General features: G+C 66.4%; 438 protein-coding genes, 15 tRNA genes, 3 rRNA genes, 1 other RNA gene and 12 pseudogenes (2 of these 469 only partly in view). 288 read left to right on the top strand and 181 right to left on the bottom strand.

What is annotated here, in order from left to right:
* Both BLS40_RS11230 and BLS40_RS07330 read left to right on the top strand, forming a co-directional pair.
* A protein-coding gene (locus tag BLS40_RS11230) for a TIGR00730 family Rossman fold protein (protein ID WP_092150698.1) crosses the window boundary here: on the top strand, positions 1-169 show its 3' portion. 818 nt of this gene lie to the left of the window's left edge; the window shows 169 of its 987 coding nt (coding positions 819-987); the start codon falls outside the window, past its left edge; it ends in the stop codon at positions 167-169.
* Positions 169-1,137, top strand: coding sequence for an SGNH/GDSL hydrolase family protein (locus BLS40_RS07330; RefSeq protein WP_092150701.1), 969 nt, complete (start codon positions 169-171; stop codon positions 1,135-1,137). The genes BLS40_RS11230 and BLS40_RS07330 overlap by 1 nt, the downstream gene beginning before the upstream one ends.
* A gap of 5 nt (positions 1,138-1,142) precedes the next feature.
* Here the strand turns inward: BLS40_RS07330 and BLS40_RS11085 are convergent, their stop codons facing one another.
* Entirely contained in the window at positions 1,143-1,295 is a 153-nt protein-coding gene (locus BLS40_RS11085) for a hypothetical protein (protein ID WP_092150704.1), read from the bottom strand.
* Positions 1,296-2,096: a class E sortase gene (locus BLS40_RS07340; RefSeq protein WP_092150707.1), complete on the bottom strand. Its 801-nt coding sequence runs from the start codon at positions 2,094-2,096 to the stop codon at positions 1,296-1,298.
* Positions 2,097-2,147: 51 nt separating this feature from the next.
* Here BLS40_RS07340 and yidC (BLS40_RS07345) point away from each other — a divergent pair, with 51 nt between their 5' ends.
* Positions 2,148-3,263, top strand: a complete 1,116-nt coding sequence (gene yidC, locus BLS40_RS07345) for a membrane protein insertase YidC (RefSeq protein WP_092150710.1) — start codon at positions 2,148-2,150, stop codon at positions 3,261-3,263.
* Here yidC (BLS40_RS07345) and BLS40_RS07350 read toward each other — a convergent pair.
* The 4 genes from BLS40_RS07350 to BLS40_RS11090 all read right to left on the bottom strand — a co-directional run bounded on the left by BLS40_RS07350 (position 3,260) and on the right by BLS40_RS11090 (position 5,542).
* Positions 3,260-3,892, bottom strand: a complete 633-nt coding sequence (locus tag BLS40_RS07350) for a TetR/AcrR family transcriptional regulator (protein WP_092150713.1) — start codon at positions 3,890-3,892, stop codon at positions 3,260-3,262. The two genes, yidC (BLS40_RS07345) and BLS40_RS07350, sit on opposite strands and share 4 nt — an antisense overlap.
* Positions 3,893-4,026: 134 nt before the next feature.
* Positions 4,027-4,287, bottom strand: a complete 261-nt coding sequence (locus tag BLS40_RS07355) for a GlsB/YeaQ/YmgE family stress response membrane protein (RefSeq protein WP_092150716.1) — start codon at positions 4,285-4,287, stop codon at positions 4,027-4,029.
* 105 nt (positions 4,288-4,392) lie between these two features.
* The gene (locus BLS40_RS07360; protein ID WP_092150719.1) at positions 4,393-5,301 is read right to left on the bottom strand and encodes a universal stress protein; all 909 of its coding nucleotides are present in this window, start codon (positions 5,299-5,301) and stop codon (positions 4,393-4,395) included.
* A gap of 94 nt (positions 5,302-5,395) precedes the next feature.
* Complete coding sequence (locus BLS40_RS11090; protein ID WP_172808012.1) at positions 5,396-5,542, bottom strand: hypothetical protein; 147 nt, start codon at positions 5,540-5,542, stop codon at positions 5,396-5,398.
* A gap of 21 nt (positions 5,543-5,563) precedes the next feature.
* Here BLS40_RS11090 and BLS40_RS07365 point away from each other — a divergent pair, with 21 nt between their 5' ends.
* The gene (locus BLS40_RS07365; RefSeq protein ID WP_092150722.1) at positions 5,564-6,535 is read left to right on the top strand and encodes a pseudouridine synthase; all 972 of its coding nucleotides are present in this window, start codon (positions 5,564-5,566) and stop codon (positions 6,533-6,535) included.
* A 373-nt stretch (positions 6,536-6,908) separates the two neighbouring features.
* Here BLS40_RS07365 and BLS40_RS07370 read toward each other — a convergent pair whose 3' ends face one another.
* The 3 genes from BLS40_RS07370 to BLS40_RS07380 form a co-directional block, all read right to left on the bottom strand.
* Entirely contained in the window at positions 6,909-7,595 is a 687-nt protein-coding gene (locus BLS40_RS07370; protein WP_407922402.1) for an IS6 family transposase, read from the bottom strand.
* A gap of 27 nt (positions 7,596-7,622) precedes the next feature.
* Positions 7,623-7,775, bottom strand: a complete 153-nt coding sequence (locus tag BLS40_RS11095; RefSeq protein WP_172808013.1) for a hypothetical protein — start codon at positions 7,773-7,775, stop codon at positions 7,623-7,625.
* A gap of 473 nt (positions 7,776-8,248) precedes the next feature.
* Positions 8,249-8,857 (bottom strand): YdhK family protein, encoded by a 609-nt coding sequence (locus BLS40_RS07380; protein WP_092150728.1) that lies wholly within the window; start codon positions 8,855-8,857, stop codon positions 8,249-8,251.
* Positions 8,858-9,227: 370 nt separating this feature from the next.
* Here BLS40_RS07380 and BLS40_RS07385 point away from each other — a divergent pair, with 370 nt between their 5' ends.
* On the top strand, positions 9,228-9,638 hold the full coding sequence (locus BLS40_RS07385) for a four-helix bundle copper-binding protein (protein ID WP_040422633.1): 411 nt from the start codon (positions 9,228-9,230) through the stop codon (positions 9,636-9,638).
* A gap of 42 nt (positions 9,639-9,680) precedes the next feature.
* Here the strand turns inward: BLS40_RS07385 and BLS40_RS07390 are convergent, their stop codons facing one another.
* The 3 genes from BLS40_RS07390 to BLS40_RS07400 all read right to left on the bottom strand — a co-directional run bounded on the left by BLS40_RS07390 (position 9,681) and on the right by BLS40_RS07400 (position 13,662).
* Positions 9,681-10,754 (bottom strand): type II glyceraldehyde-3-phosphate dehydrogenase, encoded by a 1,074-nt coding sequence (locus BLS40_RS07390; protein ID WP_092150731.1) that lies wholly within the window; start codon positions 10,752-10,754, stop codon positions 9,681-9,683.
* A gap of 87 nt (positions 10,755-10,841) precedes the next feature.
* Complete coding sequence (locus BLS40_RS07395) at positions 10,842-11,504, bottom strand: DUF305 domain-containing protein (RefSeq protein ID WP_092150734.1); 663 nt, start codon at positions 11,502-11,504, stop codon at positions 10,842-10,844.
* A gap of 52 nt (positions 11,505-11,556) precedes the next feature.
* Positions 11,557-13,662 carry a copper-translocating P-type ATPase gene (locus tag BLS40_RS07400; protein WP_231908417.1) on the bottom strand — a complete coding sequence of 702 codons (2,106 nt, stop codon included), beginning with the start codon at positions 13,660-13,662 and terminating at the stop codon, positions 11,557-11,559.
* Here BLS40_RS07400 and BLS40_RS11235 point away from each other — a divergent pair.
* Positions 13,588-13,833 (top strand): hypothetical protein, encoded by a 246-nt coding sequence (locus BLS40_RS11235; protein ID WP_018021432.1) that lies wholly within the window; start codon positions 13,588-13,590, stop codon positions 13,831-13,833. The genes BLS40_RS07400 and BLS40_RS11235 overlap by 75 nt on opposite strands.
* 6 nt (positions 13,834-13,839) lie before the next feature.
* Here BLS40_RS11235 and BLS40_RS07405 read toward each other — a convergent pair whose 3' ends face one another.
* The 3 genes from BLS40_RS07405 to BLS40_RS07415 form a co-directional block, all read right to left on the bottom strand.
* Positions 13,840-14,166, bottom strand: coding sequence for a heavy-metal-associated domain-containing protein (locus BLS40_RS07405; RefSeq protein WP_092150740.1), 327 nt, complete (start codon positions 14,164-14,166; stop codon positions 13,840-13,842).
* 114 nt (positions 14,167-14,280) lie between these two features.
* Positions 14,281-15,408: a sensor histidine kinase gene (locus BLS40_RS07410; RefSeq protein ID WP_092150743.1), complete on the bottom strand. Its 1,128-nt coding sequence runs from the start codon at positions 15,406-15,408 to the stop codon at positions 14,281-14,283.
* On the bottom strand, positions 15,405-16,127 hold the full coding sequence (locus BLS40_RS07415) for a response regulator transcription factor (protein WP_092150747.1): 723 nt from the start codon (positions 16,125-16,127) through the stop codon (positions 15,405-15,407). The genes BLS40_RS07410 and BLS40_RS07415 overlap by 4 nt, the downstream gene beginning before the upstream one ends.
* A gap of 402 nt (positions 16,128-16,529) precedes the next feature.
* Here BLS40_RS07415 and BLS40_RS07420 point away from each other — a divergent pair, with 402 nt between their 5' ends.
* The 5 genes and pseudogenes from BLS40_RS07420 to lnt all read left to right on the top strand — a co-directional run bounded on the left by BLS40_RS07420 (position 16,530) and on the right by lnt (position 21,281).
* Positions 16,530-17,105, top strand: coding sequence for a CueP family metal-binding protein (locus tag BLS40_RS07420; RefSeq protein WP_092150750.1), 576 nt, complete (start codon positions 16,530-16,532; stop codon positions 17,103-17,105).
* 71 nt (positions 17,106-17,176) lie between these two features.
* Positions 17,177-18,685 carry a multicopper oxidase family protein gene (locus BLS40_RS07425; protein WP_092150753.1) on the top strand — a complete coding sequence of 503 codons (1,509 nt, stop codon included), beginning with the start codon at positions 17,177-17,179 and terminating at the stop codon, positions 18,683-18,685.
* 149 nt (positions 18,686-18,834) lie between these two features.
* Positions 18,835-19,167 (top strand): annotated as a pseudogene (locus tag BLS40_RS11100) (TlpA family protein disulfide reductase); the annotation flags it as partial.
* 33 nt (positions 19,168-19,200) lie between these two features.
* Positions 19,201-19,581 (top strand): annotated as a pseudogene (ccsA, locus tag BLS40_RS11105) (cytochrome c biogenesis protein CcsA); the annotation flags it as partial.
* 158 nt (positions 19,582-19,739) lie between these two features.
* Entirely contained in the window at positions 19,740-21,281 is a 1,542-nt protein-coding gene (gene lnt, locus BLS40_RS07435; protein WP_231908418.1) for an apolipoprotein N-acyltransferase, read from the top strand.
* A 230-nt stretch (positions 21,282-21,511) separates the two neighbouring features.
* On the opposite strand, the gene BLS40_RS07440 is transcribed toward lnt, so the two are convergent.
* Positions 21,512-22,264, bottom strand: coding sequence for a M23 family metallopeptidase (locus BLS40_RS07440; protein ID WP_092152226.1), 753 nt, complete (start codon positions 22,262-22,264; stop codon positions 21,512-21,514).
* Between the two features lie 107 nt (positions 22,265-22,371).
* Between BLS40_RS07440 and BLS40_RS07445 the strand changes: the two genes are divergently transcribed.
* Positions 22,372-22,887, top strand: a complete 516-nt coding sequence (locus BLS40_RS07445) for a DUF2269 domain-containing protein (RefSeq protein WP_197672613.1) — start codon at positions 22,372-22,374, stop codon at positions 22,885-22,887.
* A 357-nt stretch (positions 22,888-23,244) separates the two neighbouring features.
* Here the strand turns inward: BLS40_RS07445 and BLS40_RS07450 are convergent, their stop codons facing one another.
* Positions 23,245-23,496, bottom strand: a complete 252-nt coding sequence (locus BLS40_RS07450) for a type II toxin-antitoxin system Phd/YefM family antitoxin (protein WP_092150759.1) — start codon at positions 23,494-23,496, stop codon at positions 23,245-23,247.
* Between the two features lie 186 nt (positions 23,497-23,682).
* Between BLS40_RS07450 and BLS40_RS07455 the strand changes: the two genes are divergently transcribed.
* The 3 genes from BLS40_RS07455 (at position 23,683) to BLS40_RS07465 (ending at position 27,032) form a co-directional block, all read left to right on the top strand.
* Entirely contained in the window at positions 23,683-23,892 is a 210-nt protein-coding gene (locus BLS40_RS07455) for a heavy-metal-associated domain-containing protein (RefSeq protein ID WP_034997583.1), read from the top strand.
* 170 nt (positions 23,893-24,062) lie between these two features.
* Complete coding sequence (locus BLS40_RS07460) at positions 24,063-26,399, top strand: heavy metal translocating P-type ATPase (protein WP_092150762.1); 2,337 nt, start codon at positions 24,063-24,065, stop codon at positions 26,397-26,399.
* 366 nt (positions 26,400-26,765) lie between these two features.
* Positions 26,766-27,032: a metal-sensitive transcriptional regulator gene (locus BLS40_RS07465; RefSeq protein ID WP_092152228.1), complete on the top strand. Its 267-nt coding sequence runs from the start codon at positions 26,766-26,768 to the stop codon at positions 27,030-27,032.
* A 273-nt stretch (positions 27,033-27,305) separates the two neighbouring features.
* On the opposite strand, the pseudogene BLS40_RS07470 reads toward BLS40_RS07465, so the two are convergent.
* Positions 27,306-27,430 (bottom strand): annotated as a pseudogene (locus BLS40_RS07470) (IS6 family transposase); the annotation flags it as partial.
* Between the two features lie 212 nt (positions 27,431-27,642).
* Positions 27,643-28,765 (bottom strand): annotated as a pseudogene (locus tag BLS40_RS07475) (IS256 family transposase); the annotation flags it as partial.
* 134 nt (positions 28,766-28,899) lie between these two features.
* On the opposite strand from BLS40_RS07475, the gene BLS40_RS07480 reads away from it, so the two are divergent.
* Positions 28,900-30,104 (top strand): IS3 family transposase gene (locus BLS40_RS07480; RefSeq protein ID WP_407922403.1). Its coding sequence is split into 2 segments (ribosomal slippage): positions 28,900-29,191 and positions 29,191-30,104, totalling 1,206 coding nucleotides; the frame shifts between segments, so codons are not numbered across the junction.
* A gap of 38 nt (positions 30,105-30,142) precedes the next feature.
* Here BLS40_RS07480 and BLS40_RS07485 read toward each other — a convergent pair.
* Positions 30,143-30,529, bottom strand: a pseudogene (locus BLS40_RS07485) (transposase); the annotation flags it as partial.
* Between the two features lie 390 nt (positions 30,530-30,919).
* Here BLS40_RS07485 and BLS40_RS07490 point away from each other — a divergent pair.
* Positions 30,920-32,047, top strand: a pseudogene (locus BLS40_RS07490) (IS110 family RNA-guided transposase); the annotation flags it as partial.
* 40 nt (positions 32,048-32,087) lie between these two features.
* Here BLS40_RS07490 and BLS40_RS07495 read toward each other — a convergent pair.
* The 6 genes and pseudogenes from BLS40_RS07495 to BLS40_RS07520 all read right to left on the bottom strand — a co-directional run bounded on the left by BLS40_RS07495 (position 32,088) and on the right by BLS40_RS07520 (position 41,121).
* Positions 32,088-33,431 carry an IS256 family transposase gene (locus BLS40_RS07495; protein WP_092150768.1) on the bottom strand — a complete coding sequence of 448 codons (1,344 nt, stop codon included), beginning with the start codon at positions 33,429-33,431 and terminating at the stop codon, positions 32,088-32,090.
* Between the two features lie 187 nt (positions 33,432-33,618).
* Positions 33,619-33,916, bottom strand: a pseudogene (locus BLS40_RS10985) (IS6 family transposase); the annotation flags it as partial.
* An 868-nt stretch (positions 33,917-34,784) separates the two neighbouring features.
* A 5S ribosomal RNA gene (rrf, locus tag BLS40_RS07505) occupies positions 34,785-34,902 on the bottom strand.
* A gap of 292 nt (positions 34,903-35,194) precedes the next feature.
* Positions 35,195-38,276, bottom strand: a 23S ribosomal RNA gene (locus BLS40_RS07510).
* Between the two features lie 402 nt (positions 38,277-38,678).
* Positions 38,679-40,199: ribosomal RNA gene (locus BLS40_RS07515) — 16S ribosomal RNA — on the bottom strand.
* The 16S, 23S and 5S rRNA genes sit together here, the layout of an rRNA operon.
* 547 nt (positions 40,200-40,746) lie before the next feature.
* Positions 40,747-41,121, bottom strand: coding sequence for a GntR family transcriptional regulator (locus BLS40_RS07520; protein ID WP_092150771.1), 375 nt, complete (start codon positions 41,119-41,121; stop codon positions 40,747-40,749).
* A 211-nt stretch (positions 41,122-41,332) separates the two neighbouring features.
* Here BLS40_RS07520 and BLS40_RS07525 point away from each other — a divergent pair, with 211 nt between their 5' ends.
* Complete coding sequence (locus BLS40_RS07525; protein WP_092150774.1) at positions 41,333-42,589, top strand: NYN domain-containing protein; 1,257 nt, start codon at positions 41,333-41,335, stop codon at positions 42,587-42,589.
* 25 nt (positions 42,590-42,614) lie between these two features.
* Here the strand turns inward: BLS40_RS07525 and BLS40_RS07530 are convergent, their stop codons facing one another.
* Both BLS40_RS07530 and BLS40_RS07535 read right to left on the bottom strand, forming a co-directional pair.
* Positions 42,615-43,448, bottom strand: coding sequence for a PspA/IM30 family protein (locus BLS40_RS07530; protein WP_092150777.1), 834 nt, complete (start codon positions 43,446-43,448; stop codon positions 42,615-42,617).
* A gap of 111 nt (positions 43,449-43,559) precedes the next feature.
* The gene (locus BLS40_RS07535) at positions 43,560-43,931 is read right to left on the bottom strand and encodes a thioredoxin family protein (protein WP_092150780.1); all 372 of its coding nucleotides are present in this window, start codon (positions 43,929-43,931) and stop codon (positions 43,560-43,562) included.
* 160 nt (positions 43,932-44,091) lie between these two features.
* Here BLS40_RS07535 and BLS40_RS07540 point away from each other — a divergent pair, with 160 nt between their 5' ends.
* From BLS40_RS07540 to BLS40_RS07550, 3 genes are all read left to right on the top strand, one after another.
* Positions 44,092-44,292 (top strand): heavy-metal-associated domain-containing protein, encoded by a 201-nt coding sequence (locus BLS40_RS07540; RefSeq protein WP_092150783.1) that lies wholly within the window; start codon positions 44,092-44,094, stop codon positions 44,290-44,292.
* 110 nt (positions 44,293-44,402) lie between these two features.
* Positions 44,403-46,583 carry a heavy metal translocating P-type ATPase gene (locus BLS40_RS07545; RefSeq protein ID WP_231908420.1) on the top strand — a complete coding sequence of 727 codons (2,181 nt, stop codon included), beginning with the start codon at positions 44,403-44,405 and terminating at the stop codon, positions 46,581-46,583.
* Positions 46,584-46,619: 36 nt separating this feature from the next.
* Positions 46,620-47,963 carry an MFS transporter gene (locus tag BLS40_RS07550; protein WP_092150786.1) on the top strand — a complete coding sequence of 448 codons (1,344 nt, stop codon included), beginning with the start codon at positions 46,620-46,622 and terminating at the stop codon, positions 47,961-47,963.
* A gap of 13 nt (positions 47,964-47,976) precedes the next feature.
* Here BLS40_RS07550 and BLS40_RS07555 read toward each other — a convergent pair whose 3' ends face one another.
* Both BLS40_RS07555 and dnaB read right to left on the bottom strand, forming a co-directional pair.
* On the bottom strand, positions 47,977-48,183 hold the full coding sequence (locus BLS40_RS07555; protein ID WP_092150789.1) for a hypothetical protein: 207 nt from the start codon (positions 48,181-48,183) through the stop codon (positions 47,977-47,979).
* A gap of 120 nt (positions 48,184-48,303) precedes the next feature.
* Positions 48,304-49,740 (bottom strand): replicative DNA helicase, encoded by a 1,437-nt coding sequence (gene dnaB, locus BLS40_RS07560; RefSeq protein WP_092150792.1) that lies wholly within the window; start codon positions 49,738-49,740, stop codon positions 48,304-48,306.
* Between the two features lie 447 nt (positions 49,741-50,187).
* Between dnaB and BLS40_RS07565 the strand changes: the two genes are divergently transcribed.
* Genes BLS40_RS07565 through BLS40_RS07575 form a run of 3 tightly spaced genes read left to right on the top strand, consistent with a single transcriptional unit; the run spans position 50,188 to position 52,672 of the window.
* Positions 50,188-51,237, top strand: a complete 1,050-nt coding sequence (locus tag BLS40_RS07565) for an NAD(P)-dependent alcohol dehydrogenase (protein ID WP_092150796.1) — start codon at positions 50,188-50,190, stop codon at positions 51,235-51,237.
* A gap of 26 nt (positions 51,238-51,263) precedes the next feature.
* Positions 51,264-51,962, top strand: a complete 699-nt coding sequence (locus BLS40_RS07570; RefSeq protein ID WP_092150799.1) for an AAA family ATPase — start codon at positions 51,264-51,266, stop codon at positions 51,960-51,962.
* Complete coding sequence (locus BLS40_RS07575) at positions 51,959-52,672, top strand: AAA family ATPase (RefSeq protein WP_092150802.1); 714 nt, start codon at positions 51,959-51,961, stop codon at positions 52,670-52,672. The genes BLS40_RS07570 and BLS40_RS07575 overlap by 4 nt, the downstream gene beginning before the upstream one ends.
* Here the strand turns inward: BLS40_RS07575 and BLS40_RS07580 are convergent.
* From BLS40_RS07580 to BLS40_RS07620, 9 genes are all read right to left on the bottom strand, one after another.
* Positions 52,669-52,863, bottom strand: a complete 195-nt coding sequence (locus BLS40_RS07580) for a hypothetical protein (RefSeq protein WP_092150805.1) — start codon at positions 52,861-52,863, stop codon at positions 52,669-52,671. The genes BLS40_RS07575 and BLS40_RS07580 overlap by 4 nt on opposite strands.
* 163 nt (positions 52,864-53,026) lie before the next feature.
* Entirely contained in the window at positions 53,027-53,479 is a 453-nt protein-coding gene (gene rplI, locus BLS40_RS07585) for a 50S ribosomal protein L9 (protein ID WP_092150808.1), read from the bottom strand.
* A gap of 56 nt (positions 53,480-53,535) precedes the next feature.
* A complete protein-coding gene (locus tag BLS40_RS07590; RefSeq protein ID WP_092150811.1) occupies positions 53,536-54,114 on the bottom strand; it encodes a single-stranded DNA-binding protein in 579 nt (192 codons plus the stop codon).
* Positions 54,115-54,168: 54 nt separating this feature from the next.
* Positions 54,169-54,456 carry a 30S ribosomal protein S6 gene (gene rpsF, locus BLS40_RS07595; RefSeq protein ID WP_172808052.1) on the bottom strand — a complete coding sequence of 96 codons (288 nt, stop codon included), beginning with the start codon at positions 54,454-54,456 and terminating at the stop codon, positions 54,169-54,171.
* 154 nt (positions 54,457-54,610) lie between these two features.
* On the bottom strand, positions 54,611-55,018 hold the full coding sequence (locus tag BLS40_RS07600) for a hypothetical protein (protein ID WP_092150814.1): 408 nt from the start codon (positions 55,016-55,018) through the stop codon (positions 54,611-54,613).
* A 52-nt stretch (positions 55,019-55,070) separates the two neighbouring features.
* The gene (locus BLS40_RS07605) at positions 55,071-55,268 is read right to left on the bottom strand and encodes a hypothetical protein (protein ID WP_092150817.1); all 198 of its coding nucleotides are present in this window, start codon (positions 55,266-55,268) and stop codon (positions 55,071-55,073) included.
* Positions 55,265-56,623, bottom strand: a complete 1,359-nt coding sequence (locus BLS40_RS07610) for a glycosyltransferase family 87 protein (protein WP_331710859.1) — start codon at positions 56,621-56,623, stop codon at positions 55,265-55,267. Before BLS40_RS07610 ends, BLS40_RS07605 begins: the two co-directional genes overlap by 4 nt.
* A gap of 135 nt (positions 56,624-56,758) precedes the next feature.
* Positions 56,759-58,942, bottom strand: a complete 2,184-nt coding sequence (locus BLS40_RS07615; RefSeq protein WP_092152229.1) for a transglycosylase domain-containing protein — start codon at positions 58,940-58,942, stop codon at positions 56,759-56,761.
* Between the two features lie 167 nt (positions 58,943-59,109).
* Positions 59,110-59,472, bottom strand: a complete 363-nt coding sequence (locus tag BLS40_RS07620) for a DUF5318 family protein (protein ID WP_092150823.1) — start codon at positions 59,470-59,472, stop codon at positions 59,110-59,112.
* A gap of 76 nt (positions 59,473-59,548) precedes the next feature.
* Here BLS40_RS07620 and BLS40_RS07625 point away from each other — a divergent pair, with 76 nt between their 5' ends.
* Genes BLS40_RS07625 through BLS40_RS07635 form a run of 3 tightly spaced genes read left to right on the top strand, consistent with a single transcriptional unit; the run spans position 59,549 to position 61,572 of the window.
* A complete protein-coding gene (locus tag BLS40_RS07625) occupies positions 59,549-60,043 on the top strand; it encodes a MarR family winged helix-turn-helix transcriptional regulator (protein WP_092150826.1) in 495 nt (164 codons plus the stop codon).
* Between the two features lie 46 nt (positions 60,044-60,089).
* Positions 60,090-61,076, top strand: coding sequence for a universal stress protein (locus BLS40_RS07630; RefSeq protein ID WP_092150829.1), 987 nt, complete (start codon positions 60,090-60,092; stop codon positions 61,074-61,076).
* A gap of 10 nt (positions 61,077-61,086) precedes the next feature.
* On the top strand, positions 61,087-61,572 hold the full coding sequence (locus tag BLS40_RS07635; RefSeq protein ID WP_092150832.1) for a hypothetical protein: 486 nt from the start codon (positions 61,087-61,089) through the stop codon (positions 61,570-61,572).
* Here BLS40_RS07635 and trhO read toward each other — a convergent pair.
* The 5 genes from trhO to BLS40_RS07660 all read right to left on the bottom strand — a co-directional run bounded on the left by trhO (position 61,569) and on the right by BLS40_RS07660 (position 67,986).
* Positions 61,569-62,498, bottom strand: a complete 930-nt coding sequence (gene trhO, locus BLS40_RS07640; protein WP_092150834.1) for an oxygen-dependent tRNA uridine(34) hydroxylase TrhO — start codon at positions 62,496-62,498, stop codon at positions 61,569-61,571. The genes BLS40_RS07635 and trhO overlap by 4 nt on opposite strands.
* A 40-nt stretch (positions 62,499-62,538) precedes the next feature.
* Positions 62,539-63,426 (bottom strand): 3-hydroxyacyl-CoA dehydrogenase, encoded by an 888-nt coding sequence (locus BLS40_RS07645; RefSeq protein WP_092150837.1) that lies wholly within the window; start codon positions 63,424-63,426, stop codon positions 62,539-62,541.
* Complete coding sequence (locus tag BLS40_RS07650; protein WP_092150840.1) at positions 63,427-64,113, bottom strand: PIG-L deacetylase family protein; 687 nt, start codon at positions 64,111-64,113, stop codon at positions 63,427-63,429.
* A gap of 26 nt (positions 64,114-64,139) precedes the next feature.
* The gene (locus tag BLS40_RS07655) at positions 64,140-65,633 is read right to left on the bottom strand and encodes a DUF1846 domain-containing protein (protein ID WP_092150843.1); all 1,494 of its coding nucleotides are present in this window, start codon (positions 65,631-65,633) and stop codon (positions 64,140-64,142) included.
* Between the two features lie 136 nt (positions 65,634-65,769).
* Positions 65,770-67,986: a malate synthase G gene (locus tag BLS40_RS07660; RefSeq protein ID WP_092150846.1), complete on the bottom strand. Its 2,217-nt coding sequence runs from the start codon at positions 67,984-67,986 to the stop codon at positions 65,770-65,772.
* Between the two features lie 419 nt (positions 67,987-68,405).
* Here BLS40_RS07660 and aceA point away from each other — a divergent pair, with 419 nt between their 5' ends.
* From aceA to BLS40_RS07690, 6 genes are all read left to right on the top strand, one after another.
* The gene (aceA, locus tag BLS40_RS07665) at positions 68,406-69,701 is read left to right on the top strand and encodes an isocitrate lyase (protein ID WP_092150849.1); all 1,296 of its coding nucleotides are present in this window, start codon (positions 68,406-68,408) and stop codon (positions 69,699-69,701) included.
* A 111-nt stretch (positions 69,702-69,812) separates the two neighbouring features.
* On the top strand, positions 69,813-70,295 hold the full coding sequence (gene rraA / locus BLS40_RS07670) for a ribonuclease E activity regulator RraA (RefSeq protein ID WP_231908422.1): 483 nt from the start codon (positions 69,813-69,815) through the stop codon (positions 70,293-70,295).
* A 32-nt stretch (positions 70,296-70,327) separates the two neighbouring features.
* Positions 70,328-71,122 carry an Fpg/Nei family DNA glycosylase gene (locus BLS40_RS07675; protein WP_092150855.1) on the top strand — a complete coding sequence of 265 codons (795 nt, stop codon included), beginning with the start codon at positions 70,328-70,330 and terminating at the stop codon, positions 71,120-71,122.
* Between the two features lie 21 nt (positions 71,123-71,143).
* Positions 71,144-72,634 carry an NAD(P)H-hydrate dehydratase gene (locus BLS40_RS07680; protein ID WP_092150858.1) on the top strand — a complete coding sequence of 497 codons (1,491 nt, stop codon included), beginning with the start codon at positions 71,144-71,146 and terminating at the stop codon, positions 72,632-72,634.
* Positions 72,635-72,660: 26 nt separating this feature from the next.
* Positions 72,661-73,794 carry an MFS transporter gene (locus BLS40_RS07685; RefSeq protein ID WP_092150862.1) on the top strand — a complete coding sequence of 378 codons (1,134 nt, stop codon included), beginning with the start codon at positions 72,661-72,663 and terminating at the stop codon, positions 73,792-73,794.
* A gap of 67 nt (positions 73,795-73,861) precedes the next feature.
* Positions 73,862-74,362, top strand: a complete 501-nt coding sequence (locus tag BLS40_RS07690) for a hypothetical protein (RefSeq protein ID WP_092150865.1) — start codon at positions 73,862-73,864, stop codon at positions 74,360-74,362.
* Here the strand turns inward: BLS40_RS07690 and BLS40_RS07695 are convergent.
* Positions 74,359-75,018, bottom strand: coding sequence for an ABC transporter ATP-binding protein (locus tag BLS40_RS07695; RefSeq protein ID WP_092150868.1), 660 nt, complete (start codon positions 75,016-75,018; stop codon positions 74,359-74,361). The two genes, BLS40_RS07690 and BLS40_RS07695, sit on opposite strands and share 4 nt — an antisense overlap.
* Positions 75,019-75,999, bottom strand: a complete 981-nt coding sequence (locus tag BLS40_RS07700; protein WP_092150872.1) for an FtsX-like permease family protein — start codon at positions 75,997-75,999, stop codon at positions 75,019-75,021. It abuts the gene before it with no gap.
* Between the two features lie 290 nt (positions 76,000-76,289).
* Here BLS40_RS07700 and BLS40_RS07705 point away from each other — a divergent pair, with 290 nt between their 5' ends.
* From BLS40_RS07705 to BLS40_RS07715, 3 genes are read left to right on the top strand one after another with little or no spacing between them, the layout of a single operon-like run.
* A complete protein-coding gene (locus BLS40_RS07705) occupies positions 76,290-77,408 on the top strand; it encodes a sensor histidine kinase (protein WP_231908423.1) in 1,119 nt (372 codons plus the stop codon).
* Positions 77,405-78,010, top strand: coding sequence for a response regulator (locus BLS40_RS07710; protein WP_092150878.1), 606 nt, complete (start codon positions 77,405-77,407; stop codon positions 78,008-78,010). The genes BLS40_RS07705 and BLS40_RS07710 overlap by 4 nt, the downstream gene beginning before the upstream one ends.
* 10 nt (positions 78,011-78,020) lie before the next feature.
* Positions 78,021-78,926, top strand: a complete 906-nt coding sequence (locus BLS40_RS07715) for a ribokinase (protein WP_092150881.1) — start codon at positions 78,021-78,023, stop codon at positions 78,924-78,926.
* Here BLS40_RS07715 and BLS40_RS07720 read toward each other — a convergent pair.
* Positions 78,923-80,011, bottom strand: coding sequence for a Bcr/CflA family efflux MFS transporter (locus tag BLS40_RS07720; protein WP_231908424.1), 1,089 nt, complete (start codon positions 80,009-80,011; stop codon positions 78,923-78,925). The genes BLS40_RS07715 and BLS40_RS07720 overlap by 4 nt on opposite strands.
* 160 nt (positions 80,012-80,171) lie before the next feature.
* Here BLS40_RS07720 and BLS40_RS07725 point away from each other — a divergent pair.
* Positions 80,172-81,227 (top strand): annotated as a pseudogene (locus BLS40_RS07725) (pirin family protein).
* A gap of 143 nt (positions 81,228-81,370) precedes the next feature.
* Positions 81,371-82,723, top strand: a complete 1,353-nt coding sequence (locus BLS40_RS07730; RefSeq protein ID WP_092150884.1) for an IS1096 element passenger TnpR family protein — start codon at positions 81,371-81,373, stop codon at positions 82,721-82,723.
* On the opposite strand, the gene BLS40_RS07735 is transcribed toward BLS40_RS07730, so the two are convergent.
* From BLS40_RS07735 to BLS40_RS07745, 3 genes are read right to left on the bottom strand one after another with little or no spacing between them, the layout of a single operon-like run.
* On the bottom strand, positions 82,703-83,026 hold the full coding sequence (locus BLS40_RS07735) for a DUF202 domain-containing protein (RefSeq protein WP_092150886.1): 324 nt from the start codon (positions 83,024-83,026) through the stop codon (positions 82,703-82,705). The two genes, BLS40_RS07730 and BLS40_RS07735, sit on opposite strands and share 21 nt — an antisense overlap.
* Positions 83,027-83,030: 4 nt before the next feature.
* On the bottom strand, positions 83,031-83,396 hold the full coding sequence (locus BLS40_RS07740) for a YidH family protein (protein ID WP_092150890.1): 366 nt from the start codon (positions 83,394-83,396) through the stop codon (positions 83,031-83,033).
* A gap of 25 nt (positions 83,397-83,421) precedes the next feature.
* Positions 83,422-83,919 (bottom strand): VanZ family protein, encoded by a 498-nt coding sequence (locus tag BLS40_RS07745; protein ID WP_157672459.1) that lies wholly within the window; start codon positions 83,917-83,919, stop codon positions 83,422-83,424.
* Between the two features lie 53 nt (positions 83,920-83,972).
* Between BLS40_RS07745 and BLS40_RS07750 the strand changes: the two genes are divergently transcribed.
* Positions 83,973-84,962: an acrylyl-CoA reductase family protein gene (locus tag BLS40_RS07750; protein WP_092150896.1), complete on the top strand. Its 990-nt coding sequence runs from the start codon at positions 83,973-83,975 to the stop codon at positions 84,960-84,962.
* Positions 84,963-84,966: 4 nt separating this feature from the next.
* On the opposite strand, the gene BLS40_RS07755 is transcribed toward BLS40_RS07750, so the two are convergent.
* From BLS40_RS07755 to BLS40_RS07765, 3 genes are all read right to left on the bottom strand, one after another.
* Entirely contained in the window at positions 84,967-86,037 is a 1,071-nt protein-coding gene (locus BLS40_RS07755; protein ID WP_092150899.1) for a hypothetical protein, read from the bottom strand.
* An 89-nt stretch (positions 86,038-86,126) separates the two neighbouring features.
* A complete protein-coding gene (gene leuS, locus BLS40_RS07760; RefSeq protein ID WP_092150902.1) occupies positions 86,127-88,952 on the bottom strand; it encodes a leucine--tRNA ligase in 2,826 nt (941 codons plus the stop codon).
* 2 nt (positions 88,953-88,954) lie between these two features.
* Entirely contained in the window at positions 88,955-90,652 is a 1,698-nt protein-coding gene (locus BLS40_RS07765) for a dihydroxyacetone kinase family protein (protein ID WP_092150905.1), read from the bottom strand.
* Between the two features lie 93 nt (positions 90,653-90,745).
* Between BLS40_RS07765 and BLS40_RS07770 the strand changes: the two genes are divergently transcribed.
* Positions 90,746-91,876 carry a glycerol dehydrogenase gene (locus tag BLS40_RS07770; protein WP_092150908.1) on the top strand — a complete coding sequence of 377 codons (1,131 nt, stop codon included), beginning with the start codon at positions 90,746-90,748 and terminating at the stop codon, positions 91,874-91,876.
* Between the two features lie 78 nt (positions 91,877-91,954).
* Positions 91,955-93,352: a GntP family permease gene (locus BLS40_RS07775; RefSeq protein WP_092150911.1), complete on the top strand. Its 1,398-nt coding sequence runs from the start codon at positions 91,955-91,957 to the stop codon at positions 93,350-93,352.
* On the opposite strand, the gene BLS40_RS07780 is transcribed toward BLS40_RS07775, so the two are convergent.
* Positions 93,312-93,830, bottom strand: a complete 519-nt coding sequence (locus BLS40_RS07780) for a gluconokinase (RefSeq protein ID WP_092150913.1) — start codon at positions 93,828-93,830, stop codon at positions 93,312-93,314. The two genes, BLS40_RS07775 and BLS40_RS07780, sit on opposite strands and share 41 nt — an antisense overlap.
* 30 nt (positions 93,831-93,860) lie before the next feature.
* Entirely contained in the window at positions 93,861-95,252 is a 1,392-nt protein-coding gene (locus BLS40_RS07785; RefSeq protein ID WP_092150916.1) for an amino acid permease, read from the bottom strand.
* A gap of 213 nt (positions 95,253-95,465) precedes the next feature.
* On the opposite strand from BLS40_RS07785, the gene BLS40_RS07790 reads away from it, so the two are divergent.
* Positions 95,466-96,263 (top strand): SDR family oxidoreductase, encoded by a 798-nt coding sequence (locus BLS40_RS07790; protein ID WP_092150919.1) that lies wholly within the window; start codon positions 95,466-95,468, stop codon positions 96,261-96,263.
* A gap of 7 nt (positions 96,264-96,270) precedes the next feature.
* On the opposite strand, the gene BLS40_RS07795 is transcribed toward BLS40_RS07790, so the two are convergent.
* Positions 96,271-96,609: a hypothetical protein gene (locus BLS40_RS07795; protein WP_092150922.1), complete on the bottom strand. Its 339-nt coding sequence runs from the start codon at positions 96,607-96,609 to the stop codon at positions 96,271-96,273.
* Positions 96,610-96,767: 158 nt separating this feature from the next.
* Between BLS40_RS07795 and BLS40_RS07800 the strand changes: the two genes are divergently transcribed.
* Positions 96,768-97,649 (top strand): hypothetical protein, encoded by an 882-nt coding sequence (locus BLS40_RS07800; RefSeq protein WP_157672461.1) that lies wholly within the window; start codon positions 96,768-96,770, stop codon positions 97,647-97,649.
* Here BLS40_RS07800 and BLS40_RS07805 read toward each other — a convergent pair.
* Both BLS40_RS07805 and BLS40_RS07810 read right to left on the bottom strand, forming a co-directional pair.
* Positions 97,646-99,076, bottom strand: coding sequence for a DUF5129 domain-containing protein (locus BLS40_RS07805; RefSeq protein ID WP_092152230.1), 1,431 nt, complete (start codon positions 99,074-99,076; stop codon positions 97,646-97,648). The two genes, BLS40_RS07800 and BLS40_RS07805, sit on opposite strands and share 4 nt — an antisense overlap.
* Before the next feature lie 16 nt (positions 99,077-99,092).
* Complete coding sequence (locus BLS40_RS07810) at positions 99,093-99,803, bottom strand: hypothetical protein (RefSeq protein WP_092150927.1); 711 nt, start codon at positions 99,801-99,803, stop codon at positions 99,093-99,095.
* 130 nt (positions 99,804-99,933) lie between these two features.
* Between BLS40_RS07810 and BLS40_RS07815 the strand changes: the two genes are divergently transcribed.
* A complete protein-coding gene (locus BLS40_RS07815) occupies positions 99,934-101,019 on the top strand; it encodes an ABC transporter ATP-binding protein (protein WP_092150930.1) in 1,086 nt (361 codons plus the stop codon).
* Positions 101,020-101,089: 70 nt separating this feature from the next.
* Here BLS40_RS07815 and BLS40_RS07820 read toward each other — a convergent pair whose 3' ends face one another.
* On the bottom strand, positions 101,090-102,340 hold the full coding sequence (locus BLS40_RS07820; protein ID WP_092150933.1) for a dicarboxylate/amino acid:cation symporter: 1,251 nt from the start codon (positions 102,338-102,340) through the stop codon (positions 101,090-101,092).
* Between the two features lie 85 nt (positions 102,341-102,425).
* On the opposite strand from BLS40_RS07820, the gene BLS40_RS07825 reads away from it, so the two are divergent.
* From BLS40_RS07825 to BLS40_RS07875, 12 genes are all read left to right on the top strand, one after another.
* Positions 102,426-102,929: an SdpI family protein gene (locus BLS40_RS07825; protein ID WP_331710846.1), complete on the top strand. Its 504-nt coding sequence runs from the start codon at positions 102,426-102,428 to the stop codon at positions 102,927-102,929.
* 345 nt (positions 102,930-103,274) lie between these two features.
* On the top strand, positions 103,275-103,610 hold the full coding sequence (locus BLS40_RS07830) for a hypothetical protein (RefSeq protein WP_092150939.1): 336 nt from the start codon (positions 103,275-103,277) through the stop codon (positions 103,608-103,610).
* Positions 103,594-103,827, top strand: coding sequence for a nucleotidyl transferase AbiEii/AbiGii toxin family protein (locus tag BLS40_RS11385; RefSeq protein WP_157672462.1), 234 nt, complete (start codon positions 103,594-103,596; stop codon positions 103,825-103,827). Before BLS40_RS07830 ends, BLS40_RS11385 begins: the two co-directional genes overlap by 17 nt.
* Positions 103,828-104,056: 229 nt before the next feature.
* Positions 104,057-105,613: an anthranilate synthase component 1 gene (locus BLS40_RS07835; protein ID WP_092150942.1), complete on the top strand. Its 1,557-nt coding sequence runs from the start codon at positions 104,057-104,059 to the stop codon at positions 105,611-105,613.
* A complete protein-coding gene (locus BLS40_RS07840; protein WP_092150945.1) occupies positions 105,610-106,230 on the top strand; it encodes a glutamine amidotransferase-related protein in 621 nt (206 codons plus the stop codon). Before BLS40_RS07835 ends, BLS40_RS07840 begins: the two co-directional genes overlap by 4 nt.
* Before the next feature lie 3 nt (positions 106,231-106,233).
* Positions 106,234-107,259: an anthranilate phosphoribosyltransferase gene (trpD, locus tag BLS40_RS07845; protein ID WP_092150948.1), complete on the top strand. Its 1,026-nt coding sequence runs from the start codon at positions 106,234-106,236 to the stop codon at positions 107,257-107,259.
* The gene (gene trpCF, locus BLS40_RS07850) at positions 107,246-108,676 is read left to right on the top strand and encodes a bifunctional indole-3-glycerol-phosphate synthase TrpC/phosphoribosylanthranilate isomerase TrpF (protein ID WP_092150950.1); all 1,431 of its coding nucleotides are present in this window, start codon (positions 107,246-107,248) and stop codon (positions 108,674-108,676) included. Before trpD ends, trpCF begins: the two co-directional genes overlap by 14 nt.
* Before the next feature lie 26 nt (positions 108,677-108,702).
* Positions 108,703-109,956 carry a tryptophan synthase subunit beta gene (gene trpB, locus BLS40_RS07855; protein WP_092150953.1) on the top strand — a complete coding sequence of 418 codons (1,254 nt, stop codon included), beginning with the start codon at positions 108,703-108,705 and terminating at the stop codon, positions 109,954-109,956.
* 1 nt (position 109,957) lies between these two features.
* Positions 109,958-110,800 (top strand): tryptophan synthase subunit alpha, encoded by an 843-nt coding sequence (gene trpA, locus BLS40_RS07860; RefSeq protein WP_092150955.1) that lies wholly within the window; start codon positions 109,958-109,960, stop codon positions 110,798-110,800.
* Positions 110,797-111,171 carry a Rieske (2Fe-2S) protein gene (locus BLS40_RS07865; RefSeq protein ID WP_092150958.1) on the top strand — a complete coding sequence of 125 codons (375 nt, stop codon included), beginning with the start codon at positions 110,797-110,799 and terminating at the stop codon, positions 111,169-111,171. Before trpA ends, BLS40_RS07865 begins: the two co-directional genes overlap by 4 nt.
* Positions 111,172-111,217: 46 nt before the next feature.
* Positions 111,218-112,186 carry a bile acid:sodium symporter family protein gene (locus BLS40_RS07870; RefSeq protein ID WP_092150961.1) on the top strand — a complete coding sequence of 323 codons (969 nt, stop codon included), beginning with the start codon at positions 111,218-111,220 and terminating at the stop codon, positions 112,184-112,186.
* Between the two features lie 16 nt (positions 112,187-112,202).
* Complete coding sequence (locus BLS40_RS07875) at positions 112,203-112,505, top strand: hypothetical protein (RefSeq protein ID WP_092150963.1); 303 nt, start codon at positions 112,203-112,205, stop codon at positions 112,503-112,505.
* 7 nt (positions 112,506-112,512) lie between these two features.
* On the opposite strand, the gene BLS40_RS07880 is transcribed toward BLS40_RS07875, so the two are convergent.
* Genes BLS40_RS07880 through BLS40_RS07895 form a run of 4 tightly spaced genes read right to left on the bottom strand, consistent with a single transcriptional unit; the run spans position 112,513 to position 115,671 of the window.
* The gene (locus tag BLS40_RS07880) at positions 112,513-112,851 is read right to left on the bottom strand and encodes a branched-chain amino acid transporter permease (protein WP_092150966.1); all 339 of its coding nucleotides are present in this window, start codon (positions 112,849-112,851) and stop codon (positions 112,513-112,515) included.
* Entirely contained in the window at positions 112,852-113,559 is a 708-nt protein-coding gene (locus tag BLS40_RS07885) for an AzlC family ABC transporter permease (RefSeq protein ID WP_092150969.1), read from the bottom strand. It lies immediately after the preceding gene.
* Between the two features lie 8 nt (positions 113,560-113,567).
* Entirely contained in the window at positions 113,568-114,176 is a 609-nt protein-coding gene (locus BLS40_RS07890) for a YqgE/AlgH family protein (RefSeq protein ID WP_092150972.1), read from the bottom strand.
* Positions 114,169-115,671, bottom strand: a complete 1,503-nt coding sequence (locus BLS40_RS07895) for a CCA tRNA nucleotidyltransferase (protein WP_407922404.1) — start codon at positions 115,669-115,671, stop codon at positions 114,169-114,171. Before BLS40_RS07895 ends, BLS40_RS07890 begins: the two co-directional genes overlap by 8 nt.
* A gap of 66 nt (positions 115,672-115,737) precedes the next feature.
* On the opposite strand from BLS40_RS07895, the gene BLS40_RS07900 reads away from it, so the two are divergent.
* From BLS40_RS07900 to BLS40_RS07930, 7 genes are all read left to right on the top strand, one after another.
* On the top strand, positions 115,738-116,583 hold the full coding sequence (locus BLS40_RS07900; RefSeq protein ID WP_092150975.1) for an NUDIX hydrolase: 846 nt from the start codon (positions 115,738-115,740) through the stop codon (positions 116,581-116,583).
* A gap of 56 nt (positions 116,584-116,639) precedes the next feature.
* The gene (locus tag BLS40_RS07905; RefSeq protein WP_197672614.1) at positions 116,640-119,126 is read left to right on the top strand and encodes a DUF6049 family protein; all 2,487 of its coding nucleotides are present in this window, start codon (positions 116,640-116,642) and stop codon (positions 119,124-119,126) included.
* A gap of 4 nt (positions 119,127-119,130) precedes the next feature.
* Positions 119,131-122,721 (top strand): murein biosynthesis integral membrane protein MurJ, encoded by a 3,591-nt coding sequence (gene murJ, locus BLS40_RS07910; protein WP_092150978.1) that lies wholly within the window; start codon positions 119,131-119,133, stop codon positions 122,719-122,721.
* Between the two features lie 159 nt (positions 122,722-122,880).
* Positions 122,881-123,444, top strand: a complete 564-nt coding sequence (locus tag BLS40_RS07915) for a sigma-70 family RNA polymerase sigma factor (protein WP_092150981.1) — start codon at positions 122,881-122,883, stop codon at positions 123,442-123,444.
* A gap of 79 nt (positions 123,445-123,523) precedes the next feature.
* Complete coding sequence (gene trxB, locus BLS40_RS07920) at positions 123,524-124,549, top strand: thioredoxin-disulfide reductase (protein WP_092150985.1); 1,026 nt, start codon at positions 123,524-123,526, stop codon at positions 124,547-124,549.
* A gap of 27 nt (positions 124,550-124,576) precedes the next feature.
* Positions 124,577-124,900 (top strand): thioredoxin, encoded by a 324-nt coding sequence (trxA, locus tag BLS40_RS07925; protein WP_092150988.1) that lies wholly within the window; start codon positions 124,577-124,579, stop codon positions 124,898-124,900.
* Positions 124,901-124,955: 55 nt separating this feature from the next.
* Complete coding sequence (locus tag BLS40_RS07930; protein ID WP_092150990.1) at positions 124,956-126,140, top strand: N-acetylmuramoyl-L-alanine amidase; 1,185 nt, start codon at positions 124,956-124,958, stop codon at positions 126,138-126,140.
* A gap of 10 nt (positions 126,141-126,150) precedes the next feature.
* On the opposite strand, the gene BLS40_RS07935 is transcribed toward BLS40_RS07930, so the two are convergent.
* The 8 genes from BLS40_RS07935 to rpmH all read right to left on the bottom strand — a co-directional run bounded on the left by BLS40_RS07935 (position 126,151) and on the right by rpmH (position 131,439).
* On the bottom strand, positions 126,151-126,807 hold the full coding sequence (locus BLS40_RS07935; protein ID WP_231908425.1) for a hypothetical protein: 657 nt from the start codon (positions 126,805-126,807) through the stop codon (positions 126,151-126,153).
* 7 nt (positions 126,808-126,814) lie between these two features.
* A complete protein-coding gene (locus BLS40_RS07940) occupies positions 126,815-127,843 on the bottom strand; it encodes a ParB/RepB/Spo0J family partition protein (RefSeq protein WP_092150993.1) in 1,029 nt (342 codons plus the stop codon).
* A gap of 2 nt (positions 127,844-127,845) precedes the next feature.
* Positions 127,846-128,841 (bottom strand): ParA family protein, encoded by a 996-nt coding sequence (locus BLS40_RS07945; RefSeq protein ID WP_092150996.1) that lies wholly within the window; start codon positions 128,839-128,841, stop codon positions 127,846-127,848.
* 43 nt (positions 128,842-128,884) lie between these two features.
* Positions 128,885-129,523 (bottom strand): 16S rRNA (guanine(527)-N(7))-methyltransferase RsmG, encoded by a 639-nt coding sequence (gene rsmG, locus BLS40_RS07950; RefSeq protein WP_092150999.1) that lies wholly within the window; start codon positions 129,521-129,523, stop codon positions 128,885-128,887.
* Between the two features lie 80 nt (positions 129,524-129,603).
* Complete coding sequence (gene yidC / locus BLS40_RS07955; RefSeq protein WP_092151002.1) at positions 129,604-130,581, bottom strand: membrane protein insertase YidC; 978 nt, start codon at positions 130,579-130,581, stop codon at positions 129,604-129,606.
* A gap of 15 nt (positions 130,582-130,596) precedes the next feature.
* Positions 130,597-130,893 carry a membrane protein insertion efficiency factor YidD gene (gene yidD, locus BLS40_RS07960; RefSeq protein WP_092151005.1) on the bottom strand — a complete coding sequence of 99 codons (297 nt, stop codon included), beginning with the start codon at positions 130,891-130,893 and terminating at the stop codon, positions 130,597-130,599.
* On the bottom strand, positions 130,893-131,279 hold the full coding sequence (rnpA, locus tag BLS40_RS07965) for a ribonuclease P protein component (RefSeq protein WP_092151008.1): 387 nt from the start codon (positions 131,277-131,279) through the stop codon (positions 130,893-130,895). The genes yidD and rnpA overlap by 1 nt, the downstream gene beginning before the upstream one ends.
* Positions 131,280-131,301: 22 nt before the next feature.
* Complete coding sequence (rpmH, locus tag BLS40_RS07970; protein WP_006839039.1) at positions 131,302-131,439, bottom strand: 50S ribosomal protein L34; 138 nt, start codon at positions 131,437-131,439, stop codon at positions 131,302-131,304.
* 838 nt (positions 131,440-132,277) lie between these two features.
* On the opposite strand from rpmH, the gene dnaA reads away from it, so the two are divergent.
* The 6 genes from dnaA to BLS40_RS08000 all read left to right on the top strand — a co-directional run bounded on the left by dnaA (position 132,278) and on the right by BLS40_RS08000 (position 140,493).
* Positions 132,278-133,906 carry a chromosomal replication initiator protein DnaA gene (dnaA, locus tag BLS40_RS07975; protein ID WP_092151011.1) on the top strand — a complete coding sequence of 543 codons (1,629 nt, stop codon included), beginning with the start codon at positions 132,278-132,280 and terminating at the stop codon, positions 133,904-133,906.
* Positions 133,907-134,382: 476 nt separating this feature from the next.
* Positions 134,383-135,570, top strand: a complete 1,188-nt coding sequence (dnaN, locus tag BLS40_RS07980) for a DNA polymerase III subunit beta (protein ID WP_092151014.1) — start codon at positions 134,383-134,385, stop codon at positions 135,568-135,570.
* A 17-nt stretch (positions 135,571-135,587) separates the two neighbouring features.
* Positions 135,588-136,772, top strand: coding sequence for a DNA replication/repair protein RecF (gene recF / locus BLS40_RS07985; protein WP_092151017.1), 1,185 nt, complete (start codon positions 135,588-135,590; stop codon positions 136,770-136,772).
* Positions 136,765-137,403 carry a DciA family protein gene (locus BLS40_RS07990; protein WP_092151020.1) on the top strand — a complete coding sequence of 213 codons (639 nt, stop codon included), beginning with the start codon at positions 136,765-136,767 and terminating at the stop codon, positions 137,401-137,403. The genes recF and BLS40_RS07990 overlap by 8 nt, the downstream gene beginning before the upstream one ends.
* A gap of 119 nt (positions 137,404-137,522) precedes the next feature.
* On the top strand, positions 137,523-139,598 hold the full coding sequence (gene gyrB / locus BLS40_RS07995) for a DNA topoisomerase (ATP-hydrolyzing) subunit B (protein ID WP_092151023.1): 2,076 nt from the start codon (positions 137,523-137,525) through the stop codon (positions 139,596-139,598).
* A gap of 40 nt (positions 139,599-139,638) precedes the next feature.
* Positions 139,639-140,493 carry an alpha/beta fold hydrolase gene (locus BLS40_RS08000; protein WP_092151026.1) on the top strand — a complete coding sequence of 285 codons (855 nt, stop codon included), beginning with the start codon at positions 139,639-139,641 and terminating at the stop codon, positions 140,491-140,493.
* Here BLS40_RS08000 and BLS40_RS08005 read toward each other — a convergent pair.
* From BLS40_RS08005 to BLS40_RS08025, 5 genes are all read right to left on the bottom strand, one after another.
* Positions 140,488-140,925 (bottom strand): DUF6918 family protein, encoded by a 438-nt coding sequence (locus tag BLS40_RS08005; RefSeq protein ID WP_231908426.1) that lies wholly within the window; start codon positions 140,923-140,925, stop codon positions 140,488-140,490. The two genes, BLS40_RS08000 and BLS40_RS08005, sit on opposite strands and share 6 nt — an antisense overlap.
* A gap of 30 nt (positions 140,926-140,955) precedes the next feature.
* Positions 140,956-142,416: an HNH endonuclease signature motif containing protein gene (locus BLS40_RS08010; protein ID WP_092151032.1), complete on the bottom strand. Its 1,461-nt coding sequence runs from the start codon at positions 142,414-142,416 to the stop codon at positions 140,956-140,958.
* Between the two features lie 212 nt (positions 142,417-142,628).
* A complete protein-coding gene (locus tag BLS40_RS08015) occupies positions 142,629-142,967 on the bottom strand; it encodes a hypothetical protein (protein ID WP_092151035.1) in 339 nt (112 codons plus the stop codon).
* 32 nt (positions 142,968-142,999) lie between these two features.
* Positions 143,000-143,266: a TetR family transcriptional regulator gene (locus BLS40_RS08020; protein ID WP_092151038.1), complete on the bottom strand. Its 267-nt coding sequence runs from the start codon at positions 143,264-143,266 to the stop codon at positions 143,000-143,002.
* Positions 143,263-143,484 carry a CopG family transcriptional regulator gene (locus BLS40_RS08025; RefSeq protein ID WP_092151041.1) on the bottom strand — a complete coding sequence of 74 codons (222 nt, stop codon included), beginning with the start codon at positions 143,482-143,484 and terminating at the stop codon, positions 143,263-143,265. The genes BLS40_RS08020 and BLS40_RS08025 overlap by 4 nt, the downstream gene beginning before the upstream one ends.
* Positions 143,485-143,566: 82 nt before the next feature.
* Between BLS40_RS08025 and gyrA the strand changes: the two genes are divergently transcribed.
* From gyrA to BLS40_RS08050, 5 genes are all read left to right on the top strand, one after another.
* Positions 143,567-146,236 (top strand): DNA gyrase subunit A, encoded by a 2,670-nt coding sequence (gene gyrA / locus BLS40_RS08030; protein WP_092151043.1) that lies wholly within the window; start codon positions 143,567-143,569, stop codon positions 146,234-146,236.
* 3 nt (positions 146,237-146,239) lie between these two features.
* Entirely contained in the window at positions 146,240-146,578 is a 339-nt protein-coding gene (locus tag BLS40_RS08035; protein WP_092151046.1) for a DUF3566 domain-containing protein, read from the top strand.
* 64 nt (positions 146,579-146,642) lie between these two features.
* A tRNA-Ile gene (locus tag BLS40_RS08040) sits at positions 146,643-146,716 on the top strand.
* 11 nt (positions 146,717-146,727) lie between these two features.
* Positions 146,728-146,800: transfer RNA gene (locus BLS40_RS08045), tRNA-Ala, on the top strand.
* A gap of 311 nt (positions 146,801-147,111) precedes the next feature.
* Positions 147,112-147,184 (top strand) — tRNA-Ala (locus BLS40_RS08050).
* Between the two features lie 68 nt (positions 147,185-147,252).
* On the opposite strand, the gene BLS40_RS08055 is transcribed toward BLS40_RS08050, so the two are convergent.
* The 3 genes from BLS40_RS08055 to BLS40_RS08065 all read right to left on the bottom strand — a co-directional run bounded on the left by BLS40_RS08055 (position 147,253) and on the right by BLS40_RS08065 (position 149,139).
* Complete coding sequence (locus tag BLS40_RS08055) at positions 147,253-147,714, bottom strand: hypothetical protein (RefSeq protein ID WP_092151049.1); 462 nt, start codon at positions 147,712-147,714, stop codon at positions 147,253-147,255.
* A 124-nt stretch (positions 147,715-147,838) separates the two neighbouring features.
* The gene (locus tag BLS40_RS08060; RefSeq protein WP_092151052.1) at positions 147,839-148,408 is read right to left on the bottom strand and encodes a YdhK family protein; all 570 of its coding nucleotides are present in this window, start codon (positions 148,406-148,408) and stop codon (positions 147,839-147,841) included.
* Between the two features lie 98 nt (positions 148,409-148,506).
* Positions 148,507-149,139 carry a hypothetical protein gene (locus BLS40_RS08065; RefSeq protein WP_092151055.1) on the bottom strand — a complete coding sequence of 211 codons (633 nt, stop codon included), beginning with the start codon at positions 149,137-149,139 and terminating at the stop codon, positions 148,507-148,509.
* Between the two features lie 223 nt (positions 149,140-149,362).
* Here BLS40_RS08065 and BLS40_RS08070 point away from each other — a divergent pair, with 223 nt between their 5' ends.
* The 4 genes from BLS40_RS08070 to BLS40_RS08085 are packed head-to-tail and all read left to right on the top strand — an operon-like array spanning position 149,363 to position 153,805.
* Positions 149,363-150,319 carry a methylenetetrahydrofolate reductase gene (locus BLS40_RS08070; protein WP_231908427.1) on the top strand — a complete coding sequence of 319 codons (957 nt, stop codon included), beginning with the start codon at positions 149,363-149,365 and terminating at the stop codon, positions 150,317-150,319.
* A gap of 23 nt (positions 150,320-150,342) precedes the next feature.
* The gene (metE, locus tag BLS40_RS08075) at positions 150,343-152,604 is read left to right on the top strand and encodes a 5-methyltetrahydropteroyltriglutamate--homocysteine S-methyltransferase (RefSeq protein WP_092151060.1); all 2,262 of its coding nucleotides are present in this window, start codon (positions 150,343-150,345) and stop codon (positions 152,602-152,604) included.
* A 25-nt stretch (positions 152,605-152,629) separates the two neighbouring features.
* Positions 152,630-153,154 (top strand): peptidylprolyl isomerase, encoded by a 525-nt coding sequence (locus tag BLS40_RS08080; RefSeq protein WP_092151063.1) that lies wholly within the window; start codon positions 152,630-152,632, stop codon positions 153,152-153,154.
* A 48-nt stretch (positions 153,155-153,202) separates the two neighbouring features.
* A complete protein-coding gene (locus tag BLS40_RS08085; protein ID WP_092151066.1) occupies positions 153,203-153,805 on the top strand; it encodes a rhomboid family intramembrane serine protease in 603 nt (200 codons plus the stop codon).
* Positions 153,806-154,052: 247 nt separating this feature from the next.
* Here the strand turns inward: BLS40_RS08085 and BLS40_RS08090 are convergent, their stop codons facing one another.
* From BLS40_RS08090 to BLS40_RS08130, 9 genes are all read right to left on the bottom strand, one after another.
* Entirely contained in the window at positions 154,053-155,393 is a 1,341-nt protein-coding gene (locus tag BLS40_RS08090; RefSeq protein WP_092151069.1) for a hypothetical protein, read from the bottom strand.
* Between the two features lie 234 nt (positions 155,394-155,627).
* Positions 155,628-155,900, bottom strand: a complete 273-nt coding sequence (gene crgA, locus BLS40_RS08095) for a cell division protein CrgA (protein WP_092151072.1) — start codon at positions 155,898-155,900, stop codon at positions 155,628-155,630.
* 61 nt (positions 155,901-155,961) lie between these two features.
* Positions 155,962-157,887: a Stk1 family PASTA domain-containing Ser/Thr kinase gene (gene pknB, locus BLS40_RS08100; protein ID WP_172808014.1), complete on the bottom strand. Its 1,926-nt coding sequence runs from the start codon at positions 157,885-157,887 to the stop codon at positions 155,962-155,964.
* Between the two features lies 1 nt (position 157,888).
* Entirely contained in the window at positions 157,889-159,370 is a 1,482-nt protein-coding gene (locus tag BLS40_RS08105) for a serine/threonine-protein kinase (protein WP_092151075.1), read from the bottom strand.
* Positions 159,367-160,809 carry a penicillin-binding transpeptidase domain-containing protein gene (locus tag BLS40_RS08110; RefSeq protein WP_092151078.1) on the bottom strand — a complete coding sequence of 481 codons (1,443 nt, stop codon included), beginning with the start codon at positions 160,807-160,809 and terminating at the stop codon, positions 159,367-159,369. The genes BLS40_RS08105 and BLS40_RS08110 overlap by 4 nt, the downstream gene beginning before the upstream one ends.
* On the bottom strand, positions 160,806-162,116 hold the full coding sequence (locus tag BLS40_RS08115; RefSeq protein ID WP_092151081.1) for an FtsW/RodA/SpoVE family cell cycle protein: 1,311 nt from the start codon (positions 162,114-162,116) through the stop codon (positions 160,806-160,808). The genes BLS40_RS08110 and BLS40_RS08115 overlap by 4 nt, the downstream gene beginning before the upstream one ends.
* Positions 162,116-163,486: a PP2C family protein-serine/threonine phosphatase gene (locus BLS40_RS08120; protein WP_092151084.1), complete on the bottom strand. Its 1,371-nt coding sequence runs from the start codon at positions 163,484-163,486 to the stop codon at positions 162,116-162,118. The genes BLS40_RS08115 and BLS40_RS08120 overlap by 1 nt, the downstream gene beginning before the upstream one ends.
* The gene (locus BLS40_RS08125) at positions 163,483-163,929 is read right to left on the bottom strand and encodes an FHA domain-containing protein FhaB/FipA (protein ID WP_092151087.1); all 447 of its coding nucleotides are present in this window, start codon (positions 163,927-163,929) and stop codon (positions 163,483-163,485) included. The genes BLS40_RS08120 and BLS40_RS08125 overlap by 4 nt, the downstream gene beginning before the upstream one ends.
* An 11-nt stretch (positions 163,930-163,940) precedes the next feature.
* The gene (locus tag BLS40_RS08130; protein WP_092151090.1) at positions 163,941-164,843 is read right to left on the bottom strand and encodes a DUF3662 and FHA domain-containing protein; all 903 of its coding nucleotides are present in this window, start codon (positions 164,841-164,843) and stop codon (positions 163,941-163,943) included.
* A 172-nt stretch (positions 164,844-165,015) separates the two neighbouring features.
* Between BLS40_RS08130 and BLS40_RS08135 the strand changes: the two genes are divergently transcribed.
* The 4 genes from BLS40_RS08135 to manA all read left to right on the top strand — a co-directional run bounded on the left by BLS40_RS08135 (position 165,016) and on the right by manA (position 167,850).
* Positions 165,016-165,099: transfer RNA gene (locus tag BLS40_RS08135), tRNA-Leu, on the top strand.
* Between the two features lie 179 nt (positions 165,100-165,278).
* A complete protein-coding gene (locus tag BLS40_RS08140) occupies positions 165,279-165,725 on the top strand; it encodes a transporter substrate-binding domain-containing protein (protein WP_231908428.1) in 447 nt (148 codons plus the stop codon).
* Positions 165,725-166,714 carry a cation diffusion facilitator family transporter gene (locus BLS40_RS08145; protein WP_092151096.1) on the top strand — a complete coding sequence of 330 codons (990 nt, stop codon included), beginning with the start codon at positions 165,725-165,727 and terminating at the stop codon, positions 166,712-166,714. Before BLS40_RS08140 ends, BLS40_RS08145 begins: the two co-directional genes overlap by 1 nt.
* Before the next feature lie 47 nt (positions 166,715-166,761).
* A complete protein-coding gene (manA, locus tag BLS40_RS08150; RefSeq protein WP_407922405.1) occupies positions 166,762-167,850 on the top strand; it encodes a mannose-6-phosphate isomerase, class I in 1,089 nt (362 codons plus the stop codon).
* 18 nt (positions 167,851-167,868) lie between these two features.
* Here the strand turns inward: manA and BLS40_RS08155 are convergent, their stop codons facing one another.
* Positions 167,869-169,044, bottom strand: coding sequence for a zinc-dependent alcohol dehydrogenase (locus tag BLS40_RS08155; protein ID WP_092151102.1), 1,176 nt, complete (start codon positions 169,042-169,044; stop codon positions 167,869-167,871).
* 118 nt (positions 169,045-169,162) lie between these two features.
* Complete coding sequence (locus BLS40_RS08160) at positions 169,163-169,354, bottom strand: hypothetical protein (protein ID WP_092151104.1); 192 nt, start codon at positions 169,352-169,354, stop codon at positions 169,163-169,165.
* A 693-nt stretch (positions 169,355-170,047) separates the two neighbouring features.
* Here BLS40_RS08160 and BLS40_RS08165 point away from each other — a divergent pair.
* The 3 genes and pseudogenes from BLS40_RS08165 to BLS40_RS08170 all read left to right on the top strand — a co-directional run.
* Positions 170,048-171,289: pseudogene (locus tag BLS40_RS08165) on the top strand (glutaminase); the annotation flags it as partial.
* Complete coding sequence (locus BLS40_RS11240; protein WP_231908556.1) at positions 171,281-171,709, top strand: SRPBCC family protein; 429 nt, start codon at positions 171,281-171,283, stop codon at positions 171,707-171,709. The pseudogene BLS40_RS08165 and the gene BLS40_RS11240, both read left to right, overlap by 9 nt.
* 73 nt (positions 171,710-171,782) lie before the next feature.
* Entirely contained in the window at positions 171,783-172,955 is a 1,173-nt protein-coding gene (locus BLS40_RS08170; RefSeq protein WP_172808015.1) for an alpha-amylase family protein, read from the top strand.
* A gap of 4 nt (positions 172,956-172,959) precedes the next feature.
* On the opposite strand, the gene BLS40_RS08175 is transcribed toward BLS40_RS08170, so the two are convergent.
* The gene (locus BLS40_RS08175) at positions 172,960-173,451 is read right to left on the bottom strand and encodes a hypothetical protein (RefSeq protein ID WP_092151112.1); all 492 of its coding nucleotides are present in this window, start codon (positions 173,449-173,451) and stop codon (positions 172,960-172,962) included.
* Between the two features lie 20 nt (positions 173,452-173,471).
* The gene (locus tag BLS40_RS08180) at positions 173,472-174,803 is read right to left on the bottom strand and encodes a M20/M25/M40 family metallo-hydrolase (RefSeq protein ID WP_092151115.1); all 1,332 of its coding nucleotides are present in this window, start codon (positions 174,801-174,803) and stop codon (positions 173,472-173,474) included.
* A 93-nt stretch (positions 174,804-174,896) separates the two neighbouring features.
* Here BLS40_RS08180 and BLS40_RS08185 point away from each other — a divergent pair, with 93 nt between their 5' ends.
* From BLS40_RS08185 to bsaP, 3 genes are read left to right on the top strand one after another with little or no spacing between them, the layout of a single operon-like run.
* Positions 174,897-175,487: a TetR/AcrR family transcriptional regulator gene (locus BLS40_RS08185; RefSeq protein ID WP_157672463.1), complete on the top strand. Its 591-nt coding sequence runs from the start codon at positions 174,897-174,899 to the stop codon at positions 175,485-175,487.
* Between the two features lie 39 nt (positions 175,488-175,526).
* Positions 175,527-176,513 (top strand): biotin synthase BioB, encoded by a 987-nt coding sequence (gene bioB, locus BLS40_RS08190; protein WP_092152234.1) that lies wholly within the window; start codon positions 175,527-175,529, stop codon positions 176,511-176,513.
* The gene (bsaP, locus tag BLS40_RS08195; RefSeq protein WP_092151122.1) at positions 176,514-176,717 is read left to right on the top strand and encodes a biotin synthase auxiliary protein BsaP; all 204 of its coding nucleotides are present in this window, start codon (positions 176,514-176,516) and stop codon (positions 176,715-176,717) included.
* 21 nt (positions 176,718-176,738) lie between these two features.
* Here bsaP and BLS40_RS11110 read toward each other — a convergent pair whose 3' ends face one another.
* The gene (locus BLS40_RS11110) at positions 176,739-177,011 is read right to left on the bottom strand and encodes a hypothetical protein (RefSeq protein WP_172807979.1); all 273 of its coding nucleotides are present in this window, start codon (positions 177,009-177,011) and stop codon (positions 176,739-176,741) included.
* Here BLS40_RS11110 and BLS40_RS08200 point away from each other — a divergent pair.
* Positions 176,896-178,077, top strand: coding sequence for an IS1249 family transposase (locus BLS40_RS08200; RefSeq protein ID WP_092148108.1), 1,182 nt, complete (start codon positions 176,896-176,898; stop codon positions 178,075-178,077). The genes BLS40_RS11110 and BLS40_RS08200 overlap by 116 nt on opposite strands.
* Before the next feature lie 90 nt (positions 178,078-178,167).
* Here the strand turns inward: BLS40_RS08200 and BLS40_RS08205 are convergent, their stop codons facing one another.
* From BLS40_RS08205 to BLS40_RS08215, 3 genes are all read right to left on the bottom strand, one after another.
* Positions 178,168-178,371, bottom strand: a complete 204-nt coding sequence (locus tag BLS40_RS08205) for a cold-shock protein (protein WP_092151125.1) — start codon at positions 178,369-178,371, stop codon at positions 178,168-178,170.
* A 170-nt stretch (positions 178,372-178,541) separates the two neighbouring features.
* Positions 178,542-179,357, bottom strand: a complete 816-nt coding sequence (locus BLS40_RS08210; RefSeq protein WP_092151127.1) for a hypothetical protein — start codon at positions 179,355-179,357, stop codon at positions 178,542-178,544.
* Positions 179,358-179,368: 11 nt separating this feature from the next.
* Positions 179,369-180,370 carry an App1 family protein gene (locus BLS40_RS08215; protein ID WP_092151130.1) on the bottom strand — a complete coding sequence of 334 codons (1,002 nt, stop codon included), beginning with the start codon at positions 180,368-180,370 and terminating at the stop codon, positions 179,369-179,371.
* Between the two features lie 46 nt (positions 180,371-180,416).
* Between BLS40_RS08215 and amn the strand changes: the two genes are divergently transcribed.
* The 4 genes from amn to BLS40_RS08235 are packed head-to-tail and all read left to right on the top strand — an operon-like array spanning position 180,417 to position 183,874.
* The gene (amn, locus tag BLS40_RS08220; RefSeq protein ID WP_092152235.1) at positions 180,417-181,808 is read left to right on the top strand and encodes an AMP nucleosidase; all 1,392 of its coding nucleotides are present in this window, start codon (positions 180,417-180,419) and stop codon (positions 181,806-181,808) included.
* Positions 181,809-181,834: 26 nt separating this feature from the next.
* Positions 181,835-182,740, top strand: a complete 906-nt coding sequence (locus BLS40_RS08225; protein ID WP_092152236.1) for a Sir2 family NAD-dependent protein deacetylase — start codon at positions 181,835-181,837, stop codon at positions 182,738-182,740.
* 25 nt (positions 182,741-182,765) lie between these two features.
* Positions 182,766-183,353 carry an HAD family hydrolase gene (locus BLS40_RS08230; RefSeq protein ID WP_092151133.1) on the top strand — a complete coding sequence of 196 codons (588 nt, stop codon included), beginning with the start codon at positions 182,766-182,768 and terminating at the stop codon, positions 183,351-183,353.
* Positions 183,350-183,874 carry a gamma carbonic anhydrase family protein gene (locus tag BLS40_RS08235; RefSeq protein WP_092151136.1) on the top strand — a complete coding sequence of 175 codons (525 nt, stop codon included), beginning with the start codon at positions 183,350-183,352 and terminating at the stop codon, positions 183,872-183,874. The genes BLS40_RS08230 and BLS40_RS08235 overlap by 4 nt, the downstream gene beginning before the upstream one ends.
* Here the strand turns inward: BLS40_RS08235 and BLS40_RS08240 are convergent.
* Positions 183,830-184,906: an ROK family protein gene (locus tag BLS40_RS08240; protein ID WP_092151139.1), complete on the bottom strand. Its 1,077-nt coding sequence runs from the start codon at positions 184,904-184,906 to the stop codon at positions 183,830-183,832. The genes BLS40_RS08235 and BLS40_RS08240 overlap by 45 nt on opposite strands.
* Positions 184,907-185,018: 112 nt before the next feature.
* Between BLS40_RS08240 and BLS40_RS08245 the strand changes: the two genes are divergently transcribed.
* Genes BLS40_RS08245 through BLS40_RS08255 form a run of 3 tightly spaced genes read left to right on the top strand, consistent with a single transcriptional unit; the run spans position 185,019 to position 188,083 of the window.
* Positions 185,019-186,677, top strand: coding sequence for a DUF885 domain-containing protein (locus tag BLS40_RS08245; RefSeq protein ID WP_092151142.1), 1,659 nt, complete (start codon positions 185,019-185,021; stop codon positions 186,675-186,677).
* A gap of 10 nt (positions 186,678-186,687) precedes the next feature.
* Positions 186,688-187,446, top strand: coding sequence for a TSUP family transporter (locus BLS40_RS08250; RefSeq protein WP_092151145.1), 759 nt, complete (start codon positions 186,688-186,690; stop codon positions 187,444-187,446).
* Positions 187,447-187,480: 34 nt separating this feature from the next.
* Positions 187,481-188,083, top strand: a complete 603-nt coding sequence (locus BLS40_RS08255) for a TetR/AcrR family transcriptional regulator (RefSeq protein WP_092151148.1) — start codon at positions 187,481-187,483, stop codon at positions 188,081-188,083.
* Here the strand turns inward: BLS40_RS08255 and BLS40_RS08260 are convergent.
* Together BLS40_RS08260 and BLS40_RS08265 are read right to left on the bottom strand one after the other, a co-directional pair.
* Positions 188,054-189,511: an amino acid permease gene (locus BLS40_RS08260; protein WP_092151151.1), complete on the bottom strand. Its 1,458-nt coding sequence runs from the start codon at positions 189,509-189,511 to the stop codon at positions 188,054-188,056. The genes BLS40_RS08255 and BLS40_RS08260 overlap by 30 nt on opposite strands.
* A 32-nt stretch (positions 189,512-189,543) precedes the next feature.
* On the bottom strand, positions 189,544-191,727 hold the full coding sequence (locus BLS40_RS08265; RefSeq protein ID WP_092151154.1) for an ATP-dependent RNA helicase: 2,184 nt from the start codon (positions 191,725-191,727) through the stop codon (positions 189,544-189,546).
* A 57-nt stretch (positions 191,728-191,784) separates the two neighbouring features.
* On the opposite strand from BLS40_RS08265, the gene thpR reads away from it, so the two are divergent.
* Positions 191,785-192,318, top strand: a complete 534-nt coding sequence (gene thpR / locus BLS40_RS08270; RefSeq protein WP_092151157.1) for an RNA 2',3'-cyclic phosphodiesterase — start codon at positions 191,785-191,787, stop codon at positions 192,316-192,318.
* On the opposite strand, the gene BLS40_RS08275 is transcribed toward thpR, so the two are convergent.
* Together BLS40_RS08275 and BLS40_RS11000 are read right to left on the bottom strand one after the other, a co-directional pair.
* Positions 192,315-193,775 carry an HNH endonuclease signature motif containing protein gene (locus BLS40_RS08275; protein ID WP_092151160.1) on the bottom strand — a complete coding sequence of 487 codons (1,461 nt, stop codon included), beginning with the start codon at positions 193,773-193,775 and terminating at the stop codon, positions 192,315-192,317. The two genes, thpR and BLS40_RS08275, sit on opposite strands and share 4 nt — an antisense overlap.
* A gap of 70 nt (positions 193,776-193,845) precedes the next feature.
* A complete protein-coding gene (locus BLS40_RS11000) occupies positions 193,846-193,992 on the bottom strand; it encodes a hypothetical protein (protein ID WP_157672464.1) in 147 nt (48 codons plus the stop codon).
* 35 nt (positions 193,993-194,027) lie between these two features.
* On the opposite strand from BLS40_RS11000, the gene BLS40_RS08280 reads away from it, so the two are divergent.
* Genes BLS40_RS08280 through BLS40_RS08305 form a run of 6 tightly spaced genes read left to right on the top strand, consistent with a single transcriptional unit; the run spans position 194,028 to position 197,823 of the window.
* Entirely contained in the window at positions 194,028-194,672 is a 645-nt protein-coding gene (locus BLS40_RS08280) for an alpha-ketoglutarate-dependent dioxygenase AlkB (RefSeq protein ID WP_092151163.1), read from the top strand.
* A 13-nt stretch (positions 194,673-194,685) separates the two neighbouring features.
* The gene (locus tag BLS40_RS08285) at positions 194,686-195,390 is read left to right on the top strand and encodes an SDR family oxidoreductase (protein ID WP_092151166.1); all 705 of its coding nucleotides are present in this window, start codon (positions 194,686-194,688) and stop codon (positions 195,388-195,390) included.
* Between the two features lie 23 nt (positions 195,391-195,413).
* Positions 195,414-195,971 (top strand): LysE family translocator, encoded by a 558-nt coding sequence (locus tag BLS40_RS08290; protein WP_092152237.1) that lies wholly within the window; start codon positions 195,414-195,416, stop codon positions 195,969-195,971.
* 5 nt (positions 195,972-195,976) lie between these two features.
* On the top strand, positions 195,977-196,258 hold the full coding sequence (locus BLS40_RS08295; protein ID WP_092151169.1) for an RNA-binding S4 domain-containing protein: 282 nt from the start codon (positions 195,977-195,979) through the stop codon (positions 196,256-196,258).
* Positions 196,259-197,044, top strand: a complete 786-nt coding sequence (locus tag BLS40_RS08300) for a VOC family protein (RefSeq protein ID WP_092151172.1) — start codon at positions 196,259-196,261, stop codon at positions 197,042-197,044.
* Complete coding sequence (locus BLS40_RS08305) at positions 197,044-197,823, top strand: hypothetical protein (protein WP_092151174.1); 780 nt, start codon at positions 197,044-197,046, stop codon at positions 197,821-197,823. The genes BLS40_RS08300 and BLS40_RS08305 overlap by 1 nt, the downstream gene beginning before the upstream one ends.
* Here the strand turns inward: BLS40_RS08305 and BLS40_RS08310 are convergent.
* The 8 genes from BLS40_RS08310 to BLS40_RS08345 all read right to left on the bottom strand — a co-directional run bounded on the left by BLS40_RS08310 (position 197,801) and on the right by BLS40_RS08345 (position 208,844).
* The gene (locus BLS40_RS08310) at positions 197,801-198,532 is read right to left on the bottom strand and encodes an alpha/beta hydrolase (RefSeq protein ID WP_231908429.1); all 732 of its coding nucleotides are present in this window, start codon (positions 198,530-198,532) and stop codon (positions 197,801-197,803) included. The two genes, BLS40_RS08305 and BLS40_RS08310, sit on opposite strands and share 23 nt — an antisense overlap.
* Positions 198,529-200,436 carry a M13 family metallopeptidase gene (locus BLS40_RS08315; protein ID WP_092151180.1) on the bottom strand — a complete coding sequence of 636 codons (1,908 nt, stop codon included), beginning with the start codon at positions 200,434-200,436 and terminating at the stop codon, positions 198,529-198,531. The genes BLS40_RS08310 and BLS40_RS08315 overlap by 4 nt, the downstream gene beginning before the upstream one ends.
* Positions 200,437-200,446: 10 nt before the next feature.
* Complete coding sequence (locus BLS40_RS08320) at positions 200,447-200,869, bottom strand: hypothetical protein (RefSeq protein ID WP_092151183.1); 423 nt, start codon at positions 200,867-200,869, stop codon at positions 200,447-200,449.
* Between the two features lie 309 nt (positions 200,870-201,178).
* Positions 201,179-204,496 (bottom strand): arabinosyltransferase domain-containing protein, encoded by a 3,318-nt coding sequence (locus BLS40_RS08325; protein ID WP_092151186.1) that lies wholly within the window; start codon positions 204,494-204,496, stop codon positions 201,179-201,181.
* Complete coding sequence (locus BLS40_RS08330) at positions 204,493-206,340, bottom strand: arabinofuranosyltransferase (protein ID WP_092151189.1); 1,848 nt, start codon at positions 206,338-206,340, stop codon at positions 204,493-204,495. The genes BLS40_RS08325 and BLS40_RS08330 overlap by 4 nt, the downstream gene beginning before the upstream one ends.
* A gap of 52 nt (positions 206,341-206,392) precedes the next feature.
* Positions 206,393-207,157: a decaprenylphospho-beta-D-erythro-pentofuranosid-2-ulose 2-reductase gene (locus BLS40_RS08335; protein WP_092151192.1), complete on the bottom strand. Its 765-nt coding sequence runs from the start codon at positions 207,155-207,157 to the stop codon at positions 206,393-206,395.
* 13 nt (positions 207,158-207,170) lie between these two features.
* On the bottom strand, positions 207,171-208,586 hold the full coding sequence (locus BLS40_RS08340; RefSeq protein WP_092151195.1) for an FAD-binding oxidoreductase: 1,416 nt from the start codon (positions 208,584-208,586) through the stop codon (positions 207,171-207,173).
* Between the two features lie 21 nt (positions 208,587-208,607).
* Positions 208,608-208,844: a hypothetical protein gene (locus BLS40_RS08345; protein WP_092151198.1), complete on the bottom strand. Its 237-nt coding sequence runs from the start codon at positions 208,842-208,844 to the stop codon at positions 208,608-208,610.
* A gap of 305 nt (positions 208,845-209,149) precedes the next feature.
* Here BLS40_RS08345 and BLS40_RS08350 point away from each other — a divergent pair, with 305 nt between their 5' ends.
* The 7 genes from BLS40_RS08350 to BLS40_RS08380 all read left to right on the top strand — a co-directional run bounded on the left by BLS40_RS08350 (position 209,150) and on the right by BLS40_RS08380 (position 217,520).
* Positions 209,150-210,679 (top strand): SpaH/EbpB family LPXTG-anchored major pilin, encoded by a 1,530-nt coding sequence (locus BLS40_RS08350; protein ID WP_092151210.1) that lies wholly within the window; start codon positions 209,150-209,152, stop codon positions 210,677-210,679.
* Positions 210,680-210,771: 92 nt separating this feature from the next.
* Positions 210,772-211,665 carry a class C sortase gene (locus tag BLS40_RS08355; protein WP_092151212.1) on the top strand — a complete coding sequence of 298 codons (894 nt, stop codon included), beginning with the start codon at positions 210,772-210,774 and terminating at the stop codon, positions 211,663-211,665.
* Positions 211,662-212,474, top strand: a complete 813-nt coding sequence (locus BLS40_RS08360; RefSeq protein ID WP_157672465.1) for a SpaA isopeptide-forming pilin-related protein — start codon at positions 211,662-211,664, stop codon at positions 212,472-212,474. Before BLS40_RS08355 ends, BLS40_RS08360 begins: the two co-directional genes overlap by 4 nt.
* Before the next feature lie 37 nt (positions 212,475-212,511).
* On the top strand, positions 212,512-215,658 hold the full coding sequence (locus tag BLS40_RS08365; RefSeq protein ID WP_172808016.1) for a VWA domain-containing protein: 3,147 nt from the start codon (positions 212,512-212,514) through the stop codon (positions 215,656-215,658).
* Between the two features lie 19 nt (positions 215,659-215,677).
* A complete protein-coding gene (locus BLS40_RS08370; RefSeq protein ID WP_092151220.1) occupies positions 215,678-216,100 on the top strand; it encodes a hypothetical protein in 423 nt (140 codons plus the stop codon).
* Between the two features lie 14 nt (positions 216,101-216,114).
* The gene (locus tag BLS40_RS08375; protein WP_092151223.1) at positions 216,115-216,993 is read left to right on the top strand and encodes a hypothetical protein; all 879 of its coding nucleotides are present in this window, start codon (positions 216,115-216,117) and stop codon (positions 216,991-216,993) included.
* An 11-nt stretch (positions 216,994-217,004) separates the two neighbouring features.
* Positions 217,005-217,520, top strand: a complete 516-nt coding sequence (locus BLS40_RS08380; RefSeq protein ID WP_331710847.1) for a GtrA family protein — start codon at positions 217,005-217,007, stop codon at positions 217,518-217,520.
* On the opposite strand, the gene glfT1 is transcribed toward BLS40_RS08380, so the two are convergent.
* Positions 217,474-218,373, bottom strand: a complete 900-nt coding sequence (gene glfT1, locus BLS40_RS08385; RefSeq protein ID WP_172808017.1) for a galactofuranosyltransferase GlfT1 — start codon at positions 218,371-218,373, stop codon at positions 217,474-217,476. The two genes, BLS40_RS08380 and glfT1, sit on opposite strands and share 47 nt — an antisense overlap.
* 180 nt (positions 218,374-218,553) lie before the next feature.
* On the opposite strand from glfT1, the gene BLS40_RS08395 reads away from it, so the two are divergent.
* A complete protein-coding gene (locus BLS40_RS08395) occupies positions 218,554-219,339 on the top strand; it encodes a hypothetical protein (protein ID WP_157672467.1) in 786 nt (261 codons plus the stop codon).
* Between the two features lie 138 nt (positions 219,340-219,477).
* Here BLS40_RS08395 and wzt read toward each other — a convergent pair whose 3' ends face one another.
* Positions 219,478-220,275 (bottom strand): galactan export ABC transporter ATP-binding subunit Wzt/RfbE, encoded by a 798-nt coding sequence (wzt, locus tag BLS40_RS08400; protein WP_092151231.1) that lies wholly within the window; start codon positions 220,273-220,275, stop codon positions 219,478-219,480.
* A 12-nt stretch (positions 220,276-220,287) separates the two neighbouring features.
* Positions 220,288-221,169, bottom strand: coding sequence for a galactan export ABC transporter permease subunit Wzm/RfbD (gene wzm, locus BLS40_RS08405; RefSeq protein ID WP_092152240.1), 882 nt, complete (start codon positions 221,167-221,169; stop codon positions 220,288-220,290).
* A 126-nt stretch (positions 221,170-221,295) separates the two neighbouring features.
* Between wzm and BLS40_RS08410 the strand changes: the two genes are divergently transcribed.
* On the top strand, positions 221,296-222,540 hold the full coding sequence (locus tag BLS40_RS08410) for an aminotransferase class V-fold PLP-dependent enzyme (protein ID WP_092151233.1): 1,245 nt from the start codon (positions 221,296-221,298) through the stop codon (positions 222,538-222,540).
* 11 nt (positions 222,541-222,551) lie between these two features.
* Here BLS40_RS08410 and BLS40_RS08415 read toward each other — a convergent pair whose 3' ends face one another.
* Positions 222,552-223,487, bottom strand: coding sequence for an NAD(P)H-quinone oxidoreductase (locus BLS40_RS08415; protein WP_092151236.1), 936 nt, complete (start codon positions 223,485-223,487; stop codon positions 222,552-222,554).
* Between the two features lie 63 nt (positions 223,488-223,550).
* On the opposite strand from BLS40_RS08415, the gene BLS40_RS08420 reads away from it, so the two are divergent.
* Positions 223,551-223,635: transfer RNA gene (locus BLS40_RS08420), tRNA-Ser, on the top strand.
* A gap of 22 nt (positions 223,636-223,657) precedes the next feature.
* Here BLS40_RS08420 and BLS40_RS08425 read toward each other — a convergent pair.
* Both BLS40_RS08425 and BLS40_RS08430 read right to left on the bottom strand, forming a co-directional pair.
* Positions 223,658-224,791, bottom strand: a complete 1,134-nt coding sequence (locus BLS40_RS08425) for an alanine--glyoxylate aminotransferase family protein (protein WP_092151239.1) — start codon at positions 224,789-224,791, stop codon at positions 223,658-223,660.
* Positions 224,792-224,802: 11 nt separating this feature from the next.
* Entirely contained in the window at positions 224,803-225,825 is a 1,023-nt protein-coding gene (locus BLS40_RS08430) for a histidinol-phosphate transaminase (RefSeq protein ID WP_092151241.1), read from the bottom strand.
* A gap of 57 nt (positions 225,826-225,882) precedes the next feature.
* Between BLS40_RS08430 and BLS40_RS08435 the strand changes: the two genes are divergently transcribed.
* The 5 genes from BLS40_RS08435 (at position 225,883) to BLS40_RS08455 (ending at position 229,611) form a co-directional block, all read left to right on the top strand.
* Positions 225,883-225,973 (top strand) — tRNA-Ser (locus tag BLS40_RS08435).
* 81 nt (positions 225,974-226,054) lie between these two features.
* Positions 226,055-227,422: a TrkH family potassium uptake protein gene (locus BLS40_RS08440; protein ID WP_092151244.1), complete on the top strand. Its 1,368-nt coding sequence runs from the start codon at positions 226,055-226,057 to the stop codon at positions 227,420-227,422.
* Entirely contained in the window at positions 227,415-228,101 is a 687-nt protein-coding gene (locus BLS40_RS08445; protein WP_092151247.1) for a potassium channel family protein, read from the top strand. Before BLS40_RS08440 ends, BLS40_RS08445 begins: the two co-directional genes overlap by 8 nt.
* Positions 228,102-228,157: 56 nt before the next feature.
* Entirely contained in the window at positions 228,158-229,477 is a 1,320-nt protein-coding gene (gene mgtE / locus BLS40_RS08450; RefSeq protein ID WP_407922426.1) for a magnesium transporter, read from the top strand.
* Between the two features lie 61 nt (positions 229,478-229,538).
* Positions 229,539-229,611, top strand: a tRNA-Arg gene (locus tag BLS40_RS08455).
* Positions 229,612-229,768: 157 nt separating this feature from the next.
* On the opposite strand, the gene BLS40_RS08460 is transcribed toward BLS40_RS08455, so the two are convergent.
* Positions 229,769-230,794, bottom strand: a complete 1,026-nt coding sequence (locus tag BLS40_RS08460; RefSeq protein WP_092151250.1) for a prephenate dehydrogenase — start codon at positions 230,792-230,794, stop codon at positions 229,769-229,771.
* Between the two features lie 39 nt (positions 230,795-230,833).
* Between BLS40_RS08460 and BLS40_RS08465 the strand changes: the two genes are divergently transcribed.
* The 6 genes from BLS40_RS08465 to tgt all read left to right on the top strand — a co-directional run bounded on the left by BLS40_RS08465 (position 230,834) and on the right by tgt (position 235,920).
* On the top strand, positions 230,834-231,325 hold the full coding sequence (locus BLS40_RS08465) for a tRNA adenosine deaminase-associated protein (protein WP_092151253.1): 492 nt from the start codon (positions 230,834-230,836) through the stop codon (positions 231,323-231,325).
* Between the two features lie 22 nt (positions 231,326-231,347).
* Positions 231,348-231,776, top strand: a complete 429-nt coding sequence (locus BLS40_RS08470; RefSeq protein WP_092151255.1) for a nucleoside deaminase — start codon at positions 231,348-231,350, stop codon at positions 231,774-231,776.
* Between the two features lie 89 nt (positions 231,777-231,865).
* A complete protein-coding gene (locus BLS40_RS08475) occupies positions 231,866-232,072 on the top strand; it encodes a CsbD family protein (protein ID WP_092151257.1) in 207 nt (68 codons plus the stop codon).
* Positions 232,073-232,110: 38 nt separating this feature from the next.
* A tRNA-Ser gene (locus tag BLS40_RS08480) sits at positions 232,111-232,198 on the top strand.
* Between the two features lie 85 nt (positions 232,199-232,283).
* Positions 232,284-234,665, top strand: coding sequence for an MMPL family transporter (locus tag BLS40_RS08485; protein WP_092151259.1), 2,382 nt, complete (start codon positions 232,284-232,286; stop codon positions 234,663-234,665).
* On the top strand, positions 234,658-235,920 hold the full coding sequence (gene tgt / locus BLS40_RS08490; RefSeq protein ID WP_092151261.1) for a tRNA guanosine(34) transglycosylase Tgt: 1,263 nt from the start codon (positions 234,658-234,660) through the stop codon (positions 235,918-235,920). The genes BLS40_RS08485 and tgt overlap by 8 nt, the downstream gene beginning before the upstream one ends.
* Here the strand turns inward: tgt and BLS40_RS08495 are convergent.
* Positions 235,865-236,524 carry a queuosine precursor transporter gene (locus tag BLS40_RS08495; protein ID WP_172808018.1) on the bottom strand — a complete coding sequence of 220 codons (660 nt, stop codon included), beginning with the start codon at positions 236,522-236,524 and terminating at the stop codon, positions 235,865-235,867. The two genes, tgt and BLS40_RS08495, sit on opposite strands and share 56 nt — an antisense overlap.
* 18 nt (positions 236,525-236,542) lie before the next feature.
* Here BLS40_RS08495 and gluQRS point away from each other — a divergent pair, with 18 nt between their 5' ends.
* Positions 236,543-237,436 (top strand): tRNA glutamyl-Q(34) synthetase GluQRS, encoded by an 894-nt coding sequence (gene gluQRS, locus BLS40_RS08500; protein WP_092151265.1) that lies wholly within the window; start codon positions 236,543-236,545, stop codon positions 237,434-237,436.
* A gap of 10 nt (positions 237,437-237,446) precedes the next feature.
* Here the strand turns inward: gluQRS and BLS40_RS08505 are convergent, their stop codons facing one another.
* Together BLS40_RS08505 and BLS40_RS08510 are read right to left on the bottom strand one after the other, a co-directional pair.
* The gene (locus BLS40_RS08505; RefSeq protein WP_407922427.1) at positions 237,447-238,196 is read right to left on the bottom strand and encodes an esterase/lipase family protein; all 750 of its coding nucleotides are present in this window, start codon (positions 238,194-238,196) and stop codon (positions 237,447-237,449) included.
* Positions 238,197-238,374: 178 nt separating this feature from the next.
* Positions 238,375-238,460, bottom strand: a tRNA-Ser gene (locus BLS40_RS08510).
* Between the two features lie 126 nt (positions 238,461-238,586).
* Between BLS40_RS08510 and ffs the strand changes: the two genes are divergently transcribed.
* From ffs to recR, 6 genes are all read left to right on the top strand, one after another.
* Positions 238,587-238,681: signal recognition particle sRNA small type (ffs, locus tag BLS40_RS08515), an RNA gene on the top strand.
* Between the two features lie 254 nt (positions 238,682-238,935).
* Complete coding sequence (locus BLS40_RS08520; protein WP_092151269.1) at positions 238,936-240,207, top strand: aminotransferase class I/II-fold pyridoxal phosphate-dependent enzyme; 1,272 nt, start codon at positions 238,936-238,938, stop codon at positions 240,205-240,207.
* Positions 240,204-240,740, top strand: a complete 537-nt coding sequence (locus tag BLS40_RS08525; RefSeq protein ID WP_092151271.1) for a suppressor of fused domain protein — start codon at positions 240,204-240,206, stop codon at positions 240,738-240,740. Before BLS40_RS08520 ends, BLS40_RS08525 begins: the two co-directional genes overlap by 4 nt.
* A 16-nt stretch (positions 240,741-240,756) precedes the next feature.
* Positions 240,757-242,685: a DNA polymerase III subunit gamma and tau gene (locus BLS40_RS08530; RefSeq protein ID WP_092151273.1), complete on the top strand. Its 1,929-nt coding sequence runs from the start codon at positions 240,757-240,759 to the stop codon at positions 242,683-242,685.
* A gap of 67 nt (positions 242,686-242,752) precedes the next feature.
* Positions 242,753-243,109, top strand: coding sequence for a YbaB/EbfC family nucleoid-associated protein (locus tag BLS40_RS08535; RefSeq protein ID WP_092151275.1), 357 nt, complete (start codon positions 242,753-242,755; stop codon positions 243,107-243,109).
* A gap of 11 nt (positions 243,110-243,120) precedes the next feature.
* Entirely contained in the window at positions 243,121-243,747 is a 627-nt protein-coding gene (gene recR, locus BLS40_RS08540) for a recombination mediator RecR (protein WP_092151277.1), read from the top strand.
* Here the strand turns inward: recR and BLS40_RS08545 are convergent.
* The 5 genes from BLS40_RS08545 to BLS40_RS08565 all read right to left on the bottom strand — a co-directional run bounded on the left by BLS40_RS08545 (position 243,744) and on the right by BLS40_RS08565 (position 249,608).
* Complete coding sequence (locus BLS40_RS08545; RefSeq protein ID WP_092151279.1) at positions 243,744-244,460, bottom strand: type 1 glutamine amidotransferase; 717 nt, start codon at positions 244,458-244,460, stop codon at positions 243,744-243,746. The two genes, recR and BLS40_RS08545, sit on opposite strands and share 4 nt — an antisense overlap.
* Positions 244,453-245,724, bottom strand: a complete 1,272-nt coding sequence (locus tag BLS40_RS08550; RefSeq protein ID WP_092151281.1) for a Mur ligase family protein — start codon at positions 245,722-245,724, stop codon at positions 244,453-244,455. Before BLS40_RS08550 ends, BLS40_RS08545 begins: the two co-directional genes overlap by 8 nt.
* Before the next feature lie 27 nt (positions 245,725-245,751).
* On the bottom strand, positions 245,752-246,735 hold the full coding sequence (locus BLS40_RS08555) for a DNA polymerase III subunit epsilon (RefSeq protein WP_092151283.1): 984 nt from the start codon (positions 246,733-246,735) through the stop codon (positions 245,752-245,754).
* A gap of 4 nt (positions 246,736-246,739) precedes the next feature.
* A complete protein-coding gene (gene leuA / locus BLS40_RS08560) occupies positions 246,740-248,578 on the bottom strand; it encodes a 2-isopropylmalate synthase (protein WP_092152243.1) in 1,839 nt (612 codons plus the stop codon).
* A 172-nt stretch (positions 248,579-248,750) separates the two neighbouring features.
* The gene (locus BLS40_RS08565; RefSeq protein WP_092151285.1) at positions 248,751-249,608 is read right to left on the bottom strand and encodes a DMT family transporter; all 858 of its coding nucleotides are present in this window, start codon (positions 249,606-249,608) and stop codon (positions 248,751-248,753) included.
* A gap of 81 nt (positions 249,609-249,689) precedes the next feature.
* Here BLS40_RS08565 and BLS40_RS08570 point away from each other — a divergent pair, with 81 nt between their 5' ends.
* From BLS40_RS08570 to BLS40_RS08580, 3 genes are all read left to right on the top strand, one after another.
* A complete protein-coding gene (locus tag BLS40_RS08570; RefSeq protein WP_092151287.1) occupies positions 249,690-250,955 on the top strand; it encodes an aspartate kinase in 1,266 nt (421 codons plus the stop codon).
* A gap of 36 nt (positions 250,956-250,991) precedes the next feature.
* Positions 250,992-252,035: an aspartate-semialdehyde dehydrogenase gene (locus tag BLS40_RS08575; RefSeq protein WP_092151289.1), complete on the top strand. Its 1,044-nt coding sequence runs from the start codon at positions 250,992-250,994 to the stop codon at positions 252,033-252,035.
* A 65-nt stretch (positions 252,036-252,100) separates the two neighbouring features.
* Positions 252,101-252,583 carry a hypothetical protein gene (locus BLS40_RS08580; protein WP_157672468.1) on the top strand — a complete coding sequence of 161 codons (483 nt, stop codon included), beginning with the start codon at positions 252,101-252,103 and terminating at the stop codon, positions 252,581-252,583.
* Here the strand turns inward: BLS40_RS08580 and BLS40_RS08585 are convergent.
* The gene (locus BLS40_RS08585; protein WP_092151293.1) at positions 252,580-253,113 is read right to left on the bottom strand and encodes an RNA polymerase sigma factor; all 534 of its coding nucleotides are present in this window, start codon (positions 253,111-253,113) and stop codon (positions 252,580-252,582) included. The genes BLS40_RS08580 and BLS40_RS08585 overlap by 4 nt on opposite strands.
* Before the next feature lie 188 nt (positions 253,114-253,301).
* Between BLS40_RS08585 and BLS40_RS08590 the strand changes: the two genes are divergently transcribed.
* Complete coding sequence (locus BLS40_RS08590; RefSeq protein ID WP_092151295.1) at positions 253,302-254,897, top strand: catalase; 1,596 nt, start codon at positions 253,302-253,304, stop codon at positions 254,895-254,897.
* Positions 254,898-254,965: 68 nt separating this feature from the next.
* On the opposite strand, the pseudogene BLS40_RS08595 reads toward BLS40_RS08590, so the two are convergent.
* Positions 254,966-255,989, bottom strand: a pseudogene (locus BLS40_RS08595) (IS3 family transposase); the annotation flags it as partial.
* Positions 255,990-256,048: 59 nt separating this feature from the next.
* Here BLS40_RS08595 and BLS40_RS08600 point away from each other — a divergent pair.
* Positions 256,049-257,392, top strand: coding sequence for an IS256 family transposase (locus tag BLS40_RS08600; RefSeq protein ID WP_092150768.1), 1,344 nt, complete (start codon positions 256,049-256,051; stop codon positions 257,390-257,392).
* Positions 257,393-257,421: 29 nt separating this feature from the next.
* On the opposite strand, the pseudogene BLS40_RS11390 reads toward BLS40_RS08600, so the two are convergent.
* Positions 257,422-257,754: pseudogene (locus tag BLS40_RS11390) on the bottom strand (helix-turn-helix domain-containing protein); the annotation flags it as partial.
* 338 nt (positions 257,755-258,092) lie between these two features.
* Here BLS40_RS11390 and BLS40_RS08610 point away from each other — a divergent pair.
* The 10 genes from BLS40_RS08610 to BLS40_RS08650 all read left to right on the top strand — a co-directional run bounded on the left by BLS40_RS08610 (position 258,093) and on the right by BLS40_RS08650 (position 266,776).
* Positions 258,093-260,957 carry a DUF4040 family protein gene (locus BLS40_RS08610; RefSeq protein ID WP_092151297.1) on the top strand — a complete coding sequence of 955 codons (2,865 nt, stop codon included), beginning with the start codon at positions 258,093-258,095 and terminating at the stop codon, positions 260,955-260,957.
* Entirely contained in the window at positions 260,954-261,376 is a 423-nt protein-coding gene (locus tag BLS40_RS08615; protein WP_092151299.1) for a sodium:proton antiporter, read from the top strand. The genes BLS40_RS08610 and BLS40_RS08615 overlap by 4 nt, the downstream gene beginning before the upstream one ends.
* Complete coding sequence (locus BLS40_RS08620) at positions 261,373-262,884, top strand: monovalent cation/H+ antiporter subunit D family protein (RefSeq protein WP_092151301.1); 1,512 nt, start codon at positions 261,373-261,375, stop codon at positions 262,882-262,884. The genes BLS40_RS08615 and BLS40_RS08620 overlap by 4 nt, the downstream gene beginning before the upstream one ends.
* Entirely contained in the window at positions 262,881-263,261 is a 381-nt protein-coding gene (locus BLS40_RS08625; protein WP_092151303.1) for a Na+/H+ antiporter subunit E, read from the top strand. Before BLS40_RS08620 ends, BLS40_RS08625 begins: the two co-directional genes overlap by 4 nt.
* On the top strand, positions 263,258-263,515 hold the full coding sequence (locus BLS40_RS08630) for a monovalent cation/H+ antiporter complex subunit F (protein WP_092151305.1): 258 nt from the start codon (positions 263,258-263,260) through the stop codon (positions 263,513-263,515). The genes BLS40_RS08625 and BLS40_RS08630 overlap by 4 nt, the downstream gene beginning before the upstream one ends.
* Positions 263,515-263,895: a cation:proton antiporter gene (locus BLS40_RS08635; protein ID WP_092151307.1), complete on the top strand. Its 381-nt coding sequence runs from the start codon at positions 263,515-263,517 to the stop codon at positions 263,893-263,895. The genes BLS40_RS08630 and BLS40_RS08635 overlap by 1 nt, the downstream gene beginning before the upstream one ends.
* Positions 263,896-263,953: 58 nt before the next feature.
* A complete protein-coding gene (locus tag BLS40_RS08640; RefSeq protein WP_092151309.1) occupies positions 263,954-265,339 on the top strand; it encodes a hypothetical protein in 1,386 nt (461 codons plus the stop codon).
* 87 nt (positions 265,340-265,426) lie between these two features.
* Complete coding sequence (locus BLS40_RS08645) at positions 265,427-265,990, top strand: bile acid:sodium symporter family protein (protein ID WP_231908433.1); 564 nt, start codon at positions 265,427-265,429, stop codon at positions 265,988-265,990.
* Positions 265,990-266,184, top strand: a complete 195-nt coding sequence (locus tag BLS40_RS11250) for a hypothetical protein (RefSeq protein WP_231908434.1) — start codon at positions 265,990-265,992, stop codon at positions 266,182-266,184. Before BLS40_RS08645 ends, BLS40_RS11250 begins: the two co-directional genes overlap by 1 nt.
* A 160-nt stretch (positions 266,185-266,344) precedes the next feature.
* Complete coding sequence (locus tag BLS40_RS08650; RefSeq protein ID WP_092151311.1) at positions 266,345-266,776, top strand: hypothetical protein; 432 nt, start codon at positions 266,345-266,347, stop codon at positions 266,774-266,776.
* Positions 266,777-266,825: 49 nt separating this feature from the next.
* On the opposite strand, the gene BLS40_RS08655 is transcribed toward BLS40_RS08650, so the two are convergent.
* Together BLS40_RS08655 and BLS40_RS08660 are read right to left on the bottom strand one after the other, a co-directional pair.
* A tRNA-Pro gene (locus BLS40_RS08655) sits at positions 266,826-266,902 on the bottom strand.
* A 92-nt stretch (positions 266,903-266,994) separates the two neighbouring features.
* Positions 266,995-267,900: a metallophosphoesterase gene (locus BLS40_RS08660; RefSeq protein ID WP_092151313.1), complete on the bottom strand. Its 906-nt coding sequence runs from the start codon at positions 267,898-267,900 to the stop codon at positions 266,995-266,997.
* 37 nt (positions 267,901-267,937) lie between these two features.
* On the opposite strand from BLS40_RS08660, the gene BLS40_RS08665 reads away from it, so the two are divergent.
* Entirely contained in the window at positions 267,938-268,387 is a 450-nt protein-coding gene (locus BLS40_RS08665) for a GatB/YqeY domain-containing protein (protein ID WP_092151315.1), read from the top strand.
* A gap of 18 nt (positions 268,388-268,405) precedes the next feature.
* On the opposite strand, the gene BLS40_RS08670 is transcribed toward BLS40_RS08665, so the two are convergent.
* Entirely contained in the window at positions 268,406-270,799 is a 2,394-nt protein-coding gene (locus BLS40_RS08670; protein WP_092151317.1) for a transglycosylase domain-containing protein, read from the bottom strand.
* 158 nt (positions 270,800-270,957) lie between these two features.
* Between BLS40_RS08670 and BLS40_RS08675 the strand changes: the two genes are divergently transcribed.
* Genes BLS40_RS08675 through BLS40_RS08690 form a run of 4 tightly spaced genes read left to right on the top strand, consistent with a single transcriptional unit; the run spans position 270,958 to position 272,794 of the window.
* Entirely contained in the window at positions 270,958-271,284 is a 327-nt protein-coding gene (locus tag BLS40_RS08675; RefSeq protein WP_172808019.1) for a WhiB family transcriptional regulator, read from the top strand.
* Positions 271,285-271,322: 38 nt separating this feature from the next.
* On the top strand, positions 271,323-271,475 hold the full coding sequence (locus tag BLS40_RS08680; protein WP_092151319.1) for a DUF4177 domain-containing protein: 153 nt from the start codon (positions 271,323-271,325) through the stop codon (positions 271,473-271,475).
* A 3-nt stretch (positions 271,476-271,478) separates the two neighbouring features.
* On the top strand, positions 271,479-271,943 hold the full coding sequence (locus BLS40_RS08685) for a RidA family protein (RefSeq protein WP_092151321.1): 465 nt from the start codon (positions 271,479-271,481) through the stop codon (positions 271,941-271,943).
* A gap of 29 nt (positions 271,944-271,972) precedes the next feature.
* Positions 271,973-272,794 carry an MBL fold metallo-hydrolase gene (locus tag BLS40_RS08690; protein WP_092151323.1) on the top strand — a complete coding sequence of 274 codons (822 nt, stop codon included), beginning with the start codon at positions 271,973-271,975 and terminating at the stop codon, positions 272,792-272,794.
* 8 nt (positions 272,795-272,802) lie between these two features.
* On the opposite strand, the gene glxR is transcribed toward BLS40_RS08690, so the two are convergent.
* The gene (gene glxR, locus BLS40_RS08695) at positions 272,803-273,486 is read right to left on the bottom strand and encodes a CRP-like cAMP-activated global transcriptional regulator GlxR (protein ID WP_092151325.1); all 684 of its coding nucleotides are present in this window, start codon (positions 273,484-273,486) and stop codon (positions 272,803-272,805) included.
* 218 nt (positions 273,487-273,704) lie between these two features.
* Between glxR and nth the strand changes: the two genes are divergently transcribed.
* The 4 genes from nth to BLS40_RS08715 all read left to right on the top strand — a co-directional run bounded on the left by nth (position 273,705) and on the right by BLS40_RS08715 (position 277,079).
* Positions 273,705-274,508 carry an endonuclease III gene (gene nth / locus BLS40_RS08700; protein ID WP_092151327.1) on the top strand — a complete coding sequence of 268 codons (804 nt, stop codon included), beginning with the start codon at positions 273,705-273,707 and terminating at the stop codon, positions 274,506-274,508.
* A gap of 6 nt (positions 274,509-274,514) precedes the next feature.
* Positions 274,515-275,093, top strand: a complete 579-nt coding sequence (locus BLS40_RS08705; protein ID WP_092151329.1) for a TlpA family protein disulfide reductase — start codon at positions 274,515-274,517, stop codon at positions 275,091-275,093.
* Complete coding sequence (locus tag BLS40_RS08710) at positions 275,094-275,789, top strand: NUDIX hydrolase (RefSeq protein WP_092151331.1); 696 nt, start codon at positions 275,094-275,096, stop codon at positions 275,787-275,789. It begins immediately after the preceding gene.
* 87 nt (positions 275,790-275,876) lie between these two features.
* A complete protein-coding gene (locus BLS40_RS08715) occupies positions 275,877-277,079 on the top strand; it encodes a MarP family serine protease (protein ID WP_092151333.1) in 1,203 nt (400 codons plus the stop codon).
* On the opposite strand, the gene BLS40_RS08720 is transcribed toward BLS40_RS08715, so the two are convergent.
* The 3 genes from BLS40_RS08720 to BLS40_RS08730 all read right to left on the bottom strand — a co-directional run bounded on the left by BLS40_RS08720 (position 277,076) and on the right by BLS40_RS08730 (position 279,592).
* Positions 277,076-278,038, bottom strand: coding sequence for an alpha/beta fold hydrolase (locus BLS40_RS08720; protein ID WP_231908435.1), 963 nt, complete (start codon positions 278,036-278,038; stop codon positions 277,076-277,078). The two genes, BLS40_RS08715 and BLS40_RS08720, sit on opposite strands and share 4 nt — an antisense overlap.
* Before the next feature lie 19 nt (positions 278,039-278,057).
* Entirely contained in the window at positions 278,058-278,663 is a 606-nt protein-coding gene (locus BLS40_RS08725; protein ID WP_092151335.1) for a phage holin family protein, read from the bottom strand.
* Between the two features lie 89 nt (positions 278,664-278,752).
* Positions 278,753-279,592, bottom strand: a complete 840-nt coding sequence (locus BLS40_RS08730; protein ID WP_172808020.1) for an HAD family hydrolase — start codon at positions 279,590-279,592, stop codon at positions 278,753-278,755.
* A gap of 386 nt (positions 279,593-279,978) precedes the next feature.
* On the opposite strand from BLS40_RS08730, the gene ssd reads away from it, so the two are divergent.
* From ssd to BLS40_RS08765, 7 genes are read left to right on the top strand one after another with little or no spacing between them, the layout of a single operon-like run.
* Positions 279,979-281,013 (top strand): septum site-determining protein Ssd, encoded by a 1,035-nt coding sequence (gene ssd / locus BLS40_RS08735; protein ID WP_092151338.1) that lies wholly within the window; start codon positions 279,979-279,981, stop codon positions 281,011-281,013.
* Positions 281,010-282,149, top strand: coding sequence for a TadA family conjugal transfer-associated ATPase (locus BLS40_RS08740; RefSeq protein ID WP_092151340.1), 1,140 nt, complete (start codon positions 281,010-281,012; stop codon positions 282,147-282,149). Before ssd ends, BLS40_RS08740 begins: the two co-directional genes overlap by 4 nt.
* The gene (locus BLS40_RS08745; protein WP_092151342.1) at positions 282,146-282,922 is read left to right on the top strand and encodes a type II secretion system F family protein; all 777 of its coding nucleotides are present in this window, start codon (positions 282,146-282,148) and stop codon (positions 282,920-282,922) included. Before BLS40_RS08740 ends, BLS40_RS08745 begins: the two co-directional genes overlap by 4 nt.
* Entirely contained in the window at positions 282,889-283,512 is a 624-nt protein-coding gene (locus BLS40_RS08750; protein WP_231908436.1) for a type II secretion system F family protein, read from the top strand. Before BLS40_RS08745 ends, BLS40_RS08750 begins: the two co-directional genes overlap by 34 nt.
* An 11-nt stretch (positions 283,513-283,523) precedes the next feature.
* Positions 283,524-283,736, top strand: coding sequence for a DUF4244 domain-containing protein (locus BLS40_RS08755; protein WP_092151346.1), 213 nt, complete (start codon positions 283,524-283,526; stop codon positions 283,734-283,736).
* A gap of 12 nt (positions 283,737-283,748) precedes the next feature.
* Positions 283,749-284,042: a hypothetical protein gene (locus BLS40_RS08760; RefSeq protein WP_092151347.1), complete on the top strand. Its 294-nt coding sequence runs from the start codon at positions 283,749-283,751 to the stop codon at positions 284,040-284,042.
* Positions 284,039-284,389 carry an Rv3654c family TadE-like protein gene (locus BLS40_RS08765; RefSeq protein WP_231908437.1) on the top strand — a complete coding sequence of 117 codons (351 nt, stop codon included), beginning with the start codon at positions 284,039-284,041 and terminating at the stop codon, positions 284,387-284,389. Before BLS40_RS08760 ends, BLS40_RS08765 begins: the two co-directional genes overlap by 4 nt.
* On the opposite strand, the gene BLS40_RS08770 is transcribed toward BLS40_RS08765, so the two are convergent.
* Positions 284,386-286,731: a DEAD/DEAH box helicase gene (locus BLS40_RS08770; protein ID WP_092151350.1), complete on the bottom strand. Its 2,346-nt coding sequence runs from the start codon at positions 286,729-286,731 to the stop codon at positions 284,386-284,388. The genes BLS40_RS08765 and BLS40_RS08770 overlap by 4 nt on opposite strands.
* A 184-nt stretch (positions 286,732-286,915) precedes the next feature.
* On the opposite strand from BLS40_RS08770, the gene BLS40_RS08775 reads away from it, so the two are divergent.
* Positions 286,916-287,119 (top strand): cold-shock protein, encoded by a 204-nt coding sequence (locus BLS40_RS08775; protein ID WP_092151352.1) that lies wholly within the window; start codon positions 286,916-286,918, stop codon positions 287,117-287,119.
* Between the two features lie 67 nt (positions 287,120-287,186).
* On the opposite strand, the gene BLS40_RS08780 is transcribed toward BLS40_RS08775, so the two are convergent.
* Entirely contained in the window at positions 287,187-287,813 is a 627-nt protein-coding gene (locus BLS40_RS08780; RefSeq protein WP_092151353.1) for a DedA family protein, read from the bottom strand.
* A gap of 223 nt (positions 287,814-288,036) precedes the next feature.
* Here BLS40_RS08780 and topA point away from each other — a divergent pair, with 223 nt between their 5' ends.
* A complete protein-coding gene (gene topA, locus BLS40_RS08785) occupies positions 288,037-290,934 on the top strand; it encodes a type I DNA topoisomerase (protein ID WP_456236288.1) in 2,898 nt (965 codons plus the stop codon).
* Between the two features lie 4 nt (positions 290,935-290,938).
* Here topA and BLS40_RS08790 read toward each other — a convergent pair whose 3' ends face one another.
* On the bottom strand, positions 290,939-292,465 hold the full coding sequence (locus BLS40_RS08790) for an adenylate/guanylate cyclase domain-containing protein (protein ID WP_092151357.1): 1,527 nt from the start codon (positions 292,463-292,465) through the stop codon (positions 290,939-290,941).
* A 57-nt stretch (positions 292,466-292,522) separates the two neighbouring features.
* On the opposite strand from BLS40_RS08790, the gene BLS40_RS08795 reads away from it, so the two are divergent.
* A complete protein-coding gene (locus tag BLS40_RS08795; protein ID WP_092151358.1) occupies positions 292,523-293,722 on the top strand; it encodes a DNA polymerase III subunit delta' in 1,200 nt (399 codons plus the stop codon).
* A gap of 74 nt (positions 293,723-293,796) precedes the next feature.
* Positions 293,797-293,869, top strand: a tRNA-Thr gene (locus BLS40_RS08800).
* Here the strand turns inward: BLS40_RS08800 and BLS40_RS08805 are convergent.
* Positions 293,869-294,321, bottom strand: coding sequence for a DUF4442 domain-containing protein (locus BLS40_RS08805; protein ID WP_092151360.1), 453 nt, complete (start codon positions 294,319-294,321; stop codon positions 293,869-293,871). The two genes, BLS40_RS08800 and BLS40_RS08805, sit on opposite strands and share 1 nt — an antisense overlap.
* A 32-nt stretch (positions 294,322-294,353) precedes the next feature.
* Entirely contained in the window at positions 294,354-296,027 is a 1,674-nt protein-coding gene (locus tag BLS40_RS08810; RefSeq protein ID WP_092151362.1) for an AMP-binding protein, read from the bottom strand.
* A 217-nt stretch (positions 296,028-296,244) separates the two neighbouring features.
* Between BLS40_RS08810 and BLS40_RS08815 the strand changes: the two genes are divergently transcribed.
* Genes BLS40_RS08815 through BLS40_RS08825 form a run of 3 tightly spaced genes read left to right on the top strand, consistent with a single transcriptional unit; the run spans position 296,245 to position 298,838 of the window.
* Positions 296,245-297,081, top strand: coding sequence for a GDSL-type esterase/lipase family protein (locus BLS40_RS08815; RefSeq protein ID WP_092151364.1), 837 nt, complete (start codon positions 296,245-296,247; stop codon positions 297,079-297,081).
* A 33-nt stretch (positions 297,082-297,114) separates the two neighbouring features.
* Positions 297,115-298,215: an S-(hydroxymethyl)mycothiol dehydrogenase gene (locus BLS40_RS08820; RefSeq protein ID WP_092151366.1), complete on the top strand. Its 1,101-nt coding sequence runs from the start codon at positions 297,115-297,117 to the stop codon at positions 298,213-298,215.
* Entirely contained in the window at positions 298,212-298,838 is a 627-nt protein-coding gene (locus BLS40_RS08825; protein WP_092151368.1) for an MBL fold metallo-hydrolase, read from the top strand. The genes BLS40_RS08820 and BLS40_RS08825 overlap by 4 nt, the downstream gene beginning before the upstream one ends.
* On the opposite strand, the gene BLS40_RS08830 is transcribed toward BLS40_RS08825, so the two are convergent.
* The 10 genes from BLS40_RS08830 to BLS40_RS08875 all read right to left on the bottom strand — a co-directional run bounded on the left by BLS40_RS08830 (position 298,822) and on the right by BLS40_RS08875 (position 309,309).
* On the bottom strand, positions 298,822-299,169 hold the full coding sequence (locus tag BLS40_RS08830) for a DUF2304 domain-containing protein (protein WP_092151370.1): 348 nt from the start codon (positions 299,167-299,169) through the stop codon (positions 298,822-298,824). The genes BLS40_RS08825 and BLS40_RS08830 overlap by 17 nt on opposite strands.
* Positions 299,166-299,882, bottom strand: coding sequence for a glycosyltransferase family 2 protein (locus BLS40_RS08835; RefSeq protein WP_092151372.1), 717 nt, complete (start codon positions 299,880-299,882; stop codon positions 299,166-299,168). Before BLS40_RS08835 ends, BLS40_RS08830 begins: the two co-directional genes overlap by 4 nt.
* A gap of 16 nt (positions 299,883-299,898) precedes the next feature.
* Positions 299,899-300,693, bottom strand: coding sequence for a glycosyltransferase (locus BLS40_RS08840; RefSeq protein ID WP_092151374.1), 795 nt, complete (start codon positions 300,691-300,693; stop codon positions 299,899-299,901).
* Between the two features lie 21 nt (positions 300,694-300,714).
* Positions 300,715-301,578, bottom strand: a complete 864-nt coding sequence (rfbA, locus tag BLS40_RS08845; protein ID WP_092151376.1) for a glucose-1-phosphate thymidylyltransferase RfbA — start codon at positions 301,576-301,578, stop codon at positions 300,715-300,717.
* An 11-nt stretch (positions 301,579-301,589) separates the two neighbouring features.
* Positions 301,590-302,909: a sugar nucleotide-binding protein gene (locus tag BLS40_RS08850; RefSeq protein WP_092152247.1), complete on the bottom strand. Its 1,320-nt coding sequence runs from the start codon at positions 302,907-302,909 to the stop codon at positions 301,590-301,592.
* A gap of 85 nt (positions 302,910-302,994) precedes the next feature.
* Positions 302,995-303,981, bottom strand: a complete 987-nt coding sequence (rfbB, locus tag BLS40_RS08855; RefSeq protein ID WP_092151378.1) for a dTDP-glucose 4,6-dehydratase — start codon at positions 303,979-303,981, stop codon at positions 302,995-302,997.
* 11 nt (positions 303,982-303,992) lie between these two features.
* The gene (locus BLS40_RS08860) at positions 303,993-305,183 is read right to left on the bottom strand and encodes a hypothetical protein (RefSeq protein WP_172808021.1); all 1,191 of its coding nucleotides are present in this window, start codon (positions 305,181-305,183) and stop codon (positions 303,993-303,995) included.
* Positions 305,180-306,442 carry a M1 family metallopeptidase gene (locus BLS40_RS08865; RefSeq protein ID WP_092151382.1) on the bottom strand — a complete coding sequence of 421 codons (1,263 nt, stop codon included), beginning with the start codon at positions 306,440-306,442 and terminating at the stop codon, positions 305,180-305,182. The genes BLS40_RS08860 and BLS40_RS08865 overlap by 4 nt, the downstream gene beginning before the upstream one ends.
* Before the next feature lie 90 nt (positions 306,443-306,532).
* Complete coding sequence (locus BLS40_RS08870; RefSeq protein ID WP_092151384.1) at positions 306,533-307,684, bottom strand: alpha/beta hydrolase; 1,152 nt, start codon at positions 307,682-307,684, stop codon at positions 306,533-306,535.
* A gap of 407 nt (positions 307,685-308,091) precedes the next feature.
* Positions 308,092-309,309, bottom strand: a complete 1,218-nt coding sequence (locus BLS40_RS08875) for an alpha/beta hydrolase (protein ID WP_231908438.1) — start codon at positions 309,307-309,309, stop codon at positions 308,092-308,094.
* Between the two features lie 147 nt (positions 309,310-309,456).
* Here BLS40_RS08875 and lpdA point away from each other — a divergent pair, with 147 nt between their 5' ends.
* Positions 309,457-310,869 carry a dihydrolipoyl dehydrogenase gene (gene lpdA / locus BLS40_RS08880; RefSeq protein ID WP_092151386.1) on the top strand — a complete coding sequence of 471 codons (1,413 nt, stop codon included), beginning with the start codon at positions 309,457-309,459 and terminating at the stop codon, positions 310,867-310,869.
* Between the two features lie 87 nt (positions 310,870-310,956).
* Here lpdA and BLS40_RS08885 read toward each other — a convergent pair whose 3' ends face one another.
* Positions 310,957-311,415, bottom strand: a complete 459-nt coding sequence (locus BLS40_RS08885) for an SRPBCC domain-containing protein (RefSeq protein WP_092151388.1) — start codon at positions 311,413-311,415, stop codon at positions 310,957-310,959.
* 22 nt (positions 311,416-311,437) lie between these two features.
* Positions 311,438-312,841: an acetate metabolism transcriptional regulator RamB gene (gene ramB / locus BLS40_RS08890; protein WP_092152249.1), complete on the bottom strand. Its 1,404-nt coding sequence runs from the start codon at positions 312,839-312,841 to the stop codon at positions 311,438-311,440.
* Positions 312,842-313,229: 388 nt separating this feature from the next.
* Between ramB and BLS40_RS08895 the strand changes: the two genes are divergently transcribed.
* The 8 genes from BLS40_RS08895 (at position 313,230) to BLS40_RS08930 (ending at position 320,277) form a co-directional block, all read left to right on the top strand.
* The gene (locus tag BLS40_RS08895; protein WP_092151390.1) at positions 313,230-314,003 is read left to right on the top strand and encodes a succinate dehydrogenase; all 774 of its coding nucleotides are present in this window, start codon (positions 313,230-313,232) and stop codon (positions 314,001-314,003) included.
* A 21-nt stretch (positions 314,004-314,024) separates the two neighbouring features.
* Positions 314,025-316,127 carry a fumarate reductase/succinate dehydrogenase flavoprotein subunit gene (locus BLS40_RS08900; RefSeq protein WP_092151392.1) on the top strand — a complete coding sequence of 701 codons (2,103 nt, stop codon included), beginning with the start codon at positions 314,025-314,027 and terminating at the stop codon, positions 316,125-316,127.
* Complete coding sequence (locus tag BLS40_RS08905; protein ID WP_092151394.1) at positions 316,127-316,876, top strand: succinate dehydrogenase/fumarate reductase iron-sulfur subunit; 750 nt, start codon at positions 316,127-316,129, stop codon at positions 316,874-316,876. The genes BLS40_RS08900 and BLS40_RS08905 overlap by 1 nt, the downstream gene beginning before the upstream one ends.
* A gap of 61 nt (positions 316,877-316,937) precedes the next feature.
* The gene (locus tag BLS40_RS08910) at positions 316,938-317,309 is read left to right on the top strand and encodes a hypothetical protein (protein ID WP_092151396.1); all 372 of its coding nucleotides are present in this window, start codon (positions 316,938-316,940) and stop codon (positions 317,307-317,309) included.
* 84 nt (positions 317,310-317,393) lie between these two features.
* Positions 317,394-318,677 (top strand): DUF445 domain-containing protein, encoded by a 1,284-nt coding sequence (locus tag BLS40_RS08915; protein ID WP_092151397.1) that lies wholly within the window; start codon positions 317,394-317,396, stop codon positions 318,675-318,677.
* 33 nt (positions 318,678-318,710) lie between these two features.
* A complete protein-coding gene (locus BLS40_RS08920; protein ID WP_092151399.1) occupies positions 318,711-319,385 on the top strand; it encodes a CGLAU_01105 family protein in 675 nt (224 codons plus the stop codon).
* Positions 319,386-319,415: 30 nt separating this feature from the next.
* Complete coding sequence (locus BLS40_RS08925; protein WP_092151401.1) at positions 319,416-319,724, top strand: DUF2516 family protein; 309 nt, start codon at positions 319,416-319,418, stop codon at positions 319,722-319,724.
* A gap of 4 nt (positions 319,725-319,728) precedes the next feature.
* The gene (locus BLS40_RS08930) at positions 319,729-320,277 is read left to right on the top strand and encodes a hypothetical protein (RefSeq protein ID WP_092151403.1); all 549 of its coding nucleotides are present in this window, start codon (positions 319,729-319,731) and stop codon (positions 320,275-320,277) included.
* On the opposite strand, the gene BLS40_RS08935 is transcribed toward BLS40_RS08930, so the two are convergent.
* From BLS40_RS08935 to BLS40_RS08945, 3 genes are read right to left on the bottom strand one after another with little or no spacing between them, the layout of a single operon-like run.
* Positions 320,252-321,028, bottom strand: a complete 777-nt coding sequence (locus BLS40_RS08935; RefSeq protein WP_092151404.1) for an LmeA family phospholipid-binding protein — start codon at positions 321,026-321,028, stop codon at positions 320,252-320,254. The genes BLS40_RS08930 and BLS40_RS08935 overlap by 26 nt on opposite strands.
* Positions 321,029-321,035: 7 nt before the next feature.
* Entirely contained in the window at positions 321,036-321,845 is an 810-nt protein-coding gene (locus BLS40_RS08940; RefSeq protein WP_092151406.1) for a class I SAM-dependent methyltransferase, read from the bottom strand.
* A gap of 27 nt (positions 321,846-321,872) precedes the next feature.
* Positions 321,873-322,364, bottom strand: a complete 492-nt coding sequence (locus BLS40_RS08945; RefSeq protein WP_092151408.1) for a DUF2505 domain-containing protein — start codon at positions 322,362-322,364, stop codon at positions 321,873-321,875.
* On the opposite strand from BLS40_RS08945, the gene BLS40_RS08950 reads away from it, so the two are divergent.
* Positions 322,353-323,396, top strand: a complete 1,044-nt coding sequence (locus BLS40_RS08950) for a UDP-N-acetylmuramate dehydrogenase (protein WP_092152250.1) — start codon at positions 322,353-322,355, stop codon at positions 323,394-323,396. The two genes, BLS40_RS08945 and BLS40_RS08950, sit on opposite strands and share 12 nt — an antisense overlap.
* On the opposite strand, the gene BLS40_RS08955 is transcribed toward BLS40_RS08950, so the two are convergent.
* The 3 genes from BLS40_RS08955 to BLS40_RS08965 all read right to left on the bottom strand — a co-directional run bounded on the left by BLS40_RS08955 (position 323,393) and on the right by BLS40_RS08965 (position 328,764).
* A complete protein-coding gene (locus BLS40_RS08955) occupies positions 323,393-325,099 on the bottom strand; it encodes a long-chain-fatty-acid--CoA ligase (protein ID WP_092151410.1) in 1,707 nt (568 codons plus the stop codon). The two genes, BLS40_RS08950 and BLS40_RS08955, sit on opposite strands and share 4 nt — an antisense overlap.
* 60 nt (positions 325,100-325,159) lie before the next feature.
* Entirely contained in the window at positions 325,160-326,869 is a 1,710-nt protein-coding gene (locus BLS40_RS08960; protein WP_092151412.1) for a long-chain-fatty-acid--CoA ligase, read from the bottom strand.
* Positions 326,870-327,042: 173 nt separating this feature from the next.
* Entirely contained in the window at positions 327,043-328,764 is a 1,722-nt protein-coding gene (locus tag BLS40_RS08965; protein ID WP_092151415.1) for a long-chain-fatty-acid--CoA ligase, read from the bottom strand.
* 204 nt (positions 328,765-328,968) lie between these two features.
* On the opposite strand from BLS40_RS08965, the gene BLS40_RS08970 reads away from it, so the two are divergent.
* Genes BLS40_RS08970 through BLS40_RS08990 form a run of 5 tightly spaced genes read left to right on the top strand, consistent with a single transcriptional unit; the run spans position 328,969 to position 334,044 of the window.
* Complete coding sequence (locus BLS40_RS08970; RefSeq protein ID WP_092151417.1) at positions 328,969-329,988, top strand: MinD/ParA family ATP-binding protein; 1,020 nt, start codon at positions 328,969-328,971, stop codon at positions 329,986-329,988.
* Between the two features lie 27 nt (positions 329,989-330,015).
* Positions 330,016-331,281 carry a D-inositol-3-phosphate glycosyltransferase gene (gene mshA, locus BLS40_RS08975; protein ID WP_092151419.1) on the top strand — a complete coding sequence of 422 codons (1,266 nt, stop codon included), beginning with the start codon at positions 330,016-330,018 and terminating at the stop codon, positions 331,279-331,281.
* A 55-nt stretch (positions 331,282-331,336) separates the two neighbouring features.
* Positions 331,337-332,086, top strand: coding sequence for a phosphoglyceromutase (locus BLS40_RS08980; RefSeq protein ID WP_092152251.1), 750 nt, complete (start codon positions 331,337-331,339; stop codon positions 332,084-332,086).
* Between the two features lie 8 nt (positions 332,087-332,094).
* Entirely contained in the window at positions 332,095-333,345 is a 1,251-nt protein-coding gene (locus BLS40_RS08985; protein WP_092151421.1) for a sensor histidine kinase, read from the top strand.
* A 6-nt stretch (positions 333,346-333,351) separates the two neighbouring features.
* The gene (locus BLS40_RS08990; protein WP_092151423.1) at positions 333,352-334,044 is read left to right on the top strand and encodes a response regulator transcription factor; all 693 of its coding nucleotides are present in this window, start codon (positions 333,352-333,354) and stop codon (positions 334,042-334,044) included.
* Here the strand turns inward: BLS40_RS08990 and BLS40_RS08995 are convergent.
* Positions 334,026-334,931, bottom strand: a complete 906-nt coding sequence (locus BLS40_RS08995; protein ID WP_172808022.1) for a hypothetical protein — start codon at positions 334,929-334,931, stop codon at positions 334,026-334,028. The two genes, BLS40_RS08990 and BLS40_RS08995, sit on opposite strands and share 19 nt — an antisense overlap.
* 33 nt (positions 334,932-334,964) lie before the next feature.
* Here BLS40_RS08995 and BLS40_RS09000 point away from each other — a divergent pair, with 33 nt between their 5' ends.
* From BLS40_RS09000 to BLS40_RS09020, 5 genes are all read left to right on the top strand, one after another.
* A complete protein-coding gene (locus BLS40_RS09000; protein ID WP_092151427.1) occupies positions 334,965-335,909 on the top strand; it encodes a Ppx/GppA phosphatase family protein in 945 nt (314 codons plus the stop codon).
* Positions 335,909-336,556, top strand: coding sequence for a hypothetical protein (locus BLS40_RS09005; protein WP_092151428.1), 648 nt, complete (start codon positions 335,909-335,911; stop codon positions 336,554-336,556). The genes BLS40_RS09000 and BLS40_RS09005 overlap by 1 nt, the downstream gene beginning before the upstream one ends.
* A 2-nt stretch (positions 336,557-336,558) precedes the next feature.
* Positions 336,559-337,383 (top strand): pyrroline-5-carboxylate reductase, encoded by an 825-nt coding sequence (gene proC / locus BLS40_RS09010; protein WP_092151430.1) that lies wholly within the window; start codon positions 336,559-336,561, stop codon positions 337,381-337,383.
* A 190-nt stretch (positions 337,384-337,573) separates the two neighbouring features.
* Positions 337,574-337,765, top strand: a complete 192-nt coding sequence (locus BLS40_RS09015) for a helix-turn-helix domain-containing protein (protein ID WP_092151432.1) — start codon at positions 337,574-337,576, stop codon at positions 337,763-337,765.
* Between the two features lie 201 nt (positions 337,766-337,966).
* Positions 337,967-338,068 (top strand): 30S ribosomal protein bS22, encoded by a 102-nt coding sequence (locus BLS40_RS09020; protein ID WP_003855542.1) that lies wholly within the window; start codon positions 337,967-337,969, stop codon positions 338,066-338,068.
* Between the two features lie 21 nt (positions 338,069-338,089).
* On the opposite strand, the gene BLS40_RS09025 is transcribed toward BLS40_RS09020, so the two are convergent.
* On the bottom strand, positions 338,090-339,121 hold the full coding sequence (locus BLS40_RS09025) for an HAD family hydrolase (RefSeq protein ID WP_092151434.1): 1,032 nt from the start codon (positions 339,119-339,121) through the stop codon (positions 338,090-338,092).
* Between the two features lie 91 nt (positions 339,122-339,212).
* Here BLS40_RS09025 and BLS40_RS09030 point away from each other — a divergent pair, with 91 nt between their 5' ends.
* The 19 genes from BLS40_RS09030 to BLS40_RS09120 all read left to right on the top strand — a co-directional run bounded on the left by BLS40_RS09030 (position 339,213) and on the right by BLS40_RS09120 (position 358,523).
* Positions 339,213-339,431, top strand: a complete 219-nt coding sequence (locus BLS40_RS09030; RefSeq protein WP_092152252.1) for a glutaredoxin family protein — start codon at positions 339,213-339,215, stop codon at positions 339,429-339,431.
* Between the two features lie 47 nt (positions 339,432-339,478).
* Positions 339,479-340,819: a glutamyl-tRNA reductase gene (locus BLS40_RS09035; RefSeq protein ID WP_092151436.1), complete on the top strand. Its 1,341-nt coding sequence runs from the start codon at positions 339,479-339,481 to the stop codon at positions 340,817-340,819.
* 18 nt (positions 340,820-340,837) lie between these two features.
* On the top strand, positions 340,838-341,758 hold the full coding sequence (hemC, locus tag BLS40_RS09040; RefSeq protein ID WP_092151438.1) for a hydroxymethylbilane synthase: 921 nt from the start codon (positions 340,838-340,840) through the stop codon (positions 341,756-341,758).
* A gap of 143 nt (positions 341,759-341,901) precedes the next feature.
* Positions 341,902-343,608: a bifunctional uroporphyrinogen-III C-methyltransferase/uroporphyrinogen-III synthase gene (locus BLS40_RS09045; RefSeq protein WP_092151440.1), complete on the top strand. Its 1,707-nt coding sequence runs from the start codon at positions 341,902-341,904 to the stop codon at positions 343,606-343,608.
* Positions 343,609-343,649: 41 nt separating this feature from the next.
* Entirely contained in the window at positions 343,650-344,648 is a 999-nt protein-coding gene (gene hemB, locus BLS40_RS09050; RefSeq protein WP_407922406.1) for a porphobilinogen synthase, read from the top strand.
* Entirely contained in the window at positions 344,645-345,133 is a 489-nt protein-coding gene (locus tag BLS40_RS09055; protein ID WP_092151442.1) for a hypothetical protein, read from the top strand. Before hemB ends, BLS40_RS09055 begins: the two co-directional genes overlap by 4 nt.
* Before the next feature lie 15 nt (positions 345,134-345,148).
* Positions 345,149-345,607 carry a hypothetical protein gene (locus BLS40_RS09060; RefSeq protein ID WP_092151443.1) on the top strand — a complete coding sequence of 153 codons (459 nt, stop codon included), beginning with the start codon at positions 345,149-345,151 and terminating at the stop codon, positions 345,605-345,607.
* A complete protein-coding gene (locus tag BLS40_RS09065; RefSeq protein ID WP_092151445.1) occupies positions 345,604-348,156 on the top strand; it encodes a heavy metal translocating P-type ATPase in 2,553 nt (850 codons plus the stop codon). The genes BLS40_RS09060 and BLS40_RS09065 overlap by 4 nt, the downstream gene beginning before the upstream one ends.
* A gap of 11 nt (positions 348,157-348,167) precedes the next feature.
* A complete protein-coding gene (gene hemE, locus BLS40_RS09070) occupies positions 348,168-349,217 on the top strand; it encodes a uroporphyrinogen decarboxylase (protein WP_092151447.1) in 1,050 nt (349 codons plus the stop codon).
* Positions 349,218-350,588, top strand: a complete 1,371-nt coding sequence (locus tag BLS40_RS09075) for a protoporphyrinogen oxidase (protein ID WP_092151449.1) — start codon at positions 349,218-349,220, stop codon at positions 350,586-350,588.
* Entirely contained in the window at positions 350,585-351,298 is a 714-nt protein-coding gene (locus BLS40_RS09080; RefSeq protein WP_092151451.1) for a DedA family protein, read from the top strand. The genes BLS40_RS09075 and BLS40_RS09080 overlap by 4 nt, the downstream gene beginning before the upstream one ends.
* 10 nt (positions 351,299-351,308) lie before the next feature.
* Positions 351,309-352,643: a glutamate-1-semialdehyde 2,1-aminomutase gene (gene hemL / locus BLS40_RS09085; RefSeq protein WP_092151452.1), complete on the top strand. Its 1,335-nt coding sequence runs from the start codon at positions 351,309-351,311 to the stop codon at positions 352,641-352,643.
* A complete protein-coding gene (locus tag BLS40_RS09090; protein WP_006839371.1) occupies positions 352,640-353,248 on the top strand; it encodes a histidine phosphatase family protein in 609 nt (202 codons plus the stop codon). The genes hemL and BLS40_RS09090 overlap by 4 nt, the downstream gene beginning before the upstream one ends.
* A gap of 3 nt (positions 353,249-353,251) precedes the next feature.
* Positions 353,252-353,809: a TlpA family protein disulfide reductase gene (locus BLS40_RS09095; protein WP_040422359.1), complete on the top strand. Its 558-nt coding sequence runs from the start codon at positions 353,252-353,254 to the stop codon at positions 353,807-353,809.
* Entirely contained in the window at positions 353,810-354,589 is a 780-nt protein-coding gene (locus tag BLS40_RS09100) for a cytochrome c biogenesis CcdA family protein (protein ID WP_092151454.1), read from the top strand.
* The gene (locus BLS40_RS09105; RefSeq protein ID WP_092151456.1) at positions 354,589-356,226 is read left to right on the top strand and encodes a cytochrome c biogenesis protein ResB; all 1,638 of its coding nucleotides are present in this window, start codon (positions 354,589-354,591) and stop codon (positions 356,224-356,226) included. The genes BLS40_RS09100 and BLS40_RS09105 overlap by 1 nt, the downstream gene beginning before the upstream one ends.
* Before the next feature lie 28 nt (positions 356,227-356,254).
* Positions 356,255-357,277 (top strand): c-type cytochrome biogenesis protein CcsB, encoded by a 1,023-nt coding sequence (gene ccsB / locus BLS40_RS09110; protein WP_092151458.1) that lies wholly within the window; start codon positions 356,255-356,257, stop codon positions 357,275-357,277.
* On the top strand, positions 357,278-358,270 hold the full coding sequence (gene galE, locus BLS40_RS09115; RefSeq protein WP_092151459.1) for a UDP-glucose 4-epimerase GalE: 993 nt from the start codon (positions 357,278-357,280) through the stop codon (positions 358,268-358,270).
* A gap of 7 nt (positions 358,271-358,277) precedes the next feature.
* A complete protein-coding gene (locus BLS40_RS09120; RefSeq protein ID WP_092151462.1) occupies positions 358,278-358,523 on the top strand; it encodes a helix-turn-helix domain-containing protein in 246 nt (81 codons plus the stop codon).
* Here the strand turns inward: BLS40_RS09120 and BLS40_RS09125 are convergent.
* The gene (locus tag BLS40_RS09125) at positions 358,520-358,777 is read right to left on the bottom strand and encodes a hypothetical protein (RefSeq protein ID WP_092152254.1); all 258 of its coding nucleotides are present in this window, start codon (positions 358,775-358,777) and stop codon (positions 358,520-358,522) included. The genes BLS40_RS09120 and BLS40_RS09125 overlap by 4 nt on opposite strands.
* Positions 358,778-358,822: 45 nt before the next feature.
* Here BLS40_RS09125 and BLS40_RS09130 point away from each other — a divergent pair, with 45 nt between their 5' ends.
* The gene (locus BLS40_RS09130; RefSeq protein WP_092151464.1) at positions 358,823-359,134 is read left to right on the top strand and encodes a DUF4229 domain-containing protein; all 312 of its coding nucleotides are present in this window, start codon (positions 358,823-358,825) and stop codon (positions 359,132-359,134) included.
* A gap of 9 nt (positions 359,135-359,143) precedes the next feature.
* Here BLS40_RS09130 and BLS40_RS09135 read toward each other — a convergent pair whose 3' ends face one another.
* Entirely contained in the window at positions 359,144-360,061 is a 918-nt protein-coding gene (locus BLS40_RS09135; protein WP_092151466.1) for an AEC family transporter, read from the bottom strand.
* Between the two features lie 57 nt (positions 360,062-360,118).
* On the bottom strand, positions 360,119-360,301 hold the full coding sequence (locus BLS40_RS09140; RefSeq protein WP_092151468.1) for a YegP family protein: 183 nt from the start codon (positions 360,299-360,301) through the stop codon (positions 360,119-360,121).
* 594 nt (positions 360,302-360,895) lie between these two features.
* Here BLS40_RS09140 and BLS40_RS09145 point away from each other — a divergent pair.
* The gene (locus BLS40_RS09145; RefSeq protein WP_157672469.1) at positions 360,896-362,140 is read left to right on the top strand and encodes an HNH endonuclease signature motif containing protein; all 1,245 of its coding nucleotides are present in this window, start codon (positions 360,896-360,898) and stop codon (positions 362,138-362,140) included.
* Here BLS40_RS09145 and BLS40_RS09150 read toward each other — a convergent pair.
* Positions 362,137-363,036: a 1,4-dihydroxy-2-naphthoate polyprenyltransferase gene (locus BLS40_RS09150; protein WP_407922428.1), complete on the bottom strand. Its 900-nt coding sequence runs from the start codon at positions 363,034-363,036 to the stop codon at positions 362,137-362,139. The genes BLS40_RS09145 and BLS40_RS09150 overlap by 4 nt on opposite strands.
* 47 nt (positions 363,037-363,083) lie before the next feature.
* Between BLS40_RS09150 and BLS40_RS09155 the strand changes: the two genes are divergently transcribed.
* Positions 363,084-363,938, top strand: a complete 855-nt coding sequence (locus tag BLS40_RS09155; protein ID WP_092151472.1) for a glycosyltransferase — start codon at positions 363,084-363,086, stop codon at positions 363,936-363,938.
* Here BLS40_RS09155 and menE read toward each other — a convergent pair whose 3' ends face one another.
* Both menE and BLS40_RS09165 read right to left on the bottom strand, forming a co-directional pair.
* On the bottom strand, positions 363,939-365,069 hold the full coding sequence (menE, locus tag BLS40_RS09160) for an o-succinylbenzoate--CoA ligase (RefSeq protein ID WP_092151474.1): 1,131 nt from the start codon (positions 365,067-365,069) through the stop codon (positions 363,939-363,941). It abuts the gene before it with no gap.
* A gap of 12 nt (positions 365,070-365,081) precedes the next feature.
* Complete coding sequence (locus tag BLS40_RS09165; RefSeq protein WP_092151476.1) at positions 365,082-366,008, bottom strand: 1,4-dihydroxy-2-naphthoyl-CoA synthase; 927 nt, start codon at positions 366,006-366,008, stop codon at positions 365,082-365,084.
* 130 nt (positions 366,009-366,138) lie between these two features.
* Here BLS40_RS09165 and BLS40_RS09170 point away from each other — a divergent pair, with 130 nt between their 5' ends.
* The 10 genes and pseudogenes from BLS40_RS09170 (at position 366,139) to BLS40_RS09215 (ending at position 375,480) form a co-directional block, all read left to right on the top strand.
* Positions 366,139-366,351: a FeoA family protein gene (locus BLS40_RS09170; protein WP_092151478.1), complete on the top strand. Its 213-nt coding sequence runs from the start codon at positions 366,139-366,141 to the stop codon at positions 366,349-366,351.
* Positions 366,352-366,359: 8 nt separating this feature from the next.
* A pseudogene (gene feoB / locus BLS40_RS09175) lies at positions 366,360-368,043 on the top strand (ferrous iron transporter B).
* A 9-nt stretch (positions 368,044-368,052) separates the two neighbouring features.
* A complete protein-coding gene (locus tag BLS40_RS09180; RefSeq protein WP_092151480.1) occupies positions 368,053-368,298 on the top strand; it encodes a hypothetical protein in 246 nt (81 codons plus the stop codon).
* A gap of 21 nt (positions 368,299-368,319) precedes the next feature.
* A complete protein-coding gene (locus tag BLS40_RS09185) occupies positions 368,320-369,264 on the top strand; it encodes an o-succinylbenzoate synthase (RefSeq protein ID WP_092151482.1) in 945 nt (314 codons plus the stop codon).
* 73 nt (positions 369,265-369,337) lie between these two features.
* The gene (locus tag BLS40_RS09190; protein ID WP_092151484.1) at positions 369,338-370,924 is read left to right on the top strand and encodes an SLC13 family permease; all 1,587 of its coding nucleotides are present in this window, start codon (positions 369,338-369,340) and stop codon (positions 370,922-370,924) included.
* Between the two features lie 10 nt (positions 370,925-370,934).
* A complete protein-coding gene (locus BLS40_RS09195; protein ID WP_157672470.1) occupies positions 370,935-371,450 on the top strand; it encodes a hypothetical protein in 516 nt (171 codons plus the stop codon).
* A gap of 4 nt (positions 371,451-371,454) precedes the next feature.
* Entirely contained in the window at positions 371,455-373,080 is a 1,626-nt protein-coding gene (gene menD, locus BLS40_RS09200; protein WP_092151489.1) for a 2-succinyl-5-enolpyruvyl-6-hydroxy-3-cyclohexene-1-carboxylic-acid synthase, read from the top strand.
* Positions 373,081-373,139: 59 nt separating this feature from the next.
* Entirely contained in the window at positions 373,140-373,514 is a 375-nt protein-coding gene (locus BLS40_RS09205) for a DUF3592 domain-containing protein (protein WP_231908560.1), read from the top strand.
* 56 nt (positions 373,515-373,570) lie between these two features.
* Positions 373,571-374,779 carry a glycosyltransferase family 4 protein gene (locus tag BLS40_RS09210; protein ID WP_092151493.1) on the top strand — a complete coding sequence of 403 codons (1,209 nt, stop codon included), beginning with the start codon at positions 373,571-373,573 and terminating at the stop codon, positions 374,777-374,779.
* 11 nt (positions 374,780-374,790) lie between these two features.
* The gene (locus BLS40_RS09215) at positions 374,791-375,480 is read left to right on the top strand and encodes a demethylmenaquinone methyltransferase (RefSeq protein WP_092151495.1); all 690 of its coding nucleotides are present in this window, start codon (positions 374,791-374,793) and stop codon (positions 375,478-375,480) included.
* On the opposite strand, the gene BLS40_RS09220 is transcribed toward BLS40_RS09215, so the two are convergent.
* Positions 375,477-376,706: a geranylgeranyl reductase family protein gene (locus tag BLS40_RS09220; protein WP_231908440.1), complete on the bottom strand. Its 1,230-nt coding sequence runs from the start codon at positions 376,704-376,706 to the stop codon at positions 375,477-375,479. The genes BLS40_RS09215 and BLS40_RS09220 overlap by 4 nt on opposite strands.
* A 131-nt stretch (positions 376,707-376,837) precedes the next feature.
* Here BLS40_RS09220 and BLS40_RS09225 point away from each other — a divergent pair, with 131 nt between their 5' ends.
* The 13 genes from BLS40_RS09225 to rplL all read left to right on the top strand — a co-directional run bounded on the left by BLS40_RS09225 (position 376,838) and on the right by rplL (position 385,303).
* Entirely contained in the window at positions 376,838-377,854 is a 1,017-nt protein-coding gene (locus tag BLS40_RS09225; protein ID WP_092151499.1) for a polyprenyl synthetase family protein, read from the top strand.
* A gap of 63 nt (positions 377,855-377,917) precedes the next feature.
* A tRNA-Tyr gene (locus tag BLS40_RS09230) sits at positions 377,918-377,999 on the top strand.
* A 219-nt stretch (positions 378,000-378,218) separates the two neighbouring features.
* Positions 378,219-378,291: transfer RNA gene (locus tag BLS40_RS09235), tRNA-Thr, on the top strand.
* Positions 378,292-378,326: 35 nt separating this feature from the next.
* Positions 378,327-378,398: transfer RNA gene (locus BLS40_RS09240), tRNA-Met, on the top strand.
* A gap of 63 nt (positions 378,399-378,461) precedes the next feature.
* Positions 378,462-378,537, top strand: a tRNA-Trp gene (locus BLS40_RS09245).
* Between the two features lie 24 nt (positions 378,538-378,561).
* On the top strand, positions 378,562-378,891 hold the full coding sequence (gene secE / locus BLS40_RS09250; protein WP_092151501.1) for a preprotein translocase subunit SecE: 330 nt from the start codon (positions 378,562-378,564) through the stop codon (positions 378,889-378,891).
* Positions 378,892-379,028: 137 nt separating this feature from the next.
* Positions 379,029-379,895: a transcription termination/antitermination protein NusG gene (gene nusG, locus BLS40_RS09255; RefSeq protein WP_092151503.1), complete on the top strand. Its 867-nt coding sequence runs from the start codon at positions 379,029-379,031 to the stop codon at positions 379,893-379,895.
* Between the two features lie 178 nt (positions 379,896-380,073).
* Positions 380,074-380,502, top strand: coding sequence for a 50S ribosomal protein L11 (gene rplK, locus BLS40_RS09260; RefSeq protein WP_092151505.1), 429 nt, complete (start codon positions 380,074-380,076; stop codon positions 380,500-380,502).
* A gap of 81 nt (positions 380,503-380,583) precedes the next feature.
* Positions 380,584-381,294 carry a 50S ribosomal protein L1 gene (gene rplA, locus BLS40_RS09265; protein WP_092151507.1) on the top strand — a complete coding sequence of 237 codons (711 nt, stop codon included), beginning with the start codon at positions 380,584-380,586 and terminating at the stop codon, positions 381,292-381,294.
* A gap of 281 nt (positions 381,295-381,575) precedes the next feature.
* The gene (locus BLS40_RS09270) at positions 381,576-381,938 is read left to right on the top strand and encodes a choice-of-anchor M domain-containing protein (RefSeq protein WP_157672471.1); all 363 of its coding nucleotides are present in this window, start codon (positions 381,576-381,578) and stop codon (positions 381,936-381,938) included.
* A gap of 30 nt (positions 381,939-381,968) precedes the next feature.
* Positions 381,969-384,086, top strand: a complete 2,118-nt coding sequence (locus BLS40_RS11115; protein WP_092151511.1) for a choice-of-anchor M domain-containing protein — start codon at positions 381,969-381,971, stop codon at positions 384,084-384,086.
* Between the two features lie 235 nt (positions 384,087-384,321).
* The gene (gene rplJ, locus BLS40_RS09280; protein WP_092151513.1) at positions 384,322-384,843 is read left to right on the top strand and encodes a 50S ribosomal protein L10; all 522 of its coding nucleotides are present in this window, start codon (positions 384,322-384,324) and stop codon (positions 384,841-384,843) included.
* 70 nt (positions 384,844-384,913) lie between these two features.
* The gene (gene rplL / locus BLS40_RS09285; RefSeq protein WP_092151515.1) at positions 384,914-385,303 is read left to right on the top strand and encodes a 50S ribosomal protein L7/L12; all 390 of its coding nucleotides are present in this window, start codon (positions 384,914-384,916) and stop codon (positions 385,301-385,303) included.
* Positions 385,304-385,384: 81 nt separating this feature from the next.
* Here rplL and BLS40_RS09290 read toward each other — a convergent pair whose 3' ends face one another.
* Positions 385,385-386,176 (bottom strand): SDR family oxidoreductase, encoded by a 792-nt coding sequence (locus tag BLS40_RS09290; RefSeq protein WP_092151517.1) that lies wholly within the window; start codon positions 386,174-386,176, stop codon positions 385,385-385,387.
* An 80-nt stretch (positions 386,177-386,256) separates the two neighbouring features.
* On the opposite strand from BLS40_RS09290, the gene BLS40_RS09295 reads away from it, so the two are divergent.
* The 9 genes from BLS40_RS09295 to BLS40_RS09335 all read left to right on the top strand — a co-directional run bounded on the left by BLS40_RS09295 (position 386,257) and on the right by BLS40_RS09335 (position 402,477).
* On the top strand, positions 386,257-387,756 hold the full coding sequence (locus BLS40_RS09295) for a succinic semialdehyde dehydrogenase (RefSeq protein WP_092151519.1): 1,500 nt from the start codon (positions 386,257-386,259) through the stop codon (positions 387,754-387,756).
* 25 nt (positions 387,757-387,781) lie between these two features.
* On the top strand, positions 387,782-388,732 hold the full coding sequence (locus tag BLS40_RS09300) for a DUF3068 domain-containing protein (RefSeq protein ID WP_092151521.1): 951 nt from the start codon (positions 387,782-387,784) through the stop codon (positions 388,730-388,732).
* 329 nt (positions 388,733-389,061) lie between these two features.
* Positions 389,062-392,559: a DNA-directed RNA polymerase subunit beta gene (gene rpoB, locus BLS40_RS09305; protein WP_092152256.1), complete on the top strand. Its 3,498-nt coding sequence runs from the start codon at positions 389,062-389,064 to the stop codon at positions 392,557-392,559.
* A 75-nt stretch (positions 392,560-392,634) separates the two neighbouring features.
* Entirely contained in the window at positions 392,635-396,633 is a 3,999-nt protein-coding gene (locus tag BLS40_RS09310; protein ID WP_092151523.1) for a DNA-directed RNA polymerase subunit beta', read from the top strand.
* A gap of 286 nt (positions 396,634-396,919) precedes the next feature.
* Positions 396,920-397,291, top strand: coding sequence for a 30S ribosomal protein S12 (rpsL, locus tag BLS40_RS09315; protein ID WP_092151525.1), 372 nt, complete (start codon positions 396,920-396,922; stop codon positions 397,289-397,291).
* A 5-nt stretch (positions 397,292-397,296) separates the two neighbouring features.
* A complete protein-coding gene (gene rpsG, locus BLS40_RS09320; protein ID WP_092151527.1) occupies positions 397,297-397,764 on the top strand; it encodes a 30S ribosomal protein S7 in 468 nt (155 codons plus the stop codon).
* Between the two features lie 243 nt (positions 397,765-398,007).
* Positions 398,008-400,128, top strand: a complete 2,121-nt coding sequence (gene fusA / locus BLS40_RS09325; protein ID WP_092151529.1) for an elongation factor G — start codon at positions 398,008-398,010, stop codon at positions 400,126-400,128.
* 367 nt (positions 400,129-400,495) lie between these two features.
* Positions 400,496-401,686: an elongation factor Tu gene (gene tuf / locus BLS40_RS09330; protein WP_092151531.1), complete on the top strand. Its 1,191-nt coding sequence runs from the start codon at positions 400,496-400,498 to the stop codon at positions 401,684-401,686.
* A gap of 104 nt (positions 401,687-401,790) precedes the next feature.
* Positions 401,791-402,477, top strand: coding sequence for a hypothetical protein (locus BLS40_RS09335; RefSeq protein ID WP_092151533.1), 687 nt, complete (start codon positions 401,791-401,793; stop codon positions 402,475-402,477).
* 9 nt (positions 402,478-402,486) lie between these two features.
* Here BLS40_RS09335 and BLS40_RS09340 read toward each other — a convergent pair whose 3' ends face one another.
* From BLS40_RS09340 to BLS40_RS09365, 6 genes are read right to left on the bottom strand one after another with little or no spacing between them, the layout of a single operon-like run.
* On the bottom strand, positions 402,487-403,047 hold the full coding sequence (locus tag BLS40_RS09340; RefSeq protein WP_092151535.1) for a hypothetical protein: 561 nt from the start codon (positions 403,045-403,047) through the stop codon (positions 402,487-402,489).
* On the bottom strand, positions 403,044-403,628 hold the full coding sequence (locus BLS40_RS09345; RefSeq protein ID WP_092151537.1) for a hypothetical protein: 585 nt from the start codon (positions 403,626-403,628) through the stop codon (positions 403,044-403,046). Before BLS40_RS09345 ends, BLS40_RS09340 begins: the two co-directional genes overlap by 4 nt.
* Entirely contained in the window at positions 403,621-404,109 is a 489-nt protein-coding gene (locus BLS40_RS09350; protein ID WP_092151539.1) for an Asp23/Gls24 family envelope stress response protein, read from the bottom strand. Before BLS40_RS09350 ends, BLS40_RS09345 begins: the two co-directional genes overlap by 8 nt.
* Entirely contained in the window at positions 404,109-404,309 is a 201-nt protein-coding gene (locus BLS40_RS09355) for a hypothetical protein (RefSeq protein ID WP_092152257.1), read from the bottom strand. The genes BLS40_RS09350 and BLS40_RS09355 overlap by 1 nt, the downstream gene beginning before the upstream one ends.
* 33 nt (positions 404,310-404,342) lie before the next feature.
* Entirely contained in the window at positions 404,343-404,651 is a 309-nt protein-coding gene (locus BLS40_RS09360) for a hypothetical protein (RefSeq protein ID WP_092151541.1), read from the bottom strand.
* A gap of 2 nt (positions 404,652-404,653) precedes the next feature.
* Positions 404,654-405,163 (bottom strand): Asp23/Gls24 family envelope stress response protein, encoded by a 510-nt coding sequence (locus BLS40_RS09365; RefSeq protein ID WP_092151543.1) that lies wholly within the window; start codon positions 405,161-405,163, stop codon positions 404,654-404,656.
* Between the two features lie 510 nt (positions 405,164-405,673).
* Between BLS40_RS09365 and rpsJ the strand changes: the two genes are divergently transcribed.
* From rpsJ to BLS40_RS09430, 13 genes are all read left to right on the top strand, one after another.
* Positions 405,674-405,979, top strand: a complete 306-nt coding sequence (gene rpsJ / locus BLS40_RS09370) for a 30S ribosomal protein S10 (protein WP_003848085.1) — start codon at positions 405,674-405,676, stop codon at positions 405,977-405,979.
* A gap of 35 nt (positions 405,980-406,014) precedes the next feature.
* Positions 406,015-406,671 (top strand): 50S ribosomal protein L3, encoded by a 657-nt coding sequence (gene rplC, locus BLS40_RS09375; protein ID WP_092151545.1) that lies wholly within the window; start codon positions 406,015-406,017, stop codon positions 406,669-406,671.
* Positions 406,668-407,333, top strand: a complete 666-nt coding sequence (rplD, locus tag BLS40_RS09380) for a 50S ribosomal protein L4 (RefSeq protein ID WP_092151547.1) — start codon at positions 406,668-406,670, stop codon at positions 407,331-407,333. Before rplC ends, rplD begins: the two co-directional genes overlap by 4 nt.
* Positions 407,334-407,639: a 50S ribosomal protein L23 gene (rplW, locus tag BLS40_RS09385; RefSeq protein WP_092151550.1), complete on the top strand. Its 306-nt coding sequence runs from the start codon at positions 407,334-407,336 to the stop codon at positions 407,637-407,639.
* A 25-nt stretch (positions 407,640-407,664) separates the two neighbouring features.
* The gene (rplB, locus tag BLS40_RS09390; RefSeq protein ID WP_092151552.1) at positions 407,665-408,501 is read left to right on the top strand and encodes a 50S ribosomal protein L2; all 837 of its coding nucleotides are present in this window, start codon (positions 407,665-407,667) and stop codon (positions 408,499-408,501) included.
* Between the two features lie 16 nt (positions 408,502-408,517).
* Positions 408,518-408,793: a 30S ribosomal protein S19 gene (gene rpsS, locus BLS40_RS09395; RefSeq protein WP_006839436.1), complete on the top strand. Its 276-nt coding sequence runs from the start codon at positions 408,518-408,520 to the stop codon at positions 408,791-408,793.
* Positions 408,794-408,796: 3 nt separating this feature from the next.
* Positions 408,797-409,174 carry a 50S ribosomal protein L22 gene (gene rplV, locus BLS40_RS09400; RefSeq protein ID WP_092151554.1) on the top strand — a complete coding sequence of 126 codons (378 nt, stop codon included), beginning with the start codon at positions 408,797-408,799 and terminating at the stop codon, positions 409,172-409,174.
* Entirely contained in the window at positions 409,174-409,923 is a 750-nt protein-coding gene (gene rpsC, locus BLS40_RS09405) for a 30S ribosomal protein S3 (RefSeq protein ID WP_092151556.1), read from the top strand. The genes rplV and rpsC overlap by 1 nt, the downstream gene beginning before the upstream one ends.
* A 4-nt stretch (positions 409,924-409,927) precedes the next feature.
* Positions 409,928-410,344: a 50S ribosomal protein L16 gene (gene rplP / locus BLS40_RS09410; protein ID WP_092151558.1), complete on the top strand. Its 417-nt coding sequence runs from the start codon at positions 409,928-409,930 to the stop codon at positions 410,342-410,344.
* Positions 410,344-410,574, top strand: coding sequence for a 50S ribosomal protein L29 (rpmC, locus tag BLS40_RS09415; RefSeq protein WP_092151560.1), 231 nt, complete (start codon positions 410,344-410,346; stop codon positions 410,572-410,574). The genes rplP and rpmC overlap by 1 nt, the downstream gene beginning before the upstream one ends.
* 2 nt (positions 410,575-410,576) lie before the next feature.
* Positions 410,577-410,882 carry a 30S ribosomal protein S17 gene (rpsQ, locus tag BLS40_RS09420; protein ID WP_172808023.1) on the top strand — a complete coding sequence of 102 codons (306 nt, stop codon included), beginning with the start codon at positions 410,577-410,579 and terminating at the stop codon, positions 410,880-410,882.
* Between the two features lie 188 nt (positions 410,883-411,070).
* Positions 411,071-413,158, top strand: coding sequence for a PhoX family protein (locus tag BLS40_RS09425; protein WP_092151562.1), 2,088 nt, complete (start codon positions 411,071-411,073; stop codon positions 413,156-413,158).
* A 68-nt stretch (positions 413,159-413,226) separates the two neighbouring features.
* Entirely contained in the window at positions 413,227-414,267 is a 1,041-nt protein-coding gene (locus BLS40_RS09430) for an LLM class flavin-dependent oxidoreductase (RefSeq protein ID WP_092151564.1), read from the top strand.
* Here the strand turns inward: BLS40_RS09430 and BLS40_RS09435 are convergent.
* Complete coding sequence (locus BLS40_RS09435; RefSeq protein ID WP_092152259.1) at positions 414,264-415,814, bottom strand: bifunctional hydroxymethylpyrimidine kinase/phosphomethylpyrimidine kinase; 1,551 nt, start codon at positions 415,812-415,814, stop codon at positions 414,264-414,266. The two genes, BLS40_RS09430 and BLS40_RS09435, sit on opposite strands and share 4 nt — an antisense overlap.
* Positions 415,815-416,065: 251 nt before the next feature.
* Between BLS40_RS09435 and rplN the strand changes: the two genes are divergently transcribed.
* The 3 genes from rplN to rplE are packed head-to-tail and all read left to right on the top strand — an operon-like array spanning position 416,066 to position 417,333.
* The gene (gene rplN / locus BLS40_RS09440) at positions 416,066-416,434 is read left to right on the top strand and encodes a 50S ribosomal protein L14 (protein ID WP_019193952.1); all 369 of its coding nucleotides are present in this window, start codon (positions 416,066-416,068) and stop codon (positions 416,432-416,434) included.
* A gap of 3 nt (positions 416,435-416,437) precedes the next feature.
* Positions 416,438-416,752: a 50S ribosomal protein L24 gene (rplX, locus tag BLS40_RS09445; RefSeq protein WP_092151566.1), complete on the top strand. Its 315-nt coding sequence runs from the start codon at positions 416,438-416,440 to the stop codon at positions 416,750-416,752.
* A gap of 2 nt (positions 416,753-416,754) precedes the next feature.
* A complete protein-coding gene (rplE, locus tag BLS40_RS09450; RefSeq protein ID WP_092151568.1) occupies positions 416,755-417,333 on the top strand; it encodes a 50S ribosomal protein L5 in 579 nt (192 codons plus the stop codon).
* Between the two features lie 74 nt (positions 417,334-417,407).
* Here the strand turns inward: rplE and BLS40_RS09455 are convergent, their stop codons facing one another.
* A complete protein-coding gene (locus tag BLS40_RS09455) occupies positions 417,408-418,199 on the bottom strand; it encodes a siderophore-interacting protein (RefSeq protein ID WP_092151570.1) in 792 nt (263 codons plus the stop codon).
* A 121-nt stretch (positions 418,200-418,320) separates the two neighbouring features.
* Here BLS40_RS09455 and BLS40_RS09460 point away from each other — a divergent pair, with 121 nt between their 5' ends.
* Genes BLS40_RS09460 through BLS40_RS09475 form a run of 4 tightly spaced genes read left to right on the top strand, consistent with a single transcriptional unit; the run spans position 418,321 to position 422,145 of the window.
* Positions 418,321-419,265 carry an ABC transporter substrate-binding protein gene (locus BLS40_RS09460; RefSeq protein ID WP_092151572.1) on the top strand — a complete coding sequence of 315 codons (945 nt, stop codon included), beginning with the start codon at positions 418,321-418,323 and terminating at the stop codon, positions 419,263-419,265.
* A gap of 32 nt (positions 419,266-419,297) precedes the next feature.
* Positions 419,298-420,311 carry a FecCD family ABC transporter permease gene (locus BLS40_RS09465; protein ID WP_231908441.1) on the top strand — a complete coding sequence of 338 codons (1,014 nt, stop codon included), beginning with the start codon at positions 419,298-419,300 and terminating at the stop codon, positions 420,309-420,311.
* Positions 420,312-421,313, top strand: coding sequence for a FecCD family ABC transporter permease (locus BLS40_RS09470; protein ID WP_006839451.1), 1,002 nt, complete (start codon positions 420,312-420,314; stop codon positions 421,311-421,313).
* Between the two features lie 22 nt (positions 421,314-421,335).
* A complete protein-coding gene (locus BLS40_RS09475; RefSeq protein ID WP_092151576.1) occupies positions 421,336-422,145 on the top strand; it encodes an ABC transporter ATP-binding protein in 810 nt (269 codons plus the stop codon).
* Between the two features lie 88 nt (positions 422,146-422,233).
* Here BLS40_RS09475 and BLS40_RS09480 read toward each other — a convergent pair whose 3' ends face one another.
* Positions 422,234-422,716: a carboxymuconolactone decarboxylase family protein gene (locus BLS40_RS09480; protein WP_092151578.1), complete on the bottom strand. Its 483-nt coding sequence runs from the start codon at positions 422,714-422,716 to the stop codon at positions 422,234-422,236.
* A 143-nt stretch (positions 422,717-422,859) separates the two neighbouring features.
* Here BLS40_RS09480 and BLS40_RS09485 point away from each other — a divergent pair, with 143 nt between their 5' ends.
* Together BLS40_RS09485 and BLS40_RS09490 are read left to right on the top strand one after the other, a co-directional pair.
* Positions 422,860-423,591 carry a DUF2786 domain-containing protein gene (locus BLS40_RS09485; protein WP_231908442.1) on the top strand — a complete coding sequence of 244 codons (732 nt, stop codon included), beginning with the start codon at positions 422,860-422,862 and terminating at the stop codon, positions 423,589-423,591.
* Between the two features lie 78 nt (positions 423,592-423,669).
* The gene (locus tag BLS40_RS09490) at positions 423,670-425,175 is read left to right on the top strand and encodes a lipase family protein (protein WP_092151582.1); all 1,506 of its coding nucleotides are present in this window, start codon (positions 423,670-423,672) and stop codon (positions 425,173-425,175) included.
* Here BLS40_RS09490 and BLS40_RS09495 read toward each other — a convergent pair.
* Positions 425,161-425,967 (bottom strand): formate dehydrogenase accessory sulfurtransferase FdhD, encoded by an 807-nt coding sequence (locus BLS40_RS09495; protein ID WP_092151584.1) that lies wholly within the window; start codon positions 425,965-425,967, stop codon positions 425,161-425,163. The genes BLS40_RS09490 and BLS40_RS09495 overlap by 15 nt on opposite strands.
* A 65-nt stretch (positions 425,968-426,032) precedes the next feature.
* A complete protein-coding gene (locus BLS40_RS09500) occupies positions 426,033-427,265 on the bottom strand; it encodes an amidohydrolase (RefSeq protein ID WP_092151586.1) in 1,233 nt (410 codons plus the stop codon).
* A 410-nt stretch (positions 427,266-427,675) separates the two neighbouring features.
* Between BLS40_RS09500 and rpsH the strand changes: the two genes are divergently transcribed.
* From rpsH to rplO, 6 genes are read left to right on the top strand one after another with little or no spacing between them, the layout of a single operon-like run.
* Positions 427,676-428,074 carry a 30S ribosomal protein S8 gene (gene rpsH, locus BLS40_RS09505; RefSeq protein WP_092151588.1) on the top strand — a complete coding sequence of 133 codons (399 nt, stop codon included), beginning with the start codon at positions 427,676-427,678 and terminating at the stop codon, positions 428,072-428,074.
* Positions 428,075-428,092: 18 nt separating this feature from the next.
* A complete protein-coding gene (rplF, locus tag BLS40_RS09510) occupies positions 428,093-428,629 on the top strand; it encodes a 50S ribosomal protein L6 (RefSeq protein ID WP_092151590.1) in 537 nt (178 codons plus the stop codon).
* Positions 428,630-428,631: 2 nt separating this feature from the next.
* Positions 428,632-429,036, top strand: coding sequence for a 50S ribosomal protein L18 (rplR, locus tag BLS40_RS09515; RefSeq protein ID WP_092151592.1), 405 nt, complete (start codon positions 428,632-428,634; stop codon positions 429,034-429,036).
* A 40-nt stretch (positions 429,037-429,076) separates the two neighbouring features.
* A complete protein-coding gene (gene rpsE / locus BLS40_RS09520) occupies positions 429,077-429,745 on the top strand; it encodes a 30S ribosomal protein S5 (protein WP_092151594.1) in 669 nt (222 codons plus the stop codon).
* Between the two features lie 5 nt (positions 429,746-429,750).
* A complete protein-coding gene (gene rpmD / locus BLS40_RS09525; protein WP_092151596.1) occupies positions 429,751-429,936 on the top strand; it encodes a 50S ribosomal protein L30 in 186 nt (61 codons plus the stop codon).
* Between the two features lie 7 nt (positions 429,937-429,943).
* Positions 429,944-430,390, top strand: coding sequence for a 50S ribosomal protein L15 (gene rplO, locus BLS40_RS09530; protein ID WP_092151598.1), 447 nt, complete (start codon positions 429,944-429,946; stop codon positions 430,388-430,390).
* 207 nt (positions 430,391-430,597) lie between these two features.
* On the opposite strand, the gene BLS40_RS09535 is transcribed toward rplO, so the two are convergent.
* Positions 430,598-431,119, bottom strand: coding sequence for a DUF1707 SHOCT-like domain-containing protein (locus BLS40_RS09535; RefSeq protein ID WP_092151600.1), 522 nt, complete (start codon positions 431,117-431,119; stop codon positions 430,598-430,600).
* A 207-nt stretch (positions 431,120-431,326) separates the two neighbouring features.
* On the opposite strand from BLS40_RS09535, the gene secY reads away from it, so the two are divergent.
* From secY to eccB, 17 genes are all read left to right on the top strand, one after another.
* Positions 431,327-432,655 (top strand): preprotein translocase subunit SecY, encoded by a 1,329-nt coding sequence (secY, locus tag BLS40_RS09540; RefSeq protein ID WP_092151602.1) that lies wholly within the window; start codon positions 431,327-431,329, stop codon positions 432,653-432,655.
* Complete coding sequence (locus BLS40_RS09545; RefSeq protein WP_092151604.1) at positions 432,655-433,200, top strand: adenylate kinase; 546 nt, start codon at positions 432,655-432,657, stop codon at positions 433,198-433,200. Before secY ends, BLS40_RS09545 begins: the two co-directional genes overlap by 1 nt.
* Positions 433,201-433,213: 13 nt before the next feature.
* A complete protein-coding gene (map, locus tag BLS40_RS09550; RefSeq protein ID WP_092151606.1) occupies positions 433,214-434,017 on the top strand; it encodes a type I methionyl aminopeptidase in 804 nt (267 codons plus the stop codon).
* Positions 434,018-434,061: 44 nt separating this feature from the next.
* Positions 434,062-434,835: a L,D-transpeptidase gene (locus BLS40_RS09555; RefSeq protein ID WP_092151608.1), complete on the top strand. Its 774-nt coding sequence runs from the start codon at positions 434,062-434,064 to the stop codon at positions 434,833-434,835.
* A gap of 175 nt (positions 434,836-435,010) precedes the next feature.
* Positions 435,011-435,229 (top strand): translation initiation factor IF-1, encoded by a 219-nt coding sequence (gene infA / locus BLS40_RS09560; RefSeq protein WP_018017508.1) that lies wholly within the window; start codon positions 435,011-435,013, stop codon positions 435,227-435,229.
* 184 nt (positions 435,230-435,413) lie between these two features.
* Entirely contained in the window at positions 435,414-435,782 is a 369-nt protein-coding gene (rpsM, locus tag BLS40_RS09565) for a 30S ribosomal protein S13 (protein WP_092151610.1), read from the top strand.
* 3 nt (positions 435,783-435,785) lie between these two features.
* Entirely contained in the window at positions 435,786-436,190 is a 405-nt protein-coding gene (gene rpsK / locus BLS40_RS09570; RefSeq protein ID WP_092151612.1) for a 30S ribosomal protein S11, read from the top strand.
* Positions 436,191-436,216: 26 nt separating this feature from the next.
* Entirely contained in the window at positions 436,217-436,822 is a 606-nt protein-coding gene (rpsD, locus tag BLS40_RS09575) for a 30S ribosomal protein S4 (RefSeq protein ID WP_092151614.1), read from the top strand.
* Between the two features lie 75 nt (positions 436,823-436,897).
* Positions 436,898-437,911: a DNA-directed RNA polymerase subunit alpha gene (locus tag BLS40_RS09580; protein WP_092151616.1), complete on the top strand. Its 1,014-nt coding sequence runs from the start codon at positions 436,898-436,900 to the stop codon at positions 437,909-437,911.
* 46 nt (positions 437,912-437,957) lie between these two features.
* Positions 437,958-438,467 carry a 50S ribosomal protein L17 gene (rplQ, locus tag BLS40_RS09585; protein ID WP_092151617.1) on the top strand — a complete coding sequence of 170 codons (510 nt, stop codon included), beginning with the start codon at positions 437,958-437,960 and terminating at the stop codon, positions 438,465-438,467.
* Positions 438,468-438,535: 68 nt separating this feature from the next.
* Positions 438,536-439,399, top strand: coding sequence for a tRNA pseudouridine(38-40) synthase TruA (gene truA, locus BLS40_RS09590; RefSeq protein ID WP_092151619.1), 864 nt, complete (start codon positions 438,536-438,538; stop codon positions 439,397-439,399).
* Positions 439,400-439,478: 79 nt separating this feature from the next.
* Positions 439,479-441,596, top strand: coding sequence for a DUF6541 family protein (locus BLS40_RS09595; RefSeq protein ID WP_092151621.1), 2,118 nt, complete (start codon positions 439,479-439,481; stop codon positions 441,594-441,596).
* Positions 441,590-443,755 carry a DUF6541 family protein gene (locus BLS40_RS09600; RefSeq protein ID WP_092151623.1) on the top strand — a complete coding sequence of 722 codons (2,166 nt, stop codon included), beginning with the start codon at positions 441,590-441,592 and terminating at the stop codon, positions 443,753-443,755. The genes BLS40_RS09595 and BLS40_RS09600 overlap by 7 nt, the downstream gene beginning before the upstream one ends.
* Before the next feature lie 79 nt (positions 443,756-443,834).
* On the top strand, positions 443,835-443,996 hold the full coding sequence (locus BLS40_RS11015; RefSeq protein ID WP_157672472.1) for a hypothetical protein: 162 nt from the start codon (positions 443,835-443,837) through the stop codon (positions 443,994-443,996).
* A gap of 5 nt (positions 443,997-444,001) precedes the next feature.
* The gene (locus BLS40_RS09605) at positions 444,002-444,229 is read left to right on the top strand and encodes a helix-turn-helix transcriptional regulator (RefSeq protein WP_092151625.1); all 228 of its coding nucleotides are present in this window, start codon (positions 444,002-444,004) and stop codon (positions 444,227-444,229) included.
* A 4-nt stretch (positions 444,230-444,233) separates the two neighbouring features.
* Positions 444,234-444,734, top strand: a complete 501-nt coding sequence (locus BLS40_RS09610) for a hypothetical protein (RefSeq protein ID WP_092151627.1) — start codon at positions 444,234-444,236, stop codon at positions 444,732-444,734.
* A 65-nt stretch (positions 444,735-444,799) separates the two neighbouring features.
* Positions 444,800-446,047 carry a type VII secretion protein EccB gene (eccB, locus tag BLS40_RS09615; RefSeq protein WP_092151629.1) on the top strand — a complete coding sequence of 416 codons (1,248 nt, stop codon included), beginning with the start codon at positions 444,800-444,802 and terminating at the stop codon, positions 446,045-446,047.
* On the opposite strand, the gene BLS40_RS09620 is transcribed toward eccB, so the two are convergent.
* Both BLS40_RS09620 and eccD read right to left on the bottom strand, forming a co-directional pair.
* A complete protein-coding gene (locus BLS40_RS09620; RefSeq protein WP_231908443.1) occupies positions 446,044-447,219 on the bottom strand; it encodes a S8 family serine peptidase in 1,176 nt (391 codons plus the stop codon). The genes eccB and BLS40_RS09620 overlap by 4 nt on opposite strands.
* A gap of 3 nt (positions 447,220-447,222) precedes the next feature.
* Positions 447,223-448,541 carry the 3' portion of a type VII secretion integral membrane protein EccD gene (eccD, locus tag BLS40_RS09625; RefSeq protein WP_092151631.1) on the bottom strand. It continues 10 nt past the right edge of the window, so 1,319 of the gene's 1,329 nt are visible here — the last part of the coding sequence; its start codon lies off the right edge, out of view; the stop codon is at positions 447,223-447,225.

Below are 448,541 nucleotides of genomic sequence, written 5' to 3' on the forward strand. Positions count from 1 at the left end.
CCTGTTGGGCGTGGACTTCTGGTCGCCGTTCGTCGCTATGATCGACCACATGGTTTCCCAGGGGTTCATCCGCCCATCCGACCGCGCCTCCCTTGTTCTATCCAATGACGCAGGCGAGCTTATCGACGCCCTGCGTACCTGGATTCCCCCCGTTCCGAGGTGGATGTGATGCGCCGCTGGGCCGCCGCGGTTGCCGGGCTCCTGGCCTCCTCGTTTGCCCTCTCGGGGTGCCAGTCCGAGCCGATTGACCATGTGGGGACCCACACGTCCGTGGCCCCGCCGCTCGGAGTGGTCCCCACCCTGGACGCCGACCCCACGCGGGTCGAGGCGACAGAGATGGCGCAGGCCATCGACATGGACCCGTCCGACATCCGCGTCTACGTGGCGCTCGGCGACTCGTACGCGGCGATGGGCTCCGCCACGGGAGAGAAGGCGGACCCCAGCTTCTGCGCGCAGTCAAAGGACAACTACCCTAACGAGCTCGCGGGCATGCTGGGCCGTTCGGTCGAATTCGTCGACGCCACCTGCCAGGGCTCGACCACGGCCAACATCGAGGGCCCGCGCGTAGTGCCCGAAGAAGACGTCTCCATCGAGCCGCAGATCAACCAGCTGCGCAGCGACGCCGACCTGGTCACCGTCTCGATGGGCGGCAACGACATCGGCTTCGCCGAGATCGCGCGGTGCATCAACGACATGCTGTCCGGTTCGGACCGCAACTGCGCCGAGGAGTTCGCGCTGCCGCTGGGCCAGGCCATGGCGGAACTGCCGACTAAGCTCACGGACATGCACGCGGCGATCCGCGAGAAGGCGCCCGGCGCGGTCGTCGTCGCCACCGGGTACTCGCCGTTGGTTTCCATGGAGCAGCAGTGCGCCATCACGGATAACATCGGCCGCGAGGGGGTTGAGTGGGCGGTGTGGCTCACGGCCGCCATCAACAACCTCGTCAAGCAGTCCGCCGAGGCCAGCGGGGCCATCTTCGCCCTGCCCGAGGACGTGGAGAGGCACACCACCTGCGCGGTGCCCAAGCAGCGCTGGGTGTCCATCGACGGCACAGACACCAACTCATATCCCGCCCACCCCACGCCGAAGGGTCAGCACGAGATGGCGGAAACGGTCACGACCGTCCTGGGCCGCTAGCCCGCTCACACCACGACGTCGTTGTACGGCATCAGGGTGGACACCCACGGGAATACAACCTCCATGAGCAGGAAGAACACCCCCACCGCACACAGCAGGGCGATGACGGCTTTCACCGCGGTCGGTCCCGGCAGCATGCGCCACAGAGCTTCGTACATCTAGCTCGCCTCCTTCATGGCTGACGGCGGCCCGCCAGCCTTGTCCGTGGTCTCGGTCAAGACCGCGTGGATAATCATGCGCTGCGCGTTGGAGAACTGCGGGTGGCACGTCGTCAGCGTCATAATTCCCTCCGCCCCCGGCGCGACCTCCACGGCCGCGGCGCCGGGAACCGGGTTGAGCACGCTGACGTCGTTGGGCAGCGTGATGTGCCTGCCGAGCACCCCGGAGTAGTCCCCGTCCACCACGCGGTGCGCCACCTCGCCTGCCAGGCACTGCGCCGCTTCCGCGTCGCGGCCGGCTGGATCACCGGCCATGGGGAGAACCCGGTAGGTGACCCAGCTCGTCTGCGTTTCCACCACGATGGCGTCGCAGGCGTCGAGCCGCCCCAGGTCGTTGAAGGGGGCGCCCTTGCCCACCCGGTGGCCGGCGACCGCGAAATTGCCCGGTTGCCCCGGCATCTGCGTGTCCGGGTAGCGCCCGGGACCGGCCAGGAGGTCTTCCTCGTCGACCCCTTCGATGATGGCGAACTGGTAGTCGGATCCGAACGCGGGGATGTACATGCGCGCGAACGCGTCGCCCAGGTCGTGAGTGGTGGCGACGCGCGGGTTGACCCACTGCTGTTCGAGTGATTCCTGGGCGTCGTCCTGCAGTTTGGCGGAGGCGAGGTTGGTCCAGAACGCCTCATAAAACGCGAAGAGCAGCAGAATCACGCCGAGGGTCAGCAGGATCTCCCCCGCGACGTGGCTCGCACTCGCGCGGCGTCTTTCACTGCCTGCGGGTGGCAGCGGTACCGAGGACATGGCCTAACATTAACCCAGTTGCCCGGTCGACCAAACAGGTGGTTTTACCCGATGATTGAAGCCTTTGTCTATCCCGTTTCGGCGGTGATGAAGTTCTGGCACTGGCTCCTCGCCGGCGTCTTCGGCATGGAGAGCTCACCGTCGTGGGTGGCGTCCGTGATTTTGCTGGTGGTGACCATCCGCGGCCTGATTGCGCCACTACAGTGGTATTCCTTCAAAACCAGCCGCCTGCTCGTTCTCATGCGCCCGCGGCTCGCCGCGATCGAGCAGGAGTACTCAGCCGAGGTTTCCGCCGAAAGCATTAAGGCCAAGGAGCAAGCGACCAAGGCTGTGCACAAGGAGTACCAGTACAACCCGTTCGCCGGGTGCGTACCCGCGCTCATCCAGCTCCCGTTCTTCCTGGGCCTCTACCGGCTCTTGTTGTGGATGGCGGTGCCGGCGTCGGCCGGCGGCCGCCCGCTCGGCGTGCTCAGCCCGGCAGAAGTGGAGTCCTTCCGGGAGTCGACGCTGCTGGGGGTTCCGCTGCCCGCCTACATGTCGATGACCCCCGAGCAGTTCGCCCACCTGGGCACGACGCTCAGCGATGTCCGGGCGCTCGCCGTTCCGATGCTGGTCGCCGCCGTGTGCTTCACCACATTCAACATGGTGGTCTCGCAAATCCGCACGCGCTCCACCCTCGAGTGGGGCAACCCGACGGCGCACCGCGTCTACGCTTTCGTGTGGGTGTTGGTTCCGCTGGCCGCCCTCGGCATCACCATCGCGGGGCTCACCGGGCTGGTGCCCATCGCTCTGCTGCTGTACTGGGTGAGTGGCAACTTGTGGACTCTGCTCCAGACCGTCGTTCTCTGGTACCTCGTCGTGCGGGTTTTTCCGCTTGACGACGCCCACCTGACCCACATGTCGGAGGCTAAAGAGGCCGAAATGCTCCGCCGGCGCGGCGAGCGGGAGAAGAAGCGTTCCCGCCGGCGCCGGAAGCTGTCGGCGGTAGCCAACCCGTCGACGCTGCCCGCCGTGCGCCGCGAGCTCCAGGCCGAGAAGGCGGCGGAGAAAGCCGAGAAAGCCGAAGCGAAGGCGGAGAAGAAACGCCGCGCCGCCGAGCGTCGCGCAGCTGTCAAAGAGGCGAACAGGCTCCAGCGCGAGGAGATCCGGAAAAAGCCCCGCTCCTAGATGGAGTAGTCCACCGGCGGCGCGCCGAGGAGCTCCTTGGCAAGCTGCTTGCCCGTCTCCAGGGGCCCCACGTCTCGCAGGAACCGCGCCCCCGACAGCCCGCCTTCGAACAGAATGAGCATCTGGTCGGCTTGGGCGTCGGAGGCGTAGCCATTCTTTGAGGTCAGAAGCTGCGTCATCGTCGAGTGGAGCCACTCGCGGTGCGCGGTCGCCGCGGCCACGATGCGCTGCTCGGACTCAGTCTCTGGGCGCGGATACTCGTTGGCCGCGTTGAGGAAGGGCGAGCCGCGAAAATCCTTCTGCGGCTCCTCCTCGATCGCCATGTCGAAGAAGGCGAGGAGCTTTTCGTCCGGGTCGTGTGTCGCGTCGGCGCGCGCGTGCCACCGGGCACGGTAGTCGTCGTCAAGCTTTTCCAGGTAGGCGATGACGAGGTTATCTTTGGAGCCGAGCAGCGAGTACAGGGAGGCTTTGGCAACATCGGCCTCGCGGAGGATGCGGTCGATGCCGATGACGCGGATGCCTTCCTCGGTGAACAACTTGGTCGCGGCGTCGAGAAGGCGCTGCCGGGGGCTCGGCCTGTTGCGGCGTCGAGCCGGCGCCTTCTTCTTGCTCGCAGATCCCGTTGTCAACCTCTACCCTCTCGTTCTCCATGGGACGTTACTTTCCTCAATCAATATAGACAAACCGGTACGTTCACACCAGTTCGCAGCGAAAACGGCCCCCTCAGTGCCGGTGGCACCGGGGAGGCCGTTGAGCGCGCGAGTTAGCGACGCGAGCCGGTGACTGCGTTAACGATGGTCAGCAGGATAACCGCGCCGATCAGGCAGGTGATGAAGCTCATGAAGATGTTGCTCATCGGGTCATCCATGAACAGGCCGAGCAGCCAGCCGCCGAGAAGGCCGCCGATGATGCCCACGACGATGTTGAGAACGATGCCCATCTGAGCGTCGCGGCCCTTAATCATCGAAGCGATCCAACCAGCGATGCCGCCGATGATGATCCATCCCAAAAATCCCCAAGTCATGATGTATGTCCTTTCAGATAGTTTTCAACAGCGCCTCAATTATCCATGCTTTTCCAAGAATGCGCCACGTTGAACACCTACGGTGAGGTAACGAGTCAACAACAATTAGCTGAGCGGGCGGACCACCATCATGGGGCACGGAGCAGACTGGAGGAGCGCGCGGGAGGTGGAACCCAGAAGCATCCCCTTGAATCCACCGCGGCCGTGCGAGCCGGTGATCAGCAGCTGTGCGCCCTGCGCAGCCTCGGCCAACGCGTGCACCGGGCGATCCCGGGTGATGACCTTGCGGACCTCAACATCCGGGAAACGCTCCTGCAGATCAGCGAGGTAGGAGGTCATCTTCTCCTCCTGCGCCTGCTGCATCGCGAACCAATAGTCGTCGGTGATGGCGTACCCCGCGCCCGGCCCCTGAATAGGGGCATCGACCCACGTGTGCACCGCCACCAGTTCCGCCTGGCGGACGCTGGCTTCCTCGAACGCCACCTCCGTGGCGCGCTGGGAGACCTCGGAGCCGTCAATACCGACCACGACCGGGCCGTACTTGGTCTCGTCGGTGACGTTGTTGTCTTCGCGCACAACAACAACCGGGCACGACGCGTGGGAGACCACGGCCGCGGACACGGATCCGAGAACCATCCCGGAGAGCCCGCCCAGGCCGCGCGAGCCCATCACGATCATGGACGAGTCGTGAGACATCTCCAGGAGCATGTCAATCGGGGATCCCTCGGCGACAGCGTGCCCGATCTTGATGTCGGGGGCCACCGTCAGCGCCAGCTCGCGGGCGGCGTCGACTTTGGCCATCGTTTCGCGCTGCAGGTCGTCGAAAAGCTCCTGCGGGGGAACCATGCCCTCCGCGTAGAGGAACTGGGGCATGGTGTAGCTCGCGGCTAGACGCAGGGGGATGTCGCGCTTTGCGGCCGTGTTGGCGGCCCAGCGCACGGCATTGTCGGAGGCGGGGGAGCCGTCCACTGCGACAACGACGATGTCTTCGTCTTCGCGGTTAGCGCTAGTCATGGGAAACGCCCTTTCGGTAGTCGATGAGCTCCGGTCCGGGCGCACTCGAACCGAAGTGCTTTCTTAACCCGATTCTAGCGCGGCAACAGGGTTCTTACTTGGGAGTCTCCACCGGATATGCGGCCTCGGCGTTAGCCGGGTACAGGATGCTGTAGAGCATCTGGGCGAAGTCGAAAATGGCCTTGCCGATACCCTCGGAGAAGAACGCGATCACCGGCGCGAGAAGTGCATTGAAATCCATGCGATAAACTTAGCGCACATTATGGCGAGAAAGAACTCATCCAGGAAAGTTCCTCTTCCGCCCCGCGACGGCTTGGGGGCGAGCCGCATCCGCCTGCCCGAGCTCCCAGGCGACGAGACTATCACCGCCTTCGACTTACTCTCGCGGGTGATCAGCGAGCAGCGCCATAGGCACCCCGAGGACGACGAGGCCGCAGTTCTCGCCCGGTTCACCGCCGGCGAGGTCGTGCTTCGCGACGGCTCCCCCATCACGCCCAGCACCCCCCTCACGCCCGGAACCGATGTGTTCTTCTACCGCAGGCCCGCCCCGGAAACACCCGTACCCTACGAGATCGAGGTCATTTACGAAGACGACGGGCTCATGGTGGTGAACAAGCCGCCCTTCCTGGCGACCATGCCGCGGGCAGCGCACATCACCGAATCGGCCACCGTGCGCCTGCGCCGCTCCACCGGCAACGAGGAACTGACGCCCGCCCACCGGCTCGACCGCATGACGTCCGGCCTACTGCTGTTCACCAAGCACGCACGCCTTCGCGGTGCCTATCAGGAGCTATTCGCCCAGCGCAACGTGCTCAAGCGCTACGTGGCGCTCGCGCCCGACGTCGGGCTGGACGCGCCCGCTCGCTGGGAGCACCACATTGAGAAGCACCACGGCGAGGTTGCCTCCGCGATCGTCCCCGACCGCGAGCCGAACGCGCTGACCACCCTCCTCTCAGTTTCGCGTATCGACGCCCCCGAGATCCAACGCGCCCACAACACGTCCTTAGCAATTGCCCAGTACCTCCTGGAGCCCGCTACAGGGCGCACCCACCAGCTGCGCGTGCAAATGAACGCCGCCGGCGCCCCCATCCTCGGCGACCCGATTTACCCCACCGTCCACCCCTTCGGCGAGGAGGACTTCCGCGTGCCCATGCGGCTGGCATCTGTCTACCTCGCCTTCGCCGACCCGCTGGACGGCACTTACCGCGAGTTCCGGGCCCCGGCGTTTTGGTGAGCTTAATGAGGAGCCGGTGACCCTATGCGCGACGCCGGGAAGATCCCTCGCCGGGGACGAACGTCGACACGCGATGAAGGCGACCCCGTAAAGAAGTTTTTGCGCTACATCGAGCCGTGTTTCCAGGTGCCCCAGCGGAGCCCTTGTCGCGGACTACCCGCTGCTGACGGACTTTGGATCATGAGCCGACCTATTCCCCATTTACATTAAAAGTGCCTACTGTGGGTATCAATTCAGGCGTCTCCGAAGGGGAACTAGGTGAGCAGGGTGCTGTTGCAAAGTTGGGGGGAGAGCCGCAAAAACTCAGTTTCTCATTCCCTGATGGCCGCTGCGTGTGGGCGTTCTCAGGCCGTCTCGAAGACCCGGTTGACGATCACCGCGTCCGGGTTCGGTTGCCCGTGAGGTCAAACATCGTGCCTTGCCCTTTCCGCAATGAGTGCATCGCCTCCATCCCTTTCAACGTCCGATATGCAGATGTCCGGTTCTTAAACGCGCCTTTCGGCCCGAGGATCCGCTTCAGCCGACCATGGTCGCCTTCCAGGATGTTGTTGAGGTATTTCACCTGCCGGTGTTCCACTGTTGGCGGGCAGATTCCCTCTGACTTCAACTCGGCGATTGCCCTGGCTAGTGAGGGTGCTTTATCGGTGTTGATCACTCTGGGATACCCGGCTGACGCATTGGATCTGAGGGCCTTGGCCAGGAAACGCTTCGCTGCGGCTACGTTCCGCTTCGGAGAGAGGTAAAAGTCCAGGGTCTGGCCACCGGCGGTGATCCCCCGATAGAGATAGCACCACCTGCCGCCGACCCGGATATAGGTCTCATCCACCCGCCAGGAACTGGCCTGCCAGCCAGGTACCTGCCGGTACCACCGTGTTTGCTTGTCCAGCTCAGGGGCGTGTTTCTGGACCCAGCGGTGAGAATCGTGGTGTGATCGACCGGCACGCCCCGCTGAAGTCATCATTTCCTCCAGATCGCGGTAGCTCACCCCGTAGCGGCAGTACCACCGCACTGCCCACAGAATGATGTCACGGGGGAAATGACGACCGGAGAAGATACCCATGGCTGTGATTATTTCGCGTCGCTCTTCCTACTGCCCCAACTTTGCAACAGCACCGTCGATGGCTCCCCGCACCGCCTCATCGAGGCCAATGCCTTCGAATCCGCCCTGGAACAAGCTGGTCTGGACCCACTCCGCCTTCGCTCCACTGGCGGGGGTCTGGTCCTGCGGTTCGTAGTACACAAGTCGAGTATCACCGACCACAACCCGAGTAACTCTGGGCACGGTACGTAGCTGCTTCGCGAAGATAAGCTCCAACCAATGAGACCAGGTCATCCCCGGTGACGATGACCGGTGCGGGATTTGGTGTGGGGCTCATTTCGCATCCTGATGGCTATGGCCGGTTCACCCGGCAGACAAGCGGGCCACGATGTACCGTCTCTGCCCACTCAGAGGACATCCGCCACGCCGTCTAGAGCGGCCGCCACCAAGGGAACATCCCCGTCACGGGCAGCCACCACCGGTGGGATGCTCCTGACTCGTCCGCGACGTCGTCCGCCAGGGATGGAACGACCACGCCTACCGACTGGCCCGACAGGTGCTCACCCAGGACGAGGACTAACTCGTCCTAGGGCAGAAACCAAAGAGGTAAGCACCCAGGGACCTCAACCAGATGGTGGAGGAGCCCGGGGTGCTGAGGTTGCGGTTGGTGGGTCTTACTCTGCCGGGGCGTTCTCGCTTTCGGTGACCCACTTGTGATTGGTCATGGTCATCCCGTCGACGGTGAGATCAACCATGTAGACCGTCTCATCCGTGGAATAGTCGATGGTGGCCTCCACACCCTTCATTCCCGACATGTGCTCGGCATCCAAGACGACCTCGGACCCCTCCGGCAGGGGGGCCTGGCCCGGATCGACAAGCTCCTCGTGGACCACCCACCGGTGGTCGGTGACCGGGTCCCCGCCGTCGGTGGGGGTGTAGCTGACCGAGTAGGTCGTGGTGTCAAACGCACCGGCGATCGTCGCCTCAGCACCCTCCATGCCCGGCATGTGGTCCGCGGTGAGGACGACCTCGGTGTCCACCGGGTAGGTGGGATTTTCCTCTGCTGCGATCCCTGCCGGGGGTTGCCCACCATCAGCCGGATGGTCATGGCCCTCTGCACCCATCTGATCGTTCATGCCAGTCTCCTCGGAGGACTGTGTGGCCGTCTCCGAGGTGGTGGTGGTCGTGGTCTCGGGGGCATCGGATGCAGTGTCGTCCGTGCAGGCGGCCAGGGCCAGGGAGGAGGTCAGGGCGAGGGCAGCGAGGGCAATGGTGCGCTTCATGATAATGCTTTCTAGGTTTCTTGGTTGGTGCAGGAGCTGAGACTCAGCGAGGGATGGTGCTTCAAGTGCGTCGTGGTTTATCACTCCTCCTGCTCGATAGGTGCCACTGGGTGGAGGCTGTGGGTAGGGCAGCGTCCGGCTCTTGGGAGCCTGTGGCCGACCCACTCGGCGTAGCTACGGCCGAGCATTCGCCACGTCACTTAGGGAGTTTCTAGCGGCTGTTAGCCGCTAGGTGGAGGTTGGGGTTCTTCATGAAATCTTCATGGTCCAGCCCTGGATTCCGGCCAGTCGGGCCTCTAGGGTCGAGGGTGTGGGCCGGTCGGCTCGACCGGCCCGCCTTTCCGGACCGAATTGAGATATGGAGCACGACATGACCCATCACGTACACGCCATGCTGGAGACCCACCCGAAGGACCTAGGCCAGATCGACAAGGACAAACTGGCCGAATGCATCACCGCCTGCTTCGAGTGCGCCCAGACCTGCACCGCCTGCGCGGATGCCTGCCTGGGTGAGGACATGGTCGCGGAGCTGACCACCTGCATCCGCCTCAACCTCGACTGTGCTGACATCTGTACGGCCACCGGCCGGATGCTCTCCCGGCCCACCGACTGGAATGTCACCCTTATCCGCTCCGTCCTGGAGGCTTGTCGTACTGCCTGCCAGGCCTGTGGAGAAGAATGCGCCCGCCACGCTGAGATGCACGAGCACTGCACGGTCTGCGCCGAGGCCTGCCGCCGGTGCGAGCAGGCCTGTACTGAGCTGCTCGCCACCTTGGACTAACCCCGACCCACGACCACGCTCACTGTTTCCGCCATATCTTTCCTATGCAGGGGTTTTCGACCTCCCGGAACATTGTGAAGGTGAGAAAAAGTCCGCGCGCACCCCCAGGGCACGGTCGGTGCGCTGGATGGACTCATCACCGTCTTCCACGGTGCCAGCCAGGGCACGGATTGCGTCGATGTTCTCGGGGACGACGATGGCCTGGTTGTCGACCGTGTACGTCCAGAACAACTCATTGCCCTGCACGGTCAGGATATCTTCCCAGATGGCGACCTCATACATATCGCCCCGTGGCCGGCCTAGATCTCGCATCAATTCGACGGTGCTGTTGACCGCCACGATTCCATCGGAGCGCCGCACGAAAGCGATCCGCGGCATCGCCTTCAACGCTTCGAGAACCTCTTCTGTGTCTGCCGGGCGGGTTAGCTCGATGGTCCAGAAATGCAGGTGGTTGTGGGTGTGCGCTCCCTTGGCCGCCATGGTCACCACATCCAGGTCGGGGACCACCGACTGGGCGTCTGGGCCTTGATGGCTGGGAACACGACCTTCGGGAACTATGGTGTTCATGATCCCCGAGTGGTCGGATTCCCACGGATCGGTGGCCCGGCGGACAAGCACTCCCCGCGCTTTGGACAGCAATCCAGCGTCCTGGAGTGCGATAAGGGTGCGGACAGTGCCGGTGGTGTTGCAGGAAACCACGCGGGTGGTGTCGCGTCCAAGCGTGGAACTGTAGTTGGCGTGGGCAACGAAGGAGTGGCCGGTGAGACTGTGCTTCTCCCCGCCCTGGAACACGGACTTGACTCCATGGGTGCGATAGAGGTCGAGGTTGCCGGCCCCGATGGTGGACGGGGTGCAGTCCACCACGACATCCGCGTTGTCGAGCAGGTCCGGTAGTTTCCCGGCGATGGGATATCCGGCAGCGCTCATCTCTTGGTGGGCTTCTTCGGTGGAGGCATAGACCGGGATGCCCTGCGTGATGGCGGTGGCGACCCGGTAATCGGTGGTGACGTCGCTGACCCCGAGGAGTTCCATGTCCTCCTGGGCTCTCACCGCGTCGGCTACACGTTTACCGATGACACCGTACCCGTTTACTGCAACCTTGATTTTATTCGTCATGCTGATTGTCCTTCCCGGAAATCCTGGTTTGGCCCGATGGCCGTATGGTCGTGTTTCTCATCTGGGGTGGTCGGGGAATGTCCTTGTTCAGAGCTCGTTGAGCATCTGCTCCATCTCGGCGATCTCGGCCTCCTGATCTTCAATGACCTGCTCAGCCAGAGCGATGGCCTGCGGGTTCTGGCCATCAGTGACCTCATCGCGGGCCATATCGACGGCGCCCTCATGGTGGGCGGTCATCTGCTCAAGGTAGAGCCGGGCAGCCTCGGTGCCCTGGGCGTCCTCGAGGGCTGTCATGTCCTCCTCGCTCATCATTCCACTCATCCCGCCATGGTCCATCTCACCCATATCACCGGTGACCGGATCTTCTTCCCAGGTCTCGAGCATGGTATTCATCCGGTCGATCTCCGGGCCCTGGGCATCGATAACACCCTGGGCGAACTCGATGACCTCGGCCGGGATATCGTCCTTGGCCAGGAGGATTTCACTCATCTCCACGGCCTGTTGGTGATGCGGGATCATCATCTGTGCGAACATGATGTCCGCGTCATTGTGCTCGGCGGAGACCTCTCCGGCCGCCCCCGTCTCTGTCTCAGGATCCGTGGTGGCCCCGGTCGTTTCGGTGGTGTTGGGGGCGGGCGTAGTGGCGATGGTCGTGGTGTCGGTGTTTTCTCCCTCAGTGTTATCTGCGCAGGCGGACAAAACCAGGGTGGAGGTCAAGGCGAGAGCGGCGATGGTGATGGTGCGCTTCATGGGGGTTCCCTTTCGGAGGTTGTGTATGGGGGAGTCGATGAAGGATTAAAAGTCAGCGGACGGGGGCTGCAGAGCTCACAGCAGCCTTCTCCTCCTTCCCGTCGGTCGGAGCCAGGTGGGCCGGATCCAGATCAATGCGGCGCAACAGCTGGGCGTTCAGGGCCACCACGATGGTCGAGGCAGACATCAAGATCGCGCCCACGGCCGGGGACAGCACGAACCCGATCGAGGCGAGCACGCCGGCGGCCAGCGGCACGGCGAGGATGTTGTAGCCAGAGGCCCAGATGAGGTTCTGGATCATCTTGCGGTAGCTGGCCTGCGAGAGCTCAATCATCGACAGCACTGCACGCGGGTCATCACTGGCCAGGACCACTCCGGCGGATTCCATGGCCACATCCGTGCCGGCCCCGATGGCGATACCGACCTCCGCGCGGGTCAGAGCGGGGGCGTCGTTGACACCGTCGCCGACCATGGCCACGCTCAGGCCACGCTCCTGTAACTGGGTGACCTTGGAGTCCTTGTCCTGGGGCAGGACCTCGGCGAAGACCTCATCGATCCCCAGGTCCTGGCCAACCGCCTGGGCCACCTGCTGCGCGTCACCGGTGATCATCGCGACCTTCACCCCGCGGTCCTGCAGGGCTTTCACGGCGGCGCGGGATTCGGGGCGGATCTTGTCCTCGACGGCCACCGCACCGATGATCTGACCGTCGCGGACAATATGGAGCACACCGGCCCCACGCCCGGTCCAGGCGCTGGTGGTGTCGGTGAGCTCGGCCGGGGTGGTGAGGTTGAACTCGCGCAGCATGTTCGGCCCGCCCACGAGGATTTCAGCGCCATCGACAGTGGCCCGGACCCCCCGGCCGGAGGCGGCGCTGAAATCAGTTGCACGGATTTGCCGACGGGAGGCCTCGGGATGGGCGGCCGCGGCCGCCACGATGGCGCGGGCCACGGGGTGCTCGCTGTCGGCCTCCGCGGCGGCGGCCAGGGCCAGCAGCTCGCCCTCGGTGACGCCGACAGCTGCCGCGACACCGGTGACCGCGTGCGCACCCTCGGTCAGGGTGCCGGTTTTGTCGAAGAGCACCACGTCGATGGTGCGCATCCGCTCGAGCGCCATCCGGTCCTTGATGAGCACCCCGGATTTCGCGGCCCGCTCGGTGGAGATCGCTATGACCAGCGGAATCGCCAGGCCCAGGGCGTGCGGACAGGCGATGACCAGAACCGTGACCGTGCGCACCACGGCATCGTCCGGGCTGCCGATGATGGTCCACACCACCGCGGTGATCAGAGCGGAGATCAGCGCGAACCAGAACAACAACGCCGCCGCCCGATCCGCCAGGGCCTGGGCCCGGGAGGAGGACTCCTGGGCGTCGGCAACCATGCGTTGGATCCCGGCCAGGGCGGTGTCCCCGCCGGTAGCCTCCACCCGGATGCGGACGGTGTTGTCGGTGGCCACGGTACCGGCGACCACCTTGTCACCGGTGTCGCGGAAGACGGGACGGGATTCGCCGGTGATCATCGCCTCATCGAATTCGGCGGCTCCGTCGAGGATGGTTCCGTCGGCCGGCACCCGGGCACCGGCCCTCACCAGCACGACGTCGTCGACGACCAGCTCGGAGATGGCCACGGTGCGGGTGGTCCCGTCGATGACTTTCTCGGCCTCATCCGGCAGCAGGGCAGCCAGCGCGTCAAGCGCGGAGGACGCGGCCCCGAGAGCACGCATCTCCAGCCAGTGGCCCAGCAGCATGATGGTCACCAGCAGGGACAGCTCCCACCAGAAGTCCAGGTCAAAACCGCCCAGCCCCAGAGTGGTGACCCAGGAGGCGACAAACGCCACGGTGATGGCCATGGCGATCAGGAGCATCATCCCGGGTTGGCGGGATTTCAGTTCTTTCCATCCGCCCTTGAGGAAAGGCGTTCCGCCGTAGACGAAGATGATCGTGCCCAGCACCGGGGGGATCCAGGTGGATCCGGGGAATGCCGGGAGGTGGTAGCCGAGCAGGTGGGCGACCATGGGGCTGAAAATAACGACGGGAATGGACAGAATCAGCGACCACCAGAAGCGGTCCCGAAACATTGCGGTGCTGTGTCCGGCGTGTTCGCCGTGACCATGAACGTGGTGGTCTTCGTCCAGGGCGGAGTGCGGGTGATCGTGGGGCATCGCCTGGCCGTGGGTGTCGGCATCTGCGTGGTGTTCGTGGCTGGCATGATCCGGGTGGTGGGTGTGGTCTGTTTCCGGAGCGGGGTGATCACCATGGTGATCGCCGGAATGGTGGGGAGTGCTCATGACGTTCCTTTCGCTCAACCCGGTCGGGGTCGAGATGATGGGTAAAACTGATCAGGATAAGACGGTGTAGCCGGCCTCCTCAATGGCCCGGCGAACCATCTCCGGAGGTACGACACCGGTCACCGTGACGGTGGAAACACCACCAGCAGCGAGATCAATCTGGACGTCGTCGACCTGGGGGAGGGCCTGAAGGGCCTGGGTCACGCTTTTCGCGCAGTGCCCGCAGGTCAGGCCGGTGACCTGGCAGCTAAGGGAGGCCCCTCCTGCTGACGAGTCGCTGGCGGCAGGGATGGAGGCGGTGTCGGCACGTGAGGCAGGTCCGCAACAGCTGCAGCCGTGGGAGGCCATCGGCAAGAGGCGGGGCGGGGAGGTGATCATGGGAAAGCTCCTACGGGTCGGTGGGATGTGGCGATGCTACTCTCTAGCATATACCCCCCTGGGGTATATTTTCAAGGGGTGGAGGGCACGGCCCTCACGCGGGGCAGGGTGTGGTCACCGAGCAGCCTCCTCACTGTCGGGAGGGGACAGCGGGAGGCGGAGGGCAAACACCGCTCCGCGACCGGGTCCGGGGGAGGTGGCGGTGAGAGTGCCGCCGTGGGCCTCGACCAATGCCTTGGAGATGGTCAGGCCGATACCGGCCCCGCCGTTGTCCCGGCTGCGGGCGGCATCCCCCCGGTAGAAGCGTTCGAAGATGTGTCCGAGCTGGCCAGGTGGGATGCCCTCGCCGTCATCGGCGACGTGGATGAGCGCGGTGGACGCCCCCTGTCGGTGGACGCTGATCCGGACCTGCCCGCCCGCCGGGGTGTGCCGTAGCGCGTTCGACAGGAGATTGCTCATCACCTGGCCGAAGCGTTGCCGGTCCACGAGCACCCGGGCGGTGTCCGTAATGGTCTCGACCTGTAAATCGACGCCTTTGTCAGCATAAGCTTCCCCCGCGGCAGCAGCGGCGGTATGGAGCAGATCCCCGAGCCCTTCCTCCGCCAGGTCCAACTCGATCCGGTGTTCCTGGGCCCGGGAGACATCGTCGATGTCTTCCATCAACCGGGTCAGGCGGGTGAGTTGGTCAGCCATGATCGTGTGGGTGGCATTATTCCAGTCCACGGCCCCGTCCTGGAGACCATCGAGGTAGACCGTGAGCACCGATAAGGGGGTGCCCATTTCGTGGGCCAGATCAGAGAGCATCTGGCGGCGGACCTCTTCGGTGTGTTCCAGCCGGTCGGCCATGGTGTTGAAGGCATGCGCCAGGGTGGTGACCTCGGGGCCTGCTTCTCCGGCGGGCACGCGGATACGATAGTTGCCGGCCGTCAGGCTGGTAGCGGCGCGGGTGAGATCCTGCAGGGGGGTGCGCAGGCGACGCGATAACCACAGGCTGGCCAGCAGGGCGCTGATCAAGGCGGTGGGCAGGGCGACGGCCAGGGTGATCAGGTTGGCGTCCCGGTAGGCCTGCTCGGCATGGAACAGCTCCAGCGAGGGGTCCTCCCGGCCGGCCATCAACATATGATCATGGAACAGGGTCGGGCCCACCATCGTGGCCACGGTCGCGGCCACCAGCAGGCTAATCACCACGACCAACACCTGGGCGGTCAGGAAGCGGAAGGTCAGGCCGGGTCCGTGATTCATGGCTGCCCCACCCGGTAGCCCACGCCACGCACGGTGTCGATAAACCCCCGGCCCCGGGTGTCGGTGCCGAGCTTGCGACGCAAGTTGCCGATGTGGACATCGACGATGCGTTCATCACCGACCCAGGTGGTGTCCCAGACCTCGGTGACCAGGTCGTGGCGGGTCAGCACCTGGCCGGGGCGCAGGGCCAGGGCAACCAGCAGCTCGAACTCCGTGCGGGTGAGCTCCACGGTCGTCTCCCCCACCCGCACCTGATGGGCGACGGGGTCAAGGATGAGGTCACCAACGATCAAAGGGGTGGTCACCTGCGGTGGGGTGGTGCTGGTGCGCGGGCGGCGCAGCACCGCATGCACCCGGGTCACCAGTTCCCGGATGCTAAAAGGTTTGGTGATGTAGTCATCCGCCCCCAGGGTCAAACCGCTGATCTTGTCGTCCTCGCTGCCACGCGCGGTGAGCATGAGGATGTAGCAGTCCGAGAAGGTGCGGATCCGTCGGCACACCTCCAGGCCGTCGAGTTCGGGCAGCCCCAGATCCAGCACCACAACATCGGGGGAAAAGTGACGGGTCTCGTCCACGGCCTGGGTGCCGGTGTGCGCCTGGCGGGTATCGAAGCCGGCCCGGATGAGGTAGGAGGCCACCATCTGAGCCAGGGGTTGTTCATCATCGACGACCAGCACCCGCCCCGGGGGCGTGGCGGTGGTCGGTGTGCGGTCAGCCATAGACCCCAGTATCGCTCCGGCCAGGGGAATACCACCCTCGCTCAGTGCCCGGCGGGGAAAACTTCATCAAATCTTCAAACATCACCCTTCGACCGCCGTCACCCCTGTGCCCCACCCCGGGCCGGCGACATCGCCTCCCCTGGTCGGTTCAGCAGGCGCCACCAGGGATTTCACTGCCTGCACCGCATACCCGGGGCGGGTGGAAGGACATCGCCCACGGCTGTGGGGTGGTGTTCCGGTGGTGACCCAGCCCACCGAATTCACCCCCTTTTCGCCCTGTTATAAGACTGTGAGCAGGGTTTTTGGATTCTAGTCCGTCAGGTACCCGTGCTAGATAAAGGTATGGCATCGACCTTGAGGCGGTGTCTTCTCACGGTCTTACCACGATCCAAGGAGATTGACGTGAAACGAGCAGCGATCGCAGCCGCCGCCCTTGCCCTCGCCCTCACGGGGTGTTCAGCCGCCGACCCGGAACCCACCGCCGACGGGACGGAGTCCCAGGACACATTCCTGACTACCCATGGCCTGGCCGCCATGGACGCGGTGGAGATCATTGATCACCTCGACCGGCAGAAGGTCACTGAGCGTCCCACGGATCTGATCGCCTCAGTGCGTGCCGATGAACTGCTGCTCTCGAGCGATGACCAGGAAGTCGTGGTCGATCTTCCCGACAATCAGACGTATGTCTCGATCGCACCCTACCTCACCTCCACCCACGACTGCTTCTACCACAGCCTTACGACCTGCCTGGGGGAACTCGACAATGAGGATATCCAGGTCACGATCACCGATGAGGCGACCGGTGAGGTGCTGGTGGACGAGGCGACAACCACCTTCGACAACGGGTTTATTGGCTTCTGGCTTCCCGATGATGCCACCGGCCTGATTGAGGTCAGCTACCAGGGGCGTACCGGCACCACGGAGTTTTCCACCACCGACGACGGTGCCACCTGTGTCACAGACCTGCGCCTGACGTGATGGCTCAGCAGGGTCCTCACCTGCGCCTGTCTCCCGTGTCACTGAAATCTTGCACCAAGGAAGGTTAAATCATGACGAACGCGTTTTCCCGACGACAGTTTCTGCTCGGCGGGCTCGTCCTCGCCGGCACCGGGGCCGTGGCCGCCTGCACCAGCGACCCTGGACCCGCTGCCTCTGCACCAGGTCCCTCCCTTCGCCCCACTCCCACCCCCACTGCGCTCGGTGAGCCGACGGTGCGCCGGACACTGACCGCCCGGCCCCTCTCCCTGGATATCGGCGGCATCGAAGCCAAGACGTGGGGATACGTCTCTGACACCGGGGATACGGCCATTGAGGCCACCGCCGGCGACGTCCTCCAGGTCGATATCACCAATGAACTGCCTGAGAGCACCTCCGTCCACTGGCATGGCATCGCGCTCCACAACGCAGCCGACGGTGTGCCCGGCATGACCCAGGACCCCATTGAACCTGGCGAGTCTTTCTCCTATGTTTTTGAAGTCCCCCACGGTGGCACCTACTTCTACCATTCTCACACCGGCCTACAACTCGACCGGGGTCTGCACGCCCCTCTGATCGTCCGTGACCCGCAAGACGCTGAGGACCAGGACGTCGAGTGGACCATCGTGCTCGACGACTGGCTGGACGGCATCGACGGCAGCAGTCCCGAAGATCAGCTGACCATGTTGACGGGGATGGACATGGGCGGACACGGAAACATGGACATGGGTGGCCACGGCGGGATGGATATGGGTGGTGAGGGGGGCATGATGGCCCACGGCACGCCCGATCTGGCTCTGGGCGGGGATGCCGGCGATGTGATGTATCCGCACTACCTCATCAACGGACGCATTCCCCGGGCGCACCGAACGTTTAATGCCCGACCGGGGGATAAAGCCCGCCTGAGGTTCATCAACTCCGGCGCTGACACCATCTTCAAGGTGGCTCTCGGTGGCCACCGTATGACCGTCACCCACGTCGACGGTTTCCCGGTCCGTCCCCACGACATCGAGTCGTTCTACCTCTCGATGGGTGAACGCGTCGACGTGGAGGTGGTACTCGGTGATGGTGTCTTTCCCCTGACCGCCCTGGCCGCCGGCAAGGACGACCGGGCGTTTGCCGTCATCCGGACCGCCGCGGGCCAGACCCCCGCACCAGAGACTACCTTCCCTGAACTCACTGCCCCCGGTACCTTCTTGACGTCCTTTGAGCCGGCGGAACTAGCCCTGCTCCCGGCCGGTGACGTGGATAAGGAAACAGCGGTCGAATTAACCGGCCAGATGTTGCCCTACCAGTGGGGACTGCGCATCGACGGTGCTGATTCCCCGGGCACAGTCCAAGAAGGCCAACGCCTGCGGATGCGGATGCACAACCCCACGGCCATGCCCCATCCGATGCACCTGCACGGGCATACCTGGGCTCTTCCCGGAAGTAGCGGCCTGCGCAAGGACACTGTCCTCATTCTCCCCGGCAAAACGGTGAACGCGGACTTGATCGCCGACAACCCCGGTGAGTGGGCGTTTCACTGCCACAACGCTTATCACCAGGAAACCGGGATGATGAGTTCCCTGCGGTACGCCTAACCCCACAGCATGGTCGGTCGCTGGGGTGAGCTGGGTCGCTGCAGACCACCCACCGGGCAGCACGATGACCTTCCTCGGTGTTGTGGTCTTCCGGGACAACCAGAACACCGTCTTCTTCCCCACCGCCCCGGAACAAGGAGATCTAATCCATGCCGAGCACACCCCGCAGAGCCGCCATCGCGGTTGCCGCGGTGCTCAGCGCCGTGACCCTGACGGCCTGTTCCTCAGGCGACGGCGCCCGAAACGCCGTCGCCGTCGGGTGCACCTTCCAGTTCCACTCACCAGGAGGCCAAACCGAGATTATCTACGCAAAGGAGGAACGTGCCCCGCTGCCGGACTTCTCCGGCCCGTCGCTGATGGAGGAGGGTGAGGAGATCAGCCTGTCTGATTTTGAAGGCGAGGTCGTCGTCCTCAACGCTTGGGGCCAGTGGTGTGCACCGTGTCGGGCGGAAGTCGATGACCTGCAGCTTGTCCACGCAGATCATGGAGATGTACTCGTACATATTTCCCAGCGGCTGCGTATCTGGCAGCCGAAGGGTGCGGAGCGTGGCTTCTTCGGTGCTGTGGCCAAGCCGCTGCCGAGTGCGAAAAAGCTTGACGCCCTGGCCTACAAGTCCGCCATCATTACGTTGCCCGTGCTGGGGTTGGGCATTGTTCTGGGTGCGATCTGGGCGGAGGCCTCGTGGGGCCGGTTTTGAGGATGGGATCCGAAGGAGACCGCATCCTTTATCTCCTGGGTGCTCTATGTCGCCTACCTGCATGCCCGTGCCACGGCCGGGTGGCGCGATCACAAGGCCGCGTGGATCAATATCCTGCCCCCGGCCACGATAATCTTCAACCTGTTTTTCATCAACCTGGTCGTCTCCGGCCTGCACTCCTACGCCGGCCTGAACTAAATCCGGATTCGTCAACGCTTTGCCGGACACCCCCAGATCCACTGGGAAAGTACTGAAAGTTGCTGTCACATGACTCGAAGGATTGGGCATATATTCACAACTGAGCAGCAGCCCGAAGAAGGCCGTGATCTCCGGTGAAGGCTAGTACTGCAGCAGACGTGACAGTCTCACGTCTTTCCCGGGGGATAGCCGGCGATAACTGGCGCAGATTGGCCGGTCCCACCGCGCTCATGATGGGAGCTGCGGTGGTCTGGTGGCTGGCGCTGCCGCCATGCGGTTGGTGGGTGCTGTTCCCGGTGGGCGTGACTATGTTCATGCTGGCTTTGGCAGGTCAACCACTGCGTAACCGTTTGTGGCTCGGTGGGTTGGGCGGGGTGGCGCACTACGCTCTTGCTCTGCGCTGGCTCACCGACTTCAACACTGCCGGATACGCTGCTGTTGTTGCCGTTCAGGCGCTACTGTTAATGCTGGTTGCCGCGGTATCGCCTAACGAGGCGGCTTTTCGCAGCCGCTGGTCGGGCTGGTGGATGCTCACCCCTGCTGCCTTGGTGTTATTGGAGGCTGTGCAGCACCGGTTCCCGTTCGGCGGTTTCCCGCTGTCCGCTTTCGGATACAGCCAGACCGATGGTCCTTTCATGACGGCAGCGCCCCTGGGTGGGACTCTCCTGGTGACCGCGTTGGCCGCAGTTCCGGGGGCCGTTGTTACCGCTGTCATATTCGGGCCGAGACGAGCCCGTGCAGCATCCGTGGTCGCAGTGGTCGTGGTACTCGCGGTACCGGCGTTCGCGCCAACGATCGTAGATGATACGGCAGAAGGCAGCCTTGACGTCGTGCTCGTGCAGGGTGGAGGCCCCCGCGGGCTTCGCGCGGTCAATACCGATCCGTTTGATACGACCCGCCGGCACCTACAGGCTGCCGAAGATATCACCGGGGACCCTGATCTGGTTCTGCTGCCCGAAAACGTCGTCAATATCGACGGCTCAATCGACGGGACGCGCGTTGATGCAGCTTTCGCTGAACTGGCCAGGCAACTCGACACGAACATCGTCGTCGGAATTACCGAATCCGAGGATCAACATTTCCGGAACGCATCCATAGTGTGGGGACCGGACGGGACCCGGTTAGGACGCTATGAGAAGCATCATCGTGTGCCGTTCGGCGAGTACATCCCTATGCGCAATCTGATTGAACGACTCAGCGAGGACGCACGGTTCATCCCCCGCGACGCCATTGCCGGAGAGGGACCGGCGGTGCTCGATCCCAGCGGGACACCACGATTGGGGATCGTCATTTCTTATGAGGTCTTCTTCGCCGACCGGGTCGCCGATGCCGTTCGCAATGGTGGGCAGCTACTCCTCGCACCGACCAACGCCGCGTCTTTTGTGACCGAGGAAGTACCTGCAATTGAAGTGGCCGCATCCCGGATGCGTGCCCGCGAGTTTGGCCGCACCGTTCTCCAGGCTGCCCCCACCGGATACTCCGCAGTTATCCAGCCCGACGGCACAGTCTCACAACTCAGTGGCCTGGGCACGAACGAACTGCTGACGGCAACCGTTCCCCTTCATACTGGTTTGACGCCGTATGCGCGCATGGGGGATACGCCCCTGTTGGTTCTCGCGATGCTGGCTCTTGCATGGCCTGCGGTTACCGGCCTCGTCAGCTGGCGCAGGAGAAGGCAGGTTACGGAAGTATCCCACTAAACGTGGATTACGGCACCTGCTCCTCGTTGGCGGGACGCTCGCCGCCCCCATATATGACGAGCACGGACTGCTTCCCCTGTGCCCCGGTCTGCCCTGCCTGGAGAAGCTATCAAGTCCGGGCTGTGTCGGCGATGAGTGAGAAGCGTCTCTGCGGTCTGAGGCGGGTGCCTCACGCCCAGTCACTGCCGCCGGTTCCGGTGTCGGGGCCGGTCCTGGTGAGTGCGGGAAGGTTAGAAGGTGACGCCGTGCTCGGCGAGCCAGGGCAACGGGTCGACCGCCCCGCTGCCAGTCGGGTAAAGCTCGAAGTGCAGGTGAGAGCCGGTGGAAAACCCCCGGTTGCCCATGCCAGCGATCCTCTGACCAGCGGTGACGCGTTCCCCAACGGTCACGTCGAGAGTCTCCATATGACCGTAGACGGCAATCGAGCCATCATCGTGCTGGATGCGGATCCACTGCCCGAAACCGGAGGCCGGGCTGGAGTCGATGACAGTGCCGCCCATCGCCGCGAGGATCGGGGTACCCACGACGTTGGCGATGTCGATACCCGCGTGGAGGGTTCCCCAGCGCACGCCGGAACCGGAGGTGAAGGTGCCTTCAGCGGGCTTGACCACCGAGGGCGCGCGGGCAGCGCGCTCGTTCTCGGCCCGCTCGGCGTTGTACTGGATGGCCTTGTCCAGCTGCTCGTCGATGTTGGCGACCGGCTTGAATTCGGAGATCGCGAGAATCTGCGGTGCGGCCTGCGTCCCACTCGAGGACAGGGCCGTGTCGTTGGTGGCCAAATCCACCTCGACGGTGGCAGCCTCCGGGGAGACCGGAGCCTCGACCTCGGCCGGGGCTTGCAAGGTGGCGGCCGTGGCGCCACCGACGCCGGCGGATGAGACCGTGCCGGCGGCTACAGCCACGAGGGCGAGACGCCCCTTGGTCTGCGAGGTGGTGATCGTGCGGTGTTTTCCTCCGGATGACCGCGAAGCCTTCAGGCGCATGACTCGGTCGTGCTGGTACTGGTGTTTGGAGACGGCAACCATGGGCCCAGTCGCCATGGGTTGGGGATGCCGGCCGAGGGGGCGTTCCTGGTCCAGGAGCACCTCTAATGGCGAGAGTGATGACCCCACGAATACGCAAGGCCGCGCTGGTGGCACATGTGGTCTGCTCGGTCGGCTGGCTCGGGATGGTGCTCGCCTTTATCGCGATGGCGGTCATGGGGATAGTGAGCGCGGATGAGATGGCGGTCCGGGGGACGTATCGGGTGATGGAGCAGGTGGCGTGGTGGGCGCTCGTTCCCCTGGCGGTGGCCTCGCTGGTGACCGGAGTCCTTCAATCCCTGGGGACGAAGTGGGGATTGTTCCGACACTACTGGGTGGTGTTCAAGCTGGGGCTCACTGTGGTGGCGACAGGTGTGTTGGTGCTGTACATGCGGACCTTCGAGTATCTTGCCCGGGTGGCGGCAGACCCGGGCGTGGGGCTGGAGGCCGTGCGGAATTTCTCCCCGGTCCTCCACTCCGTGGCAGCAGCCTTGGTATTGCTGGTGGCTACGGTACTGGCGGTGTACAAGCCGCGGGGTCTGACCCGATACGGGCAACGAAAAAAGGCCCCGCTAGCAGCCTGATGTAGCGTGTCTCAGCTGTCCATTCCTTATTTGTTCAGATTCGGCAGTCATGCGTCATGCGCAGGAACGCCAGGGACCGGCCTCATCCCACTCAACGATGCGAGTATGAGTGCCTGTCTTCCTTGGAACCGAGACGCTGATCAGCTCACCGTCATTGACGGCCGTGGACTACCCAGCTACAGCACTCCCCGTCGCCGCCCCGCAACTTTTCCACTCCGCCGAGACGGCGGAACGTGGGCCAGGGCGTCGATGGCGGTGGCAATCACTGCTGCCATTGCCGGGCCAGCGTGCGAAGGGCTGTCGCAGTTGAAAGCTTATCGATGATCAAATACCGCGGCACAGGTATGGACAGGCAGGTCAGTCCAGTTCGAGGTCGGACGTGAACTCCTCGTGGGAGACACCGCCCGCCTCCTGGCGGGCCGCCGCTGCGGCACGGATATCCTCGCCATCCTCCAGCGCCCGAACCGCCCGGTCGTAGAAGTCCGGGGAGACCACCACCGCCCGGCGGCGGGGCCCGCGACTGAGGAAGGTGACCGGCTCACGTTGGGCGGCATCAAGATAGCGGCTTTGTTCGCTGCGGAACTGACTGAGGGTGACCGTGATGCCCATACCCTTTAACGTACATTTTGCACAAGAAGTGCAGCAACGATCGCGGCCGTTCCGGAAGTCCTGCCCGCCGAACGGGACGCTTAGGGGCAGACACCTCCTTGACTGATACCCCCCATGGGTATAGGTTGAAGGTTGTTGGGGCATCTCCACTCTTGCCCTTCAGGACATCAAGGAAAGGATCATCTGATGAGCGCCGTAACAAAGAAGTACATCATCGAAGGCATGACCTGCGGACACTGCAAGTCCTCCGTGGAGGAGGAGATCGGCGAGGTCGCCGGTGTGACCATGGTGGAGGCCACCGTGGATACCGGGCAGGTGACCGTCACGGGTGAAAACTTCACCGACGACGATGTTGTCGCCGCTGTCACGACAGCCGGCTACACCGTCAAGCCCTAATCCCTGGGCCCGGTCCCCACCTCGGGTAGACACGGCCGGGCCAACCCTGCTGGATATGCCCATCAGGCCCAGCCATGCCGGTTCGATATCCCCGACGGTGCATCTGTGGGCGGGCCTTTTGGGACCTCGGAGATGCACCTCACCACTGTTTGCTGAAGGACTGATCACTGATGATTCAGACACAACCGTCGGTTGACCTACTCCAGGTCGATCTGGGCGTCACCGGCATGACCTGTACGTCGTGCTCAGGGCGGGTGGAGCGCAAGCTCAACAAGCTCGATGGCGTGGAGGCCACCGTCAACTTCGCCACCGAATCCGCCTCCGTCAGTTACGACCCCACCAAAGTCGACGCCGATCGGCTGATCGAAACCGTGCGGGGTGCCGGGTACGACGCGTTTACCATGGGGGATCAACACGCCTCCGCCGTGGACAGCGGCCCGGAGGAGGACACCGAGGTGGTCGGTGACCGCCACGAACAGGCCCGCGAGGCCGAGGCCACAGACCTGAAGTCGCGTCTGATCGGGTCGACGATCCTCTCCGTTCCGGTGGTCGCGATCTCGATGATCCCGTCCCTGCAGTTCATGAATTGGCAGTGGGCCCTGCTCGTCATGTCCACCCTGATCTACTTCTACGGTGGCGCCCCGTTCCACCGGGCGACCTTAACCAACCTGCGTCACCGCTCGACCACGATGGACACGCTCGTGTCTCTGGGCACTACCGCTGCGTATTTGTGGTCGCTGTGGGCCTTGTTTTTCGGCAACGCCGGGCACCCCGGCATGGTCATGGAGATGAGCCTGCTGCCCCGCCATGACGGCATGGACCACATCTACCTCGAGACCATCGCCGTAGTCATCACCTTCCTGTTGCTCGGCCGGTGGTTTGAGGTCCGCGCCAAGGGCCAGTCCTCCGCGGCGCTGAAGTCCCTGCTGGACATGGGTGCGAAAGACGCCGCGGTGATCCGCGACGGTGAGGAAGTCCGCGTCCCGGTCTCCCAGCTGACAGTCGGTGACGTCTTCGTCGTCCGCCCGGGTGAGAAGATCGCCACCGACGGTCGTGTCATCGAGGGCACCTCGGCCATCGACGAGTCGATGCTGACCGGCGAGTCCGTTCCCGTCGAGGCCGCCCCCGGCACCCCGGTCACGGGCGCGACGATCAACACCTCCGGTCGACTGCTGGTCGAAGTCACCCGCACAGGTTCGGAGACCACGCTGTCCCAGATGGCCAAGCTGGTCACTGACGCCCAGGCGAAAAAAGCCCCGGTCCAGCGCCTGGTGGATAAGATTTCCTCGGTCTTCGTCCCGACGGTCATTGTCGTCTCCATCATCACCCTGATCGTCCACCTCGCCCTCGGCAGCGGGGCGAACTGGGCCTTTTCCGCCGCAGTCGCGGTGCTGATCATCGCTTGCCCATGCGCCCTGGGACTGGCCACCCCGACCGCCCTGCTGGTGGGCACCTCCCGGGGCGCGCAGCTGGGCTTGTTGATCAAGGGCCCGGAGGTCCTCGAATCCACCCGCCAGGTCGACACCATCGTCATGGACAAGACCGGCACCGTCACCTCCGGGGTCATGTCGGTCACCGGCGTCCACGCCGCCGACGGCTACACCAACAACGAGGTCCTCGCCTTGTCGGCGGCCGTCGAAGCAGGCTCCGAGCACCCCATCGCCAAGGCGATTGTCACCGAGGCCGAGCGCTCCGGGAACATCCAGGAGGCCACCGACTTCGACAGCACCGCCGGCCGGGGCGTCACGGCCACCGTCAAGGGTCACGTCGTCACCGTCGGCCGTCCCGCCGGCCAGCTGCCCCGTGACCTCACGACCGCCTTCGACCACGCACAGTCGCAGGGCGCGACCCCGGTGGCCGTCTACGTCGATGACCAGCCCGCCGGTGTGGTCGTGGTGCGCGATGCCATCAAAGACTCCTCAGCGGAAGCGGTCGCCCAGTTCCGCAGGCTGGGGTTGAGTCCGTACCTGCTCACCGGCGATAACGCGAAGGCCGGGGCCGCCGTCGCCCAAGAGGTGGGCATCGATGCGGCCAACGTGAGTGCCGAGGTCATGCCGCAGGACAAGGTCGCGGTCATCGAGAAGCTGCAACATGAGGGCAAGAAGGTCGCCATGGTCGGCGACGGCGTCAATGACGCGGCCGCCCTGGCCCAGGCCGATCTGGGTCTGGCCATGGGGGCGGGCACGGATGTGGCCATCGAGGCCTCCGATATCACCTTAATGAACAACGACCTGCGCTCCGCGGGCGATGCCATCCGTCTGTCACGTCGCACGCTGGGCACCATCAAGGGCAACCTGTTCTGGGCGTTCGCCTACAACGTCGTGCTGATCCCGGTCGCCGCGATCGGTTTCCTCAATCCGGGGTTGGCGGGCATTGCGATGGGCTTCTCCTCGGTGTTCGTGGTCTCCAACTCCCTTACGCTGCGTAGATTCAAGCCCTCCCACGACAACACCAGTTCCTCACCGCAGCCCGCTCGCCCCTCCGTGCGGCAGCCGGTCACCGCCTAATCCGCATCCTTTTCTAGCGATAAGGAACCCCGTGTCCTCCTCCTGCGGCTGAGTCCCTCCAATAACACTCAGACCTCCGTCCCCAAGTACCTGCTCCTTACCTCTCCCCCGGCCCCACCCGGCAGGCCCCTCCGGGCCGACAATCTGCCGACTACTTATCCGAATAACGCCACAGGGCGTGGGGACCATGAGGTCCTCACGCCTCATTCCATACCCTCGGGCTTTCCATCCTGATCGACCCGCAACTGACTCAGGACATACCTGCCCCCTTTTTTCAGCAAGGAGACCATTGTGGATACTCGCACCCCTGATCAGGCCGTTTCCCCCTCGGGTGGGGCCGACACCTGTCACACCACCCATGGCTACATCAACGACAAGGATCGCTATCTCGCCCGCCTCAAGCGCATCGAGGGCCAGACCCGGGGCCTGCACAGCATGGTCGACGAGGAACAGTACTGCATCGACATCCTTACCCAGATCTCCGCGGTCAATGCTGCCCTACGCAGCGTTGCCCTGGGACTACTCGATGACCACATGAAACACTGCGTCCGTGACGCCGCCCAGTTAGGAGGAGAGGAGGCCGACGCGAAGTTCCAGGAAGTCACCGACGCTATCGCCCGTTTCGCCCGGTGACAGGCCGGGACCCGACCACCACACCCCGTCGAGAACGGCGGCCAGGCCACTCTGACCGCCCCTGTTGCCGGCTGGAGGCTGGGAGTCCTGCTGCTGGCGGCGGCATGATCGGGTTGATGGCCACTGTGGTGCTGCTGGTCGAAAAGATCGCGCCGCTGAACAACCTCGACCACATCCCCACCTGCAACATCAACCGGTGCTGTTGCAAAGTTGGGGGGAGAGCCGCAAAAACTCAGTTTCTCATTCCCTGATGGCCGCTGCGTGTGGGCGTTCTCAGGCCGTCTCGAAGACCCGGTTGACGATCACCGCGTCCGGGTTCGGTTGCCCGTGAGGTCAAACATCGTGCCTTGCCCTTTCCGCAATGAGTGCATCGCCTCCATCCCTTTCAACGTCCGATGGTCAAGTCCACGCGAGTGGTGTATCTGCCCTTTCGATAAAACAGGCAGCATGACGATCTCAGGGACCGGCACGAGCCCGGTGTTGCGACTGGCTCATGCGACCTCCTGAGTGGCTTCGCCGGCGTCGATGACGTTGGCGTTCATCATGGTCTTCGTCTGGTCCAGGGCCGTCAGCGACATGTAGCGCTTCTGCTGGATCCTTCTCACTCGTGCTGCTCAGCCAGCACCGCCCCGACCAGGCGCACGACGGCATCTCGGTTCGGGAAGATCCCCACGACGTCGGTGCGCCGGCGGATCTCCCGGTTCAACCGCTCGGTCGGGTTGTTCGACCACACCTTCGTCCACACCGTCCTTGGCGTGTTCGTGAACGCCAGCAGCTCGTCGAGCGCTTCCTCGAGGTGAGTGCGCGACATGGGGGAACTTCTGCTCACAGAAAGTCACTACTTCCCGGGCCTGGTTCCACACCGATGCGGCGTCAGGTTGCTGGAAGATCGTGTGGAACATCGCCGACAATGTCGGCCATTGGCTTTTGGGCACCAGTCCGGAGAGGTTCTTAGCGAAGTGCGTGCGACACCGTTGCCAGGAGGCGTTGGGCAGGAGCTCGCCGATGGCGTGCTGGATCCCCAGGTGCGCGTCGCTGGTGACCAGGTACACCTCATTCAGGCCGCGGGCTTTCAGGTTGCGAAAGAAACCCGTCCAGGAGGCCACGGACTCGGATGTGGCGACCTGCATGCCGAGTAGTTCGCGGTAGCCTTCGGCGTTCACGCCGGTGGCCAGCAGCACGGAGGTTTTCACGACCCGTCCGCCTTCACGCACCTTCATGGTCAACGCGTCGCAGGAAACATAGAGGTAGGGGCCGGTATCCAGGGGTCGGGTGCGGAAATCTTCCACCATCTGATCGAGATCTTTGGCCATCTCTGAGACCTGCGATTTTGAGAGGTTGTTGATCCCCAACGACGCCACCAGGTCGTTCATCCTGCGGGTGGAGACGCCTTTGAGGTAGCAGGTGGCGATCACGGTGGTCAGGGCCCGTTCTGCCCGGGTGCGTCGTTCCAGCAGCCAGTCCGGGAAGAACGAGCCGGTTCTGAGTTTGGGCACGGCGACGTCGATGGTGCCGACTCTGGTGTCGAGGTCTCGGTGGCGGTAGCCGTTGCGGACGTTGGTGCGGGACTCGGATGTGGTGGCGTATTCGGCGCCGCAGATCTGGTCGGCCTGGGTGGACAGGATCTGGTTGATGAAGTTCTGCAGCATCTGTCTCATCAGGTCCGGAGAGGCTTGAGACAGCAGGTCGTCGAGGTAGGTGGTGGGGTCGATAGAATGGGGGCCAGCGGCCATCGTGGTGTTCCTTTCGAGGAGATGTAGGAGTTGATTCGAAAGGTACTGCGGTGGTCGCCCACATCGGACCTGACCCCTTGTTGGTGGACATAGGCTAGCCCCGGTTGACAGCCGGAGGAGGGTAGTCTCAGTTCATGCCTCGTAAGTCCTATACTGAGGAGTTCAAGCGCGACGCGGTCGCGATGTATGAAGACACAGACGGTGTGTCTCTTAATTCGGTTGCTCATGATCTCGGTGTTAACCGTGGCAGTCTCGCTGCCTGGGTCAAGCGCTATGGCACGGGCAAAAAAGCCCGCGCGATTGATGCTGCAGCTCGAGCCCGGACATCATCGGATTTAGAGCGGATCCGACAACTCGAGAAGCAGAACCGGCTTCTTCAAGAAGAGCGAGACATCCTTCGCAAGGCGGCGCAGTATTTTGCGAAAGAGATGGGCTTGTGATCCGCTTCAAGTTCATCCGGGACCATCGCACCGAGTATTCGGTCAAGCGGATGTGCCACGTGCTGAAGGTGCGGCGATCTTCCTATTACAAGTGGAAAAACACACAGGCCGCGCGCCGCCAGAAGGTTCTTGACGATGCTGTTCTCGGTGCTCGTATCCGCACTGTGTTCCGTGAGGAACACGGACTCTACGGAGCTAAGCGCATCGCCGCGGCGTTGAACGATCCTGATTCGGGGGCGCATGCGGTGGTCAATCACAAACGCGTCGCACGCATCATGAAGACTATGGGCATCCAGGGGTTCACGAAGAAACGCCGCGTGCGCACCACCGTGGCAGATGCTGGCCGTGGTGTCTTTCCAGATCTTGTTTGCAGGCAGTTTCATGCCCCGGCGCCGAATCGCGTGCTCGTCGGCGACATTACCTACCTGCCGGTATCCGGTGGCGGCAATATGTATCTTGCCACCGTGATCGATTGTTATTCCCGCAGGCTGGTGGGATTTTCTATTGCTGACCACATGCGCGTCGATCTGGTTATCGATGCGCTGGACTCAACACAGCGCGCCCGAGGCAGTCTGAAAGGAGCGATTTTTCATTCAGATCACGGCAGTGTCTATACCTCGAAGGCATTTAGCTCACGATGCACGATGCTAGGGGTGACCCAATCGATGGGAGCGGTGGGAACCAGCGCAGACAACGCGCTAGCGGAGTCGTTCAACGCGACATTGAAACGCGAGGTGCTGCAAAACCGGAAATGCTTCGACTCACTGCTGCACGCCAGACGGGACGTCTTCGCGTGGTGTGTGCGCTACAACCAGAAGCGCAGACACTCATGGTGCGATTATCTGTCGCCCCTCGAGTTCGAAAACCGCACCTGCGGTAAACTCACCTTGACCGCATAAGTTCAATTCCCTGTGTCCACTTTCCAGGGGTCGGGCCCCCCAAGTGTTGCCACCAGGTCATTCATCCTGCGGGTGGAAACCCCTTTGAGGTAGCAGGTCGCGATCACAGTCGATAAGGCGCGCTCGGCCCGTGAGCGGCGCTCTAACAGCCAGTCCGGGAAGAACGCTCCGTGGCGCAGTTTCGGCACCGCCACATCGATCGTGCCCACACGGGTATCAAGGTCGCGGTGACGGTACCCGTTGCGGTGGTTGACCCGCTCGGCAGAAGCGACACCATATTCAGCCCCGCAAACGGTGTCAGCTTGGGCGGAGAGGATCTGGTTGATAAACCCTTGCAGCATCTGCCGCATCAGATCCGGGGAGGCCTGTGCCAGCAGATCGTCCAGATAGGTTGCAGGGTCGATAGAATGCGGAGCAGCGGTCATCGTCATGTGCCTTTCGGTGAGATGTGGTAGTTGAGTCGAAAGGTTACTGACGATGGCCGCCCCTATATCTGCCAGGGCCCACCATCAGCAAGCGTTACACCACACTAAGGGACACTGATAATGGGAGTGCGGGACAAGAACCATCCGGAATGACCCACTAACGGACTGGCCACAATCTGATTGTGTGCCTTCGTTGCGATCTGTCTTCCGGGCTGGTTCTCGCCCCGCACCGCGATCCGGCGATTCGGTCATGACCTCATAGGAGCGTGACCTCTCACCGTGACCACCCCGGCAGGTGCCATAGTAGTAGTCCCATCAGTGTCCTGTCTGCTCGAACCCTCGGATCAGCGGCTACCTTCATCACTTCCCTATGCGAAAGCGTTGACAGCCATGACCACAGACATCGACCTCTCCGCAAGCCCCGTCGCCGGGGTCGACACCCACACCGACACCCACACCGTCGCCGCGGTGACCCCAACCGGCCGGCACCTGGCCACCGAAACCTTCCCCACCACCAGGCCCGGCTACACACACCTCGCCGAGTTCCTCAGCAAGCACGGTGTCGGCGCCGTCGGAGTAGAAGGAACCAACTCCTTCGGTGCCGGATTAACCCGGCACCTCATAGACCGTGGCTACACGGTCGTTGAAGTCCTGCGCCCGGCCCGCAGCATTCGACGCCGGGACGGGAAATCAGATCCGGTGGATGCCCTTGCCGCCGCGCGACAGGTCCTGACCGGGGAAGGGCTGAGCACGCCTAAAGATTCCACGGGCCCGGTGGAGTCGTTACGAGCGTTACAGATCACCCGGAAACAGCTGGTGTCCACCACCGCGAAACTCATCACAACGATGAAGTCGTTGCTGGTCACAGCCCCTGATGACATCCGCACCCGCTACGCCACGATGACCAACCACGCTCTGGTCAACGCGTTGGTGTACTGCCGACCGTCGTCGGATGTTACTGATCCGCGAAATGGTGTGCTGACCAGCCTGAAGATTCTGGCCACGACCTACCGCGCATTGCGGGTGCAGTGCGATGAGCTGGAAACCCGGATCGCTGCCCTGGTGTCAGTGATCAATCCCCATGTCAGCAACATCGTGGGATGTGGGGCTCTTGTTTCCGCTGATCTGCTGATCAGCATCGGCGATAATCCGGAGCGCATCCACTCCGAAGCAGCGCTGGCGCACTTATGTGGAGTGGCTCCACTGCCGGCAAGCTCTGGGCGAACCAACCGGCACCGGCTCAATCGTGGTGGTGACCGGCGGGCGAACTCAGCGTTGTACCGAATCGCTATGGTGAGGATGAAGTGTGACCAGCGCACCAGGGAGTACGTCGCCCGGCGTACCGAGGAGGGGTTGTCGAAAAGGGAGATTATTCGCTGCCTGAAGCGCGCGATCGTCCGGGAGATCTACCGGGTCATATGCACCAGGCGCAGTACGTCACAGCCCAGGGATCTTCGTCGGGATGAGTTGAAAGAACTGCGTATCGCGAAGCATCTCACCCAGGTGGTTGTAGCGAAGCATTGAGCGTGTCAAGTTGTTTGTGTGTGGGGCGTGATTATTAGAGGTAGGGCTCGAAGCGGTCAGGGTAAGCCACAGACATCTGGTTGATGGCCTGCTTCCAGTTCGTCACCCGCCTGCCCTCGATCAGCCGGCCGCTGGTCGCCGCGACCCGTTTGCCCTGCTTAGCACGCTTGGCGGCCCGTTTGTCCTCAATGTTGCAGATCATCAACCACAAGGTTTTGATCGCAGACTCATCGTTGGTGAACTGCACCCGATTCCGGGTGGCTTTACGCAGCTCGTTGTTCATCGACTCAATCGAGTTCGTGGTGTAGATCACCTTCCTAGCCATCGGTGGGAACTCCAGGAACGGGATGAACCGGTCCCACGCATCGCGCCACACCTTGACTGACTGCGGATACTTTTCCCCCAGCTCGGAGGCCTCGAACTCCGTCAACGCCGCCAGAGCGGTTTGCTCGGTGGGGGCGGTGTAGATCTTCTTCAACTCGGCGGACACCGCCTTACGATCTCCATAGGCCACCCACCGGTTTGCTGCCCTGATCAGGTGGACGACACAGGTCTGGACCATCGAATCCGGCCAGGTGGCTTCCACAGCCTCCGGCAGACCCTTGAGCCCGTCACAGCACACGATGAACACATCGTGCACTCCGCGGGTAGCGAGGTTGGCACACACCTGCGCCCAGAACGAGGCTCCTTCCTCTTTAGCCAGCCAGATACCCAGGATGTGTTTGATCCCCTCCATGTCCACCCCGATAGCCAGGTACGCGGATTTGTTGACCACCCGGCCCCCGTCACGGACTTTGATCCGTAACGCATCGAGGAAGACCACGGGGTAGAACTCATCAAGTTGGCGGTTCTGCCAGATCATGACCTCCTCGAGGACCGCATCGGTGATCGCGGAGATTGTTTCATGGGAGATGTCCACGCCCATGGCGGTGGCCATGTGGTGCTGGATGTCTCGGACGGTCATGCCACCGGCATAGAGACTGATGATCATGTCGTCGACGTCGGTCAGCCGGCGGGATCCTTTGGGCACCATTGTCGGCAGGAAGGATCCGTCACGGTCCCGGGGAACAGCGACATCGACCGGTCCGTAGTTCGAATCGACCCGCTTGGGGTAGGAACCGTTACGGGAATTGTTCTGACCAGCGGCTTCCTTGCTGTTCCGGTCGCCGTGCTGGTAGCCGAGGTGGGCATCCATCTCGGCGTTGAGGCCCCGGTTGATCGAGGCCTGGAGCAGGCCCCGGACGAGATCGTTGGCATCCGTGGTGGAGGTGCCGAGCTCGTCGATCAGCTTCGCCATCTCAGGATTGGCGAGGAGCTTTTCCTCGATCGCTTTGATCTTTGCGGAGTCCTCTGGGTTTCGTCGTGCCACGGTAGTCATTCTGGTTCATCTCCTTGGTATGAGGGGAATCCCTCACACACAAACCATCTGACACCCTCGAAGCATTTGGGGTGTGCCCCGGCGAGGATCAGTGACATCGAGACTGGAAAACGTCCGTTGACGGAATTAGCATCGGCCTACGAAAAATTTCTGAAAAGCGCTTGACACAATATAGGAGCATCGCAACCCCGGCGGTGATCCCCCGATAGAGATAGCACCACCTGCCGCCGACCCGGATATAGGTCTCATCCACCCGCCAGGAACTGGCCTGCCAGTCAGGTACCTGCCGGTACCACCGTGTTTGCTTGTCCAGCTCAGGGGCGTGTTTCTGGACCCAGCGGTAGATCGTGGTGTGATCGACCGGCACGCCCCGCTGAAGTCATCATTTCCTCCAGATCGCGGTAGCTCACCCCGTAGCGGCAGTACCACCGCACTGCCCACAGAATGATGTCACGGGGGAAATGAAGACCGGAGAAGATACCCATGGCTGTGATTATTTCGCGTCGCTCTTCCTACTGCCCCAACTTTGCAACAGCACCTCGGATCTGCGCCCATTCCTCCAATGAAATCACCCATCCAATCTTTTCCGGGTGGGCTACTTTTCAAGGAGCGTTTTGGGCTACTTTTCGAAGAGCGCTGACATCCGCATTGCGGAGTTTGTGGTTGCAAGGGAACAATAGCGGAAACTCTGCAATGCAGAGTTTCCGCAGACCGCGATCCGCGCATCACCGTGCTCATCGGGGGATCCATTAACCGTCGCCTGTGGGAAGTCCGCAATGCGGACTTTCAAAGGCGGCGCCGGTGGAGGGCCCGATGTACGGGGTCAAACCATAAGCAGCACTTGGTGGGAAGTCCGCAATGCGGAGTTTTCGGCATGCAGCGCCGGACGGTAAGTCCGCATTGCAGACTTGTTGCTGTGTTGTTCCGCGCCCGGCACGTCTCGTGGTGGGTTGCTCCGCTAAGCCGTCGCTTGTTGAAAGTCCGCATTGCGGACTTTTCGAGGGATGAGAACCGCACGCCGTGGGGTTAACGCGTTAGCCGTTGCTTGTTGAAAGTCCGCAGCGTGGAGTTTCTTTCTGCGATAGGTTGCCGGCCAGCTACTCCTGCGGGTCCGCGGTGCGGACTGCTCGAGAGATCCGATCCGCGCACAGCGGGGCTCTAACGCACTAATCAAATGCTGCGACTCCGCTTTGCGGGGTTTACGGTAGGGCCACGGTGCGGGTTTAGTGTTGCCGGGTGGTGCCACCGCCGTGTGCGCATATGTGTGTGCCCCGGTCACCAGTCACCCTGTGGTGGGGGTGTGGTGGCCGGGGCGCACAGTATTTTCTTTTTTTGTTGATTGTGAAGTTGTTGGGTCGGCGGTAACCTACTCTCCCACCCCCTCCCGGGGGCAGTACCATCGGCGCGGGCGGGCTTAGCTTCCGGGTTCGGAATGGGACCGGGCGTTTCCCCGCCGCCATCAACCACCGACACACCCAATGGGGCGTGCCGACCCACACACAAACCCGCGCACACACCGGCCTGGCCGGTCGGTGCGCACCTGTTTGATGTGGTGATGCGACAACACATATCCAATTAACCCAACCCCCGCAATCATGATCACAACAATCATGCTGCGTGTTCGGTTGGTGCGGCCTGCACCGGGTACACGCTCGTACTGTGGGGTGTGGTGTGTCAGACACTGCATAGTGGACGCGGCACACACAATAAAATCTTGTGCTCAACAAAGTCTTGTGCTCAACATTGATCGTTTGTTTGGTTGCCCGTGTTTTTAGTCGGTGTATTAGTACCAGTCACCTCCGATGGTTACCCACCTTCCAGATCCGGCCTATCAACCCCATCGTCTCTAGGGAACCTCAACAGAAACCTCATCTTAAAACAGGCTTCCCGCTTAGATGCTTTCAGCGGTTATCCCTCCCGTACGTAGCCAACCAGCCATGCTCCTGGCGGAACAACTGGCACACCAGAGGTACGTCCGTCCCGGTCCTCTCGTACTAGGGACAGCCTTCTTCAAGTTTCAACGCGCGCGGCGGATAGAGACCGAACTGTCTCACGACGTTCTGAACCCAGCTCGCGTGCCGCTTTAATGGGCGAACAGCCCAACCCTTGGGACCTACTCCAGCCCCAGGATGCGACGAGCCGACATCGAGGTGCCAAACCATCCCGTCGATATGGACTCTTGGGGAAGATCAGCCTGTTATCCCCGGGGTACCTTTTATCCGTTGAGCGACACCACTTCCACACGTTGGTGCCGGATCACTAGTCCCGACTTTCGTCCCTGCTCGACACGTACGTCTCACAGTCAAGCCCCCTTGTGCACTTACACTCTTACACCTGATTGCCAACCAGGCTGAGGGAACCTTTGGGCGCCTCCGTTACTCTTTGGGAGGCAACCGCCCCAGTTAAACTACCCACCAGGCACTGTCCCCAACCCAGATCATGGGCCAAGGTTAAGGTATCCACTACGGTCAGAGTGGTATTTCAACAACGACTCCACCACCACTAGCGTGACAGCTTCACAGTCTCCCACCTATCCTACACAAACCGCACCGAACACCAATACCAAGCTATAGTGAAGGTCCCGGGGTCTTTTCGTCCTGCCGCGCGAAACGAGCATCTTTACTCGTACTGCAATTTCACCGGGCCTGTGGTTGAGACAGCAGGGGAGTCGTTACGCCATTCGTGCAGGTCGGAACTTACCCGACAAGGAATTTCGCTACCTTAGGATGGTTATAGTTACCACCGCCGTTTACTGGGGCTTAAATTCTCCGCTTCGGACACCAAAATGCCCTAACAGGTCCTCTTAACCTTCCAGCACCGGGCAGGCGTCAGTCCGTATACATCAACATCACGTTTTCGCACGGACCTGTGTTTTTGATAAACAGTCGCTCCCCTCTATTCTCTGCGACCACAACCAGCTCACAACCGTAAAAGTTGATCACCAACCATGGTCCCCCTTCTCCCGAAGTTACGGGGGTAATTTGCCGAGTTCCTTAACCACAGTTCACCCGACCGCCTTAGTATTCTCTACCTGACCACCTGTGTCGGTTTCGGGTACGGGCCGTACACACACTCGCTAGAGGCTTTTCTCGGCAGCACAGGATCACCCACATCACCCACAAGGGCTACGCATCACGCCTCACACACAATGAGTCCCGCATTTAACAAGGACTCGTGCCACACGCTTACACCACAATCCAATAAGTGGCTGGGCTACCTCACTGCGTCACCCCATCACTGGGCTACCACGACTCAGGCCCCACCGATTACCACCACACCACCCGCACAAGGCGGAACAGTGCGGCAACGCACAGCAGTTAGTATCACCGCTTCACCCTTTGACGCATGCACACGGGTACGGGAATATCAACCCGTTAACCATCGACTACGCCTGTCGGCCTCGCCTTAGGACCCGACTCACCCTGGGAAGACGAACTTGACCCAGGAACCCTTAGTCATCCGGCGGATAAGATTCTCACTTACCACTCGTTACTCATGCCTGCATTCTCACTCGTGCACAGTCCACAACCCCTCACGGTACTGCTTCACCCCATACACGACGCTCCCCTACCCACACACAAAAGCATGTGCCGCGGCTTCGGCGGTGTACTTGAGCCCCACTACATTGTCGGCGCGGAACCACTCGACCAGTGAGCTATTACGCACTCTTTCAAGGATGGCTGCTTCTAAGCCAACCTCCTGGCTGTCTTCGCGATCCCACATCCTTTTCCACTTAGTACACCCTTAGGGGCCTTAACCGGCGATCTGGGCTGTTTCCCTCTCGACTATGAAGCTTATCCCCCACAGTCTCACTGCCATGCACCACTTCAACCGGCATTCGGAGTTTGGCTGACATTGCTAAGATGATAGTCCCGCTCAACCAACCAGTAGCTCTACCTCCGGCAAGCACACATAACGCTGCACCTAAATGCATTTCGGGGAGAACCAGCTATCACGGAGTTTGATTGGCCTTTCACCCCTACCCACAACTCATCCCCTCAGTTTTCAACCTAAGTGGGTTCGCGCCTCCACAACCTCTTACAGCTGCTTCACACTGGCCATGGGTAGATCACCCCGCTTCGGGTCCAGGACATGCCACTTACAACACCCTGTTCGGATTCGCTTTCGCTACGGCTACCCCACCAGGGTTAACCTCGCGACATGCCGCTGACTCGCAGGCTCATTCTTCAAAAGGCACGCCATCACACACACGAGGTGCTCTGACGGATTGTAAGCGCACGGTTTCAGGAACTATTTCACTCCCCTCCCGGGGTACTTTTCACCATTCCCTCACGGTACTATCCACTATCGGTCACACTGAGTATTTAGGCTTACCGGGTGGTCCCGGCAGATTCACAGCAGATTCCACGAGCCCGCTGCTACTCGGGACACAATCCACCACACCACAATCATGCTTTCACGTACAGGGGCTCTCACCCACTCCGGCGCACCATCCCAAGTGACTTCCGCTAACACAACCATAAGCGCAGGCAAAGGTGGCAGCCCTTGCAACAAATCGCATCCCACAACCCCACACACGCAACCCCTGCCAGGTATCACACGCACATGGTTTAGCCTCATCCACGTTCGCTCGCCGCTACTAGCAGAATCATTATTATTTTCTTCTCCTACGGGTACTGAGATGTTTCACTTCCCCGCGTCACCCCCACACAAGCTATGAATTCACCTGCAGGTAACACCACACAACTGGTGCCAGGTTTCCCCATTCGGACATCCTCGGATCAACGCTTAGTTGGCAACTCCCCGAGGCATAACGCAGCCTCACACGTCCTTCATCGGCTCAGCATGCCAAGGCATCCACCGTACGCCCTAAACAAAAAACACACACAAAAAACAAACACACACAAAAAATAAAGATGCTCGCGTCCACTATACAGTTCTCACACACCACACCCACCCCGCACAACCACAACCCCCCGAAAACACCCGGAAAGTCACAGCCACACACGGCAAGGCCACAAGGAAACAACACACGTGCTGCCCCAGAGACCCAACAGCATGCCAACACACCCACACTCGTTTCCTGCCTGCGGCCCACACGGACACACATCACGATGCGACACTCGCATAAGGCACTCACAACAGCCCATGCCGGTGCGCGTCCACCCGGACAATTTTTTTTAATATTTACAGTGGCAGCCACACACACGGCGACTCAACCACCACACCCACACCCCACACACAACCATGCGCACGGGGCAGGCACAAAACAATAAAGCTCCTTAGAAAGGAGGTGATCCAGCCGCACCTTCCGGTACGGCTACCTTGTTACGACTTCGTCCCAATCGCCGATCCCACCTTCGACAGCTCCCCCACAAGGATAGGCCACTGGCTTCGGGTGTTACCAACTTTCATGACGTGACGGGCGGTGTGTACAAGGCCCGGGAACGTATTCACCGCAGCATTGCTGATCTGCGATTACTAGCGACTCCGACTTCATGGGGTCGAGTTGCAGACCCCAATCCGAACTACGACCGGCTTTCAGCGATTAGCCCCACCTCACAGTGTCGCACACGCGTTGTACCGACCATTGTAGCATGTGTGAAGCCCTGGACATAAGGGGCATGATGATTTGACGTCATCCCCACCTTCCTCCGAGTTAACCCCGGCAGTCTCTCATGAGTCCCCACCACAACGTGCTGGCAACATAAGACAAGGGTTGCGCTCGTTGCGGGACTTAACCCAACATCTCACGACACGAGCTGACGACAACCATGCACCACCTGTACACCAGCCACAAAGGGAAACCGTATCTCTACAGCGATCTAGTGTATGTCAAGCCCAGGTAAGGTTCTTCGCGTTGCATCGAATTAATCCACATGCTCCGCCGCTTGTGCGGGCCCCCGTCAATTCCTTTGAGTTTTAGCCTTGCGGCCGTACTCCCCAGGCGGGGCGCTTAATGCGTTAGCTACGGCACGAACCCCGTGGAAGGGACTCACACCTAGCGCCCACCGTTTACGGCATGGACTACCAGGGTATCTAATCCTGTTCGCTACCCATGCTTTCGCTCCTCAGCGTCAGTTACTGCCCAGAGACCTGCCTTCGCCATCGGTGTTCCTCCTGATATCTGCGCATTTCACCGCTACACCAGGAATTCCAGTCTCCCCTACAGCACTCAAGTTATGCCCGTATCGCCTGCAGTCCCACAGTTAAGCCGTGGACTTACACAAACGACGCGACAAACCACCTACGAGCTCTTTACGCCCAGTAATTCCGGACAACGCTCGCACCCTACGTATTACCGCGGCTGCTGGCACGTAGTTAGCCGGTGCTTCTTATCCAGGTACCGTCACTTGCGCTTCGTCCCTGGCGAAAGGAGTTTACAACCCGAAGGCCGTCATCCCCCACGCGGCGTCGCTGCATCAGGCTTGCGCCCATTGTGCAATATTCCCCACTGCTGCCTCCCGTAGGAGTCTGGGCCGTATCTCAGTCCCAATGTGGCCGCACACCCTCTCAGGCCGGCTACCCGTCGACGCCTTGGTAGGCCATTACCCCACCAACAAGCTGATAGGCCGCGAGCTCATCCCATACCGCAAAAGCTTTCCAACCACACACCAACATGCAGCTCCTATCCGGTATTAGACCCAGTTTCCCAAGCTTATCCCGAAGTACAGGGCAGATCACCCACGTGTTACTCACCCGTTCGCCACTCGAGTACCAAAGCAAGCTTCGGCCTTTCCGTTCGACTTGCATGTGTTAAGCACGCCGCCAGCGTTCATCCTGAGCCAGGATCAAACTCTCCACAAAAACATTTCAGCAGAAACATCCAGGCGTGAAAAGCCCAAACCCAACCACAAACAAACCAACCACCACCCCCACACACAGCAAGGGCAATGAACTGGCCAATCCTAAAATTACCTACAAACACTGACCCCACAATCCGACGAGGAAAAACCAGGGCCAGCAAAAAAATGCGATCTGAAACAATCACACATCACGGTGAAACCACCAGCAATGCCGCCATCAAAGGTTCACGACACCACAACCGGCACACACCCACCCACACCCCACACAACGCAGAACATGAGCAGACACACCACAATGCACAACCACACAAACCACAAACAAAAAACAAAAGTACATTGGCACACTATCGAGTTCTCACACAACACACGCACACCCAAAACCAACCACGACAACAATCGCAGCCAATCAAAGGAAGCACCAGCGGTAGTTTTCCTGTCCGCCATCTCACCAGAACATCATCCGGCGGGGCGTTGTCGGTCTCGCTGACTCACACAAAGTTACACACCCCCACCACCAAACACAAACCCCCAGCACAACACACAAAAAGCTAGCGGTACATGCCGCGGCTTTCCGCGACCCTACCGACGAGATCTTGGAGGCTCTCGCGGGAGTATCCGAGGCGCAGGGCTTCGTCGATAAGCGGCGCGATGAAGTCGCCGGCGAAGTCGTGTCGTCGTTCTTCCAACACCACCTCTCGTGCTCTAGGGGTGACGAACATGCCGATTCCGCGTCGCTTCTCCAGGACGCCGGCGTCGACAAGCAAGCTCAGGCCCTTTCGTGCGGTTGCCGGGTTGATCTCGTGGAAGGCCGCGAGCTCGGTGGTTGACGGAGCCCGCTGCCCCGGCTCGAGCGAGCCCTCCACGATGAGGTCCTGCACGAACCGCGCCACTTGGACAAACAAGGGCTCGACATCGGAATTCATCCGGCTACCGCCTTCGCTGGTTGGTTAATCAAGTAACCAACCTTACAGCGCGGGAACGAAACCGCCGGCTGGTTCGTTGGTTAACCACAACCAAATGCACGGGGGCCCTACCCCTGTCCCCATTGAAAAATGTGACGAGAGGGGCGTTCATCGTGCACACTGGTTTAAGTAAAAGAATGTTTAGACACTAAAGAATCGGAATTTAGGAGCCATGTTTGAACGCACGCTTGTGTTCGTGGACACCTCATACTTGCTCGCAAGTTTTTACAACTCGTGGGAAATCGGTGCACGCGCACAATTAGAAATTGATCTGCCTGAAGTAGTCTCCACCATCGGTTCGATGGTGACCTACCAACTACACCAACCCATTCACCGCCAGTACTGGTATGACGGGATACCCGACTCCGGCCCGCACCGCTACCAGCGCGCTCTGCGTCAGTGCGACGGGGTGCAACTGCGCACCGGCCAGCTCATCGAGTGGGGCGAGAGGCGCACCCAGAAAGCTGTGGACACCCGGCTCGTGGCGGACCTGGTCATCCACGCCACGCGCCAACAGTTCGCCGACTTCGTCCTCATTTCCGGCGACGCTGACATGATCCCGGGGGTGGAGGAAGCCACCAACTACGGTGTGCGCGTCCACCTCTACGGGTTCGGCTGGGACTCCATGTCGTCTGCCCTGCGCCACGCCTGCGACACGACGACCATCCTGGATCCTCGCGAAGATTTCTCGGAAGCCATGCAGCTGCAGGTTCTCGAGGGACCGCTTCCGCCCGTGTTTCGGGAACGCCCGCTTAACGACGCCGAGCCGCTCGACACAGACCGCGGCCCCACGGCCGTCCCCGGGTTCAGCCCGGACCCGCTGCGCGGACAGCCGGAGAGCGCAGAGAACACACCGAGCACGGGGGCCTCGGACAAGCCCGAAAACCCGGCGGCCGCGGAGGCCACCAAGTCGGCGTCCCCGCTGATCCTCCCGGACTCTGCCGGCAACATCACCGCCGACCAGGACACAGAGGCCGACATTTGTGAGGAGCCCTCCGAGGCTGAGGTCCAGGCGAACACCGACGCCAACATGTCCGGCACACGCCCGGCCCCGTCGCCACTGGACGTCGCGGCGGGCGGAGCCAAGCCGACGCCGAAGCCCTCCATGATGGCACCGCGCCGGAAGCTGCGCTCCCGTTACGTTCCGCTCCCTGAGGAAGTGTGGACGTCCGCGGGCTTCCAGACGCCTTTTGACGTGGGGCAGCAGTACGCGACGTGGTGGTACGACAACGCCGCCTCATCAGAGCAGCGCGACAAGGCCCACATGCTCTCCGGCGGCGGGCTCCCGCCTGAGATCGACAGGCCGCTGCTCCAGTTCGCCTGCGAAACGCTGCACGAGTACACCCTCACAGAGCACCAGCGGGTGAATCTGCGTGACGGATTCCATTCCGGCATCCGCGGGGTACTCATCAACATCCGCAGCCGGTAGCCCGGAGCAGGGCGAGGCGAAGGAGTTAGTCCTTCTTCTCCTCGCCCGCTGCCCCGCCAGCTGCTTCGGCGTCCGCCTCAGGAAGCTCGGCGGCTGGTTCCTTTTCCCCTGCCTCGAGCTCCGTTCCGGCGGCACCGCCCGTGGACATGGACGCGCGGATCTCCGCCAAACGGTTGGAAGCGGCGACGTCCGTGCCCGCCGACTCGATCTCCGCGATGCGGTCGGTCATGGACCCCTTCGCCAGCTCCTGGGCACCGAGCGCCGTGGCGTAGCGGCGCTCGATCTTGTCGCGCACCCCGTCGAGGGTGGGAACGTTGTCGTTGCCCCCGAACTGGTTAAGGGTGTCCATGGTGGCGGCCGTCTGCTCCTGCATTTTGGCCTGGTTGAGCTGCGACTCGAGCTGAGACACCTGGTTGAGCTGCTCCTGGAGGCGTGCCTCGGACTGCTTCTGCTTCTGCTGTGCCTCCGTCGCGGCCTGCTCGGCCGCGGCGTAGGCCTGCTTGGTCTGCTCAAGTTCCTGCTCCACGGAGACGAGCTGGGCCGCGATGACCTCGGCGGTCTCGTTGAATCCCCGCGCCTTCTCTGCGTCACCCTCCGCGCTCGCCTTGTCTGCTGCCTGGAGCGCCGTGCGCGCCTTGGTCTGCAGGTCCTCCTGGGAGGAGATGAGCCGCTCCAGCTTCATCTGCAGCTGGTTGCGGTTGCCGATAATGTTCGCGGCGTGCTGGCTCAGCTCCGCGTGCTGCTTCTTCGCTCCGGCCACCGCCTGTTGGATCTGGACCTTCGGGTCGGCGTTCTCATCAATCTTGGTATCGAACGACTGCATCAGGTACTTCCAACCCTTGCTGAACGGGTTTGCCATGGTTCATCGATCCTTTCATCGGGTGCTAAGCACCGCCGAGTCTACGCAAAAAGCGCACCCACCCGGGGAGGGTGAGTGCGCTTGTGGTGCCTAGTCGGCGGGCGGGTCTACTTAGTCCTGCTGGTTGTTCTGCTCCGCGATCTGGCGGCGGACGTCGTCCATATCGAGCGCCTTGACCTGGCCGACCAGGTCCTCGAAAGCGGCCGGCGGCAGAGCACCCGACTGGCGGAATACCATGATGCCGTCACGGAAGGCCATCAGAGTCGGGATGGCCTGGATCTCAAGGGCGGCCGTGATCTGCGGGTTTGCCTCGGTGTCGAGCTTGGCAAAGGTGGCGTCGGGGTGAGCCTCGGACGTCTTTTCATAGGTCGGGGCGAAAGCCTTGCAGGGTCCGCACCAGTCAGCCCACGCGTCGACGAAAACCGTCCCCTCCGCGCTAACGGTCTGCTCGAAGGTGTCCTCTGTAACGTCGATGGTTGCCATTAGGTAAAACTCCTCATCTTTGGTTTCTTGGGAATCAATCGCTTCCAGTAGTTTCCAACCCTAGCAACGCTCTCACTATTCCCCGCTACCATGGCGCCTATGGTAAGCGGGCGACCCGCCTGCGCAATACAAAGACAAAAGTACGAGAGAGGACATCACAATGACTGTTCGCCAGTTCACCGTTGAGGGCATGACCTGCACCCACTGCGAGGCCAGCGTCAAGGAGGAGGTGTCGGCCATCGCCGGCGTCACCGATGTGTCCGTGGACCACACAACCGGCGCCCTTGAGGTCTCCGGGGACGGCTTCTCCGCGGAAGAGGTGGCTAAGGCCGTGCACGAGGCCGGTTACTCCCTGAAGTAAACCTGGTTTCATACCCCCTAGGGGTATAGTGTGGTGGTATGATCGCACCGAACTTGCAGCACATCGAGCTCGGCGTGACAGGTATGACCTGCACGTCGTGCTCATAGCGCGTGCAGCGCAAACTGAACAAGCTCGACGGCGTCGAAGCCGCTGTGAACTTCTCCACCGAGACGGCGACGGTGGACTACGACCCCGGTGTGACCGCGCCCGACGAACTCATTGAGGCGATCCGCGGGGCCGGGTACGACGCGTTCGCCATGGCGCCTCCGGGAGGAGACGAGCGCGAGGAGGGGGCGTCGGCAAGCGATGCCCTCGATTCCGCGCGCGAGCGCACAGCCGAGAGCCTGAAAAACACCGTGATCTGGTGCGCGTTGGTCTCGCTGCCGGTGTTGCTGGTGTCCATGGTCCCGGCCTGGCAGTTCATGAACTGGCAGTGGGCCGCGCTCGCCGCGACCACGCTGGTGTACTTCGCCGGCGGAGCGGTGTTCCACCGCAACACGATCACGAACCTGCGCCACGGGGCGACCACGATGGACACGCTGATCACGCTCGGCACCGCCGCCGCATACCTGTGGTCCATCTGGGCCCTGTTCTTCGGCACCGCCGGCGAGCCCGGCATGGTGATGGAGATGAGCCTTGCGCCCGGCCACCACGCGAGCGACGAAATCTACCTCGAAACCGTCTGCGTGGTTATCACGTTCCTCCTGCTCGGGAGGTGGTTCGAAGTGCGGGCGAAGGGCCAGTCGTCCCAGGCGCTGCGCGACCTTCTCACCCTCGGCGCCAAAGAGGCCTCCGTGCTTCGCGACGGCACCGAGGTGCGCATCCCCACCAGCCAGCTCGTCGTGGGGGATGAGTTCGTGGTTCGCCCCGGCGAGAAGATCCCCACGGACGGTATCGTCGTCGCCGGTCATTCCGCCGTGGACGAGTCGATGCTCACCGGGGAGTCCGTCCCCGTCGAGGTTTCCGACGGCTCGGTAGTCACCGGCGCGACTCTGAACACCTCCGGGCGCCTCGTCGCCCGGGCGACCCGCGTGGGCTCCGACACCACGCTGTCCCAGATGGCCCGGCTGGTCCGGGACGCCCAGGCTGGCGAGGCCCCCGTGGAGCGTCTCGTCGACCGCATCTCGGCCGTCTTCGTCCCCGCGGTCATCGCGATCTCCGTTCTCTCACTCGTCGGCCATTTCCTCGCCGGGCACGACACCGTCACGGCGTTCACGGCCGCGGTGGCGGTGCTCATCATCGCGTGCCCTTGCGCCCTAGGCCTGGCAACCCCCACGGCGATCCTGGTGGGCACGGGCCGTGGCGCCCATCTGGGGCTCCTTATCAAGGGCCCGGAAATGCTCGAATCGACCCGCCAGGTGGGCACCATCGTGATGGACAAGACCGGCACCATCACCTCCGGCGACATGGGCGTGGTCGGCGTCGCGGCCGCCCGCGGCTGGGAGACCGACCGCGTGCTCGAGCTGGCCGCGGCGGCCGAGGCGGGGTCCGAGCACCCCATCGCCGAGGCGATTGTCCGCGCCGCGCCGACCGCGCCGCAGGCCAGCTCCTTCCGCAACGAACCCGGCCTCGGGGTGAGCGCGCTTGTCGACGCCCACCAGGTGCGCGTCGGCCGCCCGCCCAGCGACGTGGGCGAGCTCGGGGAGCTGGAAACCGTGTTCGCGTCCGCACAGGAAGACGGCACGACTCCCGTGGTCGTGGAGGTCGACGGGGACGTGGTGGGCGTCATCTCCGTCCGGGATACCGTGAAAGAATCGTCGGCCGCCGCTGTAGCCCAGCTCCGCGGCCTGGGGCTGGAGCCGGTGATGCTGACCGGCGACAACTCCGGCGCCGCCCTCGCCGTGGCCGAGGAAGTGGGCATCGACCCCGCCAACGTCACCGCCGGTGTCATGCCTGAGGGCAAGGTCGATGTGGTCAAGCGCCTGCAGGGCGAGGGCCGCAACGTGGCGATGGTCGGCGACGGGGTCAACGACGCCGCCGCGCTGGCGCAGGCCGACCTAGGCCTGGCGATGGGCACCGGCACCGACGTCGCCATCGAGGCCTCCGACATCACCCTGATAAACACCTCGCTCGGTGCCGTGGTCGACGCCATCCGGCTGTCCCGGCGCACATTGCGCACCATCAAGGGCAACCTTTTCTGGGCCTTCGCCTACAACGCGCTGCTCATTCCCGTCGCGGCAGTCGGCCTGCTCAACCCCATGCTCGCCGGCATCGCCATGGCGTTTTCCTCCGTGTTCGTCGTCATGAACTCGCTGCGTCTGCGCCGTTTCGCCCCTGTATCGGGGAAGTAATAGGTGACCGACAATGACGGTGTAGCATTTCCAGCTGTGACCCAGTCAACACCAGATACCCTCCACGGTGCACCGGACCAGGGCCTGACCCGCACCGAGCGCCTCGACCGCTTGCCGGTGACACGCAAACACCGCCGCCTCCTCGTCGGCTCCGGCATCGGCTGGGCGCTCGACGCGATGGACATCGGGCTCGTCTCCTTCATCATCGCCGCCCTAGCGGTGCACTGGGAGCTGGACAAATCCACTACCTCATGGATCGCTTCCATCGGATTCGTCGGCATGGCCATCGGCGCCTCCCTGGGCGGATTGCTGGCCGACAAGCTCGGGCGGCGCCAGGTATTCGCCGCCACGTTGCTCATCTACGGCATCGCCACCGGGGCATCGGCCCTGGTGACCTCCGTGGGTGTGCTCATGGTGTTCCGCTTTATCGTCGGCCTCGGGCTGGGCGCGGAACTGCCCGTGGCCTCCACGCTGGTGAGCGAATTCTCCCCCCGGCGCGTGCGCGGACGCATGGTCGTCCTGCTCGAGGCCTTCTGGGCGGTCGGGTGGATCGCCGCAGCCGTCATCGGGACCTTCGTTGTGGCTCAGAGCGACAACGGCTGGCGCTGGGGCCTGGCGCTCGGGGCCGTGCCCGCCGTCTACGCCATCGTCGTCCGCCTATCCCTGCCCGAGTCCGTGCGTTTCCTCGAATCCAAGGGGCGCCACGACGAGGCCGAGGCGATCGTCCAGTCCTTCGAGGCAGAGGTCCACCCCCTGGAGGTCGATGCCCTCCCCCACGAGGAGCCCGAGGAATTCACGGGTGGCATCTGGGGCAAGGAGCTGCGCGGTCGTACGCTGTCTTTCTGGATAGTCTGGTTCTGCGTCTCGCTGGCCTACTACGGGGCGTTTATCTGGATCCCGTCGCTTCTGGTGAGCCAGGGGTTCACCCTGGTGAAGTCCTTCACCTTCACCTTGATCATCACACTTGCCCAGCTTCCGGGCTACGCGGCGGCGGCCTGGCTGATCGAGGTGTGGGGGCGCCGCAAGACCCTGTCGGTCTTCCTCGCCGGGTCGGCCGTAGCCGCCCTGCTCTACGGCTTGGCGTCGGCCGAGTGGCAGATCATCGCCGCGGGCTGCCTCCTGTCGTTTTTCAACCTGGGCGCCTGGGGCGCACTGTACGCCATCGGGCCGGAGCTTTACCCCACCGAGATCAGGGCTACCGGGACCGGCGCGGGCGCGGCGTTCGGGCGGATCGGCTCCATCCTGGCGCCGCTGCTCGTTCCCCCGGTCCTCGCGTTCGGCGGGACGACGGCTGTGTTCGCCGTCTTCGCCGTGGCCTTTGCGGTCGCGTGCGTGGCCGCGTTCACGCTGCCGGAGCAGCGCGGTCGTGCCCTGAGCTAGTCCGCCCCGGCGTTTAGGCGCCGCGGCCGAAGAGCTGCCGCAGCCTGCGCCCGAAACCGCCGCGGCGCGGGGTTCCCACGACGTCATCAATCGCGTCGATGTCGCGGGGCAGGTTGTAGAGCACCGTCGAGTTCCCGGTATCGGCGACGGTGATGTTGTCGTCGAGGCTGGCGACCGTGCGCGCGCACGGTTCGGATGCGTTGATACGTCGCACGGACATTGATCTCTCCCCTGTTGTCTCTCTGATCAGGGCGCCGAAGTGGCGCGTCTGAAACTGAGAATAGACATCATTTCGTCCGGTGTCACCGCAGGTTAGGCTTTGCTAACCCGGCTAACCCGGCTAGCCGCGCGCCATATTGACAAACCGCGAGTAGTGCAGCTGGTGAGCCACCGGGATCGTGTCAATCGGGCCGCCGCGGTGCTTGGCCACGATGATGTCGGCCTCGCCCGCGCGTTCGTCATCACGGTCCTGGGAGTCCGGGCGGTACAGCAGGAACACCATGTCCGCGTCCTGCTCCAGCGAGCCCGACTCGCGCAGGTCGGCGAGCTGGGGGCGCTTGTCGGTGCGCGCCTCCGGGCCGCGGTTGAGCTGGGAGATGGCGACAACCGGCACCTCGAGCTCCTTGGCCAGGAGCTTGAGCTGGCGGGAGAACTCAGATACCTCCTGCTGCCGGGATTCCACCTTGCGCCCGGAGCTCATGAGCTGGAGGTAGTCCAGCACGATGAGGTCGAGGCCGTGCTGCTGCTTGATTCTGCGCGCCTTGGTGCGGATCTCCATCATGGTCAGGTTCGGAGAGTCATCGATAAACAGCGGGGCGTCCTGGATCTCCGTGAGCCGGGTGGTCAGCTTCTCCCAGTCGTTCTCCTCCATCTGGCCCGAGCGCATGGAGGAAAGCTTGATCTCGGTTTCGGCGGAGAGCATGCGCATGATGATCTCGGAGGCGCTCATTTCCAGGGAGAAGATCACCGAGGTCTTTCCGTGGTTGATGGAGCACGAGCGCATGAAGTCGAGCGCCAGGGTGGACTTGCCCACACCGGGTCGCGCCGCGATGATCACCATCTGCCCCGCGTGCAGCCCGTTGGTCAGGCGGTCGAGGTCGAGGAAGCCGGTGGGCACGCCCTTTTCGAGACCGCCGCCGCTGGCGATCGCCGTCAGCTCGTCGATCGTCGGCTTGAGCAGGTCGGAGAGCACGCGGTAATCGTCGCCGCTCTGCTTCTTAGACACCTTGAAGACTTCCTGCTGGGCCCTGTCCACCAGGGCTTCGATCTCCATGCCGTCCTCACCCTCGTAGCCAAGCTGGACGACGTTTGTCCCGGCGTTGACCAGCTGGCGCAGCAGGGACTTCTCCGTGACAATCTCCGCGTAGTAGCGCGCGTTCGCGGCCGTCGGGACCTCAGAGATCAGCGTGTGCAGGTAGGGGGCGCCGCCGACTCTCTCTAGCTGGTTCAACCGGTCGAGGCGGCCGGCGACGATAAGGACGTCAATATCGGAGCCGCTCGCATACAAGTCCACGATCGCACCGAAGATGAGCTGGTGGGCCGGGAAATAAAAATCCTCGGCGCTGAGCTCATCAATAACGTCGACAACGGTATCCGGGCTGAGCAGCATCGCGCCGATCACGCCGCGCTCCGCGCGCTCGTCGTGGGGCGGCTGCCGGTATTCCGTCAGATCGGAGCGGGAGCGGTTGAAGTTCGACCGCCCCTCCTCGACGGGCTCGGGCGGCAGCACAAAATCAGCCGAGTCGTCGAAACTCGTCGCGTGACTGCCCTGGGCCATCTCGCACCATCCCTCCCGCTTGACGTTTCGGTCATGATCCTACAGCGCCGCGGACCATTCCGGGACATCCGGACGGAAGTTATCCACAGGGCCTGTGCACAAAGGGGACGTTGTGCAGGGGGCTGCACACATCCGTGTGCACTACCTGTGGATAACGTGGGGACAATTGGCCCGCGTGGGCTCACGCTTTCCAGCAAAGCGCCTCGTCAAGACGATTATATTCAGATGTCCCCCGTGGGCGATAGCCGTGCATAACTCTCTCACCTCACGGTTTGACTCTTCCGGCCGGGGGAGATACGGGGTTCCGGGGGGCGTCGACAAGCGCCTGCTCCCTCGAAGTTATCCACAGGGTGAGGAAAATGCTCAGGACTATTGAAAACCGCTTCCACCTGGGATTTCGCCGTACGGTCGGGGACGAACACCCCACGCGAGACGTAAGGAGCACACTTGAAAGCCGTACGACACATCGGATACCACACCTTCCCCGAGATTAAGGAAGTAGACAAACCCACCCCGGGCCCGGGCCAGGTACTGCTCAAGGTAGCCGGCGCGGGCGCCTGCCACTCGGACGTGGCCGTCTTCCACGAGTTCGACGAGGGCATCAACCCGAAGGTCGATCCTGAGTTCACCCTCGGCCACGAAAACTCCGGCTGGGTGGAGGAGGTCGGCGAGGGCGTCAACGGGATCGAAGTCGGGGCCGCCTACCTCGTCTACGGCCCCGTCGGCTGCGGCGTCTGCCGCGCGTGCAGCCGCGGGCAGGACACCTACTGCGAGAACGCGGACAAGCTCGACTACGCCGCAATCGGCCTCGGGTTAGACGGCGGGATGGCCGAATACGTGGTGGTCCCCGCGCGCAACCTCGTCCCGCTGGGCGACGCCGACCCGGTGAGCGCCGCCCCACTCGCGGACGCCGGCTTGACCCCCTACCACGCCATCAAGCTCGCGCTCCCCACCCTCAACGGCGGCGGGAAATTCGCCCTGGTTATCGGCCTCGGAGGCCTCGGGATCATCGGCGTACAGATTCTCAACGCCCTGACCGGGGCCACCATCATCGCCACCGACATGAAGGAAGACGCGATGGCGGAGGCCGAGAAGCTCGGCGCGATCACCGTCGCGGGCGGCGAGGGCCAAGTGGAGTGCATCCGGGAGATCACCGGCGGCAGGGGCGTCGACGCGGTTTTCGATTTCGTCGGCGTGGGCGCCACCGTGGGCACCGCAATGAAGTCCGTCGCCCGCCAGGGCCGCGTCACCATCGTCGGCCTGGGCAACCTCTCCCCCTACGAATGGGCGTTTTTGACCACCCCGTATGAGGCCGAGCTGGTGAACACCTACTGGGGCACCATCGAGGAGCTCCACGAGGTGGTCGACATGTACAAGGCCGGCCAGATCGTGCCCCCGGTGACCACCTTCCCGCTGGATCAGGCGCTCGACGCCTACCAGCAGCTTGTCGACGGCGCCATCTCCGGCCGCGCGGTCGTCGTCCCACACGGCAAGTAGGTCTCGAGTGCCGCTAGGCTTGGAGCGTGTTCGTTGACAAGATTAGCGTCGACGCGCACGTGGGCGGGTACCTCGCGGATCTGCCCGTGGTGCGCTCGCTCGTCGCCTCCCCGCTAGAACTCACCCGACCCATCACGGCGATCAGCGGGGAGAACGGCTCCGGCAAGTCCACTCTCGTCGAGGCGATCGCGGTCGCTGCCGGGGCGAACCCCGAGGGCGGGTCGCGCAATGCGCGGTTCAGCTCCGTGGAGGATCCCGTCTCCGACCTGTGGCGCGCACTCGCCCTGCGCCGACCGCGCAACCCCCGCGACGTATTTTTTCTGCGCGGGGAAACCTATTCGGGCCTCGCGGGCTATTACGAAACCCTTGTCGACGAACCCTTCGCCAACCTGAACCAACTCAGTCACGGCCAGGGGTTGTTGCGCATCCTGCGGGAGAGGCTGAGCCCCGAGACGCTGGTGCTTCTCGACGAACCGGAGGACGGCCTGTCCGTTTTCGCGCAGCTCGAACTTCTGGGCATTCTGTGGCACCTGGCTGGTCGCGGTGCCCAGGTCATCATGTCGACACACTCCCCGGTGCTGCTCGGGATACCAGGGGCGCAGCTGTTCGAGATGACCGGCGACGGTTTGTCACCCGTGATGTACGACGAGTCTGAGGCAGTGCGGGCGTGGGAGGATTTCACCTCCGACCCGCGGGGAACCGCCGATTACCTGGTCCAGCAATGACGTTCATCACTGCACTCAGCGTGCGCGAACGCCCACGCGCCGAGCCGTGGGTGCGCGACGTCCCGGCTGTGGCGCACCTTCTGGCCCGCGGCCGCCTCGAGTTGGCGCACCCCGTCACCGTCATCACCGGCGACAACGGCGTGGGGAAGTCAACCTTGTTGCACGCCATCGCCCGCGGGTACGGGTTCAACACCGCCGGCGGCGCATACAGGATTGAAACGGCTGGCTTCCCGGACCCGTTGTTTCACACTGTGCGGGTGGAAACGGGCCCGCGCGCTAAGCAGGGCTACTTCCTTCGCGCGGAAAAGCACTTCGACCACGCCACGGAGCTGGGCGATGACGGTCCCAATGCGCATAATCTCCACCACATGTCCCACGGGGAATCCGTGATGACACTGGTGGAGACGTTCGTACCTGACGGCGTGTACCTGCTCGACGAGCCGGAGTCGGGGCTATCGGCAGTGCGGCAGATGGCGCTGCTCGCGATGCTGCACCGGCTTAGCCAGCGGGGAGCGCAAATCATCATGGTGACCCACTCGCCGATTCTCCTCGCCATTCCCGGAGCTCACATTGTGGAGATCACCCAGGACGCGCTGAGCACCGCGATAGATCTGGAAAGCACCCTCGCCTACCGGGCCATGCGCGATTGGCTGGAGGACCCCGCGGGCGTGGCCCGGTTCATGATCGAGGTGACCGATCCAGAGCGCTAGCCCGATCGGTTCTTTCCCACTCCCCTGGCCGCGAGCCACCCGCCGGCTACGAAGGAGACCAGCGCCGTGAGGTAGGACACCGCACCCCACGCGAACACGATCGCGAGAATCCCGGCGGCGACGAGAATCACCCCGAGGATAATGTCCTGTGTGCCGGTGGTGTTGTCGTGCCTGCCGCTGGATTGTTGCATGACCGTTAGTCTCACCGAATGCATAATCGACTGCAACTCGGAAATGGATTAGGTGCCCGGCGCGTGCTCATGACACAGCGCGGGCCCCACTCCTCACAAGTGGGGCCCGCGCCGGATGCTGTTGTCGTTGGACCGCGGTGCGCGGTCGCCGTCAAGCGGTGTGTTACGCGCTGACGACCTGGAAGTTCACCTTGCCCTCCACGTCATCGTGGAGGTTGACCTTGACCTGGTATCCGCCGGTCTTGGTCACGAGACCCTTCGGCACGTCGATGCGACGCTTGTCCAGGGTCGGGCCGCCGGCCGCCTTGACGGCGTCGGCGATGTCTGCAGCCTGCACGGAGCCGAACAGCTTGCCTGCCTCGGAAGTGCGGACTTTGACCTGCACGCCGGTGAGCTGGTCGAGCTGGTCGCGCAGCTCCTTGGCGTGGTCGAGGTCGCGCACCTGACGCTCAGCCTGTGCGCGCTTGATATCTTCGATCTGCTTCTCTGCGCCGCGGGTGGCCGGGATTGCGAGCCCGCGCGGGAGCAGGAAGTTGCGTCCGTAGCCACCCTTGACCTCGACGATATCGCCGGGCTCGCCAAGGTTGTCAACGGCAGCGGTGAGGATCAGTTTCATGAATCCTAACCTTCCTAGAGTTGAAAAATGGTGATGTGTAAACGGGGTTCAAGCGTTTAGAACGGGGGCTCGTCATCCATCCCGCCGAAGCCGCCGGCCGGCGGCGCGGAGTTCCACGGATCATTCTGCGGCTGCTGGTTGCCGCCCCGGTTGGCCGGAGCCTGCTGGCCGGGGTTCCCACCGGAGTACCCACCCTGGTTCCCGCCGCCGTAGCCGCCCTGGTTGCCTCCGCCCTGGTTGCCGCCGTAGCTTCCGGAGCCGCCCTCACGCGGGGTCCGGGAAACGTTGGCTGTCGCGTACTTCAGGGAGGGGCCGACCTCGTCGACTTCGACTTCGAACACCGTGCGGTTCTCACCTTCGCGGGTTTGGTAGGAGCGTTGCTTCAGGCGGCCGTTGACAATCACGCGCATCCCCTTGCTCAGGGATTCCGCGACGTTCTCGGCGGCTTGGCGCCAGACGTTGCAGGTCAAGAACAGGGCTTCGCCGTCCTCCCACTGGTTGGTGTCACGGTTAAACGTGCGCGGGGTGGAGGCGATGCGGAAATTTGCCACTGCGGCACCGCTGGGGGTGAAACGCAGTTCCGGGTCGGCGACAAGGTTGCCGACAACGGTGATGGGGGTGTCTCCCTGTGCCATGTTCGTTGAGCCTTTCGAAGAAGTGGTCCGTTGTGGTAACGAGCCTATCCGCTCTTACTTGTCGGTGCGGAGAACCTTGGTGCGGAGAACGCCTTCGTTCAGGTTCAGGACGCGGTCAAGCTCAGCGACGGTCTCTGCGGCGCAATCAAGGTTGATCACCGCGTAGATGCCCTCTTCCTTCTTGTTGATCGGGTAGGCAAGACGGCGCTTACCCCACACATCAACCTTCTCTACCGTGCCGTTGTCCTTGCGGACGGTCTCCAGGAACTTATCCAGGGACGGGGCAACGGTGCGTTCATCCTGCTGCGGATCGAGGATAATCATTACTTCGTAGTGACGCACGGACCTCATCACCTCCTATGGTCTGTTAATGGTTTCGGCCACCGCCGGTCGGCGATGGCAGGAGGGTCGTTGCGTCAAGCAACCCCACCAGCCTACAACACGCAGGTGGTGGGGCAAAATGCTTGTCGACGTCCGCACGCCGGCGGGCGGCGTCCTAGCGGTCGACCTCAGTCACGGTGCCGTCGGGGCGGATGTCGATCTCGATGTCCTGGAACTCGATCTCGTAGTACCCGTCGTCATCCCACTCCACGGAGACCCCGGCCTCGTTGTTGTTGGCGGCCTCGAGGGCGCGCTCGACGTCGGCTTCGGTCACGCCTTTGTCGGCAAGCTCGTTGCGCGCCTCGTCGGTGTATCCGCTTACCGACGCCGGAAGCTGTGCGGCCTGCTTCTCCTCGCGCTGGTCCGTTGGCTGTGCCGCCACGTCCTGGTCTCCCGCGTCCTGAGATTCAGTGACTGTCACGGTTTCCGGAGTTGCCGTTTCCGTTTCGGTTCCGCAGGCGGCCAGAGTACTCATGGCGGCGGCGGCGACCATTGCGGCGGCGGGCATTTTCGAGATCTTCATGTGTCCTCTTTCGTTGTTCGGGCACGTACTCAACCCACCTAATGTGTGAAACTCAGGAAATACCAGGGTTGGGTGCCGCCACGAACACCGCGAGAATCACCGGGATCACGGTAACGAAGAAGAAGGCCGCGATCCCCAGACCCACGGCCAACCCCGTCCGGCGCCACCGCGCCACCGCAAGGAATGCGGCTGCAATCAGCGCGAAACCGATGATGATGGAGCCGATCCCGATGATCGTCGGTCCCGTCACGGCTGAGCTCCGGTTGCTCGCCACTGCTCGGGCCGGGTCAACAGGGGGTCGAACCCGTTGTGCGCCTCGAGCACCTTATCGCGACGCCGCCCCAGCATCTGCGCGACGACGAGCACCATCATCGCGATAATGAAGCCGTCGCGGGCGATGACGACGACGTTGAGGAACTCCCCGGGCAACCCCTTGTTCTCCGTCCCCAGCATGTGCCACATGAGGATGGGCCAGACGAGCATGTCCACGGTCATCCACGTCGCCAGCAGACGCCAGTGGGGCAGCGCGAGAACCGCGGGAATCACGAGCCAGAGGGAGTACTGCGGGCTCCACACCTTGTTGAAAAGCAGGAAGAACGCGACCGTGAGAAATAGGATCTCGGCCACCCGCGGGTCGCGCGGGGCGATTAGGCCGATCACCGCGGTGAACGCGCACCCTGCGATAAACAGCAGAAGCGTCACAGTGTTCAGAATCTCCGGAGTGCCCCCGCCCGAGTCGAACCCAGTCCACCCGAACGCGCGGGAGGCCACCGCGTAAATGGTTGTCCATTCCCACGATCGTTCGGTGTTCAGGCGTTGGAACTCCGACCACGCCTCGGGGGAGCGGAGATACACGGGGAGATTGACTGCCACCCACGTCACCACGGCCGCGGCCACCATGGTGAGCAATGGCTCCCACCGCTTCGTCCTGATCGCCAGAACGAGGTAGGCGCCGAGCGCGAACAGCGGCCACAGCTTGAAGGCTGTCCCGAGACCGATGAGCGCGCCGGCGAGCGCGAACCTCTCGTTGCGCGCGGCCAGCAGCGCGGCCACGAGGAAGAAAACCGAGGGAATGTCCCAGTTGGTGAACGCGTGCATGATGACCAGGGGTGAGGCCGCCACGAGCAGTGTGTCCCAGATCCGGTTACCGGCGAGTTCCGCGACCATGCGCGCGGTGATGACCCACAGCACCGCCATCACCAGCGCGGTGAGGTAGAAGTACCAGCCCGGCTCCGGCAGCAACGCGTCCACCAGGAAATACGTGTTGCGGGCAATAAACCCCATCACGTTCTGGAAGATGCCGGCCAGCACCGGGTACTCCATGTAGCGGGTGAGGCCTCCCTCAACCCAGGAGTAGTCGTAGGCGAACCCGGGCTGGTCCAAGCCGCGGCCGCTGTAGAGCGGAACGATGTCGTTGTAGCAAAACGACGTGTACTGGCGGTTGCCGCCCCAGTTCAGCTGAAGGACTCCGCTTTCATCGGGCGTGCCTCCGGCGCAGTTCGCCTTGGCTAGGGCGCCGAGGCCCAGGAAAACCCACGCGACCGCCACGATGGCCCGCAGGGGGGACCAGAAGCGGGATTGGCCGATCGGCGCGAAACGGCCCATCGGCCCCCCGAGGAAATTCACCCACCCGAAAGCGAGTGGTTCGGTCCGGCCAGGCTGCACGCGGTCATCCGGGTGAGCCCACCTGGCACGGCCGGCCGGGGTCGTCGTCTGGCTCGAGTTCTTCACGCCTTGACGCTACCCCAGAACGTCGTTCAGAAAGTCCTGCACCGGGTCGGGCACCGTCGGCGCGGGGACCGGCGCGGGCGCCGGCGCCGGGGCGGGTGGAGGAGCCGGCGCGGGGGCCGGTGCCGGGGCGGGAGCCGGGGTGCTGGCCGCGCCCCCGTCGGTGCCCGTGCCGGTGTTGGATCCGGTGCCGGAGCTGTAACCGCCACCGTATCCGTACCCGTTGCCACTTCCGTAGCCCGTGGAGTACCCGCCGGACCAACTCGACCCGCCCAGCCCGCTGCCGCCACTGTAGGGATTGATACCCCAGTAGACGGGTGTTGCGGTGGGGAAGTCGATCACCTCCTTGCCCTGGTGGGCGGAGTCCATCACGTCTTTCCAGATCTTGGCCGGTGTCGCGGAGCCGTACATGTTCCCGCCCCACTCGTTGAAGATGGCTGACGTATTGTCCGCTGTTCCCACCCACACGGCGGTAGCCAACTGCGGGGTGGCGCCGACCATCCACGCATCCTTGTTGTTGCCGGTGTCGCCGAGCTGAGAGGTGCCCGTCTTGCCTGCTGCGGGGCGGCCGCCGGCGAGGGTGGCGTTGGCGTAGCGCACTACGGTCTGCAGCGCCTCGTTGACGTTGTCCGCGACCTGCTGGGCGACGCCGCGCTCGACGTAGGAGTTGTCCATCTCGAACAGGACCTCGCCCTTGGCGTCCTCGACGTGCTGGACAAAGTACGTCGGGTGGTGCGATCCCCGGTTGGCCAAGGTGGCCATTGCGGTGGCTATGTCCACAACGCGCGATTGGTATTGGCCGAGCACGATGCCCTCGTACGGCTGGCCGCCGTTTTCCCGAAGTGTCTCCGGGATGCCCGGGATCGACCGGGCGACGCCGAGTGCGTGCGCCATGTCTGCGGTGTCCTGGGTGGTGTTGTCCAGCTCGTCTTGGATGCGCAGGAACGCCGTGTTGGAGGACGTTTTAGTCGCGTCCAGCATGGTGATTCTTCCGCTGCCGCCGCCGTCCCAGTTGGTGACGACGTTGTTGCCCGGCAAGGTCACGGGCGAGGCATCGAAGGTGGCGGTCAACGGAATGCCCTGCTGCAGAGCCGCGGCGAGGGCGAAAATCTTGAAGGTGGAGCCCGTCTGCAACCCGGCGTTGGCGTAATCCCAGCCGCTGGCGTCGTCGCCGCCGTAGTAGGCGCGGACGGCACCGGTCTGGGGCTCGATGGACACGAGTGCCGCTCGGGCGTCGTCCTGCAAGGTTGACAGGCGCTGGCGGGACACCCGCTCGGCCTCCGCCTGGATCTGAGCGTCAATGGTGGTGGTGATCTGCAGGCCGCGGTTGGTGACGTCCTCCTCGGTAATGCCGATGGATTTCAGCTCCTCCATGACCTGGTTCTTGATCAGGCCGTTCGCGCCGGTCGCCTCTGTGTACGCGGAGTAGGTCGACGGGTCACGTGTCTCGGGGTACTGGAGGGTGCCGCGCTCCTGCGGCGTCACCTCGCCCATTTCCACGAGACCGTCCATCACGTAGTTCCAGCGGGCCTGCGCCGCGTCGGGGTTGACCCAGGGGTCGAGCTGGCTGGGAAGCTGGATGGACGCGGCCAGCACGCCGGCCTCTTCCACGGTGAGCTCGCTGGCGGGCTTGTCAAAGAAAGCGTGCGCGGCCGCCTCGATGCCGTAGGCATTGCGTCCGAAATAGACGGTGTTGAGGTAGGCGGCGAGAATGTCTTCTTTGTCCCACTGATTGGTCATCTTGATGGAGTAGACGAGCTCTTTCGCCTTGCGCTCGTACGAATGCTCATTACCCACGAGTGCGTTCTTCACGTACTGCTGCGTGATGGTGGAGCCGCCGCCCGCCGACGGGTTGCCGGTGAGCTGGCCTAATGCTGCGCGGGCGAAACCTGTGAAGGAGAAACCCGAGTTTGTCCAGAAGTCGCGGTCCTCTGCCGCCAGCACGGCATTCTGCACGTGCTCCGGGACCTCCTCCAGAGGAATCTGCACCCGGTTTCCCTCCGCCGGGACAGTCCGCGCGAGCTCGGTCACGCCGTCGGAGAAGTAGATGTTGGAAATCTGCGCGGTATCGATCTCCCCGGGCTGGGGGATCTCGGCCCGGGCGTACTGCCAGGTGAACCAGGTGGCCGGCACTGCTGCGAGGAGGAGGATGAAAAGCACCGCGGCGAGAAGCCATTGCCGGGTGCGGGAGCTCATCTTCGCGGTTGCTTGACTGCGGTTGGAACCTGCACCGGTCTTGCGGGTGCTGCCAGCCACACTCTGTTCATTTTCTGACACGTGAATTCCCTGCGCGCTTCTTACTGGCTAGTGATCGGTAACTTGCTGAAATTGCTTGAGGACAGACTACTGCTTCCGACACAAAATCACACTACTGGTGCAGCTGTGACTTCCCGCAGGAGGTAGTTCCAGCGGCAGTGCGGGCATACCTCTACGACGTGGACCGTAATGGGGCCCACCTCATCAACGAGGCGCCCGATTTCCTCCTCGCTCCGGGCCGTGCCCGAGCGCCTGCCCAGGTTGTCGCCGTAGACCCATGAGACCTCACGCATCGTTTTACCGCAGATGGGACAGGGCCGAGGCGCATCGTGGCCGTGGTACTCCGCCGCCGCCCGCAAGAGGAAGTCGGCGTCGCAGACCTCGTCCACCGGCACCCGGCCGGCGTGAAACTCCCGCAGCAGCGTGCGCCTGAGCCACTCGTGCGAGACTTCCCTGGTGTAAGCGAACACACCGCCGATGATACCGACCGGGGAAAGTGCTAGTGTTTACGGACAGTTAGTTTGCAGAATATAACTCGAGGAACGCATGGCACAGAATGAACCCGCAGACGCAAACCCCTCAGGCTCGCCGGACCCGCACGCCATCGCGCAACGTGTCCGGCCCGCCATGACGAGTTTGTACGTCATGTACTTCCGCAACGCCCACCAGTCCGACCTCACCGGCCCGCAGCTGTCCATCATGACCCGGCTGAAGGACGACGGGCCGTCGCGCATCAACCGGCTCGCCGAGGCCGAGGGCGTACGCATGCCCACCGCGTCCAACACGATCAACCAGTTGGAAAAGCGCGGGCTCGTGCAGCGCATCCGCGACGAGTCGGACCGGCGGGGGGTGAGCGTCGGGATTACCCGGGAGGGCGAGGCGGAGTTGAACCGCGTCGGCGATGAGCGCACGAAGTACCTGGGCGATATGCTGGGCGCCCTTCCCGAGGCAGATCTACAGCGGCTCGACGAGCTGGCGGACATAGTCAACGTCCTGGCAGAAAAATACGTCAACGGGCACAATTCAGGCTCGACCGACTGAGCGGTTAGTATGGGGGTCACCTTTACGTCAATCTAAAGTAACCCGCATGTCACTTCGACCTCTCACTTCGACTACACCATGGGATAACCCCTTGAGCGACCCGCTGCGCGTCACCGCCGCCTGGCACGGGGCTAACGGCGGTTCGAACGACGAAGTGCTTCAGCTCGCGGGCTGGCTAGGCAAATCCGTGCCTTTGGCTGTCCAGGTTGTGGCTCCAGCGACGTGGGCGTCGTCGACACCGGCCACGGGCAAGAAGTTCAAGAAATTGCTCCGCGACCAGTCGGAGGCGTTTGCCGCCACGGCGCGCACCGCGCTCGAAGAGTACGTGGAAGAGGAAATGTGGGCGCTCGAGCCGGCGCGCATGATGGCGTCGACAAGCGAAAGCTCCTCGCTGACCCGAGCCGCGGACGAGTTGGACGCACACATGATTCTTCTCGGGTCTCGGGCGAGGAAGCCGAAGGGGACGCTCCTCGTGTCGTCGCTGGTTGATTCGCTGCTCGAGTCGACCACGAAACCCCTTCTGATCGTGCCGCAGAATCTGAAGCTGTCCAAGAAAGGCGTGACGCGGGTTAACTACATCTTCCCCGGGCGCAACGGTCTCGAGCGCAACGCCGGCCTGTGGGAGGCGACCGCTCTCGCGCGGCGCATCGGTGTGCCGATCCGGCTCATCGCCATCTCGCCAGATACCCTGACCGGCTCTGACCTCGACGCGAGCCTCGACACCCCGAACACGTCCGCCCAATGGTACGAATCCGCGCTCGGGAAGCTCGACCACGCCCGGGACGCCGTCATCGACGCCGCGCACGCCCTCGACCCGCCCGCCGACGACGGACTCGTAGTCGAGGTAGCCGTTGCCGTCGACCACGGCTGGAAGAAGGCCGTGCACTCCGTCAAGTGGAAGAAGGGAGACCTGGCGTGCCTGGCGGTGCGGCCGACAACCCAGCTCAAGTGGGTGTTCGGCAAGGCGCACCCGGGGAAATTCCTGCGCCACGTCCCGGCCCCCGCGCTGATCTTCCCGTACGCGAGTGCCTAGGGTGGGGACCATGCACGACAGCCAGCCCGGGGACCACCCCGAAAACCTCCGCCCCTCGCCCACCGACCGATACAACCGTGTTCCGCCGGAACCGAAATCCTTCGACGACCTCGCCGCCGGTCCCGATCCGGTAGAGGTGGACCGCCGCAACCGGGCGTCGACACGCCAGGCCATCGCCTATGCCGCGGCGACGGTTCTTATCACCTTTGTCGTTGCTTTCGCCATCGCGCTCGCCTCCCGGCTCCAGGGCGGACCGCTCTGCACCCCCGACAGCGGCGCCTGGCTCTGCACCGAAAGCTGGAGGATGTGGTGGGCGATCCTGTCCTCCATTCCGCCCGTCTCGGGGCTATTGGGGTGCGCCGTGATTATGGTGCGCAAACTCAACCGCTACGAGCGCTGGGTGCCGTGGATGGGCGTCTTCTGGCTGCCGCTTGTCCCCTTCACCATGTGGTGGCTCACGGTGACAATCGGCCTCATCGCCGTCGATACCGCCTAGGCGCTCTCGGCCGCTTCCCCCGCCCCAGACCCCGCCCCAGCCCCCGCCGCGGTGCATTCCGCGCAGTAGGGGTTGCGCTCACGGCAGTTCGGGCAACTAAGGTACTGGCTGCGGCAGTGCGGCTCGTTCGCGCAGTTGTGGAAGTCGTTCGTCGCCTCGCCGCAGTGCGCGCAGTGCCCCAGCTGCACGTAATCGGGGTCGTCTGGCGCCCCGAACTCGGTGTGCATGCGCTTGTCGAAGACGTACAGGGAGCCTTCCCACAGGCCGGAGTTGCCGAACTTCTCGCCGTAGCGGACGATTCCGCCGTCGATCTGGTAGACCTCTGTAAACCCCCGGTTGATCATCAGACTGGAGAGGACCTCGCAGCGGATGCCGCCTGTGCAGTATGACACCACGGGCTTGTCCTTCATCCAGTCGTACTTCCCGGATTCCAGCTCCCCGATAAAGTCGTGGGTCGTCTCCACGTCAGGCACCACGGCGTTTCTGAATTTGCCGATTTCGGCCTCGCGGGCGTTGCGTCCGTCGAAGAACACCACCTCGTCTCCCCTGTTGGCCACGAGCGCGTTAACCTGCTCAGGCGAGAGGTGGGTGCCTCCGCCGACGACCCCGTGCTCGTCCACTTTCAGCTCCCCGGGGACACCGAAGGAGACGATCTCCTCGCGCGCCTTGACGCTGAGCTTGGGGAAGTCGTCCTTGCCGCCCTCAGACCACTTGAACTCCATGCCCCGGAAGTACTCCTTGGTCTTCCTGGCGTAGGTTTTGCACGCGTCAATAGGGCCGCCCACCGTGCCATTGATTCCGTCCTTGGACACGACGATGCGGCCGTGAAGGCCCAGCCCCTCGCACAAGTCCCGCTGCCACAGCCGGACAGCGTCCGGATCCGCGATGGGCTGGAACTTGTAGTACAGGAGGATCTTGCTCGTCATACCCTGATCCTAGGGCATGGTGCGAGCTAGTCCTTCAGCCCTACTTGTCGTAGGTGTAGAAGCCCTGCCCGGACTCGACGCCGATGTGGCCCGCGGCGATCATTTCCTCGAGGATGGAGGAGAACTTGTCCTGCCACTCCTCCTTGTTCCCCTGTGCCTGGCCCACGGCGAGAACCGTGCGCAGGCCGACGATGTCCATGATCTCGAACGGGCCCCTGGGCGATCCCGTGGAGTTGCGCCAGTCCCGGTCGATGTCGGCCGGCTCGGCGATCTCGTTGGCCAGCAGGTACTGGCCAGCCTTCAGCCACGGCACGAGAAGGGTGTTGAGGATGTAACCGGGCTGCTCCTTCTTCAGCTTCACGGGCACCATGCCGATCCGCTCAGCGAAGTCGAAGAGGACGTCCACATACTTCAGGTCCGTGCCGGCGTGAGGCATGATCTCGGCCGTGTTCTGGATCCAGATGTTGTTGGCGAAGTGAAGCGCCAGGAACCGCTCCGGAGAGGAAACGGCGTCCGCGAACTCGCTGGGGAGAAGTGTCGAGGTGTTGGTGGCGAAGATGGTCGCATCCGACGCCGCCGCGCTGGCGCGCCCGAGCACGTCTCGCTTGATGTCGATGTTTTCGGGCACAGCCTCAATGATGAGGTCTGCCCCGCGCACGGCCTCCTCGAGGTCGGTGGTCTGGGTCAGGCGTGCGCGACCCTCGGTCATCGACTCCTCAGTGGCGTCGTCGAGGTCGGCCACAATCCGGGCGCCGAAGGCGTCGAAGCGCTTCGCCGCCGCCGCGAGGGCATCATCGTTGATGTCCCAGGAGACGACGTTGAATCCGCGGAAAGCTGTAACGAGTGCGATCTGTGCGCCGAGAACGCCGGCGCCGAGTACTGTAACGTTTTTGATGTCCATGCCTGAAATGGTACTCCTCTTTTTCATTTATAGCTGACGGGACGCAAACGTGATCGCGTACCGCGTACCCGCCACCTCTCCGCCCTGCTCAGCCGCCCCGCGGACGATTTCCTCGCGGCTCGCGTGGTCCGGCAGAACCTCGAGGTACTGCCGGTGCGACCGCAGACTGGAGATACCGCGGGCGATGTCGCGCTCGCTGACCTCCACGCCGCAGGTCGGCTCGGGGTGGTTGGCAATGAGCAGTGTTTTCGCCTGGTGCTTCTCCCCCAGCTCCGGGAAGAGCCACTCGTTGCCCGCATCGCGCGCCGCGTCCACAGTGGCCAGCCCCGCCGCGTGGTGATCCGCCTGGTTGAGCCCCCAAGGCGCCATCACGTCGAAGTTCTGGATGGAAGGCTTCAGCCGGCGGTTGTAGCCGGCGATCGCCTTGCGCAGCTCGAGGCCGTGCTCGAGCAGGCCGTCGGGGAAGTCCAGCAGAGTGAGCTCCCGCACCCCCACCTGATCGCAGGCGTCGCGCTGCTCCTTCGCCCGCACCTGCGCGGTCTGCGCGGGCTCCATCCCCGAGATGCCGGCCTCGCCGTGGGTGAGCAGAAGGTAGTTGACCTCTATCCCCTCACTCGCCCACTTTGCGACGGCCACCGACGCGCCGTACTCCATGTCATCGGGGTGGGCGACGACGGCAAGGACGGTGTCTTCGGGGGTGAACTCTAGTTTCATGGGCCCGAGCCTACCCATTTCCGCGCCTATTTCTTGTGGTAGAGCGCCTTCTTCCAGTACTTCGGCTCGGAGGTGACCAGCACACCGAGGTTGCGGAAGATGCCTTCGTCCACGGACCCGAGGATGGTGGTGGTGTGCGCGTCGCAGCCGCGAAGCTGCGGCAGCTGCTCCAGCGCGCGGGCGGCGTCGGGGTTGCGGGCGGCCGAGGCGGACAGGGCGATCAGCACTTCGTCCGTGTGCAGGCGCGGGTTGGCAGAGCCGAGATAGGTGGTCTTGAGCGACTGGATCGGCTCGATCGAGTCCGGCGAGAGCAGGTGGACGTCGTCGTCGATGTGGGCCAGCTTTTTGAGTGCATTGAGCAGCACCGCGGCGGACGGGCCGAGCAGGTCCGACGTCTTGCCCGTGACGATCTCCCCGCTGGGTAGCTCCAGCGCGGCACCGGGGTTGCCCGTCGCCTCCGCCACCTCGAGCGCCGGCGCCACCACGGTGCGCATGGACACCGTGCACTCCGCTTTGCGCATCACGTTGGAGATGCGGTCGGAGAAGGTCGAGTCGCGGTCGGTACGGCGCTCGTCGACAAGCTCTTTGAGGTAGCGGCGGATAATTTCCTGCTCCGCCGCGTGGCGGCAGGCCGCGTCGTCCGAAATGCAGTAGCCCGCCATGTTCACACCCATGTCCGTGGGCGACTGGTACGGCTCCTCCCCGGTCACCTCCTTGAGCAGCGATTTGAGCAGCGGGAAGACCTCGATGTCGCGGTTGTAGCTGGACACCTTCTCCCCGTAGGCCTCGAGGTGGTACTGGTCGATGACGTTGATGTCATCCAGATCCGCGGTAGCGGCCTCGTAGGCGAGGTTGACCGGGTGCGACAGCGGCAGGTTCCAGATGGGAAACGTCTCAAACTTGGCGTAACCGGCGGGGATACCGCGCTTGTGCTCGTGGTAGACCTGCGACAGGCACGTGGCCAGCTTGCCGGAGCCCGGGCCCGGCGCGGTCATGACAATGAGGTCCCGGCTCGTCTCCGCGTACTCGTTGAGCCCGAAACCTTCGTCGGAGACGATCCGCGCCGTGTCGTTCGGGTACCCGGGGATGACCCGGTGGCGCGACACCTTGAGTCCCAGGCGCTCGAGGCGCTCGACGAACGCCTCGGCCGGGGCGTTGCCGGGCTCGAGCTGGGTGACAACCACGTTTTCCACCAGGAAGCCGCGCTCGCGGAATACGTCGACCAGGCGCAGCACGTCGTCCTCGTAGGTGATGCCGAGGTCGGCGCGGACTTTCTGCCGCACGATGTCGGCGGCGTTGACGCACACCATGATCTCGACCTCATCCTTGATGCGCTCCAGCATGGCGATCTTGTTGTCGGGGGTGAAGCCGGGAAGGACGCGGGACGCATGGTGGTCGTCGAAAAGCTTGCCGCCCATCTCCAGGTAGAGCTTCCCTCCGATTTCGGCGCGGCGGGCGCTGATGTGCTCGGACTGCATTTCAATGTACTTCTCGCGGTCGAAGCCTTGTGTGTACGGCATGCGGACGCCTTTCTGTCACGTGAAAGAAATAACGCCTCTTGAGTCTAGCGCGTACACGCGCGAACACCCCTACCCCGCCCGTGTGACATTCGTCGTAGGGCGGGGTGAGGGTGGTTCAATTCCTGCGCGGTCCTTCTTACGCGATGCCGTGCACGTGCTTGAACTCGCGACGCTTCGCGTGCAGGATCGGCTCGGTGTAGCCCGACGGCGACTCGGTGCCCTTGAGGATGAGATCCTTCGCGGCCTGGAAACCGATGGACTGGTCGTAGTCGGCGGCCATGGGCAGGTAGTTCGGGTCACCCGCGTTCTGCTCGTCGACGACCTTGGCCATGCGCTCGAGCGACTCGACAACCTGGTCCTCGGTAACCACGCCGTGGACCAGCCAGTTCGCCAGAATCTGGGAGGAGATGCGCAGGGTGGCGCGGTCCTCCATCAGGTCGACGTTGTGGATGTCCGGGACCTTCGAGCAGCCGACGCCCTGCTCCACCCAGCGCACCACGTACCCCAGGATGGACTGGCAGTTGTTGTCCAGCTCCTCGCGCTTTTCCTCCTCCGTCCAGATGTCGCCCTCGGCGACCGGCACGGTGAGGATGTCGAGCAGGCTCTCGCGGCGGCCGGCGTTGCGCAGCTCCTCCTGGACGGCGAAAACGTCCACCTGGTGGTAGTGGGTGGCGTGCAGGGTGGCGCCCGTCGGCGACGGCACCCACGCGGTGTTCGCTCCTTCCTTCGGCTGGCCGATCTTCTTCTCCAGCATGGCCGCCATGTGTTCGGTCTCGGCCCACATGCCCTTGCCGATCTGGGCGCGGCCCGGCAGGCCGTGTTCGATGCCGGCGTCGACGTTGTTGTTCTCGTAAGCCTGCTTCCACGCTGCGGTCTGCAGGCCGGCCTTGCGGACGAACGGCCCCGCGTACATCGAGGTGTGGATCTCATCGCCCGTGCGGTCGAGGAAGCCGGTGTTGATGAACACCAGGCGATCGGCGGCGGCGTCGATGCAGGCGTCGAGGTTCACCGTGGTGCGGCGCTCCTCATCCATGACGCCGACCTTGACGGTGTACTGCGGCAGGCTGAGGATCTTCTCCACGCGATCGAAGATCTCGTTGGTGAAGGCGACCTCCTCCGGGCCGTGCTGCTTGGGTTTGACGATGTACATCGACCCGGTGCGGGAGTTGCGGTGCGGGTTGTCCTCGCGGATGCCCGGGATCGCGGAGGCGACGGTGATCAGGCCGTCGAGCAGGCCCTCCGGGACCTCCTCGCCGTCGACGAGGATGGCCGGGGTGGTCATGAGGTGGCCGACGTTGCGGCACAGCATCATGGCGCGGCCGTGCAGGCGGACCTCGCCGCCGTCCTTCGCGGTGTAGAAGAGGTCGTCTTCCTGGGTGCGCTCAAACGACTTGTCGCCCTTGGTCACGGTCTCCGAAATATCGCCCTTGTTCAGGCCGAACCAGGTGGCGTACGCGGCGGCCTTGTCGGCGCCGTCGACGGCGGCGGAAGAGTCCTCGAAGTCCATGATCGAGCTCACGGCGGCCTCGAGCACGACGTCCTTGACGTGCGCCTTGTCGCCCTTGCCGACGGGGTGCTCCGGGTCGATCTGGATGAGGATGTGCAGGCCGTTGTTGCGCAGAAGAATCGCCTCGGGGTTGTTCACGTCGCCCTGGTAGCCGACGTATACATCGGGGTTGGCGAGCGCGACCTCGGTGCCGTTGACCGTGGCGGCGAAGGAGCCGCCGGACACCGAGTACTTCTCCACATCGGCGTGGCTGGCACCCTCGAGCGGGACGGCCTTATCCAAGAAGTCGCGCGCCCACGCGATCACCTTGTCGCCGCGCACGGGGTTGTAACCCTTGCCCGGCTCCGCGCCGCCCTCCTCGGAGATGACGTCCGTTCCGTACAGCGCGTCGTACAGCGAGCCGAAGCGGGCGTTCGCCGCGTTAATGGCGAAGCGGGCGTTGGTGATGGGCACCACGAGCTGCGGGCCGGCCACCTCGGAGAACTCCGGGTCGACGTTCTCGGTGCGGATCTGCGTTCCGTGCGGCTGATCCACCATGTAGCCGATCTGGCGGAGGAACTTCTCGTGCTCCGCCGGGTCCGGCTGGCCCGGGTTAGCGCGGTAGTACTCGTCCATCTGGCGCTGCAGGTCGTCGCGGCGCTCGAGCAGCTGCTTGTTCTTCGGCGTGAGATCGGCGAAGTAGCTGGCGGCTTCCTGCCAGAACTTATCTGCGTCGAAGCCAATCTCGGGAAGCAGAGAGTTAGTGACAAAGTCGTACAGCGGTTTAGCCACCTGCAGGCCCGCCACCTCTACGCGTTCGGTGTTGTCCTCGAAACCCGCAAAGGGGGGCTCAGTCGTGGAGGTCATAAAAACTTTATCCTTTCGGTGTTGCTTCCAACGTGTAACTCGAGATTAGTGAGGCCGATCACGGAAGTCACGGGATGGGTGGGTTAGCAACCCTGGATTACCCCCGATGTTTTTGGGTTTAACAGCCCGCTCCCCTGTCGGCGAGGGCTTTCTCCCCCCTGAAAGTTTCCCCCGCAGGGCCTGGCAAAAGGCGCTCTAACTGGAGTTACACGGTAGACCCCGGGCTCGCACTAGGGGGGAATCTTTGCAATATTAACTGATCTGGCCCGCCCCCCCGTGCGAAAACTAACAACGCTCGAGATGTTGACGCAGATCACCCCCGTAGCAATACTGGTAACAATGTCACCCGCCCAGTGTCACAGTTCACAGCAGGCGGGATTGGCAAGCAGACGCACGATTTTCCCATGAAAGGGGCATGCATGACCACCAACACAGGCAAGGTACGTACCGCAGCCGAGATCCAGAAGGACTGGGACGAGAACCCCCGTTGGGCGGGCGTTCAGCGCGACTACACCGCGGAGCAGGTTGAGCAGCTCCAGGGCACCGTCGTCGAGGAGCACACCCTGGCTAAGCGCGGCGCGGAGATCCTGTGGGAGGGCGTCAACCAGGGCGACGGCAAGTACATCCACGCCCTCGGCGCTCTCACCGGTAACCAGGCCGTGCAGCAGGTGCGCGGCGGCCTGAAGGCCATTTACCTCTCCGGCTGGCAGGTCGCAGGTGACGCCAACCTCTCCGGCCACACCTACCCGGACCAGTCCCTGTACCCGGCCAACTCCGTTCCCAACGTTGTCCGCCGCGTCAACAACGCGATGCTGCGCGCCGACGAGATCGCCCGCGTCGAGGGCGACGGCTCCGTCGACAACTGGGTTGTCCCGGTCGTCGCTGACGGCGAGGCCGGCTTCGGCGGCGCTCTGAACGTCTATGAGCTGCAGAAGGCCATGATCGCTGCCGGTGCCGCCGGCACCCACTGGGAGGATCAGCTCGCTTCCGAGAAGAAGTGCGGCCACCTCGGCGGCAAGGTCCTCATCCCGACCCAGCAGCACATCCGCACCCTGACCTCCGCTCGCCTGGCTGCCGACGTCGCCAACACCCCGACCGTCGTCATCGCCCGCACCGACGCTGAGGCAGCTACCCTGATCACCTCCGACGTCGACGAGCGCGACCAGCAGTTCCTGACCGGCGAGAAGTCCGCTGAGGGCTACTACTACGTCAAGAACGGCATCGAGCCCTGCATCGCCCGCGCGAAGAGCTACGCTCCGTACGCCGACCTCATCTGGATGGAGACCGGAACCCCGGACCTCGAGCTGGCCAAGAAGTTCTCCGAGGCGGTCAAGGCTGAGTTCCCGGATCAGCTGCTCGCCTACAACTGCTCGCCGTCCTTCAACTGGTCCAAGCACCTCTCCCCCGAGGAGATCGCGAAGTTCCAGAAGGAGCTCGGCGCGATGGGCTTCGCCTTCCAGTTCATCACCCTGGCTGGCTTCCACTCCCTCAACTACGGCATGTTCGACCTGGCTCACGGCTACGCTCGCGAGGGCATGACCGCCTTCGTCGACCTGCAGAACCGCGAGTTCCAGGCTGCCGAGGAGCGCGGCTTCACCGCCGTCAAGCACCAGCGCGAGGTGGGCGCCGGCTACTTCGACACCATCGCCACCACCGTCGACCCGAACACCTCCACCGCAGCCCTGAAGGGCTCCACCGAGGAAGCTCAGTTCTAGCACCCAGCACGAACTAGCACGTGAGAGAGGGGAAGCCTTGGGACAAGGTTTCCCCTCTTTCGTCTACCCACAATCCCGCTTGATAAGGAGACCCCCGAGATGCCTTCCCCCATGGCTACGGCTGACATCGCCGACCTCTACGGTGACCAAGAGCAGCTGGCAAGCTGCGACACCCAGTTCTTCAACTACGGCGGCAACACCGCGTTCTGCGGTGAGATTGCCACCATCAAGTGCTTCCAAGACAACGGCCTGGTGAAGAAGACGCTCAACTCCCCCGGCAACGGCCGCGTGCTTGTCATCGACGGCCACGGCGGCCTGCACACGGCGCTCATGGGCGACATGATCGCCCAGGCGGGTGTGGACAACGGCTGGGCCGGGGTTGTCATCAACGGCGCGATTCGTGATTCCGCCGAGGTGGCGAAGATGCCGTTCGGCTGCAAGGCGCTGGGCACCAACCCGCGCAAGTCCGCCAAGGACGGCGCCGGCGAGCTCAACGTCCAGGTGTCCTTCGGCGGCGTGGTCTTCTACCCGGGCCACTTCCTCTACGCCGACGCCGACGGCATCGTGGTCACCGCGGAAGCCATCGACCAGTAACCGACCAGTAAACGACCAGTAGAATCGGGCGGATGCCTGAAGGTCACGTGATTCACCGGCTCGCCGCGCACCTGAATTCGAGGTTCCGCGGCGGGCCGTTGGCTGTTTCCTCGCCGCAGGGCAGGTTCGAGCCCTCGCTTGTCGACGCCTCCGTGCTCACGCTCGCCGAAGCCCACGGCAAGCACCTCTTCCTCGAGTTTTCCACCGGGCACATCATCTACATCCACTTAGGTCTCATCGGCAGCCTGCGCTTCGAACCGGCCGCCGACGTGTGGGGGCAGATCCGCTTGCGCCTCGTGACGGGGGACGAGGCCGCCAACCTGCGCGGGCCGCAGTTTTGCCGCTATGTCTCCCCCGCCGAGATGCAGGGCATCATCGACCGCACGGGGCACGACCCCCTGCGTGACGACGCCGTGCCGGAGGACCTGTACGCGCGGGTGCGGGCGTCGAAACGCGCAATTGGCTCGCTCATGATGGACCAGAAGCTGTTCGCCGGCGTGGGCAACATCTACCGCGCCGAGGCGTTGTTCCGCCAGGGCATCTCCCCCTTCCTGCCCGGCAACCAGCTGGGACGCGCCGAGTTCGATGCCGTGTGGTCTGACCTGGTGGAGCTGATGCGCTACGGGGTTGAGCACGGCCGCATCGACACGGTGCGCGACGAGCACACCCCGGAGGCGATGGGACGCGACCCGCGCAAGGACGATCACGGCGGCGAGGTCTATGTCTACCGGCGAGCCGGCGAGCCGTGCTTCGTGTGCGGCAGTCCCGTGGCAGTGCGCACGGTGGAGGGCCGCAACCTGTTTTGGTGCCCTGGGTGCCAGCAGTAAACTATAACTACAGTGAAAGTCATGCAGAATCTGGCTTACACAGCGCAGCAGATTAGGGCGGCGGAGCAGCCGCTGCTGGACGCCCAGGAACACCCGGACGAGCTGATGCAGTCGGCGGCTCACGCCGTGGCCCAGGTCGCGGAGTCTATGGGTCTGCCCGGCCGAGTGCTCGTCCTCGCGGGCAAGGGTGGCAACGGCGGGGACGCCCTCTACGCCGCCGCCGAGCTGGCCATGTCCGGCCGCGAGGTCGACGCCTGGCCGGTGTTCGGCACGGCTCACGAACGCGCACTTACCGCGTTCCGCAATGCGGGCGGCACGGTGGTTGAGGCGCCTGAGGGGGAGTACGCCCTGGTCATAGACGGTGTCCTCGGCCTCGGCGGCGCAGGTGACCTTCCGGCGCGCATCTTGCGCGCGACTGAGGATGCAACAGTGCTGTCCGTCGACGTGCCCAGCGGAATCGACGCGGACACCGGCCAGCGCGGGGGCAACCACGTAACCGCGGACGTGACCGTCACCTTCGGAGGCTGGCGTCTCGCCCACGCTCTGGCCCCGGAGTGCGGCATCCAGCTGCTCGCCGACATTGGCACCGCGTCGACTTGCCTGCACGACCAGCTGCGGCTTTTCGACGGCACGCCGATCTACCGGGCGTCGGGCACGGATCGCGCGTGGCCGGAGGGGATCAGCGCCCTTGGCCCCGCCGCGGTGCCGAACCCGGAGCCGGGTTTCAACGACGACAAGTACACCGGGGGAGTCGTGGGCATCCGCGCGGGCAGCGGCTCGTACCCGGGCGCGGCGGTCCTGTGCACCGCGGGCGCGGTGACGGCGACCCCGGGCATGGTGCGCTACGCGGGCCCGCAGGCCCTCGAAGTGGTGCGCGCCCACCCGGAGGTCGTGGCAGCCGAGACCCTGGACCAGGCGGGCCGCGTCCAGGCGTGGGTGTTCGGCCCCGGCGCGGGCGCGGACGACGCGGCCAGCCGCGAACTGGAGTGGGTGCTGGGCCAGGACTTGCCCGTGCTTATCGACGCCGACGGGCTCACGTTGTTGGAACAGCACACCCACCTGCGTGATCTCGTGCAACGCAGGGAGACCCCCACTATCATCACGCCCCACGATGGGGAATTCGCGCGGCTGCGTGAAGCGCTGGAGCTGGGCGAATCCAACCGGCTCGCCGAGGCGCGTGAGCTGGCTTCCGCGCTGCAGTGCACGGTGGTGCGCAAGGGCCGGGCGACCATCGTGGCCCACGGGAGCGGTTCCGCGGAGATTATCGACGCGGGCAACTCTTGGGCGGCCACGCCCGGTTCCGGCGACGTGCTGGCCGGAATCATCGGGGCGCGCATGGCGCACGATGGGGCGCAGGACCCGCAGCGCGCCACGGACGGGCTGGCCGCGTCCATCTGCATTCACGGAATGGCGGCCCGGCTGGCGGCGGAGACGCCGTGGGGCGAGGCGCAGACGTCGGCAAGCGTCATCGCCGGGCACGTTCGGGCGGCGACGGCTAGATTGATCGGGTGAGATTCCCCCTGGTTCCGCTGTCCGCGATGAGTTTCGCGGCGTTCGTTTACGTCACTTTCGAGATGTTCGCCGTCGGGCTGATCTTGCCGATGGCGGCGGATCTCGGGGTGACCGAGGGGCGGATCGGCCTGCTCATGACCGTGTACGCGGGCGTCGTGGCCGTGGTGACCATCCCGTTGACGCACGTGACACGGCGTTTCGACCGCACGCCGCTGTTCATGTCCACGCTTGTGTTCCTGCTCATCGGGGTCGTTGCGCAGGCGACTGCGGTGAACTACGCCATGCTGGTGCTCGCCCGCGTCGCAGCGGCGCTGACCCACGGGCTGTTCTGGTCGCTGGTCAACCCGATGGCCGCGCGCCTGGCGGGGCCCGGGCAGACCGGACGCGCCGTGGCGACGGTGTCGCTGGGCTCCACCATGGCGCTCATCGTGGGATCCCCGCTAGCGACGTTCTTCGGCGCGATGATCGGCTGGCGGCAGACAACCTGGATTCTCGGTGCCCTGGTCGTGGCCGCGTTCGTGGTTCTGCAGGTGTCCCTGCCGCACATGGCGGCGGTGCCTGCGGACGGTGCCGGGCGGGCGGAAGGGCAGCGCTCCGCGCTCCCGTCCCTGGTGGTGTTTTTGACGCTGGCGGTCACCGCGCTGTTTACCACGTATACCTACCTCGGGCTGATCGTGGAGCGTACGGCGGGTCCGGCGTGGGTGGCGGCGGGCCTGTCGCTGTACGGCGTCGTGGGAATTGTCGGCGTGCTGTGGGCCGGGCGCCGCGTGGACCGGCGGATGATCCGCCTCAACGTGGCGCCCACGGCCCTGATGGTCGTTGCCGCAGGTATCGGGCTTCTCGCCCTGAGCTTCGAGGGGGCGTCCGCCTCCGGGCTCACCGTGGCCTTCACCGTGGCCTTCATCGTGGTCTTCGGTGTCGGCGCCGGGGCGCTGCCCACGGTGGCGACCACGGTCTTCCTCTTCGCGGGCGGAGCGAACCAGGACCGGGCCTCGGCCTTGTACGTGGTCACCTTCCAAGTCGGCATCGCCGCCGGCTCTGCGCTGGGAGCGGTGGCCGTCGACGGGGGAGTGCTCGCAGGAACGCTGCTGAGCACGGCTGTTCTCGCCGCGGCCGCGGGAGCGGTGCTTGCTCTGTGGTCGCGACCGATTCTGCGGTGAGACGGGCGCGCACCCGATAGGCTTGGGGTATCCGGCCTCGATAGTCTCGATTGTAAGGACGTTGACAATGCGTAGCTCCCGAGTTGCGGGCGCGCTGTGCGCCGCCGCCCTCGCTGTAACTTCTTGCTCAACCACAACGGAGTCCACGGAGCCGACGCAGGTAACCGTCACCTCGACGCTCACGACGGTGGCGCCAACGCCTACGCCAGCGTCGGCCACGAGTCCCGTTTCCTCCAGCTCGGCGTCCTCGACCGCCGCGGCGGCGCAGGAGCAGAGCACCACCGCTAACTTCAACGGCCAGGCAGTCACCATCTGTGCAGTCGGCGACGGATGGGGCATTTCCGAATTGGCGGTAAACGCCAACACCAGCTGTCCGTTCGCCCACAACGTCATTGCTGAGCTGACGTCGGGCGTATCCAGTCTCGAGAACATCCGCGATTACCTTCCTAAGACAGTCACCGCCCACAGTCCGACTACCGGGAAGTCCTACTCCATGGATTGCGCGGATAACGGCGTCGGGATTGTGACCTGCACGGGTGCGGATAACGCGCAGGTCATCTTCCACTAGCTCACCGGCGCCCCGACGAGAGCGGTGACGCGGCCGTCTTTGACTTCCACCACTCTGTCGCGCTCCGAAATGAGGGAGCGGTCGTGGGTGACAAAGGCGCCGGCGATGTTGTTTTCCTCGACCAGTGTGCGCAGCAGCGCGACAATTTCGTGGCTGCGCTCGGAGTCCAGGGCGGCGGTGGGTTCGTCGGCAAGAATGAGCGGGGGCTGACCCATCAGCGCGCGGGCGATGCCGACGCGCTGCCGCTGGCCGCCGGAGAGCTGCTCGATGCGGCGCTCGCCGAGGCCGCCCAGGCCCACGGTCTCGAGCAGTTCGTCGGCGCGCCCAGCGCGGGGTTTGATGCCGCGCATGTGGTCGGTCACCAGCAGCTGCTCGCGCACGTTGAGGGCCTTGATCAGGTTGGCCTGCTGGAAGATCATGCCGATCTTGTCCAGCCGGACCTTGTCGTTCACGGGGGATCCGCCCACAAGCACCTCGCCGGAATCCGGGATGATCAGGCCCGCCGCGGCGGAGAGCAGGGTGGATTTTCCGGAGCCGGACTCACCGACGATGAAGGTCAGATGGCCAGGGTCGGCGGCGAAGGAGATGTTGTCTAGGGCGGTGAGGGTGCGTTCGCCGTCGGGGAAGGTGACGGTGACGTCGGTCATGGTGAGCATTTAAGCGATACCTCCGAGTGCTTGCTGCGGGTCGATCTTGGTAATGGAGCTGGTGGCCAGCCAGGCGCCGGCCATGCCGAGCACCCACAGGGCGAGCGGCGGGGCGACGACGGTGATCACGTTGAGGGAAAACGGTGCTACCTGCGCGGCAATCGCACCGAGGCCGAGGGCGAGGACGCCTCCGCCGATCACGCCGATGGCGAGGATGAGCGCGGCCTGCCCGAGGGCGTCCTTGCGCAGGTAGGAGCTGGACGCGCCGAGGGCGCGCAGGATGGACAGGTCGCGGGTGCGCTGGATGGTCCACACGGTCAGGAAGGCGATGGTGACCAGCGCCGCGATGGCGTAGAGGAAACCCTGGATGAGTTTCAGTGAGCCCTGCTCCGATCCGTAGGCGGGCAGCGCGTTGAACGACTGCCCCAGGGTGATGCCGGAGTCGTCGCTGTTCAGCAGCACGGTTCCGGCGGCGTCGGTGTGCATCGCGGCCTGCCACGTCTCGGTGGGCACCCACAGGACGGGGGAGTGGGAGTAGTAGAGGTCGTCCGCGACCTCGCCGACGCTTATCGACGCCCCGCCGACGCCGACCTCGTCACCGTCGGTTAATCCGAGCGAGGCGGAGGCGACGGCCTCGTCGCCCATGACTCCGCCGGTGGGGAGCGCGGTGCCCTTCGGCAGGCCGAGTACCGCGGCGGAGATTTCGGTGTCGTCAGCGGTGGTGAGCATTGTCTGGCCGGTGCCCAGGGGCGTGGCGCCCGCCGGGACGTCGCCAAGCGCGATGCGCGAGGTGGAGTACGACGGGTCATCCATGTTGCTGAAGGTGACGGATTGGGGGTCGAGCGCTTCGAGCGCGGAGGTGTTTTGCTTGCCCAGGCCGGCCGTGAGCCCGGTCAGCATGACCACGAGCAGCGTGATCAGCCCGACCACGCCGACGATGAGGCTGAAGCGGCCCAGGGCGCCTTTGATTTCTCTGATTCCTACGAACATGACTCTAAGTGTGGCCGTGAGCAGGGGGTTCCCACATCGCTAGCGCGGTTGAATCTCGCATCAACCGATCGGTGGATCTGGTGCAGCGGGGCACTACGCCGCGGCGTCTGGCGGCGTCCCGTTCCCCCTAAGACCAGATGGGGAAGAGTGAAGGGATTCGGCGGATTTCGGCGCATCTTTCACCGTCCGGTCTTAACCGGAGGGACAGCGCAACACCGGAGCGCAGCCACTCACCTCAACACTCCGTGGCGGACACAGTGCATCGAACCGACGAACTACCCTTGACTTCCGTGAGCAACACCAACCGCATCCTGGCCTTTCTGCGCGTGAGCCTGCACGTGCTCGTCGCCGTCCTGCTGGCAGTCGGCCTCGTCAACGCGCGGGGCAACCTCGCCGCGCTGTGCCTCGGGGCCGTGTTCGCGCTTACCTACCTCGCCGGCACCGTCTACCACAATGAGGGCCGGCCGTATTCTCGGGCGGCGGCGCTGGGCTGGCTCGCGGTGATCACCGCGCTGTGGCTGGGCATGACGCTGCTCTCCTCCTCCTTCGTGTGGCTGGAGTTTCCGCTGGTGATCCTGGTCAGCTACGTGCTGCCCGTGGGCCCGGGGCTCGTCGTTTCGGCGGGTATCCTCGCGTTCACCCTGTCGGTAACGTGGCCGATGAGCGGGGTCGGCGGCCTCATCGGGCCGTCAATAGGCACCGCGGTGGCGCTCCTCATCGTCCACTCCTACACAGCGCTGCGCAGCGAAACGGAGCACTACAAGCAGCTCGTGGTGGACCTGCAGGCGGCGCAGATGGAGCTCGCCGCCGCCGAGCACGAGGCGGGCGTGGCCGCGGAGCGCTCGAGGCTCTCGCGGGAGGTGCACGACACCATCGCCCAGGGCCTGAGCTCCATCGTGCTGCTCGGTCGCGCGCTGGACAAGCAGCTGGACGACCCGGTGAAAGCCCGCGCGACGCTGGACACCATCCGCGCGACCGCCACGGACAACCTCGCCGAGGCGCGCCGCATTGTCACGGGCAACGCGGGGTCGACGGAACCGTTGCCGGTGCGTGTCCAGCGCCTCGCCCGCGCCGCCGAGGAGCGCCAGCGCGCGCTCGGCACCGAGCTGAGCGTTCGCGTGAGCGCCGTCGGCCTGCCCGAACCCGCCGCGGGCGTGGTCGAGAGCGTGGTGCGCGAGGGCTTGAGCAACATCGTGCGCCACGCCGGCGCGACGGAGGCGGTAGTCACCGTGGATACGCTGGGCACGCAGGCGACCGTGGACGTGTACGACAACGGCCGCGGCATCACCGGCCCGGAGGGTTACGGCCTGCGCGGCCTGCGCGCCCGCGTGGCCGAGGCCGGGGGAGAATTGACCATCGAAGGAAACGTGCTCGCCGCTACCGTGCCCCTACAAGGAGGGCTCTCATGATCCGCGTCATGCTTATTGACGACCACCCCGTCGTCCGCGCCGGACTGCGCGCCGTACTGGACTCCTTCGGCGACATCGAGGTCGTCGCCGAAAGCTCCTCGGGCGTGGCGGTGGAGACCATGCCCGAGGGAATCGACCTGGTGGTCACCGATATCCAGATGCCCGACGTGGACGGCATCGAGGTCACGCGCCGCCTCGCCGCGGCGGGCGGGCCTCCGGTGCTCATCTTGACCACCTACGACACGCAGGCCGACGTGCTCGCCGCCGTAGAGGTCGGGGCGCTGGGCTACATGCTCAAAGACGCCCCCGAGCACGAGCTGCACGACGCGATTGTGGGAGCGGCCGCCGGCAGGCGCGTGATGTCCCCGCAGATCGCGAGCGTGCTCGCGGAGCGCGTCATGCATCCCGACCAGGCGCTGTCCAACCGGGAGATCGAGATCCTCCAGGCGCTGCAAACGGGCAAATCCAACCGGGAGATCGCGTCCTCGCTGTTCATTTCCGAGGCGACGGTGAAAACCCACCTGATCCACATCTATTCCAAACTGGGGGTGGACAACCGGACTGCGGCCGTCGATAAGGCTCGCGAGAGGCGGATTATCTAGGCTGTCACCCATGACTTCCATTACCGTCGTGGGCTCCATCAACGCCGATCTGTTCGTGCTCGTGGAGCGCCACCCGCTGCCGGGGGAGACTCTGCTGGGCCGCGACGGCGGCATCTCCGCCGGTGGAAAGGGCGCCAACCAGGCCGTGGCGGCCGCGAACCTGGGTGCGACGGTGCGCATGGTCGGCGCGGTGGGAACCGACGCCTACGCTGCCCCGGCAACTGAGTTTTTGAGCGCCGCGGGCGTGGACATGAGCGATGTCGCGACGGTGGAGGGCTCGACGGGTCTTGCGGTTATCACGGTGTCCGAGAGCGGAGAGAACACCATCGTGGTCGTCGGCGGCGCCAACACAGCCGTCGACGGCGACTTCGTGGCGTCGCGACGCGAGGCAGTGGAGTCCGCCGGCATCGTCCTGCTCCAGGGAGAGATCCCCGCCTCCGGGTTCTCCGCGGCGGTCCGCTTGGCGACGGGCCGCGTGGTGGTCAACCTCGCCCCCGTCATCGAGGTGGAGCGCGCCGACCTTCTCGCGGCCGATCCCCTCGTGGCCAACGAACACGAGGCCGGCCTCATCCTCGCCCAGCTCGGCGTCGCCGACGTCCCAGCCAGCGAGGAGGCCATGGCCAGCGCCTTGACCGAGCTCGGCTTCGCCTCCGTGGTGCTCACGCGCGGCGCCCGCGGCGCTGTCGTCGCGGAGGGCGATCAGCTCACGCCCATCCCCACCCCGTCGGTCGACGCCGTGGATTCCACGGGGGCGGGCGACGCGTTCGTGGGCGCGCTCGTGCACCGGCTCGCCGAGGGCGACACTCTAGTAGCCGCCGCGCGCTACGCCGCCCGGGTGGGGGCCTTTTCCGCTACTCGACGCGGCGCCCAGGGGTCCTACCCGTCGTCCACCGACGCGTTGCCGGACGTCGATTAGCTGCCGGGCTGCGCCTTCTCGGCCTCGGCCGGGGTGAGCAGCAGCAAGAAGACGAGCCCGACGGTCGCGCACCCGCCGATGCTGAGCGCCATCGCGACCATATGGTTGGCGCCGAGGGCAACAAGCGGGGGAACGGCGCCGGCGACGACGAATTGGAAGAACCCCATGGCGCTGCCCGCCCCCGTGCCGATGTCGCGCACGACCTCCACAGCGAGGGCGGTCGCGTTCGCCATGACAAACCCGGACATGAGCGACAACACCGCCATGGTGGGAACGGCAACGGCAAGCGTCGGGGAGGTGAGCGCCTGGAGGAGGAGGAATGCGCCGGCGAGCGCGTAGACAAGCAGGGCGACAAGAAGGGCCCGGCGCGGGTGAACGAAGGCCACCACGCGCATGTTCGCGGCGTTGGACAGGGGCAGAAGCAGCGCCATGGCGCCGAAGACGAGCGCGTAGGCGGTCGGGGAGAGCCCCAGTTGCTCCTGGAGGACCAGGGGTGAGGCCGCGATGTAGGAAAAGAGGGATCCGAAGCCCAGACCGGAGGCGGCCATGTATCCGACGAACGCGGGGCGCCGCAGGCAGCGGCCGATGCGGGGGAACAGCCCGTAAAGTGCCCGTTCCGAGCGGCGCTCGGGCGGCAGCGTCTCGGGCAGGAGTACAACCGCGACGAGGATCTGGACCAGGTTGACGGCGGCGATCGTCCAGAAGATGCCGCGCCACCCCACGGCCGGCAGCAATATCCCGCCGAGCACCGGCGCGATCGCCGGAACGAATCCCGTGATCGCCAGCAGCGCGGACAACATCTTCGCCGCCTCCCGGCCGCGCGCGACGTCGGGCACGATCGCGCGGGAGACCACGATGCACGTTCCCCCCGCCAAGCCCTGGAGCAGGCGCGCGGCAACGAGCAGCTCAATCGACGGCGCCGCGGCGCACATAATGGACGCGGCGAGGAATGTCACCGACGCCACGAAGATCGGGCGCCTGCGCCCGGTGCTGTCGGATACCGCGCCGAACAGCAGGTTGCCCACCGCCATGCCGAGCACGAATGCCGTAATGGTCAGCTGCGCCGCCGCCGGGGTTGTGCCCAAGATCCTCCTGCAGCGTCGGCAGGCCGGGCAGATACATGTCAATCCCCAGCGGTCCAGAGGCGCTCAGCAGCGCGATAGTGGCGAGCAGGCCGCCGGTCATTGTGTTCATTGGTCCACTTGTACCCGGTTTGTCGGTGCTGGCAAAATGTATTCTGGCGCCGTGAGCAACGTGGAGCGGGAACCGTCCGAGTACGTGTTGGAAACGGGAGGGGGCGCCAACCCGGACGGGCACCGCCCGGGGGTGGACGTGGAAATCATCACCGCCCGCGAGGTGCCGCTCGGCGGTCCGCGTGCGATGACGGTGCGCCGCACGCTGCCGCAGCGGCAGCGCTCGCTCATCGGCGCGTGGTGTTTCGTGGACCACTACGGCCCCGACGACGTCTCCGTCACCGGCGGCATGGACGTCGCCCCGCACCCGCACACCGGGCTGCAGACGGTGTCGTGGCTGTTTGAGGGGGAGATCCAGCACATCGACTCCGGCGGCAACCGCGGGCTCGTCCTGCCCGCCGAAATCAACCTCATGACCTCCGGCGACGGCATCTGCCACTCCGAGACCTCCACCCCCGACACCACCGTCCTCCACGGCGTGCAGCTCTAGCTCGCCCTGCCCGACCACGCCCGCTCGAGCGCGCCGCGGCAGTTCGACCACTACGCCCCCGAGCCGATTTCGCTTGGCGACGCCTCCACCGCCCACGTATTCATCGGATCGCTGCTGGGCGTGGCCAGCCCGATTGAGACATTCACCCCGCTGGTTAGGGCGCAGTTCCGTCTCGCCCCGGGGCGCAGCGCGACCTTTGCCGTCGATCCCGCTTTCGAGCACGGTGTGCTGGCGGACAGCGAGGGGCTGGCGCTGGAGGGGGTTGCCATCCCGCGTGCCGCCATCGGTTACACCGGCGTGGGTGCGGCCGAGCTCACGCTGGCCAACACCTCCGACTCCGAGGCCCTCGCCGTGCTCATCGGCGGCGAGCCGTTTGCGGAGGAAATCATCATGTGGTGGAACTTCGTCGGCCGCGACCACGAAGAGATCGTACGCGCGCGGCAGCAGTGGCAGGAGCGAACGCAGCGCTTCGGCGAGGTGGAAGGCTACGTCGGCCGCGGCGGGCCAGGCGCGAACGCCGACGGGATGTCCTGGCTGCCCGCGCCTGAGCTGCCGAAGACCTCCATCAGGCCGCGGCGCAACCCCGCGCCCGTGGCCTCGCCCGCCGACCGGGACTGACCGGGACTGACCGGGACTGACCGGGACTGACCGGGGCTAGCTACGGCAGCAGGGTGCGGATGCTCCCCCACGCTGCACACCTCATTGTGCAACTCGGCTTTCGCGCCGGGCGCAATCCCCGCCGGGCAGTATCCTTGGAAACCATGATCATCTCGCTGCTGATGACAATCGAGGGCTCCCAGCCAGTCATCTCCCGCCTGGTCAACGTGGAAGACTCCATGCACCTAGGGGCGCTCTCGCACGTCATAGACGCCGCCTTCGGCTTCTCCGGCGGCGAGAGCCACATGTACATGACCGCCGGCGCCGGCCCGCGCGACGTCATCACCACCAACCCCAGCGAAGACGAGCGCGCGGAGACCGAGGTGACGGTGGCGGGGATGCCCCCGACAACCTACGTCTACGACCCCTCGGCCAATTGGAACATCCACGTCGAGGTCCTGGGCACCTCGCGGCTGGACGGTCCGACGCCCCTGCTTATCGACGCCCACGGTCCCGACGTTGTCGAGGCCTGCAACGGGCCGGCCCTCATGAGCAAGTTTCACGTGGAAGCGCGCCGCATCGCCGCCGGCCTCGATCCGAACATGGAGGTCGCCCCGCTGCTGCTGAGCTTCCTGCCGGTGATGAGCCCCGAGCGGCTCCTGCAGCGGCTCACGCAGGCGGATGCTGTCACCGTGGCCGAGCGGATCAGTTTCGTCGCGGAGGACCTGATGATCGATTCCGCGAGCTCCATGGAGGAGGACCCCCGGGCGCCCCAGTTCGCGGCGGAGTTCGAGGACTTCCTCGAGTCACGCCCCGACCTGATGGAGATCCTTGCACTGGATCCGAACCCCGAGCACAACCCTGCGCTGCTGGCGGCCATGGCGGGATTCTTCGAGGACAAGCTGGCCCACAATCCCTTCGATCCCCTGGAGCCGTTCGATCCCGTCTTCGGGGAATTCGACGAGTATTGCCCGCCCGACCTGGTGCAGGAGAAGATCGTCTCCATCCTGCGGCACTTCGCCACCCCCGTGAAGCTCACGGCGAGCGGCTATCTTCCGTCCCAAGTGGTGCGCGCCGTCGGCCACGAGCTGGGGTGCGACACGCCCCAGAAGCGCCCACGCGAATCTTCCCTGCCGCTGTTGGCAACCACCCGCTCCATCCTCACCGGCGCCGAACTACTCATGGTCAACGGCGGTGTGGTGCAGTTGACGGAGAACGGCGAGATGCTCGTGGAGGGCGAGGCGAGCCTGGACGAGCTCACCGACGACCTCCGCGCCGGTTTCGAGCAGACGCTCGGCCCGCAGGAGTGGCGGGCGATGGTGCGCTGGGTGGCCAAGGAAAACGACATCATCGCGGGGGACACGGGGCCGCGCAGCGTGCCGACCAACCTGAAGAGGAATTACCAGCTGCTCCAAGCCCTGCGGGTGGTGGAGGAGTCCGAGTGCCCGCCGGGGTTCTACGTCACCCACGGCGGCTGCCTGCTCATCGAGCGGATGCTACGGGACGACGAGCAATAGCGCGAGCCCGATGGCGCCGAGCAGCAGGAGCATGGCGGTGACCAGGGCGACCCCCGCCAGGTTGGGCACGGCGTGTTCGTGGGCCAGCTCGGAGGCCTGGTCGCGGTAGATCCGCCTGTTGAGGAAAATAAGCGCCAGCGCCACGACTGCCAGCAGGATGATCACCGGGAACACCACGTCCGGGTACGCGCCGGACCAGCGCAGCAGCGTCATCGAACACACCATCATGGCCAAAGCGGTGCGGGTCCAGCTCATCGCCGTGCGTTCGGGCTGCAGGCCCGCGTCGGAGAGGGGAATGCTCACGTTTTTACAGCACCCCCATGAGCACGATCACGGAGGCGACAAAGATGCCGATCCCGAGCGCGGGGACGATAGCGGGGGCCGGCAGCGGGCGGTTGTTGCGCAGCGCGCGCTCCACGCGGGCCCACCGCAGTGCGGCGCCCGCGGAAATGGCCATCCCCAGCACAATCACGACGGCGGCCGCCACCGTGCGCAGTTGGGGCGGGATGCCGGGGATCTGAAACGCTTCAAGCGCGATGCCGCCCGCCAGGAACGCCAGCGCAGTGCGCGTCCAGGCGAGGAAGGTGCGCTCATTGGCGAGCGTGAAGCGCGGATCCGGTTCCTCCCCGTCCGGAAAAACGGCCCGTGTGAACCATCCACGTTGCTCACTCATGGTCCCCCACTCTAGGCCAGCTCCCTCAGGCCAGCATCGCCGCGAGGAAGGGGACGATGAGCACGATGGCGCCGGCCACGATGATCCACACCCCGGTCACCAGGTCGCGGGGAGAGAGCCTGGCGGCAACCCATCCGCCCAGCGCAGCGCCGGCGGTGTTGTACACGAGGTCATCAATGTCCGAGTAGCCGGACGCGGTGACAAATTGGGTGATCTCGATCCCCAGACTCAGCGCGAGTCCCACCAGCGCCCCGCGGCGCGCGTTGCATACGAGGAACCCGACGGGGAGAAAGAGGCCCACGTTGCCCAGGAGGTTCTGCAGGGGGCCGTACCACACCGTCGGGTCCCAGAACTCGTTGAACGGCACAAGCCGGATTTCGCGGCGCGCCTGCGCCGAGCTGTTCCACAGCTCGCCCAGTTCCACGTGCGCCTTGCCCACGGTGTAAAACACCACCACGACAAGCACGAGCAGCCATGCGGCTGCGCGCAGGGCCTGGTACATGCGGCGAGTGGAGTCAGTCACCGTGAGAACACTAGTTCCTCCACCTGACGCGGCAGTGGACGTAGGCTGGGAGCATGAAACAGACATTGCTGATGACGGAAAACGGACCCGAGATCGTGGACACGCTGGACGAGTACGCGGGCGAGGGCGACACCCTAATCGAGGTCACGCATTCCTCGGTGAACTACAAGGACGCCATGGCGCTCGGCGGCGTCAAGGGCATTTTGCGCGAAACGAACATGGTGCCCGGCATCGACGCGGTGGGCACCGTGGTGGAATCCCCCTCCCTCGAGCCCGGCACGCTGGTCACGGTGAACGGGTGGGGCATCGGCGAGCGCCGCAACGGCGGCTACACCCCCTGCCTGCGCATCGACGCGGACAAGGTGACGACGGTGCCCTCGCTTTTCGACGCCCCCACCGCCGCAGCCCTCGGCACCGCCGGCTACACCGCGGGCCTCTCCGTGGCAGGGTTCGAGCGCGCCGTGGAGTCGGGCCCGAAGGACCTGCATCCGAACGGAAAGGTGGACGGCCCGATCCTGGTCACCGGCGCCACCGGCGGCGTCGGCTCCGTTGCCGTCCAGATGCTCGCCGCGCGCGGCTACGAGGTGCACGCGATGACTGGGCGGGTGGAGGAATACCGGGATTACCTGACCGGCCTCGGCGCCTCCGAGGTCGTCGACCGCGCTGACTTCGCCGAGGCCGGCAAACCGCTGCAAAAGGCGCGGTACGCAGGCGCGATCGACACCGTGGGCTCCACCATCCTGGCCAACGTGATCGCGCAGCTGAGCTGGGGCGGGATTGTCACCGCCTGCGGCATGGCCGCCGGCAACGACCTGCCCGCCTCCGTACTGCCGTTCATCCTGCGCGGCGTGCACCTCGTGGGAATCAACTCCGTGGATGCGCCGAACGGCCTGCGCGAGGAGGCGTGGGACCTCCTCGCGCAGGCCGTTGATGTGGAGCAGCTCCGCTCCGTGACCACCACCGTCGATCTGGCGGGGGCGATCGAGGTCGGGGCGAAGCTTCTCGACGGCGCGCACCACGGACGCACCGTGGTCACGCTTTAGAACGCTAGAACTGGTTCGGTGTCTCCGTCGGCACCGGGCCGCCGGAGACCTGGCGGTAGGCGTACGCCATGGCCAGAATGCTGGCCGGGGTGATAATGATGGCCGCCAGGCCGAAGGTGATGACGACGACGATGCCCAGCAGGAAGGAAATCAGCCCGAACAGCAGCAGCTGGCCGTAGTTGCGGGTGCCCGCCCGGAAGCCCTCGCCGATGCACGCTGTAAACGGCGCGGCGTTGTCTGCCGCGTACCAGTACTGGAACATGAACAGCGGCGAGATGAGGTAGAGCAGGAACATCGTCACGCCGAGCAAGCCCAGGATCGCGCCCAGCGCCGGCAGAATGGCCATCGGGTCGTTCTCGATCTGGACGGGATCCAGCGAGCGGATCGCCTCCATCGCGTTCCCGCCGAAGAGGGAAGCGGCGATGAAGAAGACGACGAGGGAGATCGCGCCGAGAATCACGGCCATGAGGACGAGCATGCCCAGCGTGTTCCCGTACGCCGGCGCCTTCATGCCGTCGAACCTCCAGTGGCGCGACAGTGTCTGCAGCAGCGCGAACGAGTAGGCGAAGGGGGCGAGGAAGAGGATCGCGAACTGCACGACGGCCCCGAGCGGCGGGAAAATCAGATTGAACACCATGGGCGCCACGACGGCGATGAGCCCGATGACGATCCACAGCTTCCAGTTGGCGAAGGTCTGCTTGAAACCGAATCCCCACGCCTCGAGGGCGTTCATCTTGCCGGTGCCCTTGACGTGCAGCCACCCGTTGACCTGAGGGTCATTCACGGGGTGGAGCTGTGTTCCGTCGCCGTAGGTGCCGTCAACCAGGGTTGTGCCGTGGAAGCGGGTGGCTCCGTGCCCTGCCGCCGCGGCATTCACGTCGAACTGCGTGAAGTCTGAGACGCCGGGGGAGTAGGGGTCTTGCTCGCTACCGTAACCGTTGTAACCGGTGTAACCGTTGTAGCCGGTGTAGCCGGAGCTGTCGGGGGTTCCGTAGGTGCCCTGGCCGTAATTCTCCGGGTGGTTCTCCGGGTGGTTGTCCTGCGGGTCGGTTCCGCCGGTGTATCGGGTGGACATCGATGCGCCTTTCCTTGAGCCAACATGTGCTTTTCTTGGACGCTTTGAGAATATCAGTCCACCTATACCCGCACCCGGCGGGCGAGCGGCTACTTCACCACCAGGTTCACCATCCGGCCCGGGACGACAATGGTCTTGACCACGTTCTTTCCGTCGATGAGCTCGGCCACGCGGGCGTCGGCAAGCGCGGCGGCTTCAATCGCCTTCTGGTCGGCGTCGGCGGGCACGTCAATGCGGGCCTTGACTTTGCCGTTGATTTGGACGGGGATTTCGACGGTGTCGTCGACAAGCAGGGCTTCGTCGAAGTCGGGGAACGGCTCGAAGGTCACAGTGTCCGGGTTGCCCAGCCGCGACCAGAGCTCCTCCGCGATGTGCGGGGCGAGGGGGGCGACCATCTGCACGAGCGGCGCCACGGCTGCGCGCGGCACCGGGCCGTCGTACGTCTTGGTCAGGTAGTTGACAAACTCGATGAGCTTGGCCACCACGGTGTTATCGCGCAGGTTCTCGTAGTCCTCGCGCACCCCGGCGATGGTGCGGTGCAGCGCCTTCGCGTCCTCCGTACTCAGCTCGAGATCCGCGGCCCGCAGCTCGCCGGTTTCCTCGTCCACCACGAGGCGCCAGAGGCGCTGCAGGAAGCGGTGCGAGCCCACGACATCCTTGGTGGCCCACGGGCGCGACGTATCCAGCGGGCCCATGGACATCTCGTAGACGCGCAGGGTGTCGGCGCCGTAGTCGCGGCCGATCTCATCCGGGGCGACAGCATTCTTCAACGACTTGCCCATCTTGCCGTACTCCTGGGTGACCTCCTGGCCCTCGTAGAAGTACTTCCCGTCACGCTCGACCACCTCGGCGGCCGGGACGTAGACGCCACGGGAATCCGTGTAGGCGTAGGCCTGGATGTAGCCCTGGTTGTACAGGCGGCGGTACGGCTCGCGGGAGGTGACAAAGCCCAGGTCAAAGAGCACCTTGTGCCAGAAGCGGGCGTAGAGCAGGTGCAGCACCGCGTGCTCCACGCCGCCGACGTAGAGGTCCACGCCGCCCGGGTCGTTCTCCCCGCGCGGGCCGGTCCAGTAGCGCTCGTTCTCCAGCGCGCAGAACTCCTCCTGGTTGGTGGGGTCGATGTAGCGCAGCTGGTACCACGACGATCCCGCCCACTGCGGCATGACGTTGGTGTCGCGGTAGTAGGTCTTCTCGCCCTCGCCCAGATCGAGGGTGACCTCCACCCAGTCGGTGGCCTTGGCCAGCGGGGGAGCGGGAACGGAGTCCGCGTCGTCCGGGTCGAAGGAGACGGGGTTGTAGTCGTCCACCTGCGGCAGCTCCACCGGCAGCATGTCCTCGGGCAGAGAATGGGCCTGGCCGTTCTCGTCGTAGACGATGGGGAAGGGCTCGCCCCAGTAGCGCTGCCGGGCGAAGAGCCAGTCACGCAGCTTGTACTGGATGCGCTCCTCGCCGTGGCCGTTTTCCACGAGCCAGCTTATCGACGCCTCAATCGCGTCACCCTTGGCCCTGCCGTTGAGGTCCAACCCCGAGTCGTTGGCAGAGTTAATATGCGGCGCATCGCCCGTGAACGCCTCTGCCGACACGTCGGACTCGAGCACCGGGACGATGGGCAGGCCGAAGACCTGGGCGAACTCGTAGTCGCGCTCGTCGTGGGCGGGCACGGCCATGATCGCGCCGGTGCCGTAGCCGGTGAGCACGTAGTCCGCGATGAACACGGGCACCCGCTCGCCGTTGACGGGGTTGACGGCAAACGAGCCGAGGAACACGCCCGTCTTTTCCTTGTTCTCCTGGCGCTCCACGTCGGACTTGGCGGCGATGGCCCGCCTGTAGGCGGCCACCGCCTCGGCGGGCGTGGCCTGCCCGTTGGTCCAGGCGGGGTTAACGTCGGCGGGGTAGGAGGCGGCCACCAGGGCGTCGACAAGCTCGTGCTCGGGGGCGAGGACGACGTAGCTGGCGCCGAAGAGCGTGTCCGGGCGGGTGGTGAAGACATCGATCGCGCCGGCGTCGGATGCGAAGGACACCTGCGCGCCGCGGGAACGGCCGATCCAATTGCGCTGCATGGACTTGACCTTCTCCGGCCAGTCGAGCAGCTCGAGGTCGTCGAGAAGGCGGTCGGAGTAGGCCGTGATGCGCATCATCCACTGGCGCAGGCGCTTACGGAAGACAGGGTAGTTGCCGCGCTCGGAGCGGCCGTCCGCGGTGACCTCCTCGTTCGCCAGCACCGTGCCCAGGCCCGGGCACCAGTTGACCATGGAATCGGAGAGGTAGACGAGGCGGAACTCATCAATCGCGGCGTGCCTTTCCGCGGTGGTCAGGTCGCGGAAGTCGCGGCCGTCCTTGGTGGTGCGCGCGCCCGTCATCAGATCGCGCACCAGATCCTCGATGGGGCGGGCCTTCTGCTGCTCCTCGTCGAACCAGGCGTTGTAGATCTGCAGGAAGATCCACTGCGTCCAGCGGTAGAAATCCTTGTCCGTGGTGGCCACCGCGCGGCGGCGGTCATGCCCCAGACCCAGCGCGTCGAGCTGGCGGGTCATGTTCTCGATGTTCGCCTCGGTGGTCGTGCGCGGGTGGGTGCCCGTCTGGATCGCGTACTGCTCCGCCGGCAGGCCGAACGCGTCGTAACCGAGGGTGTGCAGCACGTTCTTGCCCAGCATACGGTTGTAGCGGGCGTAGACGTCGGTGGCGATGTAGCCCAGCGGGTGGCCCACGTGCAGGCCGGCGCCCGAGGGGTAGGGGAACATGTCCTGGACGTTGAGTTTGTCCGCGGGCAGCTCCTCACCGGTGGCGAGATCCCCCACCGGGTTCGGCGCGTTGAATGTGCCGTTGTCGCGCCAGTAGCGCTGCCACTTCTGCTCGATCTCATTCGCCAGCCCCGCCGTGTAGCGGAAGGCGGGCCCCTCGGTCGCGTTAGTCATGCTTAGACAGTGTAGTGGGTGGCCACCGGGTCCTCGGACCCGAGGAGCCAGGTCACCACGATCGCGCCGGGGTCCGGCACGTCCTTCGTGGACTCGCCGAGGTAGGAGGCGCGGCCCTTCTTCGCCGAGATCTCGCGGGTGTGCGCCACGCCCTCGACGGCCGCCTCGCGGGCGGCGGCCATGGCCTCCTCGAGCGGGGTGCCGGGGTCGATCTCCGCCAGCGCCCGAGCGGCGGGGTAGAGGGCGTCCACCATCGTCTTGTCACCGTACTCCGCCCCGCCGAGCTCGTGGATGGCCTCGTACGCGCTGTTCAGCCCCGCCGCGAGCGACTCCGTGGTGAGGCGGTCCTCCACGGCGTGGGAGAGCTCGGTGAACAGGGTGCCGAAGACGGCTCCCGATGTTCCCCCGGAGCGCACGAGGCAGCGGTGGGCGAGGCCCTCGAGGATGTCGCCGTCGCGGCCTCGCAGGGGCAGCTCGATGTCGCCGAAGGCAGCGTCGATGTTGGCGCCGAAGTCGCCGTCGCCGGCGATGCGGTCCAGCTCGGTGAGGTCGTCCACGCCCGCCTGGGCCCGCTCGATGAAGCCCGTCAGCCAGAGGTTCTCCTCGCCGGTCTCCGGCAGCTTGTCGGCGAAGCTCATCTCCGCCGGGGCAAACGTTGCCTCGGTGCCGATTGCGGCGGGCCAGGCCGGGGCGGCCGTGGGGGCGTCGAGAAGCTCTGCGATCTCGTCGTTGCAGCGCGTGAGCGTGACGGACACGCCGTGCATGTTGACGGAGGTGACGAAGGTGCCGTTGAGGCTGCGGCGCACGGTGATGCCGCGCTCGGCGAGCCAGGTGAGCACCTCGCCGAACACGAGGTGGATCTCGAGCAGGGTGGTGCCGCCGAGCCCGTTGGTCAAGCAGACGACCTCGTCGCCGTCTGCGAGCCCGAGCGCCTCGACGATGCCGGGCAGGATCGCCTCGACGATGTCGCGCGCCGACTTGATCTTCTCGCGGGCCACGCCACGCTCGCCGTGAATACCCACGCCGACCTCCATGTCGCCGCTGTCCAGGTCGAAGGTGTCGCGGCCCGAGGTGGGCAGGTATCCCGGCGCGAGCGCGACGGCCATGCTGCGGGAGTTGTCGGCGACCCACTGGGCCTTCTCCCGCACCGTCTCGAGGTCGTCTCCGCGGCGGGCGGCGGCGCCGGCAACCTTTTCCACGAGGATGGTGGCTGCGGTGCCGCGCCGGCCGGGCCCCTCCTCGTCGCCCCGCTCGGTGGCGATGTCCTCCTTGACCACCACGGTGGCGGTCTCCACCTCCGGGGTCATGCGGCAGGCGACGGAGAAGTTCATCACGTCGCCGGTGTAGTTCTTCACCACGTGCAGCACCCCGCGGCCCTGGTCCGCCCACGCGGTCGCCTCCGCGATCTGCACGGCGTTGGGGGAGGTGAACAGGTGCCCGGGGCACGCCGCGGCGAGCATGCCCCGGCCGATGAAGCCGCTGTGCATGGGCTCGTGGCCCGAGCCGCCGCCCGAGATCACGGCGACGGCCGGCTCCCCGCTGTCGGTGACCACGGGGGAGGCCTGGTGGATGAAGCCCGCCGGGTTCCACTCCGCATCCGGGTGGGCGGCGACGGTGCCTCCCACCGCCTCCGCCGAGAAATCGTGCGGGTTGTTGCGGAAGGAGCGCAGGGGCGGTGAGGGCTGTGCGTTGTCGGCCATGCACAAAAGGATAATGAAAGTCGCTACTCGCACATAACGCCGTGGTCGCCTAGGGTGGGGCGCCAGAGGATCTCCCGACAGAAAGCAAAGACGATGACCGTTTCCCATACACAGGACAAGATGTACACGGGGCCTTCCCGCTACGTGCAGGGCATCGACCTTATTGACCGCGCCGCACACTACCTCAAGCCGCTCGGTTCGGCCCCGCTCATCATCGCCGACGAGGTCGTCTGGGACATCGCGGGCCAGATGCTTCAGGACAGCCTTCGCGGCGACGGGATGGAGGCCACGCACGAGGTTTTCGGTGGCGAGGCTTCTCTGAACGAGATCGGCCGCATTGTGGAGAAAGCACAGGCGGGCGAAACCGACGTGATCATCGGCCTCGGCGGCGGCAAGACCATCGACACCGCCCGCGCCGTGGCCGACAAGCTTTCCCTGCCAGTAGCAATTTTCCCCACTGCCGTGTCTGCCGACGCGCCGACCGCCCGCGTCTCCGTGATCTACACCGACGAGGGCGTGTTCGACTCCTACCTCTTCTACGACCGCAACCCAGACCTCGTGGCGGTGGACACCCGCGTCATCGCGAACGCGCCCGTGCGCACGCTTCGCTCCGGGCTTGGCGACGCCCTCGCAACCCTCGTGGAGGCCCGCGCCGTGCACCGCGCCAACGGCCGCCGCATGGACGACTCCTCCCGCCCCACCTTGGCCGGCCTGGCGCTGGCGGAAAAGTGCGAGGAGACGCTCTTTGCCTACGCCCACCAGGCGCTGAAGGACGCGGAGGAGCACATCGTTTCCCCGGCACTCGAGGCCATCTGTGAGGCGAACACGCTGCTGTCCGGCCTGGGCTTCGAAAACGGGGGGCTGGCCGCCGTCCACGCGATCCACAACGGCTTCACCGCCCTCGACGGCGACATCCACCACATGTCGCACGGCGAGAAGGTGGCCTTCGGTATCGGCGTGCAGCTCATGCTCACCGGCGCCACCCGCGAGGAGGCCGACCGCTACTTCGGCTTCCTCCAGTCCGTCGGCCTGCCGACCACCCTGGAGGAGATCCACCTCGCCGACGCCACCGACGACGACCTGTACAAGATCGCCGAGCTCGCCTGCTCCAGCGAGGAGACGCTGAAGCAGATGCCGGGCGAGCACACCCCAACCGACGTCGTGCAGGCGATCCGCGCGGCGGACCGCTACGCCCGCTCGCTGCGCGAGCGCAACGCTCAGTAGTCCCTTCACGTTCCGAGCTGATACGTTTTTTGGGAAAATCACTCGCATCCCGCGAGAGGTTCCCGAGAGAGGTTAAGCATGGAAAATTGGACCCCTGTGCTGGGCGCAGGCCCGTTATTGGCTATTACCGCTGCGGCAGTGGCGCTGATTTTGGTGATGGTCATCGTCTTGCGCGTCCACGCGTTCCTGGCGCTGATCATCGCCTCCGCACTGACCGCCATCGCCGCAGGCATCCCGCTGAGCGGCGTCGTACCCACGATGACGCAGGGTTTCGGCAGCACGCTCGCATCCGTCGCGCTCCTCGTGGGGCTCGGCGCGATGGTGGGGCGGCTCGTGGAGGTCTCCGGCGGGGCAAAATCGCTTGCCGAGGCCCTAGTCAACGCCTTCGGTGAGCACCGCGCGCCCCTCGCCCTCGGGGTGGCCTCGCTCATCATGGGCTTCCCCATCTTCTTCGACGCGGGCTTGATCGTCATGCTGCCCATCATCTTCGCTGTGGCTCGCCGCCTCAACGGCCCGCTTCTGGCGTACGGCATTCCGGCGGCCGGCGCGTTCTCCGCGATGCACGTCTTCGTTCCCCCGCACCCCGGCCCCGTCGCCGCCGCCGAATTCTTCAGCGCCCGGATGGACTTGGTGCTGCTCTTCGGCCTGATCGTGGCCCTGCCCACCTGGTACGTCTCCGGATACCTGTGGGGCGTGTTCCTGGGCAAGAAGTACCCGTTCACTGTTTCCGACGCGCTGATCGGGCGCGAGATCGACGACGCCGACCTTCCGCGCACCCCTGCGGGCCCCGGCGCGGTGGTGTTCATCCTGCTCCTGCCCATGCTGCTCATCTTCGGTAACACGGGCCTGAACGCGCTGGCTACGGCGGGCGTGATTCCGGAGGATGCCAACTGGGTGGAATTCTTCTCCTTCCTCGGCCAGACCCCGATCGCGCTGCTGATTACCGTGTTGGTGGCGATGGTTCTGCTGGGCACCCGGGGCGGTTTCTCCCGCGATCGCATCGAGAAGATTGTGGACAGCGCTCTCGGCCCGGTGTGCGCCGTCATTCTGATTACCGGCGCCGGCGGGATGTTCGGCGGCGTGCTGCGCACATCCGGCATCGGTGACGCACTGGCGGACTCCATGGCAGGCCTCGGCATCCCCGTCATCCTCGCCTGCTACCTCATCGCGCTCGCGCTCCGCCTCGCCCAGGGGTCGGCAACGGTCGCGCTGACCACGGCGGCCGCTCTCATGGTCCCCGCCGTGGAGGCCGGCGGCTATTCGGCGACCCAGCTCGCGCTCGTGGTGCTGGCCACCGCCGCCGGCTCGGTCTTCGGCAGCCACGTCAACGACTCCGGTTTCTGGCTGGTCGGCCGGCTCATGGGAATGGACACCGCGACCACGCTCAAGACGTGGACCGTCAACCAGGTCCTCGTCAGCGTGGTTGGCTTCGCCATCATTCTGGCGATGTTTGGCGCAGCCACCGCGCTGCGTTAAGCGCAATCTCCTCGGGGGGAGAGGAGACATCGAAGACATGACCGGCTTCGTCATCACCCAGCGGCTCGAGGGTGGCGAACTGGCTGTTGAGCAGCTCGGGCGGCATGAAATGGCCGGGCCGAGTTTTCATGCGCTCATACAGAAGGTCAAAGGACCCGACGAGGTGCACGAAGTAGACATCGGGGGCATAGCGGCGAATCAGGTCGCGGTAGGCGCGCTTTAGCGCGGAGCATCCGAGCACGAGGCCTTCGGGGTGCTCCGCCAGCCGCTTGCCGACGGCTTCGAGCCAGGGCGCCCGGTCGACGTCGTTAAGCGGCTGGCCCGATGCCATCTTCTCCACATTCGCGCGCGGGTGGAGGTCATCCCCGTCGAGGTAGTCCAGCCCGAGGATCGCGGCGAGGTGCGCACCCACCGTCGACTTCCCCGAGCCGGACACACCCATGACGACAACACGCAGCGCAGGTATGCCAGGGTTCATCGGGCCAAGTTTACCTTCCGCATGACATCTCTAGCGGAAGATCTCCCACACGGATACGGCCATGATCACCACACCCATGACGCCGACGATAAGCGCGTCGGGGCGGTTGGCGTAGTGGGCGTAGGCCTTGGCCCTGCGGAACAGCAGGAACGGCACGAGGTAGACCAAGAACGTCATGAAGATGCCGCCGATGACGGAGATGAAGTCGAGGATCGACGGGTTGATTACCGCAACCGCCACCCCGGTGATGAAGACGAACGCAAGCACCGACCCACGCAGCACGCGGTCACTGATTCCGTGCGTCGCCTGCGGCGCGATGACGCGCACCAGGTAGGTGGTGCCCTCCTCCGTGCCCAGGAGGTGGCCGAAGTAGGAGGACGCGATTGCGCAGATCGCGACAATCGGGGTGATCACTGCCATGAACGGGGTGTTGGTGACGTTGGCGAAGTAGCTGAGCACGGGCAGGTTCTGGGCGGTCGCCTCCTCGAGACCGCGCGCCCCCAGCGCGAGCGTACACGACCACACGAAAAACATGGTGAAGGCGACGAGCAGGGCAGAGGTGATCAACTCGATGCGCGAGACCTGCCGCTCAGTCGCGGCGACGTCACCGTTTTTGGCCTTCTGCACGTCGAGGGCGAACTGCGAGATCGCGGCCATGTGGCTGAAGGAGAACACGAGCACCGGCAAGATCAGCAGCAGCGCCTGCCACGGCGGAGTCGGCGACTCGTACGAGCGGAAGCTCGCGAGATCCCACCGGGGGATGAGGTAGACCGACACACCGGCCAGGGAGACGATAAGGGGGTAGACGAGGATGTTCGCGAACCACAGTGTCGCCTTCTTGCCCAGGGCGAAAGCTCCGGTTAACAGGCCGACGCACACCGTGGCCAGCAACACGCGGTTGACCTGGCCCAGGTGCATCTGGTTGACCAGGAAACTGTCCATCGTGTTGGTGATCGATATCGCGTAGACCAGTACCGTGGGGTAAATGGCCAACCAGTACATCACGGCGGTGATCACGCCGCGCTTGCGCCCCGTCAAAGCGGTAACTACCTGCAGCACGTCGAGCCCTTTCTCGGGCGAGGCGCCGACAATGCGGGCGTACATGCGGTGGGAGAAGAAGACGAGGGGACCGATGAAAATGGTGGCGATCACCAGGGGCCAGAACCCGAAGCTGCCGGCGTTGAGCGGGAGGAAGAGGATTCCGGCCCCCACCGCCGTGCCGAAGAGCGTGATCACCCATGACAGGAAGGTGCCGTTCGGGTCAGAGCCCCGTCGGTTGAGGCGAATCTGATCCGCGTCGGCGGGGGTGAGGTTCTCCATGTGGAACTCATCGCGCGCCTGCTTCAGGTGCTCCTCGCTGTGGAGCTCCGGCAAGGCGGGGCCCGGCTGGCTGTCGGAGCCGTTGTTGTGAGTTGGGGTCATGACTTCCTTGTTTCCGTGCCCGTTAACGGGCGCTGCCGATGATGCCGCGAGGCAAGTGACCGGATTGATGTTAGTGGCACCAATTACCCGGCAGAAGGTTGCGCAGCCCCTCTACGTCGGGGCGGGGTTTAGTGAGCGACCTTGAAGTATGCGCAACTCTCGTCACCCTGGGCAGTGCCAGCCAGTGACAATGGATTCGCATAAGGAGTTAACGTGAAGATCGATCTCAGCAACCGTTTCAAAGACAAAACCGTCATTATCACCGGTGGCGCGTCGGGCTTGGGCCTCGCCGCCGCCGAGCGTATCGCCGCCGAGGGGGGCAGCCTCCTGCTCGTGGATATGAACGAGGACGGCCTCGCCGACGCCAAGAAGAACCTCGAATCCGACTACCCGGGCGTGAAGGTGGAGACTTTCGCCGCGGACGTCTCCCAGGAGGAGCAGGTTAAGGCGTACGTGGATAAGGCCATCGAGGTGTTCGGACAGATCGACGGCTTCTTCAACAACGCCGGTATCGAGGGCAAGCAGAACCTCACCCACGAGTTCGGGGCCGATGAGTTTGCGAAGGTCATCGGCGTGAACCTCAACGGCGCCTTCTTCGGAATGCAGGAAGTGCTCAAGCACATGAAGGAGCGCGGTTACGGGCGCATCGTGAACGCGGCGTCCGTCGGCGGCATCCGCGGCGTGGGCAACCAGTCCGGCTACGCCGCCTCCAAACATGGCGTAGTGGGCCTTACCCGCAACTCCGCCCGCGAGTACGGCCAGGACGGCATCTCCATCAACGCCATTGCTCCCGGCGCGATCATGACCGACATGGTGGAGAAGTCCCTGCGCCAGATGGGCGGCGACGATTGGGAAGCCGCAGGCAAGGAGTTTGTCAAGGTCAACCCGAAGAACCGCTTCGGCAAGCCGGAGGAGGTTGGCGCGCTTGTCGCGTTCCTGCTCTCCGAGGAGTCCGGGTTCATCAACGGCACCGTCGTCCCGTTCGACGGCGGCCAGCACGCCATGTACTAGTGAGGCGCTACCCCTCGGTTGACTGCTCCTGCCATTGAAGCGCGCAACCCAGCGCCTCGAGCACCTCGTAGGCCTCGGTCGTCGCCTCTGCCAGCGAGTGCTCGAGGTCATCTCCGCCGGCGGTGATGTCTACGACGGCCCTATCCGCCTCCGCGGAAATTTCCTGCACAATCCAGTCGGAGCGCCCGCGTACCCCGAGGGCATCGACCGACAGATCCTCCATCCATTCCATGACGGAGTCGCGGGCGTGTTCGCCAGTGACAGTCAGTCGTACGCGTGCCCGCGCGTCGTCGTTAGCGGCGACAGCGCTCAGCCAGTCCCGGTTGACCTCGTAGCGGTTGCTCATGGGTACCAAGGGTAGTTAAACATCCTGCTCGACGGCGTAGCTGAGTGTTTCCTTTCCTTCTGCCACCGGCACCATATAGGCCGCGGGAGTATAGCGCCTGGGCAAGTCGAGCCCTTTCCCGCTGCAATCACCGCGCGGGAGGAATACACTTTATGTTCATGATCGGCTACGTTAAACGTATTCTCGTAGGTTTCGCAGCCGGGGCGTGTGTCAGCTGCTTCGCCGTCCCCGCGGCTGCCGCTGCCCCCGCTCCGGGGAACCTGGGTGCTGTCCCGCCGCGGACGAGCATCTCGTTCACGCACTCCCCGAGCGGAACGACGGTGGGCACACCCAACCAGCACGAGTCCCGGCCGGGTCTCTCGCTGGTGAAGCTCTACATCGCCGATTACGTGTACGATCACGGCACCGAGGCGGAAAAGGCAGCTGCGTTCCGGATGCTGCAAACCTCGGACGACGCGATCGCGCTGTCCCTGTACACCGCCTACCCCCAATCGATCGCGGTGACCGCCGAGAAGTACGGCCTAGGTGACACCCACGCGGCGAGCCACTGGGGCAACAGCACGACTTCCACCTACGACGCTTCCACGTTTTTGGAGGCGCGCAAGCGCGACCACGGCTTGCAGGATCCCATTTTGGTCGCCCTCGCCACCGCCACACCGGTCGCCGCCGACGGGTACGCGCAGAACTACGGCACCGCGCTGGTTCCGGGGGTTATCGGCACCAAGTGGGGGTGGTCGGATGACCGGGCCTCAGTGCATGCGAGCGCCTCGTACGGCACCGACTTCAGCATGTCCGCGCAGACGTACGGCCCGGCAACCCAGCTCACGGCGGATGTGTTGGAGGCCTTCCCGAGCGGTTCCCCCGCACAGCGAGCGCTTGTCGACGCCACCATGGCAGCGCACTCAGCGGTCGACTCGGCCGCTGCGGCCGTTGGCTCCGTCCCAGGTTCCTCCGGCGCCGCTGCGTCGGGTGCCGACACCGCGCATGCGGGCATCGACAGCGCGTCCGCACAGGTGAGAGCGCTCATGGCTACGCCCTAGTAGCTGCTCGAACCGCCCGAGCCCGAAAAGCCGGAGCTGAAGGACGAATTGGTGCTGGAGGACGATTGCGCAGCCCGCTCCGCCTCAACGTTTGAGTCGTGCCAGCTGCTCATGGCCACGTACGGCACGTAGCCGGAGTAGTGGAAGCTGGTGTCGTAAATCGCGGGGCGTTCAAGCTTCGTGTGCTCCGTGACGTCGCTGAACTCCTTGCGCTTGACTGCGTCGAGAAGCACGCGGTAGTCACCCAGAACGCGCACGAACTTGTCCAGGAACTGCGGGTCGGTGGGGTTGCGGTCGAGCTCGTCGACCCGGGACTCCAGGTTCGCCAGCTCCGCCTTGATGCCCTTGTCTCTCACACCGAGACGCGCCTGCATGATGTCCTCCCGGATGTCTGTCAGATCCGAGCGGCGCGCGGCGGCATCTCCGTTTTCCACTGCGAAGAGGCGGTTGATGTTGTCTTCGGCGTTGGATGTGTGGCGAACGGACTCCGCGGCGTCCGCTAGCTGCTTGCGGTGCTCCCACACCTGTTTGTCGTCGTCCATGTTTATGCTGGCGATCCCGCCCGCGCCAGATACGGTCTCGTGCAGCCCCAGGAAGCGGTCGCGCACCTCGGCCCACTGCGCCCGCATTTCCTTATCCGCAAACGCGCTGCTGAGCGAGTTGGCGCGGATGTCTACCTCGTTCAGCCGCTGCCCCAGCTGCGCGTACTCGCGGGTGACCAGCTCAAAGTCCTCGCGGCCCTGGGCCACGGCCCTGCGGCGTCGGTTGATGGAACCGACGGTGAAGGCGGATCCCGCCAAGCCCACTCCGCCGGCGAGAACTCCCGCGGCAACGCCGCTGCCGATTCTGTCGCCCCTCGCGTCACCAATGACGTAGGACTCAATGTCCGCGGCATCCATGGCCGTGCTAGCGCCGGCGAACATTGCCGCCGGGATGTTGTTGTCGCGCATGCCCGGCTTCATGGCGTCGTTTACCCTCTCCAGCCGCTCACCTTCGCGCAGGTAGAGCTGATCGGCGACGTCCTCGCCGCCGAATGCGAACACCTGACGCTGCTCGGTGCCGGCGCCGATGATGAGCACCCCGTCGGCGAATGTGTCCTCGCGGATCTGGTCGGGATAATTGTCACGCATGAACTCCTCGACGGTGTCGTTGACATTCTCGTGCGTCTGGTTGAACACCATCCAGTGGAGCGTCTGCACGGTCGACGGAGCGTCGAGGCGCTCGGCGTCCCGCATCATGCGCGCCTCGTCCTCGGGGGAGAGCAGATCATGCGGGTCGTCAATGACAACGTTCGGCGCGCCCACTGTGCTCACCGCGACTTGTTCGCGTGTGGGGATGTCGACAAGGGACGCAGCGGGCACGCCAACGCCGAGGCCCACCAGGGCCGTGATTGCCACTACCGCGCCGATTTGCGCACCACTCGCCATGGCGCGCATTCTACCGTCAAAAGGGCTCTGCCACAGCGCGTCCGATGACGACGGCATCGGGCTCAATGAGCTCGGTCAGGTTCGCTTCGACCGTTTCTATCGCGTCGGCGGTGAGGAACCACCCGGACCACGCCTCCTTGCCGGGGGAGAAGAAGCGGTCGCCCGTGCCGATGATGTTCAGGGTGGCGTCGCGCACCCACAGCGGCCCGACGAGTGAGGCGTGCTCGGTTCCTTCGAGCAGACCGAGTTCGGGGTGGTAGGCGACGACGTGTGAGTGCGTGATCAGGGCGTCGAAAAGCGAGCGGACATGGGGGACGGCTGATTCCGCGCCGAGGTAGACCACGGTGACCAACGACAGCGGGCGCTCGCCGATGCCGTCGCGGGTGACCAGGCCGGTGAGCCCGCCGAGGGTGGAGGGGTAGCGGGCGGTCACGAACGGGTCGTCCAGGAAGAATTGCTCGATACGGTTGTCGCGGTCGATCCCGTTGAAATCAACAAGCGCGTTGAGTTCGTAGAGCCGCATGGAGCCCGGGTCGCGGAGGTTTCCGTATGCGGCCTCGGTGCGCAGGTCCCAGAGGATAAATTGGTCGTCGATGGGGTGGGGTGCGGGGGAGAGCGCCAGCACCTCCGCGCCGCTGGTCTCCACCCTGCCGCGCCAGATAGCGTATGCGTCCGCCGCATCCTCGCTATGCGCGATGAAGTGGGTGGTGACGATCTCGGCGGCCATGGCACCCAAGGATACCGCGGATACAGCGTCGGGCAGCGCCCATGTTTCACGTGAAACATGGGGTGTAGTTTGTAAGTGCAACCCCACTACGGATCGTTCGGCACGTTCCTGCCGATGGAGGAGAATCATTATGGCCAGCGTCACCTTCGACAACGCAATGCGCATCTACCCGGGGGCGGATACCCCCTCCGTCGACGCGCTCGACCTTGAGATCGCGGACGGAGAGTTCCTCGTCCTCGTTGGACCTTCCGGCTCCGGCAAATCCACCGCGCTGCGCATGCTCGCCGGCCTGGAGGAGACAAACTCCGGACGCATTCTCATCGGCGACCGCGACGTGACCAACCTCGAGCCCAAGGAACGCGACATCGCCATGGTGTTCCAGAACTACGCGCTCTACCCGCACATGTCCGTACGCGAGAACATGGGCTTCGCCCTCAAGCTCGCCGGGATGGACAAGGCGCGGATCAACGAGCGCGTCGAGGAAGCCGCGCGCACCCTCGACCTCACCGAATACCTCGACCGCAAGCCGAAGGCCCTGTCCGGCGGACAGCGGCAGCGCGTGGCAATGGGCCGAGCCATCGTCCGCCAGCCGCAGGTCTTCCTCATGGACGAGCCGCTGAGCAACCTCGACGCCAAGCTGCGCGTGCAGACCCGCACGCAGATCGCCAGCCTGCAGCGCCGCATGGGCGTGACCACCCTGTATGTCACCCACGATCAGACCGAGGCGCTGACCATGGGCGACCGCATCGCCGTGCTCAACTTCGGCGTGCTGCAGCAGGTGGGCACCCCGCGCGAGCTCTACGACACCCCGCGCAACGTCTTCGTCGCCGGTTTCATCGGCTCGCCGGCCATGAACCTGGCCACCTTCACCGTTGACCCCTCCACCCGCACGGCTTCCGCGGGCGAGGCGAGCATTGCGCTTGATAGCGCCCATCTGAGCGCGCTGACCCCCTCCGACAACAACCAGATTGTGCTCGGGTTCAGGCCCGAGGCGCTCGAAATGGTCGGCGCCGAGGCCGAGGGTGCCTTCCCCGTTCACGTGGACATCGTGGAGGAGCTGGGATCGGACTCGTACCTCTACGGCACACTCGCCGGGGGCGACCTCGTAGTGCGCACGCCCCCGCGCTCGGGCGTGCGGGAGGGCGACACCGTCCACGTCCGCGTCGTCCCTGGCGAACTGCACGCGTTCAGTGCCTCCACGGGGGAGCGCATCTAGCCGCGAATGAATAAAGGGGCCGATGTTTCACGTGAAACATCGGCCCCCTCTATCTTGGGTCCGCGCCGAGTTAGGCGGGGTTGGCCACGGTGGATCCGGATGCGTTGGGGGAGGCGTCGACAAGCTCGCGCTGCTCGAGCTTGTAACCCTGGATGCGGCCGGCCGCGAAGCGGTTGACGATGAGCGCGATGGCGCCGTCGCCGGTGACGTTGGCGGCGGTGCCGAAGGAGTCGACAACGATGTAGGCGGCGATCATGAGAGAGATCGCCGACTCGTCGAAGCCGAGGTTCGCCTGCAGGAGGCCAACGGCCGCCATGATCGCGCCGCCCGGCACGCCCGGCGCGGCCACCATCATGATGCCCAGCAGCAGGAGGAACCCGAGGATCTGCGCTGCGGAGATGTCCATGTTGCCCATGTACACGATGGCCAGCGCGTAGAGCGTGATCTTCATCATCGAGCCCGACAGGTGGATGGTGGCGCAGAGCGGAATGACGAAGCCGGCGACGTTCTCGTCCACCTTGTTCTTCAGCGTGGATGCGTAGGTGACCGGGATGGTCGCGGCGGACGAGGAGGTGCCCAGCGCCGTGAAATAGGCCGGCATCATGTTGCCCAGCGCGGTGAACGGGTTGCGCCCCGCGATGGCCCCGGCAAGGAGGTAGAGAAGCAGGATGATCACGATCGTCATCACCACGGAGAGCAGCAGCACAGTGCCGAAGGCAGCCAGGGTGGAGCCGAAGCTGTCGTTCATGCCCAGGTTGAGTAAGGTGCCGAAGATGTAGAGCGGCAGCAGCGGGATGACGAATGAGGTGACCACCTTCATGATCACGCCCTGGAGCTCGTCGAGGACGCGGAACATGGTGTCGGATTTCACCGCCGTCATCGCGATGCCGATGACGAACGCCAGGAGCAGCGCCGACATGACGGGGAACGGCGCCGGCATCTCCACCTCGAAGAAGGGGGACAACCCGCCGGCCTCAGGGTCGTCGACGTTGGTCACGAGCGTGCGGTCGCCCAGAAGGGTGGGGTAGAGGGCCGTGGCGGTGCCCCACGCGATGAGGCCGGAGACGATAGTGGAGGCGTAGGCGATACCGGCTGTGACACCGAGCCACTTGCCCGCACCCGCGCCCAGCCCCGCGATGGCCGGGGCGATGAGCGCGAAGATGAGCACGGGGACGAAGAACCCGAGGAAGTTGGAGAACAGGCCGTTGAAGGTGACGAAGACTCGGGCGAGCCATTCCGGGAAGAAGAAACTGCACACAATGCCCAGGACGATCGCCACGACGATCCAGAGCAGCAGCGAGCTCAGTAGTTTGGATTTCATAGCTTGTATTGTGGCGCATATCATTCACCCAGACCAACTGGTACCCCCAGCAAGCCGCGCGCGTCGGGCACTTATGCTTGGTGGCATGAACCTCGTCGTCGGTATCGTTTTCATCCTCCTCACGCTGTTCCTGCTCGTCGTCGGCGGGATGGCGACCGCAGGCAAGCTGCCCGGGAACTCCGCCATCGGGCTGCGCGTCGCCTCCGTGCGCAAGGACAAGGCCGTGTGGGACCAAGCGCACAAGGTCACCGGACCCTTCGTCGTCTTCGCTGGCGTGGCTCTCGCCTTCGGCGCCGCCTTCGCCTTCATCGCCAGCGGCTGGCTGTGGATCGCGTCGGTCATCGCGCTGATCATCGCCGTGGTGGCGCTCTCCGTCGGCGGAAACGTCGGAGCCAGGACCGCCGCGCTAATCGACGCCTCCCGCGACGAGTCCGGCGCCGAGACCGAACCCGCCGCCCCTGCGCCGGCGGTGAACCTGGACGCGCTGCGCAACGCCGCGTCGAGGGCCGACAAGCAGACCGGCGAGAGCAGGAATCCCGTATATGAGCAAGCCCCCGGCACTATAGGGGATGTGCCGGGGGCCAAATGACGACGGGGGATCGTCACTACGAATACGGATCAACGATTAATCCCACGCAGCGCATACAAGCACACCCTCGACAAAAGGGAGGCAAGAAAGCCGCATGGCTTGCGTGCCAGCCCCCTCGCCTCACAGATGCGCTGTGACCTGATAACCGGGAAGCCCCACGCCTCACCCTGGCTCAGGGGCCGGCTCTTCCAATCCTTGTAGGGTGGCTGGGCGATATGACTCTTCTTCGTACAGCTATGAGCTGAGACGAGGCGAGCAGGTGTCTCCGGCATCCTGCGAACCCGCTGCTACGCTGTGGTTATCGTCCACAACGTTTCACATTTTCCGCGGAAGGAGGCCACTGCCATGACCAACCCGGTTATCATTCCTCGGAATTTCCGGCCTCCCTTTGACGTGCCCTCCTCCTTGGATGATCTGAAGGACCCTGCAACCGGGATGATGGAAGTGCCGCACTCCATCATGTGGGCGCGTTCCGACAACCATGTAGTCGACCTGTCGAACGATACCGCGATTATCTCTGCCTATCGGGAGATCCTCGGATCAGCCACCCTCGCGCAACTGACGCAGCTTGTGAACAAGGACCATCTTGTGCGTCTGTGGCCAACCACATTCGACGCCACTATCCGCAACGCGTGGGAAGAATCTTTCGAAGAACTCCGTAACCATGCCGGGCAGCGATAAATCTGACCTCCAGACGCGAGTCGCACAGATCGCTCTTCGCGCCGCCGACGCGCATGGATTTGTCTTAGCGGGAGGTAAGGCACTTCAGGTTCATGGGCTGAGTTCCCGCCCTACCGAAGATGTGGATCTGTTCACGAACAGCTTCGACATTGAGATCTTCTCTCGAGAATACGGGATGTCCAGCCGTTTAGGAACGATTCTTCCGTCCACCTCATAACGGTTGCGGTGTCCCACGTCGTGGACTACGATTCCATATCGTGACTTTAACAACTCTTGGCACCCAGTGCACCCCGTGCACCCAGTGGTGGTGGCGCGCGTAACGCGGCGTGCCACAAGACGTTGAACACCCCCTTTTGGCCCGCCGGCTTGGATCAAACCAACCAAGCACCGCGGGTCTTTTGCTACCAGTACCCTCGGTGTAGACAACACAGAGCAAGGACGAACTGATGAGCAAAACCCCGCCGCAGGTACGGCGCGTGGACGTGAAATACCACGCCAACGCCTCCTCACTCTTCGCCCACGTGGGTGGAACCGAAGCGACTGACTCCGTGTTACTCGAGTCCGCCGACATCACCACGAAGTCGGGCTTGCAGTCTGTCGCCGTCCTGGGGGCGTCGATACGCGTGACCTGCAACGGGCAGCGCGTCGACGCGCAGGCCCTCACCCCCTCCGGGGAGATCATCGCCGCGCGCCTGCGCGAGCAGCTGGGCGACTACCTGGTGGGGGAGGACGCCTACGAATTTCCCGCGTCCCGGGCGGAGGACGAGCGCGAGCGGCTCACCGCCGTCTCCACCGCCGAGGTACTGCGCGCGCTGACCACCGGCGCCGGGTACGACGAGGGGGGCTTCCCCTTCCTCGCGGGCGGCATGGCCTTTGATTATCTCGCCACCTTCGAGGAGCTGCCCGAGGTGGGGGAATCCGTGAACACCTACCCCGACTACCAGTTCGTGCTGGCGGAAACGCTCCTGCGCATCGACCACGAATCGCGCACCGCGTACCTCACCGGCATCACCTTCGACGGGAGCACCCCGGAGCTCGACGAGCTAGCCGCCCGCATCAACAGCGCCGACCCGGACGACGCGCACGCCTACGAACCGGCGTCCCACCCCGGGGGCACGCTCGCCGTCACGGCCGATATCACCGACGAACGGTTCCGCGCGGACGTCGACAAGCTCAAAGGCGATATCTACAACGGCGACATCTACCAGGTCGTTCCCGCCCGCACCTTCTCCACCACCTGCGTCGACGCCTTTGCCGCCTACCAGAAGCTGCGCGAGACTAACCCGTCGCCGTACATGTTCTACGTGCGGGGCATCTCGCGCACGGGCGATGCCTACGAGCTGTTCGGCGCCTCGCCCGAATCGAACCTGAAGTTCAACGCCGCCACGCGCGAAGTGCAGCTCTACCCGATCGCGGGCACGCGCCCGCGCGGCCTCAACCCCGACGGCAGCGTCAACCACGAGCTGGACACGCGGATGGAGCTGCAGCTGCGCACCGACGCCAAGGAGGTTGCCGAGCACACCATGCTCGTCGACCTCGCCCGCAACGACATGGCCCGCGTTGCGCAGCCCGGCACGCGCCGCGTGGCCGAGCTGCTGCAGGTGGACCGGTACTCGCGCGTGATGCACCTGGTCTCCCGCGTCACCGCCACGCTGGCGGAGGACTTGGACGCGCTCGACGCCTACCGGGCGTGCATGAACATGGGCACGCTCACCGGGGCGCCCAAGCTGCGGGCGACCGAGCTGCTGCGCGAGCTCGAGGGCGCGCGGCGCGGATCCTACGGCGGGGCGATCGGCTACCTCGCGGGCAACGGGGATATGGACAACTGCATCGTCATCCGTTCCGCATACGTGTCCGAGGGGATAGCGGCGGTTCAAGCGGGTGCCGGTGTCGTGCGCGACTCCAACCCCCAATCCGAGGCCGACGAAACGCTACACAAGGCATACGCCGTGCTCAACGCCATCGCGCTGGCGGCCGGAGCTGAACTGGAGGTTCACGCATGAGCGGGATCGTGCTCCTGGACAACCGGGACTCCTTCGTCTACAACCTCGTCGACGCGCTCGCCGGGTTCGACACCACCGTGTACCGCAACACCGTCGCCGCCGAGACGGTGCTCTCGGCCGGGCCCGACCTCATCGTGCTCTCGCCCGGGCCCGGCTACCCCGGCGATGCGGGCAGCATGATGGACGTCATCGCCGCGGCGCAGGGCCGAATCCCGATCCTCGGCATCTGTCTCGGCTTCCAGGCCCTCGTGGAGCACTTCGGGGGGAAGGTTCAACCGTGCGGGCCGGTGCACGGGGCGTCGATAGGCATGCGGCTGGAGGACGCCGCGGTAGATTCCCCGCTGTTTCGCGGCCTGACCACCGACGACATCCCGGGCACGCCGGGCCGGACCGTCCCGGTGGCGCGCTACCACTCATTGGGCACGGTCGACCTGCCGCCCGGGCTCCACGCGCTGGCGCGCACAGGAACGCAACTGGGAGACGTCGTCATGGCCGCGCGCAGCGACGACGGCTTCTCCATCGGCCTGCAATTCCATCCCGAATCCATTCTCACCCCCGGCGGCCCGCTCATGATCGAGCGCTGCGTGGGCGAGCTCATCGACATGAAAGGACGTTAACCAATGGCCAGCGACAATTCACTTTCTATTCTGCGCCGCTTTTTGGATAACCCTGCCCCCACCCTCGAGGAAGCCGTAGAGGCGTTCACTCCGCTGACCGTCGGCGACTACGACGACGTGCACATCGCGGCGCTGCTGGCCACCGTGCGCACGCGCGGCGAGACGTTCGCCGATGTCGCCGGGGCGGCGCGTGCGTTCCTCGCGGCCGGCCGCCCCTTCCCGGTGACGGGGGAGGGGATCATGGATTCCGCCGGCACGGGCGGAGACGGCGCCAACACCATCAACATCTCCACCGCGGCCTCGCTCACCGCGGCCGCCGGCGGGGTCAAGATGATCAAGTGTGGCAACCGGTCCGTGTCCTCGAAGTCGGGCTCCGCCGACGTGCTGGAGAGCCTCAACATTCCCCTCGACCTCGACCCGGAGCGTGCCGTGCGGCAGTTCGAGGCATCGAACTTCACGTTCCTGTTCGCGCCGGCGTATAACCCGGCGATCGCGCACGTACAGCCTGTGCGCAAGTCCCTCGGGGTCTCGACGCTGTTTAACACGATGGGTCCGCTGCTGAGCCCCGCACGCCCGGAGTTCCAAATTATGGGTATAGCCCAACCGTCGATGGGGCAGATCATCGTGGAGACCATGAAGGATCTTGGCAGGTCACGCGCCCTGGTGGTGCATGGGGCCGGGACGGACGAGATCGCCGTGCACGGTGAGACTCAGGTGTGGGAGCTCCGCGACGGCGAGATCGAGCACTACCAGATCACCCCGGGCGACCTCGGCCTGGCCACCCACAGCCTCGAGGATCTGCGCGGTGGCGACGGCGCGGAGAACGCCCGCCACATGCGCGCCACCTTCGCCGGCGCGGGACCGGACGCGCACCGCGACGCCGTCGCGGCGACGGCGGGCGCCATGTTCTATCTCTACGGCACCGCCGACACCATGCGCGAGGGCGTGGATCGGGCCCTGGGCATGCTTGCCGACGGCTCCGTCGCCGCGTGGCTGAAGAAGCACGAGGAGGCCGATTACAGTGACTAAATTGCCGACAGTTCTAGAGGGGATTGTCCAGGGGCGTTTTCGTCACCTTGACGAAATTAGGGCGCGGCTGGCGCACGTCGATCTCGAAGCGCTACCCATCTCCGAGCGGTCTCTCTACGACTCGCTTGCCCGGGAGGGCACCCAGTTCATCATGGAGTGCAAGTCGTCCTCGCCCTCGCTCGGGATGATCCGGGAGCACTACGAGCCGGGCGAGATCGCGTCCGTGTACTCCCGCTACGCCGCCGGCATCTCCGTTCTGTGCGAGCCCGACAAGTTCGGGGGAGACTACGACCACCTGGCCACCGTCGCTTCCGTCACGCACCTCCCCGTGCTGTGCAAGGACTTCATCGTGGACGACATCCAGGTGTACGCCGCGCGCTATTTCGGGGCGGATGCGATCCTGCTCATGCTGAGCGTGCTTGACGATGCCACCTACACGCGGCTGTCCGACCTCGCCGGGTCCTTGGGTATGGACGTGCTGACCGAGGTGATCGACGAGGAGGAAGCCCGCCGTGCCGGCCGCCTCGGGGCGCGCATCTTCGGTGTGAACCACCGCAACCTCCACGACTTGTCCATCGACCTCGACCGCTCAGCGCGCCTCGCCCCTCTGGCCCCCGAGGGCGCGCTCATCGTCTCTGAATCGGGCATCCGCGACGTCGCCACGGTGCGTCGCCTCGGCGGGCACTCCGACGGCTTCTTGGTCGGCTCACAACTCACCAGCCAGCCCGATATTGACCTCGCGGCCCGCTCACTCGTGTACGGCACCAACAAGGTGTGCGGCCTCACCACACGCGGAGCGGCGCAGGCGGCCCGCGCCGCCGGCGCCGTGTACGGCGGGCTCATCTTCGACGAGGCGTCGCCGCGCCATGTTTCACGTGAAACATCCGCCGACATCATGGCGCACGAACCCCACCTGGAGTACGTCGCAGTATCCCGCCGGACGACCGGATGGGACGAACTCGTGCGCGACGGGTTCCACGCCGTCCAGGTCCACGCCCCCTTCCAGGGATCCGTCGAGGCGGAGATCGCCCTGGTCAACTACGTCCGCGACCAGGTGCGCGCCGCGGCAGGCGACGGCATAGAGGTGTGGCGCGCGGTGTCCATGACCACCGCCGAGGGTCCCCAGGTGGCCACCGCGTTGCTGGGCGTCGCCGACAAGCTGGTTCTCGACGCCGCCGACGGCGGCTCAGGGACGAGCTTCGACTGGGACCTCGTCCCCGCGGAGGTCAAAGACCACGCGCTACTGGCGGGCGGGATCGGCCCCGACAACGTCGCCGACGCCCTCCGGGTCGGATGCCTCGGCGTCGACCTCAACTCCGGCGTCGAGTACCCCGCGGACGCGGGGGAGTGGGCCGGCCGCAAGGACGCCGCCGCCCTGCGCCGCGCATACACCACAATCCGCAACTACCACGACTGACGACAACACACCCGAAGGATCGACAGATGAGCGACAACTTCCAAGACGGCGGACGCACCATTCTGCCTGCCTACTACGGCGAATTCGGCGGGCAGTACGTCGCCGAATCGCTCCTCCCGGCCCTGGACGAGCTCGAGCGCTCTTTCGTCGAGGCGTTCAACGACGAGGAGTTCATGGCGGAGTACCGGGCCCTGCTGCGCGACTACCTGGGCCGACCGACGCCCCTGACGGAGTGCCGCAACCTGCCCCTGGAGGGCGCCAACGCCCGCATCTTTTTAAAGCGCGAGGACCTCGTCCACGGCGGTGCGCACAAGACGAACCAAGTCATCGGCCAGGCGCTGCTGGCCAAGAAGATGGGTAAGAAGCGCATCATCGCCGAGACGGGGGCGGGCCAGCACGGCACCGCAACCGCGTTGGCGTGCGCCCTCCTGGGCCTGGAGTGCGTGGTGTACATGGGTGTGGAGGACATGGCCAGGCAGGAACCGAATGTCTACCGCATGCGCCTCATGGGCGCGAAGGTCGTCGGCGTCAACTCGGGCTCGGGCACGCTGAAGGACGCCGTGAACGAGGCGCTGCGGGACTGGACGGCCACGTTCCACGACTCCCATTACCTGCTCGGCACCGCCGCGGGACCGCACCCGTTCCCGAAGATGGTCAAGGAGTTCCACCGCGTCATCTCCACGGAGGCCCGCGCCCAGATGCTCGAGAGGATCGGTGCGTTGCCCGACGTCGTGGTGGCCTGCGTCGGCGGAGGCTCCAACGCCATCGGAATGTTCGCCGACTTCATCGAAGACGACGGCGTCGAGCTCGTCGGCGCGGAGCCGGGCGGGGAGGGTGTCGGCGTGGGCAGGCATGGTGCGGCCATCGCCGCGGGCACCGTCGGCATCCTGCACGGCACGAAGTCCTACCTGATGCGGAACGCCGACGGGCAGGTCGAGGAGTCCTACTCCATCTCCGCGGGCCTGGATTATCCCGCTGTGGGCCCGGAGCACGCCTACCTCGCCGCGACGGGCCGCGCGCGCTACGTGCCCGTGACGGACGGGGACGCACTGCGTGCCTTCCAACTGCTCAGCCGGCACGAGGGCATCATCCCCGCCTTGGAGTCCTCCCACGCTCTCGCCTACGCCCTGCGGCGTGCGGCCGAAGCGCCCGCGGAGGGGGAGCCCCTGAATATCCTCGTCTCTCTGTCCGGGCGCGGCGACAAAGACATCGCCCACGTGAGCGCAACCCTAGAGAAACACCCCGAGTTCCTCATCGATTCCACCGAAACGGAGTTCTGACATGACCCGCTACGCCGACACCTTCGCCGCCCTCCGGGAGAAGAACGAAGGGGCGTTCGTGCCCTTCATCATGCTTAACGACCCCAGCCCGGAGGAGTCCATCGAGATCGTCTCCGCCGCCGCGGAGGCGGGCGCCGACGCCCTCGAGCTCGGGGTGCCCTTCTCCGACCCGGTCGCCGACGGTCCGGCCATCCAAAAAGCCCACGTGCGCGCGCTCGACGGCGGATCCACCGTGGACAGGGCGCTCGACGTCGTGCGCGAAATCCGGTCGCGCTACCCCGACCTGCCCATCGGCATGCTCATTTACGCCAACGTGGCCTACGTGCGCGGGCTCGACGCCTTCTACCGCGAATTCGCCGAGGCCGGGGCGGACAGCATTCTGCTTCCCGACGTCCCGGTGCGCGAGGGCCGCCCCTTCGACGCCGCGGCGGAGGAGGCGGGCATCGACCCGATCTACATCGCCCCGGCCAAGGCCTCCCCCGCGACGCTGCAGGGCGTCGCCGCGCACTCCAAGGGCTACATTTACGCGATCTCGCGCGACGGAGTGACGGGCACGGAGCGCGAGTCGTCCGTGGACGGGCTGCGGGACGTGGTGGCCAACGTGCAGAGCTACGGCGGCGCGCCCGTGCTCCTGGGGTTCGGCATCTCCTCCCCGGAGCACGTGCGGGCGGCGATCGAGGCGGGGGCTGCCGGGGCCATTTCCGGGTCCGCCCTCACCCGCATTATCGACGCCCACGTCACCGGCGAGCATCCCGCCCCGGGCCGGGTGACCGACATGGATGCGCTCAAGAAGGAGCTGTCTTCCTTCGTCGCGGCCATGAAGCACGCTACTGTGAAGTCATGACCTGCTCCCGTCGTCTCTTTCTCCTTGGCACTGCCACGACCTTCGCCGGCGCTTTCCTCGCCGCGTGCGGCAGCGAACCCACCGAAGACGTGGCAAAGACCGCCGTCCCCGTCGGCGGCTCCGTCATCTTGGACAAGTTCATCATCGCCCAGCCGACGGCCGGCCACTATGTGGCGTATTCGGCGACGTGCCCCCACGAGTTCAAGAAGATCACCCTGGCCCAGGGTGATACGGTGCGGTGCACGGCCCACGGGTCGACGTTCAATATCGCCGACGGCTCCGTCGTCTCCGGGCCCGCTGTGAGGGGGCTGCGGGAAGTCCAGCTCACGGAGACAGGGGACCGCCTTGCCGCCGAGGACGTCCAAGCGTAGCCGGCGACCTCGCACGCGGGCGTAGCGGGGTTCGTAGACTTACCCCATGTTCTCATTCCTCAAAGACCCCCTTGTCCAGGGAATCATCGCGGCGGCCATCCTCGCGCTGCTGTTTCCCGCCAGCGGGACGTTCGCCGACGTCTTCGACGTGCTCACGAAGCTCGCGATCGCCCTTCTGTTCTTCCTCTACGGCGCGCGCCTGTCCACGCAGGAGGCGCTGCGGGGACTGACGCATTGGAGGCTCCACGCGGTGATCCTCGCGTTCACGTTCGTGGTGTATCCGCTGGTGGGCCTGGCGCTACGAGCCTCGACGCTCGTCGTCAGCGACGCCATTTACCAGGGTGTCCTCTACGCCATGCTCGTCCCGTCGACAGTCCAATCCTCCGTAGCCTTGACGGGCATCGCGCGAGGCAACGTCTCCGGTGCCGTCGTCGCCGCGAGCGTGTCCAGCATGGTGGGGGTCGTCATCACGCCGCTCCTTGTCATGCTGCTCATGGGGGCGGGAGACGGCATCACCATCGACGCCCAGGTGTTTGTCAACATCTCCCTGCAGCTCCTGCTGCCGTTCGTCCTCGGGCAGCTCGCCCACAACTTCGTGCCGGGGGCGAAGGAGTTCGCCGCCAAAAAGGCCACGAAGCAGGTCGACCGGATCTCGATTTGGATGGTGGTCTACGCCGCGTTCTCCAAAGGCATGGTGGCGGGGGTATGGAGCAAGGTCTCGGGCTGGGAGATCGTTTTCCTCATCGCTTTGTCCTTCGCGCTCGTGGGCTTCATGCTGTGGCTGACCCGGGCCGTCCCGCGCGCCCTCGGGTTCGGGTACGCCGACACCGTGGCCATTCAGATGTGCGGCACCCAGAAGTCGCTCGCCGCCGGCTTGCCCATGGCCTCCGTTATCTTCGGGGGAGCGGCCTTGGGTATCCTCATTGTCCCGCTGATGATCTACCACATGATCCAGCTGATGATCTGCTCTTCGCTGGCGGCCAGATACGCCCGCACCGCCGCGGCGGGCGCCTGAAACAGGAAGGTTTCACGTGAAACATTACGTCAGAATCCACTACGAGGACCCGACCTCCGGGGGCGAGCTCATCAACATCGCCGAGCTGGAGGAGCTCTCGGCCGCAGAATGCAAAATGGTGCGGATGATCGAGCTCGACCCCGCGGAATCCATCACCGGGATCTACATCGACGGGCGCGTCGTCGGCCAGGCGAACATGCCGCTACCGACGGTCCCGCACCCCGCCACCTACGAACACTTCGACGGGATCACGGCGACCGCGCTCAGCCTCGAGGAGTTTGAGGGTCTGTGGGAGGAAGCGCTGCAGAAGCTGCGCTAGAAAACCGCTAGAGGATGAGGTTCACCAGCGCCATGTAGGCGGCCGTCCCGACGAGGATGGAGAGCGCGGCGGAGCGTCGCCACGCGTGCAAGGCGAGGGTGAGGGCCGCGGCCCCGAGGGCCGCCCACACTCCGCCGGGGGAGGGGGCGGCGCCGGAGAGGGTGTAGACGACCAGAACCGTCATCACGCCGACGGGCATGAGCAGGCCGAGAAACTCGATGAGCGGGCTCCCCTTGAGCATCCGGAGGAAGCTGAACGGCAGCGTCCGGAGCAGCACGGTGACCACGCCGACGGGGATGAGGACGCCGGCGACCATCGCCAGGCTGATCCCTTCAGGAAGGCCCATCTACCTCACCGTCCACGTCAGCGCGCGGTCGAGGCGCGGCGACCAGAACCGCGCGAGCAAGAGCGCGAAGTAGGCCGTGAGGGCGACCATGAGCATCTGCCCTGGTACGACGAGGGCCGCGGCGAGGCCGATCCCCGCGGCCAGAAGCACCGCGGACATGTCGCGCGACGCCTGGAACGACTCGTAGGCGAGCACCACGAAGAGGGCGGTCAGAGCGAACTCCATACCCTGGACGTCGGGCGGGAGTACCTGGCCGGCCAGCGCGCCGACGATCCCCGAGACTACCCAGAGGATCTGGCACACGAGCTGGACGCTAAGCACGCGCGCCCCGGAGCGCGGCTGGGTGGCTGAGGCGATGGCGTAGGACTCGTCGGTAAGCGCATAGGTGGAGTAGACCCGGCCCAGGGGCGAGGCGATGAGGTGGCGGGGGAACGTCAGTCCGTAGAACAGGTGCCGGAAGTTAACCATCAACGCGGTGACGGCCGAGGAGACGGGACCCACCCCGGTCAGGACCATGTTGATGGCCAGGAACTCCATCGACCCCGCGTAGATGACGACTGAGAAGACGGGCGCCCACCACCACGCGAACCCCGCCTGGGTGATGAGCAGGCCGAAGGCGAGCCCGAGCGGCACGATCCCGAGGCCTACGAGCGCGCTATCGCGCACACCCTGGCGCGCTTGCTCCCATGTTTCACGTGAAACACCCATGGCGGACGTCAGTTGTCCTCGAGGTTGGCGGGGAAGGTGGCGAACAGCTGCAGGGGCATCGCTTGACGACGCATCACGTCGCCCCACACATCGGCCGCCGCCGGGGCGATCACGTCAGACGGCAGGGCGGGGGCGACGAACCAGTCGCCGCGCTCGATCTCCTCGTCGAGCTGGCCCGGGGCCCACTCGGAGTACCCCGCGAACAGGCGCATCCCCGTGACAAGCTCGGTAACCTCTCCCGGGTCCGCGCGCAGGTCCACCTGCGCCATCCGGTTAGCCAAACGCGTGAGCACGCCGTGATCCTGGATCGCCACGCCGTTCCGGGTCACCGCGACCCCCACCGCCGACTGCGGGCTCACCGGCCCGCCGAGGTAGACCGCCTGCGGGGAGGCGACCGCCTCCACCCACTCGGGGAGCACCGAGTGCACGGCGACCTCGCTGCGGCGGTTGAGGATCACCCCGAGCGTGGAGTCCGCGGCGTGGTCGATGATGAGCACTACGGTGCGGGCGAACTCGGGCGAGAGCATCCCCGGCGCCGCGACGAGCAGCATGCCCGGGGCCGGGTCCTCGCGCTCCAAACCGTTGAACAGCCGGTCCGCGTAAAAGTACTCAGGCATTCTCGCGCTCCCACCAGGCCTTGAGCTCCGCGACGGCCTCGTCGTGCTCGAGCGATCCGCGCTCGAGCCGCAGCTCCTTCATAAAGTTCCACGCCTTCCCCACGTCCGGGCCGGGTTTTAAGCCCAGGATGGACATGATCTCGTTGCCGTCGAGATCCGGGCGCACGCGCGCCAGGTCCTCCTTGGCCGCCAGCTCCGCGATGCGCTCCTCCAGGTGATCGTAGGTGCGCTGCAGGCGCTGCGCCTTCTTTGCGTTGCGCGTCGTCGAATCCGCCCGCACCAGCTTGTGCAACCGGGGCAGGAGGTCGCCCGCGTCGGTGACGTAGCGGCGCACGGCGGAGTCCGTCCACTGCCCCTCGGCAAACCCGTGGAAACGCATGTGCAGGTACACCAGCTGACCCACGTCCTCGATGACGTGCTTCGGGTATTTCAGCGCGCGCAGCCGCTTGCGCGTCATCTTCGCCCCGACGACCTCGTGGTGGTGGAAGGACACCCCGCCGCCCTCCTTGAGAGCGCGGGTCGCCGGCTTGCCCACGTCGTGCATGAGCGCGGCCCAGCGCAGCTTGAGATCCGGCCCGTCCTCCTCCAGCTCGGTGGCCTGCCGCAGCACCGTCAGCGAGTGGCGGTAGACGTCCTTGTGCTGCATGTGCTCGTCCGTCTCCAGCTGCAGCGCCGGCACCTCCGGCAGGATGTGGTCAGCAATCCCGGTGTCCACCAGCAGGTCCAGGCCCTCCCACGGGCGCGCCCCGCACATGAGCTTGTCCAGCTCCGCCTGGACGCGTTCCACCGTGATGCGGTTGATCTCGGGCGCCATGTCTTTCATCGCCTCGCGTACGCGGTCGGCGACGGTGAAACCCAGCTGGGAGACGAACCGGGCCGCACGCAGCATGCGCAGCGGGTCGTCGCGGAACGACATCTCCGGGGCCCGCGGGGTATCGAGGCGCCGGTGGAGGATGTCGGCGAGCCCGCCGACGGGGTCGTGGAACGCGGGGGTCAGCGCGCCGTCGACAAGCGAAAGCTCGATCGCCATCGCGTTGCAGGCGAAGTCGCGCCGCACCAGATCGCCGTCGAGCGAATCGCCGAAGGTGACCTCGGGGTTGCGCGTCACGCCGTCGTACAGGTCGGAGCGGAAAGTGGTGATCTCGACCTGCTGGCCGCGCTTGACGGCGGAGACGGTGCCGAACTCGATGCCGGTGTCCCACGTCTTCTCGCCCCAGGCGCCCAGGATCTCCGCGATCACCTCGGGGCGCGCCGAAGTGGTGAAGTCCAGGTCATGGCCCAGCCGGCCCAGCATGGCATCGCGCACGGGCCCCCCGACGAGGTAGAGCGACTCGCCCCGCTCCTGGAACAGAGAAGCCAGCGGGGTGAGCAGGCCCGCGAGCGTATCGACGGCCCCCTGCGCCCGCGCCAGAAGCGCCGCCTCGGCGTGCGGGTCGGAGGGGGAGGGGAGGTGGAAAAGCTCGGGGTAATTGTCAGGCGTTGTCACCACTACCACGATACCCGGCGCGCACACGCACCTATAAATACCGAAAACCCCTCGCAGCCGGATACGATGAGGCGGATGACTGACAACTCCCGACCCACGCCGGGCTCGGACCCGAAGAAGGGTGGAGCCGGCGACAGCAGCCCCCGCCCGCGCAAGAGGCGCCGCCGCGGGTCGCGGCCTGCCTCGGGGGCGGCGCGCAACGCCGGCACAGAAAAGAACCAGGCCGCGAAACCGGACGGCGCTTCAGGCGCGGGCGGCGGGAAGGAACCCGCGAAGGCGTCAGGCTCCGCGAAGTCCGGGGGTAACCGCTCGAACCGGCGCAGGCGGGGCCGCGGGTCGGGGCGCGGCCGAAACCAGCGGCAGAACACCAGCCGCTACCGCTCCAACCATCGCGGCTCGCACCACGCCGACACCACGATGGAGACGCGCGACGAGACGTCCGCGGGCGGCCTCGTGGTCTCCGGGATGGCGGAGGCCGTCGGTCCGGGCGGCAAAGTCGACTTGTCACGCATTTACGTCGCGCTCATCGGCCGCCTCGACCGCCGCGGGCGGCTCTTGTGGTCCATGCCGAAAGGGCACGTCGAAGACGGCGAGCACCAGTGGACCACGGCCGAGCGCGAGGTGTGGGAGGAGACCGGCATCCTCGGCGAGGCCTTCGAAGAGCTCGGGGTGATCGACTACTGGTTCGTCTCCGAGGGCGTGCGCATCCACAAAACCGTGCACCACAACTTGCTGCGCTACGTCGACGGGGTCCTCAACGACGAAGACCCCGAAGTCACCGAAGTGACGTGGGTGCCCATGAGTGAGCTCATCGAGCACCTTGCCTACGCCGACGAGCGCAAGCTCGCCCGCATCGCCGTCGACCGCATGCCTGCCATCGCAAGAAAGGAAGCCGACGCCGGAAGGGCGACCCCGCGATGAGGCTCACCCTCCGTGGCCGATGGTTGCGGCCAGCCGCTGTCACAACTGTCACAGCTGTGACAGCTGTCGCGGCCGCGAGCGCCTTCATCCCCGTGGCGGGCGCGCAGCAGTCGCTGCCCGTTGCGCTGCACCCCGACAACCCCGCCGTGGCCCAGCAGTGGGTCAACCCAGCGGTGCGCCCCGGGGAGGGGGAGACGGCCACCGTCACGCTCGTCAGCGCGCCCACGGTACTTTCCGCCCACGACCCGCTCACGGTGACCCTCATGGTGACCAACACCTCCGACGAGCAGTTGGAGGGACTCACCGTGACACCCCGACGCGGCCCGGCCACCGGCTCCGTGCTCGACCAGCAGGTCGCCGCCGTGGCCAACCCGCTGGAGTACACGGTCGTCGGCCGTGAGGTGGGCGTCGATACGCAGCTCCCGCCGGGGGGGAGCACCCAGCTGGAGCTGACGATCACCGAGGACGCGCTCCCGCTGCCGGGAATTGCCACCTACCCCGTCATGTTCGTGCTCAGCGCCGAAAACGGGGCCCTGCTGGACACCGAGCGCTTCCACATCTCCATCCGCGGCACGCCCGACGGCGCCCGCCCGGCCGGCATGACCACGCTGTTTCCCCTGTCCGCCCCGGTAGACATCGTCCCCGGCGAAACGGGTTCGGCACCGGGCGAGCCGCCGCTGATCCTGGGCAGCGAGAACCTCGCGGGCCAGCTCGCGCCGGGCGGCAGGCTCCGCTCGCTTCTCGACGTCTACACCGACGCCACCGCCGACCCGCAGGTAGCCGAATCCACCTGCCTCGCCCTCGACCCGGCGACGATCCACACCGTCAACCGCATGACCAGCGGGTACACCGTCTCCGCCACGCGGCCCGACCTGGTGGAGCCCCCGCAGCGCCTCCGGGATTCGTGGGGGATAAACGGCGCGGAAAACGCCGGCGAACCCGGGCGGGGCTCAGAGGACGCCCGCGCATGGCTGGATGCCGTGACGCAGCTCGCCGCGGCCCGCTGCGTCGTTGCGCTGCCGTGGGCGAACACGGACCTCAACGCCGTCGCCCGCACGGGCGACCCCTGGCTCATGCGCGAGGCGGTGGAGCGCGGGCCCTCCACGCTGCAGGAGATCGTGGGGTCGGGCGGGCTGCTCAACACCGTCGTGCCCGGCGCAGGCTATGTCGCCCCGGGCGTTCCGGCCGCGCTCGGCTGGGCGGATCACTCGCGCTCCACCATCGCCGCCGAGGGGATACAGGGATCGTGGGAACGCGCACAGCGCTCGAGCGCCACCCAGGGCTCGGGCCCCGCCGGGGACGCTAGCGAGGCGGCTCTCGACCGTGCCGACACGCCGCCGGTGGCCTCTGTCAGCGCGCCTGAACCGGAGCAACCCGTGCGGGTGCTCATGGCCGGCAACACGGTCCCCCCGGCGCCCCCCGACCAGCGCTTCGCGTGGATGTCGCCCGGGGTCATGTCCGTGGGCTACCAGGATTCCCTGGCCACGGTGCTGGCGACGGTGGGGGAGCACCCCGAGACCACCGGCTACTCGCCCGAAGGGCTGCGCTTCGACTACACCCGGGACTCGCCCAAGGCGCGTTCCGTCAACGCCGCCAGCGCCGTCCACCTCGCCGCGCAGTCCGCGTGGGAGTACCCGTCCGGGGAGCAGGACGCCGACGGCCCCGGGCCCGCCCCGATCCTGCTCAACCCGCCCGTGACGTGGGATGCGGCCGGCGCCGCCGACGTGATGGACGCCGTGCGCGACACCTTGTCCACCGGGGCGGCGCAGCCCATGTCTTTGGAAAGCTACCTCTCCGTGCCGGAGGGAACACCGGTTGCCGGGGCGGACGCCACCGGCAGTCCCGCCGCCGACCCCACCATTTTCAGCGATTCCGAAATCCTCACGGCCAGCCAGCAGGGCCGTTTCATCGACGAGCTCTCGGGGCTGCTGGTCGCCGACCCTGCGATCGCGCTATCGCGCTACGGGTTCACGCTCCCGCTGCGCCGAGACCTGCTTACCGCGCTGTCGCTCAGCGGTCGGCGCGCCTACACCTTCCACCCGGAGGCCGTGGAGGCAACCAGCCGCCGTCTGGCGGGCAGCCGCGACACGCTTAACGCCTTGCGCTCCGCCGTTGCGCTCATTCCGCCCGGCAACGTGTACACCCGCACGTCGCCTGCCTCGCCGCTGGTGATCGTCGCGCGCAACGGCCTGCCGCTGCCCGTAGACGCGACGATCCGCTACCACGGGCCCGAGGGGGCCAGGCTCAACGTCCCGCCGACGCTGCGGATCCCGGCCAATGGCTCCATCACCACGTCCATGACGGCCGACCTGCCGGAGGAGCAGGGCGGGACGCAGCTGCGCCTGTTCCTCGCCTCCCCGCAGGGGGCGCAGATCTCCCAGCCCGTTGACATCACCGTGCGCACCTCGGGCGTGGCCCTGCGCGGCTGGGTCATCCTGGCGGCGCTCGCCATATTCCTCGCCCTCCTGCTAGTGTTTCCCGCCGCAACGAGGCGCCACAGGCGGCAGCCCCCGCTCCCCCCAGCACAGCCCGAACAGGAGTAACCCCGTGACCCAGGACCCGCACCCACACACAGCCGGGCTGCGCCGTCGCATCGTCGCACCCGCGCCGCCGGCTCCCGTGCCGGTTCCGCGCCCGGCCGTAACCCCACAGGACGACAGCGTGGAGCCGGATCAGGACCGCTCGGCCCTGACGATCAGCCCGTCCGGCGAAGCGCTGGAAACCCTCGAAGCGCCCCGCGCGCCCGAGGTGGCCGAGTCCGCCGCCGGCTCGGAGGACGGTTCCGCGGCGCAGACCTCTAACACCTCCAACACCTCAAATACCGACGTCGTGCGCTCGACCGGTTCGATGGCGCTGGCGACCCTGCTCTCGCGCATCACGGGATTCATCCGCACCGTGCTCATCGGCGCGGCGCTCGGCGCACCCGTCGCCTCCGCGTTCAACACAGCCAACACCCTGCCCAACCTGATCACCGAGATCGTGCTGGGCTCCGTGCTCACCGCCCTCGTGGTGCCGGTGCTGGTGCGCGCGGAGAAGGAGGACCCCGACAGGGGAGCGCGGTTCATCCGCCAGCTGTTCACCCTCGCGCTGACGCTGTTGACGGTGGTCACCATCCTCGCCGTGGCAGCCGCACCCTGGTTGACCCGCATCATGCTCGAGGACGACGGCAAGGTCAACGTCGTCCAAGCCACGTCGTTCGCCTACCTGCTGCTGCCGCAGATCTTCTTCTACGGCATGTTCGCTCTGTTCATGGCCATCCTGAACACGAAGGAGCACTTCCGCCCGGGCGCGTGGGCGCCCGTGGCCAACAACGTCGTCTCCATCGCCGTCCTGGGGCTCTACATGCTCCTGCCGGGGGCGCTGAACCCGGCCGCGCCGGCGCCGATTAGCAATCCGCACGTCCTGCTGCTGGGCATAGGCACGACCCTCGGCGTCGTGGTGCAGTGCGCCATCATGCTGCCGGCGCTGCGGCGCCTCGGCATCGACCTGCGGCCGCTGTGGGGCATCGACGACCGCCTCAAGTCCTTCGGCGGCATGGCGCTGGCGATCATCGCCTACGTGGCGGTCAGCCAGCTCGGTTACGCCGTGACGACGCGCGTCGCCTCGGTTGCCGACGCCTCCGCTCCGATCATCTACCAGCAGCACTGGATGCTGCTGCAGGTCCCCTACGGCGTCATCGGCGTGACGCTGCTGACGGCCATCATGCCGCGGCTGTCGCGCAACGCCGCCGACGGCGACGACCGCGCCGTCGTGCGCGACCTCACCCTGGCCACGAAGCTGACGTTCATCGCGCTCATCCCGATCATCGTGTTCATGACGGCGCTCGGCCCCGACATCGGCCACGGCCTGTTCGCCTACGGCAACTTCGACGTGGAGCACGCCCGCATTCTCGGCTTGGCCATCAGCTTCTCCGCCTTCACCCTCATCCCGTACGCCCTTGTCATGCTCCACCTGCGCGTGTTCTACGCGCGCGAGGAGGCCTGGACGCCGACGTTCATCATCGCCGGGATCACCGTGACCAAGGTCGCCCTGTCCCTGCTCGCCCCGCTGGTGGCGGCGGATACCTCCGCGGTGGTGATCCTGCTGGCCGCCGCCAACGGGTTCGGGTTCATCGCCGGCGCCGTCATCGGCGCCTTCCTTCTGCGGCGCAAGCTGGGCACCCTGGAGGCGGCGTCGGTGCTGCGCACCAGCGCGTGGGCACTCGGGTCCGCGCTCGCCGGCATCGCCGTCGTCCTGGCCGTCAAACTAACCCTGAAAAACGGCCTCGGTCTGGATATGCCCCGCCTGCTCGGCTCCGCCGTCGGGCTCGGGGGGCTGGCATCCGTGGGCTACCTCATCGAGGTCGCGCTGCAGGGGATCGTGTTCCTCGTCATCACGGGCCTCGTCCTTTCCCGTTCGGGCCTGCCGGAGGTGCAGAACCTCGGCCGGGCGCTGACCCGCGTGCCCGGCCTCGGCCGCTTCATCCGCCCCGACGAGGACAAGGCCCTCGAGGTCGGGGAAGTCGACCCGCGCGACGTGTCCACGCAATTCCTGGCCACCGACTCATTCAACGCCTCCCCGGTCCCGCCGCCGATGTCCGCCGGTGTGGTGCGCGGCCCGCGGCTCGTCCCGGGCGCGGCCGTCTCCGACGGGCGCTTCCGCCTCATCCGCGACCACGGCTCTTCCCAGTCCACCCGCTTTTGGCAGGCGCGTGAGCTGGCCACCGGCCGCACCGTGGCCCTGACGTTTGTGGACACCTCGGGTACCGCCCCGATGGCCCCGCCGACGCCGCGCGAAGCGGCGATTAATGCCGCCGGTGTGGTGCGCCGCACCCGCAAGCTGGCCACTCTGAACAACCCGGCGGTGGCCGACAACATCCAGATCCTGTCCTACCGCTCGGGCGCGCTCATCGTCGCGGACTGGGTCCCGGGCTCCAGCGTCAAGGCCGTTGCCGAGGCGGGCCAGACGCTGCACACGGAGGCCGTGGCGCACGCGCTGTCGCCGCTAGCCCGCGCGCTTGGCGACGCCCACGCGGCGGGCATCCCGCTCGGCCTAGACAACCGCAACCGCCTGCGCGTGTCGTCCGACGGCGTCATTCGCCTCGCCTTCCCCGCGGTGCTCCCGGACGCCTCCGCCGTGAAAGACGCCGGGGCGCTCGCCTCGGCGCTGGCCCTGTTGTCCAGCAACGTCAGCTCGTCGGGCCTAGAGGGCGCCGTGGCCCAGGCGCGCGCGCTTGCCGACGCCCCCTCTGCCGCACCCGACGACTTCCGCGACATCGCCGAGACGCTGGAGCAGCTCAGCCACAGCGGCGCTGACGGTGCCGGCGGTGCTGACGGCGCCGCGGCGAGCGAGACGAGCGCGGCGGGCGAGGCGGATGTGCAAGATGCGATTGACGCGGCGGGTGGCGTCTCAGTGGCAGAACCGGTGGCAGAACCGGTGGCAGAACCGGCGGCGGAGACCACGGTGGAGACCACGGTGGAGCCGGCCCCCGAGCACGTGGTCGAGCCGGCGGCGCTGCGCGGGGGATTCGGCCGCCAGGACTACCGGCCGCTGTCCCTCCTGCTCATCCTGCTAGCGGCCATCTCGATGGTCATTCTCATCGCTGCGCTGACCGCCTACCTGGTGCGCGCCGTCGGCCGCGACACCCCGAACACGCCGCTGGCGCCGCAAACAACGACGTCGGCACCCGCCACTCCCGGCGAAGGATCTGGCGGGGTGGACGTCGTCATCGGCAACCTCTCCACCGCATCGTGGGGTACCGGGGCGGCCCCTGCGGCGCTCGCTTTCGACGACGACGCCTCGACCGTGTGGAGCGCGCCCCGCGGCTCGGGGCTCACCGCCACCGCGGCGCCGGAGGTGACGTTCACACTCAACCAGATCGTCGTCTCCGCACCCACCGCCGGAGCCGAGTACAGGGTGTACGGCATCCCGGCTGGCGATGGGACGGGCGGTACCGCGCAGGTCGACGGAGCAGACGACCTGCCCGGGCTGCCTGAGCTGGCGGAGGGCCGTTTCCAGCCCGGGCAGAACTCCATCGACGTCGACCACGACGGGGCGCTGCGCGGCGCGGTGCTCTACTTCCCCGGAGCGGACGCCGAGAGCCAGCTGGAGCCCGTGGAGCTGGGTGACGTGGTGCTGGTGGGCAAGACGTACTTCTAAACCCCCGCTAAACCCCCGCTAAACCCCCGTTAAACCCCCGGCCCGGGCCGGCGGGCGCGGGTGTCACTTAAATGTGCGCCCAGGCGGCGCGCCCACCCCTTCGCATCGGGCACACTGGGCACCACAGGCACACACGGGGATCACATCGGGGGACGTGACATGGAATTGACAGACCAACAGCTTGTGGAGGCGTACAAGGCCGGGGATCCGCACGCCTTCGCTCACATCGTCCGCAGGCACAAGCCGCGGCTGGCGTACATCGCGCGGCGCTATGCCAAGAACGAGCAGGACACCCAGGATATTTTGCAGGAGGCGCTGTTCAAGGCGTCGAGGAAAATGCACACCTACCGCGCCGAGGCCACGCTGTCGACGTGGCTGCACCGCCTTGTCATGAACACCGGCTACGACCACATGGCGGCGGGCCGAAAGCGCATGCGCGACATCAGCATCGACGACACGGACCGCGTCTCCGTCGACGCCAATCCGCTGCTCGCCCACGACCCGACCACGGGCGTCGAGCGCGCCATCGTCCTGCGCCAGGCCATCGAAGCTCTGCCCACCGCGCAACGTACGGCGCTCTTGCTTATCGACGTCGCGGGGCTGACCGTCGAGCGCGCCGCGCGCGAGATGGGGGTCAAGCCCGGAACGGTGAAGTCTCGCCGCTCCCGGGCGCGCCAGGCTGTGGCCAAAGCAGTGGGGGAGCCGGGCGAAAAAGCCGTGTGAGCTGCAACATCGGCGGTTGTCTGCGACGGCAGTAGACTAGCCTGGAGATACTCAAGTAATTCGGGAGAGATGCACCGCTATGACTAATCCAGGCTTCAATTTCATCGTGCCCACCACCGGCGAGAACGTTGAGGCAACTCCACAGGACAACAGCGAGAAGACCGGGGGCGCCGACAACACCGCTGTGCGCGACGTTATCGTCATCGGTTCCGGCCCCGCCGGGTACACGGCCGCGATGTACGCGGCGCGCGCCGAGCTCAACCCCCTGGTGTTTGAGGGGTACGAGTTCGGCGGCGAACTAATGAACACCACCGAGGTGGAGAACTTCCCCGGTTTCCAAAACGGCATCATGGGCCCCGAGCTGATGATGGAGATGCGCGCACAGGCGCAGCGCTTCGGCGCCGAGCTCACCCCGGAGCTGGTGGACCGCGTGGAGTTGGACGGCGAGGAGAAGGTGGTCTACGTGGGGGACACCGCCTACCGCGCCCGCGCCGTCATCCTCGCCACCGGCGCGGCCCCCCGCCACCTAGGAGTGCCCGGCGAAACCGAGATGACCGGGCACGGCGTGTCAACCTGCGCCACCTGCGACGGCTTCTTCTTCAAGGACCAGCACATTGCCGTCGTCGGCGGCGGCGATTCGGCGATGGAGGAGGCGACCTTCCTCACCCGCTTCGGCACCAAGGTGTCAATCATCCACCGCTCGGAGAACTTCCGCGCCTCCCAGATCATGCTGGAGCGCGCCCGGGACAACGAGAAGATCGAGTTCGTCACCAACACCATCGTCGAGGAGGTCGTCGAAGAAGACGGCAAGGTCGCGGGCCTGAGGGTCACCAACGTGCTCACCGGCGAAACCTCGGTGCTCGACGCCACGGCCATGTTCGTGGCCATCGGGCACGACCCGCGCTCCGGGTTCCTTGACGGGCAGGTGGCCACCGACGAGGCCGGTTACGTCAAGGTGGACCAGCCCTCCACCAAGACCTCGGTTCCCGGGGTCTTCGCCTGCGGCGACCTGGTGGACAACTACTACCGCCAGGCCATCACCGCCGCAGGCTCCGGCTGCCGCGCGGCCATCGACGCCGAGCACTACCTGGCCGCGCTTAAGTGACGGGCTAGAGGGACTAGAATGGTGGACATGAACGCACCGATTGATGTCACGCAGGCGACTTTCAAGTCCGAGGTCGTGGACTCCGACACACCCGTCGTCGTTGATTTCTGGGCCGAGTGGTGCGGCCCCTGCAAAAAGCTCAGCCCCCTGCTCGACGACATCTCCTCCGAGATGGGCGACGCCGTCAAGGTGGTCAAGGTCGACGTCGACGCCGAGCGCACCCTGGGCGCCATGTTCCAGGTCATGTCGATTCCGACCGTCATGATCTTCAAGGACGGTGCTGCCGTGGACACGATCGTCGGCCTGCAGCCCAAGGACGAGCTCGTTTCGCGGATTCAGCAGCAGCTCTGAGTACTATAAAGTTCCTTGTATCTGCCCATCTGTTCCCGACGTTGAAAGGTGCCCGGTGACTGAGGTTCTCCGTGTTGGTGATTCGAGCGCACGCGTCGCCGAAGCGCGCTCGACCCTCGCACGGCTGGGCATGCTCGACGGGTACGACGGGAAGGTCGGGGAGTGGAACTCCCGCCAGTTCTCGCCCGCCGAGCTGCTTTTCGACGCCGACCTGGCCGAGGGCGTGAAAGCCTTCCAGCAGTCCCGCGGCATCGTCCCCACAGGCGAAATCGACTCCGTCACGATGCGCGAGCTGCGCGAGGCCTCCTACACCCTGGGCGCCAGGGTCTTGGAGTTCCGCCCGAACCAGGTCATGGTGGGCGACGATGTGCGCCAGCTGCAGCAGCAGCTCCAGGAGCTGGGCTTTTACTCCCACAAGGTCGACGGTCACTTTAACAAGCAGACCCACGAATCCCTGGTCAACTACCAGCTCAACTCGGGTCTGCAGGATGATGGCGTGTGCGGGCCCGACACGCTCCACGCGCTCAGCCTGCTCGGCCGCCGCATCACCGGCGGATCGGCGCACGCGATCCGCGAGCGCGAACGTGTCCGCCAGGCGGGCCCCAAGCTTTCCGGCAAGCGCGTCGTCATCGACCCGAGCTTCGGGCTGGCGGACTCAGGGATGACGGTGCGCGGGCCCTACGGCGACATCACCGAGGAAGAGATCCTGTGGGACCTGGCGCAGCGCGTCGAGGGGCGGATGGTGGCCGCCGGGATGGAAACCATCTTCTCGCGGCCGCGCGGCGACAACCCCTCGCCCAAGGAGCGCGCCGAACTGGCCAACAGCTTCAACGCGGACCTGATCATCTCCCTGCAGCTCGACCGCTACCACAACGACAAGGCCAACGGCGTGGCCACGTTCTACTTCGGTTCCGAGTTCGGGGCGTCTTCCATGACGGGTGAAACCCTCTCCGGTTACATCCAGCGGGAGATCGTCGCGCGCACCGACCTGCGCAACTGCTACAACCACGGGCGCACCTGGGACCTGCTGCGCCTGTCCAAGATGCCTGCTGTGGAGGTCGTGGCGGGGTACCTCACCAACCCGGGCGACGTGGCCATCGTGACCGACCCGCGCCAGCGCGACGCTATCGCCGAGGCCATCGTGGTGGCCGTCAAGCGCCTCTACCTGCTGGAGGAGGACGACAAGCCGACCGGCACCTACTCGTTTTCCGACCTGCTGCGCCAAGAACGCGCCATGTAGCCGCCCGCGGCTAGCGTGCGGCGGGAACCTCCGCCAGCAGCTCGGCCATGTCGCGCGCCGAAAGCAGGTCGTGCGCGGGCGGCAGGTCGATGCGCAGCCGGGGCAGGACGGGGTGGTCGCGCACGACCATGAACCCGGCGGACTCCAGCACGGGGACCTCCACCAGCCCGATCTCGGGGGCCCGGCGCACAATGCCCGCGCACATCTCCGATGTCGCCTCCCCGCCGGGCACGACGCCGAACATCTCCAGGGCCTGGACCCCGCGCTCGAGGGCGGCCATGATCACGGCGTCGAGCAGCACGGACTCCCACCCGCGGCCCTGGGCCGCGGAGTCGATGTGCAGGCTCGTGACCACCCACGCGTCCCGGCTTATCGGCGCGGTGGGCATCCTCACGGCGCCGGGGGCGTCGGCGGCGGGGCAGAACAGGGCGGTCGCGAAGGCGCCTTCGGTGGCGGTACTTTCCACAGCGCTCCGAACAATGCTGAAACCCACCACCCCCTGCTCCAGCGCCCGGGACGACAGCCAGGCGGCTTTGTCTGCCTCGGGGTACGCGCCGGTGTAGGCGTCGTCAAGCGGGTCGAGCTCCCAGAAGGTGGTGGTGGCGGTGCGGCGGTGCACGGCCGCCAGCGTGTCGTAGGTGACGGCCACGACGCGCGCCCCAGACATGGCCGACCTACTGGCCCTGGATGAGCGCCATGATGCGCTCGAAGTCATCGCGGTCGCCGAACTCGACGACGATCCTGCCCTTGCGCTTGCCCATGGTCACGGAGACCTTCGTGTCCCACTCGTCGGCGAGCTTCTCAGCGGCGTGGGTGAAGTACTCAGGCTGGGGGGCGGGCTCGCGCTTCGGGGTCTGCGGCAGCTCGCCCTGCCGGTTCACAAGCGTCACGGCCTCTTCCGTGGCGCGCACGCTCATGCCCTCGGCGACGATGCGGTCCGCCAGCTTCTCCTGCGCCGCAGCGCCGACCTTCACCCCCAGCAGGGCGCGGGCGTGGCCGGCGCTGAGCACGCCCGCCGCCACGCGGCGCTGGACCGCCACCGGGAGGTTGAGCAGGCGGATCGAGTTGGTGATGCGCGGGCGAGAACGCCCCAGCCGGTCGGCGAGCTGCTCCTGGGTGACCCCGAACTCCTCGAGCAGCTGCTGGTAGGCCGCCGCCTCCTCGAGCGGGTTGAGCTGCACGCGGTGGATGTTCTCCAGCAGCGCGTCGCGCAGCATGTCCGCGTCATTGGTTTCGCGCACGATCGCGGGGATGTGCTTGAGCCCCGCCTTGGAGGAGGCCCGCCAGCGGCGCTCGCCCATGATCAGCTCGAAGCCCTCGGGGGTTTCGCGCACCACGATCGGCTGCAGCAAGCCGAACTCCTTGATCGAATGCACCAGTTCCGCGAGCTCGTCCTCGTCGAACACCTGGCGCGGCTGCTTCGGGTTGGGGAGGATCTGCCCGACCGGGATTTCCTGGTAGCGCGCGCCCATCGGCAGGGTCTGCTTCGGGCGTTCCGCCCGCGTATCGACGGTCGGCGCGCCCGGAATCACCGGCGCCCCTGGGGCGCCCGCCGGAGCTTTCGAGGCGGAGGCGCCGAGGATGACGTCGGCGGCGCCTGCGCCGAGCCGGCCCGTCTTCCCCGTGGTGTCCGTGGATTCTGGGCTGGATGGGATGAGGGCCGCCAGTCCGCGGCCGAGACCGCCCTTGCGTTCCTGAGCCATGTTTACTCTCCGTCCTCTCCTGCGTTGGCCGAGTTGCTGTGCTGCGAGTTATTCAGTTGTTCGGCCACCTCGGGGCTGACACCGATCGGGCCCGTGGTCGGGTGCGGCTGGAAATCGCCCCGGCTGGCGATCTCGCGTGCCGCGTCGAAGTAGGCCAACGCCCCGCGCGAGCCCGGGTCGTAGTCAATCACCGTCTGCCCGTAACCGGGGGCCTCCGACACCTTGACGGAGCGCGGGATGACATTGCGCAGTACCACCTCGCCGAACTGGGAGCGCACCTCGCCCGCGACCTCCTCGGACAGCCGGGTGCGCGCGTCGAACATGGTCAACACGATCGCCGAGATGTGCAGCTCGTGGTTCAAGTGCTCCCGGATCATGCTGATGTTGCCCAAAAGCTGGCCCACGCCCTCGAGCGCGTAGTACTCGCACTGGATCGGGATCAGGACCTCGTCCACGGCCGTCATCGCGTTAATGGTCAGCAGGCCGAGGGAGGGCGGGCAGTCAATGAAGACGTAGTCGAACCCGTTGTCCTCCAAGAAACCGCGGCGGATGGCGTCGTGCAGGCGGTACTCGCGCCGCACGAGGCTGACCAACTCGATCTCCGCGCCCGCGAGGTCGATCGTGGCGGGGATACAAAACAGGTTGTCGTTGCCGGGGGAGGGCTGCATCGCATCTTCGGCCGCGGCCTCCCCGATGAGGAGCTCGTAGGTCGAGGTGGTGCCCGCGCGGTGCTCCACCCCAAGGGCCGTCGAGGCGTTGCCCTGCGGGTCGAGGTCAATCACGAGCACCTTCAGACCCTGCCGCGAGAGCGCGGCGGCCATGTTCACGGACGTTGTGGTCTTGCCCACCCCACCCTTCTGGTTGGCCACGGTAAACACCCGCACCCGCTCCGGGCGCGGCAGCGTCTCGGAGCCCGACACCACCCGGGCGGCACGGCGCGCCGCCGCTGCAATGGGGGTGTCGTCCCACTGCTGGTCGTCTGTCTGCTCGTTACTCATGAGCGCGGCCTCCCAGTCGGTCTGCGAATCATCCCTGGCAACTCTAGTGCGTGCGACGGATGCGGATAAGTGTGGTGGGTTCCTCCAGCACGGATGCCCCCACGGTGAAAATCTCCGCCTGCCCGCCCTTGGCGCGTTTGATCTCCCGCGCGTCGCGCTCGAGCTCCTCGGCCACCGACTCGCCCTTCATCGCCACCATCGCACCGCCCACCTTCACCAGGGGGAGGGACCAGCCGGCCAGCTTGCCCAGGGGAGCCACGGCGCGTGAGGTGACGACGTCGAAAAGCGAGGCGCCCTGCTCCTCTGCCCGGCCGCGCACGACGGTGACATTGTCCAGGCCGAGCTCGTCTACCACCTCGCGGAGGTAGGTGGAGCGCTTGAGCAGGGGCTCAATGAGAGTGACCTCGAGGTCGGGCCGGGCGATGGCCAGCGGGATCCCGGGCAGGCCCGCGCCGGAACCGATGTCGGCGACGCTTAAGCCCTCGTCGAAGGCCTCGGCGATGACGGCGCAGTTGAGCACGTGGCGGCTCCACAGGCGCCCCACTTCCTTCGGCCCGATGAAACCGCGCTGCGCCGCCACGGTGGCCAGCGAATCGTGGTAGGCCTCGGCGAGCGGCAGTCGGTCGCCGAAGATCTCGGACGCGACGTCCGGCGTGGGGGAGCTGGGGGAGGGCTGCGACATAATACCGACTCTAGTAAACGGGGCAGACAACGAAACAACCGCCGTCACAGGCAACGGCGGTTGCGGGTCTGGGTGAGGATTTAAGAGCCCTGCTTGCGCTGCTTCTTGGTGCGCTTGTCCACCTTGCGGGCCGCGACCTGGGGAGCGGTGGCGCGCTTCGCCTCGCGCTTCTGCTCCGCCTCGGCCGCCTCCTCCTTGTCCATTTTGTCGAAGACGATGCGGGTCTGGAAGAACGTCCACACATTGTTGGCCAGCATGTAGAACAGCAGGCCGACGTGCCACAGGAAGCCCGAGGCGAGGATCATCACGGGGAAAATCCACAGCATCATCTTGTTCATGATCTGCATCTGCTGCTGCATCATCTCGGCCTGCTCGCCCACGGGCGCCGCCACCTTGCCGGAAGCAATGCGCTCGTTCTGGCGCTCGATGGACAGGCGGGCGTTGAGGTGGGTGAACACCGCGGAGATAATCACGAGCGGCAGACACACCATGATGATGTCGGTGCGGGTGAAGTCGAGGCCCGTGAACGCCGAGAAGGCGTCGGCCGGCATGGACATGTAGGCCGACAGCGGCACGCCGAAGAAGTCGGCGTCCAGGAACGAGCGGACGTCCTCGGGCGAGAAGATGTAGTTCGCGGTGTTGCGGTTTTCCTCCACGCTCATGCCCAGCTGGCCGGGGCCGGTGCCGGTGCGGTTGAACGAGCGCAGGACATGGAACAGCCCGATGAACACCGGCATCTGCACCAGCGGGACGATGCAGGAGGCGAGCGGGTTGGTGCCCATCTCCTTGTACAGCTTCTGGGTCTCCTGCGCCATTTTCTGCTGGTCGTTCTTGTACTTGGCGCGGATCTCCTGCATCTTCGGCTGCATTTCCTGCATCCGGCGCATGGAGCGCATCTGGTTGACCATCGGCTTGACCAGCAAGACGCGGATGGTGAACGTGAGGAAGACGATGGCCAGGATCCAGGCGATGCCCGAGTCCGGCGCAAGGATGAATCCGAAGATCTTGTGCCAGAACCACAGCACTGCTGAGATCGGCCAATAAACAAAGTTCAGCACTTGAGCGCGTTTCTCCTAATCGGTGGCGGGTTCGGCCGGCTCGACGCTTCCCGGTACAGGGTCGTATCCCCCCGGGTGCCAAGGACCGCACTTGCACACGCGGGCCGTGGCCAACAAGCTTCCTTTGACTGCACCGTGGCGCGAGACTGCTTCCAGCGCGTATGCACTGCAGACAGGAACGAATCGGCAGGTCCCACCCATCTTAAGGGGCGAGACGTATTTTTGGTAAAGGCGTACCCCTCCCACCAGCGCCCGGGCGGGCGCGCTGGGGGGCCTAGGGATCTCCCCTCCGAGGAAGTTGTAGTACGACATCAGTCGCGGGTGTCCTTTGCGGGTTCGTCGTGCGCGCCCAGCTTCCGCAGCGCCGCGGAAAGGGCGTGGAGGTAATCCTTGCGCAGGTCGTCGCTGCTCGCTTCGGCGGCGGCAGGCAGGGCCCGCACCACCACGTCGTGCTCCCGCGCGAGCTTGTCGACGCTCCCGAGCAGCACGTGCCTGAGCTTACGCGACACGCGGTGGCGCACCACCGCGTTGCCCACCGCCTTAGACACGACGAGCCCGAACCGGGGGCCTCCTGTGATGGCGGTGTCGGTTCGGGCTGCGATGTGCACCACGAGCGTGCGGGACCCAGCGCGCGTGCGCGCGGACATCGTCCGGCGGAAATCCGCGGACGAGGCGAGCTTGTTCGCTCTGGGTAGCACGAGGTGTGTGCTCCGGGACGGATTACGCCGTCAGGCTGGAGCGGCCCTTGCGGCGGCGTGCGGACACAATGGCGCGGCCGGCGCGGGTGCGCATGCGGGCGCGGAAGCCGTGCTTACGGGCGCGGCGGCGGTTGTTGGGCTGGAAGGTCCGCTTGGACACGGTGAGCTCCTTAAAGTTCGAGTGCGACGGCCAGCGGCTGCTCTCCCCGTCGCCAGGAAGGTGCGGCCTCCCGGGGCAGAGGCCGTCCCGGTGAGAAAAGAAAAAGCTGAGATGCGCGGCGCTCCCGCACTCAGGGCGGAGGCGCTGTCGCGTGCCCCACCCGCGCCGACTCGCCGCTGGGTGCGGCGGCCCGGTGCACTGCGCCGGTGGTGCTCTCAAACACATCGGCCGAACGCGAAAAGTGTGAGACCAATGTGACAGACGGTTTAAAGACTACGTCAGTTTCTCGGGGAGGTACAAATCCAGCGCGGGTGAGCCCTCCACCGGTATTCCAACCCCGGCAAAGGGTGCCCCCGAAATAACAAAGATGTGCTTTTCCCCTGGTGGCGGGGCGAAACGCCGACGAGTGCTGGGGGGCGGCGCGCGCGGAACCACTCACAGGCCCGGGACCACAGTTATCCACAGCGGAAAGTTCTCTCATTGTTTGGACAGGGGCCGGAAGGAGCGGGTAACAATGATTTATCAGATTCAAGAAATCACAGCTCTACACAGGGCTACTGTGGATAACCCTCAACTTCCTGTTGAGAGTTGCGGGCGCGCAAGCGCGTTCGCCGAGGTAGCACCAGGTTTTATACTGGGTGCACTTTATCCACAAGGGCGCCTGCCACCTGTGGAAAGAACCCCACCGCGGGTCTATCCACAGGTGTGGATAAAGTTGTGGAACACAAGGTAGTAGCCGTCGCTGCTCGCGCTTTGTGTGTGGATGGCTGTGAATAACAGCCTGGGGACACAGGGGGCGCGGGCCGGAGATGTAAAGAAACAGGGGATTCGAGCACACGTGGCAGATCAACAACTCAGCGCGCTCTGGAGCGACATCGTTTCAGAGCTCCTCAGCCTCTCGGAGCGCCCCAACTCGAACATTCCGACGCTCACCCACCAGGAGCGCGCCTACCTGCAGCTCGTCAGCCCCGTCATGCTTGTCGACGGCTACGCCATCCTCTCGGCGCCGCACTCCGCGGCCAAGACCGTCGTCGAGGACTCGCTGGGCTCCCACATCACCGGGCTGCTGACCCGCAAGCTGGGCACCCCCTGCACACTGGCCGTGTCCATCCGTCAAACCGAGACGGAGGGAGAGACGCAACAGGGGCTCGAGTCCCGCCCGGCCGAGCCGGAACCCACCTCCGTTCCCGACTGGTTCTCCACCACCAGCCCGGCTCCCGCCTTCGCGCCCAGTCCCGCCCCGGAGTCCTCGCCGTGGCAGGCGGGCGAGCAGATCCCGATGGGGCTCGACGAGCTCGCGCAGCTGCACATGCGGCAGCAGGAGTCCCAGCACCGGCCGGAGGGGCGTCGCCAAGCAAGCGCTCACCCCACCGTGCCCCAGCGGCCCCAGCGCCTCGTTCGGGAAACCCCCGCCCACAGCACCGACCGCGAAGCGAGCCTGAACCCGAAGTACACGTTTGAGAACTTCGTCATCGGCTCGTCGAACCGCTTCGCCAACGGCGCCGCGGTCGCCGTCGCCGAAAACCCCGCGCGCGCCTACAACCCCCTGTTCATCTGGGGCGGTTCCGGGCTGGGCAAAACCCACCTCCTGCACGCCGCGGGCAACTACGCCAAGCTGCTGCAGCCGAACCTGCGGATCAGCTACGTGTCCTCGGAAGAGTTCACCAACGACTACATCAACTCCGTGCGCGACGACCGGCAGGAGACCTTCAAGCGGCGCTACCGCAACCTGGACATCCTCATGGTGGACGACATCCAATTCCTCGAGGGCAAGGAGGGGACCCAGGAAGAGTTCTTCCACACCTTTAACGCGCTCCACCAGCAGAACAAGCAGATCATCCTGTCGTCCGACCGGCCGCCGAAGCAGCTGACAACCCTCGAGGACAGGCTGCGCACGCGTTTCGAGGGCGGTCTGATCACCGATATCCAGCCGCCTGATCTCGAGACGCGCATCGCGATCCTGATGAAAAAGGCGGCGGCCGACGGGACGCACGTGGACCACGCTGTCCTGGAGCTCATCGCGTCGCAGTTCGAGTCGTCGATACGCGAGCTCGAGGGGGCGCTGATCAGGGTGTCGGCGTACTCGTCGCTGATTAACGAGCCCATCACGCTCGAGGTCGCCCAGGTCGCGCTGCGCGACATCCTGCCCAACGGCGGCGAGATGAACATCAGCGCGGCGGCGATCAAGGACGCCGCTGCGGATTACTTCAGCGTCTCCCTCGAGCAGCTCACGGGCGCGGGCAAGACCCGCCAGGTCGCGCACGCACGGCAGCTGGCCATGTACCTGTGCCGGGAGCTGACAGACTTATCTCTGCCGAAGATCGGCGACGAGTTCGGCGGCAAGGACCACACGACGGTGATGTACGCCGACCGGAAGATCCGCAAGGAGATGACGGAGAACCGGGGCACTTACGACGAGATCCAGGAGCTGACACAGATGATCAAGAACCGGGCTCGTTCCCTCTAAGCCCGTGTAAGCCCCGGCCCGACTGAGCCGGGGTCTTTTTGTCCACAGACTTACTCACAGATGTGTAATTACAGTGCCAGAAATAAGTGATCCCCAGCACGTGTGTTCCAGATCACTAAATCGGGGCACTGTGGATAACGCGGCCCAACGTGTGATTTCGCAGTGTGTAACGCCGGAAAATCTGTGGATGAAATCCGCCGCCCCGAAACTATCCACAAACGCGCGACATTATCCACACGTTATCCACACCCCTGAGCACACCCCGATTTCCGCGCACGACCTCGGCGAAGGGGCCTTCATCCACAGAGTGCACAAGACTTACTGTTGTTACCAACTATCTACTTTGAAGGTAAGTGAAGGGAAACGGGGTGTGTGAAAATCGGCCGCCGACCCACTGAATGACAAAGAAGTGACGCCCGCATAAGGTGGAGCGAAGTTACATGTAATTCGGGGGCGATCGCGCAAGGAGTGCTGGCATGGACGACAACTCGGTGTCATTTCGGGTTCACAAGGACGACCTCTCCGACGCCGTAGCGTGGGTAGCGCGCAGCTTGCCGACGAAAAACACGCAGCCGGTGCTGCGCGCCGTCGTCATCACCGCCGACGACACGGGGCTCGAGTTCGCGGGCTTCGACTACGAAGTCTCCTCGCGAGTGCGCATCGGTGCGGAGGTCTCGCAGCCTGGCCGCGTCGCCGTGGCCGGCAAGCTGATGGCCGACATCGTGGCCAACATGCCGGCAAAACCGATGGAGGTGTCCACCGACGGATCCACCATGTTGCTCCAGGGCGGATCTGCGCGTTTCGAGCTGCCGCTTATGCCGCTGGATGACTACCCCCAGCTGCCGACCCTTCCCGAGGTCACAGGGCGCATTTCCCCCGCCGAGTTCGTCGGCGCCGTCACCCAGGTCGCCTCGGCCGCCGGGCGCGACGACACCCTGCCGATGCTCACGGGCGTGCACATGGAGATTTCCGGCAACGCCGTCCAGTTCACCGCGACTGACCGGTTCCGCCTCGCACTCCGCCGCATCCAGTGGGAGCCGGTGAGCGCGGATGTGACGGCGAAGCTGCTCGTTCCCGCCAAGACGCTGCTCGACAACGCCCGCACCTTGGACACCCACATCGACGAGCCGGTGGAGATCGCGGTGGGCGACTCCGACAACGTGGGCGGCGAGGGCCTCTTCGGCTTGCACTCCGGAAACCGCGAAACCACAACCCGCATGCTCGACGCGGATTTCCCGAACATTCAGCCGCTGCTTCCCAAGACGCACACCTCGATGGCCAGCGTGGAAATCTCCCCGCTCGTCGAGGCGATTCGCCGCGTGAGCCTCGTCGCTGACCGGAACGCCCAGGTGCGCATGCACTTCCGCCCCGGCGAGGTGACCCTGTATGCCTCCGGTGCCGATTCCGGCGAGGCCAGCGAAACGGTGGAAGCAGCCTTCACCGGCGCCGACGAACTGCTCATCGCGTTTAACTCCGGCTACCTCAAGGACGGGCTCGCCGTCATCCCCACCAACCGCGTGGTCTTCGGGTTCACCGAGGCGTCGCGCCCGGCGATCATGATTCCCGAGCCCGAGCAGCTGCCCGAGGCGGAAGCGGACGGCACTTTCCCGACCCCGGCCTCCGACTTCACGTACCTGCTCATGCCGGTGCGCCTGCCGGGCTAAGGAATCAGCGCTGCAACGTGTTCGTCAGTGACCTCAACCTGCGCGACTTCCGTTCTTGGCCCGAGCTGGCGCTAGAGCTGAAGCCGGGGGTGACCGTGTTCGCGGGGCGCAACGGGCACGGCAAGACCAACATCGTCGAGGCCCTCCAGTACAGCAGCACCTTAAGCAGCCACCGGGTCGCCACCGATTCCCCGCTCATCCGGGCCAGCGCGACGGACGCGCGGGTGTCCGTAACCACTGTCAATAGCGGCCGCGAGCTGACGACCCACCTGCTGATCAAGGCCTCCGGCGCCAACCAGGCGCAGATCAACCGGACGCGGCTGAAGTCCACGCGGGAGGTTCTCGGGGTGCTGCGCACGGTCATGTTCTCCCCGGAAGACTTGCGGCTTGTGACGGGTGAGCCCGCGGAGCGGCGGAAGTTCCTGGACGACCTCTCCGCCTCCCGCGCCCCCCGCCTCGGGGGAGCCAAAGCCGACTACGACAAAGTCCTGCGGCAGCGCAACGCCCTGCTGCGCACCTCCTCCTACGACCTGCGCCGCGGTTACGGCGACGATGCCGGCGCGAGCGCCCTGGCCACCCTCGACGTGTGGGATTCGCAGCTCGCCCGCAACGGTGCCGAGGTGATCGCCGGCCGCCTCGAGCTTCTCGACGCCCTCGCCCCGCACATCACCGAGTCCTACCGCGCCGTCGCACCGGAATCCCGCCCGGCCTCGGTGCACTACACCTCCACCATCGACGACGCGGTTCGCGCCCTATCCGGCGCCCCCAGCAGGGACCCGGACGTGATCGAGGCCGCCATGCTCACCGAGCTGTCGCGCCGCCGCAAAGAAGAGATCGAGCGCGGCACCACACTTGTTGGCCCCCACAGAGACGACATGGTGCTCATGCTCGGCGACACCCCGGCGAAGGGTTACGCCAGCCACGGTGAAACGTGGTCGTACGCGCTGTCACTCCACCTCGCCGAATACGCCCTGCTGTCCGCCGAGGGGTCGGTGCCCGTGCTCATCCTCGACGACGTCTTCGCCGAGCTCGACGCGCTGCGCCGCCAACGGCTCGTCGCCGTCGCGGAAAACGCCGAGCAGGTGCTCATCACCGCCGCTGTCGGCGACGATCTGCCGGACAACCTGTCCAAAGCCGTCACCGCGCGCTATTTTGTGGCCATGGATGACGGCGTATCGACGCTCGAGGTGGCCGATGGCTGACCTCATCGCAGACACCTTCGACACCCTGCGCTCCACGGCCCGCAAGCGCGGCGGGCGCGTGCCCGACCTCCGCCGCCAGGGCGAATCCGTCATTCCGCGGCGGGCGCGGGTGGGCTCTGTTGGCTCTGTTGGCCCTGTTCGCGGGGACAAGGGGGCGTCGATAAGCGTGCCCGGGCTCGACCTTGGCGACCTTGGCGACCTTGGCGCGGACGCGAAGCCGCGGTGGTCAGGGATGGGGCGGCCGACGGGCCCGGACGGCCGAGCGATGCGCCGCAGCTACCAGGTCAAGGGGTTCGGGACGCTCGTGCGCGCGGAGATTCAGAAGCGCGAGTGGACCGAGCACCTGGCGTTTGGTTGGGTCATGGGCAACTGGGCCGGGCTGGTTGGGGAGAAGATCGCCCAGCACACCGAGGTGCAGATGATCAAGGACGGGGAGGTGTTCATCACCTGCGATCAGACGGCGTGGGCAACCCAGCTCAAGTACATGCAAGCCACGGTGCTCTCCGCCATCGCCGACAAGGTCGGGCCGGGTCTGGTGACCAAGTTGCACGTGTACCCGCCGAAGACGAAGAACTGGCGCAAGGGACCCCTCCACGTGAAAGGCCGGGGGCCGCGCGACACATACGGGTAGCCCCAAAATGGGCCGTGAAACGCCCTCTCGCACGATCGACGGGTGGGGGTAATATCCCCTACAGGGTGTAGGATTGGATGGGTTAAAACACCCTTAGCGCGACAGGAGACTCCCACATCGTGGCTACCAACGAACCGCATTACGATGCGTCATCGATCACCATTCTCGAGGGGCTCGAAGCTGTACGTAAGCGGCCCGGAATGTACATCGGCTCCACCAGCGCCCGCGGCCTGCACCACCTGGTGTGGGAGGTCGTGGACAACTCCGTCGACGAGGCCATGGCGGGTTACGCCGACCGTGTCGACGTTACGCTGCTTGCCGACGGCGGCATCCAGGTCATTGACAACGGCCGCGGCATCCCCGTGGAAATGCACCCCTCCGGTGCCCCGACCGTCCAGGTTGTGATGACGCAGCTCCACGCCGGCGGCAAGTTCGACTCCGAGTCATACGCCGTCTCGGGCGGCCTGCACGGCGTGGGCATTTCCGTAGTCAACGCGCTGTCCACCCGCGTCGAAGCCGACATCAAGCGCGACGGCAAGCACTGGTACCAAAATTTCACCAACGCTGTTCCCCACGAGCTCGAGCAGGGCGGCAATGCCCGCGGCACCGGCACCACGATCCGTTTCTGGCCCGACGCCGAGATTTTCGAGACCGTCGAGTTCGACTGGGACACCATCGCGCGGCGCCTGCAGGAGATGGCCTTCCTGAACAAGGGCCTCACCATCACGTTGAAGGACGAGCGCGCCACCGACGAGGAGCTCGAGCTCGAAGCGATCGCCGAGGAGGGTGAAACCGCGGCGCTGGTCGAGGGCGACTCGTTCGACGACACGGTCATTACCGACGCGGCCGCGGCCGGGGACGAAGCCGGCGCCGACGTCGCGCCCGCCGTGCAGAAGAAGCGCGAGAAGAAGGTCACCTACTTCTACCCGAATGGCCTGGTCGACTACGTCAACTACCTGAACAAGTCCAAAACCCCGATCCACCCCTCCGTCATCGGTTTCGAGGCCAAGGGCACCGACCACGAGGCCGAGGTGGCCATGCAGTGGAACACCGGGTTTAAGGAATCCGTCCACACCTTCGCCAACACCATCAACACACACGAAGGCGGAACCCACGAAGAGGGTTTCCGCGCGGCGCTGACCTCGCTGATGAACCGCTACGCGCGCGAACACAAGCTGCTGCGGGACAAGGAACCCAACCTCACCGGCGACGACTGCCGCGAGGGCCTCTCCGCCGTCGTCTCCGTGCGCGTGGGTGACCCGCAGTTCGAGGGACAGACCAAGACCAAGCTGGGCAACACCGAGATCAAGGGCTTCGTGCAGCGAGCGGTCAACGAGCACCTCTCCGACTGGTTCGACGCCAACCCGGCCGAGGCGAAGGTGATCATCAACAAGGCCGTCTCCTCCTCGCAGGCGCGCCAGGCCGCCCGCAAAGCCCGCGACCTCGTGCGCCGCAAGTCCGCCGGCGACATGGGCGGGCTGCCCGGCAAGCTCGCCGACTGCCGCTCCAAGGACCCGAAGGCCTCCGAGCTGTTCATCGTGGAGGGCGACTCCGCTGGCGGTTCCGCGAAGCAAGGCCGCGACTCGATGTACCAGGCGATCCTGCCGCTGCGCGGCAAGATCCTCAACGTGGAGAAGGCGCGCATGGACCGCGTGCTGAAAAACGCCGAGGTCCAGGCCATCATCACTGCCCTGGGCACCGGCATCCACGAGGAGTTCGACATCTCGCGGCTGCGCTACCACAAGATCGTGCTGATGGCGGACGCCGACGTCGACGGCCAGCACATCGCCACGCTGCTGCTCACGCTGCTGTTCCGTTTCATGCCGGAGCTGATCGAGCAGGGCCACGTCTACCTGGCTAACCCGCCGCTGTACAAGCTCAAGTGGGCCAAGGGCGAGCCCGGGTACGCATTCTCCGACGCGGAGCGCGACGACATGCTCGCCGAGGGTAAGGAAGCGGGCCGCAAGATCAACACCGACGACGGCATCCAGCGCTACAAGGGCCTGGGCGAGATGAACGCGAGCGAGCTGTGGGAGACCACCCTCGACCCCGAGCACCGCATCCTGCGCCGCGTCGACGTCGAGGACGCCCAGCGCGCCGACGAGCTGTTTTCCATCCTCATGGGAGACGACGTGGCGGCGCGCCGTTCCTTCATCACCCGCAAGGCGAAGGACGTTCGCTTCCTAGACGTCTAATCCCCGGCGGAAACATGGCGGTAGTGTTTAGACTTTGCCTATGGATTCCGTTGACATCACGCTGCCAGACGGCACAACCAGCACAGTTCTGCTGTTCCCGGCCGCCGAATCGGACAAGCCGCTCGTCGTGATCTGGCCGGGCTTCGGCATGGGAGCGCGGTACTACCGGCCGATTGCGCAGTGGCTCGCCGACCACGGCTTCCCAGTCGCGATCGGGGAGCTCCGCGGGCAGGGAACCAATACGGCTGTGGCAACCCGCGCTCATTCGTGGTCGTACAACACGATGGTCACGGAGGATTATCCGCTGACGATCCAGGCGGCGAAGGAAGCACTCGGGCTCGACCCCAGCCACCGCGTGGTGCTGCTGACCCACTCCATGGGCGGGCAGATCGGGACCCTGTTCCTGGCGGATCCGGCGGCCGCCGAAGATGGGGTCCTGGGGCTCATGGGTGTGGGCTCCGGCAGCCCCTATTGGAGGACGTTCGCACCGTCCGTCAGGCGCAAGCTGTTTGTCGGGTCGCGGATCATGGCGGCCGTCTCACTCGTGCTGGGGTACTGGCCGGGGGGCAGGTTCGACTTCGCGCGGTACGGGCGGCAGTCGGGGTGGCACGTGCGGGAGTGGGCGCGTCTGTCGCGCACCAACTCGGTGTCCCACATCGCAGGCAACGACTACGAGAACGCGTTGCTGGAGGTCACCGCCCCCATTTTGTACACCCGGTTTAACAATGATGACGACTGCACTGTGGAGTCCGCGCGTGCGTTGGCAATGCACCTCCCCGCGGCTCACCCGAAAGTGGAGGAGCTCTCGGGCGATCTCGGCCACAACCGGTGGGCGCGCGAGCCGGAAATCACGGGGCGGCGGTTTGTGAAGTTTTACGAGGAGAATTTCCTATAGGGCGTGGCGCTCGATGATCTCGCCGAATTCCGGCAGCGCGGGGGCGATGATCTTGCCGGCCTTGCCGCGGAGGCTGGAGTACACCTTCTGCGCGGCGGCGGGTGCCTGTTGCACGTACTTGTCGCCGAGGCCGAGGACGTCAGCAACCACGTCGTCCTGTCGGCTGGCGAGGTAGTTGCCAAATCCCGCTGACTGCTCGGCGTCGTACGCATCCCAGTAGGGGGTCAGTGCGTCGACGATGTCGGGGAGGGAGCGGTTGATGACCTTGGACACGATGTCGGCGTCCGCCTTCCGGGCGGCGGAGGTGGCGGATTTGATCGCCATGCCTGTCAGCCCGGACTGTGAGGCGATGGTTCGGTCGACGAGGCCGGTGACATCGTTGACAACGGTGGGGCGCACGGTGGGGTCAAGGAGTTTGGTGAGGTCGCTCATTGGGCTCAGCATAGCCGGATGGCTCCTTGTTTACGGGGGAAAGAGGATGGGCGGGGTGCCGCGGGCATGGGTTCGCTTCAGGGGGCGCTGCCTGATTTTCGCCCCGGCGGATGAGTGGTAGCCGTGCGTTTCGTTCGTCCGGGGCGGCGACCCGTCGGCGGGATGGTGTTCTATCCGCCCGGTTTCCGGGTTGAGTTCCACGTGGCCCTTGTTGCCTGTTCCATCTCTTCTGTCGTTGTTGCACCTGTGGTGTTCTCTGCATAGCCCGGCGAGATTATGGATGTCGGTGAGGCCCCCGTCCTTCCAGGCCAGGATGTGGTGAGCTTCCATTTCTATGGCTGCCTTGTCGCATCCGGCCCACGCGCACACTCCCTGGGTGGCGAGCAGTGCGAGCTTTTGGTGCACCGACGCGAGACGCACGGCGCCCATGGACAGGGGGATCCCGGTGACGTCGTCGAGCTGGAGGACGAAGTCGCCCCCGCCTAGGCCGAGCCGGAGGATGTCGAGAGGTGTGAAGTCGGTTCCGGTGTTGGTGGGGAAGACGGAGGTGTGGTCCGCCCCGAGCAGGTCCTCGAGGGTGAGCGAGAGAACGATGGAGCACACCCCGCTGCCGCGCTGCGTCTTGCCGGCGTCGTAGGCCCGGGCGATGGCGATGAGCTGGTCGAAGCCTCGCTGGGCCCGGGTGCGCGTGTCGTCGGCGGGGTCGGAATCGGTGTTCGTACCTGGCGCGTAGCCCGGGTGGATGAGCGCTTTCAGCAGGGACATCTCAGCCGCTGGGCCGTGAACGATCATCCGGGAGAGCCCGTCGCCGTCGGGGTGACCGAATGCGACGGAGCGCTTCTTCCATGCGGCGAACGGGTCCTTCTTTTTGTCATAGTCGCGGCCGTTGCGGTTCGCCTTGCGCACGGCGTCACTCAGCCAGGCGCGGAGGTCCTCGGGCGTGCGCTTCTTGGCCTCGGTCAGCGCGCGGCTGTGCAGCTCGTCGAAGCCGGGGTTGGCGTGCTCGCTCAGGTCGCGCAGGCATTGCGCGATGATCTTTTGCTTCTCGGCGTTGATGAGCGCCGCCTTCTTGCGGGCCGCGGCGCGAGCCTGTCTTGCCGCCGCTTTTCGACGCTCCTCCTCACGCGCCCGTTCCTTTTCCTGCTCCGGATCGGCGGCCGGCTCCCGGGGAGGTTCGGGGACCTCGGGCTCTCCGAAGAGCCGCCTGCCCCGCGAGAGGCGGTCGAGGGCCTCGTGGCGGGACAGCCCGAGGATGTCGACGAGATACTGCGTGGCGTGGTTGGCGCCCACTGCCGCGCCCGCGCCGTCGCGGTCCGCGATGAAGGCGAAGGAGGCGTCGATGAGACCGAACTTCTCCAACGCGGTGTTGAGCCGTTCCATGTCGGAGCGCACGCCTGCAAACGACAGGGTTTCTGGGGTGGAGAACGTTGCGGAGAGTTCTTCCGCGGCGTCGACGATGGCGTCGACAAGCGGGGTGAGTGTGGTGTCCATGGCACCTCCTTTCTGAAGAGATGCCCCAAGGTTAGAACAGGGGTGCGACACACAAACGCTAAATTAGAACAAGTGTGCCAAAACGGAACGGGCCCCGGCTTCCCCCAAGTACGAGGGTGCCGGGGCGCCGTGCTCCGCGGGTTGCAGCTCTTCCGCCACAGTGTTCTCAGGAGTCACTGTAACCACAACAGCAACAAAAATAACATGGGTGGCTACCGGGTGCCAGCCAAGGCCGCCGTCACCTGCGACACCAGCGGCTCGAGGGTGGCGACGGCGTTGTCCAGGCCCTCGCGAAGCGCCGGAACGTTGTCCACGATCAGCCTCGCCGCGACGCCGATGGACAGCGCCGCCAGCAACAGGGACAGGGGTGCCGAACCGGTGTACGCGCTGCCGAGCGGCGGCTGCGCGGGCGGCTCGAACCGCATCTCGCCCGCAGTGGGACCAGGGCTGGAAGACCCGGAAGAACCGGAAGACTGAGCGTGGGCGGCGGGAGCGCCCACAGCGCTCAGCACGAGCGCCGGGGCGAGGATCAGGGGCGTGAACTTCTTCATAACTCACGCAGTTTAGGGCGCCCGGCCGCTCGTCACATCTCCAACCAGTCCAGATACACGTGCCGGGCAACATGCGCGAAACCCTCGTTGGATCCGGTGAGGGGAGCCAGCGCCACGACGGCGGAATGCAAAGCGTCCGCCGCCGCGCCGGGGGAGTCGAAGACGGCCACACCGTGCACCCGCGCTCCGGGCACCGCCGCCGCAGCGCACAGGGCCGAAAAAGAGCGCACGCGGACCCCGGTGGCGGAGCAGAACTCGTCGGCCACGGCCAGAAGCTGTTCCGCGGTCAACCCCTTCACCCCTGACTACCCCGCGCCTGCCGGATGCGGGCCTCTGTGGCGGCGTAGGTCTCGGAATGGGTGCGGGCGAGCGCGGCCACGGAGGCGTCGTCAAGCATGCGCGCTGCGGCGGTGACCACGGACCGCCGTGCCGCCTCCTGCTTCGAGCAACCCCATGCCGACGCCAGCAGAGCGAGCGCTCTGTCCTCGTCTGCGGTGAGTCTCAATGTCATTGCCATACCATTTTGATACCGCATGGCGGTCCGGGAACGCGAGAAAACGCGGTAGAATCGCCCAGGAAACGTAATAGAAAGGTGATCCATGAGTGACGACACTCTCACCGGTGACGGCTTCGACCGCATCCAACCCATTGACATCAATGACGAGATGCAGACGAGCTACATCGACTACGCCATGAGCGTCATCGTCGGGCGCGCCCTGCCGGACGTGCGCGACGGAATGAAACCAGTACACCGCCGCATCATCTACGCGATGTACGACAACGGGTACCGCCCCGAGCGCTCCTACGTGAAGTCGGCCAAGCCCGTCGCCGACACCATGGGTAACTTCCACCCGCACGGCGACACCGCTATCTACGACACCCTCGTGCGCATGGCCCAACCCTGGTCCATGCGCTACCCGCTTGTCGACGGCCAGGGCAACTTCGGTTCTCCCGGCAACGACGGGCCCGCCGCGATGCGCTACACCGAGTGCAAGATGACGCCGCTGGCCATGGAGATGGTGCGCGACATCCGCGAGGACGCCGTGACCTTCTCGCCGAACTACGACGGCAAGACCAAGGAACCGGACGTCCTGCCCTCGCGCGTGCCCAACCTGCTGATGAACGGCTCCGGCGGCATCGCCGTCGGCATGGCCACCAACATCCCGCCGCACAACCTGCGCGAACTCGCCGAGGCCATCTACTGGATCCTGGACAACCACACCGCGGACGAGAAAACCACGCTCGACGCCGTGATGGAGCGCATCAAGGGCCCCGATTTCCCCACCTCGGGCCTCATCGTGGGGGACCAGGGCATCAAGGACACCTACACCACCGGCCGCGGGTCGATCCGGATGCGGGGCGTGACCGAGATCGAGGAGATCGGTAGCCGCCAGGTCATCGTGATCACCGAGCTGCCCTACCAGGTCAACCCCGACAACTTCATCGCCAGCATCGCGGACAACATCGCGGGCGGCAAGCTGCCGGGGGCCTCCCGCATTGACGACGAGTCCTCCGACCGCGCCGGGATGCGCATCGTGGTCTCGCTCAAGCGCGACGCCGTGCCGCGCGTGGTGCTCAACAACCTGTACAAGCACTCCCAGCTGGAGACGAACTTCTCCGCGAACATGCTCTCCATCGTCGACGGTGTGCCCCGCACCCTGCGTCTCGACCAGATGCTTCGCTACTACGTCAAGCACCAGATCGAGGTCATCGTCCGGCGCACCCAGTACCGCCTGGACGAGGCCGAAAAGCGCGCCCACATCCTGCGCGGCCTGGTCAAGGCGCTGGATATGCTCGACGAGGTCATCGCTCTCATCCGCCGCTCGCCGACGGTCGACGAGGCGCGCACGGGCCTGATTGAGCTTCTCGACGTCGACGAGATCCAGGCCAACGAAATCCTCGCCATGCAGCTGCGCCGCCTGGCGGCCCTTGAGCGCCAGAAGATTATCGACGACCTCGCCGAGATCGAGCTGCAGATCGCCGACTACAAAGACATCCTGGACAAACCGGAGCGCCAGCGCGCCATCGTCGCAGAGGAGCTCTCCGAGATTGTCGAGCGCTACGGCGACGACCGCCGCACGCGGCTCGTCGCCGCCACCGGCGACGTGTCCGAGGAGGACCTCATCGCCCGCGAGAACGTCGTGGTCACCATCACCTCCACCGGCTACGCCAAGCGCACCAAGGTCGACGCGTACAAGGCGCAGAAGCGCGGCGGCAAGGGCGTGCGCGGCGCCGAGCTGAAGCAGGACGATGTGGTGAAGAACTTCTTCATCTGCTCGACCCACGACTGGATCCTCTTCTTCACCAACTTCGGGCGCGTTTACCGCCTCAAGGCCTACGAGCTGCCGGAGGCCGGCCGCACCGCCCGCGGGCAGCACGTGGCCAACCTGCTGGAGTTCCAGCCGGAGGAGCGCATCGCCCAGGTGATCCAGATCCAGTCCTACGAGGACGCCCCCTACCTGGTTCTAGCCACCCGCGAGGGACGGGTGAAGAAGTCGCGTCTGACCGATTACGAGTCCGCCCGCTCCGCCGGCCTGATCGCCATCAACCTCAACGAGGGTGACCAGCTCATCGGCGCCGTACTGGCCTCAGACGAGGACGACGTCCTGCTGGTGAGCGAGCAGGGCCAGGCGATCCGGTTCACCGCCGACGACGAGCAGCTGCGCCCGATGGGGCGCGCCACCGCAGGCGTAAAGGGCATGCGCTTCCGCGGCGACGACCAGCTGCTGGCCATGACCGTGGTACACGACAACGACTTCATCCTCGTGGCCACCTCCGGCGGCTACGGCAAGCGCACCGCCGTGAGCGAGTATTCGCCGCAGGGCCGCGGCGGGGTGGGTGTGATGACGTTCAAGTACACCCCGAAGCGCGGGAAGCTGATCGGCGCGCTCGCGGTGGAGGAGGAGGATCAGATCTTCGCCATCACGTCCGCCGGCGGTGTGATCCGCACCGAGGTCAACCAAATCCGCCCGAGCTCGCGCGCCACCATGGGCGTGCGCCTGGTGGACTTGGCGGACGAGGTGGAGCTGCTGGCCATCGACAAGAACGTCGAGGACGAGGGCGAAGAAGAGGCCACCGCCGTGGCCAAGGGCGAGAAGACGCTCGAGGAAGCGATGGAGACCACCTCGTCGGCGCCGTCCGGTTCCCACGGGTCGTCGGTGACCTCGGCCGGCACGCCGGTCAACGTCAACAGCGTCGAGGCAGATCCGGTCGGTCCGACCTACGACTACGACGCAGAAGATGATGACGCGGAAGATGATGAGGAGTAGCTCATGGCCTCACGCACAGTGACCGTCTCCCACGTACACCCCGGGAGCGTATTCCGAGTGGCCACCTTGATGGCCATGGCCGGCTTCGTGGCGTGGATGATCGGCGCCACGATCGTCTACTTCTTCCTCAACCAGGCGGGAGTTGTGGAGTCGGTCAACTCGCTGCTCGCCGGTGTGGGCGGAGAGCGCATCGTGGATACAGCGCTGGTGCTCTCCGCCGCGGCGCTGTTCGGGCTGGTGGGCGTCGTGTTTGTCGCCATCATCGCGCCGCTGTGCGCGGTGATCTACAACGCCTTCGCCAACCTCACGGGTGGGGTGACGGTAACGTTGACGCCGCGCTGACAGGCCCGTGACCAGCTGATTTGTTCCGCTATGGAGTTCTGGGTAATGTTCTATTTCGTTCCCAGGGCCTATAGCTCAGTCGGTTAGAGCGCATCGCTGATAACGATGAGGTCGCAAGTTCGATTCTTGCTAGGCCCACAGGAGCGAAAGGGGCATTAGCTCAGTTGGTAGAGCACCTGCTTTGCAAGCAGGATGTCAGGAGTTCGATTCTCCTATGCTCCACAGTGTTCCTTGGTTCCTTTCAAGACCCCGGACATTCGAGAGAATGTTCGGGGTTTTGGTGTCAAGCCGTCCATGGCGCCCAGCAGGATTTAACAACTCCGTAGGGTGAACAGGCTGCGCGTCTCCGTGCGGGAGAAGGGGAACATGTCACCGACCACTACAGAAACCCAGCGCGCCTAGTAAGGCACATGTGCTGGGGAAGCTGTTCTATCTCCTCATTTCCGAGTGTTCTCCTAGTGTCATCCGCGTGTGGCCAGCACACCGGGGTGATTTTTGTTTTTCGGGGTGGGAGAGTACCGTCATTTCGGCGAGGGGCATTAGCTCAGTTGGTAGAGCGTCGCGTTCGCAATGCGAAGGTCAGGGGTTCGATTCCCCTATGCTCCACAAGAAGCTCCGAGCACGACAAAGCCCCCGGCACCGAAACAGTGCCGGGGGCTTAAACGCGGGTGCGCTTACTTGCTCGGAAGAGCAACGAGGGCCGCGCCAATGGCGGCGAGCCAGGAGTCCTTGGCCAGCGCGGTGCCGTCCTGGGAGGGGCGGATGCCGTCGGCCTCGGTCATGTCGTCGTTGCCGAAGTACATGGACAGCAGGCCCGCCGCGAAGGCGGTCAGGCCGACGCCCACGAGTCGGTTCGGAACGAAAGGCAGCAGCAGGGCGGTGCCCAGGCTGGTTTCGGTGGAGGCGAGCAGCTTGGCAAAGTTTTCTGCGTCCATCTCCTTGACAAACGGCAGGCCGGTCGCCGCCGTGTTCTGCAGCCACTCGGCGGTTCCCTTGCCCGCCTTGAACTTGCCCAGGCCGGAGTTGAGGACATACAGGCCGGTGGGAATGCGTAGCGCGGCGGAAGCGAAGCCGATGTTGGCCTTGTCCTGCTTGGTGAAGACGCCGGTGGGGATGACCTTCAGAGGGTTGAACATGTGAGCTCCTTACAAGCGGGTTTTAATGATACGTCAACATCTTACGGGATAAACTCGGCCTGGCAAGGTGTTGCGCGCCACCCGCCAGCATAGCGACGCCCGCGTCAGGCCGGCCGGGCTTGAACTAGCTCGCGGGCTTGATTTCGCTTTCGACGACCCACTTGTGGTTGGTCATCTTCATCCCGTCGGCCTCGTAATCCACCACGTACACCGTCTCATCGGTCGACGAGTCGACGGTGCCCTCCGCGCCGTCCATGCCCGCCATGTGGTTGGCCTGGATGACAATCGGGGAGCCATCCGCGAGAGGCTCGTTACCGGCGTCCTTGATCTCCTCCTGCACGACCCACTTGTGGTGGGTCACGGGGGCGCCGCCGTCAGTGGGGGTGTAGCTGACCTCATATGTGGTCGTGTCGTACGCCCCCACGATGGTGGCGGGAGCGCCCTGCATGCCCGGCATATGGTCGGTGTTCAGTGTCACCGTGCTGCCGATGGCGTACTTCGGGTCGGCGGCCTCCGCCATGCCCTCCGGGACGGGGCCGCCGTCTTCTGGGTGGTTGTGCGCTGCGTGCTCAGTGTGCTCAGTGTGCTCAGTGTGAGCGGGGGCAGGCTCGGTGCTGGGCGCCTCACTCGGCGAGCACGCGGAGAGTGCGGCAATGCTGGCGGTGGCGAGGAGCGCTGTCAAGGTAGTCTTCATAACTCCACTGTACCCCGAGGGGGTACCCGGGGTGTGCCTTTATCTCCGCTTTATGGCTGCTCCCGGCGTGGAGGCAACCGGCGGCCAGCTAGCGGCCCCTAGCGGGTGGCGTCGCGCTGGTCGTCGTCAAGCGTCTCCAGCGTCGTGAGCTGCTCGTCGATGGAGCTCAGCAGCTCCTCGTCGCGCTCCGCGGGCTCCTCGCCGAGGGGGCCGGCGGGGCGTTCGTCCTCGGTGCGGGTGGAGTACACGAGCGTGGCGTTGCCGCGCGCGTCCGTCTCCTCGCGCGGGGCGACGCGGGTGTAGGTGACGGCCTCCTTCTTCTTTCCGCCGGCGAGCTTGTCCTTGAGCAGGAACTCCCACAGCGCCCAGCCGGCGGCGCCCGCCGCGCCGACGCCGAGCAGGGTCGCCACGGCGCCGCCCTTGGAATTCTTCTTCTTCGCGTCCTTCGCCTCCTGCTTCAGCGCCGCGCGGCGCTCCTCGCGGGTCGGGGCGGCCGCGGCGAAGGCGGCGCGGTGGCGGTCCAGGCGGTTGTGGGAGTCGCGCGTCAGCTCCCCGGCCTCGCGCCGGGCGGCGTCGTACAGGTCGTCCAGGTTGTCCGGAATGTCGTCCTTCTTGATGGATTCCACGACGGAATCGTAGATTTCGCGCTGCTTGGCGTCGTCAAGCTGGCGGAAGTAATCGAGGGCGGCGCGTGCGCCCCTGAAGGCGAGGCGGATGGTGAACGGGTTCATGGTGCGGTCCTTCTTCGTCGGGGATGTGTGCAACCCAGAGTAGCGATTTCGCGCCGCAACGATTTTTATTCACCCCGGGCACGCCAGGTGACCTGCATAGACCGAGCGGTACGATTGAACAGAGTTGTCTATCGGTATGCGCATTTATAGATTCTTCAGTCAACGACAAACCGTAAGCGCCGAGCCCGGCCAGGCAACCCGTGTCAGAAAGAAAGGTATTCTCGTGCCCGAGAGATTTCCTTCGACGCGGCTTTCTGCCTCCGCCCCGCTAGATCGCCTCGACGAAGACCCAGCCACCACTCCTGTGGTGGGCCCGCGCGCCGCGCGTACCGCGCTGAGCTTCGAGCTGATCCCGCCGCGCCACGACGCCGACACCGCGCTGCTGGACACCCTTATCGCCGGCCTGGCCGAGTACAACCCCGACTACGTTTCCGTGACCTCGTCGCGCCGCTCCGACTGGCTCGAGGGCACCGCCGGTCTGATCAGCCGCATCGCCGAGACCACGGACCTCAAGCCCATCGCCCATCTCGCCTGCACCGCCGGCACCCGCGGGGAGCTCGCCGGGTGGATCCGCGCGCTTATCGACGCCGGCGTGCGCGGCTTCCTCGCCCTGCGCGGCGACCTCCCCGACGGCGTGGCACAGCTGCCCGAGGGTTACCTCCAGCATGCCACCGATCTGCTCAACCTCATCGTCGAGGTCCAAGAGGAGCAGGCCTTCCGCCTCGCCGCCGGCAAACTGGCCCTGTCCGTGGCCTGCTACCCCTCCGGCCACGCCGAATCCAAAAACGCAGACATGGACCTCGACGTGCTGCTGGCCAAGCAACGTCTCGGTGCCGACTTCGCCATCACGCAGCTCTTCTTCGAGGCGGAGGACTACCTGAGCTTCGTCGAAAAGTCGCGGCTCGCCGGGGTGCGCATCCCCTTGATCCCAGGCATCATGCCCATGACCAGCCTCCGCAGGGTTGAGCGCATGGGCGTGCTGTCCGGGATCAAGGTGCCGGAGTGCGTCACCCGGCGCCTGAGCGCCGCGTCCTCCCCCGAGGAGGAGTACGAGATCGGCATGGAGATGACGGCCGATCTCACCCGCGCAGTCTTGGAGGCCGGCACGGGCGGCCTGCACATTTACACGCACAACAACCTTGCGGTGACCCGCGACCTGCTTTCCAGAATCAACATCTAGCCACACTTTTTAAGGACACAACCATGAGCTTCCCCAAGGCAACCATCGAGGGATACCCTCGCATCGGCGCGAACCGCGAGCTCAAGCGCGCGCTTGAATCCTACTGGGCCGGCCGCATCGACGCCGACACGTTCCGCTCCACCACCCACGCCCTGCGCGTGGACACCTACAACCACCTGCGCGACCTCGGCCTCGCGGAGGACTACGCCATCCCCGCGGACGTGGCCTACTACGACCAGGTGCTCGAAACCGCGCTGACCGTCGGCCTCATCCCGGGCGGCACGGACCTGGACGAGGAGTTCGCGCTCGCGCGCGGCAACTCCACCCGCGTCCCGCTCGAGATGACCAAGTGGTTCGACACCAACTACCACTACCTCGTCCCCGAGGTCGCGGCCGGCCAGGACATCACCCCGGCCCCGGAACGCATCGTGCGCCTCGTGGAGGAGGCGAACGAGGCCGGCCACAAGGTGCGCCCGGCGCTCGTCGGCCCCGTGACCCTGCTGGCGCTGTCCAAGCCGGTGGAGTGGTCGCTGCTCGACGCGCTTACCGACGCCTACGCCGAGGTGTTCGCCGCGCTGAAGAACGCCGGCGCCGAGTGGGTCCAGGTCACCGAGCCCGCGCTGGTGGCCGACCTGTCCACCGAGGACGCTGATCTGGCGCGCTACCTGGAGCAGGCGTGGAGCAAGCTGCTCGCCATCTCCACCGACGAGCGCCCGAACGTGTACCTGACCACCCCCTACGGCGCCACCCGCAAGGCCTTGCCCGTGCTCGGCCAGCTCAAGCCCGAGGCCCTGCACGTGGACCTGTCCCCGTGGACCCTCGATTCCGATGCCGACTACCCGCAGCGCGTCGCCGACACCATCCCGGCCGAGGTGCAGCTCGTCGCCGGCGTCATCGACGGCCGCAACGTCTGGGCCGCCAACCTGCGCGAGCGCACCGAGATCCTCGACGTTCTGCGCGCCGGCGGCCGCGAGGTGGCCGTGTCCACCTCGACGTCCCTGCAGCACGTGCCGCACACGCTGAACGCGGAGAAGAACCTGCCGATCGACGTGGCCAACTGGCTGTCCTTCGCCGACGAGAAGATCGCCGAGATCCAGGCGCTCGTCACTGGCGAGGCGGGTGCCGCGGAGGCGTTCGCCCGCTCCGATCGCGCCGTGCGCACCCGCGCCGAGTCCGACCACATCCACAACCAGGCCGTGGTGGACCGCGTCGCGCAGCTGCCGGAAGGCGAGGTCAAGCGCTCGCCCGCGTTCGCCGAGCGCAAGCGCATCCAGGCCGACGTCCTCGGCCTGCCGGCGCTTCCCACTACCACGATCGGCTCGTTCCCGCAGACCCCCGAAATCCGCAAGGCGCGCGCCGACCACAAGAGCGGCGAGCTTACCGACGCCCAGTACACCGAGGCCCTGAAGAAGGAGATCAAGGGCGTCATCGAGCTGCAGGAGGAGATCGGCCTGGACGTGCTCGTCCACGGCGAGCCCGAGCGCAACGACATGGTGCAGTACTTCGCCGAGCTTCTCGACGGCTTCGTCGCCACCGAGAACGGCTGGGTCCAGTCGTACGGCTCGCGCTGCACCCGCCCGCCGATCGTCTTCGGCGACGTCTCCCGCCCGGAGCCGATGACGGTGGAGTGGGCGAAGTACGCCCAGTCCCTGTCCGACAAGCCGGTAAAGGGCATGCTCACCGGCCCGGTGACCATCCTGGCCTGGTCCTTCAAGCGTGACGACGTCCCCCTGTCCGTCTCCGCCGACCAGATCGCCCTGGCGCTTGCCGACGAGGTGCGTGACCTGGAGAACGCCGGCATTAAGGTGATCCAGATCGACGAGCCCGCCCTGCGCGAGCTCCTGCCGCTGCGTGCCGACGAGCGCCGCGCCTACCTCGACTGGGCGGTTCGCGCCTTCCGCCTCGTGGCGCTGCAAGCGAACCCGGAGACCCAGATCCACACCCACCTGTGCTACTCGGAGTTCGGCCAGATCATCGACGCCGTCGCCGGTCTCGACGCCGACGTGACCTCCATCGAGGCGGCACGGTCCAAGATGGAGCTGCTGGAGGACATCGACGAGACCTTCCACTCGGAGATCGGCCCGGGTGTCTACGACATCCACTCCCCGCGCGTGCCCTCCAAGGAAGAGATGGCCGAGCTCATCACCGCCGCGCTGGAGAACGTGCCCAACGACCGCCTGTGGGTCAACCCGGACTGCGGCCTGAAGACCCGCGGCTACGCGGAGGTGGAGCCGTCGCTGAAGAACCTGGTGGCCGCCCGCGACCAGGTCGCCTCCCGGCTGTAGGGGATCCGCGCCTACACTGTTGTGCATGACTTTAAAAACACAGACCGCAGTCCTGCACACCAACCACGGCGACATCCGCATCGACCTCTTCGGCAACCACGCGCCGCAGACCGTCGAGAACTTCGTCGGCCTGGCCAACGGTGAGGCGAACTACTCCACCCAGAACGCCTCCGGCACCAGCGAGGGCCCGTTCTACAACGGCGCGATCTTCCACCGCATCATCCCCGGGTTCATGATCCAGGGCGGTGACCCGACCGGTACCGGCACGGGCGGCCCGGGCTACCAGTTCGCCGACGAGTTCCACCCGGAGCTCCAGTTCGACCGCCCGTTCCTGCTGGCCATGGCCAACGCCGGCCCGGGCACGAACGGCTCCCAGTTCTTCATCACGGTGGACAAGACCCCGCACCTGAACAACCGCCACACGATCTTCGGCGAGGTCACCGATCCGGAGTCCCAGAAGGTGGTCACCGAGATTTCCAACGTGCGCACCGGCCGCATGGACCGCCCGGTCGAGGACGTTGTCATCGAGTCCATCGACATCGAAAGCTAGCCGCCCCCGTACACCGTGCCCCCGCCCGCGTGGCGGGGGCGTTTTGTTATGAACGTTCGCACCTTGTTTTACCGCGCCCCCGCCACCGCGGCCATCACCGCGCTGTGCGTCCTGGTTTTCGCGGTCACCGCAGCCCAGTCCCGTTCGCTCAATGACCTGGTGTGGGGTTCCTCGCTGGGTGTCCGGATGGTGCTCTACGGCCCGTTCGTCACCGAGGAACCCCTCGGTTGGCTCCGGCTAATCACGGCCGGGTTTTTGCACCTGGATGCGACCCACCTGTTCGTGAACATGCTCATGCTCGTGCTCATCGGCGGCGAGGTGGAGCGCTTCGTGGGCACGCCTCGCTTCGTCGCGGCGTGGCTGATCGGCAGCGCGGCGTCGTCGGGGGCGGTGCTCGCCATGAACTTCGACATTGCCACAGCCGGGGCCTCGGGCGCGTTGTTCACGCTGCTCGTGGTGCTGGTCGCTATTGCTTATCGACGCTCCGCGGACCTGCGCGCCCCCGTCTTCCTCTTGGTGCTCAACGTGGCCTACACCTTCGTGGTGCCCGGCGTGAGCGTGTGGGGCCACTTGGGAGGGCTCGCCGCCGGGGTCGTGCTCGCGTGGCCGCTGACTTGTGCACCGGTTATCCCCAGGCGCAGGCCCCGCTAGTTGTCCCCAGGATCTTCCACATTGTGGATAACCACAGCCGTGTAATTCCTAGAACGCCCCGCCGAAAGGCCGCGCAAAGTACCTGAATGAGCCTCCGTGGCCGGCGCGGTGTTCGCACGGTGGAATTTGTGCACAGACTTATCCACAGGTGGGGAAAACTCGTTTGTCCACAAGTAGTCCACATCCTGTGGATAAAGAAGTCCCGCCCCGGTGGATAACCGGGGCGGGACGGTGGCCGAAAGGGATGTTAGAAGATGCCTTCGATCGGCTTGCCGAAGTCGTTGAGGGTGGCCTCGCGGGAGTCAACGTTCTGGTCGTTGCCCGTCGAGGTGTCGCCGGCGATGCGGCCGGTCTGGGTCACCGTCATGTAGTTGGTCAGGCGGCCCTCCTTGGTCAGGTTGTCGCCGTAGCTGAACGCGCCGAGCAGCATGTCGTCGTCGGCGTTAACCGGGTTGGACAGCGTGACCTCGAAGACGCGCGCGTTGGTGTCAAAGTTGTAGCCCAGGTCACGGATGTGGGTGCCGTTCGAGCCGAAGGAGGTCATGAGCCGGTCCACGCCCACCGGGCCTGCCTCGCGCTTGACCTCGACGCGGAAGGTGACTGCCGGGAACTCCGCCCAGTACCGCTTGGCGCCGACGTTCTTCACGCGCAGGGCGACCGAACCGGCAAAACCGGGCGCCTTTGCCCCGGAGGTGGTGAAGTAGGGCTCCAAGTCCAGATCCGCCTTGTCCTGCGCAACGGGGAGCGTCTTTTCCTCGGTGGCCGCGACAGCTTCGAAGCTGCGGTTGGTCACGTCCTCCGCGGCGTCGTCAAGCGGCTCGCCCTGGTTGAGCTTGCGCACGTCCTTGTTGTAGGCCGGGTTCGGGTTATCCGTGGTCTCCGTGACCTGTGCGCCCTTGTTCGGAGCCCAGGAATCGGCCGGGGTGGCGTAGTTCTTCACACGCACCTCGTTCTTGACCGGCATGTTCGCGATCCACGCGGTCGGGGTTGCCCAGGTGCCGTTCGGGCGGCACCGCTGCTGGGTGCCGGTCATGGTGATGGTGCGGAAACCGTAGGTGGCTTCGCCGGTGTTACCGGCGGGCACGTCGTATGGGCCGATGGTCTGGCCGACGTTCCACGACAGGGACGCCGAGACGGACCACCCGAGGGTCTTTGCCAGCGCGTAGCCGATGGACCCCTGCAGGCCGTCCTTCGAGCCCTGGCCGCCCACGTTGAGGGTTTCGGTCTTGGAGCCGTTCACCTCCGCGGTGATGGTCTGGGTGCGCGAGAGATCCTGGGTCAGCGGGACCGTGGAGTTGGAGAGGTTGGTCGTCGAGATTGTGCCGACCGGCAGGAAGTTGTCGGTGACCTTGTACACGATCGTGCGGTAGTCCTCGGCGGAGTTGCACACCGGGCGGGGGTTCAGGATGTTCGCCTTGAGGTGATCGGAGCCGCGGTAGGTGTGGACAATGGGCAGGGCGTCGTTGGTCGCGGGGGTCTCGGGGGAGGACTCCTCGAGGGTCTGAGCGACAGCCGGTGCGGCACCGGCCGCGATCGCCGCCGCGGCGGAAAGCGCCGCCACAGAGCGGGAGAAGCGTGAGAGTTTCATCGGGGTGGGCCTTTCTCCTGCTGGAGGTGTAAGACGTCGGCGAGACGAAAAAATACGCGGCGTCCCCGTCCACTGGCACCGCGAGGGTGGAACGAAAGTGCACACCCGCCCGCCCTGTCTGCTACGAGAAGGCCCAGCACCGCCGCACGGGGGCACGAACCGGCGTACCCCCGTTTCGTTGCAATATCAACGAAACGGGGGTACTTTCCCGGGCAAAATTCTACTTTGGTTTACCTAGCGCCATCCCATCGTCATGAGCAGCCCGATAATCATCGCGGAGAACCCGATGAGGTAGTTCCACGGGCCGAGCTGGGTCAGGAACGGAACCTGATCCCCGGCCACGTAGAACACGATCAGCCATGCCAGGCCCAGAATGAGCAGGCCGAACATGATGATCTTGTACCACAACGGGGTGCCGCCGGTGTTGATCTTCACCGGGGTGCGGGAGGCGCCGGTCGAGGTAGTGGGGACCGGGCGGGCGTCCTTGGTTACTTTTGCCTTGGGCATTTCGCTACATCCTTACAGTAGTTGCGGGCATCTGTGCTGGAACTGTACCAGCGGGGCAGAATCACCTGATGGGGCTGAGCTGCGCGGCGTCGAACTTCCACAGGTTGTACCCGATCTCCTGATCCTTGCGGATGTCCTCGCCCACGGGCACCGACTGGTGCCCGATGAGCCCCTGATCCACCAGCGCGCCCGTGGGCACGGTGGGACCGGCGACGAGGCGCCCGTTCCAGCCGGCCGCCCGCAGCGCGCGCTCCGCCTCCGCCGGGGTCATGCGGGCGATATCGATCATCGGCATCAGCATCCCGTTGGACACGCGCAGCTCCACCGTCGTGCCCTTGTCCACCTCTGTGTTTTCGCCGGCGACCGCCAGGACCTCATCGGCTGGGCGCCGCGAATCCACAAAGGTGGGCGCGGCCTCGAGGCCGAGGGAGTTCAGCGTTGCCGTTGCCTGGCCGACATTCATGCCCACCAGGGAAGGCACCTGCACTTTCTCGCGCCCCTGCGACACGACGATGGACACCTGCGATCCCTTGGACAGCTGGGCCCCGGCGGCGGGGTTCTGGGAAATGATCATCCCGGCGGGGACGCTGTCGCTGAATTCCCGGCGGATCTCTGGGTGCAGTTCCAGGCTCGCGTCGGCGAGGATTTGTGAGGCCTCCTGCGGGCTGACGCCCGTCACGTCGGGGACGTCCGTGATCTCGCGGCCCGACGAGACGGTCACCGTGACAAGGGTCCCCGGGCGCAGCTGGGAGCCGGCGACGGGGTTGGTGCCCAGCACCTCGCCGCGCGGTCGGTCGGGGCTGGGGGAGTCGTTGACCGCCACTTGGAAGCCGAGGCCCTCGAGCTCCGCCACGGCCTCCTCGCGCGACTTGCCCGTCACCTCGGGGAGGGTCACCATGGTTTCGGCCTGCTGGGTGTCCTCGCTGTCGTCCGCGGCGAAGTAGTTGTAGGCGAGCACCCCGCCGGAGACGAGCAGCACGAGGCCGAGAAGGGCCGCGACCCACTTCATCCAGGAGTTCGACGGCCTCTCGTTGGCCCTCCGGTGCTGCTCGTAGCGTGTCGGTTCCGCGGCCGCGGCCACGGGGGCCGGGGGCGCCACCGGGTCATCGTAAGCGGCGAGGTAGGTTCGCGCCGCGTTGGTCACCGCGCCGCGCTCGAGGCGCGCGAGGTCGTCGCCCATCTCGGCGGCCGACTGGTAACGGTCCGCCGGGTGCTTCGCCATGGCGGTGAGGATGACGGAGTCGACGTTGACAGCCTCGGCGTCGCCAAGCGTGCCGACGATCGCACTCGGTGCTTCGGGCTCCTCCTGAACGTGCTGGTAGGCCACCGCGAAGGGCGATTCGCCCTCGAACGGGGGGCGGCCCGTGACGGCCTCATACATGACGCAGCCCAGCGCGTAGACGTCGCTGCGGGCGTCGGCGGGTTTGCCGCGCGCCTGCTCGGGCGAGAGGTACTGCGCCGTGCCGATCACGGCGGAGGTCTGGGTCATCGCCGCGGTGGAATCATCCAGCGCGCGGGCGATGCCGAAGTCCATCACCTTGACCGTTCCGGTGTTGGTGACCATGATGTTCGCCGGCTTGATGTCCCGGTGGACGATCCCGGCGTCGTGGCTGGCCTGCAGCGCGTGCGTCACGGGGATGAGGAACGCGGCGGCCTCCTTAGGCGTCAGGGGGCCGTCCTCGCGCACGATGTCGCGGAGGTTGCGGCCGTGGACGCGCTCCATCACGATGTAGGGCACGGCTAGGCCGTCGACGTCGACATCCCCCGTGTCGTAGACCGAGACGATGTTGGGGTGGTTCAACCGGGCCGAATTCTGTGCCTCCCTGCGGAAACGCTCCCGGAAGTTTTCGTCGCGCGCCATGTCTGTTTTCAGCATCTTGCACGCGACCTCGCGGCCGAGAAGCGTGTCCGTGGCGGAGTAGACCTCCGACATCCCCCCGGTTCCGATGGTGGGGCCGAGTTGGTAGCGGTTACCAATCAACGTCATCTCAGGCACCTCCGCCAAGTTGGTTCATCAGGTCATTCAAGGGGTCCGCCGGCGCAGTGGTCGCGGCGGGCGGCTGCGAGCCGGGGGCCGGGGCGGGCGCCGGCTGGCTGGGGGAGGGCGCGGGGTTGAGCAGGGACGGCTGGGGGGCGTCCGGCACCATCGTCTCCCTCGTCGGCGGCTGCTCGAACCTCAACGTTCCGGGGGCGGACGACGCGGGTGGCCTCGCGGGCGTGGCCGCGGGGGGAGCGGTGGTGGTGATCGTGGGCGTCACTACCTGGGTTTCCGTCACCACGGTCGGTGTGGGAGTCGGCGTGGGAGTCGGGGTCGGGTCGTCGCCGCCCCCCAGCGCCCCGCTGGTAAACGCCCACGCGAGACCCCCTCCGGCAAGAAGCACCAAAAGCGCGATGGCGACGCCGAGGCCGAATCCGCCCCTGTCCTCCTCCTTGACCGGCGCGGGCCTGCTCTGCTGGGCGCCAGGCTGGGGTGCACGGGGAGGAGCCGTCGCCGGCCTGACGGTCGTGGGCTGCGCGACGTGGGCCAGCATCTGGGTCGACTCGGTGGGGGTGGGTTCCATCGCCACCTTGGTCGATGCGGTGGAGGTGGCCGCCGGCTGGGTGGGCCTGCGGCCCTCGCGCACCTGGGCGACGGCCAGCTGCATCGCGTTGCCGTCGCGGAAGCGTAGTTCCGGGTCCTTGCGCAGGGCGATCTCGATGAGCTCGCGCGCCGGGGCGGACACGGTGGTCGACAGCGCCGGCGGCTCCGCGGAGACGTGCGCCAGTGCCACCGACACCGAGGAGTCGCCGGTAAACGGCCGCTTGCCCGCCAGCATCTCGTAACCCACCACTCCAAGCGAGTACACGTCGGACGCGGCGCTGACCCCGAGGCCCTGGGCCTGCTCGGGCGAAACGTACTGGGCGGTGCCCACCACCATGCCGGTGCGGGTCAGCGGCACCGCGGCGGCCGCCTTGGCGATGCCGAAGTCCGTGATCTTTACCTGGCCGTTCTGGGTGATCATCAGGTTGCCCGGCTTGATGTCGCGGTGCACCAAGCCCATCCGGTGGATGGCCGCCAAGCCGTGCGCGGCCTGCTCCAGTACATCGAGGGCGAGTGCCTCGTCGAGCTTGCGCTCCCGCGCGATCAGGTCGGCGAGGGATTCGCCGCGGATGTACTCCATGACAATGAAACACACGGTGTAGCCGGCGGGGGAATCTACCTCCCGGTAGTCATAGGTGGCCACCACGTTGGGGGAGTCGATCCCTTCAGCCGCGTGCGCCTCGTTGCGGAAGCGGGCGAGGAACTCGTCGTTGTTGGAAAACTCGGGTTTCAGCACCTTGATGGCCACCTCGCGGTCGCCCAGGGGGTCGTCGGCAAGCCACACCGTGGACATGCCGCCGTGTCCGATGACCCATTGCAGCTTGTAGTCCGGGCCGATCAGGGCCTGCAGGGCGTCGCGGTTGTCGGAATTGTGCTGGTGCTGGTTCATCGGTTTCCCTCTCCGTTCGCGGGAGCGGCGCCCAGGACCGCGCGCCCGATCGAGCTGGCGACTTGTCCGCCGGTGGCGTTGACACCCAGCGAGCCGCCGTTCTTGACCACAACGGCAACCGCCACGTCGTTGTTCGGGTCGAACGCGACGTACCAGACGTGCGGCGCGGCACCCTCGGCGTGCTCGGCCGTGCCCGTCTTGGAGGCGTACCGGTTGCCGTTGTAACCGAAGGTGGAGCGCTCAGAGGCGTACATGAGCTCCGTCATGGTTGCGGCCTCCTCAGGCGTGAGCGCCTCGGCGAGCTCCTTCGGCTGGGTTTCGGTGACCGGGGTGAGGTCCGGTTTGAGCACGCGGTCGACGACGTAGGGCTCCATGCGCTTGCCCTCGTTGGCCACGGTTGCCGCCATGACCGCCGCCTGCAGCGCCGTCATGGTCACGTCGCGCTGGCCGATGGCGGATTGTCCGAGCTCCGCCGCGCCGGGCAGCTCGCCGAGGGAACCAGAGGCCGTGGGCACGGCCATGTCGTAGCCCTCTCCGATGCCGAAACGCTGGGCGGCGTCGCGCAGCGCATCAGGCCCCATTTCCATGCCCATCTGCACGAAGGCCGTGTTGCAGGACAGCGCGAAGGCGGTGCGCAGGGTGGTGGTCGGCGATCCGCCGCACATCTGGCCGCCATAGTTGGGCACGCTCGCGTTGGTGCCCGGCAGGGGGATGCTCGATTCGCCCGTGAGCGGGGAGTCCGGGGTGTACCCCTCGCGCAGGCCGGCCGCCGTGGTGACGATTTTGAAGATGGATCCCGGCGGCAGCTGATCCTGCGTGGCGTGGTTGAGCAACGGGGCCGCCGGGTCGCTGTTGAGCTGCGCCCAGGCGTCCTGCGCGGTATCCGGGTTGACCAGGAGGTTCGGGTCGTAGGACGGGGTGGAGGCCATGGCGAGCACGGCACCTGTCGACGGCCGGATGGCCACGACGGCCCCGGCATAGTCGCGGTCGGACATCTGCTCGTACGCCAGGGCCTGCAACTGCGGGTTGATGGTGAGCTCGACGTTGTCGCCCGCCCTATCCTTCTCCAGCCCGGTGCGCAGGAAGCGGCTGCCGCTCACCCCCCGCTCGCCGCTGAGCGCCTGGTTCATCCCGGCCTCGAGCCCGCCCACCCCGAACTGGTCGGAGACGTAGCCCAGGACCGGTCCGAAGGAGTAGGGCATGTTGGGATAGACGCGCTGGTAGAAGTCGTTCTGGTCCTTCTCGGAATCGGCGACGATCTGGCCGCCGGCGTTGATGCGGCCGCGGTCGACCTGCTTCAGCTCGATGAAGTTACGCGAGTTCAGCGGGTTCTGCGCGTACTTATCCTCCCGGAAGCCTTGGACCACGGTGAGGTTGAGCAGCAGCACGAGCGTGAGGATCATGGACAAGACCGCTCCGAGCCTGATGGACTTGTTCACTGCGCCACCTCCGCGGGACGGTTCGCGCTGTTGGAGATTCTCAGCAGAAGCCCCAGCAAAATGTAGTTGGCCATGATCGCGGAGCCGCCGGCGGACATGAACGGCGTTGTCAGGCCCGTCATGGGCATGAGCGCCGAGATGCCGCCGGTGACCACGAAGATCTGGATGATGATGGTTGTCGCCATGCCGGCGGCGAGCAGCTTGCCGTAGGAGTCGCGCGCCTGCATGGACGCCCGGAACCCGCGGTTGACAAAGATGAGGAACAGGCAGAGCACCGCCGCCAGCCCCACGAGCCCGAGCTCCTCACCAAGCGCGGCGAGGATGTAGTCGGAGTGGGCCACGGGCACCAGGTCCGGGTGGCCGTAACCCAGCCCCACGCCGGTCACCCCGCCCCAGCTCAGCCCGAACAGGGCCTGCGCGGGCTGGTAGCCGGTGGTGTCGTAGTTGGCAAGCGGGTCGATGAAGTTGGTCACGCGCTCCTGGATCTTGTCCGAGACCTGGTAGACGGCGTACCCGCCGAGCGCGACGAGCCCGATGCCGATGACGAGCCAGCTCGTCCGCCCGGTGGCGTAGTACACCATGGCCAGCACGGTGGCGAAGAGCAGCAGGGCGGGGCCGAAGTCGTTGGAGATGGCCATGATGAGGATCGCAATGGCCCAGACCACGAGGATCGGGGCGAGGTCGCGCAGGCGCGGGAACACCAGCCCGGCGAAGCGTTTGCCGGCGACGGTGAACAGCGCGCGCTTTTGGGCCAGCAGCTGGGCGAAGAAGATCAGCAGCAGAATCTTGGAGAACTCGCCCGGCTGGATGGAGAAGGGGCCGATCCAGATCCAGATGCGCGCGTCGGCGAACTCGGCCGGCTGCGGCCACACCAGCGGGAGGGCGAGGAAGACGAGCCCGAGCGCGCCCAGCAGGTAGGAGTAGCGCGACAGCGACTTGTGGTCGCGCACGATGACGAGCGTGAGCACCAGCAGGATGATTCCGGCGAAGGACCACATGACCTGCCGGTCCGCCAAAGCCCCGTACCCCGGTCGTTCCGCCAGATCGAGCCGGTAGATGATGACGAGCCCGATGGCGTTGAGCGCGGCCACGACGGGCAGGAGCACCTGGTCGGCGTGAGGCGCGGCCAGGGATATCGCCACATGGGCGATGGCGTAGACGCCGATGAACCCGCCGATGAGCCACAGCATTTCCGCGGTCAGTGCGCGGCCCTGGGACATCTCCAGCCCGAACAGCATGACCAGCAGCAGCACGGCGACGCAGATGAGCAGGCCGAGCTCTTGGGTGCGCGAGAATATTCTGGCCATTACTTCACCGTCCTGCAGGTGTCGGCCGGCTGGGGTGCGGCGTTTTCGTCGGGGGTTTCCACGCAGGCGGGCAGGGCTTCGTCGGCAAGCCTGTGGAGCTGGGCGACGACGTCGTCGTAGCTGCCCGGGCTGAGGTTCTCAACGGTGTTTTTCTGCGACGGCGGGAGATCGTCCACGTCGAAGACGTCGCATCCCGCGGGCCTGTCGTCCACGGGGGAGATTTGCAGCTCGTTGCGGGTGTTGATGCAGGCCACCTGGATCGGCTCGGGGCTGCCGGCGCCGAAGAGGGTGCTGCCGCCTTGTTCGATGACGATCTGGCCGCGGTCGTTCGTGGCCAGGGAGTAGGTGTCGTCGTCGCGGCTGATGAGAAAGGCCGCGCCGAGCGTGGCCGCCAGCGCGAGGGTCAGCGCGCCGACGATCCACGGCCAGATGGTGCGGCGTGGGTGATCCTCCTCGTCCACGGGCACCTCGGCCTCGTCGGGGGTCGCCGCATCGCTTGTCGACGCCCGCGTGATCCTCGCCCCGCCAACCTCCGCCGGCTGCATGAGCGCCGCCGCCCGGCTCGCCGAGGAGCTGGGGTGGGTGACCTCGAACGCCGGTGCGAGGGCCCCGGCCAAGACTGCCGCGCGCGGGAGCTCGGGTGCGTCCGCGGCATCGCTGTCGACCACGTCGCCGATGACGACGGTGATGTTGTCCGGCCCGCCGGAGCGCAGCGCGAGCTCGATGAGCCGCTGCGCGGCGATCTCGGGAGTGCCCTCGCCCAGCGCCGTGGCGATGGTCTCCGCCGTCACCGGGTCGGACAGGCCGTCGGAGCACAGCAGGTAGCGGTCGCCCGGCACGGCGTTGAGGAGCTCGAGGTGCGGGTCGACCGGCCGGCCGGTGTAAGCCTTGAGTATGAGCGACTTCTGGGGGTGCGACGACACCTCGCTGGCGTCCAGCTTTCCCTCGTTGACCAGGGACTGGACGAAGGTGTCGTCTTCTGTGATCTGCTCGAGCACGCCGTCGCGCAGCCGGTAGCCGCGCGAGTCGCCGACGTGGATGAGACCGAACTCGGAACCGTTGAACATCAGCCCGGTCAGCGTCGTGCCCATACCGTCCTGCTCGGGGTGATCTTCAACGGACGCCTCGATGGCGGCGTTGGCGTCGTCGGCGGCCGCGCCGAGGAGCGCGAGCATGTCGGCATCCCCCGGGTCCGCGTCGAGGTGCTCCATGTGCTCCACCATGAGCTGCGAGGCGACCTCGCCGGCGGCGTGGCCGCCCATGCCGTCGGCAAGCACGAGCAGGTGGGGGCCCGCGTAGGCGGAGTCCTCGTTGTTGGTTCTGACCAGGCCGCGGTCGGAGGCGGCGACAAAGTTCAACTTCAAGTTCATGGCATCAACCTCACGGTGGTGCGGCCCATTTTCATGTCGGTTCCCACGGACACCCGTTCGGGCTGGTCGATGCGCGCACCCTGGACGAAGGTGCCGTTGCGGGAGTCGAGATCCTCGATGAACCATTCGCTGCCGCGGCGGAACAGGCGAGCGTGCGTGCTCGAGGCGAAGTCGTCGCCCAGCACGAAGTCCGACGAGTCCGCGCGGCCCAGGGTTAAATCCTCCAGGCTGGCGATCTCCATGTGGGAGCCTTTGAGCGGGCCCTCAACCACGACGAGTTGGCGCGCCTTCTCGCGCTTGACGGGGGTTGCGGCGACCGCTTGCCGACGCGCCCCTGACGCGGCGACCACATCCTTGCGCACCACCCACAGGACAAACAGGATGAAAACCCACAGGAGGATGAGCAGCCCGAACCGGGCGCCGAGGATGATGGCTGAATCCATAGGAGGGCTCCTTAACGTGCGCCGTTGTCCGGGTTGGCGCCCCGGAAGTACTCGGTGCTGGGATGTGCGACCTCGTCCGGGTTGTGCCCGGCGTCGGTGCGCGGGCGGTCGCCGCGCGGCTCGACAATGCGCACCTCGATGTGGGAGTGCCCGACGGTGATCACGTCGCCGTCGGCAAGCATCCAGTTGTCCACGGGCTCGTCATTGACGGTGGTGCCGTTGGTGGATTCCAGGTCCACCAGCACCGCGACCTGGCCGTCCCAGGTGATCTCGGCGTGCTGGCGCGAAACCCCGGTGTCCGGCAGGCGGAAGTCGGCGTCGTTGGAGCGCCCGAGGATGTTCGACCCCTGCCGCACCAGGTAGGTGCGCGAGGACCCGTCCTGCAGCAACAGGCTCACGGTGGGTTCGTTGGGTTCGGTGGGCTCGGTGTGGTCGGTGTGGTCGGTGGGCTCGGGCATTGCATCCTCCTGGGTGCGTGAACGCGTGGTGGGGGTGGGATCCGACACGATGGCGTCGAAGCCGCTGGAGACATCCGGTTGCTGGTCGATGTAGGACGACACCCTCAGCTGGCCGGTGCGCAGCCCCGACTCCTCCGCGACGCGGACAACAGCCGGTCCCTCCAAGGACCAGCCCTGGTTCCGCACGAAACGCGTCAATTGGTCCGCCAGAAGGGTGGGCAGCGCCTGGTCGCGGGAGAGGTTTTCTAAGTCCTTGCTGGACACACCCACCGCGAAAACGTTGGGGGCGATCAGCTCGTCCCGGTCGGTGAGAACCACGCTGTCCTGCGTCTCCTGCTTGATCAGCTCCTCGAGCTCTGCGGGGACGACCTTGCCGCCGAACAGCGCGGCCATGGAGTTATCCAGCCCGCGCTGCATCGACGAATCCAGCTTGGCCAGCCTGTCCATGATCGACATTGACGCGCACCTCCCTTCCAGCTTTGGTAGCAATAACTAGGGCAATAACGGCAATAACTAGGACAGTATAAATGTGTCGGCGCTATGAACCTAGACGCCCGCGTGAAAACCGCCCTCTAGCTTGCGGTTTGGAGATTCGATATGCACGGGTGATATATTTAGTCAGTCGCCCGCCCGGGTGGCGGAATTGGCAGACGCGCTGGCTTCAGGTGCCAGTGTTCGCAAGAACGTGGGGGTTCAAGTCCCCCCCCGGGCACAGATTAAGCCGGTCACCGTTACGGGGCCGGTTTTCGCGTTGTGGGCGCGTGGATCTGGCCGAGCCGGCACCCACCACCGCGCACAGCAAATACCCAGTAGAATCCGCTTATGCAATTTCTATGATGATGGAGGCGGTGCGTGGTGCGTCTATTAGCGCAGGTAATAGGGGCGGCAGCAGTGGCCGGGGCAGTGGCCACCGGCTGCTCCGCCCTGCCCAAAGACCCGGCGGGCACCTTCGACCGGGCGGCCGACGGCACGCTCGTCGTCGGATTGTCCGAGCACGAGCCGTGGACCAGCGTGGATGACCGCAGCGGGGAGGTGACGGGCTCCGAGGCGGAGTTGATCCGCGGGTTCGCCGACTCCATCAACGCGGACGTGGAGTGGAAGGTGGCCTCCGAGAGCGTGCTCGCGGGATGGATGGAGGACGGCGAGATCGACGTCATGGTCGGCGGGCTGACCAGCGCGTCGCCGTGGTCGACGCACATGGCCCTGACCCGCCCGTACACCACCGTGACCAGCCAGGACGGAAACGAGGAGAAGATGGTGATGGGTTTGCGTATGGGGGAGAACAAGCTCATGGTCGCTCTCGAGCGGTACCTGGCGCACGAGGAGGGTGAGATCTGATGGCCCGCGTGGACGAGGCGAGCACGGGCACGAGCATCGACGCCCTGCCGAAGAAGCAAGGCGAGCTGCTGCACAAGGCCGTGCAGCTCGAGTGGATCTCGCTGGCGGTGCTCACCGTCACCGTCGCGTTGGTCGGCATCGTGTCCGGCCAGTCGCAGGCGATGAAGGCGGCGTGGTACGAGGATCTCCTCTCGCTGCTGCCGCCCATCGCGTTCCTCGTGGCCACCCGCGTGATCAGGAGGAACCCCGACGCGGAGCACCCGTTCGGCCACCACCGCGCGATCGGCGTGGGGCACGTGGTGGCGGGTTCTGCGCTGCTGGCGATGGGCGCGTTCCTGCTCGGCGGCTCCGCAGTGGGGTTGGTGAACCAGGAGAAGCCTCCGATCGGCACCGTCGTGCTGTTCGGCAGCAGCATCTGGCTCGGGTGGCTGATGGTCGCCGTGATGGCGCTGTCCGTCATCGGACCCGTCATCCTGGGGCGGCTGAAGCTCAAGATCGCCGAGCCGCTGCAGGACAAGGTGCTCTACGCGGACGCGGACATGAACAAGGCCGACTGGATGACGGGCGTGGCCACCATCGTCGGTGTGCTCGGCGTCGGCATCGGGCTGTGGTGGATGGATGCGGTCGCGGCGATCGTGGTGTCGTTCTCCATCGTGTGGGACGGCGTGAACAACCTGCGGACCGCGGTGCGCGACCTTACTGACGCCCGCCCGACCGACCTCGACGGCAACAAGCACCCCGTTTTGGACAAGGCGGTGGATGCGGCGCAGCGCACCGACTGGGTCAAGGATGCCTCGGCGCGTTTCCGCGATCTCGGCCACGTGCTGCACGCAGAAGTGTTCGTGGTGCCACGGGAAGGGCGTGAGGTGAGCGTCGACAAGCTGCGCGAGCTGCGGCAGAAGGTAGAGAAGGTCGACTACCAGCTCCACGATGTCGTGGTCACCGCCGTCAGTGAGATCCCCGAGTTCCTCGTGAAAGAGGAGCGCTAAATAGCCGTGTAGTGTGGTGCCGGACATGACGAGCGATCGGAGGAACCGTGGCCCTAAAGCTCACTGGCACAATGCACAACTACGCCTGGGGGCACACGGACCTGATCGCCGACCTGCAGGGGCGTGAGCCGTCCGGCACACCGGAGGCGGAGCTGTGGTTCGGCGCGCACCCGAGCGCGCCCTCGCTGACCGAGGCGGGCCCGCTCGACGAGGTGATCGCCCGCGACGGCGCGGAGCCCTTGCCGTTTCTGGTGAAGCTGCTGGCCGCCGCCAAGCCGTTGTCGCTGCAGGCGCACCCCTCCCGCGAGCAGGCCCGCGCCGGGTTCGCGCGCGAGAACGCCGCCGGGATCGCCGTTGATGCGCCCGACCGCAACTATCGCGACGCCAATCACAAGCCCGAGATCCTCATCGCGCTCACGGAGTTTCGCGCGATGGCGGGCTTCCGGCCCATCCCCCGCACGCTCGAGCTCGTGCGCGCCTTTAATCTGCCCGCGCTCGCCGAGCTTGAGCGCCTGCTTGTCGACGCCTCCCTCGACGCTTCCGACAAGCTATCCCGCGCCCTGACCTGGGCGATGGAATCGGAGGCAGCAGACGCCGTGGCGCAGCGTGCCACAGAGTTGACGGGCAACGAGGTCGCCCGCAATCTCGCGTTCATCGCGCGCGAATACCCCGGTGACAGCGGCGTGGTGGCGGCGCTGCTGCTCAACCACGTCACGCTCGCACCGGGCGAGGCGATTTTTCTGTCCGCCGGAAACCTCCACGCCTACCTGTGCGGGCTGGGCGTGGAAGTGATGGCGAACTCGGACAACGTGCTGCGCGGCGGGTTGACCGCCAAGCACATCGACACCGCGGAGCTGTTTTCCGTGCTGAAGTTCGAGGCCCTGGAGGACCCGCGGGTCGCCGTAGTCGGCGGGCGCTACGCGGTCCCGGTGGATGACTTCCGCGTCGCCCCCCTGGGCGACCTGGAAAACGGCGCCACGGTGAGCGGACCCGCGATCGTGATTAATACCGCAGGTCAGCTCACCGTGGGCGGCGTCATTCTCGGTCCGGGTGAGGCCGCGTGGATCTCTCCCTCCGAGGGCCCGTTGACCGCAGCCGGTAAGGGCGCGGTCGCCTTCGCAGTCACGCAGGAGTGAGAACCGCGCTCTCGCCGTTTACGGCTTGAGCACCACCTTGATGCAGCCGTCTTCCTTCTTCTGGAACTTCTCGTACATCTCGGGGCCCTCATCCAGGGACGCGGTGTGGGTCTTCAGGTCCAGCACGCCGAGCGGGTCCGAGGGATCGTCGACAAGCGGCAGAAGGTCATCGACCCAGTTGCGCACGTTACACTGCCCCATCCGCAGCTCAATCTGCTTGTCAAAAATGTTGAGCATGGGCAGCGGATCCTTCGCGCCGCCGTAGACGCCGGCGAGTGAGATGGTGCCGCCGCGGCGCACGGCGTCGATGGCGGTGTAGAGGGCCGAGAGGCGGTCCACGCCCGCGTTCTGCATCATCGCGCGACCGGCGGGGGAGGGCAGGAGGCCGGTGGCGGCCTGCGCCACACCTGCGACGGGGGCGCCGTGGGCCTCCATGCCGACGGCGTCGATCACGGCGTCGGGGCCGCGGCCGTCGGTCAGCTCGCGCAGGAGGTCTGCGGTGCCGTCGAGGGAACCGAGGGTCTCGATGCCGTGGCGCTCCGCCATCTCGCGGCGCTCGCTCACCGGGTCCACGGCGATGACGCGCAGCCCGAGGTGCTTGCCAATGCGCGCGGACATCTGCCCGATCGGGCCGAGGCCGAGCACGGCCAAGGTGCCGCCCTCATCGGTGTTGGCGTACTGGACCGCCTGCCACGCGGTGGGCACGACGTCGGAAAGGAAGAGGTAGCGCTCGTCCTCGCCGACCTGGGGGACCTTGATGGGGCCGTAATCAGCGTGAGGCACCCGCAGAAGCTCGGCCTGGCCGCCGGGCAGCGAGCCGTAGAGACGGGAGTAGCCGAGCAGGGTGCCGCCGGTGTTGTACTCGTGGACCTGGGTCGTCTCGCACTGGGACTGCAGGCCGCGGCGGCACATGTAGCAGTGCCCGCAGGAGACGTTGAAGGGGATGACGACGCGGTCGCCGGGCTTAATGTTGGTCACGGCCGAGCCGACTTCCTCGACGATGCCCATCGGCTCGTGGCCGATGATGTCGCCCTTGTCCATGAACGGCCCGAGGACTTCGTAGAGGTGAAGGTCGGAACCGCAGATCGCGGTGGAGGTGATACGCACGATGGCGTCGGTCGGTTCGATGATCTGGGGGTCGGGGACGGTTTCCACACTCACCGTCCGTTTTGCTTGCCACGTTAAGGCTTTCATGCGCTTCCTTTCATAGGTTGTGTACGCCGATAGTAGTGAAAGTCGCCCAACCTGTCAGGAAACAGAAAAACTCGCCCCGCCCGGGGTGGGCGGAGCGAGCTGCGCTGAGATCGTGTGGCTACTGAGCAGCCGGAGCCGGGGTAGCGGTTGCGGTGGTGGTGGCGGTGGTCGCGGCGTCGGCGGTGTCAGCCGCGGAGCTGCCGCCCTCGGAGGACAGGCCGGCGATGATGGAGTCGAAGTCGATGGCGGAGGACAGCTTCTCGCCCAGGACGGCGACGATGTGGATGAGGAGGTCAGAGAGGATGGACATGGTGCTCTTCCTTTCGGTGCGGTTTTCAACGAACACTCGAAAACTACAACGCGGCGAAGGCGCAGCGCTATCTACTTTCGTCCCCTCTTTGCGCAGGTCAGAGCAGGTCCGGGTGGGGACGAAAGTATCAATCGCCACCGTGCGGACGGTTCTCGCGTGCCCCCGGTGCCCATGGGGCGGCTACCCCCAGGCGGGGGTGCGCACGGAAAAGCCGCAGCCCGGAGGCTGCGGCTTAGATTCCTTGCTCAGGGGCCAGATTTAGAGGCCGAGAGCCGAGGAAAGGCCGGAGGACAGCTCCACCGGGAGCTTCAGCAGGTCGTTGAGGGTGTTGGTGAAGAAGTTGACGAGGTTGTAGAAAATGTCGGTCATGGTGACTTTCCTTTCGATCGGTTTGTTCGGTCGATATCCACCCTAGAAAAGCCGCGCCGGGGAGGGAAATAGCCGGGGCAAATTATTTCGCCCGAGATATTAGATTTCACTTAATGGTTGCCGTTACATTTCCGGTCGGATTCCCAGAAACTTGGGATACTCCCAGTTTTCCGGGCTCGGCGGAGCCGGTCCGCCGGTCGGATTTCTCCGCGCAATTTCCCAGAAACCCCCTTTGAAATGGTATTAGTGATGCCTGGTTTGCCCCTCCAAACTACCCCTATCCGGGGTGAGCGAGGCGGGTCCCAGCGACGTAGTATCGGCATCATGCCGACACCCGTACCTGAGTACCTGGAGAAAATCCTCGACCTCGTCCGCGACGACGACTCCGGCGAGGTCGCCGACTACATCGACGTTCTCAAGGACGCCGACCCCGACAAGCTCGGGCTCGCCCTGTGCACGACCTCGGGCCACCTTTACGCGGTGGGCGATGACGACTACGAATTCTCCATCCAGTCCATTTCCAAGCCCTTTGTCTATGCGCTGGCGCTTGAGGAGCTCGGACCCGACGAGGTGCACAAGGTCGTCGGCGTCGAGCCCTCGGGCGATGCGTACAACGCAATCTCGCTCGATGACACCACCAACCGGCCCTCCAACCCGATGATCAACGCCGGGGCGATCGCGGTGAACCAGCTCATCAACGGGGCCGATTCCTCGGTGGAGGAGCGGGTAGAAAAGATCCGCGCGTTCTTCTCCTCCCTGGCCGGCCGCGAGCTGCGTATTGATACCCGCGTGGTGGACACCGAGCTGGCAACCGCCCACCGCAACCTGGGCATCGCGCACCTGCTCAGCGAGTTCGACATGGTGCAGGACCAGGCGCACGACGCCGTGAATTCCTACACCCAGCAGTGCGCCATCCTGGTCACAGTGCGAGACCTCGCCGTCATGGCGGCGACCCTGGCCAACGGCGGCGTGCAGCCGATCACGGGAGAGCGCGTGATGTCGGCGACGGCGAGCCGGGTCACCCAGGCGGTCATGAGCTCGGCGGGAATGTACGACGGCTCGGGGCGCTGGATGGTGGACGTGGGCATCCCCGCGAAGTCCGGCGTGGCCGGCGGGTTGATCGGCACCATGCCGGGACAGATGGGCATCGCCTCCCTCAGCCCGAGGCTCAACGAGCAGGGAAACTCGGTGCGGGGGGTGAGAATCTTCCGGGAGCTCTCCTCCATGCTCGGGCTCAACCTCATGAGCTCGGATTACTACACCGCGCCGGGTATCAGGTCCGTGGACCGGAGGGAGGACACGACCGTGGTGCAGCTCCAGGGGATGATCAACTTCCCGGCGGCCGAGAAGATCCTGCACGACTTGGATGACTACCGGCTCGTCGGCAGCCACCTCGTGCTGGACGTGCGCAACGTCACCTCCTTCAACAAGGCGGGCCGGTTGCTCATCAAGGAGGGAATCCGCAAAATTCGCGACACCGGCTTCAACGTGTCCATCTACGACCCGGACTCGGCGATGCCGGACTACGAGTTCTCCGACGGCACCCGCTTCGAGGCGTTGAAGGATTTTTCAACATCTTTTACTATCGACGTCCCCCGCGACGAGGTCTACAGCGCGATCTGCCAGCCGCAGCGGTGGTGGGACGACTCGATCGAAACAACCGGCGGGTCGGTCGGCGAAAAGGGCGGGGAGTTCCGCTTCGACAACGACTCCACGTACGCCGAGCTCACGGTCGCGGAAGCGGACGAGGGCGACCGCCTGGTGTGGCGCGTGGAGCCGACGGACCGGGGCGGCGAGGACAAGGAGTGGGGCAACACCGACATCATCTTCGATCTGGAGGACGCGGGCGACGGAAGCACCCGGGTCAACTTCACGCACCGGGGCATGCACCAGCGCGAACACAACTACGCCGACATCGCGGAGGAATGGAAGAAGCGCCTCACCGAGCGCCTCGAGCCGCTGATCCGCAAAGGGCAGAACATCTAGCCGCACTCGATTCGCCGCTTGCCCGCGCTATATGCTGAGCGGGACCGATTTCTCGCCGACAGGAGTTTCAACGTTGATTCGAGACACCATCTGGTGGCACGTCTACCCGCTCGGCGCAACGGGCGCTCCCATCCGCAACAGGGCGGGCGGGGACGCCGGACACCGCCTGCGTTCGCTCGAGCCCTGGCTGGATTACCTCATCGAGCTCGGGTGCGACGGCCTGCTGCTGGGCCCGATCTTCGAGTCGGTGACCCACGGCTACGACACCCTCGACCACTACACGGTGGATTCCCGCCTGGGCACGGACGCCGACGTCGACTGGCTGCTGGCAGAGTGCGCCTCCCGCGGCATCAAGGTCATGTTCGACGGCGTGTTCAACCACGTCGCGCGCTCCCACCCAGCGGTCGGCGCTGGGCTCGCGGGGAACACCGATTGGGAGGGACACGGGGAGCTGGCCACGCTCCACCACGATGATCCGCGCGTGCGCGACATGGTGACCGACATCATGTACCACTGGCTGCGGCGCGGCATCAGCGGCTGGCGTCTCGACGTCGCGTATTCCGTCCCCGCAGACTTCTGGTCCGACGTTCTCGGCCGCGTCCGCGCCGAGTTCCCCGACGCCTTGTTCCTCGGAGAGGTGATCCACGGCGACTACGCCGAGATCGCCCAGGCCGGAACCATGGACTCCGTCACCCAATACGAGCTGTGGAAGGCCCTGTGGTCCTCCCTGCACGACGTGAACTTCTGGGAGCTCGCCCACGCCATCGAGCGCCACCGCGACATCGCCGCCCGGGTCCTGCCGAACATCTTCGTTGGCAATCACGACGTCGACCGCATCGCATCCAAGGTGGGTCAGGACAAGGCTCTGGTTGCCACCGCGCTCATGCTCACGCTGCCCGGCATGCCTTCAATCTACTACGGCGACGAGCAGGGCTTCGAGGGGCTGCGCACCACCGGTTTCGAGGCCGACGACGCGGTGCGCCCGGCCCTCCCCGCCAGCCCGGACGAGCTGTCCCCCCTGGGACGGTGGATATTTGAACAACACCAGGCGCTCATCGGCCTGCGCCGCCGCAACGCGTGGCTCGTCGGCGCGTCCGCGGAGGTGCTGGACAAGACGAACGAGACCATCTCGCTGCGGTCGTTCACCGACGATGCCGAATTGCTTGTCGACGCCTGGCTGGCGCCGTCCCCCGGCATCCGCGTCCACTCGGGCGGGCAGACGCTCTACGAGTGGCCGCGCGCTTAAAAAATTAGAACGGGAGGGAGGAACCGTTCGCCGCCATCACGGCGAGGTCCGGGAGGCGCACGATCGCGATGTCGGCGACGGGAACGTCAAAGGTGGGCACGCCCTGCGGTGCAAGCACGATCACCGGAAGGGCGGGAGCTGCGGGAGTCTGAGCGGGAGCTGCGGGCGCCGCCGGGGCCGGCGCGGGCAGCGGGGCCGGGTTCGCATTCGAGGTCCCCTTGAGGCCGCAGCGGTTGGCTGCTTCGTCGACACGCGCGAGGGCGGCGAGGATCTGCGGGCCGCGGGAGTCGAAGCGGGCGATCGTTTGGGCCTGGCGCACGCGGGACTGGTAGTCGGCGTCGTTGGTCCAGTAGCGGGACGCCTGCTGGCAGCTGATCGGGCCGGACGGCAGCTTGGCCAGGACGTCATCGATCGGGTCCGCGGAGGCGAACGGGGCGGAAAGCGTGGTCACTGTCAGTGCCGCGGCCAGGGCGACGGCGCTCAGGCGGGAAGTCATGCGCTGATTATGGCACGTTTTCAGGCTCCCAGAAACCGGTGCACCAGGCTGCGGTAGGCGCTCACGGTGAGCTTGACGTCCTCTACCTCGACGTATTCGTCGTGGGAGTGCAATAGATCCAGCACGTTGCCGAGGGTTTGGCCACGCCGGTGCAGCGCGAATCCGTATCCGACCCCGCCCGCGCGCCGCGCGAAGCGCAGGTCGGATCCGCCGGCGGCGATGGTGGGTACGACGGGCACGCCGGGAAAGAACTCGTCGAAGGTGTCCACGATCGCGCTATAGAGCGGGCCCGAGGCTGGCGAGACGGTGGCGTCCTCCGTGATCAGGTGCTCGATGGTCACGCGCTGCGCGAGGTCTCCTAAAGCCTCGCGCAACATGTCGTCGATCTCACCCTGCGTCTGGCCGGGCAGCGGCCTGATGTCCAGCTCCAGCGAGGCGGTCGACGGCAGCACATTGATGGCGGAGCCCGCACGCAGCACGGTGGGGGAGACGGTCAGGTGGCTCATTGCGTGGGAGTAGCGTGCGAGGTCTTTTAGGGCGGCGTACCCGGAGCCGTCGATAAGCGCCTGCTCGGTGGCGGGGTCGAAGCGGAAGGCGCGCACATACCCCTGCCACAGGTCGTCGCCGCTGACCTCGGGGGAAGTGGCGGCGATCCGCCGCGCGACCTCGGCGATGAGCCCGACGGTTAGTTCCCGCCCGTACGGCGTGGAACCGTGCCCGGCGTCGCCGTGCACCGTCAGGCGGCGCTGGGCGGCGCCCTTTTCGCCCACGACGACAACCAGGGCGTCCGTCCCGTCCGCAACCGGCAAGTGGCTGCCGCCTTCCTCGGAGAGGCAGTTGCGCCAGCTGAAGGCGTCGGGGTGGTTCTGTGCAATCCACCCTGCGCCCAGGCCGCCGCGGGCTTCCTCGTCGGCGCACCCGACGAAGGTGAGGGTTCCGCGCGGCCGGGTTCCGGAGAGGGCGACGTCGCGGGTCACCGCAGCCATGGCGGCGGTGATGTAGAGCATGTCCGTCGCTCCGCGGCCGTAGATTCTGCCACCGTCCTCCTCGGCGGCGAAGGGGTCGCGCGTCCACCGCGGCAGGTCGACGGGCACCACATCCGTGTGCCCGAGCAGGGTGAGCGGCTCCGCCTCGGGGTCGGAGCCGTCGATGGTGAAGGCGATGGACACGCGCGACGGGTGGGGCTCGAAGCGTTGCACGCGCACGCCGGTGCCGGCGAAGAAGGACTCCAGGGTATCGGCATTGCGGACCTCGTTGCCCGAATCCGGGGTCAAGTCGTTCACACACGCGTTGCGGATCAGTTCCTTCAGCAGGGACACCGCCGCCTCGGCCGGAGAAATGGTGTTGGTCATGGGGTGGAGTGTAGTTTCAAAGTCTAACGGATTAGTCATATGCGCGAATGTGCATGTATCGTGTGTGAAACAAGTGGCGGAAAGGTGGGGAATGTGGCGAGACGGGAAATGAGCACGGACCCGCGCGCCGTGCGCACCCGCGCGACGCTCATTAATTCTACGATCGGGCTGCTCAAGACGAACCGGGCGGAGACGCTGTCTGTGTCCCAAATTGTCAAGGAGGGAAAGCTCAGCCGGCAGGTCTTCTACGAGCACTTCGCCGACCGCGATGCCTTGCTGTACGCGGCGGGGGAGAAGATGATCGAGACCGCGTTCGAGTGGTCGAAAGAACACGCGCGCTCCTTCAGTGGGCCGGAGGGCTTGGTTACCAGCCTGTTCACGGCCATCGAGCCGCACCGGGAGGCAATGCGGAACCTGTGCGACGGGCCGGTGCATTGGCGCATCCACAGCTACAGCGTGGGCAAGCTCATTCCGTTCCTGGAGACGGAGCTGCGCGCCAACCTCGAGCGGTCCGGTGCGGAGGTCGTGGAGGAGAATCTGCGGCCCACCGCCGAGTTGCTGGCGAACGGGGTGGCCGCCCAGCTTACGGAGGCAGTCCGCGAAGGCCGCACGGTTGCCGAGACGCGCGACGTGATGCGGCGCTGCCGCGCGACCCTCGACGCTTTGAGGTACGACCAGCCCTAAGCACTTGAACACCGTTCAGTGGTGTGCGATAGTTTCTCCATGCACACCATTGTCGACACCGCCCGCGCCACCGTTCTCGAAGGCGGCGAGGGCCTTACCCAGGACCAGATCCTCGAGGTCCTCACCATCCCCGATGAGCACCTGACCGACCTTTTGGAGCTCGCCCACCAGGTCCGCGTCGCCCACTGCGGCGTGGAGGTCAGCCTGGAGGGGATCATCTCCCTGAAAACCGGCGGCTGCCCCGAGGACTGCCACTTCTGCTCCCAGTCGGGCCTGTTCGAGTCCCCCGTGCGCGCGGTGACCTTGAACATCGACGAGCTGGTGGAGGCCGCGCGACAGTCCGCCAAGATGGGCGCGAGCGAGTTCTGCATCGTCGCCGCCGTGAAGGGCCCCACCGAACGCCTGCTTGACCAGGTCAAAGACGCCATCCAGGCGATCAACGCCGAGGTGGACATCTCAATCTCCGCCTCGCTCGGCATCCTCACCCGCGACCAGGCCCGCCGCCTCCGCGAGATGGGCGTGAGCCGCTACAACCACAACTTCGAAACCGCCCGCTCCTTCTTCCCCAACGTGGTGACCACCCACACCTGGCAGGAGCGGCGCGACACCCTTGAGTACGTCCGCGCCGAGGGGATGGAGGTGTGCTGCGGCGGCATCATCGGGCTCGGCGAGTCGCTCGAGCAGCGCGCGGAGTTCGCGGCCCAGCTGGCTGACGTTGCCCCCCACGAGGTGCCGATGAATTTCCTCGACCCGCGCCCCGGCACCCCGTTCGCCGACCGCCCGCTGGTGTCCCAAGGTGAGGCGCTGCGCGCCGTCGCCGCCTTCCGCCTGGCCATGCCCAGCGCCCAGCTGCGCTTCGCCGGGGGCACCGAGCTCGCGCTTGGCGACGACGGCACTGAACGCGGCCTCCTCGGCGGCGCGAACGCGATCATCGGGGGCAACTACCTGACCACCGCGGGCCGGCCCATCGAGCGCGACCGCGACGCCGTGGACCGCGTGGTGTTCGAGACCATCAAGGTTTTGTAAGTGAAAACGCCCGCAAGCACCGAGCTTGCCGACGCCGTCGCGTCCGGCCGAGTCAGCTTCTCCCACCCCGAAGGGCGGGAGTGGGACGTGCCGCGCATCTGCCCGCTGTGCGGGCGCCGAATGGTGGTCAAGCTCAACCCGTTCGGCTGGGTTGCCACCTGCTCGCGCCACGGGGAGTTTCGCTCCGAGTGGCTCGAGCGCTAAAAACAGACACGCACCGCCGGGTTAAACGACAAAATGTGTGTCCGGATTCATCGATTTGTTTGGGTTGATCAGCGGTAATCCGGAAAGTATATGATCTTGGAGCTTATATCCGTCCCAGGGCGGCGAAATATTGGGGTGTGACAGCAGCGTGTGGTAGGCGCCGGTGTTGGCTTGATCAATGCCGAAGAACCAACCCCGATGCCAGGTGTGCGGCGGCGAGACGAAACGCAACGGGAAGACCTCCGCCAACCGCACCCGGTGGCGGTGCAAAATCTGCGGCGCTTCCACCACCAAGCAGCGCCCCGATATCACCAACTCCGCAGCCTTCGCAGCATTTATCGCCCACCTCACGACCGGTGCGAGCTTGAGAACCGCTGCTGCCGAAGCAGGGTGTCATCCGCGTACCCTGCAACGCCGGTTTGAATACTTCTGGCTAGTTGATGTCCCCGATCCCACGATCGGGCACGAAGGCCGGGTCTACGACCAGGTCTTCATCGACGGCACCTACACCGCCGGCGGGTGTCTCATCGTAGCCGCCACCTTGGATCACGTCATCGCCTGGCACTGGTGCACACGTGAGACCACCGGCGACTACCAAAAGCTCCTCGAACGTATCCCCGCGCCCCTGATCGCTGTCATCGACGGCGGCCAAGGCGCTGCCAGCGCAATCAAGACATGCTGGCCCACAACGAAAGTGCAGCGCTGCCTCGTCCACGCCCAACGCGTGGTACGCCGACACACCACCTCACGCCCACGCACCGATGCAGGACGAGCGATCTACCAGCTCGCGCTCAACCTCACGAAGATCACCGATCTTGACGAGGCGGCCGCGTGGGGTGCGCAGCTACACGAATACGGCAACGTCTACCGCGACTGGATGAACCAGAAAACGTGGACAACCGACCCGGCGACACGGCAACGCACCTGGTCATGGACGCATGAACGCACCCGCAAGGCCTACAACAGCCTCAACCACCTGTGGCGAAACAACCTACTGTTCGTCTACCTCGAACCACCCGACGGTGTCCTCGATGCCAACCGGATCAAATCCACCACCAACAGCCTTGAAGGCGGCATCAACGCCCAACTGAAACTGCTGACCCGCACCCACCGCGGACGATCCGGGGAGCATCAGCGTCGGATGCTGGAGTGGTGGCTGTATCTGCAAACGGAACTGCCTGACGATCCTGTTGAGATCGCCAGGCAGTCCAACTGGGGCCAGGACCAACTCGCCAAAGTATCCACCCTGACCCACAACGAGAACCACGCCGACCACGAAACCGGACGACCAGCCCTCTACGACAACGCTATCGACACCAACTACACACACTCAATCGGCATCCAAAAAGGCCACATCTAACCCCGCGACACGCCGACAACAGACACACATTTTGTCGTTTAACCCGCACCGCCCCACCCGAAGGTGAGGCGGTGCGCGTGCGCGTCGTTCTTAGAGTGCGACGACCTGCTGGGCCTGGGGGCCCTTTGCGCCTTCGCCGATCTCGAACTCGACCTGCTGGTTCTCCTCGAGGTTGCGGTATCCGGTGCCCTGGATCTCCGAGAAGTGGACGAACACGTCCGCGGAACCGTCGTTAGGAGCGATGAAGCCGAAGCCCTTGTCGCCGTTGAACCATTTCACAGTGCCCTGTGCCATATTATTACCTTCAAATTCTTGTGGTGGTGCTACGAGTGGCAGCATGATTCACTGTCACCGCGAGCCGAAAAACGACTGTTAATCCCTGCTAGCACGCGAACCTTTTCAAAGAACTGTGTAACAATTTTTGCGACTGCGGATGAGCTTGTCACACTTCGGGGCGCGGTGCGCTATCGGGGGTGAATTCCTACCCCCAGCTCCTCGCCGAGGGCCACCGCCACCTGGTCGAGCGCATCGATGGTGTCTGCGTAAGAACCCGCTGGTGAGCGCGACGCGATGGCGACGCCGACCACGCGGTGGCCCACACGCACGAACCCCATCTGGCGCGAGTGCCAGGACCCGTCGAGCCTGTCGCCGCTCCAGCCCCCCTTGAACACGGCGCCCTCGACGTTGCCCAGACCCCATCGCTGCTCCTCCACGATGTTGTTCATGGCGACGATGACCTCGTTGTCCTCGTCGAGCGTGGACAAGTACCAGCCGTAGCGGGCCGCCGACGCCAGCGGCCATTCCGAACGCCCGAAGGCGGGGCTGACCTCGATGGATGCGCCGGCCTCGGCCACTTCTTCGGCCACCTTTTCCGTTCCCACGCAACTAAGGAGCGCCCGGGCGGAGTCGTTGTCCGACCACTCGATGGAGGCCTCGATCATCGACGAGATCGCGGCGTCGCTGTAGGAGCAGTGCTCCAGGGAGGCCAGCGCGATGGGGACCTTGACGGTGGACCAGGACGGTAGGGTTGCGACTGAGCCTGTGTGGCCGTTGATGTGGCCGTCGTAAAGCGCGATGCCCAGCTCCGTGCCGGTGGCCCGCTCGATCTCGTCGAGGTCGTCGTGCAGCGACCTCAGGGTGCCGTTGACGTCGATCGGTGCGGACACTGCGACCTGGGCGATCCGGGACTCTTCGATCGTGGCGACGGCCGGCGGTTGAGGCGCGGGGGCGCAGCCTGCAAGCAAAAAAAGGGCGGGCAGCAGCCCTTTACACGTGTTCACGTGAGGGGAGTTTAAACGCTACCTGAGAGTTTGTCCCACTCGGCTTTCAGCGCGTGGCCGTCGCGGCCCGAGATGGAGGGAACGCCCCGGTAGTTGCCCGGTTGCGCGATCGTCGTGGTGCTGCCGTGGGCGAGGACGTGCTCGGAGGGCGAGAGCTCACGGATGGCCACCAGCTCCACCCGGTCCGGGTGCTCGAAGACGAGATCGGAGTAGATCATCGGGTCGTGCTGGCCGTCGTCGCCGACCAAGGTGAACGTGATGTTGGGGAAGTCGATAAGCAGGTTGCGCAGCTGCACGCGCTTATGCTCGGGCCCGGAGCGGAACAGGCCGGTGGGCGTGGGCCCCCAGTCCGTCAGCAGCAGCGGTCCCCGCGGGAGGCCGTGGCGTGCAACGAATTCGACCAGGGTGTCGTAGGTGTTCCACGCGCCGGTGGAGAGGTAGAACACCGGCTCGTCGGCCTCGCGCAGCGCGGCGTAGAACTGCGCCATCCCCTCGACCGGCTGCCGCGTGTTGGTCTTTTTCACCCACGAGTTCCAGGCCGCGAGCACCGCCCGCGGCAGCATGGTCACCATGACGGTGTCGTCCACGTCCGAGATGATGCCGCGTGTGACCTCGTCGCCGATGATCTGCACGGGAGCGGGTTCCCGGATCCCGCTGAGCACGACGGTGACGGTGGCCTCGTGCCACCCGGGTTCCAGCCCGTGGCCCAGGATGAGAACCTCGAAGTACCCCTCCTCGTTGGTGCGCGCGTGAACCCGCTGCCCGCCGAGCTCGACCGTCACGGGGGTTTCCGGCACGGGGGTGGTGATGAATTGGCGCCACCCTCGCTGCGCAACGCCGTGGTTGCCGGCGGGGTCCTCCATGAGCACCCGGCCCACCACCCGGGCCCGCTCGGGGCTGCCGTAGCCGGTGAACCCCGTCGCCCGGGGCACCCAGTTCGCGCGCGACTTCCGGCGCACCCCCGCGCGCACCAGGCGCCGTTCCGCGGACCGTGCAATATCTGCGATACCCATGGTCGCCCACGATAGTTCAGTAGGGTGGGTGGTCATGGAGCACGTCATGGAGAGGGTGGACAGCGTCGAGGACGGCGTGACCAAGCTAATGGAGCTCTATGCCGCGTCGTGCGAGCTCGCCCGCACCACCATCGCCTCCGGCGACTACGCCGGGTATGAGAATGTTCTCTACCCGAAGATCGCAGTGGACATCAAGCAGTGGGCGCCGGTGGACCGCCGCGAACCCTTCGGCTACGTCGACGCGGCCGGCACGTATTCCGCTGCGCTGTCGCGGCCGGACCTCATGGCGCCGTACCTGAGAAACCAGCTGCGCGCCCTGTGCACGAACTACGACACCGAGATCCGTGTCGGCTACTCGGACATCCGCATCCCGCCGGAGTACATCCGCGGGGTCGAGGGCCTCTCCGAGGTGCGCGCCGCCTACTCCGACGCGGTGCCCCGCCCCACGCTTGACGACGTCCACGACGCCATCATCGACGGTGAGTGGGACTCGTTCCACGGGGAAGAAAAACCGCTGTTCCACTTCGGGCCGCAGCGCTTCGACATCGCCTGCGCCCGCATCGAGCACTACACCGGCATCCCGGTGGACACCGTGCAGCGCTTCATCCTGTTTACCAACTACGCCATGCACACCCGCGAGTTCGTCAGCTTCGGGCTGCGCGCGATGGAGGAGGAAGGCTCGCGCTACACCAGGCTGATCCTGCCGTCGGGTGAGGTGGAGCCCAGGGAGAACCCCGACGACATCGACCTCGGCTCGCCGCGCCAGATGCCGCGCTACGACCTGGTCACCGACAACGGCGACGGCATCACCATGATCAACATCGGTGTGGGCCCGTCCAACGCGAAGACGATCACGGATTGCCTGGCCGTGCTGCGCCCGGAGGCGTGGATCATGATCGGCCACTGCGCCGGCCTGGACGGCCGGATGCGTATCGGCGACCTCATTTTGGGCAACGCCTACGAACGCCACGACAACCTCCTCGACGACCACATCCGCCGCGACCAGCCCATCCCCGCCGTGCCGGAGATCCAGCGCACGCTGGAAAAGACCGTGGAGAAGATCTACGGGGAGGACCCGTCGCTCATGCGCACCGGCACCGTGCTGTCCACGGGCGACCGCAACTGGGAGTGGAAGTCCCCGAAGGAGCTGTGGAACTGGCTGCGCGGCTCCACAGCCGCGGCCGTGGACATGGAATCATGCACCATCGCCGCCAACGGGTACCGCTACCGCGTGCCCTACGGCACCCTGCTCGCCGTGTCCGACCTGCCGCTGCACGCCGTGCCGAAGCTGCCCGCCGCGGCTCAGGCCTTCTACTCCAACTCGAAGGAGGCCCACGTGATGTGCGCGGTCATGACGATGGAGAAGCTAGCCAAGAACCCCGAGCGCCTGCGCACCCGCAAGCTGCGGCGGACCATCGGCGAGGTGCCGTTTCGGTGACGGGGTTTTCCGACCCCGCGGTGGAGATGGCGCACAGAAGCGCCCTGCGCTCGGTCGAGCGGGTGGTCTCTGAGACGGTCGAGCCGACGGACCCCGACGTGGCGCTGCACCGCGTGGTGGAGCAGCTGCGTCAGCGCAACGTGCTGGTCATCACCGGCGCCGGGGTGTCTACCGAGTCCGGCATCCCCGACTACCGCTCCCCGGGCGGGCGCCTGTCCAAGGGACGGCCGATGACGTACCAGGAGTTCGCGCATTCGCCCGCTTCCGTGCGCCGCTACTGGGCGCGCGCGTTCGTGGGCATCCGCTTCATGCGTGCCGCCCGCCCCAACCGCGCCCACTACGCGCTTGTCGAGCTCGAGCGCGCCGGGCTGCTCACCGGCATCGTCACCCAAAACGTCGACGGGCTGCACGCGGAGGCGGGCAGCCGCCGGGTCATCGCGCTGCACGGCGACATGGACGCCGTCGTGTGCCTGGACTGCGGCACGCGTGAGAAGCGCGAGCTTTTCGACGCCCACCTGGCCGACGCCAACCCCGGCTACTTCGACTCGGTCGTCGTGGAGGGCTCGATGATCAACCCCGACGGTGATGTGGAACTGCGCGAGTCCGACGTGGAGCGGTTCCGCATGGTGTCCTGCATCACGTGCGGCAACACGAGGCTCAAACCCGACGTGGTCTACTTCGGGGAGAACGTCCCGCGTGAGCGCAGGGACCGGGCCAACGCCTGGCTGGAGGAGTCCACGAGCGTGATCGCCCTCGGCACCTCGCTGGCGGTGATGAGCGGATACCGGATCGTGCTCGATGCGCTGGCAGAGGACAAGACGGTGTCCGTGATCAACGGCGGGCCGGGGCGAGCCGATCCGAAGGTGGACACGGTGTGGCGCGTGCGCGTGGGCGACGCGTTGGACGACATTTTGGATGCCCTAAACGTGTAGCGTACGCAGTACGTACTCTGTGCGTATGGACGCTTTACTCTTCGGGCTGTCCGGCGTCTTGCTGGAGCCCAGATCGGATGCGGGCCGCGCCCGCGTCGAACGTGCCTTGGGCGCGATGGATGCGGAGACATTCTGGGCCGTGTACGAGGATCTGCGCCCCGCCTACGACATCGGTGATGTCTCCGATACGCGCTGGTGGCAGCAGGTCGCGGTCCGCGCCGGGATCCCGGATCCCGATATCCAGGAGGCGCTCGCCGCCGATATCGATACCACTGTCACCCCCCGCCGCGACATGGTCGATTGCCTACTCGAGCTGGTGGACGCGGGCTGGACGTGCGGGGTGATTGAGAATGTCCCGGCCGCCGTGGCCCAGCGCATCCGCGCCACGCACCCCTGGCTCGACGTGCTCGACGCGGTGACGTTTTCCTGCGACATCGGCGTGGCCAAGCCGGACCCCGCCGCCTACCGGGTGGCTGTGGAGGCGATGGGCGCGAAGCTTACCTCCACCACGTACTTCGATCTCCGTGCGGACTGCGTTGAGGCGGCCGCGCACGCAGGCATGCGCGCGGTGCTCGTGACCGATGCAGACGACGTAAGAAAGGCACTTCCATGATTTACAGCTTCGAGTCGGCGACGCCGACCATCCACCCCAGCGCGTACATCGCCCCGGAGGCGACGATTATCGGTGACGTCACCATCGCCGAGGACGTCACCGTGTGGCCGGGTGCGGTGATCCGCGCCGACGTCGGCCCGATCCGCATCGGCGCGAGGACAAACATTCAGGACAACAGCGTGATCCACGTGGACACGGGCGGGGAGACTGTACTCGGCGAAGACGTCACCGTCGGCCACATGGCCATGATCCACAGCTGCCACATCGAATCGGCCTGCCTGATCGGGATGAGCGCGACGGTGCTCTCGCGCTCGCACGTGGGCGAGGGAACCGTCGTCGGCGGGGGAGCCGTCGTGCTGGAGGGCCAGGAGATCGCCCCCTTTAGCGTCGCGGCTGGGGTGCCGGCGAAGGTGCGCAAGACACTGCCGGAATCCTCGCGCGCCGACCGCGTCCGCCACGCCGCCGGGTACGTGGAGCTAGGGCGCCGCCACCGAGAGGGGCTCGCGGAGCACGAAATCTAGCGCCACCGCGCGGGCGATGTCACGCACCACCTCGCGGTGTGTGGGGATCATCCGCAGTTCCACGTCGGAGCCGGCGGCGCGCACCGCCCGGGCGAACGGGGCGGGGGCCAAGGGGTCGTCGATAAACGCGCTGCCCGCCACCACCACCGTCGACGGCGCGTGCTCGGCGCAAAGCTCCGCCGCCAGCGTCCCCAGGGCGCGGGCGCGTCCGTCGAGGGCACGGCGCGTGATGTCTTTGTGGGCGGCGTCGGTGACGGCGTCGGCAAGCGTGCGGATCTCGGGCACCCCGATGCTGTCGATCAGGCCCTGCGTGGTCAGATCGTCGCGCGTCACGCCAACGGGCGCTACCCCGTCCGGGGTGGAGATCGCGCACCCGATGGAGTCGTCGGCAAAAAGCGCCATCACAGCGGAGCCGTCGAGTGTCCGCGCGGACTGTATCTCGGAGCCGACGATGGCGGCGGCGGCGGAGGTGACAACGACGGGGACGGAGAATTGCTCGCGCAGTTGGGCGCCGATCTGGACCCCGCGCCACCCAAGATTGGGCGCGTAGACCTCCCCGTCGCCCGTCACCGTGCCCGAGGTGGTGACGCCCACCGTGGCGAGCGGCCGGTTCACTCCCGCGGTCAGCCGGTTCAGCGTGGCCATGATGTGCTGGATGAAGTCGTCCTGGCTCATCTGCGCAACCGAGATGCCGACATCGACGCTGCGCAGCGTGCGCCCCTTCAGGTCGAACAGCGCGACGTAGCTGGACAGCGTGCCCACGGCGATGCCGGCGTGGATCGCCCGCGGCTCGGCGAGCTCCAGCGGAACGGTGGGGCGCCCGCGCCCCGCCGACTGCGCCAGGTCCGTGCGCTCGGCCACGTACCCGCGGCTCACGAGCGCGGACACCGCGCGGGTGATGGTCGGCTGGCTCAGCCCGGTGACTGAGACGAGCTCGCTTCTCGACGTCAGCTCGCCCAGCCTAATCAGATGCAGGCATTTCGCCGCCGGACTGACGGGGCGGGAAAAGGGGGACGTGAGCGAGGTGGCCATGTGAATATATTAGCAGCGCGCTAGACCGCTTTGTCCATTTGTGGTAGACAGGTCGTCTCGGGTGGGGCTGGTGACTCCCGGCTCTGCGGCGTCTGGGTTAGACTGTGCCATCATGACGTCTGCACACACCGGGAGAACCCCCTCCCTGCTGGATGCGACCTGCGAGGATTTCGTCTACGACCTCGTCGCGCTGTCCCCGACCCTGGGCACACGCATCGGCATTGAAGGGCACGACCACGAGCTCCAGGATTTCAGCCCCAACTACTGGGAGAGCCTGGCGGACCGAGTCCGCGACCTGCTTGCCGACGTCGACGCGTTGAACGACACCACCGACGAGTCCGACGACGACGACGATTTCGACCAGGTGGACACCTTGACCGCGGCCATCGTGCGCGACCGGATGACCCAGCAGCTGGACCTGCACCACCGCGGGGAGGACCTGCGGATGCTCAACAACATCGACTCCCCGATCCAGCACATCCGCGAGAGCTTCAACCTCATGCCGAAGTCGACCGCGGACGACATCGCCAAGGTCGAATCGCGCCTGTCCAAGGTGTGCGACGCGCTGGCGGGTTACCGCGAATCCCTCGCGGAGGCGGCGAGCCAGGGAGATGTGGCCACCCACCGGCAGATCGACGCCGTGATCAGCCAGTGCGAGGACCTCGGCGACGAAGGCTCGATGCTCGAGGAGCTCGGCGTCTCCCCGGAGTCCAGCGTCGTGGTCGACGCGAAAAACGCGTTCCAGGACATGGCGGACTGGCTGTCCACCGAGCTGTCCCCCTTCGCCCCGCACGAGGACGGGGTGGGCCGCGACCGCTACGAGTTCCTCTCCCAATTCTTCTTGGGCCGCAAGGTCGACCTGGACGAGGCCTACGACTGGGCGCTGGAGAACCTGCGCGAGGTGGTCGTGCAGCAGGCGGAGCTGACCCGCTCCATGTTCGATGCGCCGACGACCATCCACGCCGCGTTCCGCAAGCTCAATGAGGATGAGCGTTACACGCTACGCTCTTCCGGGGAGTTGTTGGACTGGATGGCGGAGTCCGTCCGTGAGGCGTACGCGGTGCTGCAGGAGAACTGCTTTACCATCCCGAGCGGTGTCGAGCGGCTCGACTGCGCGATCGACCCGGCGGGCACCGGCGGGCTCTACTACACCCCGCCGAGCGACGACATGGTCCGCCCCGGCACCCTGTGGTGGTCCATGACGGAGGGCAGGGAGACGCTGCACACCTGGCACGAGCTGACCCACATCTTCCACCAGGGCGCCCCCGGACACCACGTGCAGGCGGCGACCGCGCTCAGCCAGCGCAACACGCTCAACCTGTGGCGCCGCAGCGTCAACGTCAACGCGGCGCACGCGGAGGGCTGGGCGCTCTACGCCGAGGAGCTGATGAGCGAGTACGGCTACTTCGACGATCCGGCGAAGCAGCTCGGGCACCTGGACTCCAAGCGACTCCAGCTCGCGCGCGTGGTGGTGGACATCGGCGTGCACCTGCATAAGAAGACCCCCGACAAGACGGGCGTGTGGGACGCGCAGTACGCCAAGGCGTTTCTGCGCGACAACACGGCCATGCCGGAGCCCCGCGTGAGTTTCGAGCTGGACAGGTACATGGGCTGGCCCGGGCAGGCGCCGGCGTGCTCGGTGGGTTACCGCGCCTGGCGCGAGCTTCGCGACGCCTGCCTGGCGCGCGGGATGAGCCTGCGCGATTTCCACGACCGCGCACTCAGGCTCGGCTCCATGCCGATGGACCTGCTCGCGCAGGAAATCCTCTAGCCGGCAGGACATGGAGCTGCTGCCCCTGCTCGTCGCCGCGTCGTTCATCGCCGGATGGGTGGACGCGGTGATCGGCGGCGGGGGCCTGGTGCTCATTCCGGTGCTCATGTCCACCACCGGATTGCCCCCGGCCGCGGTGCTGGCCACGAACAAGGTGGCGGCGGTCACGGGCACGGCCTCGGCCGCGGTGACCATGGTGCGCCGGGTGGGGGTGCCCCGCTTCACCTGGGGCTACGCGGCCGTGGCAGGGGCGATGTCAGCGTGTGGCGCGCTGGCGGTCTCCTTGATCAGTGACTCGGTCGTCCGCCCGGTCATCCTCGTCCTGCTGGTCAGCGTCGGCCTGTTCGTGTTCTTCAACCCGTCCTTCGGCACCTCGCGCGGTACTCCCGTGTTCACCGCGCCCCGCGTGCTCGGCGGCGTCGCGGTGGCGGCCGCGATGGGGTTCTACGACGGCATCTTCGGCCCCGGCACCGGCATGTTCCTCATCATGGGCTTCACCGCGCTGTTCTCGCAGGCCTTCCTGCGCTCGGCCGCGATGGCGAAGGTGGTGAACACGGCGACGAACCTCGGGGCGCTCGCGGTGTTCTCAGCCGGCGGCTGGGTCGACTGGCCTCTCGCGCTGCTTTTGGCCGCCGCCAATGTGGCGGGAGCGCAGCTCGGGACGCGCACGGTGCTCTCGGGCGGATCGAAACTCGTGCGTTTCGCCCTGCTCGCGCTCGTGGTGGTGCTGTGCGCCCGCCTCGGATGGCAGGAATTTTCCGGTATCTAAGTTTTACCCCCTATCGTTGTGTCATGATGAGCCAATGAACCAGATTGAGACGCCGGTTCGAGGCAGGCGGCCGAAGCGCCGCGCCGCGACTGAGGAGAAGATCGTCCGCTCCGTGCTCAAGCTCGCTCGCGAGAAAGGCTTCAACGCGGTGACTATCGACGCCGTGGTGGCCGATTCCGGGGTGGCAAAGACCACCATTTACCGGCGCTACACGGACCGGGTGGACATGCTGATCGACACCCTCCGGCACATCGGCCTCGAAATCCCGACCGAGTACCCCACCACGGAGAAGGGCTTCGAGCTCTACCTGGTCAACCTCCAGGACCACCTGGAGAACACAATCGGCCTGCGCTTGATCGGCTCGCTGGTGGCCAGTTCGGACGAGTTCATCGAAGAGTGGCGCGACCGCGTCGTCTCGGAGCTGGTGGACGGATTCGGCCGCTACTTCCAGAAGGGGATCGCGGAGGGCAGCTTCTCCAAGGACGTCAACGGCGGCGCCATCGCAACCATGATTGTCGGCAGCGTGCTCATGCGCGCCGCGTTCGGCCTGAAGGGCCGGAAGTCGCACGCCAGGGAGCTGGCGGCGATGCTCTGGCCCATCGTCGCTCTACCCGAGGGTGAGGGAACCGCCGGCTAGGCCCGCGAGCGCGAACACCGCGCCGGCGGTGATGAGCGCGACCACGCCCCACTCGAAGCGGTTGAACAGCTTCTCGCGCCGACTGATGCGGGTGAGCACGTAGGGCACCAGGCCGGGCACGACGGCCAGGGCGCCGAAGAGCACGTAGACGGGGTCGGCGGCGTAGATCAGCCACAGCGAGTAGATCACGCCGATCACGCCGACGAGCAGGTGCGTGCGGTTGTCGGAGGCAGGGACGTCGGGCCCGGAGTCGTCGAAACGCGTGCCCGCGTGCGGGTGGGTCAGGCCCTTGCCGCGCACGGCGAGCAGCACCAGGTAGAGCGCCGAGAAGATGTACGGCAGCAGGTACATGATGGTGGCCAGCTGCACGATGTTGACGTAGGAGGCCTCACTGATAAAGAAGATGATCACGAAGGCCTGGATCACCGCGGTGGAGATGAGCTGCGCGGTCACGGGCGCGCCGGCGGAGTTGGTGCGGCCCACGCGCTCGGGGAGGAGGCCGTCGTTGGCCATCATCACGATGGGCTCGGCGCACAGCATCTGCCAGGAAACGTAGGCGCCCAGCACGGACAGGCACAGGCCCAGCGAGATCAGCGCCCCGCCCCACGGGCCGACGACGACCTCGAGCACCGCGCCCATGGAGTTTTCCGGCAGCGCGGCCAGCTCCTCGCGGCTCATCACGCCGTAGGACAGGGTGGACACCGCCACCAGCAAACCGAGGACGGAGAGGAAGCCGATGACGGTGGCGCGGCCGACGTCGGCACGCGTGCGCGCCTGCTTGGAGTACACCGACGCCCCCTCGATGCCGATGAACACCCACACCGTAAACAGCATGATGCCCTGGAGCTGCTGGTTGAACGGGATGCCGGAGCGCTCGCCCCAGAAGTCCAGGGTGAAGGTCTCCCAGCTGAAGCCGAGGAAGGCGACGAGCACGATGAAGCAGAGGATGGGCAGCAGCTTCGCCACCGTGGTGAGCACGTTCATCAGCGCCGCCTGTTTCACACCCCGGGTGAGCGCGAAGAAGATCACCCACGTCAGCGCGGACGTGGCGACGGCGAGAACGGCGCTGTTCTTGAGCACCGGCACGTAATGCCCGATGGTGGAGAAGAACAGGTTGGCGTAGCCCACCTGGGCAATCACCGAGCCGAGCCAGTAGCCCCAGCCGGAGGTGAACCCGATGAAGTCGCCCAGGCCGGCGCGCACGTAGGAGTACACGCCGGAGTCGAGGTGCGGCTTGCGGCGGGCGAGGATTTGGAACACGAACGCGATCGACAACATGCCGACACCCGCGATGACCCAGCCGATGAGCATCGCGCCGGGGCTGGCGACGGAGGCGATGTTCTGCGGCAGCGCGAAAATCCCGGACCCGATGGTGGAGCCGATGATGAGCGAGACCAGGGTCCACATGGTCACGGTGTGCTTAGTCATTCAACACAAGATACTGGGTGTCTCCCAGTTTTCTAAACGGGGTTCCATGGATCCTCCGGCCACGCGTGCTTGGGGTAGCGGCCCCGCATCTCCTTGCGCACCTGTTGGTAGGGTCCGTTCCAAAAGCTTGTCAGGTCGTCCGTCACGGCCAGCTCGCGCCCGGCGGGGGAGAGCAGGTGGAACAGCACTTTCACCCCGGCGCACGTGGGCGAGCTCGCCATGCCGAAGCATTTCTGCAGCTTGACGCGCACGACGGGCCGCCCCGTGGAGTAGTCGATCCGGCCCACCCCGATCCTTGTCGGCGCCAGCTCGTCCAACCGCGAGGCCTCGGGCCAGGGCAGCTGCCGCATGAGCGCGGCCCGCATGTCGAGCGTGCTTATCGACGCCCCCTCGGCCACCGCCCGAATCTCCGGCGAGTAGTCCCCCTGCTCCACATCCGGCCACGGCTCGCCGACGGTGTCGTGCAAAAAGTCGAGGCGGTCTTTGAGCTCTTGCGCCTCCCCATTGAGCGTGAAGGAGCGAAAGTCGAGATCGGACAGCGCCTCCATCGCCTCGTCGGGCGACAGCTTCACCGGCGTCGAGCTGAGCTCAATGGCGCCGACGGCTTTGACGCGGCGCCCGCGCACGGCGCCGTTGACAAGGGTGGCCCGGGTGACCTCGGTGATGCGCTCGGCCGGCAGCTCCAGCGGGGCGGCGGCGCGGATGACGGCGCCGGAAGCGGTGAGCTGCACCTCGGCGGCGGCGATCCACTCGGGCGCGCCCATCGGCACGCCGAGCGTCGCCCTGGTCCCGCTGGCGAGAAGATAGGTCTCGCCCATGTTCTTGGCCACCCACTCCGGATACGCCGCAGCAACCACGTCCCCGGCCGGCGCCGGAGGAGTGGCGTCGACCAGCTTCTCCAGCCGGCGCACCTGGTTGCGCGGCGCGCGGGCCGTCGCGAGGTTCCCGCTCATCCCCTCCGCCAGGGCTGCGACCGTGGGCGCGGCGCCGCTACCGAACTCCACTAGTGCCGCACCCAGGCGGGGATCGACCGGCATCCCGGCGAGCGTGCGCCCTAGGTCGGTGATCCCGGAGTCCAGCGCTCCGAGCTCCCGCAACGTCTGGCGGGCGCTGGCGAGCGCCGGGGCCGGGGGAGCGTCGATAAGCGGAAGGTCGGGCGAGCCCCACGCCGCCATGGTCAGTGCGGCGGAAGTGAGGTCGCTCGTGGCGATCTCGGGGACGATCTCGGGCTGGAAGTGCTGGTAGTCGGCCTGCGAGTAGGCCCGGACGACCGTGCCCGGGCCGAGGCGGCCCGCGCGGCCGGCGCGCTGATCGGCGCTCGTCTTGGCGGCGGAGACCGTGACCAGGCCGGTCATGTTGCGGGCGGCGTCGCGGCGCGGCACGCGGGAGAGCCCGGCGTCGACGACGCGGCGGACCCCGGGTACCGTGATGGAGGATTCCGCGATGCTCGTGGCCACGATCACCTGCGCGTCTCCGCCGAGCGCGGAGTCCTGTTCGGCGGAGGTAAGCCGCCCGTGCAGGGGCGCGGCGTTGCTGAGATGCGAGCACACCAGCTCCACCTCGCGCACGCCGGGGACGAAGACGAGCGTGCGCTCCGGCGACGGGGCGAGCGCGGCGACGTGCGCGTAGAACTCGCGCGTGCCTTGTGCCCGGCCGGGGTGCGGCGCGTACTCGATGGTGAGCGGGTGGGTGACGGCCTCGGTGCTGAGGATCTGCGCGCCCATGTGGTCGGCGAACGTCCTCGCGTCAAGGGTGGCCGACATCGCGGCGAGGTAGAAATCGTCGCGGAGGATCGCCACCTCCATGCACATCGCCAGCGCGAGGTCGGTGTCGAGTTGGCGTTCGTGCACCTCGTCAACAATGACGGCGCCGACGCCGTCCAGCCCCGGGTCGCGCAGCAGGCGGTTGAGCAGCACGCCGGGGGTGACAAATTCCACGCGGCTGCCCGGGTGGTGCTCCCCGCGGATGGTGTAGCCGACCGCGTCGCCGAGGCGCGTTCCGTCGAGCTGGGCTAAGCGACGCGCCGCCGCCCGCGCCGCGACCCTGCGCGGGGCCGTGACCAGCGTTTTCCCGGCGATGTTGGAGACCGCGGGCGGGATGAGCGTGGTCTTGCCCGTGCCGGGCGGAGCCTCGACGACCAGGGGGCCCGTCGCCGGCAGCTGGTCGATCACGCCCGCGACGGGCAGGCCTTTACCGATTGCGGACAGGTCGAACATGCCTATAGGTTAACGCTCCCGCTATTTGTGTGATCCGGGGTTAAGATGAGCGCTGTCATGAGACGCCTATTCGCCGCCGTGCTACCGCCGGACGAGGTCCGCGAGCATCTCGTCCGCGCGCTCCGGCCCATCAGGGACTTATCCACGGAACTGAGGTGGACGGACCCGGACACGTGGCACCTCACGGTCGCGTTCTACGGCAGCCAGCCCAACGACGCCGCCGCGGTGACCGACCACCTCGCCCAAGCCACGGCTTTTCGACGCCCCTTGCGCCTCCACCTGAGAGGAGCGGGGGCGTTTGATCGTCGTACGCTCTGGATCGGGGTCGGCGGCGACAAACCCCAGCTGCGGGAGCTGATGGGGGACTGCTCGATCGAGCTGGACAAGCGCCAGCGCGCGCACCTGACGGTGGCCAAGCGGTGCAACCGGACCCGGGATCTGTGGCTTATCGACGACCACTCCCACGCCCTGTCCGTCTACTGCGGGCCGGAGTTCTGGGTCGACGAGGTCCACCTAATGGAGTCGCACCTGGGCGAGGGTCGCAGCGGAGGTCCGCGCTACGAGGTGATAGACACCTTCTACCTGCGCTAGGCAGCGCGGCGCAGGGCGTGGCGCACCACGAACTCCACCATGGAGCTGACGTAGTAGTCGTCGATGTCGTCTGGGAACGGCGGTTCGGAATCGTCGGGCTCGGGAGGAAACTGCGGAGACTGCGGGTGGTGATCAAAACTCAGCCCGTACTCCTGCTCGAGTCGTTTCAGGGCCTCCACGCAGCGTTCGTAGTCGCTGTCTTCGTCGTACCGGTCGAGGACGGCGTGGCACTTGGCGTAGAACTGCGCTGAGCGGGCCTTGTTCTTTTGGACATTCGCAAGGCTGGATCTCCACCGCGGAGTGACGGGGGTGACCTGGTCTTTCAGAAGCCCGTGGCTGTCGGAGATGATGTACGTCCCGTCGCTGAACAGCCAGATGATGTCGCCGGTGGACGGGTCGGGAACGTAGAAGGCGCGCCGATCCGTTTTCACGTTGTGGTGATGCTGGCATAACGCGAACAAATTGTCCGGGGTGGTTTTTCCTCCCTGGTCAAAGGGGATCCGGTGGTCGAGTTGGCAGTTCTCGGCCGGGCGGTGGCATCCGGGGAACACGCACACGCGGTCGCGGGCGTGGACGAACGCTTTCATCCGCGCGGTGGGGGTGTAGCTCTTGGTCGTGGATTCTCCGTCCACGTCCACGATCCGCGTGTCCTCGGCGAGGTCGTCGAATGCGACGGTTGCGGCAGGGTCGGTCCAGCCGAAGCCCGGCAGGTAGACCGGCTCCCCGGCGGCGCGGCCGGCCGGGGCATAGGCGTTGAGCACGATGGCGCGCGGTGCGACCTTGCCGGTCAGCAGCCCGATCACGGCGGCGGCGTGGGAGAGTTTCTCCTCGCGCGAGGTCTGGTCGATCTGGGCGCGGATCAGCGCCATCGTGGTGGAGTTTGTCAGCAACTCCACGCCTTGTTGGGATACCCCGTTGGTGACGGCCTCGAAGAAGGAGCAGGAATCCTGGGTCTGGCGCCTCTTGCGCTTCTTCGCGTCGAAGTCCACCTCCGGGTCGATCTCCGCGATGCGTTGCCGCAGCGAGCGGGTGATTGCCCACGGTGAGGGGAGTTCCTGAGCCTTCTTCCGCGGCGTGAACATGCGCACCAGTACGCGGTCCAGGGCTTCGAAGGCGTCCGCAGACGCGTGAGGGCCTAAGAGGTTGAGGGCGGAATCGATCGCGCCCAGACGCGAGATGTCCAGCCGGAGGGTCTCGCGCTGGAGTTCGCGCAACCGCGGCAGCATCTTCAGCCGGGCGTAACCGAGCACGCCCTTTTCGATCTCGTGTTTGCTCTTCCCACTCGCCGCGCGCATTTCGGCTACGAACAGCTCAAAATCCCCGATGTCTGAGTCGTCGGTAGCGTAGTCGCCATACAGTGCGAACTCGCTTTGGCGGCCCAGGCGAGCGGCGTCGCTCACCGGGTCCCCCTCGCGCTCGGTGGCGAAGTACGCGGCTGGTTGATCGTCGACAAGCATTGTCCCCCCTTTCGACACCCGCCAGCCTATCGAATGAATATTCGACAGTCAAGGGGGAAACAAAAAATTTTTAGGCGCGCCGCGAGAAGATCGCCAGCAGCGAGGCCGCGAGCACGACGAGGGGAGCGGCCCACGTGCCCTCGGACAGGAAGTAGGCGGCGACGACGACCGCGACGACGGTCAGTACCACGGCAACGACATTGAAATCTCTGGCCATGGGGCTCACGCTACCAGCGGGGGTAGGTTGAGGGCATGCTTATCGACGCCTCATTACTGCCCCGGCCCCCGCAGCGCGTCATGGCGGGCGTGGTGCACCTGCCCGGCTTCCTCGGTATGGACACGCAGGCGGCGCTGGTGGAGCAGGCGCGCCTGATCGCGCGCTCGGTGGCGGGGACCCCGGTCGCCATGCGCCGCCCGGCGGTGGGCAACGGGCAGATGAAGGCGTACCTCATGTCGCTCGGCTGGTTCTGGGCGACAAACCCCTACCGGCTGGTCAAGAAGGTCGACGGCTACCCCGTCCCGCCCGTGCCGGAAAACTTCCAGGAGATCGCCGACGACGTCCTGCGCGCGGCGCGGGAGGTGGACGCCCAGGTGGGGGAGTCGATCGCGGTGGAGACGGCGCTGGTGAACTACTACCCGCCCGGGGCGGGGATGGGCATGCACGTCGACTCGGAGGAAAGGGCCGACAACCCCGTGGTGAGCCTGTCCATCGGCGACGAGATCGTGTTTCGGATCGAGGGTGAGGACGTGCTGCTGATGTCCGGTGACGCCCTGGTCTTTGGCGGTCCGGCGCGCCGGGCGCGCCACGGGGTCATGGGGGCGCGCGGCGGCACCGGGCCGCAGGGGACGGGCCTTACCGAAGGCCGAATAAACATCACCATGCGCCAGGTGGAGTGATTAGGGTGTAGGAATGCAGAAAATTGCGGTTGTCACGGGCGGATCGGCGGGCATCGGTGAGGCGAGCGCACGCGCGCTGGCCGGCGACGGGTGGAAGGTCTACGTGGCCGCGCGCCGCCTCGAGCGCTGCGAGGAGATCGCGAAAGACATCGGCGGCGTGGCGGTGGAGTTGGACGTGACGGACCAGGAAAGCGTCGACAAGCTTGCCGCGGAGCTGGAGCGCGTCGACCTGCTGGTCAACAACGCCGGCGGCGCGAGGGGCCTGGACTACCTGCGCGAGGCCCGCGAGGAGGACTGGCGCTGGATGTACGAGACGAACGTGTTCGGCACCGTGCGCGTGACCAAGGCGCTCTACCCCGCGCTGCTGGAGGCGAGCGGGCTGGTGATCAACATCGGGTCGGTCGCCGGCACCGACGCCTACAAGGGCGGGTCCGGCTACAACGCGGCGAAGTACGGGCTGCGCGGCCTGACCCGCGCGCTGCGGCGCGAGGAGGCCGACAACCTCATCCGCGTCACCGAGATCAACCCGGGTCGAGTGGAAACCGACTTCTCCTTCAACCGCTTCGGCGACAGGGAAAAGGCCGACGCCGTCTACGAAGGCAAGCTCAACCTCGCCGCCGAGGACATCGCGGAGACCGTGCGGTGGGTGGCCAGCCTGCCCGCGCACGTGAACGTGGACACGCTGAGCATCATGCCGCTCGATCAGGCGGAGCGTTAGTGCTCGCACTCGTCGGCGTCTGGATGGCGGCGATTATCAGCCCCGGCCCAGACCTGTTCCAGATCATCCGCATGGGCGCGAAATCTCGCGCCGCCGGGGTGGCGTGCGCGATCGGGATCATGATCGGCAACTCGATCTGGATCATCGCCTCGCTCGTGGGGCTCAGCGCGCTCATCCAGTCCGTGCCGCAGATTCTGTTAGCCCTGCAGATCGTGGGCGGCGCCTACCTGCTGTGGATGGGCGCAGGCGCGATCCGCAGCACGGGGACCACGATCCAAGACCGCGATGTGGACGCGTCCAAGGCGCTGCGCACCGGCATCTACACCAACCTGTCCAACCCCAAGGCCGTGCTCTTCTTCGGCGCGGTGTTCGCCCAGTTCGTCCGCCCCGGGCTGGAGTGGACCATCGCGGTCACACTCATCGTGATCGGGCTGGCGTGGTTCGTGTTCTTCGCCCTGGCGGTGCGCTGGCTCGCGGGGCTGATCCAGCGGCACGGCCACCTCATCGATGTGGTCACGGGCGCCATTTTCGTGGCGCTCGCTCTCTGGATGCTGTGGGAGGGGGTCACCGGGCTAAGCTAGGCGCCATGGACGTAGCAATCAGCGGGGAGTCGATCAAACTCGGTCAATTCCTCAAATTGGCCAACCTCGCCGAATCGGGCGGCCACGCCAAGGAGCTCATCTCCTCCGGCGGGGTCACAGTCAACGGCGAGGTGGTCACCTCGCGGGGCCACTTGCTTGTCGACGCCGACCGCGTGGCCGTTGCGGGCACAACCGCCACGGTCGTGGCGGGGGCGGAGAGCACCGATTACTTTGACGAGCGCACGGCCAACGACGATTTCGACCCCGAAAAGTGGAGGAACATGTAGATGCCAGCTTTCCAAGCTCTCGAGGGCATGCCGTACTGGCAGGACCTGGCCACCCGCGACACCGCGAAGTCCACGTACTTCTACTCCAAGCTGCTCGGCTGGGAGGTCTCCGACGACTCCTACCGCGTCGCGCGCATGCAGGGGCTGCCGGTCGCGGGGTTTATCCCGCAGCTGAATGACCCGACGATGACGGACGCGTGGGTCACCTACTTCTTGGCGCGTGACGTGGATGGCGTGTGCGCGGACGTCGAGAAGCGAGGCGGCGCTGTGCTGGCTGTCGCCGACGTGTCCCTGGGACGCATGGCGCTGTGCGCTGACCCGGCGGGCGCGGTGTTCGGGCTCATCGAGCCGGCGGGGGAGGACCAGTTCGTCGCCGCCGGCGAGCCCGGCACCCCGGTGTGGCACGAGTACGTCGCGCTTGACCGCGGCCGCGAGTGCATCGACTTCTACGCCGACCTCTTCGACTGGGAGGTCACCGTCTCCGACGGCTATTACGTAGCGACGTCCGAGGGCGCGCCGTTCCTCGGCCTGCGCGACGAGTCCGACTCCCCCGAGATGCAGGGCGTTCCCGGATTCTGGGAGACCTACCTGGGCGTGGACAACGCCGAGCTCGCCGCGCGCCGGGCCACGGAGCTGGGCGCGGAGGTGCTCGCGGGGCCGGAGGAGTCACCCTTCGGGCCGCTCGTGGTCGTGGCCGACGCCACGGGCGCGACGGCCACGCTGTGCGAGGTGGCCGCGCCGGTGGGCGAGGACGAGATCGGGGAAGCGGACTCCGTCCTCCTCTGATGCGCCCTGCAAAGCTTCTCGCCGCCGCGCTCGTCGCGGCAGCGGTCACCGCCCCGCCCGCCCACGCCTACGAGGTGGACCGCGACTACGACAATGACCGCACAGCCCTGGCCGTGGTCCATCCGGACGGGCACTGGTCGGGCTCCGACACAGCGCTGGAGCCCCGCCCCGCGCTGTCCCTGTCCAAGCTTTTCCTCGGCTACTGGGTGCTCTACCACGGCACGGACGAGGAGAAGGACCTCGTGGAGGAGATGATTTCCGTCTCCCACGACGGCTACGCCCAGCGCCTCGACCGGAAATACCCGGACGCCATCGACGAGATCGCCGAGGACTTCGAGCTGCAAGAAACCGCCCGTTACGGCGCGTGGGGCCGCACGGTGACCTCCGCCTACGACGTCGCAAGCTTCGTCGCCGACATCTTGTGGGACCCGCGGGCCAAGCCGCTTCTCGACGGTATGAGGGACAAACCGGAAGTCGCCCGCGACGGCTTTCACCAGCTCTTCGGCGCGGCCGAGCTGGACCACGTGGAAGGCGTCAAGACGGGGTGGTCCGACGACCGGGTCTCGCAGACCGGGAGCCTGTCCTTCGGCCAGATCGGGGACGAGGTGTGGGTGGTCGCCGCGCTGACGTGGGGCGATGCCGAGGAGAACACGGAGGACGTGCTCGACGGCATCAACCAGGTCAACGACCGCGCCGCGCGGCCGCGGCGATTTCAGACGGACTTCTGGCAGCCGGGGGACTCGGTGCCGATCAGGTTCACTGAGTTGAAACTGAGCTGAGGAACGTCGCCACGTCGCGGATGCGCCTGCGGGCCTCGGTCGGCGTGGATATCTCCCCCGTCGAGTGGTACTCGGTAAACGCCCCCGTCCCGGCCGGCACCTGCACCAGGGCGGATTCGGGGATGTCACGGTAGTCGGGGGGAAAGCTGTAGATAGCGCGGTCGGCGGAGGTGTCGAAGCGCTGGCGGTAGAGCCACACCACCACGTCGCGCGCTCCCCGCTCACGGGCGAACGCGATCGCCGCCTCCACATCCTCCCGTCTCACGTCGAGCGCCACCGCGCCGGAGAGTTCCGCCGCGGCGGCGACCTCGGGCTGCCACGCGAACTCCCGGGCCCTGGGGGAGCGCGGGCCGCAGGCCACGACCCACACGCCCGTCGGATGGGGCGGGCGAAACAGCGGCCCGAACTCGGTCGATTCCACTTCGATCTCGTCCACGAAAGCAACCCCCGGCATCGTGTGGTCCACCGCGGAACCCAGCATCAGCATCGCCGCGTGCGTCAGGCGGTCCGGCAGCAGCGCCAGGTAGCGGTCCAAGTCTTCCGTCTCGCTCGGGCGCGGGTACGTGGCGTCCATGTACGAGGAGATCTGCTCGAACTGGAGCTCGTCGGGCAGGATGCGCTCGACGCCGCCGACGTTGAAGTCGGGGTCGGACTGGTCGTTGACGGGATAGTCGCCGTCGAGCGGACCCTGCTCGAGGGGTTTCCTCACCAAATCCGCACCCGGTCTTCCGGGGCGACCCACATCGGGGAATCCTTCGGAATGTCGAAGGCCTCGTAGAACTCCGCGACGTTGCCCGCGATGACGTTGCAGCGGAACTCGTTGGGGGAGTGCGGGTCAATCGCGAGCAGCTGCGCCGCCATCTCCGGCCGCGACTTCGAGCGCCACACGCGCGCCCAGGAGAGGAACAGCCGCTGGAACCCCGTGTACTGACCGGGGAGGTCGTCGAAGGGCAGGGCGGGGCCGTCGTCAAGCCCATGCTCGGCGAGGTAGAGCTTGTAGGCCACGACGGCGATGCCGAGCCCGCCCAAGTCGCCGATGTTCTCGCCGAGGGTGAACTCGCCCTGCACGCCCTCGATTCCCTCCCGGCCCAGGAGGACGGACGGGATGAGGCCGTCGAACTGGTCGACGAGCTTCGCGGTGAGCGCGTCGAAACGCTCGCGGTCTTCGTCGGTCCACCACGAGTTGAGGTTGCCGAGCCCGTCGTACCGCGAGCCCTGGTCGTCGAAGCCGTGCCCGATCTCGTGTCCAATGACCGCCCCGATCGCCCCGAAATTCTCCGCGTCGTCCGCGTGCGGGTTGAAGAACGGAGGCTGCAGGATTGCGGCCGGGAAGGTGATGTCGTTGACAACCGGGTTGTAGAACGCGTTGACCGTCTGCGGCGTGGTGACCCACTCGGCGCGGTTGACCGGCTTGCCCAGCTTGGACAGCTGGTAGTCGTGCTCGAAGGCGGCGCCCCGGCGGACGTTGTCCAGCAGATGCTCCCCGCTCGGGTCGAACTCGAGGCCCTCGAAGCTGCGCCAGTGGTCCGGGTAGCCGATCTTGGCGTTGAACTGCGCGAGCTTTTCCTCGGCGCGGCCGCGGGTGGCCTCAGTCATCCACTCCAGCTTGTCAATGCGCTGGCGGTACGCCTGGATGAGGTAGTTGACCAGCTCCAGCATTTTGTCCTTGTACTCGGCAGGGAAATGCTCGGCCACGTACGCCTCGCCGATCTCCTCGCCGACGACCGACTCCGCGAGGCTCACGCCGCGCTTCCAGCGGTCCCGCTGCTCCGTCGCGCCGGACAGCCTGGTGCCGTAGAACTCGAAGTTGGCCAGCGCGATGTCCTCGCTCAGCAGCCCGGCGCGCGAACGCAGGATGTTCCACGCACCCCACAGCTGCCAGTCCGCCAGGGTCTCCGGGCGCAGCATCTCCCCGAGCGCCCGCGTGTAGGAGGGCATCATGTCGATAACGGTGTCCACCTCGATGCCGGCCCCGCCCAGGATGGTCTGCACCACCGGGGGCAGCGCGCTGAACTCGGTGGGGTTGTAGGTGGCGATGGCGTCGCGCGCCCGGACCACGTCCCAGTGGCTCGCCGCCACCTGAATCTCCATGTTGACGATGCGCTCCGCCGCCACCTCCGGCGAGAGCCCGAGGAGGTGCTCGGAGCCCAGGAACCCGAGCATTTTTGTCACATGGCCGCGGTATGCGGAGAGCGTCTCGGCGTGCTGGGCTTCGCGATAGTACGCCTCGTCGGGCAGCCCGAGGCCGCTTTGCACCAGGTAGATCACCGCGTCCTCGCCGTCGGAGTCCTTTTCCACCCAGAACGTGACCGGTCCGCTGATGCCTTCGCGCTCTAGAGCCCCGAGGTTGGCGGCGAACTCCTCGATATCCGCCACGGCTAGCCTGTCCAGGTCGGCCTCAAGCGGGTCGGTGCCGGCCGCGTTGATCGCGTCGACGTCCATGAAGGAGGCGAAGATATCGCCGCCGCGGCCCGTGCGCTGCGCCAGGATTGCCCGCACGTCCTCCTCGGACTTGTCGCGCAGGGCGTAGAAGGCGCCGTCGATGCCGCGGTCGGCGGGGATCTCGTGGTTTGCCACCCACTCGCCGTTGACTAGTTCAAACAGGTCATTCATGGCATCAACTCTACGCGTGCGCCACGATCCAGTCCGCCGCTTCTCGACGCTCCGCGTAACCGTAACGCGCGTGGGCGTTGACACCCGCCACGATCCCCAGCGAATCCACCCCGAGGCCGTTGACGAGATCCCGGAATTGGGTGGAGGGGATTTGGCCCGCGAGCACATTCGTGGACATGGCGGGACCGACCAGTCCGCGGTAGCGCTCCGGCATGGAGCACACCAGATCGTCGGGGTAGCAGATTTCAAGCACGCGCGGCCCGAGGCTGCCGTAGCCCTCCGGCAGCTGGCCCAGTGCGCCGCGGGAGGAGGGGTCGGTGATCGAGGCGGGCACCGCGCCGTTATCGCCGTGGTACGGGTTGGCGAACAACGTGACGGCGCCCACACGATCCGCCGGAATCGGGCCTCGGCCGTGGGCGATGTCGCTGGTCATTCGCGCGACGATGTCCGCACCGAGCGAATAGCCGGTGAAGCTGAAGTCCGCCTGCCACGAAGGGATTCGACCTGTAGGAGACCCAGACGGGGCGGATTGCCCCACCCGATTCGGCCTCGGCGAGCAAGCCGGTGGTAAACACGTTTCCCCCGTGGGGCACCGACGACGGGAGACCGGCCACGGTATTCGCGCCTCCCGGAACGGCCACCACGTAGTGAGCCGCGCACGTGGACGCCTGGGCGGCTGGCGCGACGAGCAGCGCCAGCGCGGCGGTGAGCGCCGCCGCGAGGCCGGCCAGTTTCTTCATGCTTAGTCCCTATTCTCGTCTGGGTCGCGGATCTTCATCGGTCCGGGGCTCCACCACCCCCACCGGGAGACGGTGGTGTGGTCGACGTCGGCGATCGCGGGGGTGCGGCCCCGCGAATCGGTCCGGGGCTCGTACTTGGCCACGGAACCCCAGTCGCGTGTCCAGTCATCAGCGAGATACCCAGGAATATCGTAGGAGTAATTCACGGCTTCCGCAGTGGCAAGGGCGCCGCCGCCGAGGAAGTCCATGAACCCGGACAGCTGCGCCTTCCCCGGCGCGTCGGGCATGATGCGGAACTGCGGGATCTCCGCCACGCCGGCGTAGTGGTTGAACGGGCGCTGGCACGGGTACTGCAGGGCAACCGACCAGTCCAGAAGCCCCGGGGTGTCCGCGTCGAACACGTCGCCCAGCGGCGCGAGCGTGGGCACGCGCAGCGGGGTCACCGCCATCCAGTCCTTCTCCGCCAGCGATGTGTCGTCGCCGACGAGGCGCACCGCGTTCGCCTCCTCCGGCAGGTCCGCGATGGGGTAGCGGAGGTTGCGCCAGGCCTGCTTCGGGCCCTGGTCGAGCATGACGACGTCCCCGAGAACGTCCACGCTGCCGTCGTCACGCGCGGTGCCGTACTCGAGCACGAGATCCGTGCCGTCCTGCTCCACGCCGTTGATGTCCTTGTGGGCGATCCGGCCGGCCACGGAGGTGACCAGCAGCGGGGACTCCTCGGTGGCCTCGGGCAGCGCGTACCACGCGGTTTCGATGTGCGCGGAGCCCGTGGGATCTTGCGTGTAGGAGCCGAGGACGGGGACCGTGGTGAAGTCCAGGTTGAAGGGCAGGCGAACGGTGGACCCGTTGACGCCGCGCAGCTCCTGGGGACGATTGCCCTGCGTGTTGGTACGGGTGGTCGACTGCTCCTGATCGCTCGCCGGGTCCTGGCTCGTCTGGCCAGTTTGGGTGGTCTGCGCGGGCTGGGCGTTCTGCGTGTCGTTCGCGTCGGGCCGCGCGTCCGTGTTCGCCGCGTTGGCGTTTTCCGGAACGATGGACGACGGCACGCCCTCGGGGTCGAAACCGTAGGTCTCGCCCGCGTCCAGCGACGCGCCGAGCGGCACGCCGCGCACCGGAGTGAGGAAGGAATCATTCGTATCGGTCTCAAGCAGGACGTCCGCGCCCAGGGCGCAATGGTTGCCGACGAAGGTGCGCACGTTGCCCATCCCGACCGAGTATGCGGGGGCCTGGTCGAGGAAGGCCTTGACAAACGTCAGGCACGAAAACGCCACCATGAGCACCGCGAAAATCGCGATGGGGGCCGACATCACGCCGTCCCAGCGCACGCTGGACGCCCGCGGCGCAAACGACTGGAAAATGCCGAACAGGAACACCGCCAGGGTGAGCACGAGCATGACGGTGTTGGCCTCGATCCCCTTGAGCTGAACCGTCTTGTCCCACCACGGCACCCCGAAGGAGGAGACGTACCACCAGGCGTTCCAGCCGGCGAGCGTGAGCGACATGATGAACATGACCGCGGCGATCGCCAGCGTCCGGTTGCGCGCCGAGCGCATCGCGATCTGCGACAGCACCACCGCGCCGAGGGCGGCGGCCGCGCCGCCGATGCCCGCGTAGATGCCGAAGTGGTGGGTCCACTTCGTCGGCGTGAACATGAGGAAGAAGGTGGACAGGCCCACGATGAGCAGCAGTCGCTGCGTCGGGCCGGCGGCGGCCCCCGGGATTTTGTTGAAGCGGAACAGCGCCCACAGAATCAGCCCGATGCTGAACAGGAAGATGAAGGTGGGGAACCGGCGCGTCATGGAGCCGTCGACGGTCTGCTCGAACAGCGTCGCGTAACGCACCCACTCGGAGTACCACTCAAGCGCCGGGCCCACTTTCGAGCGCACCGCGGTGGCCTCGAGCACCGTGGCCAGCGTCTGGTCGTTGAACACCGGGACCATCACAGCGAAGCCCGCGCCGAGGAACGGGGCGATGTAGGCCAGGCGGGGCGCGACATCGAGGCGGCGGTTCATGATGCGGAACATCGACGGCAGCGACACTAGGAACACGCCCACCGCCGCGAGGCCCGTCGGGCCGCAGGCGAGCGTAAAGGCGGCGAGGATGGTGCCCACGGCCGCGGGGAACAGGCGCTGGGTGTCGATCGCTCGCTCGAACGACGCCCAGGTTGCGACGAGGCCCACGGCAATGATCGGCTCCGGGCGCGTGCCGTTGTTGTAGGGCAGCCAGAAAGCGAGAAAGATAAACGCGGCCGTCCAGTACGCGACGCGCCGCTTGGCGACGACCTCCCCCAGGCGCGGCAGGATCTCCCGCGAGAGGATCCACCAGGTCAGGATCCCTGCCAGCAGCGCCGGCAGACGCATCCACATCGACGCGGTGGACACCTGCGCCAGGACCGAGAGCACGTCGTAGAACGGCGAGCCGAACGGCGACTCCGGGACGCCGTACCAGCGGTAATAGTTGGCCATGTAGTCCGACTCGCCCGCCACCCGAGCCATGGTCAGCAGGTAACCGTCGTCCGAGGTGTTGGCGCCGAAGACGTGCCAGAAGCCGAGGACCGCCAGAACAACCCCGTCGAGGGCGGTGAACGTGCGCCACTCGCTGCGGAAGAAGGGGACGTGTTTGCCGTCTTTGCCGTCGAGGCGCCACAGCGCCCACAGGGCAACCACCGTCGAGGCCAGGCCGAGCAGCATCGCGACGGTCTTGGCCATGGTCGGAGTCGAGGTGAAGCGCGAGTTGATGTCGACCTGGGCGCCAAGGCCGGCGTCGACAAGCTCCTGGGTGTCCCCCTCGAGCTCCGTGTACAGGCCGGTGACCTGGGGACGCAGATCGTCGTCGGTCTCCTCACCAACGGAGGTGCCGGGGATCTCGGCGACGGTACCGTCCGGGTCGGCCGAGACGACAAGCGTCGCACCGGAGGGCAGAGCCGAGACCTCCTCGGCGGTGAGCTCGAGGAGGACGTCGTTGAGGGAGGTGACCACCAGGCCGCCGTCATAGGAGGAAACGAACAACCCGCGGTCCGTCGCCTCGCTCGACGAGCTCGGCAGCGTGCCCAAGATGACGGACTGGCCGTCGCGCAACGCGTCGATCGACTCGGCGACAGGGACCGAAAATTCGAGCTCGTCCGGCGCCAGGGAAATGAGCGGGGCGTTGACGGAGTCGAGGGTCCCGTTCTGTGGCCAGGTGAGCTGCGACTGCACCTGGTTGACCGGGAGGAACGGCGTGAGCACGAAGCACACGAACGCCAACAGGCCCGAAACAATGGCGGTGCGGGAAAGGGTAGCTGTCTGTGTCACGTGCTTGGACTCTACTTCCTGTCTCATCGGTTTCGGACAACCACCACGAACGGGCCGATCTGCTCGGTGGACCAGGCGGGGGAATCGAAGGCGGCGGGATTGAAGAACAGGCGCTCATAACGCATGTTGGGCTCGTTGGGGAAGATGTCGTGCCCCACGTGGGTCTTGAACGGTTCCTCCGGGTCCTCCAAATTGCCGCGGAACACGAACACGTCGGGGGCGCGCCAGCGGGAGGAGTCGAGCTCGGCGAGCAGCGCGTCCGGGTCCTCCAGGTCCTCGTACGACCCCTCCGCCCACGATTCCAGCTCCTCGACGCGCAGGTCGTATTCCCCGAGGGGGTTGGCGTAGTGGCTGGTAAACGCGTTGAAACCGTAGTATGGGTTCATGGCCATGAAGTTGATCTCGTCGGTTTGCACGACCGCGTCCGTCGGCTCGTACCCGCGGGAGGAGATGAACTCCCGCACGTCGGCGTAGAAGCGCCCCGCGTCCGCGGGGAAGCGGTCGGCGCGCTCGCCGTTGCCGTCGGTGTCCGCGTAGGCCTGGTCGATGTGCGCCTGGTTGTGCGCCGGAATCTGCTGGATGTAGACCAGGCCGGCCGCGGCGACGAGGATCACCGCCGCCGTGGTGGCAGCGGGCGTCAGCGGGGGGAACACGTCGGCGGCGTAGGCCAGCGCGAGGATGCCCGCGGTGGCGAACAACAGCAGGATGACCACCTCGAGGCGGAACCCCAGCATCGTGGTGCCCACCAGCGGGGTGACCATCGAGGCCACCGCCCACGCGTAGCTCACCGCCAGGGTGACGGCGATCCCGGTGGCCTCGCGCGCGCGGATCCGGGCGCACAGGAAGAACAGGCCCAGCAGGCTGAGAAGGCCGAGGACGGAAAACGAGAAGAAGGGGATGGGGATGCGCGCCCCCTCCACGGGCAGGAAGTGGTTCGCGGTGGAGCGGGCCTCGTAGTCGCCGAACAGCCTGTGATAGAGGTAGGGGCCCCACGCCACCAGCGCGATGAGAATCGAGGAGACCCCGATGACCAGGAGGTGTTTCACCGGAACCAGGCTGCGGCCCCGCGCGAAGAAGTACACGCCGGCCAGCACCACCACCGACAGGGCGGTAATCGCCGTGAACAGGGTGTAGAAGCTGGCCGATAACCCCAGGTAGACCGCCAGGGCCGCCGTGGCACCCCACGAGCCGTTCAGGGCCTTTCCCGCGGCCACCGTCGCTGCCGGGACAAACATGGCAACGATGGCGGCGTAGGGCTCATCCGGGGTCTCGGTCAGCACGATGGCGGTGGTGACCACGGCAATAGCCGCGGAGGCGGGCAGCGAGCCGATCAGCGCGCGCCACACCGGGGTCAGCGCGGCCGCGGCCGCGGCCAGCGAGACCAGCGCCCACGGCTGGTACACCTCCCACCCGTCCATGTTCATCAGGTTGGCCATCCGGCCGCCGAGCCAGAACCAGCCGATGGGATAGAAGGTGGGCAGGCCGAAGTAGTTCATGTCCTGGTTGGACACGGTCTCCGTCATCCGGGTGAGAAACTGGGTGCGGAAACCCTGGTCCACCTGCACGCCGTCGAGGTAGAGCCTGGTGGCGCTCAGCGGGATACCGAGGGTGGTCACCACAAGCGCCGCCGGGGCGAGCGACGCGGCTATCTCCGTGAGCCCCGCGAGCCACCCCGTGCGCCTGCCGCGGATCCACGTCCACAGCAGGATCGCGACGGCGACGACGACCACCATGGAAAACGCTGTCGCCAGCGCGCGGGTGACCATGGAGGTGTTGAACGCGGGCAGAGACGACGCCCGCAGGATCCACCAGGAGATGAAAGCGAGCGCCGCCCCGCCGACCGATGAGGCGGCGGCTCGTGAAACAATCATGCGTAACAGTGTGTCACACGGGTCATCCCATGGTCAGCCCGCCGGAGGTGGTTTAGAAGTTCAGCCTCCGCATAATCGGCGCGGGGATGTGCTGCAGCGCGAACGAGATCGGCCCGAACGCCTTGTGCACGAACACGTAGCGCTGCTTGTTCAGGGCCGCATCCACGGCGGCCTCGGCGACGTCCTGCTTGTCCACCGTCAGCGGCGCCTCCTTCAGGCCCTCCGTCATCTTGGTGCGCACCTGGCCGGGGCGCACCACGGTCACATGCACTCCGTAGTCGCGCAGGGCCTCCCCGAGTTGCAGGTAAAAGTTGTCCACGCCCGCCTTCGAGGCGCCGTAGACGAAATTGGAGCGCCGCACCTTCTGGCCCGCCACCGAGCTCAGCGCGATGATGGTGCCGTGGCCCTGGGCGCGGAAGTACTGGCCCAGGAGCACGCCGACGGAGACGAACGCGGTGTAGTTGATCTGGACGGATTCCACGGCGGCGGCGTGGTCCTGCCAGAGCTGCTCCTGGTCGCCCAGGGTGCCGAAGGCCACGACTGCCACGTCGACGTCGCCGCCGGAGAACGCGGCGTCGATGACGGCGGGGTGCGAGTCGACGTCGAGCGCGTCGAAGTCCACCAGGCGAACCCGCTCGGCGCCGGCGGCCGTGACGTCGGCCACGGCGGCGTCGATACGCGGCGAGTCCTGGCGGGCTGCGAGGGTGACGGTGGGGCCGCCGCCGCGGGAGGCGAGCTCGGCCACGATGGCCAGGCCGATCTCGGAGGTGCCGCCGATGAGAAGAATGTGCTGTGCTTGTCCTACTGCGTTGAGCATGAGGGTGACTCCTTTAGTTGAGCTCGAGGCGGCGCGACATGTCGGACGCGAAGACGCCGGTCGGGTCGATGTCGCGGCGGGTCTCAAGCCAGCCGGCGATCCCGGGGTACATCGCGTGGAACTTCTCGGCCGAGGTGCGCGACTCCTTGGCCAGGTAAAGGCGGCCGCCGAACTCCATGACCTGCTCGTCGAGGCGATCGAGGAACTCGCCCAAGCCCTTGCGGATGGGGAAGTCCACGCACACGTTCCAGCCCTTCATCGGGTAGGACAGCGGCGCGCGGTTGCCCTCGCCGAACAGCTTGAACACGTTGAGCGCCGTGTAATGGCCCGACGCCTGGATCTGGTAGATGATGTCCTTGAACGGCTCCACCGCGTCCGTGGGCACCACGAACTGGTACTGCAGGAAGCCCTTGGAGCCGTACCCGCGGTTCCACTCGCCGATCAGATCCAGCGGCTGATAGAACTGCGTCAGATTCTTCACCTGGTTCTTCGCCGGCGCGCCCATGGCGTAGTAGGCCTCGCCGATGGCCATGAGCGAGAGCTTGTTCATGGTCCACGACGGGAAGATGTCCGGCACCGTCATCAGCTGCGGGGCGTTGAACTTCAGCGGGTCCTTCGCCAGCTTCGGCGCGAACTCCTCCAGCTGCGCCAGCGTGGCAAGCGACCCGCGGGAGATGGTGGAACGGCCCGTCTTCGGCGGAGCCGAAATCGCGTCGAACCACGCCGAAGAATAGGTGTAGTGGACCTCGGAGCCGTCCGAGTGCGCGGCGATCGTCTCATCCAGGGTATCGGTGCGCACGGTGTCCGCTATGAAGTAGGCGGTTTCCGTGCGCGTCATCAGGATGCGCGCGCGCAGGATGATGCCGGTCAGTCCCATGCCGCCCACGGTGGCCCAGAACAGGGTGCCGTCCGGGTCGTCCACGGTGCCGTGCGGCTCGAGGTGCAGGACGCGGCCGTCCGCGACCAGCAGCTCGAGCGAGACAACGTGGTTGCCGAAGGAACCTGCCGAGTGGTGGTTCTTGCCGTGGATGTCCGGCCCAATCGCCCCGCCGATGGTGACCTGGCGGGTGCCCGGCAGCACGGGCACCCACAGGCCGTAGGGCAGCGCGGCCTTCATCAGCTGGTCCAGGGTCACGCCGGCGTCGACGTCCACAATCGCGGTGCCGGGATCAATGGAGTGGATCTGGTTGAGCGGCTGCATATCCACCACGAGCCCGCCGCCGTTCTGGGCCGGATCCCCGTAGGAACGGCCCATGCCGCGGGCGATGACGCCGCGGCGCTGCTGCTCGGGCAGGGATGCGTTGTCCTCGGCCACCTGCGCGACGGCGCGCTTGATCACCTCAACGTCAGGGGTGGAAAGCACGTGGGCGGTCGACGGGGCGGTGCGTCCCCACCCGTAGAGCGATTCAACTTTCGTGTGTAGTTGCATGCGCCCCAGCCTAGTCGCCCCCTAGAGGTCCATGAGGTCACGAATCTCTGCGGGCAGCTCCTCTTGCGAGGTAATCACGGGTTTGCCCGCCGCCTTGTGTTCTCGCAGGATGTCGTAGACGCGGGTGCGTGAGGCGCTGTCCAAGAAGGGCAGCTCCTCGGCGAAGAGGCGCACCATGAAATCCGATAGCGGCGCCTCCACTCGCTGCGCGGCCTCGTGGATGGTGTCCGGGTCGTCGCCCTTGTAGTGCTTCCTCATGGAGTTCCACAGTAGCCGGACGGGTCTGGGGGAGGGGTACACGACGGGGGTAAGGGCTGTATGTGGAACATGCGTATGCGTGAATTGTATGCAAATGGTCCTTCCCCGTCCTACCGGCGCAGATGCGTGACGCATCAACTATTAACAATGAGTGATATTTAGGTTAATTTAAATAGCCATTACTAAGTAGTTTTTCGCTTTTGGCCAGGGATTTCTAATGGTCTAGCGTTGCTGAAGTTCCGCTGGCAAACCACCCGGTGATGGCCACGTAGATACACTCCCCCTCCATTTTCGAAAGGACTACCATGGCACGAGCCATTAACCGCACGGTCGCAGTTGCCCTCGCAACTGGCCTCGCATTCTCAGGTGCCGTAAGCACCACCGCTCTCATCTCTGCCCCGGCGTTCGCGCAGACCCAGCAGACCATCGGCACTGACGGCGGCACCCTGACCGTTCACAAGTTCCTCAACCCGGATAAAATCACCGACTCCACCCAGGGCCAGAAGGCAACCGACCTCCCCCAGGCCGGCGATCCCATGCCGGGCGCAATCTTCACCGCGACCCGCATCAACTTGGACCTGAAGAAACCGGAGGAGTTCGAGAAGGCCGCCACGCTCACCCCGGCACAGGCCGCATCGCTGCTGACCAGCGAGACCTACATCCAGACGACGGGCGATACCGGCCAGGCGGTCTTCGACCTCCCGCTCGGCGCCTACCTCATCCGCGAGACACCGACCGACGCGCAGCTCAACGCAGGCCTCGTGCCCGCCGCGCCGTTCATCGCCTACATGCCGATGACCACTCCGGACGGCGACACCTGGAACCGCGACGTTCACGTCTACCCGAAGAACACCAAGCTGACCACCGACGAGCGTGTCGACGACGCGAACACCCACCCCGTGATGGACGGCGAGGACGGCAAGGTGACCTACACGATCGACGCCACGGTCCCCGTGCTGCCGCAGGACCGCACGCTGACCTCGTTCAACATCGTCGATACCTTCAACAACGCCGAGCTGACCAACCCGAAGGTTGACTCCGTCAAGATCGGGGACACTGTCCTTATTGAGGGCGTGGACTACACCGTGACCACGGGCACGGTTACAGGCCCGGGGGACGCTAACGCCTCCCTGACCATCACTTTGACCCCGGAAGGCCTCAAAGAATTGACGGGGGGCCAGACAATTACCGTCACCCTGACCGGTGACGTTGCCCAGGTCGGCGAGAACGGGCTGAAGGACGGCGCCGTGACCAACAACTCCTACACCACCGGCACCACCGAGGTCACCGGCCAGCCGGGCGAGGCCACCACCTTCACCACCCCGCAGGACTCTGTCACCTCCTACTTCGGCCAGATACTGGTCAACAAGGTCGACGAGGCCACCGAACCGGTCAAGGGCAGCGCCGTGTTCGACCTGTACAAGGTCGCGGACCAGGGCGACGGCGTGTGCAACGACCTGACCGGCGCACAGTCCGTGGTCAAGGACTTCAAGGTTGTCGACGGCACCGGCGTGATCAACGCCCTGCACGTCACTGACCTTCAGAACGACACCGCGGCCATCGCCGACACCTACTGCCTCATTGAGACCCAGGCACCGGCTGGCTACCTGCTGGATGAGACACCCCACGCGTTCACCCTCACCCAGGCGCAAGCTACCGCCCCGACCACCGCAGGAGATTACACGCTGATCAGCCAGCAGATCACAGTGAAGAACCGGGTCCAGCCGCCGCTGACCCTGCCGAACACCGGTGGCATGGGCGTCGCGCTGCTCATCCTCGCCGGCATCCTGATCGTCGGCGGAGGCGCATACGCGGCACGCCGTAACGCCGCTTAAGAGCATTTCCCAGGCTCCGAGCCAGTAGGCGCACCCACGTGGGGAGGCGTCGAAAAACAAAGTATCCCCACCCGTATTTTTGAGGAGAGAACATGTCCATAGCCGCCCCGCCATCCGCTGGAGCACACCGCGCCCCCAGTGGCCCGATGCGGCGCGTCATCATTCCGGCGCTGATCATGCTGCTGGGCATGGCCGTTCTCCTCTACCCCGTTGTGGCCACCCAGTGGAACAACTGGCTGCAGCAAAAGGCGGTGTCCGAGTACCAGGCCGACGCCCAGGAACTCGCCACCAACGACCCGGCCGCTGCATCCGCGGCCGTGGAATCGGCGAGGCGCTTCAACGAGGCGCATACAGACGGTCCGATCTTCGACCCGTGGCTGGCCCGCATCTCCGAGGACAACCCGGAGTACCAGTCCTACCTCGACGAGCTGTCGGGCCTGACCGCTATGTCACACGTGGCCATCCCGTCCATCAACTCGAGCCTTCCCGTCTACCACGGCACCTCCGCGGAGACGCTGCAAAAAGGCGTCGGTCACCTCTACGGGTCTGCGCTGCCGGTCGGCGGCGTGAACAACCACACCGTGCTGACCGGTCACACCGGGCTGATTAACGCGACGCTGTGGGACAACCTCGTTGACGTCGAGGTCGGCGACGCCATTTATGTGTCCACCTTCGGCGAGCGGCTCAAGTACGAGGTCCATGACATTGAGGTCGTGCTACCCGATGAGACGGACAGCCTGAAATCCGTCGCCCGGCAAGACCTGCTGACGCTGATCACGTGCACGCCCTACGGCATCAACACCCACCGCCTGCTGATTCACGCCCACAGGGTGCCGATGGACCCGTCCGAGGCGGGGGTGTTTGACGAGTCGTCTCTGCACATGCAGTGGTGGATGTGGCCTGTTCTCGCGGTGGTCGCCGTGTCCTTGGCGGCAATGGCCAGGTGGATCTACATCCAGAACAAGCGGGCGAGGGAGCAGGCGTGAAAAGGCTTATTGCGGCGATAAGTGCGGCAACGCTCCTAGGCGCTCTTCCTCTCACGGCTGAGTCCGCCCAGGCGCAGACGCGCGTAATCACGGGCAACGACCGGGCGGTACCTGCCGGCGGCGTGGACACCTCACGCGGTATCGACCTCGTCGTGCGGGAACTGCCGGTCAACCCCTACGACGAGGTGCCCGAGGGGGCGTTGCCGTACGGCGGCATCGAAGGTCTGCGGTTCACCCTGTTCCGGGCCAACGGAGTCGACGTGACTACCCCAACGGGGCGTGCCGACGCCGCTCGGTCCCGGACCGAGGAAGAGTTCAACGCCCTGGAGGTCACCGAGGTGGCCTCCCGCCTGACAGACGGCACGGGCGAGGCCACGTTCGAGGGCCTGGCACCCGGCCTGTACCGCCTCGAGGAAACCGTGCCCGACGCCGAGCACAACTACCGCGTGACCACCCCCCGCTGGATGGTCCTGCCGTTCGTGTCCGCCACCGGAGACTCCTTCACCTACGAAAACGTCATCGTGGTCAAGGCGTCCGCTCCGGTTACGACGGGAGCGCCCAGGACGCCGGGTCCGTCTGGAACGGCGGGGACGCCCGACACATCCGACACCCCAGAGACACCCGACACCCCGGGCACGCCGTCCACAACCTCGGCCGCACCCTCCACGGTTGTGCAGCACTCCCCGGAAGGCGCGCCGGGCCGGCTGCTGGCTTCGACCGGCGCCAACGTCCTGTGGCTCACAGCCGCTGGGTTCCTCCTAATCGCGATCGGCTTCTGGATGAGCAGGGAGCGCGACGACCATGCGTAGAGCCACGACAGAACACGACACCAAGAAAGCGATTCCAATGAAACGCCGCAGGATCCGACACTCGGTGACCAAAGCAGCCGCCATGTGCGCAGCCGCCATCGGCGTCCTCTCTACCGCACCTGCCCCCGCGCAGGAGCCCTCCCCGGACTCCACCGGTGGACTCGTTGTGACCGATTCGCCGTGGACCGCCGTCACTTCCGACGGCTCCGTCGAGGCCGTGGACGGCGTCGTGCCTGAGCCTTCGACGGCACCTCCGACGGAACCTCCAACAGAGCAGCCCAACCCTCTCACCACGATGGACACCATGCTTGCGGAGCCGCAGGTGGTGGGCGACGTCTCCTTCGAATACACCGGACCCGCCCCCGACGGCACGCAGGTCTACCAGCTCGAAGCCGATGTGATCTTCCCGCAGACCCCCGACGGCCAAGTTCTCGCCGACCCCGAGGTCTCCTTCGTCCGCGAAGAATCCGCCGTGCCGCTTGTCGACGTCTCCGATCCTGCCATCGACGGAGTCCCGGTTCCGGAGACTTCCGTAGATGTGTTTGCCTACCCCGCGCCCGACAGCGAGGCCGCGCTTCCGGAAGATGTCACAGGCGACCTCATTACCTTTGACACCCAGTCTTTGGAGCTGGAAGGCGCTACTACATTCAGCACTGAGGTGCACTTGGCGAGCGTGGAAGAAGATCCGGCGGCCTGGTCTCTCTACACCGGTGCAGCCACCGCCACCGCCCTCAACGCTGAGGTGACAGCTCTCGAGGCATCACCGATGCAGGCACCGAATTATGGTCAGGTGCCTGCTGACCGCGCCCGTCTCGTGGTGCAGGTCGGCGGCGATCGTTTGACCACGACCACCAATTCCGCGACAAATGTCACGGGCCGCGTCAGCAACGTCTACAAGTACAAAGGCGAGCCAGGGGCAGTCCTGCAGCTATACCGCCCGCTGAACGACAACTCTTTTGGAAACGAAGACGCGAACAATCAACTCACTGCCAATGTGACTCCTGTTGCCATTAATCAGCCCTGGGCGACCTGTACATCCGACATCAATGGCGAGTGCGTCTTTGACATTCCCGTTTCCATCTTTGCGCCCGGAACCGAGAAATACTACTGGGTGGCCATGACAAAAGCGTCTCCGGGTTTCGAGGTGCAGAGTGTCATCAGGACCGGCGGCGGTGGTGGCGACGCCCCCGCTGGCGTTGACCTGCGCTACGCGTACGCAACTCCGTACATGCGGGATGCCGGCGGCCAGACGCTGTACTCGGGTGTTAGGTACCGGCGGGACCCCACCTACATTCTCGGTCGGTGGGGATCCGATTGGGAGACGAGCGGCTCGGTAATCCCGACCTCGTTCATGAACGAGGCACCCTCTGCGGACTTCTATCGAACCGACTGGGGAAACTACCTTTACTATGGCATGCGGCAAGATCGAAGCGCGCTCGGTGTCTTCCAGCAGGTTCGCTCGAACCCCCCGCTGAGCAATCGCTGCGGGCTCAACGTCGGCTTCATCGTCGATACGTCGAACAGTGTGGGAACAAGCGGCATGAGCACGATCAAAGCCATCCTCAACGGCGGGCGAATAGGCGGTTGGTTGACTGGGAGAAATATTGCGGGAGTCCTCCCGAGCTTGAAGTCGACAGGCACGCGTGTTGGTTTGGTGAGCTTCGGTAACTCTTCTCCGGGATCATCCAGTCAGTCGAATCAGCTCACACCGCTCAGCCTCAATAACGCTACGCAGTTTGGGACCGCGACGAACTGGGTCAACGTCCTCAACTACTCCGGGGGAACGAACTGGGAAGCCGGTCTCCGAAAATTCGTCGACCACAACGAGACGCAACTCTCTCAGGGCAGTAGGGGGGACGTCTACGACGTTGTGTTCATGATCACCGACGGCAACCCCACATTCCTGGATACCCGGACGCAGCCCGATAACGGAAGGATGGGGGAGTTCCGCCACGTAGAGGCGGCTATGGGCGTGGCAAACACCCTGAAGTCACAGGGCACCCGCGTAATCCCGGTGGGTATCCCGTCGGAATGGACAGGTTTCTTTGCGCCCGACGCTAATTCCCAGCTCAGCGTGTCTGACCCGAACCTGCAGGCGCTGTCCGGTGGTTCGAAGGGCGGGAGTGATTCTCGGAGCCTGCGCGCGACGGACTTCATTACCTTTACGGACGCCGAGGTCTTCCAGCAAGCACTGTTGAACACTCTCAATGAGTGCTCCGTCACCGTGGAGCGTCGCCTCTACGAGGGCAAGGACCCGAATGCCGTTGCCACCCCGTCTAACACCCGGGCCACCCTGCAGGAGTCGGCGTCGTGGAGCTTCGACGGCACCCTGGTTCCTATGACCGGGGCAACGACCACCCAGTCGGGGAAGCCGGTTGCTACCGCGGGCTCGGATAACCTCTTGGCCAAGTTCAACCTCAACGGAACCACCGGATACAAATCCATCACGGTGCGCGAGCCTTCATCCGGGGTTCCCGCAGACTGGTTGCGGATGGATGCCGCGGGCGGATATAACGCGCAGTGCACTGACTCCGCGGGCACACCCGTGAGCGTCACGGATGTTGATCCACGCGATCCAAACACGCCGACCAACGACTTCCAGCTCACCAACGTCCCGGTAACCGGCGGTATCCACTGCGTTGTCTACTACCGACTCGCCCCGACGGACTTTGATCTGCGCCTGCATAAGGTGGACGCGGAGAATCGGGATGTTGGCCTCGACGGTGCCGCCTTCCAGCTGGCCAGGCTCGGGGTGACGGCCGCGGACGACGCGATCGTCCCGCCGACTGCTCAGGCCAGCGGCGGCGTCTTCGCGTGGGACAAGCTGGAACCGGGCCGGTACCGGCTGACGGAAACTCGCGCCGCCACCGGCGGGTACTCCCTGCTGCCGCAGCCGGTGTACTTCCGGGTGGCCCGGGAGAATGGCCAGCTCGCGCTGTACATGCTCAACGGACCCACCGATCAAACCGGCACGCGCGTCAGCGCCAGCAACCAAATCCTCACCTTCCCCGTCGTGGGATTCGAGGCTGCCAATAACCAGGTGACCATGAAGGTGGCCAACGTCAGAGTCGGCGAGATGCCCGACACCGGCGGAATCGGAGTCGCACCATGGCTCGTGGCGGGGCTGACCATCAGCGCCCTCGGCGCAGCCTTCGCGGCACACGGTCGGCGCCGAGTGGCCTAGGCCACGTACGATTCAACCCATGACGGACGCTATCGACTACAACGCCCTGGACGACACCCTCGCGGGCCAGCTCGCCCAGGGCGGGTTCATCGCGGCGATGATCGCCGTGCCCGACCTCATCACCCGTCGCGGACCGCGGTTCGCGGCGTGGGCAGGTTTGGCGGCGCTGAATGTCGCGGCAGTCGGGGTACTCAACGCCACTGATGAGGACCCGCGCAACGATCTCACCGCGGCGATCGAGACCGCGCCGGGCGTTGCCTCCGGCCCGGTCGCAACCTGGGTGGCCATCGGTGCGGCGGCGTCGGCGCTCGTGGGAATCGCCGCTGCCGGCAATCGCGCGTTCGCTGGGTGGCTGCGTGGGAGAGGCGTCGATAAGCCATATTGCGCGATGGGACTGGGAGCTGGGCTCGCGTACGTCGCAGCGAAACAGGTGTCGGCGTAACTATATTGGGCGCCATGTCCACCACGGCGGGAATCGAACACCGGGCCACGGTGATCGACCTCGCCCTGGTACGCCCGTCTAACGGCAGGCGATCCACGCTCATGCTGCGCGTGTCCGCCATGAAAGGTGACGAGGAGGCGTACCGCTACATCGGCGTCGACGAAGCCATCTCGCTGCCGGATCTGGCGGGCGTCATCCGCATCGCCTTCCACCTCCCCGCCGGCGTCACCGCCCCGGCCGGGTTCTCCCGGGAGGCCGGTGAACCGCGCGCGGAGACCCTTATTACCCCGGAATCGACCCTTCGAGACGCCTTCCCCGCAGGGCGCACCACCATCTACTACAACTGGGGCCTGTGGCGCTTCGACATTGAGCTCGCCGAGGTCTACCCGCGCGACGAGTCCACCCCGCGGGCCGTCTGCGTCGCCGGATCCGGCGACTTCGGCACCGCGCCGCTCAACCTCGGCGACATCAACCGCGCGCTCATTGGCGACGACGCCGTAAGCGACGTCATGCGGCTGACCCGCCCGGAAGTGCGCGACGTTATCGGGCGCTCCAACATCTTCGACTTCGTCCTGCTGCTGAAGGCGATCGACCTGGCCCGGCCGACGGACGTGTCCCCACAGCAGCTTGAGGTGCTGGCGCAGCTGCCCCGCGAGCGCACCCGGCCAGGCCAAGACGCGTTCTGGTCGGTGGTGCTCGCGCTCGCTTGCCTTGCCGACGGTGACACCACCGACAGCGTCATCACCAGCACGTTCGAGGCCCTGGGACACGGTGCCGTGAGCGCGCGCGAGGTGCGGGGGATGTGCGCCGAGTCGCTCGCGCGTCTGTCCGAGGTGGAAGGCGCTTCGCCGGTTGCGCGTTTGGATGTCTATCGTGAGCTGCTTCGCGGGTAGGATGGTCGCCCGTGTCCCCGCAAGAAAACCGGTCAAGCTACGTCAACTCCGTGAAGAAGCAGCTCGTGCCCTTCATCATCATCGGTGTTGGCTGCGCGGTGATCGACTTCGGAATCACTCTGTCATTGACTGAGTTCACTGGCTTGTCGCGCGACATGTCAAAGGTGATCGGGTGGTGCTTCGGCACGCTGATTGCCTACGTGCTGAACTCGCGCTTTGCCTTCCAGGCCGAAGTGAACGTGAAGAAGGCCGGGGCGGTGTTCCTGCTCTACGCGTCCACGTTCGCCGTGCAGGTGCTGCTGTACAACATCACCGAAGGCCCGCTTATTGCCCTGGGGTTTGAGAACCCGTGGAAGGACCTCACCTCCTTCATCATCGCCCAGGGCGTGGCCACCGTGACCAACTTCGTGCTGCAGCGCCGGGTGATTTTCAGCGAGGAAACGAAGATAGTCTCCTCCTCCGAGCCGCGCACCTACACGGTTAAGGGCGACGAAAATCCTCCCGTGCCCCCATCCGCAATAGCCTGAGCCAGCTCGCGAACTCCCGCGGCTTCTTGCGCTGGATGAGGAAGAACCACCCGAAACGCACAACCTCTTGCAGCTTCATCGCCCGCATCCCGCGCTGGTTGATGATGTAGCCGCGGTTGCGGTACGTGAAGTAGCGCTTCGTCTCGTTGTCCGGCCACTGCGCGTGCGCGCGGCCGCCCATGATCGGGTGGAATTCGCCCGATCCGTCGGGGTGCAGGTAGAACGCCGTCAGCGCGGTGCCGTACTTCAGGCCCGATTGAGCTAATCGACGGTGGTACTCCACCTCGTCACCGCGGATGAACAGCCGGTAGTCCGGCACGCCGATGCGCTCCATCGCTAGCGCGCTGATGAGCGCCCCGTTGAACAGGGAGGCGTACTGGGGCAGGAAATCGCCCTCCAGCTCGGCGACCTCCCGCTTCCACGTCAGGCCCTGGCGGAGCGGGAAGGCGAGCCTCTCGGGGTTATCCATGTTGGCGACGACCGGGCTGACCTCGTCGAGCCGGTGTTGCTGCGCCACGCGGTAGAGCTCCTCCAGCGTTGCTTCATCCGCCGGGCGGCCGTCGTCGTCGGCGCACCACACCGCGTCGGCGCCGAGGGCCAAGGCGTGCAAGAACCCGTAGGCGAACCCGCCGGCGCCGCCCAGGTTGGTTTTCGACGCGAGGTAGACGGCCCGGTCGCCGGCGATCTCGTTGACCAGCCGTTTTACTTCTTCTTCTGCCCCGTTGTCCACCACGATGACCCAGTCCACCGGGTGAGCCTGTGTGGCCACCATCTGCAGCGAATGCCGCAGCAGGTCGACGCGCTTGTGGGTGACAATCACGGCGGCGGTGGTGCCGTGCGGGTTCAAAGTCATGCATTCTATTGTGCCCGAGGGAACCTTGGTGGCCTGTTTCGACTCTAAGAAAGTATGCATCTATTCAATTTCATGACTATTTCCTGCTCCTGGCCCATCTCACGCGACCCCGCGCCTGATCGCGTGCGCCTGACTCAGCGGCGCTACCTTCCTATCTCGTGCCTTCAACCTGAATGGGCTGTGGAGGTGCAAGCTCGCCACCACCCGCGGGCGCTGCGCTACCCAGCACCTGCTGCGGCGCGTGCCCTCGCCCATGCTGTGGAACGGCCCCGCGCTGTCCTCACCGGTTTTAGCGCTCTGGCGGTCTATGGCCTTCCGTATCTGGTGGAGGGCCACGACACCACCCTGAGCTGTCCGGTAGCTGCCAACTCCAACGGCGGTGCACTCACACCCACCATCAGGCGCTCAACGCACAAACCGGAGGAGGTGTGGACCGTCAAGGTGCAGGGCTACCCGTTTAGGGTGGCCGCACCTGCCGTCGCCACGGTGCAGGCCCTGAAAACCAGCGGCTCCGACATACTCCGCGCCGTGCAACTTGTCGACTGCGTGCGCCGATACTTCAGCATCACCCCAGAAGCACTGCGTGAAGCGGGACATTACAGAATAAGAAAACCCTGGTTGGACAAGGTGGTGCGGCTATCAAGCGCGCTGGCGGACTCTCCCAAAGAAACGGAGATGCGCCTGATGGTGCAGGAGCTGAGCCACCGGTTCCATGTCAGTGTCAGAGAGCAGTATCCGGTCTTTCTCGGGTCGCGCCTGATCACTGTGTTCGACCTCGCGCTGCTCGAACCGAAGATTGGGCTGATGTATGACGGCCAGCACCACTGGGACTTTCAGCAGCGGCAGAAGGATTCCCTAATCAACCTGGAAGTAACAACCCAGGGATGGACCCCTCTCCGGTTTTCAGCGGGCACTCTGCCAGAGCTTCCACAGCGCCTCGGCCGCCTGCTCAGTGAAAAATGTTGAGCTCGGTCAAATCCGACCTGGGGAAAGTGAAAAATGTGGGGGTCGGACCGCAACATTTTTCACTGCGGCGCTGAAGGGGCGGCGCTGAAAGGGGCAGAAGGGGCAGCGCTGAAAGGGGCAGCGCCCCGGTGCAACCCGCTACACCGCCCCCTCCCCGTGGAACCGTGTGACCAGATCGGCAACATACCCGCCGGCCTCCGGGCCCTCGTAGGCCGCAACAACGTCGGACACCAGCCCGGCCTGCCGGATTTCCCCCTTGTCCACCCACAGGGCGGTGGTGCACAGCTGCGCCAGGAAATCGTTGGAATGTGAGGCGAAGACCAGGATGCCGGAGCGGGCGACCATCTCGGCCAACTTCACCCGGGCCTTGGCCATGAAGGCGGCGTCGACGGCTCCGATGCCTTCGTCGAGAAGCAAAATTTCGGGCTCGATCGAGGTGACCACCCCCAGGGCCAGGCGCACCCTCATGCCCGTGGAGTAGGTGCGCAGCGGCATGTTCAGGTAGTCGCCGAGCTCGGAGAATTCGGCGATCTCGTCGATCTTCGCCTTCATCTGCTTGCGGGACTGGCCCAGGAACAGGCCCCGGATGATGATGTTCTCGTACCCGGAAATCTCCGGGTCCATGCCCACGCCCAGGTCGAAGACGGGCGCGACGCGGCCGCGCACGTCGGCGACACCCCTGGTCGGCTCGTAGATGCCGGACAACAGGCGCAGCAGGGTGGACTTGCCGGCTCCGTTGTGGCCGACGAGCCCCACGCGGTCGCCTTCGCGCAGGTGCAAGTTGATGTCTTTGAGCGCCTCCACGACGACGGTGTTGGCGTCGTTTTTGCCGATGGCCCCTCCGGCGGAGGAAACCACGGCCTTTTTCAGGGAGCGGGATTTGGCGTCGAAGATGGGGAAGTCGACGCAGGCGTTGTAGGTGTCGATGGCAACCACGGTGAAACTCCTTTACACCCAGTACGGGACGCGGAAGCGCCACTGGCGCATGACGGCGAGGGCGAGCAGGAGCCCGGCGACGGTGAACGCGCCGACGATGCCCCAGTGGTACAGCGGGACGTCAACCCCGATGAGCGGCCCGCGGACGATTTCGAGGTAGTGGTACAGCGGGTTGATCTCGGCGATCCTGGCGCGCTGGGCCACCTCGCCGCCCTGCTCCCGCAGCGTCTGGGTGGTCCACACGATGGGGGTGACGTAGAAGAGCAGCTGCACCAGGGCCTCAAGGAGCGGGGCGACGTCGCGGAACCGGGTGGCGATGATGCCGAACAGCATGGTCACCCACACCCCGTTGACCACGAGCAGAGCGAGCGCGGGGATGGCCAGCAGCGTGTGCCACGTAAGCGGGATGCGGAACACGGCCACCAGGATCACCCAGATGACCATGTTGTGGGCCAAAAACAGCAGCTGGCGCCACACCAGCCGGTAGACGTGCACGGACAGCGCGGACGGAAGCTGCTTGATCAAGCCCTCGTTCTCGATGAAGATCTGGGAGCCGTCCTTGATGCAGCCGGCGATGAAGCCCCAGATGATGAAGCCGACCGTGACGTGGGGGAGGAACTCGCGCACGGAGATCTGGAACAGCATGGAATACAGAAGGCCGAGGGCGAGCGCCATGACGCCGGTGGCGATCGTGATCCACAGCGGGCCCAGCGTGCTGCGGCGGTAGCGCTGCTTGATGTCCTGCCAGCCGAGCTGGAGCCACAGCTCGTGCTGCCGCCACCCGCTGACAAGATCCGCGAACGCCATCGAGAATGTTCTCGACCGCGACGCGGGGGTCGCGTCGTGGGTGTCGGTGGTCATACGTGAGACGTCGGCAAGCAATCGGTCCCGCATCTTCTGGTTGTCCTGCACACGAAACACCCTATCCCAGGGCCGTGAGGGCGAGTGTGCGCCCGGGGTGCGGCGCGTGCATAATTGGTCTCATTGATCGGGGTGTGTTCGAAATCAGGAGGTTAGTTCGTGTCCTTCGACGTGGCGGGTGTGCGCGGTCTCTACACCTCGCTGTCTGACGGCTGGATCTACCTCAACGCCCACGATTGCCCCCAAGTGCCCGAGCGGGTGTCGGCCGCGGTGTCGCGCTCGTTCCGCATGGCCACCGCCGTGTCGCGGCCGGAGCCGGCGGGCGGCACCCATTCCAAGCCGTCCTCGGGGTGCCCCGAGGGCCGGGCCCTGCTTGACGACGCCGCCGTGGCCGTCGCCGATCTCGTCGGCGCAACCCCGGAGCGCGTCGTCCTCGGCCCGGGCCTGCCCTACCTGTACGCCTCGCTGGTCACCGCGATGCACCCGCTTCTGCGCCGCACCTCCAACGTGGTGCTCAACAATGTCGACCGCCCCGAGCTCACGGCCGCCCTGCGCCGCGTCGAGGCCGGCGTGCGCTGGGCGGCGGCGGACCTGGCCACCGGCGAGCTGCCGGGTTGGCAGTACATGGATGTAGTCGACGGCGCCACGCGGCTGGTGTCGGTGCCCGCCGCGCACCCGCATCTGGGCACGGTGGCCCCCGTGGAAGAAATCGTGGAGACGGTCCGCGCCGCCTCGCGGGCATGGGTGCTTGTCGACGCCTCCTCCTACGCCCCGTACCGCCCCATCGCATTCGATGAGTGGGGCGCCGACATCGTCGCCGTGGACCTGGGGGAGCTGGGCGGGCCGGAGATCTCCGCCCTGGTGTTCCGGGACGAGGCGATGCTCGGGCGTCTCGAGCCCGTGGGGGACCCAGCCGCGACCGGCGTGGCGCTGGTGGGTCTCGGGGTCTCCCCCGGGCTCGCGGGCGCGGTGGCGTCCACGGTTGACCACTATGCGTCGCTGAGCGACGCGCCCGCCGGGCGCGCCTCGCGCAGAACCCGGCTGGCCGCGTCGATGACGGAGGTGGCGCGCTACCTCAACGGGCTGCGCGACGAGCTAAACACCTCCCTGGGAGCTCTGCCCGCGGTGCACATCGTGGGCGTGTCGGGCGAGGCGGCGGCCGAGGCGGATTCGGACGTCGACCGCATTCCACGTTTGTCCTTCGGCGTGCGCGGGGTGCCCGCCGAAACGGTGCACCAGCGCCTGCTCTCGCACGGGATCGTGGCAACGCTGACCCCGCGGAGCACGCTGACGGACGAGATGGGAGTCGACGAGCTCGGCGGGGCCGTCACGGTCTCGCTCGCGCCGTTCAACACCACGGCGGATATCGAGCAGCTCATCCGCACCGTGGCGTCTCTGGCCTAAGGGCCTTGGCGCTACACCTCGAGCACGATCTTTCCGGTGTTCGCTCCGGAGTCGAGGTACTCGTGGGCGGCGGCGGCGTCGGCAAGCGGGAACGTCTTCGACACGTTGGCCTTGATCTGGCCGCTCTCGAGCAGGGGCCAGACGTTGCGGAAGGTGGACTCGACCACCGCGGCCTTCATCGGGCGGGGCCGGGCGCGCAGGGTGGTGGCGTGCACGGACTGGCGGCGGGTGAGCATCCTGCCCAAGTTGAGGGTGCCCTTGGTCCCGCCCTGCAGGGCGATGACCACCAGGCGGCCGTCGTTGGCGAGGCTGCGGACGTTGCGCTCCAGGTAGGACCCTCCCATGACGTCGAGAATGATGTCGCAGGAGCCCTCCAGCTCCTCGGCGAAATCCTGCTCGCGGTAGTTGATCGCGATGTCAGCGCCCAGCTCGCGGCAGTAGTCCAGCTTCTCCACGCTGCCCGCGGTGGTGGCCACCTCGCACCCCAGCGCCTTGCACAGTTGGACGGCAAAGGAGCCGACGCCGCCGGCGCCGCCGTGGATGAGCACGCGGTCGCCCTCCTTCACGCCGGCGAGCATGCCCAGGTTGGCCCACGCGGTGTTGGCCACCTCGATCACGCCGGCGGTGTCCACCAGGCTGAAGCCCTCCGGCGGGGTCATGAGCTGGCCCTTGGGCACGGCGACGTACTCGGCGTAGCCGCCGCCGGCGAGCAGGCAGCCGACTTCCTCGCCGGTGCCCTCGATGGTGCCCGCGCACTCCAGGCCGATGATCTCGGACTCGCCCTCCGGTGGTGGGTACATGCCCTGGGCCTGCATCAGGTCGCCGCGGTTCACGCCAGCCGCCGCGATCTTGACCAACACCTCGTCCTCCCGGGGCTCGGGGGTGGGCACGTCGACCAGTTCGAGGGAGCGGGGGTTTCCGGGGTCGGTAAGTTGGATAGCTTTCATGCCGACCCATGGTAGGCCCACGTTGCCGGGACTGCCCGAGCCATGGGTTACAATCGCGTCACTGGAGACGTGGCAGAGCGGCCGAATGCACCGGTCTTGAAAACCGGCGAGGGTTACACCTCCGCGGGTTCAAATCCCGCCGTCTCCGCCCCCCTTTTTATTCCCGCTTCTTACTTCCGGGCGGCGTCGAGGGCGTCGATAAGCCGCTTCGCGGCCGCCTGCGGGTCCTCCCACTTGTCCAGGCCGAACAGCCCGATGCGGAAGGTGGAAAAGCCCTCGCCCTCACCGATCTGGAGCGGCACGCCGGACGCGATCTGCACGCCCTGGGGTTTGAGCGCCGCGCCGGACTGCAGTTCGGGGGAATCGGCGTAGAGCACGACGACGGCGTTGGACTCGTAGCCCGCGGCGGCTACCGAGACGTAGCCGCGCTCGTACGCTGCCTCGCGCACGGCGCGGCCGAGCTCGACCTGGCGCTGGGCGAGCACGTCGAGGCCCACGGCGAGGGACTCCTTCATCACCTCGAGGTTGCGCACGATCGTGTCGGTCGGCAGGGTGGAGTGGTAGGCGGCCTTGCCGTCGCGGTAGCCCTCGAACAGCTCGAGCCACTTGGCCAGGTCGAGGGTGAACGACGTGGACTCGCTGGCGACGACGGCGTCGCGGGCGCGGTCGTTGAGCATGACGTAGCCGGTGGCGGGCGAGCCGGACCAGGACTTCTGCGGGGCGGAGATCAGCACGTCGACCTGGGCCGCGCGCATGTCGGTGAAGTCGGCACCGGCCGCGATGCAGTCGAGGACGAACAGGGCGTCGGCGGCGCGGGTGGCTTCGCCCAGCGCCGCGGTGTACTCCGCACCCAGGGTGGTGCCGGAGGCGGTTTCGGTGTGGGCGGTGATCACGAGGTCGGGGCCGAACTCGTCGATGGCGGCGCGGACGTCCTCGATCGCCGGGGGCGCGTAGGACGGGGTGTCCGAATCGTCGGTGGCAACCGCTTTGAGCACGCGGACCTGGTCGGTAATCGCCCCCTTCTCAATGATCTGGGTCCACCGGTAGGTGAAGTTGCCCTGCCGGATGATCAGCACCTTCTTGCCGGTGGCGAGCTGGCGCGCGACGGCCTCCATCGCCGCGGTGCCGCCGCCCGGGATGAGCGCGGCGGTATCGGCGTTGTAGGTGTCGGTGAGGATGCCGAGCAGCTCCTGGGTCGCGGAGATGAACTTCTGCGACATGTGGTTCAGGGAGCGGTCGGTGAACACCACCGAGTACTCGAGCAGGCCGTTCGGGTCGATGTCATTGTGCGGAAGGTGCGTCATAGCACCCAACATTAGCCCTGGATGGCGCTCCAGGCGCGCATAAAGCGCTCCGCTTCCTCCCTGTTGGTCACGGTGACGCGCAGCCCCTCTGCGAAGGCGCGCGTGAGCACGCCTTCGGCGGCGAGCTTCGCGCTTATCGACGCCGCGTCGACCCCCGGCAACCACACGGAGTTCGCCTGCGTGCGGGCGGCGCCGACGTGGTCGGCGACTTCGTCGCGCACGCCGACGGTCTCCTGCGTGCGCGCCCAGACCTCGTCCTGGGCCGCCAGCGAGGCGATCGCGCCGGCTTGAGCCACGGAGCTGACCTGGAAGGGGATGGCTACCTTGGTGATCGCCTCGATGATGTCTTTCGGCCCGTAGGCGTAGCCGACGCGCACCCCGGCCAGGCCGTAGGCCTTGGAAAACGTGCGCAGTGCAACCACGTTCGGGTACTTCCTGATCACTTCGGTGCCCACCACGGCGTCCTCGTCGCGGTTGTACTCGAAGTAGGCCTCGTCGAGCGCCACGGTGACGTGCTCGGGCACCCGCGCCATGAACGCGTCGAACTCGGCGCGGGTGACCACCTGGCCCGAGGGGTTGTTGGGGGTGCAGACGAAGATCAGGGACGTGGAGGCGTCGATAAGCGAGGCCATGGCCGCAAGGTCGTGCTTGCCGTCGCGGTCGACGGGGACGGGGCGGGCCTCGGCGCCGACGACCTGGAGGAAAATGGGGTAGGCCTCGAAGCTGCGCCAGGCGTAGATGACGTTGTTGCCGGGCGTGCACGTGGCCTGCACCAGCTGCTGGAGCAGGGCGGAGGAGCCGTTGCCCACCGCGACCTCGTCCACGCCCACGCCGAGGTGCTCCGCCAGGGTCTCGCGCAGCTCGACCGCGAACATGTCCGGGTAGCGGTTCGCCCCGCTCGCGGCGGCCGCCATCGCCTCGGCCGCCGCGGGCAGCGGGGCCTCCGCGGACTCGTTGGAGCTGAGCTTGAGCGCGTCGTCGGCGCGGGTGCCGGGGACGTAGGGCGGGATGGCAGCGATGTCGGGGCGGATCATGACAGCCAAGTCTATTTGGTGCCCGGGCTCGGCGTTGGGTAAGATGCGTGGAGGTCTGGAGACGTGCCAGAGTGGCCGAATGGGGCTCCCTGCTAAGGAGTTGCCCTCTTGACGAGGGCCGCAGGTTCAAATCCTGTCGTCTCCGCCACATATCTTCTACCCCCATCCGTGAATCTGCGGGTGGGGATTTTCAATGCGCTGACCACAAACGGGTCTATGCTTTCCGCTCGTGGATAACACGCTCTCGCCCGCGTTCTGCGGGCCGGCGCGGCTGACCGCCGCCGTTTTCCTCGGCCTCATCCTCGCCGGGACACTCCTTCTCATGATGCCGTTTTCCACGGCCGGGCCGCAGCCCGGGTGGGCGCCGTTTTTGCCGTCGTTGTTCACAGCCACCTCCGCCGTGTCGCTGACGGGCCTGATCGTCGTGGACACCGGCACGTACTGGACCCCGGTGGGCCAGGCGATCATCCTCGCGCTCATCCAGCTCGGCGGCCTCGGCATCATGTCCCTGGCCTCCCTCTCCGGGCTGCTGATCACCGGCCGCATCAGCTTCAAGGCGCGCAAGACCGGCGCGGCCGAGGGCAGGCCGGTCACCTCCGGCGGCATCAAGCACGCGCTCATCTTCACGGTGGCGTTCACGCTGCTGACCGAGGCGGTCGTGGCGGTCGTCGTGGCGCTGCGGCTCATGGTGCACTACGGCCACCCGCCCGCGCGGGCCGCCTGGGAGGGCGTGTTCCACGCCGTCTCCGCGTTCAACAACGCCGGGTTCAGCACCAACTCCGACAACCTCGTCCCCTTCGCCGCGGACGCGTGGATCCTGCTGCCGCTCGCGGCGGCGCTCATCAGCGGCGGGCTGGGATTCCCGGTGTGGGCGGAGCTCACGCGGCGGCTGCGGCTGAGGCGGCTGGGGAAAGCGCAGGCGCACCGCTTCTCCATCACCGCGCGCATCACGCTGGCGGCCACGGCGTTCCTCGTGGTCGCCGGCACCGTGTTCGTGGCCCTGGTGGAGTGGAACGGGTTTTTGGGCGGGATGCCGGTGTGGCAAAAGCTGCTCAACGCGTTCTTCGCCGGGGTCTCGCCGCGCACGGCCGGGTTCAACGCCGTGAACTACGCCGACGCGCACCCGATCACCCTGATGGGCACCGACATCCTCATGTTCATCGGCGGCGGCTCCGCCGGCACGGCGGGCGGAGTGAAGGTGACCACCGTGTGCGTGCTTCTCGCGGCGATGGCGGCCGAGTTCCTCGGGCGCGAGGACACCTCCATCGGGCACCGCACGCTGCCGCGCTCCGCCACCCGCCAGGCGCTCGCCCTGACGTTCGCGGGCGTGGTCGTGGTCACCGCGGGCGTGGGCGCGCTGCGCCTCTTCGACCCGGAGTTCACCGGCGACCAGGTGTCCTTCGAAGTCATGTCGGCGTTCGCCACCGTGGGCCTGTCCACCGGGATTACGGCCGACCTCTCGGCACCGTCGCAGATTATCCTGTGCCTCATCATGTACCTGGGGCGCGTCGGCCCCACCACACTCATAGCGGCGCTGGCTGCCCGCGCGGTCAGCAGGCGCTTCCGTTACCCCGAGGAAAGGCCCTTCATTGGCTAACTTGTTCAGGATGGGCGGCGCGAAGCCCACCATCGACATCCCGCCCGTCGTCGTCATCGGCCTGGGCCGCTTCGGCACCGCGCTCGCGCGCGAGCTCATGGTCCACGGCGTCGAGGTGCTCGGCATCGACACCAACGAGAAGATCGTCACCGAGCAGGCGCCGTACCTTACCGAGGCCGTCACCGCCGACACGACCGATCCGGAGGCGCTGCGCCAGCTCGGGGTCGACGAGGTCGAGCGGGTGATCCTGGCGATCGGCTCCCACCTGGAATCCTCCATCCTCACCGCCTCTAACCTGGTGGAAATGGGGATCAAGGACATCTGGGCGAAGGCCGACTCGGAGGCGCACGCGCGCATCCTCACCCAGATCGGCGCGCACCACGTCATCCGCCCCGAGCGCGACACCGGCCGGCGCGTCGCCCACCTGCTCGGCGGCCGCTTCCGCGACTTCGCCGAAATCGCCACCGACTACGGCGTCACCCAGCTCACGCCCCCGCCCTTCCTCGTCGGCCACCCGATCTCGCCCGACGAGCTGTGGCGCGCCCACCAGGTCCAGCTCGTGTCCGTGCGCCAGAGTGACGGGCACTGGACGCCGCTTGTCAGCGGCTCCACCCTCACGTCCACCGACATCATCGTCGCCGCCGGAAGCCCCGGCGCCCTCGAGAAGTTTTCCAAGTAGAGGAGATTCACGTGAAGATCTCTGACCCGCATGCCGTGCGCCTGCTGGAGAGGCGTTTGGGTGGGCGTCGACACGCGCTGGCGGAAGAGCTGGAGGAGATCAAGGACCAGCTCGAGACTTTAAGTTTCCGCGACATCACCGGCCTGGTGATGCGCACCAGCCCCGTGCGCGGAGCGAAGCTGCTGCGCCTGCTGCCTCCGGAGCGCTCGGCGGCCGTGTTCGACGCGCTCAACCCCGCCCACCAGGCCGACATCATCACCGCGATGGGCGACGAGCGGGTGGTTGACTACTTCGGGTCGATCGGCGCCGAGGACCGCGTAGCGCTGCTCGACCACCTGCCGGCCGAGATCGCCGACCGGCTCATCCGCGAACTCGACGAGGGCGACCAGGAAGTCACCAACGTCGTGCTCGGCTACGCCAAGGGCACGGTCGGGCGCCGGATGTCGCCGAAGGTCCCGGTGGTCACGCCCTCGATGACGGTCGACGAGGTCGTGGCCACGCTACGTGCCGACGTCGACAGGCTGGAGACCATCTACACCATCCCCGTCGTCGACGAGGATCGCCGAGTGTGCGGCGTGCTGCGCCTCCGCGCTCTGTTCGGGGCCGAGGGGACGGACACCGTCGCGGACGTGATGGAGCCGCCGTTCGTGTTCCGCGCCGGCGACGACCTCGAGGATTCGGCGCGCTGGCTGCTGTCTTCGGCACGCCTCGCCGCGCCCGTGGTCGACGACGACAACCGCCTGCTGGGCATCTTGACCTACGACGAGGCGCACGACGTGGTTGAGGGCGCCAACAGCGAGGACTCCGCGCGCATGGGTGGTTCCGAGGCGCTGCGCCAGCCCTACCTGTCCACCCCCGTGATCCGGCTCGTGCGCAGCCGCATCGTGTGGCTGCTCGTGCTCGCCGTTTCCGCGATCCTGACGGTCAAGGTGCTCGACGTATTCGAGGAGACCCTGCACAAGGCCGTCGTGCTCTCCCTGTTCATCCCGCTGCTCACGGGCACCGGCGGCAACACGGGCAACCAGGCGGCTACCACGGTCACGCGCGCGCTCGCGCTTAACGACGTCCGCAAGTCCGACGCCTTAAAAGTCATGTGGCGCGAGCTGCGGGTGGGCATGACGCTCGGTGCGGTGCTGGGCGTGCTCGGCTTCGGCATCGCCACCGCCGTCTTCGGGCTGCCGATCGGCACCGTCATGGGTGCCACCCTCTTCCTCATCTGCACCATCTCGGCGACGGTCGGGGGCATGATGCCGATCATCGCCAAGGCCGTCGGGGCCGACCCGGCCGTGTTCTCCAACCCCTTCATCTCGACCTTCTGCGACGCCACCGGCCTGATCATCTACTTCTTCATCGCGAAGGCGGTTCTTGGCATTTAAACGCGTGACCTGCCGTTTTGGCGGTCTACGGGGTGCGGTGTAATGTTCTATCTCGTTGCAAGCGCCCGTAGCTCAACGGATAGAGCATCTGACTACGGATCAGAAGGTTGGGGGTTCGAATCCCTCCGGGCGCACAACCTGAAACCCCGGGCCGAGCGGTCCGGGGTTTCGTGTTTCACCTTCCCCCCTAAACCTTCCCCCTAAACTCGGACACCCCGAACTTGCCCCGGGTTTAGACGGAAGAGGGGGATGTTGCACGTTCCGGGTTTAGGGGGAGCGGGACGCACCCCCTCAGAACACCTCCACGCGCCCGCCGAGGGCCTCGATCTGCTCGAGCTGGCGCACCCACCCGGGCGCGCCGGGGTGCACCCGCATGACGGGGCGCGAGGAGATCTTCACCGGCGAGACGGATTCGTGCCGGGCCCCAGAGCGCGCGCCCATGCGCACGTAGGCGCGGTTGCCGGACTCCGCCAGCTGCTTCAAGGAGGGGGTGTTGGCGGACAGGGTGGCGCGGGCGTCGACAAGCAAGGCGATGAACTCGTCGAGCACCGGAACGAGCGCTTCTGCGTTGGTCTCGCACATGTTGCGGACGAGCGAGGGGTCGGTGTCGGCGACTCGGGTCGCGCCCTTGAACGAGCCCGCCGCCAGCGACTGCGCAAGCGTGCCGCCGTGGTCGCCCACGATGGCGAGCGACTCCGCGATCACGTGCGGCAGGTGCGAAACGCGCGCGACGGCCTCGTCGTGGCGGCTAACGGACACGGGCACGGCCTCCGCGCCCGTCACCGACGCCAGGGTGCAGACCTGCACAAACAGGGTCGACCACGACTCGGGCACGGGCGTGCCCGCGCCGTCGAGCTCGGCGGCGTAGTCGTAGGTCACCGCCCAGGCCGCGCGGTGGAACAACCCCTCAAGGGAGGCGCCCCAGCCGGAGTTCTCCGTGCCGGACATGGGGTGCCCGCCGACGTAACGGGACTGCAGCCCGTGGGAGCGGACGAGGTCGTAGACCGGCTTCTTCACGCTGACCACGTCGGTGATGCCGCAGTGCGGCGCATGTTCCGCGATCGCGGCGAGCACCTGGCCGACGGCCTCCATGGGCACGGCGATGACGATGAGCGCGCTGGCCTCTGCCGCGCGGCGCAGTGTGTCCGCGAGGTCGGTGGAGACGTCGAAGCCTTCCCTCTGGGCGGCGCGGGTGGCCGAGCGCGAACGGTTGTAGCCGAACACGTCGAGCTCGCGGGCGCTCAGGTCGCGCATGATGGAGCCCCCGATGAGCCCGAGGCCGAGGATGCAGACAGGAGGGAGGTTGGCGGAAGTCACGGCATCAAGTTTCTCACAACGCGACTACGCTGACTATCCATGAGCCAGGATTTCGACGGGTATGAGGACGGCTACGCGGTTGTCGTCGCCAAGCAGGGCGGGGAATGGGTCGTGCGCGAGTTTGCCGATTCGTTCGAGTCCCTGGCCACGTCCGTCGCGGCGGTCCGCGGGATGCGCAGCGAGGGGGCGGCGTTCGCGATCCTCAACGTCGAGGAGGGCTACCTGGTGATCGTGCGGCCCGGGCCGTCGACAATTCGCGTGCTCATCTCGGACGCGACGATGGCGGTGGACGATGACTTCGCCGCCGAGGTGCTCGCGGAGGCCGGCATCGAGGTCCCCGACATCGACGTCGACGAGCTGGACATGGTCGACGGCTACCCGGACGGCGACTTCGACATCCTGGCGGACGTGGGGCTGCGCAGCGAGGTGCTCGAGGTGATGCTGGACTCGGACGACGACCCGTACCTCATCATCGAGCGCATCGCCGATGAGCTGGGCTTTTCCGACGAGCTCGCGGACGCCCTTGACTGATCTGCGGCTCGCGGAGGTACGCATGGGCCGGGCGATTCAGCTCGCCCGCCTCACGCCGCGTGGCGACGTCCCGGTGGGCGCCGTTGTCTTCTCACCTGACGGCCGCGAGGTGGGGCGCGGCGTCAACCGCAGGGAGGAGCTGCGCGACCCGACCGCGCACGCCGAGGTGGAGGCGCTGCGTGCCGCCGCTCGCACGCTGGGCACGTGGCGTCTCGACGGCTGCGAGCTCGTGGTCACCCTGGAACCGTGCACGATGTGCGCCGGCGCGATCCTGGGTGCGCGCGTGTCATCGCTGGTCTTCGGCGCCTTCGAGCCGAAGACGGGGGCGGTGGGCTCGCTTTTCGACGCCCTGCGTGACCCCCGCCACCTGCACACCGTCGAAGTGCGCGGCGGGGTGCGCGAGGAGGAGAACGCGGCGCTTCTCAGCGAATTCTTTGGCCGCCTGCGGTAATCCGGGAGTGACTCGAGACACAATCGTTATCCCGGGCCTCCGGCGCCGCTGCTAGGTTGGTGTCACAGACCAACAGAAAGGATCGCATCATGGCATTCGAAGGTAAGGGCGACCAGCTCAAGGGCAACATCAAGGAGGGCCTCGGCGAGGCCGCCGGCGACAAGTCCCTCGAGAACGAGGGCAAGGCGGACAAGCTCGGCGGCGATATCCGCGAGAAGGCGTCCGAGGCCGGCGACGCCATCAAGGACTCCGTCAATGGGGCGGCCGCGAAGATCCAGGACGCGCGGGAGAACTAATTTGGTCTCGCGGACACGCTACCGTTAATCTGTTTCACGGTAGCGTGTCCGAGCGGCCGAAGGTGCTCGCCTCGAAAGCGAGTGTGGGTAAAACCACCGCGGGTTCAAATCCCGCCGCTACCGCCAAATTCACGCTAAAGCCTCCGACCTTCACGGGTCGGGGGCTTTGTCTGTAACGACCTCCATACCTCTTATGTAAGGACGCGCAAAAGTGGCGAAATTTTTGTTCAACGTGGGTCGCTGGTCCTACCTGCACAAGTGGCGGGTGATCGCGGCGTGGCTGCTGCTGCTGGCGGCCACGGCCGGCGCGGCGGCCACGTTGTCCAAGCCGTTCACCTCGGAGTTCGCCATTTCCGGCACACCGGCGATTGAGGCCTTGGGCACCCTGGACGAGAACTTCCCCGGCTCGGGCGACATCGCGACCGCCCCCACAGTGAACCTGGTGTTCGCCGCCCCCGAGGGGCAGCGACTGGACATCCCGGAGAACATGGAGGTGATGGACCGCACCGTCGACTACATCGCCGACAACTTAGACGGAATCACCGCAACGGAACGGTTCGGTAACCCGGTCAGGGTGAACGAGGAGCTGGGCCGCACCATCGTCGAGCAGATGACGCAGATGGGTCTGCCGGAGGAAAACGCGCGGGCGGACGCGTACAACGTGCGCACGCTGTCCGACGACGCACGGATCGGGTTCACCTCCTTCAACTTCGGTGCCGACTCGGCGATGACGGTCACCCAAGAAGAGCGCGACGTGGTCAACGAGGCGATGGAGCTCGGCCGCGCCGCGGGGCTGACGGTGGAGGCGGGCGGCCCGGGCTTCGGCGAACCCATCGAGATCAAAACCACCAGCGAGCTGATCGGCCTGGCCGTGGCGTTCGTGGTCCTGCTGTTTACGTTCGGCTCCCTGGTCGCGGCGTCGATGCCGGTGATCACCGCCGTGATCGGCGTGGGCATCGGGGCGCTGCTCATCCTGGTGGCCACCCATTCCGTCGAGCTCAACGAGATCACCCCGGTGCTGGCGGTGATGATCGGCCTGGCCGTGGGCATCGACTACGCCCTGTTCATTCTTTCGCGCTACCGGCAGGAGCGCGCCCACCTCGCCGGGCCGGACGCCGCCGGCCTAGCCACGGGCACCGCCGGGTCCTCGGTGGTGTTCGCCGGGCTAACCGTGTTCACCGCGCTCATCGCGCTGGCGCTGGCGCAGATCGAGTTCCTCACCTGGATGGGCGTGGCCGCCGCCGTCACCGTCGCCGTGTCCGTGCTCATCGCGCTCACGCTGATCCCGGCCCTGCTCGGGGCGTGGGGCGAGAGGTCCTTCGCGGTGAAGATCCCGGGCGTGGCGGGCAACCCCGGCCCAGGCCGCAGGCCGGCCAAGAACCTGGCAGCCTCGTCGATGGGGCGCAGCTGGGTGCGGTTCGTGCGTCGGTTCCCCGCGGTGGTGATGGCGGTGGTTGTGCTCGGGCTGGGCGCGTTGTCCATCCCCGTGCTGGGGCTGCAGATGTCGCTGCCGTCGGACTCCACGTCGAACTACGACACCACCCAGCGCAAGGCGGCGGATCTGATGGCGAAGGGCTTCGGCCCGGGGGTCAACGGGCAGTTCCTCCTCGTCGTCGACGCCCACGACGTGAACCCGCACGCCGAGATCCTCCGTCCGTACATGGACGCGATGCCGGACGAGACCGTCGGGGACGCGCAGAAGGCGGCGCTGGCGTCCTTCCTGTACACGGTGGGGGAGGCCAAGAGCGTCAACGGTGTCCGCCACGCGCAGCTCGTCGCCGTCAACGAGGACCTGACGGCCGCACAGATCGCCGCGACACCGGTCACCGGCCCGGAGGAGGAGTTCACCCTGTCCGTGGCCCACGCACTGCGGGAGACGAGCGCCCGGGTGGAGGACGCCACCGGCGTGACCATTGGGCTCACGGGCCTGACGGCGGTGCAGATGGACATCACCGAGGAGCTGGCCAACGCGATGCCGCTGTACCTGTCCATCGTCGTGGGCCTAGCCATCGTGCTGCTCATCCTGGTCTTCCGCTCGATCATGGTGCCGGTGGTCGCCGGCCTGGGCTTCCTCCTGTCCGTCGGCGCCGCCTTCGGCGTGACCATCGCCGTGTTCCAAATGGGCGCGTTCGGCCTGGTGGACACCCCGGCCCCGATCATTTCGTTCATGCCGATCTTCCTCATCGGCGTCACCTTCGGCCTCGCGATGGACTACCAGGTGTTCCTGGTCACCCGCATCCGCGAGCACTACCTCAAGCATCGCGGCGGCCCGGGCGGGGAGCTGCGGGCCGTGGAGGAGTCGACGGTGGAGGGCTTCGCCCAGGGCGCGCGCGTGGTCACGGCCGCCGCGGTGATCATGATCGCGGTGTTCGTGGCGTTCGTGGACCAGCCGCTACCGTTTATCCAGATCTTCGGTTTCGCCCTGGCCGCGGCCGTGCTGTTCGACGCCTTCTTTATCCGCATGACCCTCGTCCCCGCCACCATGTTCATCCTCGGCCGCGCCACCTGGTGGATGCCACGGTGGCTGGATCGCATCCTGCCCGAGGTCGACGTCGAGGGCACAGAGCTGGAAAAGGAGTTCGAGCATGCATGATCTGAGTTTCGAGGTGGGCGCGCAGCTTGACGACGCCCCCGGCAAGCACGGCCGCACCGGCACCATCCACACCCCCCACGGCGACATCGCCACGCCTGCGTTCATCCCGGTGGCCACCAAGGCGACGGTGAAGACGCTGACCCCGGAGCAGATTCGCCGGGTCGGCGCCCAGGCGATCTTGTCCAACGCCTACCACCTCTACCTGCAGCCCGGCCCCGACATCGTCGACGAAGCCGGGGGAGTGGCCGCGTTCGAGAACTGGCACGGCCCGACGTACACCGACTCGGGCGGCTTCCAGGTGATGAGCCTGGGCGTGGGGTACAAGAAGGTACTGGCGATGGACACCCTCCACCACAACCGCAATGACATCCGCGCGGGTGAGAAGGAGCGCCTTGCCAAGGTGGACGAGGACGGCGTGGACTTCAAGAGCTTCATCGACGGCTCGGCGCACCGGTTCACCCCGGAGGTGTCGATGCAGATCCAGCACCAGCTGGGCGCGGACATCATCTTCGCCTTCGACGAGCTGACCACCCTGGCGGACACCCGCGCCTACCAGGAACACTCCGTGGAGCGCACCCGCCGCTGGGCGCAGCGCTGCCTCGACGAGCACGACCGGCTCACCCGGGAGAGGGCGGGCAAGCCGAAGCAGTCGCTGTGGGGCGTGGTGCAGGGCGCCCAGTACGAGGACCTGCGTCGCCACGCCACCCGCGGGCTGCTCGACCTCGACGCCCGGGCGCGCGCCGAGGGGCGGCGCGGCTTCGGCGGCTTCGGCATCGGCGGCGCGCTGGAGAAGGAACACCTGGGCACGATCGTCGGCTGGGTCACCGACGAGCTGCCGGCGGACAAGCCGCGCCACTTGCTCGGCATCTCGGAGCCGGACGACATTTTCGCCGCCGTGGAGGCGGGCGCGGACACCTTCGACTGTGTGGCCCCCACCCGCCTGGGCAGGCGGGGCGGGGTGTACACCTTGGACGGGCGGCTCAACCTCACCGGCGCGCGCTTCAAGCGCGACTTCACGGGCATTGACGAGGAGTTCGGCGGCTACGTCTCCGAGAACTACTCGCGTGCGTACATCCACCACCTGCTCAAGGCGAAGGAGTTCCTCGCCGGCACGCTGTGCACGATGCACAACCTGGAGTTCATGATCCGGCTCGTGGATAACATCCGCGCCGCCATCCAGGACGGGACCTACCCGGAGTTCAAGGCCGAGTTTCTGGGACGGTATTACGCTCCAGCCGCTTCACCCACGCAATGACCTGGTAGGTGACGGGCACGAGCACAGCCTCCATGAGCGTCTTCCACGCGAAGCCGACGACGACGTAGTTGATGAACTGCCCCGGTGTCTCAATGCCGATAACGCCGGCGGCGATCGCGCAGAAAATGAGGGTGTCGAAGAACTCGCCGACGATCGTGGAGCCGATGAGGCGCGCCCACAGGTGGCTGGGCCCGAAGCGGTCTTTCATCTTCTGCAGCACCCACGCGTTGAGCAGCTGGCCGACAACGTAGCCCGCCAGCCCGGCGATGAGGATCCGGGGCAGCGTGCCCAAAATCGAGGCGAAGGTCTCCTGCGCCTCGTAGAAGGGCGCGGGAGGAAGGGCGATGGCGATGCTGAATGATGCCACCGCTAGCAGGGTGACACCAAACCCGATGAAGACGGTGCGACGCGCCGCCTTGAAGCCGTAGACTTCTGCGATGACGTCGCCGATGATGTAGGAGATCGGAAAGAGGAAGAAGGCTCCATCGGTGATCAGAGGCCCGAGCTGCACGCCCTTTTGCGCGGTGATGTTCGAGATGATGAACACCGCGCAAAACACGGCGACAAGAATGGGGTACGGGGAGCGGGTAGTGGGATGATTCACGCGTAATATCTTAAGGCCATGACGGCCGGACGCTATGCACCCTCCCCGAGCGGGGATTTGCATTTCGGCAACCTGCGCACCGCGGTGCTGGCGTGGTTGTTCGCGCGGCAAAGCGGCCGCGCCTTTTATTTGCGTGTCGAGGATATTGACTCGGAGCGGTCTTCCCCGGAGTCCGCGCGCCGGCAAATCGAGGATCTGCAGGCGATCGGCCTGGATTTCGACCCGCCGGTTATCTACCAGTCGCAGCGCTCGGAGTTGTACGAGGCCGCGCTGTCTCGCCTGCCTGTCTACGAGTGCTACTGCACCCGCCGCGACATCCGCGAGGCGTCCGGCGCGCCCCACGTGATGCCCGGCATGTACCCGGGCACGTGCCGCGACCTCAGCGAGGATGAGCGCGCTTATCGACGCTCCCAGCTACGCGCCGAAAACCGCCTCCCGTCTCTGCGCCTGCGCGCGTCGGTAAGAGAATGGACAGTGCGGGATCTCTACCGCGGAGAGTACACCGGCGCCGTCGACGACGTCGTGTTGCGGCGCGGTGGCAACGTCAACCAGGCCCAAGCCGGCGACTGGGCGTACAACTTGGCCGTGGTCGTCGACGACGGCGAGCAGGGCGTCGACCAGGTCGTGCGCGGCGACGACCTGCTGGACTCCTCGTTCACCCAGGCGTACCTCGCGCACCTACTGGGCTTCCGTGAGCCCGAGTACGTGCACGTGCCGCTGGTGGTCAACCGGGAGGGGCGGCGCCTGGCCAAGCGCGACGGGGCGGTCACCCTGCGCGAGATGGGCCCGGTGGACGACGTCGTGGCCCGCATTTCGGAGTCCGTGGGGTGCGCGGGCGTCTCCTCGACGTCCGTGTTGCTTGAGGCCTTCGACCCGGCGGCGCTGCCGCGCGACCCGTGGGTGTGGTGCTAGAGGGAAGTACCTACGCCCGGCAGTCCTCCGGGCCGGGCACCACTTCGTCCAACGGGCGCTCGAGCCCCCATTGGGTCAGCGCGATCATCGTTCGGTGCGTCGGCATGTACGGGTGGGTGATCGGGATGGCGGGGGAGCAGGCGGCCTGCGCGTCGAGGTTCGCCACGTTCGCGCCGGGAACCGCCTCGAAGAAGGACGCGGAGTTGGGGGTGACCACCGTGTCCAAGCTGGACACCAGCGACGTGTACGTCACGCCCGCGGCGGTATCGGGGTAGGAGTTGGCCTCCACCATCGTGGGAGACCCGGCGACCTGCTGGATTGCCGCAGGGGAGCTCACGAGCGAGGTGAACGTGGGCAGGAGGGTGGACCACAACAGCGAGAATACGGCCGTGCCGTTGAGGGTGGTGCCGTGCAGGTTCCCGCCCAGGGTGACGACGCGGCCGACCTCGTCCGCGTTGCCGAAGCGGGAGACGTAGTTCTTCGCATGCAGCGCGCCCTGGGAGTGGGCCACAAGGTCCACCTTTTCCGCGCCGGTCTCCTCGAGGACGCTGTCGATAAAGGCGGCCACTTCTTGCGAGCTCTCCATCAGGTCGGCGGTGCCGTAGGGGCTCAGCGGCTCCCGGCCGTAGTTGACGGCGTAGATGCAGTAGCCCTGACCGCGCAGGTGAGAGGCCATTTGAGTGAACATCGATGCGTTGGCGTAGGTGCCGTGGATCAGTACGACGGGGTTGGGATGCTCAGGCGCCGGAACGCAGGACAGAAGCGGCTATCGCACATGCCAGTACGGCGGCCGCGCAGGAGCGAGCAAGTTTGATCACAGGTGGATACTAACGCTAACCCAGGCGGCGTGCTGGGCGGCAAGAGAACAGAGGGGCGAGAGCACCCACTCTCGGGGGCACGTAAGAAAACTCCCCCGCGTAAGCAGGGGAGTCGGAGGGCGGAGGATGTGGGATTTGAACCCACGAGGGTATTGCTACCCGCACGCGTTCCAGGCGTGTGACATAGGCCGCTAGTCGAATCCTCCAAAAAGCAACGCTCACGCGTCGGGGGATAACTTTAGCCGATGGGCATTTGCGGGCCAAAACGGCAGGTCACTTTGCGTCACTCGAGGGCTTTTGAGGTTGGCGTGTCCACCGGCTAAAGTGTGGCCCTAGGATCCCACGCGGTGCTTATCTTGTGAACTCCCCCAGGGCGGGAACGCAGCAAGGGTCAGCGAGCTCTGGCAGGTGCGTGGGGTCCCTTTATCGTGCCGTGGAGCCAAGCGCAATCCCTGTTCGACCGGAAGCGCCGTGAACCCCTCCTGAACAAACCTGCAGCCCGTTCCGGTCGAACTCGCCCTGCCGGCCCAGAAGTACCTGTTCGACCGGAAGCGCTGAATGAGGCCTTCGCAGCCCCGGAATAACCGTTCCGGTCGAACACGCAGTGCGCGAGGCCCTGGAGACACGCGCCGGCCACGTACCATGGGCACAGATTGTCCGCCGACGAAAGTGACGCACCCGATGTCTCTCCTGGATCTTGAGAAGAACGAACTTGACCAGCTCGCCGCCGACGTCCGAGCACGCTACGAGGACCTGAAGGCCAAAGACCTGAAGCTGGACCTGACGCGCGGCAAGCCGTCGAGCGAGCAGCTCGATTTCAGCAACGAGCTGCTCAGCCTGCCCGGCGACGGGGACGTCACCGACGGGACCGGAGCCGACGTGCGCAACTACGGCAACCTGGCCGGCATCGCGGACATCCGCGAGCTGTGGGCCGACGTCCTCGGGGTCGACCACACAAACGTCATCGCGGGCGACGCGTCCTCACTCAACATCATGTTTGACCTCATCTCCTACTCCTACGCGTTCGGCAACAACGACTCCGAGCGCCCGTGGAAGGACGAGGCGGACGTCAAGTGGGTGTGCCCGGTGCCGGGTTATGACCGCCACTTCACCATCACGGAGCAGTTTGGCTTCGAGATGGTCCAGGTCCCCATGTTGGAGGGCGGCCCGGACATCGACGCGATTGAGAAACTGGTGCAGGACCCGCAGGTCAAGGGCATGTGGTCGGTGCCGATCTTCGGCAACCCCACCGGCATCTCGTACTCGCGCGACGTCATCGAGCGCCTCGCCGCGATGGAGACCGCGGCTCCCGACTTCCGCATCGTGTGGGACAACGCCTACGCCGTGCACACGCTGACCGGCGAGTTCCCGGACAACCCGGACGTCATCACGATCGCGGCAAACCAGGGCAACCCGAACCGCTTCTGGTACATGAGCTCGACGTCGAAAATTACTTTCGCCGGCGCGGGCGTGTCCTTCTTCGCGTCGTCGAAGGAGAACCTGAACTGGTACTCCCGGATCGCAGGGACCCGCGGGATCGGCCCGAACAAGGTCAACCAGCTGGCGCACGCGCGGTTCTTCCACGACGCCGAGGGGGTGCGCGCCCTGATGCGCAAGCACGCCGGGTCGCTCGCGCCGAAGTTCGCCGCGGTGCTGGAGATCTTGGAGGAGCGCCTCGGCGAGCACAACGTGGCGACGTGGACGAAGCCGGAGGGCGGCTACTTTATCTCGCTGGACGTCATTGACGGCACGGCGGACCGCGTGTGGGAGCTGGCGAAGCAGGCCGGCATCACCCTGACCAAGGCGGGCGCGTCCTTCCCGCACGGCAAGGATCCGCGCGGGCGCAACATCCGCCTCGCCCCGTCGCTTCCGCCGCTGGAGGAGGTCCGCGAGGCGATGGACGGCGTTGCTACGTGTGTCCTGCTCGCCGCCGTCGAAAAGCTTGGGGCATGACGGGCGACGAGGTCGCGGCCTGGCTCGCGGGGATTTTTCCCGACCTTCGCCTCTCGCTTACCGACGCCCGCCCCTACGCCACCGCGACCCTGGGCGGCCTCCCCGTCGCGGTGACGGTGGGGTTCTCGAGCGTGGACACGGGCCTGGTGATGCAGGACGACGCGAACACGCAGGTGCGCTGCGAGATTGTGTGCCGCGCGGACGCGCAGCCGCAGGAGGTGGCCGAGGTGGTCGTGGCCGCCACGCGCATGATTGAGTCGCTGGGCGTGCCCGCGCAGCCCGGCACGCTGCTGGAGAATCTGCTGCCGAGCAACCACGTGCGCCACGGCTACCTGCGTGAGCCGGAACTGTTCGAGCGGGGCACGCCCCTGTTCAACGAGCCGGGCAGGATGACGCTGCTGCTGGAGCTCATCCTGCTCACCGACGACGAGCGAGACGTCTTGCGCGAGCGCGGCTATTCGGGGCTGGCCACGCGCCTGCGCCGCCGCGGCGTGCGGGTGGGGGACTGGCAGCGGGACGCTGACGAAGGCTAGGGCTAAGCTGGCTGCCGTGGCTTTGTACCGGAAATACCGTCCCGCGTCGTTCGGCGAGGTGATCGGCCAGGAACAGGTGACCAGGCCGCTGTCAACGGCGCTGGACAACGGGCGGATCAACCATGCGTATCTGTTTTCCGGGCCGAGGGGGTGCGGGAAGACGTCGTCGGCACGCATTTTGGCGCGCTCCCTCAACTGCGTCCATGGCCCGACGTCGACGCCGTGCGGCAAGTGCGCGTCGTGCGTTTCGCTGGCGCCGGGCGGCCCCGGCAACCTGGACGTGATGGAGCTGGACGCCGCCTCCCACGGCGGTGTGGAGGACATGCGCGAACTGCGCGAGCGCGCGCTGTTCGCGCCGGCGGAGTCGCGCTACCGCGTCTTCATCATCGACGAGGCCCACATGATCACGAAAGAGGGCAACAACGCCCTGCTCAAGGTGGTGGAGGAGCCGCCGGAGCACCTGATTTTCATCTTCGCCACCACCGAGCCGGAGAAGATGCTGGGCACGATCCGCTCCCGCACCCACAACTACCCGTTCCGGCTGCTCACGCCGCAGGCGATGCGCGAGCTGCTGGAGAAGGTGGTGCGCGAGGAGGGCGTGGTTGTCGAGGACGCCGTGTACCCGCTGGTCATCCAGGCAGGAGGCGGCTCGCCGCGCGACACCCTGTCCATCCTGGACCAGCTGCTTTCCGGCGCGGGTCCGGACGGCCTGACGTACGACCTCGCCATCCCGCTGCTGGGGGTCACCGAGCTTTCGCTTGTCGACGCCACCGTCGACGCGCTGGCCGCCCGCGACGCGAGCGCCATGTTCAGCACGATCGATGACGTCATCGAGGCCGGCCACGAACCGCGCCGCTTCGCCAGCGACCTGCTGGATCGCCTGCGCGACCTGATGCTCATCCGTACCGTGCCCGACGCCTTCGGCCAGGGCCTGGTCAGCGCCCCGGCGGAGCGCGTGGAGGTGCTCACGGCCCAGGCGCAGCGGTTCTCGGGCAACGAGCTGGCGAACCTCGCCTCCGAGGTCAACGACCGCATGGCGTCCCTGCGTGGCGCCACCAGCCCGCGCCTGCTGCTCGAGGTGATGATGGCGCACCTGATCACCTCCCCGGAGGTATCTGCGCCGGTGCAGGTCCCGGGGCCGGATCTGCCGTCGCAGCCCGCGCAGCTGGCCCCGAACTCGCCCGCCCCGGTGACGCAGAACCGCTCCGGGGCCGCTGCCGCCGCGGCAGCAGCAGCGGCCGCGAGCGAACGCAGCACCCCGCGCACGACGTCCACGCCCGGCCCGCAGCGCGCGCCGAAGCCCGACCCCGCACCCGTGGAAACCCCCGCCGCGCCGGATGAGGACCTCTTTGAGAAGGTCCGCGCCGACTGGACGCGCATGCGTCAGGCCGTGGGCGAGCGCAACAAGGTCGCCGAGATCATGCTCACCGAGGCCAAGCCGCTGAAGTTCGACGGCGACACCCTCGTCGTCGGGCACAACACCGGGGCCCTGGCGGAGCGCATCAACGCCGAGAGCAACAACGCCGACATCGCCGCGGTGTTCTCCGAGCGCCTCGGGCGCGACGTGAAGGTGCGCTGCGTGGTGGGCACCACGGCGCCTTCAACCACTGCAGCCCGGACCCCGCGTGCCGCCGAGGACCGGCCGGACCCCGAGCCCGAGGAGCCTGCCCCGGCCCCGGACGAGCGCGATTGGCGGGCGGCTGCCGAGGCCGCGAGCAGGCGGGCGTCGTCGCGCTCGCAGCGCGAGGAGATCCCGCTGCCGCCGGAACCAGAGGACCCGGAAGACACCGTAGAACCGGAGGAGCCCGCGCCCGACTACACGCGCGAGGACGAGGAGCGCGACATGGTGGTTCAGGCGCAGGAGGAAGGAGCGCGGGACCGCAGGGACGCGACCGCGGTGGCCATGGATCTGCTTGCCTCTGAGCTCGGGGCGCGCCCGCTGTAGGGCAGGTAGACTGACGGAGAAAATCACTCATTGACAACCCGACGAATCGAAAGGGTGCTACCCCACCATGACCCAGCCGAACATGCCCGCTGACATGCAGGAACTTATCCGCCAGGCCGCTGAGGTGCAGGCGCAGCTGCAGCGCGCCCAGGAGGAGCTGCTCAACACCACTGTCGAGGGCACCGCAGGCGGCGGCCTCGTGACCGTCACTATGACCGGCGGCGCCGAGATCAAGGATCTTTCCATCAAGTCCGAGGCCGTGGACCCGGAGGACGTGGAGACGCTGCAGGATCTCATCCTCGCCGCCTACCGCGACGCCCACAACAAGGCGGGACAGCTCGCCCAGGACAAGATCGGCCCCCTGACCAACCCGGCCGGCGCTCAGCAGGCCCCCGGCGAGATCCCCTTTGGCGGCATCATCTAAGATTCGCCTCCATGTTTGAAGGACCGCTGCAAGATCTTATCGACGAGCTCTCGCGCCTGCCCGGCATCGGCCCGAAGAGCGCGCAGCGGATCGCCTTCCACCTGCTCAAGCAGGACCCCGATGACGTCGACCGCTTGGTCGGCGCCCTGAACGCTGTGCGTGACGGGGTGACGTTTTGCCGCATCTGCTCCAACGTCTCGCGCGAGGACGTCTGCCGCATCTGCGCAGATTCCGGCCGCGACGCAGGCCTGGTGTGCGTGGTCGAAGACGCCAAGGACATCCAGGTCATTGAGCGCACCGGGGAGTTCCGCGGCCGCTACCACGTGCTCGGCGGGGCGCTCGACCCTTTGTCCAACATCGGCCCCAAGGACCTGGCCATCGCGCCGCTGCTACAGCGCATTGGCGCCGTGTTGCCGGACGTGGACGGTGCGGAGCCGCCGAACGTGCACGAGGTGATCATCGCCACCGACCCGGACACTGAGGGGGAGGCCACGGCCTCCTACCTGGCGCGTCTGCTCAAAGATTTCCCCGACCTGGTGGTCTCCCGCCTCGCCTCGGGCATGCCGCTCGGCGGCGACCTGGAGTTCGTCGACGAGCTGACGCTCTCGCGCGCCCTGACCGGGCGGCTGACCCTCTAGCGCAGGCGCTCGAGGCGCAGGCGGTCGACTTCCCCCAGCTCCAGGGGCTCCAGCTCAGCCAGCGTCACGCCCAGGGCGTTGGCCAGGAGCAGGTCGGCGAGCTGCGGGTTGCGCGCCAGCGCGGGGCCGTGCATGTAGGTGGCCACCACGCTGCCCTGAACAACGCCCTCAACGGAGCCGTCCGCGTTGCCCACTCCGCGTTTGACGGTCCCCAGCGCCGAGGCGTCCGGGCCCAGCACGGTGCCGCCCATGTGGTTCTCGAACCCCGTCAACGGCTCGGTTAGCGTAGCTGTGATACCCGCGCGGGTGGGGCTGGCGGACACTTCGCCGATCGCGCGCGTGGACATGGGGGACGTGGTGGCGTCGATAAGCCCGAGCCCGTCCACCTGCGTGCCGTGAGCGGTAAACGTGCGGCCGAGCACCTGCATGCCGGCGCACACGGCGAAGATCGGGCGGCCGTCGGCGGCGGCGGAGGCCAGCCCCGGCGAGGCGGCCAGCTTTGCTGCGGCGATGACCTGCGCGGAGTCCTCGCCGCCGCCGATGGTGTAGATGTCGCAGTTGTCGGGGACGGTGCCGTCAAGCAGGATGCGCTCGATCTCTGCCGGGATGCCGCGCATCCGCGCGCGCTGGCGCAGGACGAGCGCGTTGCCGTCGTCGCCGTAGGTGCCCAGCACGTCCGGCAGAACGAGGCCGATGCGCAGATGCTTAGCCACGATAATCCTCCTGCTTGGTCAGATCCTTCTTCAGGTCGCGGAACGCGGTGTAGTTGGCCAGCACCTCCACGCGGCCCGGGGGGCAGGCGCGGATCGCCTCAACCGGATCGTGGATCAGGGAGTGTTCGATGTCGGCGTAGAGCAGGCGCACGGCGAGGTCCGTGCCGCGCTCGCCGGCGGCGACGACCTTGACCCCCTCGAAGTCCTCGAACTTCACGTCCCACAACCACGACAGGTCCTCGCCGTCGGCGACCTGGCCGTTGGTGGCGATGACCAGGCCGTCCGCGCCGCGGTCGACCATGCTCAGCGCCTCCTGCCACCCGGCCGGGTTCTTCGCCAGCAACAGATGCACCTCGCGCTCGCCGAGCGTGACGGTGGAGTAGCGGCCCGCGACGTTGTCCACCTTCTCCGTGGCGCGCACCGCCTGCTCGAGGTCGACGCCGAACGCCTCGACCGCGGCGGCAATCGCCTGGGCGGCGTTGCCCAGGTTCGCGCGCCCGGGAAGTTTCAGGTTCAGCTCGCGGGCGCCGTGCGGGGTGTGCAGCGTCTGCCCCTCGAGCCAGTAGGCGGGGGTGGGGCGGCGGAACTCGCGGCCGTCGGCAAGCGGTTCGACCCCGTACCAGTCGCCCTCGGTTTGGACCACGTGGCCGCCAGAGCGCGGATTGGTCACCGAATCTCCCAGCCACCCCGCACCCGCGGCGACCCACACCACGTTGGGGTGGTCGAACGCGACCGAGGAGATGAGCACGTCGTCGCAGTTGGCGATGACCTTCATCTCCGGGTGCGCTTCCACGGCCGAGCGCAGGGCGCGCTCGATTTTGTTGATCTCGCCGACGCGGTCGAGCTGGTCGCGCGAGAGGTTGAGCAGCACCAGCGCCTGCGGTCTAAGCCGCTCGGCCACCGCCGGCACGTGGAGTTCGTCCACCTCGAGGGCGATGTGCGAGGCATCCCTGCCCGCCAGGAGCGCGGAGACGATGCCCGCGTCCATGTTGTCGCCGCCGTCGTTGGTGGCCACGGTGTATCGCGCGCCCAGCGCGCCGGCGAGCATCCGGGTCGTGGTGGATTTGCCGTTCGTTCCCGTGACCAGCACCGCGGGGCGGCCGCGGCCGAGCGACTCCATGATGGTGGGGTCGATCACGCCCGCGACCAGGCCGCCGATCATTCCGCCCGCGCCGCGCCCGGTGGCCCGAGACGCGGTGGTGGCCACCCGTGCCGCCGCGACCGCCGCGCGGGAGCGCAACCGGGAAAGAGGACTATTTTTCATGCGCACCACACTACGCCTACGGCCCCTCTAACCACGTCGTGCCACGGCGGTTTCAAACTCCTCGGCGGACAGCACGGGGATGCCCTTGCGCGCGGCGTGCATGGCCTTGCCGCGCAGCTCCACGCCGCGGGCGGGGGCGTCGGAGACCACCAGCGACGTCTGGCGCGTGAGCTTCTCCGCGTAATTGAGCCCGTGCTCCACCGCGGCGGCGATGATCGCGTCGGGGTCGGCGGCGATGTCGTCGGTGACCACGATCTCCATCCCGTCGCGCAGGCCGGTCTCCGCTGAATACACGCCGGGGTTGTCCACGTCCAAGGTGTCGTTCTCCGCGTCGACGCGCACGACGGAGCGCTGCAGCCCGAAGCGGTCCGGGGCCAGGTCCTCCGGCGCCGCGGCAGCTAACTCACCCCCGCGCAGGGCGAAGAACAGGTCCTTGACCAGCATCGTCTGCTCCCGGGACGTGTCCTCCTCGGCGCGCTGGGCGCGCTCCACGCTCGCGGTGGGGTCGGGTGCGTCGAGGCCGAGCAGCCGCGCCACCGCGCCCGGGCGGGTATCCAGCGGGATAACCCCCTGCAGCCGCGCGCTGGCGAGCGTGTCCACGATCAGCTCCGGGCGCGGGACGTGCCCCACGCGCTGGCGCCTGCGCCCGTTGCGCTTCGCCCGGGAGCGGTTCGCGCGCGCCGCCGCGTTCATCGCCCGCCGGGCCTCCGAGACGATGAATCCCCACGTCACGGGGGCGTCGTGAAGCACGAGCGTGCGCTTGTCGACGATGCGGTCCAGCGTCTTGAGGTGCCGCGCGAAACGCGGGGCCTGCGCGAAATCCCCCGGCGCGAGGCCGTGGTTGTGGCACGGGCCGGCGTCCGCCCCGGTGCTGAACACGGAGTGGAACTCCTCGCCGATTGCGCCGGTGTCGTCGAACGTGACCGCGTCGAGTGTGACCATCCGGCCCGTTGACGGGTGGATCCCCGTGGCCTGGATGCTCACCGCAACAAACGGGTACTGCTCCTCCACAGGCTTAGACCCCGCCCATCTTCGCGCTGGTCAGGCCCCGGTTCACGCAGGACACGATCGCCTTGAGCGAGGCGCGGGTGGTCGAGCCCGCAATCCCCACGCCCCAGGCGGTCGCACCGTTGACGTCGGCCTGGATGTAGCAGGCCGCGTCGGCGTCATCACCCGCGGTACGCGAGCGCTGGGTGTAGTCCTGCACCTCGAAGTCGATGCCGAGCGTCTCCAGTGCCTGCGCGAACGCGGCGACGGGGCCGTTGCCAGAACCTGTGAGCACACGGGTGGCGCCGTCGTAGACCACCTCGGCGGTGACGGAGGAGTCCTCGTCCTCGTTGACCGCGCCCGTGACGTTGTAGCTGACCAGCTCGAGCGGGGAATCCAGGTCGAGGTAGGTCGCCGCGAAGATGTCCCACATGTTCTTGGAGTTGACCTCGCCGCCCTCGGTGTCCGTGATGTTCTGCACGATGGCGGAGAACTCCGGCTGCATGGCCTTGGGCATGTTGATGCCGTGGTCCGTCTTCATGATGTAGGCCACCCCGCCCTTGCCGGACTGCGAGTTCACGCGGATCACGGCCTCGTAGGTGCGGCCGACATCCTTCGGGTCGATGGGCAGGTAGGGAACCTCCCACACCGTGTCGCGCAGCTCCTCCCAGCTGACGTCGGTGGACGACGCGCCGGGGCGGACCTTCTGCGCGAGCGCGTCGAGGCCCTTGTTCACGGCATCCTGGTGGGAGCCGGAGAACGCGGTGAAGACCAGGTCACCGCCGTAGGGGTGGCGCTCCGGCACGCGCAGCTGGTTGCAGTACTCAACGACCTCCCGGATGCGGGTGATGTCGGAGAAGTCGATCTGCGGGTCCACGCCCTGCGTGAGCATGTTCAGCCCGAGCGTGACCAGGTCCACGTTGCCGGTGCGCTCGCCGTTGCCGAACAGGCAGCCCTCAATGCGGTCCGCGCCGGCGAGGTAGCCCAGCTCGGCCGCGGCCACGCCCTCGCCGCGGTCGTTGTGGGGGTGCAGGGACAAGATGATGCTGTCGCGCTTGGCAAAGTTGCGGTGCATCCACTCAATCGAGTCGGCGTAGACGTTCGGGGTGATCATCTCCACCGTCGACGGCAGGTTGATGATCATCGGGTTGTCCGGGGTCGCCTCCATGATGTCGACCACCGCGTCGCACACCTCCAGGGCGAAGTCGAGCTCGGTGCCGGTGTAGGACTCCGGCGAGTACTCCCAGCGCCAGTGGGTGCCCGGGTAGTCGGCGGCGATGGACTTGATTAGCTCGGCGGCGTCGGTGGCGAGCTTCTTGATCGCGGGGCGGTCCTTGCGGAAGACCACCTCGCGCTGCAGCTTGGAGGTGGAGTTGTAGAAGTGGACGACGACGTTCTTCGCTCCGTCGCAGGCCTCGAACGTGCGGCGGATCAGGTGCTCCCGGGCCTGGACGAGGACCTGGATGGTCACGTCGTCGGGGATCATGTCGTTTTCGATGATCTCGCGCACGAAGTCGAAGTCCGTCTGCGACGCGGACGGGAAGCCAACCTCGATCTCCTTGTAGCCCATCTGCACGAGCAGGTTGAACATGCGGCGCTTGCGCTCCGGGCTCATCGGGTCAATGAGCGCCTGGTTGCCGTCGCGCAGGTCCACGGCGCACCACTGCGGGGCGGCGGTGATCTTCTTGTCGGGCCACGTGCGGTCGGGCAGGACGATGTCCTCGACCTCATCGGCGAAGGGCAGGTAGCGCGATACCGGCATGTGGGAGCCGCGCTGCTTGTTCCAGGCGGGCTGGCCCTCGTTGCGGGGGCCGGAAGGGGTGCGAATCTCGTTCGGGGCGGAAAATTCAGGGTGCAGGGGGCTCATGGCGCTTTCGTCATCCTCGTATTCGGTGTGGGTTCGTTCCACGGCCGGCAACGACAATCTCCGCGGCGGGGTGCCGGCCGTGCTAGTTCGTGGTGGCCTGAGTCCCGCCGCGGCGTAGAAGCAGAAGAGCCTTCGCCGATGACATGCACCACAGCATACACCCGCGCCCTGATCACGTCACCGGTTTGCGGGCCAACATGGCCGTGGCAACGAGCATGCAGCTTATCGACGCCACCATGACGGCCCACCCGAACACACTGGCCACCTGCATTTTCTCGCCCAGGATGGACCACCCGAGGTAGAAGGCGACGAGGGGCTCCGCAATCTTCATTGCGGGCAGCGACCGTGAGAGCACCCCCGCCCCGAACGCGTACTGCTGCACGGCCGTCCCCACCAGGGATGTGGCCACCATCGCCCAGAACTGCCACGTGCCAATCATCGCGGCCACGCCGCCGGAGGCGAACGCGTCGACGGCCACCTTGGAAAACACCGCGAGGTAGCCGAACACCACGCCGCAGACGACGCCGTAGAGCAGGGCTTGGGTGGCGGGCGAGCGCGTGGAGGCGTAGGCGAAGGTGCCGGCGCATGCGAGCAGCCCCACCGCGGTGACGGCCGCCCATTCCCAGGCGGGCGCGCCGTGCTGCCCGGGCAGGGGGCGGCCGAGGACGACCACGACGCCCACGCTGATGGTGAGCACCAGCGCCCACAGGGCCTCGTCCGCGTCCATCACGCGGCGCTCGACCCGCGCCGCGAGCACCAGGGTGAACATCAGCGAGAGCACCAGGATCGGCTGGACCACCAGCAGGGAGCCGAAGGCGAGCGCGAGCGCCTGCAGGCCGTAGGCCACGAACGCCAGCGCGATGGACATCCACCACTGCGGCCGCCTCAGTGAGGCGAGGGGAAAGCGGTTCGCCTCCGCGTGTCCCAGCCCCGCGCGCAGGATGTGGTGGCGCCAGACGGTGCCTACCGCAATCGTCACCGCAGACAGCAGCGCGAAGGTGACGGCGAGGGCATTGTTGTGCACGGCCATCCACAGTAGAGGGCCAACCCGGCGACAGGTAATATTGGGACGCGCATTCCAAAAACTGCGACCGGAAGGTGACTCACAGGCATGGCTCTGATCGTCCAGAAGTACGGGGGGTCCTCCCTCGAGAGTGCCGAGCGCATCCGCGCCGTCGCCGAGCGCATCGTGGCCACCCGCAGGGCAGGGAACGATGTCGTCGTCGTGTGCTCCGCCATGGGTGATACCACCGACGAGTTGCTCGACCTGGCCGCCCAGGTCAACCCCACCCCGCCCCTGCGCGAGATGGACATGCTGCTCACGGCTGGGGAGCGCATCTCCAACTCCCTGGTGGCCATGGCCGTTGCCGCCCACGGGGAGGACGTGCAGTCCTTCACAGGTTCCCAAGCCGGGGTGATCACCACGGAGCGCCACGGAAACGCCCGCATCGTCGAGGTCACCCCCGGCCGCGTCCAGGACGCCGTGGAGCAGGGAAAGATTGCCATCGTCGCCGGGTTCCAGGGGGTCAACCGCGACACCCGCGACATCACCACGCTGGGCCGCGGCGGCTCCGACACCACGGCGGTGGCGCTGGCGGCGGCCATGGGAGCCGACGAGTGCGAGATTTACTCCGACGTGGACGGCGTCTACACCGCTGACCCGCGCATCGTGCCGGACGCGCGCAAGCTGGACCAGCTCTGCTTCGAGGAGATGCTGGAACTGGCGGCGAGCGGCTCGAAGATTCTCGTGCTGCGCAGCGTCGAATATGCCCGCGCGTTCAACGTGCCCCTGCGGGTACGCTCGTCATACAGCAACGACACCGGCACCCTGGTCGCCGGAGCATTGGAGGATATCCCCGTGGAAGAAGCAGTCCTGTCCGGCGTGGCCACCGACGACTCGGAGGCCAAGATCACCATCCTCGGCATCCCCGACAACCCGGGTGAGGCGGCCAAGGTGTTCCGCGCGTTGGCGGACGCCGAAATCAACATCGACATGGTGCTGCAAAACATCTCCTCGGCCGAGGACAACAAGACCGACATCACCTTCACCCTCCCGGTCGCCGACGGCGTCCGGGGTGTGGAGCTGCTGAGCGCGCTGAAGGACGCCGAGGGCTGGGACGATCTGGCCTACAACGACAGCATCGGCAAGGTCTCGCTCGTCGGCGCCGGCATGAAATCGCACCCGGGTGTCACCGCCGACTTCACCGAGGCGCTGCGCGACGCGGGCATCAACATCGAAATGATCACCACCTCCGAAATCCGCATCACGGCCGTGGTGCGCCAGGGCGACCTCGCCGAGGCCGCGCGCGCCATCCACTCGAAGTTCGACCTCGGTGGCGAGGAGCCCGCCGTGGTCTACGCGGGCACGGGGCGCTAACCAGCAGCTAACGACACGTAGGAAAGGGCACCACCCATGACCACCATTGCCGTAGTAGGCGCGACCGGCCAAGTCGGCCGCGTCATGCGCGAGATCCTCGTCGACCGCGAATTCCCCGCAGACAAGGTGCGCTTTTTCGCCTCCCCCCGCTCGGCGGGCACCACTCTGGAGTTTCGTGGCCAGGACATCGAGGTCGAGGATCTGACCCAGATCACGCCCGAGTCCGTCGCGGACGTGGACATCGCGCTGTTTTCCGCGGGCGGCTCCACCTCCAAGCAGTGGGCACCCGTGTTCGCGCAGGCGGGCGCGACCGTGGTGGACAACTCCTCGGCGTGGCGCAACGACGACGAGGTCCCGCTCATCGTCTCCGAGGTCAACCCCCACGCCGCCGGCGAGGTGACCAAGGGGATCATCGCCAACCCGAACTGCACGACCATGGCTGCCATGCCGGTGGCCAAGGCGTTGCACGATGCCGCGGGGCTTACAACCCTGCGCGTCGCCTCGTACCAGGCCGTGTCCGGTTCCGGCGTCGCGGGTGTGGACACGCTCGCGCGGCAGGTGGCGGAAATCGGCGAGCGCGCGCCCGCGCTCACCCGCGACGGTTCGCTGCTTGAACCCGCCGACCTCGGCCCCTACGTGGAGCCGATCGCGTACAACGTTGTGCCCCTGGCCGGCAACCTTGTCGGCGACGGCACGGAGGAGACCGACGAGGAGCAGAAGCTGCGCAACGAGTCGCGCAAGATTCTCGGCATCCCCGATCTCAAGGTCTCCGGCACCTGCGTGCGTGTGCCCGTGTTCACCGGGCACACCATGGTGGTCCACGCCGAATTCGCCAATCCGATCACCCCCGAGGAGGCCCGCGCGGTGCTGGCCGAGGCGCCGGGCGTCAAGCTTGTCGACGTCCCCACGCCCCTCAAGGCCGCCGGCATCGACGAGTCTTTGGTCGGACGCATCCGCCAGGACCAGGCCGTCGACGGCAACCGCGGGCTCACGTTCGTGGTGGCCGGGGACAACCTCCGCAAGGGCGCGGCACTGAACACGATCCAGATCGCGGAGCTCATCGCTACGGCCACAAATTAGTTTCAGTCTGGTAAAGAAGCGCCGAATGACTTGCGTTAGACGTTGATACGACGACAATTGACCCAATGATGTTCTCTCTCCGCCAACGCATGTGCGCCACAGCGCTCGCCGCCGCGGTGGCGCTGTCCGCCCATGGAGTGGCGGGCGCTGCCCCCGCGGGCTCTCCCGCGCCCGCGGTCGGCGGTGTCACGGCGGGATCGGACGATGACATCCGCATCGAGCCCGGCCAGTCCTTGGCGCTCGAGTCCGGTCAGCCCGCGGGCGTGACGTACCAGATCGAAGAGGGGCCAGAGTCCACGCTGCCCGCGGGGTGGAGCGTGCTCACCAGCCCCACGGGGTTGCGCATCACGGCCTCCGCCACCGCCGCCGACGGGGAGTTCGCCACCGTGAAGGCCACCGGCCCGGAGGGCGATGCGCACACGCTGCGGGTCGTCGTCGCCGGCGCGGCCGATACCGCCGCGCCCACCCCAACGGGCCACAGAAATTCGAGCTCGTCGAGCTGGGTCAGCGAGCTCGTGGGCAAGCTCGCCCTATTCTTCGCGTCCTAAGAGCCTTCGATGAGGTCCCGGCGGGCCCGCGCCACGCGGGAGCGGATGGTGCCCACCCGAACGCCGGAGATCCTCGCGGCCTCCTCGTAGGTGTAGCCGAGGACCTGCGTGAGCACGAGGGCTTCGCGCCGCTCGGCCGGGAGGGCGTCGAGAAGCGTGCGCGCGTCGATCACCTCCGACCAGGTGTTGGGGTTGTCGGGGCTGGGGGAGCCGGCCGCGACGTCGTCGTACTCCGCGGCGGACTTGCGGGGACGGGCCATGTCGTGGCGCACGGAGTCAATCCACACCCGCCGCGCCAGTGTGAGCAGCCACGTGCGTGCCGACGACCGCCCGGCGAAACGCGGCAGCGACCCGAGGACGCGGAGGTACGTCTCCTGCGTCAGGTCGTCGGCGTACTCTCGGCCCGCCAAGTGGGCGAGGAACCGCCACACGTCATCCTGGGTGTGTTCGATGAATTCCGTCAGCGCGCCCCGATCGCCCCGGCCCGCACGGAGGGCCAGCTGGGTGACGTAGTCGTCGCTGCTGCTCACAGGTGGAAACCCTACCAGCGGGCCAATTACCGGGAAATTACGTCCGGACAGTATCGCAACTACCCCAGAACACCCCCCAGCCCCCGAAATCCGTTGCCGACCGCGGGGCCGCCACGTACTATGAACAGTGGATATCAAATGTCCGCCATTTATAGCTTTACCGAATGAAGCCGAGGAGGCCTACTACCATGGCAGACCAGTCGAAGGCAGAGGACATCGTCGCACGCGGCGAACGTCCCGCTGGCAAAGGCACGACCACCCGCCCGAGCGGCCAGCCGGTCGCATCGGAGAACATCTCCATCACCGCCGGCCCGCAGGGCCCGAATGTCCTCAACGACATTCACCTGATTGAGAAGCTCGCCCACTTCAACCGCGAGAACGTTCCGGAGCGCATCCCGCACGCCAAGGGTCACGGCGCCTTCGGCGAGCTGCACGTCACCGAGGATGTGTCCCAGTACACCAAGGCCAAGCTCTTCCAGCCGGGCACCGTCACCCCGATGGCGATCCGTTTCTCCACCGTCGCTGGCGAGGCCGGCTCCCCCGACACGTGGCGCGACGTGCACGGCTTCGCGCTGCGCTTCTACACCGAGGACGGCAACTACGACATCGTGGGCAACAACACCCCGACGTTCTTCCTCCGCGACGGCATGAAGTTCGCCGACTTCATCCACTCCCAGAAGCGCCAGCCCCACACCGGCCTGCGCGACGACGAGATGCAGTGGGATTTCTGGTCCCGCACCCCGGAGTCCGCTCACCAGGTGACCTACCTGATGGGGGACCGCGGCACCCCGAAGACCTCCCGCCACCAGGACGGCTTCGGCTCCCACACCTTCCAGTGGGTCAACGAAGAGGGCAAGGCCGTGTGGATCAAGTACCACTTCAAGACCCGCCAGGGCTGGGAGACCTTCACCGACGAGGAGGCCACGGAGATGGCCGGCAAGAACGCCGACCACCACCGCCAGGACCTGTTCGACGCCATCGAGCGCGGCGACTACCCGATCTGGGATGTCAAGGTGCAGATCATGCCGTTCGAGGACGCGGAGAACTACCGCTTCAACCCGTTCGACCTCACCAAGACCTGGTCCCAGAAGGACTACCCGCTCGTCGACGTGGGCTACTTCGTGCTCAACCGCAACCCGAAGAACTTCCACGCACAGATCGAGCAGATCGCCCTCGACCCGGGCAACCTCGTCCCGGGCATCGGCCTGTCCCCGGACCGCATGCTGCAGGCCCGTGTCTGGGCGTACGCGGACCAGCACCGCTACCGCATCGGGCCGAACTACAAGGACCTGCCGGTCAACCGCCCGGTCAACGAGGTCAACTCCTACCAGGAGCGCGGCCCGATGGCGTACTTCTTCAACAACGAGGGTGAGCACAACTACACCCCGAACAACACGGAGAAGGGCGCAGGCTACCTGGACAACAACGAGGACTCCTCCTCGAACCACACCACCTACGGCCAGGCCAGCGACCTCTACGTCAACCCGGACCCGCACGGCACCGACCTGACCCGCGCAGCGTACGTCAAGCACGCTGAGGACGACGACTTCGGTCAGGCGCGCACCCTCTACACCGAGGTGTTCGACGACGCTCAGCGTGAGCGCTTCGTGCACAACGTCTCCAACAAGATGCTCCCGATCAAGAACAAGGACATTGAGGAGCGCACCTTCGCCTACTGGGGCAACGTGGACGCCGACCTGGAGCAGAAGCTCCGCGCCGAGGTTGCGCGTAAGCGCCAGGAGGCAGGCTACGACCACAAGGAAGATCAGTCTTCCGTGTTCTAAGACGCTCTAGCTAAAAACCCGCCCCCGTCCGCACTGAACTGGCCCCCGAAAGTTGGACTGGTTTAATTCTAGGCGGTTAGGGCTTCAAGGGTCTGATTTCGATATTGCATCGGGGTCAGGCCCTTGAGTCGTTGTTGGATGCGTTCGGTGTTGTACCACTGGATGTACTCGTCGATCGCCTGGTTGAAATCTGCGACGGTGTCGAAGACTTCTCCGTGGTACATCTCGGTTTTCAAGTGCCCGAAGAAGTTCTCCATGACCGCGTTGTCGTAGCAGTTGCCTTTATGTGACATTGACTGAACACCACCGTTGTCATGAATCAGGTTGCGCCAGGATGAATGCTGGTACTGGAAACCTTGATCGGTGTGCATCATCCAGCCCGGTTCAGGTGCACACGTTTCGATCGCCTGCGCCAACGAAACCGAGGTCAACGCTGTCGACGGCGATGTAGCCACGGTGTGGGCGACGATTGAACGGTCGAACAGGTCCATCACCGGGGACAGGTAGACCTTGCGGCCTGCGACCCTGAACTCGGTGACGTCGCTGACAAAGACGGCATTTGGCTTATCTGGGGTGAAGTTGCGATCAAGTGTGTTGTCGGCGATGTGGCTGATCGTCCCGCTGTAGGAAACATAGGGCCTGCGCTGGCGTACCTTGGCTCGAAGCCCCATCTCGCACATGAGTTTGTAGACGAGCTTGTGGTTGACCACCCACCCCTGGTTGCGCAGGTCAAGGAGCACTCGTCGGTAGCCGTAGCGATGCTTGTTGCGCTCGAAACTTTCCCGGATCGGTCTTTGAGCGCAGCGTGCTTATCTGGCTCGCTGAGTCGTTTTTGGTGGTAGAAGAATGTCGACCGTGCCATGCCGGCCGCATCCAGGAGGTACTCCAAGCGGTGGTGTGACTTGAGGATGACGATCGCCTGGGCTTTTAGGCGTGTCCCTGGTTCCTCAAGTCCCGCAATTTTTTTAAGTAGGCGTTTTCTGCTTCCAGTCGCGCAACCTGGCGGCGCAGCCGCTCCTCTTCCGTGAGACGTGTCGGTGCAGCCGAGCCTTTGGGCCTGCCTTTCGGCTTCGGTTTTAGTGCCTCATCGCCGAGGGTGTCAGATGGTTTGTGTGTGAGGGATTCCCCTCATACCAAGGAGATGAACCAGAATGACTACCGTGGCACGACGAAACCCAGAGGACTCCGCAAAGATCAAAGCGATCGAGGAAAAGCTCCTCGCCAATCCTGAGATGGCGAAGCTGATCGACGAGCTCGGCACCTCCACCACGGATGCCAACGATCTCGTCCGGGGCCTGCTCCAGGCCTCGATCAACCGGGGCCTCAACGCCGAGATGGATGCCCACCTCGGCTACCAGCACGGCGACCGGAACAGCAAGGAAGCCGCTGGTCAGAACAATTCCCGTAACGGTTCCTACCCCAAGCGGGTCGATTCGAACTACGGACCGGTCGATGTCGCTGTTCCCCGGGACCGTGACGGATCCTTCCTGCCGACAATGGTGCCCAAAGGATCCCGCCGGCTGACCGACGTCGACGACATGATCATCAGTCTCTATGCCGGTGGCATGACCGTCCGAGACATCCAGCACCACATGGCCACCGCCATGGGCGTGGACATCTCCCATGAAACAATCTCCGCGATCACCGATGCGGTCCTCGAGGAGGTCATGATCTGGCAGAACCGCCAACTTGATGAGTTCTACCCCGTGGTCTTCCTCGATGCGTTACGGATCAAAGTCCGTGACGGGGGCCGGGTGGTCAACAAATCCGCGTACCTGGCTATCGGGGTGGACATGGAGGGGATCAAACACATCCTGGGTATCTGGCTGGCTAAAGAGGAAGGAGCCTCGTTCTGGGCGCAGGTGTGTGCCAACCTCGCTACCCGCGGAGTGCACGATGTGTTCATCGTGTGCTGTGACGGGCTCAAGGGTCTGCCGGAGGCTGTGGAAGCCACCTGGCCGGATTCGATGGTCCAGACCTGTGTCGTCCACCTGATCAGGGCAGCAAACCGGTGGGTGGCCTATGGAGATCGTAAGGCGGTGTCCGCCGAGTTGAAGAAGATCTACACCGCCCCCACCGAGCAAACCGCTCTGGCGGCGTTGACGGAGTTCGAGGCCTCCGAGCTGGGGGAAAAGTATCCGCAGTCAGTCAAGGTGTGGCGCGATGCGTGGGACCGGTTCATCCCGTTCCTGGAGTTCCCACCGATGGCTAGGAAGGTGATCTACACCACGAACTCGATTGAGTCGATGAACAACGAGCTGCGTAAAGCCACCCGGAATCGGGTGCAGTTCACCAACGATGAGTCTGCGATCAAAACCTTGTGGTTGATGATCTGCAACATTGAGGACAAACGGGCCGCCAAGCGTGCTAAGCAGGGCAAACGGGTCGCGGCGACCAGCGGCCGGCTGATCGAGGGCAGGCGGGTGACGAACTGGAAGCAGGCCATCAACCAGATGTCTGTGGCTTACCCTGACCGCTTCGAGCCCTACCTCTAATAATCACGCCCCACACACAAACAACTTGACACGCTCTCATCGCCACCTTTACGCCATTTCCACGACCACCCTTTAACTAGCTGGTCTGATGACAGGCCAAATTCGCGCGCAAGATCCATCGCTGTCTCACCAGCAAGGTGGCGTTGGACAACTTCCTTCTTGAAGTCGAACGAATACTGCTGCTCAGTCGGTTTCTCCACAAGACATAGCCTGCCATGCAGCGTGAACCGACGATAGAGCATACGGGCGCCGTCTTTGGAGACACCAAGAGCATTGGCAGCGGCTTTATAACCCATGCCTTGCTCAAATAGTTCAACTAACCGCTCGCGCTGATGCTCACTCAGCGAACTTCGTGATCTCAATGAAAACTGCTCCCCACTAGTCGGTAACTGATTTCTCAGTCCAACTAATGGGGAGCAGTTCACACGGACAGGCATGCGGGTTTTTGCTTTTGCGTCCTGCTACGATGGTTGCGTGATTTCTCCCACACGCCAGAGCAATGCCACCTCCGGGTGGCTGGCTGCGCCTGGGACGAACGGGTACACCACGTCGTGGGGTCCGCATCTTTCCGGACCCGGCCACGGCAAGAGTAGTGTTTAGTGTGTCTATTCCTATCCAACTACCGATAGGCGCGGTGGTGTAGACGTGGCCTACCCGTAAGCTGCGGCTGCTCTCAACCTCGGCGTCAAACGAGGGACCTATGTTACTTCTTCTCCTCGCAGTACTCGGCGCAACCGTCGTCCTCGCGCCCTTTGTGGGGCGCCTCCTTGGACGGGACGCAGGTTGGCTGCTGGCTTTGCCCCTCATCGGAGCGGCCGTTCTGGGAGCCTCTGCCTACGTCTCACCGAGCACAGGCGACGTACATACAGAGCAAATTCCATGGATCCCGTCCCTGGGCGTGGATTTCGCACTGCGCATCGACGGACTCTCGATAGTCTTTCTCATGCTGGTGCTGCTTATCGGCGCAGGCGTGCTCGCCTACTCAACCCGGTACCTGCATCAAAGCAAGCCATCTTTCTACCTTCTCATGTGCGGCTTCGCCGCGGCGATGAGTACACTCGTTATCACCGACAACCTCGTTGTGTTCTACATCGCGTGGGAGATGACCACGCTCTGTTCCTTCTTCCTCATCGCAAACGGGGGAGAAAAGGGCTACGCGCCCGCGATCCGCACGCTGCTGGTCACAGTAGGAGGCGGGCTTTTACTGCTCACCGCCACGGTGATCATGTGCGTCACCACTGGAAGCACTCAGCTTTCCGTCGTGCTCGCCCATGAGACGTGGGCCCAGCGGCCCGGGTTGACCACACTCGTGGCGCTCTTGGTAGCCGGTGCGGCGTTTACCAAATCAGCGCAATTTCCCTTCCAGGCCTGGCTGCCCGACTCCATGGTCGCTATCGCCCCAGTCTCCGCGTACCTCCACGCTGCGGCGATGGTCAAAGCCGGAATCTACTTGATCCTGCGCTACTCACCCATGTTCGCGGGCGTGGATGCATGGCACATCGCGCTGGTCACGGCGGGCCTCATTACGTCGTTGTTCGGCGCGGTCACGGCCGTGAAACAAACAGACCTCAAAGCGCTTCTGGCGTACTCAACCATGTCGCAGCTCGGCCTCCTTGTCACGGTCGTCGGCATTGGCACGCAGCAAGCACTCACCGCGGCCATCGTTCACACCATCGCCCACGCCGTGTTCAAGGCAGCGCTGTTTATGTCGATCGGCATCGTTGAGCACGAAACGGGAACGCGCAACTTCCACGAGCTGCGCAACATTCGCGTGCGCATGCCCGTCACCCAGGCAATCGTGGTCATCTCCGCCGCCTCAATGGCGGGCATCCCCCCGCTGGCAGGCTTCGTATCCAAAGAAATGCTTCTTACCGCGGGGCTCTCCGTTCCGCACGAGGAGGCTCTGGTGACGCTGATTACAGGTGGGATCGTGGTCACCTCGATTTTCACCTTCGCTTACTCTTACCGCTACGTGCTCGGGGTGCTGGGCGATCGCCGGAAGAAGCTGTCGGGCACGACCACAACGGTGAGGGAGGCGTCGCCAAGCTACATTGCGGTGCCCGCGATCCTGGCGACCGCGACGGTCGCGATTGGCCTCTACCCGCAGATGCTCAATGACGCGGTTGCCGGCGCTGGGCTCGCAACCACCGGCGACTACGAAGACCCGCACCTTGCGCTGTGGCACGGCTTCAACCTGCCCCTCGCGCTCTCGGCGCTGGTCATCGCGTGCGGGGCGGTGCTTGCGTGGCGACGTAGGGCCGTCAGCGCTTTCCTCGACGACTTCCGCGCGCCGATCACCGGAGTCGAAGTAGTCGAATCCTTCCGTACTGGCACAATCGCGCTCGGCGAGCGTTTCACCGCGGCCACCGGAACCACATCCCAGCGTCGCCACCTCGCGGCCCCACTGTTGGGACTCGTCGTCATTGGTGTCGTGGGACTGTTTACGCTCGGCGGCGTCCCGGAGGTGGTCGGCGACCGCTACGACCCGGTGGATTGGATGTTGTTGTTCCTTGTCACCATCGGCACCGCCTCGGCGATGAAGGCACGTTCGCGCGTCACCGTGGCAATCGTCGTGGGCACTGTCGGTTTCGGCGTGACGCTGTGGTTTTACCAACTCGGTGCCGCCGATGTCGCAACGACGCAGCTCATGGTCGAAATCCTCACCGCCGTGGTCATCGTGATGATCCTGAACCGGTTGCCCGACCGTTTCCCCCGCGAGAAGCGCTCCAACATCCTGTCCTCTGGTGTGCTCGCCATCGCTGTAGGAGTCTTCTCCACCCTCGGTGTTCTGGCGCTGACAGGGCGGCGCGAAAAATCGGAGGCAGCGGAATGGTTTCTGCGCGAAGGGCCAATCGCCACCGGTGGCGACAACATCGTCAATGTCATCCTGGTGGAGTTCCGTGCCTTCGACACCCTCGGTGAGCTCACCGTGCTCGGCGTCGCCGGCATCACCGTGGCGGTCATGTTGCGCTCCCGCCCGCTTCAGCCGCGGGGCAACGCACGGCTGAACAAGCTATCGCCAGTTTCGGACCCGGAGAACAACGTGGTCTTCCTGCGCGCGGCAGCGCGTGTGATCCTGCCGCTTATCGCGATCATCTCTGTGGTGCTGTTCTTCCGCGGTCACAACTCATCGGGTGGTGGATTCGTTGCCGCACTCGTCGGGGCAGGCGGGTTCGCGCTGCTCTACCTCATGGCGCCCACTGACCAGGCCGCCAAAGTGCGGTGGCCGTACATGACCCTCATCGGCGCTGGCATTACCATCGGCGCCGCCACCGGTCTGCTCGGCTACTTCGAGGGGTCCTACCTGACCCCGCTACACGCCTACGTCTTCGGCATCCACCTGACCACCGCGCTCATCTTCGATCTCGGTGTCTACCTCGCCGTCCTCGGTGTCATCCTTGCAGCGATCAATCTCGCTGGCATTCCCGCAGATGACCCAGGGGAACCAGATGACGGGGTTCCCGAGGCCGGCCAGGGTGACGTCGGGCTCATCGTCGATGGAGAACAACTGCCGATACCCGCCGGCGCTCACCCCGCCGCAGAGGACGAAAGGACAAACGCATGATCCTCGCACTATCAGTGGGCATACTCATGGCGGGTGCCGTGTACCTCATGATGCGGCCCGACATGTTCCGCATCACCATCGGTTTCGTCATGCTCAGCCACGCCGCCAACCTGGTGATCATGTCGGCGGGAGGTGTGTCGTGGCGGGGCGAGCCTTTCGGCGCACACGACGACACAACCGGTGCTGCCGACCCGCTGCCCCAGGCCTTTGTGCTCACCGCGATCGTCATTTCCTTTTCCATCACCATCGTCATGCTCGTGTCATCCGTGATCGGCAAACCGGGTGACGCCACCCGAGCGGACGACGACGTCTCCCGCGAATCGCCCCGGCGCCCAGATGCGGACGATGTCGATGAGCTTTACCACGAGCTCGCGCCCGACGCCCGTGCGACACCCGAGGTAGGGGACAAGACGCGATGATGTTTACCTACGACTTCGTGAGTACTTACCTGGCTCTCTTCGTCGCCATTCCCCTCATCTGTGCCGGAGTGCTGGTTATCGCTGCACGAGTGCAGTGGCTGCAGTACGTCGTCATGTTTGCCACGCTGGCGCTGAGCCTACTGGCCTCGGGTGGGTTAATCGCCGGCACCGCAGACGGCACCACGTATGCCAAGGGCACGGGAAGCTGGCCGTTCGGTATCGCGATCCCGTTCGCTGCCGACATGTTTTCCGCGCTCATGCTGACGACAACGGGCATCCTGGCGATCGTGTGCGCCTGGTTCGCGGTCGCGAGCGGGTACGCCCGAGAGCGCTACTTCGCCCCGCTTGTGCTGGTGCTCATGACGGGTGTCAACGGCGCGATCCTGACCGCGGATATCTTCAACTTCTTCGTTTTCCTCGAAGTGATGCTCTTGCCTTCCTACGGGTTGTACGTCTACACAATTCACCGCCGTGGCGGCAACATCATGGTTGGTGGAGTGCGGCTGTTCATTACCGCCAACCTGTTGGCATCAACCATGTTCCTCACCGGCGTGGCGCTGATCTACGGAACGGCCGGGTCCGTCAACCTCGCGCAGTTGCAGGGCGCCGCGGCGCAAGACCCCGCGGTGGCGATTGCGACCAGCGTGGTCATGCTCTCCATGTTGACCAAAGCGTCGGTTGTCCCGGTTCACTCCTGGCTCGCACGCTCCTACCCGTACACGTCGCCGGCGGTGACAGCGCTGTTCTCCGGCTTGCACACTAAGGTTGCCGTGTACATTCTGTACCGCATCTACGCCGTGCTTTTCGACGGCGATGAACGCTTCCTCTGGATCCTCGTCGCACTCTTCTCCCTGACGATGCTGATCGGCGTGCTCGGCGCAGTGGGGGAGAAAGACGCCCGCTCCATTTTGACCTTCCACATGGTGTCCCAGCTCGGCTACATTCTGCTGGGGCTGGCGATATTTACCGAGCTCGGACTCGTCGCAGGCATCTTCTACCTGGTGCACCACATGCTTGTGAAGGCCTCTCTGTTCATGTCTACCGGCGCCATTGAGGTGACGTACGGGACCGGCAAGATCGGAGCCCTGGCGGGGATGGCTCGGCGCGAGCCGTGGATGGGCGTTGCGTTTTTCGCGGCCGCGTTGTCCCTTGCGGGCATCCCGCCGTTCTCCGGTTTCGTGGCGAAGTTCTCGCTCATGCTCGCGGCGTACGAAAAGGGCGAGTTCTACGCCCTGGTAGTCATGGTTGTGGTGTCGTTGATCACGCTGCTGTCAATGCTCAAAATCTGGGACGGCATGTTCTGGGGGAGGGCAGAAAAGGCTGAGGTCGCGTCAGCTGACGACGGCCGAGCTCGTATCGGATTCTGGATGGGTGCCCCGGCCGTTATTCTCGCGGCGCTGACGCTGGCGATCGGACTGGGTGCGCAAGTCCTCATGGGATGGTCTGAAGTAGCGGCGCAGAATCTGTTGGACACTTCCGGTTACGTGAATGCGGTGATGAACGGATGAAAGATTTTCTAACGTGGCCGTTTAGGATCCTCGGGTTCTGGGCCTGGTACGCAAAAGAGTTCGCAGTGGCGAATGTTGCGGTGATTAAGGACGTGGTCACCGTAGGCAACGACGCGACGCCCTCCATCGTGAGGCTTGAGTGCTTAAGCTTCACGGAAGGGTTCTACACCCTGCTGGCGTCGCTGATCACGATCACACCCGGCACGCTCGTAGTGGGCGCCGGCGACACAACAAGCAAGGGGGTGCGCGTGATGTATGTTCATGCGTTGTACTACACCGACATGGATGAACTGCGCGCGGACCTTCGCGAAATGGAGGAGCGCATGCTCAAGGGCCTGATGCTTCGCCCCAAGCTGAACAAGGAGGCCACGTTGTGATAGCGGTTGAAATTGCGATCGTGATTTTCGGGTTGTGCGCCATGCCAGCCGGCTACAGGATGCTCGTCGGCCCGTCACGGGCGGATCGGGCGACGGCAGCGGACTTAATGGTGTTCTTGCTCATCGGCATGGTTGCCTTGATTGGTTTCCGCAACAGCTCCGGCTACACCCTCGACATTGTCCTGGTTGCGGCGCTCGTGGCATTTTTGTCTACGGTGTCGTACGCTCGCGTGCTGCTGCGGGGTGATCGCTGATGGACATCATGGACGTCATTGGTGATGTGTTGGTCATCTTCGGGGCACTCAACTTCGCGATTTGCGCCATGGGTTTGATCACTTTCTATGATTTCTATGCGCGCGTCTCGGCTGTGGGCACCGCGGCCGGGTTCGGAATTTCCTTCGTCGTTCTCGGTGTGTGGTTCAAGGATCCTTCGCTGGCGGGCTTTTTCGTCGCGCTCGTTGCGATTCTGTTGCTGCTGGGAACGTCCGCGCTGGGGTCGATGTTTATCGCGAGGTCCGCGGCGTTGCGGGGAACGCAGATGACCCGACCTGTGGCCGATGAACTGGGCGTTCTTACCCCGGAGCAGTTTGAAGCGCGCATGAGCGGGCGCGATGCGCCGGTGGAGGAGCGCTAGCTGTACCCAACGGTGCGCCTCCTCCGTTCTCGCTGTACGCGGCGTTATATTGCCTTGCATGAAATGGCGTCTTCTCGTAGCCCTAGTCATTGCGATTGCTGGGGCCTTTTTGCCGATGTCCCCGGTGAGCACGTGGTCGTCGGGCGATGAGGCGACGGGCGCGCCGCGGGTGACCCCCGGGCCCGATGGGCTTGTCGACGCCCGTCGCGCCGCCGGCGAGGCCGCCGCGAACGCCAGCATGCTCACCAGCGGCACCGGCCAGCTCAAGGACGGCGTGGTCACGCTCGACGAGGGCTCGACTGCGCTTGTCGACGGCATCGCTGCCGCGAACACGGGTGCGGCCCAGCTCTCCAACGGGATGGTGGAGCTGCAGGCGGGGACGGGCCAGCTCGCCGCGGGCGCTACCCGCGTGGCCGATGGCGTCGGCGGCGTGGTGGACCAGGTTGTCGGTTTCGAGGCGGTCCGCGGCCAAGTGCTGTCCACGATCGATTCCGCCCTGGAGCGGATGAAGGATGCTCGGGACCCGGAGGTCATCCAGGCGCGCGAAGCCCTGCAGGGGCTGCGGGAGCAGGCGCGGACCGCGCAGTTGCCGGCGGACGCGGTGTCGCGGCTCACCGAGCTGAAAAACGGCTCGCGCGAGGTGGCCAACCAGCTCTCAGTGCCCGGCTACGCCTACCATGACGGCGTCTACTCGGCGACCAATGGCGCCGCGCAATTGGCGAGCGGTCTCAACGAACTCAACAACGGCGCCGCCCCAGCGCAGGACGGCATCAAGCAGCTTCGCGACGGCTCCGAGAAGCTCGACGAGATGGCCGTGAAGACGGCGGACTCCATCGACACGGTACGCCGCGCGATTCCGGCCCCGGAGCCCGTTGCGGCGTCGTCAGGCCAGGCGGAGCAGGGCGCGCCGGCGTCGGCGCTCGCTCCGCTGGCGGCGATGCTGATCGCCGCGCTGGTCACCATCGGCGGCCTCGCGCTCGCCGTCGCTGTCGCCTTCCTGCCTGGACGGAAGTGGTGGGCCGTCGCCGCCGGCACCGGGTTCCTCACGCTGATTGGGCTCGTGCTGGTGATGGTGCTGGGCGTGTCCCTCTCCCCGCTCGCCGTTGCTACCGCGGCGCTCGCGCTCGCACTGTCCACTCTCGCTGCGGCTGGTGTCAGCTGGATGCTGATGGCGGTCTTCGGCACGAAGGCCGGTTTGGGAGCCGCCGCCGTGATTACCGTGGCCGAGATCGGACTTGTCGGGTGGGTGTGGAAGTCCGCCGCGGCTGGGGCCGTGTCCTCCGTCGCCGCTGCCGTGTCGAGCGCGCTGCCGATGCACTGGCTTACGGCCGCGCTGTCGGCGGCGGGCAACGGTGGGTCCACCACCGCGCTGTGGGTCGGAATCGGCCTGAGCGCGGCCATCGCGGTGCTCGGCCTGATCGGCGTGAACCGAACCCGAGCGTAAATTCCCGCCCGCGTCGCCTCTCCGCGTGATATACGTTACAGAGCAGTTCTGTACATCTAGGGAGTTGGCGCTGTTGGCCAGAGCCCATTGATCGAAATCGGCTTGCCGATCGCCCTGTTCGTCATCATGATCGGCATTGGCCTGAGCCTGACCAGCGCCGATTTTGCTTTCCACGCGCGGCGCCCGAGGGCGTCGGTAGTCGGGCTCATCGGACAGCTCACGTTGCCTCCGTTGATGGCCCTCGGCATCGCGTGGGCGTTTGGACTAGCCCCGCTCATGGCGCTTGGGGTAGTGCTTGTGGCTGCTGCCCCCGGGGGAGCGACGTCGAACCTCGCGACCTACCTGGCGCGCGGCTCGGTCGCGCTGCTCATCGGCGTGATCCTCACCCCGGTGGCCATCGGCATGGTGCTGCGCGCGAAGCAGCCGCAGCTGGCAGAGAAGATCGAGCGTTTCGTCGGCATGGTCGGCGTGATTGTGCTGGTGCTGCTCATCGCTGGAGCCCCAGTCGCTGGCCTGCTCAACGTCTGCCTCATCCTCATCGGTGGGCTCGTCGGCTGGCTCGGCAGGCTGGACGTGAAAGACCAGCTTGCGATCACATTTATTACAGCATCCGCAACACCACGCTCGCCATGGTGCTGGCGTTTACGGTGATGCAGAAGCCTGAGGTTGGCGTGGTCTCCGCGGTGTACTCGATCGTCATGTACGTGAACATGTTCCTCGTCATCGCGGCGGGCAGGCGGATGGTGGCCCGAAACGCCGCGACGCAGGGCGTGCACGGCGATACAGTGGGCGGCGAGAGGAGCCGCGCATATGGATCAACGAAAACCGACGTCGTAGTGGGATAACCACCCGCGCTTTCAGGAGCACCCCGAACCCAGCCCGGAGGAGTCGCAACGGAAGCTGACTTCCTACGAAAGCATCGTCGTCGTCCGCGCGGGCCGTGGGTTCAGCCCGACCTACAGCCTTGACGACGACACCGGCCAGCGCATCGGGGAAGTCACCCGCGTGAGCGAGGGGTTTTTCAAAAAACTCTTCACCCCGGCGAAATTCGCGATTACCGGCGACGGCGGCGTCTCGCTGACCCTGACCCGCAGCGGGAGTAGGTACAGCATCACAACCCCTGGCGGCGAAGAGATCGCCACCGCGAAGGCGGGGAACGCGATCTTCCGCCACAAAATGGGCTCAACGATCAACGGCGCACCCTGCGGAATCGAGTTTTCCACGTCGCAGCTGACCGCCCGGCTCACTCTCGGCGCTCAACCCGCCGCCACCCTGCGCCGGCAGTGGGACGGGGTGTTAAAGGAATTCGGGTGCCCGCACAGGTGCACCCTGGGCTTCGAGCCCCACACCGACGAGCGGCTGCGCGGCGCAATCATCGGCATCGCCGTGGCGATCGACATGATGATCCTCGCCGAGCGGCAGGCCAGTTCGTCGTAGAAAGAATCCGCACCGATAACACGAAAGTGTTTGTCAGTGCGGATGCGGTTGGTCGGGATAACAGGATTTGAACCTGCGACCTCTTCGTCCCGAACGAAGCGCGCTACCAAGCTGCGCCATATCCCGGCGTACGTGATGTACCCCGGATACATTACTCCAGCGCCGGGGGCGCTCCAAAACGCCTGCTCAGGCCCCGATTGCCACGATCGGGGCGCGAGTCAGCCCTCGCGCTCGGTGACGCGGATGAGCGCCGCCGACGGCCGGCAGAAGATGCGCACGGGGGCGTACTTGGACGTGCCCAGCCCGTTGGACACCTCCATCCACATGCCGCCATAGCGGTGCATGCCGGAGGCGCGCTCACGGTCGATGTCGGCGTTGGTCACCAGCGCGCGCTCCCCGGGCAGGCAAATTTGCCCGCCGTGGGTGTGCCCGGCGAGCGCGAGGTCGTACCCGTCCGCCTCGAACGCGGAGAGCACCCGGCGGTACGGCGCGTGGAGCAGGCCGATGGATAGATCCGCGTCCGCGTTCGGGGTGCCGGCGATCTCCTCGTAGCGGTCCAGGTCGTGGTGGGGGTCGTCCACGCCCGCTAGGGCGAGACGGACGCCGGCCTCTTTGAACTCCAACCGCTGGTGCGTCGCGTCGCGCCAGCCGCGCTCGACGAACGCGGCCCGCATCCCCTCCCAGGGCAGATCCACGTAGGAGGGCTCCCGCTTGGAGCCGGAGAGATACTTCAGCGGGTTCACGGGCCGGGGCGCCCAGTAGTCGTTGGTGCCGAAGACGAACGCGCCGGGCCGATCCAGCAGCGGGCCGAGCGCCTCGAGCACGTAGGGTACGCCCCGCACGTCGGAGAGGTTGTCGCCCGTGTTGATCACCAGGTCCGGGTTCAGCGCGTCGAGCGCGCTCACCCACGCGATCTTGTCGCGCTGACCCGGGATCATGTGCAGGTCGGAGACGTGCAGGATGGAAAACGCGTCCGCGCCGCGCAGGGTACCGGGCGCGAGCAGCGGCAGCCGGTACGTCTTCAACCGGAACTTGTGTAATTCGGCGGCGCCCCAGGTGAGCGTCGACAAGCCAGCGGCGACAGCCGCACCCGCCGCAAGGTAAACAGTGTGTCGAGTCTTCATCCCTCCCAACGTTACAGGTCGCGTAACCTGGGGACCCATGAGTGAGCTGAAAGACAAAATCCGCGCCGATCTGAAAGAGGCCATGAAGGCCAAGGAGAAGCAGCGCACGGGCACCATCCGCATGCTGCTGGCAGCGATCCAGGCGGCGGAGACGGAGGGGTCCAAGCACGAGGTCACGGACGAGGAGATTCAAAAGATCATCGCCCGCGAGATCAAGAAGCGCCGCGGTTCCGCCGAGATCTACCGCGACAACGAGCGCGCCGATCTCGCCGACAACGAGCTCGCGGAGGCCGAGGTGCTCGAGGGCTACCAACCGCGCCAGCTCGACGACGCCGAGCTCGCCGAGCTTGTCGACGCCGCCGTGGCCGAGACCGGCGCGGAGTCCATGGCCCAGATGGGCGCCGTGATGAAGGCGGCGACGGCAAAGGCCGCCGGACGCGCCGACGGCAAGCGCCTCTCCGCCGCAGTGAAGGCCCGGCTGAGCTAGCTTCGGGCCAGCGAGCGGCTAGCCGAAAATCTCGTTGAGGCGGCTGCGGGCGTCATCAATCTGGCGCTGCAGCTCCTCGAGCTCGGGCGGGGGACCTGCCTCCGGCGCCCGCGGCGCCTCGGGCGTGTTCCTCGTCTGAGTCTGCCGCGGCGCGGCGCCGTCGGACACGCTCAGCTTGACCAGCGAACCGGGGGCGAGGTTCGGGTCCGTCGGCTCGGCGGCGACCACGGTGCCCCGCGGCGCGCCGTCGCCGAAGACGGTCTGCAGCACCACGCGCAGGCCCTGGTCCTCCAGGTGCTTGCGCGCCGCGTCCGTGTCCAGCCCGACCACGGAGTCCAGCGCCGCCTGGCGGGTTCCGCGCTCGTAGAGGGCGCTGGACGCAGGTAGCCCCGCGTCGCGCGCACCCGGAACCGCGTTGGCCATACGGAACCACGCGTCCGCGGCCTCGTTGCCGCCGAACAGGGTGCCCTCCGCGCACTGCCGCACCGGGCTCGTGCACAACGGGGTGGTCTGGGTGCCGTCGTTGAAGATGTAGGGGGCGCCCGACAGGGCGTTGTTGAACCCGAAGAACGCCGAGGACTGGTGCGACTCCGTCGTCCCTGTCTTGGCGGCCACCGGGGTGGTCCAGCCGGCCGCGGAGGCGGCGCGCTTCGCCGTGCCGCTCTTGACGTCCTCCGACATGCCCTGCGCGAGTGTCCCGGCGACCTCCTTGTCCACCACCTGTTCGCACGCCGGGCGCTCGATGAACACCTCCTGGCCGTGCTTGTCGGTCACGCGCGCGATCGGGTTGGGCTCGCACCAGCGCCCGTTCGAGGCCAAGGTGGCCCCGACATTGGAGAGCTCGAGGGCGTTGACAGCCACGGGGCCGAGCACGAAGGAGCCCATGTTGCCGTCCACCACGGCCTGCTGGATGGAGCGCTGCCCGTCGTAGGTGCCGTCGGCGGTGTAAGAGCGCAGGCCGAGGCGCACCGCCATGTCCACTGTGGGCTTGACCCCGACCTTCTGCACCAGCTCGATGAAGGTGGTGTTGGGGGACTGCGCCAAAGCGTCGCGAAGCGAGAGCTTGTCGGCGTACCGCCCGGCGTTTTCCACGCAGTAGGCGTTCGGCGGGCAGTTCTTCGCGCCGCCCGCGCCCATGCCGTAGACCACGGAGCGCTCCGAGGTGTCCAGCATGGTTTCCAGCCCCATGCCCTGCTCGAGGGCCGCCCCGGCCGCGAAGATCTTGAACACCGACCCCGCTCCGTTGCCCACCAGCGAGGAGGGCTGCGGCATGATCGTCTGGTTCTGGGCGAGATCGAGGCCGTAGTAGCGTGACGACGCCATCGCGGCGATGTCCCGGGAATCCTCCCCCGGGCGCACCACATTGAGCACGCCCGCGACGCCGTCGGCGTTCGGGGACACGCTCGTGCGGATGGCGTTGACGGCCGCCGCCTGCACGTCCGGGTCGAGCGTGGTGGTGATGGTGTACGCGCCCGTTTCCAACTCGCCCTGCGACAGGCCCTTCGAGGCGAGGTAGCTCAAGGCGTAGTCGCACATGAAGCCGGCGTCCCCGGCGGCCACGCAGCCGTCGGGAAGCAGGTTCGGCTGGGGGAGGGTATCCAGCGGCTCGGCAGACAGCGCGTCCGCCTCCTCCTGCGTGATGGACCCGTAGCCCGCCATGTTCTGCAGCACGGTGTTGCGCCGCTGCGTCGCCCCCTCGGGGTTGGTGTAGGGGTTCAAATACTCCACGGACTGCAGCAGTCCGACGAGCAGCGCGGCCTGCTTGGGGCCCAGCTCGCTCGCGGGGACGTCGAAGTAGGTGCGCGCGGCTGCCTCGATGCCGTAGGAGTGGTTGCCAAAGGACACAAGATTCAGGTACCGGGTGAGGATCGTGTCCTTGTCTAAGGTCTTGTCCAGATCGGAGGCCATGCGCATCTCGCGCAGCTTGCGCGGGATGGACTGCTCGGTGGCGGCGGCGGCCTCCTCGTGCGAGTCGGCGTCGACAAGCCAGAGGTAGTTCTTCACATACTGCTGGTCGATGGTGGACGCGCCCTGCTCCACCCCGCCGGCGAGGAGATTGGTCACCATAGCGCGGGCGAAACCCTGCATGTCCACGCCCTCGTGCTCGTAGAAGCGGCGGTCCTCCGTGGACACCAGCGCATCCTTCGCGTACTGAGAGATGGCCTCACTGGGCACCTCGTAGCGGCGCTGGTTAAACACCCAGGCAATGGGCGTGCCCTCGACGTCAGTCACGGTGGTCACGCCGGGGACGTGGCCGTCGTTGAGGTCGGAGAGGTTCGTCTGCATTGTCTGTGCCGTGCGCGCGACCGCCACCCCGCCCAGCCCGGCGACGGGGGCGAGGCACACGGCGACGGCGAGGCCCGCGGTAATGATTGCCAGGAGAAGTTTCCAGAGCGAAGTGAGTGCTGACACCCCCTTACCCTAAACCACGCCACCAGCGCGGGGGAATAGTCAAGCCCCCCTATATGTGTGACCCATTCGACAATGCCGTGGCGCTGTGAATACACTTACAGACACTATTTTGTTCGGTTATGAAAACCACATCGCCTTAAAGCCTCAAAGGAGACGCTATGACGACAACGCTGGGGCCCCGGAAGTCGGGTTCCGTGGGCCAGATGGTGATCGATCGCGGCGAGTGGGTCACCCTGGCGACGTGCCGCACGGGCGACCCGGACGCACTGTTCGTGCGCGGTGCGGAGCAGCGCAAGGCGGCGGCGATCTGCCGCGGCTGCCCGGTGGTGATGGAGTGCCGTGCCGACGCGCTGGACAACCGCATCGAGTTCGGGGTGTGGGGCGGGCTGACCGAGCGCCAGCGCCGCGCCGTCCTGCGGCAGAACCCCCACGTGACCGACTGGGCGGCGCACCTCGCCTCCGGCGCCGAGGTCGCCGGGCTGTAATCGGTGCTGTAATTCGCACGGCTGGGTAGGATTGCCGCATGACTAAATGGGAATACGCCACCGTGCCTCTTCTGACCCACGCCACCAAGCAGATCCTGGACACCTGGGGGGAAGACGGCTGGGAGCTCGTCACCATCACCCCCGGGCCCACCCCGGAGAACCTGGTCGCGTACATGAAGCGCGAGGCGTAGGCCGTGGCGGAGACGTTCAGTGAGAAGCTTTCCGCCTTGGGCCTCGAACTCCCCGAGGTTGTAGCCCCGCTGGCCGCCTACGTCCCCGCCACCCGCGTGGGAAACCAGGTGTGGACCTCCGGCCAGCTCCCGCTCGTGGGCGGCGCGCTGCCCGCGCACGGCAAGGTGGGGGCGGAGGTGAGCCAGGACGAGGCTTACGACCTCGCCCGGCGCGCGTGCCTCAACGCGCTTGCCGCGGTGGACGCGGTGGCGGGCCTGGACAACGTCGCCCGGGTGCTCAAGGTGGTCGGGTTCGTGGCCTCCGCCCCTGACTTCACTGGCCAGCCCGCCGTGGTCAACGGCGCGAGCGAGCTCATCGGCGAGATTTTCGGTCAGGCCGGCGCGCACGCCCGCTCCGCCGTCGGCGTGGCGGTCCTGCCGCTGGACTCCCCCGTCGAGGTGGAGCTGGTCGTCGAGTTGCGGGACTAAAGCTGCGCAACAGCTGTAGGCTGGCATTTATGGAGCATCCCGCTTACAGCCAACTGCGTCCGGTCACTCCCTCCGCGTCCGTCGTGCTCTGCCCGAACCCTAGCTACGCGGCGCTTGAGGGGACGAACTCCTGGGTCATCCGCGCCCCGGAGGACGAGTTCAGCATTGTTATTGACCCCGGCCCGGAAGATGAAGGGCACCTCAACGTCTTAAGTGCCAAGGGGGAGAAGGTCGCGCTCATCCTGCTCACGCACCGCCACCACGATCACGCGGACGGCGCCGAGCGCTTCCGCCAGCTCACCGGCGCCCCGGTCCGCGCGTTGGACCCCAAGTACTGCGCCGGCGCCGAGCCGCTTGTCGACGGCGAAGTGATCTCCCTCGACGGCGTCTCACCGCACATCAAGGTTGTGGCAACCCCGGGGCACACCAGCGACTCCGTGAGCTTCTTTATTTATACGGGCCCGATTGGTGAGGACGGCAGCGGGGACCTCGAAGGCATCGTCACCGGCGACACCATCGCCGGGCGCCACACGACCATGATCTCAGAGACCGACGGCGACCTGGGAGATTATCTTGACACGCTGACCATGCTCGAGGAGCAGGGTGAGGGCGTGCCCCTCTTGCCGGGCCACGGGCCGGACGGCGAGAATGTGGCGTGGTTCGCGCGCAAGTACATTGACCGCCGCACGCACCGCCTCGAGCAGATCCGCCAGGCGCTCGCCGAGCACGGGCAGGACGCGGATATCAGCACGATCGTGGACGCGATCTACGACGATGTCGACCCGGTGCTGCGCGGCGCGGCGGAGCAATCCACCCGCGTCGCCCTGCGCTACATCCGCAACGAAGGCTAGAACGAGGGTTAGCGGGCGCGCCGGGCGAGGTTCTCGGTGTTGACGATGAGCACGCTCTTGCCCTCGAGGCGGATCCAGCCGCGGTGGGCGAACGTGGCCAGCGCCTTGTTCACGGTCTCGCGCGAGGCGCCGACAAGTTGGGCGATCTCCTCCTGGGTGAGGTCGTGGTTGACGCGCAGCGCGCCGCCCTCCTGCGTGCCAAACCGGTTGGCCAGCTGCAGCAGCGTCTTGGCCACGCGGCCGGGGACGTCGGTGAAGATGAGGTCCGCGAGCGAGGCGTTGGTGCGGCGCAGGCGGCGGGCCAGCACGCGCAGGAGCTGTTGGGAAATCTCCGGGTAGTCGCTGATCCACTTCTTCAGGGAGTCCGAGTTCATAGTGGCCGCGGTGACCTCGGTGACGCAGACCGCCGAGGAGGTGCGCGGTCCGGGATCGAAGATGGACAGCTCGCCGAACATGTCGGAAGGCCCCATGACGGAGAGCAGGTTCTCACGCCCGTCCGGGGCGTGGCGGGCCAGCTTCACCTTGCCCTCGATGATGATGTAGAGGCGGTCGCCGGGCTCGCCTTCGTCGAATATGGTCGTGCCGCGAGGGAAGTGGACATCCTCCATCTCGCTGATCAGCGCGGTCACCGCGTCGGCCTCCACGCCCTGGAAAATCCCGGCGCGGGCGAGGATGTCGTGCTCCCCAGTCATCATTCCTCCTACGATGCACGGCTGATTTACAGCAGCCACAGTACCATTGCCTTGGGACATACGTCACAAAAGGCGAAAAGTGTGGTCAATCAGCGAGCAGGCCGGCTTCAAGCCGCTCCATGCCCACCGCGAACGCGCCTAGGATCACGGGTGCCAACGCTGCATACAGAACCGTCATGGTGCCGATGCTACCTTTCGCCGCCATTATAGTGAGATGCATGACTGACCTTACGGCCCCCGCCGCCTCGCTCACGCCGCAGCGCCGCCGTTCGGGAACCCACCCCGCCGCCCGCGGCCAGGAGACCGCGATCGGGCGGAAGAAACGCGCGCGGCGGATCAACCGCACGCTGGCGGCGGTGTTTCCCGACGCCCGCGCCGAGCTCGATTACACCACCCCGCTGGAGCTGCTGGTGGCCACTGTGCTCAGCGCCCAGACCACGGACGTGCGGGTCAACCAGGTCACCCCTGAGCTGTTCGCCCGCTTTCCGACGCCCGAGGCCTACGCCTCTGCCTCCCAGACCGATATCGAGGAGATTATCCGCCCCACCGGCTTCTACCGGGCGAAAGCTGCCAACCTCATCGGCCTCGGCCAGAAACTGGTGACGGATTTCGGCGGGGAGGTTCCCACCGCGCTGGATGATCTGGTGACGCTGCCCGGGGTGGGCCGCAAAACGGCGCACGTGGTGCGCGGCAACGCTTTCGACATGCCCGGGCTCACGGTGGACACGCACTTCCAGCGCCTCGTGCACCGGCTCGCGCTCACCGAGGAGACGGACCCGGTGGCCATCGAGCACGCCATCGCGGCGCTGGTGGAGAAGAAGGAGTGGACGATGTTTTCCCACCGCATCATCTTCCTCGGCCGCCGCGTGTGCCACGCGCGCACGCCCGCGTGCGGCGCCTGCCCGCTGCGGTTCGACTGCCCCAGCTTCGGGGCGGGCCCGACCGGCCCGGCGGAAGCGGCGGCGCGCGTGACCGGCCCGGAGCGCTCACACATCCTCGCATTCGCAGGAGTAGGGGAGTAGGCCACGGTGAACAGGTCCGTCCTGACAGGAGTCATCGCCGCCTTGGCGGCCACGGTCATCGTGCTCGCCGGGGCGTTCGTTCTGCTGCGGCCTTCGGGGGGAACTGCGTCGGATTCTTCTGGGGGTGCGTCGGGTGAGGCGTCGATAAGCAGCGGGCAGGCTGACATCGGCGCGCGCCCCGACTGCCCGGGGCCGGCCGTCGGCGGGGTGGAGCTCGAGTGCCTCGGCGGCGGGTACGCCCCGCCCAGCGGCGAAGTCACGGTAGTCAACGTGTGGGCGTGGTGGTGCGAGCCGTGCCGCGACGAGCTGCCAGTTCTGGCGGAGTACGCGGCCGCCCGCCCGGACGTCACCGTGGTGGGCGTGCACGCGGACGCGTCCGCGGCCAAGGGCGCGGCCCTGCTGACGGAGCTGGGCGTGGATTTGCCCAGCTACCAGGACAGCACCAACGCGTTCGCCGGCACGCTGGGGCTGCCCGGGGTCATCCCGATCACGCTCGTGTTCCGCGGGGGCGAGCGCGTGGGCGTGTTCCCCGAGGTGTTCCACTCCGCCGCGGAGCTCGACGCGGCCGTGAGCGGGGTGCTGTAGATGGCTGACGTGCCCCTTCGCCCCGAGCTCGCGCCCGACTGGATGACGGGAATGGTCGCTGGCATGGCGCAGGCGCGCAGCTCCGAGCGGATGCGCCGGACCCTGGACAGCCGCGCCCCGCGCGCAGGCGCCCCCGATGACTCCGCGGTGCTCATGCTGCTCACCGGCGAGAGTCCGGACACCGCGGAGATCCTGCTCACCCACCGCACGCCCGCCATGCGTAGCCACTCCGGCCAGATGGCCTTCCCCGGCGGGCGTATCGACACCACCGATACAGGGCCCGTCGACGCCGCCCTGCGCGAGGCGTGGGAGGAGACCGGCCTTCAGCGTGAGCTGGTGATTCCCCTGGCCACGCTAAACGCCGTGTCCACCGCCGGGAACCAGCGCGCCGTGCGCCCCGTCCTGGGGTACTCGGCCGACCCCGGGCATCCCCACCCGGCCAGCCCCGCGGAAACCGACGACGTCTTCTTCGCCCCGGTCTCCGAGCTGCTCGAGCCGGGCAACCGCCTCACCGTGGGGGTCATGGGTTTCAAGGGCCCGGCGTTCACGATCAACGGCTACCTCGTGTGGGGGTTTACGGGCCTGCTTCTCGACGTCATCTTCGACGCCGCCGGATGGACCCAGCCGTACGACACCACGGTTGTGCCGCTGCGCCGGGCGCTTTCGGGCTCGCGCAACGACGAGCGCTATTTCTGACCGCGTCCGGGGTACTATGAGCATTCGCTTGTCCGCACGTGGTCGCAAGGTAGAAGGTAGTAGAAGGTAGTAGGGAGTATCGCCGGTTTGGACGCAGCCTTCATTGTCGACGCAATTTTGGTTCTTGCCATCATTGCCTCTTTCATCAGTGGCTGGCGCCGGGGTGCGTTGACGTCCATTCTGTCCACGGTGGGTATCGTCGCCGGGCTCATCGTCGGTCTCGCTGTCGCCCCGGCGCTGGTGAACGCCGCCGAAGCGCTCGCGTTCAAGCTGGCGATCCTGCTGGTCGTGGTGCTGATTTTCGCGGCGATGGGAAGCTCCGTGGGGGTCATCGTCGGCTCCAGGCTGCGCGACCGCGCGCGCTGGCGCTCCACGCAGGTGGTGGATTCCGTCGTGGGCTCGGTGTTCCAGGCTGTCGCGGTTGCGCTCGTGGTGTGGTTTATCTCGATCCCCCTGGCGTCGGCCGTCCCCGGCAAGGTCGGTGACGGGATCCGCCAGTCCGCGGTGCTGGGGGCGTTCAACGCCGCGGCACCTGCCGGGGCGGAACAGCTGCCGGCGCGGCTCGCCGCTTTGTTGAACGAATCAGGGCTTCCGCCACTGGTCTCACCTTTCGCGCCCACGGTCGGGCAGCAGGTCGACGCGCCCGACCCCGACGTGGTGGATGTCGCCATGGTGGAGCAGGCGCGCCCCAGCGTGGTCCACGTGATGGGCGACGCCGAATCCTGCAGCCGCAAGCTCATGGGGTCCGGGTTCGTCGCCGCCGACGACTACGTGATCACCAACGCCCACGTGGTGGCGGGCACAGGGGCGGTAGACCTTGACACTGTGCTCGGCGTCAAAAGCGCCGAGGTGGTCTACTACAACCCGGACGTGGACATCGCCGTTCTGCGCGCCCCCGGCCTGGGGCTGGACCCGCTGCCGTTCGCGGACGCCGGTTTGGGAGCGGGCGACGACGCCGTGGTGATGGGGTATCCGCGCTCCGGCCCGTTCGAGGCGGCCCCGGCGCGGATTCGCAGCCGCATCAACATCGCCGGGCCCGACATCTACGCCACCGGGCGCGTCGAGCGCGAGGCCTACACGCTGCGCGGCAACATCCGCCAGGGCAACTCGGGCGGCCCGCTACTCACGCCCACCGGGGACGTCGCCGGCGTGATCTTCGGGGCGTCCGTGGACTCCAGCGACACCGGCTACGCACTGACCACGGACCAGGTGCTCTCTGTGGTGGGCCCGATCGCCGACCTGCGCGGGCTCACGGCACCGGTGGACACCGGCGCGTGCGTCGCCGGTTAGGAGCCGGCCCCGGTGCCCCCGGTGCCCCCGGTGAGCGCCGCGAACTGCGCGACTGCCGCGGTAAACTCCGCCGGGTTCTCGATGTGGGGAAGGTTTTTGGCACCCGGCACGCTGAGCTGACGGACCGTGCCCGTCACGCGCGCCTTCTGCCGCGCCACGACCGGCTTCCACAAACTCTGCCCCGGGTGGATGAGCAGTGTGGGAGCCGCGACGGGGGCGTCGTTCGCGGCGGAACCGGAAAGGGAGACTAGGGGCGGCGTGATCAGCCGCGAGTTGTGGACGCTGTGCACGAAGGCGTTGTCGATGTCGGCGGCTGTGCGGCGCACGTTCAGCACCTCGTCGAAGCGTGCGGTGCCGTGAAACTGGCTGGTGGTGTTGATCACGAGGTTGTCCCGGTACACGCGGCGCCGGGTGCGCGGGAAGCGCCTCAGCAGGCGCGACGGCAGACGAGCGACGGTGATGCGGCCGAGCAGGGGCATGAAGTCCCAGGGCCGCGCTGCCATAGCCGCGCGCAGGTCCGCCGGATGCGCCGCGGAAACAGAGACCAGGCCGGAGACGAGTTCGGGGTGCAGGGCCGCGGTGACCCAGGCGACGCCTCCGCCCGTGTCCGCCCCGACAACGATCGCGGACTTATGCCCCAGGGTGGAAATCGCCCCCTTGACGTCGCCTACGGCGATGAGCATCTCGTTGCCCGGCCTCGGCGGCGGCTTGTCCGACATCCCGTAACCGCGCATGTCGAGCGCGGCGACGTGAAAGCCCCGCTCAGCGAGCGGGGCGATGACGTCGCGATAGTCGAACCACCCGCCGAACGTACCGTGTAGGAGCAGGACAAGGGGGTGTGCGGGTTCCCCCGCGGTGACGGCGTGCAGGCGGGTGCCGCGGGTATGGAGCAGCTCGTGCTCGAAGTCGCCCTCGAGCTCCACGACTGTGGGCGGGAGTCTGCGGCTGAGCGCGGGCACTGCGTCTGCGTCTCCCGTATTAGTCCTTGGTCACGGCGGTGGAGCCGCCGCGGGTCGGCACCGTGCGGGTGACGGAGCGCTCGTCGGTGACAACCGGGATGCGGCCGGTCGGCGCGGGGCCGCCGGTGTACAGGGCGCTGTCATCCTCGGCGAGGTTCTTCTGCGCCTGGCCCGGGACGAGGTTCTTCAGCTCGCCCACGGACTCCATGGTGCGCTCGGGGGCCTTGACGTTCTTGAACTTGCGGAAGCCGACGAAGGCCAGGATTCCGGCCACCGCGAGCATGACCAGGAAGATGATGAGGAAGGCGGCCCACCACGGCATCCACAGGTGGAGCAGCGCGGCGAGGAAGAAAAAGAAGAAGAAGGTGGAGTACAGCGCGATCACGCCGGCGGCGGCGAACAGCCCCCCTCCGACGGCCCCCTTCTTCACCTCGCCCATGACCTCGGTCTTAGCCAGCTCGATTTCGCTGCGGACGAGGCGGGACACCTGCTCGGAGGCGTTCGAGACCAGCGCGCCGATGGAGTCCTGGCCCGGCTGGGTGACGTCGGTGTCGCGCAGCGGAATGGAGTCGACCTTGGCGGAGATGGCGGTCGAACCGTTTGTGTAGAGACCCTTGTTGCTCACGATGTTTTACCTTCCTCGGTGGCTCGTGCCAGCTAGTTCAACATAAAACCACACTTGCTTTTCTAATGAACGTACCCAATCCTAGAGGATTATGCGCTGCGGTTGTCTTTGGCGATGCGCTGCGCAACCCAGATTCCGGCCGCGGCGAGCGCGGTGACGCCCGCCACAACTCCCGCTCCGATCCCCACTTCACGGGCGTTGGGCATCTGGATGAGCGGCTCCGGGTTCTTAAAGGTGCGCACCTCCCAACCGTGCTCCTGGGCGTGCTTGCGCAGCGCCCGGTCGGGGTTGACCGCAACCGGGTGGCCGACCATTCCCAGCATGGGAATGTCCGTCGCCGAGTCGGAGTAGGCGTAGCTGCCAGCTAAGTCGTAGCCGTGGGACTCGGCGAATTCGGTCACGGCGTCCGCCTTGGCATCGCCTTTGAGGAACCGGGTGACGTTGCCGGTCAGCTTGCCGTCAACAACCTCGAGCTCGGTGGCCACGATCATGTCCACGCCCAGCTCGCGCGCGATGGGCTCGACGAGGATGTCCGCGGAGGCTGAGATGATGATGACGTCGCGGCCGTGGCGTTTGTGGAACCCGATGAGCTCTCTGGCCTCGGCGTATATGGCGGGCGTGACCACCGTGCGCATCGTTTCCGTCGTGACGCGGTCGATATCGTCGACCGCCCAGCCCGTGACAAGCTGCGCCATATAATCGCGGGTGGAGTCCATGCGCTCGCTGCTGAGCCCCATGAGCATGTAGGACGCCTTCGTCATGTAGATTTCCACGGCCTCTTGGCGGGTGATCATCCCGTTGTTGAGGAATTCTTTTCCAAACGCGAAGGCGGAGGAGGTGGCGATGATGGTTTTGTCCAAGTCGAAGAAGGCGGCGGTGCGCCGCGCGGCGGCGCCCGTGGGCTCCCCGGTGCTGTCGTCGACGTCCATGCCCGACATTGTAGACGGGCCGCTTGACCCGCGGGCGCACCATTTTCGAAAAAAAGTACGAGAAAAGTTGTTGATGTGCTTGCAACGTTTTCATGGTATGTGTCATAATCGTTCCCGCACGGCCCCGATATACAGTGTGGCCTGCCCCGGTCCACCCCCCCCGAGACCGGGTTACCGACGGCCCGCGCACACCCCCCCCGAGGCGCGGGCCGTCCCTTATGCCTTCCTCCGCCGCCGGCATGTTGTCCCCGGCATGTTGTCCCCGTCTTGTTATCCACAGCATGTTGTCCACAGCGCGATGGTGAAACGTCACCTAGCTGGCGTTTTATCCACAGGTTTTCTGCGGGGCCCTTGTTCCGCCCCGCGCGCTGCGCGAGAGTCGAAGCATGTCACGCACCTCGCCCATCCTCGTCGCCGTCGACGACCCGACAGTGCACTCTGAAGCCGTCCACCTCGTCGCCGTCGCCGGGCACCCGGTCGTGGATGCCAGCGCTGACCCCGCCGCCTTCCAGCGCAGCTATGAGTCGTGTTTCGCGGTGCTCCTTGATTCCTCCGTCGTGCCCCCGCCGCACCGACGCCCCGGCGTGTTCCTCGTCGGCGGCGAGCCGGACGAGCTGGATAAGCAGTTCGCGGCCCGCCCATGGAGCGATGACGCCTTCGTTCTCCCCGCCCAGGCGGCGGATCTGTTGCGCGCCATCGGGGCGCTGCGCCACGGCGGGCTCGAGCACCGCGCGCGGGGCACGGTCGTCGCGGTGGTGGGTGCGGCCGGAGGGGCGGGCGCGTCGGTCCTGGGGGCGTCGATAAGCCGTTCGTGCGGCGCCGAGCTCGCCCCCTCGCTTGTCGACGCCCACCGGTACTCCGGCGGCCTCGACCTCCTGCTGGGCGTCGAGAACGCGGTCGGGGCGCGCTGGGGCGAGATCACCGTTGGCGAGGGCGAGGTCGCGCGGGATGACATCCGGCGGGCCCTGCCCGCGACCGCCGACGGGATTGCCGTGCTGACTTGCTCGCGCACGACGATCAGTGACCCTTTCGTGTTCGACGCGCCCGCCGTCGAGCGCACCGTCGCCGCGCTGGGCACGGCCGGGCTGACGGTCGTCGATTGCCCGGTGCAGCTCGTGCCGCAGCGCTGCGACCTCGCGGTCGTGGTCACGCCGGGGGAGGTGCGCGCGGCGGCCGCCGCCACCCGGATCGGCGCGGAGCTGAGCGCGCGCGGGGTGCAGTGCGTGGCCGTGGCCAGGCGCCGGGCGTGGTCGGGCCTGTCGGGCGCCGAACTCGAGCGCGTGACCAAGCTGCGCGTGGTCGGCGACGTCCCCGACGTGCCCGGGCTGACGAAGAAGCTGGAGACGGCGGGGCTGCCGCGTCGCCTCCCGCGGGCGCTGGAACGCTGCGCTCGCGCCGTCTTGGCGGAGGTGGGACTGTGAGGCCGGCCGCGGAGGCGGGCGAGATCATCGCGCGCGTCAAGCGCCGCCTCGCTCACGAGCCCGTGACGGACCCGGCACGCCTGTCCGCCCTGATCAGGGAGGAGGCGGTCGTGCTCAGCGACGTCGAAGTGCTGGGCATCATGCGGCAGCTGCGCGACGACACCACCGGTGTGGGGCGCCTGGAGTCCCTTCTGGGCAACCCCGGTGTCACGGACATCTGCGTCAACGGGCCGTCGAGCGTGTACGCCGATTCCGGAGCGGGCCTCGAGCTCACCGACGTGCAGTTCACCTCGGACGCGGAGGTGCGCCACTTAGCCGCCCGGCTCGCCGCCAACTGCGGGCGCCGGCTTGACGACGCCCAACCTTACTGCGACGGCCACATCCTGCGGGAGGACGGCACCCTGTTGCGGTTCCACGCGATCCTGAGCCCCGTGGCGAGGGCGGGAACGTGCATCTCCCTGCGGGTGCTGCGCGCCACGACGGCCACGCTCGATGACCTGACGCGGCGCGGCGCGATGGATGCGGAGCGCGCGGAGGTGCTCCGCCGCGTGGTCACGCGGCGCCGTGCGTTCCTCGTCCTCGGCGGCACGGGCGCCGGGAAGACGACGCTGCTGACGGCGATGCTCTCCGAGGTGGATCCGGGGGAGCGCATCGTGGCCATCGAGGACACCCTCGAGCTCACGCCGCGCCACCCGCACGTGCTCAACTTGACGTCGCGCGGCGCCAACGCCGAGGGCGCCGGCGAAATCACGCTGGCGAACCTGCTCCGCCAGGCGCTGCGCATGCGCCCAGACCGGATCGTCGTCGGAGAGATCCGGGGTGCCGAGGTGGTGGACCTGCTCGCCGCGCTGAACACCGGCCACGACGGAGGGGCGGGGACGCTGCACGCGAACTCCATTCACGAAGTCCCGGCGCGGATGGAGGCGCTCGCCGCGCTCGGCGGGCTGGACCGGCCGAGCCTGCATTCCCAGCTGGCGGCAGCGGTGGACGTGGTGATTGTGGTCAAGCGGCGCCCCGACGGCTCCCGAATCCTCCACCAGCTCGGCGTGCTGGAGGGCAACCCGGTCACGGCCAGGGTGGTGTGGGACGCGGAGGCGGGGGAGTTAGACGGCTACGCGGAGGTGTTCGGCCCATGAACGCCGTCTCCTCGGCGCTCATCGCCGCGGCCCTGGCCACGCCCCCGCCGCGCCCCGCGCACAGGCTGGGCGGCGCGACCCACCGCACGCGCCTCCACCCGGCCGTCATTCCGGCCGCGGTGTTCGTGGTTTCGCTGGCCGTCATCGTGTCGGACCGCCTGGCCCTAGTCGTCTCCCTGGGGATTGCGGGGATGACCCTTGCGCGCGCCGCGGCCGCGTACCGGGACAAGCGCCAGGCGCGGCGCAACCGGGCCATCGTGGCCGGGTTCCTGGGCCACGTGGTCACCCATCTCGAGGCCGGCTCCACGCCGAGCGACTCGTGCAGGCGCGCCGAGGACCACCTCCCGGATTCGTGCCCGGCGCCGCTCGCGCGGGATCTCCGGCAGCTCGGCGTGTCGGCGGCGCACGGCGCGGCCCCGCACGACACTGCCGGCGAGCTTGGAGAGGTCGCCGACGTCGCGGCGCTGTGGGCCCTGGCCGTCAACCGCGGCCTGCCGCTGGCGGCGCTTCTCGCCCAGGCGAGGGACCGCATAGACGCGCAGCAGCGCCATCGCGCGGCGACCGAGGCGGCGCTCGCAGGCCCGAAAACGACCGCCGTAGTGCTGTCGCTGCTGCCCCTCGCGGGCGTTGCGATGGGATCCGCGATGGGCGCCAACCCGCTCGGTCTCCTGCTCGGCCCGGGCGCGGGCGGGTGGCTGCTGGTGGCGGGCACGGCGCTGGTGTGCGCAGGTTTCCTCGCATGTCAGCACATCATCGGGCAGGCGGCGGCATGAGCGGCTACGGGCTCGCGGCCCTTCTCACCGCCGCCGCGCTGTGCGCGCCGGGAGCGCCCCCGGCGTCGCGCCTGCGCGGCGGCGCGGCCGGTTTGACCACGAAGAGCCCCCGGGACGGGCCGCGCGGGCGCCGCGCGCCCGCCTTCGACCGGCACCGCGCCGCGGCCGACATCTCGCTGTTCGCCGTGTGCTACTCGGCGGGGCTTACGGCCCAGGCGTCGGCCGCCGCCGTGGCCGAATCCTATCGTCCCGGTTCGACCGATCCGCTGGCCGAGAAGTGGCGCACCACCGCGTCGCTGCTGGCCCTCGGCGTTGAGCCGGAGCGCGCGTGGGCGGACTTCCACGAGGTTCCCGGCGGCGCCGATCTCGCCAGCGTGGTCGCCCTGTCGCATGCCTCGGGCACCGCGGTTACCGCGGGGTGCCAGAGGATCGCGGACCAGCTCACGCACGCTGCCACTGACGACGCGACGGCGAAGGCCGAGCGCGCCGGGGTGCTCATCGCCATCCCCCTCACCGCGTTTTTCTTACCCGCCTTCTTTGTTCTCGGACTCATCCCGACGGCAATCAGCCTCGGGGCATCACTTACGTAAGGAGCACAACCATGCATCGAATCAACTCTCTCACCGCCGCTCTTCTCACCCGCATCCACACGAAAATGACGAACGACCGCGGAATGTCCACCATCGAATACGCTTTCGGCTCCCTGGCCGCGGCCGCGCTCGCGGGCGTGCTGTACATGGTGGTCAACGGCAACGGCGTCACATCCGCGATCGAAGGCGTGATCACCGACGCCCTCTCCAACACGCCGGGCTAAGGGGGTCGCCTGATGCTTGTCGACGACCGCGGCTCCGTCACCGTCGAAGCCGCCCTCTCCCTTGCGGTCCTGCTGACGGTGGCCGCCGCGATCGTCGCGGGTGTCGCCACCATGGCGGCCTACATCTCGGCGGTGGACATCGCCGCGGCGGCGGCGCGCTCCCACGCCATTGGGGTGGACTTCACGCCGAGCCGCGGCACCGTCACCGTCGAGCAGGCGGGCGGGATGGTCACAGTCACCGCCGTGGTGCCCGCCCCGGTGACGCCGATGACCGCGACGGCTACCTTCCCGGTGGAGTTCCGGTGATCGTGCGCATCTGGAACGCCAAGCGAAGGTGGCGGCCCCGGGATGACCGGGGGTACGCCACGGTCACCTCCGCGGGCGTTATCGCCGCCGTAATGGGGCTCTTCCTCGTGGTCGCGGCAGCCGGGGCCCGGGTGGCGGACACGCACCGCGCCCAGGCGGCGGCCGACTTGTCCGCCGTCGCGGGCGCGCAGGCCCACTACCAGGGTGCAGACGCGTGCCGCGTCGCCGCCGAGACCGCGGCCGCCAACGCCGCGGCGCTCACCGCCTGCGAGCTCTCCGGGGGCGATGTCATCGTCGCTGCCGCGGTGGGCGGGGCCGAGGCGCGCGCCCGGGCTGGACCCCTCTAACTGGCGGTCATGCTCACCAGCGCCCCAAGCAGTGCCAACGCCGCCCGCTTGTCCAGCGGCTGGTTGCCGTTTCCGCACTTCGGAGACTGCACGCACGAGGGGCACCCCGCCTCGCACCCGCAGGATTTCACGGTGTCGTAGGTCGCGGCGATCCACTCCGCAAACCGCGCGTAACCCTCGTCGGCGAACCCGGCCCCGCCGGGGTGTCCGTCGTAGACAAAGACGGTGGGCAGCAGAGTGTCGGGGTGCAGCGCGGTAGACACGCCGCCGATGTCCCACCTGTCGCAGGTGGCCAGCAGCGGCAGCAAGCCAATCGCGGCGTGCTCCGCCGCGTGCAGCGCGCCCGGCACGTCCCCGGCGCCGATGCCGATCTCGTCCAGCACCAGCGGGTCGATGGTGTAGGCCACGGCGCGGGTCGTCAGGCGCTGCTCGGGCAGGTCGAGGGGGATGTGCTCGGACACGGTGCCGTCGTCAAGCCGCACGACGTAGCCGGTGACGCGGTCGACCACCTCGACATCCACCCTGGCGACCCACAGTCCGGGCGACGGGTTGGAGCACTCCAGGGCCTCGCCCAGGATGGTGATCTCGGTAGTGGACCGCGCGTGGGTGGAGTACCCGGGCGTTCCCGGGGTGGCCAGCGCGACGTAGTCGTCCAGGTCGAGGGTGTCGATGACGTAGTACTCGCCCTGGTGGATATAGACAGCGCCGTCGTGCACTTGGCTCATCGCGCGGCCCGAATCCACCGTGCCCAAAAGGCGACCGTCCGTGGTGTCGACGATCATGACCTGCTCACCGGTTCCGCCGCGCAGGCTCACCGAGGAATGCGCGGATTCGGGCGAGATGGCGCCCGCGAGCTGTGGGACGGCGAACCAGCCCGCCGCGCGGTGCCGCAAAAAGCCGTCCGCCACAAGGCCGTCGACCACCGCGCGCGCCCCGAAGTCGTCGACGTCGCGCGGGGTGAGCGGCTTTTCCACCGCCGCGCAGTAGACGTGCCCCCGCAGGATGTAGGGGTTAGCCGGGTTGAACACGCTGTTTTCCACGGGCCTGCCCAGCAGGGCTTCAGGGTGGTTCACCAGGTAGGTGTCCATGGGCTCGTCGCGGGCGATCAACACCACCATCGCCGACTGGCCGCGGCGGCCCGCGCGGCCCGCCTGCTGGCGAAACGACGCGACGGTGCCCGGGAAGCCGGCCATGACCACGGCGTCGAGCCCCCCGACGTCGATACCCAGCTCGAGGGCGTTCGTGCTGGCCACGCCCAGCAGGTCCCCGTTGTCCAGGGCGCGCTCGAGCGCGCGGCGATCCTCGGCCAGGTATCCCGCACGGTAGGAGGCGACGCGCTGGGCGAAGTCGGCGCGCCCGGCGGCCACGAGGTTCTCGGCGGTGCGCATGGCCACGATTTCCGAGGCGCGCCGGGAGCGCACGAACGTGAGTGTCCGCGCTCCCTGATGGATGAGCTGGGCCATGACATCCGCGGCCTCGGTGGTGGCAGCGCGGCGCACCGGCGCGCCGTGTTCGCCCTCGGCGCCCTCGATGAACCCCGGCTCCCACAGGATGACCGTCTTCTCGCCGGTCGGCGCGCCGTCGTCGGTCACGGCGGTCACGGCCGTCACGTCGCGGCCGCTGAGCCGGGAGGCCTGCGCGGCGGGGTCCGCGGCCGTCGCCGAGGCGAAGATGAGCGTCGGCGAGGAGCCGTACGCCTCGCACAGCCGGAGGAGCCGTCGCAGCACGAGGGCGACGTTCGCGCCGAAGACCCCGCGGTAGGTGTGGCACTCGTCGACCACCACGTAGCGCAGCTTGCGCAGCAGGCGCCCCCACTTGGTGTGGCCGCTCAAGATCGCCGCGTGGAGCATATCCGGGTTGGTGAACACGAAACGCGACTGCTCCCGTATCCCGGCCCTAGCCTCGACGGGGGTATCGCCGTCGTAGGGGGCGGGGTGCGCCCCCGCCAACCCCGGCACCCCCCGGGTCAGCCGCGTCGTCGCCTGGAGCTGATCCGAGCCGAGGGCCTTGGTCGGGGTGAGGTACATCGCGCACGCCGTCGCGTCGGAGGCCAGGGTGGACAGGACGGGCAGCTGGTAGCACAGGGATTTCCCCGAGGACGTGCCGGTGGCCACGACCACGTCGCGGCCCTCCCAGGCCAGGTCAGCGGCGGTTCGCTGGTGGGAATAGGGGCGCGTGATGGAGGCGTCGACAAGCATGGCCCGAAGATCGGGGTTCACCCACTCGGGCCACTCGGCGAAGCGGGCGGGGGAGCCGGGGAGCTTTTCGACGTGCGTGACCGTCGCGGACGGCATGCTGCTGCGCAAGTGCGCGAGGATTTCGTCGCCGATTGAAACTGACATCGGGGGAGAAGATTACGCCACCACTCGACTGGGTGGGCGATTCATGGCACAATGACTGTCGGTCGCAGATTCTGTGCGCGCCTAGCTAGGTGCTCGCGAGTGTTTGTACGCGGGCACCAGGTCCATTCATGGCCTGGTGGTTCCTCGACCGAGTTTCAACCACGATTTTTTGAAAGGCACATCAATGGCTACCGGAACTGTCAAATGGTTCAACGCTGAAAAGGGCTTCGGCTTCATCGCTCCGGAAGACGGCTCTGCAGACGTCTTCGTCCACTACTCCGAGATCCAGGGCAACGGCTTCCGCACCCTCGAGGAGAACCAGCAGGTCGAGTTCGAGATCGGCGAGGGCGCCAAGGGCCCGCAGGCTCAGGCTGTCCGCCCGCTCTAAGCGCGCAGAATATATAACAGCCCCCTTCCTCCGGGAGGGGGCTTTTGCACGCCCCAAAGCTGGCGCCCTAGAGCTTGGACACTCCGCGGCGCACGTCGAGCCATTCGAACAGGCGCACCTGGATTCGCTGGATGGCCAGGCCGACGAGGGAGCCCAGGGTCACGCCGACGACCATTGCGAGGAGCGGCCAGTCGGCGAACAGCGAGCCGCCGAGGTAGCCCACGCCCACCCCCAGAAACGCCCAGATCACTGCCCCGATGGTGTCGTAGACGAAAAACGACAGCCACGGGTAGCGGATCGACCCCAATACGATCGTGGCCACCCACCGCGCCCAAGGGATGAACCGGGCCACGATGATGGTCACCCCGGCGCGCCGCTTCATGTTCCTTTTCACCCACGTGATGGCCGATCCCGCCTTGGAGTTGGGGTCGAGGCGGTTGACCACGCCGATGAGGCGGTTGCCGAGCAGGTAGCAAATGTTGTCGCCGATGACGGCGCCGATAATCGCCGCGACGATCACCCCCATCGGGTTGGGCACGCCGACGGAGGCGGAGAACGCGCCCGCGAGGTTGAGCACCGTTTCCGAGGGGATGATGGGGGCGAGGGCGTCCCCGATGATGAGCAGTGTCACCAACGGGTAGAAGATCGGCATCTGCATCAGCTGTTCGAGGAAGCTGATCAGGGAATCAATCACCGACGCACCTCCTTGTGAATGTCGCGCCCCGAACCTCTCAGCGATTCTAGTGCGCCGGCCCCACCCGCGCGCACGGGTTGCACCCGCGGTCATATTTCTCTGATACAACTAAGAGAGTTTTATTACCGTACCGGTGGTGGCGATCCCGCCGTCGCGTCGCAGGCGTCGAGTGGACGCAAATAAGACGTTAATAATAAGGTGCGGATGAACAATGCGAAGTGAGGTGTCACTCAGCGTGGCGGACAACGGCAAAACCCTCGTCATCGTCGAGTCGGCGACGAAGGCCAAGAAGATCCAGAAGTACCTGGGAGACGACTTTATTGTCGAGGCGTCGGTCGGGCACATCCGCGATCTTCCCGGCCGCGCGGCCGATATCCCGGCGAAGTACAAGAAGGAGCCGTGGGCCAAGCTGGGCGTGAACCCGGACGCGGGGTTCGAGGCCATCTACGTGGTCAGCCCCGACAAGAAGAAGAAGGTGGCGGACCTCAAAGCGAAGCTCAAGCAGTCCGACAAGCTGCTACTCGCCACAGACCCGGACCGCGAGGGCGAGGCCATCGCGTGGCACTTGCTGGAAACGCTGAAGCCCTCGGTGCCGGTTGAACGCATGGTGTTCAACGAGATCACCGAGTCGGCGATCCGCGAGGCCGCGCGCAACACCCGCGAGCTCGACTACAACTTGGTGGACGCCCAGGAGACCCGCCGCATCCTCGACCGCCTCTACGGCTACGAGGTCAGCCCGGTGTTGTGGAAGAAGGTCATGCCGCGCTTGTCCGCGGGCCGCGTGCAGTCGGTGGCGACCCGCGTCATCGTGGAGCGCGAGCGCGAGCGCATGGCGTTCGTCTCCGCGGAGTACTGGGACGTCACCGCCACGCTTGCGGGCGAGAGCGAGTTCGACGCGAAGCTGGTCAGCGTGGATTCCCGCCGCGTCGCCCAGGGCCGCGACTTCGACGACCGGGGCCGGGTGAAGTCGAAGGACGTCTACGTTGTGGACCAGGCCGCCGCCGAGGCGCTGGCCGAGGGGCTAAAAGGCCGCGACATGCAGGTCGCGAGCGTGGAGGAGAAGCCGTATTCGCGCAAGCCCTACGCGCCGTTCATGACCTCGACGCTGCAGCAGGAGGCGGGCCGCAAGCTGCACTTCACCTCGGCGCGCACGATGCGGATCGCGCAGCGGCTCTACGAGAACGGGCACATCACCTACATGCGTACGGATTCTACCGCGCTGTCCTCGCAGGGCCTGGAAGCCGCGCGCAACGCCGCCACCGAGCTCTACGGCTCCAACTACGTCACGCCCTCCCCGCGCACGTACGCGCGGAAAGTGAAGAACTCCCAGGAGGCGCACGAGGCGATCCGCCCGGCCGGCGAACGCTTTGCCACGCCGGGGCAGCTGGCGGGCGCGCTCGATGCCGAGGAGTTCAAGCTCTACGAGCTGATCTGGCAGCGCACCGTGGCCTCCCAGATGGAGGACGCCCGGGGGATGTCGATGAAGGTGACTGTGGCGGGGCAGGCGCAGTCCGGGGAGCGGGTCGAGTTCGCCGCGACGGGCCGCACCATCACCTTCCCGGGCTGGCTGCGCGCCTACTCGGACTCCCAGGACAGCGAGACGCATCTGCCCCAGCTGGCGGAGGGCGACGCGCTGGAGGCGAGAAAGATCACCGCCGATGGGCACAGCACGAACCCGCCGGCGCGCTATACCGAGGCCAGCTTGGTCAAGAAGATGGAGGATCTCGGCATCGGCCGCCCGTCCACCTACGCCTCCATTATCAAGACCATTCAGGACCGCGGGTACGTGGTCACCCGTGGCAACGCGCTCGTGCCCACGTGGGTGGCGTTTTCCGTCATCGGGTTGATGGAGAACAACTTTGACACGTTGGTGGATTACGACTTCACCTCCTCGATGGAGGACGAGCTCGACGAGATCGCCCACGGCAACGAGAACCGCACCCAGTGGCTCACGGGCTTCTACTTCGGTGACGCCGACGCGGACGACAACATGGCCGAGGAGATCGCCCGCCGCGGTGGACTCAAGCACCTCATCGAGGCGAACCTGGAGTCTATCGACGCCCGCCAGGTCAACTCGCTGAAGCTTTTCGACGACTCCGAGGGGCGCCCCGTCAACGTCCGCGTCGGGCGCTACGGGCCCTACATTGAGCGGGAAGTGGGCACCGACGCCACCGGGGAGCCTGAGTACCAGCGCGCCAACCTCCCGGAGTCCGCCACCCCGGACGAGATCACGCTGGAGATGGCGGAGAAGCTCTTCGCCACCCCGCAGTCGGGCCGCGAGCTGGGTGTGAACCCGGACAACGGCCGCACGGTGGTGGCCAAGGAGGGCCGCTTCGGCCCGTACGTCACCGAGCTCGTGCGTGATGACGAGTTGTCCAGCGCCGAGGCGAAAGCCCTGGAAATCGTGGCCAAGGAGCGCGAGGAGGAGGACGCGCAGCGCGCCGCCGAGGGCAAGCGGGCGAAGAACTGGGAGACGAAAACGGCGGCGGCCCAGAAGGAGAAGCGGGTCGCCGAGTTGGTCGACGAGCAGCTCAAGCCCGCCACGGCCTCCCTGTTTTCCTCCATGGAGCCCGCGGAGGTGACCCTGGAGGAGGCTTTGAAGCTGCTCAGCCTGCCGCGCGAGGTGGGAGTGGACCCGGCGGACAACGAGGTCATCACCGCCCAGAACGGCCGCTACGGCCCCTACCTGAAGAAGGGGTCCGACTCCCGTTCTCTGGCGAGTGAGGAGCAGATCTTCTCCATCACGTTGGAGGAGGCGCGACGCATCTACGCGGAGCCGAAGCGCCGCGGCCGGGCCGCCGCGAAGCCCCCGCTGAAGCTGCTGGGGGACAACGACGTTTCCGGCAAGCCCATGAGCATTAAGGACGGGCGCTTCGGCCCGTACGTCACCGACGGGGTGACCAACGCGTCGCTGCAGCGCGGCGACACCCCCGAGACCGTCACGGATGAGCGCGCCAACGAGCTGCTGTCGGCCCGCCGCGCCAGGGAAGCGGAGGAAGGCGGCGCGCCGGCGAAGAAGACGGCCAAGAAAACAACCAAAAAGACAACCAAAAAGACAACCAAAAAGGCAGTGAAGAAGACCACGAAGCGCGTTGTCAAGGCGGGCAGCCGCAGGAAGTGATGCGCTAGTAGCGGTCCGCCAAGGTGGAGCGCACGGGCCGGGCGAGCTGCGTCATCTTGTTGCGGCCGCGCAGCTCGATGGACTTCATCAGTGTCCAGCGCTGCTGCTCCACCTCGTTGGCGGCGCGCAACGTCGCGGCGTTGGTGAGCACGCGCCCCGGGGTGTCCTTGGCCAGATCTGTCAGGCGCGCCGCGGCGTTGACTGCGTCGCCGATAACTGTGTACTCGAAGCGGTCAGATCCGCCGATGTGCCCGGCGACGACGTGGCCGGAGGCCACGCCGACACCGGCCTGGAGCCGCAGGTCCCGCAGCTCCTGGCGCAGTTCGCGCGCTGCCTGCAGTGCGTGGGAGGTGGCGTCGTGAAGCGCCGTGGGCGCCCCGAAGACGGCGAGCGCGGCGTCCCCCTGGAACTTGTTGATCACGCCCTTGTTGCGGTGCACGACATCGACGACGACCTCGAAAAACTCGTTGAGCGCGCTGACGACGTCCTCGGGCGAGTGGTTGACGGCGAACGTGGTGGAGCCGATGACGTCGACGAACACGACGGCAACCTTGCGGTCCTCGCCCCCGAGCTCCGGTTTTTCCTCGAGAGCGCGCTGCGCCACCTCGGTGCCCACGTAGCGGCCGAAGATGTCGCGCACCCGCTGCCGCTCGTTGAGCCCGCGCATCATCTCGTTGAAGCCGGCTTGCAGGACGCCGATCTCGGAGCCGTCGTAAATGTCCACCTGGGTGTCCGCCTCGCCCCGGCGCACCCGGTTGATTGCCGCCTGCAGCTCCTTGACGGGGTCGACCACGCCCATGATGGCGAAGATGGTGCCCACTCCTCCGGTGACCAGCGCGGTGAGGGACAACGCCGCCACCGCGGGCATGAGTTCGCCGGGGGCGTCGGTGAAAAACCCGCTGCGCTGCGCCCACACGAGCAGGAGGATGCCGCACAGGGGAATCGCGGTGGTGGTGAACCACGTCATGTACAGCCGTGTCTTGATCGGCGGCTCCAGGGTGGAGTCCTCGAAGCGTCTCGCCAGGGCGGACGCCGCGATGGGGCGCACCAGGCGCGCGGCTTGGACGTACGTGAGCAGCGCGACGACAAGGCAGGCCATCAGCGTGGACACCACGACGACGAGCGTGAGGCGGCCGCTGACGCGGGAGGTGGCGATGGTGGCAATCGCGATGCCGATGAGCCACACCGCGACCACGATGGCGGTCTGCAGCGTGGGGATGCGTAGAACCAGGTTGCGCACCATGTTTGGGTCGTGGCCCTCCGGCTCCCGCTGCCACTCCAGCACGGGCCTGAACAGGAAGAACGTCACCACAATGCCCACCACCACGGCGAAGGCGAAGTAGCTCACCCCGATCACGCCGAGTCCGCCGCCGGTCAGGGAGAGCTCTTCGACCTCTTCCATGGGCAGGAGGTAGCGGATGAACGCCATGATGGCGATGGCGCCCACGACGTTGGTGCCCAGCACGGTGGCGGCGTAGAGGGGCCACGAGGTGCCCCACAGCCACTTGAAACCGCGCCAGATTCTGTCCACGCCGTACTACCTTAATGCGATGGCGGGGCCCGCGGGGCAGGTAGTACTGTTGCATGTGTGACTGGGGTGAGCGTGAGCGAGCGCCTCGCGGACATTCCCCGCGTGCGCGAGACGGTTCTGCGGGCCGCTCAGGCCGCGCGGGGTGAGGGGGACCCCTACGCCATGTCGCACGCGTGGCTGTTCACCGGCCCTCCCGGCGCGGGGCGCTCCCACGCCGCCGTCGCGTTCGCCGCGGCGCTGGTGTGCACCAACCCGGAGGAGATCGGCTGCGGGCGCTGCGCGGCGTGCCAAGCCGTGTTCAAGGGCGCGCACACGGACGTGGAGCGCATCGAGCCCAAGGAGCTGTCGATCTCGGTGGAGACCGTCCGCGTCATAATCGGCAAGGCCTCCCGCCTGCCGACGATTGGGAAGTGGCGCGTCATCATCATCGACGAAGCCGACCGCTTTTCGACGGCCGCCGCCGACGCCTTCCTCAAGACAGTCGAAGAACCCCCCGCGTCGACGGTGATCATCCTCTGCGCGCCGTCGACCGATCCGGAGGATTTCTCCCCCACGCTGCGCTCCCGCTGCCGGCACGTCTACATCCCGGAGCCGTCGGAAAGCGAGCTGGTGCGGATCCTCACCCGGGAGGAGGGGGCGAGCGAGGATGTGGCGCGGCTCGCGGCGGCCGCCTCACTGCGCCACATCGGTCGGGCACGCCGCCTCGTGCGCGACAAGGACGCACGGGAGTTCCGCGCGCAGGTGATCAACCTGGCCGAGCTCGTGTTCCACGGCGACGAGGTGTTCAAGGCCGTTGCCACTCTGCTCAAGGCCACCGACAAGGAGGCTGTGGCCGCCCACGAATCGGGCGACGCCTTAGAGCGGGAGAAGCTGGAGCAGGCGCTCGGCGTGGGCGCGCGGGGCAAGGGGGCCGCGAAGGCGCTGCGCGGCGCGGCGGCCAGCGTCAAGGAGCTCGAGGCGCTGCAGAAGAAGCGCGGCACCCGCCGCACCCGCGACGTCCTCGACCTGGTGCTGGTGGACCTCGCCGGAATCTACCGCGACGCGCTCGTGCTGCGCACCGGCGCGACCGTGGGGCTGACCCATCCGGACTACGAGGGGCAGGCACGCGAGATCGCCCAGCAGGTCACCCCGGAGGGCCTAGTGGCCTGCCTGGACGCGATCGCGATCTGCCGCGGCAGCCTGGACCAGAACGTCACCCCCGTCATCGCCTTCAACGGGATGATCGGCCGCATCCGGCAGGCCTGCAACGTGAAATAACCTGCCGGTTTTCGTGGCGGGCGAGACCTGGGTTAAGCTAGTGCCTCGGTACAACCGCCTTGTGTGTTTGTCCGGCCACCTTAGCTCAGTCGGTAGAGCATCTCACTCGTAATGAGAAGGTCGCGAGTTCGATTCTCGCAGGTGGCTCACTTTTGTTTCCGCCGGTAGTACACCTGCCGGCGTACCGTGGCCACGGTGTCGCCCGCCTCATCGGTCACCTCGGTGTCGAACCAGTGCAGGTACTTGGACCCGTCGGCGGTTTTTTCCTTGATTAGCTCGTAGGTCTCGTCGGGGATCTCCATCACCGCGGTGATGGTGCCCGTGCCGGGTTTGAGGAACTTCACCTCGCCGGCGACGTCCCACACTGTGTACTCCTTGCCCAGGCGCGCCATCGAGGCGAGCATGAAGAAGGGGTCCGTCATGGCCATGATGGTGCCGCCGAAGGCGACGCCCGCGGCGTTCCGGGTGAGTGTGTTTACCGTGTGGGTGACCACGACGCGGGATCCGTCGTCGGTAAATTCCTTGAGACGGATTCCGGCGCCGATGAATGGCGGCCAAAAGTTCATGTAACGGCGCAGAGTTTTCGCGGAGAAGTGCATTGCCAGAGTTTAACGCCGGTTTAACGCCGCGCCTACCGCTCGTCTTCGCGTGTCGACGCCGGAAGCAGGCGCGGGACTACCTTTCCCGTCGCGTTGCGGGGCAGGTCCTCGACGAAGTTGACATCGCGGGGAATGGAGTGGTCCGCCAAGTTGTCGCGGACCCACGCGCGCACGGCGTCGGCGGTGAGCGCCCGCCCGGCGTTGTCACGCGTGGGTACCACCCATACGGCAATGCGCTGGAAGGCGTCCGCGTCATCGACGCCGCCGGAGTGGACGTCGTCGATGCCGGGCATGCGTTCAAGCGTCTCGGTGACGGATTGCGGGTGGACGTTCTCGCCGCCGACGATGATCATGTCGTCGTTGCGGCTGAGCACGTGGAGGAACCCGTCGGCGTCGAAATAGCCCAGGTCGCCCATCTCCACGAGCCCGTCGATGGTCACGATGGGGGTCTCGGGGTTGGAGTATCCCTTCAGCGCGGTCTCGTTGTTGAGGAAGATGCGCCCGACTTGGCCCCGGGCGACCTCTTTGTCGTCGTGGCCGTAGATGCGCAGGATGGTGCCTGGGGGCACGCGGCCGGCGACGGTGGGGTTCGCCGCCACGAGTTCGGGCTCGGCGCAGGCGGCGAGCGCGAGTTCGGTGGATCCGTAGTAGTTGGCCAGGATCGGGCCGAAGCGCTCGATCATGCGCTCCACGATGACGGGGGTCAGCGCGTTGCCGGCGGAGGCGATGAACTTCAGGCTGGAGGTGTCCCACTTCTCGTTGTCGGCGACGTCGAGCATCTGCTTGAAAAAGATCGGCGAGGACAACAGGCCGTCGCACCGGTAGTGGTCGATCTGGCGGAAGACGTTTTCCGGGTCGAAGACGCGCTGGGTGACAATGGTGTTGCGGGCGCCGAGCGAGACGTTGACGGCGGACCAGCCCCAGGTGTGGAACATCGACGCGGTGATCTGCATCGTCATGCCGGCGTGCCACGGCACGGCGGCGAGGTAGCCGGCCACGACTAGGGGCAGCACGGGCTCGGGTCGCAGAATGCCCTTCGGGACTCCGGAGGTGCCCGAGGACATGAGCACGATGTTGCCGTGCCGCGGGAAGGCGGGGAGTTTCGGCAGGCCCGCGTCGCCTGCCTTGATGATGCTGTCCAGGGTGTCGTCTGTGCCGTGCGCGGCGGCGGTGTGCGCCCAGACGACGTCGATGCCGTCCATCTCGTCGGGGATGCGCTCGGCGAACTCGTCGTCGATGAACAGCACGTTCACGTTGTTTTCGGCGAAGATGCCGGCGAGCTGCTCGGGTGAGGAGCCCACGTTGAGAAGGAACAGCTCGCCCCCGGCGTAGCCCTTGGCCCCCATGGGCAGGATGATGCCGCGCCCGTTGCGGGCCATCACGCCGATGCGCAGGGCGTCGAGCCGGCGTTCCTCTTTGCGCGCGAGCAGCCATCGCGCGACGGTGCGCGCCTGGTCGCGCAGCTGGCGGTAGGTGAGGACACCGTCGTCGTCGATAAGCGCGTTGCGCTGCGGGCTGACGGTTGCACCCTGCTCGATCTCCCGGGCGGTGGTGAAGCGGTACCGCGCCAGGGTGGGCACGGTCAGGGCGAGGCCGCGCGGTGTGCCTTCGACGTCGAGTACCCCCGCGCGGACGGCGGCGCGGACGAAGCGGGCGAGGGAGGTGGCGGTGAAGGCTGCGCGCTGCAGGGGGTTCAGTGGCGGCATGTGTCAACTTTCGGGGTCGCGGCGTGAGTGGACGGTTTGACAATTTGCGGGTCAAAATCATTTACATGATATCCCTAACAACGCTCGAAGTGTTGCGTATGTTACATATGTGGCTAGAGTAGCCTCTGTTGTATACGGGTGCTCTCCGCCCAGTAACGCTCGGGCTGCGCCCGGGGATTAACCCATGGAGCACGCACAACCTCAGAGGAGCCTAGACATGTCCCCACGTACCTTCCTCCGCCGCGTCGCGGCCACATGCGCAGCAGTGATCACCGCGTGCGCCGTTGCCCAGGCGCCCCAGGCGCACGCGCAGGAGCGCAACATGGTGATTTTCGGCGACTCCGTGATTGCGGACCCCAACGCGCCGCAGTGGCTCGCCGGAAAGCTGGGCCTAGATCCGCGCGGCTCCTCCAACGTGGGCACATGGTGCCCGCAGAGCCCGACCAACTGGGGCCGCCTCGCCGCCGCCAAGCTCGGTCTGCAGGCGTGGGACTACTCGTGCACCGGAACCACCACCATCTCCCGCGGCCCGCAGCTGTACACGCAGGTTGATCGCGCGCTTAACGACGGCGGGCTCAACGCCAACACAGCCCGCGTCATCATCTCGACCGGCTTCAACGACACGTACAACAACGAGGGACGCCCCGACGCTGACGTCCGGCGCGACTTTGTGAACTACATGGTTCCGCAGATCAGCCGCATCCGCGCCGCCGCGCCCAACGCCCGCATCCAGTTCGTCGGGTACCCGAAGATCACCTCCGGCGACCGCGTCTGCCTGTTCCACGTCGCCCCGAACACCTCCGACTGGACCCCGTTTCCGCAGGTGGAGCGCTGGGAAAACCAGGCGCAGTGGATGCAGGTGGATGCCGCGGTCGCGACCGGCACCGAGTTCCTCGACCTGAAGCCCTCCACGTGGGACAACAACATGTGCTCGCCGGACAGCCAGCGGATGTGGGCCGGCCTCGTCGACTTCTACGCCGGCGCGGGCAACCTGCCCATCCACGTCAACCAGCGCGGACACGAGCACGTATCCAACGTCATCGCGGCGTCCTAGCACCGTGCCGGGCGCCGGCGCTAGTCTCGGGGTATGAGTCACACAGTCCAAGGAATCGTTGCCCGAGAGAAGGGGAGCGACGTCGAGCTCGTTGACGTCGTCATTCCCGAGCCGGGGCCGCACGATGTGGTCGTGCGCGTCCAAGCCACCGGCGTGTGCCACACCGACCTCGCCTACCGCGACGGGGATATCGCGGACGAGTACCCGTTCCTTCTTGGCCACGAGACCTCCGGCATCGTCGAATCCGTCGGCTCGGACGTCTCCCACGTCGCGGAGGGCGACTTCGTGGTGCTGAACTGGCGGGCCATCTGCGGGGAGTGCCGCGCGTGCCGCAAGGGCGACGTGAAAAACTGCTTCAACACCCACAATGCCTCCAAGCGCATGACGCTGACGGACGGCACCGAGCTCACGGCCGCGCTCGGCATCGGCTCGTTCGCGGAAAAGACGCTCGTGCACGAGAAGCAGTGCACGAAGGTCAACCCCGAGGAGGATCCCGCGGCCGCGGGCCTGCTCGGCTGCGGGATCATGGCCGGGCTCGGCGCGTCTGTGAACACGGGCGCGGTACAGCGCGGCGAGTCCGTCGCCGTTTTCGGCCTCGGCGGGGTGGGCCTAGCCGCCGTGGCGGGTGCGCAGCTGGCGGGAGCGACCACGATCGTCGCGGTCGACCTGGACCAGCGCAAGTGTGACGCCGCCATCCAGCGCTTCGGCGCGACCCACGCTGTGTGCTCGAAGGGGCTGGGCGAGGACGAGGTCATCGACGCGGTGCGGGAACTCACCGGTGGCTTCGGCGCGGATGTCACCGTCGACGCGGTTGGCATCCAGCCGACGTGGCGCCAGGCGTTCTACTCGCGCGACTTCGCCGGGCGGATGGTCATGGTGGGGGTGCCCAACACGACCGACCACATCGACCTCCCCGCCATCGACGTCTACTCCCGGGGCGGGTCCATCAAGCCGGCCTGGTACGGAGACTGCCTCCCGGAGCGCGACTTCCCCGCCTACGTCGACCTGCACCTGCAGGGACGATTCCCGCTCGGGGAGTTCGTTTCCGAGCGCATCGGCATCGGCGATGTCGAGGAGGCGTTTGCCAAGATGAAGCGTGGCGACGTGCTGCGAAGCGTGGTGGAGTTCTCATGACGCTGCGGATTGAAAACGTGGTCACCTCGGGCGTGTTCCGCCTCGACGGGGGCGAGTGGGACGTGGACAACAACGTCTGGATCGTCGGCGACGACTCCGAGGTCTACATCATCGACGCCGCCCACGACGCCGAAGCCATTGCCAAGGCCGTGGGGCAGCGCACCGTCAAGGGGATTATCGCCACCCACGGCCACAACGACCACGTTGACGCCGCGCCCCTTCTGAGCACGCTTGTCGACGCCCCCGTGTACCTGCACCCCGGCGACGACATGTTATGGCTCGACGCCAACCCGGGCGAAAAGTTCCTCGAGCTTTCCGACTGCCAGGTGTTCCCGATCGCCGGCACCGAGCTGAAAGTTCTGTCGACCCCGGGCCACTCGCCCGGGTCGGTGGTGCTCTACGCCGAGGAGGCGGGCGAGCTGTTCTCCGGCGACACCCTGTTCCAGGGCGGCCCCGGCGCGACGGGGCGCTCGTACTCGTCGTTTGACACGATCATTGAGTCACTGAAGACCCGGGTCCTGGATCTGCCCGCGGAGACGATCGTGCGCACCGGGCACGGGGATCACACCACCATCGGTGAGGAAGCCCCCCACCTGGAGGAGTGGATCAGGCGCGGCCACTAGCGCCGTCGGGTGCCGTCGCGTTCTGCAGCGCGACGGCACGGGCGAGGCGCGCGTAGCGCAGTTCTTGCTCGCGGAAGCGGGTCCACGTGGAGATCGTCGTAAAGAAAAACGCGACGATGAGCACGTAGAGCATGAGGTCGGTGCCGCGGTCCACGCCGAGCCAGTTGGCCACGACAGTGACGTCGTCGGGGCGCAGGATCGCCCACACAGCGGCCACCATGAGGGCGACGAAGCCGATTTTGACCCACGCCTTGGCGTTTGCTTTTTTGCGGTTGGTGAAAAAGTAGAACGCCAGGGCGAGCGCGGCGACGAGAAGCAGGACCTGGATCACGGCAGCCTCCGTGCGACAATGCCGTCGGCCAGGATGTTGACGCCGTTGATCAGCGACTGCCCCTTGCTCATCGAGTACTCCGTGTACAGGATGTCCACCGGCTCCTCGGCCACGCGCCAGCCCTGCGTGTCAATCATGGACACGATTTCGGAGGCGTGCGACATCCCGTTCATGCGGATGTTCATTTCGTCGGCGACCTTCTTGTTAAAGGCGCGCAGCCCGTTGTGGGCGTCCGACAGGCCCAGGCGTCGTGTGCGCGGCGACAGCAGGACAACAGTCTTGAGCACCACTCGTTTGATCCAGGGGACCTGGGTGTTGTCCTGGCCGGCGAAGCGGGTCCCCACGACAATGTCGATGGGTTCCTCGCGCAGCCGGCGAACCATCTTGACCACGTCTTTTACCTGGTGCTGGCCGTCGGCGTCGAAGGTGACGAAGTACTTCGCGCCGGGCTGCGCGCGGGCGTACTCCACACCCGTCTGGATGGCCGCGCCCTGGCCAAGGTTCACGGGGTGGTTGACAAGGTGCGCGCCAGCGGCGCGGATCGCGGCGGCGGAGTTGTCCTCGGAGCCGTCGTTGACGGCGACGACGTTGGGAAACGTCTCGCGCGCGTGCTCGATGACCTCCTGGATGACCGGCCCCTCGTTGTAGCAGGGGATGACCAACCAGGTGTCAGAGAAGTCCCGGTTCTCCGGGTGGTCCTGGATATCGTCCATAGCACCGCCCACGTTACTAGCTGCGGTGGAAAAGTTGCGCGTACACGCGGGTGAGCAGCGCGGTTGGCAGCATGCGGTAGGCGGTGCGCGCCGCCAGGTTGAACCGGGCGCGCCACGGGCCGATGAGCCCGTAGGAGACCAGCCTGGCCTGCATGTCTTTTTCCGCGGCGAACATTCCCTTGCCCGTGCGCCGCGCGAACTGCGCCGGGTTGACCCGGAAGTACGTCAGGGGCTCGGGCAGGTTGTGCAGGCGCCACCCACCCGCGGCCAGGCGCGCGTAGAGGTCGTAATCCTCCATGAGGTGCACGTCCGTGTACCCGCCGACTTCCTTGACCGCCGCGGTGCGCAGCATGACGGAGGGGTTGTTGATGGGGGAGTTGATGCGCAGGTAGTCGTGCGGGTCTTCGGGGAGCCTGCGGATCGCCCCGCCGTCACCGGGTGCGTCGGCGAACTCCTCGACGGCCGTGCCCACCGCACCCGTCTCGGGGTGCGCCTCCAGGTAGGCCACCTGGGCCGCGAAGCGCTCCGGTTTGGCCACGTCGTCGCTGTCCAGCCGCGCCACATACGTCGACGTGATCGTGTCCAACCCCGCTTGCGAGGCCAGCCCGGAGCCGACGTTGCGCTCGAGCGTGACCACGCGCACCCCGCGCGCCGCAGCTACCTGGCGCACCTCGTCGGAGACGGCCCCGTCGAAAACGAGGACGATCTCGTCCGGGGGGAGGGTCTGGGCGAGAAGAGAGCCAAGAGCGAGGTCCAGCTCGTCAGCGCCGGTTCGGTGATACGCGGTGACGAGGGCAGAGAGGCTGGGCATGGGGCTGATACTAGCGCGCCCCTAGTCCCTCGCGGCGTCGATGAGGTAACGCCCGTAACCGGATTTGAGCATCGACTGGCCCAGTTCCGCAAGCGCCTCCGCGGAAATGAGTCCCTCCCGGTACGCGGCGACCTCGGGGGAGCCGATGACTGTGCCGGTGCGTTTCTGAATCACTTCGACATAGGCGCTGGCCTCGCTCATGGAATCGATGGTGCCGGTGTCGAGCCAGACGTCGCCACGCTGCAGGCGGTGCACCTGGAGCGCGCCGCGGCGCAGGTACTCCTCGTTGACGGAGGTGATCTCGAGCTCACCGCGCTCGCTCGGGGTGATGGTTTTGGCGATGTCGACGACCTCGTTGTCGTAGAAGTACAGCCCGACGACGGCGTAGGGCGATTTCGGGTGGGCGGGCTTTTCCTCGATGGAGGTCGCGGTGCCGTGCTCGTCGAAGGAAACGACGCCGTAGCGCTGCGGGTCGGAGACTTCGTAGGCGAAGATGGCGCCGCCCTGGACGTCGCGGACGCCGCCGAGGATTTCTGTCAGGCCGGCGCCCTCGAAGATGTTGTCGCCGAGTACGAGCGCGACGGAGTCGTCGCCGATGAAGTCCTCACCGATGATGAAGGCCTGGGCCAAGCCTTCCGGTTTCGGCTGCACCGCGTAATGGATCATGATGCCGAATTGGGAGCCGCTGCCAAGCAGCCGCTGAAATGCGTCAGCGTCTTCGGGGGTGGTGATGACGAGGACCTCGCGGATGCCCGCGCTAATGAGGGTGCTCAGCGGGTAGTAGATCATGGGCTTGTCGTAGATCGGCATGAGCTGCTTGGAAACGGCCTTGGTGATCGGGTAGAGACGCGTGCCCGATCCGCCCGCGAGGATGATGCCCTTCATGGGTGCTCACTCTAGTGGGCGAGGTAGACGGCCAGCGCCGCCCGCCAGTTGGTCGGCGTGAACCCGGCGGCCTTAATCTTGTCCAGCGCAAGCGTCGATTCCGCCGGCCGGGGGGCCTCGGGGCCATTGAGCTCGTGGTACTGCGCCGTGGTCACGGGCGTGACGTTGGCGGGGTCGCTGCCCATCCCAATGAACACGCTCATGGCTATTTCGTCGCGGCCGACCGTGTCCCCGTCGGAGGTGATGTTGTACACCCCGTAGTCCGCGCCCGTGGAGAGCAGGTGCGCGATGCCCTTGGCCAGGTCGCTGGCGGCGGTGGGGCGGCCGCGCTGATCCGAGATGACGCTCGGGGTGGCGCCGGACTGCGCGAGCCGGGCCATGGTGGCCATGAAGTTCGCGCCCTCGCCGAACACCCAGGAGGTGCGGATGACGTAGTGGCGCGGCGCGCCCGTGGCCGCGGTTTCGCCCGCGGCTTTCGACGCGCCGTAGGCGCTCAGCGGCGAGGGCAGCTCGTCTTCGGTGTGCACCTCGACCGTGCCGTCGAAGATGTAGTCGCTGGAGACGTGGACCAGGGTCAGGTCGTGCTCGGAGGCGATGCGGGCAAGCCCCGCGACCGCGTCCGCGTTGACCGCCCACGCTGTTTTCCTGTCGGTCTCCGCACCGTTGACATCGTTGTAGGCGGCGCAGTTGATAATCGCCCGGTACTCGTTCCAATCGCGCGCCGGAGGGTGGGTGATGTCGAAGTCCTCGCGGGTGCAAAACTCGGCCTCGCGCTCGGAATAGAGTGTGCGCAGCGCCCGGCCCAGCTGGCCATTGGCCCCCGTGACGAGGATCTTGCGGGGTGGCACGGTGGGGGCGTCGACAAGCGGCGGGTGATTGAGATCCGCCTCAGATAGCTCGGCGGGCTCCAGCGGCCAGTCGATCTCGCGGTAGGAGCAGTAGGCGTACGCGCCGTTCGGGTTGTAGCGGGCGTTGACCAGGTAGGTGTATGTGGTGGCGTCCGCGAGCGCCTGGAAGCCGTTGGCCACCCCGCGCGGGACGAACACCGCGGTGTCCGGGCCGATCTCGATGCCGAACATCTCGCCGAAGGTGGCCGAACCCTCCCGCAAGTCCACCCAGGCGGCGTAAACGTGGCCCGTGGCCACCGAGACCCACTTGTCCCACGGCTCGGCGTGCATGCCGCGGGTAGCGCCGCGCCGGGCATTGAAGGAGATGTTGTTCTGCACCGGGCGTAACCGCTGGCCGGACCAGTTTTCCTTGAACCAGCCGCGGTTATCCTCGTGGAGGGTTAAGCGGTGGATCTCCAGGCCGTCGATGGGGGTGTTCTCCATGGCAGTCATACTAGGCGGTGTGTAGCGCAGCGACGTGTGCCACGTTCTTCAGCGGCGACGGCCTTGAAATCGCCGTGCCGGCTGCCTACTGTCCATTATCCGCATACCGCTTTTCGACGCCTTCTTTCACGCCCCGCCACCAGTCTTCGTGCTCGGAGTACCACGCGATGGTGTTCTCCAGTCCGGTGCGCAGGTTGGGGGCGTGCTGCGGGTGCCACCCGAGCTCACGGTTGATCTTCGTGGCGTCCATCGTGTAGCGCTGGTCGTGGCCTGGGCGGTCCGCGACGTGTTCGTAGTGCCCGCCCATCAGCTCGCAAATAAGCTCGATGATCTGCTTGTTGGTGGTGTTGCCGTTCCCGCCGCCGATGTTGTAGGTCTCGCCACTGCGGCCGCGCTCCAGGATGGCGAGCACAGCATCGTTGTGGTCGTCGACGTGGATCCAATCGCGGACCTGTTCGCCGGTGCCGTAGAGCTTGGCGGGGCGGCCGCCCAGAATGTTCGTGATTTGCCGGGGGATGAACTTCTCCACGTGCTGGTACGGCCCGTAGTTGTTGGAGCAGTTCGAGATCGTGGCATTGATGCCGAAGGAGCGGATCCAGGCGCGCACGAGGTGGTCCGAGCCGGCCTTGGTGGCCGAGTAGGGGCTCGACGGGTTGTAGGCGGTGGTTTCGGCGAACTTCTCGTCGCCGTGAAGCGGCAGGTCGCCGAAGACCTCGTCGGTGGAGATGTGGTGCAGGCGGGCCCCGAAACGCCGCACCGCCTCCAGGAGCGTGTAGGTGCCCACGACGTTGGTGTGCACGAAAGGCGATGGGTCCGCAAGCGAGTTGTCGTTGTGGGATTCCGCGGCGAAGTGGACAACGGTGTCGTTCTTAGCCACGAGCTCGGAGACTAGCGGGGCATCGGTAACCGAGCCGTGGACGAACTCCACCTCGACCCCGTCCAGGTTGGCGCGGTTTCCGGCATAGGTCAGCGCGTCGAGGACTGTGACCTCCACGTCACGGCGGGCCTTCAACATGCGCACGAAGTTGGCGCCGATGAACCCGGCGCCGCCGGTGACAAGAACCCGTTCCATAGGTTGAAACCCTACCGCCGCAGCCCGACCGCGTGCACCGCGGCGCCGGCCAGCGGGCCCGCGTAGAGCGCCGCGCACACCGAGGTGACCACACCGTAGGGCAGCGCGAAAAGCAGGACGAACGCAACAACCGTCGCTGTCACCCAGCCCGCCACGTAGACGCCGTGGCGCTCGGTCGAGAGCACGGCCACCCCGGTGATCATCAGCGCCCCCATGAACGCGGAGGCGAAGGTGAGCACGCCCAGGGTCGGTCCCGGGACGAAGAACTCCGGCTCGAAGGCGAAGCGCAGGATCGGCGGCCCGAGCAGCCAGGCCGCGGCGAAGCCGACGGCGCCGACGCCCAGCACGGCGCCGATGGGCGCGAGCAGCGCGGCGTGGATGCGCTCGCGCTGCTCCACGAAGCGCACCACCAGCGCCGACTGGAAGCGCTGCAGCGGCACGAGCACGGGGGCGCGGGTGAGCAGGACCGCGTTGATGATCGCGGCGACCGCTGTGCCCTCCCCGAAGGGGAAGGCGGCGTTAACGGCGACGGGGAAGCCGGTGATCAACGCGGCTGAGGCGCCAGAGGCGACCATGGCGGAGGCCACCCGGCGGGAAAACGCCGCGCGGTCCACGTCCAGGGCAACGCGGATGCTCGTGCGCGCGGGGCGGGAGGCGCCGAGGACGACAACCCAGCTCACCGCGCCGATCACAGTAATGATGGCGAACGCCCAGAGGGACCACCCCATGGCCCAGGCCAGGGCGGCGAGCATGAGACGGATGCCGGAATCAAGCGCGACGAGCCCGGCGTACTGGTTCCACAGCTGCGCCCCGCTGAGGATGCCGGACAGCGCGGCCTGGAACACGTAGCTGACCAGGCCGAAAGCGATCAGGGCCGTGGCAGTTGCGGGGGCCACGGGGACGACCTGGTGCATCAGCAGCAGGCCTCCGACGGCGGCACTCGCCGCCACCGCGCACGCAATGACCGCCCCTGCGCGCCACGGGTTCGCGGTGCCGCGCGCGCCGGACTCCCGGGCGCCGGCGACGGCGCGGGTGGTCTCGTGCGTTAGGCCGTCGATAAGCCCGGTCGCGGCGAAAAACAGCGACCAGAAGGCGGCGAAGTAGCGGTAGTCCGTCTCCGCGGGCAGGACGCGCTGGGCGACCCACAGGATCGCGAAGCCGCTGACCGCGGCGAAGAGCGTGGCAAACGACAGGCTCCTCACGGGCACTCCGGCAACTCGGTGCGGTGGATCCAGGCGTCGAGAACGCCGTCGACGTCCGCGCCGGGCGCGTGGGCCTTGAGCGCGTTGGCCAGGTCGAAGGGCTCAACGATGCCGTGGGCGTTTTTCGCCACGTAGTCGCGAACCGCGGCGAAGAAGGCGGCGTCGCCGACGAGGCGTCGTAACGCATGCAGCGTGATCGCGCCGCGCTTGTACACGCGGTCGTCGAACATGTCCCGCGGGCCCGGGTCCGCCAGAGTGAAGCTCTGCGGCGTGAGCTTGCGGTAGTGCTCGCGCACGAGCGTATCGACGCTCCCGCCGACGTGATCCGCCCACAGCCACTCGCAGTAGCAGGCGAAACCCTCGTTGAGCCAGATGTCGCTCCACTGCGCGATGCCCAGCGAGTTGCCGAACCACTGGTGCGCCAGCTCGTGGGCGATCAGCCGCTCCTCACCGCGCAGGTGGTTGGTGCCGAAGATGGACAACCCCTGCGCCTCCAACGGGATCTCGAGGGGATCCTCGGTGACCACGACCTCGTAGCGCTCAAACGGGTAGGGGCCGAAGGTCTCCTCGAAGAAGTCGAGCATCGCCTGCTGCTTCACAAAATCGCCGGGCTGGGCGTTGTACGGCAGCCACGCGCTCGTGTTGCGGCCGAGTTCCACGTGCGCGTACTCGCCCACCTGGACGGTGGCCAGGTACGTCGCCGTCGGCTTTGCGGTGGTGTTGGTGATCACGGTGTAGCCGCGGTCGGCGCGGATGTCGATGGAGTACGTCGCCTTCTCATCCGGGGTGTCGTCGCAGGGGAACCACGTGGGTGCCCCGTTGGGCTGGCTGGCCACCAGGGAACCGTCGGTCAGTTCCTCCCAGCCGAGCAAGCCCCACGGTGTGCGGCGCGGGCGGGGGTTGCCGCCGTAGTTGATGATCAGGTCGAACTCCTCGTCCACCGCGACGGCCTCCGCAAACGTGATGCGCAGCTTGCCGTTCGACTGCTTGAACCGGCGTACCCGGATGTCGCCGCCGGTGCGGCTGCGGGCGGTGATGCGACGCGCCACCATCGACGGCTGCAGGTCGAGGGTCATGTGGTCCACGTCGCGCCAGGTGGTCAGGGTTAGGGTGGCCGTGCCCTCGAGCCGGTTGGGGCCGACCTTGTAATCCAGGTTGAGGTCGTAATGGCGCACGTGGAACCCGAGGTTGAACTCCACGCCCGTGTAGGCGTCGAAGGTGCCGGGGACGGGAGTCGAGCGCAGCCTGTGGTTATTCATAGCCGCATCAGTGTACCCGCGGAACGAAAAGCAAACGCGCCCGCCCGCTCTCGGGGAGCTGGGGCGGGCGCGTGCTGCGCATCGGCTGTGCTACATGCCGAAGGCGGGCGCGATGGTGGTGTACCAGGACTTCTCAATGTCGTCGCGCCAGTACGGCCACGAGTGGGTGCCGACGTTGCGGAACTCGTAGGTGGCCGGAATGCCCTCATGCTCGAGCTTGGCGCGCAGGTCATGGGAGCACTTGTTGATGGCGGCCTCAATCACGCCGCCCTCGACCTGCAGCTGGGTGGAGGCGACGCTGGCGACGACCTCGGGGGCGCCCTGCCCGACCAGGAAGCCGACCTGGTCGGGGCGGCCCGCCAGGCCGGTGGCAGTGGAGATGTAGAGCGCGGTGCCGCGCAGCTTGTCTGCGTTGAGCAGGGCGTCGTTGTAGCGGTTGTACTCGCTGCCCATCGGGCCCCACATCATCTCCGGGGTCACGGTGCGGAAGTCCCCGGTTCCGGAGGCGCGGTTGACGGTCAGGCGCGCGAAGTTGTAGGCGTGCAGCGACGAGGTGGCGGCGCAGCCGGAGAAGGAGGCCGCCGCGTCGTAGAAGCCCGGGTTGTGCGTGGGCAGGACCAGCGAGGTGGTGCCGGACATGGAGAAGCCGACGATCGCCCGGCGGTCATCCGCGTCGAGGGTCTCCTCGATCGGGCCCGGGAGCTCCTTGGTCAGGAACGTCTCCCACTTCTGGGGGCCGGTGATGTAGGGGGACCGGACGTTGTCATCGACCCAGTCGGTGTAGTACGTGAACGCGCCGGCCTGCGGGATGACGACGTTGACGCCCTTGCCCTGGAAGAACTCGCGGGTGTTGTACATCTTCAGCCAGTCGGCGTCCTGCTCCGCGCCGCCGGCGCCGTTGAGCAGGTAGATGATCGGTGCGCCGGAGACGCGCTGGCCTTCTGCGTCGGTGGCGGGGATGACGGCGATGGGGATGTCGCGGTCCATCGAGGGCGAGTAGACCTTGTAGGACAGCACGTTGTGGTGGTCCACCTGCTGGGTCCACGACTGGGGCTTGTTTCCGGACACGGTCATGGTGGGATTCGCCTTGGCGTCCCACTCTTTGACTACTCCCACGGCCGCGGAGCCTGCCACCTGCTCGGCCGGGACAGCCCCGGCGTGGGCGGACGGGGCCAGCGGTGCGGCACCGAGGGTGATCGACAGCGCCGCGAGGGCGGCGAGTACGGAGCGCTTGGGGTTCATGGGAATCCTTAAACTTATCTCGAGCGTGGGGTGGACAGGGTCTATCGGGTCTATCGGTGATAACTTAGCCCACGTTTCATTGGAATTCGAACGGAAATCGCCCGGCGTTGTTACTAAAGTGAAAATTGTTGCTTACCGACGCCTCCGTCGCCGCGCATTCCCAGCCGCGGTCGGGCGCCGATTGCACACGTGTGTAACAATGAGCCCGATCTGAGCGACTCCACTTCCAGGAACCGCACCGTCTAGCGAACTAGCAAAGGAAACACAGCATGAACATCATCGAAGCACTCCAGCTCCAGATCAACGAGTTCCTCGGCCAGCTGATCCACTTCGGATCCTCCGCCTCCTCCAACCTGTCTCTGAGCCTGGGCCTCTTCTAAGCCCCGCTTCGGGGTCTAGAGCCCGGATTACAGCCCGAGCGCGGGCTTGAGCGTGGTGTCCCAGGACTTCTTCAGATCCTCGCGCCACCCTGGCCAGGAGTGGGTGCCCGTCGGGCGCAGCTCCCAGTGGGCGCCGATGCCCGCCCGGTCCAGCTTGGCCTTCAGATCGTGGGTGCAGGCGTTGACCGCGGCCTCGATCACGCCGCCCTCCACTTGCAGGGTCGCCGCATTCTGCGACGCGGCCGCAGGGCTAAACCCTCTCGCCTGCAAATACCCCGCCATGTCCGTCTCCGCGGCCAGGCCGGTCGCAGAGGACACATACAATTCAGTGCCGCGTAGGCGCTCCGCGTTCACCAGTGCGTCGTTGTACCGGTTGTAGGTGGAGCCCATCGGCCCCCAGATGTTCTCGGGCGTCAGCTCCCCCGAGCCGCGGTTAACCGTCAGGTGCGCGTACGCCCAGGGCAACGGCGTGGACGTGGCGGCGCACCCGGAGAAGGAGCCGACAGCCGCGTACTGGCCCTGGTAGTGCTGGGCCAGGAGCAGGGCGGACGTCGCCGACATGGAGAACCCGACCACGGCGCGCGTGCCGTTTGCCTGGGCGTAGGGCTCGATGGAGGCGGGGAGTTCCTCGCCGAGGAAGGTCGACCACATCTGCTTGCCGTGGTAGTAGCTGTTGGTCTCCGGCACCGATAGCCAGTTGACGTAGTAGGAGAACGCGCCCTCCATCGGGATGACCACGTTGACGTTTTCGTCCTTGAACACCTCCCACACCGTCTGGCCCGCTTGCGCGATCCAGTCTGTGTTCTGCTCTGAGCCGCCCGCGCCGTTGAGCAGGTACACGGTGGGCGCACCTGCGGTGGCCGCGGGGCGGAACGCGACCGGGATGTCGCGCTCCATGGACGCCGAGTGCACGGTGAGGGGGACAAAGCCGTAGCGCGGCGCGCTGCTGAACCACAGCTGATTGCCGCCGGTGTAGGTCGCGGGAGCGGTGAGCAGGGGCTTGACCTCGCCGGGAAGAGCCGCGGGCGGCTCCGGCATGTTGTCTGCTGCGGCCGCGTCGTCAGCCTCCGCGGGGAGATTGAGCAAGATCGCGGCGTCGGAGGGCGTCGCGTCGGCGAATTCGGGCGCCACTGCACCGTCGGCCGTCTCGGCCGAGATCGGGCTGGTTGTCAACGCGGACGGGACGGCCACTGCCGTCAGGGCGGTCAGCGCCGCCGCCGCGACGCTGGTGCGGGAGAGCTTCACGGGTTGCTCGCTTTCTTATCGGTTTTCGCTCGGGTTACCCCAGGATTTCCATGATCTTGCCAGATCCCGCACAAATTTCACGTCGAGCGGGCCGGCCCGCACGCCCTGAGCGGACACGGCGCCGAAACTCCACGTATCCTGAGGGACGTGAGTAACGAACATTATGACGTTGTTGTCCTCGGCGCGGGCCCCGGTGGCTACGTTGCCGCTATCCGCGCAGCACAGCTCGGCAAAAGCGTAGCTGTCATAGAGAAGCAGTACTGGGGAGGTGTGTGCCTGAACGTGGGCTGCATCCCCTCGAAGTCACTGATCAAGAACGCCGAAGTGGCCCACATTTTTAAGCACGATGCCAAGACCTTCGGCATCAAGGGTGACGTCGAGTTCGACTACGCAGACGCCCACCAGCGCTCCCGGAAGGTCTCCGAGAGGATCGTCGGCGGCGTGCATTACCTGATGAAGAAGAACAAGATCACCGAGATCAACGGCCTGGGCACCTTCAAGGACGGCAAGACCATCGAGGTCACCGAGGGCGATGACAAGGGCAAGGTGGTCACCTTCGACAACTGCATCATCGCCACCGGCTCCGTGGTCCGCTCCCTGCCGGGCATTGAGCTGTCCGACAACGTCGTCTCCTACGAGGAGCAGATCCTTAACCCCGAGGCGCCGCAGAAGATGGTCATCGTCGGCGCGGGCGCCATCGGCATGGAGTTCGCCTACGTGCTGTCCAACTACGGCGTCGACGTCACCGTCGTCGAGTACATGGACCGGGTCCTGCCGAACGAGGACAAGGACGTGTCCAAGGAGATCACCCGCGCCTACAAGAAGCTCGGCGTGAAGCTTCTCACCGGCCACGCCACCACCGCTGTGCGCGACAACGGCGACTCGGTCGAGGTCGACATCAAGAAGAACGGCTCGGACGACACACAGACCCTCACCGTGGACCGCGTCATGATCTCCGTCGGCTTCGCCCCGCGCGTCGAGGGCTTCGGCCTCGAGAACACCGGCGTGGAACTCACCGAGCGCGGCGCCATCAACGTCGACGATCACCTGCGCACCAACGTCGAGGGCATCTACGCCATCGGCGACGTCACCGCCAAGCTCCAGCTCGCGCACGTCGCCGAGACCCAGGGCATCATCGCCGCAGAGACCATCGCCGGCGCCGAGACCCTCGAGATCGAGGACTACATGATGACCCCGCGCGCGACCTTCTGCAACCCGCAGGTCGCGTCCATGGGGTACACCGAGGAGCAGGCCCGCAAGAACTGGCCGGACCGCGACATCAAGGTCGCCGTCTTCCCCTTCACCGCCAGCGGCAAGGCCGTCGGCCTGGCGGAGACCGAGGGCTTTGCCAAACTGATCACCGACGGCGAGTACGGCGAGATCCTCGGCTGCCACATCGTGGGCGCGAACGCGTCCGAGCTGCTGCCGGAGGTCACGCTGGCCCAGCGCTTCGACCTCACCGCCGGCGAGATCGCGCGCAACATCCACATCCACCCGACGCTGTCCGAGGCACTCAAGGAGATCGCCCACGGCGTCGAGGGCCACATGATCAACCTCTAGCCTCCGCTTAGCGACGTAAAAAGGGGCCCACCTGGCGGTGGGCCCCTTTTGTGGCGCCTCGGGAACTCCGGGCGCCGTCCTTATTCCTTATGCTCCGGAGACTGCCGCGGCGACGGCGTCGAGGCCGGTCTCGAGGAAATCATCGTTGAACTGCTCGGAGAAGGAGCGGACCTGCTCGTTTTCGATCTCGGAGCGGTCGTACGTCAGCTTGACGCGGGTTGCGTCGGGGCCTTCCGGCTCGAGCTCGTAGAGCCACTTGGCGCCGACCTCGGCGCCGGAGGTGGTGTTCTTCGTGTTCTTCCAGCCCACGACCTTGTTCTCCTGGAGAGCGAAGACCTCGTTGCGGGTCTGGTAGTCGCCGTTCTCGTTCTTCATGTTCATGGTAAAGGTGTCGCCGACGGCCTTGAAGCGCTCGCCCTGGTCGAGAGAGACAACCATTCCGGAGTTGTCGGTTTCCACGTGGCGCTGCGGGTTGGTAAGCAAGTCGTAGATCGCCTCTGCGCTTGCGTCGATGGTACGGGTTGCTGAGTTAGTTGAGTTAGCCATGCCACCAAGCGTAGAGATTTTTTCAGTACGGGGCGATGGAGGTCGTGTGCGGATCCACCGTGATGCCGTGCTGGATGGACGGGAACGCGCGCTGCGCGCACCCCTGCCTCGGGCACACGCGGCAGCCGGCGCCGATGGGCGTCGCCTGCGAGACGTCGTCAAGCGCCATGCCCTCGGCGTAGATCGTGCGCTCCGCGTGCCGCGTCTCGCAGCCGAGGCCGATGGCGAAGAGCTTCTCCGTCTCACGGAAGTGGAAGCGGTGGTGGCGCACCGTGCGCGCGATCCACAGGTAGGCGCGCCCGTCGGGCATCGCGGCGTGCTGGCGCACGGTCTCGCCCGGCCGCGTGAAGGATTCGTAGATGCCCCACAGCGGGCAGGTGCCGCCCGAGGTGGAGAAATGGTAACCGGTGGCAGACTGCCGCTTCGAGATGTTGCCCGCCCGGTCGACCCGCACGAACGTGAACGGCACGCCCCGCATGTTCGCGCGCTGCAGGGTAGACAGGCGGCTGGCAACCGTCTCGTATCCCACTCCGAAGACGTGGCACAGGTAATCCACGTCGTAGCCGCCGCGCTCGGCTTCCTCGTGCACCATGGAGTAGGGCAGGAGTGTGGCGGCGGCGAAGTAGGCGGCGATGCCGCGCTTCGCCAGGTTCACCGAGGTCTCGGAGGTGAATGGCTCGGCGGCCACGTGGGCGTCGATAAGCGAGCCCGCTTCGAGGAAGCTCAAAGCCGAGGCTAGCCGGAAGGCGCGCTGGCCAGAGGAGAGGATGGGGGACAGCGACAGGACGCCGGACTCGAGGTCGAGGTGGTGGAGCACCCCGCTTTCCGACGGACTGGTGCGCACGTCCACCCCGTGCTCGTCGGCGAGATAGGTGGCGAGCGCGCGCTCGGTGGCATGGATGCCGAAGCGCTCGACCCCGAGCCGCCCCGCCAAAGCCTCGGCGGTGTGGTCGATGTCGTCGAGGTAGTTCTGGCGCGAGTAGAAGAAGTCGCGCACCTCGTCGTGCGGCATGGTGAGCGTCTCGTGGCTGGACACCCGCGAATCCAGGGCCAGCGTGAGCTTGTCGCGGGCGTTGGAGTAGCGGCGGTGCATCTCCACCACCGATCGAGCGATGGCCGGGTGGCGGTAGATCAGCTCCGAGAGCTCCTGCAGCTCGACGCTCGGCGCACCCAGCTCCTGGTCGGCGACGACGTCTTTGAGCTCGGCGAGCAGGCGGGAATCGTCGTCGCGGGAGAAGAACGTGGCGTCGACGCCGAACGCCTCCGTGATGCGCTTGAGCACGGGCACCGTGAGCGGCCGCACGTCGTGCTCGATCTGGTTGACGTAGCTCGCGGACAGTTCGAGCGTGGCGGCCAGGGAGGCCTGGCTCAGGTTGCGCTCGCGCCGCAGCTGGCGCAGCCGCGAGCCCACGTAGGTCTTGGACATGGCCCACATTTAACCATCTTGTTAAGCCGCTTGTTAAGCCGTTTGTTAAGCCGCGTGTAAGCACCCGTGAGGATCCGGGTGGGCGCATGAACAATCAAAAGTTTGACACCCTTCGGGGTGGCACCGGAGGGGCTGCGGACACTCTCCGTGAAAGACGTGTCGAAGCTCACAATCCCGCGGCACCGTACGGGTCGGGCGTTACCAAAGTGCTGGATGTGAAGGTGAGAGCCCCTGGCAGCGGGAACGCCCCCGGCCCGCCGCCGCCCCGCGCAGGAGACTGATTCCGCCGGTCGGCCTGCGTGGCCCGGCCAGGCGGGCCGGCGGGCGGGGCGATAAGTGGGTAAAGGACCGATCCATTTCGTAGAGTAATACCGACACTGGAGGTGCCATGACTGTACAAAACGCAGACCGTGACGCAATTCGCCACGGAAAAATTACTGAAGCGCCGCTGCGCGAGCGGCCGTCCGTCCCCACCTGGGCAGTGAAGATGATCATGGCCGTCACCGGCCTGATCTTCGGCCTATACGTTCTCGGCCACATGGTCGGAAACCTCAAGATCTTCATGCCGCTCCACAGCAACGGCGTGGCCCCGATCGACGAGTACGGCCACTTCCTCCGCACGATGGGCGAGCCGATCTTCCCTTACGCGGGACTGCTCTGGATCATCCGCATCGTGCTGCTCGTAGCGCTCGTGCTCCACGTCTGGGGCGCGTTCACGCTGCGCGGCCGCTCTTCGAAGTCCCGTGGCAAGTTCAGGCGCACGAACCTGATGGGCGGCTGGCAGTCCACCGCGACGCGCTCGATGCTCATTACCGGCGTCATCCTGTTGCTGTTCCTGATCTTCCACCTGCTCGACCTGACCTTCGGCCAGGTCGTGGCATCCGACGAGTTCGTCCACGGCGCCGTGCGCAACAACATGCTCGCCACCTTCGCCCCGGGCCGCTGGTGGGTGGTCGCTGTCTACGTGATTGCCAACCTCGCCCTGCTTCTCCACCTCACCCACGGCATCTACCTCGCCGTCTCCGACCTGGGTTGGCTGGGCAAGCGCGGCCACGCCATCATGGTGATCCTCGGCTACATCCTCCCGGCGATCGTGGTGATCGGCAACATCGCCATGCCGGTGGCGATCTCACTCGGCTGGGTCCCCGGCTTAACACGGTAACGGCGAACTAGGAGAAAAATTATGACTACCGCACACAACCCTTCGGCCGCGAACGCCGCCGCGCAGGCTGAGACCACCACCGCCGGCCAGGTCGACACCGCCGAGCGTGACGGGAGCGCACAGTTCCGCCAGCCCGAGTCCGTCGTCGCCGGCGTGACCCCCGGCCTAATCCTGGCCAGCAACGAGCCGGACAGCACCAAGGTGCGCATGAAAGACATGTGGCAGTGGCAGAAGGACCACATGAACCTGGTCTCGCCGCTGAACCGCCGCAAGTTCACCATCCTCGTCGTCGGCACCGGCCTGTCCGGCGGCGCCGCGGCCGCCGCGCTCGGCGAGCTCGGTTACAAGGTCAAGGCATTCACCTACCACGACGCCCCGCGCCGCGCGCACTCGATTGCAGCCCAGGGCGGCGTGAACTCCGCCCGCGGCAAGAAGGTGGACAACGACAGCGCCTACCGCCACACCAAGGACACCGTCAAGGGCGGCGACTACCGCTGCCGCGAGTCCGACTGCTGGCGCCTCGCCATCGAGTCCGGCCGCGTGATCGACCACATGAACGCCATTGGCGCCCCGTTCGCCCGCGAGTACGGCGGCACCCTGGCCACCCGCTCCTTCGGCGGCGTGCAGGTGTCGCGCACCTACTACACCCGCGGCCAAACGGGCCAGCAGCTGCAGCTGTCCACCGCGTCGGCCCTGCAGCGCCAGATCCACCTCGGCAACGTCGAGATCTTCACCCACCACGACCTGATGGACCTCATCGTCACCGAGGACGCAGACGCCTCCGCCGGCCAGGGCAAGCGCGCCTGCCGCGGCATCGTCACCCGCAACCTCATCACGGGTGAGATCACGCCGTTTACCGGCCACGCGGTCATCCTCGCCACCGGCGGGTACGGCAACGTGTACCACAAGACCACCCTGGCGAAGAACTCCAACGCTTCCGCCATGATGCGCGCCTACGAGCGCGGCGCCTACCTCGCCTCCCCCTGCTTCGTGCAGTTCCACCCGACCGGCCTTCCGGTCAACGCGAAGTGGCAGGCGAAGACGACGCTCATGTCCGAGTCCCTGCGTAACGACGGCCGCATCTGGACGCCGAAGGAGAAGGGCGATGACCGCGACCCGAAGGACATCCCCGAGGAGGAGCGCGACTACTTCCTCGAGCGCCGTTACCCGGCGTTCGGCAACCTGGTGCCGCGCGACGTGGCGTCCCGCGCCATCTCCCAGCAGCTCAACGCCGGCTACGGCGTGGGCCCGCTGAAGAACTCGGCGTACCTCGACTTCACCGACGCCATCGGGCGCCTCGGCGTTGACACCATCCGCGAGCGCTACTCGAACCTGTTCGAGATGTACGAGGACTCCACCGGTTCCGACCCCTACCAGGAGCCGATGCGTATCGCCCCGACCGTCCACTTCACCATGGGCGGCCTGTGGACCGACTTCAACGAGATGACCTCCCTGGATGGCCTGTTCGCCGCGGGTGAGGTGTCGTGGACCTACCACGGCGCGAACCGCCTCGGCGCGAACTCGCTGCTGTCGGCGTCCGTCGACGGCTGGTTCACCCTGCCGTTCACCGTCCCGAACTACCTAGCTGACCACCTCGGCGAGGAGGCGCTCGACATCGAGGCGCCCGAGGTCCTGGAGGCGGTCACCCGCGCCCAGGACATGATCGAGCGCATCATGAGCGTGAGCGGCCCCGAGCCGCACGGCCCGGAGCACTTCCACGAGCAGTTGGGCGACATCCTCTACGAGCACTGCGGCGTGGCCCGCACCGTCGAGGGGCTCAAGGCCGGTATCGAAAAGATCCGCCGCCTGCGCGAGGACTTCTGGACGAACATCTCCGTTCCGGGCTCCCCGAACGACATGAACCAGACCCTTGAGGCCGCGATTCGACTGGCGGACTACATTAACCTCGGTGAGCTCATGTGCGTGGACGCGCTTGACCGCGACGAGTCATGCGGCGCCCACTACCGCGACGACCACCTCACCGACGACGGCGAGGCGCAGCGCGACGACGACAACTGGTGCTTCGTCTCGGCGTGGGAGCCTGCCGGCAAGGATGCCTTCATCCGCCACGCAGAACCGCTCTACTTCGATTCGATCCCTCTGATGGCAAGGAACTACAAGTAATGAAACTGACACTTGAGATCTGGCGTCAGGCCGGACCCGAAACTGAAGGAAGCTTCGAAACCGTCCAGGTGGACGACGCGGTGGAGCAAATGTCCATCCTCGAGCTCCTCGACCACGTGAACAACAACTACGTCGAGGCCGGCAAGGAGCCGTTCACCTTCGCCTCCGACTGCCGCGAAGGCATCTGCGGCACCTGTGGCGTGACCGTCAACGGCCGCCCGCACGGTGCGGGGCAGAACACCACCGCGTGCCTGCAGCGCCTGTTCAACTACAAGGACGGCGACACGCTGCGCATCGAGCCGTTCCGCTCCGACGCGTTCCCGGTGATCAAGGACCTCACCGTGGACCGCTCGGCGCTCGACCGCGTGATGCAGCAGGGCGGCTACGTCTCCGTCCATGCCGGCACCGCCCCGGACGCCGACACCCTGCACGTCAACCACGAGACCGCTGAGCTCGCGCTCGACTACGCGGCCTGCATCGGCTGCGGCGCCTGCGTGGCGGCGTGCCCGAACGGCGCGGCGCACCTGTTCACGGGCGCCAAGCTGAAGCACCTCAAGCTCCTCCCGCTGGGCAAGCAGGAGCGCGGCAAGCGCGCCCGCCAGATGGTGGATGAGCTGGAGACCAACTTCGGCCACTGCTCGCTCTACGGCGAGTGCGCCGACGTGTGCCCCGCCGGCATTCCCCTGGATGCCGTGGGTGCCATCAACGCCGAGCGCGCCCGCGCCGCATTCCGCGGTAAGGACGACTAAACCTGCCCTATAATGGGTAGCAATCACGACAGTCCACGACAGTCACAGACAAGGAATCACCATGGCTAACACCCACGAGTCGGTCGCAGACATCCGCAGCGAGAGCTTCCCGGATTATCAGCAGCGCATCGAGGACGCCTACATCGAGGGCTACGATCCCGTCTCCCTGGGCGCCCCTCACTCCTCGCTGAACACCCACTCGATGTGGATCGCCATGGGCCTCATCCTCGCCTCGCTGTTCGGCGTCGGGCTCTCGGTGTGGGGTGCGGCCGCCTCGATCTGGGGCATGGGCTCCGAGACGAACATCGGGCAGCGCCTCCTCACCCTTGGTCTCATTGAGGTTGCGGTCACGGCTATCGCCGCGTTCGTGCTCATGCGGATCGGCCGCCGCGAGTTCAAGGAGTACCGCACCCGCACGGGCCGTGTGAACTAGGTGAACTAGTCAACGCAAAAGCACTCCCCGCCGATCCCAGGCGGGGAGTGCTTTTGCGTTGGGACACCTGCTTTAATCAACAGTATGGCCACACACGCTACTGGGCTCCCGGCACCGGCGAATGAAGCAGAGCGCCGCCGTCAGCTGCGCAATCACAAGATCGCCGTCACGGCCCTCCTGGGCGTGATGGCAGTGATTTTCCTGACGTGCTCGTGGTGGCAGGCCCAGGGCACGGCTCCGGGGTGGGTCGGCTACGTGCGCGCCGCCGCGGAGGCCGGAATGGTGGGCGGGTTGGCGGACTGGTTCGCCGTCACGGCACTGTTCCGCCGCCCGATGGGCCTGCCGATACCGCATACCGCCATCATTCCGCGCAAGAAGGACCAGGTGGCGGGGGCGCTGAGCGACTTCGTGAGCGAGAACTTCCTCAACTCCGACACCATCACGGAGAAGGTGGTGCAGGCCCGGGTTCCGGAGCGTGCCGGTGCCTGGCTCGCGCAGGAGTCGAATGCGCGGCGCGTGTCGGAGTACATCGGCGGCCTGACCGCGCGGGTGGTCGCGTCGATAGACCCTGCGGATGCCGAGCGCGTCATCAACACCCACGTGATCGGCCGCATCGGAGAGCCGGTGTGGGGCCCGCCGCTGGGCCGCGCGCTCGAGGGACTCATCGAGGACGGGAAGGTGGAGCCCGTAGTCAACGACGTGATCGCGTGGGCGCGCACAAAGGTCGACGGCATGGAGGACACCGTGGTCACCATGATCGATGAGCGCATGCCACGCTGGGCCCCCAAGTTCGCCAAAGACTTGGTCGGCGAGCGCGTCTACCGGGAGCTGGTGGAGTTTATGCGGGAGGTGGACACGCAGCCGCAGCACGAGGCGCGCCGCGCGATCCGCCGCTACATCAGCCAATTCGCGTATGACCTCCAGTTCGACGCCGACATGATCAGCCGCGTCGAGGCGGTCAAGGCGGACGTGATGGGCTCCGCCGCGGTCACCTCGGCCGCCGGAGGGCTGTGGGAGCAGGTTTCGCGCGCGCTTATCGACGCCTCCTCCGACGCTTCCTCACCCCTGCGCCGCAAGCTGGTGTCGCTGTGCGTGGAGTGGGGCAGCAAGCTGGAGCGCGACCCGGAGGTCCAGGAGCAGGCGCAGGATCGCGTCGCCGCCGCCACCCGCTTCCTGGCGGACAACGGCGCCGGCGAGATCGTCGGGATTATCTCGGAAACCATCCAGCGCTGGGACGGTGACGAGGCGAGCGAAAAAATCGAGCTCATGGTGGGCAAAGACCTGCAGTTCATCCGCCTGAACGGAACCGTCGTCGGTGCATTGGCGGGCGTGGCCATTTACACTGTGTCCCAGATCCTCTTCCATTAGCGGTTTGGCACGACTCGACGAAAGCGGGACATCATGACCTCGGAGAACACGCAAGACAACAACAGGAGCTACGACAACGGCTCAATCATGGACAGCCTGCGCGGCGCAGGCGAGGCGCTGCTGGCGGCCGGCTCCGCGCTGGGCAGCGCGGTGGGGACGTTCGCTTCCAATTTCCGCGAGGAGCGCACGGCGAGCACCAGCGGCGCGCATGCGGCTGCTCAAAACGGCGAGCAGCAGCAGGACACGGTGGGAGCGCAGCTGCGCGCGGCCGTGGACCATGCGCGCAGCGCATTCAACTCGGCGGACAACGACCATGACTTCCGGGCCGCCGTGTCGTCGTTTGCCGCGGACGCGGAATCGATCTTCCGCGACATCGCGGGATCCGTCACCCGCGCCGGGGGAGCAACCGCGGACTCGAGTGAGGGTGAGCAGGTCAAGGCCGCGTTCGGCAACGCCGTGGGGGAGGTCCGCCAGACCTTCAACCAGGCCGTCGCCGGCGTGCGCAACCGCGCCGAGGAGTCCGACATTGACGCGGAGGGCGCCGTCGCCGACATGCGCGACCGCCTGGACGCGCTGATTGAGAAGCTGTCCGCGCAGCTCGGCGGCGCGGAATCCGCACCGGAGGATGGGGCGCGTAGCCAGGCCGATACCATTGAGGGCGAAGTGGTCCATAATGATGATGGCGACCAGGCCACCGACAAGAACTAAGTAGATGGAGTAGGCCCGAACGTGTTGGACATGAGCACCCTGGGGCTCGCCGGGTACATCCTGAGCGTGCCTGCGATAGTGCGCAACTTTTTGTTCCTTGCCGTCGGCATCGCCGGCTTCGTGGGTGCTGTTCTCGCGGTGATGACGCGGGACGACGCCTACGACGCGGCGGGCCGCCAGAACAAATGGGCGTGGGTCGCCATCCTGGCGGTTGCGGGAGCGGTCTGCCTGCTCCGGTTGCCGCTGATCTCGTGGTTCGGGGTGGTCGCGATCGGCCTCTACTATTTCGACGTGCGGCCGCAGTTGAACAACATCATCCGGGGCAACTACGGCTGGTGAGCTAGTGGATGACCTGCAATGGCTGGCCACGAGGACGGGCGAAAGCGCCCTCGGGGGCCAGCCTTTCGCCTCCGACGGGCGCCACCTTGCCGGCGTGGTCGTGGAGCCCACCCGGGTCCGGGCGGCGAATTCGGGGAGCGTGCCGGTCATCGCCGTGGTGGGCTGGCCCGGCGGCCGGCACCACAGCGTGATCAAGGCGGCGGAGGCGCGTTTGGCGGTGGACATGGGCGCCGACGAGGTCTGGTTGGTCGTCGACCCCGGCGCGGAGGGGGACAACGAGGTCCTCGCCGATGTTGTCGCCGTGCGACAGGCCGTCGACGCTCCGGTGAGGCTCGGGGTATTCTACCGGGGCTGCCCAGAGGTGGTGCGCGCGGGCGAGCTGGCGGGCGCGGACACGCTCGTGTGCGAGGACGCCGACGACCTCCCGGACACCTCCCTCACCGTGGCCCTTATCGGAGTCGACGACAGCGTGGACGCCGTGGTGGCGGCCCTGGATCGAGGCGCCGCCTACGCCTTTACGGGCGTCGCTACAGCGCGTCAGTCACCTCGTTGAGGTTGACGTTGTTCCCGCTGAGGGTCACTCGCAGGCCGCCCTCAATGACCGTGAAATCCTCCACCTTCATGCTTCCGAACACCACGTCGCGCATGCCCTCGCGCAGCGCCTGCGAGATCCGCTCCGCCACCCCGCCGGGCAATTCAATGCCGAAGAGCTGGGTGGACTCGGCCACGAAGGTGAGCTGGCCTCCCTCCATCTCGGGGCGCAGGTCGATCCCCGCGAGGCCGCCGGTAAAGGTGATGGAGACGGTGCCTTCCGACGGGTTGGAGCGCACGTCCGAGACCGTGACAAAGTTGTGCAGCAGTTCCGCGGGCACCCCGTCGACCTGGCTGAGCGCCGTGCCGAGCTGCTGCTGGAGGATGGCGTGCACGAACGCGTCGGGAAGCTCTGTCGACACTCGCAGTGAGTCGGCGACGGTCTGGTCACCGGAGACCGACACCCCTTCCATCTCCACGGTGGCTGCCGGCTGCCCTGTGAAATTGGTTCCGTCGAGCACGAGGGTCGAGGGCATCGACAGCGTCATGTGTGGCACCTTGCCCCCCAGCAGCCCGAGGGTCAGCGGGTCGGACCCGAACGACACCTGGGCGTCCTGGGTCGTCGGCGCGGGTGCTGCCTCGTCGAACTGAGACTCTATCTGGTCCGAGATGTAGGCGCGGAGGCCGAACTCGGCGACGAGGATGATGACCAGCAACGCCGCGAGGATTCCGACGAAGATCTTCCAGGCTAGCGAGCCGTTGGTGCGTTTCATGGGGCCATCATACGTCCGCGACGTGTTCCCACCCGATGGTCAGGGTGTTGTCCCGCAGGCGCCGGCGCACCGGGTGCAGGGGCCAGCCCTGCCGGAGCAGCTCCTCGTGGGCGTTGCGCCAGCGCACCCTCGGCCCATGCGGCGCCCAGCCGGCGGCGTGCTCCCAGGCGGTATCCATGGCGGTGAGCAGCGTGTGGATCTTGTGCCCGGGGGTGTTGTTGTGGATCAGTGCCTTGGGCAGCCGTTCCGCCACATCGGAGGGCCGCGCGACGTCCTCGGGGTCCCAGGCCAGGGTGAGGGAGCGCGGGCCGTGGGCGTCGAGAAGCACCCATGCCGCGCGGCGGCCGAGCTCGTCGCATGTGCCCTCGATGAACAACCCGCCGGGGGCGAGGCGGGATGCCACGGTCTCCCACACGGCGGGGACGTCCGCCACGTCGTACTGGCGCAGCACGTTGAACGCGCGGACCAGGTGCGGGGTATAGCCGGCGAGCTCGAACCCCCCGAGCTGGAAGCGGACACCGTCGCGCGGCGGCAGGACGCGCTCCGGGTTGATTTCCAGGCCGATGACCTCCACATCCGGGTTGATGCGGCGCAGCCACCCGGCCCACTCCACGGTGGTGGTGTGGGACGCCCCGTAGCCGACGTCGATAGCCAGCGGCGCCGGCACCGAGCGCAGCACCTCGCGCACGTCCGGGTTGTAGCGCGTCCACCTGTCCGAACGCCGCAGCCGGTTGATCCCGGTCGTGCCGCGGGTGATCACGCCGAACGGCCGGTCGCGCCCGAACTGCGCGCGCAGATTATGGGCGTGACCGGCCATGTTGAAACGAATGGAGGGAGGGTGCCGCTAGAGGTTGTCGCTGATCCACTGGTCGGTCAGCGCCGCCTCGTTGGTGAGGATCTCCTCGAGCGCGTCGGCGATCTTCGGCTCGAGCGCCGCGCCCATGAACGGGATGGCGACCTTAACCTCGTTATCGTAGGTCAGCGTGGTGGTCTCACCCGCGCCGGCGAGGGCGATGTCGCCGCTGAAGTCGACCGGGGTGCCCTTGACGTCACCCGTGAAGTCGAGCTTGGCGTTCTCCCCCTCGAGGGCGCCGACGTTGACGACGCGCTTGAGCTTGAGGTCCTGGGAAATCATCGCCCGGGCGGCCTCGGGGAGGATGGACTGGGGCAGCACCTCGAAGAGGGTGGCCGACGAGCCGTCGAACTCGTTGAGGGTCCCCGGCTCCGGCGACAGCTTCTCCGCGATGAACTCCCAGTACTCCTTGGTGGTCAGCGCCTGGTGAACCTTCGCGGCGGAGTGGTTGATGGTCAGAGTTACTTCGCTATGTGCGGTCATGGGTCACAGACTACCGTGGTGGGGGTGTCCGATTCATCTTTTTCAGCCCTGACCACCCTCCGCGTCGGCGGCTCGCCCCGCTCGCTTCTGCGCTGCACGAGTGCGGGCGAACTCGCGTCGACCGTTGCGCGTCTCGACACCGCGGGTGAGCCCCTGCTCGTGGTCGGCGGCGGTTCCAACCTCGTCGTCGCCGACGGGCCTTTGGACCTGACCGCCGTGGTGGCCGCCAACGAGGGCATCGAGCTTATCGACGCCACCACGCTGCGCATCCAGGCCGGCACCCCGTGGGACGACGTCGTGGCCTTCGCGGTGGATCGCGGGCTGGCGGGCATCGAGGCACTCAGCGGCATCCCCGGGTCGGCCGGCGCCACGCCGGTGCAAAACGTCGGCGCCTACGGCGCGGAGATCTCCGACGTGCTCACTCGCGTGCACCTGTACAATCGCCGCACCGGCGAGCGGGAGTGGGTCTCCGCCGACTCGCTGGAGCTCGCCTACCGCTACTCCAACCTGAAATTCACGGCCCGCGCCGTCGTGCTGGACATCGAGCTGCGCCTGGATGCCCGGGAGCTGTCAGCGCCTCTGCGCCACCTCGGTGGGAAGCGTCTGCCGCTGGCCCAGGCGCGCGAGGAGATCCTCGCCACGCGCCGGGCCAAGGGGATGGTGCTCGATCCTGCCGATCACGACACGTGGTCGGCCGGCTCGTTTTTCACCAATCCGATCGTGGATCCCGCGCTCGCGGACTCCATCGACGTCGCAGTCGGCGAGCCGGGAATGCCGCGCTTCCCGCAACCGGACGGCCACGAGAAGCTGTCGGCGGCGTGGCTCATCGAGCGCGCCGGGTTCCCCCGCGGCTACCCCGGGGACGACGCCCCGGCGAGGCTGAGCACCAAGCACACCCTCGCGCTGACCAACCGCGGAAACGCGGCTGCCCGGGACATCGTCGAGCTGGCCCGGACCGTTCGGCGGGGCGTCGAAAAGCGATTCGGCGTCACCCTCGAACCCGAACCGGTGTGGGTCGGGGTGGAAATTTAGCCCTCAAGCATCCGCATGAGCTCGTCTTGCACCTCGCGCCGGCGGACCTTGCCCATCTGGTCGCGGGGCAGCTCGTCGAAGTGGTAGAACGTGCGCGGCACCTTGTAGCCCGTGAGGTTCTCCCGGGCGTACGCGCGCAGGTTCTCCGGCTCGAGCTCGGCACCCTCGCGCAGGGTGACGCAGGCGACGACGTCCTCGGAGCCGTCGGTACGTGGGCGGCCGACGACGGCGACGTCCTCCACATCCTCGTGCCGGCGCAGGACCTCCTCCACCTCGGAGGGGTAGACGTTGAAGCCGCCGGTGATGATGAGCTCCTTGATGCGCGAGACCAGCTTGATAAAGCCGTCCGGCTCCATCACGCCCATGTCGCCGGTGCGGAACCAGCCGTCGTGGAACGCGTTCGCGGTGGCCTCCGGGTTGTTGAGGTAGCCGTCGAATACCTGCGGGCCGCGCACCAGGATTTCGCCGGCTTCGCCGTAGGGCATCTCCCGATCCAGGTTCTCCGTGTCCGCGATGCGGATGTCGGTGTCCGGGAAGGGGATGCCGATGTAACCCGGCCGGCGGTCGGCGCTCTCCGGGTTGCCAACGATGATCGGTGAGGTCTCCGTCAATCCGTAGCCCTCCACCAGGCGCCCGCCGGTGAGCTCCTCCCACTCATCAATCACGGCGACGGGCAGCGACGACGCGCCGGAGAAGCCGATAGACAGGCACGACAGATCCACGTCGTCCTCCCTGGCCTGGCGGACGATGCGCTCGAACAACGTGGGCACGCCGGGCATGAAGGTGGGCCGGAGCTTCTTGATGGACCTCATGATGAGGTCCATCTGCGGCGCGGGGAGCAGAATGACCTCGCTGCCGATGAGGAACGACAGGGTTAGGGAGAACGTCAGGCCGTAGGCGTGGAAGAACGGCAGGGTGGCCAGCATGCGCTGATCCGATTTTTGGAGCGACTCGACCCAGGCGACACCCTGCAGGGCGTTGGCGTGCAGGTTGGCGTGGGACAGGACCGCGCCCTTCGGCCGGCCCGTGGTGCCCGAGGTGTAGAGGACCAGGGCCGGGGAGTCGGGGGTGATGGTGTCCGGGGCGGACAGCGCCGGCGCCTTGCTGGCGAGAGCCGTGCCCGTCAGCGCCTCCCACGCGATGGCGCCGCGGTTGGGGCCGGTGAGCTGGGCGCGGGCCTCGCGCACCCGCTTGAGCGGAATGCGCAGAGCGAGCCGCGTGGCAAGCGGCATCGCCTTCGTCATGTCCACGCTGACAATGGATTCCAGCTGCGTGGTCTCACGCAGGCGGACCGCAGTGTCCGCGACCTTGTCCCACACGATGGCGACGCGGGCGCCGTGGTCCTCGAACTGCGCGCGCAGCTCAGCGGCGGTGTAGAGGGGGTTGTGCTCGACCGCCACGGCACCGAGGAGCTGGACGGCGTAGAAGGCGACCACGTGCTGCGGGCAGTTCGGCAGCATGATGGCGACCCGGTCACCGGGTTTCACGCCGAGCGTGGCCAGCCCCGCCGCGGCGCGGCGAACGTGCGTGTCCAGCTCCGCGTACGTCAGCCTGCGCCCGAAGAACCGGGTCGCGGGCTTATCGCCGTTGGCCTCCAGATTCCTCGCGTAGACGTCCGCCAAGGTGACGGACCCGTAATTCAGGGAGGGCGGCGTCCACGGTGTGTAGGACTCGAGCCAGGGCTTGTGCTCGTCAGAAGACATACGTCCGAGTATATAGACGGTTCACGTCCGCAGAAGCGGATTCGTCACCCCATCAACCCATCAACCTTGCGGCGCCGCGGTGCCGTCCTCGAGCATTTCCAGCAAGGTCTTCTGCACCTCGCGGCGGCGGATCTTGCCGGTCTGGTCGCGGTGGAGATCCTCGAAGTGGTAAAACGTGCGCGGCACCTTGTAGGGGGTGAGGCGTTCGCGGGCGAAGTCCTTCAGGCTTTCCGGGTCCAGCGGCGCGCCTTCGTGGAGAGTGACGCAGGCGACGACGTCCTCGGAGCCGTCGTGGCGCGGGCGTCCGACGACGGCGATGTCGTCGACGTCCGGGTGCTGTTTCATCACCTGCTCCACCTCGTCCGGGTAGACGTTGAAGCCGCCAGTGATGATCATCTCCTTGATGCGGGCGACCAGGCGGATGAACCCGTCTGGTTCCATGATCCCCATGTCACCGGTGCGGAAGAACCCGTTGTGGAAGGCCTTTTCGTTGGCCTCCGGCTTGTTCAAGTATCCGCCGAACACCTGCGGGCCGCGGGCGAGCAGCTCGCCGGGCTCGCCGTCCGGCATGGTCTCGTCCAGGTTGTCCGGGTTGGCGATCCGGATGTCGGTATCAGGGAACGGCACGCCGATGTATCCCGGCCGGTGGTTTCCGTCCATCGGGTTCGAGGTGAGGATCGGAGAGGTCTCCGTCAGGCCGTATCCCTCTACCAGGCGTCCGCGCGTGGCTTTCTCCCACCTGTCCAAGGTGGCGGTCGGCAGCGTCGACGCGCCGGAGAACGCGTAGCGGATGGAGGTGATGTCCTTGTCGTTCTCCAGCGCCCAATCGGAGATGCGTTCGTAGAGGGTGGGCACACCCGGCAGCATCGTCGGCTTGGTTTTCTCGATGGCGGGGAACATGAGCTCCGGTTGCGGGGCCGGGACGAGGATAATTTGGGCCCCGACGGGGAAAGCGACGGCGAAGTTGAGCAGCAGGCCGTAGACGTGGAAGAGGGGCAGGACCGCGAGGATGCGCTCGTCTTGCTCGCCAAATCTGCCGAACCATTCCAGGCCGGCGACCATGTTGGCGTTCACGTTCCGGTGCGTCAGGGGGGCGCCTTTCGGGGATCCCGTCGTGCCTGACGTGTAGAGGATGAAGGCGACGTCGTCCGGGGAGGGCTGGACCAGCGCGCGGCTGGGTTCGCTGGCCAGCAACTGCGACCACGGGATCGTGCCCTGCGCCGGCCCGGTGAGCTCCGCGCGCTTCTTCTTCAGCGGGCCAAGCGGCAGGCGCAGCGCGGTGCGCAGGTGCCACGGCATGGCGTCAATCATGTTGACGCTGACGACTTTCGCCAGCGGGGTGGATTGCGCCAGCTCCGTGTACACGTGCGATACCTTGTCCCAGACGATGGCGACCTTTGCGCCGTGGTCTTCGAACTGCGGCCGCAGCTCGGCGGCGGTGTAGAGGGGGTTGTGCTGCACCACGGTGGCGCCGAGGCTTTGGACGGCGAGGATCGAGATGATGTGCTGGGGGCAGTTCGGCAGGGCAATGGCGACGCGGTCGCCCTGCTTCACCCCGAGGCTCGTGAGCCCGGAGGCGACGCGGCGCACCTGGTCGTCCGCCTCGCCGTAGGTGAGCTCCTTGCCCATGAACCACGTCAGCTTCTTGCCGGGGTGGCTCTTCACACCGTTGTTGTAGCGGGAGACAATAGTGTCCTCGCCGTAGGTCAGCTGCTTGCTGACCCATTCCGGGTAGTGCTGCAGCCAGGCCTTGTTCTCGTACGCACCCATTCCGAGCGCCCTCCTTATCGCGGTTGTTAGTTTGTATAAGCTAACTGGTGTGACCGTCATGATACCGCCCGGTGTGATGTGTTACATAGGAAATGGAGGATATCTTCGCGCGTCGCTACCCCCACGCAAAAAGCCGGTGCTCAGCACCGGCTTTTTAGGCGTCGACAAGCGGCTTAGCTCACGGCTTCGCCTACCTTGGTGTCGTCGCCCTGCTCGAGCATTTCGATCAGCGTGGCCTGTACCTCGCGGCGGCGGATCTTGCCGGTCTGGTCACGGTTGAGATCCTCGAAGTGGTAGAACGTGCGCGGCACCTTATATGGGGTGAGGCGCTCGCGGGCGTATTCGCGCAACGTGTCGGAATCGATGATGGCACCCTCGCGCAGTGTGACGCAGGCGACGACGTCCTCGGAGCCGTCGTTACGCGGGCGACCGACGACGGCGATGTCGTCGACGTCCGGGTGCTGCTTCATCACCTTCTCCACCTCGTCGGGGTAGACATTGAAGCCGCCGGTGATGATCATCTCCTTGATGCGCGAGACCAGGCGGATGAACCCGTCGGTTTCCATCACACCCATGTCGCCGGTGCGGAAGAACCCGTTGTGGAAGGCGTCGGCGGTGGCCTCCGGCTTGTTCAGGTAGCCCTTGAACACCTGCGGGCCGCGGGCGAGAAGCTCGCCGGGCTCGCCGTCCGGCATGGTCTCATCCAGGTTGTCCGGGTTCGCGATCCGGATCTCGGTGTTCGGGAACGGAAGGCCAATGTATCCCGGCCGGTGGTTTCCGTCCATTGGGTTGCCGGTGAGGATCGGGGAGGTCTCCGTCAGGCCGTAGCCCTCCACGAGTCGCCCGCCGGTGATGTCCTCCCACTTCTTGATGGTCGACTCCGGCAGGGTGGACGCACCGGAGAACGAGTTGCGGATCGTCGGGTACTTCTTGTCGTTGGCGATGGCGGACTCGGCGATCTTCTCGTAGAGCGTGGGCACGCCGGGGAAGAAGGTCGGCGGGTTCTTCTTCATCGCCATCGCGATGAGCGCCGGATCGGGGGACGGCACGAGGATGAGTTCCGCTCCGATTCCGATGCCCAGCCCGGTTGTCAGCGCGAAGCCGTAGACGTGGAACAGCGGGAGGACCGTCATGATCTTCTCCGGCCCCTTGCCCAGATCCTTCACCCACGCCTGGCCCGTCTTGAGCATGGAGTTCAGGTTGCCGTGGGTGAGCTGGGCGCCCTTCGGGGGGCCGGTGGTGCCGGAGGTGTAAAGGATCAGCACGGTGTCATCCTGGGTGATGCCCTCGGGGGCCTCGAACTGCTTGTCAAGAAGCAGCGACGACCAGGGCATGGTAGCCGGGGCCTCGCCGGTGAGCTTGTCGCGCATCGCCTTGAGCCTCGGCAGGGGAAGCTTCAGCGCCGCACGAAAACGCAGGGGCATCGCTTCGATCATGTTGACGGAGACGATGGTGGACAGGGGGGAGTCCTTGCGCAGCTTGGAGATCGTCGGCGTCGCCTTGTCCCACACGATCGCGACCTTGGCCCCGTGGTCCTGGAACTGGGGGAGGAGCTCTGCGGCGGTGTAGAGGGGGTTGTGCTCGACCACCGTCGCGCCGAGGCGCATCACCGCGGAGAAGGCGATGATGTGCTGCGGGCAGTTGGGCATGACAAGCGCGACGCGGTCGCCCTTTTTCACGCCGAGTTCCTGCAGGCCGGCGGCGGCTTTGAGCACCTGCTCGTTGAGCTCCGCGAACGTCATGGTCTTGCCGAAGAACCAGGTGGCGGTGCGGTTGGAGTGCTTGGCCAGGTTGCGCTCGTAAATGTCGATCAGGGTGTCGCTGCCCAGGTCGACCTCGTGCGGCGTCCACGGTGCGTAATGCTCCAGCCAGGCTTTTTCTTCGAATGCGCCCATAAGCAGCTCCTTGGGGTCGTGTATTTATCCATGGGTTGCGAAACAGTATAACGAAACTTCCGTGTTGCGCATCACATTTTGAGCAAAAAGTAAGACGCGTCCCTTGATTTCGCCCGCCCGCCTTGCGCGGAGCGGGATTTTCGGTACAAAGAGGGTGGAAAGTGGTGGGGAAACGGGGAATGCCGAAAAACGGGGGGTACCGCAATGCACGGATCTGGCACAGCGTGGGGGCAGTGGGAGCCGCAGGAGAGTCTCGGTGAGGCACTGTCGCCACCCACGCACGACTTGCTCCCGCCGCCGGGCCTTGACCAGTCGACACTGGTCAACCCGGTTGCGGCCCCTCCCGCGCGCGGGTGGCGCCGGCTCGTGCACGACGCCACCGGCGGCCGCATCAACCCGGGAAACTCCAAGCGTGAGCTCAAGGAGCAGCAGCTTATCGACGCCGTGCGTGCACCGCTTCGGGGTGACTACCGCATCGCCGTGATGTCGCTCAAGGGCGGGGTGGGAAAAACGACCACGACGGTCGCCCTCGGCGGGGTGTTCGCTCAAACCAGGGGCGACCGCGTCATCGCGATCGACGCCAACCCCGACTTGGGCACGCTCGCCCAGCGCGCCGCGGTGCCCACGCCTGCGACGATCAGGGATCTGTTGGCTGCGCCCGACACGTCGCGCTACCCGCAGGTCAGGGCGTTTACCAACCAGGCCGCCTCCCGCCTGGAGGTCATCGGCTCCGAGCGTGACCCGGCGGTGAGCGAGGCGTTCAGCGAGGCGGACTACCGCCGCGCGGTGGACATCCTGCAGCACCACTACAACGTCATCCTCACGGATTGCGGCACCGGGCTGATGCACTCGGCGATGGCGGGGGTGCTCGACCTGGCCAACGCACTGATCTTGGTCACCTCCCCGGCTCTCGACGGCGCCCAGTCCGCCGCCGCGACGCTTGATTGGCTGAGCCTGCACGGCCACGACCGGCTGGCGACGAACGCCGTGGTCGTGGTCTCCGCCAACGCGCCGGGCGCGCCGACGACTGACCTGCGCAAGATTGGCGAGTATTTCTCGGCGCGGACCCGCGCCGTCCACGTCATCCCCTACGACCGCCACCTGGCGGAGGGCGCGGTGGTCGAGCTCGACCGGCTGCATCCGAAAACGCTGCGTGCCTACCGCCTGCTCGCCGCCGAGGTGGCGGCGGACTTCGGCTCCTGGCACCGCCACGCCGCGGGGTAGGGGCGTACGCGCTTTAGAATCGGGGTCATGCGCGTCGCGATGATTTCCATGCACACGTCCCCGCTGGAGCAGCCGGGCACCGGCGACGCCGGGGGGATGAACGTCTACATCCTCAGCATCGCCCGCGAGCTGGCGCGGCGGGGCATCGCCGTGGACATCTTCACGCGCGCGACGCGCCCGAGCCAGGGCGAAATCGTGACCGTGTGCGACGGCCTGCGCGTGATCAACATCGTCGCGGGCCCCTACGAGGGTCTTGCGAAGGAGGACCTGCCCACCCAGCTCGCGGCCTTCGCCGGGGGAATTGTGCAGTTCGTGCGGGATGCCGGGGGATCCTACGACCTCATACACTCCCACTACTGGCTCTCCGGCCAGGTCGGATGGCTGCTGGCGGACCTGGGGCGGGTGCCGCTCATCCACACCGGGCACACGTGGGCGGCGGTGAAAAACGCCCACCGCTCCGACGGCGACGAGCCGGAGGGCGAGGCGCGGCGGATCTGCGAGCAGCAGCTGGTGGACAACGCCAACGCCCTAGTTGTCAACACGGACGACGAGTCCTTCGAGCTCTCACGGCACTACGACGTCGACCCGGACAGGATTGCCGTGGTCACCCCGGGGGCGGACACGGAGCTGTTCACCCCGGGCACGAACCGCAACACCGAGCTGGCCCGCCGCCAGCTGGGCATCCCGCTGCACGCGAAGGTCGTGGCGTTTGTGGGCCGGCTGCAGGAATTCAAGGGGCCGCAGGTCTTGCTGCGCGCGGTCGGCGAGCTCGTGCGCCGCGACCCGGGCCGCAACCTGCGGGTGATCGTGTGCGGAGGGGCGTCGGGAAGCGGGGCGAGCGTGGGGCACTACCGGGAGCTCACGCGGCAGGAGGGGATCGAGCGCCGCGTACGGTTCCTCGGGCCGCGCCCCCCGGAGGAGCTGGTGGCCGTCTACCAGGCCGCCGACGTGGTGGCGGTGCCCAGCTACAACGAGTCGTTCGGGCTCGTCGCCGTGGAGGCGCAGGCCACCGGCACCCCGGTTGTGGCCGCGCGCGTCGGCGGCCTGCCGCTCGCGGTCGCGGACGGAGAGACGGGCCTGCTCGTGCGGGGCCACGGCGCGGGCGACTGGGCGGATGCGCTGGCCGAGTTGCTTGACGACGACCCCCGGCGCATCAGCATGGGTATCGCCGCGGCGGCCCACGCCCGCAACTTCAGCTGGGCGGCGTCTGCGGCGGCGCTCGCCCGGGTCTACGGGGACACCCTCGCCGAGTTCGTCCCCGGCGGCTCGGAACGGGAGCCTTTCGGCGGCTGACTCGGGGGCGTAAAACGCGCAGCGACGCGCCCGTTCTCGTGGCATGCTGGAGCCCATGAGCAACGGAAAGCTGATTCTTGTCCGTCACGGGCAGAGCACGTGGAACGAGTCCAACCAGTTCACCGGCTGGGTCGACGTCGACCTGACCGACAAGGGCGAGCAGGAGGCCGTCAACGCCGGAAGGCTCCTCGCGGAGAAGGGCCTTCTGCCCGACATTGTGTTCACGTCGCTGCTGCGCCGCGCCATCCGCACCGCCAACATCGCGCTCGATACCGCGGACCGTCACTGGATCCCCGTCGTGCGCAACTGGCGCCTCAACGAGCGCCACTACGGCAAGCTGCAGGGGCTGAACAAGGCCGAGATCCGCGAGGAGTTCGGCGAGGAGCAGTTCATGACGTGGCGCCGCTCCTACGACACCCCGCCGCCGGAGCTCGCCGACGACAACGAGTACTCGCAGGCCAACGACCCGCGCTACGCCAACCTGCCGCAGGTGCCCCGCACGGAGTGCCTCAAGGATGTCGTCGCGCGCTTCCTGCCTTTCTACGCTGACGTCATTCTCCCGGAGGTGCTGCAGGGCAAGAACGTGATGGTCGCAGCGCACGGCAACTCCCTGCGTGCGCTGGTCAAGCACTTGGACAACATCTCGGACGAGGACATCGCCGGCCTGAACATCCCGACGGGCATGCCCCTGGTGTACGAGCTCGGTGAGCGCGGCGCCGTGCTCAACCCCGGCGGCACCTACCTCGACCCGGAGGCGGCCGCGGCGGGTGCGGCCGCGGTGGCCAACCAGGGCAACCAGAAGTAACCGCCGGTTTGTCCCCCACTCTCGCATTTGTCCTCGGGGCACTCTGCGTCGCCGCCGTCGTGTTCGTGGCCTCCGCCGTGCGGAACTTCCCCCGGTGGGGGGCCGGCAGCGACGTCACGCAGCGCGCGCAGGCGGAGGAAAGCCACGTCTCCACGATGAGCCAGGTGCTGCACCTGGCTATCCAGGGGTCGACGACGGGCTTTCTCGTGGTCAACAGGGCCGGTCGCGTCATCATGTCCAACCCTCGGGCGCACGAGATGTCCATCGTCCACGGCCGGACGGTCAACCCGACGGTGATGGAGACGGCGGCCGAGGTGTTCGAGGACCTGGAAACGCGGACCATCGACCTGGAACTGCCCAAACGCGCCACGGGGAGCCTGGTGCGCGGCGTTCGGGCCGTCGTCAAGCCGCTGACACTCACAGACACGTCCTTCGTCATCGTCTACGGCACCGACGAGTCCGAGAACGTGCGCATGGAGTCCGCGCGGCGCGACTTCGTGGCCAACGTCTCCCACGAGCTCAAGACGCCGGTGGGCGGGGTGTCTCTGCTGGCCCAGGCGTTGCTGCAGGACCCAGGCGACCCCGAGATGGTGACCTACTTCGGCGAGAAGCTGCTCAAAGAGTCCCACCGCATGGGGGACATGATCACCGACCTGATCAGCCTGTCCAAGCTGCAGGGAGCCGAGGCGCTGCCCGACATGGCGCCCGTGCGTGTCGACGATGTCATTGACGACGCCATCCAGCGCAATCAAGTCACCGCCGACAACCGCGAAATCGAGCTGACGCGCTCTCCCCGCACGGGCATCAAGGTGATGGGGGACCGGGCGCTGCTGACGGCGGCGGTGTCGAACCTGGTGTCCAACGCGATCAACTATTCGCCGAACAACCAGCCGGTGACCATCACGCAGAAGGTCGTGCGCGGTTCGGTGATTCTCATCCGCGTCACCGACCGGGGCATCGGCATCGCCCCGGAGGACCAGAAGCGCGTGTTCGAGCGTTTCTACCGGGTGGACAAGGCGCGCTCGCGCTCCACGGGGGGAACGGGGCTCGGTTTGGCCATCGTCAAGCACGTCGTGGCCAACCATGGCGGTAACATCAAACTGTGGTCGCGGCCCGAAACCGGCTCCACGTTCACCATCGAGCTGCCGATATACACCCCGGAGGCCCAGGTCGGCCAGACGGCGCAGGCAGCCGAGGCAGAGCGAGACGCGGAGAAGCTGGCGGTGCCCCGGTTGGCCGCGCGTCGAAAGGAAAGGTAGGAAGCAATGACGACGATCCTGATTGTCGAAGACGAAGAATCCTTGGCCGATCCCCTGGCCTACCTTCTGCGCAAGGAAGGCTTCGATGCCATCGTGGCGCCGGACGGGCAGAGCGCGCTGGAGGAGTTCGACAACAACGCGGTCGACCTCGTTCTGCTGGATCTCATGCTTCCCGGTATGAGCGGCACCGACGTGTGCAAGAAACTGCGCACGACCTCAGCCGTGCCGATCATCATGGTCACCGCGCGCGACTCGGAGATTGACAAGGTGGTCGGGCTGGAGCTGGGGGCTGACGACTACGTGACCAAGCCTTATTCCTCGCGCGAGTTGATCGCCCGCATCCGCGCCGTGCTGCGCCGCGGCCCCGAGGTCGCGGAGGAGGAGGCCGTCGCCGACGACCGCGTGCTCGAGGGCGGCCGCGTCAAGCTGGATGTCTCCCGCCACACCGTCTACGTCGACGGGCAGCCGGTGGCCATGCCGCTCAAAGAGTTCGACCTGCTGGAGTACCTCATGCGCAACGCCGGACGCGTGCTCACCCGCGGCCAGCTCATCGAACGAATTTGGGGCGCCGACTACGTGGGCGACACGAAAACCTTGGACGTGCACGTCAAGCGCCTGCGCACCAAGATCGAGGTCGCCCCGTCGCGCCCCACCCAGCTGGTCACGGTCCGCGGCCTGGGCTACAAGTTCGAGGCCTGAGCGGCGGTCGCGGGGTGGACAGCCCGCGCGTGAGCCGGCAGCTCGGCGCGCGCTGAGCAGTGCTTTTCGACGACCGCGTACGCCGCCGCACCAATCAGCGTCGATAGTTCTTCCTTCATGGACTGCCACACGGGCGGGCCCGCCGGCGAGTGGCAGTTCGGGGCGGCGGTGCACCACCAGTCGAAGTCCTCGCCGCCGCCTCCCCACTGGCGCCGGTCGTACTCGCCGATGGTGGTGCGCAAGATCTCCGCGCCGTCGGGGCGCTCGATCCACTCGTCTTCGCGCGAGAACGGCACCTGCCAGCACACTTCGGGTTTGTGCCCGATGATGCCGAGGCCCTCGGCGACGGCCCACTGGTGCAGCGCGCAGCCGGGCCCGGTTTCCGCGTCGGCGCGGTTGGCGAAGATGCAGGCGCCGTTCACGCGGGCCGTTTTCAGGCTCGGCTCCTCCCCGTCTTCGGCCTCGTTAGAGTCATCCATATCCCATTCGAGCCACGGCTCGAGCTCCGTCGGATCGGCGGCCTCGATGTAGGAGTCCGTCTCGGCGGGGCGCAACTGCCAGTACTTCGCGGGCATCTGCGCCACGGCGTTGTACAGGTCGTCGCGGTCCGACTCGTCGGACAGGTAGGCGCCGTGGATGCAGCAGCCCACCTCGGGCAGTGACTCGTCGATACCGTGGCAGTCGGGAGTGCCGAAGCGGCAGCTCCACGTGGATTCTAGCCACGTGAGGTCGACGTGGATGAGGTGGTTCGGGTCCGCCGGATCAACGAAGTCGAACCATTCGCGGGGGAAGTCCGGCGCCGCCTCGCGCCCGGCGAGGATGGACCTTCCCGCCGGCGAGCTTGCCGGAAATCCGAGATAGACGGGCCTTTGGGCTGGTTGATTCACACTTGCACACCGTAGACCCACTACTCTGAGTGTGTGCGACTAGGTGTATTAGATGTAGGCAGCAATACCGTCCACCTTGTGGCGGTGGATGCCCACAGCGGCGGACGCCCCACCCCGATGAGCGACTGGAAACAGCCGCTGCGTCTCGTCGAGCTCCTCGATGACGACGGGGCGATCGAAGACAAAGGCGTGGACAAGCTCGTCGGCGCCGTCCAGGAGGCGAAGGATCTCTCCGCCAACCTGAAGTGCGAGCAGTTCCTCGCGTTCGCCACCTCCGCCATCCGCTCGGCCACCAACTCCGAGGACGTGCTGCGGCGCGTGGAGAAGAAGACGGGTGTGAAGCTGCGGATTCTCAGCGGCGAGGAGGAGGCGCGCCTGACCTTTTTGGCGGCGCGGCGCTGGCACGGCTGGTCGGCGGGTCGCATCACCAACATCGACATCGGTGGTGGCTCCCTGGAAATGTCCACAGGCACGGAAGAGACCCCTGACCTCGCGGTGTCGCTCGATCTGGGTGCCGGCCGCCTGACGCACCAGTGGTTCGACACCGATCCGCCGGAGCGCAAGAAGATCAACCTGTTGCGCGATTTCATCGACGCGGAGCTCGCCTCCCCCGCGGAGCAGTTCCGCGCCTTCGGCGAAACGGGGCTGGCCGTGGGTACCTCGAAGACGCTGCGCACGCTCGCCCGCCTCACGGGCGCCGCGCCGTCGTCCGCCGGCCCGTTTGTCAAGCGCACCTTGACCGCGCCGGGTCTGCGCCAGCTCATAGCGTTCATCTCCCGGATGACGGCTGCCGACCGCGCGGAGCTCGAGGGTATCAACGCCGACCGCTCCCACCAGATTGTCGCCGGCGCCCTGGTTGCCGAAGCAGCGATGCGGGCCTTAAATATTGATAAGTTGGAAATCTGCCCGTGGGCCCTGCGTGAGGGCGTTATCCTGCGGTGGATCGACCAGGGACCTAACTTTGAAGGAGGGAGCTAATGTCGGACGACTCGCAATTGACCGTGGCGGATCTTCTCGCGCGAGCTCAGAAGGAAAACCCCGGCTCCGAGCAGCCCCGGCGGCGCCACCGCCGCAGTCTCGACGAGGGCGGCGTCTCCGTAGCCGAGCTCACCGGCTCCCTGCGCAAGGTGGACGCCCGGCCGGCTGAGTCCAAGCATTCCAGCGTGCCCATCGACGCGCCCGAGCCAGCCGCGGCGAAGCCCGAGCCCGCGTCCGATGCCCCCACCGTGACGTGGACGAAGTTCGAGCGCCCCGCCACCCCTGCCGCCGAGCCCGACGCGACCGGTGAGCTGCCGAAGGTGCCCGACGCACCCGCGGAACCTGCGGCACCCGCCCCCGAGGCCGAGGCGGAGGCGCACGCGGAAGACGCCACCGTGAACCCGATCCTGCTCGTGCTGTTCGTGTTCCTCGGCCTTGTCGTGGGCATTCTCGGATTCCTGGCGTTCAGGTGGGTGTGGACGCAGGTGCCGGTGGCGGGAGCTGCGGCGATCGCCCTGGTTGCCACCGCGCTCATCGTCTTCGGGGTCCGCGCTCTGCGCACCGGCAGGGACGGGCTCACCATGACTCTGGCGGGGATCGCCGGGGCCGTTGTCACGTTCGGCCCCGCTCTGGTAACGGTCCTGTAGCCGTGGAGTCGGGAAAGATCGCCGTCATCGGCGCAGGAAATATTGGTGAGGCGCTCATCGCGGGCTTGGTCAAAGCGGGGGTGGAGCCGACGTCCATCTTTGCCACGAACCGCAACCCGGAGCGCTCGGCCGAGCTGGCGCAGCGCTACGGCATTCTCACGGGCAGCGACAACGTCGAGGCGGTCACGGACGCCAGCGTGTGCTTCCTGTGCGTCAAGCCCGCGCAGATCCTGGACGTCATCGAGGAGATCAGCGACACGGTCGCGCGTCACGACGAATCCACGGCGATAGTCTCCATGGCCGCGGGCATTACTCTCACGGCGATGGAGGGCGCCGTCTCGGCGGCGGGCACCCCCTTGGTGCGGGTCATGCCGAACACCCCAATGCTGGTGGGCAAGGCGGTGCACGTCGTGGCCAGCAGCCGGTACGTCGACGACGAGAAGCGGGCGGAGGTCTTCGGCATCCTGGGGGCAACGGGCCGCGTGGTCGAGGTGCCCGAGAAGCTTATCGGCGCCGCCACTGCCGTCTCCGGGTCCGGCCCCGCCTACTTTTTCCTGCTTACCGAGGCGCTGGTGGACGCCGGGGTCTCGCTCGGGCTTCCGCGCGACGTGGCCGAGGAGCTGGCGCGCGCGACTGCGGGAGGGGCCGGAGACATGCTGGCGGGCGAGACTCCGGCGGCGCAGCTGCGCCACGCGGTGACGTCCCCGGCGGGCACGACGGCCGCGGCCATCCGCGAACTGGAGGAGTCGGGGTGGCGCGGGGCAATCTACCGCGCCACCGGTGCCGCAGCGCGCCGCTCCGCCGAGCTGGGCCGAGAAGCACAATAGGCCCGCAGCGAGCCCAACCCCACCGTTCACACACGTCGCGTTGGATTAACTCGAGAAAACTCGCGCATATTCCGGGCGCTTAAGTCGCAACTTACCCACAATTCACGCTAGTCTGGTTGGAGCACGTGCGTGATCGTCCTGTAGGAGGGGAAGCCTACAGCGCGACCGTGCTGAAGGGTTATGACATTTTATGGCTAATGAAGAGCAAGGAAAGTTTCTGACCGTGGCTGAGGTCGCGGAGATCATGCGTGTCTCCAAGATGACGGTCTACCGCCTGGTGCACGCCGGCGACCTGCCCGCCGTGCGGGTGGGGCGATCGTTCCGCGTGAATGAGCGCGCTGTGCGCGACTACCTCGATTCCTCCGTGTACAACGTGGGTTAACGCTTCCGGCGGGCGCCGGTGCCTTTTTGGTGGCGTTGGGGGCCGACTGTATGCTGTTAGGCATTCGTGCCAGCGAGCGCACGGGCTTCGCGGGACGGACGAGAGTGCACCTCGCCACCTACATCCCGCGGTTGATGCTCTAGCTTCCCGCCCGCGCCCGCCGGCAGGTATGTACATACAACTAGGAAACGAGGATGCCTTATGGGTTCAGTCATCAAGAAGCGTCGCAAGCGCATGTCCAAGAAGAAGCACCGCAAGATGCTTCGCCGCACCCGCGTCCAGCGCCGCAAGCTGGGTAAGTAGGGGAGAAAAAGGGCTCGCACCTTACCGGGTGCGGGCCTTTCGCGTTACTCCCCACGCCACCGCCGCCGCGCCGGCGGCAAACGCCATGGGCACGGCGGCCCTGCGCACGGAGCGGTAGTCGCGGATCTCCCACCCCTGCTGCCGCGCGTGGCGACGCAGCGCGCGGTCCGGGTTAATCGCCACCGGAGTGCCCACCATCGACAGCATCGGGACGTCGTTGATGCTGTCGGAGTAGGCGGTGCACTGCGCGAGATCGAGCTGCTGGATCGCCGCGAGCGCCGCCACGGCGTGGCGCTTGCCGGGGCCGTGGAGGATGTCGCCCACCAGCCGGCCGGTGAACACCCCGTCCTCGTCCTCGGCGACGGTGCCGAGCGCCCCGGTGAACCCGAGCCGCGCGGCGAGCGCCTGACCGATCTGCACCGGGGTGGCGGAGACGAGCCACACCTGCTCGCCCGCGGCGAGGTGCATCTTCGCCAGTTCCAGGGTGGATTCGAAAGCGCGGCCCAGGATCTGGCCGTCGACGATGTCTTCGGCGAGCTCGAGCAGGTCGCTGACCCGCTTGCCGCGCGCGAGGCCGAGCGCGTGCTCGCGGCCGCTGACGATGTCGGAGGCCTTCTCGGAGCCGAGAAGGCGGTAGCGCAGCTGCTTCGTCAGGCCGGGAAGCAGCTCGCGCAGGGTGATCATGCGCCGTTTCGCCAGCCCGCGGCCCAGCAGCACGAGGGAGGAGCCCTGGATGAGCGTGTTGTCGATGTCGAAGAACGCCGCGGCCTCCGCGTTCTGCGGCACGTCCGGGTCGGGCTGGGTCACCCTCGCGGCGCCGGCGGTGGCAAACGCCCCGCCGACGGTGTCCACGCCCAGGGTGAAGTCGTCGATGCTGAGCCCAAACGTCTCCTCGATGGCGGCGGCCGCTGCGGCCTCGCCGGCGGCGCGCTGCGCGGCGTCGCCAAGCGGGGGCATGGCCAGCTCCTCCAAGAACCGCCGCACGTTGCCGTGCGAGGCGGACCACTGCGCGAGAAACTCCCTGCCGGGGCGCTGTGTCGGGTCCGCGCTCATAGTCGTGTCAACCTTTCTTCGGGGGCGGAGTAGCGTTAACAACCGTACCGCGTGAACGTCTGGAAGGAGCACCGTGAAAAACGTCGCGCTGATGGTCCGCTCAACGTGCGGTTCCTGCGATCGCGTGGCCCGCCAAATCCAGCCCGTCGTGTCCGCGGCGGGTGCGAGCCTCGAGCTTGTCGACGTCGACCGCGACCCCGAAATGGCCGCCGAGTACGGCGATCGCGTGCCCGTCGTCGTCATCGACGGCGAGGAGTTTGCCTGCTGGGAAGTCGACAACGACGACCTCGCCGCCGAGCTGGCGGACTAGTTGGGTTATCCTTTAGTTTGATTTCGAGCTTTTCGAAAGGGTTAAGCGTGAGTGTTCTCGTGGTAGGGATGTCGCATCGGTCGGCACCCGTCGCTCTGCTTGAGCGCCTGAGCATGGACGACTCCGTCCAAACCGAGACGACGACGGCCCTGGTCAACCAGCCTTCGTTGTCCGAGGCAATGATCATTTCCACGTGCAACCGCCTCGAGGTGTACGCGGTGACCAACTCCTTCCACTCGGGGGTGGAGGACGTGCTCGACGTGCTCGCGCAGACCTCCGGGCTGGAGGAGGCGGAGCTGCGCACCTACCTGTATGTGCGCTACGCCGACGCCGCGGCCGAACACATGATGACGGTCGCCTCCGGGCTCGACTCGATGGTGGTGGGCGAGCAGCAGATCATCGGCCAGGTGCGCTCCAGCTACCAGGACGCCGCGGAGAGGGGCACGGTGGGCCCAGGGCTGCACTCGCTGGCCCAGTCCGCTTTGCACACCGGCAAGCGCGTGCACACGGAGACCGATATTGATGACGCCGGCGCGTCCATGGTCACCCTCGCCCTGGATGAGGCGATGGACATCATGGGCATCGACACGTTTATCGGACGCACCGCGCTCGTCCTGGGCGCGGGCGCGATGGCCTCGCTGGCGGCCACCCACCTGGGCAAGCGGGGCATCGACAAGCTCATCATCGCCAACCGGACCCGCTCGCGCGCCGAGCGTCTCGCGGAGCACGCGCGGGAGGCGGGTGTGTCGGCCGAGGTGGTGGATTTCAACGCCCGCGCGGGGGCGCTGGCCCGCGTCGACATTGCCGTCTCCGCCACGGCCAGCGACGAGTTCACCATCACCCCCGACGACATTTCCGGTCCCGTCATGCTGGCGGACCTGTCCCTGCCGCGCGATATTGACGACGCCGTGGCGCAGCGCGAGGGCGTCCACCTGGTCAACATCGAATACCTCCACCAGCGCATGCGCGAGAGCGACAGCCAGGACTCGCGCTCCCGCGCGGCGGCCGAGGCGATCGTGGCGGAGGAAGTGAGCAACTTCAGCTCCCGGCAGCGCGTTCGTGAGGTGGGTCCGGCGGTGGCGCAGCTGCGCAAGGCGGCCGGGGACGTCATCGACGGGGAGCTCGCGCGGTTGCGCACCCGCGTGCCGGATCTCACCCAGGACGACTTCGAGCAGGTCACGCGCTCGGTGCGCAGGGTGGTGGACAAGATCCTGCACACCCCGACGGTGAAGATCAAGGAGCTGGCGGCAACGGCGGAGACGGTGAGCGTGGAGACCGCCATCGAAGAGCTCTTCGGGCTCGGCCGCAGCTCCGTGGCCATCGACGCCAAGCGGCTGCCGAAGCTCAGCGACATCAGCGACATCAGCGACATCAACGACGAGAGTTAGAAAGTTAAAGGACATCCCATGCTGCACATCGGAACCCGGGGCTCGAACCTCGCGACCACCCAGGCGGGTCACGTCCGCGACGCGATCATCGCCGGCGGGACCGAGGCGGAGCTGACGATCGTCACCACACCCGGCGATCTCTCCCAGGCGCCGGTGGAGCGCATCGGCATCGGCGTGTTCACCTCCGCGCTGCGCGACGCCCTGTTTACCGGCCAGGTGGACGTCGCGGTGCACTCCTTCAAAGATCTGCCCACCGCCGACGAGCCTCGCGCCCGCATCGTCGTGCCCGCCCGCGAGGACAACCGCGAGGCGCTGATCGCCCGCGACGGCATGGGGCTGGCCAACCTGCCGGAGGGCGCGCGCGTGGGCACCTCCGCTCCGCGCCGGGTCTCGCAGCTGAAGGCTCTGCGCCCGGATCTGGACATCCGCCCGTTGCGCGGCAACATCGAATCCCGCATGGGGCGGGTGGAAAGCGGTGAGCTCGACGCGATCGTGCTGGCGTACGCGGGGCTGGCGCGCGCCGGATATGGTGAGCGGGCCACCCAGCTGTTCAACCCCGTCGAGTTCATGCCCGCGCCCGCCCAGGGCGCCCTCGCCGTCGAGTGCCGCAGCGACGACGCCGGCACGGTGGCCGTGCTCGAATCGCTGATGGACAACACCGCGGCGCTGCAGGTCTCGGCCGAGCGCCACGTGCTGGCCACCCTCGAGGCGGGTTGCACCGCCCCCGTGGCGGCCCACGCCGAAGTCGCCGGCGGCCAGCTCACGCTGCGCGCCGGGGTGTTCGCCCTCGACGGCTCCCGCCAGCTTGTACAGTCCGGCTCCATAGAGGTGCCCGACGTCGACGACATCGCCTCCCGCGAGCGTGCGCGCGGCCTGGGTCGCGAACTCGCCGCCAAGCTTCTCGACGCCGGCGCCGCCGAACTCATGGCGAGCGAGTGATCCGCGGCCGGGTTTTTGTTTCCCGGCTCATTCACTTTAAGGTGTAACTACCATACGTCGAAATATCCCGGAGCATGCGGGGCCCCCAAGTCGTCGGCCCCGGCTGCCGGGATTCGCTTACGCCTTTGAGAGAAGAACCTTATATGACACTGCCCTCCACCACGCCCCAGCCGGGGAAGATCATCTTCGTCGGCGCAGGCCCGGGCAACCCAGATCTACTCACAATCCGCGCGCGTGAGGTGCTGGAATCGAATTCTATCGCCGTGGTCGACCCCGATGTCCTTCAGGGGGTGCGTGCCGTCGTCGCGTCCGCGCTCCCCGTCCCGCAGGCGAAACTCAAGGCCGCGGACGAGGAGTACGAGCGGATGTGTGCCGCGGCGCGCGAGGCTGGCGCCCGCCGCAAGCCTCCGCGGCCGGCGGACCTGACCGCCGCCGAAATTGAGGAGGTCGGGATGGTCGGCGCCGGCATCGTCGACATCCTCAAAGACGGGCTTGCGCGCGCCGCCGCCTCCATCGAGCGCGGCGAGGCCGGCGACGGCGACGTTGTCCGTCTCGTGGCAGGAAACCCCCTGACACGCGACGCGGTGAAGGAAGAGATCTCCGCGGTGGCCGCCGCGGGGCTGGAGTTCCAGGTGGTGCCGGGCATGTCCCTGCCGTCCACCGTGCCCTCGTTCGCGGGCATCGCGCTCGGGTCCACCTACACCGAGGCCGACCTGTCCAACGAGCCCGTCGACTGGGACCAGCTCGCCGCCGCGCCGCAGCCGCTGGTGCTGCAGGCCCGCGACGAGCACCTGCCGGTCATCTCCGCCGAGCTGATCGAGCGCGGTTTTTCCCCGGCGACGTCTCTGACGGTGACTACCAACGGCACCACCCGGCTACAGCGCACGTTCGACGCCACGCTGGAGACCGTCGGCAAGATCGACGCCGACTTGGACGGCAACCTGGTGGTCACCATCGGCACCGCGGTGGATGACCGCACGAAGTACTCGTGGTGGGAAAACCGCCCGCTGTACGGCTGGCGGGTTCTCGTACCGCGCGCAAAGGAGCAGGCGGGCCCGATGAACGCCCGGCTGTCCTCCTACGGGGCGATCCCGCAGTCGGTGCCGACCATTTCCATGGAGCCGCCGCGCAACCCGGCGCAGATGGACCGCGCGATCAAGGGCATCGTGGAGGGCCGCTACCAGTGGATCGTGTTCACCTCCACCAACGCGGTCGACGCCGTCTGGGACAAATTCGAGGAGCTGGGCCTGGACGCGCGCTCGTTCGCCGGGGTCCACCTGGCCGCCGTCGGCGGGAAGACGGCCGACGCCCTGCGCGCCCGGGGCATGATGCCCGAGCTCGTCCCGCACCGCACGAAGCAAAACGCGCACGGCTTGGTCGAGGTCTTCCCCGAGTACGTCGAGGATATCGACCCGGTCTCCCGCGTGCTGCTGCCGCGCGCCGACTTGGGCACGGACGTGCTGGTCGACGGCCTCGTCGACCTCGGCTGGGAGGTGGACGACGTCGTGGCCTACCGCACCGTCCGCGCCGCGCCGCCGCCGCTCGAGGTGCGCGACATGATCAAGTCGGGCGGTTTCGACGCGGTGTGCTTCACCTCGGCGTCCACGGTGAAAAACCTGGTGGGCATCGCGGGCAAGCCGCACCCGCGCACCATCATCGCGGCGATCGGGCCGATGGCCGCCGCCGAGGCCCGCGAGCAGGGGCTTCGTGTCGACGTCGTGCCCGAGGTCGCCGACGTCCCCTCGCTCGTCGACGCCCTGGCCGAGCACGTCGCCGGCTTGCGCGCCGCCGGGCAGCTGCCGCCGCCGCGCAAGAAGCGGCGCGTGCGCCGCAAGGCCGCCGGGGAGTAGGGCGACCGGCGGTGTCTGTTCGACCCTCTAGACTGGGCAACGTGTCTGCTCATGAAATTATCCGTCGCCCGCGTCGTCTCCGCTCCACCCCCGCCATGCGGGAGCTGGTGGCGCAGACGCGCGTGGCGCCCAGTGACCTGATTTATCCGATGTTCTACGCCGACGGGTTGACCGAGAAGCGCGAGATTTCCTCGATGCCGGGCCAGTACCAGCACACGCTCGACTCGCTCAAGGCCGCCGCGCACGAGGCCCTCGCGGCGGGGGTGCGCTGCGTCGACCTGTTCGGCGTGCCCCTGGACTCCGACAAGGACGCGACCGGTTCCGTCGCGTGGGCCGAGGACGGGGTGCTCAACCGCGGGATCCGTGCTCTGCGCGAGGAGTTCGGCGACGACCTCGTCATCATGGCCGACACCTGCTTGGACGAGTTCACCGACCACGGGCACTGCGGTGTCCTGGGGGAAGACAAGCAGGGCTCGCAGGTGGTGCTCAACGACGCCACCCTCGAGTGCTACACCCGCATGGCCGTGGCCCAGGCCCGCGCCGGCGCCCACATGGTCAGCCCCTCGGGCATGATGGACGGCCAGGTCGCCGCGATCCGCCAGGCGCTCGACGCCGAGGGCTACACCGGCGTGTCCATCATGGCGTACTCGGCGAAGTACGCCTCGGCCTTCTTCGGGCCCTTCCGCGAGGCGGTGGGGTCGTCGCTACGCGGCGACCGGAGGACCTACCAGCAGGACCCGGCGAACCAGCGCGAGTCCCTGCTCGAGGCCGAGCTCGATATCGCCGAGGGCGCGGATTTCGTCATGGTCAAGCCCGCGATGGCGTACCTGGACGTGGTCTCCGAGATCGCGAAGTTCTCGCCCGTGCCCGTCGCCGCGTACCAAGTGTCGGGCGAGTACGCGATGATCCAGGCCGCCGGCCGCAACGGCTGGGTGGACTCGGAGGCGACCATGCTCGAGTCCCTGACATCCATCAAGCGCGCCGGGGCGGACCAGATTCTCACCTATTTCGCCGTCGACGCCGCGAGGATCCTGCGATGAAGCTCTCCAGCACGACGCGCTACCTCGTCGGCGCGTGGGCGGTGATGGTTGCCGGCGAGCTCGTCTACCAGGTGCTCAACGCGATCGGCCTGGTCATCGAGCCCGCCGCGCTCAAGCAGGCGGCCCGCGAGGCCGCGAAGGCCCGGGGCGAGGACGTCTCCGAGGCGCTGATCACGGTGAGCACCTACACCTCGATCGTGATGATGTCTCTGTTCCAGCTGCTCATCATCGTCCTGCTGGCGTTCGCCCTGCACGCCGTGGCGCACCGGCAGAAGTGGGCGGATACCGCGCGCCGTTTGCTCAGCGTGTTCGCCATCTACTTCGCCATCCGCGCCGTACTGGTCGTGCTCGCCCCCGCCGCCGTGGCGGGGGCCAACCAGCTGCCGGTCGCGTTCGCGGCGGTGACGGGCGCGATGCAGATCATTGTCGGGGTGGCCGGCGTGTGCGGGCTGGTCTACGCGACGCGGAGCACGAAGGACAGGTAGGGCACTGTGGCAGGCATGTTCCCCACGATGGTGGGAGATTCCGATGACCCGAACCGCCGCTACACGGCGTACACGGGCGGCGCGTGGCCACGCGACCTCCGCGTCTCCTACTGGCTGTGCATGGGCGGCGCGCTGCTCATGCTGGTCACCGGCATGATGCTCCTGTCCGCCGGCGCCCCGGAGGGGGCCGATGAGGAGTTCCGCGCCGTGTTTACGCGCAACATGTGCGTCACGGCGGTGGCCAACCTCGTGCTCGCGCTGTGCCTCACTGCCACGGCGGCGCAGTTCCCCAAAGGCGTCACGGGCGCGCGCCCGTGGGCCAGCGCGTTCATCGCCGCGGCGATTTTCGTCAACCTGGTGGCGTTTGTCATCCAGGTCGCGTCGTGGGCGTCGTTTAGCATCGTGGTGGTGCTGACATTCGCCGTGTTCTTCATGTTCCGGCCCGCGGCGAACCAATTCGTGGAGGGGCAGTGAAAGACCAGCTGGCGGAGTCGATCGCCGAGGCGCGACAGGCCGCGATCTCGGCCGGGTTCGACCCCGATACCCCGCACGAGGTGGGTGACGAGGCGGAGAACACGCCGCTGTCCTCGTACGCCTTCGAGCTGCGCGGGATCGAGGACGCGCCCCAGCTGCGCGGCATCGAGGAGGCGCTCGAGCGTATCGACGGCGTCTCGGCGCGCCTCGTCTACCCCACGGCGACGGCGTGGGTCACCGCGCCGGAGACGATGGATCCGGCGCGCATCACCGCCGTGATCGCCGAGTTCGGGGTGCAGGCGGAGATGTCGGATTCCACGCTGCGCCGCCGCGCGGTGGGGCGCCGCTCGGCGGAGCACCCGTTGCCGCGCCGGGGCACCCGCGGGATGACGGGCAGGATGCGCCGCATGCGCAAGGACGAGCAGCGTTCGTTGAGTGAGAAGCGTGCGGCGGGCTTCATGCGCGGCGATTTCGGCCGCGCCCAGACGCAGTCGGATGTGCTGTTTACGGCCCGCGACCTGGTCACCCCGCTGCGGATGTGGGTGGCGGTGCTGCTCACCCTTCCTGTGCTCGCGATGAGCTACTTCACCGAGCTCCAGTTCGCCGGCTGGCAGTGGGTGTGCCTGGCGCTGGCCACCCCTGTGGCGCTGTGGTGCGCCTGGCCGTTCCACCGCGCGATGGCCGGCGGCGTTCGCCGGGGCATGTCGGCGCTGGACGGCGCGAGCTCGATCGCGGTGCTGGCGTCGTATGCCTGGGCGCTCGGCGCGCTGGTGTTCACCCGCGCGGGTGAGATCGGGTGGACGTCGAGCGGGCAGTGGCTGCCGTTTCGCCGCGGCGACGGAATCGAGCTCTTCCTCGACGTCGCGTGCGGGGTGACCGCCCTGCTGCTCGCCGGCCGGTACAACGCCATCCGCGTGCGCTCCTACCTCTTAGAGGACATGGAGCAGCGCCGCCCCGATCCGAACCGCGAGTTCACGGTCAGCCGCCGCGGAAGAACCTCGGGCACGGTCGAGGAGGTGCTTCCGGCGTCCGAGCTCAACCGCGGCGACGACGTCGTGCTGCACCCGGGCGACATCGTCCCCGTCGACGGCTCCGTCATCGGCGGGTCGTGCCGGCTGCGCCGTCCGCTTATCGACGCCCGCGAGCCCCTCGAGGCCAAGGTCGGTTCCCGCCTGTACTCCGGCGACGTCGTCGAGTCCGGCAGCGTGAAGGTGCGGGTGGCCCGCACGGGTCACGCGACGCGCTGGGCGGCGGTGCACAAGTGGGTGGAGGAGGCCTCCAAGAGGGAGAACCTGGCGACGATACTGTCCACCCGCTCGGCGGGGCTGCTGATCCCGGCGGCGTACTTCATCGCGGGCGCGGATTTCCTCGTCTGGCTCCTCATCACCGGGGACGTGACCAAGGCGTTCTCGACGGCGCTGGCGATTCTGACGGTGGTGGCGCCGGTGGCGCTGGCGATCTCGCCGGCCCTGGCGCTGCGCCTCGGCATCGAGTCGGCGGCCCGCAACGGCATCCTGCTGCGCGACGGCAGCACGTTCCGCGTCCTCGAGACAACCGACACGGCGGTGTTCAACCGGGTGGGCACGCTGGTGAAGCCGGAGATGTACGTGGAGACGGTGACCGCGGAACGCGGCGAGGACCCGGACATCGTCCTGCGGGTCGCGGCCGTTTTGGCGCTCGAATCGGACAGCCCGATGGCGCGCGCCCTGGTCAAGGCCGCCCGCGAGTCCCGCGACACCCGTTCCAAGGACGAGACGATGCCCACCTGGATGGAGCTGAGCAACGAGGTCGACAGCGCCGACGGCGAGTTCTCCGGCCGGCTCACCCTGACGTTTGAGGGCGCCGACGGGGAGGAGCGGGTGGAGGTCATCGAGGCCTCGCTGTGGCGCCCGACGGATCTTTCCCAGCTGCGCGGCCGGCTGTCGGTGGCGGCCACCAGCGGGGGGACCCCGGTCGTCGTGCGTTACCGGGGCAAGGACCGCGGCGTGATCACGTTCTACGACCCGGCGAAGGACGACGCCATCGAGGCGGTCGAGCGGCTCGAGGACATGGGGGTGGAGACGGTCCTGATCACCCGCGACACCTACCCCGTGGCGCGCCGGTTCGCGGACTTTTTGGGCGTGTCCAACGTCCTAGCCGGCGTGTCCGCGGCGGACAAGCCGGGCGCGGTGCGTGCGCTGCACGCTCAGGGGGCGACGGTGGCGATGGTGGGCGACCACACGATGATGAACGTGTTGCACGTGGCCGACGTGGGCATCCTCTACGCGAGCGACAAGTCGATTGCGACCCGCCTGAACAAGGTCGACGACAACGCCGAGGTCGTGCTCCTGCGCGAGGACGTCATGGCTGTGCCGCAGCTGATGGTGCTGGCGCGCCGGGTGTGCCGCATCATCGACTCCAACATGGTCTTCGCGTGGGCCTACAACATCACGGCGATCGCGCTGGCCGTCGCCGGCCTGCTGCCCCCGATGGGCGCGACGCTGCTCATGCTGGGCAGCACGCTCATCATTGAGGCACGCTCGGCCGGGGCGCGCCGCTTCCCGCTGTAGACTCCACCGATATGAGCAGACGCGAGCTTTCCCACGCCCCCATCATCGACGCCGCCTTCGGGCGCACGCCGACGCGCACCCCGGTGTGGTTCATGCGCCAGGCGGGCCGCTCGCTGCCGGAGTACCGGGAGGTGCGCCAGGGAATCGCCATGCTCGACTCCTGCTTCATGCCGGAGCTGCTCGCGGAGATCACGCTGCAGCCGGTGCGCCGCCACGACGTCGACGCCGCGATTTTGTTTTCCGACATCGTCGTCCCGCTCAAAGCCGCGGGCGTGGACGTGGAGATCGTCCCGGGCCGCGGCCCCGTGATGGGGGAGGCGGTGCGCAGCCGGGCGGACGTCGACAAGCTGCCCGTGCTCGACGGCGACGTCGAGGAGGTCGCCGACGGCATCCGCATCATCGTGGGGGAGCTCACCGACGCCCAGGCGCTCATCGGGTTTGTGGGGGCGCCGTTCACGCTGGCCAGCTACCTGATTGAGGGCGGGCCGTCGAAGAACCACGAGAAGACGAAGGCGATGATGCACGCCGAGCCACACACGTGGCACGCGCTGATGGAGAAGCTGGTGCCCACCATCGTGGCGTTCCTGCGCACGCAGGTCGACGCGGGCATCGACGCGATGCAGCTGTTCGACTCCTGGGCGGGTTTTCTCACTGAAGCCGACTACCGCGAGTACGTGCTTCCGTATTCCACGGAGATTCTGCGCGCGGTCGAGGGCGAGATCCCGCGCATCCACTTCGGCGTGGCCACCGGCGAGCTGCTGGGCGCGATGTCGGAGGCGGGCAGCGAGGTGATGGGCGTGGATTGGCGCGTGCCGCTCGACGCCGCCGCGACGCGTTTCGCCTCCCCGCGCGTGCTGCAAGGCAACCTGGACCCGGCCATCCTGTTCGCCGGCACCGAGGTCGTGCGCGGCGAGGCGGCCCGCATCAAGGCGGAGGCGGCGCGAGCGATCGCGGCCGGCGACGCCACCGGCCACATTTTCAACCTGGGCCACGGGGTGCTGCCCACCACGGACGCCGCCGCGATCACCGAGGCCGTGGCGATCATCCACGAGGAGGACTAGATGCGTATCGCGATTGTCGGAGCCGGCCTGGCGGGTCTGACCGCGGCCTACGAGCTGCGGGACCACACGGTCGACGTCTACGAGGCCACCGACCGCATCGGCGGCAAGCTGCACACCGTCGCGTTCGAGGCCGGCCCCACGGACATGGGCGCGGAGGCGTTTTTGGCGCGGCGCGCGGACGCCGTGGAGTTTGTCACGTCGCTGGGTCTCGCCGGCTCGCTGGTTCAGCCCTCCGGCCTCGGCTCCTTGGTCTTCACCGGCGGCGAGGCCAGGCCGCTGCCCCGCGGCGGGGTGATGGGCATTCCGTCGTCATCCGAGCCGGTCAAGCACCTGGTCTCCGCCGCAACGGCCGCGCGTATCGACGCCGAGTCCGACGCGCCCGGCTTCCAGTGGGACACGTCGGGTGACGTCAGCGTCGGCGAGCTCGTGCGCCAGCGCTACGGCGACGAGGTGGTGGACCGCGTCGTCTCCGCGCTGCTCGGCGGCGTGTACTCCTGCACCGCCGACGACCTCGGGGTGCGCGCCACGGTGCCGCAGCTCGCCGCCGAGCTCGACCGGCTTTCCGCCGCGGGCCCGGTGCATCTGTCGGAGGCGGTGCGCAACCTGGAGGCGTCCCGCGCCGAGCTGCCCAGCGGCCAGGGACCGGTGTTCACCACGTTCCGCGAGGGCTACCAGGAGCTCTACGAGGCGCTCGCGGAGAAAAGCGGCGCCGACATCTACGTCGACGCGTTCATTTCCGGCATCGTCCGCGACGGCGGGGGTTTCCGGCTCGCAGGGGGGGAGGACGTGGTGTACGACCGCGTGATCGTCGCCACGCCGGCCCCGACCGCCGCCCTGCTGCTCAAGGGCGTGGCGCCCGAGGCGTCCGCCCGTCTGTCCACCGTCAAGCTCGCCAACTCCGTGGTGGTGGGGATGCGCTTTGCCTCAAGTGACGGACTGCCCGAGAACTCCGGCGTGCTCGTCGCCGCGGACGAGGAGGGGCTCACCGCCAAGGCGTTCACCTTCTCCTCGCGGAAGTGGCCGCACCTGGCCGAGCGCGGCGGGGCGCTCGTGCGCGCGAGCTTCGGGCGCTTCGGCGACGACATCGCGTTGCGCGCCACCGAGGACGAGCTTGTCGACGCCGCCCTCGACGACCTCGCCACCATCACCGGCTTCGACGGCCGCGCCGCCGGCCTGGAGGAGATCTACGTGCAGCGCTGGCTCGGCGGGCTGCCCCGGTTCGACCCCGCCCACCTCGCCACCTTGGCCGCCGTTGATGAGCAGCTCGAGGCGACTCCGGGCATCGTGGCCACCGGCGCGTGGGCGGGCGGTGTCGGAGTGCCCAGCGTGATCGCCCACGCCCGCGCCGCCGCCACGAAGGCGGTCTCGTGACGGAGCAGCAGGAGGCGCGGCAGCCCGAGAAGGAGTGGTGGGAGGAGGACGGCCTGCCGTGGAACTCCAAGCCCACACGCGCGGACTACTGGTGCCTCGGCTGGTTCGCCTTCGTCGGGGTCTTCGGGCTGGCCATGATCCCGCTGCGCGCCTGGCTGCTCGGCCTCGACCCGCCGGTGATGCTGGCGCTGACGGGGTCGCGCATCGGCGCGGCGTCGACAGGCGCCCTGGCGTCTGTCGGCCAGGCCGACAACTGGCTGCTCTACCTGCTCATCGGCTCCGTGGTGGCCATTAAGTTCGACTGGATCTACTGGTGGGCCGGCAAGCTCTGGGGCCGCGGCATCCTGGAGGTGCAGGCGGGCCAGTCGAAGCGCGCGGCCCGCAACATCGCGCGCGTGGAGCGCTGGGCGGTTAAGCTCGGCTGGCTGGGGATCTTCCTGGCCTACCTGCCCATTCCGCTGCCGCTCGCGTTCGTGGTGTTCGTGCTGGCGGGCATGACGGGGATGCCGCTGTGGAAGTTCATGGTGCTCAACTTCGTGGCCAAGACGATCTGGTCTTTCCTCTACTTCGCGCTCGGCTGGGAGATCGGCGAGCCGGTCGTGTTCGTGCTCGAGCAGTACGCCCGGGTGGCCAACTGGATCGCGATCGCGCTCGTCGCGGTCATCATGTTCACCGCCTTCAGGAACCAGAGCAAAAAGCAGGTGCCCTAGACTGGAGCGCATGACTGCGCACATTCCGACACCCACGTCCGCCAACACCGCGCGCTCGGCCGAGCTGTTCCAGCGCGCACAGCACGTCACCCCGGGCGGTGTGAACTCGCCCGTGCGCGCCTTCGGCTCGGTGGGGGGCCAGGCCCGCTTCATCGCGAAAGCCCGCGGCAGCCAGCTTATCGACGTCGACGGCAACGCCTACGTGGACCTCATCGACTCCTGGGGCCCCATGCTCCACGGCAACGCGCGGCCGGAGATTGTCGAGGCCGTAAAGGAGGCGCTTGCCGACGGCCTCTCGTTCGGCGCCCCGACCCAGGCCGAGGTGGAGATCGCGGAGATGATTGTGGAGCGCACCTCCGTGGACGAGGTCCGCATGGTCAACTCCGGCACGGAGGCGACCATGTCGGCGGTGCGTCTCGCGCGCGGCTTCACGGGCCGGCCGAAGATTGTGAAGTTCGACGGCTGCTACCACGGCCACGTCGACGCACTTCTCGCCTCCGCGGGCTCAGGCTTGGCCACGTTCTCCCTGCCCGACTCTCCTGGCGTGACCGGCGCGCAGGCCGCCGACACCATCGTGGTGCCCTACAACGACCTCGAGGCGGTGCGGCAGGCGTTCGCCGACAACCCCGGCGAGATCGCCGCTGTGATCACCGAGGCGGCCGCCGGCAACATGGGCACGGTCGCCCCGCGCGAGGGCTTTAACGCGGCGCTCAAAGAGATCGCCCACGACAACGGCGCACTGCTTATCATCGACGAGGTGATGACGGGCTTCCGCACCTCCTACTCAGGCTGGTACGGCGTGGACGGCGTGGCGGGGGACCTGACCACCTTCGGCAAGGTCATCTCCGGCGGCCTGCCGGCGGCGGCGTTCGGCGGGCGCCGGGACATCATGGAGAAGCTCGCGCCGGGCGGCCCCGTCTACCAGGCCGGCACGCTCAGCGGAAACCCGGTGGCGATGGCGGCCGGGATGGCGTCGCTGCGCCTCGCCAGCGAGGACATCTACCCGGTGCTGCTGCGCAACGCCGACACGCTCGAGCATCTCATCCACACCGCGCTTGAGCGCGAGGGCGTCGCCCACCATGTGCAGCGGGCGTCGACAATGCTCTCGATCCGCTTCGCCGACGGCGAGGGCACCAACTTCGACGAGATGAAGGCCGCCGACACATTCCGCTACCCGGCGTTCTTCCACGCGCTGCTGGACAACGGCGTCTACGCTCCGCCGAGCCCGTTCGAGACGTGGTTCGTGTCCACGGCGCTCACGGCCGACGACTTCGGGCGCATCGAGCGCGCCCTCGCCGTGGCCGCGAAGGCCGCGGCGCAGGCCACCGCCGGGGCCGCCTCATGAGCGGTCCGCGCACCGTCGTCCACCTCGTGCGCCACGGCGAGGTGTACAACCCGATGAGGCTTCTGTACGGGCGCATGCCGGGCTTCCACTTAAGCGCCCGCGGCCGCTCGATGGCGGCGGTGACCGCGCGTTTCTTCGAGGGCCGCGACGTCACCTACCTGGCGTCGAGCCCGCTCGAGCGCGCCCGGGAGACGGCCGCGCCGATCGCGCAGGTCACGGGCTGCGAGGTGGACACGATCGAGGATGTCATCGAGTCCTCCAACACGTTCGAGGGGCTGCGCACCAAGGGGCCGCGCTCCCAGCTGTGGTACCCGCCGCGCTGGAGGCACTTGACCAACCCGCTGCGTCCCAGCTGGGGCGAGCCGTACGAGGATATCCTGGCGCGCATGCTCCGGGGGGTGGAGCACGCGCGGGCGACAGCGGAGGGCCACGAGGCGGTGGTGGTCAGCCACCAGCTGCCGATTGTCACCGTGCAGCGCCATGTGCAGGGCAAACCGTTGCCGCACATCAGGCGCGAGTGCGACCTGGCGAGCGTGACCTCGCTTGTGTTTGACGGCCCGGATGTTGTTGACTGGTCGTACAACCGACCAGCGAAGGATGTCTAGATGCTGAAGCGACTCGCCGCGCCGTGTGCCGCGGTACTGCTGATCGCAGGCTGCTCCGCCCCCGACGACGGCGCGACGTTCTCGTTCCACTCGCCCGGCGGCCAGGTGGAGATCTTCTACGACGAGGCAGACCGCGCACCCCTGCCGGACTTCGGCGGGGAATCCCTCATGCAGCCGGGGGAGCAGATCAACCTCACGGACTACGACGGCCAGATCGTCGTGCTCAACGCATGGGGGCAGTGGTGCGCGCCGTGCCGCGCCGAGGTCGACGACCTGCAGGAGGTCCACGAGGCACTCGGAGGCGACGGCACCGTGCTGGGTATCAACGTGCGCGACTACAACCCCGACATCGCCCGCGACTTCGTCATCGACAACGGGGTGACCTACCCGTCGATCTACGACCCGCCTTTTAAAACGGCCGTCAACCTCGGCGGCGTCCCCAGCTCCGTGATCCCGACGACCGTGGTCTTGGACAGGCAGCACCGCCCCGCGGCCGTGTTCCTCCGCGAGGTCAGCGCCGGCGACATCCTGGCCGTGACCGACGAGCTCAAGGGAGAGTAGATGGGCGAGGTGTTCTCCGACATCGTGATGACGGGACCGCTCGTCGTCGGGATCCTGGCGGCCGCGCTCGCCGGGCTGGTCTCGTTCGCGTCCCCGTGCGTGATCCCCCTCGTGCCGGGCTACCTGTCGTATCTCTCGGGCGTTGTCGGCGGCGAGATGGAGTACAGGGAGCAGGGACCGAGGGTGGTGTCGAAGAGGTGGGCGGTCGCCGGCGCGGCGGGCCTGTTCATCCTCGGGTTCACGATGGTGTTCCTGCTGGCCACGGTCTCGGTGTTCGGGGCGATCAGCCTGATCGCGCTGAACGCGGACACCCTGATGCGCGCCGGCGGGGTGGTCACCATCGTGATGGGCCTGGTGTTCATCGGCGCCGTGCCGCTGCTGCAGCGCGACACCCGCATGGCGCCGAAGAAGTGGACGACGATCGTGGGCGCGCCGCTGCTCGGCGGGGTGTTCGCGCTGGGGTGGACGCCGTGCCTGGGGCCGACGCTGGCCGCGATTATCTCGGTGTCGGTGGGCACCGAGGGGTTGACGGCGGCGCGCGGGGTGTTCCTCGTCATCGCGTACTGCCTAGGCCTGGGCTTGCCGTTCCTGCTCATGGCCTTCGGCTCCGCCTGGGCGGTTGCGGGCGTGGACTTTCTGCGCCGCCACTCGCGCACCATCCAGATCCTCGGCGGGGTGCTCATGATTCTCGTCGGGCTCATGCTTGTCACCGGCGCGTGGAACCACTTCATCGCGTGGTCGCGCCAACTCGTTGTCGGATACGGAGCGACCATCATCTAATGAGGACAGTTACTACCTGGCTGCGCGCGACGTGGCACTGGCTGACCAGCATGCGCACCGCGCTGGTGCTGCTGTTCATGCTCGCGCTGGCCGCGATTCCGGGCGCGTTGCTCCCGCAGCGCACCGTCAGCGCCTCCCTGGTCAACGACTTCATCGAGGCCAACCCCACGATGGGGCCGATCTACGACCGGCTGCAGTTGTTCAACGTCTTTGGTTCCACGTGGTTCATCGCGATTGTGACGCTTTTGATGATCTCGCTGGTGGGCTGCATCATCCCGCGCACGATGGAGCACTGGCGCGCCTACCGGGCTACCCCCGCGCGGGCCCCCAAGTTCCTGCACCGGATGCCCCTGCACGCTCAAGGGAGCGTCGATAAGCCGCTTGCCGACGTCGAAAGCGACATCGCCCGAATCCTGTCGCGCTGGCACACCGCGACGTACACGCCGGAGCAGGACCGAGCCGGTGTGTTGTCCATTTCGGCGGAGAAGGGGTACACCCGCGAGCTGATGAACCTGCTCTTCCACATCGGGCTGGTGGGCATGATCATCGCGTTCACGGCCGGCCGCATGGTCTTCTACGAGGGCCAGGTCATCGTGGTCACGAACTCGGCCTCCGAGTACGCCGTGCCCGTGGAGCAGTCGCGCGAGTTCTGCAACACCTCGCCGGCGAACTTCGACGTCTTCCGCGCCGGCCCGCTTTTCGACGGCACAGGGCTCACGCCTTTCTGCTTCGAAGCGCACAACTTCACCGCGGACTACCTGGGCAACGGCCAGGCCAATGGCTTCGCCTCCGATATCTCGTACACGACCGACCTGACGGCCGACAGGGCCGAGTGGAACGACTACACCCTGCGGGTCAACCACCCGCTGCGCATCAACGGCGACCGCGTGTACATGCAGGGCCACGGTTTCGCCCCCCAGGTTACGGTGACGTGGCCGGACGGGGAGTCGCGCACCCAGATGATCCAGTTCCGCCCGACCGATCTGCAGAACTTCCTATCCGACGGCGTGATGCGTTTCGACCCGCCGGCCGGCATGTACCCCGATCTGACCGAGCGCCGCGAGAACCAGATCGCCATCGAGGGCGTGTTCGCGCCGACCGCGCGGTGGATTGGCCCGAACGGCGACCAGCTGCAGTCGTCGTTCCCGGCGATGGAGAACCCGGCGATGGCCGTGGACATCTACTTAGGCGACGCGGGATTAGACACCGGCCGCCCGCAAAACATCTTCGTGCTCGACCAGTCGCTCATTGCCGACGGCCGCCTGCAGAAGGTCGACCGCGTCAACCTGACGCCGGGCGAGGAGGTCACCATCGACGGCGGCATCACCGTGCGTTTCGACGGCGCCGCCGAGTACGCCAACTACCAGATCTCCCGCGACCCCACCCAGATGTGGGCGCTGGTGACAACCGTCGTGATGCTCGGCGCGCTCATCGGTTCCGTGACCATCAAGCGCCGCCGCATGTGGGTGCGCCTGGCGCCGGACGACGCGGGCGGGACCCACGTGGAGCTGGCGGGCCTGGCACGCACCGACCGCGCCGGGTGGGGAGCGGAGTTCCACGAGATCGCCGACAAGGTTCTGGGCCGCGCGCCCGAAGAACCGGACGGCGAGGAATTTGAGATCGACGACCTTGGATAAGCCCGCCGCCGTGCGGTAGGTTTAGCCTATGCTCGTGGACTCAACCATGGCGGACCTGTCTGACCTGACGTTCCGCACCGCTTTCGTTATCTACCTCGTCGCGTTGATCATGTCGTGCGTCTACTACGGGCGCATGTTCGGGGTCGTCGACATGCGCCGGGAGCGCGCCCGCTCGCAGGCCGAGAGCGCCACCTCCAAAGTCCCCGTCACTGTCGGGGCGGGCGGGCCGCCCACGACCGTGGCGCCGGCGCCTAGCGTTTTCGACGAGTCCGAGTACTCCCGCCGCATCGCCGGCGCCCGCAAGTGGGCGAACATGACGCAGGCGCTGGTGTGGTTCGGCATTCTGCTGCACCTGGCCTCGTTCATCACCCGCGGCCTGGCCGCCCGGCGTTTCCCGCTGGGCAACCTGTACGAGTACATCTTGTTCATGTCGGCGGTAGTGATGGTGGCCGCGGCGGTGGTGATCCAGCGCAGGAACTGGCACACGCTGTGGCCGTGGGTGCTCTCGCCGATGATCATCGCGATGTTCCTCAACTCCACGGTCTTCCACATGCAGGCCGCGCCCGTCGTGCCGGCGCTGCAGTCCTACTGGCTGCCGGTGCACGTGTCCTCGGTGTCCATCGGGGCGTCGATAGGCATCGTCTCCGGGCTTTTCGCCCTGCTGTACCTGCTGCGCATGTGGCAGCCGCGGGGCGAGGAGCACGGCTTCTTCGGCGCCATTGCCAAGCCGCTGCCGAGCGCGAAGACGCTGGACCAGATCACGTACAAGACCGCGATTATCACCCTGCCCCTGTTCGGCATCGGCATCGTCTTCGGAGCGATCTGGGCCGAGGTGGCGTGGGGCCGCTTCTGGGGCTGGGACGCCAAGGAAACGGTGTCCATGATCACGTGGGTGCTCTACGCCGCCTACCTGCACGCGCGCGCGACCGCTGGCTGGAAGAACGTCCGCGCCGCCTGGATCAACGTGTTCGCTCTGGCCATGACGATTTTCAACATGACCTACGTCAATACGGTGATCGCGGGCCTGCACTCGTACGCGGGGCTGAACTAAATGAAGGTGCTTATCACCGGCGGCGCCGGCTTCATCGGGTCCACGGTCGCCTCCTGCTGCGCGGATAACGGGATCACCCCGGTCATCCTCGACGACTACTCCACCGGCCTACGCGTCTTCGCGCAGCGCTTCGCCCACTACGAGGGTGACATCGCCGACGAGGCCTTGCTCAACCGCATTCTCGACGAGCACCCGGACATCGAGGCGGTGATTCACTGCGCTGCCAAGATCGTCGTGCCGGAGAGCGTCGAAAAGCCCGTCATGTACTACGACAACAACGTCGGCAAGGCGATCTCGCTTCTGCGCGTTATGTCCGCGCGCGGGGTGGGGAAGTTCCTGCTCAGCTCCACCGCGGCGATGTACGAGCCTGACCCGGATTTCATGGTCAGCGAATCCAGCACGGTCAATCCCACCAGCCCGTACGCGGCGTCGAAGTGGATGTTCGAGCGCGTGCTTGCCGATGCCGCCTCGGCCGGCGTCATCCGCGCCATCGCCCTGCGCTACTTCAACCCGATCGGCGCCGACCCGCAGCTGCGCACCGGTCTGCAGAATCCGGCGCCCTCGCACGCGCTGGGCAAAATGATCACTGCGCACGCCTCGGGCGAGCCGTTCACGGTCACCGGCGTGGACTGGCCGACGCGCGACGGCTCGGGCCTGCGCGACTACATCCACGTGTGGGACCTCGCCCGCGCCCACGTTCTGGCGCTGCGCGCGCAGCTTGGGGATTACGAGGTGATCAACCTCGGCACCGGCACGGGGACGACCGTTTTCGAGCTCGCCGAGGCCGTGGGCGTGGCCACCGGCACCCCGCTCGAGGTGCGTTCCGCCCCGCGCCGCGACGGCGACGTGGTCGGCAGCGCCGCGCGCACCGACAAGGCCGCGCAGGTGCTGGGCTGGAGTCCTGAGTACTCCGTCGCCGACGGCGTGCGCCACTCCCTTGCGTGGGCCCAGAAGCTGCCGGAGGTGCTGCGGGCCGAGGACGAGGCGAGGTAAGCGAGCCATGTCCGGACCCCGTAACAAGACCGGCAAGCCCGCGAGCGAGGACCCGGTGCTCATCGAGCTGGGGGAGCAGATCGCCCGTGCCCGCCGCGCCGCGGGGCGCCTGCAGCAGGAGGTAGCGGACTCCGCCGGCGTGTCGCGCTCGACGCTGCACACCATCGAGCACGGCGGGGCAGGCGTGCGCTGGGAGAAGGTCGCCGCCGTGGCCGCCGCGTTGGGCCTGGCTATGACGTTTGAGACGCCCTAGTCGTCGTCCTCCTCGAGCCGTTTGCGCCGTTCCTCTTCCTCCCGTTTGCGGCGCTCTGCTTCTTCCTGGGCGCGGCGCTGCTTGAAGCGATTCTTCTCGATGCTCCACAGGAACTCTTCGTCATCGTCGGGCCCCTTGATGGCGGGAGGCGCTTCGCGCTGCGCCCCGTAGCGCTTCGAACTGCCGGGGCCGAACGCGCGCCACAGCATCCACACAGCGAGGATGACGAGGAGCACGAGCAAGATTCTTCCCATGCCCTCCAACATACTGGGTGGGGGCATTGGGTAGGGTAGCGCCTTGTGAGTGATCTTCATGCCCCCGAGGTCGACCCCGGCGTGCGCGCCCGCGCCAACAAGGCGATCGCGGTGTACGGCGGGCTGCGCCTGGCGCTGTTCCTGGGTTTGACCGTGGTTATCCAGCTGGCGGCCGTGGCGATCGGCGCCCCGGTGCCGCTGATCATCTCCGCGCTGCTCGCGCTCATCGTGGCGTTCCCGCTGTCCATGGTCGTGTTTTCCCGCCAGCGCGTCGCCGCCGTCGGGGCGCTGGCCACCTGGCGCGCCCAGCGGGACGCCCGCAAGCGCTGGATCCAGGACGAGCTGGCGCAGCGCTAGGCGCCTGCGCTACAGCACCGCCGCGATGAACAGCATCGCCGGCAGCGACAGAAACGTCGTGAGGAACACCGTGTCGCGGGCGACGGTTTCACCGACCCGGTAGTTCGCCGCGTAGTTGTACACGTTTTGGGCGGTCGGCAGCGCTGCAAGGATGACGGCGGCGTAGAGCTGGTTGCCCTCCAACCCCGCCAGGGTGGCGATTCCCCAGGCCACGGCCGGCATCGCCGTGAGTTTCAGGGCGGTTGCGGTGAGCGTCGGCAAACGGTCTGGTCCGGACTTTAAGACGCTGCGGCCGTTGAGCGAGGCACCGAAACTCATGAGGATGAGCGGGATGGACGCGCCGCCGAGGATGCGGATTGGCGCCATCACGGGCTCAGGGACGGTCCAGCCGGCCGCGGAAACCGCGAAGCCCGCGATCGCCGCCAGCACCATCGGCGCCGTCAGGCCCGCGATGATGGAGTCGCGCACGTGATGCTTGCCGCTGCCACCCGCGTTGAGGCCGGCGATGATGAACGGGGAGAGCACCGCCATCTGCAACAGCACCGCGGGCACGACGTAGGTGGCGTCGCCGATGACGTACAGCGCGATGGGCAGGCCCATGTTCACCGAGTTGAAATAGCTTGACGACGCCGCCCCGGCCATCCTCGTCGGCACATCCTGCCGGAAGAAGATCATCGAAATGACCCAGAAAATCCCCATCGTGATCAGCGTGGACCCGAAGACCACGGCGTTCACAGGGGAGAGGAACGTGGAGGTGTCCGAGGTGGCCACGGACGAGAAAATCAGCGACGGCGTCGTCGCCCAGAACGCGACGCGGTTGAACTGCAGCCGCGCCTCGCCCTGGCCGATGATGCCGCGCCGCGCCAGCACGTAGCCGACACCGATGACGGTGAAGATGATGGAAAACCCGGTGAGTACGTCTAGCACTAGTCACCGCCCTCTCCGTAGAATCGCCGGGTTTAAGTGTATCCAGCGTGGGGCGTCCTACGCCGTCAGGTCTCTGATTTCGGCGTCTGCCGCCGCGCGCTGGACCGCCGCGGTGCCCTTGATAGCGGCCGCCCTGGATTCGTTGGCCTCGCCCGTCGCGACGACCTCGCCGTTGCCGGCCTTGAGACGGAAGCGGAACTTCCCGGACTTGTCCTCGCAAACTTCGAACTTCCCAGCCATCGTGCGCCTTTCTCATGCGTGTGGAAATGGATTTTCCGGACGCTACTCCTCGAAGTGGGGCTGCCAGAGCCCCGCAACGTGTACGTTTCCTTCGAGGTTTCTACAAAACCGCAGGGACTCCGCAGCGGCGGAGTGGTGCGTGCTTGCCGACGTCCACCCGCTGCCTCGGTACCCCGGGTTTGCAAAACCCCAGGAACTCCGCAGCGGCAGAGTGGTGCGTGCTTGCCGACGTCCACCTTTACACACGGTCGTCTCCGCAGGACTGTGCTGCAAAACCCCAGGAACTCCGCAGCGGCGGAGCGGTGCGTGCTTACCGACGTCCACCTTCACACGCTCGGTCGTCTCCGCAGGACTGTGCTGCAAAACCCCAGGAACTCGCAGCGGCGGAGCGGCTGAAAAATTTTCTCCGCGCCCCTTGACTTAGAACAAGCGTTCCACTAACTTGGAGCGCAGAATAGGTCGAACACTTGTACGGGGGTAGAAATGTCGACAGCAAATGAAACTTCGATCGAGTACAGTTCCACGGGTCGGGCGGGGGACATTGTCAGGGCGATTCGTTCCAACCAAACGTGGGCAGTGCAGTCCCGCGCGGAAATGCTGGTCGCTCTGGCCGATTTCGAGTATTTCGGACTGGCAGAGTCATTCGGGGAAACATCGACGGCGGGGTGGCTGGCTCGCGAGCTGAAGCTGGCGCCATCCACGGCGTTCGAGTACGTCAGCGTTGCGCGTCAGCTTCCTGACTTCCCGTTGCTCACAAAAGCCTTTAGGGGTGGTGAGTTTAGCTATTCCACCGTCCGTTTTCTGTTGAAGCACCTCTCTCCGGATAACGAGGCACAGCTCGTTGACCTCGCACAACGCCTGTGCTTCACAGAGCTTCGGCAAGCTCTGGCAGGCCTGGGTAGCTCACAGGAGGCCGAGAGGGAGCCCGATTACCACCACCGGGTGCGCCATGCGGACAACGGCGACGTGATCGTTTCTGCGCGGCTCAATGCCATGGACGGTGCGGCCTATCTCGCAGCATTGAAGATCGCGCAGCTGTCCAACTATGGGCTCGAGGACGTCGACGAGCATGACCTTGCCGATGAAGAGAAGGTTGAGGAGCTGCTGGCTGAGAAGCAGGCCCAACCGGAAGTGGACCCTGCGGAGGAGTTGGAGCCCGTTCCTCAAAAACGGGAATCCTTCTCCGATGCGCTCAAGCGCAGCTTTTCGCGCTTTGGGCCACCAGTGAAAGATGACATGCATTCGGCCTTACTTTCGATGATTGCCATGGTGCGCTCCCGCCCCGTGAGTGACCTTCGGGCACCCGGAGCTCACGTGAACATCATGATGACCACCAACGGCCGGACCTGGCTGCCGGGTAACCTTGCTGCGCCGTCGGAGACGGTGAAGAACTACCTCGACAACGCCATGCTCAGGCTGCATCTGCTCGACAACGATGGGGTGACCCTTCACCTCGGGCGCACCGCGCGCTTCGTCAACAACGGGCAGCTGCGCGCCTTGCTCGCGGTGTGGAACTACCAGTGCGCCATGCCGGGGTGTAGCCACACCCGCTTCCTCGAGGTGCACCACATCAAGGAGTGGAGTGACGGGGGCAGCACAAACTTGGAAAACCTGATACCCCTTTGCTCGTCCTGCCACTCGCGAGTGAGCAACAGGCAGGCGCACATCACCACCAACGGGCGCGACATTGAGTTTCGGTTCCGAGGAGGGCGGCGTTTCGTGTCCCGGGCGAGGCAGCTTCCGGAGGAGACAGATGCGTTCACGGGGCCGCTCGTGCCTCAATCAGCCATTGACAGGTCCGCGCCCGACCATGAGAGGGGAGGCGACTTCGATGATTAGGCGAACGCCAGCGCGACGGCGGTGACGACGGCCCAGACCAGCATCGCCCTGCCGTTGAGTCCGAGCACGGGGATAAGTGCCGCCCCGGTAGCACCACGCAGCACTTTCAACACAGACGCGACGGCGAGGGGCAGCGCGATCAGCGCCGCAAGCGCGGGCAGAGAGACCAACGCGAGAAACAAGGTGGCGATGAAGGGGGCGAGGGTGAGAAGGGTGAAGAGGCGTCGGGCCCGGGCGTCGCCAAGCCGCACTGCGAGGGTGTGCTTGCCGGCGACGGAGTCGGTGGGGATATCGCGGATATTGTTGGCTAGATTGACGGCCGCGGAGATGGAGCCGATGGCGAAGGCGGCCGCGAACCCGGTCCAGCTCACCACACCCGATTGAGTAAATTCGGTGCCCAAGACGGCGACAAGCCCGAAGAACACGAAGACCGCGGCCTCGCCGAGCCCCTGGTAGCCGTAGGGGTTCTTGCCGCCGGTGTAGAACCACGCAGCCGCGATGCAGGCCGCCCCAACCACAATCAGCCACCACGCTGACATCACCGCTAGGATCGCGCCGGCCACTGCGGCGACGAAGAACGCGACAAACGCCGCGCTTTTCACGCGCGCCGGGGCGGCGAGGCCGGAGGCGGTTAGTCGGGTGGGGCCGGTGCGATCGTCGTCGGTGCCGCGGATGCCGTCGGAGTAGTCGTTGGCGTAATTCACGCCTATGATGAGCGCCCACGCGACGATGAGCGCCAGGAATGCCCGACCCAGGTGCGCGCCGTTGTTGGACGCGGCGGCGCCCGTGCCGACGATGACTGGGGCGAACGCGTTGGCCCAGGTGTGGGGGCGAGCGGCCTGTAACCAGTCTTGGGCGGTAGCGGAATAGTTTGGAGCGGTCATGGTCTCCATCATGCCCGCGCCCGGCGGGGTCGGGGTCATCCGTACTAGTGTTAGCCCTCATGTGGATTGACTACGCCGCTCGCCAAGCGCTGAACTCGGTGGGGGCCTTCGTGCGGGCGCCGCGGCTAAAGCTCGCGGCTAACGCTACGTCGCTGTCTTTCCCTCAACAGGGCGACACCGTAATTTCCCTGACCACTCACGGCAACCGCATGTCGGCTTCGGTGGCTGCGATTACGTCGCTGTTGATGGGCACGGAGCTGCTTCCAGTGTTCCTCTGGCTGGATCGCGACGATTTCGAGGCGGACTGGCCGGAGGGGTTGCGGGGCTTGGTAGATCGGGGACTTCAGGTTCGTTGCTCGGACGGTGCTTTTGGTCCACACACGAAGTATTTTGGCACCTTTTCCCAGTTCGCCGGCACCGACACGCGTGTAATTACGGTCGACGACGACATGATGTACCCGCGCTGGTTCGCCCCAAAACTGCTCAACGCCTCGGACGCGGACCCCGACCTTATCGTGGCGTACCGCGCGCACCTGATGACGTTCGACGGCGACAAGCTTGACAACTACCGGCGGTGGAAGGCGGTGTACACCACGGCGCCGTCGCATCGGCATTTCGCCACCGGGGTGTCGGGGGTGGCGTACCCTCCGTCAATGGTGGACTACGTCGCCAGCCTGGGGACAGAGTTTTCCCACCACGCACCCAAGGCCGACGACGTGTGGCTCAACGCGTGCGCGGTGCGCTCCGGCCACAAGGTGCGGCAGGTGTTCCCGCACCCGCGCGAGTTCTCCATCGTGCCTGGATCACAACGCACGGCGCTGGTGCGCAAGAACCTCGGGGGCGGCGGAAACGACGCACAGCTCGACGCAACGTACACCGAGGAGGATCTGGCGAAGCTCCGCGCAGGGGAGTAGCTAGACAAATAGCTCGGCGACGGCCGCGCGGTCCACCTTTCCCGGGCCCAGCTGGGGCAGGGCGGCGAGATGGCGCACCTCCTTGGGGACTTGCCAGCGGGGCAGGTCCGCGAATGCGTCCATGAGGTCGGCCACGGTGGCTGAGCCGGCGTATGCGGCGCAGATCCGGTGGCCGAGCCGCTCGTCCGGCACACCGACGACGCAGGCGTTTACAACCCCGTCGACGCGGAGCATGACGTTTTCGAGGACTTCGGGATGGAGTTTCAGTCCGCCCGAATCGATGATGTTGTCGAGCCGGCCGGAGACGGTGAGGTGGGCGTCGACAAGCGTGCCCGCGTCGGAGGTGGCGAACCAGCCGGGCTCCGCGAATGCCTCGTGGTCGCGGAGGTTGCGGTAACCGTGGGCGACCATGGGGCCGCCGAGGTGAATGCGGCCGTCTGCGACCCGGACTTTCGCGCCGGCGATCGGACGGCCGTCGTAGACGCAGCCGCCGGAGGTCTCGGAGGAGCCGTAGGTGGTCACGACATTGATGCGCAGCTTTCTCGCCGAGTCGAGCAGCGCCGGGTGCGTGGCCGCGCCGCCGACGAGGACCGCGGAGTACAGTCGCAGCGCGTCGATGCCCTCGAGCGAGCCCAGGGTTTTCCCCAGCTGCATCGGGGTCAGCGAGGTGTAGCAGCGCTCGCCGGTGTCCGCGAGCGAACGGGACTTGGCGGCGAAATCCGGGATGCTGAACCCGCGCGAGAGGTCGACGAACTCGGGCTCGGTTCCCGCCACCAGGCTGCGGACGAGCACCTGGAGGCCGGCGATGTAGGCGGCGGGCATGGCGAGCAGCCAGTGGCCCTCGCCCCCGAGGTGCTGGTGGGTGGCGTCCGCGCTGGAGATCAGGTTCGCCGCGGTCAGCTGGGCCCCCTTCGGGGTGCCCGTCGAGCCGGAGGTGGACACTACCAGGGCGATGTCGCCGTCGATACGCTTGCCGACGCCCTGCGTGTTCCTCAGCACGTTCGCCCGCGCCGGGTCGTCGGTGGGGACAGGCAGCAGGCTGCGCTGCCCGGCCAGCGCCTCCTCGATGTCGGGCAGGATCGCCAGCGGGTCGCGGGGGTCGACGGGGAGAACTTCCAGCACGTGGGTCACAAGCGACACACCCTAGTAGTAGTACGGAAAGTCGTCCCAGTTCGGCGCGCGTTTGCCAAGGAAGGAGTCGCGGCCCTCCACGGCCTCGTCCGTCATGTACGCCAGGCGGGTGGCTTCGCCGGCGAAGACCTGCTGGCCCATGAGCCCGTCGTCGGCAAGGTTGAAGGCGAACTTGAGCATGCGCTGCGCGGTGGGGGACTTGCCGTTAATCTCGCGCGCGACGGCGATGGCCTCCTCCTCCAGGCGCCCGTGGCCGGCGACGATGTTGACCGCGCCCATGCGCTGCATCTCCTCGGCGGAATAGGTTCGGCCGAGGAAGAAGATCTCGCGGGCGAACTTTTGCCCCACCATCTTGGCCAGGTAGGCGGAGCCGTAGCCGGCGTCGAAGGAGCCGACGTCGGCGTCGGTCTGCTTGAAGCGGGCCTCCTGGCGCGACGCGATGGTCAGGTCGCACACGACGTGCAGCGAGTGCCCGCCGCCGGCCGCCCAGCCGTTGACCACGGCGATGACCACCTTCGGCATGGTGCGGATGAGGCGCTGGACTTCGAGAATGTGCAGGCGGCCGCCTTCGGCTTTGACGCGCGCGGTGTCCACCTCGCCCGAATCGGTGGCGTACTGGTATCCGGAGCGGCCGCGGATGCGCTGGTCGCCACCCGAGCAAAACGCCCAGCCGCCGTCCTTCGCACTCGGGCCGTTGCCGGTGAGCAGCACCGTGCCCACCGACGGGTCGCGCCGGGCGTGATCGAGGGCGCGGTAGAGCTCGTCGACGGTGTGCGGGCGAAACGCGTTGCGCACCTCCGGGCGGTCGAACGCGATGCGCACGATGCCGTTGGCGCGCCCGCCTCCGTTGTGGCGGTGGTAGGTGATGTCGGTGAAGTCGAAGCCGTCGACGGTGTCCCATTGGGCGGGGTCGAAGGGCTGCTCGGTGGAGTAACTCATGCTTTGTGATTGTAGGGCTAACCCCGGATGGGTAATTTGGGAACAATTTCGTCAGCAAATTCTTGGTTAGGTATTACCTACCTAAATTGCGCCGGTCTATCGTGACACCTATCAAACGCTCATCGCGCTTATCGACGTTCCCGTCGGCGCCCAGGCCATCATCGGCAACCACTCCTCCGACCCCGCTACCGCCCGGCGGCTGCGGGAGCTGGGCATGCGCCCCGGGGCCAGCGTCACCGTCGTGCAGAAGACTTCGGGCGGCGGGCGCGTCGTCCGCGTCGGTTCCACCCGCTACGCGCTCGGCGCGCAGGCGCTGCGCTCGATCGCCGTCGCCGCCGCGTAATGTCCGCCATGGCTGAGAAGTCAATTGCGGCGGCGCCCTCGTGCCGCTGCGAGGGCGCGACCGTCGTGGCGGGCAACCCGGACGCCCCCGTTGTCGCGCTCGTCGGCGCCCCCAACGCGGGCAAGTCCACGCTGTTTAACGCGCTGACCGGCGCGCGGGTGAAGATGGGCAACTGGCCCGGTACCTCCGTCGAGGTCGCGCGCGGGGTGTGGCGCGCAGGCGAGACCGAATACGCCGTGCTGGACCTCCCGGGCACGTATTCTCTGGATCCGCTGAGCCCCGACGAGGAGCTCACCCGCGAGCTGCTGCTCGGCCACCCGGCGGACGAGCGCCCCGACGTTGTGCTCGTCGCGGTTGACGCCGCCAGCATCGCGCGCGGGCTTTACCTTGCAGCTCAGGTGGCGGAGTACCCCCTGCGGTGCATCGTGGTGCTCACCAAATCGGACGTCGCCGCCGCGCACGGGGCGGAGTACGATGCGACGGAATTGTCGGCGCGGCTGGGGATTCCCGTTGTCGAGGCAGATCCCCGCAGGAAGGAGATCGCCGGGTTACGGGAGGCCGTCGATAAGCAGCTCGCGCACCGGCCGGCAGCCGCCCGCGAGGCGGAGGGGGCAGACGAGCTCGAGCGTGCCGACGCCCGCTTCGCCTGGGTCGACCGCGCCGTCGCCGCCGCCACGGTGCGCAATGAGCCGCGAGCGACGCTCACCGACACCGTGGACCGCTTCGCCCTGCACCCCGTCGCGGGGCCAGTGCTGTTCCTCGCGGCCATGTGGGCCGTCTTCCAGATCACCACGACAGTGGCCGCGCCGCTGCAGGACGCGCTCGACGCGTTCTTCACCGGGCCGGTAACGGGGGTGGCTGAGGCGATCCTCCCGGACGTCGCGTGGCTGCGCGGGCTCGTCATCAACGGGATCATCGGCGGCGTCGGCATGGTGCTGACGTTCGTGCCGCTCATGGCGCTGATGTTCCTGTGCCTGGCGGTGCTCGAGGATTCCGGATACATGGCCCGGGCCGCCGTGGTGGCGGACCGGCTCATGCGCGGAAACGGCCTGCCCGGAAAGGCGTTTATCCCGCTCATCGTGGGTTTCGGCTGCAACGTCCCGGCGATCGCCGCGACGCGCGTGCTGGGGGACCCCCGCCAGCGCAGGATGACGGCGCTTCACCTCGTGCTCGGCGCGCCTGACGGTCTACGTCATGCTGGCTGCGACCTTCTTCCCGCGGCACTCCGGCACGGTCGTGTTTTCCATGTACGTCATCTCGATTCTGCTCGTCATCGCCGCCGGGCTGGTCATGCGCTCCACGCTGTGGCGCACGATGGGATCCGCGCCGCTGGCTCCCGTGTTCGAGCCCGCGGGATTCGGCTCGTGGTCGCTGACCGACCCGCTGATCACCGGATTCGTGGCCAAGGAGGCCGTCATCTCCAGCTGGGCGCAGACCTACTCCGTTGAGGAGCCCGCGGCCTTGGAGGAGAAGATCCGGGAGGACTTCGATACAGCCTCCGGCGGGCACGCCGCCGCGGCGGTGTGGGCGTTTTTGATTTTCCTCCTCTCCCACACCCCGTGCGTGGCCACCCTCGCCGCCCAGCGCCGCGAGATCGGGCTGAGATGGACCCTGTTCGGACTGGTCACGCAGCTCACCACGGCCTGGGTGCTCGCGGTGGCCACCTTCCAGATCCTCAAGGTGGTGCTCTAGATAGGACCGATGTCCACGGTGATGAACGCGATTCGCGCCGGCGCCACAGGCCGCGCCGACATTGTGCGGCGCACCGGCCTGACCCGCGCGACCGTCGACGCCGTCATCGAGCGCCTCGAGGCGATGGGGCAGCTGCGCCGCGAGGGCCTGAACTCTACCTGCGCCGCCGGGGGCTGCGGCAGTTGCTCCTCCAACGACGCCTGTTCCATTCAGCAGGGCCCGGTCGCGCTGGTGCTGGGCGTGCGGCCGTCCTAGCCTTGGGGTATGAGACGAGGCATGCAACCCACCCTCGATGACGTTGTAGAGCGCGCCCACGTGGTCGCTCTCCCGATGGCGGTGCGTTTCCGGGGCGTCGATACGCGCGAAGCCTTGCTTATCGACGGCCCCGCGGGCTGGGGCGAATTCTCCCCATTCCTGGAGTACGGGCCGGAAGAATCGGCCTCCTGGCTCGCGTCCGGTATCGAGGCCGCGTTCGAGGGCCTGCCGGCCGCCGACGGCTGGGTGGAGGTCAACGGGACGGTCCCGGCAGTGGCGCCGGGCGAGGTTGAGTCGGTGCTCGAGCGCTTCGAGGGGGTGCGCACCTTCAAAATCAAGGTGGCGGAGACCGGGCAATCGCTTGACGACGACATCGCCCGCGTCGCCACCGTCCGCGCCCTGCGCCCGGACGCGACGCTGCGCGTGGACGCGAACCGCGGGTGGAGCGTGGATGAGGCTGTCGCCGCCGCGCGCGCACTGGGAGAGCTCGAGTACATCGAGCAGCCCTGCGCCACGGTGGAGGAGCTGGCGCGGGTGCGCGAGCTCGTGGACACCCCGATCGCCGCCGACGAGTCCATCCGCCGCGCCGCGGACCCGTACCGGGTATCCACGCTGGGGGCCGCGGATGTGGCCGTGGTCAAGGCCGCGCCGCTGGGCGGGGTGCGCGCGCTGCTGCGCATCAGCGCCGAGCTCGGGCTGGACGTGACGGTGGCCAGCGCGCTGGACACCTCCGTGGGCATCGGGGCCGGCCTGGTGGCCGCCAAGCTCACGGGGTCGCGGCCGGCGGGGCTGGCCACCCAGCGCCTGTTCGTCGAGGATGTTGCCGCCCCGCGAGAGCTTGTCGACGGCCGCCTGGCCGTACGCGACCTCCCTCCCGACCCGGATCGCCTACACGCGCTGCGCGCGCCGCGCGAGCGCCGCGAGTGGTGGCTGCGCCGCGTGCGGGAATGCTTCGCATACTTATAAGGGGTAGTGGAGATTCGCTGTATTTATGTAGGCGAACTTAAACTGTGGTGGAAATTTCCTACATGTTGAAGGGATGCCCGTGTCCACCACAGTTTCTGACCGCCAGACTGTCTTGTCTGACGGCGATCTCGCCAAAGCCCCCGACCCCAAAGAGTGGCGCCGCCAGCTCATCGGGCTCATCGGCGGCGTCCTGCTCGCCGCGATCGTCTACGTCATCTTCCCGGAGGGGGCTCCCGAGACGGTCGCCCAGTCCGCGGGCGCGACAGAGGGCACCGAGTACTCCGCCCAGGCCATGCGCGTCGTGGCAGCCACGACCGTCCTCATGGCCGTGTGGTGGATGACGGAGGCGCTCCCGCTGGCCGCCACCGCGCTGCTGCCGATCGCGATTTTCCCGCTCGCGGCGGTCGCCCCGTTCTCGGCGGTGGCCTCCCCGTACGCGTCGTCGACAATCTTTCTGTTCCTCGGCGGCTTCCTCATGGCGCTCGGCCTGCAGCGCTGGAACCTGCACCGTCGTCTAGCCCTCGCGGTGGTCTCTGTGGTGGGAACCAGCCCGAAGCGCATCGTGCTCGGGTTCATGATCGCCACGGGGTTCATGTCTATGTGGGTTTCCAACACCGCCACCGCCGTCGTCATGCTCCCGATCGGCGTGTCCGTGCTCGCGCTGACAGCCGACTCCGTGGGCGGGATGGCCAACCAGAAGAATTTCGCCACCGCGCTCATGCTCGCTACCGCCTACTCGGCATCCATCGGCTCCCTGGGAACGCTGATCGGCACCCCGCCGAACGCGCTGCTCGCCGGCTACATGAAGGAGGCGCACGGCGTCACGATCGGCTTCGGCCAGTGGATGCTCGTCGGCATGCCGGTCGCGATCGTGTTCACCGTGCTCGCCTGGCTGGTGCTGATCACGGTGTTCGCGCCGGAAATCGACGAGATCCCCGGCGGCAGGGCGCTCATCCGGGAGGAAATGGACAAGCTGGGCAAGTGGAACTTCGCGCAGGTCGCCGTCGGTGTCATCTTCCTGCTGGCCGCGCTCGCCTGGATTGCCATCCCGCTGGCCCGCGACTACTTCGGCTGGGACTTCCCCTACGACGATGCCGTCGTCGGCATCATCGCGGGGCTGCTCATGTTCGCTGTCCCGGTGGAGAAGAGCGGCAAGCGCATCATCGACTGGAAGACGGCCTCGGAGGTCCCCTGGGACGTGCTGATCCTCTTCGGCGGCGGGCTATCGCTCTCGGCTATGTTCACCGCCACCGGGCTGTCCCTGTGGATCGGCGAGGCCGCGAAGAACCTGTCCGCTCTCCCGGTCTTCCTGCTTATCCTCGCGGTGTCTGCGCTGGTGCTGGGGCTCACGGAGCTGACCTCCAACACCGCCACGGCCGCGACATTCCTGCCCATCATGGGCGGAGTGGCCGTGGGCATCGGCCTGACCCAGGGCGGTGACATCAACGTGCTGCTGCTGGCCATTCCGGTAGCGCTCTCGGCCACCTGCGCCTTCATGCTCCCGGTGGCTACACCGCCCAACGCCATCGCGTACTCCTCCGGCTACGTCACCATGGGGCAGATGCTCAAGGGAGGCATCTGGCTCAACCTCATCGTGCTGGTGCTCATCTCGCTGGCCACCTACTTCATCGCCGTGCCGGTGTTCGGCCTGACCGTCTAGGCCCGCGCTAGTGTTGAGTCCCATGGACTCCAACGAGACCCGCCAATTCGGGCGCCAGCAACCGCAGGAACCGCCACAACCGCCCCGCCGACCCCAGCAGTACTTCCCGGACCCGGCCGAGGCGCAATGGGAAGAGCCCCAGTACGACGCTGAGCCGGTCTACGACACGCCCGCCCCGCGCGAGAGCCGTGAGAACCGTGAGAATCAGGGCGCGGGCACGGCCGCGGTCGCGCTCGGCGTGATCGCCGCCGTCGCGACGGCGGCGGCGGCGCTGTTCATGTTCCTGTGGCGCGGTGCGGCGGAGGAGGCGAACCGGCCGCCGGTGACCCAGACGGTAACGAGCACGCAGCTGGCCACGACGACGGTGACTACGACCAGCCGCCCCGCGCTGCCAACCGCGCTGCCGACGCAGCTGCCGTCTGATTTGCCGACCGCGCTGCCGACGGAGCTTCCCACGGAGCTGCCGCCGGACGTGCGCGACAACGTCGACGGGCTGCTCGAGAGCCTACTCAACGGGGGGCAGTAAGCGCATGTCACGCACCGAAAACACCGATAGCGTACAGCTGGCAACCTATGTGGTCGACCGTCTCGCCGAGCACGTCACCGACGTCGTGCTGAGCCCGGGATCGCGCAACTCGCCGCTGGCGTACGCTCTCCTCGCTCGCCGCGACATCGCGGTGCACGTGCGTATCGACGAGCGCGCCGCCGCGTTTACCGCGCTCGGCATGGCCCGGTTGCAGCGCCGTCACGTCGCCGTGGTGATGACCTCCGGCACTGCCGTGGCCAATGCGTACCCCGCCGTCATCGAGGCGCACATGTCGCACACCCCGCTGGCGGTGGTCAGCGCCGACCGGCCCGAGTACATGGTGGGGACGGGCGCGTCGCAGACGATCTGGCAGCAGGGGATCTTCGGGCGCTACGCGCGCACCCAGCACGTTTCCGCGCTTGGCGATGCCATTTCCTTCGACCCCGACCAGGTGCACGTCAACGTGGCGTTGGACACCCCGCTGGTGCCCGCCGCGCTGCCCGAGGCGGCCGGCGAGCCGCGCCGCGTCGGCCCGGGCAGGTTCGGGCGCCGCGCGTGGGCCGATCACGGCGACGTCCGCATCGACCTCGACCGCGACACCCTCGTCATCGCGGGCGACGAGGCGTGGGAGGTGCCCGGGCTCGAGCACGTGCCGACGATCGCGGAACCCACCGCACCCACCCCGTTCCACCAGGTGCACCCGCTGGCGGCGCGGTTCTTCGCCCAGCCCGAGGTGTCGGTGAGCCACGACGGCGGCGACTTCGCCGTCTCCACCAAGCCCGAGCAGGTCGTCGTGGTGGGCCACCCGACGCTGCACCGCGACGTGATGGCGCTGCTGGCGGACCCCGACATCGTAGTGATCGGCCTGTCGCGCACGGACACGTTCACGGACAACCCGCAGGTCCGCGGCTCGCGGGTGAACGCGACGGGCCAGCCCAGCGACACCTGGCTGAAGATCTGCGAGGCCGCCGGCGAGGTCGGCGCGCAGACGGTGCGCGACGCGCTCGCGGAAGAGCAGTACGGTTTCACCGGCCTGCACGTCGCCGCGGCGGTGGGGGATACCCTCGGGGTGGGCGACACGCTGGTGCTCGGCGCGTCTAACCCCGTGCGCGACGCCAGCCTGGTGGGACTCCCCTTCGACGGCGTGACCACCTTGGCTGCCCGCGGCGCCGCCGGCATCGACGGCACCGTCTCCCAGGCCGTCGGCGCGGCGCTAGCCACCCAGGCGCTGCACCCCGACGAGGTGCGCGCGCCGCGAACGGTGGCGCTGATGGGGGATGTGACCTTCCTCCACGACGTCGGGGGCCTGCTCATCGGCCCCGGCCAGCGCCACCCGGGCAACCTGACCATCGTGGTGGCCAACGACAACGGCGGCGGGATCTTCGAGACCCTCGAGGTGGGCGCGCCCGCGGTCCGCGGGGCATTCGAGGAAGCCTTCGGCACGCCTCACGACGTCGACATCGAGTCCATCGCGCGCGCCTATTCCGTTGAGTACGCCCGCGCCGAAAGCCTGCCGCAGCTTATCGACGCCCTCTTGGACGCCCAGGAAGCCCCCGCCCCCATCACCGTCATCGAGGCGCGCACTACCCGGGCCACGCGCCGCGACCTGGCTCAGCGGCTGCGCGCGTGAGTCAGATCAACTGGCGCCGCCGCCTGCTCCAGCTCGTGTTGGCGATCTACGCGTGCGCGATGCTGGGCGTGGTGGCGATGGTGGCGGGACCGGCGATCAACGACGCGCGGATCTCCGCCGCGCCGGGGCGCGGCATGGCCACCGTCACCGAGGTGGGGCCGCTGCGCACGTCCGTGGAATACCAGGACGAACAGGGCCGCTACCACTCCCCGCGCGCGGGGCTGCTGTACCCCTCCGGGCTCGGCGAGGGGCAACGCGTGTGGGTCACGTACTCCACCGCCGACCCGGAGCTGGTGAAGGTGCAGGGCCGCGGCTGGACGCTGGCCCTCATACCCGCGGCGTCGGTGGCGGTAGTTGCCACGCTGATTGCCTGGGGCGCGGGTGCGGGAGTGGATGCGTGGTGGAGGCGTCGAGAAGCGAAAGCCCTGCCGTAACCAGGAATTCACCTCTATTTTATTCAGCGGACAAAAGGGTATGGGAGGCTAGCCACATGCGAGTCGGAATTGTCGCGGAGTCGTTTCTCCCCAACATCAACGGAGTGACCAACTCCGTGCTGCGGGTTCTCGAGCACCTCAAAGAGGAGGGGCACGAGGCCATCGTCATCGCCCCGGGAGCGCGCGACTTTCAGGAGGAAGTGCCCGACTACCTGGGCTTTCCCATCGTGCGTGTGCCCACGGTGATGATCCCGCTGGTGGATTCGCTGCCGATCGGAGTGCCGTCAGCAACCATCGTATCCGCGCTGGCGAAGTTCGAGCCCGACGTCATTCACCTCGCCAGCCCCTTCGTCTTAGGGGGAGCGGGCATCTTCGCCGCGCTCCAGCTGGGAGTCCCCGCGGTGGGGCTGTACCAGACGGACGTCGCCGGCTTCGCCACCCAGTACCACGCCTCCGTGCTGGCCAACGTCGCGTGGGATTGGACGCGCAGCATCCACAACAAATGTGAGCTCACCCTGGCGCCCTCGTCGGAGGCGATCCGCGAGCTGGAAAGCCACGGCATCGAAAACGTGCACCACTGGGGCCGCGGCGTGGACACCGCGCTGTTCCACCCCCTCAAGCGCTCGGACACGCTGCGCCGCGCGTGGGACCCCACGGGGCGCAAGAAGATCGTCGGCTTCGTCGGCCGCCTCGCCTCCGAGAAGGGGGTGCACCGGCTCGCCCCTCTGGTGCGCGAGCCCGGAATCCAGCTCGTCATCGTCGGCGACGGACCCGAGCGGGCATGTTTAGAGGAGACCCTGCCCAACGCCGTCTTTACGGGCGCGCTCTCCGGCGAGGACCTCGCCCGCGCCTACGCCAGCCTCGACCTGTTCGTGCACACGGGCGAGTTCGAGACCTTCTGCCAGGCGATCCAGGAGGCGCAGGCCTCGGGCGTGCCCACCATCGGGCCTCGCGCCGGCGGCCCGGTGGACCTGATCACCGACGGGCACAACGGCCTCCTGCTGGACGTGGACACCTTCGAGCGCGACCTCCCCGACGCCGCGAACTACCTCCTGGACGGCGCCCGCCACGGCCAGCTCCAGGCCAACGCCCGACTCTCGGTGGCGGACAAGACGTGGCACTCGCTGTGCACCCAGCTCATGGGGTACTACCAGAAGGCGATAGACGGCTACAACCGCACGACGATCTCCCTTTTCGGCCGTTCGATTCTGTTGCCGCGCTGGGTGGAGCGGGCGCGCGGCAGGCGCCGCGCCGCGTCTGCGTAAAGTAGTGCCCTATGGCCAAGGCAGATCTGGAAAAGAAGCCCTTTGACGTCGCGGGGATGTTCGACGCGGTGGGCAAGAACTACGACATCACCAACACCGTGCTCTCCTTCGGCCTCGACCGGTACTGGCGCCGCCGCACCCGCGAGCGCCTCGCGCTGAAGCCCGGGGAGCGCGTCCTCGACCTCGCCGCCGGCACCGCGGTGTCCACCGTTGAACTCGGAAAATCAGGCGCGTGGGTCGTGGCCTGCGACTTCTCGCAGGGAATGCTCGCCGCCGGCAAGCAGCGCGACGTGCCCAAGGTTGTGGGCGACGCGATGCATCTGCCGTTTGCCGACAACACCTTCGACGCCGTGACCATCTCTTATGGCCTGCGCAACGTGCACGACTTCCGCGCCGGCCTGCGCGAGATGGCGCGAGTGACCAAGCCGGGCGGGCGCTTGGCCGTCAACGAGTTCTCCACCCCGGTGCTGCCCGGCTTCCGCGGCATCTACACCACCTATCTGCCGCTGGTTCTTCCGGCGCTGGCGCGGGTGTTTTCCTCGAACCCGGACGCCTACGAATACCTCGCGGAATCCATCCGGGCGTGGCCCGGCCAGGCCGAGCTCGCCCGCGAGATCAACCGCAACGGCTGGGAAGACGCCGGCTGGCAGGACCTAAGCGGCGGCATCGTCGCGCTCCACAGCGCCGTCAAACCCGCCTAGGCTACGCTCCACAGCGGGTCGCGCTTGGGGGAGAGCCGGCCTGCTGTGCGCCACGCGTACGAGATCAGGTCGCGGTCGTCCTCGGTGACCAGGTTGCCCATTAGCCGCGCCGCAGCGGGCATGATCCGCTTGCCGACGCCCCCTCTCAACGCCACCGGCCCCACGAGCGGCAGGAACTGGGGGTAGGTGAGCAGCCGCGCGGCGGTGCGCGCCAGAGTGAAGGCGTCGCCGTAGGCACGGCGCAGCTGCGCCGGCCAGGCGAGCGTGAGGTCCGCGCCTGCGGGCGAGGACGCGATCAGCCCCACCGCCATCTGCGCGGTTTCCAGACCGTAGTCGATCCCCTCCCCGTTGAGCGGGTTCACGCACGCCGCGGCGTCGCCGATGAGCGCCCAGTTGCGCCCGGCGACGTTGGACACGGCCCCGCCCATCGGCAGCAGCGCGCTCGCAACCGACGTTTCCGGGCCCAGCCCCCACGCCTCGCGCTGCTGCGCGGCGTAGGACGACAGCAGCTTCTTCGTGTTCACCTTCGCCGGGCGGGTGTCGGTGGACAGCGCCCCGCACCCGAGGTTGACGGTGCCGTCGCCGAGCGGGAAGATCCAGCCGTAGCCGGGCTGGATCGCTCCACCAGCGTCACGCAGCTCCACGTGCGAGTGCATCCACGGTTCCTGGGAGCGCGGCGAGGTGCAGTACGAGCGGGCGGCGATGCCGTAAACCTCGCCGCGGTGCCAGATCCGCCCGAGTTGCTTGCCAAAGGTCGAGCGAACCCCGTCGGCGACGATGACCCACTTCGGGCGCAGCGTGCCCGTGGGCGTCTCGATGCCGCTGATCGCGCCATCGGTGAACTCCACGCCCGTGGCGGGGGTGTTGTAGCGCACCTCGGCGCCGCTGAGGCGGGCGGCGTCGACCAGGGAGGCGTCGAAAAGCGCGCGCGGGCTGGCGGAGCCCTGCGTGCCGAAGCGGCTGGACGGCCATGCGGCGGTGACCTCGCCGCCGAAACCGTGCAGCTTCAGGCCGCGGTTGCGGTAGGCGGGCACCTCCACGCCGAGCTCGCGGAGCGCGTGCACAGCGCGCGGGGTGAGACCGTCGCCGCAGGTCTTGTCGCGGCCGGGGGCGGCTGCGTCGATAAGCAAGGTGGAAAAGCCCGCCCTCTGCGCCGCGATCGCCGCCGCCGCCCCCGCCGGGCCCGCGCCAACCACGACACATTCGTATTCAGTGCAGCTAGTCACAGTAGACCATTCTGGCACACCGCGGATCGCCTGCATTTCCTACCCGCTACCGCAGTGCGCGGCCGCGGTGGACTAGCGTAGGAGGGCGATCACTGTACTTTTACGGCACTTACACCCCAAGGACGACACCGATGACCCACGGGATCCAACCGGCACCCCGCCACGACTTATCCATGGACCTCGGCGACGCGGAACTGTCGGCGCGAGTCGCCGAAGGAATGCGCAAGGTTGAAGATCTGCTCATGGAGCGCCTCTCGGTGGGTGAGGACTTCGTCGTGGACAAAGTTACCCACCTCGCGGCCGCCGGCGGCAAGCGGTTCCGGCCGCTCGTGGCGCTGTTGTGCAGCGAGTTCGGGCCGAACCCGGGCGGCGAGAACACCATCAAGGGCGCCGTCGTCGCCGAGATGGTGCACCTAGCCACCCTCTACCACGACGACGTCATGGACGAGGCCGAGATGCGCCGCGGCGTGGAATCCGCCAACGCACGGTGGAGCAACACCGTGGCCATCCTCGCGGGCGACATCCTTTTCGCCCACGCCTCCGAATTGATGAGCGAGATCGACACCGAGACGGTCAAGCACTTCGCGGACACCTTCGGGCAGCTCGTCACGGGCCAGATGCGCGAGTCGGTCGGGCCGCGCGGCGGCGACGCGGTCGAGCACTACCTCAATGTGATCCGGGAAAAGACAGCAGTACTCATCGCGTCGGCCGCGCACTCGGGCTCCATGCACGCCGGGGCCACGCCCGAGGTGGTCGAGCGCTGCACCGTCATGGGTGAGGCCATCGGCATGGTCTTCCAGATCGTCGACGACATCATCGACATCTTCTCCGACTCGGAGCAATCCGGGAAAACCCCGGGTACGGATCTTCGCGAGGGCGTGTTCACCCTGCCCGTCCTCTACGCCCTGCGCGAGGAGTCCCCGGCGGGCGAGCAGCTGCGCACCATGCTCACGGGGCCGCTGGAGCGCGACGAGGACGTCGACTACGCCATCGAGCTGATCCGCCAGACCGACGGCCGGGCGAAAGCGCTCGACGTCGTGCGCTCCTACATAGCGACGGTGGAGGAGCAGCTCGACGCGCTGCCGGACTCCCCGGCCAACCGGGCGCTGCGCACCCTGTCCCAGCACACGGTGGACCGCGTCGGTTAAAACCCCTCGCGAGCTGCCAGTTTGCTGAATTGCGGCGGGGGTGTTGTATTGTTGTTCACGCACGCCAGGTTGCCCGAGCGGCCAAAGGGAGCGGACTGTAAATCCGTCGGCATTGCCTACAGAAGTTCGAATCTTCTACCTGGCACAGCACAGTGCACAGCACAATGAAAATGACCCACTGCTTCACAGCGAGGCGGTGGGTTTTTTCTTTTCCCGGGGCGTCGGATGGGGCGTCGGCAAGCATGCCCGCGCCGGGTCCGAATATGCCATGTGGCCTGCCGATTTGTGCGCGTCCACTATGTCGGGTTAGTCTTTCTAAGGCTTCAACGGAGCGGGCAGGAAAAGCCCACAACAAAGAGGCTGCGCCCCCTTAGCTCAGTCGGCAGAGCGTCTCCATGGTAAGGAGAAGGTCAGCAGTTCGATTCTGCTAGGGGGCTCTGTTGTTTGTCGGTCCTGTGGCTGGCAGGCACATGGCGGTGTAGCTCAGTGGTAGAGCAAGCGACTCATAATCGCTGTGTCGAGAGTTCAATTCTCTCCATCGCTACGTACCTTGGCTCTGGGCGCATGCGCCCGTGGTAGGGTAAGCGTACTGTTCACACAGTGCCCTAGGGGCGTGGCGCAATTGGTAGCGCAACGGTCTCCAAAACCGTAGGTTGCAGGTTCGAGTCCTGTCGCCCCTGCCACAGCTTCAACAACGAGGAGTTCTTGTGACGAACCCGCAAGGTCAGAACCCGGCGCAGCCGACTGGAAAGCGGCAGCTGCGCGGGGTTTCCTCTGTTTCCGCGGCCGCCGGGGCGGCGCCGGAGTCCCGGACCCCGGCGAAAGCCGAGCAGGCCGCGGACGACAAGGTCGGCGGCGGCGCCGGCGCCTTCCCCGGCGAGGTCGCCTCCGAAATGCGCAAGGTCATCTGGCCCACCGGGCGGCAGATGCTCAACTACACGCTCATCGTGTTCGCCTTCCTCATTGTCGTGACGGCGATTGTGTGGAGCGTCGACTGGGTCGCACGCTGGGCGGTTGAGCAAGTTCTCGTCCGTTAGCTATACTTTCACCCGTACGCGTCCCGCCGCCTCGAAAGAACCGAGGAGGGCGGGATAATTTATTGCCTCACTCCTGCCGATCGGTCTGAGCCGTGGGTAGGCTTGGGCGCAGAAGTCATAAGTTAGGAGAAAACGTCATGGCTGAAGACACCCCCGGCGAGATCGAGCAGAACGAGCAGGAGACGATCGACGAGGGCGCCCCCGTCGCCCCGGACGTGTCCCCCGAAGTCGAGCCGGATGCCGAGCCGGAACTCGAGCCCGGCGAGGAGGCCGCTGACGCAGTAGACGCATTGGACGCAGCGGACGCCGAGGCGGCCCTGAGCCTGGAGGGGGAGGCGGAGCCGGCCGACGCGGAGTACCGTCGCCGGCTGCGCGAATACACCAAGGAGCTGAAGAAGCTCCCGGGCGAGTGGTACATCATCCAGTCCTACTCGGGCTACGAGAACAAGGTGAAGACCAACCTGGACATGCGCATCCAGACCCTCGAGGTGGAGGACTCCATCTACGACGTCGTGGTCCCCATCGAGCAGGCCATCGAACTGAAGGACGGCAAGCGCAAGATGGTCAAGCGCAAGCTGCTGCCCGGCTACGTGCTCGTGCGCATGGACATGAACGACGCCGCGTGGTCCGTGGTCCGCGAGACGCCGGGTGTGACGTCGTTCGTCGGCAACGAGGGCAACGCCACGCCGGTGAAGCACCGCGACGTGGCCAAGTTCCTGCTGCCGAAGGAGCCGTCCGTGGTCGGCGAGTCGACCCAGAAGTCTTCCGCCAACGCCGAAGGCGAAACCGTCATTGCCATGCCGGAGCAGGAGTCCGCGCCGAAGCTGGCTCACGACTACCAGGTCGGCGAGGCCGTCACCATCCTCACCGGCGCGCTGGCGACCGTTTCCGCAACCATTTCGGAGATCGACCCGGAGACCGGCAAGATTCAGGCGCTCGTGTCCATCTTCGGCCGCGAGACCCCGGTCGAGCTGACCGCGGACCAGATCGAGCGCATCATGTAAGCATTTTGCTTTTCGACGCCTCAACAGCGTAAAGTCAAGCGTCGCGCATGCCGCACTGGTGGCACGCGCGACGTTTTTCGTTCATCATCCCCGGTGGCTCCCACGACGAACGGGGGCATCCGGAAGGGCGCGTTAAGCATCGTGGCGCGACCCCGTACCAAGGAATTGAGGTAATCCGATGGCAAAGAAGAAGGTCACCGGCCTGATCAAGCTGCAGATCGAGGCAGGCATGGCGAACCCGGCTCCGCCGGTCGGCCCGGCACTGGGTGCGCACGGCGTCAACATCGTCGAGTTCACCAAGGCGTACAACGCCGCCACCGAATCCATGCGCGGCAACATCATCCCGGTCGAGATCACCGTCTACGAGGACCGCTCCTTCACCTTCATCCTGAAGTCCCCGCCGGCCGCCAAGCTCCTGCTCAAGGCAGCTGGCCTGCAGAAGGGTTCCGGCGTCCCGCACACCCAGAAGGTCGGCTCCGTCACCTGGGAGCAGTGCAAGGAAATCGCCGAGACCAAGAAGGAAGATCTCAACGCCCGCGACATCGAGGCTGGCGCCGCGATCATCGCAGGAACCGCTCGCTCCATGGGCATTACCGTGGAAAAGTAAACGTCACGGACGTTTTTCACGTGGCAGGGCCGGCCAGGCCCGCACCACAGCTCCCTCACCTACATAAGAAGGAACCCAAACATGGCTAAGAAATCCAAGCGCTACGCCGAGCTCGAGGCGAAGGTGGACCGCGACAACCTGTACCACCCGCTCGACGCCGTCACCCTGGCGAAGGAGACCTCCTCCGACAAGTACGACGCAACCATCGACGTTGCGATGCGTTTGTCCGTGGATCCCCGCAAGGCCGACCAGCTGGTCCGCGGCACCGTCTCCCTGCCGAACGGCACCGGCAAGACCGTCCGCGTGGCCGTCTTCGCCGAGGGCGAGAACGCCACCAAGGCGGAGGAGGCCGGAGCTGACATCGTGGGCACCGACGCGCTGATCGAGCAGATCAACGCCGGGCAGCTCGACTTCGATGTCGCGATCGCCACCCCGGACCAGATGGCCAAGGTCGGCCGCGTGGCCCGCGTCCTCGGCCCCCGCGGCCTGATGCCGAACCCGAAGACCGGCACTGTGACCCCGGATGTGGCGAAGGCCATCTCCGACGTCAAGGGCGGCAAGATCGCTTTCCGCGTGGACAAGGCCGCCAACCTGCACGCGCTGATTGGCAAGGCGTCGTTCACCCCGGAGCAGCTCGCCGAGAACTACGGCGCGCTTCTGGACGAGGTCCTGCGTCTCAAGCCGTCGTCCGCCAAGGGCATCTACCTGAAGAAGATCACCGTCTCCGCCACCCAGGGCCCGGGTATCCCGGTGGATACCTCCGTGCAGAAGAACTACGCCACCAAGGCATAGCTCGCGCGTAGCTCGCGACCGGAAAGCCCCGCTTCGGCGGGGCTTTTTTCATGCCCGCTCCATGGGTCATCCCATTTGGGGGTAATTGCGTCCCCGGTTATCAAATGAAAACACTTATCAGTACTATCCCTCTTGCTTTCTTGGAAGAAGGGACGTTCCTGATGACGTTACAGTCCCCCCGCCAGTCAAAAGGGCGGGTTCTTGCCGTTATAGCGTGCGCCGTGGCGCTGGCCGGTGCCACCCCCGCGCTACCTCAAGCGAATGCCGATAGCGTATCCGTTATGGCAGCAAAGGCGTGCTCTCAACCGCTCCAGCCCATGATCAAGGACGACCGCTCCGTGCCGGCCCAGTGGCGGGATCCCTCCACCGTGGTGTTCGGGCTGGGCGATGCGGCGAAAACCACCCTCCCGGAAGCGGTCGGGCCCGTTCCAGCCGGCACCGCGTGGATGGTGGGCACTACCCAGCAGGCCGGCCTGCCGTGGATCGGAGCGAACACGCAGCACGAATCCCTCGGCGGCACCACCTCGGTGACGTGGACGTTAACCGGGTTCGAGGGGCCGGGCGCGATGGTCGTGTTCACCCAGGGTTCCCTCGGCCAGATCGTCGGCGAGGAGTGGTTCCGCGCCTCTGGCGGACAGGTCTAGGGCAAGCACACGATCCCCGCGAACTCGCACGTGCACCCCTCCTGGGTGTTCAGCGCGCCGGGCACGTACAAGGTGACCGTCGCGCAGACCGCCCACATGGCCAGCGGCGACGTCAACGGGACCACCCAACTGACCTTCAACATTGGCGGGCAGGGCAACGCGAACGAAGGGCACCTCGACGCCCGCGACGCCAACTCCGAGGGCACCGAGCTCTCGCGCATCGTCATCCCGGAGGAGCTGTACTTTCTGGGCACCCCCGGCGACACCGTCTGGACCGCCCCGCAGTCGGTGAAGTGGCTGGAGCAGTGGCGCCCGCTCTGGTCCGGCCTGGGCGCGTTCGACCCAGCGCACGAGCCCTCCACGGACGCCATCCCCACGACGTTTGTCAAGGACACGATGCAGTTCGACATGATCGACTTCCGCGGCCCGGGTGAGATGCAAATCTTCTTCCAGAACGCGGTTTGGCCGCCCGAACGCGTCTTCTCCAGCGGCGACCCGGCGCTGCGGACGGTGGACTACAAGGTCGGGGCCCACGGCCACTTCAACTGGACGTTCACTAAACCCGGCATCTACGCCATCACCTGGCAGGGGCGAGCGGAGCATGAGGACGGACAGGTGGAAAGGTCCGCCCCCGTCACCCAGTACTGGCTGGTGGGCGATGACCCGGACGTGGGGCTGAAGGAGGGAACCACGACCAACCTCAACCCGGTGACGAAGCGCGTCGACGGCACAGTCCCGACGCCGTCGCCCTCGCCGTCACCGGTGCCTTCGCCCACCCCGACGCCGTCGCCGGGCACCGCAACCGGGGTCGGCCGCTGCGACGCGATCGCCGCGCTCGCCACGAAACCGTCGGCGTTCATCGCGGCGGGCCACATGGACCTCGCGCTCGAGGACAACGGGGGCACGCTCGCACCTAGGCTTCACGACGACAGCGACCCGCGAAACCCGGTCTCACGGGAAAGCGGCACGTTCCTCTTCGAGGTGGGTGACAAAGCCCGCGTCGACGTCTCGGACCAGCTGAGAAACACCTTCCTCGGCGAGTTCAGCCGCATCTGGATGCTCCCGCAGGCGCAGGACCAGGAGCTGCCGTGGCTCGGCTTTTCGACGACCGCGCTGACAGAAAACAGCCTCAAGAGCGGCTCGACAGTGAACGTGTCCATGAAGGATGTTGAAGGCCCCGGGCACGTCATCACCTGGCACGAATCTATCGGGACGCTGGACAAAGAGCTGGACTCGCGAGACCCGTCGGCGCAGCTGAGTTACGGCCTGAACAACCACGACCACCAGGCCTTCGGCTTCACCGAGGAGGGCCTCTACACCGCAACATTCGTGTACTTGGGCGTGGCGGGCAACGGTCAGCCCTTCTCCGAGGAGCTGCGGGCCTCGTTCGCGGTGGGGCAGCAGGCAATCAATGACGCGCGGGCCTTCAAGGCGGCGAACTACTCCACTCTGCCCAGTAAGGGGCAGTGCACTACGAACCCGGGAACGTCGGACGGGGCGTCGACAAGCATGCCCGCCGACTCCCTGCCGCTGGCGCTCGCGCAGGGGTTCTGCGACATCGACAAGGCGCTGATCAACCTGGACAAGGAGGTGAGCCCGGTGATCGCGCAGTTCCGCAAGCGGCCTGACGCCGCGAGCGCCCCCGCCCCCGCGCCTGCGGCGCCTGCCGTTGAGGCCTCTGCCCCGGCTCCCGCTGCGGCACTTGCTGCCCCCGCTCCCGCCGGAGGCCCGGCAGCCCCAGCACCGGCTGCAGCCCCAGCACCGGCTGCAGCACCGGCACCGGCAGCACCGGCTGCAGCACCGGCTGCAGCTCCGGCGCCTGCCCTGGAGGACGCCCCGGCTGATGCCGCACCCGCAGAGGTACCCGCCGACGACGCTCCTGTCGACGTCCCGGTTGAGGACGCCCCCGCCACCGGCGGGTCCGGCGTAGTGTCCTCCATCGACGGGTCGGGCACCGCCCCGGAGTCGGACTCCTACGACGCGGCATCCGAGGGCGTCACGGCCGGCGGTTTCTGGGCGGGGCTCGCCTTCGGCATCGGCGCGATGGCGCTCGTCGGCGGCGCGGTGCTGTTCGCTGCGGCGTGGCGCGCGCTGAGGGAGGTCCGCTCCCGCGGCGGCGATTTGGTGGGGGACCCATCGGTGGGCTAAGCTCGCCAACTGAAGTTTGAACGGGGGTAACGCCCCCGAGCTCAAGTTTCACCGAAGACCGTCGGTCACTCTCCCAGAAGAGTCTAAGGCTTCCCCTCCAGGGAACGGCCCACGCAGGAGAAACGTGGCCTACCTTGTGGCGCCCCGTGCTTCTGCACGGGGCGCCTTCGCTGTCACAGGCGGGCGCGTCCCGGGCGGATTGTAGGACATTACTTAGTGGAAGGAGGCGTGTGTCATGGCAAACCCGAAGAATACTGCCGAGCTGGCTGAGCTCAAGAACAAGTTCGAGCAGGCGAGCTCCGTCGTTCTCACCGAGTACCGCGGCCTTACCGTGGGTCAGCTCCAGGAGCTGCGCGGTGAGCTCGGTTTCGATGTCGAGTACCACGTCGCCAAGAACACCCTCGTCAAGATCGCCGCAAGCGAGAATGGCATCGAGGGTCTCGACGAGCTTCTGACCGGCCCGACCGCCGTCGCCTTCATCAAGGGCGAGGCAGTCGACGCCGCCAAGGTCATGAAGAAGTTCAACAAGGATCACGACGCGTTCGTGATCAAGGGCGGCTACATGGACGGCAACGTCCTGTCGGCAGCTCAGGTTGACGCCATCGCTGAGATGGACAACCGCGAGACCACCCTCGCCAAGATCGCAGGCGCTTTCCAGGGTTCCTTGGCCAAGGCTGCCGGCCTGTTCCAGGCTCCGGCATCCAAGACCGCCCGCATTGTCGCTGCGCTGCAGGACAAGCAGGGCGAAGCCGCGTAAAGCGCACCGTACATCTCCATAGCACATCCCCGGGCCGGCTGGGTCGGCCCACAAAAGAAAGGAAGCCGCAATGGCTAAGCTGTCTAAGGACGAGCTCATTGAGCAGTTCAAGGAAATGACCCTCATCGAGCTCTCCGAGTTCCTGAAGGAGTTCGAGGAGGTCTTCGACGTTACCGCCGCTGCTCCGGTTGCAGTTGCTGCCGCAGGCGCCCCGGCCGGTGGCGAGGCCGCCGCTGAGGAAGAGAAGGACGAGTTCGACGTCGTTCTCGAGGACGCTGGCGACAAGAAGATCGGCGTGATCAAGGCTGTCCGCGAGATCGTCTCCGGCCTGGGCCTGAAGGACGCCAAGGAAATGGTCGAGAGCGCTCCGAAGGCGATCCTCGAGGGCGCCAACAAGGACGACGCCGAGGCTGCAAAGGCCAAGCTCGAGGAGGCCGGCGCAAAGGTTACCCTCAAGTAATCTCGCCGCACTTCGCGCTGCCTAAAGCTCCCCGTCGGGTTTTCCCGGACCGGGGAGCTTTTCGCTTATCGACGCCTCCGGCTACCCGACGAGAATCTTCGTAACCAGGCGGCGCACAATGTCGGGGGAGAAGTCGGACAGGGCCTTGAGCACCTTGTCGGTGACGCTGACCCCGTGGTGGACGCGGAGTGTGTCATAGAAGCTCGGGTCGGCGAGGACACGTTGCGCGACGTCGGCCACGTCGGAGGCCTCGAGCCGGACGCCGAGGGTCCTGATGGAGCGGGCGTTAACCTCGGCGACCTTGGTTTTCGCCCACAGGGGAGCCAGGTCGTGCACGCGGATCCCGTCCCTCGCCCACTCCAGGCTCAGCGCCTCCGTCAGCCCCTTGACGTAGAACTTGGAGGCGGAGTACGTCGATATCTCCGGCTGGCCGTAAATGGCGGACGCCGAACTCATGGACACCATGACCGAGCCCTTCGTCTTTTTCAAGTACGGGTGGCAGGCCTTCGCCCCGTAGCTCACGCCGACGCAGTTGATGTCGCTGAGCCATTGAATGCGGTCGGGGTCCTGCTGCGCGATGCGGCCGTCGACAATCACGCCCGCGTTGTTGAAGAACGCGTCGAGCTCCCCGTCGGTGTGGGCCGTGAAGTCCCGCAGGGCCCTTTCCCAGTCGGCGAAACTGCGCACATCGAGGTGGCCGGTAACGAGCTGACCCTCATCGAGGTCGAGCCCGCGGTGCCACTCGGTGGGCACGATGTCGTAGCTGCCCACGACCCAGCCACGCTCGAGCATCTTCTTCGCGGTTTCCATGCCGATGCCGGACGCCCCACCGCTGATGAAGACGGCCTTTCTCCGGAAGCTTAGTTTTTCCATACGAACAGGATACAGCCCCAATTGGATATGTGTATATGGTGTTTGTAGGAACTTTTTTCCGACTGAAAGAGAAAGAGAAAATGACTCAGACACAAGCCCCTGCACGCAAGATGACCGACATCATCAACCCTCAGACGGGGGAGGTTATTACCCAGGTTCCCGCACACACCAAGGAAGATACGGCCGAGGTGTTTGAACGCGCCCGTCGAGCTCAGAAGCGCTGGGAGAAGACCAACTTCCGCAAGCGCCGCCAGATCTTCCTGAAGTTCCACAACCTCGTGATCGACAACCGCGAGCGGATCCTGGACACGATCCAGGGGGAGAACGGAAAGAACCGCCTCAGCGCTCTGGAGGAGGTCCTCGACGTCGCGATGAACTCCCGCCACTACGCTTACCGCGCCGGGAAGCTCCTCAAGCCGCAGAAGCGGCGTCCGGCCGTTCCCCTGTGGACGTCGACACGCGAAGAGTTCTCTCCCAAGGGAGTCGTCGGCGTGATCGCCCCGTTTAACTACCCGTTCAACCTGTCGCTCTCCGACGCGATCGCCGCGATGCTGGCCGGCAACGCGGTCGTGATTAAGCCCGACTCCCGCACGCCGATGTCGGCGATTCTGGGTGCGGAGCTGCTCGCCGAGGCGGGCCTGCCCGACGGCGTGTGCAACATCGTCACCGGCTCCGGTTCCGAGGTTGGCCAGGCGATCGCGGAGGAGTGCGACTTCCTGATGTTCACCGGATCCACCAAGACCGGGCAGTCGCTCGCCGAGCAGGTCGCGCCGCGACTGATCGACTACTCGATGGAGCTCGGCGGCAAGAACCCGCTGATCGTCGCCGACGACGCGGACATCGAGCGCGCCACCGACGGGGTGTGGGCGGCGTGCTTCGGCAACTCCGGCCAGCTGTGCATCTCGATCGAACGCATCTACGTCCACCGCGCCGTGGCCGACGAGTTCATCGCCGGCTTCGTCGACCGCGTCAAGCGGATGAAGGTCGGCGCCGGAACGAGCTGGGAGCTGGACATGGGCTCGCTCATCGATGTCGACCAGGTCGACGTCGTGGATAAGTTCGTCCAGGACGCTGTGTCCAAGGGTGCAACCGTGCTCACGGGAGGCAAGCGCCTGCCGGAGCTCGGCGAGACCTTCTACGCACCCACCGTGCTTACCGACGTCCCGGAGTCCGCGGACATGTACCGCAACGAGGTCTTTGGGCCTGTCGTCTACATCGAGGTCGTCGACTCCAACGAGGAGGCCGTGCGCCGCGCGAACGACACCGAGTACGGCCTGAACTCCTCCGTCTGGGCTAAGCCGTCGACTGGCAAGTGGCTCGCCTCCCAGATCGAGGCCGGAACCGTCAACATCAACGAGGGCTACGCCCCGTCCTGGACCGCACTCGATGCTCCCATGGGCGGCTGGAAGAACTCCGGCGTCGGGCGTCGCCACGGTGACGTCGGCATCACCAAGTACACGGAGTCGCGCAACGTGACCGAGACGAGGGTGATGAACGTGATTAACAACGACCTGCCGAGCGAGATGTGGTCGAACGTTCTGGCCACGACGCTGAAGCTGGGACGCGACATTATGCGCTAACGCGTCTGCGATACAATCGGCCACCATGCTCTCGAAGTCCCGAATTGTGGCGGCACTGGTGGCCGGTCTCGGCATCGCGCTGATCGTGGGCGGGCTTCTCGCTCCCCGGTTCCTCATCGGGGACGGGCGCCTGCCGCTGGATCTGGAGCACACCACGTGGACGGTCAAGGACGACGAGGGTTCCCACCTCGGCGAGACGGCGCCGGTGACGAGGCAGCTGCACATGGAGATCCAGAACCCGGCGAACGGGGACACGGCCAGCGTCAGGGTGGGGGAGACGGTGCGTGCCGGTGACGCCGCGAGCGACTTCGACAACTTGGTCACCGCGCAGACGTGGACATTTCCGATGGACCGCGTAAGCGGCGCACCGGTCGCCCCCATGCAGCTGTCCAACGTGATGATCCTGCCGGAGACCGAAATCGCCACCGACGCGCCGTGGCTCAAGCTGCCGTCGAACACGCGGCAGTCGACCTACGAGGTGTTCGACTCCACGCTGCGCGGGCCCGCCCCCGCGGTGTTCGCAGGCGAGGAGGAGGTCGCCGGCCGGACCATCTACCGCTACGAGCAACACATTGAGCCCACCAACCTGGCCCTGCGCTACGCGGATCCGCTCAACACCCGGATCGAGACCGACGCCGACGGGAACCAGACGCGGTTGTTCTTGTACTACGCGGCGTCGAGAAGCTTGCTGGTAGACCGCGTCTCCGGGCTCGTCGTCGGGGTCGCCGAAGACGTGGACACCTACTACGGCGACGCCGCGGGGCGGCGGGTGGATGACGTGCTGGCCTACCAGGGCAGCATGCCGGAAGAGCAGACGCAGGCGATGGTGTCCCAGCTGCGCGGAGTGTATTCGCAATCTCAGTCGCGCACCGCTACCATCGCTGTGATCTCCGTAGGCGCCCTGCTCGCGCTGGTCGGCTTAGTGGGGGCACTGCGGCCCGCGCGGGTTCGCGCGCGACGCGCGGCCGTGGAGTAGGGTGTGTCGGGAACCAGGCTGCTTGGTGGTAGAGTTCCCCGCGAATCCCCGCAAACGCGGACCCGCGCTGACGGCGCGCGGGCGAAAGAATCCCGTTAAATCGGGTGCTTTACATTATTCGCGGCGTGGTGTAAAGTCAGTCTTTGCGCTGGAAGCCGTCTTCAGCCGCTCTTGAAAACCTTGTGCAGTGTTACGGAAAATGTGACTTGACAAGGTTGCTTTGCGCATTCTGGGGACGGATCTTCCACAGCTGACCAAATGCTAATCTATCAGCGGAAACTCCCGGGGCGGCCACCACTGTGACCAGCTTCAAGGGGGGACCGCGTGAGGTGCTGGAAGGACCCAACTTGGCAGTCTCCCGCCAGACCATGTCAATGGCCAATATCCCCGGAGCTCCCGAACGTTACTCGTTTGCAAAGATCTCCGAGCCTGTGACCGTACCAGGGTTGCTCGACGTACAAAGCGAGTCCTTTGCATGGCTCGTCGGCACAGAGGAGTGGCGCGAGCGCCAGCGCGCGGAGCGCGGCGACGACGCCCGGATTACGAGCGGCCTCGAGGACATCCTCGACGAGATCTCGCCGATCCAGGATTACTCGGGCAACATGAGCCTGTCCCTGTCCGAGCCCCGGTTCGAGGAGATCAAGTACTCCATCGACGAGTGCAAGGAAAAGGACATCAACTACTCGGCTCCGCTGTACGTTACCGCGGAGTTCATCAACAACGACACCCAGGAGATCAAGTCTCAGACGGTGTTCATCGGCGACTTCCCGCTGATGACGGACAAGGGCACGTTCATCGTCAACGGCACGGAGCGCGTCGTCGTCTCCCAGCTCGTGCGTTCCCCGGGCGTGTACTTCGACGAGACCATCGACAAGTCCACGGAGCGCCCCCTGCACGCCGTGAAGGTCATCCCGTCGCGCGGCGCGTGGCTGGAGTTCGACGTCGACAAGCGCGACACCGTCGGGGTCCGCATCGACCGAAAGCGCCGTCAGCCGGTCACCGTGCTGCTGAAGGCGCTGGGCTGGACCACCGAGCAGATCACGGAGCGCTTCGGCTTCTCCGAGATCATGATGTCCACCCTCGAGTCCGACGGCGTGTCCAACACCGACGAGGCGCTGCTGGAGATCTACCGCAAGCAGCGCCCGGGCGAGCAGCCGACGCGTGACCTCGCGCAGTCCCTGCTGGAGAACTCCTTCTTCAAGGCGAAGCGCTACGACCTCGCGCGCGTCGGCCGCTACAAGGTCAACCGCAAGCTTGGCCTGGGCGGCGACCACGACGGTCTGATGACCCTGACCGAGGAAGATATCGCCACCACGCTCGAGTACCTCGTGCGCCTGCACGCGGGCGAGACCGAGATGACGTCGCCGACCGGGGAGATCATCCCGATCAACACCGACGACATCGACCACTTCGGCAACCGCCGTCTGCGCACCGTGGGCGAGCTGATCCAGAACCAGGTCCGCGTCGGCCTGTCGCGCATGGAGCGCGTCGTGCGTGAGCGCATGACCACGCAGGATGCGGAGTCGATCACTCCGACGTCTCTGATCAACGTGCGCCCGGTTTCCGCTGCGATCCGCGAGTTCTTCGGCACGTCCCAGCTCTCGCAGTTCATGGACCAGAACAACTCCCTGTCCGGCCTGACGCACAAGCGCCGCCTCTCCGCGCTCGGCCCCGGCGGCCTGTCCCGCGAACGTGCGGGCATCGAGGTCCGCGACGTGCACCCGTCCCACTACGGCCGCATGTGCCCGATCGAGACCCCGGAGGGCCCGAACATCGGCCTGATCGGCGCGCTCGCGTCTTACGCGCGCGTCAACGCGTTCGGTTTCATTGAGACTCCGTACCAGAAGGTCGTCGACGGCAAGCTGACCGATCAGATCGACTACCTCACCGCCGACGAGGAGGACCGCTACGCCATCGCGCAGGCGGCCACCCCGCTGGATGGCGAGCGCAACCTCGTCGGGGAGCGCATCGAGGTCCGTCTCAAGGACGGCGACATCGGAGTCGTCGGCGCCCACGGCGTGGACTACCTGGATATCTCCCCGCGCCAGATGGTCTCCGTCGCCACGGCGATGATTCCGTTCCTCGAGCACGACGACGCCAACCGCGCGCTCATGGGTGCCAACATGCAGAAGCAGGCTGTGCCGCTGCTGCGCTCCGAGGCCGCCTACGTGGCCACCGGCATGGAGCAGCGCGCCGCGTACGACGCGGGCGACACCGTGATCTCCCGCAAGGCCGGCGTGATCGAGGACGTCACCGGTGACTACATCACCGTCATGGACGACGACGGCATCCGCGACACCTACATGCTGCGCACCTTTGAGCGCACCAACCAGGGCACCTGCTACAACCAGACGCCGATCGTCAACGCGGGCGACCGCGTTGAGGCCGGCCAGGTCATCGCAGACGGTCCGGGCACGAAGAACGGCGAGATGGCTCTCGGCCGTAACCTGCTCGTCGCCTTCATGCCGTGGGAGGGCCACAACTATGAGGACGCCATCATCCTCAACCAGCGCGTGGTGGAGGAGGATATCCTCACCTCCGTGCACATTGAGGAGCACGAGATCGACGCCCGCGACACCAAGCTCGGTGCCGAGGAAATCACCCGTGAGATCCCGAACGTGTCCGAGGACGTGCTCAAGGATCTGGACGAGCGCGGCATCATCCGCATCGGCGCCGACGTGCGCGACGGCGACATCCTCGTGGGCAAGGTCACCCCGAAGGGCGAGACCGAGCTGACCCCGGAGGAGCGCCTGCTGCGCGCCATCTTCGGCGAGAAGGCCCGCGAAGTGCGCGACACCTCCCTGAAGGTGCCCCACGGCGAGACCGGCAAGGTCATTGCCGTGCGCCGATTCTCCCGCGAGGATGACGACGATCTGAGCCCGGGCGTCAACGAGATGATCCGCGTCTACGTCGCCCAGAAGCGCAAGATTCAGGACGGCGACAAGATGGCCGGCCGCCACGGCAACAAGGGCGTGGTGGGCAAGATCCTCCCGCAGGAGGACATGCCGTTCATGGCTGACGGCACTCCGGTGGACATCATCTTGAACACCCACGGCGTGCCGCGCCGTATGAACATCGGCCAGGTCCTCGAGGTCCACCTCGGGTGGCTCGCGCACGCCGGCTGGACCGTCAACCCGGACGACCCGGCCAACGCCGAGCTGCTTCAGACCCTGCCCGAGCACCTGTACGACGTCCCGCCGGAGTCGCTCACTGCCACCCCGGTGTTCGACGGTGCCAGCAACGAGGAGATCGCGGGCCTGCTCGCGAACTCGAAGCCGAACCGCGACGGCGACGTCATGGTCGACGGCAACGGCAAAACGATGCTTTTCGACGGCCGCTCCGGTGAGCCGTTCAAGTACCCCGTCTCCGTGGGCTACATGTACATGCTCAAGCTGCACCACCTGGTGGACGAGAAGATCCACGCCCGCTCCACGGGCCCGTACTCCATGATCACCCAGCAGCCGCTGGGCGGTAAGGCCCAGTTCGGCGGCCAGCGCTTCGGCGAGATGGAGGTGTGGGCCATGCAGGCGTACGGCGCCGCCTACACCCTGCAGGAGCTGCTGACCATCAAGTCCGACGACGTCGTCGGCCGCGTGAAGGTCTACGAGGCGATTGTCAAGGGCGACAACATCCCGGATCCGGGAATCCCCGAGTCTTTCAAGGTGTTGCTCAAGGAGCTGCAGTCGCTCTGCCTGAACGTGGAGGTGCTCACCGCCGACGGAACCCCGATGGAGCTCACCGGCGACGAGGACGATTTCGACCAGGCCGGTTCCTCCCTCGGCATCAACCTCTCGCGCGACGAGGGTGCAGCGGCTGACACGGCCTAGGCGCTAACGAACGCAACCGAAAGAAATTTATCCACACCGATCCTCCCCACGAGGGGGAGGTGAAAGGGAATTTACGTGTTTGACGTAAACCTCTTCGACGAGCTTCGCATTGGCCTGGCCACCGCCGACGATATCCGCCGTTGGTCCCACGGCGAGGTCAAGAAGCCCGAAACCATCAACTACCGCACACTCAAGCCCGAGAAGGACGGTCTCTTCTGCGAGCGCATTTTCGGCCCGACCCGCGACTGGGAGTGCGCCTGCGGCAAGTACAAGCGCGTGCGCTACAAGGGCATCATCTGTGAGCGCTGCGGTGTTGAGGTGACCAAGTCCAAGGTGCGCCGCGAGCGCATGGGCCACATCGAGCTCGCCGCGCCCGTGACCCACATCTGGTACTTCAAGGGTGTGCCGTCCCGCCTGGGCTACCTGCTCGACCTGGCGCCGAAGGACCTTGAGCGCATCATCTACTTCGCCGCCAACATCATCACCTCCGTGGACGAGGAAGCTCGCCACAACGACATGTCGACCCTCGAGGCCGAGATGCTCATGGAGAAGAAGGAAGTGGAGGCGGACGCCAACTCCGAGATCGCCGAGCGCGCTCAGAAGCTGGAGGAGGACCTCGCTGAGCTGGAGGCCGCCGGCGCGAACGCGTCGGCACGCAAGAAGGTGCAGCAGGCCGCCGACAAGGAGATGACCCACATTCGCCAGGCCGGAGAGCGCGAGGTTGAGCGTCTCGACGAGGTGTGGCAGACGTTTGTCAAGCTCGCCCCGAAGCAGATGATCATCGATGAGAACCTCTACGAGGAGCTTGTCGACCGCTACGAGGATTACTTCACCGGCGGCATGGGCGCCGAGGCGATTCAGACGCTCATCCGCAGCTTCGACCTCGAGGCCGAGGCTGAGGAGCTGCGCACCATCATCGCCGAGGGTAAGGGCCAGAAGAAGATCCGCGCGCTCAAGCGCCTGAAGGTCGTCGCCGCGTTCCTGCGTTCCGGCAACGACCCGGCCGGCATGATCCTGGACGCGATCCCGGTGATCCCGCCGGAGCTGCGCCCGATGGTCCAGCTCGACGGTGGCCGGTTCGCCACCTCCGACCTCAACGACCTGTACCGCCGCGTGATCAACCGCAACAACCGCCTCAAGCGCATGATCGACCTCGGCGCGCCCGAGATCATCGTGAACAACGAGAAGCGCATGCTGCAGGAGTCCGTCGACGCGCTGTTCGACAACGGCCGCCGCGGCCGCCCCGTCACGGGCCCGGGCAACCGACCGCTGAAGTCCCTGTCCGACCTGCTCAAGGGCAAGCAGGGCCGCTTCCGCCAGAACCTGCTGGGCAAGCGCGTGGACTACTCCGGCCGTTCTGTGATCATTGTCGGTCCGCAGCTCAAGCTCCACGAGTGCGGTCTGCCGAAGCTCATGGCGCTCGAGCTGTTCAAGCCGTTCGTGATGAAGCGCCTGGTGGACAACGACTACGCGCAGAACATCAAGTCCGCCAAGCGCATGGTGGAGCGCCAGCGCCCCGAGGTGTGGGACGTGCTCGAGGAGGCTATTTCCGAGCACCCCGTGCTGCTCAACCGCGCGCCGACGCTGCACCGCCTGGGTATTCAGGCCTTCGAGCCGAAGCTGGTCGAGGGCAAGGCCATCCAGCTGCACCCGCTGGCCTGTGAGGCGTTCAATGCTGACTTCGACGGCGACCAGATGGCAGTGCACCTGCCGCTGTCCGCCGAGGCGCAGGCGGAGGCCCGTGTGCTCATGCTGTCGTCGAACAACATCTTGTCCCCGGCGTCCGGCAAGCCGCTGGCGATGCCGCGCCTGGACATGGTCACCGGCCTGTACTTCCTCACCATGCTCAAGGGCGAGTCCGAGATCGGCGGCGAGGGTGCCTACGCCCCCGCCGACGAGAACGGCCCCGCGCGCGGCGTGTACACCTCCTACCGCGAGGCCATCATGGCCTACGACCGCGGGGTGCTGGGGCTGCAGGCGCCGATCAAGGTCCGCATCGACCACCTCCGCCCGACGGCGGAGGTCGAGGCGGAGCAGTTCCCCGACGGCTGGTCGCAGGGTCAGCCCTGGATGGCGGACACCACGCTGGGCCGCATCATGTTCAATGAGATGCTGCCGTTCAACTTCCCGTACCAGGAAGGCGCGATGGTGCGCAAGGGCGGCGGCGCCGGCAAGGTGCTGCTTGGCGACGTCATCCAGTCCATGGTGGAGAAGTACCCGATGATCACCGTGGCCCAGACGCTGGACAAGATGAAGGACGCAGGTTTCTACTGGGCGACCCGTTCCGGCGTGACCATCTCCATGTCCGACGTGCTTGTTCTGCCGAACAAGACCGAGGTGCTCGAGCAGTACGAGCGCGAGGCCGAGGAGATCGAGCGCAAGTTCTGGGAGAAGGGCGCACTGACGGAGGAGAACCGCTACGACCGTCTGGTCGAGCTGTGGCAGGACGCCACGAACAAGGTGGGTCAGGCCGTGGAGGATCTCTACCCGGACGACAACCCGATCCCGATGATCGTGAAGTCGGGCGCGGCAGGCAACATGCGCCAGATTTGGACGCTGGCCGGCATGAAGGGCATGGTCGTGAACTCGCGTGGCGAGTACAGCACCCGCCCGATCAAGACCTCGTTCCGCGAGGGCTTGAGCGTGATGGAGTACTTCAACAACTCCCACGGCTCGCGCAAGGGTCTGGCCGATACCGCTCTGCGTACCGCAGACTCCGGGTACCTCACCCGTCGCCTTGTCGACGTCGCCCAGGACGTCATCGTCCGCGAGGAAGACTGCGGCACCCACCAGGGTGTCCGGGTGCCCGTGGCCGAGATGGTCGGCGACAAGTGGGTGCGCGACGACCTGGTCGAGACGTCCGTGTCGGGCCGCGTGCTCGCGAGCGACGCGAAGGACGCCGACGGCACCGTGGTGCTCGAGGCGGGCTCCGACCTGAACGAGGAGAACATCGACAAGCTCGTCGCCGCGGGCGTGGCCGAGGTCAAGGTGCGCTCCGTTCTCACCTGCCAGACCCCGACCGGCGTGTGCGCGAAGTGCTACGGCAAATCGATGGCGTCGGGCAAGCTGGTCGACATCGGCGAGGCCGTCGGCATCGTCGCCGCGCAGTCGATCGGTGAGCCGGGTACCCAGCTGACGATGCGTACCTTCCACCAGGGCGGTGTCGGCGGTGACATCACCGGCGGTCTGCCGCGTGTGCAGGAGCTGTTCGAGGCCCGCGTGCCGAAGAACCGCGCTCCGATCGCCTCCGTGGCGGGCACCATCACGCTGGAGGACGAGGGCAACTTCTGGACGCTGACCATCCACCCGGATGACGGCTCCGACGATGTCGTGTACGAGAAGCTGTCGAAGCGCCAGGGCCTGGCGCAGGTGCGCCGCCCGATGGAGTCCAACCCCGAGGCGATGATCGAGCGCTCCCTGCGCGAAGGCGACCGCGTGGAAGTCGGCGACCGTCTCCTGCGCGGTGCGGCTGACCCGCATGACGTGCTCGACGTGCTGGGCCGACGCGGCGTCGAGAAGCACTTGATCGACGAAGTGCAGGCCGTGTACCGCACCCAGGGTGTGTCCATCCACGACAAGCACATCGAGATCATCATCCGCCAGATGCTGCGTCGCGGAAACGTCATCGACTCCGGTGACACGGACTTCCTGCCGGGCACCCTGGTCGACCTCGCCGAGGCGCGCCAGGTTAACGCCCAGACGGTGGCCGATGGCGGGCAGCCGGCGGAGATGCGCTCGGAGATCATGGGCATCACGAAGGCGTCGCTGGCGACGGAGTCGTGGCTGTCGGCGGCCTCCTTCCAGGAGACCACCCGCGTGCTTACCGACGCCGCCATCAACAAGCGCTCCGACAAGCTGATCGGCCTGAAGGAGAACGTGATCATCGGCAAGCTGATCCCGGCCGGCACCGGCATCGCCCGGTACCGCAACATCCAGGTCAAGCCGACGGAGGCGGCGCGCAGCGCGGCGTACTCGATCCCGAGCTTCGGCGATTCGATCTACGGCGACGACGGTTACGGCGAGTTCACCGGCGCGTCCGTGCCGCTCGACGAGTACGGATTCGACCAGATCTAGTCTCACGGCTCGCGGGGGAAGACCTCAGCGCGTTTTCAGGCCACGTTTTGGCACGAAAACGCGCTGAGGTCTTCTCGTTGTCGCCAAGCGTGGGGGATTTGGGGATTCGGGACGCATGCAGTAGAGTTACACGAGATTTCCCGTGCGACCAGCGCGCGCGGTGAAACTTGAACCCCCGCTCTCATAAGGCGGATGGTGGTTCGCGCAGACGGAAGGGCCCCGCATAAGAGCCCCCATTTTTGCGTGTTTGGCCACCGGTACTGACACACTTCAAGAAGGACAGTTAATGCCAACTATTCAGCAGCTGGTCCGCAAGGGCCGCCACGACAAGCGCGCCAAGGTCGCCACGGCCGCCCTGAAGGGCTCCCCGCAGCGCCGCGGCGTGTGCACCCGCGTGTACACCACCACCCCGAAGAAGCCGAACTCGGCTCTGCGCAAGGTCGCGCGTGTGCGCCTGACCTCCGGCATCGAGGTTTCCGCCTACATCCCCGGTGAGGGCCACAACCTGCAGGAGCACTCCATGGTGCTCGTGCGCGGCGGCCGCGTGAAGGACCTGCCGGGCGTTCGCTACAAGATCATCCGCGGTGCGCTGGACACCCAGGGCGTCAAGGACCGTAAGCAGGCTCGCTCCCGCTACGGCGCAAAGAAGGGACAGTAATCTAAATGCGTAAGCAGCAAGCTCCGAAGCGTCCCGTTGTCAAGGATCCGGTGTACAACTCCGAGATCGTCACCCAGCTCGTGAACAAGATCCTGCTGGACGGGAAGAAGTCCACCGCCGAGCGCATCGTCTACGGCGCACTCGAGATCTGCCGCGAGAAGACCGGCACCGACCCCGTCGGCACGCTGGAGAAGGCCCTCGGCAACATCCGTCCGGACCTCGAGGTCCGCTCCCGCCGCGTCGGCGGCGCGACCTACCAGGTCCCGGTCGAGGTCAAGCCGGGCCGCTCGAACACCCTCGCGCTGCGTTGGATGGTCACCTTCACCCGCCAGCGTCGCGAGAACACCATGGTTGAGCGCCTCGCCAATGAGATCCTCGACGCCTCCAACGGGCTGGGCGCATCCGTGAAGCGCCGCGAGGACACCCACAAGATGGCCGAGGCCAACCGCGCCTTCGCTCACTACCGCTGGTAGTTGCCGTATTGCTCACTCGTCTAGTCGTCCCGGCCGCCGGCCGCATGGCACCGTTGAGAACTCCATAACCGCGGGGTTTACGGGCGTGCGGCCGCGAGCCGGGATGCGCGTACTTGAGCGCCTGGGCTGACGAAATGCGCATTTAATGGCAGAATTGACAAAGGTAAATATCCACAAAGGCGTTACCGGCAGGCCCGGCCAGGTAACCGGAAACGCCGACAACACTTAAGTTGGGGTAAAAACGTGGCACAAGAAGTGCTTAGGGACCTAAACAAGGTCCGCAACATCGGCATCATGGCTCACATCGATGCCGGTAAGACCACCACCACCGAGCGTATTCTCTTCTACACCGGTATCAACCGTAAGGTCGGAGAGACGCACGACGGCGGCGCCACCACTGACTGGATGGAGCAGGAGAAGGAGCGCGGCATCACCATTACGTCCGCGGCCGTGACCTGTTTCTGGAACAACAACCAGATCAACATCATCGATACCCCGGGTCACGTGGACTTCACCGTCGAGGTGGAGCGGTCCCTGCGCGTCCTGGACGGTGCCGTCGCGGTTTTCGACGGCAAGGAGGGCGTGGAGCCCCAGTCCGAGCAGGTGTGGCGTCAGGCCGCGAAGTACGACGTCCCGCGTATCTGCTTTGTCAACAAGATGGACAAGCTGGGCGCGGACTTCTTCTTCACCGTGCAGACGATCGTCGATCGCCTCGGCGCGAAGCCGCTCGTGATGCAGCTGCCGATCGGCGCTGAGGACGACTTCGACGGTGTCGTCGACCTCATCGAGATGAAGGCGTTTATGTGGCCGGGCAAGGTTGAGACCGGCACCCCGCCGCAGATCCAGGAGATCCCGGCCGACCTGCAGGACAAGGCGGAGGAGTACCGCGAGAAGCTGCTCGAGACCGTCGCGGAATCCGACGAGGAACTCATGGAGAAGTACTTCGGCGGCGAGGAACTCACCATCGACGAGATCAAGGCTGCCATTCGCAAGATGACCGTCAACTCCGAGATCTACCCGGTGTACTGCGGCTCCGCGTACCGCAACAAGGGTATCGAGCCTTTGCTCGACGCCGTCATCGACTTCCTGCCGAACCCGCTGGACATCGGCGAGGTCCATGGTACCTCCATGGATGGGGAGACCCCGGACACCCGCAAGCCGTCGGTGGAGGAGCCGTTCTCCGCGCTCGCGTTCAAGATCGCCGTCCACCCGTTCTTCGGCAAGCTGACCTACGTCCGCGTCTACTCCGGCCAGGCAATCCCGGGCGAGCAGATGCTCAACTCCACGAAGAACTCGAAGGAGCGCGTGGGCAAGCTGTTCCAGATGCACGCGAACAAGGAGAACCCGGTCGAGCACGCCGACGCCGGCAACATCTACGCGTTCATCGGCCTGAAGAACACCACGACCGGTGACACCCTGTGCAACCCGGATCACCCGATCATCCTGGAGTCCATGGACTTCCCGGACCCGGTTATCCAGGTGGCCATCGAGCCGAAGACCAAGGCTGACCAGGAGAAGCTGGGCACCGCCATCCAGAAGCTCGCGGAGGAGGACCCCACCTTCACCGTCAAGCTCGACGAGGAGACCGGCCAGACCGTCATCGGCGGCATGGGCGAGCTCCACCTCGACGTCCTGGTCGACCGCATGAAGCGCGAGTTCAAGGTCGAGGCAAACATCGGCTCCCCGCAGGTGGCTTACCGTGAGACCATTCGCAAGAAGGTCGAGTCGCTGGACTACACCCACAAGAAGCAGACCGGTGGCTCGGGCCAGTTCGCGAAGGTCATCGTCACGATCGAGCCCTACAACCCGGATCCGACCGAGCTGGAGGAGGGCGAGTCCGCGACCTACAAGTTCGAGAACGCCGTCACCGGCGGCCGCGTGCCCAAGGAGTACATCCCGTCCGTCGACGCCGGCATCCAGGACGCCATGCAGTACGGCTACCTCGCTGGCTTCCCGCTCGTCAACATCAAGGCCACCCTCGAGGACGGCGCCTACCACGACGTCGACTCGTCGGAAATGGCCTTCAAGCTGGCGGGCTCCCAGGTGCTCAAGGAGGCCGTCGCTAAGGCGAAGCCGGTCCTGCTCGAGCCCGTGATGGCCGTCGAGGTTGTCACCCCGGAGGAGTACATGGGTACCGTCAACGGCGATATCAGCTCGCGCCGCGGCCAGGTGTACGCCATGGACGACCGCTCCGGCGCCAAGGTGGTCAAGGCTAAGGTGCCGCTCTCCGAGATGTTCGGCTACATCGGCGACCTGCGCTCCAGCACCGCCGGCCGCGCGAACTTCTCGATGGTGTTCGACTCCTACGCCGAGGTCCCCTCGAGTGTGGCGCAGGAGATCATCGACGAGCGCAATGGCCACTAGCGAGCCGACTCCGGCAGTGGCCCCGAGGTGTCGTCCCGTGCCAGCGAGATGACGCCGCTTTACGGGGCCGCTGCCCCCGCACGGGAGTAGCGGTTGAGCTGAGGCACGACCCGATCGGAATCGCGCCTGAGCCAGCCGTTACTCTCTAGGGAGATCTGTTGATTTGGATCGCCGCAGCCGAGAAACGGCCTGAGTTTTCAGGGGTTACCCGGTTTGAAAAACGGTCTTAATGAAACTAGGATCATGTAACTGGCACATTGTGAAATGGCCATTGTCGGCGTGCCCCGTAAAGGGGTGCCTGGCAGGGCAAATGTAAACCACGTGGCTGCGAAGGTCGTAGCCACCATGAAGTCCAGGAGGACATACAGTGGCAAAGGCTAAGTTTGAGCGTTCCAAGCCGCACGTAAACATCGGCACCATCGGTCACGTCGACCACGGCAAGACCACCACGACGGCTGCCATCACCAAGGTGCTCGCTGACGCTTACCCGGATGAGAACACCGCTTTCGCGTTCGACGCGATCGACAAGGCTCCCGAGGAGCGCGAGCGCGGCATCACCATCAACATCTCCCACGTGGAGTACAACACCCCGAAGCGCCACTACGCTCACGTCGACGCCCCGGGCCACGCCGACTACATCAAGAACATGATCACCGGCGCCGCTCAGATGGACGGCGCGATCCTCGTGGTCGCCGCCACCGACGGCCCGATGCCGCAGACCCGCGAGCACGTTCTTCTGGCCCGCCAGGTCGGCGTCCCCTACATCCTCGTTGCGCTGAACAAGTGCGACATGGTTGATGATGAGGAGATCATCGAGCTCGTGGAGATGGAGGTCCGTGAGCTGCTCGGCGAGCAGGACTACGACGAGGACGCCCCCATCATCCACATCTCCGCTCTGAAGGCTCTCGAGGGCGACGAGAAGTGGGTTCAGTCCGTGCTCGACCTCATGCAGGCGTGCGACGACTCCATCCCGGATCCGGTCCGCGAGACCGACCGCGACTTCCTGATGCCGATCGAGGACATCTTCACCATCTCCGGCCGCGGCACCGTGGTTACCGGTCGTGTGGAGCGCGGCGTGCTCAACCTCAACGACGAGGTCGAGATCATCGGCATCCGCGACAAGTCCCAGAAGACCACCGTCACCTCCATCGAGATGTTCAACAAGCTGCTCGATACCGCTGAGGCAGGCGACAACGCGGCTCTGCTGCTCCGCGGTCTGAAGCGCGAGGACGTCGAGCGTGGCCAGGTTGTCATCAAGCCGGGCGCCTACACCCCGCACACCAAGTTCGAGGGTTCCGTCTACGTCCTGTCCAAGGACGAGGGCGGCCGCCACACCCCGTTCTTCGACAACTACCGTCCGCAGTTCTACTTCCGCACCACCGACGTGACCGGTGTTGTGAAGCTGCCGGAGGGCACCGAGATGGTTATGCCGGGCGACAACGTCGACATGACCGTCGAGCTCATCCAGCCGGTCGCCATGGACGAGGGCCTGCGCTTCGCTATTCGCGAGGGCTCCCGCACCGTCGGCGCTGGCCGCGTCACCAAGATCCTGAACTAGTTTCCAGGGTCGCGGGGTGATACCCGCACGCAGTTAGAAACTCCCTTCCGCTTTGCGGGAGGGAGTTTTTCGTGCCCTCTCGCCTTTTTGTAAGGTAATGCCTTGTGAAGGATCCCACCCGCATTCCGGACGTCGTCGACGCGCTGCGGCGCACCTGGGAGGGACAGCCCGACCTCTCGCTCGCAGCGCTGTGGGGCGTGCTCGCCAACCGCGGCGTTGGCTGGGGTACCACCGACGACGAGCTGCTCGCCGTTCTGGCGGAGGTTGAGTCGGAGCACCCTTCGCTTATCGACGCCTCCACCGACGCCTCGTACACCATCTCCACAGCCTCGCCTGCCCACGCGGTCACGGTGGGCGGGGACATGGTCGTGGTGCGCAGCGCGACGGACCCGTCCCGCATGCCGGGTGTGTGGCAATTTTCCTCCCTGCGCAGGACCGGGCCCGGGCTGCCGCTGGTGATCACGGACGCCGAGGGCATCGACCACCGGCTGGGAGTGGTTCAGCTCATCACCGCCGTGGATGCGCAGCACGCCCCCGACTTGAACGGGCTCGAGCGCCACGACGTCGGCTCCGCCCGGTGGCTCGCCGTGCTGGAAGACGGCCGCCGGTGCGTGATTGGGCAATCCGTTCGCACGTGGGCGCAATCCCGCCGAGACGTGGCGGCCACCGATGGCCCGTGGGATAAGATCGTCCGCTGCGCTGAAGGGGAGGAGTTCCGCTACCTGCCGGGGGCGGGGCTGGCGGAGGTCGCCGTGGGAGTCGTCGAGCGCTTAGTCGTTCTCGAAACCTAGCCGGGCGCGTCAGTCGTCGATGCGGTCGAGGTGCAGCTTGTACACCGTGTCGATGTCCATGGCGCCGCAGGCCTCGGTGAAATCCCTGTCCGCTGCCTCTACGAAGTTGACCGTTTCCGCGAGGTCGCAGGCCGGGTTGGCCGTCACCGTAAACGTGACGGTCGGTCGATCGCGGATCATGGACACTGTTGCCGCCGCACGCTCGACGAGGTCGGACAGCGCCATGTGCTCGCTCGCGGCCTGCGACAGGCGTTGAAGGTTGATTACGGTATCTCCCAACTCAGGGTCGGCCGGTGCGGTGCCGCGCTCGGCGAAGCTCCGCGTGCGGAGGTTGGCCGCGATCAGCCACACCCCGGCGACGAGACACACGAGGAATACACCGATCAGGGCGACGGGGAACCAGGGGGATTGGGCGAAGCTGGCGGCCGCGCCACGATTCACCGCCCCGAGGGCGTCGCTGACGTACGGGATATCCCAGTACAGCGCCGCCGGGACCGCGCCGGCGACCGCGAGGGCGAGGCCGGCGAGGAAGACGAGCAGGCGGTCTATGCCGGCGAGCAGGCGTGTCACGGGTTCTCCGCCTCCCTCGCGGTGTCGGCGGGTTCGGCCTGCCGGGGGAGGACTGACGTCGATACGCGCGGGGCGCGGGCGAGGGGTGCGAACTGGGTGATAAGCGCGCTTGTCACCTTGTCCGCGACGGTCGCACCCGAGCCGTCGTCCTCGACGGCGACCCGCAGGCGTTTCCGGGTGGCGCGCGACGTGATGCGAGAGCGGCCAATTTCGGCGCGGGCGGTGTAGGTCGCCTTGCGGGCGATGTCTACCGGGCGGACCCAGATCGAGGCTGCGGAGGCCACTTTGACGTGGGTGCGCACGCGCGGTGCGAGCGCGGACAGAGCCACCCACAGCCCGAGCAGCGAGATCGCGGCGCCGGCGGCGACGGTGGCGAGCCCGAACTCGTGTGTGGCAACCCAGGAGAGCGCCTGGGCTGACCACGAGTTTGCGGGATCCCCCAGCCCGTAGCGGTACCAGAGGTCACGCCCGCACACAACGGCGAGAGCCAGCAGGACCGCGCCGACGCAGATGGCCAGCCAGCGCGCGGCCGGGTTGGCGCGAGGCTCCCGGCCCGGCGCCGGGGACTTTGGGCTAGCCATGCGCTTTCCCCCTCGGGACAACGGAAATCGGCCGCAGCGGGCGGGGAGTGGGGGCGTGCACGCTGCGCACCCGCTTCGCGGAGGAGCGCACCACTATCGCCTTCGGCGTGATGTCGTCGCCGTGCGCGGCCACCGCCTCGGCGCTCACCCGGGAGGCGGAGCTGACGGCCTTTGCATTTGCGACCTTGATCGTGACCCGGCGCACGGTGAAGCCGGTGAGCGCGCGCACGTGTGTGATCACGGCGGCACGGGCGGCGTCGGCGACGGCGGCGACGGGGCTGGGGTAGGTGACCGCGATGTCGGCCTCAATCGTGGCGGTGCGGGCATCCGCATCCAGGTGGGCCACGACGCGGGGCAGCGCTCGTCCCGCCAGGCCCGCGAGCTTCGCGTCGAGCGTGCAGGAGCCGGGCACCGCGAGTATCGCGGCTTCGGCAATGCGCTCGATCACCTTCGCGGAGAGACGAAAGTCGGTGTCACCCATCAGCTGCGACCCCGTCCGGAACCGGTGCTGACGATCTCCGCGATGTCGATGCGACCGTCGAGTTGGGCGCCGATCACCCCGCCGATGGTGCCAAACAGCAGCAGCCACACCAGGCCCAGCCATCCCCCGATGGTGACGAAGAGGGCAACGACGATTCCGGCGAGGACACCGAGTGCCGTCTTGCTGCGGTAAATATCCATGGCGACCACTTTCTCACGTTAGTAAAGCTAAACCTACTGGGCGTCGGCGACAACGACGTCAACAAAAGGCAGCCCGGTTGCCGCCAACGCCGCGGCCCGGACCTCGCCGGCGACGTGGGCCACGGGGCGGCCGGAGGCAACGGCGTAGACGATGTGCACCTCGACGCCGGCGAGCCCCGGGCCGGTACCCCGCGTTGCGGGCCGGATCCCGCCGATCCGCGTGCCAGGGAGAAGGAGCGCCACCTCTCCGAAGCGGCCGTCGCTGAGCGACGCGACGCCCGGGACGGACAGTGCGGCGTCGCGGACGGCCTCCCCGGCCTCCCTCGAGATCCCGGCGGGCATGCCTAGCCCAGGGTGGACGCGGGGCTGACTGCGGGGGCCTCGGTCGCGGGCTCGCGCTCGAGGTTGTCCTGCGGCGGGATGTTGACGTCGTGAACGGTGATGTCGACGCGGTCCACGATGAGCCCGGTCATGCGGGAGACCGCGTAGATGACGTTGTCACGGATCGCGTTGGCGAGCTCGTGTATCGCCACCCCGTACTCCGCGATGATGGCCACGGCGACGGAGGCGTGGCCGTCCTGGACGGCGACGTTGACCCCCTGCTGGACATTGGTGGATGCGTTGAGCGACTCGCGTACCGCGCCCCACATGCGGGCGGCGCCGCCCCCGAGGTTCGCCACGCCGGAGACCTCCCGGGCGGCGATCCCGGCGATCTTGCCCACCACCGTGTCGTCGATGACAGTGGTGCCGTGATCGGTCACCAGGTTCGCGTTGTGGGAGAGTACAGCCTCCGCTTCGGCGGCAGCGTTGGCGGCGGTGGCGGCAGCGGTGCTACCTGCGGTGTTCTCGGCCATGGGCATCCTTTCACGTGAACTATCGGTGCAGGTGATGGCTTACGATCCTACACCGTGGCCGATTGTGGTGGAGCGCCGAGAAGGGGGCGTCGAAAAGCGTCTTGCGATGCGACAACGGTGTGTGCTTTAATAGTCGGGTTGCTTTGACACGGCGCGGCCGATACGGCTGGGCGGTGGTGAGGCGAACATGACACCTTCTTTCACGGAAGGCCCCTCCCCGGAGGGGAACCGGTGTAAGGGCCATGGCAAATAAACAGCGGCAGTACGCAAGGGTCACGCGCCCTTCCGAGTCTGACACCCGAGGATGGACCCCGTCCTCCGGCGGAAGCACTGAGGAGTTGCACGCATGCATTTGCTGTGCCACTTAACCTTCCGGTTCGTGTCATGACAGTCAGAAACGACACTGGCGTTGCGCCCAGGGCCTTGCCCGGACAACGTTATAGAGAAACTAGAAGCTTTCAACCCCACCGCTTCGCATCAGAATGTGGGGGAAGCGAGGAAGAGGTAAGCGTGGCGGGACAGAAAATCCGCATCAGGCTCAAGGCCTACGACCACGAGGCGATCGACGCATCCGCGAAGAAGATTGTCGAGACGGTCACCCGCACGGGTGCCCGCGTCGTCGGGCCGGTGCCGTTGCCCACTGAGAAGAACGTGTACGCCGTTATTCGTTCTCCCCACAAGTACAAGGATTCTCGCGAGCACTTCGAGATGCGCACTCACAAGCGCCTCATCGACATTCTCGACCCGACGCCCAAGACGGTGGACGCGCTCATGCGCATCGACCTTCCGGCCAGCGTCGACGTGAACATCCAGTAAGCAAGATCCCGACTTTGGTAGTGGAGAACTAACACATGTCTGACAACCAGATCAAGGGCATTCTGGGCACCAAGCTCGGCATGACCCAGATCTTCGACGAGGACAACCGGGTTATCCCGGTCACCGTCGTCGAGGCTGGGCCGGTCGTGGTCACCCAGATCCGTACCCCTGAAACCGATGGCTACAGCGCCATCCAGATCGCTTACGGCGACATTGATCCCCGTAAGACCAAGAAGCCGCAGGCCGGCCACTTCAAGAAGGCCGGCATCAACCCGCGCCGCCACGTGGTCGAGATCCGCATGGACGACACCTCCGCGTACGAGGTCGGCCAGGAGATCAACGCCACCATCTTCGACGGCGACGTCTACGTCGACGTCGTCGGCACCACCAAGGGCAAGGGCTACGCCGGCGCCATGAAGCGCCACGGCTTCGCCGGCCAGGGTGCCGCACACGGCAACCAGGCCTCGCACCGCCGCGTCGGCTCCATCGGCGCCTGCGCTACCCCGGGACGCGTGTTCAAGGGCACCCGCATGGCTGGCCGTATGGGCGGCAACCGGGTCACCACCCAGAACCTGAAGATCCAACGTATCGACGGCGACAACAACCTGATCCTGATCAAGGGAGCGATCCCGGGCGTCAAGGGCAGCATTGTTACCGTCAAGACCGCAGTGAAGGGCGGTGCTCACGCATGACGAACCTGACGCTTGACGTCCACACCGCTGACGGGAAGACCAACGGTTCCGTCGACCTCCCGGCCGAGCTGTTCGACCGTGAGGTCTCCATCCCCCTGATGCACCAGGTTGTTGTGGCCCAGCAGGCCGCGGCACGCCAGGGCACCCACGCCACCAAGACCCGCGGCATGGTCCGCGGCGGTGGTAAGAAGCCGTTCCGCCAGAAGGGCACCGGCCGCGCCCGCCAGGGCTCCACCCGCGCGCCGCACTTCACCGGCGGCGGCACCGTCCATGGGCCGCAGCCGCGCTCTTACGCGCAGCGCACGCCCAAGAAAATGATTAAGGCAGCTCTCGCAGGTGCGCTCACTGACCGCGCTCGCGGGTCCCGGATCCACGTCGTCGAGGAGCTCGTTCCGGGCCAGACGCCGTCGACCAAGGCCGCACGCGCGTTCATCGAGCGTCTCACCGAGCGCAAGTCCGTTCTCCTGGTCATCGGCCGTGAGGATGTCAACTCCCGCCTGTCCGCAAGGAACCTGCCGGGCGTCCACATCCTTGAGCCGGGTCAGCTGAACACCTACGACGTCCTCAACTCCGACGATGTCGTGTTCTCCGTCGAGGCGCTTCACACCTTCGTGAACGCAGCCGCCGGCGCGCCCGCTGCAGCTGTGGAGGAGGAGAAGTAAATGGCCAAGATCGCCAACGCTCGTGACATCATCATCGCCCCGGTCCTCTCCGAGAAGACCTACGCCCTGATGGAGCAGAACACGTACACGTTTTTCGTGAACCCGTCTGCCAACAAGACCCAGATCAAGATTGCCGTGGAGGAGATCTTCGGCGTCGACGTCGCTTCGGTGAACACCGCCAACCGTGAGGGCAAGCGCAAGCGCTCCCGCACCGGGTTCGGCAAGCGTAAGGACACCAAGCGCGCCTACGTCACCCTCCGCGAGGGCAGCGACTCCATCGACATCTTCGGCGGCGCAGCCGTCTAAGTGGCTCGATAGAAAAGGACACATTATGGCTATTCGCAAGTACAAGCCGACAACCCCGGGTCGCCGCGCCAGCTCCGTCTCTGAGTTCTCAGAGATCACCCGCTCCACTCCGGAGAAGACCCTGCTGCGCCCGCTCCCGAAGAAGGGTGGCCGTAACAACCACGGTCACATCACCACACGCCACCGCGGCGGCGGACACAAGCGCCGCTACCGCGTCATCGACTTCCGCCGCAACGACAAGGACGGCGTGCTGGCCAAGGTCGCTCACATCGAGTACGACCCGAACCGCACCGCCAACATCGCGCTGCTGCACTACGTCGACGGCGAGAAGCGCTACATCATCGCTCCCAAGGGCCTGACCCAGGGCACGATGGTGGAGTCCGGCCCCAACGCAGACATCAAGGTGGGCAACAACCTGCCGCTGCGCAACATCCCGACCGGTACCACCATCCACGCCGTCGAGCTCAAGCCGGGCGCCGGCGCCAAACTCGCCCGCTCTGCGGGTGCGTCCATCCAGCTCCTCGGTAAGGAAGGGTCCTACGCAGTGCTGCGCATGCCCTCCTCCGAGATCCGCCGCGTGGACATCCGCTGCCGCGCCACCGTGGGTGAGGTCGGCAACGCCGACCAGATCAACATCCGCTGGGGCAAGGCCGGCCGTATGCGCTGGAAGGGCTGGCGCCCGACCGTCCGCGGTGTCGTCATGAACCCGGTCGACCACCCGCACGGTGGCGGCGAGGGCAAGACGTCCGGCGGACGCCACCCGGTGTCGCCGTGGGGCCAGAAGGAAGGCCGCACCCGCAACCCGAACCGTTACTCCAACAACATGATCGTGCGCCGTCGTCGCGCGAACAAGAAGCGCTAAGAGGAGGTAAGCAGACATGCCACGCAGCCTGAAGAAGGGTCCGTTCGTCGATGAGCACCTCCTCAACAAGGTGGACGCTCAGAACGAGGCCGGAACCAAGCAGGTCATCAAGACCTGGTCTCGCCGCTCGACCATTCTCCCCGATTTCATCGGCCACACTTTCGCCGTCCACGACGGCCGCAAGCACGTGCCGGTGTTCGTCGACGAGTCCATGGTCGGACACAAGCTGGGCGAGTTCGCCCCCACCAAGACCTTTAAGGGTCACATTAAAGAATCGAAGGGACGTCGATAAGCGATGAGTGACACCATCACCTCCGCATCCGCGACGGCCAAGTTCGTCCGCACGTCTCCCATGAAGGCGCGCCGCGTTCTTGCCCTGGTCCGTGGGAAGTCCGTCTCCGAGGCTCTCTCCATCCTGAAGTACGCCCCCCAGGGTGCGTCGAAGGATGTTGCCAAGGTGGTTGCGTCCGCAGCCGCCAACGCCGAGAACAACTTCGGCCTGGACCCGCGCACCCTTGTCGTCGCCGAGTGCTACGCCAACGAGGGCCCGACCATGCGCCGCTACCAGCCGCGCGCCCAAGGCCGCGCATTCCAGATCCGCAAGCGCACCTCCCACATCACCGTGGTTGTCGCTACCGCCGAGTCTGCCGAGAACAAGGAAGGGGCTAAGTAATGGGCCAGAAAATCCACCCACACGGCCTTCGCCTGGGCATCACCGCCGATTGGAAGACCCACTGGTACGCCGACAAGAACTACGCTGACTACGTCGCCGAGGACATCAAGATCCGCGAGTTCCTGGCCAAGGGTCTGGAGCGCGCCGGCATCGCCGACGTCGTGATCGAGCGCACCCGTGACCGCGTGCGCGTCGACATTCACACCGCCCGCCCGGGCATCGTGATCGGCCGCCGCGGTGCCGAAGCCGACCGCATCCGCCGTGAGCTGGAGAAGCTCACCGGCAAGATGGTCGCGCTGAACATCCTCGAGGTCAAGAACGTGGACGCCAACGCGGCACTGGTCGCGCAGTCCATTGCCGAGCAGCTGGTCAACCGCGTCGCGTTCCGCCGTGCAATGCGCAAGGCTATCCAGTCCGCGATGCGTAACCCGCAGGTCAAGGGCATCAAGGTCATGACTTCCGGCCGCCTCGGCGGCGCCGAGATGTCGCGCGTCGAGCGCTACCACGAGGGGCGCGTGCCGCTGCACACGCTCCGCGCGGAGATCGACTACGGCATCGCAGAGGCACACACCACCTTCGGCGTCATCGGCGTCAAGGTGTGGATTTACAAGGGCGACGTCGTTGGTGGCGTGCGTGAGTCTGAGCTCAACGCGCCGTCGAACGACCGCCGCGGTCGCGGCGACCGTGACCGCCGCCCGCGCCGTGGCGGCCAGCGCCGCCAGCGCGCAGAGCAGAAGCAGGAGGGCTAAACACATGCTTATTCCCAAGCGCGTGAAGTACCGCCGCCAGCACCGCCCGACCCGTCGCGGCGTGTCCAAGGGTGGCAACACCATCAACTTCGGTGATTACGGCCTGCAGGCTCTCGAGCCGGCGTACATCACCAACCGCCAGATCGAGTCCGCACGTATTGCGATCAACCGCCACGTCAAGCGCGGCGGCAAGGTCTGGATCAACATCTTCCCGGATCGCCCGCTGACCCAGAAGCCGCTCGGCGTGCGTATGGGTTCCGGTAAGGGCCCGGTTGAGAAGTGGGTCGCCAACGTGAAGCCGGGCCGCATTCTCTTCGAGATGTCCTACCCGAACGAGGAGACCGCCGTGGAGGCTCTGCGCCGCGCTGGCGCGAAGCTGCCGTGCAAGGTCCGCGTGATCAAGAAGGAGGACCTGTTCTAATGGCTGCTGGTACCCCCGCATCCGAGTTCCGCGAGCTCAACGACGATGAGCTGCGCACCCGCCTGTCCGACGCGAAGGAAGAGCTGTTTAACCTGCGCTTCCAGCTCGCGACCGGCCAGCTGACCAACAACCGCCGCATCTCCACCGTGAAGCGCGACATCGCACGCATCTACACCGTGCTGCGCGAGCGTGAGCTCGGTCTGTCTGTCGTCCCGGGAGCTGAGGCATAACCATGACTGAAGCAACTGAGGTTAACGTGACTGAATCCACCGCTCCCGCCCCGAAGGAAAAGAGCGTGCAGAAGCGCCGCCGCGGATACGTCGTGTCCGACAAGATGGACAAGACGATCGTGGTCGAGGTCGAGGACCGCAAGTCCCACTCCCTGTACGGCAAGATCGTGCGTTCCACCAAGCGCGTGAAGGCCCACGACGAGGACAACACCGCCGGCGTCGGCGATCTCGTCCTCATCGAGGAGACCCGCCCGCTGTCCAAGGACAAGCACTTCCGTCTCGTCGAGATCGTGGAGAAGGCCCGCTAGTCGAGTCTCTCCCGCACCCAATCAGCCCCGCCTCGTGCGGGGCTTTTTGCTTGTCGACGCCCCCTCCCGCGCCCCGGTTCACCAAAAATTCACCCCAGATTCTCCGCCTAGTTATCAGTGAACTTTAATGTTTCGGTTTGTTTAGCTCATGACACACATACGGTTTCGCGTAGACGGGGAGTTTCATCATGACCATCAAGGGCCTCAACCTTTTGTTCCAATCGAATCGTTCGAAGCTGACCTGCACCTACAAGTGCGGCAACGCCTGCTGGGGAGAGTGCACCAACACCTCGGACAACGTCTACTTCGGCGACGTCGTCTCGCGCCGCGGCGTGCTCAAGTCCTTTGGTCTCGGCGTTGTCACCGTCGGCGGTGGCGCGGCTCTGGTCGCGTGCGGCGCGGAGCCGGGAGATGGCGCGGCGACTGCTACGGCGACGACCGACGGCTCGTCGACGGCCGCCGAGAAGGACGTCAAGGCGCTGGAGGGCATGCAGTTTGAGGCCGTCGAGCCGAATACCGAGGACAAAGTCGTCGTGCCCGCCGGGTATGCCACCGGCGTGCTCATCGCCTGGGGCGACCCGGTGTACGAGGACGCCCCGGAGTTCGATCCCAACAATCAGACGGCGAAAGACGCGGAACGCCAGTTCGGCTTCAACAACGACTTTGCCGGCCTCATGGAGCACCCGACCGATAAGAACCGCCTCGTCTACGTGTGCTCGCACGAGTACACCACCGAGCCCCACATGTTCCCGGGCTACGATGCCGAGAACCCGACGGACGAGCAGATCAACATCGGCCTGGCCAACCACGGCCACACCATCCTCGAGGTGTCGAAGGTGGGCGACAGCGGCGAACTCAAGCGCGAGTTCGGCCCGCTTAACCGCCGCATCACCGCCAACACCGAGTTCGAGCTCAGGGGCCCGGCGGCGGGCTCCGACCTGGTCAAGACCGGCGCCGACGCCACCGGCACGAAAGTCATGGGCACGCTGAACAACTGCGCGGGCGGCATGACCCCGTGGGGCACTTTCCTATCCGGCGAGGAGAACTTCGACCAGTACTTCGCCAACGCTGCCGCCGTCCAGGGCGAGCGCGCAGCGGAGGACGTGAAGCGTTTCGGCGTGGAGGACGAGGCCTCCGAGCGCAAGTGGGAGCGCCTGCACGACCGCTTCGACCTGGCAAAGGAGCCGAACGAGTTCAACCGGTTCGGCTACATCGTCGAGATCAACCCGCTGGACCCGGAGTCGACCCCCGTCAAGCACTCGTCCATGGGCCGGTTCAAGCACGAGGCCGGCAACGTCCACGTGGCCAAGGACGGCACCGTGGTGTGCTACTCCGGCGATGACTCCCGCTTCGAGTACATCTACAAGTTCGTCTCCTCGAAGAAGGTCAAGGAGGGCGATCTGGCGCACAACATGACCATTCTGGATGAGGGCACCCTCTACGTCGCCTCCCTCGAGGGCAACTCCCCGGAGTCCGAGATCACCGGTGACGGCGATCTTCCCTCTGACGGCCAGTTCGACGGCACGGGAACCTGGCACAAGCTGCTCACCGTCACCGCGGACGGCGCGGAGTCCCACGTGGACGGCTTCACCCCGGAGGAGGTCGCCGTCTACACCCGCTTTGCCGCGGACAAGGTCGGCGCCACCAAGATGGACCGCCCGGAAGACTTCCAGGTCAACCCGGTCAACGAGAAGCTCTACCTCGCCCTGACCAACAACTCCTACCGCGGCGCCTCCGGCGAGAATGCAAGCAAGAGCAAGGAGGACGTCAAGGAGTACGCCCCGATCCGCGAGAACAAGAACGGCCTGGTCATGGAGATCGACGACGACTTCGCGGGCGAGAGCTTCACCTGGAACCTGCTGCTGGTCTGCGGCGACCCGGAGGCCGCGTCGACCTACTTCGGTGGGTTTGACAAGTCCAAGGTGTCTCCGATCTCCTGCCCGGACAACCTGGCGTTCGACTCCTACGGCAACCTGTGGATTTCCACGGACGGCAACGCTCTGAAGAGCAACGACGGCCTCTACGCCGTCGGCCTCGAGGGGGAGAACCGCGGGCAGGTCAAGTGCTTCCTCACGGTGCCGAAGGCCGCGGAGACCTGCGGGCCGATCGTCACCGACGAGCGCGTGATGGTCAATGTGCAGCACCCGGGCGAGACCGATGACGCGACCTTCGAGAACCCGGGCTCCCACTGGCCGGAGGGCGGCGACTCGGTCCCGCGCCCGGCAGTCGCGATGGCGTGGCGCACCGACAACAAGAAGATCGGCGTCGACGCCTAGGCCCCCGCGACGCCCCCCGGTGGCTGGGAGAGCGGAACAAATGTTGACATGTCTACGTTATAGAGTGCATGAAGAAACTCGGATTCCTCTCCTTCGGCCACTACGCGCTGCCGGGCCAGCAGGGCCCGGGCGCGAAACAGACCTTTCAGGACACCGTCGAGATTGCTAAGCGGGCGGACGCGATCGGTGTCAACGGCGCGTACGTGCGCGTGCACCACTTCGCCCCGCAGATCGCCTCGCCCATCGCGCTGTTGTCCGCCATGGCCGCGGTGACGCGCAACATCGAGGTGGGGACCGGGGTGCTGGACATGCGGTACGCCAACCCGCTGCAGCTCGCCGAGGACATTGCGACGCTGGATCTGCTCTCCGACGAGCGCGTCGCCCTCGGGGTCTCCCGCGGCTCACCCGAGCCCGCGGACAAGGGGTGGCAGGCCTTCGGGTACGCCGCTGAGGCCGACAACGGCGCGGATCTGGCCCGGCGCCACTTCGAGCGGTTCATGTCGGCCCTGCGCGGCGAGGGTGTGGCTACCTCGGCGCCACTGGAGCAGCAGTACCCGCGCATGTACCGGCCGGGCATTCCGCTACCGGTCATGCCGCATTCGCCGGGCGCCGACCGCCGCATCTGGTGGGGCGCCGGCTCCTTCGACTCGGCCGAGCAGGCGGCGCGCGACGGGGTCAACCTCATGAGCTCGACGCTGATCAGCGAGGCCGACGGGTCGTCGTTAGGCGAGCTCCAGGCGCGCCAGATCGAGCGCTACCGGACGGTGTGGGCCGAAGCCGGCCACGACTGGACGCCACGCGTGTCGGTATCGCGCAGCGTCTTTCCCATCGTTGACGACGCCTCGCGGCGGATGTTCGGGATGCAGGCCAGCTCGGAGCAGATCGGATCGCTGGGGGAGGGCAGGCAGGTGACCTTCGGCAAGACTTACGCCGCCGAGCCGGACGAGATCATCGCGCAGCTTCAGGCGGACCCCGCGATCCAGGCCGCGGACACCTTGATGCTGACCATCCCGAACCAGTTCGGCGTGGACCTCAACGTGAAGATCCTCGCCGATTTCGCCGAGCACATCGCCCCGGAGCTGGGCTGGGAGCCGGCGAAGGAACGCTAGCGCCTGCTCGCCTGGTCGAAGAAGTCCCGCTCGTAGTAGCAGGCGTGCATGAAGGCATCCGCCGCTTGTCGCCGCTGCGCCTGAGTCGCCGCGGCGAGCGCCTCTTCGGCGCGTGCGATCGCTCCGCGGGCCTCGTTGACGTATTCGTCGCCGCTGTAGGTGTCTAGCCACGCCCGATAGGCGTGCTCTGGCGAATTGCTGCCGGCGAGGTACAGGCCCACCTCCGCGTAAAGCCAGAAGCACGGCAGCACCGCGGCCACGCCAACCGGGTAGTCCTCGAGCGCGACCTGCGCCTTGAGGAAGCTGACGTAGCCCAAGGTCACGGGTGATGTGGGGCTCGATTCGGCATCGGTGCCGTGGTCGCGGAACCACGTGCGGTGCAGCTCCTGCTCCGCGACGATGGCCTGCTGGGCGGTGTGCGCCCACCACACCTGATCGTCGGCAGTCGGGGCCTTGGCGCTCAGGCTGGAAAGGGCGCGGGAGTAATCGCCGAGGTAGTGCGCGTCCTGGGCGAGGTAGAAGTCGAAGTCGTCGCGGGCCAGCGTCCCGTCGCGCAAGTCCTGGACAAACCCGAGGCCGAGGATCTGCGGCCACACAAGCCGCGCCGCCATCTCCCAGAGCCGGCGCGTGTGCTCGCCGGCAGGAGCGATGCTCGGGAGAAGCGTCTGCTGATCCGTGCTGCGTTCGTGCCACCGGTCGGTTTCTGCCCAGGGGCGCGTCGAGCCCGCGCTCGCGCGGCGGCGCAGGGCGTGGAAATGGTCGACGGGGCCGTGGCCGCCGCCGACGTGGAGCGCGTCGGCGTTTCGGATCGCCTCGTGCAGCCAGTGCGACGCCCACTCGGCGGCGGCGTTCGGGGAGGCGTCGATAAGCAGGCGCGTGGCCAGGGCGGACGACAGCGAGCAGCCCGTGCCGTGCGTGTTGGGAGTGTCTACGCGCGGCACCTCGATGACGTGCACCTCGCCGGCCGGGGTGACCAGCGCGTTCGAGGCGTGCGCGCCCGTGAGGTGGCCGCCCTTGACCAGCACGCTGACGCCGGTGTCGGTGGCGAACGAGGCTCCCTGAGCGACGGCGGCATCGAAATCGGGCGCGGGTGCGCTGCCGGTGAGCACAGCCAGTTCCGGGATGTTGGGGGTGAGCATCGTGGCGTGGTCACGGATCAGCTGGCGCAGCGCGTCTTCCGCATCCGAGCTGAGCAGGCGGTCGCCGGAGGTGGCCACCATGACGGGGTCAACCACGACAACGGGGACCGGGTGCTGAGCGAGGAAAGAGGACACGGTGGCGGTGGTGGCGGGGTCGCCGAGCATGCCGATCTTGACGGCGTCGACGCGGACATCATCGAACACCGCGTCGAGTTGGGCCGTGAGAAACTCCTGCGGCGGGTTATGGACCTCGCGCACGCCGCGGGTGTTTTGCGCCACGAGGGCGGTGACCACGGCCATACCGTAACCGCCGGCGGCGGCGATGGACTTGAGATCCGCTTGGATTCCCGCGCCACCGGTGGGATCGGTGCCGGCGATGGACAAAACGCGGGGCTGTTGACTGGTCATGACCACGTGTTTACACTAATAAAACTTCGCCGCGTTTGGTGTTTTGCGTTGTGCGAGGTGGGCGTGGTTAAATGTCTGGGTTGTCTTGAGCTGGTCGGGGTTTCCCGCGCGTTTCCGAGTGGGCGCCCCGAGACCCTTCGACCGCACATGAGTGGTTCGTCGCTAAGTGCAGGACACAATAAGAATTGACCACGTGCGCGCAGGACGGAAATCTGCCGCACTTTTTTACAAAACCAGGTCAGGAGACCCAAGTGATTCAGCAAGAATCGCGTCTGAAGGTCGCCGACAACACCGGTGCACGGGAAATCCTGTGCATCCGCGTGCTCGGCGGCTCTGTCCGACGCTTCGCCGGCATCGGCGACACGATCGTCGCCACCGTGAAGGAAGCCGCCCCCGGCGGCAACGTCAAAGAGGGTGAGGTCGTCCGCGCCGTCATCGTCCGCGCCACCAAGGAGACCCGCCGCCCGGACGGCTCCTACATCGCGTTCGACGAGAACGCTGCCGTTCTGATTAAGAACGACACCGAGCCCCGCGGCACCCGCATCTTCGGCCCGGTCGCGCGCGAGCTGCGGGACAAGCGCTTCATGAAGATCGTTTCTCTCGCACCGGAGGTGATCTAGCTTATGAAGATCAAGAAGGGCGATATGGTCCAGGTTATCTCCGGCAAGGACAAGGGCGCTCAGGGCAAGGTCATCGAGGCCTACCCGCAGCGTGACAAGGTCCTCGTCGAGGGCGTCAACCGCATCAAGAAGCATGTCGCCAACTCGTACAACGAGCGCGGCGCAGAGTCCGGCGGCATCGTCACCCAGGAAGCACCCATCCACGTGTCCAACGTGATGCTCCTGGATTCCGACGGCACCCCGACCCGCGTGGGCTACCGTTTCGACGAAAACGGCAAGAAGGTCCGCGTGGCAAAGTCGAACGGGAAGGACATCTAAGCATGGCTGAGAACTACACCCCGCGTCTGAAGGCCCGCTACAAGGACGACATCCGCGCCAAGCTCAACGAGGAGTTCGGCTACGACAACGTCATGCAGATCCCTGGCCTGACCAAGATCGTGGTCAACATGGGTGTCGGCGACGCCGCCCGTGACTCCAAGGTCATCAACGGAGCCCTCGAGGACCTCACCGCGATCACCGGCCAGAAGCCGCAGCTGCGTCGCGCCAAGAAGTCCATCGCGAACTTCAAGCTCCGCGAAGGCATGCCGATCGGCGCCAAGGTCACCCTCCGCGGCGACCGCATGTGGGAGTTCCTGGACCGCCTGCTGTCGGTGGCTCTCCCGCGTATCCGCGACTTCCGCGGTCTGAACGACAAGCAGTTCGACGGTGCGGGCAACTACACCTTCGGCCTGAACGAGCAGACCATGTTCTACGAGATCGACATCGACAAGGTCGACCGCGTGCGTGGCATGGACATCACGCTCGTGACCACCGCGACGAACGACGAGGAAGGCCGCGCCCTGCTGCGCCACCTCGGCTTCCCGTTCGCCGACAAGGACGGCAAGATGCAGCGCGCTTAACTAGCCGCCGCGAGACGACGCACCCCCGCACGCGCCCTTTCCAAGAAGGGTCGCGAGCGGGGGTGCCTTTTGGCTTATGGCCGGGCCTTGCCGTGAAACCAAAACGGCACCCATACAACGTCTTCGCGAGCGACGCCCCACGTATTGATGGCGAGCGAGCGCACAGCCTTGGTGAGCGCGCCCTCGCCAGAGACCCACACGGAATACGGCGCGCGTGCGTGGTAAAGCGCGCGCAGGGTGTCGAGTGTCGCCCCCGTCTCGGTGTGTTTGGGTGCGTCGACGACGGTGAGGCTGCGAAGCGCGTCGCCCCATTGGGTGACGAGCCCGTCTTCGATCTCCTCGTCAGCCGTGACAACCGCAACGACATCGGTGAGCGCTAGCGCCTCCGGGGCATTCGCGCGCTGGAAGTCGAGGATGTGGCGCAGCGCGGGGAGCGCGGAGGCGTCGGCGACGAGCAGCTGTGATCCGGTAGGCGGCGTCCACAGCGCTGGGCAGGTGAACATTCCCGCCGTCGCGCCTGGACGGGCGCGGCGGATCCACCGCGAACCGGGGCCGGAGTCGCCGTGGGTGACCACGTCGACGTCGATCAGCTTTTTGTCCTTGTCAAGCCTGCGGATGGTGTACCAGCGCAGGTCGGGGCGGGTGTCCTCGGGCAGTGCCGCGACCGCCGCGCGGATGTTGACGCCGTCGATGTCAAACGGCTCGAAGGCGCGGCCGGGTTTGGGCATGACGAGGCCGAAGTACTCGTCCGGGCCGGTGAGGGGGAAGTCAGCGAATGCATCTGAGGTGAATGTCAACCTGTGCAAGCGGGGCTTGAGCTGCTGATTATCGAGCAGTGTGACGGTGTGGAGGGCGTGGTTATGCATGGCACCAATCAGTCTCTAGTAAGGCAAGGCTTGCTTTAGTACATCGTTGGCGCTTAGTATACATTTCGCCCTCATTTTAGGCACGTTGATGTGTCGTAAATCGAAAAAGTTAGGAAACCGAATGGGAATTTTCGCGCGCAAGCCCACCACTGCAGTCGCGCTTGTGGCCGCCGCAGCACTCGCACTCACAGGCTGCACACGAGGAGAAGGCGAGCCTGCCACAACCGATGGCGCAGGCGAGGCGAGGATAGCAAGCCTAGGGCTTGGCGACGTCGACACGCTGCTCGCGCTCGATGTCACCCCCGTCGCCATTGCCCCCTGGGGCGCAGAGGGCGATGGGGACGAAAGCGGCGTCGGGCCGTGGTCGCAGGAGCTGCTCGGCAGCGCGCGCCCGGCGACAATCTACAACACGGCCAGCGGCTTTACCGCCGATGTCCTTGAACAGGTCGCCGCCACGGACCCCACTCAGATCATCGCGGTCAACCAGGCCGTCGACGTCCAAGCCCAGGACTCACTCGAGCAAATCGCGCCGACCACGCTCAAGCCCGAGGGCTACGACAACTGGCAGATCCCCTGGGACAAGCAGGTTGAAACGATTGCCGCGGCCGTGGGTAAGCAGGCCGAGGGTGAGGAACTGATCGCGCAGACGGAAAAGGCTTTCGCAGACTTCCGAGACAACCACCCGGAGCTCGTCGGCAAAAGCGCTGCAATCGTGATGCCCTACGAGGGAAAGATTGGCCTCTACACCGCGGACGACGGGCGCGGGCAGTTCATCGAGAACCTGGGCTTTAGCATCCCGACCGAGCTTCAGGGAGACGGCTCCAGCTTCTTCGTCGACTACGCCCCCGAAAACTACGCGGCTTTAAACGGCGTGGATTACCTATTCGTCCTGGACTATAATGGCGCGCTCACCGCGCTGGAGAACGACCCAACGTTCCAAAACCTGGACATCGTCAAAGACGGCAGGGTGCGCTACCTTGCCACCGACGTCGGCAACGCGATGAGCATGCCCAACCCGGTGACCATACCGTGGGCGATCGACAAGTTCACCGAGCAGCTGTCCTAGCCCAGATTGACACGAGAGAAACCTCGCCCACGATGAGCGCCGAACGACGTAGCACACGTAACACCGGTGTCGTGTGCGCCACGCTGCTCGTCGCCGTCGCTGCGGCGGTCGTGGCGTCGTTGTTCGTCGGCTCCCGCGCCGTGCCGGCGAACGAGGTGCTTCTTGGCCTGCGCGGTGCCGGCACGGCAGAGATTCGGGGAATCGTGTGGGACCTGCGCGTCCCGCGCACGCTCCTTGCCTTCGCAGTCGGTGCCTCGCTTGCGCTGGCAGGCGCGCTGGCCCAGGCGTGGACGCGCAATCCGCTCGCCGATCCCGGCTTTATCGGGATCACCGCGGGTGCTTCCTGCGCCATGGCGATCGGGGCGGTGATGGGCGTGAGCGCCACTTTCACCGGCTCACTCGCCCTCGCTTTCGGGGGTGCCGCCGCGGCCACCGGCGTGGTCATGCTCATTGCGCGCCGGTCGCTGTCTCCTTTCACCTTGATTCTCGCCGGGGTCGGGGTCGACGCGTCGCTGCGCTCCGCCGCAACCCTGCTGGGATTATTCGACACGGAAGTGTTCGACTCCATGCGCCACTGGGTGGTCGGCTCCACCTTTGGCCGTGGTTACGTAGAAGCGGCCGTCGCCTGGGCCGGGTGTGCCGTCGGTGGGGTGTGTGCTCTGCTTGCTGCACGTCCCCTCGACCTGTTGGCGATGGGCAGGGAAACCTCCCTTGCCCTAGGCGGCTCGGAGCGGCGAGCGCATGTTGGCGCCGCGGCTGGGATCGTGCTCTTGGCCGGCAGCGCTACCGCGGCAGCCGGACCGGTCGCCTTCGTCGGGTTCGCCGCCCCGCACATCATGCGCTGGCTGGTCGGCCCGCAGCTCACGGTCTTGCTGGTTCCAGCCGCGCTTTTCGGGGGCACGATCGTGTTGCTTGCCGATGTCCTCGGCAGGCTCGTGCTTACCCCAGGGGAGCTGGAAATGTCCATCGTGCTCGCGTTCATTGGCGCTCCGCTGCTCATCGCCGCGGTGCATCGGGGCGCAGGTGCGAACAAGGCGGTGATCTAGATGCGGCAAACCTCACGACTCATCGGCGCCACGGTGCTGTTCGCCGCGATCGCGGCCGCGGCCTACATCGCGCTTTTGGGCCAAGGCGCCGTACAACTGAGCCCCGCCCAGGTTCTCAACGTTTTGCGTGGCGGTGGATCAAGCCGCGAGATTGCCGTGGTGTGGGATCTGCGCCTGCCGGTTGCCGTGGCCACGCTCCTTGTCGGGGCCGCGCTCGGGATGGCAGGGGCGTGGACCCAAGCGATGGCGCGCAACCCGCTGGCGTCGCCCGACATCCTCGGCGTGACTTCGGGGGCCGCGCTACTCGTCGTGCTGGGAACGGTGACGTACCGCCCGGAGTTTTCGCAAGCACTGCCCGACTTCTGGTGGCGCGCCGCTCTCGCGCTCTGCGGTGCCGCGGGCGTGGTCGTGCTGCTAGTCGCGCTCGGCGGGGTGGGCACCGGTGACCGAATCGTGCTCACGGGGGTTGCTCTCTCACTGATGCTTCACGCCGCAGTGAGCTACCTGCTGCTCAAAGCCGAGGTGCTGCGTGCCGTCGAGGCGCAGACGTGGCTGGCGGGCTCGACTGGTTTTGTTCGGATGGATGGCGTTATCGCGCTGAGCGTTGGAGTGCTCCCGTTCATTGCCCTCGGGTTGTGGTGTGGGCGGGATCTGCCGTTGCTTGCCCACGACGACACTTCTGCCACCGCGCTGGGTGTCAACCTTAAGGCGCAGCGCGCGGCTCTGTTAGTAGCGGCGACGGGGATCTCGGCGGTGGTGGTTTCTGTGGTCGGGCCCATCGGTTTCGTCGCGCTGCTCGCCCCGCACCTGGGGCGCATCGTTGCGCGCACGCCGAACCCGGCGCCGGTGGTATCCGCCGCAGCGGGTGCCGCGCTGCTCGCGGTATGCGCGGTGGTGGCGGGGCTAATCCCCGCCGCTGCACCCGTAGGCGCGGTGTCATCAGCAATCGGCGGCGTCGCCCTCGTATTGCTGGTGTGGCGGCAGTCTCGGAGCACACGATGAAGACAAGGCGAGGTAGGAAATAATGAACGCAGGGCAACCAGTCGTCGCCCGCGATATCGTCGCAGGTTACGGCAGCAGCAGCGACGTGCTGCACGGTGTGAGCTTGGTCGCTCGCCCTGGCGAGGTGACCACTTTGATCGGCCCGAACGGATGCGGCAAGTCGACGCTGCTCAAGGCAATGTCGAAAATTCTCATTCCCCGGGCCGGCACGGTGACGGTTGCGGGTCAAGATGTTCACTCTCTGTCGTTTCGCCAGGCAGCGACGCACATTGCGATGCTCGCGCAGAACCCCGTCGCCCCTGATGGGCTGCGCGTCGGAGAGCTTGTCGCCCGCGGCCGCCACCCGCACCGGGACCGTCTGCGGGGCCTTGGCGCCGAGGACCGGGAGGCGATTGAGCGGGCCTGCGCGGAAACCTCAGTCACCGAGCTCGTCGATCGCGACATTGCGGAGCTCTCCGGCGGGCAGCGCCAGCGCGTGTGGCTAGCGATGGCGCTCGCGCAGGACACGCCAGTCTTGCTTCTCGACGAACCAACCACGTTCCTTGACCCCGCCCACGCCATCGCCATGCTCGAGCTCGCCCGCGGCCAAGCGCGCCGGGGCAAGGCCGTGGTGATGGTGTTGCACGATCTGATGCTGGCGGGGATGTACTCCGACACCCTGGTTGTGATGAAGCAGGGGCGGATCCTGGCCGAGGGCACCCCCGCGCAGGCGTTGATTCCGCAGGTGTTGGAGCACGCCTACGGGCTGCGCGCCGAAGTGTGGGAGGACCCGGCGGGAGGCTCGCCGGTCATTGTCCCGCGCGGCGTTGTATACAGCGATTGGCCCAGCTAAAGGGGTATCGCTTGAGCGGGTGCCCTGTGGTCTAGGGGGTTAGGTGTGCGTGTCCCTTCGCTGAGTATGCATTCGCAAGCGCCGAGCCCTAGAGCGTCGCGTCGTAGTCGTGGTCGAATTCGATGGTGGATTTAATCGCGTCCGCGTTGGTTCGCGTGGTGATGCTCAGCCGGTTAAACGTGTTGATCGCCAGGATGCTCACCAGCACGTCGTGCGCGCCCTGGGGGCCAAAGTGCTTCTCGACGCTGTCCCACAGCTCGTCGGGTACGGATTCGTAGCCGTCAATGTGTGTCACCGCGTCGGTCAGGGCGAGCACCGCGGTTTCCTTCTCGTCGAAGCGGTCGCGATGGTTGGTCCAGTCCTCTGCACGCAAGATGCGCTTTTCGTCCCAGCCGTCAGCGCGCGCATCACGACGATGCGTGGTGATGCAGGCTTTGCAGTCGTTGATCACCGACGCGCGCAGCGACACCAGGTGCCGGTAGGCCTGATCGACGTTGCTACCCGAGTACTTGACCATGGGAAGTATGGAGCGCAGCGCCTCGCCGCGCATTTGTTTTCTCGCCTCCACCATGCCCGCGAGCCTAGTGGCGGGTCGGAAGCTTATCCACAATTGGCAGTTATCCACAGGCGTTGACCTCCGGCGGGTACGAGTGCGGGTTGCTCAGGTAGCAGTTGGGGAGGAACAACTCACTGACAGGGGGAATGGGCAACATCATGGCAACGACCGAGAAAATCAAGGACAAGGTGCAAAAGCTGCTGAATCAGGCGGCGGATCGGCAGGGCACGGCCGAGGGGGAGTCCTACTACGCCAAGGCTTTTGCGCTGATGGCCAGCCACGGCTTCGATGAACGAGACCTAAACTCACCCGATGAGGGAGATGACGTGGCGCACCACACCGTTGAGATCAGCGGGGCCTACGCGGACATGCAAGCCGCCCTCTTGCTCGGCATCGCCGGGGCACTTCACTGCACCGGGTTTGGCCAGCGGGTGCGCCGCAGCACGAGGATCAGTTCGGTGGCCATTTTCGGGCTGCGCCGCCACCTCGACCGCGTCAACCTGCTCTTCACGCTGCTCAACCCGGCGATGATCGCGGCTGCGAGGACGATCGTCGCCGGCCCGTACGACGCTACTTCCACGGTCGTGCAGCGCCGCTCGTTCATGACTGGCTTCGCGCACAGCATCGCTTCCCGGCTGAGCGAGGCGGAGCACAGCGTCGCGGAAACAGCGGGCCAGTACGCGCTAGCGCTTGTCGACGACTCCAGGAAGGCGCGGCAGGCTCAAGAGGAGTTTGGTCGCCACCACGGTCTGTACTTCGAGGACTTTCGCTCGCAGCGAACCTTCGACGGCGCGTCCTACGGTCAGGGAGTGGAGGCGGGGGAGAGGTCCGATTTGGGGCAAACCCGCGTCGGGTCGCGGCGGGCGCTTCCGCCCAGAAATATTACTTAGCAAAACCATAACATCTACATATGTAGACCACTAATGTGACCTGCCGTACGTAATTGGGCTTAAGGTGCGGGAGGTCACATGAGTTTGGTGGGTTCGGCGAAGGTGTGGCCGTCTGCGGCCGCAGCAATCACGGCGAGCGCGGTAGCGGTGTCGGCGGTTCTCGCTGGCGGGGGCCATGCAACGGCCGCAGAAGGATCACTGGAAGGCTCCACGGTCGGGTCGTCGGTAGTGACGCAGGGGCGCGTCCAGCCCGGTGCCGTGGACCCCTTCTACGACACTTCCGGCGTCGCCCCGAGCCGGGTCGGCGAGATTCTTCGCACGCAGCCGGCGCCCTATTCGGGAATTCTCGGCAACGGCTCGCCGGGCCTTCCCACCAGTGTGGACAAGATCATGTACACCACCGAAGATGCGGACGGCATGTTGGTGCCGGTGACCGGGTACGTGCTCGAACCAACGGTGCCGTGGCGCGGTGAGGGCCCGCGCCCCACCGTGGTGATCGTGCGCGGGACGGTCGGGCAGGGCGACCATTGCGCGCCCTCGCGCAACTGGCCGCTTGACGGGCAGCCAGATCCGGTCTACACGGGCAGGACGATCAACCTTGAGGGCAACTACGACATGATGTTCGCCAGCCAGGGCGCACGCGTTGTCGTCACAGATCTGATCGGGATGGGCACCCCGGGCCTGCACACGTACATGAACCGCAAGGACCAGGCGCACGCGATGCTCGACGCCGCGCGCGCCGCGCGGGAGCTTGTTGAAAGCCGCGGCGGGCAGTTCGGCAAGGTGGCCGTCTACGGGCACTCCCAGGGCGGCGGTGCATCGGCGGCAGCGGCAGAGGCGCAGCCCGATTACGCACCCGACGTGAACCTGGTGGCCAGCTACGCTTCGGCACCGCCGGCGGACCTCATTAAAGTCCAGGAAAACATCGATGGCTCAGACCTTTCCGGCGCGATCGGTTTTGCGATCAACGGGCTGAAAGTCCGCTACCCCGAGCTCGGCGAGATCATCGACGCGAACGTTTCTCCAGCGGGGCGCGATGCGCTGGAGAAGGTGGCCAACATGTGCACCAACGACATCATGAGGGAGTACGACGGCGTCTACACCCGCCAATGGATCAGCGGAGACCGCTCGCTTGGCGAGCTGGCCAACGAGTACCCCGCCGCGCGAAAGGCAGTCGACGAGCAGTTCATTGGCAATGGTGCGCCGAAGGTTCCGGTGATGATCGTCTCCGGCCCCTACGACCAGAACGTCGCATACGACCAAGCCAAGGTCCTTGCCCGCGCCTGGTGTGCGAAGGGGGTGCCCGTGGTCTACCGCGATGATATCCTCCCGCCGCTGTCCACCTACAACCACGTGGCCCAGGCGGTTTCAGGTGGTGCGTTCGGTATCCCGTTCGTCATTGACGCGTTCCACGGCCGCATGCCGGCGCAACCGACGGTGTGCACGAACTTCGAGGGCAACCTCGGTTCCTCCGCCACTGATCTCAGCTCTGCGGTGAGCTCGCTGCCACTGTCCAGCGGGCTCGTCCCGCAGGGGGTTGAGACGGGCTTGAGTTCGGGAACTCAGGGCTCAGGGCGTTTGTAGGCCCGCGTAGACCCTGACGCGGTTCGCGCTCGCGCGGGCCACCAGCGTCATTCCTGCGTGGCGGGCTAGCTCCACTGCCAGCGACGTCGCGTCCGCAGTGGTCACGATGGCGGAAATCCCCGCCATCAACGCTTTGCGCACGATCTGAAACGTCACCTGCGAGTCGAGCACCAGAACGCGCCCGGACGCAGGAACCGCGGAGTCGAGAACCAGAGCGCCAACGAGCTTGTCGACGGCGTGGGCAACGTTTAGGTCCTCTCGCCGCAGCACACCGTCAGCCTCCGCGGTAGCGACAACCGCGTTTCGAGTCGGTGCCTTGGCGTTGCCTTCGGCGACCAGGTAGGCGAAGCGAAACCATGTTTCATCGGCGACATCAACCGGTGTGACCGGACCAGGAGCACTGTGCACGATCTCCGAGATGGTTTGCTCCCGGGACACGCCGCAAGAATCCGCAAGCGGTGAGACGGGGGCGACCGGTGCGGCGATGTCAACGTCCATCAGGTTGTAGGTATTGCGTCCACCGGTGTCCACGGCGCCCGCGCAGTAACGCGCCGTTGCGACATCGGAGGCGTTGTTGATCAGCCCCTCAGTAAACAACCACCCATGAACGAGTTCCACGTCGTTTCCCGGGGTGCGGGTCGTGGTCAACAGCGTAACGCCGCGCGAGCGCAGTTGCAGTGGTTCCTCCGCGGCCGCGGTTCCAGCACGCGTGTCGGAGAAGACCTGTGCCGCCCCGGAGGCGTCGTCAAGCGACAGCGTCGTCACTGCAAAGCTGCGGTTGATCCGTCCCACGTGCCACCTTCCTTGCGTTGACTTTCGCCCATGAGGATTACGAGCCTACCCATGTCGCGATCTGCCTAGGACGTCAACCATGCCGCGGCGGCGACAACGATCGCTTCGACTCCGCGATCCAGCGTCGGTTGCAGGTCCGGGGCGAAGGCCGGGTTGTGATTGCCGGGCGCGTTGGCTTGATCGGCGAAACCGCCAAGGCCCCAGAACGTGTACGGCACCCCCAACTCGCGCGGAATGACCGAAAAATCCTCCGAGGCCGGCACCGCGTCGAGGTCGACCGAAAGCTCACCGAAGTATTCATCGAACGCTGCGCGGACGGTATCCGTGGTGGCGGGGTCGTTATCCGTCAAGGGGTAAATGTCGTAATAGGAAAATTCCGGCTCCTGTGGCGAACGGGCCGCCTCGCACTCGGCGCGGACGATCCGCTCGATCGCTTCCTTGATGTGGTCGCTGACCTGTTGATTGTAGGCGCGCGTGTTAACCAGAAGCTTCGCCGACGCCGGGATGATATTCGACTTGGAGCCGGCATTGAGAGCGCCGACCGTACCCACTGCGGTATCCTTGGCCGCGACCTCGCGTGAGACAATCGTCTGCAGCCGCAACACGATGGTGGATGCGAGTACAACCGGGTCAACGCCCAGCTCCGGCATCGCGCCGTGGGAACCCTTGCCGTAGACCTTGACTTTCACGGAGAAGGCTTGGGACAACACTGCACCGCGCCGGGTGTCCACCGCACCGCCAGGTAGCGACCCTAGGACGTGCTGGCCGAGGTAGACATCGGGGGCCGGCATGACATCTGCGACGCCGTTGTCCAGCATGTCGCGAGCTCCTTCGGCGGTCTCCTCCGCGGGTTGGAAAACGCCTACGAACGTGCCCGACCATTGGTCCGGATGGTTGTGAAACGCCTCGAGCGCGCCGAGCAGGCTCATTAGGTGGACATCGTGGCCACAGGCGTGGGACGTGGGCACTTCCGCACCGCTTTCCTTGTCCACCTGTGTTGCTGTGGATTGATACGACTTGCCGGAGTCCTCCTTGAGCGGGAGGGCGTCGATATCTGCGCGCGCGGCTACGACCGGCCCGTCGCCGTTAGTAATCGTTGCGACGAGCCCCGTCTCGCCTACGCGCTGATAGGAAATGCCGCGGGACTCAAGTTCCGCGGCAATGCGGTTTGCCGTCTCCACTTCCTGCATGGACAGCTCGGGGTGTTGGTGGAAGTGCTTGTACAGCTCTTCGCGCTCGGATCGAGTAGCGTCAAGGTCTGACAGGATGGACCGTACTTGGGCGATTTTGGAAGACATGGGTTGTGGCTCCGTTTCTCATGCACGGTAGACGTGGGCTCACCCGCCAGACTAGCTGCGCGACGGATTTGTGCGCGGGCGGACTGGAAGACAAACGTCCCTGGTAGCAATTTGCTTCTTAGCTGCTGTGGCCGGTAGGGTTCTCGTTTGGACTTATGGGCCCGACGCATGGCGTCCATGAAGGTTCAACAAGTTCATTTAACTGCACATCCAACTTTGTTGCAGGCCCCCCGCCGACATGCGGACCGGGTGTAAGGGTGGCGGCGAGCGCCCCGCGTTACTGAGCGCGGGGAGCGTTGAGTAGCCCCCGACATACCACACGGAAAACGCGACCATCCCACGACATGCTCGTGGGGGTCAGGTGGGTTGTAAAGGGAACCGCAACGAGAAAGGTAAAACGGTCACTTCACATGACGATGACTGATCCCATCGCGGACATGCTGTCGCGCGTGCGCAACGCGAACAACGCGCACCACGACACCGTGTCCATGCCCTCCTCGAAGTTGAAGGTCAACATCGCGGAGATCCTCAAGCAGGAGGGCTACATCGCTGACTACAAGGTTGAGGAAGAAAAGGTTGGCAAGAAGCTGACCCTGGACCTCAAGTACGGCCCGACGCGCGAGGCCTCCATCGCTGGACTGCGCCGCGTGTCCAAGCCGGGTCTGCGCGTGTACGCAAAGTCAAACGACCTGCCGCAGGTTCTCGGCGGCCTGGGCGTGGCAATCATCTCCACGTCCCACGGCCTCCTGACCGACCGTCAGGCCCAGGAGAAAGGCGTAGGCGGAGAAGTTCTCGCCTACGTCTGGTAAAGGGAGGTTGAACAGACTATGTCACGCGTAGGTAAAGCACCCATCGCAATCCCGAACGGCGTCGAGACCAAGATCGACGGCCGCAACGTGGAGGTCAAGGGCCCGAAGGGCACCCTGACGCTCGAGCTCCCGGAGCCGATCACCGCTTCCGTTGAAGAGAACGAAATTGTGGTCTCCCGACCGGACGACAACCGCACCAGCCGCGCGCTGCACGGCCTGTCCCGCTCGCTCGTCAACAACCTCGTTGTTGGCGTCACTGAGGGCTACAAGATCAACATGGAGATCTTCGGCGTCGGTTACCGCGTCCAGGCCAAGGGCAAGGACCTCGAGTTCGCCCTCGGTTACTCCCACCCGATCCTGATCCAGGCACCGGAGGGCATCACCTTCGCTGTCGACGGCAACACCAAGTTCTCGATCGAGGGTATCGACAAGCAGCAGGTTGGCCAGATCGCCGCGAACATCCGCCGACTGCGCAAGGATGACCCCTACAAGGGCAAGGGCATCCGTTACGCAGGCGAGCAGATTCGCCGCAAGGTCGGAAAGACGGGTAAGTAATCATGAGCAACACCGCAGAGAACACCAAGCGCACCCCGGTTGGCAAGGACATCTCCTCGCGCCGCCGCGAGGCACGCGCACGTCGCCATTTCCGCATCCGCAAGACCCTGCGCGGCACCCCGGAGACCCCGCGTCTCGTCGTGCACCGCTCGTCCCGCCACATGCACGTCCAGGTCATCGACGACCTGGCCGGACACACCCTGGTGTCCGCATCCACCATGGAGGCGGACATCCGCAGCACCGAAGGCGACAAGAAGGACAAGGCTGCCAAGGTCGGTGCGCTCATCGCGCAGCGCGCCAAGGAAGCCGGCATCGAGGCAGTGGTCTTCGACCGTGGAGGCTACAAGTACCACGGCCGAGTCGCAGCTCTGGCTGAGGCAGCTCGTGAAGGTGGTCTGAAGTTCTAATGACTACCGCAATCATCACCATCAACGGAAGGAACGCGTAATGGCCGAACGTGAACGGCGTGACGGCGGACGCTCCGCCGATAACCAGAACAACCGAAACAACGACGAGCGTGGCGGCCGCAACGAGCGCGGTGGCCGCAACGACCGTGGCGGACGTCGCGATCGCGATGACCGTCGCAACCAGAACGACGACCGCGATAAGTACATCGAGCGCGTTGTCACCATCAACCGCGTCGCCAAGACCGTTAAGGGTGGCCGCAACATGTCGTTCACCGCTCTCGTCGTCGTGGGCGACGGCCAGGGCATGGTCGGCGTGGGCTACGGCAAGGCCAAGGAAGTCCCGGCCGCAATTCAGAAGGGTGCAGAAGAGGCTCGCAAAAACTTCTTCCGCGTCCCGATGATCGGCGGCACCATTCCTCACCCGGTCCAGGGCGAGGCCGCCGCCGGCATCGTCATGCTCCGCCCGGCCGCTCCGGGTACCGGTGTCATCGCCGGCGGCGCTGTCCGCCCGGTGCTTGAGTGCGCAGGTATCCAGGACGTTTTGTCCAAGTCCCTCGGTTCCGACAACGCTCTGAACGTGGTTCAGGCCACCGTTGCCGGCCTGAAGGAGCTCGTGCGACCCGAGGAGGTCGCCGCTAAGCGCGGCAAGACCGTCGAGGACATCGCCCCGGCCCGTATGCTCCGCGCACGCGCAGGACAGGAGGCGTAAAGCACATGGCACTGAAGATTACGTTGCACCACGGCAAGGTCGGCGAGAAGCCGACGACCCGTGCCAACCTCGAGGCTCTCGGTCTGCGCAAGATCGGCCAGTCCGTGGTCAAGAAGGACAACGCCGCAACCCGCGGACAGATCCTCAAGGTGCGCCACCTGGTCACCGTCGAAGAAGTTGCAGGGGAGTAGATAACGCATGGCTGACATCATCAAGCTCCATGATCTGCGCCCGGCACCGGGCGCGAAGAAGTCCAAGACCCGCGTCGGCCGCGGTGAGGCATCTAAGGGCAAGACCGCGGGCCGCGGCACCAAGGGCACTGGCGCTCGCAAGCAGGTTTCGGCCGCTTTCGAGGGTGGCCAGATGCCGCTGCACATGCGTCTGCCGAAGCTCAAGGGCTTCAAGAACCCGAACAAGGTCATCTACCAGGTCGTCAACGTTTCTGACCTGGAGAAGGCTTTCCCGCAGGGCGGCTCCGTCGCCGTCGCCGACATCGTCTCTGCAGGCCTCGCCCGCAAGAACGAGCCGGTGAAGGTCCTCGGCAACGGCGATCTGAGCGTCAAGCTCGACGTCACCGCCGAGAAGTTCTCCAAGTCTGCCGTCGAGAAGATCGAGGCAGCCGGTGGCTCCGTCACCGAGGCTTAAGTCTTAGCCGGCTTCTAGCCCAGCACGAGCGGGCCGTTTCCCTCCGGGGAGGCGGCCCGCTTTCGCATGCTTGTCGACGCCCCCACCATCGGAAAACCGCAGGAACTCCGCAGCGGCGGAGCTCGAAAAGGAAGCGCGGGCACGGTCGCGTCGATAAGCACTTCCAAAACCTTGGGAACCTCAGAGAACCCGTGAGGCGCTCAGTAGCTATTGCTCGAGCTGTTTTCGACGCTCCATGGCAACGCGCAGGCGCTCCGCGCGTTTTTCTTTCTCGCTGGCCGCTAGCTCGTCGAAAATCTCCTCTTCCTCGTCTCCCAAGCCATAGATGCCACGGGCCGCAATCGACGCGAACCCGGCGATGGGGAAGACAACCCAGAAGAAGTTCCACTCGAAAACGAACAGCCCGAGGAAGAACAGGATCATGGTGATCGACCAAATTGCCGTATCCGCAGCGCGGACTTTCTTACCGCGTTCGAGCACCCGGTCGAGCTCGGCATCGGGGTTGCTGGGTCGGGCGACCCCTGCGTCTCGGGCGCAGGGCTCAGGTGGACTGGGTAGATCGCGGAAGAGCTTGTCAAGGTCGCTTTGCCGCACGGCGCCGGCTGCCGCGGCGGTGCGTGAGTCAAACTCGTTCACATCCAGGTACCCGGAGGTGAACAGCTCGGTGAGTTGGTCGAGGGCGCGTCCACGCTCGGGGTCGCCGATGCGTAGGTCGGGGTGTGAATCCATCCGCGTCTTCCTTATTTGTTATTGTCTCGGGGCCGACCCAAGTATGTGGGTGACCCGGCGACGTGTCAACGCTCGGAGCACCGCGACTTCGGCGGGGGACACCTGCCTGCTAGGCTGTTGTGGTCAAACTCGTCTGGGGTGGGCTCCGCGCACCGACCGCTGACCCGCCGCAACCGAAACCTGTCATTCCGTAAGCCAGGAGGCTACGTGTCCGCTATTGCTCAGGCGTTTAAAGACGCAGATCTGCGCAAGAAGATTCTGATCACTCTTGCGCTGGTTGTCCTGTACCGAATCGGTGCCCAGATTCCCACCCCGGGGGTCGACTACGCACTGATCAGCCAGAGACTGAATGACATCTCGCAGGGTGACCAGGCAACGATGTTCTCCATCATCGGGTTGTTCTCGGGTGGCGCGCTGCTGCAGCTGTCCATCTTCGCTATCGGCATCATGCCGTACATTACGGCCTCGATTATCGTGCAGCTGCTCACCGTGGTCATTCCCCGGTTCGAGGAGCTGAAGAAGGAGGGGCAGTCGGGTCAGACGAAGATGACCCAGTACACCCGCTACCTCACTGTCGGGCTGGCGCTGCTGCAGTCGGCCGGCATCGTCGCCCTGGCGGATCGTGAGCAACTCCTCGGCCAGGGCGTCCCCGTGCTGGTGGAGGACCGCAACGTGTGGACGCTGATCATGATGATCATTGTGATGACATCGGGCGCCGTGCTCATCATGTGGCTCGGCGAGATCATCACTGAAAAGGGTGTCGGCAATGGCATGTCGCTGCTTATTTTCGCTGGTATCGCAACTCAGATTCCGTCCGAGGGCGCGTTCATTCTCCAGCAGTCGGGTGCTGTGACGTTCGGCCTTGTGCTGGCGGCTCTGATCGCGCTCGTCGTCGGGATTATCTTCGTGGAGCAGGGGCAGCGCCGCATCCCGGTGCAGTACGCGAAGCGCATGGTGGGGCGCCGCCAGTACGGCGGTTCCTCGACGTACCTGCCGCTGAAGGTCAACCAGGCGGGCGTGATCCCGGTGATCTTCGCGTCCTCACTCATGTACGTTCCGGTGCTGATCACCCAGATAGTCACGATGAACAACGCGACCCCGCCGGACAACTGGTGGATGAACCACGTCATGGCGTGGCTGCAGAACCCCGGTTCGTGGCAGTACATCCTGCTCTACTTCGCCCTGATCGTGTTCTTCTCGTACTTCTACGTTTCCATCCAGTACGACCCGGTTGAGCAGGCCGATAACATGAAGAAGTACGGCGGATTCATTCCGGGCATTCGCCCCGGCCGCCCGACGGCGCAGTACCTGTCGTTCGTGATGAACCGCCTGCTGTTTGTCGGTGCCCTGTACCTGGCGCTGATCGCAATTCTGCCGAACCTCGCCTTCGACGCGGGTGTCACAGGTACCGGGCAAATGGGCCTGGGCGCGTTCGGCGGCACCGCTATTCTGATTATGGTGTCCGTGGCCCTGACCACGGTCAAGCAAATTGAATCCCAACTTCTCCAATCCAACTACGAAGGACTTCTGCGATAATGCGTCTCGTTCTACTCGGCCCTCCCGGCGCCGGCAAAGGTACTCAGGCATCGATTCTCTCCGAAAAGCTGGGTGTTCCTCACATCTCCACCGGCGATCTCTTCCGCGCCAACATCGGCGAAGGAACCCCGCTCGGCGTCGAGGCGAAGGAGTACATTGACTCGGGCCGCCTCGTTCCCACCGATGTGACCGCGCGCATGGTTGAGGCGCGCCTGGACGAGCCCGACGCAGCCGAGGGCTTTCTTCTCGACGGTTTCCCGCGCACCGTCGAGCAGGCCGAAATCCTCACCGACCTGCTGGCCAAGAAGGGCGTGGCCCTCGACGGCGTGCTGAACTTCCAGGTGGACGAAGATGTCGTGGTCGAGCGCATGCTCGCCCGCGGCCGCGAGGATGATAACGAGGAGACCATCCGCACCCGCCTCGGCGTCTACCGCGACGAGACCGCGCCGCTGATCGACCACTACGGCGACGAGATCATCAACATTGATGCTGTCGGTTCCGTGGACGAGGTCAACGCCCGCGCCATGGAGCAGCTGGGAAAGTAGAAGTTCTGTACCGATGATCTTCAAACCCCGGCGCCGGCGTATCCCGGCGAAGTTCCCCTCGGAGCTCGACGCCATGGAGGCGGCGGGCCGCATCGTAGGCATCGCGCTTGAGGAGGTGCGCAAGGTAGCTGCCCCGGGAAAGACAACGGCCGACCTGGACAAGGTTGCGGAGGAAGTCATCCGCTCCTTTGAGGCCGAGCCGACATTTCTGGGCTACCAGGGGTTTCCCGCCTCGATCTGCGTGTCAGTGAACGACGTCGTCGTCCACGGCATCCCGAGTGACTCGGTGATCCTGCGCGAGGGGGACCTGGTTTCCGTGGACTGCGGGGCAACGCTGGACGGCTGGGTGGGGGACTCCGCGTGGTCGTTCGGGATCGGCGAGCTTGCCGCGGACGTCGACACGCTTAATCGCGCGACCGAATGGGTGTTGTACGAAGGCATCAAGGCCATGGTCCCCGGCAATCGCCTGACCGACGTGTCGCACGCCCTCGAAGTCGCAACCCGTGAGGCGGAGCGTCGTTTCGGCGTTGAACTGGGCATTCTCGACGGTTACGGCGGCCACGGAATCGGCCGGACGATGCACGAAGACCCGTATCTGTCCAACGAGGGTGCGCCCCACCGCGGACCCGTTATCAGCGAGGGGTCGGTGCTCGCCATCGAGCCGATGCTCATCCTCGGCGGCGAGGTTGACAGCGAGGTGCTTGACGACGACTGGACGGTGGTTACGGCCGACGGTTCGCCCGCCGCCCACTGGGAGCACACGGTGGCAGCGACGGCTCAGGGCCCCCGGATCCTCACCCCGCGCGCAAGTTCCTAGGCGCTTCGCACAGCACTTTGGCATCTGCGGGTTATACTTCTCGCATGTCGTACAGCCCGCGCCGCTCGGCCAACCGCGCTCTCTCCGTTATCGCATCCGTCTTTGCCTGCGTCGCCCTCGTGGCCGCGCCGGCCGGCGCTCAGGCCCAGAACGTGCCGGCCGGCGTGAACCAGCTGTCCGCCGCCTCCTCTCAGGCCAGCCTCGACGCGTTTGTCCAGCAGGCCAGGTCGGCTTTGGTGACCTCCACCCGCGACGGCGCGTGGAACGTCCGCTCCGCGGTCGTCGCGCAGGCCGGGTCGCTGGCCGCGCTCAACCCCGCGCTGCCGGAGCAGGCCCGTGCGCAGATTGACCAGATCTTCGAAGCCCTGTTCCCCGGATTGATTGAGGAGCGTTCGCCGCGCCCTGCACCCGCACCCGCACCGGAGCCAGCGCCCGCGCCGGCGGCTGCACCTGCGCCCGCATTCGACTACGGTGCGTGCCCCAAGGACGCTAAGGTGTGCGTGGACATCGCGGGGCAGCGTTCCTGGTTGCAGAGGAACGGCGAGGCCTACTACGGCGCCGTGCGCGTTGCCACCGGGAAGCCCGGGTATGAGACGCCGCGCGGGACGTTCTACGTCAACCGGAAGGTCAAGGACGAAATCTCGTGGGAGTTCGGCAACGCCCCCATGCCGTACGCGACGTACTTCACATACAACGGAATCGCCTTCCACGAGGGTGACCCGGCCTACCTGTCGCACGGCTGCGTGCGTATGTATCGCCAGGACGCGCAGCGCTATTTCGCTGACCTGAACATCGGCGACAAGGTGGTCGTTTACTAAGAGGCCGCCGGCCGGTTCGATCCTCCTACGCAACCCCTCCGCCTGTGCGAGAGGGGGGTTTGTGTTTGTCTCGCCCGGCCTATATAGTCTATAGCCGGTGTATATTCACACCGTGTAGCACCGTACTAATACGTCTGGCACCTGCGTGAACGAGGTGCCGTAGGAAGTGGAGTGAATGGCAAAAGAAGGCGCAATTGAAGTCGAGGGCCGCATTGTTGAGCCCTTGAAGAACGCGATGTTCCGCGTCGAGCTTGACAACGGACACGAGGTTCTGGCCCACATCAGTGGCAAGATGCGCCAGCACTACATCCGCATCCTCCCGGAGGACCGAGTCATCGTGGAGCTCTCGCCCTACGACCTCGACCGCGGGCGTATCACCTACCGCTACAAGTAAGCAATTTTTCCGCCTCCTTACCCACACGTGTCGCCGCGCAGGTGACACGCATTCGACCTTTGGCCACGGTGGCCGAAGCCGCGCGTAATCACGGCCCATCATCCGGTTAGGTCCGGGTAAAGCGCCGCGTGGCGTGGACGGATAGGGAGAAAACCACCGTAACAACCTGAAAGGCACGGCCCACATGGCACGTCTAGCTGGTGTCGATCTGCCGCGTAACAAGCGCATGGAGATCGCCCTGACCTACATCTACGGGATCGGTCCGACCCGTTCCAAGGAACTCCTTGAGAAGACCGGCATTTCTCCCGACCTGCGCACCGACAACTTGACCGACGATCAGCTCGCCGCGCTGCGCGACGCAATCGAGTCCTCCTACACCGTAGAGGGCGACCTGCGCCGCGAGGTCCAGGCGGACATTCGCCGCAAGATCGAAATCGGTTCCTACCAGGGCCTGCGCCACCGCCGCGGTCTCCCCGTGCGCGGCCAGCGCACGAAGACCAACGCGCGCACCCGTAAGGGCCCGAAGAAGACCATCGCAGGAAAGAAGAAGTAACACATGCCTCCCAAGACTCGTTCCGGCGCGCGCCGTACCGGCCGCCGCGTCGTCAAGAAGAACGTGGCCGCGGGCCACGCATACATCAAGTCCACCTTCAACAACACCATCGTGTCCATCACGGACCCGAGCGGTGCTGTGATCTCCTGGGCGTCCTCGGGCCACGTCGGCTTCAAGGGCTCCCGCAAGTCCACCCCGTTCGCCGCGCAGATGGCTGCTGAGAATGCAGCACGCAAGGCGATGGAGCACGGCATGAAGAAGGTCGACGTCTTTGTCAAGGGTCCCGGCTCTGGCCGCGAGACCGCTATCCGTTCTCTCCAGGCCGCCGGCCTGGAGGTGTCCTCGATCTCCGACGTGACCCCGCAGCCGTTCAACGGCTGCCGTCCGCCGAAGCGTCGTCGCGTTTAAGGCAGAAAGGAAAGAGGTAAAACAACATGGCTCGTTACACTGGCCCTGCTACCCGTAAGTCCCGTCGCCTCCGCGTCGATCTCGTCGGCGGTGACATGTCGTTTGAGCGTCGCCCCTACCCTCCGGGGCAGGCAGGCCGCGCCCGCATCAAGGAATCTGAGTACCTGCTCCAGCTGCAGGAGAAGCAGAAGGCTCGCTTCACCTACGGCGTGATGGAGAAGCAGTTCCGCCGCTACTACGAGGAAGCTAACCGTCTGCCCGGCAAGACCGGCGACAACCTGCTCGTCCTCCTCGAGTCCCGCCTGGACAACGTCGTCTACCGTGCTGGCCTCGCGCGCACCCGCCGCCAGGCCCGTCAGCTTGTCTCCCACGGCCACTTCACCGTGAACGGCAAGAAGACCAACGTCCCGTCCTACCGCGTCTCGCAGTACGACATCATCGACGTCCGCGAGAAGTCCCGCGCCATGATCTGGTTCGAGGAGGCCCAGGACAACCTGGTCGACTCCGTCGTCCCGGCCTGGCTACAGGTCGTTCCCGAGACCCTGCGCATTCTCGTGCACCAGCTGCCCGAGCGCGCCCAGATCGACGTTCCGCTGCAGGAGCAGCTCATCGTCGAGCTCTACTCGAAGTAATTCGAGCTTTTATCTTCCCGCACCATTTCCGTTCCTACCGGCATCAAATAGTGGTTGCCGAAAAAGGAGAAGTTCATGCTCATCTCACAGCGTCCTCAACTCACCGAGGAGTACATCGATACCAACCGCTCGAAGTTCGTCATCGAACCGCTCGAGCCCGGTTTCGGCTACACGCTGGGCAACTCCCTGCGCCGCACGCTGCTGTCGTCCATTCCGGGCGCCGCAGTCACGTCGATCAAGATCGACGGTGTTCTCCACGAGTTCACCACGATCAACGGCGTCAAGGAGAATGTCTCTGAGATCATCCTCAACGTCAAGAACATCGTCTTGTCGTCGGAGTCGGACGAGCCAGTTGTGATGTACCTGTCCAAGGAGGGCCCCGGCGACGTCACCGCTGGCGATATCGAGGTCCCGGCGGACGTGCAGATCCACAACCCGGACCTGCGCCTCGCCTCGCTCAACGAGAGCGCCCGGCTTGAGATGGAACTTGTTGTGGAGCGCGGCCGCGGCTACGTCCCGGCCATGCCCAACTCCGGCGGAGAGGCCGGCCGCATCCCGGTCGACCAGATCTACTCCCCGGTCACCCGGGTCGCCTACAAGGTTGAGGCCACCCGTGTTGAGCAGCGCACTGACTTTGACAAGCTCATCATCGACGTGGAGACGAAGAACTCCATGTCCGCGCGCGATGCGCTTGCTTCCGCAGGCTCCACCTTGGTTGAGCTGTTCGGCCTCGCCCGCGAGCTGAACACCGCCGCAGAGGGCATCGAGATCGGCCCGTCCCCGCAGGAGACGGAGTTCATCGCCGCATACAACATGCCCATCGAGGATCTGAACTTCTCTGTGCGCTCCTACAACTGCCTGAAGCGCCAGGAGATCCACACCGTCGGTGAGCTCGCCGAGTGCACCGAGAGCGACCTGCTGGATATCCGAAACTTTGGCCAGAAGTCCATCAACGAGGTCAAGATCAAGCTTGCTTCGCTGGGTCTGACACTTAAGGACGCACCGGAAGACTTCGACCCGACCCAGATCGAGGGTTACGACGCCGAGACCGGCGACTACGTCGACGTCACCGCGGAAGAGACCGAGTAACACCACAGAGCACGCGCTCACATAACCGCACACGAGGAGTACGAAAATGCCGACCCCTAAGAAGGGCGCCCGTCTCGGAGGCTCCGCCAGCAACCAGAAGCACATTGTTTCCAACCTGGCGATGTCCCTCTTCGAGCACGGGGCAATCAAGACCACCGAGGCCAAGGCCAAGGTTCTGCGCCCGTACGCAGAAAAGCTGATCACCAAGGCGAAGAAGGGCACGCTGGCTGACCGCCGCGCCGTGGCCGCCGAGCTGCCGAACAAGGACATCGTGTCCTACCTGTTCAACGAGCTCGCGCCGAAGTTCGAGGGCCGTGAGGGCGGTTACACCCGCTCCATCAAGCTGGAGAACCGCGCCGGCGACAACGCCCCGATGACCCACATCTCCCTCGTTTTGGAGGAGACTGTGTCGACCGAGGCTACCCGCGCCGCCCGTGCCGCCGCTTCCAAGCAGGCCGAGGCTGAAACCGCCGAGGCTGAAACCGCCGAGGCACCCAAGGCCGTCGAGGCCGAGGAAACCGCCGTAGTCGAGGCTACCGAGGCCACCGAGAAGTAATTCTCGCTCGCTACCGCCCCGCGCCCCCTCATTGGAGCGCGGGGCGTTTTGCTACCCTCTAACACACCATGACCGCGACAGATGAAGCACTGCGCCTGCGCCTGGACATCGCCTACGACGGCACGGACTTCCACGGCTGGGCCCGCCAGAGCGACGGGGAGGACGGCACTCCGACGCGCACCGTTCAGGGGACCATCGAGGCGGCCCTCACCACGGTGCTGCGCGTTCCCGTGGAGCTGACGGTGGCGGGGCGCACGGACGCGGGCGTGCACGCCTCCGGCCAGGTCGCCCACGTGGACATCCCGCGCTCCTCGCTGGACCAGCGCTCTCTGGACTCGGACCCTGAGCGGCTGGTGCGCCGCATGGCCAAGCTCCTGCCGGATGACGTGGCCATCCTCAGGGTCACCGAGGTGCCTTCGCTTTTCGACGCCCGCTTTTCCGCGCTTTCCCGCTCCTACGTCTACAGGATCACCACGCATCCCGCCGGAGCACTACCGACGCGGGCTCGCGACACCGCGACGTGGCGCCGCCCGGTGGACATCGAGGCGATGCAGGCCGTCGCCGACATGTTCGTGGGCCTGCACGATTTCGCCGCCTTCTGCAAGGCGAAGCCCCATGCCACCACGGTGCGGGAGGTGCTGGGGATGCGCTGGGTGGAGGCGTCGACAAGCGAAGAGCCCGAACTGTATGAAGCGCACGTGACCGCGGACGCTTTCTGCTGGAACATGGTGCGCGCCCTGGTGGCGACGTGCCTGCAGGTGGGTGACGGCACGCGTGAACTGGGCTGGGTGGCCCCATTACTGGGCGAGAGCCGGCGCAACCCGCAGGTAGCGCTAGCGCCGGCCAAGGGGCTGACGCTGACGCATGTAGCGTATCCTGATCCGCATCATTATGGTGTCCGCGCGGAGACGACGCGGGCGCGGCGGGCTTAGGCGCGCCGGTTCGGTTGAGTGCGCCCCGGGGCAATAGAATCACCTACCGGTCAGTGGAAATTACAAGGACGGAGCGGCTATGACGGCACTTGGCGCCCTAACTGTCGCTGTCGCACTGTTCGTGCTGCCGGGGTTCGTGATTTCCTGGGTGGCGGGCGCGAAGCTGCCGGCCGCCCTCGCCAGCGCGATGCCGGTTACCTTCGGCGTAATCGGCATGAGCGCGTGGATGTGGGGGGAGACCACCGCCCCGTTTAACCTGCTCACCTTCACCATCAGCTTCCTGTTCACCCTCGGCTGGGCCGTGCTGTGGAGGTGGTGGATGGACCGCCCGCGCGCGTGGCCGCGTCCGCGCTGGCGCGACCTCTACTGGCTGATCCCCGCGGCCGGTGTGGCCACCGGCGCGGCCATGTTCGTTTCCGACCGGTACGGGTGGCTGCAGCGGTTGCCCTACGGCACGAACACCATCGTGCAGGGCTGGGACGTGCAATGGCATGCCAACGTGGTGCGCTACATCCTCGACGAGGGGGTCGCCTCCGCGGTGCGAATGGGGGAGGCGCGCAACGCGGAGACGGGCTCGCACCTGTTTTACCCCTCCGGATTCCACGCGGGCACGGCGCTATTCGCCGAGGCGGCCGGCATCGAGCCGATCCCCGCGCTGAACATCGTCGGGGCGATCCTGCCCGCCATGGCGCTGCCGGTGGCGATGGCGTGCCTGGTCTTCGCCATGACGCAGTCGCGCGGGCTGACGACGCAGATAGGCGCCGCGCTGGCGGCGATCGGCAGCTACGGCATTCCCACCTTGATGTGGGTGCCCGACTACGTGGGGATGTGGCCGTACATGGCCGCGGTGTTCTTCGCCGTCATTGTCACCTGGCAATTCTGCGCGGTTCCGGCCCGCCCGGCCACGGCTCTGCCCGCCGCGATGGGTCTGCTCGGGGTGCTGGCGGTCCACCCCTCGGCGGTGACGATCGTCGTGCTGGGCGCGGCGCTGTACTGGCTGTCTCGGCTGCTGTTCGTGCCCGTGAACACGCGCGCCAAGGACTTTTTCTGGGTGGCCGCCCCCGGCATCGCCGCCGCGCTGCTGTTCCTGCCGCAGATCGTGCAGGGCTCGGATCAGGCCGAGGAAGTCTCCTCCGTCGCACCGCCAGGCGAGGACATCGACCCGGCCGGCGCGTGGGCGACGGTGCTGCTGATGCGCACCCGGCATTCGGTGCAGTTCTGGCCCGACTTCAACCCGGTCGTCCTGTTGTGGCTGGCAGGGTTGGGAGCAGTCGCCCTGATTGTGTGGCGCCGCCAGGTGTGGTCGATCCTGATGTTCGCGGTCAGCGCGCTCGTCGTGGTCAACGTGTTGGAACCTTTCGGCGGGTGGATCCAGGACACCCTCGCTGCGATCAGCAGCCTGCACTACAACACCGCCCACCGGCTGGTCATGCCGGTGAGCATGCTCACCCTCGCCGCCGCGGGCATCGGTGCGGCGGTGGCCATCCGTCTGCTCACCCTGGCGCCGCTCGCCGCCAGAAGGGCGACGAGGCCGTGGCGCGTGGCGACGGGTGCGGCCTCCATCGCGCTCGCCGTCGCCGTCGGCGCCGGTACCGTCGGCTGGGCGAAAGCCAGCGCGTACGACGGGGCGAAGGAGTCTTTCGTGGGCCCGCGTCTCGACGACCGTATGGTCAACGCCAACGACCGCGCCGCCTTCGACTGGCTGGCCACTCAGCCCGCCGCCTGGGAGGGGCTCACCGCCGGCGAGCCCGCGGACGGGTACTCCTGGCTGTACGCCTACAACGGCGTGCCCACGCTGGCGAAGCACTACGACGGCGGCGACGGCGTACGCAATGTCATGCTCACCCGTTACCCCGCCGCACTGGGCCAAGGGATGCGCCGAGACGCGGACGCGCCCAACCCGCTGGATAAGGCGGCGGCGGAGCTCAACGTGCGTTTCATCGTCAGTAGCCCGGGCAACTTCTGGTGGGGCCAGCTCCCGCCCCTGTCCCAGCTCAAAGGGCTGTGGACGAGCGACGGCGCGACCCCGGTGTACAAGCGGGGCTCGACGGTGGTCTTCGCCGTCAACGACGCTTTTACTCGCTCGGAGCTCTACGAGATGCGTCGCGACGCCCGCCGCAACGGTTCCGAGGAGTTGCCCACCGTGACCGGCTCCGGCCGAGTTCCGGCGCTTGGTGGGAAGGGAGACTCGTGGTAGAAACCCTGCCCCTGGTGCTTGCAGCCGTCGCTTTGTTCGTCCTTCCCGGCGCGGCGGTGGGATGGGCGGCCGGCATGCGTGTGCGCTGGGCGCTGGCCAGCGGTGTGGCCATCACGCCCGCGGTGTGGAGCGTGCTGGCCTGGGCATACGGCGAAGTGGGTGTGGCGGTCAGCACACTGTCGCTGGTGTGCGGCACCGTGCCGTTTATCCTCCTGGGCCTGGCGTGGAGGTACGCGTTCGGCGGGCTGGGGTGGCGTGGGGGAGAGCGTCGGCAAGCAGCGCCCCCGAGCCGGTGGCTGCCCCCGGTCGCCGGTGTGGCGGCCGGCTTCGGCATCCTGATGAACCGGACGATCACCGTTTACCAGGGCCTGCCTCAGGGGTTGTCCACGCCGTTTCTGGGCTGGGACGTGCACTGGCACGCCTCGGTGATCAGGTTCATCGGCGAGACGGGTATCGGAAGCTCGGCGCGGATGGGCGAGCTGCAGCACGTGGAAACCCACCAGCTGCTGTATTACCCCACGGGCTTGCACCTCTTGGCCTTTAGCCTGCACGAGCTCACGGGCCGCGACATTATCTACGCGCTCAACCTGACCTCACTCGTGGTGCCCGGGCTGGGGTTGACCATCTCTGTGGCGCTTTTGGCGCGGTTGCTGCTCGGCGGGCGCGGTTTCGCCGCCACCCTGGCGTCGGGGTTCGCGCCTGTCGTCGCCGTCGGGGTGCAGAACCTGTTCTACTCCGAGTATCACATGGGGGCGTGGCCGTACCTGGCGGCGACATCGGTGACGGGCATCGCCGCGTGCGCCCTGGCCGCTACCCCGCGCCGGGCAATGAGCGTGCCCGCGGCCGGGCTGACGCTGGCCGGTGTGGCGGCCCTGCATCCGTCGGCGGCGACCGTGGTGGTGCTCATCGTCGGGTTCTGGTGGCTGTTTAGCTGCCTTCCCGGCCCGCACCGGTTGCGCAACACGCTCGTTGTGGCCACCGCGGGCGTGTTCGGAGCGCTGCTCGTGTTGCCGCAACTTCTGGCCGGAAGCGGGCAGGCCGAGGAGGTGGCTGAGTTCGCCGAAACCCAGTTGGACGTCTCGCGCGCGGAATCGTGGCGGCGCGCCCTGGAACTGCAGTGGTCGGCGGGTGAGGAGGTTCCCACCCAGTGGTGGCTCATCATCGCCGCCGGGGTGGGTGCGGTGGTGCTTCTTGCCTGGAGGCACACGGCGTGGCCGTTGCTGCTGACGCTGTTCTCCATGGCGCTGACGGCTCACGCGTTGGTGTGGTTCGACGGCCCGGTGGGGGCCTTGTTCGGGGCGTACACGTCCCTTCACTACAACAACGCGCACCGCCTGGTTTTGCTGACGGCGCTGCTCTATATCGTGCTCGGCTCCATCGCCGTGGCGGCGGTGGTGTACTTCCTGGTGGGCAAGGCGGTCGGTGCCGGCGGGCAGCGAGCGCGGTGGGGCAGCATCGTGCTGGTGGCGCTGCTCGCGGCGGCCCACGTGCAATGGCTGCAGCGGCCCTTCCGAGTCTTCTATGAAGCCGTTATCACCATCAGCGCAACCAATGAAACGCTCGGCGAGACGGAGCTGGCGGCCTTCGAATGGTTGAAAACCCAGCCGCGCGCCTATGACGGGATCATCGCCAACAACCCGGGGGAGGGGACCGGGTGGATGTACCCGCTGCACGGGTTGCCCTCCCTGCACCGCCACTACCTCTATCCGCCGACACCGGTCGATTCCGCGACGAGCCGGATCTTCTATATTCCGAACTTCCTGGGAACCGGTCTGACACCGTTGCCCGGTCAGGGCGATAACCGCCGCGACTGGGCGAACATCGCCGACTTCGCCGCCCGCGACCTCGATGCCACCTACTACATCGTGTCCCCGCCCGGTTTCTGGGACTACCTCGAGCCGATCCCCGCCCAGGTTGAGGGCCTGTGGACGGCGCCGGGCGCGACCCCGGTGTACCGCAACGGCGACACGGTGGTCTTCGCCATCAACGCGAACCTGAGCGACGAGGAGATCCGTGCCGCCCGCGCCTCGGGGGAGAAGGCCTCGCCGCAGGGGCTTCCGCCCCTGCCGTTTGACGCCCGGCAGGGATTCCCGCGGCCGTCCGTGTGGGACCGCCAGGCCGCCGAGCGCGACGCGCAGCCGGCACCCTCCGCGGGCTAACACCCAAAAGGTTGACGCGGTGTCAAGAATGCTTTACATTTGGCTATGTAAAGAAAACTTGACACAAAGGAGAGAATCCGTGGCGCGCACGACACACACGTCCCTGTCGGTGGTCCTCGCGGGAGCCATGCTCATGCTCACGGCCGCATTAGCGCTGAGCGGCGCGGCTCTCGGCCTCGTGGCCACTGCGGGCATTGTCGTCGCCCTCGCCGGGCTGGTGCAGGTGGGCCGCGGCCGGTAGGGACGATGCAGAACGGCAACCACGGCAACCACGAAAATATGGTGCGCAAGTGGCGGCGCTGGAAAGAAATGAGCCAGGCGGAACTGGCTGACGCCGCCGGAGTGTCGCGCCAGACCATCGCCAACATTGAAAAGGGCAACTACTCGCCGTCCGTGCACCTGGCGCTCGACATCTGCCGCACCCTGGGCAAGACGGTGGAAGAAGTCTTCGGCGACGAGCAGGAAGAAGGATAAACCCATGTCACTCACCCAAAAATTCGGTGACTTCGCCACCGGCGCGGTCGAGCGCGCCGCGACCGACGAATACGAATCATCCATGGTGCACAAGTCCAACACGGTGCTCGTCGGCGCAATGGGTGGTGGACTCTTCCTCCTGGGCGCCGTCTTGGCCTGGGCCATCCCCGGGATTCACTCGGCGCTGAGCATCCTGATCATTGTGCCCCTGCTGCTGGGGCTCGGGGCCGCCGAAGGGTGGCTGAAGCATTACCACGTGCGCCAAAAAGCTCAGCCCAACGTGGCCTTCTTGAGTACCCTGCTGGTGCTGGCGATGGTGCAGATCGCCGGCATCGGCTACAACGTCGGCGGCGGCATGAACGCCTTTGCCTGGAGCATGCTCGGCGGGGGAGTCATCGGCGCTGCGGTCGGATTGTTCGCGGCCGGCACGGCGATGGATTCCCGGCATGCGTCGGACCTGCGCCGCCGCGAGGAACAGCTCGACGCCGAAGAGCGCCTCGGGTAGCCTGCAAGGGAATCGGGGGGTGTGGGGTGCACCGCCCGTTGTTAGCGCACATCAGGGGGAAATCCATGCCTTCACCGCCGCAGCGGCGCCTGCTGCCCACGACACGCACACAGGTTTCGGGGCACAGGTTCATGCGCCGCAGGGTCGAGCACGGCCTGATCTTCGGCGACATCCGCATGATCCACGACCCGCTCGCCTCGCGCCAGCGCGCGACGGTCTTCGGTGCGGTCGCGGTAGCACTCGTCGCCGCGATCATGGCGCTGTTCGCATGGCTACGCCCCAACGCCGACCCGGGGGCCGCGCCCATTCTGCGGGCCGGCAGCGGCGAGCTGTACGTGCGGGTGGGGGAGACGGTCCACCCCGTAACCAACCTCACCTCAGCGAGGCTGATCGCGGGAGCCCCCGAGCAGCCGGCGCGCATCGGGGACGCGAAGCTCGGCGAGCTGCCTCTCGGCGTGCCCGTCGGGGTGGTCGCGGCGCCCTCGGCATTCGCGCCCCGCGAGGCCACCGATGCGTCGTGGTCGGCGTGCACCGCCGCGGGCGAGGTGGTCGTCCTTGCGGGTCAGCCGGCCGTCGAACTCGACGGGAACGCTGCGCTACTCGCCTTCCAGGGCGGCGACGAGTGGCTGGTGACGGGGGACGGGCGTGCGCTCCTGCCGGCCGCCGACAGCCCCGAGGGGCGCATCATCCGGCGCGCGCTGGGCATCGACGCCGACACCCCGCGGTGGCTCCCACCCGCGGACGTCCTCGGGGTGGTCAGGGAACAACCGCCGCTGAGCATTCCCGACCCGCTGCCCGAGGTGGTAGTCAACGGTACCGAGGCGTGGGCAGTGTCTGAGCCCGGCGTGCAGCCGCTGAGCAGGGTGCAGCGGGAGATACTGTTCGAGGCGGGCGCGCCGCAGCGCAGCATCGCCAGCGCCGAACTGGCCGCCATCCCGGACGCCGACCCCGCCCTCGACATCCGCCTGCCCACAGAGACGCCCGGCTGGGTCAATCCCGCCGACACGACGGTGTGCGCCACCGAGGACCGGGTCGGGGCGACGCTGCGCGGCGGCGCGGAGTCCCCGGTTGCGCTCTCCGGGAACGCCGCGGCCACCGCTTTCGCCGGGCTTGTCGACGGCGCCGTCGGCGTCGACACCGGCCACGGCTACCACGTGGTCTCGCCGACCGGCCTGCGCCATCCCGTCCGCGAGCGCGAAGTGCTCGACGTCATCGGGGCGCAGCACGTCGAGCACGCGCCGTGGGAGATCATCAGGCTGCTCCCGGAAGGCCCCGAGCTGACCCGCGATGCGGCCATGACGGCCACCTATTAGGCCGGCTGTTTGCGCTGGCCGGAGGGGCGTCGTACAGCGGCACCGGCAAGCGTGGCGAACGTGGCCGCCGCAAGTCCCGCGGCGACAAGGAGCCAGCGGCGCGGGGCCGCCGAGGCGGGCTGCTGGACAGGCTCGATCACGAGCGGGGACGCCGGCTCGCGCACCTCCGGGGCGAGCTGACTGGCCACGTCGACAGGATCGATCGCCCCGCCGTTGGGCTCCGCCGCGGCCGCGACAATCTCGCGCACCTGGGCGGGGGTCAGCTCGGGGCGGCGCTGCTTGAGCAGGGCGACGGAACCGGTGATGACGGGCGCGGCGAAGCTCGTGCCCTCGAAAGGAATAACCTCGCCCTGCTGGTCGTAGGTGCCCTCCGCCCACCCGTTTCCGTCCGGCGACGGCGCGACCGGCGCGTGCCCGCGCGCGGACAGGGCGACCGCGCCGTCGGGGATCGCGACAGAATAGTCGGCCAGCGAATAGTCATCCGAGCGCGAGCCCACCGTCAGCACGGTGGGGGAATGCGCAGGGAAGACGCGGGAGCCCTGCCGGCACTCGCCGGTGAGGTTTCCCGCCGCCGCGACAACGACGGCCCCCTGCTCCTCCGCGCGGTTGAGCGCCACGTCCAGCCCGGAGGTGTCCACCCTGGGGGCGACGCGCGGGTCGACGCACGAGACGACGGACATGTTGATCACGTGGGCGCCGAGGTCGAGGGCGTTGTGGATGGCGTCGGCAAGCGTGCGCAGGTTGCCCGAGCTCGGCTCGTCGCCCGCGGGGTTGTCCGCTTCCCGGCTGCGGTAGTGCGCGGACGTCTGCCGGATCGAGATGACCTCCGCCTTCGGCGCGATCCCCACCGTGTTGGCGGCGATGATGCCGGCTACGACGGTGCCGTGGGCGTCGCAATCCCGGAGCGGTTGGGGCGCCTCCGGGACGACGAAGTCCGCGCCGGGCACGAGCTGGTCCAGCTCGGGCGAGGGGGTGACTCCGGTGTCGATGACGGCGACGCGCACGCCGGCTCCCGTGGCCAGCCCGCGCAGCTCACCCGCCCAGCCCGGTGGGGGCGGCGACCCGACCGGGGCGGGAACCGCGCAGGCGGTGTCCTGCGCCGTCGCGGGCGCGGCTGCCTGTGCGAGGACGCACGCGGCGGCCGCGGAGGCGAGAAGGAAACGGCGGGGCACGGGCTAGAGCCCCCGGATCATGTCGAACACTCCCAGAAGGTGGATGCCGAGTGGGAACACCGCGATGATCGCGGCCATCTCCGCGCGCTCCAGCCACACGAGGGTGGTGGGCTCTAAGTCGGGGACCCGGAAGGCCCACAACGGCGCCGACAGGGTCGCCATGGCGAGAAAGAACGCGGCACCCACCCACACCGGATGCGGATCTTCACTGAGCGCCACCGCAACGCAGGATGCGGCAACCGCGCCGAACGCGCATAGCGCCAACGCCACGCGCGGGCCCGCCCCGTGATGCCGGAAGGCGTGCAGCACCAGGGCCCCGGCGACGCACAGGGTGAAGGCGTACACCCACCCGCCGCCGAGGAACCCCAGCCATACCAGAGCGGGGAGGCAGCACAGGCACACCGCGGCCGAGATTCCGGACGCGACGGTGCGGGCCACGCGCGCCCTGTCGTCAACGTCGGCCTGGTACTCATCCGCCACGGCGAAACTCTCCCCGGCGGTGGGCACGCGCGGGATGGCGATGCCGGACGCCCTGGTGGCGATCCCGGGGGTGAGCATGACGGCCACGATCCCCGCCAGGACGACGGCCGCGGACGCAGCCGTGGGGGCGGGCAGGAACGCCGCCGCGCTTCCCGCCGCGGCGAGGGCGGCTACGGTGCCCAGGAAGGCGGCCACGCGGGCGTCGGCAAGCGAGAGCGCTAACCCGGCGACGGCGGCGGTGACCAGCGCGGCGGACGCGGCGGCGGCTCCCCAGGCGGGATCCGCCGCGCCGGCCCACGCGTCGCGCGGACCTGCGACCCATATCCCGGCGGCGACAGCGGCGGCGCCGGAGCCGAGGGCGTAGAGAGCCCGTGAGATCTGTGAGCGCGCCGCGGCGGCGACGACGAAAAAGGCGGCCGAGGCGCTCGCCGCGCCCGCCGCGACCCCGGCCTGGGACGCGACGAGGAGAAGCAGCATGGCTGCACCCGCGCAGGCGGCGGCGAGGTCGAGCCCGCGGGCGCGCCCACCCTCCTCGGCCGTGGCCGCGAGCGATTCGGCGGCGTCGCGCACCACCGGCGGCGGCACCGGCTCGCGGGGGCGCAGGACCACCACTTGGCCGTCACGAAGCCGCTGCTGGTAGAGCGGGCGGGCGGGATCCAGCACGGCGCCCGCGGCCGTGGTCACCTCCCACGGCCGGGACACCGGCGGCAGGTCCACCAGCCGCGCGAGCTCCGGCAAAACCTCCGCGAACGACGACGACGTGGGCAGCGTGACATCGATGTCGCGGTGAAACGATGCGACGTCGATGCGGACGGTGACACGCACGATGTGGTGCGCCGATG

Origin of the sequence: Corynebacterium mycetoides (assembly GCF_900103625.1) — a bacterium.
In the GTDB taxonomy this organism is placed as follows: domain Bacteria; phylum Actinomycetota; class Actinomycetes; order Mycobacteriales; family Mycobacteriaceae; genus Corynebacterium; species Corynebacterium mycetoides.

What these genes read in the sequence shown, in the direction of transcription:
- BLS40_RS07330 (WP_092150701.1), top strand. Translation starts at nt 169, where the DNA reads ATGCGCCGCTGGGCCGCCGCGGTTGCCGGGCTCCTGGCCTCCTCGTTT.
- BLS40_RS11085 (WP_092150704.1), bottom strand. Translation starts at nt 1,295, where the DNA reads ATGTACGAAGCTCTGTGGCGCATGCTGCCGGGACCGACCGCGGTGAAA.
- BLS40_RS07340 (WP_092150707.1), bottom strand. Translation starts at nt 2,096, where the DNA reads ATGTCCTCGGTACCGCTGCCACCCGCAGGCAGTGAAAGACGCCGCGCG.
- yidC (WP_092150710.1), top strand. Translation starts at nt 2,148, where the DNA reads ATGATTGAAGCCTTTGTCTATCCCGTTTCGGCGGTGATGAAGTTCTGG.
- BLS40_RS07355 (WP_092150716.1), bottom strand. Translation starts at nt 4,287, where the DNA reads ATGACTTGGGGATTTTTGGGATGGATCATCATCGGCGGCATCGCTGGT.
- BLS40_RS07360 (WP_092150719.1), bottom strand. Translation starts at nt 5,301, where the DNA reads ATGACTAGCGCTAACCGCGAAGACGAAGACATCGTCGTTGTCGCAGTG.
- BLS40_RS11090 (WP_172808012.1), bottom strand. Translation starts at nt 5,542, where the DNA reads ATGGATTTCAATGCACTTCTCGCGCCGGTGATCGCGTTCTTCTCCGAG.
- BLS40_RS07365 (WP_092150722.1), top strand. Translation starts at nt 5,564, where the DNA reads ATGGCGAGAAAGAACTCATCCAGGAAAGTTCCTCTTCCGCCCCGCGAC.
- BLS40_RS07370 (WP_407922402.1), bottom strand. Translation starts at nt 7,595, where the DNA reads ATGGGTATCTTCTCCGGTCGTCATTTCCCCCGTGACATCATTCTGTGG.
- BLS40_RS07380 (WP_092150728.1), bottom strand. Translation starts at nt 8,857, where the DNA reads ATGAAGCGCACCATTGCCCTCGCTGCCCTCGCCCTGACCTCCTCCCTG.
- BLS40_RS07385 (WP_040422633.1), top strand. Translation starts at nt 9,228, where the DNA reads ATGACCCATCACGTACACGCCATGCTGGAGACCCACCCGAAGGACCTA.
- BLS40_RS07390 (WP_092150731.1), bottom strand. Translation starts at nt 10,754, where the DNA reads ATGACGAATAAAATCAAGGTTGCAGTAAACGGGTACGGTGTCATCGGT.
- BLS40_RS07395 (WP_092150734.1), bottom strand. Translation starts at nt 11,504, where the DNA reads ATGAAGCGCACCATCACCATCGCCGCTCTCGCCTTGACCTCCACCCTG.
- BLS40_RS07400 (WP_231908417.1), bottom strand. Translation starts at nt 13,662, where the DNA reads ATGCCCCACGATCACCCGCACTCCGCCCTGGACGAAGACCACCACGTT.
- BLS40_RS07405 (WP_092150740.1), bottom strand. Translation starts at nt 14,166, where the DNA reads ATGATCACCTCCCCGCCCCGCCTCTTGCCGATGGCCTCCCACGGCTGC.
- BLS40_RS07410 (WP_092150743.1), bottom strand. Translation starts at nt 15,408, where the DNA reads ATGAATCACGGACCCGGCCTGACCTTCCGCTTCCTGACCGCCCAGGTG.
- BLS40_RS07415 (WP_092150747.1), bottom strand. Translation starts at nt 16,127, where the DNA reads ATGGCTGACCGCACACCGACCACCGCCACGCCCCCGGGGCGGGTGCTG.
- BLS40_RS07425 (WP_092150753.1), top strand. Translation starts at nt 17,177, where the DNA reads ATGACGAACGCGTTTTCCCGACGACAGTTTCTGCTCGGCGGGCTCGTC.
- BLS40_RS07440 (WP_092152226.1), bottom strand. Translation starts at nt 22,264, where the DNA reads ATGCGCCTGAAGGCTTCGCGGTCATCCGGAGGAAAACACCGCACGATC.
- BLS40_RS07445 (WP_197672613.1), top strand. Translation starts at nt 22,372, where the DNA reads ATGGCGAGAGTGATGACCCCACGAATACGCAAGGCCGCGCTGGTGGCA.
- BLS40_RS07450 (WP_092150759.1), bottom strand. Translation starts at nt 23,496, where the DNA reads ATGGGCATCACGGTCACCCTCAGTCAGTTCCGCAGCGAACAAAGCCGC.
- BLS40_RS07455 (WP_034997583.1), top strand. Translation starts at nt 23,683, where the DNA reads ATGAGCGCCGTAACAAAGAAGTACATCATCGAAGGCATGACCTGCGGA.
- BLS40_RS07460 (WP_092150762.1), top strand. Translation starts at nt 24,063, where the DNA reads ATGATTCAGACACAACCGTCGGTTGACCTACTCCAGGTCGATCTGGGC.
- BLS40_RS07495 (WP_092150768.1), bottom strand. Translation starts at nt 33,431, where the DNA reads ATGACTACCGTGGCACGACGAAACCCAGAGGACTCCGCAAAGATCAAA.
- BLS40_RS07520 (WP_092150771.1), bottom strand. Translation starts at nt 41,121, where the DNA reads ATGAATTCCGATGTCGAGCCCTTGTTTGTCCAAGTGGCGCGGTTCGTG.
- BLS40_RS07525 (WP_092150774.1), top strand. Translation starts at nt 41,333, where the DNA reads ATGTTTGAACGCACGCTTGTGTTCGTGGACACCTCATACTTGCTCGCA.
- BLS40_RS07530 (WP_092150777.1), bottom strand. Translation starts at nt 43,448, where the DNA reads ATGGCAAACCCGTTCAGCAAGGGTTGGAAGTACCTGATGCAGTCGTTC.
- BLS40_RS07535 (WP_092150780.1), bottom strand. Translation starts at nt 43,931, where the DNA reads ATGGCAACCATCGACGTTACAGAGGACACCTTCGAGCAGACCGTTAGC.
- BLS40_RS07540 (WP_092150783.1), top strand. Translation starts at nt 44,092, where the DNA reads ATGACTGTTCGCCAGTTCACCGTTGAGGGCATGACCTGCACCCACTGC.
- BLS40_RS07555 (WP_092150789.1), bottom strand. Translation starts at nt 48,183, where the DNA reads ATGTCCGTGCGACGTATCAACGCATCCGAACCGTGCGCGCGCACGGTC.
- dnaB (WP_092150792.1), bottom strand. Translation starts at nt 49,740, where the DNA reads ATGGCCCAGGGCAGTCACGCGACGAGTTTCGACGACTCGGCTGATTTT.
- BLS40_RS07575 (WP_092150802.1), top strand. Translation starts at nt 51,959, where the DNA reads ATGACGTTCATCACTGCACTCAGCGTGCGCGAACGCCCACGCGCCGAG.
- BLS40_RS07580 (WP_092150805.1), bottom strand. Translation starts at nt 52,863, where the DNA reads ATGCAACAATCCAGCGGCAGGCACGACAACACCACCGGCACACAGGAC.
- rplI (WP_092150808.1), bottom strand. Translation starts at nt 53,479, where the DNA reads ATGAAACTGATCCTCACCGCTGCCGTTGACAACCTTGGCGAGCCCGGC.
- BLS40_RS07590 (WP_092150811.1), bottom strand. Translation starts at nt 54,114, where the DNA reads ATGGCACAGGGAGACACCCCCATCACCGTTGTCGGCAACCTTGTCGCC.
- BLS40_RS07600 (WP_092150814.1), bottom strand. Translation starts at nt 55,018, where the DNA reads ATGAAGATCTCGAAAATGCCCGCCGCCGCAATGGTCGCCGCCGCCGCC.
- BLS40_RS07610 (WP_331710859.1), bottom strand. Translation starts at nt 56,623, where the DNA reads ATGGGCCGTTTCGCGCCGATCGGCCAATCCCGCTTCTGGTCCCCCCTG.
- BLS40_RS07615 (WP_092152229.1), bottom strand. Translation starts at nt 58,942, where the DNA reads ATGAGCTCCCGCACCCGGCAATGGCTTCTCGCCGCGGTGCTTTTCATC.
- BLS40_RS07625 (WP_092150826.1), top strand. Translation starts at nt 59,549, where the DNA reads ATGGCACAGAATGAACCCGCAGACGCAAACCCCTCAGGCTCGCCGGAC.
- BLS40_RS07630 (WP_092150829.1), top strand. Translation starts at nt 60,090, where the DNA reads ATGTCACTTCGACCTCTCACTTCGACTACACCATGGGATAACCCCTTG.
- BLS40_RS07635 (WP_092150832.1), top strand. Translation starts at nt 61,087, where the DNA reads ATGCACGACAGCCAGCCCGGGGACCACCCCGAAAACCTCCGCCCCTCG.
- trhO (WP_092150834.1), bottom strand. Translation starts at nt 62,498, where the DNA reads ATGACGAGCAAGATCCTCCTGTACTACAAGTTCCAGCCCATCGCGGAT.
- BLS40_RS07645 (WP_092150837.1), bottom strand. Translation starts at nt 63,426, where the DNA reads ATGAAAAAGAGGAGTACCATTTCAGGCATGGACATCAAAAACGTTACA.
- BLS40_RS07650 (WP_092150840.1), bottom strand. Translation starts at nt 64,113, where the DNA reads ATGAAACTAGAGTTCACCCCCGAAGACACCGTCCTTGCCGTCGTCGCC.
- BLS40_RS07655 (WP_092150843.1), bottom strand. Translation starts at nt 65,633, where the DNA reads ATGCCGTACACACAAGGCTTCGACCGCGAGAAGTACATTGAAATGCAG.
- BLS40_RS07660 (WP_092150846.1), bottom strand. Translation starts at nt 67,986, where the DNA reads ATGACCTCCACGACTGAGCCCCCCTTTGCGGGTTTCGAGGACAACACC.
- aceA (WP_092150849.1), top strand. Translation starts at nt 68,406, where the DNA reads ATGACCACCAACACAGGCAAGGTACGTACCGCAGCCGAGATCCAGAAG.
- rraA (WP_231908422.1), top strand. Translation starts at nt 69,813, where the DNA reads ATGGCTACGGCTGACATCGCCGACCTCTACGGTGACCAAGAGCAGCTG.
- BLS40_RS07675 (WP_092150855.1), top strand. Translation starts at nt 70,328, where the DNA reads ATGCCTGAAGGTCACGTGATTCACCGGCTCGCCGCGCACCTGAATTCG.
- BLS40_RS07680 (WP_092150858.1), top strand. Translation starts at nt 71,144, where the DNA reads ATGCAGAATCTGGCTTACACAGCGCAGCAGATTAGGGCGGCGGAGCAG.
- BLS40_RS07685 (WP_092150862.1), top strand. Translation starts at nt 72,661, where the DNA reads ATGAGTTTCGCGGCGTTCGTTTACGTCACTTTCGAGATGTTCGCCGTC.
- BLS40_RS07690 (WP_092150865.1), top strand. Translation starts at nt 73,862, where the DNA reads ATGCGTAGCTCCCGAGTTGCGGGCGCGCTGTGCGCCGCCGCCCTCGCT.
- BLS40_RS07695 (WP_092150868.1), bottom strand. Translation starts at nt 75,018, where the DNA reads ATGCTCACCATGACCGACGTCACCGTCACCTTCCCCGACGGCGAACGC.
- BLS40_RS07700 (WP_092150872.1), bottom strand. Translation starts at nt 75,999, where the DNA reads ATGTTCGTAGGAATCAGAGAAATCAAAGGCGCCCTGGGCCGCTTCAGC.
- BLS40_RS07710 (WP_092150878.1), top strand. Translation starts at nt 77,405, where the DNA reads ATGATCCGCGTCATGCTTATTGACGACCACCCCGTCGTCCGCGCCGGA.
- BLS40_RS07715 (WP_092150881.1), top strand. Translation starts at nt 78,021, where the DNA reads ATGACTTCCATTACCGTCGTGGGCTCCATCAACGCCGATCTGTTCGTG.
- BLS40_RS07730 (WP_092150884.1), top strand. Translation starts at nt 81,371, where the DNA reads ATGATCATCTCGCTGCTGATGACAATCGAGGGCTCCCAGCCAGTCATC.
- BLS40_RS07740 (WP_092150890.1), bottom strand. Translation starts at nt 83,396, where the DNA reads ATGAGTGAGCAACGTGGATGGTTCACACGGGCCGTTTTTCCGGACGGG.
- BLS40_RS07750 (WP_092150896.1), top strand. Translation starts at nt 83,973, where the DNA reads ATGAAACAGACATTGCTGATGACGGAAAACGGACCCGAGATCGTGGAC.
- BLS40_RS07755 (WP_092150899.1), bottom strand. Translation starts at nt 86,037, where the DNA reads ATGTCCACCCGATACACCGGCGGAACCGACCCGCAGGACAACCACCCG.
- leuS (WP_092150902.1), bottom strand. Translation starts at nt 88,952, where the DNA reads ATGACTAACGCGACCGAGGGGCCCGCCTTCCGCTACACGGCGGGGCTG.
- BLS40_RS07765 (WP_092150905.1), bottom strand. Translation starts at nt 90,652, where the DNA reads ATGGCCGACAACGCACAGCCCTCACCGCCCCTGCGCTCCTTCCGCAAC.
- BLS40_RS07770 (WP_092150908.1), top strand. Translation starts at nt 90,746, where the DNA reads ATGACCGTTTCCCATACACAGGACAAGATGTACACGGGGCCTTCCCGC.
- BLS40_RS07775 (WP_092150911.1), top strand. Translation starts at nt 91,955, where the DNA reads ATGGAAAATTGGACCCCTGTGCTGGGCGCAGGCCCGTTATTGGCTATT.
- BLS40_RS07780 (WP_092150913.1), bottom strand. Translation starts at nt 93,830, where the DNA reads ATGAACCCTGGCATACCTGCGCTGCGTGTTGTCGTCATGGGTGTGTCC.
- BLS40_RS07785 (WP_092150916.1), bottom strand. Translation starts at nt 95,252, where the DNA reads ATGACCCCAACTCACAACAACGGCTCCGACAGCCAGCCGGGCCCCGCC.
- BLS40_RS07795 (WP_092150922.1), bottom strand. Translation starts at nt 96,609, where the DNA reads ATGAGCAACCGCTACGAGGTCAACCGGGACTGGCTGAGCGCTGTCGCC.
- BLS40_RS07800 (WP_157672461.1), top strand. Translation starts at nt 96,768, where the DNA reads ATGATCGGCTACGTTAAACGTATTCTCGTAGGTTTCGCAGCCGGGGCG.
- BLS40_RS07805 (WP_092152230.1), bottom strand. Translation starts at nt 99,076, where the DNA reads ATGGCGAGTGGTGCGCAAATCGGCGCGGTAGTGGCAATCACGGCCCTG.
- BLS40_RS07810 (WP_092150927.1), bottom strand. Translation starts at nt 99,803, where the DNA reads ATGGCCGCCGAGATCGTCACCACCCACTTCATCGCGCATAGCGAGGAT.
- BLS40_RS07815 (WP_092150930.1), top strand. Translation starts at nt 99,934, where the DNA reads ATGGCCAGCGTCACCTTCGACAACGCAATGCGCATCTACCCGGGGGCG.
- BLS40_RS07820 (WP_092150933.1), bottom strand. Translation starts at nt 102,340, where the DNA reads ATGAAATCCAAACTACTGAGCTCGCTGCTGCTCTGGATCGTCGTGGCG.
- BLS40_RS07825 (WP_331710846.1), top strand. Translation starts at nt 102,426, where the DNA reads ATGAACCTCGTCGTCGGTATCGTTTTCATCCTCCTCACGCTGTTCCTG.
- BLS40_RS07830 (WP_092150939.1), top strand. Translation starts at nt 103,275, where the DNA reads ATGACCAACCCGGTTATCATTCCTCGGAATTTCCGGCCTCCCTTTGAC.
- BLS40_RS11385 (WP_157672462.1), top strand. Translation starts at nt 103,594, where the DNA reads ATGCCGGGCAGCGATAAATCTGACCTCCAGACGCGAGTCGCACAGATC.
- BLS40_RS07835 (WP_092150942.1), top strand. Translation starts at nt 104,057, where the DNA reads ATGAGCAAAACCCCGCCGCAGGTACGGCGCGTGGACGTGAAATACCAC.
- BLS40_RS07840 (WP_092150945.1), top strand. Translation starts at nt 105,610, where the DNA reads ATGAGCGGGATCGTGCTCCTGGACAACCGGGACTCCTTCGTCTACAAC.
- trpD (WP_092150948.1), top strand. Translation starts at nt 106,234, where the DNA reads ATGGCCAGCGACAATTCACTTTCTATTCTGCGCCGCTTTTTGGATAAC.
- trpB (WP_092150953.1), top strand. Translation starts at nt 108,703, where the DNA reads ATGAGCGACAACTTCCAAGACGGCGGACGCACCATTCTGCCTGCCTAC.
- trpA (WP_092150955.1), top strand. Translation starts at nt 109,958, where the DNA reads ATGACCCGCTACGCCGACACCTTCGCCGCCCTCCGGGAGAAGAACGAA.
- BLS40_RS07865 (WP_092150958.1), top strand. Translation starts at nt 110,797, where the DNA reads ATGACCTGCTCCCGTCGTCTCTTTCTCCTTGGCACTGCCACGACCTTC.
- BLS40_RS07870 (WP_092150961.1), top strand. Translation starts at nt 111,218, where the DNA reads ATGTTCTCATTCCTCAAAGACCCCCTTGTCCAGGGAATCATCGCGGCG.
- BLS40_RS07880 (WP_092150966.1), bottom strand. Translation starts at nt 112,851, where the DNA reads ATGGGCCTTCCTGAAGGGATCAGCCTGGCGATGGTCGCCGGCGTCCTC.
- BLS40_RS07885 (WP_092150969.1), bottom strand. Translation starts at nt 113,559, where the DNA reads ATGGGTGTTTCACGTGAAACATGGGAGCAAGCGCGCCAGGGTGTGCGC.
- BLS40_RS07890 (WP_092150972.1), bottom strand. Translation starts at nt 114,176, where the DNA reads ATGCCTGAGTACTTTTACGCGGACCGGCTGTTCAACGGTTTGGAGCGC.
- BLS40_RS07900 (WP_092150975.1), top strand. Translation starts at nt 115,738, where the DNA reads ATGACTGACAACTCCCGACCCACGCCGGGCTCGGACCCGAAGAAGGGT.
- BLS40_RS07915 (WP_092150981.1), top strand. Translation starts at nt 122,881, where the DNA reads ATGGAATTGACAGACCAACAGCTTGTGGAGGCGTACAAGGCCGGGGAT.
- trxB (WP_092150985.1), top strand. Translation starts at nt 123,524, where the DNA reads ATGACTAATCCAGGCTTCAATTTCATCGTGCCCACCACCGGCGAGAAC.
- trxA (WP_092150988.1), top strand. Translation starts at nt 124,577, where the DNA reads ATGAACGCACCGATTGATGTCACGCAGGCGACTTTCAAGTCCGAGGTC.
- BLS40_RS07935 (WP_231908425.1), bottom strand. Translation starts at nt 126,807, where the DNA reads ATGTCTGGGGCGCGCGTCGTGGCCGTCACCTACGACACGCTGGCGGCC.
- BLS40_RS07940 (WP_092150993.1), bottom strand. Translation starts at nt 127,843, where the DNA reads ATGGCTCAGGAACGCAAGGGCGGTCTCGGCCGCGGACTGGCGGCCCTC.
- BLS40_RS07945 (WP_092150996.1), bottom strand. Translation starts at nt 128,841, where the DNA reads ATGAGTAACGAGCAGACAGACGACCAGCAGTGGGACGACACCCCCATT.
- rsmG (WP_092150999.1), bottom strand. Translation starts at nt 129,523, where the DNA reads ATGTCGCAGCCCTCCCCCAGCTCCCCCACGCCGGACGTCGCGTCCGAG.
- yidD (WP_092151005.1), bottom strand. Translation starts at nt 130,893, where the DNA reads ATGTCGTACTACAACTTCCTCGGAGGGGAGATCCCTAGGCCCCCCAGC.
- dnaN (WP_092151014.1), top strand. Translation starts at nt 134,383, where the DNA reads ATGGACGACAACTCGGTGTCATTTCGGGTTCACAAGGACGACCTCTCC.
- BLS40_RS07990 (WP_092151020.1), top strand. Translation starts at nt 136,765, where the DNA reads ATGGCTGACCTCATCGCAGACACCTTCGACACCCTGCGCTCCACGGCC.
- BLS40_RS08000 (WP_092151026.1), top strand. Translation starts at nt 139,639, where the DNA reads ATGGATTCCGTTGACATCACGCTGCCAGACGGCACAACCAGCACAGTT.
- BLS40_RS08005 (WP_231908426.1), bottom strand. Translation starts at nt 140,925, where the DNA reads ATGAGCGACCTCACCAAACTCCTTGACCCCACCGTGCGCCCCACCGTT.
- BLS40_RS08010 (WP_092151032.1), bottom strand. Translation starts at nt 142,416, where the DNA reads ATGGACACCACACTCACCCCGCTTGTCGACGCCATCGTCGACGCCGCG.
- BLS40_RS08015 (WP_092151035.1), bottom strand. Translation starts at nt 142,967, where the DNA reads ATGAAGAAGTTCACGCCCCTGATCCTCGCCCCGGCGCTCGTGCTGAGC.
- BLS40_RS08025 (WP_092151041.1), bottom strand. Translation starts at nt 143,484, where the DNA reads ATGGCAATGACATTGAGACTCACCGCAGACGAGGACAGAGCGCTCGCT.
- gyrA (WP_092151043.1), top strand. Translation starts at nt 143,567, where the DNA reads ATGAGTGACGACACTCTCACCGGTGACGGCTTCGACCGCATCCAACCC.
- BLS40_RS08035 (WP_092151046.1), top strand. Translation starts at nt 146,240, where the DNA reads ATGGCCTCACGCACAGTGACCGTCTCCCACGTACACCCCGGGAGCGTA.
- BLS40_RS08055 (WP_092151049.1), bottom strand. Translation starts at nt 147,714, where the DNA reads ATGTTCAACCCTCTGAAGGTCATCCCCACCGGCGTCTTCACCAAGCAG.
- BLS40_RS08060 (WP_092151052.1), bottom strand. Translation starts at nt 148,408, where the DNA reads ATGAAGACTACCTTGACAGCGCTCCTCGCCACCGCCAGCATTGCCGCA.
- BLS40_RS08065 (WP_092151055.1), bottom strand. Translation starts at nt 149,139, where the DNA reads ATGAACCCGTTCACCATCCGCCTCGCCTTCAGGGGCGCACGCGCCGCC.
- metE (WP_092151060.1), top strand. Translation starts at nt 150,343, where the DNA reads ATGAGCTTCCCCAAGGCAACCATCGAGGGATACCCTCGCATCGGCGCG.
- BLS40_RS08080 (WP_092151063.1), top strand. Translation starts at nt 152,630, where the DNA reads ATGACTTTAAAAACACAGACCGCAGTCCTGCACACCAACCACGGCGAC.
- BLS40_RS08085 (WP_092151066.1), top strand. Translation starts at nt 153,203, where the DNA reads ATGAACGTTCGCACCTTGTTTTACCGCGCCCCCGCCACCGCGGCCATC.
- BLS40_RS08090 (WP_092151069.1), bottom strand. Translation starts at nt 155,393, where the DNA reads ATGAAACTCTCACGCTTCTCCCGCTCTGTGGCGGCGCTTTCCGCCGCG.
- crgA (WP_092151072.1), bottom strand. Translation starts at nt 155,900, where the DNA reads ATGCCCAAGGCAAAAGTAACCAAGGACGCCCGCCCGGTCCCCACTACC.
- pknB (WP_172808014.1), bottom strand. Translation starts at nt 157,887, where the DNA reads ATGACGTTGATTGGTAACCGCTACCAACTCGGCCCCACCATCGGAACC.
- BLS40_RS08105 (WP_092151075.1), bottom strand. Translation starts at nt 159,370, where the DNA reads ATGAACCAGCACCAGCACAATTCCGACAACCGCGACGCCCTGCAGGCC.
- BLS40_RS08115 (WP_092151081.1), bottom strand. Translation starts at nt 162,116, where the DNA reads ATGGCCAGAATATTCTCGCGCACCCAAGAGCTCGGCCTGCTCATCTGC.
- BLS40_RS08120 (WP_092151084.1), bottom strand. Translation starts at nt 163,486, where the DNA reads ATGAACTTGAAGTTGAACTTTGTCGCCGCCTCCGACCGCGGCCTGGTC.
- BLS40_RS08125 (WP_092151087.1), bottom strand. Translation starts at nt 163,929, where the DNA reads ATGGATTCAGCCATCATCCTCGGCGCCCGGTTCGGGCTGCTCATCCTC.
- BLS40_RS08130 (WP_092151090.1), bottom strand. Translation starts at nt 164,843, where the DNA reads ATGTCGATCATGGACAGGCTGGCCAAGCTGGATTCGTCGATGCAGCGC.
- BLS40_RS08145 (WP_092151096.1), top strand. Translation starts at nt 165,725, where the DNA reads ATGGCCCGCGTGGACGAGGCGAGCACGGGCACGAGCATCGACGCCCTG.
- BLS40_RS08155 (WP_092151102.1), bottom strand. Translation starts at nt 169,044, where the DNA reads ATGAAAGCCTTAACGTGGCAAGCAAAACGGACGGTGAGTGTGGAAACC.
- BLS40_RS08160 (WP_092151104.1), bottom strand. Translation starts at nt 169,354, where the DNA reads ATGTCCATCCTCTCTGACCTCCTCATCCACATCGTCGCCGTCCTGGGC.
- BLS40_RS08175 (WP_092151112.1), bottom strand. Translation starts at nt 173,451, where the DNA reads ATGACTTCCCGCCTGAGCGCCGTCGCCCTGGCCGCGGCACTGACAGTG.
- BLS40_RS08180 (WP_092151115.1), bottom strand. Translation starts at nt 174,803, where the DNA reads ATGACCAACACCATTTCTCCGGCCGAGGCGGCGGTGTCCCTGCTGAAG.
- bioB (WP_092152234.1), top strand. Translation starts at nt 175,527, where the DNA reads ATGCACACCATTGTCGACACCGCCCGCGCCACCGTTCTCGAAGGCGGC.
- BLS40_RS08200 (WP_092148108.1), top strand. Translation starts at nt 176,896, where the DNA reads ATGCCGAAGAACCAACCCCGATGCCAGGTGTGCGGCGGCGAGACGAAA.
- BLS40_RS08205 (WP_092151125.1), bottom strand. Translation starts at nt 178,371, where the DNA reads ATGGCACAGGGCACTGTGAAATGGTTCAACGGCGACAAGGGCTTCGGC.
- BLS40_RS08215 (WP_092151130.1), bottom strand. Translation starts at nt 180,370, where the DNA reads ATGGGTATCGCAGATATTGCACGGTCCGCGGAACGGCGCCTGGTGCGC.
- amn (WP_092152235.1), top strand. Translation starts at nt 180,417, where the DNA reads ATGGAGAGGGTGGACAGCGTCGAGGACGGCGTGACCAAGCTAATGGAG.
- BLS40_RS08225 (WP_092152236.1), top strand. Translation starts at nt 181,835, where the DNA reads ATGGCGCACAGAAGCGCCCTGCGCTCGGTCGAGCGGGTGGTCTCTGAG.
- BLS40_RS08230 (WP_092151133.1), top strand. Translation starts at nt 182,766, where the DNA reads ATGGACGCTTTACTCTTCGGGCTGTCCGGCGTCTTGCTGGAGCCCAGA.
- BLS40_RS08235 (WP_092151136.1), top strand. Translation starts at nt 183,350, where the DNA reads ATGATTTACAGCTTCGAGTCGGCGACGCCGACCATCCACCCCAGCGCG.
- BLS40_RS08240 (WP_092151139.1), bottom strand. Translation starts at nt 184,906, where the DNA reads ATGGCCACCTCGCTCACGTCCCCCTTTTCCCGCCCCGTCAGTCCGGCG.
- BLS40_RS08245 (WP_092151142.1), top strand. Translation starts at nt 185,019, where the DNA reads ATGACGTCTGCACACACCGGGAGAACCCCCTCCCTGCTGGATGCGACC.
- BLS40_RS08250 (WP_092151145.1), top strand. Translation starts at nt 186,688, where the DNA reads ATGGAGCTGCTGCCCCTGCTCGTCGCCGCGTCGTTCATCGCCGGATGG.
- BLS40_RS08255 (WP_092151148.1), top strand. Translation starts at nt 187,481, where the DNA reads ATGAACCAGATTGAGACGCCGGTTCGAGGCAGGCGGCCGAAGCGCCGC.
- BLS40_RS08260 (WP_092151151.1), bottom strand. Translation starts at nt 189,511, where the DNA reads ATGACTAAGCACACCGTGACCATGTGGACCCTGGTCTCGCTCATCATC.
- BLS40_RS08265 (WP_092151154.1), bottom strand. Translation starts at nt 191,727, where the DNA reads ATGTTCGACCTGTCCGCAATCGGTAAAGGCCTGCCCGTCGCGGGCGTG.
- thpR (WP_092151157.1), top strand. Translation starts at nt 191,785, where the DNA reads ATGAGACGCCTATTCGCCGCCGTGCTACCGCCGGACGAGGTCCGCGAG.
- BLS40_RS08275 (WP_092151160.1), bottom strand. Translation starts at nt 193,775, where the DNA reads ATGCTTGTCGACGATCAACCAGCCGCGTACTTCGCCACCGAGCGCGAG.
- BLS40_RS11000 (WP_157672464.1), bottom strand. Translation starts at nt 193,992, where the DNA reads ATGGCCAGAGATTTCAATGTCGTTGCCGTGGTACTGACCGTCGTCGCG.
- BLS40_RS08280 (WP_092151163.1), top strand. Translation starts at nt 194,028, where the DNA reads ATGCTTATCGACGCCTCATTACTGCCCCGGCCCCCGCAGCGCGTCATG.
- BLS40_RS08285 (WP_092151166.1), top strand. Translation starts at nt 194,686, where the DNA reads ATGCAGAAAATTGCGGTTGTCACGGGCGGATCGGCGGGCATCGGTGAG.
- BLS40_RS08290 (WP_092152237.1), top strand. Translation starts at nt 195,414, where the DNA reads ATGGCGGCGATTATCAGCCCCGGCCCAGACCTGTTCCAGATCATCCGC.
- BLS40_RS08295 (WP_092151169.1), top strand. Translation starts at nt 195,977, where the DNA reads ATGGACGTAGCAATCAGCGGGGAGTCGATCAAACTCGGTCAATTCCTC.
- BLS40_RS08300 (WP_092151172.1), top strand. Translation starts at nt 196,259, where the DNA reads ATGCCAGCTTTCCAAGCTCTCGAGGGCATGCCGTACTGGCAGGACCTG.
- BLS40_RS08305 (WP_092151174.1), top strand. Translation starts at nt 197,044, where the DNA reads ATGCGCCCTGCAAAGCTTCTCGCCGCCGCGCTCGTCGCGGCAGCGGTC.
- BLS40_RS08315 (WP_092151180.1), bottom strand. Translation starts at nt 200,436, where the DNA reads ATGAATGACCTGTTTGAACTAGTCAACGGCGAGTGGGTGGCAAACCAC.
- BLS40_RS08320 (WP_092151183.1), bottom strand. Translation starts at nt 200,869, where the DNA reads ATGACCAGCGACATCGCCCACGGCCGAGGCCCGATTCCGGCGGATCGT.
- BLS40_RS08325 (WP_092151186.1), bottom strand. Translation starts at nt 204,496, where the DNA reads ATGAGACAGGAAGTAGAGTCCAAGCACGTGACACAGACAGCTACCCTT.
- BLS40_RS08330 (WP_092151189.1), bottom strand. Translation starts at nt 206,340, where the DNA reads ATGATTGTTTCACGAGCCGCCGCCTCATCGGTCGGCGGGGCGGCGCTC.
- BLS40_RS08335 (WP_092151192.1), bottom strand. Translation starts at nt 207,157, where the DNA reads ATGCTCAACGCAGTAGGACAAGCACAGCACATTCTTCTCATCGGCGGC.
- BLS40_RS08340 (WP_092151195.1), bottom strand. Translation starts at nt 208,586, where the DNA reads ATGCAACTACACACGAAAGTTGAATCGCTCTACGGGTGGGGACGCACC.
- BLS40_RS08345 (WP_092151198.1), bottom strand. Translation starts at nt 208,844, where the DNA reads ATGAGGAAGCACTACAAGGGCGACGACCCGGACACCATCCACGAGGCC.
- BLS40_RS08350 (WP_092151210.1), top strand. Translation starts at nt 209,150, where the DNA reads ATGGCACGAGCCATTAACCGCACGGTCGCAGTTGCCCTCGCAACTGGC.
- BLS40_RS08355 (WP_092151212.1), top strand. Translation starts at nt 210,772, where the DNA reads ATGTCCATAGCCGCCCCGCCATCCGCTGGAGCACACCGCGCCCCCAGT.
- BLS40_RS08365 (WP_172808016.1), top strand. Translation starts at nt 212,512, where the DNA reads ATGAAACGCCGCAGGATCCGACACTCGGTGACCAAAGCAGCCGCCATG.
- BLS40_RS08370 (WP_092151220.1), top strand. Translation starts at nt 215,678, where the DNA reads ATGACGGACGCTATCGACTACAACGCCCTGGACGACACCCTCGCGGGC.
- BLS40_RS08375 (WP_092151223.1), top strand. Translation starts at nt 216,115, where the DNA reads ATGTCCACCACGGCGGGAATCGAACACCGGGCCACGGTGATCGACCTC.
- glfT1 (WP_172808017.1), bottom strand. Translation starts at nt 218,373, where the DNA reads ATGACTTTGAACCCGCACGGCACCACCGCCGCCGTGATTGTCACCCAC.
- wzm (WP_092152240.1), bottom strand. Translation starts at nt 221,169, where the DNA reads ATGCGGGACCGATTGCTTGCCGACGTCTCACGTATGACCACCGACACC.
- BLS40_RS08415 (WP_092151236.1), bottom strand. Translation starts at nt 223,487, where the DNA reads ATGAAAGCTATCCAACTTACCGACCCCGGAAACCCCCGCTCCCTCGAA.
- BLS40_RS08425 (WP_092151239.1), bottom strand. Translation starts at nt 224,791, where the DNA reads ATGACGCACCTTCCGCACAATGACATCGACCCGAACGGCCTGCTCGAG.
- BLS40_RS08430 (WP_092151241.1), bottom strand. Translation starts at nt 225,825, where the DNA reads ATGATCCGCCCCGACATCGCTGCCATCCCGCCCTACGTCCCCGGCACC.
- BLS40_RS08465 (WP_092151253.1), top strand. Translation starts at nt 230,834, where the DNA reads ATGAGCCAGGATTTCGACGGGTATGAGGACGGCTACGCGGTTGTCGTC.
- BLS40_RS08470 (WP_092151255.1), top strand. Translation starts at nt 231,348, where the DNA reads ATGGGCCGGGCGATTCAGCTCGCCCGCCTCACGCCGCGTGGCGACGTC.
- BLS40_RS08475 (WP_092151257.1), top strand. Translation starts at nt 231,866, where the DNA reads ATGGCATTCGAAGGTAAGGGCGACCAGCTCAAGGGCAACATCAAGGAG.
- tgt (WP_092151261.1), top strand. Translation starts at nt 234,658, where the DNA reads ATGCATGATCTGAGTTTCGAGGTGGGCGCGCAGCTTGACGACGCCCCC.
- gluQRS (WP_092151265.1), top strand. Translation starts at nt 236,543, where the DNA reads ATGACGGCCGGACGCTATGCACCCTCCCCGAGCGGGGATTTGCATTTC.
- BLS40_RS08520 (WP_092151269.1), top strand. Translation starts at nt 238,936, where the DNA reads ATGTCTCTCCTGGATCTTGAGAAGAACGAACTTGACCAGCTCGCCGCC.
- BLS40_RS08525 (WP_092151271.1), top strand. Translation starts at nt 240,204, where the DNA reads ATGACGGGCGACGAGGTCGCGGCCTGGCTCGCGGGGATTTTTCCCGAC.
- BLS40_RS08535 (WP_092151275.1), top strand. Translation starts at nt 242,753, where the DNA reads ATGACCCAGCCGAACATGCCCGCTGACATGCAGGAACTTATCCGCCAG.
- recR (WP_092151277.1), top strand. Translation starts at nt 243,121, where the DNA reads ATGTTTGAAGGACCGCTGCAAGATCTTATCGACGAGCTCTCGCGCCTG.
- BLS40_RS08550 (WP_092151281.1), bottom strand. Translation starts at nt 245,724, where the DNA reads ATGAAAAATAGTCCTCTTTCCCGGTTGCGCTCCCGCGCGGCGGTCGCG.
- leuA (WP_092152243.1), bottom strand. Translation starts at nt 248,578, where the DNA reads ATGAGCCCCCTGCACCCTGAATTTTCCGCCCCGAACGAGATTCGCACC.
- BLS40_RS08565 (WP_092151285.1), bottom strand. Translation starts at nt 249,608, where the DNA reads ATGGCCGTGCACAACAATGCCCTCGCCGTCACCTTCGCGCTGCTGTCT.
- BLS40_RS08570 (WP_092151287.1), top strand. Translation starts at nt 249,690, where the DNA reads ATGGCTCTGATCGTCCAGAAGTACGGGGGGTCCTCCCTCGAGAGTGCC.
- BLS40_RS08575 (WP_092151289.1), top strand. Translation starts at nt 250,992, where the DNA reads ATGACCACCATTGCCGTAGTAGGCGCGACCGGCCAAGTCGGCCGCGTC.
- BLS40_RS08580 (WP_157672468.1), top strand. Translation starts at nt 252,101, where the DNA reads ATGATGTTCTCTCTCCGCCAACGCATGTGCGCCACAGCGCTCGCCGCC.
- BLS40_RS08590 (WP_092151295.1), top strand. Translation starts at nt 253,302, where the DNA reads ATGGCAGACCAGTCGAAGGCAGAGGACATCGTCGCACGCGGCGAACGT.
- BLS40_RS08600 (WP_092150768.1), top strand. Translation starts at nt 256,049, where the DNA reads ATGACTACCGTGGCACGACGAAACCCAGAGGACTCCGCAAAGATCAAA.
- BLS40_RS08610 (WP_092151297.1), top strand. Translation starts at nt 258,093, where the DNA reads ATGTTACTTCTTCTCCTCGCAGTACTCGGCGCAACCGTCGTCCTCGCG.
- BLS40_RS08615 (WP_092151299.1), top strand. Translation starts at nt 260,954, where the DNA reads ATGATCCTCGCACTATCAGTGGGCATACTCATGGCGGGTGCCGTGTAC.
- BLS40_RS08620 (WP_092151301.1), top strand. Translation starts at nt 261,373, where the DNA reads ATGATGTTTACCTACGACTTCGTGAGTACTTACCTGGCTCTCTTCGTC.
- BLS40_RS08625 (WP_092151303.1), top strand. Translation starts at nt 262,881, where the DNA reads ATGAAAGATTTTCTAACGTGGCCGTTTAGGATCCTCGGGTTCTGGGCC.
- BLS40_RS08635 (WP_092151307.1), top strand. Translation starts at nt 263,515, where the DNA reads ATGGACATCATGGACGTCATTGGTGATGTGTTGGTCATCTTCGGGGCA.
- BLS40_RS08640 (WP_092151309.1), top strand. Translation starts at nt 263,954, where the DNA reads ATGAAATGGCGTCTTCTCGTAGCCCTAGTCATTGCGATTGCTGGGGCC.
- BLS40_RS11250 (WP_231908434.1), top strand. Translation starts at nt 265,990, where the DNA reads ATGCAGAAGCCTGAGGTTGGCGTGGTCTCCGCGGTGTACTCGATCGTC.
- BLS40_RS08660 (WP_092151313.1), bottom strand. Translation starts at nt 267,900, where the DNA reads ATGAAGACTCGACACACTGTTTACCTTGCGGCGGGTGCGGCTGTCGCC.
- BLS40_RS08665 (WP_092151315.1), top strand. Translation starts at nt 267,938, where the DNA reads ATGAGTGAGCTGAAAGACAAAATCCGCGCCGATCTGAAAGAGGCCATG.
- BLS40_RS08675 (WP_172808019.1), top strand. Translation starts at nt 270,958, where the DNA reads ATGACGACAACGCTGGGGCCCCGGAAGTCGGGTTCCGTGGGCCAGATG.
- BLS40_RS08680 (WP_092151319.1), top strand. Translation starts at nt 271,323, where the DNA reads ATGACTAAATGGGAATACGCCACCGTGCCTCTTCTGACCCACGCCACC.
- BLS40_RS08690 (WP_092151323.1), top strand. Translation starts at nt 271,973, where the DNA reads ATGGAGCATCCCGCTTACAGCCAACTGCGTCCGGTCACTCCCTCCGCG.
- glxR (WP_092151325.1), bottom strand. Translation starts at nt 273,486, where the DNA reads ATGACTGGGGAGCACGACATCCTCGCCCGCGCCGGGATTTTCCAGGGC.
- nth (WP_092151327.1), top strand. Translation starts at nt 273,705, where the DNA reads ATGACTGACCTTACGGCCCCCGCCGCCTCGCTCACGCCGCAGCGCCGC.
- BLS40_RS08710 (WP_092151331.1), top strand. Translation starts at nt 275,094, where the DNA reads ATGGCTGACGTGCCCCTTCGCCCCGAGCTCGCGCCCGACTGGATGACG.
- BLS40_RS08730 (WP_172808020.1), bottom strand. Translation starts at nt 279,592, where the DNA reads ATGGACGTCGACGACAGCACCGGGGAGCCCACGGGCGCCGCCGCGCGG.
- ssd (WP_092151338.1), top strand. Translation starts at nt 279,979, where the DNA reads ATGTCACGCACCTCGCCCATCCTCGTCGCCGTCGACGACCCGACAGTG.
- BLS40_RS08745 (WP_092151342.1), top strand. Translation starts at nt 282,146, where the DNA reads ATGAACGCCGTCTCCTCGGCGCTCATCGCCGCGGCCCTGGCCACGCCC.
- BLS40_RS08750 (WP_231908436.1), top strand. Translation starts at nt 282,889, where the DNA reads ATGTCAGCACATCATCGGGCAGGCGGCGGCATGAGCGGCTACGGGCTC.
- BLS40_RS08755 (WP_092151346.1), top strand. Translation starts at nt 283,524, where the DNA reads ATGCATCGAATCAACTCTCTCACCGCCGCTCTTCTCACCCGCATCCAC.
- BLS40_RS08760 (WP_092151347.1), top strand. Translation starts at nt 283,749, where the DNA reads ATGCTTGTCGACGACCGCGGCTCCGTCACCGTCGAAGCCGCCCTCTCC.
- BLS40_RS08770 (WP_092151350.1), bottom strand. Translation starts at nt 286,731, where the DNA reads ATGTCAGTTTCAATCGGCGACGAAATCCTCGCGCACTTGCGCAGCAGC.
- BLS40_RS08775 (WP_092151352.1), top strand. Translation starts at nt 286,916, where the DNA reads ATGGCTACCGGAACTGTCAAATGGTTCAACGCTGAAAAGGGCTTCGGC.
- BLS40_RS08805 (WP_092151360.1), bottom strand. Translation starts at nt 294,321, where the DNA reads ATGCACTTCTCCGCGAAAACTCTGCGCCGTTACATGAACTTTTGGCCG.
- BLS40_RS08810 (WP_092151362.1), bottom strand. Translation starts at nt 296,027, where the DNA reads ATGCCGCCACTGAACCCCCTGCAGCGCGCAGCCTTCACCGCCACCTCC.
- BLS40_RS08815 (WP_092151364.1), top strand. Translation starts at nt 296,245, where the DNA reads ATGTCCCCACGTACCTTCCTCCGCCGCGTCGCGGCCACATGCGCAGCA.
- BLS40_RS08820 (WP_092151366.1), top strand. Translation starts at nt 297,115, where the DNA reads ATGAGTCACACAGTCCAAGGAATCGTTGCCCGAGAGAAGGGGAGCGAC.
- BLS40_RS08825 (WP_092151368.1), top strand. Translation starts at nt 298,212, where the DNA reads ATGACGCTGCGGATTGAAAACGTGGTCACCTCGGGCGTGTTCCGCCTC.
- BLS40_RS08835 (WP_092151372.1), bottom strand. Translation starts at nt 299,882, where the DNA reads ATGGACGATATCCAGGACCACCCGGAGAACCGGGACTTCTCTGACACC.
- BLS40_RS08840 (WP_092151374.1), bottom strand. Translation starts at nt 300,693, where the DNA reads ATGCCCAGCCTCTCTGCCCTCGTCACCGCGTATCACCGAACCGGCGCT.
- rfbA (WP_092151376.1), bottom strand. Translation starts at nt 301,578, where the DNA reads ATGAAGGGCATCATCCTCGCGGGCGGATCGGGCACGCGTCTCTACCCG.
- BLS40_RS08850 (WP_092152247.1), bottom strand. Translation starts at nt 302,909, where the DNA reads ATGGAGAACACCCCCATCGACGGCCTGGAGATCCACCGCTTAACCCTC.
- rfbB (WP_092151378.1), bottom strand. Translation starts at nt 303,981, where the DNA reads ATGGAACGGGTTCTTGTCACCGGCGGCGCCGGGTTCATCGGCGCCAAC.
- BLS40_RS08865 (WP_092151382.1), bottom strand. Translation starts at nt 306,442, where the DNA reads ATGAATAACCACAGGCTGCGCTCGACTCCCGTCCCCGGCACCTTCGAC.
- BLS40_RS08870 (WP_092151384.1), bottom strand. Translation starts at nt 307,684, where the DNA reads ATGAACCCCAAGCGCTCCGTACTCGCCGCCCTCGCGGCGCTGTCGATC.
- BLS40_RS08885 (WP_092151388.1), bottom strand. Translation starts at nt 311,415, where the DNA reads ATGGCTAACTCAACTAACTCAGCAACCCGTACCATCGACGCAAGCGCA.
- ramB (WP_092152249.1), bottom strand. Translation starts at nt 312,841, where the DNA reads ATGTCCAAGACCTACGTGGGCTCGCGGCTGCGCCAGCTGCGGCGCGAG.
- BLS40_RS08895 (WP_092151390.1), top strand. Translation starts at nt 313,230, where the DNA reads ATGACTGTACAAAACGCAGACCGTGACGCAATTCGCCACGGAAAAATT.
- BLS40_RS08900 (WP_092151392.1), top strand. Translation starts at nt 314,025, where the DNA reads ATGACTACCGCACACAACCCTTCGGCCGCGAACGCCGCCGCGCAGGCT.
- BLS40_RS08905 (WP_092151394.1), top strand. Translation starts at nt 316,127, where the DNA reads ATGAAACTGACACTTGAGATCTGGCGTCAGGCCGGACCCGAAACTGAA.
- BLS40_RS08910 (WP_092151396.1), top strand. Translation starts at nt 316,938, where the DNA reads ATGGCTAACACCCACGAGTCGGTCGCAGACATCCGCAGCGAGAGCTTC.
- BLS40_RS08915 (WP_092151397.1), top strand. Translation starts at nt 317,394, where the DNA reads ATGGCCACACACGCTACTGGGCTCCCGGCACCGGCGAATGAAGCAGAG.
- BLS40_RS08920 (WP_092151399.1), top strand. Translation starts at nt 318,711, where the DNA reads ATGACCTCGGAGAACACGCAAGACAACAACAGGAGCTACGACAACGGC.
- BLS40_RS08925 (WP_092151401.1), top strand. Translation starts at nt 319,416, where the DNA reads ATGAGCACCCTGGGGCTCGCCGGGTACATCCTGAGCGTGCCTGCGATA.
- BLS40_RS08935 (WP_092151404.1), bottom strand. Translation starts at nt 321,028, where the DNA reads ATGAAACGCACCAACGGCTCGCTAGCCTGGAAGATCTTCGTCGGAATC.
- BLS40_RS08940 (WP_092151406.1), bottom strand. Translation starts at nt 321,845, where the DNA reads ATGGCCGGTCACGCCCATAATCTGCGCGCGCAGTTCGGGCGCGACCGG.
- BLS40_RS08950 (WP_092152250.1), top strand. Translation starts at nt 322,353, where the DNA reads ATGTGCGGTCATGGGTCACAGACTACCGTGGTGGGGGTGTCCGATTCA.
- BLS40_RS08945 (WP_092151408.1), bottom strand. Translation starts at nt 322,364, where the DNA reads ATGACCGCACATAGCGAAGTAACTCTGACCATCAACCACTCCGCCGCG.
- BLS40_RS08955 (WP_092151410.1), bottom strand. Translation starts at nt 325,099, where the DNA reads ATGTCTTCTGACGAGCACAAGCCCTGGCTCGAGTCCTACACACCGTGG.
- BLS40_RS08960 (WP_092151412.1), bottom strand. Translation starts at nt 326,869, where the DNA reads ATGGGTGCGTACGAGAACAAGGCCTGGCTGCAGCACTACCCGGAATGG.
- BLS40_RS08965 (WP_092151415.1), bottom strand. Translation starts at nt 328,764, where the DNA reads ATGGGCGCATTCGAAGAAAAAGCCTGGCTGGAGCATTACGCACCGTGG.
- BLS40_RS08970 (WP_092151417.1), top strand. Translation starts at nt 328,969, where the DNA reads ATGCACGGATCTGGCACAGCGTGGGGGCAGTGGGAGCCGCAGGAGAGT.
- mshA (WP_092151419.1), top strand. Translation starts at nt 330,016, where the DNA reads ATGCGCGTCGCGATGATTTCCATGCACACGTCCCCGCTGGAGCAGCCG.
- BLS40_RS08980 (WP_092152251.1), top strand. Translation starts at nt 331,337, where the DNA reads ATGAGCAACGGAAAGCTGATTCTTGTCCGTCACGGGCAGAGCACGTGG.
- BLS40_RS08990 (WP_092151423.1), top strand. Translation starts at nt 333,352, where the DNA reads ATGACGACGATCCTGATTGTCGAAGACGAAGAATCCTTGGCCGATCCC.
- BLS40_RS09005 (WP_092151428.1), top strand. Translation starts at nt 335,909, where the DNA reads ATGTCGGACGACTCGCAATTGACCGTGGCGGATCTTCTCGCGCGAGCT.
- BLS40_RS09015 (WP_092151432.1), top strand. Translation starts at nt 337,574, where the DNA reads ATGGCTAATGAAGAGCAAGGAAAGTTTCTGACCGTGGCTGAGGTCGCG.
- BLS40_RS09020 (WP_003855542.1), top strand. Translation starts at nt 337,967, where the DNA reads ATGGGTTCAGTCATCAAGAAGCGTCGCAAGCGCATGTCCAAGAAGAAG.
- BLS40_RS09025 (WP_092151434.1), bottom strand. Translation starts at nt 339,121, where the DNA reads ATGAGCGCGGACCCGACACAGCGCCCCGGCAGGGAGTTTCTCGCGCAG.
- BLS40_RS09030 (WP_092152252.1), top strand. Translation starts at nt 339,213, where the DNA reads ATGGTCCGCTCAACGTGCGGTTCCTGCGATCGCGTGGCCCGCCAAATC.
- hemC (WP_092151438.1), top strand. Translation starts at nt 340,838, where the DNA reads ATGCTGCACATCGGAACCCGGGGCTCGAACCTCGCGACCACCCAGGCG.
- BLS40_RS09045 (WP_092151440.1), top strand. Translation starts at nt 341,902, where the DNA reads ATGACACTGCCCTCCACCACGCCCCAGCCGGGGAAGATCATCTTCGTC.
- BLS40_RS09055 (WP_092151442.1), top strand. Translation starts at nt 344,645, where the DNA reads ATGAAGCTCTCCAGCACGACGCGCTACCTCGTCGGCGCGTGGGCGGTG.
- BLS40_RS09060 (WP_092151443.1), top strand. Translation starts at nt 345,149, where the DNA reads ATGTTCCCCACGATGGTGGGAGATTCCGATGACCCGAACCGCCGCTAC.
- hemE (WP_092151447.1), top strand. Translation starts at nt 348,168, where the DNA reads ATGAGCAGACGCGAGCTTTCCCACGCCCCCATCATCGACGCCGCCTTC.
- BLS40_RS09075 (WP_092151449.1), top strand. Translation starts at nt 349,218, where the DNA reads ATGCGTATCGCGATTGTCGGAGCCGGCCTGGCGGGTCTGACCGCGGCC.
- hemL (WP_092151452.1), top strand. Translation starts at nt 351,309, where the DNA reads ATGACTGCGCACATTCCGACACCCACGTCCGCCAACACCGCGCGCTCG.
- BLS40_RS09090 (WP_006839371.1), top strand. Translation starts at nt 352,640, where the DNA reads ATGAGCGGTCCGCGCACCGTCGTCCACCTCGTGCGCCACGGCGAGGTG.
- BLS40_RS09100 (WP_092151454.1), top strand. Translation starts at nt 353,810, where the DNA reads ATGGGCGAGGTGTTCTCCGACATCGTGATGACGGGACCGCTCGTCGTC.
- BLS40_RS09105 (WP_092151456.1), top strand. Translation starts at nt 354,589, where the DNA reads ATGAGGACAGTTACTACCTGGCTGCGCGCGACGTGGCACTGGCTGACC.
- ccsB (WP_092151458.1), top strand. Translation starts at nt 356,255, where the DNA reads ATGCTCGTGGACTCAACCATGGCGGACCTGTCTGACCTGACGTTCCGC.
- galE (WP_092151459.1), top strand. Translation starts at nt 357,278, where the DNA reads ATGAAGGTGCTTATCACCGGCGGCGCCGGCTTCATCGGGTCCACGGTC.
- BLS40_RS09120 (WP_092151462.1), top strand. Translation starts at nt 358,278, where the DNA reads ATGTCCGGACCCCGTAACAAGACCGGCAAGCCCGCGAGCGAGGACCCG.
- BLS40_RS09125 (WP_092152254.1), bottom strand. Translation starts at nt 358,777, where the DNA reads ATGGGAAGAATCTTGCTCGTGCTCCTCGTCATCCTCGCTGTGTGGATG.
- BLS40_RS09140 (WP_092151468.1), bottom strand. Translation starts at nt 360,301, where the DNA reads ATGGCTGGGAAGTTCGAAGTTTGCGAGGACAAGTCCGGGAAGTTCCGC.
- BLS40_RS09145 (WP_157672469.1), top strand. Translation starts at nt 360,896, where the DNA reads ATGCTGGTCGCTCTGGCCGATTTCGAGTATTTCGGACTGGCAGAGTCA.
- BLS40_RS09150 (WP_407922428.1), bottom strand. Translation starts at nt 363,036, where the DNA reads ATGATGGAGACCATGACCGCTCCAAACTATTCCGCTACCGCCCAAGAC.
- BLS40_RS09155 (WP_092151472.1), top strand. Translation starts at nt 363,084, where the DNA reads ATGTGGATTGACTACGCCGCTCGCCAAGCGCTGAACTCGGTGGGGGCC.
- BLS40_RS09165 (WP_092151476.1), bottom strand. Translation starts at nt 366,008, where the DNA reads ATGAGTTACTCCACCGAGCAGCCCTTCGACCCCGCCCAATGGGACACC.
- BLS40_RS09180 (WP_092151480.1), top strand. Translation starts at nt 368,053, where the DNA reads ATGTCCACGGTGATGAACGCGATTCGCGCCGGCGCCACAGGCCGCGCC.
- BLS40_RS09185 (WP_092151482.1), top strand. Translation starts at nt 368,320, where the DNA reads ATGCAACCCACCCTCGATGACGTTGTAGAGCGCGCCCACGTGGTCGCT.
- BLS40_RS09190 (WP_092151484.1), top strand. Translation starts at nt 369,338, where the DNA reads ATGCCCGTGTCCACCACAGTTTCTGACCGCCAGACTGTCTTGTCTGAC.
- menD (WP_092151489.1), top strand. Translation starts at nt 371,455, where the DNA reads ATGTCACGCACCGAAAACACCGATAGCGTACAGCTGGCAACCTATGTG.
- BLS40_RS09205 (WP_231908560.1), top strand. Translation starts at nt 373,140, where the DNA reads ATGCTGGGCGTGGTGGCGATGGTGGCGGGACCGGCGATCAACGACGCG.
- BLS40_RS09210 (WP_092151493.1), top strand. Translation starts at nt 373,571, where the DNA reads ATGCGAGTCGGAATTGTCGCGGAGTCGTTTCTCCCCAACATCAACGGA.
- BLS40_RS09215 (WP_092151495.1), top strand. Translation starts at nt 374,791, where the DNA reads ATGGCCAAGGCAGATCTGGAAAAGAAGCCCTTTGACGTCGCGGGGATG.
- BLS40_RS09225 (WP_092151499.1), top strand. Translation starts at nt 376,838, where the DNA reads ATGACCCACGGGATCCAACCGGCACCCCGCCACGACTTATCCATGGAC.
- nusG (WP_092151503.1), top strand. Translation starts at nt 379,029, where the DNA reads ATGGCTGAAGACACCCCCGGCGAGATCGAGCAGAACGAGCAGGAGACG.
- rplK (WP_092151505.1), top strand. Translation starts at nt 380,074, where the DNA reads ATGGCAAAGAAGAAGGTCACCGGCCTGATCAAGCTGCAGATCGAGGCA.
- rplA (WP_092151507.1), top strand. Translation starts at nt 380,584, where the DNA reads ATGGCTAAGAAATCCAAGCGCTACGCCGAGCTCGAGGCGAAGGTGGAC.
- BLS40_RS09270 (WP_157672471.1), top strand. Translation starts at nt 381,576, where the DNA reads ATGGCAGCAAAGGCGTGCTCTCAACCGCTCCAGCCCATGATCAAGGAC.
- rplJ (WP_092151513.1), top strand. Translation starts at nt 384,322, where the DNA reads ATGGCAAACCCGAAGAATACTGCCGAGCTGGCTGAGCTCAAGAACAAG.
- rplL (WP_092151515.1), top strand. Translation starts at nt 384,914, where the DNA reads ATGGCTAAGCTGTCTAAGGACGAGCTCATTGAGCAGTTCAAGGAAATG.
- BLS40_RS09290 (WP_092151517.1), bottom strand. Translation starts at nt 386,176, where the DNA reads ATGGAAAAACTAAGCTTCCGGAGAAAGGCCGTCTTCATCAGCGGTGGG.
- BLS40_RS09295 (WP_092151519.1), top strand. Translation starts at nt 386,257, where the DNA reads ATGACTCAGACACAAGCCCCTGCACGCAAGATGACCGACATCATCAAC.
- BLS40_RS09300 (WP_092151521.1), top strand. Translation starts at nt 387,782, where the DNA reads ATGCTCTCGAAGTCCCGAATTGTGGCGGCACTGGTGGCCGGTCTCGGC.
- rpsL (WP_092151525.1), top strand. Translation starts at nt 396,920, where the DNA reads ATGCCAACTATTCAGCAGCTGGTCCGCAAGGGCCGCCACGACAAGCGC.
- rpsG (WP_092151527.1), top strand. Translation starts at nt 397,297, where the DNA reads ATGCGTAAGCAGCAAGCTCCGAAGCGTCCCGTTGTCAAGGATCCGGTG.
- BLS40_RS09345 (WP_092151537.1), bottom strand. Translation starts at nt 403,628, where the DNA reads ATGGCTAGCCCAAAGTCCCCGGCGCCGGGCCGGGAGCCTCGCGCCAAC.
- BLS40_RS09350 (WP_092151539.1), bottom strand. Translation starts at nt 404,109, where the DNA reads ATGGGTGACACCGACTTTCGTCTCTCCGCGAAGGTGATCGAGCGCATT.
- BLS40_RS09355 (WP_092152257.1), bottom strand. Translation starts at nt 404,309, where the DNA reads ATGGATATTTACCGCAGCAAGACGGCACTCGGTGTCCTCGCCGGAATC.
- BLS40_RS09360 (WP_092151541.1), bottom strand. Translation starts at nt 404,651, where the DNA reads ATGCCCGCCGGGATCTCGAGGGAGGCCGGGGAGGCCGTCCGCGACGCC.
- BLS40_RS09365 (WP_092151543.1), bottom strand. Translation starts at nt 405,163, where the DNA reads ATGGCCGAGAACACCGCAGGTAGCACCGCTGCCGCCACCGCCGCCAAC.
- rplC (WP_092151545.1), top strand. Translation starts at nt 406,015, where the DNA reads ATGTCTGACAACCAGATCAAGGGCATTCTGGGCACCAAGCTCGGCATG.
- rplD (WP_092151547.1), top strand. Translation starts at nt 406,668, where the DNA reads ATGACGAACCTGACGCTTGACGTCCACACCGCTGACGGGAAGACCAAC.
- rplW (WP_092151550.1), top strand. Translation starts at nt 407,334, where the DNA reads ATGGCCAAGATCGCCAACGCTCGTGACATCATCATCGCCCCGGTCCTC.
- rplB (WP_092151552.1), top strand. Translation starts at nt 407,665, where the DNA reads ATGGCTATTCGCAAGTACAAGCCGACAACCCCGGGTCGCCGCGCCAGC.
- rpsS (WP_006839436.1), top strand. Translation starts at nt 408,518, where the DNA reads ATGCCACGCAGCCTGAAGAAGGGTCCGTTCGTCGATGAGCACCTCCTC.
- rplV (WP_092151554.1), top strand. Translation starts at nt 408,797, where the DNA reads ATGAGTGACACCATCACCTCCGCATCCGCGACGGCCAAGTTCGTCCGC.
- rpsC (WP_092151556.1), top strand. Translation starts at nt 409,174, where the DNA reads ATGGGCCAGAAAATCCACCCACACGGCCTTCGCCTGGGCATCACCGCC.
- rplP (WP_092151558.1), top strand. Translation starts at nt 409,928, where the DNA reads ATGCTTATTCCCAAGCGCGTGAAGTACCGCCGCCAGCACCGCCCGACC.
- rpmC (WP_092151560.1), top strand. Translation starts at nt 410,344, where the DNA reads ATGGCTGCTGGTACCCCCGCATCCGAGTTCCGCGAGCTCAACGACGAT.
- rpsQ (WP_172808023.1), top strand. Translation starts at nt 410,577, where the DNA reads ATGACTGAAGCAACTGAGGTTAACGTGACTGAATCCACCGCTCCCGCC.
- BLS40_RS09425 (WP_092151562.1), top strand. Translation starts at nt 411,071, where the DNA reads ATGACCATCAAGGGCCTCAACCTTTTGTTCCAATCGAATCGTTCGAAG.
- BLS40_RS09430 (WP_092151564.1), top strand. Translation starts at nt 413,227, where the DNA reads ATGAAGAAACTCGGATTCCTCTCCTTCGGCCACTACGCGCTGCCGGGC.
- BLS40_RS09435 (WP_092152259.1), bottom strand. Translation starts at nt 415,814, where the DNA reads ATGACCAGTCAACAGCCCCGCGTTTTGTCCATCGCCGGCACCGATCCC.
- rplX (WP_092151566.1), top strand. Translation starts at nt 416,438, where the DNA reads ATGAAGATCAAGAAGGGCGATATGGTCCAGGTTATCTCCGGCAAGGAC.
- rplE (WP_092151568.1), top strand. Translation starts at nt 416,755, where the DNA reads ATGGCTGAGAACTACACCCCGCGTCTGAAGGCCCGCTACAAGGACGAC.
- BLS40_RS09455 (WP_092151570.1), bottom strand. Translation starts at nt 418,199, where the DNA reads ATGCATAACCACGCCCTCCACACCGTCACACTGCTCGATAATCAGCAG.
- BLS40_RS09460 (WP_092151572.1), top strand. Translation starts at nt 418,321, where the DNA reads ATGGGAATTTTCGCGCGCAAGCCCACCACTGCAGTCGCGCTTGTGGCC.
- BLS40_RS09465 (WP_231908441.1), top strand. Translation starts at nt 419,298, where the DNA reads ATGAGCGCCGAACGACGTAGCACACGTAACACCGGTGTCGTGTGCGCC.
- BLS40_RS09470 (WP_006839451.1), top strand. Translation starts at nt 420,312, where the DNA reads ATGCGGCAAACCTCACGACTCATCGGCGCCACGGTGCTGTTCGCCGCG.
- BLS40_RS09475 (WP_092151576.1), top strand. Translation starts at nt 421,336, where the DNA reads ATGAACGCAGGGCAACCAGTCGTCGCCCGCGATATCGTCGCAGGTTAC.
- BLS40_RS09480 (WP_092151578.1), bottom strand. Translation starts at nt 422,716, where the DNA reads ATGGTGGAGGCGAGAAAACAAATGCGCGGCGAGGCGCTGCGCTCCATA.
- BLS40_RS09485 (WP_231908442.1), top strand. Translation starts at nt 422,860, where the DNA reads ATGGCAACGACCGAGAAAATCAAGGACAAGGTGCAAAAGCTGCTGAAT.
- BLS40_RS09490 (WP_092151582.1), top strand. Translation starts at nt 423,670, where the DNA reads ATGAGTTTGGTGGGTTCGGCGAAGGTGTGGCCGTCTGCGGCCGCAGCA.
- BLS40_RS09500 (WP_092151586.1), bottom strand. Translation starts at nt 427,265, where the DNA reads ATGTCTTCCAAAATCGCCCAAGTACGGTCCATCCTGTCAGACCTTGAC.
- rpsH (WP_092151588.1), top strand. Translation starts at nt 427,676, where the DNA reads ATGACGATGACTGATCCCATCGCGGACATGCTGTCGCGCGTGCGCAAC.
- rplF (WP_092151590.1), top strand. Translation starts at nt 428,093, where the DNA reads ATGTCACGCGTAGGTAAAGCACCCATCGCAATCCCGAACGGCGTCGAG.
- rplR (WP_092151592.1), top strand. Translation starts at nt 428,632, where the DNA reads ATGAGCAACACCGCAGAGAACACCAAGCGCACCCCGGTTGGCAAGGAC.
- rpsE (WP_092151594.1), top strand. Translation starts at nt 429,077, where the DNA reads ATGGCCGAACGTGAACGGCGTGACGGCGGACGCTCCGCCGATAACCAG.
- rpmD (WP_092151596.1), top strand. Translation starts at nt 429,751, where the DNA reads ATGGCACTGAAGATTACGTTGCACCACGGCAAGGTCGGCGAGAAGCCG.
- rplO (WP_092151598.1), top strand. Translation starts at nt 429,944, where the DNA reads ATGGCTGACATCATCAAGCTCCATGATCTGCGCCCGGCACCGGGCGCG.
- BLS40_RS09535 (WP_092151600.1), bottom strand. Translation starts at nt 431,119, where the DNA reads ATGGATTCACACCCCGACCTACGCATCGGCGACCCCGAGCGTGGACGC.
- BLS40_RS09545 (WP_092151604.1), top strand. Translation starts at nt 432,655, where the DNA reads ATGCGTCTCGTTCTACTCGGCCCTCCCGGCGCCGGCAAAGGTACTCAG.
- map (WP_092151606.1), top strand. Translation starts at nt 433,214, where the DNA reads ATGATCTTCAAACCCCGGCGCCGGCGTATCCCGGCGAAGTTCCCCTCG.
- BLS40_RS09555 (WP_092151608.1), top strand. Translation starts at nt 434,062, where the DNA reads ATGTCGTACAGCCCGCGCCGCTCGGCCAACCGCGCTCTCTCCGTTATC.
- infA (WP_018017508.1), top strand. Translation starts at nt 435,011, where the DNA reads ATGGCAAAAGAAGGCGCAATTGAAGTCGAGGGCCGCATTGTTGAGCCC.
- rpsM (WP_092151610.1), top strand. Translation starts at nt 435,414, where the DNA reads ATGGCACGTCTAGCTGGTGTCGATCTGCCGCGTAACAAGCGCATGGAG.
- rpsK (WP_092151612.1), top strand. Translation starts at nt 435,786, where the DNA reads ATGCCTCCCAAGACTCGTTCCGGCGCGCGCCGTACCGGCCGCCGCGTC.
- rpsD (WP_092151614.1), top strand. Translation starts at nt 436,217, where the DNA reads ATGGCTCGTTACACTGGCCCTGCTACCCGTAAGTCCCGTCGCCTCCGC.
- BLS40_RS09580 (WP_092151616.1), top strand. Translation starts at nt 436,898, where the DNA reads ATGCTCATCTCACAGCGTCCTCAACTCACCGAGGAGTACATCGATACC.
- rplQ (WP_092151617.1), top strand. Translation starts at nt 437,958, where the DNA reads ATGCCGACCCCTAAGAAGGGCGCCCGTCTCGGAGGCTCCGCCAGCAAC.
- truA (WP_092151619.1), top strand. Translation starts at nt 438,536, where the DNA reads ATGACCGCGACAGATGAAGCACTGCGCCTGCGCCTGGACATCGCCTAC.
- BLS40_RS09595 (WP_092151621.1), top strand. Translation starts at nt 439,479, where the DNA reads ATGACGGCACTTGGCGCCCTAACTGTCGCTGTCGCACTGTTCGTGCTG.
- BLS40_RS09605 (WP_092151625.1), top strand. Translation starts at nt 444,002, where the DNA reads ATGCAGAACGGCAACCACGGCAACCACGAAAATATGGTGCGCAAGTGG.
- BLS40_RS09610 (WP_092151627.1), top strand. Translation starts at nt 444,234, where the DNA reads ATGTCACTCACCCAAAAATTCGGTGACTTCGCCACCGGCGCGGTCGAG.
- eccB (WP_092151629.1), top strand. Translation starts at nt 444,800, where the DNA reads ATGCCTTCACCGCCGCAGCGGCGCCTGCTGCCCACGACACGCACACAG.